General features: G+C 70.2%; 414 protein-coding genes, 6 tRNA genes, 1 rRNA gene, 1 other RNA gene, 2 pseudogenes and 2 riboswitches (1 of these 426 only partly in view). Of the genes and pseudogenes, 213 read left to right on the top strand and 211 right to left on the bottom strand.

Annotated elements, in window-relative coordinates:
* The 3 genes in view from ABH920_RS02120 to ABH920_RS02110 are tightly spaced (at most 8 nt apart) and all read left to right on the top strand, a layout consistent with a single transcriptional unit that may run on beyond the window.
* A protein-coding gene (locus ABH920_RS02120; protein WP_370346126.1) for a Gfo/Idh/MocA family protein crosses the window boundary here: on the top strand, positions 1-422 show its final stretch. 739 nt of this gene lie to the left of the window's left edge; the window shows 422 of its 1,161 coding nt (coding positions 740-1,161); its start codon lies off the left edge, out of view; its stop codon occupies positions 420-422.
* An 8-nt stretch (positions 423-430) separates the two neighbouring features.
* Complete coding sequence (locus ABH920_RS02115; RefSeq protein WP_370346124.1) at positions 431-1,507, top strand: dihydrodipicolinate synthase family protein; 1,077 nt, start codon at positions 431-433, stop codon at positions 1,505-1,507.
* Positions 1,504-2,334, top strand: coding sequence for a sugar phosphate isomerase/epimerase family protein (locus ABH920_RS02110; protein WP_370346122.1), 831 nt, complete (start codon positions 1,504-1,506; stop codon positions 2,332-2,334). Before ABH920_RS02115 ends, ABH920_RS02110 begins: the two co-directional genes overlap by 4 nt.
* Positions 2,335-2,410: 76 nt before the next feature.
* Here ABH920_RS02110 and ABH920_RS02105 read toward each other — a convergent pair whose 3' ends face one another.
* A complete protein-coding gene (locus ABH920_RS02105) occupies positions 2,411-4,294 on the bottom strand; it encodes a putative Ig domain-containing protein (protein WP_370346120.1) in 1,884 nt (627 codons plus the stop codon).
* A gap of 256 nt (positions 4,295-4,550) precedes the next feature.
* On the opposite strand from ABH920_RS02105, the gene ABH920_RS02100 reads away from it, so the two are divergent.
* The gene (locus ABH920_RS02100) at positions 4,551-7,673 is read left to right on the top strand and encodes a LuxR C-terminal-related transcriptional regulator (protein ID WP_370346118.1); all 3,123 of its coding nucleotides are present in this window, start codon (positions 4,551-4,553) and stop codon (positions 7,671-7,673) included.
* A gap of 32 nt (positions 7,674-7,705) precedes the next feature.
* Positions 7,706-8,788 (top strand): LacI family DNA-binding transcriptional regulator, encoded by a 1,083-nt coding sequence (locus ABH920_RS02095; protein WP_370346116.1) that lies wholly within the window; start codon positions 7,706-7,708, stop codon positions 8,786-8,788.
* A gap of 13 nt (positions 8,789-8,801) precedes the next feature.
* On the opposite strand, the gene ABH920_RS02090 is transcribed toward ABH920_RS02095, so the two are convergent.
* The 6 genes from ABH920_RS02090 to ABH920_RS02065 all read right to left on the bottom strand — a co-directional run bounded on the left by ABH920_RS02090 (position 8,802) and on the right by ABH920_RS02065 (position 16,777).
* A complete protein-coding gene (locus ABH920_RS02090) occupies positions 8,802-9,575 on the bottom strand; it encodes a sugar phosphate isomerase/epimerase family protein (protein ID WP_370346114.1) in 774 nt (257 codons plus the stop codon).
* The gene (locus tag ABH920_RS02085; RefSeq protein ID WP_370346112.1) at positions 9,572-11,470 is read right to left on the bottom strand and encodes a DUF2264 domain-containing protein; all 1,899 of its coding nucleotides are present in this window, start codon (positions 11,468-11,470) and stop codon (positions 9,572-9,574) included. The genes ABH920_RS02090 and ABH920_RS02085 overlap by 4 nt, the downstream gene beginning before the upstream one ends.
* On the bottom strand, positions 11,470-13,170 hold the full coding sequence (locus tag ABH920_RS02080; protein WP_370346110.1) for a heparinase II/III family protein: 1,701 nt from the start codon (positions 13,168-13,170) through the stop codon (positions 11,470-11,472). The genes ABH920_RS02085 and ABH920_RS02080 overlap by 1 nt, the downstream gene beginning before the upstream one ends.
* Positions 13,171-13,236: 66 nt before the next feature.
* Positions 13,237-14,907, bottom strand: coding sequence for an extracellular solute-binding protein (locus tag ABH920_RS02075; RefSeq protein ID WP_370346108.1), 1,671 nt, complete (start codon positions 14,905-14,907; stop codon positions 13,237-13,239).
* 14 nt (positions 14,908-14,921) lie between these two features.
* A complete protein-coding gene (locus ABH920_RS02070) occupies positions 14,922-15,821 on the bottom strand; it encodes a carbohydrate ABC transporter permease (protein ID WP_370346106.1) in 900 nt (299 codons plus the stop codon).
* A complete protein-coding gene (locus ABH920_RS02065; RefSeq protein WP_370346104.1) occupies positions 15,818-16,777 on the bottom strand; it encodes an ABC transporter permease in 960 nt (319 codons plus the stop codon). The genes ABH920_RS02070 and ABH920_RS02065 overlap by 4 nt, the downstream gene beginning before the upstream one ends.
* Positions 16,778-16,996: 219 nt before the next feature.
* On the opposite strand from ABH920_RS02065, the gene ABH920_RS02060 reads away from it, so the two are divergent.
* Together ABH920_RS02060 and ABH920_RS02055 are read left to right on the top strand one after the other, a co-directional pair.
* Positions 16,997-18,019 carry a hydroxyacid dehydrogenase gene (locus ABH920_RS02060; protein ID WP_370346102.1) on the top strand — a complete coding sequence of 341 codons (1,023 nt, stop codon included), beginning with the start codon at positions 16,997-16,999 and terminating at the stop codon, positions 18,017-18,019.
* A gap of 23 nt (positions 18,020-18,042) precedes the next feature.
* On the top strand, positions 18,043-18,882 hold the full coding sequence (locus ABH920_RS02055) for an alkaline phosphatase family protein (protein ID WP_370346100.1): 840 nt from the start codon (positions 18,043-18,045) through the stop codon (positions 18,880-18,882).
* Between the two features lie 10 nt (positions 18,883-18,892).
* Here the strand turns inward: ABH920_RS02055 and ABH920_RS02050 are convergent, their stop codons facing one another.
* Positions 18,893-19,720, bottom strand: a complete 828-nt coding sequence (locus ABH920_RS02050; RefSeq protein ID WP_370346098.1) for a hypothetical protein — start codon at positions 19,718-19,720, stop codon at positions 18,893-18,895.
* A gap of 208 nt (positions 19,721-19,928) precedes the next feature.
* On the opposite strand from ABH920_RS02050, the gene ABH920_RS02045 reads away from it, so the two are divergent.
* Positions 19,929-21,290 carry a magnesium transporter MgtE N-terminal domain-containing protein gene (locus ABH920_RS02045; protein WP_370346096.1) on the top strand — a complete coding sequence of 454 codons (1,362 nt, stop codon included), beginning with the start codon at positions 19,929-19,931 and terminating at the stop codon, positions 21,288-21,290.
* The gene (locus ABH920_RS02040) at positions 21,291-21,794 is read left to right on the top strand and encodes a DUF1003 domain-containing protein (protein ID WP_370346094.1); all 504 of its coding nucleotides are present in this window, start codon (positions 21,291-21,293) and stop codon (positions 21,792-21,794) included. It abuts the gene before it with no gap.
* Positions 21,795-21,877: 83 nt separating this feature from the next.
* Here ABH920_RS02040 and ABH920_RS02035 read toward each other — a convergent pair whose 3' ends face one another.
* Positions 21,878-22,234 carry a glyoxalase gene (locus ABH920_RS02035; RefSeq protein ID WP_370346092.1) on the bottom strand — a complete coding sequence of 119 codons (357 nt, stop codon included), beginning with the start codon at positions 22,232-22,234 and terminating at the stop codon, positions 21,878-21,880.
* 36 nt (positions 22,235-22,270) lie between these two features.
* On the bottom strand, positions 22,271-23,077 hold the full coding sequence (locus ABH920_RS02030; protein ID WP_370346090.1) for a methyltransferase domain-containing protein: 807 nt from the start codon (positions 23,075-23,077) through the stop codon (positions 22,271-22,273).
* Positions 23,078-23,347: 270 nt separating this feature from the next.
* Here ABH920_RS02030 and ABH920_RS02025 point away from each other — a divergent pair, with 270 nt between their 5' ends.
* The 3 genes from ABH920_RS02025 to ABH920_RS02015 all read left to right on the top strand — a co-directional run bounded on the left by ABH920_RS02025 (position 23,348) and on the right by ABH920_RS02015 (position 26,508).
* Complete coding sequence (locus tag ABH920_RS02025; RefSeq protein ID WP_370346709.1) at positions 23,348-23,863, top strand: MarR family winged helix-turn-helix transcriptional regulator; 516 nt, start codon at positions 23,348-23,350, stop codon at positions 23,861-23,863.
* A 213-nt stretch (positions 23,864-24,076) separates the two neighbouring features.
* On the top strand, positions 24,077-24,961 hold the full coding sequence (locus tag ABH920_RS02020; protein ID WP_370346088.1) for an SGNH/GDSL hydrolase family protein: 885 nt from the start codon (positions 24,077-24,079) through the stop codon (positions 24,959-24,961).
* A gap of 98 nt (positions 24,962-25,059) precedes the next feature.
* Positions 25,060-26,508 (top strand): MBL fold metallo-hydrolase, encoded by a 1,449-nt coding sequence (locus ABH920_RS02015; protein WP_370346086.1) that lies wholly within the window; start codon positions 25,060-25,062, stop codon positions 26,506-26,508.
* A gap of 20 nt (positions 26,509-26,528) precedes the next feature.
* Here the strand turns inward: ABH920_RS02015 and ABH920_RS02010 are convergent, their stop codons facing one another.
* From ABH920_RS02010 to ABH920_RS01990, 5 genes are all read right to left on the bottom strand, one after another.
* A complete protein-coding gene (locus ABH920_RS02010) occupies positions 26,529-28,196 on the bottom strand; it encodes an MFS transporter (protein WP_370346084.1) in 1,668 nt (555 codons plus the stop codon).
* A gap of 134 nt (positions 28,197-28,330) precedes the next feature.
* Positions 28,331-28,897 carry a cyclic pyranopterin monophosphate synthase MoaC gene (moaC, locus tag ABH920_RS02005; RefSeq protein WP_370346082.1) on the bottom strand — a complete coding sequence of 189 codons (567 nt, stop codon included), beginning with the start codon at positions 28,895-28,897 and terminating at the stop codon, positions 28,331-28,333.
* Entirely contained in the window at positions 28,894-30,135 is a 1,242-nt protein-coding gene (gene glp, locus ABH920_RS02000) for a gephyrin-like molybdotransferase Glp (RefSeq protein ID WP_370346080.1), read from the bottom strand. The genes moaC and glp overlap by 4 nt, the downstream gene beginning before the upstream one ends.
* 78 nt (positions 30,136-30,213) lie before the next feature.
* Positions 30,214-31,134, bottom strand: coding sequence for a UTP--glucose-1-phosphate uridylyltransferase GalU (galU, locus tag ABH920_RS01995; RefSeq protein ID WP_370346078.1), 921 nt, complete (start codon positions 31,132-31,134; stop codon positions 30,214-30,216).
* A gap of 14 nt (positions 31,135-31,148) precedes the next feature.
* The gene (locus ABH920_RS01990; RefSeq protein ID WP_370346076.1) at positions 31,149-31,835 is read right to left on the bottom strand and encodes a GGDEF domain-containing protein; all 687 of its coding nucleotides are present in this window, start codon (positions 31,833-31,835) and stop codon (positions 31,149-31,151) included.
* Positions 31,836-31,876: 41 nt separating this feature from the next.
* Here ABH920_RS01990 and ABH920_RS01985 point away from each other — a divergent pair, with 41 nt between their 5' ends.
* The 5 genes from ABH920_RS01985 to ABH920_RS01965 all read left to right on the top strand — a co-directional run bounded on the left by ABH920_RS01985 (position 31,877) and on the right by ABH920_RS01965 (position 36,929).
* On the top strand, positions 31,877-32,548 hold the full coding sequence (locus ABH920_RS01985) for a 5-formyltetrahydrofolate cyclo-ligase (protein WP_370346074.1): 672 nt from the start codon (positions 31,877-31,879) through the stop codon (positions 32,546-32,548).
* A 69-nt stretch (positions 32,549-32,617) separates the two neighbouring features.
* Positions 32,618-34,948, top strand: a complete 2,331-nt coding sequence (locus ABH920_RS01980; RefSeq protein WP_370346072.1) for a SpoIIE family protein phosphatase — start codon at positions 32,618-32,620, stop codon at positions 34,946-34,948.
* Between the two features lie 153 nt (positions 34,949-35,101).
* The gene (locus tag ABH920_RS01975; RefSeq protein WP_370346070.1) at positions 35,102-35,506 is read left to right on the top strand and encodes an FmdB family zinc ribbon protein; all 405 of its coding nucleotides are present in this window, start codon (positions 35,102-35,104) and stop codon (positions 35,504-35,506) included.
* A 137-nt stretch (positions 35,507-35,643) separates the two neighbouring features.
* Positions 35,644-36,198: an RcpC/CpaB family pilus assembly protein gene (locus ABH920_RS01970; protein WP_370346068.1), complete on the top strand. Its 555-nt coding sequence runs from the start codon at positions 35,644-35,646 to the stop codon at positions 36,196-36,198.
* A 59-nt stretch (positions 36,199-36,257) separates the two neighbouring features.
* Positions 36,258-36,929: a nitroreductase family protein gene (locus ABH920_RS01965; RefSeq protein WP_370346066.1), complete on the top strand. Its 672-nt coding sequence runs from the start codon at positions 36,258-36,260 to the stop codon at positions 36,927-36,929.
* 4 nt (positions 36,930-36,933) lie between these two features.
* On the opposite strand, the gene ABH920_RS01960 is transcribed toward ABH920_RS01965, so the two are convergent.
* Positions 36,934-37,473, bottom strand: coding sequence for a hypothetical protein (locus ABH920_RS01960; protein WP_370346064.1), 540 nt, complete (start codon positions 37,471-37,473; stop codon positions 36,934-36,936).
* Positions 37,474-37,553: 80 nt separating this feature from the next.
* On the opposite strand from ABH920_RS01960, the gene ABH920_RS01955 reads away from it, so the two are divergent.
* From ABH920_RS01955 to ABH920_RS01940, 4 genes are all read left to right on the top strand, one after another.
* Complete coding sequence (locus ABH920_RS01955) at positions 37,554-38,834, top strand: serpin family protein (RefSeq protein ID WP_370346062.1); 1,281 nt, start codon at positions 37,554-37,556, stop codon at positions 38,832-38,834.
* Positions 38,835-38,901: 67 nt separating this feature from the next.
* On the top strand, positions 38,902-39,471 hold the full coding sequence (locus tag ABH920_RS01950) for an FHA domain-containing protein (protein WP_370346060.1): 570 nt from the start codon (positions 38,902-38,904) through the stop codon (positions 39,469-39,471).
* Between the two features lie 86 nt (positions 39,472-39,557).
* On the top strand, positions 39,558-39,836 hold the full coding sequence (locus ABH920_RS01945; RefSeq protein ID WP_370346058.1) for a hypothetical protein: 279 nt from the start codon (positions 39,558-39,560) through the stop codon (positions 39,834-39,836).
* A 102-nt stretch (positions 39,837-39,938) separates the two neighbouring features.
* The gene (locus ABH920_RS01940; RefSeq protein ID WP_370346056.1) at positions 39,939-41,570 is read left to right on the top strand and encodes a hypothetical protein; all 1,632 of its coding nucleotides are present in this window, start codon (positions 39,939-39,941) and stop codon (positions 41,568-41,570) included.
* A 192-nt stretch (positions 41,571-41,762) separates the two neighbouring features.
* On the opposite strand, the gene ABH920_RS01935 is transcribed toward ABH920_RS01940, so the two are convergent.
* The gene (locus tag ABH920_RS01935; protein ID WP_370346054.1) at positions 41,763-42,527 is read right to left on the bottom strand and encodes a LamB/YcsF family protein; all 765 of its coding nucleotides are present in this window, start codon (positions 42,525-42,527) and stop codon (positions 41,763-41,765) included.
* A gap of 117 nt (positions 42,528-42,644) precedes the next feature.
* Here ABH920_RS01935 and ABH920_RS01930 point away from each other — a divergent pair, with 117 nt between their 5' ends.
* A complete protein-coding gene (locus ABH920_RS01930) occupies positions 42,645-43,457 on the top strand; it encodes a hypothetical protein (RefSeq protein ID WP_370346052.1) in 813 nt (270 codons plus the stop codon).
* Here ABH920_RS01930 and pheA read toward each other — a convergent pair.
* Entirely contained in the window at positions 43,444-44,388 is a 945-nt protein-coding gene (gene pheA, locus ABH920_RS01925; protein WP_370346050.1) for a prephenate dehydratase, read from the bottom strand. The two genes, ABH920_RS01930 and pheA, sit on opposite strands and share 14 nt — an antisense overlap.
* 16 nt (positions 44,389-44,404) lie before the next feature.
* Entirely contained in the window at positions 44,405-45,565 is a 1,161-nt protein-coding gene (locus ABH920_RS01920) for an FAD-dependent monooxygenase (RefSeq protein ID WP_370346048.1), read from the bottom strand.
* A gap of 89 nt (positions 45,566-45,654) precedes the next feature.
* Here ABH920_RS01920 and ABH920_RS01915 point away from each other — a divergent pair, with 89 nt between their 5' ends.
* A complete protein-coding gene (locus ABH920_RS01915; protein ID WP_370346046.1) occupies positions 45,655-46,251 on the top strand; it encodes a TetR/AcrR family transcriptional regulator in 597 nt (198 codons plus the stop codon).
* Positions 46,252-46,291: 40 nt separating this feature from the next.
* Here the strand turns inward: ABH920_RS01915 and ABH920_RS01910 are convergent, their stop codons facing one another.
* Positions 46,292-46,993 (bottom strand): response regulator, encoded by a 702-nt coding sequence (locus ABH920_RS01910; RefSeq protein WP_370346044.1) that lies wholly within the window; start codon positions 46,991-46,993, stop codon positions 46,292-46,294.
* Positions 46,994-47,201: 208 nt separating this feature from the next.
* Here ABH920_RS01910 and pdhA point away from each other — a divergent pair, with 208 nt between their 5' ends.
* From pdhA to ABH920_RS01880, 6 genes are all read left to right on the top strand, one after another.
* Positions 47,202-48,329, top strand: coding sequence for a pyruvate dehydrogenase (acetyl-transferring) E1 component subunit alpha (gene pdhA, locus ABH920_RS01905; RefSeq protein ID WP_370346042.1), 1,128 nt, complete (start codon positions 47,202-47,204; stop codon positions 48,327-48,329).
* 1 nt (position 48,330) lies between these two features.
* Positions 48,331-49,326, top strand: coding sequence for an alpha-ketoacid dehydrogenase subunit beta (locus ABH920_RS01900; protein ID WP_370346040.1), 996 nt, complete (start codon positions 48,331-48,333; stop codon positions 49,324-49,326).
* A 17-nt stretch (positions 49,327-49,343) separates the two neighbouring features.
* Entirely contained in the window at positions 49,344-50,861 is a 1,518-nt protein-coding gene (locus ABH920_RS01895) for a dihydrolipoamide acetyltransferase family protein (RefSeq protein ID WP_370346038.1), read from the top strand.
* A 111-nt stretch (positions 50,862-50,972) separates the two neighbouring features.
* Positions 50,973-51,767 carry a carbon-nitrogen family hydrolase gene (locus tag ABH920_RS01890; protein WP_370346036.1) on the top strand — a complete coding sequence of 265 codons (795 nt, stop codon included), beginning with the start codon at positions 50,973-50,975 and terminating at the stop codon, positions 51,765-51,767.
* A gap of 75 nt (positions 51,768-51,842) precedes the next feature.
* Positions 51,843-53,543, top strand: a complete 1,701-nt coding sequence (locus ABH920_RS01885) for a serine/threonine protein kinase (protein WP_370346034.1) — start codon at positions 51,843-51,845, stop codon at positions 53,541-53,543.
* Positions 53,544-53,597: 54 nt separating this feature from the next.
* Positions 53,598-54,536, top strand: a complete 939-nt coding sequence (locus ABH920_RS01880) for an SDR family oxidoreductase (RefSeq protein ID WP_370346032.1) — start codon at positions 53,598-53,600, stop codon at positions 54,534-54,536.
* Here the strand turns inward: ABH920_RS01880 and ABH920_RS01875 are convergent.
* The 7 genes from ABH920_RS01875 to dnaK all read right to left on the bottom strand — a co-directional run bounded on the left by ABH920_RS01875 (position 54,519) and on the right by dnaK (position 63,032).
* Positions 54,519-54,902 carry a DUF3037 domain-containing protein gene (locus ABH920_RS01875; RefSeq protein WP_370346030.1) on the bottom strand — a complete coding sequence of 128 codons (384 nt, stop codon included), beginning with the start codon at positions 54,900-54,902 and terminating at the stop codon, positions 54,519-54,521. The two genes, ABH920_RS01880 and ABH920_RS01875, sit on opposite strands and share 18 nt — an antisense overlap.
* Positions 54,899-55,774 carry a HipA family kinase gene (locus tag ABH920_RS01870; RefSeq protein ID WP_370346028.1) on the bottom strand — a complete coding sequence of 292 codons (876 nt, stop codon included), beginning with the start codon at positions 55,772-55,774 and terminating at the stop codon, positions 54,899-54,901. Before ABH920_RS01870 ends, ABH920_RS01875 begins: the two co-directional genes overlap by 4 nt.
* A gap of 36 nt (positions 55,775-55,810) precedes the next feature.
* Positions 55,811-58,453: an ATP-dependent chaperone ClpB gene (clpB, locus tag ABH920_RS01865; protein WP_370346026.1), complete on the bottom strand. Its 2,643-nt coding sequence runs from the start codon at positions 58,451-58,453 to the stop codon at positions 55,811-55,813.
* A gap of 137 nt (positions 58,454-58,590) precedes the next feature.
* Positions 58,591-59,058, bottom strand: a complete 468-nt coding sequence (locus ABH920_RS01860; RefSeq protein WP_370346024.1) for a heat shock protein transcriptional repressor HspR — start codon at positions 59,056-59,058, stop codon at positions 58,591-58,593.
* A 6-nt stretch (positions 59,059-59,064) separates the two neighbouring features.
* The gene (dnaJ, locus tag ABH920_RS01855; RefSeq protein WP_370346022.1) at positions 59,065-60,189 is read right to left on the bottom strand and encodes a molecular chaperone DnaJ; all 1,125 of its coding nucleotides are present in this window, start codon (positions 60,187-60,189) and stop codon (positions 59,065-59,067) included.
* Between the two features lie 68 nt (positions 60,190-60,257).
* Positions 60,258-60,989, bottom strand: coding sequence for a nucleotide exchange factor GrpE (gene grpE, locus ABH920_RS01850; protein ID WP_370346020.1), 732 nt, complete (start codon positions 60,987-60,989; stop codon positions 60,258-60,260).
* 165 nt (positions 60,990-61,154) lie between these two features.
* Entirely contained in the window at positions 61,155-63,032 is a 1,878-nt protein-coding gene (gene dnaK / locus ABH920_RS01845) for a molecular chaperone DnaK (protein WP_370346017.1), read from the bottom strand.
* Between the two features lie 311 nt (positions 63,033-63,343).
* Between dnaK and ABH920_RS01840 the strand changes: the two genes are divergently transcribed.
* A complete protein-coding gene (locus tag ABH920_RS01840) occupies positions 63,344-64,066 on the top strand; it encodes a hypothetical protein (protein WP_370346015.1) in 723 nt (240 codons plus the stop codon).
* 45 nt (positions 64,067-64,111) lie between these two features.
* On the opposite strand, the gene ABH920_RS01835 is transcribed toward ABH920_RS01840, so the two are convergent.
* Complete coding sequence (locus ABH920_RS01835; protein WP_370346013.1) at positions 64,112-65,281, bottom strand: alpha/beta hydrolase; 1,170 nt, start codon at positions 65,279-65,281, stop codon at positions 64,112-64,114.
* Positions 65,282-65,431: 150 nt separating this feature from the next.
* Here ABH920_RS01835 and ABH920_RS01830 point away from each other — a divergent pair, with 150 nt between their 5' ends.
* Positions 65,432-66,544, top strand: coding sequence for a phosphotransferase enzyme family protein (locus ABH920_RS01830; protein WP_370346011.1), 1,113 nt, complete (start codon positions 65,432-65,434; stop codon positions 66,542-66,544).
* On the opposite strand, the gene ABH920_RS01825 is transcribed toward ABH920_RS01830, so the two are convergent.
* The 3 genes from ABH920_RS01825 to ABH920_RS01815 form a co-directional block, all read right to left on the bottom strand.
* Positions 66,519-67,082 carry a bacterial proteasome activator family protein gene (locus ABH920_RS01825; RefSeq protein ID WP_370346707.1) on the bottom strand — a complete coding sequence of 188 codons (564 nt, stop codon included), beginning with the start codon at positions 67,080-67,082 and terminating at the stop codon, positions 66,519-66,521. The two genes, ABH920_RS01830 and ABH920_RS01825, sit on opposite strands and share 26 nt — an antisense overlap.
* Before the next feature lie 80 nt (positions 67,083-67,162).
* The gene (locus ABH920_RS01820) at positions 67,163-68,161 is read right to left on the bottom strand and encodes an NAD(P)H-quinone oxidoreductase (protein ID WP_370346009.1); all 999 of its coding nucleotides are present in this window, start codon (positions 68,159-68,161) and stop codon (positions 67,163-67,165) included.
* Between the two features lie 507 nt (positions 68,162-68,668).
* Positions 68,669-69,253, bottom strand: a complete 585-nt coding sequence (locus ABH920_RS01815; RefSeq protein WP_370346007.1) for a TetR/AcrR family transcriptional regulator — start codon at positions 69,251-69,253, stop codon at positions 68,669-68,671.
* Positions 69,254-69,351: 98 nt separating this feature from the next.
* Between ABH920_RS01815 and ABH920_RS01810 the strand changes: the two genes are divergently transcribed.
* Positions 69,352-70,131 (top strand): SDR family NAD(P)-dependent oxidoreductase, encoded by a 780-nt coding sequence (locus tag ABH920_RS01810; protein WP_370346005.1) that lies wholly within the window; start codon positions 69,352-69,354, stop codon positions 70,129-70,131.
* 166 nt (positions 70,132-70,297) lie between these two features.
* Here ABH920_RS01810 and ABH920_RS01805 read toward each other — a convergent pair whose 3' ends face one another.
* Positions 70,298-70,756 carry a hypothetical protein gene (locus ABH920_RS01805; protein WP_370346003.1) on the bottom strand — a complete coding sequence of 153 codons (459 nt, stop codon included), beginning with the start codon at positions 70,754-70,756 and terminating at the stop codon, positions 70,298-70,300.
* A 139-nt stretch (positions 70,757-70,895) separates the two neighbouring features.
* A complete protein-coding gene (locus ABH920_RS01800) occupies positions 70,896-71,678 on the bottom strand; it encodes an oxidoreductase (protein WP_370346001.1) in 783 nt (260 codons plus the stop codon).
* A gap of 190 nt (positions 71,679-71,868) precedes the next feature.
* Here ABH920_RS01800 and ABH920_RS01795 point away from each other — a divergent pair, with 190 nt between their 5' ends.
* Positions 71,869-72,846 carry an ATP-binding protein gene (locus ABH920_RS01795; RefSeq protein WP_370345999.1) on the top strand — a complete coding sequence of 326 codons (978 nt, stop codon included), beginning with the start codon at positions 71,869-71,871 and terminating at the stop codon, positions 72,844-72,846.
* Here the strand turns inward: ABH920_RS01795 and ABH920_RS01790 are convergent.
* Positions 72,812-73,738, bottom strand: a complete 927-nt coding sequence (locus ABH920_RS01790) for an alpha/beta fold hydrolase (RefSeq protein ID WP_370345997.1) — start codon at positions 73,736-73,738, stop codon at positions 72,812-72,814. The genes ABH920_RS01795 and ABH920_RS01790 overlap by 35 nt on opposite strands.
* A gap of 14 nt (positions 73,739-73,752) precedes the next feature.
* Positions 73,753-74,334, bottom strand: coding sequence for a TetR/AcrR family transcriptional regulator (locus ABH920_RS01785; RefSeq protein WP_370345995.1), 582 nt, complete (start codon positions 74,332-74,334; stop codon positions 73,753-73,755).
* Between the two features lie 156 nt (positions 74,335-74,490).
* Between ABH920_RS01785 and ABH920_RS01780 the strand changes: the two genes are divergently transcribed.
* The 4 genes from ABH920_RS01780 to nhaA all read left to right on the top strand — a co-directional run bounded on the left by ABH920_RS01780 (position 74,491) and on the right by nhaA (position 80,179).
* Positions 74,491-75,690 (top strand): sensor histidine kinase, encoded by a 1,200-nt coding sequence (locus ABH920_RS01780; protein ID WP_370345993.1) that lies wholly within the window; start codon positions 74,491-74,493, stop codon positions 75,688-75,690.
* Positions 75,691-75,704: 14 nt separating this feature from the next.
* Positions 75,705-76,439 carry a LytR/AlgR family response regulator transcription factor gene (locus ABH920_RS01775; protein ID WP_370345991.1) on the top strand — a complete coding sequence of 245 codons (735 nt, stop codon included), beginning with the start codon at positions 75,705-75,707 and terminating at the stop codon, positions 76,437-76,439.
* 248 nt (positions 76,440-76,687) lie between these two features.
* Positions 76,688-78,643 carry an acetate--CoA ligase gene (acs, locus tag ABH920_RS01770; protein ID WP_370345989.1) on the top strand — a complete coding sequence of 652 codons (1,956 nt, stop codon included), beginning with the start codon at positions 76,688-76,690 and terminating at the stop codon, positions 78,641-78,643.
* 276 nt (positions 78,644-78,919) lie between these two features.
* Positions 78,920-80,179, top strand: coding sequence for a Na+/H+ antiporter NhaA (gene nhaA, locus ABH920_RS01765; RefSeq protein WP_370345987.1), 1,260 nt, complete (start codon positions 78,920-78,922; stop codon positions 80,177-80,179).
* An 81-nt stretch (positions 80,180-80,260) separates the two neighbouring features.
* Here the strand turns inward: nhaA and ABH920_RS01760 are convergent, their stop codons facing one another.
* The 8 genes from ABH920_RS01760 to ABH920_RS01725 all read right to left on the bottom strand — a co-directional run bounded on the left by ABH920_RS01760 (position 80,261) and on the right by ABH920_RS01725 (position 86,697).
* A complete protein-coding gene (locus ABH920_RS01760) occupies positions 80,261-81,016 on the bottom strand; it encodes a MerR family transcriptional regulator (protein ID WP_370345985.1) in 756 nt (251 codons plus the stop codon).
* 129 nt (positions 81,017-81,145) lie between these two features.
* On the bottom strand, positions 81,146-81,796 hold the full coding sequence (locus ABH920_RS01755; RefSeq protein ID WP_370345983.1) for an HAD family hydrolase: 651 nt from the start codon (positions 81,794-81,796) through the stop codon (positions 81,146-81,148).
* Between the two features lie 46 nt (positions 81,797-81,842).
* A complete protein-coding gene (locus ABH920_RS01750; protein WP_370345981.1) occupies positions 81,843-83,027 on the bottom strand; it encodes a lipid-transfer protein in 1,185 nt (394 codons plus the stop codon).
* A 2-nt stretch (positions 83,028-83,029) separates the two neighbouring features.
* On the bottom strand, positions 83,030-83,458 hold the full coding sequence (locus tag ABH920_RS01745; RefSeq protein ID WP_370345979.1) for a MaoC family dehydratase: 429 nt from the start codon (positions 83,456-83,458) through the stop codon (positions 83,030-83,032).
* Positions 83,455-84,543 carry an acyl-CoA dehydrogenase family protein gene (locus tag ABH920_RS01740; RefSeq protein WP_370345977.1) on the bottom strand — a complete coding sequence of 363 codons (1,089 nt, stop codon included), beginning with the start codon at positions 84,541-84,543 and terminating at the stop codon, positions 83,455-83,457. The genes ABH920_RS01745 and ABH920_RS01740 overlap by 4 nt, the downstream gene beginning before the upstream one ends.
* The gene (locus tag ABH920_RS01735) at positions 84,540-84,950 is read right to left on the bottom strand and encodes a Zn-ribbon domain-containing OB-fold protein (protein WP_370345975.1); all 411 of its coding nucleotides are present in this window, start codon (positions 84,948-84,950) and stop codon (positions 84,540-84,542) included. The genes ABH920_RS01740 and ABH920_RS01735 overlap by 4 nt, the downstream gene beginning before the upstream one ends.
* Entirely contained in the window at positions 84,947-85,480 is a 534-nt protein-coding gene (locus ABH920_RS01730; RefSeq protein WP_370345973.1) for a MaoC family dehydratase N-terminal domain-containing protein, read from the bottom strand. Before ABH920_RS01730 ends, ABH920_RS01735 begins: the two co-directional genes overlap by 4 nt.
* Positions 85,481-85,488: 8 nt before the next feature.
* Positions 85,489-86,697, bottom strand: a complete 1,209-nt coding sequence (locus ABH920_RS01725) for an acyl-CoA dehydrogenase family protein (RefSeq protein WP_370345971.1) — start codon at positions 86,695-86,697, stop codon at positions 85,489-85,491.
* Positions 86,698-86,856: 159 nt separating this feature from the next.
* On the opposite strand from ABH920_RS01725, the gene ABH920_RS01720 reads away from it, so the two are divergent.
* Genes ABH920_RS01720 through ABH920_RS01710 form a run of 3 tightly spaced genes read left to right on the top strand, consistent with a single transcriptional unit; the run spans position 86,857 to position 90,424 of the window.
* Positions 86,857-88,062 (top strand): NTP transferase domain-containing protein, encoded by a 1,206-nt coding sequence (locus ABH920_RS01720; protein WP_370345969.1) that lies wholly within the window; start codon positions 86,857-86,859, stop codon positions 88,060-88,062.
* Positions 88,059-89,336 (top strand): molybdopterin molybdotransferase MoeA, encoded by a 1,278-nt coding sequence (locus ABH920_RS01715; RefSeq protein ID WP_370345967.1) that lies wholly within the window; start codon positions 88,059-88,061, stop codon positions 89,334-89,336. The genes ABH920_RS01720 and ABH920_RS01715 overlap by 4 nt, the downstream gene beginning before the upstream one ends.
* Before the next feature lie 38 nt (positions 89,337-89,374).
* On the top strand, positions 89,375-90,424 hold the full coding sequence (locus ABH920_RS01710) for a TrkA family potassium uptake protein (RefSeq protein WP_370345965.1): 1,050 nt from the start codon (positions 89,375-89,377) through the stop codon (positions 90,422-90,424).
* Positions 90,425-90,469: 45 nt separating this feature from the next.
* Here ABH920_RS01710 and ABH920_RS01705 read toward each other — a convergent pair whose 3' ends face one another.
* Positions 90,470-91,315 carry an HAD family hydrolase gene (locus ABH920_RS01705; RefSeq protein ID WP_370345963.1) on the bottom strand — a complete coding sequence of 282 codons (846 nt, stop codon included), beginning with the start codon at positions 91,313-91,315 and terminating at the stop codon, positions 90,470-90,472.
* 889 nt (positions 91,316-92,204) lie between these two features.
* Between ABH920_RS01705 and ssd the strand changes: the two genes are divergently transcribed.
* The 7 genes and pseudogenes from ssd to ABH920_RS01670 all read left to right on the top strand — a co-directional run.
* Entirely contained in the window at positions 92,205-93,800 is a 1,596-nt protein-coding gene (gene ssd / locus ABH920_RS01700; protein ID WP_370345961.1) for a septum site-determining protein Ssd, read from the top strand.
* Between the two features lie 20 nt (positions 93,801-93,820).
* Entirely contained in the window at positions 93,821-95,257 is a 1,437-nt protein-coding gene (locus ABH920_RS01695; RefSeq protein WP_370345959.1) for a TadA family conjugal transfer-associated ATPase, read from the top strand.
* Positions 95,254-96,066, top strand: coding sequence for a type II secretion system F family protein (locus tag ABH920_RS01690; protein WP_370345957.1), 813 nt, complete (start codon positions 95,254-95,256; stop codon positions 96,064-96,066). Before ABH920_RS01695 ends, ABH920_RS01690 begins: the two co-directional genes overlap by 4 nt.
* On the top strand, positions 96,063-96,770 hold the full coding sequence (locus ABH920_RS01685) for a type II secretion system F family protein (RefSeq protein WP_370345955.1): 708 nt from the start codon (positions 96,063-96,065) through the stop codon (positions 96,768-96,770). Before ABH920_RS01690 ends, ABH920_RS01685 begins: the two co-directional genes overlap by 4 nt.
* A gap of 29 nt (positions 96,771-96,799) precedes the next feature.
* Positions 96,800-96,976, top strand: coding sequence for a DUF4244 domain-containing protein (locus ABH920_RS01680; protein WP_370345953.1), 177 nt, complete (start codon positions 96,800-96,802; stop codon positions 96,974-96,976).
* Positions 96,976-97,371 (top strand): TadE family type IV pilus minor pilin, encoded by a 396-nt coding sequence (locus tag ABH920_RS01675; RefSeq protein ID WP_370345951.1) that lies wholly within the window; start codon positions 96,976-96,978, stop codon positions 97,369-97,371. The genes ABH920_RS01680 and ABH920_RS01675 overlap by 1 nt, the downstream gene beginning before the upstream one ends.
* Positions 97,259-97,618: pseudogene (locus tag ABH920_RS01670) on the top strand (Rv3654c family TadE-like protein); the annotation flags it as partial. The gene ABH920_RS01675 and the pseudogene ABH920_RS01670, both read left to right, overlap by 113 nt.
* Before the next feature lie 903 nt (positions 97,619-98,521).
* Here ABH920_RS01670 and ABH920_RS01665 read toward each other — a convergent pair.
* A complete protein-coding gene (locus tag ABH920_RS01665) occupies positions 98,522-99,145 on the bottom strand; it encodes a hypothetical protein (RefSeq protein WP_370345949.1) in 624 nt (207 codons plus the stop codon).
* Positions 99,146-99,382: 237 nt separating this feature from the next.
* Here ABH920_RS01665 and ABH920_RS01660 point away from each other — a divergent pair, with 237 nt between their 5' ends.
* Positions 99,383-99,937, top strand: a complete 555-nt coding sequence (locus ABH920_RS01660; RefSeq protein WP_370345947.1) for a peptidylprolyl isomerase — start codon at positions 99,383-99,385, stop codon at positions 99,935-99,937.
* 160 nt (positions 99,938-100,097) lie between these two features.
* A complete protein-coding gene (locus ABH920_RS01655) occupies positions 100,098-101,192 on the top strand; it encodes a rhomboid family intramembrane serine protease (RefSeq protein ID WP_370346704.1) in 1,095 nt (364 codons plus the stop codon).
* A 69-nt stretch (positions 101,193-101,261) separates the two neighbouring features.
* On the opposite strand, the gene crgA is transcribed toward ABH920_RS01655, so the two are convergent.
* Positions 101,262-101,516 carry a cell division protein CrgA gene (gene crgA / locus ABH920_RS01650; protein ID WP_194913332.1) on the bottom strand — a complete coding sequence of 85 codons (255 nt, stop codon included), beginning with the start codon at positions 101,514-101,516 and terminating at the stop codon, positions 101,262-101,264.
* Positions 101,517-101,594: 78 nt separating this feature from the next.
* Between crgA and ABH920_RS01645 the strand changes: the two genes are divergently transcribed.
* The 4 genes from ABH920_RS01645 to ABH920_RS01630 are packed head-to-tail and all read left to right on the top strand — an operon-like array spanning position 101,595 to position 104,065.
* On the top strand, positions 101,595-102,431 hold the full coding sequence (locus ABH920_RS01645) for a DUF881 domain-containing protein (RefSeq protein WP_370345945.1): 837 nt from the start codon (positions 101,595-101,597) through the stop codon (positions 102,429-102,431).
* Positions 102,432-102,449: 18 nt separating this feature from the next.
* Positions 102,450-103,181, top strand: a complete 732-nt coding sequence (locus ABH920_RS01640) for a class E sortase (RefSeq protein ID WP_370345943.1) — start codon at positions 102,450-102,452, stop codon at positions 103,179-103,181.
* A 60-nt stretch (positions 103,182-103,241) separates the two neighbouring features.
* Positions 103,242-103,400 carry a hypothetical protein gene (locus ABH920_RS01635; protein ID WP_370345941.1) on the top strand — a complete coding sequence of 53 codons (159 nt, stop codon included), beginning with the start codon at positions 103,242-103,244 and terminating at the stop codon, positions 103,398-103,400.
* 29 nt (positions 103,401-103,429) lie between these two features.
* A complete protein-coding gene (locus ABH920_RS01630) occupies positions 103,430-104,065 on the top strand; it encodes an aminodeoxychorismate/anthranilate synthase component II (protein ID WP_370345939.1) in 636 nt (211 codons plus the stop codon).
* 121 nt (positions 104,066-104,186) lie between these two features.
* Here ABH920_RS01630 and pknB read toward each other — a convergent pair whose 3' ends face one another.
* From pknB to ABH920_RS01600, 6 genes and pseudogenes are all read right to left on the bottom strand, one after another.
* Positions 104,187-106,286, bottom strand: a complete 2,100-nt coding sequence (pknB, locus tag ABH920_RS01625) for a Stk1 family PASTA domain-containing Ser/Thr kinase (RefSeq protein ID WP_370345937.1) — start codon at positions 106,284-106,286, stop codon at positions 104,187-104,189.
* Positions 106,287-106,484: 198 nt separating this feature from the next.
* Positions 106,485-107,963 (bottom strand): peptidoglycan D,D-transpeptidase FtsI family protein, encoded by a 1,479-nt coding sequence (locus ABH920_RS01620; protein WP_370345935.1) that lies wholly within the window; start codon positions 107,961-107,963, stop codon positions 106,485-106,487.
* A 557-nt stretch (positions 107,964-108,520) separates the two neighbouring features.
* A pseudogene (locus ABH920_RS01615) lies at positions 108,521-109,963 on the bottom strand (FtsW/RodA/SpoVE family cell cycle protein); the annotation flags it as partial.
* 8 nt (positions 109,964-109,971) lie between these two features.
* Positions 109,972-112,002 (bottom strand): hypothetical protein, encoded by a 2,031-nt coding sequence (locus tag ABH920_RS01610; RefSeq protein ID WP_370345933.1) that lies wholly within the window; start codon positions 112,000-112,002, stop codon positions 109,972-109,974.
* A gap of 19 nt (positions 112,003-112,021) precedes the next feature.
* Positions 112,022-112,552: an FHA domain-containing protein gene (locus ABH920_RS01605; RefSeq protein WP_194913308.1), complete on the bottom strand. Its 531-nt coding sequence runs from the start codon at positions 112,550-112,552 to the stop codon at positions 112,022-112,024.
* Positions 112,553-112,574: 22 nt separating this feature from the next.
* Positions 112,575-113,600: an FhaA domain-containing protein gene (locus ABH920_RS01600; RefSeq protein WP_194913307.1), complete on the bottom strand. Its 1,026-nt coding sequence runs from the start codon at positions 113,598-113,600 to the stop codon at positions 112,575-112,577.
* 472 nt (positions 113,601-114,072) lie between these two features.
* On the opposite strand from ABH920_RS01600, the gene ABH920_RS01595 reads away from it, so the two are divergent.
* Positions 114,073-114,156: transfer RNA gene (locus ABH920_RS01595), tRNA-Leu, on the top strand.
* 186 nt (positions 114,157-114,342) lie between these two features.
* Here the strand turns inward: ABH920_RS01595 and ABH920_RS01590 are convergent.
* From ABH920_RS01590 to ABH920_RS01575, 4 genes are all read right to left on the bottom strand, one after another.
* Positions 114,343-116,130: a hypothetical protein gene (locus ABH920_RS01590; protein ID WP_370345930.1), complete on the bottom strand. Its 1,788-nt coding sequence runs from the start codon at positions 116,128-116,130 to the stop codon at positions 114,343-114,345.
* Positions 116,127-117,164 (bottom strand): hypothetical protein, encoded by a 1,038-nt coding sequence (locus ABH920_RS01585; RefSeq protein ID WP_370345928.1) that lies wholly within the window; start codon positions 117,162-117,164, stop codon positions 116,127-116,129. The genes ABH920_RS01590 and ABH920_RS01585 overlap by 4 nt, the downstream gene beginning before the upstream one ends.
* Positions 117,165-117,343: 179 nt before the next feature.
* Complete coding sequence (locus ABH920_RS01580) at positions 117,344-117,931, bottom strand: hypothetical protein (protein ID WP_370345926.1); 588 nt, start codon at positions 117,929-117,931, stop codon at positions 117,344-117,346.
* Positions 117,932-118,030: 99 nt separating this feature from the next.
* Positions 118,031-118,699, bottom strand: a complete 669-nt coding sequence (locus ABH920_RS01575; RefSeq protein WP_370345924.1) for a recombinase family protein — start codon at positions 118,697-118,699, stop codon at positions 118,031-118,033.
* A gap of 226 nt (positions 118,700-118,925) precedes the next feature.
* Here ABH920_RS01575 and ABH920_RS01570 point away from each other — a divergent pair, with 226 nt between their 5' ends.
* Positions 118,926-120,956: a cell wall-binding repeat-containing protein gene (locus ABH920_RS01570; RefSeq protein ID WP_370345922.1), complete on the top strand. Its 2,031-nt coding sequence runs from the start codon at positions 118,926-118,928 to the stop codon at positions 120,954-120,956.
* An 843-nt stretch (positions 120,957-121,799) separates the two neighbouring features.
* On the opposite strand, the gene ABH920_RS01565 is transcribed toward ABH920_RS01570, so the two are convergent.
* Entirely contained in the window at positions 121,800-124,061 is a 2,262-nt protein-coding gene (locus ABH920_RS01565) for an Ig-like domain-containing protein (protein ID WP_370345920.1), read from the bottom strand.
* Positions 124,062-124,080: 19 nt separating this feature from the next.
* Positions 124,081-124,449, bottom strand: a complete 369-nt coding sequence (locus tag ABH920_RS01560) for a hypothetical protein (protein ID WP_370345918.1) — start codon at positions 124,447-124,449, stop codon at positions 124,081-124,083.
* A 555-nt stretch (positions 124,450-125,004) separates the two neighbouring features.
* Here ABH920_RS01560 and ABH920_RS01555 point away from each other — a divergent pair.
* The gene (locus ABH920_RS01555; RefSeq protein ID WP_370345916.1) at positions 125,005-125,997 is read left to right on the top strand and encodes a LuxR C-terminal-related transcriptional regulator; all 993 of its coding nucleotides are present in this window, start codon (positions 125,005-125,007) and stop codon (positions 125,995-125,997) included.
* 60 nt (positions 125,998-126,057) lie between these two features.
* On the opposite strand, the gene ABH920_RS01550 is transcribed toward ABH920_RS01555, so the two are convergent.
* The 3 genes from ABH920_RS01550 to ABH920_RS01540 are packed head-to-tail and all read right to left on the bottom strand — an operon-like array spanning position 126,058 to position 128,065.
* Positions 126,058-126,714, bottom strand: coding sequence for a class I SAM-dependent methyltransferase (locus tag ABH920_RS01550; RefSeq protein WP_370345914.1), 657 nt, complete (start codon positions 126,712-126,714; stop codon positions 126,058-126,060).
* A gap of 11 nt (positions 126,715-126,725) precedes the next feature.
* Positions 126,726-127,526 (bottom strand): DsbA family protein, encoded by an 801-nt coding sequence (locus ABH920_RS01545; protein ID WP_370345912.1) that lies wholly within the window; start codon positions 127,524-127,526, stop codon positions 126,726-126,728.
* Positions 127,523-128,065: a SigE family RNA polymerase sigma factor gene (locus ABH920_RS01540; protein WP_370345910.1), complete on the bottom strand. Its 543-nt coding sequence runs from the start codon at positions 128,063-128,065 to the stop codon at positions 127,523-127,525. Before ABH920_RS01540 ends, ABH920_RS01545 begins: the two co-directional genes overlap by 4 nt.
* Before the next feature lie 199 nt (positions 128,066-128,264).
* Between ABH920_RS01540 and ABH920_RS01535 the strand changes: the two genes are divergently transcribed.
* Genes ABH920_RS01535 through ABH920_RS01515 form a run of 5 tightly spaced genes read left to right on the top strand, consistent with a single transcriptional unit; the run spans position 128,265 to position 131,391 of the window.
* Positions 128,265-128,684: a DUF4260 family protein gene (locus ABH920_RS01535; protein WP_370345908.1), complete on the top strand. Its 420-nt coding sequence runs from the start codon at positions 128,265-128,267 to the stop codon at positions 128,682-128,684.
* Positions 128,677-129,207, top strand: a complete 531-nt coding sequence (locus tag ABH920_RS01530; RefSeq protein WP_370345906.1) for a TetR/AcrR family transcriptional regulator — start codon at positions 128,677-128,679, stop codon at positions 129,205-129,207. The genes ABH920_RS01535 and ABH920_RS01530 overlap by 8 nt, the downstream gene beginning before the upstream one ends.
* A 51-nt stretch (positions 129,208-129,258) precedes the next feature.
* Positions 129,259-130,209 carry a Gfo/Idh/MocA family protein gene (locus ABH920_RS01525; RefSeq protein WP_370345904.1) on the top strand — a complete coding sequence of 317 codons (951 nt, stop codon included), beginning with the start codon at positions 129,259-129,261 and terminating at the stop codon, positions 130,207-130,209.
* Positions 130,210-130,256: 47 nt separating this feature from the next.
* Complete coding sequence (locus tag ABH920_RS01520; protein ID WP_370345903.1) at positions 130,257-130,901, top strand: LysE family translocator; 645 nt, start codon at positions 130,257-130,259, stop codon at positions 130,899-130,901.
* A 16-nt stretch (positions 130,902-130,917) separates the two neighbouring features.
* Positions 130,918-131,391 (top strand): N-acetyltransferase family protein, encoded by a 474-nt coding sequence (locus ABH920_RS01515; protein WP_370345901.1) that lies wholly within the window; start codon positions 130,918-130,920, stop codon positions 131,389-131,391.
* On the opposite strand, the gene ABH920_RS01510 is transcribed toward ABH920_RS01515, so the two are convergent.
* Together ABH920_RS01510 and ABH920_RS01505 are read right to left on the bottom strand one after the other, a co-directional pair.
* Positions 131,371-132,111 carry a tyrosine-protein phosphatase gene (locus ABH920_RS01510; RefSeq protein ID WP_370345899.1) on the bottom strand — a complete coding sequence of 247 codons (741 nt, stop codon included), beginning with the start codon at positions 132,109-132,111 and terminating at the stop codon, positions 131,371-131,373. The genes ABH920_RS01515 and ABH920_RS01510 overlap by 21 nt on opposite strands.
* A 28-nt stretch (positions 132,112-132,139) precedes the next feature.
* A complete protein-coding gene (locus ABH920_RS01505; RefSeq protein ID WP_370345897.1) occupies positions 132,140-132,550 on the bottom strand; it encodes a winged helix-turn-helix transcriptional regulator in 411 nt (136 codons plus the stop codon).
* A gap of 146 nt (positions 132,551-132,696) precedes the next feature.
* Here ABH920_RS01505 and ABH920_RS01500 point away from each other — a divergent pair, with 146 nt between their 5' ends.
* Positions 132,697-133,560: an SDR family oxidoreductase gene (locus tag ABH920_RS01500; RefSeq protein WP_370345895.1), complete on the top strand. Its 864-nt coding sequence runs from the start codon at positions 132,697-132,699 to the stop codon at positions 133,558-133,560.
* Between the two features lie 66 nt (positions 133,561-133,626).
* Here ABH920_RS01500 and ABH920_RS01495 read toward each other — a convergent pair whose 3' ends face one another.
* Complete coding sequence (locus ABH920_RS01495; RefSeq protein ID WP_370345893.1) at positions 133,627-135,261, bottom strand: MFS transporter; 1,635 nt, start codon at positions 135,259-135,261, stop codon at positions 133,627-133,629.
* A gap of 95 nt (positions 135,262-135,356) precedes the next feature.
* On the opposite strand from ABH920_RS01495, the gene ABH920_RS01490 reads away from it, so the two are divergent.
* Positions 135,357-135,959 carry a TetR/AcrR family transcriptional regulator gene (locus ABH920_RS01490; protein ID WP_370345891.1) on the top strand — a complete coding sequence of 201 codons (603 nt, stop codon included), beginning with the start codon at positions 135,357-135,359 and terminating at the stop codon, positions 135,957-135,959.
* Between the two features lie 27 nt (positions 135,960-135,986).
* On the opposite strand, the gene ABH920_RS01485 is transcribed toward ABH920_RS01490, so the two are convergent.
* Positions 135,987-136,583 (bottom strand): TMEM165/GDT1 family protein, encoded by a 597-nt coding sequence (locus ABH920_RS01485; protein WP_370345889.1) that lies wholly within the window; start codon positions 136,581-136,583, stop codon positions 135,987-135,989.
* Between the two features lie 201 nt (positions 136,584-136,784).
* Here ABH920_RS01485 and ABH920_RS01480 point away from each other — a divergent pair, with 201 nt between their 5' ends.
* The 4 genes from ABH920_RS01480 (at position 136,785) to ABH920_RS01465 (ending at position 140,251) form a co-directional block, all read left to right on the top strand.
* Positions 136,785-137,651: a helix-turn-helix domain-containing protein gene (locus tag ABH920_RS01480; RefSeq protein WP_370345887.1), complete on the top strand. Its 867-nt coding sequence runs from the start codon at positions 136,785-136,787 to the stop codon at positions 137,649-137,651.
* A 171-nt stretch (positions 137,652-137,822) separates the two neighbouring features.
* Entirely contained in the window at positions 137,823-138,692 is an 870-nt protein-coding gene (locus ABH920_RS01475; RefSeq protein WP_194913278.1) for a Scr1 family TA system antitoxin-like transcriptional regulator, read from the top strand.
* Positions 138,693-138,792: 100 nt separating this feature from the next.
* On the top strand, positions 138,793-139,545 hold the full coding sequence (locus tag ABH920_RS01470) for an ATP-binding protein (RefSeq protein ID WP_370345885.1): 753 nt from the start codon (positions 138,793-138,795) through the stop codon (positions 139,543-139,545).
* A gap of 91 nt (positions 139,546-139,636) precedes the next feature.
* Positions 139,637-140,251, top strand: coding sequence for a hypothetical protein (locus ABH920_RS01465; RefSeq protein WP_370345883.1), 615 nt, complete (start codon positions 139,637-139,639; stop codon positions 140,249-140,251).
* Here the strand turns inward: ABH920_RS01465 and ABH920_RS01460 are convergent.
* The gene (locus ABH920_RS01460) at positions 140,229-140,948 is read right to left on the bottom strand and encodes a nucleotidyltransferase domain-containing protein (RefSeq protein ID WP_370345881.1); all 720 of its coding nucleotides are present in this window, start codon (positions 140,946-140,948) and stop codon (positions 140,229-140,231) included. The two genes, ABH920_RS01465 and ABH920_RS01460, sit on opposite strands and share 23 nt — an antisense overlap.
* 160 nt (positions 140,949-141,108) lie before the next feature.
* On the opposite strand from ABH920_RS01460, the gene ABH920_RS01455 reads away from it, so the two are divergent.
* On the top strand, positions 141,109-142,296 hold the full coding sequence (locus ABH920_RS01455) for a S1C family serine protease (protein WP_370345879.1): 1,188 nt from the start codon (positions 141,109-141,111) through the stop codon (positions 142,294-142,296).
* Positions 142,297-142,385: 89 nt separating this feature from the next.
* Here the strand turns inward: ABH920_RS01455 and ABH920_RS01450 are convergent, their stop codons facing one another.
* The 4 genes from ABH920_RS01450 to ABH920_RS01435 are packed head-to-tail and all read right to left on the bottom strand — an operon-like array spanning position 142,386 to position 144,072.
* Entirely contained in the window at positions 142,386-142,979 is a 594-nt protein-coding gene (locus ABH920_RS01450) for a helix-turn-helix domain-containing protein (protein WP_370345877.1), read from the bottom strand.
* On the bottom strand, positions 142,979-143,461 hold the full coding sequence (locus tag ABH920_RS01445) for an ATP-binding protein (RefSeq protein ID WP_370345875.1): 483 nt from the start codon (positions 143,459-143,461) through the stop codon (positions 142,979-142,981). Before ABH920_RS01445 ends, ABH920_RS01450 begins: the two co-directional genes overlap by 1 nt.
* A gap of 3 nt (positions 143,462-143,464) precedes the next feature.
* Positions 143,465-143,866 (bottom strand): hypothetical protein, encoded by a 402-nt coding sequence (locus ABH920_RS01440; protein ID WP_370345873.1) that lies wholly within the window; start codon positions 143,864-143,866, stop codon positions 143,465-143,467.
* On the bottom strand, positions 143,863-144,072 hold the full coding sequence (locus ABH920_RS01435; RefSeq protein WP_370345871.1) for a hypothetical protein: 210 nt from the start codon (positions 144,070-144,072) through the stop codon (positions 143,863-143,865). The genes ABH920_RS01440 and ABH920_RS01435 overlap by 4 nt, the downstream gene beginning before the upstream one ends.
* A 223-nt stretch (positions 144,073-144,295) precedes the next feature.
* Here ABH920_RS01435 and ABH920_RS01430 point away from each other — a divergent pair, with 223 nt between their 5' ends.
* A complete protein-coding gene (locus ABH920_RS01430) occupies positions 144,296-145,018 on the top strand; it encodes a GntR family transcriptional regulator (RefSeq protein ID WP_370345869.1) in 723 nt (240 codons plus the stop codon).
* A gap of 518 nt (positions 145,019-145,536) precedes the next feature.
* Here the strand turns inward: ABH920_RS01430 and ABH920_RS01425 are convergent.
* The 10 genes from ABH920_RS01425 to dnaA all read right to left on the bottom strand — a co-directional run bounded on the left by ABH920_RS01425 (position 145,537) and on the right by dnaA (position 158,580).
* Positions 145,537-145,610: transfer RNA gene (locus ABH920_RS01425), tRNA-Ile, on the bottom strand.
* Positions 145,611-145,682: 72 nt separating this feature from the next.
* Positions 145,683-146,222 carry a DUF3566 domain-containing protein gene (locus ABH920_RS01420; protein WP_370345867.1) on the bottom strand — a complete coding sequence of 180 codons (540 nt, stop codon included), beginning with the start codon at positions 146,220-146,222 and terminating at the stop codon, positions 145,683-145,685.
* Between the two features lie 296 nt (positions 146,223-146,518).
* Complete coding sequence (locus tag ABH920_RS01415) at positions 146,519-146,704, bottom strand: hypothetical protein (RefSeq protein ID WP_370345865.1); 186 nt, start codon at positions 146,702-146,704, stop codon at positions 146,519-146,521.
* A 499-nt stretch (positions 146,705-147,203) separates the two neighbouring features.
* Positions 147,204-149,744, bottom strand: a complete 2,541-nt coding sequence (gene gyrA / locus ABH920_RS01410; RefSeq protein WP_370346702.1) for a DNA gyrase subunit A — start codon at positions 149,742-149,744, stop codon at positions 147,204-147,206.
* Positions 149,745-149,880: 136 nt separating this feature from the next.
* The gene (gene gyrB, locus ABH920_RS01405) at positions 149,881-151,866 is read right to left on the bottom strand and encodes a DNA topoisomerase (ATP-hydrolyzing) subunit B (RefSeq protein WP_370345863.1); all 1,986 of its coding nucleotides are present in this window, start codon (positions 151,864-151,866) and stop codon (positions 149,881-149,883) included.
* 459 nt (positions 151,867-152,325) lie between these two features.
* Positions 152,326-152,853, bottom strand: a complete 528-nt coding sequence (locus ABH920_RS01400; protein ID WP_370345861.1) for a DUF721 domain-containing protein — start codon at positions 152,851-152,853, stop codon at positions 152,326-152,328.
* Positions 152,850-153,995, bottom strand: a complete 1,146-nt coding sequence (gene recF / locus ABH920_RS01395) for a DNA replication/repair protein RecF (RefSeq protein WP_370345859.1) — start codon at positions 153,993-153,995, stop codon at positions 152,850-152,852. The genes ABH920_RS01400 and recF overlap by 4 nt, the downstream gene beginning before the upstream one ends.
* Positions 153,996-154,004: 9 nt before the next feature.
* On the bottom strand, positions 154,005-154,883 hold the full coding sequence (gnd, locus tag ABH920_RS01390; protein ID WP_370345857.1) for a phosphogluconate dehydrogenase (NAD(+)-dependent, decarboxylating): 879 nt from the start codon (positions 154,881-154,883) through the stop codon (positions 154,005-154,007).
* A gap of 85 nt (positions 154,884-154,968) precedes the next feature.
* Entirely contained in the window at positions 154,969-156,156 is a 1,188-nt protein-coding gene (dnaN, locus tag ABH920_RS01385) for a DNA polymerase III subunit beta (RefSeq protein ID WP_370345855.1), read from the bottom strand.
* A 750-nt stretch (positions 156,157-156,906) separates the two neighbouring features.
* Positions 156,907-158,580, bottom strand: a complete 1,674-nt coding sequence (gene dnaA, locus ABH920_RS01380; protein WP_370345853.1) for a chromosomal replication initiator protein DnaA — start codon at positions 158,578-158,580, stop codon at positions 156,907-156,909.
* Positions 158,581-159,039: 459 nt separating this feature from the next.
* On the opposite strand from dnaA, the gene rpmH reads away from it, so the two are divergent.
* The 8 genes from rpmH (at position 159,040) to ABH920_RS01340 (ending at position 165,002) form a co-directional block, all read left to right on the top strand.
* Entirely contained in the window at positions 159,040-159,177 is a 138-nt protein-coding gene (gene rpmH / locus ABH920_RS01375; RefSeq protein ID WP_015797593.1) for a 50S ribosomal protein L34, read from the top strand.
* 28 nt (positions 159,178-159,205) lie between these two features.
* On the top strand, positions 159,206-159,556 hold the full coding sequence (rnpA, locus tag ABH920_RS01370) for a ribonuclease P protein component (RefSeq protein WP_370345850.1): 351 nt from the start codon (positions 159,206-159,208) through the stop codon (positions 159,554-159,556).
* Positions 159,553-159,957 carry a membrane protein insertion efficiency factor YidD gene (gene yidD / locus ABH920_RS01365; RefSeq protein ID WP_370345848.1) on the top strand — a complete coding sequence of 135 codons (405 nt, stop codon included), beginning with the start codon at positions 159,553-159,555 and terminating at the stop codon, positions 159,955-159,957. Before rnpA ends, yidD begins: the two co-directional genes overlap by 4 nt.
* The gene (gene yidC / locus ABH920_RS01360) at positions 159,954-160,940 is read left to right on the top strand and encodes a membrane protein insertase YidC (protein WP_370345846.1); all 987 of its coding nucleotides are present in this window, start codon (positions 159,954-159,956) and stop codon (positions 160,938-160,940) included. The genes yidD and yidC overlap by 4 nt, the downstream gene beginning before the upstream one ends.
* A 12-nt stretch (positions 160,941-160,952) precedes the next feature.
* The gene (locus ABH920_RS01355; protein ID WP_370345844.1) at positions 160,953-161,546 is read left to right on the top strand and encodes a protein jag; all 594 of its coding nucleotides are present in this window, start codon (positions 160,953-160,955) and stop codon (positions 161,544-161,546) included.
* Between the two features lie 26 nt (positions 161,547-161,572).
* Positions 161,573-162,313 (top strand): 16S rRNA (guanine(527)-N(7))-methyltransferase RsmG, encoded by a 741-nt coding sequence (gene rsmG, locus ABH920_RS01350; RefSeq protein ID WP_370345842.1) that lies wholly within the window; start codon positions 161,573-161,575, stop codon positions 162,311-162,313.
* A 519-nt stretch (positions 162,314-162,832) separates the two neighbouring features.
* Positions 162,833-163,807, top strand: a complete 975-nt coding sequence (locus ABH920_RS01345) for a ParA family protein (protein WP_370346700.1) — start codon at positions 162,833-162,835, stop codon at positions 163,805-163,807.
* Positions 163,808-163,829: 22 nt separating this feature from the next.
* Complete coding sequence (locus tag ABH920_RS01340) at positions 163,830-165,002, top strand: ParB/RepB/Spo0J family partition protein (RefSeq protein ID WP_370345840.1); 1,173 nt, start codon at positions 163,830-163,832, stop codon at positions 165,000-165,002.
* Positions 165,003-165,283: 281 nt separating this feature from the next.
* On the opposite strand, the gene ABH920_RS01335 is transcribed toward ABH920_RS01340, so the two are convergent.
* The 12 genes from ABH920_RS01335 to ABH920_RS01280 form a co-directional block, all read right to left on the bottom strand.
* Positions 165,284-166,231 carry a D-alanine--D-alanine ligase gene (locus ABH920_RS01335; RefSeq protein ID WP_370345838.1) on the bottom strand — a complete coding sequence of 316 codons (948 nt, stop codon included), beginning with the start codon at positions 166,229-166,231 and terminating at the stop codon, positions 165,284-165,286.
* 257 nt (positions 166,232-166,488) lie between these two features.
* A complete protein-coding gene (locus tag ABH920_RS01330; protein ID WP_370345836.1) occupies positions 166,489-167,802 on the bottom strand; it encodes a PLP-dependent aminotransferase family protein in 1,314 nt (437 codons plus the stop codon).
* A gap of 255 nt (positions 167,803-168,057) precedes the next feature.
* Positions 168,058-168,810, bottom strand: coding sequence for an rRNA methyltransferase (locus tag ABH920_RS01325; RefSeq protein WP_370345834.1), 753 nt, complete (start codon positions 168,808-168,810; stop codon positions 168,058-168,060).
* Positions 168,807-169,808, bottom strand: coding sequence for a DUF371 domain-containing protein (locus tag ABH920_RS01320; RefSeq protein ID WP_370345832.1), 1,002 nt, complete (start codon positions 169,806-169,808; stop codon positions 168,807-168,809). Before ABH920_RS01320 ends, ABH920_RS01325 begins: the two co-directional genes overlap by 4 nt.
* Positions 169,809-170,033: 225 nt before the next feature.
* A complete protein-coding gene (locus ABH920_RS01315) occupies positions 170,034-171,176 on the bottom strand; it encodes an N-acetylmuramoyl-L-alanine amidase (protein WP_370345830.1) in 1,143 nt (380 codons plus the stop codon).
* Between the two features lie 92 nt (positions 171,177-171,268).
* Positions 171,269-171,595, bottom strand: a complete 327-nt coding sequence (gene trxA, locus ABH920_RS01310) for a thioredoxin (RefSeq protein WP_370345828.1) — start codon at positions 171,593-171,595, stop codon at positions 171,269-171,271.
* A 75-nt stretch (positions 171,596-171,670) separates the two neighbouring features.
* Entirely contained in the window at positions 171,671-172,624 is a 954-nt protein-coding gene (gene trxB / locus ABH920_RS01305) for a thioredoxin-disulfide reductase (RefSeq protein WP_370345826.1), read from the bottom strand.
* Positions 172,625-172,736: 112 nt separating this feature from the next.
* On the bottom strand, positions 172,737-173,615 hold the full coding sequence (locus ABH920_RS01300; RefSeq protein WP_370345824.1) for a hypothetical protein: 879 nt from the start codon (positions 173,613-173,615) through the stop codon (positions 172,737-172,739).
* The gene (sigM, locus tag ABH920_RS01295) at positions 173,612-174,289 is read right to left on the bottom strand and encodes an RNA polymerase sigma factor SigM (RefSeq protein WP_370345822.1); all 678 of its coding nucleotides are present in this window, start codon (positions 174,287-174,289) and stop codon (positions 173,612-173,614) included. The genes ABH920_RS01300 and sigM overlap by 4 nt, the downstream gene beginning before the upstream one ends.
* A 10-nt stretch (positions 174,290-174,299) precedes the next feature.
* The gene (locus tag ABH920_RS01290; protein ID WP_370345820.1) at positions 174,300-176,048 is read right to left on the bottom strand and encodes a serine/threonine protein kinase; all 1,749 of its coding nucleotides are present in this window, start codon (positions 176,046-176,048) and stop codon (positions 174,300-174,302) included.
* A gap of 184 nt (positions 176,049-176,232) precedes the next feature.
* Complete coding sequence (gene murJ, locus ABH920_RS01285) at positions 176,233-178,926, bottom strand: murein biosynthesis integral membrane protein MurJ (protein WP_370345818.1); 2,694 nt, start codon at positions 178,924-178,926, stop codon at positions 176,233-176,235.
* Between the two features lie 54 nt (positions 178,927-178,980).
* Positions 178,981-181,170 (bottom strand): hypothetical protein, encoded by a 2,190-nt coding sequence (locus ABH920_RS01280; RefSeq protein ID WP_370345816.1) that lies wholly within the window; start codon positions 181,168-181,170, stop codon positions 178,981-178,983.
* Positions 181,171-181,226: 56 nt separating this feature from the next.
* On the opposite strand from ABH920_RS01280, the gene ABH920_RS01275 reads away from it, so the two are divergent.
* The gene (locus ABH920_RS01275) at positions 181,227-182,702 is read left to right on the top strand and encodes a CCA tRNA nucleotidyltransferase (protein ID WP_370345814.1); all 1,476 of its coding nucleotides are present in this window, start codon (positions 181,227-181,229) and stop codon (positions 182,700-182,702) included.
* On the opposite strand, the gene ABH920_RS01270 is transcribed toward ABH920_RS01275, so the two are convergent.
* The 3 genes from ABH920_RS01270 to ABH920_RS01260 are packed head-to-tail and all read right to left on the bottom strand — an operon-like array spanning position 182,633 to position 184,584.
* A complete protein-coding gene (locus tag ABH920_RS01270; protein ID WP_370345812.1) occupies positions 182,633-183,937 on the bottom strand; it encodes an MFS transporter in 1,305 nt (434 codons plus the stop codon). The genes ABH920_RS01275 and ABH920_RS01270 overlap by 70 nt on opposite strands.
* A gap of 57 nt (positions 183,938-183,994) precedes the next feature.
* Positions 183,995-184,291: a hypothetical protein gene (locus tag ABH920_RS01265; RefSeq protein WP_370345810.1), complete on the bottom strand. Its 297-nt coding sequence runs from the start codon at positions 184,289-184,291 to the stop codon at positions 183,995-183,997.
* Entirely contained in the window at positions 184,288-184,584 is a 297-nt protein-coding gene (locus tag ABH920_RS01260; protein ID WP_370345808.1) for a type II toxin-antitoxin system VapB family antitoxin, read from the bottom strand. Before ABH920_RS01260 ends, ABH920_RS01265 begins: the two co-directional genes overlap by 4 nt.
* A gap of 212 nt (positions 184,585-184,796) precedes the next feature.
* Here ABH920_RS01260 and ABH920_RS01255 point away from each other — a divergent pair, with 212 nt between their 5' ends.
* The 3 genes from ABH920_RS01255 (at position 184,797) to ABH920_RS01245 (ending at position 187,513) form a co-directional block, all read left to right on the top strand.
* Positions 184,797-185,339, top strand: coding sequence for a SigE family RNA polymerase sigma factor (locus ABH920_RS01255; protein WP_370345806.1), 543 nt, complete (start codon positions 184,797-184,799; stop codon positions 185,337-185,339).
* 1 nt (position 185,340) lies between these two features.
* Positions 185,341-186,882, top strand: coding sequence for a hypothetical protein (locus tag ABH920_RS01250; protein ID WP_370345804.1), 1,542 nt, complete (start codon positions 185,341-185,343; stop codon positions 186,880-186,882).
* A 136-nt stretch (positions 186,883-187,018) separates the two neighbouring features.
* The gene (locus ABH920_RS01245; RefSeq protein WP_370345802.1) at positions 187,019-187,513 is read left to right on the top strand and encodes an FBP domain-containing protein; all 495 of its coding nucleotides are present in this window, start codon (positions 187,019-187,021) and stop codon (positions 187,511-187,513) included.
* A gap of 246 nt (positions 187,514-187,759) precedes the next feature.
* Here ABH920_RS01245 and ABH920_RS01240 read toward each other — a convergent pair.
* Positions 187,760-187,844, bottom strand: a tRNA-Ser gene (locus ABH920_RS01240).
* Between the two features lie 53 nt (positions 187,845-187,897).
* On the opposite strand from ABH920_RS01240, the gene ffs reads away from it, so the two are divergent.
* The 9 genes from ffs to ABH920_RS01195 all read left to right on the top strand — a co-directional run bounded on the left by ffs (position 187,898) and on the right by ABH920_RS01195 (position 196,800).
* Positions 187,898-187,994: signal recognition particle sRNA small type (gene ffs / locus ABH920_RS01235), an RNA gene on the top strand.
* 35 nt (positions 187,995-188,029) lie between these two features.
* Complete coding sequence (locus ABH920_RS01230; protein ID WP_370345800.1) at positions 188,030-190,486, top strand: DNA polymerase III subunit gamma and tau; 2,457 nt, start codon at positions 188,030-188,032, stop codon at positions 190,484-190,486.
* Positions 190,487-190,957: 471 nt separating this feature from the next.
* On the top strand, positions 190,958-191,284 hold the full coding sequence (locus tag ABH920_RS01225) for a YbaB/EbfC family nucleoid-associated protein (protein WP_370346698.1): 327 nt from the start codon (positions 190,958-190,960) through the stop codon (positions 191,282-191,284).
* A 20-nt stretch (positions 191,285-191,304) separates the two neighbouring features.
* Entirely contained in the window at positions 191,305-191,904 is a 600-nt protein-coding gene (gene recR, locus ABH920_RS01220) for a recombination mediator RecR (protein WP_370345798.1), read from the top strand.
* Positions 191,897-192,433, top strand: a complete 537-nt coding sequence (locus ABH920_RS01215; protein ID WP_194898099.1) for a DUF5063 domain-containing protein — start codon at positions 191,897-191,899, stop codon at positions 192,431-192,433. The genes recR and ABH920_RS01215 overlap by 8 nt, the downstream gene beginning before the upstream one ends.
* Positions 192,434-192,638: 205 nt before the next feature.
* Positions 192,639-193,925: an aspartate kinase gene (locus ABH920_RS01210; protein WP_370345795.1), complete on the top strand. Its 1,287-nt coding sequence runs from the start codon at positions 192,639-192,641 to the stop codon at positions 193,923-193,925.
* Positions 193,922-194,983: an aspartate-semialdehyde dehydrogenase gene (locus tag ABH920_RS01205; protein WP_370345793.1), complete on the top strand. Its 1,062-nt coding sequence runs from the start codon at positions 193,922-193,924 to the stop codon at positions 194,981-194,983. Before ABH920_RS01210 ends, ABH920_RS01205 begins: the two co-directional genes overlap by 4 nt.
* A 150-nt stretch (positions 194,984-195,133) precedes the next feature.
* A complete protein-coding gene (locus tag ABH920_RS01200) occupies positions 195,134-195,652 on the top strand; it encodes a SigE family RNA polymerase sigma factor (RefSeq protein WP_370345791.1) in 519 nt (172 codons plus the stop codon).
* Complete coding sequence (locus tag ABH920_RS01195; RefSeq protein WP_370345789.1) at positions 195,649-196,800, top strand: hypothetical protein; 1,152 nt, start codon at positions 195,649-195,651, stop codon at positions 196,798-196,800. Before ABH920_RS01200 ends, ABH920_RS01195 begins: the two co-directional genes overlap by 4 nt.
* Here ABH920_RS01195 and ABH920_RS01190 read toward each other — a convergent pair.
* Genes ABH920_RS01190 through ABH920_RS01175 form a run of 4 tightly spaced genes read right to left on the bottom strand, consistent with a single transcriptional unit; the run spans position 196,787 to position 198,799 of the window.
* The gene (locus ABH920_RS01190) at positions 196,787-197,200 is read right to left on the bottom strand and encodes a YchJ family protein (RefSeq protein WP_370345787.1); all 414 of its coding nucleotides are present in this window, start codon (positions 197,198-197,200) and stop codon (positions 196,787-196,789) included. The two genes, ABH920_RS01195 and ABH920_RS01190, sit on opposite strands and share 14 nt — an antisense overlap.
* Positions 197,190-197,414: a DUF2277 domain-containing protein gene (locus ABH920_RS01185; RefSeq protein ID WP_370345785.1), complete on the bottom strand. Its 225-nt coding sequence runs from the start codon at positions 197,412-197,414 to the stop codon at positions 197,190-197,192. Before ABH920_RS01185 ends, ABH920_RS01190 begins: the two co-directional genes overlap by 11 nt.
* A 9-nt stretch (positions 197,415-197,423) precedes the next feature.
* Positions 197,424-198,443 (bottom strand): M56 family metallopeptidase, encoded by a 1,020-nt coding sequence (locus tag ABH920_RS01180; protein WP_370345783.1) that lies wholly within the window; start codon positions 198,441-198,443, stop codon positions 197,424-197,426.
* Complete coding sequence (locus tag ABH920_RS01175) at positions 198,440-198,799, bottom strand: BlaI/MecI/CopY family transcriptional regulator (RefSeq protein ID WP_194919862.1); 360 nt, start codon at positions 198,797-198,799, stop codon at positions 198,440-198,442. Before ABH920_RS01175 ends, ABH920_RS01180 begins: the two co-directional genes overlap by 4 nt.
* A 164-nt stretch (positions 198,800-198,963) precedes the next feature.
* Between ABH920_RS01175 and ABH920_RS01170 the strand changes: the two genes are divergently transcribed.
* Positions 198,964-199,674 carry a phosphatase PAP2 family protein gene (locus ABH920_RS01170; protein ID WP_370345780.1) on the top strand — a complete coding sequence of 237 codons (711 nt, stop codon included), beginning with the start codon at positions 198,964-198,966 and terminating at the stop codon, positions 199,672-199,674.
* A gap of 71 nt (positions 199,675-199,745) precedes the next feature.
* On the opposite strand, the gene ABH920_RS01165 is transcribed toward ABH920_RS01170, so the two are convergent.
* Positions 199,746-200,525 carry an MBL fold metallo-hydrolase gene (locus ABH920_RS01165; RefSeq protein WP_370345778.1) on the bottom strand — a complete coding sequence of 260 codons (780 nt, stop codon included), beginning with the start codon at positions 200,523-200,525 and terminating at the stop codon, positions 199,746-199,748.
* 133 nt (positions 200,526-200,658) lie between these two features.
* Positions 200,659-201,111 carry a GatB/YqeY domain-containing protein gene (locus ABH920_RS01160; protein ID WP_370345776.1) on the bottom strand — a complete coding sequence of 151 codons (453 nt, stop codon included), beginning with the start codon at positions 201,109-201,111 and terminating at the stop codon, positions 200,659-200,661.
* Positions 201,112-201,198: 87 nt separating this feature from the next.
* Here ABH920_RS01160 and ABH920_RS01155 point away from each other — a divergent pair, with 87 nt between their 5' ends.
* On the top strand, positions 201,199-202,194 hold the full coding sequence (locus ABH920_RS01155; protein ID WP_370345774.1) for a metallophosphoesterase: 996 nt from the start codon (positions 201,199-201,201) through the stop codon (positions 202,192-202,194).
* An 81-nt stretch (positions 202,195-202,275) separates the two neighbouring features.
* Positions 202,276-202,349, top strand: a tRNA-Pro gene (locus ABH920_RS01150).
* Positions 202,350-202,958: 609 nt separating this feature from the next.
* On the opposite strand, the gene ABH920_RS01145 is transcribed toward ABH920_RS01150, so the two are convergent.
* Together ABH920_RS01145 and ABH920_RS01140 are read right to left on the bottom strand one after the other, a co-directional pair.
* Complete coding sequence (locus tag ABH920_RS01145) at positions 202,959-204,902, bottom strand: LpqB family beta-propeller domain-containing protein (protein WP_370345772.1); 1,944 nt, start codon at positions 204,900-204,902, stop codon at positions 202,959-202,961.
* Positions 204,903-205,021: 119 nt separating this feature from the next.
* On the bottom strand, positions 205,022-207,052 hold the full coding sequence (locus tag ABH920_RS01140) for a CocE/NonD family hydrolase (protein WP_370345770.1): 2,031 nt from the start codon (positions 207,050-207,052) through the stop codon (positions 205,022-205,024).
* Between the two features lie 81 nt (positions 207,053-207,133).
* Here ABH920_RS01140 and ABH920_RS01135 point away from each other — a divergent pair, with 81 nt between their 5' ends.
* Genes ABH920_RS01135 through ABH920_RS01125 form a run of 3 tightly spaced genes read left to right on the top strand, consistent with a single transcriptional unit; the run spans position 207,134 to position 210,906 of the window.
* Positions 207,134-208,666, top strand: a complete 1,533-nt coding sequence (locus ABH920_RS01135; RefSeq protein ID WP_370345768.1) for a YfcC family protein — start codon at positions 207,134-207,136, stop codon at positions 208,664-208,666.
* A gap of 45 nt (positions 208,667-208,711) precedes the next feature.
* Positions 208,712-210,136 (top strand): hypothetical protein, encoded by a 1,425-nt coding sequence (locus tag ABH920_RS01130; RefSeq protein ID WP_370345766.1) that lies wholly within the window; start codon positions 208,712-208,714, stop codon positions 210,134-210,136.
* 2 nt (positions 210,137-210,138) lie between these two features.
* On the top strand, positions 210,139-210,906 hold the full coding sequence (locus tag ABH920_RS01125; protein ID WP_370345764.1) for an SDR family NAD(P)-dependent oxidoreductase: 768 nt from the start codon (positions 210,139-210,141) through the stop codon (positions 210,904-210,906).
* Here ABH920_RS01125 and ABH920_RS01120 read toward each other — a convergent pair.
* A complete protein-coding gene (locus tag ABH920_RS01120; protein WP_370345762.1) occupies positions 210,839-211,753 on the bottom strand; it encodes a hypothetical protein in 915 nt (304 codons plus the stop codon). The two genes, ABH920_RS01125 and ABH920_RS01120, sit on opposite strands and share 68 nt — an antisense overlap.
* A gap of 137 nt (positions 211,754-211,890) precedes the next feature.
* The gene (locus tag ABH920_RS01115) at positions 211,891-214,125 is read right to left on the bottom strand and encodes a transglycosylase domain-containing protein (protein ID WP_370345760.1); all 2,235 of its coding nucleotides are present in this window, start codon (positions 214,123-214,125) and stop codon (positions 211,891-211,893) included.
* Positions 214,126-214,518: 393 nt separating this feature from the next.
* Here ABH920_RS01115 and ABH920_RS01110 point away from each other — a divergent pair, with 393 nt between their 5' ends.
* On the top strand, positions 214,519-214,920 hold the full coding sequence (locus tag ABH920_RS01110; protein ID WP_370345758.1) for a WhiB family transcriptional regulator: 402 nt from the start codon (positions 214,519-214,521) through the stop codon (positions 214,918-214,920).
* A gap of 192 nt (positions 214,921-215,112) precedes the next feature.
* On the opposite strand, the gene ABH920_RS01105 is transcribed toward ABH920_RS01110, so the two are convergent.
* From ABH920_RS01105 to ABH920_RS01085, 5 genes are all read right to left on the bottom strand, one after another.
* Positions 215,113-215,928 carry an MBL fold metallo-hydrolase gene (locus ABH920_RS01105; protein ID WP_370345756.1) on the bottom strand — a complete coding sequence of 272 codons (816 nt, stop codon included), beginning with the start codon at positions 215,926-215,928 and terminating at the stop codon, positions 215,113-215,115.
* Between the two features lie 16 nt (positions 215,929-215,944).
* Complete coding sequence (locus ABH920_RS01100) at positions 215,945-216,814, bottom strand: NUDIX hydrolase (RefSeq protein WP_370345754.1); 870 nt, start codon at positions 216,812-216,814, stop codon at positions 215,945-215,947.
* 67 nt (positions 216,815-216,881) lie between these two features.
* Positions 216,882-217,340, bottom strand: coding sequence for a RidA family protein (locus ABH920_RS01095; RefSeq protein WP_370345752.1), 459 nt, complete (start codon positions 217,338-217,340; stop codon positions 216,882-216,884).
* A 3-nt stretch (positions 217,341-217,343) separates the two neighbouring features.
* Positions 217,344-217,526 carry a hypothetical protein gene (locus ABH920_RS01090; RefSeq protein ID WP_194908534.1) on the bottom strand — a complete coding sequence of 61 codons (183 nt, stop codon included), beginning with the start codon at positions 217,524-217,526 and terminating at the stop codon, positions 217,344-217,346.
* A gap of 26 nt (positions 217,527-217,552) precedes the next feature.
* A complete protein-coding gene (locus ABH920_RS01085) occupies positions 217,553-219,085 on the bottom strand; it encodes a serine/threonine-protein kinase (RefSeq protein ID WP_370345750.1) in 1,533 nt (510 codons plus the stop codon).
* Between the two features lie 168 nt (positions 219,086-219,253).
* On the opposite strand from ABH920_RS01085, the gene ABH920_RS01080 reads away from it, so the two are divergent.
* A complete protein-coding gene (locus ABH920_RS01080; RefSeq protein WP_370345748.1) occupies positions 219,254-220,249 on the top strand; it encodes an ArsA-related P-loop ATPase in 996 nt (331 codons plus the stop codon).
* Positions 220,246-221,394 carry an ArsA family ATPase gene (locus ABH920_RS01075; RefSeq protein WP_370345746.1) on the top strand — a complete coding sequence of 383 codons (1,149 nt, stop codon included), beginning with the start codon at positions 220,246-220,248 and terminating at the stop codon, positions 221,392-221,394. The genes ABH920_RS01080 and ABH920_RS01075 overlap by 4 nt, the downstream gene beginning before the upstream one ends.
* Positions 221,395-221,511: 117 nt before the next feature.
* Here the strand turns inward: ABH920_RS01075 and ABH920_RS01070 are convergent, their stop codons facing one another.
* Positions 221,512-222,186: a Crp/Fnr family transcriptional regulator gene (locus ABH920_RS01070; RefSeq protein ID WP_194908530.1), complete on the bottom strand. Its 675-nt coding sequence runs from the start codon at positions 222,184-222,186 to the stop codon at positions 221,512-221,514.
* 113 nt (positions 222,187-222,299) lie between these two features.
* A complete protein-coding gene (locus ABH920_RS01065; RefSeq protein ID WP_370345744.1) occupies positions 222,300-223,892 on the bottom strand; it encodes an aminotransferase class I/II-fold pyridoxal phosphate-dependent enzyme in 1,593 nt (530 codons plus the stop codon).
* A 47-nt stretch (positions 223,893-223,939) separates the two neighbouring features.
* Here ABH920_RS01065 and ABH920_RS01060 point away from each other — a divergent pair, with 47 nt between their 5' ends.
* A complete protein-coding gene (locus ABH920_RS01060) occupies positions 223,940-224,431 on the top strand; it encodes a carboxymuconolactone decarboxylase family protein (RefSeq protein ID WP_370345742.1) in 492 nt (163 codons plus the stop codon).
* A gap of 121 nt (positions 224,432-224,552) precedes the next feature.
* On the opposite strand, the gene ABH920_RS01055 is transcribed toward ABH920_RS01060, so the two are convergent.
* The 6 genes from ABH920_RS01055 to ABH920_RS01030 form a co-directional block, all read right to left on the bottom strand.
* A complete protein-coding gene (locus tag ABH920_RS01055) occupies positions 224,553-225,218 on the bottom strand; it encodes a response regulator (protein ID WP_370345740.1) in 666 nt (221 codons plus the stop codon).
* Positions 225,215-226,465 (bottom strand): sensor histidine kinase, encoded by a 1,251-nt coding sequence (locus tag ABH920_RS01050; protein WP_370345738.1) that lies wholly within the window; start codon positions 226,463-226,465, stop codon positions 225,215-225,217. Before ABH920_RS01050 ends, ABH920_RS01055 begins: the two co-directional genes overlap by 4 nt.
* 78 nt (positions 226,466-226,543) lie before the next feature.
* On the bottom strand, positions 226,544-227,374 hold the full coding sequence (locus tag ABH920_RS01045) for a hypothetical protein (protein ID WP_370345736.1): 831 nt from the start codon (positions 227,372-227,374) through the stop codon (positions 226,544-226,546).
* A 101-nt stretch (positions 227,375-227,475) separates the two neighbouring features.
* Positions 227,476-228,201 carry a TetR/AcrR family transcriptional regulator gene (locus ABH920_RS01040; RefSeq protein ID WP_370345734.1) on the bottom strand — a complete coding sequence of 242 codons (726 nt, stop codon included), beginning with the start codon at positions 228,199-228,201 and terminating at the stop codon, positions 227,476-227,478.
* A 4-nt stretch (positions 228,202-228,205) separates the two neighbouring features.
* Positions 228,206-229,597, bottom strand: coding sequence for an MFS transporter (locus ABH920_RS01035; RefSeq protein ID WP_370345732.1), 1,392 nt, complete (start codon positions 229,595-229,597; stop codon positions 228,206-228,208).
* 40 nt (positions 229,598-229,637) lie between these two features.
* Positions 229,638-231,233 carry an MFS transporter gene (locus ABH920_RS01030; protein ID WP_370345730.1) on the bottom strand — a complete coding sequence of 532 codons (1,596 nt, stop codon included), beginning with the start codon at positions 231,231-231,233 and terminating at the stop codon, positions 229,638-229,640.
* Between the two features lie 155 nt (positions 231,234-231,388).
* On the opposite strand from ABH920_RS01030, the gene ABH920_RS01025 reads away from it, so the two are divergent.
* Positions 231,389-232,186, top strand: a complete 798-nt coding sequence (locus ABH920_RS01025) for a TetR/AcrR family transcriptional regulator (protein ID WP_370345728.1) — start codon at positions 231,389-231,391, stop codon at positions 232,184-232,186.
* A 9-nt stretch (positions 232,187-232,195) separates the two neighbouring features.
* Positions 232,196-233,224 (top strand): phosphotransferase family protein, encoded by a 1,029-nt coding sequence (locus ABH920_RS01020; protein WP_370345726.1) that lies wholly within the window; start codon positions 232,196-232,198, stop codon positions 233,222-233,224.
* Positions 233,225-233,230: 6 nt separating this feature from the next.
* Here the strand turns inward: ABH920_RS01020 and ABH920_RS01015 are convergent, their stop codons facing one another.
* Together ABH920_RS01015 and ABH920_RS01010 are read right to left on the bottom strand one after the other, a co-directional pair.
* Complete coding sequence (locus ABH920_RS01015; protein WP_370345723.1) at positions 233,231-233,548, bottom strand: ArsR/SmtB family transcription factor; 318 nt, start codon at positions 233,546-233,548, stop codon at positions 233,231-233,233.
* A 213-nt stretch (positions 233,549-233,761) separates the two neighbouring features.
* On the bottom strand, positions 233,762-234,565 hold the full coding sequence (locus tag ABH920_RS01010) for an arylamine N-acetyltransferase (RefSeq protein ID WP_370345721.1): 804 nt from the start codon (positions 234,563-234,565) through the stop codon (positions 233,762-233,764).
* Positions 234,566-234,689: 124 nt separating this feature from the next.
* Here ABH920_RS01010 and ABH920_RS01005 point away from each other — a divergent pair, with 124 nt between their 5' ends.
* Positions 234,690-235,283 carry a TIGR03086 family metal-binding protein gene (locus ABH920_RS01005; RefSeq protein WP_370345719.1) on the top strand — a complete coding sequence of 198 codons (594 nt, stop codon included), beginning with the start codon at positions 234,690-234,692 and terminating at the stop codon, positions 235,281-235,283.
* Here ABH920_RS01005 and ABH920_RS01000 read toward each other — a convergent pair whose 3' ends face one another.
* Together ABH920_RS01000 and ABH920_RS00995 are read right to left on the bottom strand one after the other, a co-directional pair.
* The gene (locus tag ABH920_RS01000; protein WP_370345717.1) at positions 235,284-237,188 is read right to left on the bottom strand and encodes a GTP-binding protein; all 1,905 of its coding nucleotides are present in this window, start codon (positions 237,186-237,188) and stop codon (positions 235,284-235,286) included.
* A gap of 138 nt (positions 237,189-237,326) precedes the next feature.
* The gene (locus tag ABH920_RS00995) at positions 237,327-238,070 is read right to left on the bottom strand and encodes a metallophosphoesterase (protein WP_370345715.1); all 744 of its coding nucleotides are present in this window, start codon (positions 238,068-238,070) and stop codon (positions 237,327-237,329) included.
* Between the two features lie 47 nt (positions 238,071-238,117).
* On the opposite strand from ABH920_RS00995, the gene ABH920_RS00990 reads away from it, so the two are divergent.
* Positions 238,118-239,524, top strand: coding sequence for a PLP-dependent aminotransferase family protein (locus ABH920_RS00990; RefSeq protein WP_370345713.1), 1,407 nt, complete (start codon positions 238,118-238,120; stop codon positions 239,522-239,524).
* Between the two features lie 7 nt (positions 239,525-239,531).
* Here the strand turns inward: ABH920_RS00990 and ABH920_RS00985 are convergent, their stop codons facing one another.
* The 4 genes from ABH920_RS00985 to ABH920_RS00970 all read right to left on the bottom strand — a co-directional run bounded on the left by ABH920_RS00985 (position 239,532) and on the right by ABH920_RS00970 (position 242,996).
* A complete protein-coding gene (locus ABH920_RS00985; protein ID WP_370345711.1) occupies positions 239,532-240,494 on the bottom strand; it encodes an ABC transporter permease in 963 nt (320 codons plus the stop codon).
* A complete protein-coding gene (locus ABH920_RS00980; protein WP_370345709.1) occupies positions 240,491-241,336 on the bottom strand; it encodes an ABC transporter ATP-binding protein in 846 nt (281 codons plus the stop codon). Before ABH920_RS00980 ends, ABH920_RS00985 begins: the two co-directional genes overlap by 4 nt.
* The gene (locus tag ABH920_RS00975; RefSeq protein WP_370345707.1) at positions 241,333-241,824 is read right to left on the bottom strand and encodes a GntR family transcriptional regulator; all 492 of its coding nucleotides are present in this window, start codon (positions 241,822-241,824) and stop codon (positions 241,333-241,335) included. Before ABH920_RS00975 ends, ABH920_RS00980 begins: the two co-directional genes overlap by 4 nt.
* 131 nt (positions 241,825-241,955) lie before the next feature.
* Positions 241,956-242,996, bottom strand: coding sequence for an NAD(P)-dependent alcohol dehydrogenase (locus ABH920_RS00970; protein WP_370345705.1), 1,041 nt, complete (start codon positions 242,994-242,996; stop codon positions 241,956-241,958).
* A 123-nt stretch (positions 242,997-243,119) separates the two neighbouring features.
* On the opposite strand from ABH920_RS00970, the gene ABH920_RS00965 reads away from it, so the two are divergent.
* A complete protein-coding gene (locus ABH920_RS00965; protein WP_370345703.1) occupies positions 243,120-244,145 on the top strand; it encodes an endo alpha-1,4 polygalactosaminidase in 1,026 nt (341 codons plus the stop codon).
* 17 nt (positions 244,146-244,162) lie between these two features.
* Here the strand turns inward: ABH920_RS00965 and ABH920_RS00960 are convergent, their stop codons facing one another.
* The 3 genes from ABH920_RS00960 to ABH920_RS00950 all read right to left on the bottom strand — a co-directional run bounded on the left by ABH920_RS00960 (position 244,163) and on the right by ABH920_RS00950 (position 246,078).
* Complete coding sequence (locus ABH920_RS00960; RefSeq protein WP_370345701.1) at positions 244,163-244,633, bottom strand: carboxymuconolactone decarboxylase family protein; 471 nt, start codon at positions 244,631-244,633, stop codon at positions 244,163-244,165.
* 116 nt (positions 244,634-244,749) lie between these two features.
* The gene (locus ABH920_RS00955) at positions 244,750-245,448 is read right to left on the bottom strand and encodes an alpha/beta fold hydrolase (RefSeq protein WP_370345699.1); all 699 of its coding nucleotides are present in this window, start codon (positions 245,446-245,448) and stop codon (positions 244,750-244,752) included.
* Between the two features lie 57 nt (positions 245,449-245,505).
* On the bottom strand, positions 245,506-246,078 hold the full coding sequence (locus ABH920_RS00950) for a DUF4188 domain-containing protein (protein ID WP_370345697.1): 573 nt from the start codon (positions 246,076-246,078) through the stop codon (positions 245,506-245,508).
* Between the two features lie 119 nt (positions 246,079-246,197).
* Between ABH920_RS00950 and ABH920_RS00945 the strand changes: the two genes are divergently transcribed.
* Positions 246,198-246,884 carry a MerR family transcriptional regulator gene (locus ABH920_RS00945; RefSeq protein WP_370345695.1) on the top strand — a complete coding sequence of 229 codons (687 nt, stop codon included), beginning with the start codon at positions 246,198-246,200 and terminating at the stop codon, positions 246,882-246,884.
* Here ABH920_RS00945 and ABH920_RS00940 read toward each other — a convergent pair.
* Positions 246,881-247,804 carry an LLM class flavin-dependent oxidoreductase gene (locus ABH920_RS00940; RefSeq protein WP_370345693.1) on the bottom strand — a complete coding sequence of 308 codons (924 nt, stop codon included), beginning with the start codon at positions 247,802-247,804 and terminating at the stop codon, positions 246,881-246,883. The genes ABH920_RS00945 and ABH920_RS00940 overlap by 4 nt on opposite strands.
* A 223-nt stretch (positions 247,805-248,027) precedes the next feature.
* Between ABH920_RS00940 and ABH920_RS00935 the strand changes: the two genes are divergently transcribed.
* From ABH920_RS00935 to ABH920_RS00925, 3 genes are read left to right on the top strand one after another with little or no spacing between them, the layout of a single operon-like run.
* Positions 248,028-248,933 (top strand): S41 family peptidase, encoded by a 906-nt coding sequence (locus ABH920_RS00935; RefSeq protein WP_370345691.1) that lies wholly within the window; start codon positions 248,028-248,030, stop codon positions 248,931-248,933.
* A 43-nt stretch (positions 248,934-248,976) separates the two neighbouring features.
* On the top strand, positions 248,977-249,330 hold the full coding sequence (locus tag ABH920_RS00930) for a YciI family protein (RefSeq protein WP_370345689.1): 354 nt from the start codon (positions 248,977-248,979) through the stop codon (positions 249,328-249,330).
* A 40-nt stretch (positions 249,331-249,370) separates the two neighbouring features.
* A complete protein-coding gene (locus tag ABH920_RS00925; RefSeq protein ID WP_370345687.1) occupies positions 249,371-250,624 on the top strand; it encodes an RNA polymerase sigma factor in 1,254 nt (417 codons plus the stop codon).
* Here the strand turns inward: ABH920_RS00925 and ABH920_RS00920 are convergent.
* From ABH920_RS00920 to ABH920_RS00910, 3 genes are read right to left on the bottom strand one after another with little or no spacing between them, the layout of a single operon-like run.
* On the bottom strand, positions 250,612-251,364 hold the full coding sequence (locus ABH920_RS00920) for a MerR family transcriptional regulator (RefSeq protein ID WP_370345685.1): 753 nt from the start codon (positions 251,362-251,364) through the stop codon (positions 250,612-250,614). The two genes, ABH920_RS00925 and ABH920_RS00920, sit on opposite strands and share 13 nt — an antisense overlap.
* 50 nt (positions 251,365-251,414) lie before the next feature.
* A complete protein-coding gene (locus ABH920_RS00915) occupies positions 251,415-252,203 on the bottom strand; it encodes an ABC transporter permease (protein WP_370345683.1) in 789 nt (262 codons plus the stop codon).
* Between the two features lie 44 nt (positions 252,204-252,247).
* On the bottom strand, positions 252,248-253,186 hold the full coding sequence (locus ABH920_RS00910; protein ID WP_370345681.1) for an ATP-binding cassette domain-containing protein: 939 nt from the start codon (positions 253,184-253,186) through the stop codon (positions 252,248-252,250).
* Positions 253,187-253,333: 147 nt separating this feature from the next.
* Between ABH920_RS00910 and ABH920_RS00905 the strand changes: the two genes are divergently transcribed.
* From ABH920_RS00905 to ABH920_RS00895, 3 genes are read left to right on the top strand one after another with little or no spacing between them, the layout of a single operon-like run.
* On the top strand, positions 253,334-254,230 hold the full coding sequence (locus ABH920_RS00905; protein WP_370345679.1) for an RNA polymerase sigma-70 factor: 897 nt from the start codon (positions 253,334-253,336) through the stop codon (positions 254,228-254,230).
* 58 nt (positions 254,231-254,288) lie between these two features.
* Positions 254,289-255,296, top strand: coding sequence for an LLM class flavin-dependent oxidoreductase (locus tag ABH920_RS00900; RefSeq protein ID WP_370345677.1), 1,008 nt, complete (start codon positions 254,289-254,291; stop codon positions 255,294-255,296).
* Entirely contained in the window at positions 255,236-255,775 is a 540-nt protein-coding gene (locus ABH920_RS00895) for a DUF6882 domain-containing protein (protein WP_370345675.1), read from the top strand. Before ABH920_RS00900 ends, ABH920_RS00895 begins: the two co-directional genes overlap by 61 nt.
* On the opposite strand, the gene ABH920_RS00890 is transcribed toward ABH920_RS00895, so the two are convergent.
* On the bottom strand, positions 255,756-256,274 hold the full coding sequence (locus ABH920_RS00890; protein WP_370345673.1) for a hypothetical protein: 519 nt from the start codon (positions 256,272-256,274) through the stop codon (positions 255,756-255,758). The two genes, ABH920_RS00895 and ABH920_RS00890, sit on opposite strands and share 20 nt — an antisense overlap.
* Positions 256,275-256,742: 468 nt before the next feature.
* Between ABH920_RS00890 and ABH920_RS00885 the strand changes: the two genes are divergently transcribed.
* Positions 256,743-257,318: a DUF1062 domain-containing protein gene (locus tag ABH920_RS00885; protein WP_370345671.1), complete on the top strand. Its 576-nt coding sequence runs from the start codon at positions 256,743-256,745 to the stop codon at positions 257,316-257,318.
* 81 nt (positions 257,319-257,399) lie between these two features.
* Here ABH920_RS00885 and tuf read toward each other — a convergent pair whose 3' ends face one another.
* The 3 genes from tuf to ABH920_RS00870 all read right to left on the bottom strand — a co-directional run bounded on the left by tuf (position 257,400) and on the right by ABH920_RS00870 (position 259,933).
* The gene (gene tuf, locus ABH920_RS00880) at positions 257,400-258,596 is read right to left on the bottom strand and encodes an elongation factor Tu (protein WP_370345669.1); all 1,197 of its coding nucleotides are present in this window, start codon (positions 258,594-258,596) and stop codon (positions 257,400-257,402) included.
* A gap of 160 nt (positions 258,597-258,756) precedes the next feature.
* Positions 258,757-258,903, bottom strand: a complete 147-nt coding sequence (locus tag ABH920_RS00875; protein WP_370345667.1) for a hypothetical protein — start codon at positions 258,901-258,903, stop codon at positions 258,757-258,759.
* Positions 258,904-258,946: 43 nt separating this feature from the next.
* Positions 258,947-259,933, bottom strand: coding sequence for a helix-turn-helix transcriptional regulator (locus tag ABH920_RS00870; RefSeq protein WP_370345665.1), 987 nt, complete (start codon positions 259,931-259,933; stop codon positions 258,947-258,949).
* A gap of 85 nt (positions 259,934-260,018) precedes the next feature.
* Between ABH920_RS00870 and ABH920_RS00865 the strand changes: the two genes are divergently transcribed.
* Positions 260,019-260,552, top strand: a complete 534-nt coding sequence (locus tag ABH920_RS00865) for a VOC family protein (RefSeq protein ID WP_370345663.1) — start codon at positions 260,019-260,021, stop codon at positions 260,550-260,552.
* 6 nt (positions 260,553-260,558) lie between these two features.
* Here ABH920_RS00865 and ABH920_RS00860 read toward each other — a convergent pair whose 3' ends face one another.
* Positions 260,559-260,984 carry a winged helix-turn-helix transcriptional regulator gene (locus tag ABH920_RS00860; RefSeq protein ID WP_370345661.1) on the bottom strand — a complete coding sequence of 142 codons (426 nt, stop codon included), beginning with the start codon at positions 260,982-260,984 and terminating at the stop codon, positions 260,559-260,561.
* Between the two features lie 133 nt (positions 260,985-261,117).
* On the opposite strand from ABH920_RS00860, the gene ABH920_RS00855 reads away from it, so the two are divergent.
* Complete coding sequence (locus ABH920_RS00855) at positions 261,118-261,987, top strand: aldo/keto reductase family oxidoreductase (protein ID WP_370345659.1); 870 nt, start codon at positions 261,118-261,120, stop codon at positions 261,985-261,987.
* An 18-nt stretch (positions 261,988-262,005) separates the two neighbouring features.
* Here the strand turns inward: ABH920_RS00855 and ABH920_RS00850 are convergent, their stop codons facing one another.
* The gene (locus ABH920_RS00850) at positions 262,006-262,635 is read right to left on the bottom strand and encodes a TetR family transcriptional regulator (protein ID WP_370345657.1); all 630 of its coding nucleotides are present in this window, start codon (positions 262,633-262,635) and stop codon (positions 262,006-262,008) included.
* Positions 262,636-262,748: 113 nt separating this feature from the next.
* On the opposite strand from ABH920_RS00850, the gene ABH920_RS00845 reads away from it, so the two are divergent.
* From ABH920_RS00845 to ABH920_RS00820, 6 genes are all read left to right on the top strand, one after another.
* The gene (locus ABH920_RS00845; protein ID WP_370345655.1) at positions 262,749-263,618 is read left to right on the top strand and encodes an oxidoreductase; all 870 of its coding nucleotides are present in this window, start codon (positions 262,749-262,751) and stop codon (positions 263,616-263,618) included.
* A gap of 99 nt (positions 263,619-263,717) precedes the next feature.
* Complete coding sequence (locus ABH920_RS00840; protein WP_370345653.1) at positions 263,718-264,200, top strand: hypothetical protein; 483 nt, start codon at positions 263,718-263,720, stop codon at positions 264,198-264,200.
* An 88-nt stretch (positions 264,201-264,288) separates the two neighbouring features.
* Positions 264,289-265,044, top strand: coding sequence for an endonuclease III (gene nth, locus ABH920_RS00835; protein ID WP_370345651.1), 756 nt, complete (start codon positions 264,289-264,291; stop codon positions 265,042-265,044).
* A 14-nt stretch (positions 265,045-265,058) separates the two neighbouring features.
* Positions 265,059-265,760, top strand: coding sequence for a CoA pyrophosphatase (locus ABH920_RS00830; RefSeq protein ID WP_370345649.1), 702 nt, complete (start codon positions 265,059-265,061; stop codon positions 265,758-265,760).
* On the top strand, positions 265,761-266,942 hold the full coding sequence (locus tag ABH920_RS00825; protein ID WP_370345647.1) for a MarP family serine protease: 1,182 nt from the start codon (positions 265,761-265,763) through the stop codon (positions 266,940-266,942).
* Between the two features lie 134 nt (positions 266,943-267,076).
* Positions 267,077-267,793: a metal-dependent hydrolase gene (locus tag ABH920_RS00820; protein WP_370345645.1), complete on the top strand. Its 717-nt coding sequence runs from the start codon at positions 267,077-267,079 to the stop codon at positions 267,791-267,793.
* Between the two features lie 45 nt (positions 267,794-267,838).
* On the opposite strand, the gene ABH920_RS00815 is transcribed toward ABH920_RS00820, so the two are convergent.
* Positions 267,839-268,243, bottom strand: a complete 405-nt coding sequence (locus tag ABH920_RS00815) for a hypothetical protein (RefSeq protein WP_370345643.1) — start codon at positions 268,241-268,243, stop codon at positions 267,839-267,841.
* A 26-nt stretch (positions 268,244-268,269) separates the two neighbouring features.
* Positions 268,270-269,169: an alpha/beta fold hydrolase gene (locus ABH920_RS00810; RefSeq protein WP_370345641.1), complete on the bottom strand. Its 900-nt coding sequence runs from the start codon at positions 269,167-269,169 to the stop codon at positions 268,270-268,272.
* Positions 269,170-269,293: 124 nt separating this feature from the next.
* Here ABH920_RS00810 and ABH920_RS00805 point away from each other — a divergent pair, with 124 nt between their 5' ends.
* From ABH920_RS00805 to ABH920_RS00785, 5 genes are all read left to right on the top strand, one after another.
* Positions 269,294-270,544, top strand: a complete 1,251-nt coding sequence (locus ABH920_RS00805; protein WP_370345639.1) for a GNAT family N-acetyltransferase — start codon at positions 269,294-269,296, stop codon at positions 270,542-270,544.
* Positions 270,545-270,568: 24 nt separating this feature from the next.
* Positions 270,569-271,399 carry an enoyl-CoA hydratase/isomerase family protein gene (locus tag ABH920_RS00800; RefSeq protein ID WP_370345637.1) on the top strand — a complete coding sequence of 277 codons (831 nt, stop codon included), beginning with the start codon at positions 270,569-270,571 and terminating at the stop codon, positions 271,397-271,399.
* Positions 271,400-271,560: 161 nt separating this feature from the next.
* Positions 271,561-271,689, top strand: a riboswitch (cobalamin riboswitch).
* 104 nt (positions 271,690-271,793) lie between these two features.
* Positions 271,794-272,780, top strand: coding sequence for an ABC transporter substrate-binding protein (locus tag ABH920_RS00795; protein WP_370345635.1), 987 nt, complete (start codon positions 271,794-271,796; stop codon positions 272,778-272,780).
* 275 nt (positions 272,781-273,055) lie between these two features.
* Positions 273,056-274,093, top strand: a complete 1,038-nt coding sequence (locus tag ABH920_RS00790) for a FecCD family ABC transporter permease (RefSeq protein WP_370346695.1) — start codon at positions 273,056-273,058, stop codon at positions 274,091-274,093.
* Positions 274,090-274,884, top strand: a complete 795-nt coding sequence (locus ABH920_RS00785) for an ABC transporter ATP-binding protein (RefSeq protein WP_370345633.1) — start codon at positions 274,090-274,092, stop codon at positions 274,882-274,884. Before ABH920_RS00790 ends, ABH920_RS00785 begins: the two co-directional genes overlap by 4 nt.
* Here ABH920_RS00785 and ABH920_RS00780 read toward each other — a convergent pair.
* From ABH920_RS00780 to ABH920_RS00755, 6 genes are all read right to left on the bottom strand, one after another.
* Positions 274,872-276,242: an ABC transporter substrate-binding protein gene (locus ABH920_RS00780; protein ID WP_370345631.1), complete on the bottom strand. Its 1,371-nt coding sequence runs from the start codon at positions 276,240-276,242 to the stop codon at positions 274,872-274,874. The genes ABH920_RS00785 and ABH920_RS00780 overlap by 13 nt on opposite strands.
* Before the next feature lie 41 nt (positions 276,243-276,283).
* A complete protein-coding gene (locus ABH920_RS00775; RefSeq protein WP_370345629.1) occupies positions 276,284-276,652 on the bottom strand; it encodes a hypothetical protein in 369 nt (122 codons plus the stop codon).
* Between the two features lie 35 nt (positions 276,653-276,687).
* The gene (locus ABH920_RS00770; protein ID WP_370345627.1) at positions 276,688-277,182 is read right to left on the bottom strand and encodes a SigE family RNA polymerase sigma factor; all 495 of its coding nucleotides are present in this window, start codon (positions 277,180-277,182) and stop codon (positions 276,688-276,690) included.
* A 120-nt stretch (positions 277,183-277,302) separates the two neighbouring features.
* The gene (locus ABH920_RS00765; RefSeq protein WP_370345625.1) at positions 277,303-278,220 is read right to left on the bottom strand and encodes a hypothetical protein; all 918 of its coding nucleotides are present in this window, start codon (positions 278,218-278,220) and stop codon (positions 277,303-277,305) included.
* A gap of 116 nt (positions 278,221-278,336) precedes the next feature.
* The gene (locus ABH920_RS00760; RefSeq protein ID WP_370345623.1) at positions 278,337-279,962 is read right to left on the bottom strand and encodes a long-chain fatty acid--CoA ligase; all 1,626 of its coding nucleotides are present in this window, start codon (positions 279,960-279,962) and stop codon (positions 278,337-278,339) included.
* A gap of 43 nt (positions 279,963-280,005) precedes the next feature.
* Positions 280,006-280,578, bottom strand: coding sequence for a SigE family RNA polymerase sigma factor (locus ABH920_RS00755; protein WP_370345622.1), 573 nt, complete (start codon positions 280,576-280,578; stop codon positions 280,006-280,008).
* Positions 280,579-280,892: 314 nt separating this feature from the next.
* Here ABH920_RS00755 and ABH920_RS00750 point away from each other — a divergent pair, with 314 nt between their 5' ends.
* Positions 280,893-282,605: a hypothetical protein gene (locus ABH920_RS00750; RefSeq protein WP_370345620.1), complete on the top strand. Its 1,713-nt coding sequence runs from the start codon at positions 280,893-280,895 to the stop codon at positions 282,603-282,605.
* 65 nt (positions 282,606-282,670) lie between these two features.
* On the opposite strand, the gene ABH920_RS00745 is transcribed toward ABH920_RS00750, so the two are convergent.
* Positions 282,671-283,813: a DUF1906 domain-containing protein gene (locus tag ABH920_RS00745; protein WP_370345618.1), complete on the bottom strand. Its 1,143-nt coding sequence runs from the start codon at positions 283,811-283,813 to the stop codon at positions 282,671-282,673.
* 158 nt (positions 283,814-283,971) lie between these two features.
* Between ABH920_RS00745 and ABH920_RS00740 the strand changes: the two genes are divergently transcribed.
* Positions 283,972-286,269, top strand: coding sequence for a heavy metal translocating P-type ATPase (locus ABH920_RS00740; protein WP_370345616.1), 2,298 nt, complete (start codon positions 283,972-283,974; stop codon positions 286,267-286,269).
* 99 nt (positions 286,270-286,368) lie between these two features.
* On the opposite strand, the gene ABH920_RS00735 is transcribed toward ABH920_RS00740, so the two are convergent.
* Entirely contained in the window at positions 286,369-288,378 is a 2,010-nt protein-coding gene (locus ABH920_RS00735; protein WP_370345614.1) for a cell wall-binding repeat-containing protein, read from the bottom strand.
* A gap of 110 nt (positions 288,379-288,488) precedes the next feature.
* On the opposite strand from ABH920_RS00735, the gene ABH920_RS00730 reads away from it, so the two are divergent.
* Positions 288,489-289,160: a hypothetical protein gene (locus ABH920_RS00730; RefSeq protein WP_370345612.1), complete on the top strand. Its 672-nt coding sequence runs from the start codon at positions 288,489-288,491 to the stop codon at positions 289,158-289,160.
* 59 nt (positions 289,161-289,219) lie between these two features.
* On the opposite strand, the gene ABH920_RS00725 is transcribed toward ABH920_RS00730, so the two are convergent.
* Positions 289,220-291,208, bottom strand: a complete 1,989-nt coding sequence (locus tag ABH920_RS00725) for a cell wall-binding repeat-containing protein (protein WP_370345610.1) — start codon at positions 291,206-291,208, stop codon at positions 289,220-289,222.
* Between the two features lie 258 nt (positions 291,209-291,466).
* Here ABH920_RS00725 and ABH920_RS00720 point away from each other — a divergent pair, with 258 nt between their 5' ends.
* The 3 genes from ABH920_RS00720 to ABH920_RS00710 are packed head-to-tail and all read left to right on the top strand — an operon-like array spanning position 291,467 to position 295,994.
* Complete coding sequence (locus ABH920_RS00720) at positions 291,467-292,561, top strand: glycosyltransferase family 2 protein (protein WP_370345608.1); 1,095 nt, start codon at positions 291,467-291,469, stop codon at positions 292,559-292,561.
* Complete coding sequence (locus ABH920_RS00715; protein WP_370345606.1) at positions 292,558-295,470, top strand: YfhO family protein; 2,913 nt, start codon at positions 292,558-292,560, stop codon at positions 295,468-295,470. Before ABH920_RS00720 ends, ABH920_RS00715 begins: the two co-directional genes overlap by 4 nt.
* Positions 295,467-295,994 (top strand): GtrA family protein, encoded by a 528-nt coding sequence (locus tag ABH920_RS00710; RefSeq protein ID WP_370345604.1) that lies wholly within the window; start codon positions 295,467-295,469, stop codon positions 295,992-295,994. The genes ABH920_RS00715 and ABH920_RS00710 overlap by 4 nt, the downstream gene beginning before the upstream one ends.
* On the opposite strand, the gene ABH920_RS00705 is transcribed toward ABH920_RS00710, so the two are convergent.
* The 3 genes from ABH920_RS00705 to ABH920_RS00695 form a co-directional block, all read right to left on the bottom strand.
* The gene (locus ABH920_RS00705) at positions 295,984-296,580 is read right to left on the bottom strand and encodes a dihydrofolate reductase family protein (RefSeq protein WP_370345602.1); all 597 of its coding nucleotides are present in this window, start codon (positions 296,578-296,580) and stop codon (positions 295,984-295,986) included. The two genes, ABH920_RS00710 and ABH920_RS00705, sit on opposite strands and share 11 nt — an antisense overlap.
* Positions 296,581-296,693: 113 nt before the next feature.
* On the bottom strand, positions 296,694-298,523 hold the full coding sequence (locus tag ABH920_RS00700; protein WP_370345600.1) for a glycoside hydrolase domain-containing protein: 1,830 nt from the start codon (positions 298,521-298,523) through the stop codon (positions 296,694-296,696).
* Between the two features lie 161 nt (positions 298,524-298,684).
* On the bottom strand, positions 298,685-300,733 hold the full coding sequence (locus ABH920_RS00695; protein ID WP_370345598.1) for a cell wall-binding repeat-containing protein: 2,049 nt from the start codon (positions 300,731-300,733) through the stop codon (positions 298,685-298,687).
* Between the two features lie 211 nt (positions 300,734-300,944).
* Between ABH920_RS00695 and ABH920_RS00690 the strand changes: the two genes are divergently transcribed.
* The gene (locus ABH920_RS00690) at positions 300,945-303,395 is read left to right on the top strand and encodes an HAD-IC family P-type ATPase (protein WP_370345596.1); all 2,451 of its coding nucleotides are present in this window, start codon (positions 300,945-300,947) and stop codon (positions 303,393-303,395) included.
* 37 nt (positions 303,396-303,432) lie between these two features.
* Here the strand turns inward: ABH920_RS00690 and ABH920_RS00685 are convergent, their stop codons facing one another.
* Positions 303,433-304,041 carry a hypothetical protein gene (locus ABH920_RS00685; RefSeq protein ID WP_370345594.1) on the bottom strand — a complete coding sequence of 203 codons (609 nt, stop codon included), beginning with the start codon at positions 304,039-304,041 and terminating at the stop codon, positions 303,433-303,435.
* A 119-nt stretch (positions 304,042-304,160) separates the two neighbouring features.
* On the opposite strand from ABH920_RS00685, the gene ABH920_RS00680 reads away from it, so the two are divergent.
* The 7 genes from ABH920_RS00680 to ABH920_RS00650 all read left to right on the top strand — a co-directional run bounded on the left by ABH920_RS00680 (position 304,161) and on the right by ABH920_RS00650 (position 311,557).
* Positions 304,161-304,466: a hypothetical protein gene (locus ABH920_RS00680; RefSeq protein ID WP_370345592.1), complete on the top strand. Its 306-nt coding sequence runs from the start codon at positions 304,161-304,163 to the stop codon at positions 304,464-304,466.
* Positions 304,467-304,473: 7 nt separating this feature from the next.
* A complete protein-coding gene (locus ABH920_RS00675; protein WP_370345590.1) occupies positions 304,474-306,387 on the top strand; it encodes an ABC transporter permease in 1,914 nt (637 codons plus the stop codon).
* Positions 306,384-307,175: an ABC transporter ATP-binding protein gene (locus ABH920_RS00670; protein ID WP_370345588.1), complete on the top strand. Its 792-nt coding sequence runs from the start codon at positions 306,384-306,386 to the stop codon at positions 307,173-307,175. The genes ABH920_RS00675 and ABH920_RS00670 overlap by 4 nt, the downstream gene beginning before the upstream one ends.
* A complete protein-coding gene (locus tag ABH920_RS00665) occupies positions 307,165-307,839 on the top strand; it encodes an ABC transporter ATP-binding protein (protein ID WP_370345586.1) in 675 nt (224 codons plus the stop codon). Before ABH920_RS00670 ends, ABH920_RS00665 begins: the two co-directional genes overlap by 11 nt.
* Before the next feature lie 2 nt (positions 307,840-307,841).
* Positions 307,842-308,252, top strand: a complete 411-nt coding sequence (locus ABH920_RS00660) for a thioredoxin family protein (RefSeq protein WP_370345584.1) — start codon at positions 307,842-307,844, stop codon at positions 308,250-308,252.
* Between the two features lie 780 nt (positions 308,253-309,032).
* Positions 309,033-310,787, top strand: coding sequence for a group II intron reverse transcriptase/maturase (gene ltrA, locus ABH920_RS00655; RefSeq protein WP_370345582.1), 1,755 nt, complete (start codon positions 309,033-309,035; stop codon positions 310,785-310,787).
* Entirely contained in the window at positions 310,784-311,557 is a 774-nt protein-coding gene (locus ABH920_RS00650; protein ID WP_370345580.1) for a Uma2 family endonuclease, read from the top strand. The genes ltrA and ABH920_RS00650 overlap by 4 nt, the downstream gene beginning before the upstream one ends.
* A gap of 6 nt (positions 311,558-311,563) precedes the next feature.
* Here ABH920_RS00650 and ABH920_RS00645 read toward each other — a convergent pair whose 3' ends face one another.
* The gene (locus ABH920_RS00645; protein WP_194915594.1) at positions 311,564-311,965 is read right to left on the bottom strand and encodes an SseB family protein; all 402 of its coding nucleotides are present in this window, start codon (positions 311,963-311,965) and stop codon (positions 311,564-311,566) included.
* A 200-nt stretch (positions 311,966-312,165) separates the two neighbouring features.
* Between ABH920_RS00645 and ABH920_RS00640 the strand changes: the two genes are divergently transcribed.
* From ABH920_RS00640 to ABH920_RS00615, 6 genes are all read left to right on the top strand, one after another.
* The gene (locus ABH920_RS00640) at positions 312,166-313,995 is read left to right on the top strand and encodes an acyl-CoA dehydrogenase (RefSeq protein ID WP_370345578.1); all 1,830 of its coding nucleotides are present in this window, start codon (positions 312,166-312,168) and stop codon (positions 313,993-313,995) included.
* 42 nt (positions 313,996-314,037) lie between these two features.
* Positions 314,038-314,775 carry a class E sortase gene (locus ABH920_RS00635; protein WP_370345576.1) on the top strand — a complete coding sequence of 246 codons (738 nt, stop codon included), beginning with the start codon at positions 314,038-314,040 and terminating at the stop codon, positions 314,773-314,775.
* Between the two features lie 148 nt (positions 314,776-314,923).
* A complete protein-coding gene (locus ABH920_RS00630) occupies positions 314,924-315,658 on the top strand; it encodes a hypothetical protein (RefSeq protein WP_370345574.1) in 735 nt (244 codons plus the stop codon).
* 279 nt (positions 315,659-315,937) lie between these two features.
* Entirely contained in the window at positions 315,938-317,551 is a 1,614-nt protein-coding gene (locus ABH920_RS00625) for a hypothetical protein (protein WP_370345572.1), read from the top strand.
* A gap of 164 nt (positions 317,552-317,715) precedes the next feature.
* Positions 317,716-318,708: a WxL protein peptidoglycan domain-containing protein gene (locus tag ABH920_RS00620; RefSeq protein ID WP_370345570.1), complete on the top strand. Its 993-nt coding sequence runs from the start codon at positions 317,716-317,718 to the stop codon at positions 318,706-318,708.
* Positions 318,708-319,721 (top strand): hypothetical protein, encoded by a 1,014-nt coding sequence (locus tag ABH920_RS00615; RefSeq protein WP_370345568.1) that lies wholly within the window; start codon positions 318,708-318,710, stop codon positions 319,719-319,721. Before ABH920_RS00620 ends, ABH920_RS00615 begins: the two co-directional genes overlap by 1 nt.
* Before the next feature lie 22 nt (positions 319,722-319,743).
* Here ABH920_RS00615 and ABH920_RS00610 read toward each other — a convergent pair whose 3' ends face one another.
* Complete coding sequence (locus tag ABH920_RS00610) at positions 319,744-320,643, bottom strand: fructosamine kinase family protein (protein ID WP_370345566.1); 900 nt, start codon at positions 320,641-320,643, stop codon at positions 319,744-319,746.
* Positions 320,644-320,718: 75 nt separating this feature from the next.
* Positions 320,719-321,117: a phage holin family protein gene (locus ABH920_RS00605; RefSeq protein ID WP_370345564.1), complete on the bottom strand. Its 399-nt coding sequence runs from the start codon at positions 321,115-321,117 to the stop codon at positions 320,719-320,721.
* Positions 321,118-321,510: 393 nt separating this feature from the next.
* Here ABH920_RS00605 and ABH920_RS00600 point away from each other — a divergent pair, with 393 nt between their 5' ends.
* Together ABH920_RS00600 and ABH920_RS00595 are read left to right on the top strand one after the other, a co-directional pair.
* Positions 321,511-322,125 carry a MarR family winged helix-turn-helix transcriptional regulator gene (locus ABH920_RS00600; protein WP_370345562.1) on the top strand — a complete coding sequence of 205 codons (615 nt, stop codon included), beginning with the start codon at positions 321,511-321,513 and terminating at the stop codon, positions 322,123-322,125.
* A 410-nt stretch (positions 322,126-322,535) separates the two neighbouring features.
* On the top strand, positions 322,536-322,760 hold the full coding sequence (locus ABH920_RS00595) for a DUF5326 family protein (protein WP_194915604.1): 225 nt from the start codon (positions 322,536-322,538) through the stop codon (positions 322,758-322,760).
* A 405-nt stretch (positions 322,761-323,165) separates the two neighbouring features.
* Here ABH920_RS00595 and ABH920_RS00590 read toward each other — a convergent pair whose 3' ends face one another.
* The 5 genes from ABH920_RS00590 to ABH920_RS00570 all read right to left on the bottom strand — a co-directional run bounded on the left by ABH920_RS00590 (position 323,166) and on the right by ABH920_RS00570 (position 326,166).
* Positions 323,166-324,848 (bottom strand): SPFH domain-containing protein, encoded by a 1,683-nt coding sequence (locus tag ABH920_RS00590; protein ID WP_370345560.1) that lies wholly within the window; start codon positions 324,846-324,848, stop codon positions 323,166-323,168.
* A gap of 153 nt (positions 324,849-325,001) precedes the next feature.
* Entirely contained in the window at positions 325,002-325,241 is a 240-nt protein-coding gene (locus ABH920_RS00585) for a helix-turn-helix domain-containing protein (protein WP_370345558.1), read from the bottom strand.
* Positions 325,241-325,552: a hypothetical protein gene (locus ABH920_RS00580; RefSeq protein WP_370345556.1), complete on the bottom strand. Its 312-nt coding sequence runs from the start codon at positions 325,550-325,552 to the stop codon at positions 325,241-325,243. The genes ABH920_RS00585 and ABH920_RS00580 overlap by 1 nt, the downstream gene beginning before the upstream one ends.
* Before the next feature lie 82 nt (positions 325,553-325,634).
* Positions 325,635-325,934: a hypothetical protein gene (locus ABH920_RS00575; protein WP_370345554.1), complete on the bottom strand. Its 300-nt coding sequence runs from the start codon at positions 325,932-325,934 to the stop codon at positions 325,635-325,637.
* 34 nt (positions 325,935-325,968) lie between these two features.
* On the bottom strand, positions 325,969-326,166 hold the full coding sequence (locus ABH920_RS00570) for a hypothetical protein (RefSeq protein WP_370345552.1): 198 nt from the start codon (positions 326,164-326,166) through the stop codon (positions 325,969-325,971).
* Between the two features lie 63 nt (positions 326,167-326,229).
* Positions 326,230-326,338: riboswitch (TPP riboswitch) on the top strand.
* Between ABH920_RS00570 and thiC the strand changes: the two genes are divergently transcribed.
* The 4 genes from thiC (at position 326,330) to ABH920_RS00550 (ending at position 329,554) form a co-directional block, all read left to right on the top strand.
* On the top strand, positions 326,330-328,099 hold the full coding sequence (thiC, locus tag ABH920_RS00565; RefSeq protein ID WP_370345550.1) for a phosphomethylpyrimidine synthase ThiC: 1,770 nt from the start codon (positions 326,330-326,332) through the stop codon (positions 328,097-328,099). Its footprint overlaps the riboswitch before it by 9 nt.
* A gap of 166 nt (positions 328,100-328,265) precedes the next feature.
* A complete protein-coding gene (locus tag ABH920_RS00560; protein ID WP_370345548.1) occupies positions 328,266-328,808 on the top strand; it encodes a DinB family protein in 543 nt (180 codons plus the stop codon).
* Entirely contained in the window at positions 328,805-328,945 is a 141-nt protein-coding gene (locus tag ABH920_RS00555) for a hypothetical protein (protein ID WP_370345546.1), read from the top strand. The genes ABH920_RS00560 and ABH920_RS00555 overlap by 4 nt, the downstream gene beginning before the upstream one ends.
* Positions 328,946-328,969: 24 nt before the next feature.
* Positions 328,970-329,554 (top strand): hypothetical protein, encoded by a 585-nt coding sequence (locus ABH920_RS00550; RefSeq protein ID WP_370345544.1) that lies wholly within the window; start codon positions 328,970-328,972, stop codon positions 329,552-329,554.
* A 115-nt stretch (positions 329,555-329,669) separates the two neighbouring features.
* Here ABH920_RS00550 and ABH920_RS00545 read toward each other — a convergent pair whose 3' ends face one another.
* Positions 329,670-330,518 carry a hypothetical protein gene (locus ABH920_RS00545; protein WP_370345542.1) on the bottom strand — a complete coding sequence of 283 codons (849 nt, stop codon included), beginning with the start codon at positions 330,516-330,518 and terminating at the stop codon, positions 329,670-329,672.
* A 192-nt stretch (positions 330,519-330,710) separates the two neighbouring features.
* A complete protein-coding gene (locus ABH920_RS00540; RefSeq protein WP_370345540.1) occupies positions 330,711-331,604 on the bottom strand; it encodes a metallophosphoesterase family protein in 894 nt (297 codons plus the stop codon).
* A gap of 284 nt (positions 331,605-331,888) precedes the next feature.
* On the opposite strand from ABH920_RS00540, the gene ABH920_RS00535 reads away from it, so the two are divergent.
* The gene (locus tag ABH920_RS00535) at positions 331,889-332,542 is read left to right on the top strand and encodes a nuclease-related domain-containing protein (RefSeq protein ID WP_370345538.1); all 654 of its coding nucleotides are present in this window, start codon (positions 331,889-331,891) and stop codon (positions 332,540-332,542) included.
* 47 nt (positions 332,543-332,589) lie between these two features.
* Here the strand turns inward: ABH920_RS00535 and ABH920_RS00530 are convergent, their stop codons facing one another.
* On the bottom strand, positions 332,590-333,276 hold the full coding sequence (locus ABH920_RS00530; protein WP_370345536.1) for a PadR family transcriptional regulator: 687 nt from the start codon (positions 333,274-333,276) through the stop codon (positions 332,590-332,592).
* Between the two features lie 135 nt (positions 333,277-333,411).
* On the opposite strand from ABH920_RS00530, the gene ABH920_RS00525 reads away from it, so the two are divergent.
* Positions 333,412-333,942 carry a hypothetical protein gene (locus tag ABH920_RS00525; protein WP_370345534.1) on the top strand — a complete coding sequence of 177 codons (531 nt, stop codon included), beginning with the start codon at positions 333,412-333,414 and terminating at the stop codon, positions 333,940-333,942.
* A 107-nt stretch (positions 333,943-334,049) separates the two neighbouring features.
* On the opposite strand, the gene ABH920_RS00520 is transcribed toward ABH920_RS00525, so the two are convergent.
* Both ABH920_RS00520 and ABH920_RS00515 read right to left on the bottom strand, forming a co-directional pair.
* A complete protein-coding gene (locus tag ABH920_RS00520) occupies positions 334,050-336,359 on the bottom strand; it encodes a phospholipase (RefSeq protein WP_370345532.1) in 2,310 nt (769 codons plus the stop codon).
* An 18-nt stretch (positions 336,360-336,377) separates the two neighbouring features.
* The gene (locus ABH920_RS00515; RefSeq protein WP_370345530.1) at positions 336,378-337,574 is read right to left on the bottom strand and encodes a Tat pathway signal protein; all 1,197 of its coding nucleotides are present in this window, start codon (positions 337,572-337,574) and stop codon (positions 336,378-336,380) included.
* Between the two features lie 386 nt (positions 337,575-337,960).
* Between ABH920_RS00515 and ABH920_RS00510 the strand changes: the two genes are divergently transcribed.
* Positions 337,961-339,697: a hypothetical protein gene (locus ABH920_RS00510; protein ID WP_370345528.1), complete on the top strand. Its 1,737-nt coding sequence runs from the start codon at positions 337,961-337,963 to the stop codon at positions 339,695-339,697.
* A gap of 7 nt (positions 339,698-339,704) precedes the next feature.
* Here the strand turns inward: ABH920_RS00510 and ABH920_RS00505 are convergent, their stop codons facing one another.
* Positions 339,705-340,934, bottom strand: a complete 1,230-nt coding sequence (locus tag ABH920_RS00505) for an ROK family protein (RefSeq protein ID WP_370345526.1) — start codon at positions 340,932-340,934, stop codon at positions 339,705-339,707.
* Between the two features lie 135 nt (positions 340,935-341,069).
* Here ABH920_RS00505 and ABH920_RS00500 point away from each other — a divergent pair, with 135 nt between their 5' ends.
* From ABH920_RS00500 to ABH920_RS00480, 5 genes are read left to right on the top strand one after another with little or no spacing between them, the layout of a single operon-like run.
* Positions 341,070-342,365, top strand: a complete 1,296-nt coding sequence (locus tag ABH920_RS00500) for an extracellular solute-binding protein (RefSeq protein ID WP_370345524.1) — start codon at positions 341,070-341,072, stop codon at positions 342,363-342,365.
* Between the two features lie 9 nt (positions 342,366-342,374).
* The gene (locus ABH920_RS00495) at positions 342,375-343,283 is read left to right on the top strand and encodes a carbohydrate ABC transporter permease (RefSeq protein WP_370345522.1); all 909 of its coding nucleotides are present in this window, start codon (positions 342,375-342,377) and stop codon (positions 343,281-343,283) included.
* Positions 343,280-344,272, top strand: coding sequence for a carbohydrate ABC transporter permease (locus ABH920_RS00490; protein WP_370345520.1), 993 nt, complete (start codon positions 343,280-343,282; stop codon positions 344,270-344,272). The genes ABH920_RS00495 and ABH920_RS00490 overlap by 4 nt, the downstream gene beginning before the upstream one ends.
* Before the next feature lie 36 nt (positions 344,273-344,308).
* Entirely contained in the window at positions 344,309-344,794 is a 486-nt protein-coding gene (locus ABH920_RS00485; protein ID WP_370345518.1) for a hypothetical protein, read from the top strand.
* A 37-nt stretch (positions 344,795-344,831) separates the two neighbouring features.
* Complete coding sequence (locus ABH920_RS00480) at positions 344,832-345,398, top strand: Gfo/Idh/MocA family protein (protein ID WP_370345516.1); 567 nt, start codon at positions 344,832-344,834, stop codon at positions 345,396-345,398.
* A gap of 1 nt (position 345,399) precedes the next feature.
* Here ABH920_RS00480 and ABH920_RS00475 read toward each other — a convergent pair whose 3' ends face one another.
* Positions 345,400-346,638, bottom strand: coding sequence for an aminotransferase class V-fold PLP-dependent enzyme (locus ABH920_RS00475; protein WP_370345514.1), 1,239 nt, complete (start codon positions 346,636-346,638; stop codon positions 345,400-345,402).
* Here ABH920_RS00475 and ABH920_RS00470 point away from each other — a divergent pair.
* Positions 346,637-348,037: a PLP-dependent aminotransferase family protein gene (locus ABH920_RS00470; RefSeq protein WP_370345512.1), complete on the top strand. Its 1,401-nt coding sequence runs from the start codon at positions 346,637-346,639 to the stop codon at positions 348,035-348,037. The two genes, ABH920_RS00475 and ABH920_RS00470, sit on opposite strands and share 2 nt — an antisense overlap.
* A 7-nt stretch (positions 348,038-348,044) precedes the next feature.
* Here ABH920_RS00470 and ABH920_RS00465 read toward each other — a convergent pair whose 3' ends face one another.
* The 4 genes from ABH920_RS00465 to ABH920_RS00450 form a co-directional block, all read right to left on the bottom strand.
* Positions 348,045-348,989: a serine hydrolase domain-containing protein gene (locus ABH920_RS00465; RefSeq protein ID WP_370345510.1), complete on the bottom strand. Its 945-nt coding sequence runs from the start codon at positions 348,987-348,989 to the stop codon at positions 348,045-348,047.
* A 122-nt stretch (positions 348,990-349,111) separates the two neighbouring features.
* On the bottom strand, positions 349,112-351,211 hold the full coding sequence (locus ABH920_RS00460; protein WP_370345508.1) for a protease pro-enzyme activation domain-containing protein: 2,100 nt from the start codon (positions 351,209-351,211) through the stop codon (positions 349,112-349,114).
* A gap of 199 nt (positions 351,212-351,410) precedes the next feature.
* Complete coding sequence (locus tag ABH920_RS00455; protein ID WP_370345506.1) at positions 351,411-351,689, bottom strand: hypothetical protein; 279 nt, start codon at positions 351,687-351,689, stop codon at positions 351,411-351,413.
* Positions 351,690-351,911: 222 nt separating this feature from the next.
* Positions 351,912-351,982, bottom strand: a tRNA-Gly gene (locus ABH920_RS00450).
* 189 nt (positions 351,983-352,171) lie between these two features.
* Here ABH920_RS00450 and dcd point away from each other — a divergent pair.
* From dcd to thpR, 4 genes are all read left to right on the top strand, one after another.
* Positions 352,172-352,795, top strand: coding sequence for a dCTP deaminase (gene dcd, locus ABH920_RS00445; RefSeq protein WP_370345504.1), 624 nt, complete (start codon positions 352,172-352,174; stop codon positions 352,793-352,795).
* A 95-nt stretch (positions 352,796-352,890) separates the two neighbouring features.
* Positions 352,891-353,985 (top strand): hypothetical protein, encoded by a 1,095-nt coding sequence (locus ABH920_RS00440; RefSeq protein WP_370345502.1) that lies wholly within the window; start codon positions 352,891-352,893, stop codon positions 353,983-353,985.
* 147 nt (positions 353,986-354,132) lie between these two features.
* On the top strand, positions 354,133-355,395 hold the full coding sequence (locus ABH920_RS00435) for an MFS transporter (RefSeq protein WP_370345500.1): 1,263 nt from the start codon (positions 354,133-354,135) through the stop codon (positions 355,393-355,395).
* 162 nt (positions 355,396-355,557) lie between these two features.
* Complete coding sequence (gene thpR / locus ABH920_RS00430; protein ID WP_370345498.1) at positions 355,558-356,217, top strand: RNA 2',3'-cyclic phosphodiesterase; 660 nt, start codon at positions 355,558-355,560, stop codon at positions 356,215-356,217.
* A 110-nt stretch (positions 356,218-356,327) separates the two neighbouring features.
* Here thpR and serC read toward each other — a convergent pair whose 3' ends face one another.
* From serC to ABH920_RS00415, 3 genes are all read right to left on the bottom strand, one after another.
* Entirely contained in the window at positions 356,328-357,449 is a 1,122-nt protein-coding gene (serC, locus tag ABH920_RS00425) for a phosphoserine transaminase (protein WP_370345496.1), read from the bottom strand.
* A gap of 187 nt (positions 357,450-357,636) precedes the next feature.
* Positions 357,637-358,512 carry a hypothetical protein gene (locus tag ABH920_RS00420; protein WP_370345494.1) on the bottom strand — a complete coding sequence of 292 codons (876 nt, stop codon included), beginning with the start codon at positions 358,510-358,512 and terminating at the stop codon, positions 357,637-357,639.
* The gene (locus tag ABH920_RS00415) at positions 358,509-359,063 is read right to left on the bottom strand and encodes a SigE family RNA polymerase sigma factor (RefSeq protein ID WP_370345492.1); all 555 of its coding nucleotides are present in this window, start codon (positions 359,061-359,063) and stop codon (positions 358,509-358,511) included. The genes ABH920_RS00420 and ABH920_RS00415 overlap by 4 nt, the downstream gene beginning before the upstream one ends.
* Positions 359,064-359,218: 155 nt before the next feature.
* On the opposite strand from ABH920_RS00415, the gene ABH920_RS00410 reads away from it, so the two are divergent.
* Positions 359,219-360,064 carry an NAD(P)-dependent oxidoreductase gene (locus ABH920_RS00410; RefSeq protein WP_370345490.1) on the top strand — a complete coding sequence of 282 codons (846 nt, stop codon included), beginning with the start codon at positions 359,219-359,221 and terminating at the stop codon, positions 360,062-360,064.
* A gap of 192 nt (positions 360,065-360,256) precedes the next feature.
* Here the strand turns inward: ABH920_RS00410 and ABH920_RS00405 are convergent, their stop codons facing one another.
* Positions 360,257-361,393: a citrate synthase 2 gene (locus ABH920_RS00405; RefSeq protein WP_370345488.1), complete on the bottom strand. Its 1,137-nt coding sequence runs from the start codon at positions 361,391-361,393 to the stop codon at positions 360,257-360,259.
* Positions 361,394-361,604: 211 nt separating this feature from the next.
* On the opposite strand from ABH920_RS00405, the gene pdxH reads away from it, so the two are divergent.
* The gene (gene pdxH / locus ABH920_RS00400; protein ID WP_370345486.1) at positions 361,605-362,261 is read left to right on the top strand and encodes a pyridoxamine 5'-phosphate oxidase; all 657 of its coding nucleotides are present in this window, start codon (positions 361,605-361,607) and stop codon (positions 362,259-362,261) included.
* 286 nt (positions 362,262-362,547) lie between these two features.
* Here the strand turns inward: pdxH and ABH920_RS00395 are convergent, their stop codons facing one another.
* A complete protein-coding gene (locus ABH920_RS00395) occupies positions 362,548-363,282 on the bottom strand; it encodes a hypothetical protein (protein ID WP_370345484.1) in 735 nt (244 codons plus the stop codon).
* Between the two features lie 23 nt (positions 363,283-363,305).
* The gene (locus tag ABH920_RS00390) at positions 363,306-363,974 is read right to left on the bottom strand and encodes a UdgX family uracil-DNA binding protein (protein WP_370345482.1); all 669 of its coding nucleotides are present in this window, start codon (positions 363,972-363,974) and stop codon (positions 363,306-363,308) included.
* A 155-nt stretch (positions 363,975-364,129) separates the two neighbouring features.
* On the opposite strand from ABH920_RS00390, the gene ABH920_RS00385 reads away from it, so the two are divergent.
* The gene (locus tag ABH920_RS00385; protein ID WP_370345480.1) at positions 364,130-365,338 is read left to right on the top strand and encodes a M48 family metallopeptidase; all 1,209 of its coding nucleotides are present in this window, start codon (positions 364,130-364,132) and stop codon (positions 365,336-365,338) included.
* Between the two features lie 133 nt (positions 365,339-365,471).
* Here the strand turns inward: ABH920_RS00385 and ABH920_RS00380 are convergent, their stop codons facing one another.
* Positions 365,472-366,764: an MFS transporter gene (locus tag ABH920_RS00380; protein WP_370345478.1), complete on the bottom strand. Its 1,293-nt coding sequence runs from the start codon at positions 366,762-366,764 to the stop codon at positions 365,472-365,474.
* A gap of 76 nt (positions 366,765-366,840) precedes the next feature.
* Between ABH920_RS00380 and ABH920_RS00375 the strand changes: the two genes are divergently transcribed.
* The 3 genes from ABH920_RS00375 (at position 366,841) to ABH920_RS00365 (ending at position 370,046) form a co-directional block, all read left to right on the top strand.
* Positions 366,841-367,830 carry a DUF5937 family protein gene (locus tag ABH920_RS00375; protein WP_370345476.1) on the top strand — a complete coding sequence of 330 codons (990 nt, stop codon included), beginning with the start codon at positions 366,841-366,843 and terminating at the stop codon, positions 367,828-367,830.
* 211 nt (positions 367,831-368,041) lie between these two features.
* Positions 368,042-368,728 (top strand): metal-dependent transcriptional regulator, encoded by a 687-nt coding sequence (locus ABH920_RS00370; protein ID WP_370346693.1) that lies wholly within the window; start codon positions 368,042-368,044, stop codon positions 368,726-368,728.
* 220 nt (positions 368,729-368,948) lie between these two features.
* On the top strand, positions 368,949-370,046 hold the full coding sequence (locus tag ABH920_RS00365) for a hypothetical protein (protein WP_370345474.1): 1,098 nt from the start codon (positions 368,949-368,951) through the stop codon (positions 370,044-370,046).
* A gap of 131 nt (positions 370,047-370,177) precedes the next feature.
* Here the strand turns inward: ABH920_RS00365 and ABH920_RS00360 are convergent, their stop codons facing one another.
* Positions 370,178-370,879: a bifunctional DNA primase/polymerase gene (locus ABH920_RS00360; protein ID WP_370345472.1), complete on the bottom strand. Its 702-nt coding sequence runs from the start codon at positions 370,877-370,879 to the stop codon at positions 370,178-370,180.
* A gap of 229 nt (positions 370,880-371,108) precedes the next feature.
* On the opposite strand from ABH920_RS00360, the gene ABH920_RS00355 reads away from it, so the two are divergent.
* Positions 371,109-372,518 (top strand): transcriptional regulator, encoded by a 1,410-nt coding sequence (locus tag ABH920_RS00355; RefSeq protein WP_370345470.1) that lies wholly within the window; start codon positions 371,109-371,111, stop codon positions 372,516-372,518.
* A gap of 71 nt (positions 372,519-372,589) precedes the next feature.
* A complete protein-coding gene (locus ABH920_RS00350; protein ID WP_370345468.1) occupies positions 372,590-373,987 on the top strand; it encodes a hypothetical protein in 1,398 nt (465 codons plus the stop codon).
* 78 nt (positions 373,988-374,065) lie between these two features.
* Here the strand turns inward: ABH920_RS00350 and ABH920_RS00345 are convergent, their stop codons facing one another.
* Positions 374,066-374,917: a hypothetical protein gene (locus tag ABH920_RS00345; protein ID WP_370345466.1), complete on the bottom strand. Its 852-nt coding sequence runs from the start codon at positions 374,915-374,917 to the stop codon at positions 374,066-374,068.
* Between the two features lie 1,606 nt (positions 374,918-376,523).
* On the opposite strand from ABH920_RS00345, the gene ABH920_RS00340 reads away from it, so the two are divergent.
* The gene (locus tag ABH920_RS00340; protein ID WP_370345464.1) at positions 376,524-377,357 is read left to right on the top strand and encodes a sensor domain-containing protein; all 834 of its coding nucleotides are present in this window, start codon (positions 376,524-376,526) and stop codon (positions 377,355-377,357) included.
* A 26-nt stretch (positions 377,358-377,383) separates the two neighbouring features.
* Here the strand turns inward: ABH920_RS00340 and ABH920_RS00335 are convergent, their stop codons facing one another.
* Positions 377,384-378,496, bottom strand: coding sequence for a DUF1648 domain-containing protein (locus ABH920_RS00335; RefSeq protein WP_370345462.1), 1,113 nt, complete (start codon positions 378,494-378,496; stop codon positions 377,384-377,386).
* Between the two features lie 51 nt (positions 378,497-378,547).
* Complete coding sequence (locus ABH920_RS00330; RefSeq protein ID WP_370345460.1) at positions 378,548-378,934, bottom strand: GntR family transcriptional regulator; 387 nt, start codon at positions 378,932-378,934, stop codon at positions 378,548-378,550.
* Positions 378,935-379,102: 168 nt separating this feature from the next.
* Between ABH920_RS00330 and ABH920_RS00325 the strand changes: the two genes are divergently transcribed.
* The 3 genes from ABH920_RS00325 (at position 379,103) to ABH920_RS00315 (ending at position 382,729) form a co-directional block, all read left to right on the top strand.
* Complete coding sequence (locus ABH920_RS00325) at positions 379,103-379,885, top strand: SDR family oxidoreductase (RefSeq protein WP_370345458.1); 783 nt, start codon at positions 379,103-379,105, stop codon at positions 379,883-379,885.
* Positions 379,886-379,962: 77 nt separating this feature from the next.
* On the top strand, positions 379,963-380,574 hold the full coding sequence (locus ABH920_RS00320; protein ID WP_370345456.1) for a hypothetical protein: 612 nt from the start codon (positions 379,963-379,965) through the stop codon (positions 380,572-380,574).
* A complete protein-coding gene (locus ABH920_RS00315) occupies positions 380,567-382,729 on the top strand; it encodes an LCP family protein (protein WP_370345454.1) in 2,163 nt (720 codons plus the stop codon). The genes ABH920_RS00320 and ABH920_RS00315 overlap by 8 nt, the downstream gene beginning before the upstream one ends.
* 115 nt (positions 382,730-382,844) lie before the next feature.
* Here the strand turns inward: ABH920_RS00315 and ABH920_RS00310 are convergent, their stop codons facing one another.
* Entirely contained in the window at positions 382,845-383,732 is an 888-nt protein-coding gene (locus ABH920_RS00310; RefSeq protein ID WP_370345452.1) for a TIGR03619 family F420-dependent LLM class oxidoreductase, read from the bottom strand.
* Between the two features lie 93 nt (positions 383,733-383,825).
* Between ABH920_RS00310 and ABH920_RS00305 the strand changes: the two genes are divergently transcribed.
* The 4 genes from ABH920_RS00305 (at position 383,826) to ABH920_RS00290 (ending at position 389,249) form a co-directional block, all read left to right on the top strand.
* A complete protein-coding gene (locus ABH920_RS00305) occupies positions 383,826-384,578 on the top strand; it encodes a glucose 1-dehydrogenase (RefSeq protein ID WP_370345450.1) in 753 nt (250 codons plus the stop codon).
* 36 nt (positions 384,579-384,614) lie between these two features.
* A complete protein-coding gene (locus tag ABH920_RS00300) occupies positions 384,615-385,742 on the top strand; it encodes an LLM class flavin-dependent oxidoreductase (protein ID WP_370345448.1) in 1,128 nt (375 codons plus the stop codon).
* A 67-nt stretch (positions 385,743-385,809) separates the two neighbouring features.
* Positions 385,810-386,646: an LLM class F420-dependent oxidoreductase gene (locus ABH920_RS00295; RefSeq protein WP_370345446.1), complete on the top strand. Its 837-nt coding sequence runs from the start codon at positions 385,810-385,812 to the stop codon at positions 386,644-386,646.
* Between the two features lie 29 nt (positions 386,647-386,675).
* The gene (locus tag ABH920_RS00290; protein ID WP_370345444.1) at positions 386,676-389,249 is read left to right on the top strand and encodes a bifunctional FO biosynthesis protein CofGH; all 2,574 of its coding nucleotides are present in this window, start codon (positions 386,676-386,678) and stop codon (positions 389,247-389,249) included.
* An 86-nt stretch (positions 389,250-389,335) separates the two neighbouring features.
* Here ABH920_RS00290 and ABH920_RS00285 read toward each other — a convergent pair whose 3' ends face one another.
* A complete protein-coding gene (locus ABH920_RS00285) occupies positions 389,336-389,956 on the bottom strand; it encodes a hypothetical protein (protein WP_370345442.1) in 621 nt (206 codons plus the stop codon).
* Positions 389,957-390,064: 108 nt separating this feature from the next.
* On the opposite strand from ABH920_RS00285, the gene ABH920_RS00280 reads away from it, so the two are divergent.
* Both ABH920_RS00280 and ABH920_RS00275 read left to right on the top strand, forming a co-directional pair.
* Entirely contained in the window at positions 390,065-390,607 is a 543-nt protein-coding gene (locus tag ABH920_RS00280) for a SigE family RNA polymerase sigma factor (RefSeq protein WP_370345440.1), read from the top strand.
* Positions 390,604-391,371 (top strand): hypothetical protein, encoded by a 768-nt coding sequence (locus tag ABH920_RS00275; RefSeq protein ID WP_370345438.1) that lies wholly within the window; start codon positions 390,604-390,606, stop codon positions 391,369-391,371. The genes ABH920_RS00280 and ABH920_RS00275 overlap by 4 nt, the downstream gene beginning before the upstream one ends.
* Before the next feature lie 12 nt (positions 391,372-391,383).
* Here the strand turns inward: ABH920_RS00275 and ABH920_RS00270 are convergent, their stop codons facing one another.
* The gene (locus tag ABH920_RS00270) at positions 391,384-392,922 is read right to left on the bottom strand and encodes a FadD3 family acyl-CoA ligase (RefSeq protein ID WP_370345436.1); all 1,539 of its coding nucleotides are present in this window, start codon (positions 392,920-392,922) and stop codon (positions 391,384-391,386) included.
* A gap of 116 nt (positions 392,923-393,038) precedes the next feature.
* Between ABH920_RS00270 and ABH920_RS00265 the strand changes: the two genes are divergently transcribed.
* From ABH920_RS00265 to ABH920_RS00255, 3 genes are read left to right on the top strand one after another with little or no spacing between them, the layout of a single operon-like run.
* On the top strand, positions 393,039-394,196 hold the full coding sequence (locus tag ABH920_RS00265; RefSeq protein ID WP_370345434.1) for a lipid-transfer protein: 1,158 nt from the start codon (positions 393,039-393,041) through the stop codon (positions 394,194-394,196).
* A gap of 31 nt (positions 394,197-394,227) precedes the next feature.
* On the top strand, positions 394,228-394,650 hold the full coding sequence (locus ABH920_RS00260; RefSeq protein WP_370345432.1) for a Zn-ribbon domain-containing OB-fold protein: 423 nt from the start codon (positions 394,228-394,230) through the stop codon (positions 394,648-394,650).
* Positions 394,643-395,434, top strand: coding sequence for an enoyl-CoA hydratase/isomerase family protein (locus ABH920_RS00255; protein WP_370345430.1), 792 nt, complete (start codon positions 394,643-394,645; stop codon positions 395,432-395,434). The genes ABH920_RS00260 and ABH920_RS00255 overlap by 8 nt, the downstream gene beginning before the upstream one ends.
* Before the next feature lie 382 nt (positions 395,435-395,816).
* On the opposite strand, the gene ABH920_RS00250 is transcribed toward ABH920_RS00255, so the two are convergent.
* The gene (locus ABH920_RS00250) at positions 395,817-396,335 is read right to left on the bottom strand and encodes a hypothetical protein (protein WP_370345428.1); all 519 of its coding nucleotides are present in this window, start codon (positions 396,333-396,335) and stop codon (positions 395,817-395,819) included.
* Positions 396,336-396,512: 177 nt separating this feature from the next.
* On the opposite strand from ABH920_RS00250, the gene ABH920_RS00245 reads away from it, so the two are divergent.
* The 6 genes from ABH920_RS00245 (at position 396,513) to ABH920_RS00220 (ending at position 403,147) form a co-directional block, all read left to right on the top strand.
* Positions 396,513-397,283: an SDR family oxidoreductase gene (locus ABH920_RS00245; protein ID WP_370345426.1), complete on the top strand. Its 771-nt coding sequence runs from the start codon at positions 396,513-396,515 to the stop codon at positions 397,281-397,283.
* An 82-nt stretch (positions 397,284-397,365) separates the two neighbouring features.
* Positions 397,366-398,019 (top strand): TetR family transcriptional regulator, encoded by a 654-nt coding sequence (locus tag ABH920_RS00240; RefSeq protein ID WP_370345424.1) that lies wholly within the window; start codon positions 397,366-397,368, stop codon positions 398,017-398,019.
* A gap of 88 nt (positions 398,020-398,107) precedes the next feature.
* Positions 398,108-399,616 carry a class I adenylate-forming enzyme family protein gene (locus ABH920_RS00235; RefSeq protein WP_370345422.1) on the top strand — a complete coding sequence of 503 codons (1,509 nt, stop codon included), beginning with the start codon at positions 398,108-398,110 and terminating at the stop codon, positions 399,614-399,616.
* 120 nt (positions 399,617-399,736) lie between these two features.
* Positions 399,737-401,392, top strand: a complete 1,656-nt coding sequence (locus ABH920_RS00230) for an acetate--CoA ligase family protein (protein WP_370345420.1) — start codon at positions 399,737-399,739, stop codon at positions 401,390-401,392.
* Positions 401,393-401,492: 100 nt separating this feature from the next.
* On the top strand, positions 401,493-402,311 hold the full coding sequence (locus ABH920_RS00225) for an enoyl-CoA hydratase/isomerase family protein (protein ID WP_370345418.1): 819 nt from the start codon (positions 401,493-401,495) through the stop codon (positions 402,309-402,311).
* A 206-nt stretch (positions 402,312-402,517) separates the two neighbouring features.
* Positions 402,518-403,147 (top strand): flavin reductase family protein, encoded by a 630-nt coding sequence (locus tag ABH920_RS00220; protein WP_370345416.1) that lies wholly within the window; start codon positions 402,518-402,520, stop codon positions 403,145-403,147.
* A gap of 4 nt (positions 403,148-403,151) precedes the next feature.
* On the opposite strand, the gene ABH920_RS00215 is transcribed toward ABH920_RS00220, so the two are convergent.
* From ABH920_RS00215 to ABH920_RS00205, 3 genes are read right to left on the bottom strand one after another with little or no spacing between them, the layout of a single operon-like run.
* Positions 403,152-405,206, bottom strand: a complete 2,055-nt coding sequence (locus tag ABH920_RS00215; protein WP_370345414.1) for a hypothetical protein — start codon at positions 405,204-405,206, stop codon at positions 403,152-403,154.
* Between the two features lie 24 nt (positions 405,207-405,230).
* Positions 405,231-406,310 carry a Zn-dependent alcohol dehydrogenase gene (locus tag ABH920_RS00210; protein ID WP_370345412.1) on the bottom strand — a complete coding sequence of 360 codons (1,080 nt, stop codon included), beginning with the start codon at positions 406,308-406,310 and terminating at the stop codon, positions 405,231-405,233.
* On the bottom strand, positions 406,307-407,251 hold the full coding sequence (locus ABH920_RS00205; protein ID WP_370345410.1) for an SDR family oxidoreductase: 945 nt from the start codon (positions 407,249-407,251) through the stop codon (positions 406,307-406,309). Before ABH920_RS00205 ends, ABH920_RS00210 begins: the two co-directional genes overlap by 4 nt.
* Positions 407,252-407,376: 125 nt before the next feature.
* Here ABH920_RS00205 and ABH920_RS00200 point away from each other — a divergent pair, with 125 nt between their 5' ends.
* Positions 407,377-408,312 (top strand): cyclase family protein, encoded by a 936-nt coding sequence (locus ABH920_RS00200; RefSeq protein WP_370345408.1) that lies wholly within the window; start codon positions 407,377-407,379, stop codon positions 408,310-408,312.
* Positions 408,313-408,332: 20 nt separating this feature from the next.
* A complete protein-coding gene (locus ABH920_RS00195) occupies positions 408,333-408,665 on the top strand; it encodes a nuclear transport factor 2 family protein (RefSeq protein ID WP_370345406.1) in 333 nt (110 codons plus the stop codon).
* 62 nt (positions 408,666-408,727) lie between these two features.
* On the opposite strand, the gene ABH920_RS00190 is transcribed toward ABH920_RS00195, so the two are convergent.
* The 5 genes from ABH920_RS00190 to ABH920_RS00170 all read right to left on the bottom strand — a co-directional run bounded on the left by ABH920_RS00190 (position 408,728) and on the right by ABH920_RS00170 (position 417,366).
* On the bottom strand, positions 408,728-411,667 hold the full coding sequence (locus tag ABH920_RS00190; RefSeq protein ID WP_370345404.1) for a LysM peptidoglycan-binding domain-containing protein: 2,940 nt from the start codon (positions 411,665-411,667) through the stop codon (positions 408,728-408,730).
* A 1-nt stretch (position 411,668) separates the two neighbouring features.
* Complete coding sequence (locus tag ABH920_RS00185) at positions 411,669-413,684, bottom strand: CpaF family protein (protein WP_370345402.1); 2,016 nt, start codon at positions 413,682-413,684, stop codon at positions 411,669-411,671.
* Positions 413,674-414,669, bottom strand: a complete 996-nt coding sequence (locus ABH920_RS00180) for a hypothetical protein (protein ID WP_370345400.1) — start codon at positions 414,667-414,669, stop codon at positions 413,674-413,676. Before ABH920_RS00180 ends, ABH920_RS00185 begins: the two co-directional genes overlap by 11 nt.
* Positions 414,670-415,093: 424 nt before the next feature.
* Positions 415,094-416,140 (bottom strand): acyl-CoA dehydrogenase family protein, encoded by a 1,047-nt coding sequence (locus tag ABH920_RS00175; protein ID WP_370345398.1) that lies wholly within the window; start codon positions 416,138-416,140, stop codon positions 415,094-415,096.
* Positions 416,140-417,366 (bottom strand): acyl-CoA dehydrogenase family protein, encoded by a 1,227-nt coding sequence (locus ABH920_RS00170; RefSeq protein ID WP_370345396.1) that lies wholly within the window; start codon positions 417,364-417,366, stop codon positions 416,140-416,142. The genes ABH920_RS00175 and ABH920_RS00170 overlap by 1 nt, the downstream gene beginning before the upstream one ends.
* Positions 417,367-417,516: 150 nt before the next feature.
* Between ABH920_RS00170 and ABH920_RS00165 the strand changes: the two genes are divergently transcribed.
* Positions 417,517-418,149, top strand: a complete 633-nt coding sequence (locus ABH920_RS00165; RefSeq protein ID WP_370345394.1) for a cysteine hydrolase family protein — start codon at positions 417,517-417,519, stop codon at positions 418,147-418,149.
* A 176-nt stretch (positions 418,150-418,325) separates the two neighbouring features.
* On the opposite strand, the gene ABH920_RS00160 is transcribed toward ABH920_RS00165, so the two are convergent.
* Positions 418,326-419,444, bottom strand: coding sequence for an LLM class flavin-dependent oxidoreductase (locus ABH920_RS00160; RefSeq protein ID WP_370345392.1), 1,119 nt, complete (start codon positions 419,442-419,444; stop codon positions 418,326-418,328).
* 156 nt (positions 419,445-419,600) lie between these two features.
* Here ABH920_RS00160 and ABH920_RS00155 point away from each other — a divergent pair, with 156 nt between their 5' ends.
* Positions 419,601-421,199, top strand: coding sequence for a class I adenylate-forming enzyme family protein (locus ABH920_RS00155; protein ID WP_370345390.1), 1,599 nt, complete (start codon positions 419,601-419,603; stop codon positions 421,197-421,199).
* 73 nt (positions 421,200-421,272) lie between these two features.
* Here ABH920_RS00155 and ABH920_RS00150 read toward each other — a convergent pair whose 3' ends face one another.
* Positions 421,273-422,304, bottom strand: coding sequence for an NAD(P)/FAD-dependent oxidoreductase (locus tag ABH920_RS00150; protein ID WP_370345388.1), 1,032 nt, complete (start codon positions 422,302-422,304; stop codon positions 421,273-421,275).
* Between the two features lie 155 nt (positions 422,305-422,459).
* Between ABH920_RS00150 and ABH920_RS00145 the strand changes: the two genes are divergently transcribed.
* From ABH920_RS00145 to purU, 3 genes are all read left to right on the top strand, one after another.
* The gene (locus ABH920_RS00145; RefSeq protein WP_370345386.1) at positions 422,460-422,801 is read left to right on the top strand and encodes a hypothetical protein; all 342 of its coding nucleotides are present in this window, start codon (positions 422,460-422,462) and stop codon (positions 422,799-422,801) included.
* Entirely contained in the window at positions 422,801-423,982 is a 1,182-nt protein-coding gene (locus ABH920_RS00140; protein ID WP_370345384.1) for a glutathionylspermidine synthase family protein, read from the top strand. The genes ABH920_RS00145 and ABH920_RS00140 overlap by 1 nt, the downstream gene beginning before the upstream one ends.
* A gap of 69 nt (positions 423,983-424,051) precedes the next feature.
* Complete coding sequence (gene purU, locus ABH920_RS00135; protein ID WP_370345382.1) at positions 424,052-424,936, top strand: formyltetrahydrofolate deformylase; 885 nt, start codon at positions 424,052-424,054, stop codon at positions 424,934-424,936.
* 64 nt (positions 424,937-425,000) lie between these two features.
* On the opposite strand, the gene ABH920_RS00130 is transcribed toward purU, so the two are convergent.
* The 3 genes from ABH920_RS00130 to ABH920_RS00120 form a co-directional block, all read right to left on the bottom strand.
* Complete coding sequence (locus tag ABH920_RS00130) at positions 425,001-426,095, bottom strand: hypothetical protein (protein WP_370345380.1); 1,095 nt, start codon at positions 426,093-426,095, stop codon at positions 425,001-425,003.
* Positions 426,096-426,120: 25 nt separating this feature from the next.
* Positions 426,121-426,654, bottom strand: a complete 534-nt coding sequence (locus tag ABH920_RS00125; RefSeq protein ID WP_370345378.1) for a SigE family RNA polymerase sigma factor — start codon at positions 426,652-426,654, stop codon at positions 426,121-426,123.
* An 83-nt stretch (positions 426,655-426,737) separates the two neighbouring features.
* Positions 426,738-427,388 (bottom strand): TetR/AcrR family transcriptional regulator, encoded by a 651-nt coding sequence (locus ABH920_RS00120; RefSeq protein ID WP_370345376.1) that lies wholly within the window; start codon positions 427,386-427,388, stop codon positions 426,738-426,740.
* A 279-nt stretch (positions 427,389-427,667) separates the two neighbouring features.
* Between ABH920_RS00120 and ABH920_RS00115 the strand changes: the two genes are divergently transcribed.
* The 6 genes from ABH920_RS00115 to ABH920_RS00090 all read left to right on the top strand — a co-directional run bounded on the left by ABH920_RS00115 (position 427,668) and on the right by ABH920_RS00090 (position 436,387).
* Positions 427,668-428,537: a M24 family metallopeptidase gene (locus tag ABH920_RS00115; protein ID WP_370345374.1), complete on the top strand. Its 870-nt coding sequence runs from the start codon at positions 427,668-427,670 to the stop codon at positions 428,535-428,537.
* On the top strand, positions 428,534-430,306 hold the full coding sequence (locus ABH920_RS00110) for an SDR family oxidoreductase (protein ID WP_370345372.1): 1,773 nt from the start codon (positions 428,534-428,536) through the stop codon (positions 430,304-430,306). The genes ABH920_RS00115 and ABH920_RS00110 overlap by 4 nt, the downstream gene beginning before the upstream one ends.
* Positions 430,307-430,319: 13 nt before the next feature.
* Complete coding sequence (locus ABH920_RS00105; RefSeq protein WP_370345370.1) at positions 430,320-431,285, top strand: metal-dependent hydrolase; 966 nt, start codon at positions 430,320-430,322, stop codon at positions 431,283-431,285.
* A gap of 149 nt (positions 431,286-431,434) precedes the next feature.
* Positions 431,435-432,562 carry a PLP-dependent cysteine synthase family protein gene (locus tag ABH920_RS00100; protein WP_370345368.1) on the top strand — a complete coding sequence of 376 codons (1,128 nt, stop codon included), beginning with the start codon at positions 431,435-431,437 and terminating at the stop codon, positions 432,560-432,562.
* Between the two features lie 213 nt (positions 432,563-432,775).
* Entirely contained in the window at positions 432,776-434,428 is a 1,653-nt protein-coding gene (locus ABH920_RS00095; protein WP_370345366.1) for a cell wall-binding repeat-containing protein, read from the top strand.
* Between the two features lie 183 nt (positions 434,429-434,611).
* Entirely contained in the window at positions 434,612-436,387 is a 1,776-nt protein-coding gene (locus ABH920_RS00090; RefSeq protein WP_370345364.1) for a cell wall-binding repeat-containing protein, read from the top strand.
* A gap of 115 nt (positions 436,388-436,502) precedes the next feature.
* Here the strand turns inward: ABH920_RS00090 and ABH920_RS00085 are convergent, their stop codons facing one another.
* Positions 436,503-437,570 carry a polysaccharide deacetylase family protein gene (locus tag ABH920_RS00085; protein ID WP_370345362.1) on the bottom strand — a complete coding sequence of 356 codons (1,068 nt, stop codon included), beginning with the start codon at positions 437,568-437,570 and terminating at the stop codon, positions 436,503-436,505.
* Between the two features lie 121 nt (positions 437,571-437,691).
* On the opposite strand from ABH920_RS00085, the gene ABH920_RS00080 reads away from it, so the two are divergent.
* Positions 437,692-439,077 carry a threonine/serine exporter ThrE family protein gene (locus ABH920_RS00080; RefSeq protein WP_370345360.1) on the top strand — a complete coding sequence of 462 codons (1,386 nt, stop codon included), beginning with the start codon at positions 437,692-437,694 and terminating at the stop codon, positions 439,075-439,077.
* Positions 439,078-439,188: 111 nt separating this feature from the next.
* Here the strand turns inward: ABH920_RS00080 and ABH920_RS00075 are convergent, their stop codons facing one another.
* Complete coding sequence (locus ABH920_RS00075; RefSeq protein ID WP_194907268.1) at positions 439,189-439,416, bottom strand: DUF5302 domain-containing protein; 228 nt, start codon at positions 439,414-439,416, stop codon at positions 439,189-439,191.
* Positions 439,417-439,707: 291 nt separating this feature from the next.
* Between ABH920_RS00075 and ABH920_RS00070 the strand changes: the two genes are divergently transcribed.
* Both ABH920_RS00070 and ABH920_RS00065 read left to right on the top strand, forming a co-directional pair.
* Positions 439,708-439,780: transfer RNA gene (locus ABH920_RS00070), tRNA-Arg, on the top strand.
* A 133-nt stretch (positions 439,781-439,913) separates the two neighbouring features.
* Positions 439,914-442,187 carry a PQQ-binding-like beta-propeller repeat protein gene (locus ABH920_RS00065; RefSeq protein ID WP_370345358.1) on the top strand — a complete coding sequence of 758 codons (2,274 nt, stop codon included), beginning with the start codon at positions 439,914-439,916 and terminating at the stop codon, positions 442,185-442,187.
* Between the two features lie 67 nt (positions 442,188-442,254).
* Here the strand turns inward: ABH920_RS00065 and ABH920_RS00060 are convergent, their stop codons facing one another.
* On the bottom strand, positions 442,255-442,812 hold the full coding sequence (locus ABH920_RS00060) for a hypothetical protein (protein ID WP_370345356.1): 558 nt from the start codon (positions 442,810-442,812) through the stop codon (positions 442,255-442,257).
* 209 nt (positions 442,813-443,021) lie between these two features.
* Between ABH920_RS00060 and ABH920_RS00055 the strand changes: the two genes are divergently transcribed.
* Positions 443,022-443,522 carry a universal stress protein gene (locus ABH920_RS00055; RefSeq protein ID WP_370345354.1) on the top strand — a complete coding sequence of 167 codons (501 nt, stop codon included), beginning with the start codon at positions 443,022-443,024 and terminating at the stop codon, positions 443,520-443,522.
* A gap of 128 nt (positions 443,523-443,650) precedes the next feature.
* Here the strand turns inward: ABH920_RS00055 and ABH920_RS00050 are convergent, their stop codons facing one another.
* Positions 443,651-444,184, bottom strand: a complete 534-nt coding sequence (locus tag ABH920_RS00050) for an RNA polymerase sigma factor (RefSeq protein WP_370345352.1) — start codon at positions 444,182-444,184, stop codon at positions 443,651-443,653.
* A gap of 87 nt (positions 444,185-444,271) precedes the next feature.
* Positions 444,272-444,943 (bottom strand): rhomboid-like protein, encoded by a 672-nt coding sequence (locus ABH920_RS00045; protein ID WP_370345350.1) that lies wholly within the window; start codon positions 444,941-444,943, stop codon positions 444,272-444,274.
* 133 nt (positions 444,944-445,076) lie between these two features.
* Between ABH920_RS00045 and ABH920_RS00040 the strand changes: the two genes are divergently transcribed.
* A complete protein-coding gene (locus ABH920_RS00040; RefSeq protein ID WP_370345348.1) occupies positions 445,077-445,958 on the top strand; it encodes a sigma-70 family RNA polymerase sigma factor in 882 nt (293 codons plus the stop codon).
* 125 nt (positions 445,959-446,083) lie between these two features.
* On the opposite strand, the gene ABH920_RS00035 is transcribed toward ABH920_RS00040, so the two are convergent.
* The 4 genes from ABH920_RS00035 to ABH920_RS00020 form a co-directional block, all read right to left on the bottom strand.
* Positions 446,084-448,321 (bottom strand): MMPL family transporter, encoded by a 2,238-nt coding sequence (locus ABH920_RS00035; RefSeq protein ID WP_370345346.1) that lies wholly within the window; start codon positions 448,319-448,321, stop codon positions 446,084-446,086.
* A gap of 180 nt (positions 448,322-448,501) precedes the next feature.
* On the bottom strand, positions 448,502-449,287 hold the full coding sequence (locus tag ABH920_RS00030) for a sensor domain-containing protein (protein ID WP_370345344.1): 786 nt from the start codon (positions 449,285-449,287) through the stop codon (positions 448,502-448,504).
* A complete protein-coding gene (locus tag ABH920_RS00025) occupies positions 449,284-449,556 on the bottom strand; it encodes a hypothetical protein (protein ID WP_370345342.1) in 273 nt (90 codons plus the stop codon). The genes ABH920_RS00030 and ABH920_RS00025 overlap by 4 nt, the downstream gene beginning before the upstream one ends.
* The gene (locus ABH920_RS00020) at positions 449,553-449,900 is read right to left on the bottom strand and encodes an ArsR/SmtB family transcription factor (RefSeq protein WP_370346689.1); all 348 of its coding nucleotides are present in this window, start codon (positions 449,898-449,900) and stop codon (positions 449,553-449,555) included. Before ABH920_RS00020 ends, ABH920_RS00025 begins: the two co-directional genes overlap by 4 nt.
* Before the next feature lie 113 nt (positions 449,901-450,013).
* Here ABH920_RS00020 and ABH920_RS00015 point away from each other — a divergent pair, with 113 nt between their 5' ends.
* From ABH920_RS00015 to ABH920_RS00005, 3 genes are all read left to right on the top strand, one after another.
* Complete coding sequence (locus ABH920_RS00015) at positions 450,014-450,202, top strand: hypothetical protein (RefSeq protein ID WP_370345340.1); 189 nt, start codon at positions 450,014-450,016, stop codon at positions 450,200-450,202.
* Between the two features lie 198 nt (positions 450,203-450,400).
* Positions 450,401-450,721, top strand: coding sequence for a hypothetical protein (locus ABH920_RS00010; protein ID WP_370345338.1), 321 nt, complete (start codon positions 450,401-450,403; stop codon positions 450,719-450,721).
* Positions 450,722-450,982: 261 nt separating this feature from the next.
* Positions 450,983-451,062: ribosomal RNA gene (locus tag ABH920_RS00005) — 16S ribosomal RNA — on the top strand; the annotation flags it as partial.

Raw genomic sequence — 451,062 nt, 5'->3', positions numbered from 1 at the left:
ACGCCATCTTCGAGCTCGAAGGCGGGATCGTCGCCTCGCTGAACTCCTCGTGGACCACGCGCGTGCACCGCGAGGAGCTGGTCGAGTTCCAGATCGACGGCACGCACGGCAGCGCCGTCGCCGGGCTGCGCACCTGCAAGGCGCAGCACCGCGCCGCGACGCCGAAGCCGGTGTGGAACCCGGACATCCCGGCGACCGAGGACTTCCTCGCGCAGTGGCAGGAGGTGCCGGACAACGCCGTCATGGACAACGGCTTCAAGGTGCAGTGGGAGATGTTCCTCGCGCACCTGGTCGCCGACGCGCCGTACCGCCACGACCTGTGGGCCGGGGCGCGCGGCGTACAGCTGGCCGAGCTCGGCGCGCAGTCCTGGCGCGAGGGGCGCAAGGTCGCCGTGCCGGAGCTCGACCGGGCCGGGAAGTGAGCGGCGCGATGAGCGGCTTCACTTCGCGCGTCGTGTATGCCGCCGCGCACGTTGTGGCGGATCCGGACGCGGACAACGGCGCGGGCAAGCCCGCGGTCCTGGACTGGGACGCGACGCTGCGCTTCCGCGAGCACCTGTGGTCGCTGGGCTTCGGCATCGCGGACGCCATGGACACCGCGCAGCGCGGGATGGGGCTGGACTGGTCGGCGACGCAGGAGCTGATCCGGCGCAGCGGTGCGGCGGCGAAGGCGGTTGACTCAGCCAACGTGCCTGCGCTGCTCGCGTGCGGCGCGGGCACCGACCAGCTGGCGCCGGGCGCGCATTCGCTCCCTGATATCAAAGCCGCGTACGAGGAGCAGCTCGGCGTCGTCGAGGCGGCCGGCGCCCGCGTGATCCTGATGGCCAGCCGCGCCATGGCCGCGTCCGCACAGTCGGCCGAGGACTACCTGACCGTCTACGGATCCCTGCTGAATCAGGCCTCGAACCCGGTGATCCTGCACTGGCTGGGCGACATGTTCGACCCCGCCCTGGCCGGCTACTGGGGCTCGCCGGACATCCCGACCGCGATGGCGACGGTCCTGGAGCTGATCAACGCCAACCCGGCGAAGGTCGACGGCATCAAGATCTCCCTGCTGAACGCCGACTACGAACTCGAACTCCGCAGCGAACTCCCGGAAAGAGTCCGCCTCTACACCGGCGACGACTTCAACTACCCGGAACTCATCAAGGGCGACGACGCCGGCCACTCCGACGCGCTGCTCGGCATCTTCGACGGCATCGCGCGCCCCGCCTCACAGGCCCTCCAGGCACTGGACCGCGGCGACCTGGAGGCGTACGACCGGCTGATGGGGCCGACGGTCGAGCTGTCGCGGCACATCTTCGAGAAGCCGACGTTCAACTACAAGGCCGGCCTGGTCTTCCTGGCCTACCTGAACGGCCACCAGGACCACTTCACGATGGTCGGCGGCCTGGAGACGGCACGCGACGCGGAGCACCTGACGGAGCTGTTGCGGCTGGCGGAGATCGCCGGGGTCATCGACGATCCGGAACTGGCCGCGGCCCGGTTCGCGGCGGTCGTCGCATGAAGCTCTCCCTGAACCAGGCCACCGTCAAGCGCCTCACCCTCGCCGAGGCCGTCGACGGCTGCGTCCGCGCCGGCGTCCCGGCCATCGGCCTGTGGCGCGACCGCGTGCAGGAGATCGGCATCGAGGGCGCCGCCAAGATCGTGCGCGAGTCAGGCCTCGAAGTCACCAGCCTGTGCCGGGGCGGCTTCATGACCGCCGCCAACACCGAGGAACGCGCCGCCGCGCTCGCCGACAACAAGCAGGCGGTCCTGGAAGCCGCCGGCGTCGGCACCGACGTGCTCGTCCTCGTCGTCGGTGGGCTGCCCGCCGGCTCCAAGGACCTGCCCGCCGCCCGCACCACGGTCGCCGAGAGCATCGCCGATCTCGCGCCGTTCGCCGCCGAGCACGGGGTGAAGCTCGCGATCGAGCCGCTGCACCCGATGTTCTGCGCCGACCGCGCCGTGGTCTCCACGCTCGGGCAGGCCCTCGACATCGCCGAGGCGTTCCCGGCCGAGCAGGTCGGCGTCGTCGTCGACACCTACCACGTGTGGTGGGACCCGCGGCTGGAGGCGTCGATCGCCCGTGCCGGCGCGGGGAACCGGATCCTGTCCTACCAGGAGTGCGACTGGGTCGTGCCGCTGCCGGCCGACATGCTGCTGGGCCGAGGGCACGTCGGCGACGGCCACATCGACTTCGCGCGGATGCGGGCTCTGGTCACCGCCGCGGGGTGGAAGGGCCACGCCGAGGTGGAGATCTTCAACCAGGAGATCTGGGACACGGACGGCGACCGGACCATCGCCACCGTCCGGGCCCGCCACGAGGCGGTCAGCGCCGCCTCGGGGCTCTGAGACAGCCCCGCACACGAGAACGGATCCGGCCCGCGAAGGGCCGGATCCGCCTGTGTTTCACAGGGAACTGATCAACCTACGACACCGTCACGTCGTCGTACAGCGTGTACGTCGGGTCGCCCGGGTAGTTGTCGTCGTGGTTCGTCAGCGTCAGCGTGTAGCTGTGGCCGGCGGTGACCGCGGCGGTCACCTGCTTCCAGCCCGAAGTCGGGTTGGTGCAGGTCTTGGCCAGAACGGTCTTGGTGGTGCCGGTGGTGTTGTCCTTCAGCGTCGCCGTGGCCCAGTCGTACTGGACGGTGTCGTCACAGGTCACGTTGTACCAGAAGGCCAGATTGCTGTTGCCCGTGCCGGCCTTGAAGGTCTGGGCGATGGACGAGGTGCTGCTCGGGTTGGTGTTGCCGAGCTCGGCCGCGTAGCCGCCGGAGTGCGGTCCGGAGGTGGTCGCGGCGGTGACGCCGGAGGCGGTCCAGCCGGACAGCGAGCCGTTCTCGAAGCCGCCGTTGACGATGACGTTGCCGCCGCCGGTGGTGGAGTTCACGGTCCAGCCGAAGGACGCCGAGCCGGAGGCCCCGGTGCCGTCGGTGGCCGTGACCGTCACCGACGAGCTGCCGGCCGTGGTCGGGGTGCCGGAGATCAGGCCGCTACCACTGTTGATGGTGACGCCCGCGGGCAGCCCGGTGGCCGAGTAGGTCAGGGTCTGCGTCGAGTCCGAGTCGGAGGCCTGGACCTGCAGCGACACCGCGGTGCCGACGGTCGAGGTCTGCGCGGCCGGCTGCGTGACGGACACCGTGCCGGTGCCGCCGCCGTTGCCGTGCGTCAGGATCTGGTGCGAGATCGCGCAGCCGTTGGTGTCGTTGGACCAGCTGGCCTGCTCGGCGAACGAGTCCGAGCCCATGGTGACGTTGGCCGCGCCGCCGGTGGTGCCGGGCTGCAGCCACGCGCACTCGTCGGAGTTCTCCTGCTGGTAGTAGGAGCTCGACGAGTCGTGGTTGGTCCAGCCGCCGGCCGGGTTCTGGTCCGACATCATCTCGTGCCACTCGTGGCCGAGGGTCATCGTGTAACCGTCGAGGACGCCGTTGCCGCCGGAGTTGATGAAGTTGGTGCCGCAGGTCTGGCCCACGTCCATGTTGTACGGCTGGTTGGAGAACGCGATGTCGCCGTAGTTGCTGGTGACCGCGCCGCCGTTCAGCGTGGTGTCGCCGTTCCAGTCGTGCCAGGCGCAGTAGCCGGTGTTGGGGTCCTGGTAGCCGTCCGGGTCGGTGCCGTGCGGGGACAGGATCACGTAGTACGCGTCGCGGTTCGCCGCCGCGGTGGTGTTGCCGAAGTGCCCGGCCGCGTTCACCGCCTCCACGCCCAGCTGGTGGCCGGTCGCCGCCGAGGGGGAGGCCCCGGAGTTGTCGTACCAGACACCGGACAGCACGCCGCCGGTCTGGTAGGGCACGAAGCTGGCGTTGCTCGGGCAGCTGGTCGCGCCGCTGGCCACGTTGGGGCCGTCGCACCACTGGGTGAGGTCGGCCGACCAGGTCTCGCCGCCGGTGCCGATGTCCTTGAACATCTTCTGCACGACCGGGGCCGCGCTGTCCGGGTCGCCCGAGAAGTTCGCGAGCCCGTTGGAGTCGGTGCTCTGGGTACCCCACTGGGTCCCGTAGAACACGAGGTACACCTTGGCGTGGCCGTCCAGCACGCCGATGCCGTCCGTGCCGCCGCCGTACGACAGCGTCTCGGAGCCGGTCGCGGCCGCCGTTCCGGCGGCGTTTATACGGTCGCACAGAGTCTGTGTCGCCGTAAGCTGCACGCCGTGGTTGTGCTGGTGGTGCGGGGCGTGCCTGCAGGACGCCGGGTTGATGTCCCAGGCCTGCGCGGTCTGCGCAGAGGCCGCCATGAGACCGAAGCCGGCCGCCATGGTGGCGACAGCCGCTCCGGCCGCCGCGGCTCGTCGCCGCGTGTACGTGTTTTTCATCTCCGCCTTCTGTGGGGTAGAGGGGAAAGGTGGCGAGCTAAGAATTTGCTGAAGGCCCGGTCCGACCGCATCGGGGGAAACCCTTGAACAGCTCCGGCATGACCAGCTCTTTACTTCTGGCGTCGTGGCCCGGAACACAGCGAGAACTCTTGTGACCGCGGGCATGCACGGCGTAACCTTCCCCGAACGGCCCCCACGCCCCACCGGGTTCGGGACCCGCAGCCGTCACCGGCACCGCGACCGCCAAGGACTTGACATGATCGGGCATGGGGAGCTCGTCGCCGCGCTGGTCGCGCGCGCCGCCGACGGCCTCCCGACGTCATTGGCCGCCCCGCCCGGCCGCGGCAAGTCGGCCCTGCTGGACGCGGTCGCAGAGCCCTGGATCACCCGCGACGATCATGTGGTGTGGCTGACGGCGGCGCCGGCTGACCGCAATGTCCCCTTCGCCGCATTAGCCGATCTCCTGTCCGAGGCACCCGATCTGCCCGACCCCTGGCTCGCGGCAGTCCGCCAGGCGTTACGGCGCATACCCGGAACGCCCGACCGCGTGGCGATTCGCTTAGCCGCGCGGGCCTGCATAGACAACGCGGTGCCGCCGGACAAACGCATCCTCCTGCTGGTCGACGACATGCAGTGGTGGGACGCGGAGAGCCTGGACGTGGTGGCGTACCTCGCCCGACACGGCATCCCGGTGGTCGCGGCCACCCGCCCCGGCGGCCCGGTGGACCTGCTGGGCCGCGACGCCCTGGAACTGACGGTCCCCCCGCTGACGGCGGAGCAGACCACGACACTGTTGCAGCAGCGCGGAATCGGCTTCCGCGTCGCGGCCCGCGTCCACTCCGCGGCCGGCGGGAACGCACGGCTGACGGTGGAGATCGCGCGCGGGCTGGACGCGTCATCAGGCGCCCTGGACGTGGTGACGACACCGGCGGCGGCACGGCGCTGCATCCGCGGCTGGATCGACGAACTGCCGACGCCGGACGGAGTCTGGCGCACTCTGCTGATCGCCGCACTGGCAGCAGATCCGTCGATAACGACACTGCGCCGCACCGCCGGCCCGGACACGCTGGAGGCGCTGTCCTGTGCGGAGCAGGCCGGACTGATCGCGGTGGACGTGCACGGAACAGTCAGCTTCCCGGCCACAGCGGTCCGCGACACAGTGCTCGCCGACGCATCGCAGGAGACGCTGCGCACCGCGCACCTACTGCTCGCCGAAACCACGACGGACCCAACGGCCCGCCTGTGGCACCGGGCCTCCGCCGCCCGCGACCGGCCCGACCTGGAGATGGCCTCGGACCTGGCCATCGCCGCCCGCGCAGTACGCCGACGCGGGGATCCAGGCCGCGCGGCGGAGTTGTGGCTGCTGGCGGCGGAGATGATGCCGGCGCGGGAGGCGGAGACGCACGAGGCGGCCGCGCGGGAGGCGGCGAACGGCTCGCTCGCGGCGCTGCCGGCTCCGGTCAGCGGGACGGCTCGGGCTGGGCATCCGGCCGCCGCACCAGATCTCGCCACTGATTCCACCGCCGAGCACGCGCCGCACCTCGCCGGATCTGCCGCTTCCGCTACCGACGGCCCGCCACACTCCACCGGCACACCGCCGCCTGCGCCAGCCGCTGGCTCGACCCTCCTCGGCGCCGGGCCGCAGGCCTTGCAAGCAGCCGAGCACGCGCCGCACCTCGCCGCTTCGCCGCCGCCGACCGCCGATCCCACAGCCGGTTCAACCAGCCCTGCCGCCGACCAGCCGCAGCACCTCATCGGGCCTGCCTCGCTGGCCGCCGACCGCCCGCCGCATCTCGCAGCCTCGCCGCCGAGCCCAGGCTCCGCCCCGCCGCCCCCCGCCGCGCGCCCCACCGCCATCGCCGCTCTCCTCCTCGCCGCCGCGACGGATGCCGCGGCCGCCGGTCGCTCGCACCTCGCGCGTACCGCGGTCGCGCGGTTGGATCGCACCGAGTCCGATCATGCGGCGCGCGCCCGGGCTCGGCTCGCTGTGGTCGATGCGGCCGGGCAGGCGGTCGGTGGGCTTGATGACATTCTTGGCCGCGCGTTGGCCGATGCCGAGGCCGCCGCTGATCCGGCGCTGCTTTCCGCCGTGCATCTGCGCGTCGCGTGGCATGCGCATCTCGCGCTCGGGGACAACCGGCGGGCTCATGATGCCGCGCGGGCCGCGGTGCGGGCTGCGGAGCTTTCGCAGAATCCTGAGTCGCAGGCCGACGCTCTGGTCATGCTCGCGCGGATCGAGCAGTTGCTCGGCGAGGCCTCCTATCCGCGCGTGCTGCGGCGTGCGCTCGCGCACAGTCCCGATCCGGCGCCCGGTTCGCTCATCAACTCCGCGCGCTGGCTGTCCGTGCGCTTCGCGCTCTTCGCCGACCAGCTCGACGAGGCGCGCTATCACCTCCGGCAGCTCATCTCCTATGCCGAGCGCAGCGGGAGCCATGGGGATCGGGCGCTGCTGTTGCGCGGTTCTGTGGAGATCGAGGCGCGGGCCGGGCACGGTGCCGCCGCCATCCGTGCTGCGCGGCGGCTCGAGGAGCTGCCGGGTGCCGAGCGCGCCTCCCCCGGGCCGGTGTTGTTCACCTCGGCGCTGGCGCAGGTGGCCGGGGGGACGTTGGAGGAGGCGCTGCGGCTGGCCGATCGGGGGACCGCCGCGTCGGCGCAGGAGCAGGACCAGATCTTCATGACGCGCTGCCTCGCGCTGTCCGGCGAGGTGCGCCTGCTGCTGCGCGACACCGCCGGCGCCGCCGACGATCTGCAGCGGGTCAGGACCCTGGTCGACGAGCAGGGCATCGCCGATCCCGCCGCCGTGCGCTTCCACGCCGACCTGGCCGAGGTGCTGGTCGCGACCGGGCAGGCCGAGGAGGCGGCGGCGGTCGTCGCCGAGACACGGCGCGCGGCCGAGCGGCTACAGCGGCGCGGGGTGCTGGCGACGCTGGACCGGGCCGACGCGGTTCTCAAGGCGGCGCAAGGGGATCACGCCCGCGCCGAAGCGCTCCTGCACCGCGCCGACCACACGTTCCGCGCGCTCGGACTGCCGCTGGAGCGCGGCCGCGTGCTGCTGACCCGTGCGTCCCTCGACAAGCGGCGGCGGCGCGCGGCCTCCGCGCGGCACTTCCACGACCAGGCCGAGGCGGTGTTCCGACGCGCGCAGGCGCCGTTGTGGGAGCCTGCGGAGGTGGTCGTCGAGGCGCCGGCGCCGGATCTGTATCTGACGGCCGCCGAGCAGCGCATCGTCGCGCTGGTCACCGAGGGCCTGCCGAACCGCGAGATCGCCGCGAACCTGTTCCTGTCGGTGAAGACTGTGGAATCAGTGCTGACCGGTGTTTACCGAAAGCTCGGCGTCCGATCGCGCACTCAGCTGGCCGTGCTTCTGCGCGATGATTAGGGGAAACGCTTTAGAAAACGTATTCTTTCCCCGTGGCGAGACGACCTGACAGCGACGCCGGTTCCCCCCAAGGCCGCGCGGCGACCATCCGCGACGTGGCCACCCGCGCGGGGGTCTCGGTCGCGACCGTCTCCCGGGTCCTCACCGGCAACTACCCGGTCGCCGCCACCACCCGCACCAGGGTCCTGCGCGCGGTCCGCGACCTGGACTACGTCGTCAACGCGCACGCCCGCGCGCTGGCCGGCAACCGCTCCAAGATCATCGCGGTCCTGCTCTCCAACCTCACCTCGCCCTTCTACAACCGCGTCGCCTCCGGCGTGGAGCAGCAGGCGGTCGCCGAGGACCGGCTGTGCATGGTGAGCACCACCGGCGGCGACCCGGAGCGCGAGGTGAAACTGGTCGAGACGCTGCGCGAGCAGAGCGTCGACGCCGTGGTCCTGGTCGGCGGCGTCATCGACGGCCCCGAGTACCGCGAGCACATGGCGCGCCTGGCCCGACTCCTGGACAGCGCGGGCTCACGCCTCGTGGTCTGCGGACGCCCCTCGCCCGGCGAGAACCTGCCGGTGACGGTGGTCGAGTACGACAACGCCGGCGGCGCCTTCGCCGCGACCAGCCACCTGCTGTCCCAGGGGCATCGCAGGGTCCTGTTCATCGGCGGCGACCCGCAGAACACCACGACCCGCGACCGCCTCGACGGCTACCGCCGCGCCATCCAGGCTTACGGCGTCGCCGAGGACCCGAGCCTGGTGATCGTCGGCAACCAACTCCCGCCGTTCGCCTACGCCGAGCTCAAGAAGCGGCTGGCCGCGGGCCCGCCGGACTTCACCGCGGTCTTCGCCTGGGACGACCACATCGCGGCCCGCGCACTCGTCGCGTTCCGGGAGGCCGGGGTATCGGTGCCGGACGACGTGTCGGTGATCGGATACAACGACGAGCAAGAAGCGCAGGACCTCTACCCGGCGCTGACCACCGTCTCGATCCCGCACATGGAACTCGGCCGCGAAGCCGTCCGCCTGGCCCTGCACCGCGACGAAGCGGCCGCCCCGAACCAGCACGTGATGCTGGGCACCCACATCGTGCTGCGGGATTCGGTGCGGCCGCGGATCAACGTCTGAGTCGGCGACGGCCTCAGCCGAAGACCGGCTTCACCTTCAACGCCTCGGCCAGCGGCACCGCCTCGGGGTGCCACTTGGACTCCCACTCCAACGACACCCAGCCCTCATACCCCAGCTCCCGCAACGCGGCGTAGAACTCGGGCAGCGGGATCGTGCCCTCGCCGAGCGGCAACGGCGTCCGCTCCTCCGGCGACAGCACGTCCTTCACCTGCACGTGCCGCAGATACGGCGCCAGCACTTCCTTCGTGACGGCGATCGGCTCGCCGGTCCGCCACGGATGCATGACGTCCCAGATCGTCCCGACATCACCGGAAACCTGCGACAGCACCCGCGCGATATCCACACCCTGTGGATGACTGTCGTGAGTCTCCAACAGAATCGTGACGCCTTCGGGCAATTGCGCCGCAATCGCATTCAATCGGCGCACAGCGCGCGCGTCCGCCTCCGTCCCGGGCTCCTCCGCGCCAGGGAAGACGCGCACGAAAGGCGCCCCCAGATCCCGAGCGAGTTCCGCGTGCGCCAACGCATCCGCGACGCACTCGTCGTCGCCGACAGCACCGCTGGCCACTTTGACATATGAAGCAACCGCCAACACCGTGACGCCGCCGGACTCCAGCAACTCCCGCGCGGCGGCCCGCTCATCCACAGGCAACCCGATATGCACAGGCTCGTCATCGGCAGCGCGCAGCTCCAGCCCGAGCCACCCTGTGGACCGCGCCAGCTCCACGACATCCGCCAACGGCATCCCGGAGCAGCCCAAGGTGGAGAACGCCAACGGCCAACTCATTCCGCGACCCCGTCTCCGCCATCAGCTCCGCCATCGACATCGTCGTCGGCACCGTCATCAGGAAGCCGATACACCATGACCTTCGACAGATAACTCACCGTGCCGCCAGGATGCTCGGCCGTCAGATACGGCGTCGCCGAGAAGGCCCCCAGCGCGTTCGCGCCGAGTTCGGTGTCCACACCGGCCGCGGTCCACGTGCTCAGGCCCTCGATCCGCGACATCACCCCGAGATCGTTGACCGCGAACGCCCCGGGCAGCTTCTCGTTCTCGCCACGCAGGGGCTCTTCAGGTCCCGCGACCGGATACCCGCCCTCGCGCACCGTCCAGCCGGCCGGCGCCGTCACCGAGTGCTCCCGGGTCTCGACACCGTCCTTCACCGACACCCTGGTCGAGATCCGCGCGCCCTCGATCGGCAGCACCGCGCCGTCCGGCTCGGCCTCGAAGCCCGGGACGTGCTCCGACGAGACGGACCCGTCGGCCGTCGCACCCGGCTCGATCACGGCCCGCGAGGATACCCGGCCGTCCGGCGCGATCAGCGCGACGTGGTTCCCGACCCGCTTGGCCCACGCCTCCGGCGCGGTGTCCGGTGCGGTCACCGTCGAGAACGCCAGCGGCGAGTAGAACACGTCGGTGTGCGGGGCGAACGGCGGCGTGTGGTGCCAGGCCTTGTCGCTGCCGTGGTTCAGCAGCCGGACCACGCCGTCGTCCTTGGTCCCGCTCAGCGCCCAGCCGACCGGCGCGATAGAGGTGTCGAAGTTCCCGACCTCCACCGGCAGCGGCGACTCCGGCGCCGTCCACACCCTGTGGTCGGCCGGGAGCATCAAGCCGATGAAACCCTTCGAGGCCCAGTAGGGCGAAGCAGGGCCCGAATAGTTCTGCACCATCGGCAGGAACGGCTCGTGCCACCCCAGGGTCAGCAGACCGCGCGCATCCGGCGCCCCGTGCTCGGCGAAGTGCTTCAGCACGCCACTGGCCGCGCGCCGCGAAAGCCCGGCGTCGTAAGGGGAACAGTCGAACATCTCCCCGACCCAGATCGGCGCGGCGGCCGCGAACCGGTACGTCAGCGACCGGCCCTGGTGGATCGGCGCGCCGTCGGAGCCGAAGAAGTCGAAGTAGCGCTCCAGGAACTGGCGCAGCCGGTCCCGGTAGACCTCGCGCGCCGCGAGCGCCCGCTCACCCCGCGCCCCGCCCTCGGCCATCTGCGTCCACACCAGCGGATACAGGTGCATGGCCCAGCCGATGTAGTAGTCGAAGTTGCGGCCGGCGCCGTCGGTGTACCAGCCGTCGCCGACGTACCACTCCTCGGTCGCGTCGAGACCGCGAAGGATCTCGGACTCCTCATATCGCGCGCCGATCGAGGACAGGAACTCCTCGGTCACCGTCTGGAACAGCATCCAGTTGTTCGGCCAGGTCGGATTGCCGATGAACTCGCCGAGCCAGTCGGCGACGAGCCCCTGGGCCCGCGGGTCCAGCCGGTCCCAGAGCCATTCGCGCGTGTAGTGGAGTCCCAGCGCGATCGAGGCCGCCTCGACCATCGGCTGCCCCGGCCGGCCCTGCGGGATCCGAGGCCAGGCCTCGGGATGCGAGGCGTCCGCACCGGCGGCGAGGCCCGAGGAATACCGGGCGATCAGGTCCTCGGCGACCGGCCCCTGGCCCCGGTCGGCGACGATCCGCCACGCCGCGAGCAGGAAGGTGCGGGCGAAGCCCTCCAAGGCGTCCGAGTCGAAGCCCGAGACGCTGGGCCGGCCCGGCAGCTCGAAGCGCGCCGAACTCGGCGAGGCGAACGGTTTCAAGGAGTCGAGCAGGTAGTCGGCCTGCGCGAGCCAGTGGGCCCGCGTCCAGCCGGTGTGCTCGGACAGGTTCCGGTCCTCGGGGACATCCAACGCGCCGGCCATCAACGCTCCTTGCTCGCGACGGTGAACACGGACTCCAGCCGGCTGCCACCAGCCTCAAGGGAGCATCGTAGCCGAATCCGGAAAACGCTTTCCAGCTCTCCGCGATGACCGGTGGTCTCGACGGTCTCCAGCGCGGGAGCCATCGCGACCGGCCCGCTCCACGTGAGGACGCAGCACGCCTTCTCGCCTTCCCACACCACGCGATCGGCCTCGACCGCCGGCCGGATCCGGCTGATGAAGACCTCCTCGAAAGGCATCGGGCGGTCGGTCTCGATCCGGTCGACCACGACCAGGCTGCCGTGCCGCTGCCAGGTGAACCGGCGGCCGACGGCGAGCAGCCCGGGGACTTCGTACGCCGAGGTCAGGTCCAGGGTGAGGATCGCACCCTGGCCGGTCTCGGCGAAGCGCTCGACCTTCGCGGCGTACTCGGCGCCCGGCAGCTGCCCCCGGCCGTCGATCAGCGGGATCGAATGGCCCTCGGCCGCGGTATGAACGTCCTTATACCGGTCGGGCCCGAAGTAGGCGGCGTTGTACTCGCCGGCGCCCAGATCCATCAGCAGCGTCTCGCCGTGACCGCGGAGGATGAACTGCCCGACGTCCAGATGGTTGTGGAACTCGTCGTTGTGCCCGCCCTTGGCCGCGAACTCCGCCTCGCCGCCGCGGTCCACGACCCAGGCCAGATCCGGCAGATACGCGACGCCCGGTGCGGTCGGCTGGTCCAGGACGCGCTCGGTCGTCCACTCGATGTTCTTGGCGAGGTGCGGCCAGCGATGGCAGAAGTCCGACGCGAAGCTCGGCACGGCCGTCAGATACGGCACCGGCACCCCGAGCCGTTCGACCAGCCGCGACATCAACCCGGTCGGGATCTCCGCGGTCTCCGAGCCGTCGGAGAAGCTCGGGAACCGGCCGTCGCCGAATCCGACCCGGGACGGGAACGCCGCGATCTCGCGGATCTTCTTGTCCAGCAACAGATCCGGACCGCCGTGCTCGCGCCACGCCTCGGCGAAGTAGGCGAAGTACCCGAAGCCGTAGACCCAGTAGTCCATGCCCTCCGAGCAGCCGCCGTCGTCCGGGTAGTGCTCGATGAAGCGGCGCAGCGACTTCTGCGCGCGCTTCAGGATCATGGCCAGCCGCTTGGCGTCGTCCGGGAAGAAGGCCAGCGCGGCCATCCCGACGCCGCCGGCGACCACCGCGAGCCAGTTGTTGGTCATGCTCTCGAAGGCCATCGGCCGCTGGTCGTCGGCGAACGGGATGAAGACCCGGTCCAGCAGTTCCTCGCGGCAGCGCATCGTCACGTCCTCGGGCAGCTGCTTCCCGAAGCGGCCGATCAGCTCGGCGACGCTGTGCGCGGTCTCGGCCGCGAACAGGTCGACGCAGCGCCGCATGTCCCCGTCGCGGGCGTGGTAGACGTGCGCGGGCAGGGCCCAGGTGTACTCGTCGCAGACCCGCCACAGCTCGTCGGCCAGGACGCTCAGCACGTCCGCGCTCACGACACCGTCCGCGCGCACGTCGAACATCGCCGCCGCGCCGGCCGCGACCAGCCGTCCGCGCCGTTCGAAGTAGGGATGCTCGTAGCCGTAGCGGTGTCCGGTGTCACCGAACTCGCGGTAGAGCGTGAACGTCAGCTCGGGCGCGGCGGACCCGGCCGCCCTCGCCACGACGTCGCGGACTTCGTCTTCCAGGGCGGCCAGGTAGTTCATGCGCAGATCATCTCAGCTGTGGGTCTGTGTCTAATTGTGGATCTGTGTCTAATTGTGGGTCTGTAGCTAATTGTGGGTCTTCGCGAATTCGGCCCCGAGCTCGGCCGCGATCTGGTCGCCGCCGCTGCTCTTCCACTTCTTGATGACGTCGTCCCACGACGACAGCGCCGCCTTCCCGGTGATGATCTGGTTCATCCCGTCCTGGATCTGCTGCAACAGCGTCGGCCACTGCTTGTTCCGGGTCGCGGACTGGATGCCCAGGCTCGGGTCCGGCACGCCGAGCGGCACGATGTCCACCTGCGCCTGGTAGCAGCGCTTGGCCGCCTCCGGCTCTCCGGCGAGGTAGTTCACCAGCGGGGCGGCCATGACGTACTTGAACGGCACGTTCACCGAGTTCTCGATCTTGCCCAGGTCGGTCGGCTTGGACGGACCGCCGTCGGCGCCGCGGGTGAAGTGCACGCCCTCGATGCCGTAGTTGATCAGCTCCCACTCCTTGGAGCCGAAGGGCGCCGCCAGGAAGTTCAGGACGCCGAGCAGCATTTTGATCCGCTCCGGCGACGCCTTCTTCAAGGCCGTGTAACCGAAGTAGCCCGGCGTCAGCCACGGGGTCGCCTTGGCACCGGTGCCGGCGTCGAAGGGCCGGACGAAGTCGACCTTCCACTTCTCGTTCACGGCGGTCGCGTAGCCGCCGAAGCCGCCGAACCCGTCGGTGGTGCTGACGTAGGTACCGTTCTGGAAGTCGGTCTTGCACTGCGTGCTCGACACCGTCAGGGCAGCCGGGTCGTAGAACCCCTTGCCGTACCAGTCGGCCATGGTCGCCAGCGACGCCTTCATCGCGTCGGTGCCGTACGCGGTGGTGAACTGGCCGTTGGCCAGCGACCACAGGTTCGGCGTGCCGTGCACCCCGGAGTGCGTGAGGTACCCGAACGAGGCGACCTTGTTGGTCCCGAGTGCGAAGTGGCCCTGGGTGTTCAGCTTCTGCAGCCCCGCGGTCAGCTCCGCCTTCGTCAGGCCGCCCGGCGTCGGATTCCAGATCCCGGCCTGCTGGAACAGGTCGGAGTTCGCGAAGAACGAGTTCCCCAGCCGTGGCCGGTGGATCGGGATCGCGTAGAAGTCGCCGCCGACACGGCCCACCGAGTCCCAGCTGTACGGCGGGATCGCGGCCAGGTTCGGGTAGGCCTTCGCCCCCGCGTCCCCGGACAGGTACTGGCCCAGCGGCTCGCACTTGGCCTGCAGGAACTGCGCCTCGTTCGGCAGCTGGTACAGGCCCAGCATGATGATGTCCGGCAGGTCCGAGGCGGCCATCATGGCGCCGAGCTTGGTCTGCCAGTCGGCGTCGGTGACCATCGTGAGCTCCAGGTCCACCCCGGCGGCGTCGTTGACGGCCTTCCACAGCTTGTTCTGGTCCGGACCCTTGGGCTGCGTGCCGTAGGTGACGATCAGGGCCCGCACCTTCGACCCGTCGCCGGGCTTGGTCGGCACCGACTGGACCAGGTTCGCCGGGTAGCGCAGGAAGGTGTCCTGCACGCCGGCCGCGGTGCCCGGCAGGTCCGGGTGCAGGCCGGCGACCGGCGTGTACGTCGGCCAGGCCATCAGCTTCTTGTCGACGTTGGACTGCGCGGCGCCCGAGGAGGTCTTGGACCCGCCGCAGGCCGCCAGGGCGGGAGCGGCGGCGGCCGCGACGGCGGCGGCACCGGTGGTGCGCAGGACGGTCCTGCGAGAGATCTGCTGCGGCATGACAGTGCGGCTCCTTAGCTCTTGACGGCGCCGGTCATGACGCCCTTGGTGAAGTAGCGCTGCAGGAAGGGGAAGGCGGCGGCGATCGGCACGATCGCGATGACCACCAGGGCGGAGATCGCCTTCATCGGGGCGATGCCGGTGATGTCCACGCCGGCCTCGGCGTTGGGGTTGTTGCCGGCGATGACGAAGCCGCGCAGCACCGTGGACAGCGGGTTCAGCGAGCCGCCGTTGGTGTAGAGCATCGCCCGGAAGTAGTCGTTCCAGTAGCCGACCGCGTAGTACAGGCCGACCACCGCGATGATCGCCTTGGACAGCGGCAGCACGATCCGGAACAGGGTCCTGAGATCCCCGGCGCCGTCCAGCCGCGCCGCCTCGTACAGCTCCTCCGGGATGCCCTGGAAGAAGCCGCGCATGATGACCAGGTTGAAGACGTTGATCATCACCGGGACGAACAGCGCGGCCAGATGGTCGAACAGGTGCAGGTCGGTGACCACCAGGAAGCTCGGGATCATGCCGGCCGGGAACAGGAACGTGAACAGGACGGCCAGCAGGATCGGCTTGCCGGCCAGCACGTTCGGCCGGGACAGCGCGTAGGCCAGGAACGTCGTCGAGGCCAGGCTCAGCGCGGTGCCGAGCACGGTCACCAGGACCGAGACCCACAGCGCGTGGCCGATGGTCCCGCCCTTGAAGACGTTGGTGTAGGCGGAGAAGTCCAGCTCGTCCGGCCACAGCGACCAGCCGCCGTTGGCGTTCACCTTGGCGTCGGAGGACACCGAGGTGGCGAACACCAGCCAGAACGGCACCGCGATCAGTGCCAGGATCACCACGACCGTGGCCGCCTTCAGCGCGCTGACCGCCGGCCGGGGCCGGCCCATCCACGCCGGGCGCAGATTCGAGCTCTCGACGCTCACTGGTAGACCCCCTGCTCACCGAGCTTGTGCGCGACCTTGTTGGCGCCGATCACCAGGACCATCGCCACCAGCCCCTTGAGCAGGCCGGCGACCGCCGCGACGGAGAACTGGCCGCTGCCGACGCCGTGGTTGTAGACGTAGGTGTCGATCACTTCCGCCGCGGCCGGCGTGAACGTGTCGCGCTGCTGCATCACCTGGTCGAAGCCGACCGACAGGATGTCGCCGACCCGCAGGATCAGCAGCAGCACGATGACCGGCCGGATCGAGGGCAGGGTGACGTGCCAGGTGCGGCGGGCCCAGCCGGCGCCGTCGAGCGAGGCGGCCTCGTAGAGCGAGTCGTCCACCTGGTACAGCGCGGCCAGGAAGATGATCGTGCCCCAGCCGCAGTCCTTCCAGATCAGCTCGATCAGCATCATCGGCTTGAACCAGGAGGGGTCGCGGAAGACGTTGACCACGACGTGGTGGCTGTCGTGGGTCAGGAAGCTGTTGACCATCCCGGACGGTCCGAGCACCTGCACGAACAGCCCGACCACCACCACCCACGAGATGAAGTGCGGCAGGTAGACGAAGCTGACCACCAGCTTGCGCACCCAGTTCCGGCTCAGGCTGAACAGGAACATCGCCAGCGCCAGCGGTACCGGGAAGAAGAAGACCAGCTGGATCAGGGCCAGTTCGAAGGTGTTGCGGACCGCGTGCCAGAAGTCCGGGTCGGCGAACAGCGTCGAGAACTGCTGGAAGCCGACCCAGGCGCTGTCCTTGATGCCGACGAAGGGCACGTAGTCCTTGAAGGCGATGATGTTGCCGAGCTGCGCCGCGTACTGGAAGACGCCGAAGTACAGCACGCCCGGGAGCATCATCAGCAACAGGACCTTGTCCCGCCGGAAGCGGGCCCAGCGGGTCCGGTCACGGGGCTTGGCCGCGGATGACGTGGCGGCTGCGGCGGCCGTTGCGGCCATGCGGTACCTCCCAACCTCTGGAGCATTCGGTCTGTGGAGCGTTTTCTTGCGACGGGACGCGAACCTAAAACGGTTACTGTCCCGCGTCAAGCAATCGACGTCAGCGTGGCCGACTTGTGATCTCACGTGACGTGGACGTGGCCTTCTTGACCGCGCACCTTCGACGACCTACGCTCCGGGAGCTACGAAAACGGTTACCTGAACTGAGAGGGAGACTCGATGGCCGACCGCGCCGCCGCGTTCTTCGCCATGCGCCCGGACGTCGCCGACGCGGCGTTCCCCGCCGCGCTGCGCGCCCGGCTCGACGCCGTCGTCGAGATCGACCACGGCCTGGTCGTGACCGACTTCGCGGAGCCGCGCGCCCGGCGGGCCCTGGCCGGCGCGGAGGTCCTGCTGACCGGCTGGGGCTGCCCGATGCTGGACGCCGAGGCGCTGGACGCGGCGCCGAACCTGCGCGCGGTGATCCACGCGGCGGGCTCGCTGAAACACCATCTGGGCCCGGATTTCTGGGCGCGCGGCATCCTCGCGTCCTCGGCCGCGGACGCCAACGCCTATCCGGTCGCGCAGTTCACGCTGAGCGTGATCCTCTTGGCCGGCAAGCGGACCTTCGCGATGGCGCGGCAGTACGCCCGGGGCAGCTACAAGCCGTCCGCGACCTCGCCGCGGTTCGGCAACGTCGGCCGCACGGTCGGCGTGGTCGGCGCGTCGCGGATCGGCCGGCTGGTGCTGCCGATGCTGGCGCGCGAGGGCTTCGAGGTGCTGCTCGCCGATCCGACGCTGAGCGCCGCCGAGGCGGCGGCGCTGGTGCCGGCGCCGTGGTCGGTGCGGCTCGTCGAGCTCGACGAGCTGCTGCGGCGCAGCGATGTGGTGACCCTGCACGCACCGTCCCTGCCGGAGACGCACCACCTGCTCGACGACCGGCGGCTGGCGCTGATGCGCGACGGCTCGGTACTCGTCAACACCGCCCGCGGCGCCCTGATCGACACCGAGGCGCTGGTGCGGCACTGCGCCGGCGGCCGGATCGACGCGTTCCTGGACGTCACCGACCCGGACGAACCGCTGCCGCCGACGCATCCGTTGTTCCTGCTGCCGAACGTGGTCGTGACACCGCACCTGGCCGGGGCGATGGGGACCGAGGTGGCGCTGCTCGGCGCGTACGCGGTGGCCGAGGTCGAGCGGTACGTGGCGGGGCTTCCGCTGCTCGGCGCGGTCGGTGAGGATGATCTCGCGCGGATCGCTTAGCCGACTCACAACCCAGGGGAGACATGAGCACTTCACGCGTACTGGTCATCGGGATCGACGGCACCCGCCTGGACTTCCTGGAAGCCGAGCCGACACCGAACATCGACCGGATCGTCGGCGAGGGCTTCCTGGCCCCGGTGTGGATCGAGGACGGCACGCCGACGGTGTCAGGACCCTGCTGGGCCACCGCCGTCACCGGAACCACGATCGACCGGCACAACATCAGGAGCAATGACTTCGCGGGGCACCGTCTGGCCGACCACCCGGACTTCCTGACCGTGCTGACGCGCGATTTCGGCCTGCACACCTATCTCGCGATCGGCGCCTGGCCGCCGCTGGCCACCACCGCCGACCACGGCCCGATGTTCGCCGCGCCCTCCCGCCTGAGCTTCGCCACGTTCGGGCAGTCGGCCCCGGGCTGCGACCGCGGCGACGAGGCGGTCACCGGGGACGCCGAGCGCGTGCTGGCCGCCGAGGACGTCGCGGCGGCGTTCGTCTACCTCGGCGTGAATGACGCCACCGGCCACGACCAGGGCTGCGGGGATCTGTACCGGGCCGCCATCCGCCGCACCGACGCGCGGGTCGGGCGGCTGCTGGCGGCGGTCGCGTCGCGGCCGGAGCGGGCCGGGGAGAACTGGACCTTCATCCTGGTGACCGACCACGGCCAGGTGCTCGAAGGCGGCCACGGCGGCGGCAGCGAGGCCGAGCGGACCGCGTGGATCGCGGCGTGCGGTCCGGGCATCGAGGGCGGCGCGGACTACGGGACGCTGCGGCACGTTGACGTCGCGGCGCATGTGTACGCGGCGCTGGGGGTCGAGCCGGAGATCGTGCTGGACGGCAAGGCCTTCGCCTCGGTGGTGTGACGGATCGCTGCTACTTCGCGATCTTCGCTATGTCGACGACCTGTCCCGGCGGCGGCGGGTTGAGCGTCACCGGGGTGCCGTAGTCCATGAAGTCCAGCGTCCCGCCGCCGGGCGGCAGCACCCGCTCCAGGTAGGGCTCGCCGTCGATGGCCACGTACACCCGGGTGTCCTTCGCCCCGGACAGCACGATCGACTTGGTGCCCCGGATGTCCTTCTGGCCGTCCTTGCCCAGCGACCCGATGCCCTGCATGATCTGCGCCAGCAGCTGGCGCGGATCGGTGAGCGAGGCGAAGGTCTGGTACTGCGCGTCGGCCGGGCCGATGTGCAGGTAGTTGATCTGCATGGCGGTCACCGCGATGCTGTTGTCCGAAGAACTCTGCCCCGCGCTCGGGCTGCCGCCGGACGACGGCGAACCGGAGGTCGAGGGGGCCCCGGCCGCGCTGGGCGCCGGCGAGGTGTCGCCGAGCCGTGACAGCACCGAGCGGTAGAACGCCTGGTCGCCCTTCACGTAGACGTCCGGCCCGACCCGCAGCAGCTCGATCACCTCGCTGCCGATGGTGACGGTGCCGGAGGCGCCCTTGTCCTTCTCCAGCCGCAGGTCCAGCGCGACCTGCTGGGCCCCGGAGGTGAACTGGCCCTGGATGTGCACGCTGCTGGCGTTCAGCACCGCGTCCTCGGCGGTGGCGACGATGGATCCGGCGCCCTTCTTGGCCACGCCGTTGGTACCGGTGGATCCGCATCCGGCCAGCGCCGCCACGGCCGCGACCAGCGCGGCTCCTGTTCGGACGGCGGTTCCTCGGGACGTGCGCACGATGCTCCAGTCGATCGGTGTCGCCACGAGACTAGACGGTCGGCGAACGCGGCGGGGAAGGAGTAGCGGAGTCGGCCACGCCGGTCCCGGAACCGGTAGCCTGATCACATCATCGGACCTGGGAGGTCGCACAGTCGGCGGCGTTTCAGTGAGCCCGTGTGGCAGCACATTCACCATGACCACCGGTAGTCGGCGCCCCCACCGCCGGCGACGTCGACCGGATGCGGAGGTTGACTTGAGGGCCCTGTCCCGCGTTTACGTCTCCCACCTTGCGGGACGCTCCGTGTTCGACGCCGACGGCGAGCCGGTCGGCCGGATCCGCGACATCGTGGTCAGCATGGGCGCCGGCGACAGCGCGCCGCGCGTGCTCGGCCTGGTGTTGGAGATGCACGGCCGGCGGCGGGTGTTCCTGCCGATCGGCCGGGTCACCTCGATCGAGAACCAGCAGGTGGTCTCCAGCGGCCTGGTGAACATGCGGCATTTCCAGCAGCGCCCCGGGGAGACCCTGGTGCTCGCCGAGCTGCTGGACCGCCGGGTGACGCTGAAGGCCACCGGCGAGACCGCGACCGTGCGCGACGTGGCCCTGGAGCCCGAACGCGCCGGCAAGGAGATGGCGGTCACCAAGCTGTTCGTGCAGAAGGCGGCCAAGGGCGGACTGCGGCGCCGGGGCGAGACGCTGACCGTGGACTGGGACGCGGTCCAGGGCCTGGAGGTCTCCGGCGTGCAGGGCGCCGCGGAGCTGGTCGCGGCCCTGGACAAGCTGCACGCCGCGGACCTGGCGCAGGTCATGCACGAGCTGTCGCCCAAGCGGCGCGGCGAGGTGGCCGCGGCGCTGGACGACGACCGGCTGGCCGACGTCATGGAGGAGCTGCCCGAGGACGACCAGGTGGAGATCCTGGGCGAACTGGAGTCGGAGCGCGCCGCCGACGTGCTGGAGGCGATGGACCCCGACGACGCCGCGGACCTGCTCGGCGAGCTGAGCACGGACGAGGCCGAGCGGCTGCTGGCCCTGATGGAGCCGCAGGACGCGAACCCGGTGCGGCGGCTGCTGTCCTACCGCGAGGACACCGCCGGCGGCCTGATGAACTCCGACCCGATCATCCTGCTGCCGAACGCGACCGTGGCCGAGGCGCTGGCGCTGGTCCGGGACGAGGAGCGGACGCCGGCGAACGCCTCGCTGGTGTTCGTCACCCGCGCGCCGACCGAGACGCCGACCGGCCGCTACCTGGGCGCCGTGCACATCCAGCGGCTGCTGCGCGAGCCCCCGATGGCGCTGGTGTCGGCGGCGGTGGACGTCGAGCTGGAGCCGCTGGCCCCGGACGCCCCGCTGAACGAGGTCACGGCGTACATGGCGACGTACAACCTGGTCGCGGCCCCGGTGGTGGACGCCGACGACCGGCTGCTGGGCGCGGTGACGGTGGACGACGTGCTGGACCACCTGCTGCCCGACGACTGGCGGATGCGGCCGGGCGGCCACCCGCACGACGAGCTGCCGCCGGAGGCCCGCGAGGTCGTGGAGCTGCTGGAGGAACAGGACGGCGCGGACGGCACGACAGCCGGCCGGAACCGGGCCGGAACCGAAGCAGGGGAGCGATAAGTGGCGCGCGAGTACATCCCGCCGCGGCTGGACCAGCCCCGGGGACGGCGTCAGGTCTCGTTGAAGCCGTCGTTCGACCCGGACGCCTTCGGCCGGGTGTCGGAGACCATCGCACGGTTCTTCGGTACGGCGCGGTACCTGGTGATCCAGACCGTGCTCGTCATCGTCTGGATCGGGCTGAACATCCTGGTGATCACCAAGGCGATCCGCTGGGACCCGTATCCGTTCATCCTGCTGAACCTGGCGTTCTCGACGCAGGCCGCTTACGCCGCGCCGCTGATCCTGCTGGCGCAGAACCGGCAGGCCGAGCGGGACAAGGTGCAGATCGCCGAGGACCGGAACCGCGAGGAGATGTCGATCGCGACGATGGAGTACCTGACCCGGGAGATCGCCTCGCTGCGGATGGCCGTCGGCGAGGTCGCCACCCGCGACTACGTGCGCGGCGAGCTCCAGGCTCTGCTCAAAGAGTTGGAAGAGCGGGCGCGGGACATCCCCCGGGACTAGTGCCGGGGGTTCGCACTTGGGGTTCGCGCTCGGCGGGCGCGGCTCAGGAGTGACGCTTCGGGAGCCGCGCCGGGGTCCGGCCCCTACTGCTGGATGAACTCCAGGCGGTTGCCGTGCGGGTCGAAGGTGTGCAGCCGCCGGCACTCGGGGATGGTCAGGTCCCAGGTGAACTCGTGGCCGGCCGCGGTGAGCGCGGCGACCAGCTCGTCGATGTCGGTGACCAGGATCGCCGGATGCGCCTTGCGGGCCGGGATGAACGGCTCCTCGACACCGGTGTGGATCTCCAGGCCGCCGGCCGCGAACCAGCAGCCGCCGCGGGCCGCCAGGACCGGCGGCTTGGGCAGCTCGGTCATGCCGAGGACCCCGACGTAGTAGGCCCGTGAGATGTCCTCGGCGCCCTTGGGAACAGCCACCTGAGCGTGATGGAGTGCAGCGAGCATCGTCATTCTCCCCTCGGAATCACTCTCTCCAGAATGTCAGGCGGCCCGGCCGATGGCGAAGATTCGGCGGTACGGAAGCAGCTGGACCGTGCGGCCGCCGATCTCGCGGATCGGGTAGGCGACGCGGACCAGGGCGTCGTACTCGGCGACGAAGTCCGCTGCGTCGCTCTCGTTCAGGGCCTTGATCGCCGGACGCAGCGCGGAGCCGCGCACGAACTCGGTCACCCCGCAGGGCACCTTCGGATCCGGGTCGGCGGCGACCAGGTAGGTGTACGTGGTCTCCCACACGTCCGGCTCCAGCCCGGCCTCGGCGAGCTTCCCGAGGTAGACGGCCGGGTCGTGGGAGGCAGGCTTCTGCAGGTCGGCCGGGACGCGGTCGCCCCACCGCTGCTTCATCTCGGCCAGGGCCAGGTGCGAGGGCGCCTGGAAGTTGCCGGGGACCTGGAAGCCGAACACGCCGCCGGGCGCGAGCTGCGCGGCCAGGCTCGGGAGCAGGTCCAGGTGGTCCGGGACCCACTGCAGCACCGCGTTGGCCAGCAGCACGTCCACCTTGCCGTCCGGGTGCCAGTCCCGCAGGTCGCCGAGTTCGAACTCGACCTGGCCGGGCACCGCCTGCTGCTGCGCGGCCTCGATCATCGCCGGGGAGGAGTCGACGCCGACGATCCGGGCGTCCGGCCACCAGTCGACCAGCAGCGCTGTCGCGTTGCCGGGGCCGCAGCCCAGGTCGACCACGGTGTGCACCTCGCCGTCCGGGTCGAGCTGGGTGACCAGGTCCAGGAAGGGGCGCAGGCGGTCGTTCTCGAAGCGCAGGTACTGCTGGGCGTTCCAGATGTCGCCGGCCATGACGCCTCCTGGCGGTGGGATGTTCGGAAAAGTATCTCGACGTCGAGATACCTAGAGTCTGCCCGGTCAAGAATCTCGATGTCAAGATGCTCGGCGCCGACCTTCCCGGTAGGCTGGGATCTCGGAACATCGGCGAGGAGAAGGTACGCGGTGGAGACGCCACACACGCACGACCTGGACGCCGTCACGCCCCCCGCCGAGAACGGCGCCGCCGCCCCGGCCGGCTCGCCTGGGCCACATCCCGGGCCGCACACCGGAGCGCATCCCCGGCTGCACCCCGGACCGGACCCGCAGGGCTGCCGGGACGAGGTCGACCGGCTGGTCGAGGCCTGGCGGCACGAGCGCCCGGACCTGGACGTGGCCCCGCTCGAAGTCCTCTCCCGGGTCTCGCGCCTGGCCCGGCACCTGGACCGCGCGCGCCGCACGGCTTTCGCCGAACACGACCTGGAGCCGTGGGAGTTCGACGTGCTCTCCGCGCTGCGCCGGGCCGGCGCGCCCTACCAGCTCACGCCCAGCAAACTGCTGACCCAGACGCTGGTCACCAGCGGCACGATGACCAACCGCATCGACCGGCTGGCCGCCAAGGACCTGGTCAAGCGGCTGCCCGACCCCGGCGACCGGCGCGGGGTGCTGGTGCAGCTGTCCGACACCGGCCGGGAGCGTGTGGACGGCGCCTTCGAGGGGCTGCTGGCCCAGGAGCGCGACCTGCTCGACGGGCTGTCCGCCGACGAACGCAAGGCCCTGGCCGGGCTGCTGCGGACGCTGGTCCTGCCCTTCGACAACTGAGGTCTTCCATACCGTTCGGCGCTCTTTGCCTGCCGCCGATCCAACGATGCCGCCGTTGCCCTCTCCGGGGAGAGTTTTCCGCGCCGTTAACATCGAATCACCTCCCCCTATCCCTGATGGCTACCTGCCGGTAGCATCCGGGTGTTCGCCGCCACATCTGTGCGAAGAAGCCCTTGCAGGCGGCGCGATCTCCACGGGAGGGGACCCAGAAGCATGCACGTTCCCAAACTCAGCCTGCGCAAGGCCGCCGCGGTCGCGGCCGCCGCGCTGTGCGGCCTGGCGGTGAGCGCCGGCCCGGCGAGCGCGTCGGACGGCTGGAAGCACCGGCCCTACGACTACTACCTGGCGCTCGGCGACTCGCTCGGCGCCGGCTGGCAGCCGAACGCGGTCACCGGCCAGGGCTACATCAGCGGCCGCGGCTACGCCGACGACATCGCCGCCTCGCTGAAGGCCCAGGGCACCAAGTACGTGAACCTGGCGTGCCCCGGCGAGACCACGGGCTCGATGATCCACGGCGGCTGCCCGTACCCGGAGCCGTACAAGAACCAGCTCGACGCCGCCGCCTCGTTCCTGAAGGCGCACAAGGGCGACCGGGTGCTGGTGACCATCGACATCGGCGCGAACGACGTCGACGGCTGCGCGAGCGCCACCGGCCTGGACATCCAGTGCGGCCTGAACGGGATCAAGCAGACCTCGCAGGACCTGCCGGTCATCCTGAAGACGCTGCACGCGGCGGCCGGGCACAAGACCGAGTTCGTCGGGTCGACGTACTACAACCCGTTCCTCGCGTCGTGGCTCACCGGGTCCTCCGGACAGAGCACCGCCGTGCTGTCGGCGGTCTTCCTGAACCTGTTCAACGCGGTCTTCGCGGTCGAGTACCCGCTGCACGGGGACCGGGTCGCCGACGTCAGCTCGGCCTTCCAGAGCAACGACTTCGTCGACCAGGTGCCGTTGAAGCCGGGGCTGTCGGTGCCGCTGAACGTGGCCCGCATCTGCCAGTGGACCTGGATGTGCGCGCCGGCGCCGGTCGGGCCCAACATCCACGCGAACGACGCGGGGTACCAGGTGATGGCGAAGGCCTTCGAGGCAGCCATCTGACATAGCCCTGTTTCACAGCTTCGCGCTTCTGCGCAGGTCAGCTGGGGCCGACCCGACTCGGGGTTGGCCCCGGCCGCGTTCTCGGGCAGGATGAGCCGGTGCCCGGGCCACTCGTCAGTTCGACAGGACACGCGGGTTTGCGCGTCGAGGCACCGGATCTGCGGCTGTTGTGCGATCCGTGGGTGTCGCGGGGCGGGGCGTTCCTCGGATCGTGGTTCCCGTTCCCGGACAATGGCCATCTGCAAGGAGTTCCGGGCTTTCTGGAAGCCGAGTGGATCGCGCTGTCGAGCGCGCACGCGGACCATATGGACCTGGCGTTCTTGGCCGGGCTCGATGACGGTGTGCGGGTCGTGATCCCGGCGTATCCGTCGTCTGTTCTGCGCGACCGGCTTACTGCGGCGGGTGTGAAGAACGTCGTGGAGGTCGAGGGGTGGCAGCGGCTGCCGCTCAACTCCCGGGGCGACTGGCTGACGGCCATTCCTGAACAGTCGCCGATGTCGCATCGCGCTGGGTTCCTTGTCGTCGCGGACGGGATCTCCGTCCTGCACTGCAACGATGCGCAGCTCTCCCTGTCGCAGACGCGGCGAGCGATGATCGAGGTCGGCGGGCCGTTGGATCTGCTGGCGTTGGACGCGTCGGGGCCGCGGTTCAGGGCGGTGAAGCGACTGGTGCGTACTGTGAAACCGCGTCTGGTGATGCCGTACGGCGGTCCGCCGTGCGTTCTGGATCCGGCACTCGCGGATGACAACGCGCAAATCGCCGAGCCAGACGAACTCCCGGCTGAGACGCTGCGGTTGTTTCCGGGGGACAGTGTTCGTATAACGCCGACAAGCCATGACGTCACCAGGGATCCGCGTTGGGAGAACTTCTCTTATAGCGACTCCCTCGCTGTGGCGAACCACCTTGAGTCCTACGTTGCTTCACGCGCGCAAGAGATCGCTGAGGTGTGGGCAGCGCATCCTGATCCTGTCGCCGGCTCGGGTCTCGGGGAGCACTTCGCGGAGCACTTTGTGCGGCTGGGCCGGATGAGTCCGTACTTCTTGGAGCGGATCGCCATGACGGTCCGGTTCGAGGTGGCCGGCGCGGATGGCGGGATATGGGAAGTCCACCTCGGGCCCTCTGACGAAACACCTCAGTACACGTTCTGTGTGGAGGCCCGTTGGCTGGAAGCGGTTCTCAGTGGAGAGATCCCTTGGGAGGATCTGCTTCTCTCGCGACGCCTCTCGGTTACGCACTCTCCCGACGTCGCCAATCCCTATCTGTTCGCGCTGCTGAGGCACGCCGACGTTGATGCGTTGCAGGCTATAGAGGACTACGACAAGCGCGACCCGGACGCCACCGTCACGGTGAACTCCGGAGAGCGGACCTTCGAGGTGACGCGGTATTGCCCGCACTCCGGTGAAGACCTTGCAGAGGGCGCGGTGATAGAGGAGGCGCCGGAGGGTCTGGTTCTGCGCTGCCTGGCGCACAACTTCGACTTCTCACTCACCACCGGCCTGTGTCTGAACGCCCGGTGCGAGCCCATCATGGTGGCGGCGCCTGCCTGAGTCCCCTTAGCGCTACGCGTCTAGGCCGTCGCGGCTTCCTTAGCAGGCGGCTTCGCATCGGACAGGTACCCGAGACCGCCAGTAGACGCTGTCCGTCCCGAACGCATGAAGTAGGTGCCGATCAAGGCGATCGCGCCCGCTATAGCAGCGGCTATGAAGATCTGCGTATAGGCGGAGTCGGTGAAGACTCCCGCGCGCTCCGTTATACCGGTCTTCGGATCCGGAGTACCCGCGAGCACTGTCTGGCCGGCCACTATCAGCTTCACAGGATGGGCCGCCTGGAACGCCGCCGCTATAGCGGTTCCCACCGCGGTGCCGATGGAGTTGGACACTCCGAGCATCCCTGCGGTAATCCCCTGCTGCTCCGGTGGAGAGGCCTCTACGAGGAGGTTCGGCGTAGTCGCGTAGTAGGCGCCGAACCCGACACCGAAGACGATGCCGACGATGGCCAACGTCAGTGCTCCGTGATGCGCTGCCGCGTAGATGCCACTGGTCGCGGCGAAGGCGAACATGCCCACGAGCAATGGCCTCCGTGCGCCGATCTTCCCCGACAACTGGCCCGACGCCGCGCCGGAGAACATCGCGACGGTGGAACCCCAGACCTGGACGCGGAACGCCAAGCCCAGCAATGTGAATCCGAGCCCATAGCTGAGGTTGCCGAGTACCTTCACCGGGATCTGGTCCGGCTGTACCAGTCCTTTGAACCGGGCCGCCGCGCCTTGTTGGGTCATGGCGATCAGGCCGTTGTGCGTCGGTGTGGAGACCATGTACGGGATCGCGAAGGCCTGGATGCCGACCACGATCGAGGCGAAGAAGGCGATGAAGAGCACCATCGAGACCTTCGGCGAGAACAGCAGGCGCAGATCGATGATCGGCTGGCTGATCCTCTTCTCCAGTCCGACGAACGCCCCGATGAGGAGCAGACCGAAGACCAGGTATCCCAGATAGAGCGGATCGGTCCAGCCGACGTTCGCGCCGTTGGACACGTAGAGCAGCGCGAAGCCCACGCCGCCGGCCAGCAGCAGCGCGCCGAACGGGTCCAGCTTCTGGCGGGCGCGGAACTTGGTCTCCGGACAGATCAGGAACACCAGGGGCAGCGTCACCAGGGTGTAGATCACCAGGAACCAGAACAGCGCCTTGTAGCTCCAGCCGGCGGTGTCGGTCAGCACGCCGGAGAGCATGATCCCGCCGACGCCCGACACGCCGAGCCCGGTGGACACCAGCCCGATCGCCAGCGGCACGTACTTGCGCGGGATCAGGTCGCGGATCAGGCCGTAGGCGACGGTGGCCGCGGCGATCGCCACCGCCTGGAAGGCACGCCCGATCAGGAAGAGCGTCCAGTTGCTGGTGGTGGCGCAGATCAGCGAGCCGATCAGGAACGACACCCCGACCGCCAGCAGCATGTTGCGCTTGCCGTACAGGTCGGACAGCTTGCCCAGGATCGGCGTGGCGGCCCCGCCGACCAGCCCGAAGATGATGGTCATCCACGCGATGTTGCTGCCCACGCCCGGGAAGCTGCGCCCGATCAGCTGCGCCGCCGGCGAGACCATCGTGTACTGCAGCGGCGCCACCTCGGCGAAGAGTACGACGACCGCGATGACGGAGAAGATGCGCGCACGGGACGCGTTGTCCAGGCGTCCCGTGTCGTTCTCAGGGGGAAGTGCCGCCGCTGTACTCGAATCGGTCATGGCGCGTCCTTGAAATCTCGGGGAGATGTCTGATCGGCCTTGTACGAACCCGACCTGTGAGGATGCTCACAGTCCGCGTTCGGGGCACCATGACACCGAGACGTCGAACTCGCAAGAGTTATCGAGCGGGCGTTCTAACCCTCCCGCGACCAGTCCCCTGACACACCGCCAGATTTCGTTTCCACCCGGACCCGGGTCAGGACCGCGGCCGGGTCAACCGCCTTGACCATGTCGATGACGGTCAGCCCGGCGACCGCCACCGCGGTCAGCGCCTCCATCTCGACGCCGGTGCGGTCCGCGGTCTTCACGGTCGCCGCGATGGCGACGCCAGTGTCCTCGACCTCCAGCGCCACCTTCACGCCGCTGATCGCGATCGGGTGGCAGAGCGGGACCAGCTCCGGCGTCTTCTTCGCGCCCATGATGCCGGCGATGCGCGCCACCGACAGGGCGTCGCCCTTGGGCATGCCCTCGCCGCGCAGCAGCTCCACCACCTTCGGCGAGACCTCCACGAAGCCGGTCGCCCGCGCCTGGCGCGCGGAGACCGGCTTCTCGGTGACGTCGACCATGCGCGCGTCGCCGGTGGCGTCGATGTGGGTCAGGTGGTCGGACTTGCCGGCTGCGGCCGCTGCGGCCGGAGCCGGTGCCGAGGCTGCTGCCGAATCCGACGCCGAGTCCGGCTCGCTGCGCGCCGCCGCGGTCATCGGACGCCGCCGTCCAGCACGATCACTTCGACGTCGTCCCCGTCGACCACCTCGGTCACGTACTCGGGCACCACTATCAACGCGTTCGCCAGGGCCAGGTCGCCGACCAGGTGCGAGCCGTGGCCGCCGACGGGGCGGACGCTCAGGGCCGCCGGGTCGTAGACGCCGCGGGCGAACTGGCGCTTGCCCTCGGGCGAGGTGAAGGCGCCGAAGCAGGTCGCGGTCACGGTCTTGCGGGGCCCGGTCGCGATGCCCATCATCTTCTCGATCGCGGGGCGGATGTAGATCTCGAAGGAGACGTAGGCGGACACCGGGTTGCCCGGCAGCGTGAAGATCGGGATCCGGTCCTCGCCGACCGTGCCGAAGCCCTGCGGCATCCCCGGCTGCATGGCGACCTTGGTGAACTCCACGGTGCCCAGCGTCGAGAGCACCTCCTTCACCACGTCGTAGGCGCCGACCGAGACGCCACCGGTGGTGATCACGATGTCGGCGCGGATCAGCTGGTCCTCGATGGCGTCCAGCACGCCCTGCGGATCGTCGCCGACGATGCCGACCCGGATGCCGGTCGCGCCCATGGCGTTCACCGCGGCGGTCAGCGCCGGGCCGTTGCCGTCGTTGATCTGGCCCGGGCCCAGCACCGTGCCCGGTTCGACCAGCTCCGAGCCGGTGGACAGCACCACGACCCGCGGGTGCGGGTGCACCGGCGCGTGGACCTGGCCGATCGCGGCGAGCAGGCCGATCTGGCGCGGGCCCAGGCGGGTGCCGGCCTTGAGCACGACGTCGCCGGTCCTCACATCGGAACCGAGTATCCGGATGTTCTGGTCGCGCTCCGGGACCCGGGTGATGCGGACGCTCTCGGTACCGGCGTCCGTCCACTCCACCGGCACGATCGCCTCGGCGCCGTGCGGCACCATCGCGCCGGTCATGATCCGGGCGCAGGTGCCCGGCTCCAGGATGCCCTCGTGGACCGAGCCGGCCGCGATGTCGCCGATCACGCTCAGTTCCGCGGGGCTGTCCTCGGCAGCGCCCTCCAGGTCGGCCAGCCGCACCGCGTAACCGTCGACCGAGGAGTTGTCGAACGGCGGCAGCGAGATGGACGCGACCACGTCGTCGGCGAGCACCAACCCGTTCACATCGGTGATCGGGAGCTCCATCGGGGCGAGCAGCTGCACGGTGTCGAGGACCGTCTTCAGGTGGTCATCGACACTGCGCAGCGTCGCGTTATCGGAATCGGACATGCGTCCATCATCCCTTATGCCACGGACGCGGACGTCAGCGGCGGTTCGATCTCCATCAATGTGATGGAGATCAACGCCTCAGGCCTGGAAGCCCTCACCAACGTAAGACGAGAGCCACTCCCGGAACTCTTGACCGAGGTCGGGACGGTCCACCGCGAGCTGGACCACGGTCTTCAGGTAGTCGATGGGGTTACCGGTGTCGTACCGACGCCCGGTGAACACCACACCGTGGACCGGGCCGCCGATGTCCGGATTCCCTGCCAGGGTCCGCAGAGCGTCGGTCAGCTGGATCTCTCCACCGCGTCCCGGAGGGGTCTCCCGCAGGACATCCATTACTGCGGGGTCCAGCACATAGCGGCCGATCACAGCGAGATTCGAGGGCGCCTGCTCCTTGGCGGGCTTCTCCACCAGATCGGTGATCTGGATGAGGCTGGTGTGCTCCTGGGTCAGCGCCGGACCGTCCGCCGCCGGCTTCACCGCGGCACACCCGTACATGTGGATGTGCTCTTCGGGAACTTCAATAAGGGCTACCACCGAACCGCCATAGCGCTTCCGGACCTCGATCATGGCCGGCAGCAGCGGGTCCCGCTCGTCGATGAAGTCGTCACCGAGCAGGACGGCGAACGGCTCGCCGTGCACATAGGACTCCGCCTTGAGGACTGCGTGGCCCAGCCCCTTGGGGTCGCCCTGCCGGACGTAGTGGACATTGGCCATCTCCGAGGACGCGCGGACCTGCTCCAGCCGGACCTTGTCGCCCTTGGCGGCCAGCGCCTCCTCCAGCTCCGCGGCACGGTCGAAGTGGTCTTCCAGGGGCCGCTTGTTGCGCCCGGTCACCATGAGGATGTCGGTCAGGCCCGCGGTCACGGCTTCTTCGACGACATACTGAATCGTCGGTTTGTCGATGACCGGGAGCATCTCCTTGGGCGTCGCCTTGGTCGCCGGCAGGAACCTAGTCCCCAGACCCGCCGATGGAATGACTGCTTTGCGAACCTCCACCATGGATCGGGACGCTATCAGGTGATGCGCCAACTTCCATGAGAATCTCGTTTAGCTGCCATGAGTTGTTCATCCGCGACGCGGAGGAGCGTCGCGGCGTGCGTCCCGTGGTCGGGGAAGATCACGCCGCCGACGGAGATCGTCAACTGGAACGGACCCTGCTCGGGATCTCCGTCCGGACCTGCGTCGAAGGTATGTTTGCGTACCGCGTAGCAAAGCCTCTCGGCAACCTTCGCGGCGGTGTCCGCGTTGGTGCCCGGGAGGATGAGGACGAACTCCTCGCCCCCGTATCTGGCGAAAGTATCGGCATGTCGAACCTCAAGTGCCAAGCGCTGGGCCAGCTCGCGCAGGACCGCAGACCCCCGCTGATGGCCGTAACCGGCGTTGACCTGGCGGAAGTCGTCGACATCGATCATCAGCAACGCACCGCCTATCCCGGTGGCCCGCGCGGACTCGAGTTCCCGGCCCAACGCACCCTGCAGATAGCGGTAGTTCCACACACCGGTCAGCGGATCGAGCGCGGAGAGCCGTTCCAGATCCTCGCGGCCTTGCTCCAGCCCGGTCACTTCGATGGCGGCCTCGGCCAGCGCGGTGCGGGTGTTCTCCTCCAGGCGCTCCATCCGGCTGCGCAGGGCCAGGTTCATGCCGGCTAAGGCGGCGCAGGCCACCGCCAGCAACACCAAGACCACCGCCGTGAGAGACATCGGTGGGGCTCCTCTCCCGGCCTGGCATTCTTGAGCACAGCATGACGAATCAATCCAACGACCCGGGCCTTGCCAAGGGCACGATCCGGTCACGGTTGCTGGCCGCCCGGCGCGCGTGCGCCCCGGAGCGGCGTGCGGCGTGGGCGGCTGCGGCGTGCGAACTGCTGGTGGGGCAGATGGTGGCGCAAATGGTGGGGCACAGCGGTGGGGAGAACGTGGTCGCCGCCTACGCCTCGTTCGGCACCGAGCCGGACACCGGCCCGCTGCTGGCGGAATTGCGCGGGCGCGGTATTCGCGTCCTGTTACCTATTCTAGAGAATGACATGGACCTGTCGTGGGGGTGGTTCTCCGGCCCTGATTCACTCGTTCGAAGGATTCCGCCCGGCGGCTCCCGGCCGAGCCCGATCCCCGAGCCGGCCGAGTCACTGGGCGTGGACGCTGTGCTGTCAGCCTCCTGGATCGTCGTACCGGCCCTCGCGGTCTCGCCCACTGGTATGCGCATGGGCCGCGGCGGCGGCAGTTACGACCGGGTGCTGGCCAGGATCGAGGCGTCCCCGCGCCCCGCACGCCCCCGGGTGGCGGCCCTGCTCTACCCCGGAGAGCTGGACGTGGATGTCCCCGTGGAGCCGCACGACCGCCCGGTCGACATGGCCGTCGCCGGGGAAACGGTTCGCCATTGGGGCGAATCTACCGGCGGGGTTCTCTCGCGCTGAGGGGACCGCTAGTGGCAGACTCGGCGCTTAAAGAACGTCAGGGTTCGGCAGAGCGGTTGGGTACCTCACATGCGACGTCAGCCGGGGACCGGGGAACAGCTCCCGCACGCCCGGCCGCAGCCCTCCGCCGAGCTGGTGCCGGCGAACAGCACCCAGACCTCGGCGATCTCGGTGCTGGAGGCCCTGCCCGACCCGGTCGTGGTGCTGAACCACCGGGGGCAGATCACCGGCTGGAACCCCGCCGCTGAAGAGCTGTTCGGCTGGTACGGCGAAGAGGTCCTGGGGCGCCCCTGGACCGAGTTCGTGGTCGTCGACGGCACCAACGGCAACGCTCTGTCACACCTGGACTCCATCGGGTCGACCGTCCAGCGCGGCGGGACCTGGGAGGGTTCCTTCCCCATCACCACGCGTAACGGCGATTCGCTGCTCGCCCGGGTGCGGGCCGCGCCGATGATGAACGGCGGCATGGTCACCGGCACCGTGGTGACCGCGATCGACCTGTTCGGCTCCGACGCCAGCCGGGACGACCAGCAGCGCGCCGCGGCGAGGGCCGCTGTGCGCGCCGCCGTGCTGTCCCGCGCGGGGATGCAGCTGGGGACGTCTCTGGACACCGGCCGGACGCTCGCCGCCCTGGCCGAGATCCTGGTCCCGGCGTTCGCCGACACCTGCGTCGTGGACCTGCTGGACGAGAACGGCACTGCGCAGCGTCTGGTGACGGTGCACAGTACGGACACCTCTCCGTGTCCCCCTATGCGCGCCGGTACAGAGATCCACTACCCGGCGCGCCATCCTTGCGACCGCGCGCTGCGGACCGGACGTCCGGTCCTCATCCAGGGCGCGCCGCGGGTGAAGGCGCTGGATCCGGATGAGGAGTGCGACCGCAAGTCGCTCCTGCTGGACGCGAAGTCGCTGATCGCTGTTCCACTGTTGGCGCCGAGCGGGGTGCGTGGCGTGTTGGCCATCGCGCTGACCGAGGACGCCGATCCGACGCCGCGGTACGACACCGCTGACTTGGAGCTTGTGGAGGAGCTGGCGGCGCGGGCCGGACTGGCTCTGGAGAACGCGGCCATGTTCGACCGGCAGCGGACTCTGGCTTTGGCTCTGCAGAAGTCCCTCCTGCCGACCGATCTGCCGCTTCCCGACGGCGTCTCCATCCGTGTCGGCTATGCGCCGGGTGCCGCTTCCGAAGTGAGTGGCGACCTCTATGACGTCGTCGAGCTGTCCGCCGGACGGATCGGCGTCGTCATCGGGGACGTGCAGGGGCGCGGTGCGCACGCCGCTGCCGTGATGGGGCAGTTGCGCGCCGCCCTGCGGGCCTACGCGGTGTTGGACGTACAGCCCGGCCAGCTGCTGTCGTATCTGGACGAGTTGGTCCGCGGCCTGAACGAGGAGATCCTCGTCACCTGTGTGTACGCCATCTACGACCCCTTTACGCGGCGCTGTGCTTTAGCGAATGCCGGGCATCCGCCGCCGCTGTTGGCCTCTGCGCACGGCACGTATCCGATGGAGGTCCCGCCGGACGTCCCGCTGGGCATCGGTCCGCTCGGACCGGGCGGCGGCAAGGGCGCGGTGCAGTTCGAGGACCACATCTTCAGCATCCCGCCGGGCGACGTCCTGGTGATGTACACGGACGGGGTCGTGGAGCGGCGCGACCAGTCGGTGGACACCGGCGTGCGCACCCTGTGCCTGGCCATCGAGCGCGTGGTGCGCGAGCCGCGCGCGATCTGCCGGGCCGCGCTGCGGGCCGCCGGCAGCGAGGCGCACGACGACCAGGCCGTGCTCGCCATGGCGACGTCCACTGTCGACCTGCCGCTGTCGCGTCTGGCTCTGCCGGCGCGCCCGGAAGCGGCGTTCGCGGCCCGGCACCACACCCGCGCCGTGCTTCGCGAGTGGGGCCTGAGCGAGCACGCCGAGCTGGCCGAGCTGCTGGTCTCCGAGCTGATCACCAACGCGGTGCGGCACGCCAGCGGCCCGCGGCCGACGCCGTGGTCCTTCTCCGACTCCGACCAGTACACCGATCCCGAGCCGCCGCCGATGGCCGAGGACATGATGGAGCTGGCGGCCGTCCGGGAGTACGCCGACCACCTCGGCGCCCTGGACGAGGACAACGAGATGGACCTGCTGGCCGAACCCGGTCTGCTGGACGAGCTGGGGATGCTGGACGGCACGCTGTCCGCGCCCGGCGGCTCGCGGCGGCTGGACCTGGTGCTGCGGCGGGGCCTGCGGGCGCTGTGGATCGAGGTGCACGACCCGGACGTGCGGCTGCCCCGTATCCGGCAGGCCGCGGAAACAGATGAGGGCGGCCGCGGGTTGTATCTGGTGGACGCGCTGTCGGCGCGCTGGGGCGCTCGGCCCACGGACGCCGGCAAGTTCGTCTGGTTCGAGATCCCGCTGTTCTGAAGCCTGGTGAGGGCAGGGATCGAGGCCCGTTTCACGGCGCCGTCGGTGAGGTGCGTCACAGTACTGCCCCACCGTATTGGACAGCCCGCGCGCCGATCCCGCAGAATTGGCAATCTGGCGGCCAGAGTGCCAGGTCGATGAAGGAGTCTCCCCGTGCCGACTTACCAGTACCAGTGCAAGGACTGCGGTGAAGCGCTGGAGGTCGTGCAGAAGTTCACGGACGACGCGCTGACCGTCTGCCCGAACTGCCAGGGCGAACTGCGCAAGGTCTTCTCCGCCGTGGGCATCGTGTTCAAGGGCAGCGGCTTCTACCGCACCGACAGCCGGTCCGCGTCGAGCTCGTCCACGCCGCCGGCGTCGAACGGGTCGTCGGGGTCCTCGGGCTCCGGTTCGAGCGGATCCAGCGACTCGGGCAGTTCCAGCGGCTCCGGCAGCTCGAGCGGCTCCAGCGGCTCGGGATCGGGCGGCTCGGCGAAGAGCCAGTCGTCGTCCTCGTCCTCGGGCACGTCGTCCTCCTCGTCGTCAAGCTCGGGCTCGTCGTCGTCCACAAAGAGCTGACGAGCTCCCGGTTTTCCACCGGGTTATCCACAGATCCAAGCCAGTTATCCACAGGTTGCCCGGCAACCGGTGGACAGCCTTGACGACCCGCTTGGATCATTACTCCCCGAAGCGTCCTGACTACGCCAGGGGGAACCATGCCGAGCACCGCCACCGCCCGTCCGAAGTTCGTCGCCCGGATGTCCGGCCGACGCCACACGTCCCGCACCCGACGGCTGCGCGTCCTCGGGGCCGCCGGTTTCGCCGGGGTCTCGATGGCGCTGCTGTCCGCCGAGCACTCCGCGCCGCCGCCCCGCCGACCGCCCCGGTTCGCTGCGGAATCCCTGATGAGCGGCCTGGTCGCGGTCCCGGTGCGGTTCGCCGACGCGGGCAGTACCGGGTATCTGCGCCCCGGCGACCGGATCGACGTGCTGGCGGCCCGGGACGCGGGTCCCGGCGGACCGCCGGGTCCGTCCGACGCGATCGCCGGCGCCGTCCAGGAGCCGAGTGCGGACCCGCCACGGGGTGAGACCGTGGTCGCGGCCGGCGTCTCAGTGCTCGAGATCGCGCACTCCGCGGACCCCGGTTCGCTCACCCGTTCCGCCCCGGACGACGGCGGTCTGGTGTTCCTGGCTGTGGACAACGCGACCGCCGCCCGGCTGGCCCGAGCCGCCGTCGCGGCCCGGCTGAGCTACGCGCTGCGCCAGGGGTGACGCTGTGAGTAACGCCACCCTTGCCCCGCTCCGGGAAGAAATCTACCCTGCGGATCACCATGGACATTTACGAAGCGCTGTACACCACCCGGGCGATGCGCCGGGTCAAGCCCGACCCGGTCCCGGAGTCCGTCCAGGCCCGCATCCTGGACGCCGCGATCCGCGCGCCCTCCGGGGGCAACGGGCAGAACTGGCGGTTCCTGCTCCTGGACGACCAGGAGAAGAAGAACCTCATCGGCCCGCTCTACCGCGACGCCCTCGACCAGCTCTACAAGACCGTCTACGCCCCGATGCTGGCCGCGATCGACGCCGACCCGGACAGCCCGGAATCCCGGCAGATGGCGAAGGTCACGAAGTCCTCGCAGTGGCTCGGCGACCACTTCGAAGAAGTCCCGCTGTTCCTGTTCGCCTTCGTCCAGCGCGACCGCACCGGCGGCTCGATCTTCCCGGCGGTCTGGAACGCCCAGCTGGCCGCCCGCGCCCAGGGCGTGGGCAGCGCCCTCACCTCGATCCTCGGCGGCTTCCATGACGCCGAGGTCAAGGAGATCCTCGGCGTGCCGGCGGACGAGAAGTGGACCCAGTCCTGCTGCGTGTCCTTCGGCTACCCGACCGGCCGCTGGGGCGTCGCCCCGCGCCGTCCGGCACACGAGGTCGCGTACCGGAACGGCTGGGGCGAGCCGGTGGGGTTCACCGTCGACGAGCCGCTGTGGCAGCCGTCCGACGAGGCGTGAGCGGCTAGCCGAGCGCCTTCTCCTGGATCAGGTCTGTCAGGGCCCTGACCGCGTCCGCCTTGGCCGGCGACTCGGCCGCCTCGCGCAGCTCGGTGAGGCGGTCCAGGACGTCGTGCACGTCGGTGTCGGGGGAGGCGGCCTCGTCGAGGTCCACCACGACGACCGCGTCCGCGTCGGCGTACTGGACGCGGCCCTCCTTGAGGACCACGAGGGACTTGGAGGCGCCGGCGGCCTTGCGCGGGGCGCTCTTGCGCTTCGGCTTGGCCGCCGCCTTCTTCTCGTCCTTGTCCTCTTTCTCTTCCTTCTCGCCCTTTTCCTCGACGACGTCGCCGACCTCGCCGGCCGGCTCCGTCTCGGGATCCGTCTCAGGATCGGTCCCGGGCTCCGTCTCGGCGGCGACTTCCGCAGGCACCTCCTCAGCGCTCCGCGCCGACTGTTCGGCGTCCTGCTGCTGCGGGATGTCAACGACTTCCTCGGGTACTTCCTGATCCTGGTTCTGGGGCATCGCCGGGGGAGCCATCGGGGGCACGGTCATCGCGTTCATGAACGTTTCAACGATCGACCCCGGACACGGTCACCCCCATCGGGACGAAACCGAACCGGCCCGGCCCGCGTCCAATCCGCATGCCACGCAAGCAGATAGCCGCGATCGCCGCCGCGTCCCTCGCCGCTCTGACGGCGTGCTCGTCCTCCGGCGGCACCGCGCAGGGAAAGGGAAGCGGTTCGCTGGTGCGCACGGACGCCGCGCGGGCGACCGTCGGGCAGGGCGACCTGACCGCCGCCTCGGCCAGCGTGAACGCGTTCGGCGTCGACATCTTCCACTCCGTCGCCGACGGCGGCGAGGGGAACGTCATGATCTCGCCGACCAGCCTGGCCACCGTGCTGACCATGCTGATGCCCGGCGCCAAGGGGCAGACCGAGGCCCAGATGGCCAGGACCTTGCACACCACGATGTCCCCCGACCAGTTCGCGAACGCGCTCGGCGCCCTGGACTCGGCGACCGTGCAGCGCGAGCTCGCCGACAAGGCGGACCTCCAGCAGTACGACACCGTGTGGACGCAGCAGGGATACGCCATCCAGCCGTCGTATCTGCAGGCGCTGGCCTCGGCCTTCGACGCCGGCATCCGCGAGACCGACTTCACCGATCCCGACGCCGCGCGCCAGACGATCAACAAAACGGTCGAGGATCAGACGAACGGACTCATCAAGGACCTCTTCGGCCCCGGCTCGATGTCCGGAGACACCCGGCTCGCGCTCACCGATGCTCTGTACCTCAAGGCGAAGTGGGCCGACACCTTCAAGAAGAGCGAGACCGCGGACAGACCGTTCACGCTGGTGAACGGCACCACCGCCAACGTCTCGATGATGGGCAACGAGACCAGCTACGCATACGCGCAGGGCAGCGGCTGGCAGTACGCGGAACTGCCCTATGAGCAGAACCACCTGGCGATGGGCATCCTGCTCCCGGCCGCCGGCTCCTTCGACACCTTCCGCAAGTCGCTCACGGCCGACGAGCTCACCGCGATGACCGGCTCGGCCGCACCGGCGCCGGTGGACCTCGAACTGCCGAAGTTCAGCTTCGACACCAGCCGCGATCTGGGATCGGCGTTGAAGAGCCTGGGCATGACCTCCGTGTTCGACCCGAACTCTGCGGACCTCAGCGGCATCCCCGCCAAGGCCGAGCCGCTGCACGTGGGCGTGGTCGTGCAGAAGACGCACGTCGCCGTCGACGAGGACGGCACCACCGCGGCCGCGGCCTCGGGCGTCACAGTGGTGGCCGGCGCCGCCGCGGCTCCGGTGCAGACCACGGAAATGCACGTCGACCGGCCTTTCCTCTTCCTCATCCGGGACACCGTGACGGGCCAGATCGTGTTCTTCGGGCAGGTGACGGACCCCCGGGGGTAACGCAGGGCTCGAGCACCAGCACCGTCTTGCTGGACACCCGATCGGCCGTCATTGGACAATCGCTTGCATGGGAGGTCCTTCGTTCGGGAACGGGGCGTGGCAGCCACCGGACCACCGGCCATCTGATGCCGAGCGCGACGACGCCATCGAGGCTCTGGCCGCCGGCGCCGAGGCCGGCCGGCTCTCCGGCGACACGTTCGCCCGGCGCATCGACCAGGCCCTGGCGGTGCGGTCGCACACCGAGCTGACCCAGCTCGTCTCCGACCTGCCGATCCCGGCCCAGGACCCGGGCTTCGGCCAGCGCGTACTGAACGCGGTGTCGGCCGTCGCGCACTTCCGCTTCAAGGTCAAGGCGGCCTGGCGCGGCCCCTCCCTGCCGCGCCTGTCCCTGCCCGGCGGCCCCCAGGGCATCCTGCGCATCGGCCGCATGCCCGAATGCGACCTCCAGCTGTTCGACACCACGGTGTCCCGCTACCACGCCGAGTTCCGCCGCTCCCCGACCGGCTGGTTCCTGGTCGACCTGGGCTCCACCAACGGCACTCGGGTCAACGGCTGGCGCATCACCGCACCCACCGCCGTCCACCCCGGCGACGAGGTGGCATTCGGCTCGGTGGTCTTCTCCCTCAACGGCCGCTGACAACGCCCGCGCTGCCCCCTGCCCCGTGTCCCCTGTTCGGGGCAACGCACGGTTCCCGACGCCCGCCCCCGGTAAGGGGGTCGGACATGACGACCGAAGCGCCGCAGCCCCCACCGGCCCCGCAAGCACCGCGCACCGCGGCCGACAAGGCCCAGCGCTCCCGCATGATCGGCGGCATCGTCATCGCCGTGGTGGCGATCTGGTTCATCCTGGCCAACACCCACAAAGCCAGCATCACCTTCTGGGTGGTGACGGTGACCAGCCCCATGTGGCTGACCCTGGCGGGCACCTTCCTAGGCGGCATGCTGACCAGCCTCCTGCTGACCCGCACCCGAGCCAAGAAGCGCGAGAAGCACGAGCGGTAATATAAGACGTCTTATCCCGCATCACCCAAAACGCCCTATAACCTGTCACACCCCTCTGCCACCCTGGTGAAACAAGTACCAAACCACCACAGAGGGGGAACAATGACCACCTACACCCAACCCTGGCTCCGCGCGGAACTCATAGCCGGCCCCGAAACCACCCCGGGCGCCCAACTGATGATCCCCGCCGACGGCGTGGAGTTCCACGACGACCAACTCGTCTTCCACCACCAGGGCGACGTCGTCTACGTGGCAGCCCAGGGCCAACTCCGCTCCATCACCTGGTTCGCCAAACAACCCAACCCCGAAACCGCCCGCCGCAAAGCCCAGTGGCCCAAACACGGCACCCGCTGGACCGACGAGGAACGCACCGACCTCCTCCGCCGCGTCCGAGCCGGCGAGAGCTGGAAGACCATCTCCCTGGCCCACGGCCGCTCCCGCACCGGCTGCCAACAAGAAGCCGTCAAGCAGGGCTGGATCCACCCCGACACCCTGCGACCGACCCCGGAGCTGCTGCTCAGCATCGTCGAGGAGGACGCGCTGAGCTCGGGTACGGACGCCGACACCGGCGCAGCCTCGACGGAAATGCTGGCACCTGGCATTGAGCCCGGGCCGAGCTCGGACACAGACGCCGATACCGGTACCGCCACTGCTGCGACCAAAGCACCCACGCCCGGCACCCGCTCCGGAAACGGCACAGCATCAAGCGCCCCGAGCAACACCGCCGCCGACACAGCCTCGGCGCACACGGAAACGCCCGGCACCGGCTCCGCAGACGCCTCAGCATCAAGCGCCCCGGACGGCACCGCCGGCGACACTGCCTCCGCCCCGACGAGAGTGCCCGCGCCTGATACCCGTTCCGGGGACGGCACAGCGCCGACCGCCCCGCACCACACTGCCGCCGAGACCACGGCCGATCCTGCCGCGCTGTCTGCCGGTGCCCCGCCGGCCGGAGTAGCCAACACAGCGCTGGCAGATCCCAGTCCTGCGGTGCCGGCTTTCATCACGGCCGCCGGCACGAACCCGGCCGCGGCAGCCACAGCTGGCAACCCGACACCGGCTGATCCCAGTCCAACCAACAAGCTGGCTTTCGAAGCGCGCGCCGGTGCGAACCCGGCCCCGCCGGCCCCAGTCGCCGCCCCGACACCAGCTGATCCCGGTCCGTCGAAGGTGCCAGCTTTCGTCGCGCGCGCCGGCGCGAACCCGGCGCCGCCAGCCACAGTTGGCAACCCGACACCGGTTGACACCGGCCCGGCGAAGGTGCCAGCTTTCGAAGCGCCCGCCGGTGCGAACCCGGCCACAGCCGCCATCCTGACACCGACTGATCCCGGCCCGGCGAAGGTGCCAGCCTTCGTAGCACGCGCCGGCGCGAACCCGGCCCCGCCAGCCACAGTTGGCAACCCGACACCAGCTGACGCCGGCCCGGCAAAGGTGCCGGCTTTCGTTGCGCCCGCCAGCGAAGCGCAGCAGGTCCCGGCTGCCGCGTCCGTCGAGGTATCCGCACTCGCAGGCGATATCGCCGTGCCGAATCCGGACCGCCCGCAGATCCCGCCCCGTGTCCCGCGCCAGCGAACCGACTCGAGCCCTCAGCCCCAGCCCAAACCCGATGCCGACTCCGAGAAGGATTCGGGCCCCGGCTCGCGCTTTCTCTCCCGTGCGCAATCCTCAATCGCCAGAGCCACACTCGGTGCGTACATGAACCCGCCGCGCGGTCAGTCCGGCACGGCGACCTGACGCCTCGCGTCAGCCCCCAGTCGCCGACCATCCGGATGCGGATCCCGGCCGGATCACGGGATATCCCCCCGTCGCCGGATGGTCGGCCGAAGCTGGACCCATCAAGGCAGCGGCGAATTCAGTCCTCGTACGCAGTGAATCGATCTTGTGCGTGGCAAGTCGGCCGCCGAACCTCAAATAAACCCGCCGCACTCACGTGAACGCGGCGACCTCGACCCCCACCGACCGCAATCCGTCTCGCACCGCGGACGCCAGCGCGACCGCGGATGGCGAGTCCCCGTGCACGCACAAAGATCGCGCCGCCACGTTCACTATCGTTCCGTCGATCGCCGCCACGGTTCCGGACACGGCCATCTCCACCGCGCGGCCCGCTACTTCGTCCGGGTCCGTCAGGACCGAATTCGGGGTCGAGCGGGGGACCAGGGTCGCCTGGGGCGTGTAGGCGCGGTCGGCGAAGGCTTCCGCTACGGTCGGAAGGCCTGCGGTGGATGCCAGTTCCAGGAATACTGAGCCGGGAAGGCCCAGGACCGGGATCTGGACGTCGTAGGCGGAGGAGAATGCCACCACTGCGCGGACGACTGCCTCGGCTTGGACCGCGTCGTGCACGATACGGTTGTAGAGAGCCCCGTGCGGCTTCACGTAGCGCACCCGGTCGCCGGCTGCTTTGGCGAAGGCGTCCAGGGCACCGATCTGAAAGAGCACATCGTCAGCCAGCTCGTGGGGGTCGTACTCGATGTCGCGGCGGCCGAAGCCGGCCAGGTCACGGTAGCCGACCTGGGCACCGACCCGTACGCCGCGGCCGATGGCCGCCGCACAGACCCGGCGCATGGTGGAGGGATCGCCGGCGTGGAAGCCGCAGGCGACGTTGGCGCTGGTGACCAGCTCCAGCAGGGCGTCATCGTCTCCGAGCCGCCAACGGCCGAAGCCTTCGCCCAGATCTGCGTTAAGGTCGATCATCCTGCGCACCACAGTACGCCCGAAGACGGAGTCGTCACCCCTTGTCGCTCCTGTACCCTCTCTGCCGCAGTGCCCTGAGTAAATCTGTGAGGACCAACCGTGGAGACTGCCCAGGCAATGAGTGAGCCGTTGTTCCAGAATCTGGAAGACGCCGTCGTGGTGGCCGAGACGGCCCTGCTCGACACGCAGGTGGCCGTCGAGTCGCTGCGTGCCGAGTTGGACCAGTTCACCCGGCTGCACCAGATCCAACTGGGCCCGTTGTACGGCCGGCTGGACGAACTGGACGCGCTCACCGCCGAGACCGAAGCCGCCATGACCGGCGACCCCGAAGCCATCCGCCGTGCGGTGGAGGCCCGGGCCCGCGTGGACGGCGAAGACCCGATGCTGTTCGCCGCGGCGAACGCCGGCCTGCTCGACGACGAGGAGGAAGGCTCAGAGCAGTCCGAGACGCCCCGCAGGCCCCGCGAGGAGCCCGCGGCCCCGAAGCCGGACCCGGACACGCCGGTGCGGCCCAGCAAGACCGCACAGCGCCTCTACCGGGAACTGGCCCGCCGGTCCCACCCGGACCTCGTCCAGGACCCGACGGAGATCGCGCGCCGGCACGCCTTCATCACCCGCGTGAACGCCGCCTACGAGAAGGACGACCTGCCCGGGCTGCAGAAGCTCAGTGAGGAGTGGTCGCTGACGTCCTCGGGCCCGGCGAAGGACAATCCGCAGCGCGAGATGTGGCTGCGCGGCCGGCTGATCTGGCTGCGCGCGAAGCAGGCGGAGCTGGCGCTGGAGCGGCAGACGCTGATGGAGAACCCCATGGCGGATGTGCTCGCGGCGTACCAGTACGACTCGCTGACCGCGCTGCGCTCGATCTCCGAGCAGCTCTACACGGCGATCGCCGAGCGGGAGGCCCTGCTGAACGCGCTCATCGGCTCCTGAGGCCGGCCAACCACTCGGCGGCCTCGCGGAAGTCCTCGTCGGAGGTCCCCCTGCGGACCTCGGCGGCGAGCCCGTCCGCGCGCGGGTAGCTGCCGAGGTACCGGACCTCGGCGGCGACCCGCCGCAGGCCGGTCAGCACCTCCCCGACCCGCGCGTCGTCGAGGTGCCCCTCGCAGTCGATGGAGAACCAGTAGGTCCCCAGCTTCGACCGCGTGGGCCGGGACTCGATGCGCATCAGGTCCACGCCCCGGACCGCGAACTCCTCAAGGATCTCAAGAAGCGCGCCGGGGTGGTTGTCCCGCAGCACCACCGCGAGGGACGTCTTGTCCGCGCCGGTCCGGGCCGGCGGCGCGCCGGGCGGCACCACCATCACGAAGCGGGTGACCGCCCCGTTGACGTCGTGGATGTTCTCCGCGAGCAGTGTGAGCCGGTAGAACGGCGCCGCGAAGGACCCCGCCAGGGCGGCGTCGTGCACGCCTTCGGAGACCAGCCGCGCCGCGTCCGCGTTGGACGACGCCGCGACCCAGCGCGCGTCCGGCAGGTTCTCGGCCAGCCAGCGGCGGCACTGCGGATAGGCGTGCGGATGGCTCGACACCGTCTTGATGTCGGCGAGCGCCGTGTCCGGCCGCCCCATGAGCGCGAACTCCACCGGCAGCAGGATCTCCCGCACGATGTGCAGCGGCGGTTCCTCGGTGGACAGGTCGTCGAGGGTCGCCGGGACCGCGCCCTCCACCGAGTTCTCGAACGCGACGACCGCGCCCGCCACCTCGCCGCGCCGCACCGCGTCCAGCGCGGCCGGGACGGACTCGTACGGAACCCGCTCCGCCTCCCTGGCCCCGGGAACGCGAAGAAGCGCCGCCTCGGTAAACGTCCCCGCCGGGCCCAGGAAGCCGTAGCGAGTCAGGACGGGAGGCGACGCGTTCTCGGTCATGCGGCCTAGCCTACGGTCACCGGGGCGGCTGCCACGCGACCACCGGATCCATCGCGCGAAGCGCCAGATCCGGCACGAGTCGCCCGGCGAGTCGCATCCCCAGGTTCCGCAACGCTTCCTTGGGCCGCGACGTGCTCTGGGTCAGAGCCCCCATCCGATGCGACCGGCGCACCATGTCCGCTCCTCTCGGGGCGCGCAGGGCGGTGTAGTGCGCTAGTGCAGTGACAACCTCTGCAGAGCTCTTAGACGGCCCCACAAGCGCCGCCAACGTCACGCCGTCCTCCATGGCCTGATTCGCTCCCTGACCCAGGTGCGGCGTCATGGCGTGCGCGGCGTCGCCGAGGATCGCGACGGCACCGCGGTGGTACGCGGACAACGGCTTGGCGATCTCGTAGATGTCGTTGTGCAGAACGGTCTCGGAATCTGCGGCGGAGATGAGCTGGGGGACCGGGAAGTGCCAGGTGCCGAAACGCCTGAGCAGCTCGGCCTTCTCGTCCGGATAGGTGATTCCGGGTTCGGCGTAGTCGGCGGCATAGGCATACGTCCGGCCGTCCACCAGTGGTGTGATCCCGAAGACCTTGCTGCCGCCCCATACCTCGCCAGGCAAGAAGTCACCTTTAGGCGTCGGAACGAGAAGGCGCCACGCGGTGATACCGCTGTAGACAGCGCCGGGATGCTCTGGAAACAGAGCTTTGCGAAGAACCGAGTTCACTCCGTCCGCGGCGACGATCAGGTCCGCTTCCAGAGGCCCGGAGTCGGTCAGCAGACGCGGTCGCTGAGAAGCGCTACCCGGCTCGACCCCCTTGGCCTCGACCCCCAACCGGAACGCATCCGTCGGCAACAGCCCGGAGATCACGTCCATCACCGAGGACCGAGTCGCGGGGATCACCGCGTCCCCGAACCGCCGGATGATGGCCTGGCTCGCCGTGCGGGCGATCAACCGGCCGTCCGAGCGGGTCACCGCGGCGTCCCCCTGGAACGCCGCCAGCTTCCGCACCGTGTCGCCGGCTCCCAGTGTGTCCAGCGCCCGCAACCCGTTCGGCGCAACAGCCAGGCCCGAGCCCACCGGCCGCAGCTCCGGCGCGCGCTCGACGACCGTCACGTCCCACCCGCGCTGGAACAGCCCCGCCGCTGCTGTGAGTCCCCCGAATCCCGCGCCCACCACGATCGCCTTCATGACCGCTCCTCACTACATCCGTAGTTCCAACTACGGATGTAGTTCTACGCCACTACAGCCGTAGTCGTCAACTGCTAAGGTCTCGGACCATGACCTCCCGTCCGGACCTCATCGGAGACACCGCGATCGCCCTGCTCGCCGAACGCGGGCTGCGCGGGCTCACTCACCGCGCGGTCGACGAGGCCGCCGGCCTGCCGCCCGGGTCCACCTCCAACCACGCCCGGACCCGCAGCGCCCTGCTGGAGACGACGTTCGCCCGGCTGTGCCGCCTGGAGGCGGAGGTCTTCGAGGACGCGGCGAACCCCGGCGGCGTGCTGGCACTGGGGAATCCGACCCCGGAGATCGCCGCCGACCTGGTGGCCACCCAGCTGCACGACACCCTCACGCTCCGCCGCGCCCCGTCACTGGCCCGCTTCGAGCTCGCGCTGGAGGCGACGAGACGGCCGGAACTGCGCGCGATCTACGACGAAGCCGGCGCCGCCTTCCGTGAACCGGCGCGCGGTCTCATGGCGGCTCTCGGCTCCACCGATCCGGACCGCGACGGCCGCACGTTCATCGCCTTCAGCGAAGGGATCCTGTTCGACTCGGTCGCCGGGGCCGGCAACCGCACCGCTCCGACGCGCGAGGAGATCCGCACCGGCCTTCTCCAGCTCTTTCGAGGAATGCTGGAGGACACCGCACAGTAGGGAACCCGCTATGCGTCGGCGCGCTCTAAGAGCGCAGTCGCTACTGCGAACGCCCAGGGAGATGCCGCACAGCGAACGCAGCAGCCTGCGTACGCCGCTGCATGGCCAGCTTCGCCAGGATCCCGGTGACGTAGTTCTTCACCGTCTTCTCGGCCAGGTTCAGGCGCTCGCCGATCTGCCGGTTGGTGAGACCCTCGGCGATCAGCTCGAGAATCCGCTTCTCGGACACCGTGAGGGACGCCAGTTTGCTCGCCGCGTCCTCCCGGTCGGCCTCCCCCGACACAATCCCCACGCGCAGCCGGCTCAGAAGGTGCTCGGTGGCGGTCGGGTCGAGCAACGAACCCCCGCGCGCCACCGTCCGGACCGCGTCGACGAGCGCGGAGCCCCGGATGTCCTTCAGGACGTAGCCCGCCGCACCGGCCATGATCGCGCCGAACAACGCGTCGTCGTCCGAGAACGACGTCAGCATCAGGCAGCCCAGACCCGGCACCCGCGACTTCAGCTCGCGGCACACCTCGATGCCCGATCCGTCGGGAAGCCGCACGTCCAGCAGGGCGACGTCCGGCCGGGCCGCCTCGGCGGCGGCCAGCGCCTGCGCCACACTGCCAGCCTGACCGACCACCTCGATGTCGGGTTCGGCGCTCAGAAGTTCGCCCACTCCGCGCCGCACCAACTCGTGGTCGTCCAGCAGGAAGACCCGGATCGAGTCCGTTATACCCGACTTGACCGCATCAGAGTGCACACCGACAACATAGCCATACTCAGGAGCTTTCGCGTCTTTGGTGCGGGGCGTCGCGCACGCATTCCGCCCTGTAACGTGGCCTCTGCACGGCCGAGGGGGATCCACGTCACACCCCGACCACGAACTCCGCGGCCGGCGTCGCACCTCGCTGGCCGCGGCGGCGACCCCGCCGTACGTCCGTTTGAGATACGTGTAGAGGAGACATGTAGTGGTGACCTCACGCAAGGGCGCGGGTGGCAAGACCGCTGCTAAGAAGAAGGCCGGGGCCACGAACCCCGACCTCGTGCAGCTACTGACGCCCGAAGGGGATCTGGTCGAGCACCCCGAGTACTCGATCGACCTGACGCCCGAGGAGTACCGCGGCCTGTACCGGGACATGGTCCTGGTCCGCCGCATCGATGCCGAAGGCACGGCGCTGCAGCGCCAGGGCGAGCTGGGGCTGTGGGCCCCGCTGCTGGGCCAGGAGGCCGCGCAGGTCGGCTCCGGCCGCGCGCAGACCGCCGAGGACTATGCCTTCCCCACCTACCGCGAGCACGGCGTGGCGTGGTGCCGCGACGTGGACCCGGTGAACCTGCTCGGGATGTTCCGCGGCGTGAACAACGGCGGCTGGGACCCGAACGAGAAGAACTTCCACCTCTACACGATCGTGATCGGCTCGCAGACGCTGCACGCCACCGGCTACGCCATGGGCATGCAGCGCGACGGCCGTGAGGGGGCGGTGATCGCCTACTTCGGCGACGGTGCGTCCTCCCAGGGCGACGTCAACGAGGCGTTCGTCTTCGCCAGCGTGAACAACGCGCCGGTGGTGTTCTTCTGCCAGAACAACCAGTGGGCCATCTCCGAGCCCAACGAGCGCCAGTTCCGCGTCCCGCTGTACCAGCGCGCCGCCGGCTTCGGTTTCCCGGGCGTGCGGGTGGACGGCAACGACGTCCTGGCCTGCCTGGCCGTCACGCGCGCCGCCCTGGAGCACGCGCGCAGCGGCAACGGCCCGATGCTGGTCGAAGCCTTCACCTACCGCATGGGTGCGCACACCACCACCGACGACCCGACGCGCTACCGCAGTGCGGACGAGTTGGAGGAGTGGAAGGCCAAGGACCCGATCATGCGCATGCGCGCCTTCCTGGAGAACAGCAAGAACGCCGACGAGGCGTTCTTCAAGGAGGTCGACGACGAGGCGGACGCGGTCGCCGCGGACATCCGGGCCCGCTGCGTGGCCATGACGGACCCGCAGCCGATCTCGATCTTCGACCACGTCTACGCCGAGCCGCACCCCCTGATGGACGAGGAGCGCGCAGAGTACGGGGCTTACTGGGAATCTTTCGAGGGTGCTCACTGACATGTCAGAGTCGACTACCAAGACACAGCAGATCTCCCTCAGCAAGGGCATCAACCTGGGCCTGCGGCGGGCCCTGGAGGACGACCCGAAGGTCCTGCTCATGGGCGAGGACATCGGCAAGCTCGGCGGCGTCTTCCGCGTCACCGACGGCCTGCAGAAGGACTTCGGGGAAGCGCGGGTCGTGGACACCCCGCTGGCCGAGTCCGGCATCGTGGGCACCGCGGTCGGCCTGGCGCTGGCCGGCTACCGGCCGGTGGTGGAGATCCAGTTCGACGGGTTCGTCTACCCGGCCTTCGACCAGATCGTCACCCAGGTCGCCAAGATGCGGGCCCGGGCGCTGGGCAAGGTCAGCATGCCGATCGTGATCCGGATCCCGTTCGGCGGCGGCATCGGCGCGGTCGAGCACCACTCGGAGTCCCCCGAGGCGTACTTCGCCATGACCGCCGGCCTGCGTGTGGTCGCCGCGTCCAACCCGGTGGAGGCCTACTGGATGATCCAGCAGGCCATCGCCTCCGACGACCCGGTGATCTTCTTCGAGCCCAAGCGCCGGTACTGGGACAAGGCCGAGCTGGACCCGACCGCCACGCCGTACCCGCTCTACGCCTCCCGCGTGGTGCGCCCGGGCACGGACGCGACGCTGGTCGCCTACGGCCCGATGGTGAAGACCTGTCTGGAGGCCGCCGCGGCGGCTGCCGACGAGGGCCGCTCGCTGGAGGTCATCGACCTGCGCACGCTGTCCCCGCTCGACCTGGAGCCGGTGTACGCCTCGGTCCGCAAGACCGGCCGCCTGATCACCGTGCACGAAGCCTCGGTCTTCCTGGGCATGGGTGCGGAGATCGCCGCGAAGGTCACCGAGAAGTGCTTCTACTCCCTGGAGGCACCGGTCCTGCGCGTCGGCGCCCCGCACACCCCCTACCCGCCGTCGCGGGTCGAGGAGGAGTTCCTGCCGGACCTGGACCGAGTGCTGGACGCCGTCGACCGCGCGTTCGCGTTCTAAGGGATCTGGGAGCACACATGGGTGAGATCAAGAGATTCAACCTCCCGGACGTCGGCGAGGGTCTGACCGAGGCCGAGATCCTGGCCTGGTCGGTCAAGGTCGGCGACCTGGTCACGGTCAACCAGATCCTGGTCGAGATCGAGACCGCGAAGGCCGCCGTCGAGCTGCCCTCGCCGTGGGCCGGCAAGGTCGTCGAGCTGCTGGTGGACGAGGGGCAGACGGTCGACGTCGGCACCCCGATCATCGGGATCGACCTCGACCCGAGCACGCCGAGCGCTCCGAGCGCTCCGGCGGCCGGCGGCCGGGACGACATGACCGCCGGCGTCGCGGCCACCGCCGAGGCCAAGGCCGCGCCGGCCGGCTCGGGCACGAACGGCGACAAGCGCGAGGCCGTCCTGGTCGGCTACGGCGTAAAGCAGGCCGCTTCCAGCCGCCGTCCGCGCAAGGCCTCCGGCGCGGCGCCGTCCGCGGCCGACGTCATGGGCGCCGCGGTCCGCGAGGAGCCGGTCGTCGACGACGTCCCGGCCCCCGCGTACTACGGCCAGTCCGCGGCGCCGGAGCAGGCCGCTCCGGCGGTCCGGGTCGCGACCACGAGCGTGCCCGCTGCTCCGGTGGCTCCGGCCGGTCCGGCCGCGCCGATCGGCGCCAAGCCGCTGGCCAAGCCGCCGGTCCGCAAGCTCGCCAAGGACCTCGGCATCGACCTGGCGCTGGTGGTCCCGACGGGCGCCAACGGCACGGTGACCCGGGACGACGTGCACGCGGCCGCCTCCGGGACGCAGACCGCGCCGGCCGCCGCCGGCGAGGCCGCCCCGGCTGCCGCCGCGCCCTTCGTCAACGGCGAGCGCCGCGTCCCGATCAAGGGCGTGCGCAAGGCGACCGCCGCGGCGATGGTGCAGTCGGCGTTCACCGCGCCGCACGTCACCGAGTTCCTGACGGTCGACGTCACCCCGACCATGAAGTTCGTGCAGCGTCTGAAGGAGATGCCGGACTTCAAGGGCGTGCGGGTGTCGCCGCTGCTGCTGGTCGCCAAGGCGTTCCTGGTGGCGATGGCGCGGAACCCGGAGATCAACGCGCGCTGGGACGAGGCCAACGGCGAGATCGTGTACTTCGACCACGTCACCCTGGGCATCGCGGCGGCCACGCCGCGCGGCCTGCTGGTGCCGAACGTCAAGGGCGCGGACCTGCTGCCGCTGGTGGAGCTGGGCCGCGCGCTCAACAAGCTCACCGACGTGGCGCGCGAGGGCAAGACCTCGCTGGCCGACATGAGCGGCGCCACGGCGACGATCACCAACGTCGGCGTGTTCGGCGTGGACACCGGCACCCCGATCCTGAACCCCGGCGAGGCGTCGATCCTGGCGTTCGGCGCGGTGCGGGAGCAGCCGTGGATGCACAAGGGCAAGGTGAAGCCGCGTCAGGTGACCACGCTGGCGCTGTCCTTCGACCACCGCCTGGTCGACGGCGAGCTGGGCTCGAAGGTGCTGCGGGACGTCGGTGCGGTGCTGGCCGATCCGCTGACCGCGCTGGCCTGGAGCTGATCGCCTGAGGAATCCCGACAGGGATCCCTACAGCGGTCTCATGCGGGTTGTGGTCTGACACAGAGGGGCACCGGTTCTCAGAACCGGTGCCCCTCTGGCACGATCGGCAGTATGCGCGTATCCCTCATGCAGCTTGTCGTCGACGACACGGAAGCACCCGAGGACCGCTGGAACCGTGCGGTGAAGCTGGTCGAGGCCGAGCGGGAGACCGGGGCGGAGCTGGTGATCCTGCCCGAGCTCTGGGTCGCGGGCGGCTTCGACTACAAGAACTGGACCGGTCACGCCGAGCCGATCGCCGACAGCCGGCCGATCGCCGCTCTGGAGAAGGTCCGGACACAAGACGGTGCGGGCCCGGAGATGTGGCTGCACTTCGGTTCCTATGTAGAGCGCGCGTCTGACGGGACTCTCTACAACACCGCGGTCTTCCGCGGCCCGGACGGTGTGCAGGCTCAATACCGCAAGATCCACCGGTTCGGCTTCAGCGAGGGCGAGGCGACCCTGATGGGCGCCGGAGAGGAACTCGTCACCGTTCCCTCTCCATGGGGAACACTGGGACTGGCTACGTGTTATGACATCCGTTTCCCCGAGCTGTTCCGGGGACTCCTGGACGAGGGCATGGAGCACCTGGTGGTCTGCTCGGCGTGGCCCGAGAAGCGGATCGAGCATTGGCGGGTGTTGCTCAAGGCCCGCGCGATCGAGGACCAGGTGTTCGTCTTCGCCACGAACTGTGTGGGGACGAACGGAGGGGTCGCTCTGGGGGGACGTTCCGTCGTCATCGATCCCTGGGGGAATGTCGTGGCCGAAGCGGGTACCGGTGAAGAGGTTCTGCGGGTGGATGTGGATCCGGCACTGGTCGCGCGGACACGGAGCGCGTTGCCTGTTCTGAACGACCGCCGCCTGCGCTGAGGACCGGGGTACGGCACATCAACCTGCTGCCCCATAATGGCCGGGACGCCGTACAGGGGAGGCTGCACGTTGAATGTGAACGGCAATGTACATAGGGGGGATGCCGCAGCGACCGACCGGGTCGGGCCGTATCTGCTCGTCACCCAGCTCGGATCGGGTGCCATGGGCCGGGTGTTCCTCGGCACCGACGCCGACGGCCGCCAGGCGGCCGTCAAGATGGTCCGCTCCGATCTGGCCGAGATCCCGGCGTTCCGCAAGCGGTTCGCGCGAGAGCTGCAAGTCGCCGAACGCATCCACTCCCCACGTATCGCGGAGATCTACAACGCGGAGACCGAGGGCGCACGGCCGTGGCTGGCCACCGAATACGTGCCCGGCCCGACACTGCAGGACGCGATCGATCAGGGCGGCGGTTTCGACGATGCACGGCTTCGCGCCTTGGCGGTGGCGATCGCACAGGCGCTGCAAGTCATTCACGCCGCAGAGGTCGTGCACCGCGACCTCAAGCCGGCGAACGTACTGCTCGGTCCGGACGGTCCCAAAGTCATCGACTTCGGGGTGGCCCGCGCACTGGATGCCTCCCTGCTGACCAACACCGGCCAGACTCTCGGCACACCCGCGTATATGTCCCCTGAGCAAGCCGACGGACGCTCTGTAGAGGCCGCCTCCGACGTGTTCGCCCTGGGTTCACTGCTGGTGTTCGCCGCTACCGGCCGACTCGCGTTCGGCGACGGCGCACCGCTGGCGATCCTGCACCGCGTGGTCAACAACGAGCCGGACCTCAGCGGCGTCGCCGAGAACGACGACGTCCTGCGTCGACTCATCGAAGGCTGTCTGGCCAAGGAAGCCGAGAACCGCCCCACGCCCCAGCAGATCATCGATCTGTTCGGCGAGATCGCCTGGCAGCCGCTCCCCGGAGTGGTGTGGCAGCAGCCGCCCCTCGGCGTCGGACTGCCGGTGACCGCGAACGAGTCAGCCGACTCGCCGACCGTGGCCCTCGCGCCGAAGCGCGGCGGCAGGCGGATCGCCGTGATCTCCGGCGCCGCGGCCGCCGCGGTCATCCTGACCGGCATCGCCATCGTCGAGGGCAGCAGTGGCGGCCCGGGGAACTCGGCGGCCGGCAGTCCGCAGACAGGCGGCTCGCTGTCCGGAAGCCAGTCGGCCGGCGGCTCGTTCCCGGCCACCCCCGGGTCCTCCAGCGACAGCGGACAGGCTTCCGCAAGCGGCAAGCCGTCTCCGACTTCGAACGGGCCGGTCGGCCAGGTGAAGCCCGGCAACGGCAGCACGGCTCCGACTCAGGGCAGCTCGGTAGCGGTCACGGTGACGGTCAACGACAGCGGCCCGAACAACCCGGGCACCTCTCAGGGCACCTCCACGGCGTCGCAGCCGGCCAGCCACCCCTCGACGCACAAGACCACCGCCGCGCCTCCGCCGCAGCCGGCCCACAACCCGCCCGGGCCGATGGGTGCCGGCGACATCACGGTCCTGATCCCGAACTGGTTCGGCGAGCCGACGATCAACATCTCGTGGAAAGCGCACTCCGACGCGACGAGCTACAAACTCCACTACACCTACAGCTCCACCACCACCAGCGGACTCAACCCGCCCCCGCCGACCGACCAGACCGTCGCGGTCGACGGCACCAGCTACTCGTATCAGTTCCCGGCGGGCGACAACACCTGTATCCAGGTCGCCACGGTCAACCAGTACGGCACGTCGGCCTACTATCCGATCCCGATGTACTGCGTGAACGACATGGGCCAGCAAACCAGCGGCTAACCGCCCCCACCGCACCCCTACCGCCCAGTAAGTTACCGGCGGTAGGGTTCGGGCATGGGAACCTGGGGACCGCAAGGCGTCAGCGGGAAAGTCGTGGTCATCACCGGCGCGGCGCGCGGGATCGGCGCGGACGCCGCGCGCCGGTTGGCGCGACGCGGGGCTAAGGTCGCACTGATCGGGCTGGAGCCCGAGGAACTGCGCAAGACCGCGGAGTCCTGCGGCCCCGACGCGACCGCGTGGGACGCGGACGTGACGTCCTGGGAGCAGCTCGGCACCGCGATCGACGGCATCGTCGGGCACTACGGCGGCATCGACGTGGTGGTGGCCAACGCCGGTGTCGCACCGACCGGATTCATCCGCTCCATCGACCCGGCGGCATTCGAGCGCACCATCGAGATCAACCTGCTCGGCGTCTGGCGGACGGTCCGCACCGCGCTGCCTCATGTCATCGAGCGCAAAGGTTACGTACTCGTGGTGTCCTCTGCGGCAGCGCTCATCCATCCCCCTGCGTTGGCCGCCTATACGGCGTCCAAGGCCGGTGCCGAGGCGTTCGGCGACAGCCTGCGCGCCGAAGTGAAGCACCTCGGTGTGGACGTCGGTGTCGCGTACTTCTCGTGGATCAAGACCGATCTGGTGACGAGCGCGGACGCGCATCCGGTCCTGGGCAAGTTCCGTAAGAGCGCGCCCGGACCCGCATCCCGTGTGTATCCCCTGGAGAAGGTCGGGGAGGCGGTTACGGAGGGAATCGCTAAGCGCAGCCGCGTTATATGCGTTCCCTCATGGGTGAACCACCTGCGCCGTATCCACGGGATGCTGCCCGTGGTGGTGGAGAAGGCGAACGCCAGAGCCGCCGCGCGTGCGGACCGCGAGATGATCGCGGACATCGAGAAGCGCGGGGCCGAGGCGTCGTCGCGACTGACCGGTCCGGGAGGCGCGGCCGCACAGGCGGCCACGGCGGCTAAGGCGGCGAAGGCGTCAGCAGCCGAGGACTGAGCCTGCCAACCGATCCAGAGCGGCCGCGGGATCAGCAGTAAGGCCGGTGTGCACCGGACCGGGCTGCACCACCGTGGAACGCGGCGCGATCAACCACCGGAACCGCCGGCCCAGCGCGTCCTGGCCGGCGGGGCCGGAGTCCGGTCCGCCGCAGCAGACCTTCGAGACGGCGCCGAGCAGTGCCTCGATCCCCTCGACGTCCGCTGTGGGATCCAGCGCACGCACCCGCACGGTGTCCACCTGCGTGGCGCATCCCAGGAAGTCGAGCTGCTGGCAGTAGAGAACCACGCCGACGTTGACGTACTCCCCGCGCTCGACGCGGGGAACGGCGCGCAGTACCGAGTACTCGTAGGGCTGAACGCTCACTTCACCCGTCCCTGCATCCAGTTCGGGTGCTTCGCCTTCAGGCGCGCCTTGAGATCGGAGCTCTGCACAGACCGCGCGGCTTCCTGCGCGGAACTATCCACAAGCTGTGGAAACCAATCGCGCGGTCCGATGACACGGGTCAGCAGATAGCTGACGTACGCGTCGCGCACCGCGTCCGCGGACTCGAATCCGGGCTCGTCGGCCAGCCACTCGTCCGGTACGACCGCCACGACGGAGCGCAGCAGTTCCTCCGTGACGAGCGGTGCGAGGGCCGCGTCGGCACCCGGCATGTCCTTCGCATAAGAGGCGAGCACATGGTCGCCCGCGTCAAAGGGAGCCAGTGCACCCTTCTGCGCGCCGGGCCAGTTGTGGTGGAAGATCAGCGAGGCGCCGTGGTCGATCAGATAGAGCTTGCGGTGCCACAGCAGCAGGTTCGGGTTCCGCCACGACCGGTCCACGTTGCGCACCAGCGCGTCGAACCACACGATGCGGCTGGCGAGTTCGGACTCCACGGGAAACGCCAAGGGGTCGTATCCCAGCGACCCCGGCAGATAGTCCATACCGAGGTTCAGGCCCTTGCTCCCCTTGAGGAGCTCCTGGATCTCCTGGTCGGGCTCGGCCGCGCCGATGACCGGATCCAGCTCGATCCCGACCAGCGCCGGCACCGGCAGGCCCAGGGACCGCGCCAGTTCCCCGGCGATCACCTCGGCGACCAGGGCCTTGCGGCCCTGGCCCGCCGAGCGGAACTTCACCACGTACGTCCCGAGGTCCGAGGCCTCGACCAGTCCGGGCAGCGAACCGCCCTCGCGGAGCGGGGTCACGTACCGGGTGGCGGTGACGATCGGCAGAGCGGCGGCAACAGGCACAGACACCACGCTAGACGCACCTCCGACGTTCGATCATCTCCATCACGACTGCGACGGCTGAGGTGACTGCGGCGACTGCGAGGTGATGACCAGCGCGTCGTTCTCGACGTCCACGTCCACCCGCACCGTGTCGCCGTCCCGGATCTCGCCGGCCAGCAGCTTGCGGGCCAGCGGATCGCCGATCGCGGACTGCACCAGACGGCGCAGCGGACGGGCCCCGAAGGCCGGCTCGTAGCCGGCGATCGCCAGCCAGTCGCTCGCGCCCGGGGTGACCTCCAGCAGCAGCCGGCGGTCGGCCAGGCGCTTGGCCAGCTTGCCGACCTGGATGCCGACGATGCGGGCGAGCTCGGTCGTGCCCAGCGGGTCGAAGACCACCTGCGCGTCCAGCCGGTTCAGGAACTCCGGCTTGAACGCCGCGCGCACCGCGCTGTCCACCCGCTGACGACGGTCCAGCCGGGCCTGCGCCGGGTCCAGGGCCTCGTCGACGGTCAGGTCGAAGCCGGCGGTGCCCAGGTTGGAGGTGAGGATCAGGATCGTGTTGCGGAAGTCCACGGTCCGGCCCTGGCCGTCGGTGAGCCGGCCATCGTCCAGGACCTGCAGCAGCACGTCGAAGATCTCCGGGTGCGCCTTCTCGACCTCGTCGAGCAGCACCACCGAGTACGGCCGGCGGCGCACGGCCTCGGTCAGCTGGCCGCCCTCCTCGTAGCCGACGTAGCCGGGAGGGGCGCCGACCAGCCGGGCCACCGAGTGCTTCTCGGAGTACTCCGACATGTCGATGCGCACCATCGCGTGCTCGTCGTCGAACAGGAAGTCCGCCAGCGCCTTGGCCAGCTCGGTCTTGCCGACGCCGGTGGGGCCGAGGAACAGGAACGAGCCGGTCGGGCGGTCCGGGTCGGAGACGCCGGCGCGGGCCCGCCGGACCGCGTCGGAAACCGCGGCCACCGCCTCGACCTGGCCGATCAGCCGTTCGCCGAGCCGCTCCTCCATGTGCAGCAGCTTCTCGGACTCGCCCTCCAGCAGCCGGCCGGCCGGGATCCCGGTCCAGGCGCCGACCACCTCGGCGATGTCGTCCGGGCCGACCTCCTCCTTCACCATCGGCGCGACCGTCTCGGCCTCGTCCACCGAGGTGGAGGCGGTGGCCAGTTCGGCCTCGACCGCCGGGATCTCGGCGTAGAGCAGCCGGGAGGCGGTCTCGAAGTCGCCGGACCGCTGCGCCAGCTCGACCTGCGACTTCATCGCGTCCAGCCGCTGCTTGAGCTCGCCGACCCGGTTCAGGCCGCCCTTCTCCTGCTCCCAGCGCACGTTCAGGGCGTTGAGCTGCTCCTGCCGGTCGGCCAGGTCCAGGCGCAACCGGGCCAGCCGGTCGCGGGAGGCCGGGTCGTGCTCCTTGGCCAGCGCCAGCTCCTCCATCTTCATCCGGTCCACGGCGCGCTGAAGCTCGTCGATCTCCACCGGACGGGAGTCGATCTCCATGCGCAGCCGGGAGGCGGCCTCGTCGATCAGGTCGATGGCCTTGTCCGGCAGGAAGCGGGAGGTGATGTAGCGGTGCGAGAGCGTGGCCGCGGCGACCAGCGCGGTGTCGGAGATGGCGACCTTGTGGTGCGCCTCGTAGCGGCCCTTGAGGCCGCGCAGGATCGCGATGGTGTCCTCGACCGTCGGCTCGTCGACCAGGACCTGCTGGAAGCGGCGCTCCAGCGCGGGGTCCTTCTCGATGCGCTCGCGGTACTCGTCCAGCGTGGTCGCGCCGACCATCCGCAGCTCGCCGCGGGCCAGCATGGGCTTGAGCATGTTGCCGGCGTCCATCGCCGAGTCGCCGGTCGCGCCGGCGCCGACCACGGTGTGCAGCTCGTCGATGAAGGTGATGACCTGGCCGTCGGAGTCCTTGATGTCGGCCAGGACGGCCTTCAGGCGCTCCTCGAACTCGCCGCGGTACTTCGCGCCGGCCACCATCGCGCCCAGGTCCAGGGACACCAGGCGCTTGTCGCGCAGGCTCTCCGGCACGTCGCCGGCGATGATGCGTTGGGCCAGGCCCTCGACGACGGCGGTCTTGCCGACGCCGGGCTCGCCGATCAGCACCGGGTTGTTCTTGGTCCGGCGCGAGAGCACCTGCACCACCCGGCGGATCTCGGCGTCGCGGCCGATCACCGGGTCGAGCTTGCCGTCGCGGGCCGAGGCGGTCAGGTCGACGCCGTACTTCTCCAGGGCCTGGTAGGTGGCCTCCGGGTCCTGCGACGTCACCCGCGACGAGCCGCGTACCTTGGTGAACGCCTCGCGCAGCGCCTGCGGAGTGGCCCCGGCCTTCTTGAGCAGCTCGGCCGTGCCGTCGTCGCCGAGCGCGAGGCCGACCAGCAGGTGCTCGGTCGAGACGTACTCGTCGTCGAGCTTGCGGGCCTCGTCGCCGGCGGCGTTCAGGGCGTTGAGGGTGTTGCGCGCCAGGGTGGGTGCCGAGACCGTCGAGCCGCTGGCCGACGGCAGGCGCTCGGCGGCGGCCTCGACCGCCTTGCCGAGCGCGGCGCGGTCCACGCCGACGGCCTCCAGCAGCGGCCGGGTGGTGCCCTCGACCTGGCCGAGCAGGGCCAGCAGCACCTGGACCGTCTCCACCTGCGGGTTGCCCGCGCGCGTGGCCTCGCGGATCGCGACGCTCAGGGCCTCCTGGCTCTTGGTCGTCAGCTTCTGCGAATCCACTGTGAAACCTCCAAGAGAAAAGCCCCCCGAACATTCAGTTGTCAGCGCTCTGCCGAGCGCCGCGCGCTCACCTGACCCGGCTCGGTCGACCCGGCTCGGTCGACCCGGGTCACCCAACCCGGGTCATCCGCCGAGGCTCACTTGCCCTGGGGCTTCCAGACCGCCAGGGCGGTGGTGAACGTGGCCGGCAGAGCCGGCAGCAGGTCGCCGCGGTAGCCCGGCGGGGCCGGCGGCAGCGGCGAGACCGGCGGGGCCACCGGCGACGCGACCGGGACGGCGCTCTTCCCGGTCGGGTAGAGGGTCACGGCCTCGAGCTCGGCGACCCGCCGGGACAGCGCCGCGACCTGCTCCTCGAGCTCGCGGATGCGCTTGATCCCGGCCAGGTTCACGCCCTCGTCCTGGGACAGGCGCTGCACCTCGCGCAGGGTTTCGATGTCGCGTGCGGAGTACCGGCGGCCACCGCCGCCGGTGCGCTCCGGGCACACGATGCCCAGCCGGTCGTACTGGCGCAGGGTCTGCGGGTGCATCCCGGCCAGCTGAGCGGCCACGGAGATCACGTAGACCGGGGTTTCCTCGGTCAGCGGCAGGAACGGATTCCTGGCCATCGTCCGTCACTCTCCCTTCGCGGCGTCCAGCAACTCCGCCCGCGGGTGGTGGTTGCCGGTCGCCTCCTGGAACTTCTCCAGCGCCGCGCGGGCGTCGGCGCCGATCTCGGCCGGGACCGCGATCTCGAAGCGCACCAGCAGATCGCCCTTGGTCCCGTCCTTGCGCGCCACGCCGCGGCCGCGCACGCGCAGCACCCGGCCGTTCTGCGAGTTGGCGGGCAGCTTCACCGTCACCGGCATGCCGCCCAGGGTCGGGACCTGGATCTCCGCTCCGAGGACCGCCTCCGGGAAGGTGACGGGCACGGTCACGGTCAGGTTGTCGTCCTCACGTCCGAAGACGGCGTGCGGGCTCACATGGACCACCACATACAGGTCGCCGGCCGGGCCGCCGCGCTCGCCGGAGGCACCCTTGCCCTTGAGCCGGATGCGCTGGCCGTCGCGGACCCCCGCCGGGATGCGGGCCTGGATCGTCCGGGAACTGGCGGCCCGGCCGGAGCCGTGGCACACCGGGCAGGGGTCGTCGACCAGCAGGCCGCGGCCCTTGCAGTCCCGGCAGGGTTCGGAGAAGGCGAAGCCGCCCTGGTTCCGGCTCACCTGGCCGGTGCCCGAACAGGTCGGGCACACGCGCGGGGTGGTGCCGGCCTTGGCGCCGGTGCCCGAACAGGCCGAGCACGGCGTGTCCGAGGTCAGCCGGAGCGAGACGGTGGCGCCGTCGATGGAATCGCTGAACTTCAGCGTCACCTCCGACTCCACGTCCGCCCCGCGCCGCGCCTGGGTGGTGCGGCCGGTGGTGCCGGTGCCGGTGGTCGGGCCGCCGGTGCGGTTGAACAGACCGCCGAGCAGGTCGCCGAGGTCGAAGTTGAACCCGCCGGGGGCACCGCCGCCGGGGGGCCGGAATCCGCCGTTGCCGAAGACCGAGCGCGAGTCGTCGTACTCCTTGCGCCGCTTGTCGTCGGACAGGACGTCATAGGCCTCGGAGATCTCCTTGAACTTCTCCTCCGACGCCGAGTCGCCCTTGTTGGCGTCCGGGTGGTACTGACGCGCCAGCTTCCGGTAGGCCTTCTTGATGTCGGCAGCCGGCGCGTCCTTGGGGACTCCGAGGATCTTGTAGTAGTCCTTGTTGACGGCCACCTAAACCCACGCCTCCCGTCCGGGTTGTGCCATGTCGTTCACGCGTCGCCCTCGTCGCCGGCCCGGGCTCACAGCCCCGAATCGTCGTCGTCGTCGACTTCCACAGCCGCGTCAGCCGCTGCCTTGTTCCCGGCGCCGCCGCTGGTGCCGCTGGTGCCGCTGCCACCGCTGGTGCCGGCGCCGTTCCCGCTGCTGTTCGGCGCGCTCTTCGCGGCCGACGCGGCGGGGCCGGGCTTCGGCTTGGCCGGCTCCGGGGCCGGCTCGGCCTCCGGGGCCGGTCCGGGCTCGGCGACCTGCACCTGCGCCGGACGGACCACCCGCTCGCCGATCCGGTAGCCGGGGCGGAACAGCACCGCCACGGTCACCTCGTCGACGTCCGGGGACGTGGTGCTCATCAGCGCCTCGTGCAGGTTCGGGTCGAAGATCTCGCCGGCCGCGCCGAAGCGGGCCAGGCCCTGCTTGGCCACCACGGCCTCGAACGCCTCGCCGACCTGCCGGAAGCCGCCTTCCAACTCGCCGTGCTCGCGGGCCCGGCCGATGTCGTCCAGCACCGGCAGCAGCTCCGACAGCGCCCCGGCGACCGCGGTCTCCTTGACCACCTGCCGGTCGCGCTCGACGCGCTTCTTGTAGTTGCTGAACTCGGCCTGCAGCCGCTGCAGGTCGTTGGTGCGCTCGGCCAACTCCGCCTGCACACCTTGCAGCTCATTGGTCCGCTCGGCGAGTTTGGCCAGCAGCTCGGTCACCGCGAGGTTGGCGCGTTCGCCCTCGCCTCCCGGCTCGGCCGCGTACTCGTCGCTCACGAAAGGTCCTCCTGAACCCGCCGCTTCCCCACAGTCGGGAAGGCTTCAGTGTCGCTGGGGGTGGCGCCGCGCGGGTGCCGGATCATCACAGATGATCGGCGCCCCGCGCGGCCCCGTCTAGCCGTAGTGCTTCGCTCGTCAGGTGGAACCTGGGGCGGGCCTGCGTCAGGCCTGGCCGCCCTTGCCCTCGTCGACGATCTCGGCGTCCACCACGTCGTCCTGCTCCGGGCCGGCACCGGTGCCGCCGGCGGACTCCCCGCCGGGCGCGCCGGCCGCCTCGCCAGAGGCCTGGGCCTGCTGGTAGAGCGCGGCGCCGAGCTTCTGGCTGGTGGTCGCCAGCTTCTCCGAAGCCGAGCGGATGGTGGCGGAGTCCTCGCTCTTGAGAGCCTCCTTGGTCTCGCTGATCGCGGCCTCGACCTCGGACTTCACGTCGCCCGGGACCTTGTCCTCGTTGTCCTTGAGGAACTTCTCGGTCGAGTAGACCAGAGACTCGGCCTGGTTGCGGACCTCGGCGGCCTCGCGGCGGTTGTGGTCCTCGTCGGCGTACTGCTCGGCCTCGCGCATCATGCGGTCGATCTCGTCCTTCGGCAGCGCCGAGCCGCCGGTGATGACCATCGACTGCACCTTGCCGGTGCCCAGGTCCTTGGCCGAGACGTTGACGATGCCGTTGGCGTCGATGTCGAAGGTGACCTCGATCTGCGGCAGGCCGCGCGGCGCCGGCGGCAGGCCGGTCAGCTCGAACATGCCCAGCCGCTTGTTGTACGCCGCGATCTCGCGCTCGCCCTGGTAGACCTGGATCTGCACCGACGGCTGGTTGTCCTCGGCCGTGGTGAAGGTCTCCGAACGCTTGGTCGGGATCGTGGTGTTCTTCTCGATCAGCTTGGTCATGATGCCGCCCTTGGTCTCGATACCGAGGGACAGCGGGGTGACGTCGAGCAGCAGGACGTCCTTGACCTCGCCCTTGAGCACACCGGCCTGAAGCGCGGCACCGACGGCCACGACCTCGTCCGGGTTGACGCCCTTGTTCGGCTCCTTGCCGCCGGTCAGCTCGCGGACCAGGTCGGCCACGGCCGGCATGCGGGTGGAACCGCCGACCAGCACCACGTGCTCGATCGCGCTCAGCGAGACGCCGGCGTCCTTGATCACCTGGTGGAACGGGGTCTTGCAGCGGTCCAGGAGGTCCGAGGTCAGCTGCTGGAACTGCGAGCGCGTGAGCTTCTCGTCCAGGTGCAGCGGGCCCTCGGCGCTGGCGGTGATGTAGGGCAGGTTGATCGAGGTCTCGGTGGAGCTGGACAGCTCGATCTTCGCCTTCTCACCGGCCTCGCGCAGCCGCTGCATGGCCATCTTGTCCTTGGACAGGTCCACGCCGTGCGCGTTCTTGAACTGGGTCACCAGCCACTCGACGACCTTGTTGTCCCAGTCGTCGCCACCGAGGTGGTTGTCGCCGTTGGTGGCCTTCACCTCGATGGTGGAGAAGCCGTCGTCGTCCTTGCCGACTTCCAGCAGCGAGACGTCGAAGGTGCCGCCGCCGAGGTCGAAGACCAGGATGGTCTGATCGCCCTCGCCCTTGTCCAGGCCGTAGGCCAGGGCCGCGGCGGTGGGCTCGTTGACGATGCGCAGGACGTTCAGGCCCGCGATCTCGCCGGCCTCCTTGGTGGCCTGGCGCTCGGAGTCGGAGAAGTACGCCGGGACGGTGATGACCGCGTCGGTGACCTTCTCGGAGAGGTAGGACTCGGCGTCCCGCTTGAGCTTCTGCAGGATGAACGCCGAGATCTGCTGGGGCGTGAACGCCTTGTCGTCGACGTTGATCTTCCAGTCGGTGCCCATGTGGCGCTTGACCGACCGGATGGTGCGCTCCACGTTGGTGACGGCCTGGCGCTTGGCGACCTCGCCGACCAGCACCTCGCCGTTCTTGGCGAAGGCCACCACGGACGGGGTCGTCCGCGAGCCCTCGGCGTTGGTGATGACGGTGGGCTCGCCACCTTCCAGGACGCAGACGACGGAGTTCGTCGTCCCGAGGTCGATGCCGACCGGACGTGCCATGGGGGTTCCTCCGCGAAAGACGTTTCGTTGCTGCCACGTGTCTGCTGTGCGTCGCGTGTTGCGTGGGGAAGGCCCGCGGCAGGTTGAGTCGAGTTCGCTCAATGATGCACGGTGCGGTGGGTCGAAGTCAAAAGGTTGCGCGGACAGCGCTCAACTTTGATGCGCTGAATGGTTCTGACCTGCGCGAAACCTCACAAAAAAGTTTCGGCGATCATGGCGCCCGGACGGCCCCGCGAGCGCTGCGTCAAGGTGCACGGTACCGACCGGCGTCTTACCGTCGATCTGTGGGGGCGGTGGAAGGAGCCTGCAACATGCGGAACGTCCTAGGCGGCCTCCTCGCGCTGATCGGCGCGGCGGCCACGCTCTTCAGTCCTTGGCGGGCCTGGTACAACAACCGGCACGGGAGCACCTACAAGTTCTGGGAGGTCTTCGGGTCCGGGATCACGCCGTCGGGGTCCGGGGTCATGGACTCGGTCTTCCTGGTCTTCCTGGTCATGGCGGTGCTGGCGGTGGCCGGCGTGCTGCTGCGCTCCCGGGCCATGGTGGGCTTCGCCGGCGTGGTCGCGCTCGGCTTCACGATCCTGTGGATGGTGCGCCAGGGCCAGGCGGCCGGCGAGCTGACCATCACCGGGGCGGACAACCGCGGGCTCGGCACCGGGGTGGCCTACGCGTTCGGCGGCGGACTGCTGATGATCATCGGTTCCCTGATGATGGCCGGCCGGCCGACACGCACCGTGGTGGTCGAGCGGCCCGCGGCGAACACGGCGGATCAGAGCACGTACGGCACGGCCGCGACGACCTCCCGGGCACCGGCGATCACCACGACCGCACCGGTGGACAAGAACCCGGCCGCTCCGGCCGCTCCAGCCGCTCCGACACCGGCACAGGCCCAGGCACCGGCACCGACCGCCTCGGCCTCGGCAGGCGCCGCAGGGCCCGCCGAACGCACCGGCACCGAACGGCTCAGCAAGGAAGAGCGCCAGATGCTCGGCCTGGACGAGGACGCCTCGACGCAGCCCAAGCAGCAGAACTGAGCGCACAGGGACGATGTTTCACGTGAAACATCGCCGGCCTCGGCGTCACCCGCTGGACGGGGTGGCGCCGGCCGCCGCTGCCGACGACGCCCCGGCCGAGGGCGTGGCGCTCGGGCCGGCGGGGGACGGCGCCTGCGACTGCGCGGCGGTGGTCCCCGCGGTGAAGCCCTGATCCAGGAACGTGATCACCTTCGGGAAGGACCCGGTGACGAAGTCGTAGGAGTGCCCGCCGGGCTCGAGGTGCCAGGACAGATCGACGCCGCAGGCGCAGTCGTGCAGCCGCTGTGCGAACTCGGCGGCCTCACCCTCGATCAACGGGTCCGTCTCGTCCTGGTCCTCCAGCAGCATCACCCGCTTGCCGGCCGCCTTCTGCACCATGTCGTCCGGCGTGTTGGCGGCCTCCACCTTGGGATCCGAGCCGAACATCCCGTCCGGGTCGTCGACGTGGAAGTACCCGGCCATCGAGACGAACTGGTCGAACAGGTCCGGGTGCCGCAGCGCGAGGTTGGCCGCGCCGTAGCCGCCCATCGAGAAGCCGACTATCGCGCGCATGCTGGCCGGCCGGGGCGAGTTGCCCTCCACCGCCGGTATCACGTTCTTGATCAGGTAGGACTCGACCATGTCCTTGCCGTCCTGCGCGTCCGCCCACTCGGTGTCGTTGTGCGCGTTGCCGCCGCCGGTGGGCGCCGCCACGATGAACGGCGCCTCGGCACCGGAGGTGAACGCCTGGTCCAGCACGTCCTTGACGGCCTCCATCATGCGGTCCGGCTCGCCGGGCACGCCGTGCAGCAGGTAGACCACCGGCAGCACCACGTTCGCCGGTACCGCGGGGCGGTAGACGTCGACCGGCCGGGTCTTCATGTCGTCGTCCGCCGACGGCACGTTCAGCGTCGTCACCGTGCCCGGGCCGGTGGCCTTGGGCGCCGGGCGCGGGGTGGTGGGCGCGGCCGCGCCCGGCCGCGCGCCGGGGGCCGAGTTGTCGGTGGCCGACGCGGAGTCGGCGGTGGATCCGGCGAGCGGACCGGTCGGGGGAGGGACGATGCTGGCGTCGTCCGCACTCTGATGGTTGCCGAAGTGGTGCGTGGCGTAACCGAAGGCCACGCCGGAGCCCACGACCAACGCGGTGCTTATGACGAACAGGGAGACGGCCCGCAGCGGGGACCGACCTCTGCGCTTGGGCGCACGACGATGTCCTCTCGCCGCGCTCGCCGCCATAGTCCGTCCGCCTCCCCACGCTCCGGACCGGAGCGCTGCCACGTCCTGCCGCCCTCACCGAGGGCACGCGGGATGTCCACTGGTTCATTCGAGGCTAGTCACGCCACATAAAGCGCAGGTTAAGGATGATCCGCAATGTAGAGTGCGCGCATGCCGGAGACATCAGGGCCACTCCAGGCGCTGTTTCTGCGGTTCGGGCTGCCCGCGCCGACCGCTTTCCACCCGGTGGACAGCGGACTTCTCAATCGGTCATATCAGATTACTTCGCCCGGCAGGCGCTACTTCCTGAAGCACTATCTGCCCTGGCGGGGAATCGGATCAGGGCTCCCCGACGAGCACGGCCGCAAGCGCTCCGCGGACCGCACACTGCGCTGGCAGCACGAAGCCGTGATCCGATTACAGGCGGCGGGTCTCCCCGCAGTCGCCCCACTAAGGGATTTACATGGCCGTACAGTCGCATATGTACGGGGACGCCCTTTTGCAGTGTTCCCCTGGAACGACGGAGTCCACCGTCACGGCAGACATATGCAGGATGTTGACGCGTTCTGCCTCGGCGGCGTCCTGGCCGACATCCACACGGGCCTGGCGCGAGTTCTTCCACAGGTTCCACAGCCGCTGTTCGTCGCGACCACCTCCGAGCAGCACGCCGTCACAGAGGCCGAACAACTCCTGGCTCTGGTCGACACCGGTGCCGGCACAGGCACCGTCCAGAGCGAGATGGACGCGCTCTCCGCGCACCGATTACGGGAGCGCTTAGCGCTCATTCCCGAGGTCGCGCACCTACGCCCGGCCCCCGATGCCGTCGGAACCGTCGGCTACATCCACGGCGACTTCCACGCCGGGAACGTCATGTGGTCGGGGATGGAACCCGGAAGCCGGGTCACGGCGGTCGTCGACTGGGAGAAGACCGCGGTCGCACCTTGTGGGGACGAGGTGGTGAGCACCGCTTTAGTGTTCTTCACAGGGGAGTACTCAGGTCAGCTCGACCTGGATCTGGTCAGGGCGTTCGTCGGGGGGTATGTCGCGGCTCGGCCGCACTTCTCGGAGCGGGAGCTCACCGACTCCGTGCGCCGCGTCTGGTGGGAGCGTCTGACCGACTTCTGGATCCTGACCTGGCACTACCAACACGCCGACCACCGCGCGGACTCGCTGTTCCCCGCCACCGCGGCACTGGTGCCGTGGTGGACGGAGAACTACGCGAAGGTCCTGGACGCCTTCCTGGACGGCGCCTCTACGGCTACAGGTACGGCCCCGCGCCGCTGATCCGCCCCGGCTGCTCGCCGTCCGCGGCCAGGCCCGCACCGGGCGGCACGGACCCGGGCGGCAGCGCCCGGCGGATCTGCTCCAGCTGCGCCCGCGCGGCCATCTGCTGCGCGAACAGCGCGGTCTGGATGCCGTGGAAGAGCCCCTCCAGCCACCCGACCAGCTGCGCCTGGGCGATGCGCAGCTCGGACTCGCTGGGGACCTCGTCCTCGGCGAACGGCAGCGACAGCCGCTCCAGCTCGGCGACCAGTTCCGGGGCCAGGCCCTTCTCCAGCTCGGCGATCGAGGAGCGGTGGATCTCGCGCAGGCGGGCCCGGGAGGCCTCGTCCAGAGGCGCGGCGCGCACTTCCTCCAGCAGCTGCTTGATCATCGAGCCGATCCGCATCACCTTCGCGGGCTGCTCGACCATCTCGGCGACGTTCATCGGGTTCTCGCCGGACTCGTCGTCCCCGTGGGACTCGGAGGGCACCACGATCACCCGGCCGGCCAGATCGCCGTGGTCCTCGGCGTCGGGGTCGTTGTTCAGGCTCATGTTCATCGCTCCGAAGATGTCGCCGTTCAATCCCGTCATGTATCCGTCCCTAGATTCAAATGCTGTTTCCACACGGGCGTTCCCGGCTAACCGGCGCTTCCCGCCGCCGCGACGTCCAGCAGGACCTTGCCCACGTGCCCGCTGTCCTCGACGATCCGCTGTGCCTCGGCCGCCTGGTCGATCGGCAGCACCCGGTCGACGACGACCCGGAAACGGCCTTGTTCGATGAGCGGCCACACGGCGTCCCGCGCCGCCGCGACGATCTGCGCTTTCTCTTCAGACGGCCGCGCACGCAGAGTGGTTGCACTGATGTCGGCCCGCTTTCGCAGCAGCGTGTTCAGATTCACCTCGCCCTTGACGCCGCCCTGCAGCCCGATGATCACCAGCCGGCCGTTCACCGCCAGCGCGTCGACGTTGCGGCTGAGGTAGGCGGCGCCCATGTTGTCGAGGATCACGTCCACACCGCGGCCCTCGGTGACTTCCCGTACCCGCTCCACGAAGTCCTCGTCGCGGTAGTTCACCGCGACGTCGGCGCCGAGATCGCGGCAGGCCTGGAGCTTCGCGGCGCTGCCGGCCGTGACGATCACCCGCGCGCCGAGCTCGTGCGCGAGCTGGATCGCGGTGGTCCCGATGCCGCTGGATCCGCCGTGGACCAACAGGGTCTGGCCGGCTTGAAGCCCGGCCAACATGAAGACGTTCGACCACACGGTGCACACGGTCTCCATCAGACCGCCGGCGTCGATCGCGCTCATGCCCTTCGGCAGCGGCGCGACCTGCCCCGCGGGCACCGCGACCAGCTCGGCGTACCCGCCGCCGGACAGCAGCGCGACGACCTCGTCCCCGGGCACGAATCCGCTGACCCCGGCGCCCACCTCGACGACCCGGCCGGAGCACTCCAGCCCCGGATAGGGCGAGGCTCCCGGCGGGGGCGAGTAGTGGCCCATCCGCTGCATGATGTCGGCCCGGTTCACCGCCGAAGCCGTGACCTGGATCAGCACCTCGCCGGCCGCGACGACCGGATCGGGCACCTCGGTCCACACCAGCTGCTCCGGTCCGCCCGGCTCTGCGATCGTGATGGCGCGCATGACTTCACCCTAGCGAGAGCCGTGCACAAGGGGCGGATCCAGGCGAACAGGCGGACTCGAGCGGTACTGCTGAGCATGTCCGAGACCACTGTGCAGCTTGAGGCGCCGATGTTCCCCCATTCAGTCGACAACGGGTAAAAACCGGCCGGTAGCCCTTGGCACCGACCTTGATCGGTCGTAGAAAGAAAGCAAGGCCCGGCGACCTCCCAACTCAAAGAGAAGGAATGGTTTGGCACAAGGCCGCTCGACCTCGACATCGAATCGGGAACCCACGCAAAGACCGACCCCTTAAGGGGCCAGCCAGCCAGGCAGACGGAGAGATCAGCGAGGACCTGGAAGGCGACTACGGACAAGAGACGCTTGCTAACTCGTTCTCGGTGTCATTCGTAACAGCGGTGCCGCTTGCGCAGCGGCACCGCTGACCTTTTGCGGTCCCCTGGTTTTCACGGTTCCGCCGACCTTTCCCAGTTCCGCTGACCTTTCCTGTTCCGCGCTCTTTCGCGAGGATTACTGCGAATTCGCAGCGGCTGCGACAAGTGCCCCGGCGAGCTTGCCCGCCGCCTCGTCGTCGAGCGGCCGGTGGCCGACCAGACCGCGGTACCAGAGCAGGCCGTAGGCCAGGTCGGTGAGGAAGTCCAGATCGGCGTCGGCGGCCACCTCGTCGCGCGCCGCGCCGCGCTCCAGCAGGACCCGCAGGGTCGCGCGGCGGCTGGCCAGGAAGTCGTGAAAGGGCCGCGCCGCCTCGGGGTTCTCGATGGAGGCGACCATCATGCTCTTCAGCTCGCTCATGACCTTGGGGTCCTCGGACTGCCGGAAGGTGGTCTGGAAGAACTCCCTGAGGTCGGCGGCCAGCGTGCCGGTGTCGGGCAGCGGGATCGTGTGCTGCGCCCGCGTGCCCACCGCCTCGGCGATCACCGCGGCCTTGGAGGGCCACCAGCGGTAGATCGTCTGCTTGCCGACGCCGGCGTCGCGCGCCAGGCGCTCGATCGTGAAGCCCTCGTAGCCGACCTCCTGAAGCAGGGCGATGGCGGCGTCGATGATCGCCTCACGGGCTGCTTCGTTGCGGCGTCTACCGGTGTGCGGGCGCTCCATGACGGGCAGCCTAACGGATTTGTCTAGACGCGTCGTCTCGGCAATAATTGTCGAGACGGATCGTTTCGACAAAGAGTCATCCGACGGAGGGGACCCGCATGTCCACCAGCACTTCCACCGTGTCCACCACGTCCACCGTGTCCGCCCAGGGGAAGTTCACCGGCCGCACCGTGTACGTCATCGGCGCCAGCCACGGCATCGGCGAGGCGATCGCCGGCGCGTTCGCCGCCGAGGGAGCCGACGTCCTGATCACCGGCCGCACCAAGGACCGCCTGGAGGCGGCCGCGGAGCGCATCGGCCACCCGGTCCGCGTCTTCCAGTCCGACGCCCGCCGCCAGGAGGACGTGGACGCCCTGTTCGCGGCCGCGGACAAGAACATCGACCACCTCGTCCTCGCGGTCAGCGGCGGCATGGTCGGCCTGGGCACCCTGGCCGACCTCACCGACGAGGCCCTGCGCGAAGGCTTCGAGGGCAAGGTCTTCGCCCAACTCAGGATCCTGAAGGCGGCCCTGCCGCACCTGGCCCCGAACGCCTCGGTGACATTCATCGGCGCCGGCAGCTCCCGCGCAGCATTCCCCGGCACCACCGCCCTGGCGGCGGCCAACGGCGCCCTGGACGCCGCAGTCCGCCCGCTCGCCACCGAACTGGCCCCGGTCCGCGTCAACGCGGTCTCCCCCGGCGTGATCGACACCGCCTGGTGGCACCCGCTGGGAGAGCAGCGCGACGGCTTCATGGCCCAGCAGGCGGCGGCCACCCCGGTGGGGCGCATCGGGCAGCCGCAGGACATCGCCGACGCGGTGTTGTTCCTGGCCGGGAACGGGTTCACGACCGGCGTGGTGCTGGACGTGAACGGCGGGACGACGCTGGCGCGGAGCTGAGGGCGAGCGCGGCGAGGCGCACGTACGTCTCGCCGCGCCCACGATCGGCGCAATTTCGGCGGCGATCCGCTCGGCGGGCCCTGACCTGCCGGCACCCGCCGCCGATCCTGGGCGTGCGCTCCTTCTTTGGGGATGGGCTGATCGTGGATGGCCGTGAGGCGATCCGTCAGCGCTGGCCGCGTGCGAAGGCGAGGCTCTCTGCGATGACCGAGACGATCGCATCCAGTTCGTCGTCGGAGCGAGGGCCGTAGACCATGAACTCGGTCCCGAAGTCGGCATACTGATGGGCCTCGGCCCAGCCGAGGTACTCCAGCTCCTGGCCGCGCTCTGCTGGAAGCACGAGGTGGACGCTCGTGTCCTCCACGCCGTGCAGGTGCACCGGTTCCAGACGCTTTCCGGGAGCCAGCGACGTCTCCGGGCTGCGTTCCTCGCGGCGGTCGGTCAGGAAGACCGCCCTGGAGGAGGCTGGCGAGACCTGGCTGTGGCCCTCGACGACATCGGGCAGGGAAAAGGTCCGCGCGACCAGACGGCCCCACAGGTCAGGGCTTGATCGCTGGTCCAGTTGGCGGTGCGGCCCGTCGTCGGAGGTTGTCGGGCGCTCGCCTGGGCGCGGGGTGGAAAGCATGGCAGCGAACGTATGGGCCCATCCGCGATGAGCACCACTGAATTCCCACGTCTTGCGCTCCACCACACACCCTCGGCCGGGTTCAGGTCCGGAGCATTGGCAGAGAGCAGGACCACCGTAAGCCAGGCCCGGGCGTCGATCAGCCGCGCATGATCGCTTCGCACACCGCCAGCGACTCGCGGGCGCCGAGCGCCACCGCCTCCGCGTACTGTGCTAGCCAGGTGGCCAGGGCCTCGTCGGTGCCGGTCGCGTAGGCGCGGGCGGCGGCCAGGTACTCGTCCACGCCGAGGTCCACGTGGCCGGCTTCGACCACGGCCAGGGACTGGGGGTCCAGGCCCCGGTCGGCCAGGATCAGCCTTGATGCCGCGCGGGCCAGGAGGCCGTCGCCCCAGCCGAAGGGTTCGGTCACCAGGAGTTCGGCGTGGACCGCCGCGGCGACCACCACGGCCGGGACTTCGGCGGTGGCCGGGTCGCGGAGTTCGTTGGCCAGGGTGTTCAGTACGGCCGCTGCCTCGGGGTCGCGGGGGCGGCCGACCTTGTCCTGGTCGAGGTGGCCGGCGGCGGCGAGCAGGTGCATGCGCGACAGGGCCTGGATCGGGGAGCGCTTCCAGACCGGGGCCAGGGTGCCCAGTTCGCCGGAGATGCGCAGGGCGCCGCGCAGGAGGCCGCTGCCGTCCTCGTCGCCGAGGTCGGTGCGGCGGCGGACCTCCTCCAGCGGCCAGTCGGTGCCGGCCTCGGTCAGGGAGCCGAGGGCGGCCGAGGCGCGGGCGCCGCGCAACTGCGATTCGGCGGTGACGCGGGCCGACTGGCTGCGCAGCACCTTGTGCCGGCGCACGCGGTCCACGGCCTCCCGGGCGGTCTCCGCCGCCTCGGCGGCGTTCGGGGCGGCGGCCAGGCGGCGGATCGGGGAGCGGGTGTCCATGCCCGGGACTTTACCTACCGGCGGGTAGTGGGGCCGCCACCCGATCGGAGGACGCATGGTTGACGCGCCGCGCCGGCGCCGTCGAGACTCGGCGCGTACCCGTTTTATTGAAAACGGTTGTCATCAGTCGCGGACCTCCTCCCGGAGGCCCGCGACGTGCTCCGCCCCCCAGGCGCAAGGAGGTCCCGGCATGCGCATCGCCCTGGTCGGCAAAGGCGGCAGCGGCAAGACCACGGTCTCGGCCCTCCTGATCCGGCACCTGGCGGCCGGCGGCCGCCCGGTGGTCGCCGTCGACGCCGACATCAACCAGCACCTCGGGGTGGCGCTCGGCCTTCCGGAGGACCAGGCCGCCGCGCTGACCCCGATGTCCGCACACCTGGCGGAGATCAAGGACTACCTGCGCGGCGACAACCCGCGGATCGCCGGCGCCGAGGCCATGGTGAAGACCACGCCGCCGGGACGCGGGTCGCGCCTGGTGCGGCTGGAGGAGGAGAACGCCGTCCACAGCCTGTGCGCGACACGGCTCACCGGCGAGATGGAGAACGTCCGGCTGATGGTGACCGGCGGCTTCGAGGACAAGGACCTCGGCGTCTCCTGCTACCACTCCAAGATCGGCGCCGCCGAGCTCTACCTGAACCACCTGGTCGACGGGCCCGACGAGTACCTGGTGATGGACATGACCGCGGGGGCGGACGCCTTCGCCTCCGGCCTGTTCACCCGCTTCGACCTGACCTGCCTGGTGGTGGAGCCGACGCGCAAGTCGGTCTCCGTCTACCAGCAGTACCGGGAGTACGCGAAGGAGTACGACGTCACCATCCGCGTGGTCGGCAACAAGGTCACCGGCCCCGACGACATCGCCTACCTGCGCGAGAACACCGGAGCCGACCTCGTGGCCTGCCTCGGTGCCTCGCACTACGTCCGCGCGCAGGAGCAGGGCCGGGACAAGGGCTTCGACACGCTGGAGCCGGCCAACCGCACCGCTCTGGCCCGCCTCCAGCTGGAAGTGGACTCCGTCCCGCAGGACTGGGCCAAGTTCACCCGGCAGGCGGTCCACTTCCATCTGAAGAACGCTCAGGCCTGGGGCGACCGCGCGACCGGCGTGGACCTCGGCGCGCAGGTCGACCCGGACTTCGTCATGGGACCGGAAGCGTTCGCGGCACAGAGCTGAACGCAGTCACCTTCCGCACGACGTCCGGGTCCGTCAGGATCCGGAAATGGCCGAGGCTGGTCCAGGTGTCGAGCTCCGCTCCGGGCCACAGCCGCGCCAGGCGGTCGCCGTTGGCCACCGGGACCTCGCGGTCGCCGAGATCGTGGACGATCAACAACGGCGGCAGGTCCGTCAGGTCCTCGGAACGCATCCGCTGCGGGATGTCGAACCTGTCCATGGGCGTCCCCACGCGCTTCTCCAGAACCCTGAGGAAGCCCCCGCGTATCCGTTCTCTGAAGCCGAGCATCTTGGCGAACTCATAGGAGAACCCGATCGGGTCGCTCATCGGCGCGACTACAGCGAGCCTCCCCATAGGGAGGCCGTCGAGCGCCGACAGCACGACGGCGGCAGCGCCGAAGGAGTGCGCGATCACCGCATGCGCTTCTCCAAAGCGGTCCACAGCTGTGGACAAGCTCTCTGAGAACTCCGGAAGCGTAGAGCGCCCCGGTCCTGCGAGGCTCTGCGTAGACCTGCCGTGGCCAGGCGCGTCAAAGGACACGACCCGGCATCCTGCGGCCAGAAGCGGCTCCACGAAGGCGTCGAGCTGTTCGGCCACTCCGCCCCAGCCATGGACGAGATAGACGACCGGCCCTTCCGTGCCCCACACCGTTCCGCGCACAGTGCTGCGCCGCACGGTCATCGTGAACGGCTCGCCGGCGGACACCGCGATCGGCGTCTTCGGCCGCCAGGGCCGTTTGGGCACGCTCAGCCAGATCCGTTCGGCCCAGCGCGCGCCGGGCCCCGGCGCGACGACCTCCAGCACCCCGAACGCGGTCCGCAAAGCGCCGACCCCCAGCGCCTTTTTAGCACGAACGGTCGTGCTTTTTTTACGCGACGACGATGACGCGGTCATGTGGATGACCCCCTCTAGCGGTTGGATTCGATCAGTCGGGAGAACGCGCGGCGCGCCCGCTCCTCGGCCCTGGCGTCACCGAGCAGCCGGTGCGCCTGAAAGTAGATGAGCATGATCCCGTGCAGGTCGTGGGCGAACTGCTCCGGATCGGCGTCGGCGGCGAAGAAGCCCTCGGCGATCCCGGTCCGGAACATCTGCGCCACCGAGTCGCTGAAGTCCAGGTGCATGCGGACCAGGCGGTCCCGCACCGGACCCGGCTGGTCGTCGTACTCCCAGGCCGCGGAGACGAACAGGCACTCCGCGGTGCCGTCGCGCGACACCGCCAGCCAGCTCTCGAAAAGCGTCGTGATCCGCTTCTCGCCGCGCGGGGCGGACAGCGCCGGCCGGACGACGTCCTGGACGAACGCCTCGCTGGCGAACTCCAGGACCTGGACCTGGAGCGCCTCCTTGGACTTGAAGTGCGCGAACAGGCCGCTCTTGGACATCCCGGTCCGCTCGGCCAACGAGCCGATGGTGAGCGAGGCCAGCCCGCTGGAGGCCGCGACCTCGACGGCCGCTTCCAGCACCTGCCTGCGGGTCTCCTCGCCCTTGCTCACAAGACAAAAATAGCACGACCGTTCGGAGTAGGCGACCCAGACACGACCGAGACGAGAATCGGGCGCGACCGGCACGGTCGCCACGTCCCGCACTTCGCCGACATCAGGCCACCGACACACTCGACTTCGCACCCCGACCGCACCAGACTGGGACATGTGGCATCCAACCCCGCCACCGTCGGCATCGTGGCCGCGCTCGTCGCCCCGGCGGTCGCGGTGTCCCGTGCCGTCCAGCGGCACCGCCTGGCCGGGACGTCCGCCGAGCGCGCCGCCTACGCCGCCATGCACGCCGTCGCCCTGGCCGGCCCCCCGCTCCGGGTCGGCCTGACCCCGGACTCCACCCGCCGCGCCGCACGGCATCTGCGGCCGCTCCTCGGCACCGCGGCGCTGGCGTTCAACGACACCGAGCGCACCCTCACGTGGGACGGCGCCGGACAGCACCGGCACTCTCAGGACTCCTATGAGCTCTCTACAGAGGCTCTCAAGTCCGGGACCGTCCGTGTCCTCGGCCCCGAGGAAGTGCACTGCGGCAGCGACTCCTGCGTGATCCGCCACGCGGTCGTCGCCCCGATCATCCCGCCGAGCAGCATCGGGGGGCTGCGCGACGGCAGCAGTACCGCGATCGGGACCCTGTCCGTCTACAGCTCCAACACCTCAGTGGCCCTGGTGCGGGCCGTCGGCGAGGTCGCGTACTGGGTCGCCACGCAGATCGAGCTGGCCGAACTCGACCGGTCGCGGACCCGCCTGATGGAGACCGAACTCAGGGCGTTGCGTGCGCAGATCTCTCCGCACTTCATCTACAACTCCCTGACGGCCATCGCCTCTTTTACGCGCACCGACCCAGAGCGCGCCAGAGAGCTCCTCCTGGAGTTCGCGGACTTCACCCGCTACTCGTTCCGCGCCCACGGCGAGTTCACGACGCTCGCCGAGGAACTGCGCTGCGTGGACCGCTACCTGTTGCTGGAACGTGCCCGCTTCGGAGAACGCCTCCAGGTGAGTCTGCGGATCGCCCCCGAGGTGCTTCCTGTGGAAGTTCCCTTCCTATGCGTTCAGCCCATAGTGGAGAACGCGGTAAGGCACGGCCTGGAAGGCAAGCCAGGCCCCGGCCACGTCACGATCACCGCCGAACCGACCCGGCACCACTACCGCATCACGGTCGCGGACGACGGCGTCGGCATCACCCCGGACGTGCTGCGCGAAGCCCTCGCGCCGGCCGAGCCCGGCACGCGCACCTCGGTCGGCCTGTCCAACGTCCACGAGCGGCTGCGCGCGGTCTACGGAACCGCCTACGGCCTGGCGATCGAGTCCGAGCCCGGAGCGGGTACCACCGTGGTGATCCGGATCCCCAAGAAGTAGGGACGACAGACCGCATGACCATCGCGACGCCGACCGGCCTGCGCGTGCTCGTGGTCGACGACGAGCCCCCGGCCGTCGCCGAACTCGCCTACCTCCTGTCCCGCGACCCCCGCGTCTCCTCCGTACGGACCGCCAACGACGGAGAAGAGGCGTTGAGAGTTCTGAAGAACTCTCCAGTGGACGCACTGTTCCTCGACATCCGTATGCCAGGCCTGGACGGTCTGGAGATAGCGGCACTCCTCAACCAGTTCGCCACGCCTCCGCAGATCGTCTTCGTGACCGCACATGAAGAGTTCGCTCTAGAGGCGTTCGACCTGCACGCCTCCGACTACCTCCTCAAGCCGGTCCGGGCAGAACGCCTCGCCGAAGCCCTCCGCCGGATGGCACCGGCGTCCGCACCGCGTAGGGCCCCGGAACCGGGTCCCTACGACGTCATCCCTGTGGAGTTGGCCGGCGTCACGCGCTTCGTCCCGCGCCAGGACGTCTCCTACGCGGAAGCCCAGGGCGACTACGTGCGCCTGTACACGACCAAGAGCAGCCACCTGGTCCGCATCCCCCTGGCGGTCCTGGAGGAGCACTGGTCCGGCGCCGGCTTCGCCCGCACCCACCGCCGCTTCCTGGTCCGCGTGGACGCCGTCTCCGAGACCCGGTGGGAGAGCGGCCACCTGACCGTCATCGTCAGCGGGACGTCCATCCCCGTGGCCCGCCGGCACACCCGTGAAGTGCGCGAACGGCTCAGCCACCGCTGACCGCGCGGCCCCGGCGCTAAGCTTCCGCCGCTGACGCGGTGATCAGCCGTCCATCACTCGTTGATCATCACGCGGCACCGTGAGCACGCCGCCCGCCGAATCGGGTCCTGGTGGGCGGCGTGCCGTGTCTCCAGGTAAAAGGTCTATACCAATCGGGCCGAAACCCTTGTGTTCCGGGCCGTCCCTTGGTGTGCTACTGCCTGGATAAAGTGTGACCACTGTCATAATGCATCGAACGAGGAGAGACGGTGTCGAACGAGGCCCTTTCCAATTTGCTCCGTGAGGACCGCCGGTTCGCGCCGCCCGCGGACTTCGCCGCCGCCGCGAACGTCAAGGCCGACGCGTACGCGGCGGCCGAGACGGACCGGCTGGCGTTCTGGGAGACGCAGGCCCAGCGCCTGTCCTGGGGCGCCCCCTGGAGCGAGGTGCTGGACTGGTCGGGCAAGCCGGTGGCGAAGTGGTTCGTCGGCGGGAAGCTCAACGTCGCCTACAACTGCGTGGACCGGCACGTCGAAGCCGGCAACGGCGACCGTGTCGCGATCCACTTCGAGGGGGAGCCCGGCGACTCCCGCGCCATCACCTATGCCGAGCTCAAGGACGAGGTCTCCAAGGCCGCCAACGCCCTGACCGAGCTCGGGGTGCGCCAGGGCGACCGGGTCGCGATCTACATGCCGATGATCCCGGAGACCGCTGTAGCGATGCTCGCCTGTGCGCGCATCGGTGCGGTGCACTCCGTGGTGTTCGCGGCGTTCTCCCCCGACGCGCTCCGCGCGCGCATCGAGGACGCCGGCGCCAAGCTGCTCATCACCGCGGACGGCTACCACCGCCGCGGCGGCACCGTGAACCTCAAGGCGAACGCCGACGAGGCCGCCGCGGGCGCGGAGACCATCGAGCACGTGCTCGTCGTCAAGCGCACCGGCGCGGACGTCGCGTGGGGCGACAAGGACGTCTGGTGGCACGACACCGTCGGTGCCGCGAGCACCGAGCACACCCCGGAGGCGTTCGACAGCGAGAATCCGCTGTTCATCCTCTACACGTCCGGCACCACGGGTAAGCCCAAGGGGATCCTGCACACCACCGGCGGCTACCTGACGCAGGCTTCGTACACCCATCACGCGGTGTTCGACCTGAAGCCGGAGACGGACGTCTACTGGTGCACGGCTGACGTCGGCTGGGTTACCGGACACTCCTACATCGTCTATGGGCCGCTCTCCAACGGCGCTACAGAGGTGATGTACGAGGGCACCCCCGACACCCCGCACCAGGGCCGCTTCTGGGAGATCGTGCAGAAGTACAAGGTCACGCTTCTCTACACCGCGCCCACCGCGATCCGCATGTTCGCCAAGTGGGGCGACGACATCCCGGCGAAGTTCGACCTCAGTTCCCTGCGGCTGTTGGGTTCGGTGGGTGAGCCGATCAACCCGGAGGCGTGGATCTGGTACCGCGAGAACATCGGCGGGGGCCGGACGCCGGTGGTGGACACCTGGTGGCAGACCGAGACCGGGGCGATCATGATCTCCCCGCTGCCGGGCGTCACCGAGGCCAAGCCGGGCTCGGCCATGCGGCCGCTGCCGGGCATCTCGGCGAACGTCGTCGACAAGGACGGCACCATCGTCGAGAACGGCCACGGCGGCCTGCTGGTCCTGGACCAGCCCTGGCCCTCCATGGCCCGCGGCATCTGGGGCGACCAGCAGCGCTTCGTCGACACCTACTGGGCGCGGTTCGCCGAGCAGGGGTACTACTTCGCCGGCGACGGCGCCAAGAAGGACGAGGACGGCGACCTGTGGCTGCTGGGCCGCGTCGACGACATCATGCTCGTCTCCGGCCACAACATCTCCACCACCGAGGTGGAGTCGGCCCTGGTCTCCTACCCTGCGGTCGCCGAGGCCGCGGTGGTCGGCGCCAAGGACGAGACCACCGGACAGCGCATCGTCGCCTTCGTCATCCTGCGCGCCGGCGAGGAGGAGACCGCTGACCTGGACGCGGCGCTGAAGGCCCACGTCTCCAAGGAGATCGGCCCGATCGCCAAGCCCAAGCAGATCCAGATCGTGGCCGAGCTGCCCAAGACCCGCTCCGGCAAGATCATGCGCCGCCTGCTGAAGGACGTCGCCGAGGACCGCGCGGTCGGCGACACCACGACGCTGGCCGACTCCACCGTCATGGACCTGATCAAGGCGAAGCTGCCGCACGCGACCGAGGACTGATCCAGTCCGTTCCCGTCCGCGGGCGCGCTACTGACCGCCGGGTGTGTTGGCCTCAGGGCCCGTGCACCCGGCGGTTCCGCGTTCTCAGGAGCCGGACGGTCGCACACGGCTTCCTCACACTCCGGTAGCCTGAACAGCCTAGGAGCGCCGGGAAGTCTGGTCGGCATGGGTAGTGGTCCGTTGATCACCACCCGTCCGACGCCGACCCCCGAGCCATGAGGACGCCTGATGACGCCCCCGGAACGACCCGCCGCACCTATACGGGCCTTTGCGCGCTTGAAGCGCATAGAGCGCAGGCACGTGGCGGCGGTCCTGCGAACCGAGACCGTCGGCGGCGCACTGCTCATCGTCTTCGCCATCGTCGGGCTGCTGTGGGCGAACTCCCCCTGGCGCGCCTCCTACGACACCGTCAAGAACACGGTCATCGGACCGCACCTGTGGCATCTCGACCTGTCGCTGGCGGACTGGGCCGCCGATTTCCTGCTCGCGTTCTTCTTCCTCGTGGCCGGGATCGAGCTCAAGCACGAGTTGCAGGCCGGCGAGCTGTCGAACCCGCGCGCCGCGGTGCTGCCGGTCGTCTCCGCGCTGTGCGGCATGGTGGTCCCGATCAGCGTCTACCTCCTGGTCAGCGCCGGTCACGCGAACGCGGGCGAAGGCTGGGCCGTGCCCACCGCCACCGACATCGCCTTCGCGCTGGCGGTCCTGGCGGTCGTCGGCCAGAACCTGCCGTCGGCGCTGCGCGCGTTCCTGCTGACCCTGGCCGTCGTCGACGACCTCGGCGCGATCATCATCATCGCGATCGCGTACACCGCCAAGATCGACACCGTCGCGCTGGCCATCGCGGCGGTGCTGATCGTCGCCTTCTACCTGCTGCAACGGATGCGGATAGGCAGCTTGTGGCTGAACGTGCCGCTGGGCCTGGGCATCTGGATCGCGGTGCACTCCAGCGGGATCCACGCGACGGTGGCCGGTGTCGCGATCGGCCTGATGCTGCGCGGGCACACCGGCGACGACCACGCGGACTCTGGAGAGCAGGACGAGGGACCGCAGTCACCGGCGGAGAAGGTGCAGTGGCGGCTCCAGCCGTTCTCCGCAGGCTTCTGCGTCCCGGTCTTCGCGATCATGTCCGCGGGCGTCTACGTCGGCGGCAAGACGCTGGGCAACCTGGTCAGCGACCGGATCCCGCTGGCGATCGCCGCGGGCCTGTTCATCGGCAAGGCTGTCGGGGTGTTCGGCGGTGCCTATCTCACCGCGCGCTTCACGCGCGCCGAATTGTCCGACGAACTGCGGTGGCGCGACATCGCGGCGGTGTCCGCGCTGACCGGTGTCGGGTTCACGGTCTCGTTGCTGATCGCCGAGCTCGCCTTCTCCGACAGCCCGGCCGTGCTGAACCTCGCCAAGGGTGGAGTGCTGCTCGGGTCCTTGGTGTCCGCTCTCGTCGCCGTAGTACTGCTCCGTAGGAGGGACCGTTTCTACGACCAGCTGTGCACTGACGAGGAGACGGAAGACGTAGAGCTGGTGCTCGGGCGAGAATAGAGTGGTGTCCCCTCCGCACTGGCCGCGGAGGGGACGCTTCTGCGTTGTTCCGCTAAGCGGATCCCTACTGGTTGCTCTGTACTAGTCGCTCAGGCGCGCTTCCGCATAAGCGGCCATCGCTGCGGCCTGGTACTCGGCGAGGCCTTCGGCGATCTTGAGGTAGTTCGCCTTGAAGCGCTCGTCGTCGACGTACATCTGGCCGAGGCACTTGTACGCGTTGCGGTTCGGCGTCCACCAGATGCAGATGCCCTGGTAGTGCTGGTGGATCTCGTCCTGGACCGCCGGGTCGTCGACCGGGGTGCCGGCCGCCATGAACTCCGCCATCCGGATCATCGCCGCGGTCGCCTCGCGCTGCCAGCGCCGCATGTCCTCGTCGGTCATGGTGACGCGCCTGGCCTGGGCCCGCTCGAACTCCTCGGGCCAGCGCTCGCGCGCCTCGTCGTCGTACTGCGACTGGTCGAAGCCCTCGAAGAGGTTCTCCGGCCGGTTGATGTGGACCATTTCTCTCGTCCCCTCCAGGTCGACGATGGTCCGCCGCACGGTCTCGGCCACCCGCGACAGCCGGTCGCGTTCGACGATCAGCCGGCCGTACTGCCGGCGCAGGGCGACCAGCGTGTCCGGCTCGGAGTCGATCGCCTCGGCGATGTCGGCCAGGGCCAGCCCGAGCTCGCGCAGGACGAGGATCTGCTGCAGACGCAGCAGCTGTGCTTCCTCGTAATAGCGGTAGCCGTTGGCGCCGACGTGGTCGGGCTTGAGGAGTCCGATGTCGTCGTAGTGGCGCAGGGTACGGGCAGTCACCCCGGACATGCGCGCCACCTGCGCAATCGACCAGCTCATGGCGGTTCCCATCGATACATGGCCGGGCGTTCCGGCCACTTCCTCGAAGGTAGAAGCTTCCGTTACGGCAAGGTCAAGCCGGATTGGTCCGCCCCGCGAGCCGGTCGCCGCCGCATGGTGCGGAAGACGTCAGGGCCGGCTCAGGATCAGCTGGAACGCCTCGGCCGTACCCTCGATGATCTGCTCCGGCTGCGGGTCCGTGGTGCCCAGCCGGCGGCCGTGCCGGACCCAGGCGGTGTGCAGGCCCACCCCGTTGCCGCCGGCGATGTCCGAGGTCAGGGAGTCGCCGACCATCCAGCCGCCCTCCAGGGGCGCCCCGGCCCGCTCCGAGGCCAGCTGGAAGATCTTCGACTCGGGCTTCCAGCTGCCCTCGACGTCCGAGATGCAGACCACGTCCACGAAGGCCCGCAGCCCCACCGCGTCGATCTTGGCGTTCTGGAACTCGCCGAACCCGTTGGTGACGATGCCGATCCGCCAGCCGGCGTCGCGCAGCGCCTCCAGGCCGTCCAGCACCCCGTCGAAAGGCTTGAGCAGGTCGACCATCCGGAGCCGGTAGTCGGCCAGCAGTTCGGCCGGATCCGCGTCCAGCTTGAAGTGCTCGACCAGGCCCCGGAAGGCGTCGTCGGGTGCGCCGGTCCAGAAGATGTGCTCGTTGTCGGCGAACCAGCGCACGTCGCCCGCGGCGCCGTGGGCCGCGACCAGCTGCTCGGTCCAGGCGATGAAGGCGCCCTTCGAGGAGATGAGGGTGTCGTCCAGGTCGAACAGCGCGAGACGGGGCATGGCTCCGAGATTAACTGATCGTTCCGACGCCCAACGGAACGCCGGGTTACGGCTGGCGTCCGACCGCGCTGAGCACCAGTCCCGAAGTGGGGACGCCGGTACCGGCCGTGACCAGTACGTGGTGGACGTCCGACACCTGGTTGACGGCCGTTCCCCGGGCTTGGCGCACGGCCTCGGCGATGCCGTTCATGCCGTGGATGTAGGCCTCGCCGAGTTGGCCGCCGTGGGTGTTCAGCGGAAGCCGGCCGCCGAGGTGGATCGCGCCGTCCCGGATGAAGTCGCGCGCCTCGCCGCGTCCGCAGAAACCGAACTCCTCCAACTGCGTCAGGACGAACGGAGTGAAGTGGTCGTAGATGACGGCGGTCTGGATGTCGTCCGCCCCCAGCCCGGACTGGTTCCACAGCTGCCGGGCGACGGTGCCCATCTCCGGCAGTCCGGTGATGTCCTCGCGGTAGTAGCTGGTCATCATCTGTTGGTCGTGCGCAGAGCCCTGCGCGGCCCCCGCTATAAGGACTTCCTTTCCAGGGAGGTCACGCGCACGCTCTGCAGAGACGACCACAAGCGCCACTCCGCCGTCGGACTCCTGGCAGCAGTCCAGCAGCCGCAGCGGATCCGCGATCAGCTTCGAGCTCTGGTGCTCGGCCAGGGTGATCGGGCGCTCGTAGAACCACGCCGCGGGGTTCGTGGCCGCGTGCGCTCGGGCCGCGACCGCGACGCGTCCGAAGTCCTCGGACGTGGCGCCGTATTCGTGCATGTAACGGCGTGCGGCCATGGCGACCCAGGCCGCCGGGGTGATGAGTCCGTAGGGCGAGTAGTAGCCGAAGTGCTGCGCCATCGGGGAGTCGCCGCGCGCCTGGGCTGCGGCGTCGCCGCTCCCGAAACGCCGGCCGGAGCGCTCGTTGAAGGCGCGGTAGCAGACCACGACGTCGGCCAGACCCGCGGTGATCGCGGCCGCCGCGTGCGCGACGGTCGCACAGGCGGCGCCGCCTCCGTAGTCGACCAGCGAGAAGTACCGCAGCTCGGCGACGCCGAGGCCGCGGCCGACCATGATCGACGGGCTGGAGTCCATCGAGAAGGTCACCAGGCCGTCCACGTCGCGCGGCGTGATCCCGGCGTCGTCCAACGCGGCCTTGCACGCCTCCAGGCACAGCTGGAGTTCACTGCGGCCGGACTCCTTGGAGAACTCCGTGGCGCCGATACCGACGATCGCCGTTCTGCCGGACAGGTTCACCCTCACTCCCCGAGGCCGGTCAGGGTGACGGTGCCGGTGACGTGGTAGCCGAGCTGGTTCGCGCCGCGGACCGCGACCTCGACGCTGCCGTCCTCCCCGACGCGCGCCACGGACCCGGTGAGGGTCATGGTGTCGCCGGGGTAGTTCGGCACGCCGAGCCGGATCGCGATCTTCAGGATCCGGGCGTCGGCGCCGGCCCAGTCGGTCACGAACCGCCCGACGAGGCCGTTGGTGGTGAGGATGTTCATGAAGATGTCGGGGGAGCCCTTCTCCCGAGCCGCCGGGACGTCGTGGTGCACGTCCTGGTAGTCGCGGGAGGCGATGGCCCCGGAGACGATCTGGGTCGGCGTGATCGGGATGACCAGCTCCGGCAGCGTCTCCCCGACCTTCGGCAGCCCGCCCCGCGTTTGACCGCGTCCTGCCCCGCTCATTCGTCCTCCTCGATCGGGTGGGTGGCGATCAGCTCGCCGAGGTCGCCGGACCAGGCTTCTGCAGAGCCGCCATAGAGTTCCCAGTAGCGGGCCCACGCGTGGTACCGGTGCAGGGGATAGGTGACGTCCACACCGAAGCCGCCGTGCAGATGGTGCGCGGAGCCGACGACCCGGCGTGCGCCGTCGGAGGCCCAGACCTTGGCCGTGGCCACCGCATAGCGGGCGCGCGGTGAACCGATGCCGTTCTCGGCGATCGCGTATACGGCGTCCCATAGCGCGGCTTGCATAGCGCGAGAGTCGATATAGAGGTCCGCAGCGCGCAGAGCCACACCTTGGAACGTCGCGAGCGGATGCCCGAACTGGATGCGGCCGCCGGTGTACTCGGCGGTCATCGCCAGGGCGCGCGCCGCGATCCCACACAGCATCGCGGAGGAGAACAGCGCGGCCAGGGCCCGAGCCTCGTCGACCGCTTCGGTCACCTCCATGACCTCGGCGTCGATGAACTCCAGAACGCCCAAGGGTTCGCCGGTCGTGGTCACCTGGTCGCCGACGCGCGCCGTCGACAGGGAGACCAGCGCCAGCACTTCCTTCCCGTCCTCGCGCAGGGCCGGGACGAGCGCCAGATCGGAGCTGAGCGGATACGGCACCAGCTGCGTGATCCCGTTGAGCCGCTGGCCGGTCAGCCGCAGCGGCGCGGTCACCGCGGATGGATGCTCGGCGAGCGCCGCGGTGATGACCAGTTCTCCGGAGATCACCGCCGCCAGGTTCTTCTCGTCGATGACCGAGACTGCAACGAAGGTCTCGACCAGGGGGAGTCGGGCCAGCGCGGCGCCGGCGTCCGTCAGCAGGCGCACCATGCCCGGTAGACCGGTACCGCCGCCTCCGACGCTCTCTGGAAGGACAGCGGCGAGCAGTCCGGTGTCCGCGAGGGTCCGCCACAGGCGGCGATCGTGTTCGTCGGACACTGGTTCGTTGCTATAGGCCGGACTCCGCGTGGCTTCTATATCGAGGTCTTTGAAGACCGCGATGGAGAGCTCTCCGACGGCTTCCAGCGCGTCGTCCACAGACTGATCCAGGACGGTCACGACGCCCCACCTTCTTGAGCCGGTCCGGCGAAGACGAGGCCGTCCTCGAAGACGAGGTTCAGCGGCATCTCTATACGCAGGTCCTCGTTGGCGATGCCACGTGTGCCGCAGACGATGCGCGGTCGCGCGTCGCTGTCCTCTACTTCCAGATCTATGAGAGCCACCGCGTAGGGGCCCGCTTCCCAAGGCGGGAGCGGGTGGTGGCAGATCGTGTAGCTGTGCAGGACGGCCTGACCTGTCGCCTTCACTGTCGTCCAGTCCAGGGACTGACAGTCCGGGCACATGGGAGAGGGGGGATGCCGGAGCGATCCACAGGCTGTGCATTTCTGGATGAGCACGTCGCCCTTCGCGACGCCTTCCCAGAAGTAGGCGTTGTCGCGACCGGTCACCGGCTGAGGGCGCGTCATGCCTTGGCTCCCCGGTCCTGCGCCTTCGGCTGGAACCACAGGGTGCGGAACAGCATCTCGCCGACCAGCTCACCGTGCTGGTCGCGGTACTCCGTGATCGAGGTCAGGAAGTAGCCCTCTCCGAGCGCCGTCTTCTTGCGCGGCGATACGGAGTCGAGCCGCGAGGTGGCGTAGAGGTGGTCCCCGACAGTGAGGTACCGGTGATAGGTCTGCTCGCAGTCGGTCGCCACCACGGCGCGGTAGCCGGCCTCGACCAGCCTGGCCTGGGCCCGGGTGGTCCCGTCCTCGAAGCCGCGCATCCGCAGCCCGGGCATCGTCCAGGCCTGGAGCGACGCCGGCGGCGCGACCACGTCGGGATGGCCGACCGCGCGCGCCGCCGCCGCGTCGGTGTAGACCGGCAGTTCGTCGCCCATCGCGTCGCACCAGTGCCGGATCATCGGCTGGTTCACCGGGTCCCAGGCCGGGACCGGCTCGGACGGCGGATCGGATGTGTGCGCGGACACTGTCTCGTACAGCGGATCGGTCTCCACAGTTCTCCCTATCTCCGCACCCTGGGCATCGCCAGCCCGGTCATCGCGATGATCTCCCGCTGGATCTCGTTGGCCCCGCCGCCGAAGGTGTTGGTCACGGCATAGCGGTAGAGGTATTCGAGGTCGCCCATAAGAAGCGCGCCGGGAGAGCCTGTCTTAAGGATTCCCGCCGCGCCGAGTACCTGGAGCAACTCCGCCAACGCCTCTATATGCGTTTCCGTACCATGCACCTTCGCCGCGGACGCATCGGCGGGGGACAGGTGGCCGCCGGTCTGGTCCTTCTGGAGAGCCGCGACCATCTGGCCGTTCAGAAGCCTCAGACCGCTGATGCGGATATAGGCGCGGGCCATAGCGGTTTTCACCCAGGACAGGTCTATGACCCGCTTCCCTTCAGCTGCCGGAGTCTCCATGGCCCAGCTCTGCACTTTCGCGAACGACCGGATCACGCCCTGCGCCACCGCCGCCAACGCCACGCGCTCGTGGTTCAGCTGCGTCGTGATCAGCTTCCAGCCCTCGTTCTCGGCGCCCACCCGCATCGTCACCGGCACATGGACGTCGCGGTAGTACGTCGCCGTCGTGTAGTGCGAAGCGATCGTGTGGATCTTCGTCGCCTCGAACCCGGGGTCGCGGGTGTCGACCAGCAGGATCGAGATGCCTTTGTGTTTCGGCGCTTCGGGATCGGTCCGGCAGGCGAGCCAGACGTAGTCTGCGGAGTCCCCATGCGTTGTGAAGATCTTCTGGCCGTTGACCACATAGGCGCTGCCGTCCTCTGTGCGCACAGCACGCGTCGCCAGACTCGCCAGATCCGTACCGGCGCCCGGTTCGGAGTAGCCGGCCGCGACGTCGATCTCCCCGGTGAGGATGCGAGGAAGGATCAGGTCCCTTTGTTCCTGCGTGCCGAAACGCATAAGCGTCGGCCCCACAGTGTTGAGCGCCACCAGAGGCATCGGGCACCCCGCGCGCGACGCCTCATCGAAGAAGATGAACTGCTCCACCGGGGTGAGGCCGCGGCCGCCGTACTCCCGAGGCCAGCCGACGCCGAGCCAGCCGTCCGCGCCGAGCTTGCGGTGCAGAACGCGGACCGTGTCCGTGGAGGTGTCGGGCAGCCGCAGGTCGTGACGGACCTCCTCGGTGACGAGCACGGCGAAGTATGCCCGCAGTTCGGCTCGCAGGGCTCGTTGGGCCGGGGTGTAGGCCAGGTGTTCCGGAGGGTGCATGCGGCGGCGTCTCCCGGGGTCGGCGTGATCGGGACGAGCGAGTGCTGAAGGTGCTGATCGGCGCCCCGACCGGGGTCCGCGGCGGCCCGAACCCGATCTGAGCACTCGTCAGATTAGAACACGTTCTACTGGAAGGCCACACCCGGTTAGGGTGGCGGTATGGACGCTCTGGGCGGGCCCGGCGAACCCTTCGACGTGATCGTCCTGGCCGGCGGCGGCGCGCGCCGGCTGGGCGGGACCGACAAACCCGCGCTCGATGTCGGCGGGATCAGCATGCTCGACCGGGTGCTGGCCGCCTGCCGGGGCGCGGCCTCGGTCGCGGTCGTCGGTCCGCCCCGGCCGGTGGGTCGGCAGGTCGTGTTCACCCGCGAATACCCTCCCGGCGGCGGTCCGGTGCCGGCGCTGGCCGCCGGGATGACGGTCGGCTCCGCAGAGTTCATCGCTGTCTTCGCCGCCGACCTGCCGTTCCTGGACGTCGAGGCGGTCACGACGCTGCGGCGCTCGCTGACCGCCGACGCGGTGCTCTTCACCGACGAGCGCGGCAAGGACCAACCGCTCGCCGCGATATACCGACGCAGCGCGCTCGCGGCAGCATTGGACGCGGTGCCCGAGCTCCGAGGCGCACGCCTGTTCTCGATCGTCGAGGCGCTGTCCGTGACCAGGGTCCCGGACACCCGGGGCGTGACCGTGGACTGCGACACCTGGGACGCCGTCAACACCGCACGCGCGCTGATTGCGACACGGCCCGCGACAAAGGCGAAGATGGAGGACATGGACGACAAGAAGCAGCTCGCCGACTGGTGCGCCGCCGCCGCGGCCGAACTCGGGCTCACCGGGCACGAACTCGGCGAGGCCGACGTGAACGCGATCCTCGGGCTGGCCGGGGTCGCCGCGCACAATGTCCTGCGACCGGCGGCGCCGCTGACCACGTTCCTGGCCGGATACGCGGTCGGGCTGCGCAGCTCGGCCGACGGCGGGCGCGGCGCCCTGGACGGCCCGATCGCGAAGCTCAGCGCCCTGGCTCAGGCCTGGGACCCGGAGACCGGCGGCCCGAGCGGGGCCGGCCACGGCCCGGCGAGCGGGACGGTCGGCGGGTCGGTGGCCGGCAGCCCGGCTGCGACCCGCGACGCCTCGGCCGGCTCGGCCGCGATCGGTTCGGTCGGCGGCGCGGCGGGCAGCGGCCAGGCGGACAGCTCGGCAGACAGCTCGACCGGCGGCACGGACAGCGGCCCGGCAAGCAGCTCGCCGGCCGCTGCGGCCGGCGACAGCGCCGGCAGCGCTTCCGCAGGCGACGCAGGCGACTCGGGGAACTCGGCCGGCTCGCGCGACTCGGCCGGCGACGCACGGGGATCCGGCGACCGGTGAGCACGTCCTGGGCCGAGGCCCGCAAGATCGCCGGCGCCGCCGCGATCCCCCTGCCGACCACCCGCGTCCCCATGGCCCAGGCCCGCGGCGCGGTTCTCGCCGAATCCCTGTCCGCCCTGGTGGACCTGCCGCCGTTCGCGACCTCCGCCATGGACGGCTGGGCTGTCGCCGGCCCCGGTCCCTGGCGGGTCACGGGCCAGGTGCTCGCCGGTCAGGAGGCCACACGGCTCGGCGACGGCGAGGCCGTGGAGATCGCGACCGGGGCCCGGGTCCCCTCCGGCGCGTCGGCGGTGCTGCGGCGCGAACGCGGCTTCGTCGACGAGCGCACCAGGCTCCACGTCAGCGAGAGCGCCGAGGAGCACAGCCACGCCGCCACACCCGACCCCGCACCACAGCGTTCTTATGCGGCCGTCTCGAACGCCGCCACCGCGACGCGTACCCTGCGCGGCACCGAGCCGGGGCTGCCCATAGGGTCCGATATCCGTCCGCAGGGCCAGGAGTCGCGCCGCGGCGAGACCCTGCTGTCGGCCGGCACCCGCGTCACCCCCGCGGTACTCGGCCTGGCCGCCGCCGCGGGATACGACGACCTGCCGGTCCACGAGCGCCCGCGCGTCGCGCTCGTGGTCATCGGCGACGAGTTGGCCGAGTCCGGCCTCCCGGACGGCGCCCGGATCCGGGACGCGCTCGGCCCGATGTTCACCGCCTGGCTCGAAGCGCTCGACGTCGAGGTGACGGTGAGCCGGGTCGCCGACGACCCGCGCGACCTGCTCGCGGCCATCGCGTCCTCCCCCGCCGATCTGGTGGTCACCACCGGCGGCACGGCGCGCGGCCCGCGGGACCACGTGCACCGCGTGCTGGCCGAGCTCGGCGCGCGCCTGCTCGTCGACGGCGTCTCGGTGCGGCCGGGACACCCGATGCTGCTCGGCCAGTACGGCGGCACCCGGCAGCACCGCCGGTTCGTCGCCGGGCTGCCCGGCAACCCGCTGGCCGCCGTCGCCGGCTTCGTCACCGTGGTGCGGCCGCTGCTGCGCAGGCTGTCAGGGCTGGCGGACGCGTCACACTTCCTGTCGCTCGGAGATGCCGTCGGCACCCACCCGACCGACACTCGACTCGTGCCCGTCTCCGTCACCGACGCCGTCGCGATCCCCCTGCGGTTCACCGGCCCGGCGATGCTGCGGGGACTGGCGCTGGCCGACGGGCTGGCCGTCGTACCGCCGGGGGGAGGGGTGGTCGCCCTCGGCGCCGGGCAGCGGGTGGAGGTGCTGACGGTCTGAGCGAGCACACCACGTACGCAGCGCCGTTCCGCCCCTCGGTGGTGCTGCCGCGCGCGGTCTCGGGCCCGCTGTGGGCGGTGCTCAAGCGGGTGCTGCTGGCGCTCGGGATCCTGGTGCTCTCGGCGGTGATCGTCTACCTGGGCCGGAACGGCTACCGCGACTCCTCCGGCAAGGCGATCGGCTGGCTCACAGCCTTCTACTACGCCACCGTGACCCTGTCGACCACCGGCTACGGCGACGTGGTGCCGGTCAGCGACTCGGCCCGGCTGGTCAACACGCTCGTCGTCACGCCGCTGCGCGTGATGTTCCTGCTGGTGCTGGTCGGCACCACCCTGGAGGTGCTGACCGAGCGGACCCGCAACGAATGGCGGCAGGAGAGGTGGAGGTCGAAGGTGCGGGATCACACAGTGGTGGTCGGCTACGGCACCAAGGGCAGCTCCGCAGTGCAGACGCTGCTGAAGAACGGCCACACGCCGGAGTCGATCGTGGTGGTCGACACCAACCCGGCGCGGATCGCCGAGGCCAACCGGCGCGGGCTGGCCGGCATCGTCGGCGACGGCAGCCGCAGCGAGGTGCTGGAGCGCGCGGAGATCACCAAGGCCAAACACGTGGTGATCAGCGCCGACCGGGACGACACGGCGGTGCTGACCACGCTGACCGTGCGCCGTCTCACCCGCCGCGCCATGGTGGTGGCCTCGGTCCGAGAGGCCGAGAACGCCGCGCTGCTGCGCGAGAGCGGCGCGTCCTCGGTGGTCACCAGCTCCGACACCGCCGGGCAGCTGCTGGGCGTGGCCACGATCAGCCCCAGGGTCGGCCAGGTGGTGCAGGACCTGCTGTCCTACGGCGACGGCCTGGAGCTCATGGAGCGCCCGGCCGACACCCGCGACGTGGACAAGGAGCCCCGGGCGGTCAAGGAGCCGGTGCTGGCGGTGATCCGCGGGTCGCGGACCATGCGCTACGACGACGTGGCGATCGGCACCATCCAGCTGACCGACCGCCTGGTCGTGGTGCGCTCGGTGCACGACCGGAACGCCGACCCGGGCGTGCGTCGTGGCAGCGGCCCCGGCCGGCCCGAACCGTCACGCTGAGGAAGCTGAGCTACCTCAAGCCGGACGGTATCGGCCAAAACCGCCTCAGTCGAAGTCAGAGCGCCGCCGGCGCCGGCCCCGCGTCCCCAGCCACCAGATGGTCCCCGCGGTCGCCAGAGCCAGCCCCAGGGCCGTTCCCGACACCGCCGGCTTGGCCGCCAGCTCACCGACCCTGGAGCGCAGCGCCACCGGCTTGTCGAAGACCAGGATCGGCCACTCGCGGGCCGTCGCCTCCTTGCGCAGGGCGCGGTCGGGGTTGACCGCGTAGGGGTGCCCCACGGACTCCAGCATCGGGACGTCCGTCGCGGAGTCGCTGTAGGCGAAGGACCGGCTCAGGTCGTAGCCGCGCTCGGCGGCCAGCTCCAGAATCGCCTTGGCCTTGTTCTCGGCGTAGGCGTAGAACTCGATCTCGCCGCTGTACTTGCCGTCCTCGCCGACCGCCATCCGGGTACCGATCGCCAGGTCCGCGCCCAGCATCTCGGCGATCGGCTCCACCACCTCCGAACCGGAGGTGGAGACGATCACCACGTCCCGCCCGGCGGCCTTGTGCTCGGCGATGAGCGCCGCGGCCTCGGAGTAGATCAACGGGTCGATCAGGTCGTGCAGGGTCTCGCCGACGATGTCCTTGACCTGTTCGACGTCCCAGCCGGTGGCCATGGCGGACAGGAACTGCCGCATGCGCTCCATCTGGTCGTGGTCCGCGCCGCCGGCGAGGTACACGAACTGGGCGTACGCCGTCCGCAGCACGGTGCGCCGGTTGATCAGGCCGCCGTTGTAGAACGAACGGCCGAAGGCCAGGGTTGAGGACTTGGCGATGATCGTCTTGTCCAGGTCGAAGAAGGCCGCCGGACGGCCCGCGCCATCCGCACGTGCGTCCGCATGCTCATCCACACAATCGAGGATAGCGTCGTTGGTAGGTCCTACGTCGGGACCGCTACAGATGCGCCCTCAGTGACGGCTTTGAAGCGCAGTTACCCCCCGCCGACGGTGGCTCTTCAGTCATTCGGCGTAATGGATCGGGGCGGGGTTTGCATTCTGCGAGCCTCGGGTACACCATGGAAGTCACGGATCGTTCGCGACCGTGCTACCACGGCCCGGCTCCTCCCCCCCGAGCCTGGTCGTGGAGAAGACCCCCGCTCTCCCCCCCGGCGGGGGTCTTCACTTTTCTTCGTTTCTTGCGATGTCACAGCCGCGCCCCGCCCGTCCCGGGCGGCGGCGGTCGGGGCGCCGGGCCCGCTGGTTGTGCTGACATCAGGTTCGCGCCGACCGCCCCGCGGACCCCGTCGCGGGTCCCGCCGGGCCGCGCCGCGCGCCCCGCAGGGCCCGGATCCGGTGCAGTTCCGGCGCAGTTCCGAGACAGAACTCTCAGAGTTCCCTCTCCTGTTCCGGCACAGATCCGGCGCCGATCCGGCACAGTTCCGACAACCGACGTTCGGATATCCCGCGACCCGGTTTAAATCTTCCTGAGAAATCCACAAGTTCGCACACGAACTAAGACTCCGCATCCAATAACCGCGTGGCCGCTACGCCGAACGAGGGATAGCGGTTATCCCCAAGCCGGGTTTATCCACAAGTCCATCCGGTACTCCTGGCGCACTCTGCGATTCCTCCGCGACCGTGGGCCCGTGCCCCGCCGACCGAAGGCGGGCCCGATCCCAGGGAGCCCGCCATGCGAGACCTCACGCAGCCTCCTGCGTCCGGCCGACCAGATCGGAACCGCAGGTCAGGGCCAGAATCACGGTACGAACCCGGGGCCGCCGCGGCCCCCGCCCCGCTGGCCGTGACCTCCGACCCGGCGTTGGCCGAGGCGCTGTTGCGGGTGGCGGCCGAGGCCGGGGTGCGGATCGAGATCGTGCCGGGACCGAGCGCCGCTCGCCACCGCTGGAACGCCGCGCCGCTGGTGCTCGTCGGCGTCGACCAGACCGGCGAGGTGGCGCGCGCCGGGCTGCCGCGCCGCCCGGAGGTGGCACTGATCGGCCGCGACCTGGACGACGCCTCGGTCTGGCAGCGCGGGAGCGCGGTGGGTGCCGCGCACGTGCTGATCCTGCCCGACTGCGAACGCTGGCTGGCCGGCCTGCTCGCCGAGGCCGACAGCCCCCGCGAGGAGCCCGGAGCGGTGGTCGCGGTGCTGTCCGGGCGCGGCGGGGCCGGCGGCTCGACGCTGGCCGCCGCGCTGGCTCTGGCCGGCGTGCGCCGGGGCCTGCGCGCCACGCTGGTGGACCTGGATCCCGCCGGCGGCGGCATCGACCTGCTCTTCGGCCTGGAGACCGAACCGGGGCCGCGCTGGTCGGAGCTGGCGCAGTGGCGCGACGGCCGGCTGTCCGGGCGCTCGCTGCGGGACGCGCTGCCGACCTACGCGGCGCATTCCCGCCACGGCCTGGCCGGCGGCCTGGGCTTCGGCGAGGAGGGCGCGGACCGGTTGCCGGTGCTGGCCTGGCCGCGGGCCCGGCCCGGCGAGGACGACGGCCCCGGATGGCTCGGCGCCCGCCCCGGCACCACCGAGGATCCCTGGTACGACAGCGGGACCCCGGCCGATCCGGGAAAGGCGGACCCGTGGCTCCGGCCGGAGTCCCGGGGCGCCGGCGGCGACATTGGCGGCGCTTCCGCGAATCCCTTGTATGACGACGGATCACCCGACATCGACGAGGAACTGTGGTCCGGCGGCGGTTCGCCGATGCCGCAGGAAACCACAGGAGCGCGACGTATCGGACGCCGACTCAATGGTGACGGTTCATCAGCGGAATCTCTTTCCGGAGCGCGGGTGATCACCCCGGAAAACTCTGATTCAGAGGCATCCTGGGAAGTCGGCGGCCCTTCCGCTCAGGACCGCGCCGACAGCATGGCGCGGGCGACGGCCCGGCCGCAGCGCGGCCTGCCGATCCTCACCTGGCCGCACACCCGGACCGACATCCCGCTGCCGGCGGTCGCCGCCGAGCCGGTGCGCGCCGTGCTCACAGCTCTGGCGCAGGCCGGTGACCTGGTCGTGGTCGACCTGCCCCGCGCGCTCGACGAGGCCGCGACCGAGGCGCTGGCGCTGGCCAACGTGACGCTGATGGTGGTCCCCGCCGAGGTGCGAGCCTCCGCCGCGGCCTCGCAGTTGGCCGCGGCGGTCCGGCTGGTGTCGCCGGACCTGCGCGTGGTGGTGCGGCTGCCGGCTCCCGGCGGTCTGGAACCGCTGGACATAACGGATGTCATGGGCGGCCTGCCGCTGGCCGGGGTGATCGGGGCCGAGCGGCGGCTCTCGGTGGCCGCCGAACACGGCGAGCCGCCCGGCTCCAGTGCACGAGGAAGCGTCTCCGCGTTCTGCCGCGGCTTCCTGGACGACCTGTTCGGTCTGGCGTCCGCGCGGCGCTCCGAGTCCCGGGCGGCGGCATGAACGCGCCGCCGCCTTCCCCGATGACACCGCCACCGCCGATGTCGTCCTCGATGTCCTCGGCTCCACTCCCCGGATCGGAACGGCTGCGGCTGAACGCCGGGCTCGTGGACCGGGTCCGGTCTCGGCTGGCCACCCCGCCGGTCCGGGTCGACATGCAGGCGATCCTCGCGGCGCTGCGGGCCGAGGGCTGCATGCTCGACGGCCGCGATCTGCGCGCGGCGGCATATCAGGTCCGTTCCGAGCTCACCGGCGCCGGCGTGCTGGACCGGTACCTGTCCGATCCGGAGGTCACCGACGTCCTGGTGAACGCCCCGGACTCGGTGTGGATCGAACGCGCCGGGACGTTGAGCCGCGCCGACGTGCGCTTCCCCGACGAGGCCGCGGTCCGCCGGCTCGCGCAGCGGCTGGCCGCGCACGCCGGACGCCGCCTCGACGACGCCGCGCCGTACGTCGACGGCGTGCTGCCCGACGGCGCCCGGCTGCACGCGGTGCTGCCGCCGGTGGCCGTCCGGGGAACGCTGATCTCCCTGCGGGTCCCGCCACGCCGGGCGTTCACCATGGACCGGCTCACAGCCGGCGGAATGACCACCGAGCACGGCGCGCGCCTGTTGCGGGCGATCGCCACCGCGAGGGTGTCGTATCTGGTCACCGGCGGCACCGGCAGCGGGAAGACCACGCTGCTCGGCGCACTGCTCGGCCTGGTGCCGGCCGACGAGCGGATCGTGGTGACCGAGGAGTGCGCCGAGGTGGTCGTCGATCATCCGCATGTGGCGCGCCTCCAGTGCCGGACCGCGAACCAGGAGAACCGCGGCGCGGTGAACCTGCGGACGCTGGTGCGGCAGGCCCTGCGGATGCGGCCGGATCGGGTCGTGGTCGGCGAGGTGCGCGGGCCCGAGGTGTTGGAGCTGCTGGCGGCCATGAACACCGGGCACGACGGTTGCGCGGCGACGCTGCACGCGAACGGAGTCGAGGACGTCGTGGCGCGGGTCGAAGCCCTCGCCGCCCCGGCCGGGCTGGAGCGCGGTGCGCTGCACGCGCAGTTGGCGTCCGCGGTGCAGGCGGTCGTGCATCTGGTGCGGGAGAAGGGGAAACGGCGGCTGGCGTCGATCGGCGTCATCGACCGCGGGTTCGGGGAGACCGAGGTGCTGCCCGCCGTGGACTTCGATGCTGCGGGCACAGCGACCTATGGCCCGGGTTCGGAACGCCTCAGCCAGTTGCTGGGCCTGGACGTCCGGGAGACGTCTGCCGAGCCCTCACGGGAACAGCAGAACCGGGACGCCGACGCCGATCTGGAGAAGCTCGCCGGTTGGCAGGAAGCGCTGGCTGAGGCCGATCGCCTCTTGCCGGTCCTCAAAAGCGCGGCCAGTGCGGGCAGCGCGCCTGGCGGAAGCGATCCGGACGAACCGTTCGTCGCCGACTACGGCCCCTCTCCATCGCGCAGAGGAGGCCACCGATGAACTCCGCGCTGGCAGGCATCCTGGCGGCTTCGGCGGTGCTGACCTTCCCAGGGCCGGGCGCGCGCCGACGGCTGGAGACTGCGGTGTTGGGCAGTCCGCGCGGACCGAAATGGCGATTGCGGCTGGCCGGTGCGTGGCCGACGGTGCTGTCGGCGATCGCGTTGGGAGTGCTCAGTTCTGTCGCCGCGCGCTCCGCGGTGCTGGCGTTCCTGGTGCCGTTCGGAGCGTGGCGCGCGTATCGGGCGTGGACGGCTCACACCGCGCGGCTGGCCGTCGAGCGCCGGCAGACCGAGGTCATCGAACTCTGCGTCACCATCTGCTCCGAGCTGCACGCCGGTCGGGAGGCGCGCGAGGCGTTGCACGACGCCGCGTCCGGCGCGTGCCCGGATCTGGCGGTGTATCTGGCCGGACCGCTCGGCACCGGCCACGACGTCGTGACCGTGCTGCGCTCGGCGGCTGGGACTCCGGGCCGTGAAGCTCTCGCCGCGCTCGCCGCTTGCTGGCAGGTCTCCGAGGGCGGCGCGGGGATGACCCCGGCGATCGGGGAGCTGGCCGACGGGCTCCGGGCCGAGCGCGCGCAACGGCGCGAGCTGGACGCCGAGCTCGCGGGGATCCGTACGTCGGCGCGTCTGCTGGCGCTGTTGCCGGTGGTGGGACTGGTGATCGGCTCCGGGATGGGGCTCTCGCCGGTTCCCATGCTGCTGCACACCGGGATCGGCGAGGCGTGTCTGGTGCTGGGGATCGCGTTCGTGCTCGGCGGCGTGATGTGGATGGACCGCATCGCGCGCTCGGCGGAGGCGCTGTCATGAGCGTCCTCGGCATCGCGTTCACCGGGGTCGCGGCCGGGGTGTCGGCGGGGTTGTCGGTGTTGTGCTGGCCGCAACGGCACCAGGACCGTCCCGCCCGGCGGTTGGCATTTCTGGCCTCGCGGGACGGCACCACGGATCCGTCGCACGCGCGACCGTGGTCCGGCTTTCTCAAACGTCTGAGACACAACCCCTGGACCACGGCCCGCCGCCAGCGCAGACAAGGCGAAGCGGCCGCGCGCATATCGCCGGTGGCCGCCGATCTGCTGGCCGCGTGCCTGGCCTCCGGCGCCGATCCGCTGCGCGCCGCCGAGGTGGTGGCGTACTGCCTGCGGCCGCCGGGCCGACTCACCACGCTCGGCGAGCAGGCGGCGGCCGAGCTGTCCGACCGGTTCCAGGAGGTCGCGCAGCTGCTGCGGCTCGGCGGCAACCCGGTCACCACCTGGCGCGTGGTCGCCGCCGAACCCGGGCTGCGGCCGGTCGCCGAAGCCATCGGCCGGGCCGGACTGTCCGGCGCACCGCCGGTCGCCACGATCCGGGCCTGCGCCACCGACCTGCGCAAGGAGCGGCACGCCGCGAGCACGGCCGCCGCGCGCCGGGCCGGGGTGCGGGGCGTGGCCCCGCTGGCCGGGTGCTTCCTGCCCGCGTTCGTGCTGATCGGGGTCATCCCGATCGTCCTGGGCCTGGCCCATCACCTGCTCCGCTGACCGCTGACCTCCAACCAGAAGGAAGAACCATGAGACTCATCCGCCGCCGACGGCACCGCGACCGGGGCATGTCGACCGTCGAGTACACGCTCGGCACGCTCGCGGCGTGCGCCTTCGCAGTGATCTTGTACAAGGTGATCACGAGCCCGGCAGTGGAGAACGGCCTCACGGCGGTTCTGCGCAAGGCACTCAACACAGCGTTCTGATGCACCGGCGAAGACGCCAGGACGCCGGCTACGCCACGGTCGAAGCAGCGCTGGCCATCCCAAGCTTGGTGCTGTTCACGATGGCGTTGGCCGGGGTCCTGACCGGGCTGGCGACGCAGATCCGCTGCCTCGACGCCGCCCGCCTCGGAGCCCGAGCGGCAGCGCGCGGCGAGTCGGCGGCGGAGGTCGAGGCGGCTGTCGGCCGCGCCGTGCCGGGTGCTTCGGTGCGCATCGGCACCGAGGACGGCCTGATCCGGGTCACGGTCACGGCGCCGGTGGCCGATGTGCCGCTGCTGCGAGCGTTCACGGCGCACGCCGATGCCTACGAGGCCGACGAGGCCACTGACGAAGCCCCTGTGGAAAGTGAGGACACCGGTGCCGACCCGAACCCGTGATCGCGGCGCGGCCACGATCTTCGCCGCGCTCCTGGCCGGACTACTGACCACCCTCGCCGGAGCGCTACTCGCCCTCGGCGCCGCGATCCTCGCCCGCCACCGGGCCGGAGCCGCCGCCGACCTGGCGGCGCTCAGCGCCGCCGTCCACGCCGAGACCGGGCAACCGCCCTGCGACTGGGCCCGCCGCGTGACCGCCGCCGAGCACGCCCGGCTGGTCCGATGCGCCTGCGACGGCCCGGTTTGCCTGGTCGGCGCCGCCGTCGGCACGCCATGGGGCACCGCGACCGTGACCAGCCGCGCCGGACCGGCGGACGACCCCGTCGGTGCGAGTGCCTTCGGCATCAAACCCGACACCACGGGAGTTCGGCCCGTGCGCCTCGCCGCGGCCAACGATCTCGTTACTCAGCGCGCCCTCGGCATCGAGCGGAGCGGCCGATCGAAAGCAGACGCCACGGGAATCCGGCCCCCGCACCTCACCCCGGCCGACAATCTCGCCGCTCAGCGCGCCCTTGCCGTCGAGCGGAGCGTTCGCCCGGAAGCGAACGCCGCGAGAATCCGGCCCGCGCACCTCACCCCGGCCGACAATCTCGCTACTCAGCGCGCCCTTGCCGCCGAGCGGAGCGTTCACCCGGAAGCGAACGCCGTCCGTTTGCGAGCCGCGCACATCATTCCCCGACCGCCGCCCCACCGCGCGCCAGTCGTCCCACTCACCCCAGCCGCCCCAACCGTCGCCGTCGGCGTCGCCCTCGCTGAAGCCGAGCCACTCGCTCGCGCGCCGGCTGCGGCGTGCGGCCAGCTGGGCGCAGCGCTGGCCGGAGCGGTGCATGCCCAGGCGGAGGAGCCAGAGGGCGATCACGAAGGCCCAGCCGAATATCGCGCCGGTGAGGAAGACCTGCGCGGTGGTCGTCTGGACTCCGACGCCCAGGAAGGTCAGGTGGTCGTCGGCGGTGCTCGAGGCCGCGACTCCGGTGGCGATCATGACCACGAGGCTGAGCAGCCCCAGCGCGACGGCGATCATCGGCGGACCGCCTTTCGGTGGGTGGGTCGGATCCGGTGGGACGGCTGCTCAGGGCCGGTGGTCGGTCGGCTGGCCGGTCGACGTGCCGGCTGGTGGTCGGCCAGCCAGCCAGCCGGCCGGTCAGTCAGTCGCTCAGGGCCAGCGGTTGGCCGGGGACTCCCGGCGCCCGGCGCCCATGGAGTCGTCGGCCGCGGCCCGGCGGTCGTCCTCCTGCCAGCGCCCCACCGGCTCGACGTCGGTGTCCGAGTCGAGGATCCAGACGCTGTCCACGTCGGCCCGCGAGCGGCGCCACCACAGCAGGCCGACCGCGCCGGCCGCGCCGAGCGCCATCAGGCCGATCGGGGCGCGGCTGCGGCGGGCCGCGGTCACGGCCGCCAGCGGCATCACGCCGGCGATGCGTGCCATCGGCGAGGGCTGGGGGGCGCCGTGCCGGATGACCTGCCAGGCCGCGCCGCCGCGGGACGCCGCCTCGGCGGCCAGCGGGCGGGCGCGCTCGGCCACGGGACGGGCCCGCTCGGCCATCACCGCGGCGGCGACCGAAGCGCGGTCCGCGACCTGGTGCGCGACCACCGCGGCGCGGTCGGCGACCTGCTGTGCGGTCTCCTGCGCGGTACCGGCCGCACTCATGGCCGCGCTCTGGGCGGTCCCGGCTGCGCCGGAGACCGAGTGGGCGGCGCCGGAGGTCCGGTCGCGGACGGCACAGCGCACGCGCTCCAGACGGCTCTGCGGCTCGTCGTGACTGAACGGCATCCTCATCGCGCCTCTCCCTCACATCGCCTGTTCGCCGCCGCACCTGGCCAACGCTGTCCGGCGGCCCCGCCGGGCAGCGCCGCCGGAAGCAGGGTCGACCTGGCAAGCGGCTCGAGTTCGTGCCTGCCCGGCCACCCCGCCGGACAACCTCACGCAGGGCCATTGGGGCTACTCAGAGGGTGAGTGAGCTTCCGTGCGAGGATGGAGAGCGTCCATACGACAGAAACCGAAAGGCAACAGACTGTGGCCGAGAACCTGTACGCCACCATCAAGACCAACCACGGCGAGATCGTCGTGCGGTTGCTTCCGGACTTTGCGCCGAAGACCGTCGCCAACTTCGTGGGTCTGGCGGAGGGGACCCGGGAGTGGACGCACCCCGAGACCAATGTGAAGTCGACGACGCCGCTGTACGACGGCACGGTCTTCCACCGGATCATCCCGCAGTTCATGATCCAGGGCGGCGACCCGCTGGGCCAGGGCTTCGGCGGCCCCGGCTACGTCTTCGACGACGAGCCGCACCCGGACCAGACCTTCAACGACCGCGACTACCTGCTGGCGATGGCCAACGCGGGGATCCGCAACGGCAAGGGCACCAACGGCTCGCAGTTCTTCATCACCGTGCCGACCCCGCGCCGTCCGACCCACCTGAACGGCAAGCACACCATCTTCGGCGAGGTCGTGGACGCCGACAGCCGCAAGGTCGTGGACGAGATCGCGGCGGTGCCGACCGGCGCGCAGGACCGGCCGCTGAAGCCGGTGGTGATCGAGAGCATCACGATCGAGCGCCGCGAAGGCTGAGCCGAGCGCGTACCGCGGGGTGCGGAGGAAACTCTGTGCCCCGCGTGTTCGTTTCCTCTACATTCGGAACCGGCCGATCGAAACCGGACCCGTCAGCCCGTCTCCCCAGCCGTCAACGGGACGCTTCGCGTCGCTGTACCTAAAGAGGACCACCGTGACGATGCCGCCAGGCAGCCCAGGCAGCCCTCCCGTGCCGGCCACCGACCTCCCGGCCTGCTACCGGCATCCGGAGCGGGAGGCGCAGATCCGCTGCACCCGCTGCGAGCGCCGCATCTGCCCGGAGTGCATGGTCCCCGCCTCGGTCGGCTTCCAGTGCCCGGACTGCGTGCGCGGCGGCAACCAGCAGGTGCCCAAGGCCCGGACCCCGTTCGGCGCGGTGCTGCGGCCCCGGGTGGTCCCGGTGGTCACCTACAGCCTGATCGCGCTGAACTTCGTGATGTTCGGCCTGCAGCACATCGTCGGTACCTCGCAGGTCGGCGCGGCCGGCGGCGGGGTGTTCCAGGTGAACACCCTGGACATGCGGCTGGAGCTGATCGCCAAGGGCACGTGGGTGGACGGCCAGCCGATAGGCGTGGCGAACGGCGAGTGGTACCGCCTGGTCACCTCGATGTTCCTGCACGCGAACCTGGTGCACATCGCCTCGAACATGATCTCGCTGTTCTTCATCGGCCCGATGCTCGAGGCGATGCTGGGCAAGCTGCGGTTCGTGCTGGTCTACCTGATCGGCGGGCTGGCCGGGGCGGTGACGTCCTACTGGTTCATGACCCCGCTGAGCCCGGCGAGCCTGGGCGCCTCCGGCGCGATCTCCGCGGTGTTCGGCTGTCTGGTGGTGATCGGGCTGCGGCGCAAGATCCTGGACCCCGGGATGATCGTCGTGGTCCTGGTGATCAACATCGTGATCCCGCTGCAGAACACCAACATCGACTGGCGCGACCACGTCGGCGGCGTGGTGGCCGGGGCGCTGATCGGCGCGGTCTACGCCTTCGCCCCGGAGCTCATCCGCGCCCTCGGCAAGGCCAGGGCGCCCCGTGAGCAGCAGGTGCGGCTGCTCAACGGGCTCGGCTTCGGCACCATGGCGCTGGTGCTGGCCCTGGCGATCGCCGGGACGGCCGTGCACACCGCACACCTGAACGACCCGGCGAACCGTACGCGCACTGTTGACGGCGCGCCGTACACACCCGGCCCGACCAGCGTCGTCACCGACGTTCCAGATAGTTATCCACAGGCATCCGGTACTTATCCACACTGGGGATAAGCCTGTGGATGTTGTGTTAGGCAGCGATCGGGCACAGTCGGTGACGACGGCGACGCAAAGCGCGCGGCGCTACTTCCACTTCATGGACGCGATGAAGCCGGTGATGATCAACCCGAAGCCGACGGCCATGTTCCAGCCGTGCAGCGCGGAGACCGGGTACGTCATGTTCGACAGGTAGTACACCACTATCCACAGCAGGCCGAGCACGAAGCACCCGACCATCAGCGGCAGCACCACCCGGTTCCCGGTGTCCAGCTTGATCGGCTGCCTCTTGTCCGGCGGCGGGGTGTACGCGGCCTTCTTGCGGACCTTCGACTCGGGCACGGTTCACTCCTGGATTGCTCGGCTGCTGTGCGGCCTCGATCGGGCATGCGACAGTGTGCGTCCGATAGCGTATCCGCCATGGCGTCAGGGCGCGATCAGCTGGACGAACCCGCATCGGCGGACGGCCCGGAGCCGACCCGGCGGACGGCACCGGAGCCCGCCCCGGAACCGGCCCGGCGGCGGCCCTCCCGGGTGGTCTGGCACACCGGTGTGGTGCTGGTGTTCGCCCTCGCCGGGGCGCTGTTCCTGACCGCCCGGGACACCGCCGACGGCCAGGGAGACATCCGGCCGGACCGGGGTGCGCAGCTCTCCGACGTGATCCGTGCCCAGAACACGCACAACCAACAGCTTACCGAGCAGGTGGCGGCGCAGCGCGCGGCGCAGGACGCCCTGACCCGCGGCCAGAGCGCCGACGCCCGGGTGAAGGCGGCGCAGGCCCAGGTCGACTCGCTGTCCGGCCCGGTGGCCCTGACCCCGGTCACCGGCTCGGCCCTGACCGTGACCCTCAACGACGCCCCGCCGAACGCGCAGCCGGCCGCCGGCGCCCCCGCGGCGCAGCCGGACTGGCTGATCATCCACCAGCAGGACGTGCAGGCCGTGGTGAACGCGCTGTGGGCCGGCGGCGCGACCGGGATCCAGCTGATGGACCAGCGCCTGGCGCCGACCTCGGCGGTGCGCTGCGTGGGCAACACGCTGCTGCTCCAGGGCCGCGTCTACTCCCCGCCCTACGCGATCACCGCGGTCGGCGACCCGACGAAGATGCGCGCCGCGCTGATGGCCGCCCCGGCCGTGCAGACCTATCTGGAGTACGTCAACGCCTACGGGCTCGGCTGGGACGTGAAGGCACGCGATCGAGTGACGCTGCCGGGCTATACCGGACCGCTCGACGTGTCGTTCGCCTCCGTGGCGCCCTGAAGCCGACAAACTGGCGGAATGTGGGCAGAGCGTGCACGAACGGCGATCCGATCCGTCGGTGAGATCCTGATCACGCTGGGCGTCGTACTCTTCCTGTTCTGCGCCTACCAGCTCTTCTACACCAACGTGATCGCCGACGAGGCGATGAGGTCCGAGGTCTCGGACCTGCACAAGCTCTGGGCCGCGCAGCCGCCGACGCCGCGCTCGGCCGGCTCCGCAACCCCGGCCGGCCTCGGGCCCTTCGACACCGCCGACAGCCGCGGCACCTCCGGCGCGGCCTTCGCGATCCTGCACATCCCCCGGCTCGGCGACAAGTCGATCCCGGTCCTGCAGGGCACCTCCCTGGACCTGCTGGGCCGCGGCGTCGGCCACTACAAGGACTCCGCGCTGCCCGGACGCGTCGGCAACTTCGCGGTCGCCGGCCACCGCAAGACGCACGGCGAGCCGTTCCGCTACCTCGACGAGATGCGCGCCGGCGACCTGATCGTGGTGGAGACCGCGGACACCTGGTACACCTACCGCGAGGACCGCGACCCGTTCATCGTCGACCCGACCGACCTGGCCGTGGTCGCGCCGGTCCCCGACCACCCGGGCGAGACGCCGTCGCAGAAGCTGATCACCCTGACCACCTGCAACCCGTGGTGGGCCTCCACGCAGCGCATGATCGTCACCGGCACGCTGATCGCCCAGCAGCCGCGGTCCGCGGGGGAGCCCCCGGCATTGACCGTGAACACCCCCAAGTTCCAATAGGACTCTGGTAAAACCTCATAGAGACCTCTATAGAGAAGTCTGTAGAGAGAGGAGCAGGCGATGTACGCGTTTCTGTGGCGGCACCTTCCGGGGCCCGTCTACGCGAAGGTGCTCATCGCCCTGGTCGCCGCGGCCCTGATCGTGGTGCTCCTGTTCGGCTGGATCTTCCCGTGGATCGAGCCGCTGATGCCGTTCAGCGGCAACACGGTCTCGCAGTAGCGCCTCCGCCGGGCCGGTAGGCTCACGGCATGGCAGCGCGGATCCTGGTCGTCGACAACTACGACAGCTTCGTCTACAACCTCGTTCAGTACCTGTACCAGCTCGGCGCGGAGTGCGAGGTGGTGCGCAACGACGCGATCGGCGTCGAGGCGGCGCACGACTACGACGGCGTCCTGCTCTCTCCCGGCCCCGGCGTCCCCGAGGAAGCCGGCGTCTGCATCAAGATGGTCGGCTATGCCGAGGAGCACCGGATCCCGGTCTTCGGCGTCTGCCTGGGCCTGCAGTCGATCGCGGTCGCGCACGGCGCCGTGGTCGGCCGCGCCCCGGAGCTGCTGCACGGCAAGACCAGCACGGTCACCCACGACGGCCTGGGCGTCTTCCAGGGCCTGGCGGACCCGTTCACGGCCACGCGCTACCACTCGCTGGCCGTGGAGCCCGGGACGCTGCCCGAGGACCTGCTCGTCACCGCGCGCACGGACTCCGGCGTCATCATGGGCATCCGCCACCGCGAACTCCCGGTGGAGGCCGTGCAGTTCCACCCCGAGTCGGTCCTGACCGAGGGCGGCCACCGGATGCTGGCGAACTGGCTGACCGTGTGCGGCGACGCCGGGGCAGTGGAACGCTCCGCAGGCCTGGCGCCGGTGGTGATCGGCGCGGCCAACTGAGGACCATCCTCAGGACGGAACTCTTAGCGGCGAGAACGCTCTTAGAGCGAGAACTTCTAAGCAGAGAAACACAAAGCCCCGCACGGAACCTTCCGTGCGGGGCTTCGCTATAGCGAACCGGCTAGTTACCGCCGCCGCCCTTCTTGGTCGACGTCGGGCTGCTCGGGCACAGCTGCGGGTCCAGGATGCAGGCCGGGTTGTTCGAGTTGGTCTGGCTCGGGTTTCCCGGCCCGGACGTCGTCGTCGTGGGACCGCCCTGCTGACAACTCGGGTCCGTCGGGTCGCAGGTCTGCTGCTGGGTGCTCGGCGGCGTGGTCGGGGGCGGCGCCGGCGCGTAGTAGACCACGATCGGCGTGTCCTTGGGGTACTGGCCGTCCGGCACGTTGATCCGGGTCACGTTGCCGGTCCCCACGGTGCCGGCCGAGCTGTCCTGCGTCGGTTTGACGTTGGTGAAGCCCTGGGCCGTGATCTGCGACACGACGCTGCCGTACGGCTGGCCGACGAGGTTCCCGGCGGTGAGCGGGATCGTGGCCTTGCCGGAGGAGATGACCCAGCCGATCTGGACCTTGCTCGTGTCCTGCTGGGTACCGTCGATGACCGCGCTGTTGTTGTTGGCGTCGATCACGTGGAGGATGTTGCCCTTCGGCACCGTCGGGTCCGGCGCCGTCGACGTCACCGCGTTGGTCAGATCGAAGTGGGCACCGGTCAGGTACGCCTTCAGGGTGGCCTCGGTCCACCCGTTGAGGGTGGCCGTGGCCGGCACCTTGCCCAGCTGCGGGCCGAGCGACAGGCAGTAGGTGATCGGCTGGGGCTTCATGAAGTTGCCGTTGGCCGTCGGGTTCTGGGCGATGATCGTCCCCTTCGGGGACGAGTGCATGTCGATGTTGCCGGGGCAGGCCGTGCCGTCGCCGGTCAGGGTCCAGCCGGCGTTCTCCGGCTTGGCCAGGATCGACTGAGCCTGCTGGACGCTGTTCGCCCCGACACCGAAGTCCGGTACCGCCTTGGAGTCGCTGTTGCCGCCGGACTTCAGGAGTGACTTCGCCAGCAGGATCGCCGCGATGACCGCGGCGATGCCGGCGATGGCCAGGATGATGTACCCGGTCTTGCCGCTCTTCTCCGGCTCCGGAGGACGGCGCGGCTCGGGGCGGCGCGGCGGGCCGGCTGGCGGCCGTCCTCCGGGACCGTTCCCGTACTCGTCGTCGTACCCGGGCGTCGCCGCGGGCTGGTAGCCGGTCGGCACCTCGACCGCGGGCATCGCCCGGGTCTGGCCGACCGCGGCCGCCGCGCCCACCTGGCGGGGGTCGAGCCGCTGGGTCGGCATGTTCGCCGGCCCCAGCACCGCGGTCTGCGCCTCGGTGGGCCGGCCGTCCAGCACCCGCTCGATGTCCGCGCGCATCTCGGTGGCCGACTGGTAGCGCGCGTCGGCGGTCTTGGCCAGCGACTTCAGCACCACCGCGTCGATCGCCGGGCTGATCTCCGGGTCGTAGGAGGACGGCGGCTGCGGCTCCTCGCGCACGTGCTGGTAGGCCACGGCCACCGGGGAGTCGCCGACGAACGGCGGCCGGCCGGTGAGCAGCTCGAACATCAGGCAGCCGGTGGAGTACAGGTCGCTGCGGGCGTCCACGGTCTCGCCCTTGGCCTGCTCCGGCGACAGGTACTGCGCGGTGCCGATGACCGCCGCGGTCTGCGTCATCGTCATGCCGTTGTCGGCCATGGCGCGGGCGATGCCGAAGTCCATCACCTTCACGGTGCCGGACCGGGTCAGCATGATGTTCGCCGGCTTGATGTCCCGGTGGATGATGCCGTTGCGGTGCGAGTAGTCCAGGGCCTGCAGCACGCCGGCGGTGATCTCCAGGGCCCGCTCGGGCAGCAGCCGGCGGCCGGAGTGCAGCAGGTCGCGCAGCGTGGAGCCGTCGGCGTACTCCATCACGATGTAGGGAACCGAGACTCCGTTCTCGAAGTCCTCGCCGGTGTCGTAGATCGCCACGATCGCCGGGTGGTTCAGGGACGCCGCGGACTGCGCCTCGCGGCGGAACCGCGCCTGGAACGTGGGGTCCCGCGACAGGTCGGCACGCAGCGTCTTCACGGCCACCGTGCGGCCCAGCCGGGTGTCGCGGGCCATGAAGACCTCGGCCATCCCGCCTCGACCCAGCACGGAGCCCAGCTCGTACCTGCCGCCGAGCCGCCGCGGCTGTTCCGCCCCGGGGTAGGTTCCGGACATCTCATCGCTCCAGCTCATCGATCGCCACCCGGTGGCGGCGGTCTGACATCGTCTCAGTCGAAAACTTGCTTCCGGCAGTATCCCCCGAACCGGGTCCGGCGCCAGTGGCGCGCTCCGGAATCCCCGCCGGACCGGCTCTGGCGTTACCCGCGCCCGCCGGTCCGACACCCCGCCCCGTTCAGGCGGCCCACTTCCGCGTCAGCTCACTCCCAGTGCCGCCTTCAGTACCGCGTCGGCCGTCGGGCCGGCGAACCCGACACCGCTGATGTCGCCGCGGATGCTGGGGTTGTTGGTCTCGACCATCACCGCGACCGCGACCTTCTTGCCGTTGGCCGTGCCGTAGCAGACGAACCAGGCCAGCGGGTTCTGGCCCGCGGCCCGCTGCGCGGTACCGGTCTTGGCGCCCATCTGGACGCCGGACACGGCGGCGGTCTTGGCGGTGCCGTTCGCGACCACGTTCTGCATCATGTCGTCGAGGGTGCCCGCGGTCGCCGGGCTCATCGCCTGGCTGAGCACGTGCTGGTGGTCCGACCCCTTGTAGGTGACGTGCCCGTTGGGCGCGGTCTCCTTGTCCACCAGGTAGGGCTGCATGATGGCGCCGCCGTTGGCCACCGAGGCCGCGATCATCGCCGCCTGCAGCGGGGTCACCTGGGTGTCGCCCTGGCCGATGGAGTCCTGGGCCAGCGCCAGCTGGTTGTTGCCGATGGCGGTCGGCGACGGGAAGCTCGACTGGGCCACCGACAGCGGGATCTTCAGGCTCGGGTCGTTGAACCCGAACTTCGAGGCGTAGGTGGACATGATCTGGGGGCCGAGCTGGGCACCGACGTAGCCGTAGACGGAGTTGCAGGACTGGGCCAGCGCCGTCTTCAGGTCGGTCCCCGGGCAGGACTCCTGGTTCTCGTTCGTCAGGGTGTAGCCGGAACCCGGGACGGAGAAACCGTTGGCGTCCGCGCCGGTCGGGGTGGTCTCCTGGTACTTGCCGGAGTCCAGCGCGGCGGCCGCGGTGACCAGCTTGAAGACCGAGCCGGGCGGGTAGTTCTCCTGGATCGCGTGGTTCAGGTTCGGCTTGGTCTTGTCGTTCTCCAGCACCTTGCCCGCCGCGCTGGAGGTGTCGCCGTCGTTGGACGCTATCCCGTTCGGGTCGAAGCTCGGCGAGGAGTACATCGCCAGGATGGCACCGGTGGTCGGGTCCAGGGCCACCACCGAACCCTGCTTGCCCTTCAGTCCGGCGATCGCCGCCTGCTGCACCGAGTTCTGCAGCGTCAGCTGGACGTCGCCGCCCTTCTTGGACTTGCCGGTCAGCGTGTCCATGAAGTTCGCCACGGACTCGGAACTGTCCGTGCCCTGCAGGAACTTGTCGAGGGACGACTCTATGTCGGTGGCGCCGTAGCCGATCGACTTCCAGCCGGTGATGTTGGCGTAGTCCGACTTCAGCGGGTACGTGCGCTGGTACTTGTACGAGATCCCGCCGGAGGGCACTGATTCGGCGATGACGGTTCCGTCGGCGGTGAGGATCTGGCCGCGCGGATACGCGAAGGCGTCCAGGATGTTGCGCTGGTTGCCGTTGCGCGCCTTGTAGCTGTCGGCGTTGACCACCTGCAGATAGTTGGAGCTGACGAGCAGGCTGGCGATGAGCAGGAAGCAGAACAGGGCCACCCGCCTGATCGGCTGGTTCACGGTCCGTACCTCCGCTCCGGCGGACCCTGCCGGCCGGCCGCGTCACCCGGGGTGACCCCGGGCGCCGGCGTCGGTCGGGTCCGCACGTCGTCGTCTTCGTCGTCTTCGAACGCCGGGATATAGGACTCCGTCTGGCCCTGTTCCGGTTCCGCGCTCGGGCCGGATGTGGCCTGCATCGCCTGGGTCGCCTCCGCTGCGCGCAGCGCCGTCTGCTCTCCGTAACCGCGGGGCTGGGAGGGGACGGCCTGCGTGGCATCGGCCGCACCGGCCGATCCGGCGGCGCCGGGGGCGCCGACGGGACGGACGGGCATCGGCTGGGTGGGATCGGCCGCGCCCGGAGGCGTCGGGCCGCCGGGAGCACCCGGGCCGAATCCCGTCTGCCCAAGTCCGGTTTGGCCCAGTCCGGTCTGGCCGAGAGCGGTCTGGCCCAGGCCCGGCTGCGCCAGCGGGTGCGGACGCTGCGGACCCTCGGGGCCCTGCGGCGCCGCCGGCTGAGCGTGCCGCCCCTGGACCGCGTTCGACGGCATCTTCTGGGCGGCCGCCAGACGCATGTTCCGCAGCTCGTCGTCGGTCAGCGGGATCGCCGGCGGCAGCGGCCGCCGCGCGGAGTCGGACAATCTGATCAGCAGCGCGACCACGACCCAGTTCGCCACCAGCGCCGAACCGCCGGCGGCCAGGAACGGCATCGGCAGACCGGTCAGCGGGATGACCCGCATGACGCCGCCGGCGGTGATGAACACCTGCAGCGCGAACGTCACGGCCAGACCGGCGGACAGGAGCTTGCCGTAGTTGTCGCGGATCAGCAGCGCGGTCTTGAAGCCGCGCATCACGAACAGCGTGTAGACCATCATCAACGCGAACAGCCCGACCATGCCGAGCTCCTCGCCGACCGTGACCAGGATGAAGTCCGCGTTCTTGGCGAACCCGACCAGCCAGGGCCGGCCCTGGTCCAGGCCCTTGCCGAAGATGCCGCCGGTGGCGAAGCCGTAGATGGACTGCGAGATCTGGTCCGAGGGGCAGTTCTTCGGGGTCGGGACCTGGGCGGCGCACAGCTCGCCGTTGAACGGGTGCAGCCAGTTGTTCACGCGCTGCTGGACGTGCGGCACCGTCGTGGCGATGAACACGGCGCCGCCGATGAACGCGGTGAGGCCGAACACCAGCCACGAGGTCCGTTCGGTCGCGATGTACAGCAGCACCACGAAGGCGCCGAAGAACATCAGCGAGACACCGAGGTCGGTCTCGAAGACCAGGATGAGCATCGCCAGGACCCAGCAGACCGCGATCGGCCCCATGTCGCGGCCGCGCGGGATGTTCAGGCCGAGCACCCGGCGCGAGGCCACGCGCAGCGCGTCGCGCTTGGCCATCAGGAACGCCGCGAAGAACGAGACCAGCAGTAGCTTGCCGAACTCGGCGGGCTGGATCGAGACCCCGCCGGGGAAGCGGATCCAGCTCTTCGCGCCGTTGGCGCTGGAGATCGAGGCCGGCAGCACGGCCGGGATGGCGACCAGGAACAGGCCGGAGACCATCGAGATGTAGGCGTAGCGCTGCAGGATCTTGTGGTCCTTGACGAACAGCAGGAAGGCCGCCATCGCGATGATGCCCAGCGCGGTGTACATCAACTGGTTCGTCGTCGACCCGGCCGGCGCGATGTGGTACTTGACCGGGTTGGCCTTGTGCAGCGCCTGGTAGTGCTCGGAGTCGTAGATGTCCAGGCGGTGGATCAGCACCAGGCCGATGCCGTTGAGGAAGATCGCCAGCGGCAGGAACAGCGGGTCCGCGTACGGTGCGGCGTAGCGGATCAGGCCGTTGGCGACGAGCACCACCGCCGCCAGGCCCGCGCCGACACCCCACATGCCGGCCGGCAGCTTGCCGTTGTCGGCCAGGCCCACGTTGGCGTAGGCGAACATGGCGACCGCCACCGCGAACAGACTGAGCAGCAGCTCGGTGTTGCGGCGCTTGGGGATCAGGGGTTCTTCGGGCCGGGGCGGGGCGGCTGACATCGACACTACTAAGGACCGTCCGTTGTTCCGGCGCAGTACGCCTTCATCTGCGGGTCGTCACCTTGCTGCGACGGGGATGTCGTGGCCGGCGACGAGGGATTCTGGGGCTCCGGCGATCCCTGCTGGCCGCCGCCGGAGGCGGTGGAGCCGGTCGGGTCGCCGGGCGCGGTGGTGCTCGGGGAAACCGGCCCGTTCGCCAGCGGCGCGCCCTGCTTGGACGCGGTCGGCGGCGAGGACGGGGCGAGGTTCTGTTGCGGCACTGCTTGCGGCACTGCTTGCGGCGCCGGTTGTGGCGCCCCGGAGCCGGCCGCCGGTTTGACCGACGTGGTGACGTGCTGCGGCTGGCTCTGGATGGCCGGCTGGCTGTGCCGGTAGTCGGCGCAGGACTTGGCAGCCGCACGGTACTGCTCCAAGTACGCCAGCGCGGCGTCCTTGGAGCTGAAGGATTGGGTCTTGTACAGATCTGTGCGCTTGCTCTGCGGTACCGCGTTGATCCACAGCGGGCCCTCGGACAGCGACTGCTGCGACGACGCGAACGACAGCTGCGACATGCCCTGGTAGAGCAGCACCTGCTTGTTGTCCGAGGACGGCGTCACGTAGTACTGCCCCTGGCTGTACACATACGCACCGCCCGCGGCGGCGGCCAGCACCACGACGACCGCGCCGCTGATGAGCAGGCCCTTCTTGCTCCGCTTGGCGGGCGCCGGGGCGCGCGGACCGCCGGGCACGCCGTCCGGGCCGCCGTAGGCCTCCCCGGGATGACGCGGCGCCCCGGGGTGCTGGTTCTCCACCCCCGGCATGCCGCCGCGCTGCCCGGGCAGCGGTTCCATCTCGGCGGTCTGCGCGGACGGGTCGTACTGCGGCGGCGCGGTGGCCACCGGCCCGCCCGGGTGCTCGGCCGTCATCTGCTGGCCCTGCTGGTTCTGCTGACCGCGCCGGGAGCGCAGGCGCGCGGCGCGGCCGGCCGGGTGGTTCTGCGGGAAGTCGTCCTGCTGGCCGCCGGGCCCGCCGGTCGCCGGGGTGCTGAACCGGGGCAGCTGCTCCACGCCCTCGCTGGCCGCGCCGACCACCACCGGGGTCAGCGACCCCAGCATCTGGGTGGACTCGTTCGGGCTGGCGCCGGGGATGGTCCCGTCGTCGAGGGTGTCGGCGACGATGCAGGTGATGTTGTCCGGCCCGCCGGCCCTCAGCGCCAGCTCGATGAGCGCGTCCACGGCCTGCTGCGGGTCCGCGTAGGCGGCCAGCGTCTCGGCCAGTGTTTCCTGTGAAACAAATCCTGACAAGCCGTCAGAACACAGCAGATAGCGGTCGCCGGCGTAGGCGTCGAAGGTGCCGATGTCCGCTTCGACCTGCGTGCGGCCGTCCAGGACCCGCATCAGCAGGGAGCGCTGCGGGTGGTGGCCCGCCTCCTCCTCGGTGATCCGGCCCTCGTCGATCAGGCGCTGCACCCAGGTGTGGTCGGCGGTCATCTGCTCCAGCAGGCCGTCGCGCAGCCGGTAGGCGCGGGAGTCGCCGACGTGCACCATGCCGAAGCGGCCGCCGGACCACAGCATCGCGGTCAGCGTGGTGCCCATGCCCTCCAGCTCGGGGCGCTCGGCCACGATCGCGCGCAGCCGCTCGTTGGCCGCCACCACCGCGCCGCCCAGCAGCGCCAGGTCCGGCTCGCCGAGCGTCGGGTCGGGGGCCGAGTGCGGGTGGCCGGACTCGCGGGCGGCCAGGTCGTGCTGGGAGATGTGCAGGGTCTGCTCGTTCTCCGGCACGCCGCCGGGGCCGGGGGCCGCCGGACCGCCGGGCAGCGGCTGGCCGCCCTGCGTCATCGCGGGCAGCTCGCCGGTCCCGGACAGCAGATCCTCACCGCCCGGCATGTCCAGCCGCGACACCGTCGTCATCACGACGGCGCTGGCCAGCTCGCCGGCCGCGGCGCCACCCATGCCGTCGGCGATCGCGAGCAGGCGCGGGCCGGCGTAACCGGAGTCCTCGTTGCCCTCCCGGATCAGCCCGACATGGGAGCGGATCGCGTACCTGAGCACAAGAGCCATCTGGCACCTCTCCTTATGCCTATGCGCGCAACTCGAGCACGGTCTTGCCGATGCGGATCGGGACACCGATCTGTGCCACGGTCGGCGCGTTCAGCTTCGTCTGCCCGAGGAAGGTGCCGTTGGTGGAGCCGAGGTCTTCGACTATCCACTGCCCGGAGGCGTCCGGATAGAGCCGGGCGTGCCGGCTGGAGGCGTAGTCGTCGTCCAGCACGATGGTCGAGTCGTGCGCCCGGCCCATCGTCACCTGCTGGCCGCTGGTGATGTTGACGGTGGTGCCGGCCAGCGAGCCGCCGACCACCACCAGCCGGGTGGGCATGGGCGGTCCGCCGCGGCGGGCGCCGGGCTGGTAGGGCGCGCGGGCGCCGCCGCCGCGGGTGGCGACCGCCTGGGTCGTGGCCGCGGCCGCGGCCTTGGCCGCCTTGGCCTGCTGGCGCTTGCTCGTCCGGGACCCGTAGAGGTCGGAGCGCATGACCCCGACCGCCGAGAACACGAACAGCCACAGCAGCACCAGGAAGGCGAGCCGAATTACGGTGAGGGTCAGCTGGGACATCTGTAGTGGGTCCGCCTCGCCCCTAGCCCTGTTGCCTGAAGATGATGGTGGTCGTGCCCAGGTGGATGACCGAGCCGTCGCGCAGGGGGGCCTGGGTGACGTGCTGGTTGTCCACCACGATGCCGTTGGTCGAGCCCAGGTCCGAGACGTACGAGGGCGTCCCGATCCGGATCTCGGCGTGCCGGCGCGACACCGACGGGTCGTCCACCCGCAGGTCGACGTCGGTCCCGCGGCCCATGGTGGTGACCGGCTTGGTCAGCATGTGCCGCGCGCCGTTGATCTCCACCCAGCACTGGGTCTGGGACTGCGGCGGCGGCGCGTACTGCTGCTGCTGCCCGCCGGGCGGGCCCCAGCCGGCCTGCTGCGGCGGCGGCTGGCCGTACGGGTCGTACCCGCCCTGGTCGTAGCCGCCCTGGCCGCCGGGAGGCGGAGCGCCCCAGCCGGGCTGGGGACCGCCCTGCCCCTGCGGGGGCGGCTGCGGGGCACCCCACGGCGCGGGCTGCGGCACCGGGTTCGGCGGCGGCACGGGCTGCAGTCCGCCGGGACCCTGCGGGCCGCCCGGGCCCTGGGGTCCACCGGGGCCCTGCGGGCCCTGGGGGCCGCCTTGGTATGGGGGAGGCTGGCCGTAGGGGTCATAGCCCTGGGGCTCGCCTTGCATCTGAGACACGGGCACCACTCCTGCCAACGCCTGACTTTGGATCCGGAACATCCCCGTGTCGAGATCGGCCGCGCGCGCGAACTTCACCTCGACTGGTCCGACGAACATATAGCGCTGTTCCGCGCCGTACTCACGGACGAGTTCGGCGAGTTCGGCGCCCAGGGGACCGGCGTAGGTCGCCAGCCGTTCGTAGTCCACGCCGCCCAGCTCGACCGTGAAGTCGTTGGGCACCATGGTGCGTCCCTGGCTGACTATGGCCGCCCGGTCATCGCACTCGCGCTGCAGCGCGGACGCGATCTCGACCGGCTGGACCTCGGACTTGAATGCCTTGGCGAAGGCGCCGTTGACCAACCCTTCGATGCGTCGCTCGAACCGCTGTAGGACTCCCACGGACACCCCCTTCCGGCGCGCCAGCCTAGCGTTGACCGGCCTCGCAGACCATTCTGTCGTCCAGCGCACCCTTCCCGGGGCGCTGCCGTCGTCGGACCCACGGTCACGCGCACCGTCCGCCGCCTGCGACGTCCGCTCCACGTGCCTGTTACGAATGAGATCGTAACCACCCCGTCCCCCGCTGCGTACCCACATCGCCGCGAGATCAGCCGCACGGCCGTGCCCACGCAGCTCAGCGAGCCGCCCGGAAGCGGCGACGGCGAGCAGCGCGCAGCCGGCCGGAGACAGGGAGGTGAACACCCTCTCGTCACAAGGACGTGCGACACACCCCACCGGTTCCCACCGGATTCCAGCGCGCCGAACCGGGAGATCACCGGACGTACCGGGATGTGACGAGCACTACCTCGGGGGCCCTCGCCATATTGGCGGGAGCGACCTCCGCCGCATGCTAATGTTTGTGCAGCAAGAGCGAGCGCGAGTGGCGGAATAGGCAGACGCGCACGGTTCAGGTCCGTGTGCCCGAAAGGGCGTGGGGGTTCAACTCCCCCCTCGCGCACTTGCAGGTACCGGCGAAAGGGCTCGGTTCCGGTGACGAAAGTCGCTAGGAACCGGGCTTGATCGCGTTTCTGGGCCCGATTAGGGCCCTCTGGGCACGTTCGTCGGCGTGGCGGCAGCTGACAAGGCCGCGGTGAGGGCAGAAGCCAGCTCACGCGGCCTTGATTCAGATGATTTTCAGCCTTGTTCAGGCGGCCTGGGGTAGATCTTCGTCGTTCATGTAGCCCGTTGGCGTCCAGTTGCTCAGCGGCCTGTTCTCCCGGCGCCGCGGCGGGCGGCGCCGGGGACGGCTCGCGGAGCCGGCGGGCAGGGTGTCGAGCCAGGCATCGATCTTGCGGGTGTTGGCGTGGTGGAGTTGGAAGGCCAGGAGCAGCATTTGTGCGGCCATGCCGCGGATCCGCCGGCGACCTCCGCGTTCGATCGCTTCGTAGTTGTCGTCCTTGGCGTAGCCGTTGAAGGATTCGATGCTGTTGCGCAGGGTGAAGTAGATGCGGACCCACTCATCGGAGCCGTAGGGCAGGCTCTGGGCGTGCTTCGCGCCGAGCTCGGGCGCGATGGTGATCGAGGCCTGGGCGCAGATCTTCGGCAGGCCGACGGGTGAGGGCTCGGGGTCGGCCAGTGGGATGCTGTGACCGCGTCTGAGGCTGGCGGGTTTGATCGGGCATTGCAGCTTGCCGGCGGCGGCCGGACACAGAAACCGTTGAAACCCCTCTTGATCAGGGTGTTCTTTGGGGACGAGTGCGTAGGGTGCGCGGGCTTTGATACGGCGCTTCCAGGTGGCCTTGTCGATGCGTCCGGCGAGCAGGTCGGCAGTGGCGTCGATCAGCGGTTGGGGCATGGCCGGGGAGTACCAGGTGCCCTCGATCTGGATGGCACCGTGGACGCCAGCGGCGATACCGAGCTGGTCGAGGCGGTAGTCGAATACCGGCCTCAGCCCCATGGCGCGGACAGGGAGTTGGAAGTCGCCTGGGTCGCTGTTGTTGTATGCACGGTCGGGCCCGATGTAGCCGCCGCGGGTGTAGCCGCGCCGGAGGAAGGCATCGGCGAGGGCTTCGGTGGCTCGCTTGCCTGGCTCACGGCCCGGCCGGTCCATAGTCAGGGCCAGAACCAGGGCTGGCGGCCGGAACACGGAGCTCTGCCGGCTCGGGTCGGTGTCGCGGGCGACAACGAGCGTTGCCTCGTAGCCGAACACGTATTTCTTCCTGCGGCGTTTCCGGCGTCCCGGGGCGTCCTTCGACTCAGGTTTGCGGTCCGGGCGCATCAGGTTGTCCAGAGCGCCTTCGTCGTCGCGGTGGTCGCCGTCGCGGACGTACCAGCCGGCGTCGGGATCGGTGGCCAGTTCGAGCCCGGTGGAGCGCAGCCCTTTGGCGAAAGTGGCCACTGCGGTGCCGTCGACCGAGACCGAGCCGTCCCAGTGCTGGGCGAGAAGATCCCTGACGCGGATGACGGATCCTTCGAGCACGCTGTTGGACAGGGTGCGCAGCAGCGATCGTCGTCGCTCGGCCTCGTGTTCGTCGACGTCGGCGAGCAGCTGGGCGGCCTGTTCCTTCGGCAGACGAAGGTTCTTCGGCAGCGGGGACGGATCGAGTGCTTTGAGGATCTTGTGCAGGAGTCGTCGGACGACGGCGTATCCGGCTTCGAAGCCTCGGTCGTCATCTGGCCGATCGGGGATGCCGAACCGGGCCCGCCAAGCGGCCCCGATCCGTTGGTGCAGGATGTCGGTGACCTTGTCGAACCGCACCTGACCGCGATTCTCGGCAGAACACAGCAGCATCCCCGTCCACAGCCCCTCGACGGTGAGCAGTCGCCTGCGGCCGAGATGGGCGATGGTGATCTGCTCAAGGATCGGCAGGACACCGGTGGCGGCGATCTCGTTCAGCGCGGCTTTGACCGCGAGGTCGCTAATCGCCAGGACGGGGCGTTCGGAGCGCATCTTCTCCAGTAGCAGGTGACGTCCGCTTTCCGGAGTCGTCACCGCTCACCCCGAAGTGCCGCCGCCGCGGTGTCGGCGTCGACCGGAGCGACGTACGGCATCAGCCGCGACAGCGCGTGCAGTGAGTCGACACCGGCCGCGGCAACGATGGTGGGTAGCGCGACGCCGCTGTCGATGAGGTCAACAAGCCAGGTCGCGCGCAGCCGTCCCATCGACAGCCGCGGCACGGCGGCAGAGGTCTTGGTGCGGGCCAGGAAGTTCGTCACCGTATTCTTCGCCCTGGCGGTCGACTCGGGCCGGAACAGGTAGGACACCGGGGAGCGGTCATCATCGGCTGTGGCGAGATCGCGTAGTACCTGCTCCCATGCCCTGCGGCAAACGACGACACGTTCGCGGTCACCGCGCACGCGCACCAGGACGGGGTCTCGCGTGCCCTCGACGACGACATCGTGGCGGCGCAGCGGAATCGCCTCGGGCGAGTCCAGCCCCACCCCACGGCCCAACGCCATCAAGACGCGGCAGCCGGCCCGCAACTCCACAGTTGGTTGGGACCCGGACCACGACCACAGCGCCGTCATCTCGGCGGTGGTGTAGGGGACGGAGGCGACCGATCCCGGCAGCCGCGTTGAAGCGCCGGTGGTGATGTCCGGACCGAAGACAGCAGTGCGCAGCCGCCGCAGCCGGGAGCGATAGTTGCTCTTGGACGCCGGGCTGACGCCAGGGCACCCGACGTCGATGTAACGCTCGATCATCTCTTCGGCCAGCCACACCTTGGCGGTGCCTTCGCGGCCCTCCGAGTCGGCGAACCTGGCCAGACGCGCCAGGGCGCCCAGCAGGTCTGCCGCCGACTTCGAGCTTGACGGATTGGCCAGCTTCACGATCCGCCGGACCTCGGCGGCCACCCGCCACCAGGTCGGGTCCGAGCCACGGGGGATATAGGTGTCAACGTACTGTGACATTACCACCCCCCACCGCAGGACTCCCGGTTTGATTTCAGCGTCGCACGCCTCGACGGGATCGGTGAAGTTGGCGCGGTCCGGCGAATGGGGACGCCGTGGCATGGCGATGACAACCATGGGTTCTCGCTGTTTCCGCCGCCCGTGCGGGCGGACATGCCGGGGAGACGGCATGGCGCACCGCCCGAGGTGCCGGTGCGGGCTATCCTCGGGACGAACGCCACCGTCGGCCTGTGAAATGTTGGACGGTCTCGTTTTTCGGCCGCCGCCGAGGTGCTACTCGGTGGCGGCCTTCGTGCTCATCCGGCCACCCAGACCTCCTCGGCCGACGCGGCCGCCGGCTGTCCCTGAACAGAGTCGCGATCCTGAGCCCCCGGCGGGATGAACGAGCCATCGGCGAGGCGAACCGCCTTGCCTTGGGCAACCAAGCGGTTCAGCACGGCTCGAGCGCTCTCGCGCTGCGAACGGTCCACTCCGAGTCCGTAGCGCTCGGCGACGTCCCGAGCCACGATCGGGCGCTCCTTGGCGACAGTGGTCAGCAACTCCTCAGCGATCTGTTGCCGCGAAGGCCCGCGAAGCAGTCCAACAGATTGGGGCGGTACCGGCAGCCGCCCGGCGTGCCCGCCCATCACCCTGTCAATGGGTTGTTCAGCATGGACGTTCACCGAATAGGATGTCGAGACAACGCTGGAATCGCCCTGCTCCTGCTGTCGCCGAACAAGCTCTGTTTCCAGCCACGCGGCCAGCTGCGTGCGCGGCTCAAGTTCAGCGCGCACTCCAGCCAGCTCCGTCTCCAACTGTCCAGCCCGGTTCGCCAGCGGCTGGATCTCGTCTCTGATCCCGCGCAGCGTCAACCGCAAGCCGTTGAGCATCTCCGTCGAACTCATGCTAATAATTGCCCCTCTATGCCAAATATGGGCAAAGGCTATGAGGCAGTCAGGCATATCTCAAGTATCTGATGGTTTAAGCAACGGCGTGTCGTGTGATCAGACGCCCTTTGGCTGCCGTGGGACAGTCGTGGCGCGGTCGAGGTGGCCGTATACGGTCGAGCGGGGAACGCCGAAGAGGTCTGCAATCTGCTGAACGGTCTTCTCCCGGGCGTCGTAGAGCTGCTGGACAACCGAGGCCTGGTCGGGGGTGAGCCGGGGTCGCCGGCCCCCGACGCGGCCGCGAGCCCGCGCGGCGGCCAGCCCATCGTTGGTGTTGGCGACGATCAGCTCGCGCTGCAGCTCGGCCAGGACGGACAGCATCCCGAACATCGCGCGGCCCTCGGCCGTCCCAGTATCGATGCCCTGCTCGATCACGTGCAGCCCGACACCGCGCCCACGCAGCTCCGCACCGAGAGTGATCAGGTGCAGAACCGATCGGGACAACCGATCCAGCCGGGTGACCTTCAAGGTGTCGCCTTCGCGCAGCAGCTGAAGAACCAAATCCAGCTTCGGCCGCGACGACTTCGCACCGCTCGCGACATCCAAATGGATGTTCTCCGGCGCCACACCGGCTCGCAGCAGGGCGTCCGCCTGGTGGACCGGATTCTGATCTGGAGTCGAGACCCGCGCGTAACCGATGAGCACGTGCCGAAAACTACCCGCCCGACCGTTCATCGACGTTGATTCGCGGCACGTGTTGCCGACACTCGCGACCTGCGGCGACATCGTAGACGCCGCGGTGTCGACAAACGTTCGTTTACCGACACACCGTTTCAAGGCAGCATTCGAAACGCGGGGCCGCCAGGCTCTGTGGAGTCTGGCTGCGACAGATGCGGACTCCCACTCTGGAGGTCTCGTGAGAACACTGCGACCTAATGACTCATCAGCCTTCGAACAGGTGTAGGGTCGCCACGCTCTAGCGACAACGCGCATTTCATAAGGGGAGAAACGAATGCGTCCACGACGGCTGACTACAGCGAGCCGCACCGCGATCCTGGGAACTCTGGCCTGCGGCGTGTCCGTCGCCGGCATGTCCCCGGCTTCGGCAGCACCAACCGCCGCTCCACTGCTGACTGGCCAAGTCGTCTTCGCGTACAACCCAAGCCCGAATACGAACGTTACGGATGGCATCGCTGTCGCCAATCCAGATGGATCCGGATTGAAGGCCATCCCTCTGAGCGGACCCGGGCTCCTCACCTACGGCCGGATCGCTCAGGTCAAGGTGTCCCCTGATGGCAGGCACCTGTCATTCCTCGAGAGCAACACCTCCAACCCGGAGGGCCAGGTGCTGGTCGTTGCGGACAGCGACGGATCCAATGCGACAGCCGTTCCCGTACCAGCCCTGGGCAGCGGCGACACCGTCACCTTCGACGGGTATCAGTGGAGCCCCGACAGTTCTTGGCTCTACGTCCACGACATGGACCAGCACACAGGCACCATGTACCTGAGCCGGATCCACCCGGACGGCACCGGCCTGCAGCGGCTCACGCAAGCCCCCGGACTTCCGTTCTCTGTCGCCGAACAGACGGGAGAGATCGGCTGGGGTACCAACGGTCCAGGTTCCTACACCATCTTCAACCCCGCGACCAACGCCACCCGAACTGTTCCAGTCCAGTGGTTCGACAGTTGCGAGTCACTGTCTCCTGATGGCAAGTTCCTCGCCATCCTTCAGGGCGGCTCGGGGCACGTCAGCCAGATCGTTGTCAGGCCCACAGACGGTTCGCCGGAATGGATCGCGCAATCCACTGCCGTCTACGACAACTCCGTCAACGGTCTCGCCGACAACCAGCCGCAGTGGTCCCCAAACGAGTCCCAACTGCTCTTCCATAGCGCCACGCTGGGACAAACCGTCGGTTCTAGTTCCGGTGGCAACTCCGCCGACGCACAAATCCCTGCCAGCGGAGCCTCCAGGGGGATCGGCGGGTGGGTTCCCCTCCCAGCCGGAACCCCTTTGAATCCGCCCACCGCAACTTCACAGACACCGACGCCCACCCCCGTACCGAACCCCGTCCCAACCCCGGCTTCCGCCGGACCGAAGGTCTATCGTGACGCCGGCTCCGATCGGATCGGCACCGGGATCGCCATTTCTCAGCAGCGCTGGACGGCCAGCGGATCGGCGAAGGCCGTGGTGCTCGCCACCAGCCTGAATTACCCCGACGCGCTGTCCGGCGGGCCGCTGGCCGCGAAGAAGGGCGGCCCGCTGCTGCTGACTGACGGCTCAGCCACCCATCTCGATCCGCGGGTCTTGGCTGAGATCCAGCGGGTCCTGCCCCACGGCGGTGCCATCCACGTGCTCGGTGGCGACAGCGCGATGAACCCCGCCATCGTCAGCCAGCTCAAGTCCTTGGGCTATGCGGTGACGCAGTACAAGGGAGTCAACCGCGCGGACACCGCGCTGCGGGTGGCGCGTGACGGCATGGGCTCGCCCCAGCACGTAGTGCTGGCCACCGGTGCCGGATTCGCCGACGCCCTGGCGGCTGGCCCCTACGCCGCTGGCCCGTTCGCAGTCGCCCCCGGCGCCCCGGCAGCGATCGTCCTGTCCGACGGTGCCAACCTCGACCCCGCCACCGCGGCGTTCCTGAAGGGCAAGACCGTGGCGACCGTCGGCGCCCAGGCCGGTCACGCCTGGCCAGCCGCGGCGAAGTCGTTCTCGGGTCTGGACCGGTTCGACACCGCGGCACTGGTCGCGCGGCAGTTCACCGGCGTGTTCGCGACCACCCAGGTCGGCATCGCCAACGGCGTTGCATCGGCCACCAACCCCGGCTACCCCGACGCTCTGACCGGTGGAACGTTCATGGCTGAGTCCGATGGGCCGATCGTTCTGGTCGACGGCATCAACAGCAAAGTCCCCACCGAGTCGGCCTCCGTCCTCGGTGCTCGCACGGGCAACATCCGCGCCGACATCTTCGGCGGCACCAGCATCATCACGCCGAGCCTGGCAGCATCCATCGTGAAACTGCTCCACGGCACCGCACAATTCTAACGTCCAGCCCCAAGCAAGTCTCGGGCCAGCCACCAGCCGGCCCGAGACACCGGGAAACGATCACCCTTAGCCCGGGAACCAAGCCCCAGTCACGAGCTGCGAGACCAGCTCAAGACAGTTTCGTCGGTACCCCACTTGTGGTTAACCCCTAAAGTGGCCCGGTTGTGGTGACGCAAGTCGCTGCAAGCCGGGTCTCTTGCTTTGTCTGGACGTGGCAACGACGGCCTGCCGAAGCACCAGAAGGCCACGCGGCAGGCCGCTTCTTGTTCGCCAGGGCAGGCTGCCTCAAACCACCCGGATCTTCATATGAGTTAGTAGCGGCTTGTCAGGCTGCTCGAAGCGCATCGGGCGGATGGATCCGGCCTGTCGGCGTCCACGCTTTCAAGGTTGTGACCCGTCGCGGTGCCGGACGTCTTCGTGGTCTGCCGGACTGCGGGTCGGGCAGTGCGTCGGCCCAGGCCACAATCTTCCGTTTGTCGGCATGGGCGAGTTGGAAGGCGAGCAGGATCGCCTGGGCAGCGATGCCGACCTGGTCAACGCGGTAATCGAACACTGCTTTGTAGCCGAGTGCCTTGATGGGGAGCTGGAAACCTGCTGGGTCGCTGTACAACGTCTGCCAGTGCCCTGGTCGCGTGCTCCCCTGGGTCGGCTCCTGGCCGACCCAGGGGCGGGTAGCGGCGGCTGACCTGAACCCCGGCCAGAGATGTCGCGGGCGACGGTCTTCGTGTATCGCAGACCTTCGCAGCCGGACGCTGTGAAGGAGCCGCGACCGAAACGCCGCGTCCTGCGGCTCCAGAGAGCCGCAGGACGCGAAGTTATGTGGTCACGGCCACTGGAATCTGGCTACATGACGGGAACGCTCGCTCCGGAGGTCAGGTCGTAGTCGTTCCAGGTCCCGCCGGCCTTGGCGTACGAGTCGTACAGGTGACCGTCCGCACCACGGGTGAACACATTCATCGTCCCCGAGGTGTCAACGGTGACGGACGGCTCGTTGACGATCGTCGGGGCGCCGGCCTGTGCTGTGAGGTCGTAGTCATTCCAGGTCCCACCGGCCTTGGCGTACGAGTCATACAGGTGACCGTCCGCGCCACGGGCGAACACGTTCATCGTCCCCGAAGTGTCCACCGTCACCGCAGGATTGTTCGTGATGGTCGGAGCGCCAGCCTGAGCAGTCAGGTCGTAGTCGTTCCAGGTCCCACCGGACTTGGCGTACGAGTCATACAGGTGACCGTCCGCACCACGAGTGAACACGTTCATCGTCCCCGAAGTGTCCACCGTCACCGCAGGGTTGTTCGTGATGGTCGGAGCACCGGCCTGTGCTGTGAGGTCGTAGTCGTTCCAGGTCCCGCCGGCCTTGGCGTACGAGTCGTACAGGTGACCGTCCGCACCACGGGTGAACACATTCATCGTCGCGGAGCTGTCCACCGTCACCGCAGGGTTGTTCGTGATGGTCGGGGCGCCGCCCTGAGCAGTCAGGTCGAAATCGTTCCACACTGCGCCAGCCTGAGCGTAGGTGTCGTACAGGTGACCGTCCGCACCACGAGTGAACACGTTCATCGTCCCGGAGCTGTCCACCGTCACCGCGGGATCCGTCCCGATCGTTGGAGCTCCGCCCTGAGCAGTCAGGTCGAAGTCGTTCCACGCTGCTCCCGCAGCGGCGTAGGTGTCGTAAAGATGGCCGTTCGCGCCACGACTGAACACGTTCAGAACACCAGACGAGTCGACCACCGCAGCCGGAGCGCCCGAAATCGCCGGCGCACCTCCATATTTAGTCAGATCGTAGAGGTTCCACGCGCCGCCCGGCATTGCATAGCTGTCGTACAGGTGGCCGTCGGCACCGCGGCTGAACACGTGCATCTGACCGTTGGCATCTCCGACCTTGGTCGAGGTGGCGTCAGATGCACTGGGGGTAATCACGCCCACATCACGCCGAGAGTCTTCTACATCCGTCTTGACTGTTGAAGAGACCGGAGAAGTGGCACTGCCATTGCTAGCCGTTGCGGTGATGGAATGCAATCCGTTAGGCACAGCCGCCGAGTCCCACTCCAGCGAGAAGTCCGGTCCCGAGGTAGACGTTCCGACGACGGCTCCGTCAACACTGTACGTAACAGAGTTTGCACCCGGGGCAGAAGCGGTCATCGCCACAACGCCTGTGGCGATGCCGGATGGGCTCGATACCGAAGGCGCGGGAGGCGCAGCGGGAGCGTTGTTAATCGTGATGTTGTAGCCGGCTGACGTACCGATTTGCCCGTTGAGGCTCGCCGAAGCGATCACCTGGTAGGTGCCATTCGGCAGGGACTTCGGGTCAAAACTCCAGGTGTGGTGCGGGGTTCCCGGAGTCCCAGCCACTGCAGGAGAGTAGAGCTTGTCGACACCGTTCTGCTGCACGTGGAAGTAGAAGTAGTCTGCGCCAGGGGACGCGGTGCCGGTTAGCGTCACCGCCGAATTGGTGACAGATGCACTGTCGACAGTGGTGGTCGGAGGGCTGGCGGGATTGCTGAGCTGGTCGTTGTTGTACCGATAGACCTTGTAGCCCTCGCCGATCAGGTATTTGGTGCTCCAGGCATAGAGTCCTGCACTCTGTGAGGTAGGAACACCCGTATGGGATTCAGAGTCAATCACCGCTGACGTATGCGAGGAGTCGGTCCAGCCGGCGAACAGCACCACATGCTCGCCGGTGAGGACGAGCGCGTCGCCGGGCTGGATCGTGTCCAGGCTCCCGGCGTTCTTCAGGCTGCTGACGGTACCGAGGTACTTCGAGATGGACGGGTCGTCCAGACCGGGCGGAGCGTAGGTGACTGGCGGGCTCCACTTCATGTGCCAGGCCATCGCCACGAATCCGGCACAGTCCTCACGGTAGGTGCCGTCTCCGGACGGGCTGGCATACCAACCGCCCTGGTCGTATGGAACGCCTGCGGCAATCCAGTTGTATGCCCGGGCGATCATCATGCAAGGGGATATGACACCGCCCTTGCTGGATGTATCGGCGCATGCTGCCGCACCATCGGCATGCGCAGGCGATGTGGCCAGAAGCGTAACGCTCAGCGCTGCGGTCATCGAACCGGCGGCTATCGAGGCGGACAGCCGACGCCGGATGTTCTTCATGATCTATTTCACTCTCTCGTTATCGACTGCGGTGGTGGTCGTTACCGAATTGCGGAAGGAAATCGCGCAAGTGCGGGACCTGCTCGGTCTGCACAGCGTCGTAGTGGGTCCCAAGCGGGATCCGGGTGGCGGTCCAGCCGGCCAGCGCTGGTGCGGCATCGATGGCGCGGCGGCACAGTCGCAGCGCGATGTCGGCGACCGTCTCGGCCTCGGATCCGATGTGGAACAGTGCGAGGTCGATGGCGGTCGGGGTCGGGCCGTGCCGGGCGCGGATGTGTTCGAGACCGTCGGCGGGGACCGCTGCGGCCCACAGGATGTCGGCGACGATCTCAGGGCTCGGGGTGCTGATTCGGGCATCAGGCCCTGGGCACAGGCGGAGGAGGGCCATGTCCACGTCAGCCGCCGCAGGACATGCAAGGCATTCCGTCTGCGTGTACTGCGGCTGCCGCCTGTACCACGGCACCGGTCCCGGCTGCGGTGGCCGTGGCATGTGCGGTGTGCACGGCTGGTGCGATCGAGGCGGTGGCCAGAATGGCAGGGATCAGCAGGCGGCGGGTGATGCGGGCGGTTTTGGACATGGCGGTATCCCCAATCGGCACAGGAGTCGGTGATCGTGTTCGGGCCGGAGATTCCGGTCCGATGCGTCCTCCGGTGGCGATCCGGGCTGGCAAGAAGAACTCTTCCAAGTCCTGACCTGCACTGGAAGGGAATGCCGGTGGCACCAAGGTGCGTGGCACCTTGGTGCCAATCCCTGTGCAGGCAGACGCGGCGCACCTGGACGGAGCGCCGCCCGATCGGCCGAGGAGAATTCGGCTATGTGCCCTTCCTGGCCGGGGTGACGGCCTGGGCTGATCTCTGCTCAGGGCCCCGCGGCCGGTGACTGCGGTGCGGGGCGAACAACACACCAGGGGGGTGGGCAATGGCCGCAGGCGCAGCTATCGAGGTGTCCACTTTGCTGACCTTGGGCCTGGAGGAGCAGCTGGCACAGCTGTGGACGGCCATGGCCGCCGCCCCCGGCGCCGGCGTGGCCGACCTGGCCCAGATCCTGGGGCTCGACGAGTCGCAAGCCCGTGAGCGCTTGGACGCCCTGGCCGACCGAGCCCTGGTCCGCACCTCCCAGCAGCACCCCGAACTGCTGCTACCGATCACCGCCGAGGCGGCTCTGGCCCAGCTGCTACGCCTCCAGGAAGCCGAACTTGCCGAGCAGCAACGCCGCATCCAGGCCCAGCGCGATCAGATCGCCAGGACTGTCACCGCGCGCCTGGACGACGACGGCCGCGATCCGGCCAGCCAGATCGAGGAGGTCATCGGCGCCGACGCGATCCATGCCCGGTTCGAGCAGATCGCCCTGCGCACCACTACGACCGTCGACTCCCTGGTACCGGCCACCACCCTGCCGGCGCGGATGCTCGCCGACGCCTGGCCGCTGGATGCCGATCTGCTGCGCAGGGGCGTGGCGGCACGATCGCTGTATCTGGAGGCTGTCCGCAACGATGCACACCTGGCCGACTACGCCCGCGACCTGGCATCCGCCGGCGCCCAGGTCCGAACCAGTCCGACCCTCCCGCAGCGGCTGTTCATCTCCGACCGGCGGATCGCGGTCGTTCCCCTGGACCCGACCGTCCGTGGCCGAGGCACCGCCGTCGTCACCGCGCCCGGTGTCATCGCCAGCCTGCTGGAGCTGTTCGAGACGGTATGGCGCAACGCAGCCCCGCTGGACGTCGGCAAGCCCGTCGATGCCCATACCGGCTTGTCCGACACCGAACGCACCCTGCTCAACCTGCTCGCCGACGGCGCCACCGACGAGACCGCAGCCAAGAAGCTCGGGATCTCCCTGCGCACCGTCCGCCGCATCATGGCCGACCTCATGCAGCGCCTCGACGCCGGATTACGCTTCGAAGCCGGGATGAAGGCCGCCAAACGCGGCTGGCTATGACCGGGAAACCATCACCGTGAACGCGGGAAGCGCTGCGCTAACAACGTCGCGCCTCGCAGGTCAGAGCAGTTTCGCCAGCACCCACTGCCATGTCTCGCGCCCCAGCGGCGTCTCCGTACTCACGAGCTCGTCGACCAGCGGGACGAAGCCGGCCTCGGCGAGGTGGCGGGTGTTCGTCGCGGGGTCGTGGCTGGCGAAGAACATGGGGACGCCGAGCCAGGGCTCGACGTCGTCGGCCGAGCCGCCGCGGCCGAAGGAGGCCAGCAGGAGTCCGCCGGGCCGCAGCCACCGGCCGATCCGGGCCAGCAGCGGCTGCTGCTCGGCGCGGGGGACGTGGTTGAAGCTGTAGAAGGCAGCGACGGCGTCGAACGAGGCCTCGGGCAGCTCCAGTTGTGTCATGTCGGCTTTCCGGAAGCCGGCGCGCGGCACCCGCTGCGCGGCGAGCGCCAGCTGGCCGGCGGAGATGTCCACGCCGAGTACGTCAAAACGTTGAGCCAGCAGGACTGTGGCGGGCACGCCGGCGCCGCATCCGAGTTCGAGCACGCCGGCGCCGCATCCGAGTTCGAGCACGCGGGCGCCGTCGGCGAGGTGGTTCGCCAGTTCGCCGACGAAGCGGACCCTCGGGTCGTCGGGCACGGCTTCGCCGAACGTGGACAAGTACTCCTCGGCCATGGCGTCGTATCCGGACTCGATGATCGCCTTCGGATCAGAGCTCACGGGCCGTCAAACTAGTCCGACGCGATGATCTGCGACAACCAGGTATTGACCGTCGCCGCCAGATCCTCGCCCTGCGCGAGCGGCCCGCTCCACTGCTTTCCGCCGGCGTTCACGCAGGGCACGCCGGGGCAATGCACGGTGTTGATGGCGGTGTCGAAGTTGTGCTTGATCCCCGCCGCATAGGGCTGATCGTCCACACACTTCTCAAAGGCCGGTGTGTCCAGACCCGGAATCGCGCGGGCGATGTCGATGAGTTGTGCCGGCGACTGGAAGGAGTCGGCGGCCTCGACCGGTTGATGGGCGTACACCGCGTCGCGGTAGGCGTAGAAGGCGCCGTGCTCGGCGGCGCACAGCACGGCGTTGCCAGCCGTCACGGATCCGGTGCCCCGCACTGTGTCGTTCCGGTCGATGAGGTCTGTCGGCCGGTACTCGATCTGGATCTTTCCGGCGGCGGCGTCCTGCTGGAGCACAGAGTCGAGGCTCGCGTTGAACTCCTTGCACACCGGGCAGCGGTAGTCCTCGTACAGCACCACCTTGGTCTTCGCCGACGCCGGACCCATCGTGACCACGGCGTCCGCCGCGGCCGCGGTCTGCGCGGAGCCGCCTGCGGTTCCGGGTCCCAGCGACGTGCCCACCAGCACCGCCGCGGCGACGACCCCGAGGACCCCGGAGCCGGTCAGCCCGTTCCGCCACCGGAGCGAGGACCGCCCCTTGCGGAGGATCGTGTCGGTCGGCGGCGCGGCGACGCGTGCCGCCACCGCGGTGCCGGTCATGACGTCCCGCAGGCCGTTCTCCCACGACTCCTGTGTCATGTCCGTGCTCCCCTCATCGCCGCCGCCGGGTCCTGAAACGGGCTCAGCCCCGCCAGCCCCGCGTCGGTCCGCAGCTTCGCCAGCGCCCGCGAGGCCTGGCTCTTGACGGTGCCGACGGAGCAGCCGAGCAGAGCGGCCACCTCGCCCTCCGCCAAGTCCTCCCAGTACCGCAGGACCACGATCGCGCGCTGGCGGGGCGGCAGCCCGGCGAGCGCCGCGAACAGCACGTCCCGCTCCTCGACCCCGCTGCCGGCGTCCGGCGGCGCCTGGGGCTCCGGGAGTGTGGCGACGCTGAGCTCGACCGGCCGCTTGGCCCGGAACCGGCTCCGGTTGGCGTTGATCAGGATCTTGCGCACGTAGGCGTCGACGTCGTCGACCCGGCGGACCCGGTGCCAGGACCGGTACGCCTTGATCAGGGTGGTCTGCGCGAGGTCCTCGGCGTGCCCGAGGTCCCCGGTGAGCAGGTACGCCGTCCGCACCAGGCCCGGCCAGCGCGCAGCCGTGAAGCGACGGAACTCGTCTTCGTCCTCGGACCGCATCCGGTACCCCCTTCCGCAGCACAAACCACGGAGTCTCCAGAACAGGTTGCATCGCGGGGGCATGTCTATGTGGCGGCCGTGCCGACGACTCCCGTTGACAGGCTAATGCCGTTAGCCTACGGTGAAGCTAACAACGTTAGCCGCAGCGCCGGGCGCACCGTCAGGCGCGGCGCACGATGGCGACAGACTGGGGACCGCTATGACCACCCTCGAATCCGCTGCGACGACCGACCACCGTTTCCCGTCCGCCGCGCGCCGGACCGGCTGGGCCGCCTGGGCCGTGTTCCTCACCGCCTTCGCGATCCTGGAGGGCGTGAACCACGGCGCGGGCAGCTGGCTGGCGCTCGTCGGCGGCCTGATCGCCCCCGACCTGTCGTTCTTCGCGGCGGCCGGGTCGCACGAGCCGGTGCGCCAGGGGCAACTGCCGCGCAAGGCCGTCCCCTTCTACAACACCGCGCACCGCACCTGGATCCCGTTCGTCCTGGCCGTGGCGTACTCCGTGTCCCCGGTTCAGGTCCCCGCGCTGTTCACGTTCCTGCTGGCCTGGATGCTGCACATCGCGATCGACCGCGTCGCCGGCTACAACCTGCGCACCAAGGAAGGCTTCATCCGTGGCTGAGACATCCCCCGGAGCGCTCACCGAGCGGCAGCGGCAGATCGCCGAGGCCGCTCGCGCGTTGCTGGACGCCGAAGGCCCTGACGGTCTGACCATGCGCCGGGTGGCCGACGCTCTGGGGATCAAAGCGCCGTCGCTCTATAAGCACGTCCCGGACAAGACCGCGCTGGAAGCCCTCGTGGTCGCCGACGGATTCCTTGAGTACGCAGGAGCGCTGGAAGCCGCGATCGCCGACTCCAACGATCCGCTGGCGGCACTCGCCAGGACGTATCGCGAGTACGCAGTCGCGCACCCGCATCTCTACCGACTCATGAACTACCGGCCCCTCCGAAGGGATCTCCTTCCGGAAGGACTGGAGGAGCGCGCCGCACTGCCGCTGCTCAAGGTGATCGGACACGACGCACCCAAGGCCCGAGCCCTGTGGGCCTTCGCGCACGGCATGGTGAGCCTGGAGATCGACGGCCGGTTTCCTTCCGACGCCGACATCCCGGCCGCATGGAGCGCCGGACTGGCCACGTTCGCATAAAGATCCAGACACCGCGGAACAACGGGCCCGCCGCCGCGGTTCCCTGCGATCATGACCGATCTCCCGCTCCACCTCGGTGTCATCGGCCTCGGGGCCATGGGTGCCGAGATGCTCGCCGTCGCCACGGCCCATCCGGACGTCACCGTCGGACTCGCTGCGGATCCTCATGGCGCCGCTATAGAGCGCGCACGTATAGCGAATCCCGCAGTGGCCTTCACGGACGACCCGATGGCCGTCATCGCCAGCACCGCCATCGACGCCGTCTACATAGCAGCGCCTCCCACTACGCACGCGCGCTATGCGATCGCCGCCATGAACGCGGGCAAGGCGGTCTTCTGCGAGAAGCCCTTGGCCGTGGATCTGGCAGAGGGCGAGGAGATGGTGAACGTCGCCGCCGCCACAGGTCTGGTCAACGCACTCAACTACACGCTCTCCGATCGAAGCGCCGCAGTGGAAGTCCTCCGTGCGGTCCGCGCAGGGGAAGCCGGGGACGTCCTCGGAGTAGACATCCAGTTGCTCTTCCCGGAGTGGCCCAGGAAGTTCCAGAAGGACGCCCGCTGGGTCGCCGGCCGCGAGCAAGGCGGCTTCCTGCGCGAAGTCGGTTCCCACTATGTGTTCCTCACGGACCGCGTCGTGGGTCCGCTCACCACAGTCCACACAGAGGTCTCCTACGGAGAAGACGGAGAGACCACCGCGACCGGACTGTTCTCTGCGAATGGGATCCCCGTCCGCCTGGCGGGAAACGTCGCAGCCGGACCGGAGACCTACGCCTGGACCCTCTACGGCTCCCGCCGCTCCTACCGGATCACTTCATGGGGCGACCTCTCCGTGGGTGACGCGAGCGGCTGGAATCCGGTCGAGCTCACCGGACCGCAGGGCGGCGAGGACACCCGCCTCGGAGAGTTCGTCGGCGCGGTCCGCGGCCGGCCGTCGACGTTGGCCGACTTCGCCGCGGGACTGCGCGTGCAGCGGGCCATCGAGGCGTTCCACGCAGCGGTCTAGGACGAAATCCGTTTGCCGCCGCCCCCGCGCGTGCGGACGATGAGCAGATGCTGGCAACCCTGCTGCCCTTCCTCCTCGCCTGCACGGCGGTCGCCGCGGTTCCCGGACAGAGCACGGCGCTGATCATCCGCCAGTCGATCCGGGGCGGGAAGCGCGCCGGGATCGCGACCGTCCTCGGCAACGAGAGCGGAGTCTTCGTCTGGGGATGTGCCGCCGCCTTCGGCTTCACCGCCCTGCTGGCGGCCTCCCAGATCGCCTATGACGGGATGCGCGTCGTCGGCGCCTGCGTCCTGGTGTGGTTCGCCGTCCAGTCCTTCCGCTCCGCCCGCCGGATGAAGGGGGAGGACGGCGCCGAGGAACCCGACGCGGCCGACGGCGACGCACGGACCCGGGGACCGCTGTGGTCCTACCGCGCCGGACTCCTGACGAACCTGGCCAACCCGAAGGCCGCGATCTTCGCGATGTCGTTCCTGCCGCAGTTCGTCCCGGCGCACGCCCCGAAGCTCGTGACGATGGTCCTGCTGGCCGCCGCCTGGGCCGTGTACGAGGTCTTCTACTACTCGCTCTATGTGTGGTGCGTCCAGCGGCTGCGCACGTTCTTCAGCCGCCGCACGGTGCGCCGCCGCATGGAGCAGATCTCCGGAACCGTCATGCTCGGCCTGGCGGTCCGGATGGTCGTAGAGAACAGCTGACGGGTATCACCCGGACATGACCGACATCGAGATCCGCCCGGCGACCCTGGACGATCTGGACGGCCTCACCCACGACAGCGCCGACCTGTTCGCGGAGGACGGCCTGACGCGGGATCGGCTGCGCGACCCGGATTGGCCGCGGGACAACAATCGCACCTGGTGCGCCGGCCTCATCGCCGCTCCAGACGCCCTGGTACTTGTCGCTACAGAAGAGAGCAGAGTAGTCGGGCACCTGATCGGCACGTTCAGTCCGGCATCCTCTATGTGGACCGCGGCGCGCGCCGAACTGGTCAGCACACATGTGGCGCCGCCCTATAGAGGACAAGGGATCGGCGGCCGTCTGGTCGAGGACTTCATCTCCTGGGGACGAGAACGCGGCGCCGTACGCCTCCACGTCTCCGCCTACACGGCGAACAGCGCCGCGATCCGCTTCTATCAGCGCTACGGCTTCGTCCCGATGTCGATCGACCTAGCCCTCGACATCGACTAGCTTCGCCTTCAACGCGGCGACCAGACCGTCGTCGACACCAAGTTCCTGCTCTGCGTAACCCTCTACAGAGCCGTAGCGGGACTTCAGGTCAGCGATGAACAGCTCCATCGGCTCCTTAGGAGCGCGCGCGTAGGCGGACCAGGTGAGTTCCCGGCCGGGGTAGAACGCCCTCCAGTCCGCGATCAACCGCTCGGTCGCCAACTCCGTCAGGGCGAAGTCCTCCAGGACGTCCTCCTCGGACACTCCGATCAGACTGAGGACGAGCATGGCGATGATGCCGGTCCGGTCCTTGCCGGAAGCGCAGTGGAAGACCGTGGTCCCGGACTCGGGATCGGCGATGGCCTCCAGGACTCCGCGGATCTCCTTGACGCCGTCCTGCGCGACTTCCATATAGCGATCCGCGAGGAAGCGCCACGGATCGAAGTCGTCCCCCAACGCACCCTGGTCGTAGGGCTGGTGCTCGATGCTCAGGTTGACGTAGCGCAGCCCCGGGAACTCCGGCACCCGGCCGGACTGCTCGATCTCCCACGGGTACCGCAGGTCCACGACCGTGGTGACGTCCAGCGCGAGGAAGCGCTCCACATCGGCGGACTCGCTCAGCTTCCGGAGGTTGTCCGACCGGTACAGCACGCCCCACCTGGTCGCGCGGCCGTCGGCGGTCGGATAGCCGCCGAGGTCACGGAAGTTGTGCAGGAGCTGGAATTCCACGTGTCGGGTCATGGGCCCCAGTGTGGATCACCGCGCCCGATTATGCGGAGGCGGCCTCGTCGTAGCGCACCTGCGCGGCCTCGACGTCCGGCATCCGGGTCTCCAGGAACGTCACCAGATCCTTCAGCAGGTTCGCGGTGTCCGTACCGAGCGCCGTCAGCCGGTACTCGACCTTCGGCGGCATCGTCGACTGCACCTCGCGGGCCACGAAACCGTCCCGTTCCAGGGCCTGCAGCCCCTGCGACAACATCTTCTCGCTGACGCCGTCGACCCGGCGGCGCAGCTCGTTGAACCGGACCGGGCCGTCCCGCAGCGCCATCATGATCAGCGTGCCCCAGCGGCCGGTCACGTGCTCCAGCGCGGGGCGCGACGGACAGCGCGCCTGCAGGACGTCGTAGGCCAGGTCGAGGGCGCGCTCTTCCGGATCGGCTGTCTCGGCGCGCGTACTCATGCCCTCCACGGTACCTCAGGCGCTTTCCGAGCGGAAGCACTGCACATCGGGTTGCACTTTCCAAAAGTTAGTGCCACTGTGGGGATCGCACTAACCACGGGAAAGCGCCCCGCCCCGGGGTCGCCGCCAGACCCTGAGGAGTCCTCATGACCATCGCCATCACCGCCGCCGGCGGCCACCTCGGCCGGCTCGTCGTCGAGGACCTGCTGGAGCGCGGCGTGCCCGCCGAGCAGATCCGCGCCGTCGTGCGCACCCCGGACAAGGCGCAGGACCTCGCCGACCGCGGCGTGCAGGTCGTGCGCGGCGACTACGCCGACGTCCCGGGCCTGACCGAGGCCCTGCGCGGCGCCGACAAGTGGGTCTTCATCTCCTCCAGCGGCTCCGACGAGGACCGCCTCAGCCAGCACCTGACCGCGATCCAGGCCGGCCGGGCGGCCGGCGTCGGGCACGTGATCTACACCTCGATCCCCAACGCCGAGACCAACCCGATCCCCTTCGCCTCGGTCCACAAGGACACCGAGGCCGCGATCAAGGAGTCCGGCCTGCCCTACACGTTCCTGCGGAACAACTGGTACTGGGAGAACCTGACCGCGAGCCTGCCGAACGCCATCGAGCACGGCGCGATCATCGGCTCGGTCGGCTCCGGCCTGACCGCGTTCGCCTCGCGCGCCGACTACGCCGCCGCGGCCGCGGTGGTCGCCACCACCGAGGGCCACGAGGGCGAGGTCTACGAGCTGACCGGCGACAAGGCCTACGGCTACGCCGAGATCGCCGCCGAGGTCTCGCGCCAGGCCGGCAAGGAGGTCACGGCCGTGAACCTGGACCCCGAGGAGTACCGGAAGACGCTGGCCGGCTTCGGGCTGCCGGACTTCCTGTCCAAGGGCCTCGCCGACGCCGACTCGAAGATCGCCGAGGGCGCGCTGGCCGACGTGACCGACACCCTTCGCACCCTGATCGGCCGTCCGACCACCACGGTCGCCGAGGCCGTCACGGACGCGCTCAAGGCCTGATCCTGCCGAAGGAAACGCAAGATCCGCCGGTCTCCCCCTCGGAGACCGGCGGACGTCTTTGTGCGCTCACACGGTTGCGGCGTAGTCGGGGGAGAGCTCAACGGATCCCTCCGCCTTGGCCTTCTTCTGGGACTTCTCCTTCTTCTCCTTCTTGGGAGCCGCCGGCAGAACCGGCTCGTTGCGCAGCGCTCGCAGGGCGAACACTCCGGTGAGCACCAGGACCACCGAGCCGGCCACGGCCGCGGTGTGCAGGCCCGAGGAGTAGGCGTCCCGCGCCGTGGTCAGCAGCGCGTGCGTGGCCGGGCCGGGGAACTGCCCGGCGACGGCGTCCGCGCCGCCGATGGTCTCGTGGCCAACCCGCACCGCCGCGTCCGGGACGCCGGCGGCCCCGACCGACGCCATCTTGTGGTGGTAGATCGCCGCGCCGACGCTGCCCAGCAGCGCCATCCCCAGCGAGCTGCCGAGCTCGGCACCGGTCTCGTTCAGCGCCGAGGCCGAACCGGCCCGCTCGGCCGGGGCCGCGGCCATCACCATGTTCCCGACGATGCTCTGCGCCGCCACCACGCCGCCGGCCGTGACACCCGCGCCGATCAGCAGCACGATGACCGGATTGCCCGGGTGGGCCAGGGTCAGCACCAGCGCGCCGGCGGCCGAGACCAGGAACGCGACCCCGATGATCCGGCCGGGGCGGATCCTGGTGGTGAGGCCGCCGGTGACGCCCATGCCCACGCTGATGAACGGCATCGCGGCCATCGACCACAGCGCCGCGGTGAACGGCCGCATCCCGGCCACCGACTGCAGGTACTGCGTGTTGAAGAGCCCGAAGCCCATGATGACGAAGTTGCCGCACAGGTTCGCCAGCATCGGCGCCCGGAAGCTCGGCTTGCGGAAGAGCTCCATGTCGATCAGCGGGTTCTTCGCGGTGTGCTGCCGGATCACGAAGGCGATGGCCAGCGCGACACCGAAGGCCAGCGCCCCGGCGGCAGTGGCACTGAAGCCGTCCACGGCCAGCTGCTTGATGCCGTAGACCGCCGGGAAGACCGCCGCCATCGACAGCACTGAGCCCAGGACGTCGAAGCGGTGGCCGGACTTCGAGGCCTTGTACTCCGGCAGCAGCAGCGGGCCCAGGATCAGCAACAGCGCCATCGCCGGCAGGTTGATCAGGAACACCGAACCCCACCAGAAGTGGTTCAGCAGCACGCCGCCGACGATCGGGCCCAGCGTCACGCCGCCGATCAGCCCGCCGGTCCACACCGAGATCGCGGTCTGCCGCTGCTTGGGGTCGTGGAACATGTTGCGGATCAAGGCCATCGTCGAGGGCATCAGCGTCGCACCGGCCACCCCAAGCAGGGCCCGGGCGCCGATCAGCGTCTCCGCGCTGCCGGAGTAGGCGGCGACCACCGAGGCCGCGCCGAACGCCGCCGCGCCGGTGAGGAGCAGCCGGCGCCGGCCGATCCGGTCACCGACGGCGCCCATCGTGATCAGCAGACCGGCCAGCGCGAAGCCGTAGGCGTCCATGATCCACAGCTGCTGGGTCGCGCTCGGCTTGAGGTCCGCGCTGATGAACGGCAGGCCGAACAGCAGCACCGACATGTCCATCGAGATGAGCAGGCACGGCAGGACCAGGACCGCGAGTCCTGTCCATTCCTTGCGGCCGGCCCGCGGGACCGGAGCGGTTTCAGCGTTCTGCGTCGTCGTCATGGGAGGACCGTACAACCGTCTTGGACGTTTGTGCAAGACTTTCGTTCAAGACTGCCGTACAAGACATTCGTCTAAGACTCGGGTAGACTCCGGCCATGAGCAACCGTGACGATCTCCTCGCCGGGGCCAAGAAGTGCCTGCTGGAGAAGGGCTACTCGCGCACCACCGCCCGGGACATCGCCCAGGCCTCCGGTGTGAGCCTGGCCGCCATCGGCTACCACTTCGGGTCCAAGGACGCGCTGATGAACCAGGCGATGTTCCAGGCCATCGGGGAGTGGGGCGACCACCTGGAGCAGGCCTTCGCCAAGGCCGGACCGGAACTGTCGGTCCAGGAGCGCTTCACCCGGGTCTTCGACGACGTCTCCGCGACGTTCGACCAGAACCAGTCGCTGTGGATGGCCAGCTTCGAGCTGATCATCGAGATCGACCACATCCCCGGAGCGCGCGAGATGTTCCGGAACGCACTTCCGGAAGCCCGCAAGGGCCTGGCGAACCTCATCCTCGGGATCCCGGAGGACGAGATTCCGCAGGACCTGGAGATGGGGGTCGGCGCGGTCCTGTACTCGCTGATGGCCGGACTGCTGATCCAGCGCTTCGCCGACACCGAGCGCACGCCGACCGGCGCGGATCTGGCGCGCGGGCTGCGTCAGCTCGCCGACGTCCTGGAGGCGCGCGACAAGGCGGCCGCAGCCTCCTGAGAAGGCCGCCGCCCGCCCCTCACCGGCTCAGCCGGCGACCGCCTGCCACAGGCTGACGCCGGCCAGCACGATCATCGCCAGCGCGGCCAGCCGGACGATCAGGTGCAGCGGCAGCACCTTGAGCAGCCCGCGGCCGCCGACGATGGCCAGCGCCCCGACGGACCACAGGCCGAGCGTGGCCCCCAGGCCGACGGCGAGCGGGTCGGAGTACTTCGCGGCCAGGTTCGCCGTCACGATCTGGGTCAGGTCCCCGAACTCGGCGACCATGATCACGCCGAACGCGGTCCCGGCGACCTTGGCGAACCCGGCGCCGGCCGCCAGCTCCGGGACTTCTTCGGCCTCTTCCTCGCCGGCCTCGCGCCCGTGGCTGCGCAGCATCAGCACCGCGCCGGCCAGGAACAGCGCGGCCACGATGCCCGCCAGCGGACGCCGCGGAATCAGCGTGAGCAGCGATCCGGCTGCCACCGCCAAGCTGACGTGCACCACGAAGGCTGCCGCCACCCCGGCGAAGACCCAGGACGGGCGGTATCTGGTCCCCAGGATCAGGGAGGCGATTGCGGTCTTGTCCGGCAGTTCGGCCAGGAACACCACCCCGAAGGCGGTGACGAGGGCGGCCGGACTCATGCGGCGCTCACGAGCGTCAAACTACAGCGAACCGGACCGGCGTGAAGGCCCTTCAGCGCGATGGATGAGCACTCCGTCCGGCGGTCTCCACGCCGGATATCCAAGATCGCATTGAATGATGGTAGCTCGACCGGGTGATAGACACGGCATTAGTCCCGGAAACCCTCCCAGATCCTCCGCGGTGGCGGCCACACTGTGGGAATGAGCCCAGCACGCAGCGTATTAGCTGAAGAACTCGGTCGGCGCCTGCGTCGGCACCGACTGGACCTCGGCTTGTCCGGCCTCGAAGTCGCCGCCCGCGCCGGTGTCACGCAACCCTCGGTGTCGAAGATCGAGCGCGGCATGATGCTTCCCTCCACCGAGGTTCTGGAGCGGGTGCTCGGCGTTCTGGGCCTCGGGGACGAGCACCGCACCGATCTGCGCGACCTGCTCACCCGCGCGGTCGACGACGCCGCCGACCGGCGCCGGCACGGCCGCGGCCTGGCGCTGCTGGACGCCATCGCCGAACGCGAGCGCAACACCACGGTCCTGCGGTCCTTCTCCACTTCGATGATCCCGCCCTTGCTGCAGACCGCCGACTACGCCCGCTACGCCGCCCGTCTGACGCCCTGGATGTCCGAACGCGAACTCGGTCGGGCCTCGGCGCTGCACCTGGAGCGCCAGGGCGTGCTGTTCGAACAAGGGCGCAGCTTCGAGTTCCTGCTGACCGAGAGCGCCCTGCGGCTGTGCCCGGGCCCGCCGACGCTGGCCGCGACCCAGGCCGACCGGCTGCGCGTGCTCTCGGCGCTGCCCGGCGTGCGGATCGGGATCGTGCCGGATTCGGCCGCGGTGTCCGAGGTGTTCCCGCTGTACGGATTCACGCTGCACGACGACGCCGCGGTGGCCGTCGAGACCTTCACCGGCGAACTGCTGCTGTCCCGCGCCGACGAGATCACCGCGCACGCCGCGGTGCTGGACGGCTACGCGGCCGGCGCCGATTTCGACCTGGAGACCGTCACCGGGCTTCTTACGAGTGACAGGCGTCAGCTGGCGTCTATCCCGGCGCCGGCCGGGGCAGGAACCGGCTGAGCCGGCGGGGCGCGAACCGCGCCGCGGGATCCGGGGCCGCCGGTCACCGCCGGGACGAAACGCACGTCGGGTCGTCGGCCCAGTCCAACACAATCCATACAGGTGACCGCCGGCTACTGATCCTGCCGGATCGGTCACCGATTCCTCACAAGTGGTGTAGAACCAATGGGTATGAGTGCGGTGCGAAGTCCATACGCGGCCAAGCTGGGCGGCCGGATCCGGCAGTTCCGGATGGAGCGCGCGCTGTCCAGCGGCGAGCTGGCGGCCGCCGCGGCTGTGACCTCCTCGGCGGTGTCCAAGGTCGAGCACGGCAAGATGGTCCCCAGCCGGGACGTGCTGGCCCGGATCGTCACCGCCCTGAACCTGCCGGCCGAGGAGCAGGAGAGCCTGTTCGACCTGCTCGGCCAGGCCGCCGCCGACGCCGCGAGCAACCGCGGCTACGGCAAGGGCCTGACACTGCTGAACCAGATCGCGGACCGCGAGCGGGTCTGCTCGGCGGTGTCCACGTTCTCGAACTCGATCATCCCGCGCCTGCTGCAGACCGCCGAGTACGCCCGCGACGCCAACCGGCTCACGCCCTGGCTGTCCGAGCGCGAGGTGGGCAAGGCCGCGATGACCCACACCGAGCGGCAGTCGGTGCTGTTCGAGGACGGCCGCGAGTTCACCTTCCTGATCACCGAGGGCGTGCTGCGCACCTGGCCCGGCGAGCTCACAGTGATGGCCGCGCAGTTCGACCGGCTGCGGCAGATGGCCGTCCATCCCGGGGTGCGGGTCGGGATCCTGCCGTGGACCTCGGCGATGCGCGGGCTGCCGATGGTCACCTTCACGCTGTACGACGACCGCGAGGTCGCCGTGGAGATGTTCACCGGCGAGCTGCTGATGGCGCAGCCTGACAAGGTGTCGACACACGTGGCGCAGTTCCGACGTTTCGAGGAGTCGGCTGTGTACGGTGAAGAGGCGATCGGACTCATCAATCGGGTGGAGATGGACCTCGCGCGGCTGCCCCCGCTAAACCTGGATGAGGAAGCGTCATCCAAATAAGGGAACTTCCTTGAAATGCCCTGAAAAGGGGCACCTCGGGGGCTAGCCTGGCTGACGGGAGGGTGGAACCGCCCCCTCCCCACCGTCCGGGAGGCCCCCATTGTCGTACTGGTCTCGTTCCTTCCCCGGGCTGGCCGAGAACCTCGCCGAGGTCCGCCAGTTCACGCAGATGGTGCTCGGCGACGCGCCGGGCGCGGACCTGGTGGTCCTGGCCGTCTCCGAACTGGCCGGCAACGCCATCGTGCACACCGCGAGCGGCGCGCCCGGCGGGCAGTTCGTGGTGCACCTCGCGGCCTTCGCGGACCGCTGGAAGGTGCGGGTCGACGACGAGGGCTCGCCGACCGTGCCGCACGTGGTGGTCGACGGCATAGACGAGGACGCCGAGTGGGACTGCGAGTCCGGGCGCGGGCTGGCGATGGTCGCGGCGATCTCGGAGAAGTGGGGCGTGCTGGGCGACGACTGCGCGCGGGCGGTGTGGGCCGAGATCCCGTATCCGGTCCAGACGACCGGAATCGACGCGGTGATGTCCGGCGGGATGCTGGACGCCCTGGAGTCGGTGGCGCGAGCTCTGGACGCCGAGGACGACGACGGCGGCGGCGCGAAGGACGACCCGGCATATCAGGGTATTCCCTCGCCTCCTCAGGTCCCCGCGGCCCGCTGGCCCGGCCGGGTGCCCTTCGATCCCGCGCGGGCCGAACGGCTCCGGCAGCAGGCCAGCCACGCCGCCTTCATGCGCGCGCTGGCCGAGAACGCGTACGCCGAAACGCTCGGGCCGCGGCCGCTTCCGTTCTGGCCGCCGTTCCCGAATCCGCTTGCGCTCCAAGGATCTTCGTCGGCAGGCGAGGGGCAATAGGACGAGGTCACGCGGCGTGGGGCCGGGATTGTCAGTGGCGTGAGAGACGATAATAGCCACCAAAGAGACAAATCTCCCGAAAGGACCGGCCATGAGAATTCGTCCCGCGCTGGCCGTCACCGGCTCAGTCTTCTTGTTCTCCGCCAACGGTTTCGCCGCGCACGCCGCCGCACGATCCGCGGGCGCCGGCGCGTTACCCGCCTCCGGCACCTCCGTCGCCCTCACCGAGGACGGCGACATGGTGTTGGAGTGCAACGGGATCCTGCACCGCTTCGAGGTGCTCGGCACCGGGCAGGTCCGCGTCGGCGAGCGGGTGGCCGGCGATCAGCCGACCGTCGCCGTGCGCACGGAAGCCGAGCAGCTGACGGGGTACGACGCCGAGCTCGGCACCGTGACAGTCTCCGAGAAGGCTCCCGCGAGCGGCAGCTTCGTCGCGCCCGCCATTGGCCGTGAATACCCGGCTGCCGAGTCACTGGCCCAGGATCTGACCGTCTCCATGCAGCACAGCCCGTGCGGCGGCGGGCAACCGGCGACGTTCGCCACCAAGGCCGCTTTCCCTTTGCTGAACACGGATCTGACGGCCTTCCCGCCCCGCAACGCGGTCTACCTGATGGTCGATCCCGTGGAGCTGCCCGACGTCGCGAACCCGTCCGGGCCCTCGGTCACGCTGACCGAGTTCCCGCTCACGATCTCGCAGGCGCCGTGACCTCCGGACGCGGTGCCACGGCCCGGTAGCCGTCGAAGAGCGGGCCGCCGAGCCGGTCCAGGACGTCGCGGGCGAAGGCCTCGATCGCGGCCGGGTCGTGCTGCGCCGCGAGCCAGCGGTCGGCGAGGTCCGGGTCGTGCGCGCGCAGTTCGCGCAGCAGCCACTTTCCCGTGCCGTTCCAACGGTTTCCGGCGACCAGGGCGAGGCGCGCCGCGTCGGCCCACAACGCGGCGGCGATGACCTGCCGCTCGCCGGTATCAGCGGCGTGCGTGAGATCGTCGAGCAGATCGGTGAGGCCGTAGCGGGCCGCTTCGAGCTGCGCCGGCGCCAGCGGATCGGGGCCGGCGTCCAGGACGGCGCGGCAGGCCGCCTGGCGTTCGGCCGGATCGCCCACCACCGGCGTGCCGCAGCCGACCATCCGGTGCAGGGTCGGCTTGCGCTCGGGGCGCTCCTTGGCGAGCCACCAGTCGAGGGTCTGCTCGTCGTGCACGAACAGCTCGACCGGCCAGCTGGCGAAGACCAGCGACTCGCGGCGCGGCGCCAGCAGATCACCGAGGGGGAGCACGACGACGATGTCCAGATCCGAGCCCGCGGTGCGGTGCTCGGTCAGGACGCTGCCGGCCAGCACGGCGTACACAGCCTGTGGATAACGGTCGCGCACCAGAGTCCGGGCATCGCCGAGCGGATCACGGTCCATCGCACGATGATCGCGCGCCGCCGTGACCTCGGACAACTCGTTTCCTGAAGACAGGGGCAGGCTGTTCCTTAGGAATCGGGCCGTCTGCTTCACGGCTTTCTTCACCGATTCTCATGCTCTCGGCAAGGCACTCTCATCGTCCCGGCGCATCCTCTACACCATGACCGGATTCGAGCACGACCCGTACCAGCCGGAGCAGCCCGCCACCGGCAACCCGCAGCCGTGGGGCCACCCGTCTTCCGGGCCGGTGCTCGGTCCGGCCCACGCTTCCTCGTCGGCCCCCTCCGACCCCTCCGACGCGTCCGGCTCCTCCGCCTACCCCGCCTCCTCGGACCTGTCCGCCACGTCGACATCTTCGGGCGCGATGCCCCCGTACACCCCGATCACCTCGGTGACCCCGGGCTACGCCAACCCCGGCGGCCCTGGCCACCCGGGCGCCCCCGGCGGTCCCGGCTACTCGGCGATACCGGCCTTCTCGCCGGAACCGCCGCAGCGGCCGCGGCGCAAGCGCCGGACGGGCCTGGCGCTGATCGTCGCCGGGACCATCGCGGCCTCGGCCGTCGCCGGCGGCATCGCCGGGAGCATCACCTCGCACAACAACTCCTCGAACACCGCCTCGTCGAGCACCCCGCTGAACAACACGGCCGTGAACACCCCGGTCAGCAACCAGACCGGCACCCCGACCACCACGGTCGGCCAGGTCGCCAAGGCCGCGCTGCCGACCGTCGTGCAGGTCGCGGTCGACTCCTACCAGGGCAAGTCCGTCGGCTCCGGCGTGATCCTGAGCTCCGACGGCCTGATCCTCACCAACAACCACGTGATCTCCGACGCGGCCAACGGCAACGGCCAGATCACCATCACCTTCAACAACGGCAAGACCACCCAGGCCACCATCGTCGGCTACGACACCGGCAGCGACCTGGCGGTGATCAAGGCCCAGAACGTCAGCGGCCTGCCCGCGGCCAGCCTGGGCAACAGCGACACCATCCAGGTCGGCGACACGGTGGTCGCCATCGGCTCCCCTGACGGCCTGCAGAGCACGGTGACCAGCGGCATCGTCAGCGCCCTGAACCGCCAGGTGACGGTGAGCAGCGAATCGTCGAGCCGGTTCTCCGGCGGCAGCCAGGTCACCTACAACGCGATCCAGACCGACGCCAGCCTGAACCCCGGCAACAGCGGCGGCCCGCTGCTCAACTCCCAGGGCCAGGTCGTCGGCATCAACTCGGCGATCTACTCGCCGACCAGCTCCTACAACTCCCAGGGCGGCAGCGTCGGCCTCGGGTTCTCGATCCCGATCAACCAGGTGAAGACCATGCTCAGCAAGCTCGAAGGCGGACAGATGAGCTAGCTGACACCGAAGCGCGAACGCCCCGGAAGGTGGCTCCGGGGCGTTCGCCATGTCCGCTTGCGGAAGGCCGCACCGGGCATCAGATGGCCTCACCTGGTCTGTCGCCCACGCTGCCGAGCGTAGAAGTCATGATCGTCGGCGGGCGAACCGGTTCCGGGCCAGCCGGGGCCGGGGCGTCGCAGCCGCAGGACGCCCTCGGCCATGGGCCGGACGTCGAGGGAGTAGCCGAGTTGCCGGGCCCAGACGACGTGCGCGATCGGCCGCGGGGGCACGCGGACCAGCTCCCAGCGCTGGATGGAGTCCCGGCTGACGCCGACCAGCTCGCCGAGCTCCCCCTGCGCCATCCCCAACGCCAGGCGGCGGTTCCGTAAAGGGACGGCCAGCCGTCGCCGTTCGAAGGACTCCCACGCCTCGCCGGGCCGCTGGCGCAACGGACCGTTGCGCACCTCGCCGTCCCGGCCGATGACCACCAGTCGGCGGCCGAGTTCGCGGGACCATTGGATCAGGTGCCCCAGGGTCGGCTCTATCGCCCCGGTCTCCCATTCGGAGATCGCCCTCCCCCGGACCGGAAGGCCCGCTGACAAAGCGTTCTGGGAGATCCCGACCTCTAAGCGTGCGGCTCGCAGACCATTGATGATCCGCGCGAGGGCCCGTTCCGCACCGGCGTCAACGTGCAGCCCCATCAACGCTTCCAGTCGTCCGTCGTCATGCCGACCTTTCGTTTGGCTCTCAACTGTTGGGGGAGGCCGGCGGCGGGGCCCGCGGGCCCCGATATCGCCGGAGCCTGTTCGAATGTGATCTCCGCCCACACCGAGCGGGCGTTCTCGTCGCCGTCGACGCCCCAGCGGGCGGACAGCATGGCGACGATGCTCAGGCCGCGCCCGAACTCGTCCTCGTCGCCCGCGGCGCGCAACGCCGGCGTCGAGGGCCCGCCCTGATCGTCGACCCGCACCACGCAGCGGTTGGCGTACCGGACCAGCCGCAGGACGAACTCCCCTCCCGGCAGGCCGCTGGCCGTGTGTTTGATGGCGTTGCCGGCCAACTCATCGGCGACCAGCGCCACGGTGTGCGCCGCCTCGCAGTCCCCGAGCACCGCGCAGGTGAAGCGGCGCGCCTCGGCCAGGCACTCGGGCCGGCCGGGGAACTCCTTCGACCAGATCTCCACAGCTCACCCACCCGCCTTGGTCGGCCGGGTGTTCCACCGGCACCGGATGAGCGTCTCGGTGTGCTCGGCGACCTGGAGCGCCGCCTGGCGCGGGTTGCTGCCGGTCTCGTGCATGATCAGGCAGGCCAGCGCGGTCTGCAGGCCCCGGTGGTAGCCGTGCCATTCGCTCTGGTCGCGGCGCGCCTCCTCGCCGGCAGGGAAGTACTCCCCGGCGTCGAAGGTCAACGTCGCCGCCAGCCCCAGCACCGCGAGGTAGCTGCTGGAGTGCCCAGCGGACAACAGCCGGCGCTGGAACTCCGCCTCGGCCGGCGTCACGGCGATGCCGAACATCGCCGGCACCCGGCCGACCACCCGACCGTCGCTGTGCTCGGCCAGAAAGGCCCTGATGTCCTCCGGCCGCCTCATGCCGAACCCGCCGGTTGGGTCCGCGACCACGGCATCTCGACGGTCCGGTGCACCACCGTCTCCGGCAGCGGGAAGCGGTCGAGACTGATCCGCGTCCACCCGCTCGCGTCGGTCACGCACCCCAGGACCCGCGCCCAGGCCCCGTCGATGTGGGCCCAGTCGCCCACCGCGAGGTCTGCCGCGGATTTCAACTCGAATCGAGGCACCTTCGGTCTCCTTTCGGCGGAACGTGCCATGCGATCTCGTGACGCGCCGTTAGCCCTCGATCGCGGAGGCGCACCTCAGGTTACTGACTTAACAGTACTCCGACAAGGACAACCGGGCTTTTGCCACCTCCCCCCCTCGAACGCCACATACCGGCGTAGTGCTGCTACTGTGTCGCTGAGGTGCGCATGGAAGGGAACTGATGAAAGTAGGGGCCTGCGACACATGAAGCGCGTGGACAACCGTCCCCAGTCCGCGCAGATCGCCGCCGACCTGCGCGCGAAGATCCTCTCCGGCGACATCACCGGCACTCTCCCGACCTTCGAGCGCCTGAAGGAGCTCTACGGCACCACCACGAACACCGCGCAGCGGGCCGTGGCGATGCTCAAGGCGGAGGGCTTCGTCGAAGGCCGGCGAGGCAAGGCCCTGTTCATCCGCGGCGACCGCATCAGGATCAGCGAGGCCACGACCCAGCTCGAACCGCCGGCCAGCACGATCACCTACCAGATCCTGCACATCGGCCCCGAGCGCCCGCCATCCGACGCGGCACAGAAGCTCGGCCTGGCCGAAGGCGAGACGGCGATGCTCCGCAAACGCCTGATGCTCCGCGATGACGAACCGGTCGAGATCGAGTGGTCGTACTACCCGGAGTCAGTCGTCACCGGCACCGCGCTCGACCAACCCCAACACCAGCGCGACCTGGCGACCGAGCCCACAGTCCTGGCAGCCCTCGGCTGGCAACAGCACGGCCTCATGGACGAGATCCAAGTCCGCGAGCCGACCACCGAGGAACTCCAGACCCTCGAACTCCCCGACGAGATCCCGGTCATGCGCACGCTGCGCACCATCACCGACGCCAGCGGCAAAGTCCTCGAGGTGACGGTCATGATCACCAGCGGGCATCTCTACGGAGTGCGGTACTACCAGACGCTCACGCCGCCGGCCTAAGACCCGGGCTCGATTCGCATAATACTGTCGTATCAGTATTCTTTCAGCCCGGGCTGAAGCCGCCTCGCTGCGGAGGACCACCGGTCGCCTGCCGAAGAGACGAACAGCTAGGCGGTTGCTTGGTCTCAACTCCCTGAGACCATCGGCAACACGCCTGCTCTTATGATTCGCCCATGACTGGCACACCCATTGGTGACCCGCTCAGCAACGACGAGCTCCAAACGCTGGCCGACCTCATCGCTCGCTACACGTACCACCACGTAGACCAGTGGGAGCTTTGGAAGGTTGACGAGCCCGGCGGCACGAGCAACTTTGTGTGCCTTTCGACAGCCTGGCCGCTATGGGAAGACCCCAGCAGCGAAATCGACTGGCGGCCTTATACAACTATCTGGCCGCCTCGGGACGCTCCTCGCGCAAAGCATTAGGAAAGCGCGTCACTACGGGCTCTCTAGGGACGTGTCCCTAGAAAACACGAAACAGCCTCGGACCTTTACAGATCCGAGGCTGTTCACCGGGGGTGGGCCTAGGTGGACTTGAACCACCGACCTCCGCCTTATCAGGGCGGCGCGCTAACCAACTGTGCCATAGGCCCCGGTTGGTAACGTCGAGAAGCTTACCCCACCGGGGGCGGTGCCCCAAAACCGCTTTGCAGGGGCCCCGCGCCTCAGGAGGCGGTGTCGTCGGCGAGGGTGACCTCTATGCCGCCGACGAGGGAGGAGCACATGTTGTACAGGTAGGCGGCGAGGGTGGCGAGGGCTGTGAACAGGACGATGTTCACCACGCTCACCAGGGCCGTGAAGCTCATCACCTTGCCGAAGGACAGGACTGAGGTCAGGGTGACGCTGTTGGGCTGGTTCGCGGGGGCGACTGAGGCCAGGGTGCGGTTGATGGAGTCGAAGACGCCGAGGGCGTTCAGGGCCGACCAGAGGAGCGCGGCCGCCACCACTGAGACGACGGCGAAGGCGATCGACAGGACGAACGTCGTCTTCATCACCGACCAGGGGTCGACCTTCGCCACGCGCAGGCGGGCCTTGCGGCCGCGGGGGGCGGCGCCGGGGGCCTGTTGCTGCTGCTGGTAGCGGGGTGCGCCCGCGGGGGAGCCGGACGGGCCGGGCGGGCGGGCGGCCCAGCCGCCGCCGGCCTGGGGGCGGGTGCCCGCCTGGCCTTGGGCTGACTCCGATTGCTGATACGCCACGGTTCCCATGGTAGGGGCTTCCTTGCGTCTTCCCCCGGTACGACGGCCTCCGCCGCCGGAAAAGCGTCCGGCCAGACCTGACAGGCCCGCTGTGATCGAGGCGGCTGCGCCGGCCACCGCGGCGCCCGCGGCAGCGCCCGCACCGGCTGCGGCTCCGGTCGATCCGCCGGGAGCACCGGGCATGCCCGGGCCGGCGGGAGCGCCGTGGGCTCCGCCCATCTGACCGCCGGGGCCAGGGCCGGGGCCGACCGGCACGCCGGGACCACCGTGGCCGGAACCAACGCCGTGAGCAGGGCCGGGGCCGCTCATCCCCGGAGCGACGGGAATGCCGGGACCGCCGGAGCCGGCAGGCCCGCCCTGAGCCATCGGAGCAGCGTGCGCGCCATGAGCCCCCGGGCCACCGGGAACGCCAGAACCACCGCCGACGCCGCCAGGGCCAGGGCCGTACCCGGAACCGGGAGCAGGACCGGCACCAGGACCCGCAGGTCCACGCCCACCCTGCGGCGGCCCGTAGCCGGGCGGCGGCTGGTTCGGCGGCGGAGCCTGCCGGTGCGCTCCGGGCGGCGCGGCGTCCGGAACGGAAGCGGCGCCGGGGCCGGCCCCGTAAGCGCGGGGCCCGCCACCGACGCCGTCGGGGTCGGTTCCGAGGCCGGGATCGGTCGTCGTCTCGCTACTCACCCGGCCAAGCTACCGTCCTAATGCTCGTAGGTCTCCCCGGCCCCGCAATTTTTCGTAGCACGGACCATATGTTCGACGGACCTCAAGACTGCGCCACGCACATAATCGGACACGTACCGAAGTGAGCCGGACGTGGCGGGCCTGTCACAGACAGCCGAACGGGCGTCACCCGTCTGCCCGGCCGAGCAGGGCTGGGCTCGGCTCGGCTCGGCTCGGCTGTGCACAGCAAGCCAGGCCCCCAAAGACCGAGCGGCGGCACCGGTGCCCCGCACCGATACCGCCGCCACGCGTTTCCGTCAGGCCGTCAGACGACTACTCGTCGTCAGAACCCGCGTCCTCCGAAGCCTCAGCCGCCGGAGCCTCGTCCTCGGCGACCTCAGAGACCTCCGACACCTCGGCGACCACCACACCTTCGACGCCTTCGACGCCCTCGGCCTCGCCCAGCTCGTCCTCCACCTCAGCCGGGTCACCGTTGCGCGCGATCGCGAGCACCGTGTCGCCCTTGCCGAGGTTGATCACCCGCACGCCCATGGTGTCGCGCGACGTCGGCCGCACCTCCGACACCCGCGTCCGGATCACGCCGCCGGACAGCGTGATGGCCATGACCTCGTCGCCCTCGTCCACGACCGCGGCGCCGACCAGGCCGCCCCGCTCGTCGACGGTCTTGGCGGCGATGACGCCCAGACCGCCACGGCCGCGCAGCGGGAACATCTCCACCGGGGTCCGCTTGCCGTAGCCGCCGGACGTCGCCGTGAACAGGAACGTGTCCGGCCGGACGACGTCCATGGACAGCAGCTCGTCGTCCTCGCGGAAACGCATCCCAATCACGCCCGAGGTCGCCCGCCCCATCGGCCGCAGCGCCTCGTCCGTGGCGGTGAACCGCAGCCCCTGCGCCTGCTTGGAGACCAGCAGCAGGTCGTCCTCGGGGGAGACCAGCTCGGCGGCGATCAGCTCGTCGTCCTCGCGCAGGTTGATCGCGATGACGCCGGCCGAGCGCGGCGAGTCGTAGTCCTTCAGCGGCGTCTTCTTGATCAGCCCGTTCTTGGTGGCCAGCACCATGTACGGCGCCTGCTCGTAGTCCCGCAGGTCCAGCACCTGGGCGATCTTCTCGTCCGGCAGGAACGCCAGCAGGTTCGCCACGTGCTGGCCGCGCGCGTCGCGGGCCGTGTCCGGCAGCTCGTGCGCCTTCGCGCGGTACACCCGGCCCTTGTTCGTGAAGAACAGCAGCCAGTGGTGCGTCGTGGTGACGAAGAAGTGGTCGACGATGTCGTCCTGCTTCAGCTGCGCGCCCTTGACGCCCTTGCCGCCGCGCTTCTGCGAGCGGTACAGGTCCGTCTTGGTCCGCCGGGTGTAGCCGCCCCGGGTGATCGTGACGACCACGTCCTCCTCGGGGATCAGGTCCTCGATGGACATGTCGCCCTCGTACGGCACCAGCTGCGAACGCCGGTCGTCGCCGTACTTGTCGGTGATCGCCTGCAGCTCCTCGGAGACGATCCGCCGCTGCCGCTCCGGCGACTCCAGGATCGAGGTGTAGTCCGCGATCTTGGCCATCAGCTCGTTGTGCTCGGCCTCGATCTTCTGCCGCTCCAGGGCGGCCAGCCGGCGCAGCTGCATCTCCAGGATCGCGTTGGCCTGGATCTCGTCGATGGTGAGCAGCTCGATCAGGCCGGTGCGGGCCTCGTCGACCGTGGGGGAGCGGCGGATCAGCGCCACCACCTCGTCGATCGCGTCCAGCGCCTTGAGCAGGCCGACCAGGATGTGCGCGCGCTCCTGGGCCTTGCGCAGCCGGAAGCGGGTGCGGCGGACGATCACGTCGATCTGGTGCGTGACCCAGTGCCGGATGAAGGCGTCCAGCGACAGCGTGCGCGGCACCTCGTCGACCAGCGCCAGCATGTTCGCGCCGAAGGAGTCCTGCAGCTGCGTGTGCTTGTACAGGTTGTTCAGCACGACCTTGGCGACCGCGTCGCGCTTGAGCACGATCACCAGGCGCTGGCCGGTGCGGGAGGAGGACTCGTCGCGGACGTCGGCGATGCCGGCGACCTTGCCGTCCTTGACCAGCTCGGCGATCTTCAGCGCCAGGTTGTCCGGGTTCACCTGGTAGGGCAGCTCGGTGACCACCAGGCACATCCGCCCGTTGATCTCCTCGGTGTTGACCACCGCGCGCATGGTGATCGAGCCGCGGCCGGTCCGGTAGGCGTCCTCGATCCCGCGCCGGCCGACGATCAGCGCGCCGGTCGGGAAGTCCGGGCCCTTGATCCGCTCGATGAGCGCTTCCAGCAGCTCCTCGTTGGTCGCCTCGGGGTTCTGCAGGAACCACTGGACGCCGTCGTTGACCTCGCGCAGGTTGTGGCTCGGGATGTTGGTCGCCATCCCGACCGCGATGCCGGTCGAGCCGTTCACCAACAGGTTGGGGAACCGCGCGGGCAGCACGACCGGCTCGGTGGAGCGACCGTCGTAGTTGGGGCGCAGGTCGACGGTGTCCTCGTCGATGTCCCGCACCATCTCCATGGCCAGCGGCGCCATCTTGCACTCGGTGTACCGCATGGCCGCGGCCGGGTCGTTGCCCGGGGAGCCGAAGTTGCCGTTCCCGTCGACCAGCACCATCCGCAGCGACCAGGGCTGCGCCAGGCGGACCAGGGTGTCGTAGATCGGCGAGTCGCCGTGCGGGTGGTAGATACCCATGACCTCGCCGACGACGCGGGCGCACTTGTAGTAGCCGCGGTCGGGGCGGTAGCCGCCGTCGTACATCGCGTACAGGACGCGGCGGTGCACCGGCTTGAGGCCGTCCCGGACGTCCGGCAGCGCGCGGCCGACGATCACGCTCATCGCGTAGTCGAGGTACGAGCGCTGCATCTCCGTCTGGAGGTCGACCGGATCGATCCGGTCGCCCTGCGGCGTCTCGTCCACAGTCTCCGTGCTCAAATCTCAATCCTTCGCTGTCAAGGAGAGGTGGTGCTCTCGTCAGGTTCGTTCGCGGACGGGTGTGGACTCAGATGTCCAGGAACCTGACGTCCTTCGCGTTGCGCTGGATGAAGTTCCGGCGGGCCTCGACGTCCTCGCCCATCAGGACCGAGAACAGGTCGTCGGCCTGGGCCGCGTCGTCGAGCGTGATCTGGCGCAGGATGCGGTGATCGCGGTCCATGGTGGTGATCCGCAGCTCTTCGGCGTTCATCTCGCCCAGACCCTTGAAGCGCTGGACGGTCTCGTCCTTCATCCGCTTGCCGGCCCCGACGCCCGACTCGATGAGCTGGTCGCGCTCGCGGTCGGAGTAGGCGTAGTGGAAGTCGTTGTTCGTCCACTTCACCTTGTACAGCGGCGGCGCGGCCAGGTACACGTGCCCGGCCTCGACCAGCGGCTTCATGAACCGGAACAGCAGGGTGAGAAGCAGGGTGTTGATGTGTGCGCCGTCGACGTCGGCGTCCGCCATCAGGATGATCTTGTGGTAACGCAGCCGGCTGATGTCGAAGTCGTCGTGCACCCCGGTGCCCAGCGCCGAGATCAGCGCCTGGACCTCGGTGTTCTGCAGCACCTTGTCGATGCGCGCCTTCTCGACGTTCAGGATCTTGCCGCGGATCGGCAGGATGGCCTGGGTCATCGGGTCGCGGCCGGACCGCGCCGAGCCGCCGGCGGAGTCACCCTCGACGATGAAGATCTCGGTCTTCGTCGGGTCGTTGGACTGGCAGTCGGACAGCTTGCCGGGCAGCGAGGAGGACTCCAGCAGACCCTTGCGACGGGTCAGCTCGCGCGCCTTGCGCGCGGCCATGCGCGCGGTGGAGGCCTGGATGGTCTTGCGGATGACCTCGCGGGCCTCGTTCGGGTTCTCCTCGAGCCACTCGCCGAGCTTCTCGTAGACCAGACGCTGCACGAAGGTCTTGGCCTCGGGGTTGCCCAGCTTGTCCTTGGTCTGGCCCTCGAACTGCGGCTCGGACAGCTTCACCGAGACGATCGTGGTCAGACCCTCGCGGATGTCCTCGCCGGCGAGGTTCTCGTCCTTCTCCTTGAGCAGCTTCTGGTCGCGCGCGTACTTGTTGATCAGCGTCGTCAGCGCCGCGCGGAAGCCCTCCTCGTGCGTACCGCCGCCGTGGGTGTTGATGTTGTTGGCGAAGGTGTAGATCGACTCGGAGTACTGGCTGTTCCACTGCAGGGCGATCTCGGCCGCCAGGGTGCGGTCCTTGTCCTCGCCCTCGAAGTCGATGACGTTCGGGTGGACCGGCTCGCCCTTGCGGGAGTTGATGTGCCGCACGAAGTCGGCGATGCCGCCCTCGGCGTGGTACTTCACCGAGCGCTGCTCGCCGTTCTCGTCGAGGAACTCCGGACGCTCGTCGGTCAGCGAGATCGTCAGGCCCTTGTTGAGGAAGGCCATCTCCTGGAACCGGCGCGAGAGGGTCTCGAAGGTGTAGACCGTGGTCTCGAAGATGTCGGGATCGGCCCAGAAGATCGTCGAGGTGCCGGTGTCCTCGGCCGGGCCGCCCTTGCACACCTCGGACTCGGGCACGCCGTGCTTGTACACCTGGTTCCAGACGAAACCGTCGGTGTGCACCTCGACCTCGACCCGGGTGGACAGCGCGTTCACGACCGAGACGCCGACGCCGTGCAGACCGCCGGAGACCTTGTAGCCGCCGTCGCCGAACTTGCCGCCGGCGTGCAGGATCGTCATCACGACTTCCAGCGCGGACTTGCCGGTCTTGGTGTTGATGCCGACCGGGATGCCGCGGCCGTTGTCCACGACCTTCACCCCGCCGTCGGCCAGCAGCCGGACCTCGATGGTGTCGGCGTACCCGGCCATCGCCTCGTCCACCGAGTTGTCGACGATCTCGTAGACCAGGTGGTGCAGGCCGCGCTCCCCGGTGGAGCCGATGTACATGCCCGGCCGCTTCCGGACGGCTTCCAACCCCTCCAGGACACTGATGGAGTCAGCGTTATAGGTGCCATCGGGGCTCGGGGTGATGTCCCCGGTCGGTTCTACGTCCGCCACGGCGCGCTGGCCCTTTCTCAAAACACGGCCTGAGCGTTCGGAGCGCGCCGTCGGAGGAACCCACCGGACAGTCGCGGCCCGACGCGAGCCGCGAAGGGGAAGACTTACGAGCTTTATTCTACCCTGCCCGGCTGACCAAAGTGGCCCTCATACGGCCCTGTGAGGCCTTGAGAGACATTTTTTGCCCGTCTTTGAAGTCCCCCCATACGAGCCGCCCTGCGAACGGCTCACGACAGCGTCCGGCACGGTCTGAGGATGCGAGAGGGTGATTGTCACAGATATGGACCTTTATGGTCCGCCGTGCCGTGGCCGATTCGTGCCGGACGACCAGGGGATCGTGGCTGTTGAGACGCCTGGTGCCGATGGGGCCGATGGGACGGGCGTCGACCACCCCGCGCGAACCTAACGATCCCCGAGAGCGGCAACAAGGTCAAAAGACAGGCAACCGGCGCCGATCGGTCACCGGCCGCCGGGCCCGACCACTTTCAGGTTCGAGATGGCGCCGGCGGTGTCGCGGCCGCCGTGAGCCGCGCGGGAGGTCCCCAGCTCGGCGTTCAGCTTGGCCAGCAACTGCGGGGCCAGCATCCGCAGCTCGGTGGCCCAGGCCGCGGAATCGGTGCGGACCGTGAGGATGCCGTCGTTGAACTCGGTCGGGGTGCAGTGCGCCGCGATGTGGCTGCCCACGATCTCGCCCCAGCGGCCCATGACGCCGCCGACCGCCGCCGGCACGCTCCAGCCGCGGTCCTCGATCAGCCTGGGGATCGCCGAGGACAGCAGCTGCGGATCGCGTTCGTCGGGACCGGATCCCGAGCGCTGGCCGGGGTTGTTGTTACGACGGCGGCTGCCGTTCCATCCGGCGCCGCCGTCCTTGCTGCGGGACCGCGCGGCGGCGAACGCGGCGCGGGCCAGGTCGATGCCGGAGCCCTTGGCGTCGGCCCCCTCGGAGCCCCCGGCGTCGGATCCGCTGTCCACAGGCTGTGGATTCACCCCGGGTTCACCTGCCCTCCGGCCACCGTGAACTTCTGGCCGATCAGCTGCTCGGGGACGTCGGCGTCCACGGCCGCGGTGATGAGCACCTGGTCGGCGCCGGAGACGCGCTCGGCGAGCCGGCGGCGGCGCTTGGCGTCGAGTTCGGCGAAGACGTCGTCGAGGATCAGGACCGGCTCGCCGCCTTCGGAGCCGTCGGAGCGCAGCAGGTCGTAGGCGGCCAAACGTAAGGCCAGCGCGTACGACCAGGACTCGCCGTGGCTGGCGTAGCCGCGGGCCGGCATGTTCTCACCCGAGGAGGAGGTCAGCTCCAGCACCATTTCGTCGCGGTGCGGGCCGACCAGGGTGATCCCGCGGTCCAATTCGTTAGCGCGGGCCTCGCCGAGGGCCGTCATGAACTGTTCCGTCAGGACGGCGACGGTCGGGTCGGGTTCGGCGGCCACCGTCGAGCGGTAGCCGATGCGGGTCGCGCCGCCCTCGGCGATCTCGACGTAACACTTGTCCACAAGTGGGGACAACGCCGAGATCAGCGCCAGGCGCGCGGCGACCAGTTCGGCGCCGGCCAGCGCGAGGTGGTGGTCCCAGGCGTCGAGCGTGGTGAGGTTCGGGCCGGAGGTCTTGTTACGTCGGGCCATCGCAGCCGTACGCAGCAAGGTGTTCCGCTGCTTCAGAACTCTGTCGTAGTCGGCGCGGACCCCGGCGAACCGCGGCCAGCGCAACACCAGCAGCTCGTCGAGGAACCGGCGGCGCTCCCCCGGATCGCCCTTCACCAGCGCGAGGTCCTCCGGCGCGAACAGCACGGTACGCAGCACGCCGAGGATCTCGCGGGGACGCGGAACCGGGTTGCGGTTCAGCCGGGCGCGGTTCGCACCGCCCGGGTTCAGCTCGATTTCCACAAGCTGTGTACGGCCTTCGCGCTCCACGTTCGCGCGCACTATGGCGCGCGGCGCGCCGAAGCGCACGAGCGGCTGGTCGGTGGCCACGCGGTGGCTGTCGAGCGTGGCGATGTAGCCGATCGCCTCGACGAGGTTGGTCTTCCCCTGCCCGTTCGGCCCGACGAAGGCGGTGACGCCTCCCCCGAGCGCGATCTCGAGGGAGGCGTACGAACGGAAGTCCGCCAGCGACAGATGCGTGACCCGCAATGGGTGGTCCTAACTCTCCTTCTTCACGGCGTGCCCGCCGAACTGGTTGCGCAGCGCCGCGACCGCCTTCATCTGCGGCGAGTCCTCCTGACGCGAGCTGAAGCGCGCGTAGAGCGAGGCGGTGATCGCCGGGGTCGGCACGGCCAGGTCGATACCGGCCTCGACGGTCCAGCGGCCCTCGCCGGAGTCGTCGGCGTAGCCGCGGATGCCGGACAGGTGCTCGTCGTCGTCCAGGGCGCGGACCAGCAGGTCCAGCAGCCACGAACGGATGACGGTGCCCTCCTGCCAGGAGCGGAAGACCTCGCGCACGTTGGTCACGTTCGGGGCGGACTCCAGCAGCTCCCAGCCCTCGGCGTAGGACTGCATGATCCCGTACTCGATGCCGTTGTGGACCATCTTCGAGAAGTGGCCCGCGCCGACCTCGCCGGCGTGCACGAACCCGCTGTCGCCCTCGGGCTTGAGCGCGTCGAAGATCGGCTGCACGCGCGCGATGTCGGCCTCGGCGCCGCCGACCATCAGGGCGTAGCCGTTCTGCAGGCCCCAGACCCCGCCGGAGACGCCGGCGTCGACGAAGGAGATGTCCTTGGTCTTGAGCAGCTCGGCGTGCTTGACGTCCTCGGTCCAGCGCGAGTTGCCGCCGTCGATCACCAGGTCGCCGGCGTCCAGCAGATCGGACAGCTCGCGCACGGTGGCGTCGGTGGGGTCGCCGGCCGGCACCATGATCCACACCGCGCGCGGCGCCGGCAGCGCCTCGACGAGCTCCTTCAGCGAGCCGACGTCGGCCAGCTTGGGGTCGCGGTCGTAGCCGACGACGGTGTGCCCGGCCTGGCGGATGCGCTCGCGCATGTTGCCGCCCATCTTGCCCAGGCCGACAAGACCGATCTCCATGGTCTTCCCTCTGTTTCTTCCGTCACCTTCACCTGATCGTGTCAGAACCGACCTTACGGGGCCTGCGTGACGAGTGCTTTCCGGGTCAGCCCGCGGACTGACCGGGGACACGCAGCGGCATCATCAGGTAACGGAACTCCTCCTGCGGCGGGGCGTCCAGGGCCGGGCGGCCCATGAGCACCGCGGGCTTGGAGGCCACGGTGAACGACAGCTGAGCGTACTGCGTGTCGATCACCTGCAGGCCGTCCAGCAGGAAGCTCGGGTTGAACGAGACGCTGATGTCCTCGCCGTCCAGGACCGCGTCCATGGCCTCGGAGGCCTGCGCCTCGTCGCCCGCGCCGGCCTCCAGGGTCACCTCGCCCTGGGTGAAGGCCAGCTTGATCGGCGAGGTGCGGTCGGCCACCAGGGACACGCGCTTGGCGGCCTCCAGGAACGGCGCGGTCTCGACGGTCGCGGTGATGTTGTACTCGTTCGGGAACAGCGAGCGGTACTTCACGAACTCGCCGGACAGCAGCCGCGAGGTCATCCGGCGCGAGCCCTTGGCCCCGCTGGACGCGCCCTCACCCGACTCGAAGCCGATCAGACCCTCGCCGGCGTCGCTGCCGGCCAGCGCCAGGGTGACCCAGTCCCCGCCGGTGAGCGCCTTGGCGGTGTCGGACAGGACCTTGGAGGGGATCAGCGCGGTCGCCGACATGTCCTGCTGCTCCGGCTTCCACTGGAGCTCGCGGACGGCCAGCCGGAACCGGTCGGTGGCCACCAGGGTGACCCGCTCGCCCTCGATCTCCACCCGGATGCCGGTGAGCATCGGGATGGTGTCGTCGCGCCCGGCGGCGATGGCCACCTGGGAGACCGCGCCGGCCAGGCCGGAGGCGGTGACGGCGCCGGTGGCCGTGGGCATGGTCGGCAGCGCCGGGTAGTCCTCGACCGGCAGGGTCTGCAGCGTGAAGCGGCTGGATCCACAGCTGACGAGAACCTTCGATCCCTCGGTGGAGAACTCCACGGGGCGGTTCGGCAGCGACTTGGCGATGTCCGCCAGGAGCTTGCCGTGGATCAGGATCCGGCCCGGCTCGGTGACGTCGGCACTGATCTGGGCGCGGGAGGAGACCTCGTAGTCGAAGCCGGACAGCGTGACCGAGCCGCTGTCCCCACCATCACCTTCGACGGCCTCGAAGACCAGGCCGGCCAGCACCGGGGCGGCCGGGCGGCTGGGCAGGGACCGCGCAGTCCATGCCACGGCCTCGGAAAGGACGTCGCGTTCGACCCGGAACTTCACCGGACACCGCCTCCTGCTTGCTTACTCGCTGCTCATCGGAACCAGCGTCCCATCATGCCGTCTGCGACCCACAGGCTGTGAATCGGCGCTGCGTGTTGAGAGGTTCCAGTGTGCCTGAAACGAGCTTGGGGAGGAGTGGAAACGGCGACAACGGGGGAAGGAGTGTCAGAGGGCCCTGAAAGAGTGAATCCGGCTTCGGCGCCTTCGGACGTCCAATGAGTGGCCCGCGAGTTTTCCACAGATGTGGGCCGAGACGATTCAAATCGGCCGACGTAGCTATCTGTTCTCGTAGTAGTAGTAGGGGCTGTGGATACTGTGGATAACCGTTGTTTCCGCAGCTCATACCTATTATGTTAGTCCACATTGCCTGTGTGTTCAGCTGTGGAAAACAATTCAACTCTGGGGATAACTCGCCGGTATCCACACGTCCACTCAGTTACGCACAGCGTTGTCCACAGGTTATCCCCAGTTTTTCCCCGGGTTGTCCCCAACCGGCGGCGATCATGCGATCTGCCAAGTGGGTGACATGTTGAACCTGCGGAACGTCATGCGTCCGAACCTTTGCCGCCCGTCTCCTTAGCGACATAGAGCTTCGAAGCGGACATGCAGGACATTAGTCGACAAGGAGCTATGAAAGGTGGGAGGTACGGGTTTTCTCGACTTCCGGCGTGTCGCCTCGCCGGTCCGCCGCCCACGACAAAAAGGCCCGGCACGCGCGAGGGCGTGCCGGGCCTAGCAGGAAAGAGCAGGTCAGCCGGACTGCTTGATGCGGTTCGTGAGTTCGGTCACCTGGTTGAAGATGGCCCGGCGCTCCGGGAGCAGCGAGCGGATCTTGCGGTCGGCGTGCATCACCGTGGTGTGGTCGCGGCCGCCGAAAGCCTGTCCGATCTTGGGCAGGGAAAGGTCGGTGAGCTCGCGGCACAGATACATGGCGATCTGCCGGGCGGTCACGAGGATGCGGCTGCGAGAAGTCCCACAGAGGTCCTCCATGGTGATCCCGAAGTACATCGCGGTCTGGGCCATGATCGTCGAGACGGTGATCTCGGGACCGGCCGCGTCCGGCATCAGGTTCTTCAGGACGTCCTCGGCCAGCGACAAGTCGACAGGCGCCCGGTTCAGCGAGGCGAACGCGGTGACCCGGATCAGCGCGCCCTCGAGCTCGCGGATGTTGGTGGAGATCTTGGAGGCGATGAACTCCAGGACCTCGGGCGGTGCGTTCAGGCCTTCCTGCTGGGCCTTCTTGCGGAGGATCGCGATCCGGGTCTCGAGCTCGGGCGGCTGGATGTCGGTGATCAGGCCCCACTCGAAGCGCGAGCGGAGCCGGTCCTCCAGGGTGTTCAGCTGCTTGGGCGGCCGGTCGCTGGAGATGACGATCTGCTTCGAGGCGTTGTGGAGGGTGTTGAAGGTGTGGAAGAACTCCTCCTGCGTCCCCTCCTTGTTCTCCAGGAACTGGATGTCGTCGACCATCAGGATGTCGACATCGCGGTAGCGCTTGCGCAGGTGGTTGCCGGCGCCGTCGCGGATCGCGTTGATGAAGTCGTTCGTGAACTCCTCGGTGGACACGTACCGCACGCGGGTCCCCGGGTAGAGGTTGCGCGCGTAGTGGCCGATCGCGTGGAGCAGGTGGGTCTTGCCCAGGCCGGAGTCGCCGTAGATGAACAGCGGGTTGTAGGCCTTGGCCGGGGCCTCGGCGACGGCGACCGCGGCGGCGTGTGCGAACCGGTTGCTGGAGCCGATGACGAAGGTCTCGAAGACGTACTTCTCATTGAGCTTGGCCTGCTGGGCCTTGGCGCCGTCGTCGGGAGTCGAGGAGCGGGCCCCCGGGCTGCCGGTGGACAGCGACAGCGTGGCCGCTATCGGGTCGCTCTCCTCGGGCTGCGGCTCGGAGATGCGGGGCGGCGGCAGGGCCACGCCGCCGATCGGGGGCCGGGGCAGCTCCGGGGCGAAGGCCGGGGGCTCGCTGTGGAAGGCCGCCGGAGCGGACTGGTCCAGCCCGGCCGGCGGCACCGGGGGCGGGGTCCAGTGCGCCGGGGGCGGCGCGAGCTGCGGGATGACCGGGGCCGGCGGCGGTACCGGGCTCGGGGACGCCGGGGCCGGTGTGTTCTCCATCGCTCTGTCGACGAACAGGCTGAACTTGATGTCCGGGCCGAACATGGCGGCCAGATGGGTGGTGAGCATCGGCTCCAGCCGCTGCTCCAGGTAGTTCTTGGAGAAGTCGTCGGGCACCGCGAGCACGATCGTGTCGCCGATCACCGTCCGGGCCTCCGGGATCATCAGGAAGGCCTGCTCGCTCTTGGTCAGCGAGCCGTCCGACTCGACGCGGGCGCGGAAATGGGGCCACAGCGCGGTCGCGTCACCGGGGGCGGCCGCAGGCGGCGGGACCGGGGTGTAACCTTGCGGGTCGGACACGGCCTGCGGCTCCATTCTGTGCTGTCGGCCCTACCGCGCCGACAGGTCTGCATCACGTTTCCCACAGGCTTTCCACAGGTCGTACGCAGAAGGTGTGTACAGCTGTGGATAAGGCCCGGCGCGGTCGCGTCGGTTGTCGTATCTGTCGTTTACACAGGTCCGGCGCCCTTCGGGGCGGTGCGGACCTCACAAAATGCCGCACTCGGGCATCGGCGGCGGTCCGGCCGACGGTAGCGGGTGGGCCCGGTTATCCACAAGTACGGTGGTCCTGTGGATAATAGTGTCCGAGCGGCCGCTGACGGCCCGGTCCACCTCGGGTTTGACCCTTCCGGGTGGCGGCACGTACCGTAAGCAGGTCGAGAAGTCGATTGCCGATGCCGCGCGTCTGCGCGCGTAAGCCTGTTGGCGCACTTCGGAACAGACCTAAGCAGTGACGCCGCCCTGAAGGGCGCCAACTACAAGCGGAGCCCCCAAGTGAGCAAGCGCACCTTCCAGCCCAACAACCGCCGTCGCGCCAAGACCCACGGCTTCCGTCTGCGCATGCGGACCCGTGCCGGCCGCGCGATCCTGGCCAACCGCCGTGCCAAGGGCCGTAGCGAGCTGTCGGCCTGAGCCGCGGTTCGCTTCCTCTCCGACCGCCGTGCTCTCCTCCGCGCACCGCATGCGGAGGTCGGCGGATTTCGGCGCGGCCGTACGCGGCGGCCGACGGGCCGGACGAACCACGCTCGTCGCGCACCTGACGGTCCCCACCGACCCGCCGCCCTCGGCCGACTCCGCCGTGCTGGCGGGCTTCGTCGTGAGCAAGGCCGTGGGACCCGCCGTGGTGCGCACCGCCGTCAAGCGGCGGCTGCGGCACCTGGTCCGGGCCCGGCTTGATCTGCTGCCCCCGGGATCGCGGCTGGTGGTCCGGGCGTTGCCGCCGGCGGCCGGTGCGGACTGGGCCACTCTTGGCGCCGACCTCGACTCGGCCCTGCGGAAGCTGTTGCGATGAAGTACGTGTTGATGGGGCTGATCCGGCTCTACCAGATAGTCTTGAGCCCGGTCGTGAACTGGCGCGGCCCGGTGTGCAAGTTCGAGCCTTCGTGCTCCCACTACGGCTATGAGGCCGTCAGCACCCACGGGGCGATCAAGGGCGGCGGCATGACCGTGTGGCGGGTGCTCCGCTGCAATCCGTGGAGCTCGGGCGGATACGATCCAGTCAAGCCCCGCGAGCCCAAGCACTCCGAGGGCGACAAAGACGGCCAGGCGCGGAACCTCTCGGTGGACGAGACGAGTTCCCCTGGTGAGACAACACAGACTTCCGACCGGACCGAGATGGTCGGTTTGCCCACCAGGCCGACCCACGACGCGGTCCGGCCCGACCTGATGTCCAGCCGAGGAGCGCGATCGTGATCGACACAATCCTCTCCCCGATCATCTGGGCCACCAGCTTCGTGATGATGCTGTGGCACCGGGCGTTCGGGGCGATTTTCGGCAGTGGTTCCTCGGCGTCCTGGGTGCTGTCGATCATCTTCTTGACGATCACCATCCGCGCGGCGATGATCCCGCTGTTCCGCAAGCAGATCAAGTCGATGCAGAACATGCAGCGACTCCAGCCGCAGATCCAAGCCCTGCAGAAGAAGTACAAGCTCGACAAGCAGAAGCTTCAGCAGGAAATGATGAAGCTGTACAAGGACAACGGGACCTCCCCGTTCGCCTCGTGCATGCCGATCCTGCTGCAGACGCCGTTCTTCATGGGCCTGTACCGGGTGCTCAGCCACGTCTCGGCGGGCAACGCGGTCGGCGCGCTGTCCAAGACCGACTCGGTGAGCGCCCAGCACGCCAACTTCTTCGGCGCGCCGCTGTCGCTGAGCTTCCTGCACCACACGTCGGCGCAGATGAAGGCGGTCGGCGTCACCTCGGTGACCAACCTGCAGATCGTCGCGGTCATCATGGCCATCATCTACGCCACGTCGCAGTTCCTGACGCAGCGCATGATGATGGCCAAGAACACCAACATGGACAACTCCGTCCCGAACCCGATGATGCAGAGCCAGAAGATCATGCTCTACGTCATGCCGTTCGGCATGCTGTTCTTCAGCCTGAACGTCCAGATCGGCGTCGTGCTCTATCTGATGACCACGAACGTGTGGACGATCGGCCAGCAGTTCTACACTCTGCGCAACTCCCCGATGCCCGGCAGTCAGGCGGAGAAGGAGATGATCGCCCGCCGCAAGGCCAAGGAGGAGCGCAAGCACCAGGAACTGGTCGCGAAGGATCCGGAGGCCGCGAAGGCGCTGGCCGGCGCCAACGGCACGGACACCCAGGACAAGGTGGCGGTCTCCAGGCAGCGCCAGCAGCCGGTCCGTACCACTCGTAGCAAGCGCAAGAAGTAGAGGAGCGACGGCATGAGCGACACCACCGCGGTGACCGAGGCCGGCCCCGCCGACCTCGTCGACGCCGAGCCGGACGCCGGCGGCGAGCGGGCCGACAAGGCTGCCGAGCGGGCCCCGGAATCGCCGGCCGAGCGCATCGCCCGCCTGGAGCGCGAGGGCGACATCGCCGCCGACTACCTGGAGGGCCTGCTCGACATCGCCGACCTGGACGGCGACATCGATATGGACGTCGAGGGCGACCGCGCCTCGGTCTCCATCGTCGGCGGCAAGCTCTCGCACCTGGTCGGGTCCGAGGGCGAGGTGCTCGACGCGCTGCAGGAGCTGACGCGTCTGGCGGTGCTGCGCGAGACCGGCGAGCGGTCCCGGCTGATGCTGGACATCGACGGCCACCGCGCCACCCGCCGCTCCGAGCTCACCCGGATCGGTACCGAGGCGGCGCGCAAGGTCGCCGAGACCGGCGAGCCGGTGAAGCTGTCCGCGATGTCGCCGTTCGAGCGCAAGGTCGTGCACGACGCGGTCGCCGCGGCCGGCCTGCGCAGCGAGTCGGAGGGCGAGGAGCCCAACCGCTGTGTGGTCGTCCTGCCCTCGATGTCGCAGTCGGTCTGACGACCGAGCTGGGACATAGTGGAGACATGCGACCTTCTTCGCCCGACCCCGCCGCCCCCGGCGGCGGCGAGCCGACCGATCTGGTCTTGGGCCCCGCCCCGGAGGCGGTGCTCTCGGTCTTCGGTGCCCGGGCGGCCGACGCCACCCGCTACGCGGAGATCCTCGCCGGTCCCGGCGTGACCCGAGGTCTTCTCGGACCTCGGGAAGTGCCGCGCCTGTGGGAGCGGCACATCCTCAACTGTGCGGTGGTCGGCGAACTGCTGCCCTCCGACATCCGGATCTGTGACGTCGGCTCCGGCGCCGGGCTCCCCGGCATCGTCCTCGCCCTGGCCCGCCCGGACCTCTCGGTCACCCTCCTGGAGCCGCTGCTGCGCCGCACTCTGTTCCTGGACGAGGTGATCGACCTCCTGGGCCTGGAGAACGTGCGGGTGCTCCGCGGCCGGGCCGAGGAGTTCGCCGGCAAGGAGCGGTTCGACGTGGTGACCTCCCGCGCGGTGGCGCCGCTGGACCGGCTGGCCGGCTGGTCCCTGCCGCTGCTGCGGGCCGACGGGGAGATGGTCGCGCTCAAGGGCGGCTCGGCCGAGAGCGAACTGGCCGAGAGCGCGGAGTTGCTCGCGAAGCTGGGCGCCACGCGCTGGAGCGTGGAAACGGTCGGGTCCGGCATTGTGGAGCCGCCGACGACGGTGATCCGAGTCGGGATCGATCAGGAGATCCAGGTTCGCGGGCCGAAGAAGCAGCGGCCGCGTAACCGGCGGCAGGGACGCTGAGCCTGCGGTGCCCCGAGGCCTGTGGGCCTCGGGGCACCGATGTTTCACGGGAAACATGAGCGGCGGCGGCTCGTCGGCTGCCGGAGCCGGTTCATGTTTCACGGGAAACCATGGCTCCCGAAGGTCCCCCGATGACTCCCCGAGGCTCGGCGCGGCCGATGTTTCACGGGAAACCGACGAAAGAGGGCGGTGTTTCACTCCGAAACTCCGCCCTTCGTTCGTTCTGGGGGGATCGAGTACGGCAGACTGTTGGTTTGTAGCGTCTCGCTTCATGTTGAGCACAGCCTTCGCGCGTCCCATGACAGGAGTTCTTCCGTGGCCGCACCCGGCAATGAACACCGAGAGCACCAGGGGGTCGACCCGCTGCTCGCGCAGTCAGTGGTGGACAGCCTGAACGACGAGCCCTACTACCCCGCCGGGACCACCGACGTGATGGCCACGCCGCCGGTGGACCTCGAGTACGAGTCCGGACACGTTCCCGCGGGAGCCACTCCCTCTGCACCCCTTCAGGTACCGCACATGCCGTCTTCTTCTGTTCCCGCCCAGGGGCCGTCCGTCGCCGACGACTCGGACACCCCCATCGCCCGCCAAGCCGCCGCCGCAATAGAAGCGCTGTCCGGTGTCACCCGCCTTCCCCGGCCGGACAAGACCCGAGTGCTGGTCGTCGCCAACCAGAAGGGCGGCGTCGGCAAGACCACGACCACGGTCAACCTGGCCGCCTCGCTCGCCCAGGCCGGGGCCGACGTCCTGGTGATCGACCTGGATCCGCAGGGCAACGCGTCGACCGCGCTGTCGGTCGACCACCACGCCGACGTGCCGTCGGTCTACGACGTCCTCATCGAGCGCTACACGATGGACGAGGTCGTGCAGCAGGTGCCGGAGATCCCGAATCTCTACTGCTGCCCGGCGACCATCGACCTGGCCGGCGCCGAGATCGAACTGGTCTCGATGGTGGCCCGCGAGAGCCGGCTGTCGAAGGCGCTGTCCGGCTACACGAAGAAGATGGACTACATCCTCATCGACTGCCCGCCCTCGCTCGGACTGCTGACGGTCAACGCGATGGTGGCCGGCGCCGAGGTGTTGATCCCGATCCAGTGCGAGTACTACGCGCTGGAGGGTCTGAGCCAGCTGCTGCACAACATCGAGCTCATCCGCGGGCACCTGAACCCGGATCTGCACGTGTCCACGATCCTGCTCACGATGTACGACTCGCGGACCCGGCTGTCCACCGAAGTCGCGGAGCAGGTGCGTACGCACTTCCCGAACGAGGTGCTGTCCTCGGCGATCCCGCGCTCGGTGCGGGTCTCCGAGGCGCCGTCGTACGGGCAGACCGTGATGACGTGGGACCCGGTGTCGACCGGCGCGATCGCCTACCGCGACGCCGCACGGGAGATGGCCGAGCGCGGCGCGTCCCGCGGCCCGATGGACGGCATGAACGATTTCCGGGCCGACATCGAGTACGGTGGGGCGTCCCTGCACAGCGGTGGGCAGTGAACGGCACGATGGGAGAGCAGTGGTGAGCAGTAGCCGACGAGGACTGGGCAAGGGCCTGGGCGCTCTGATCCCCACCGGTGCCCCGCCCTCCATACTGTCCGAGAAGACGAGATCCGAGTCGGCGCCCGCCTCGGCGCCCGGCGATGTTTCCCGTGAAACAACGGTCGCGACGGCCCCGCCCCGCACCGCGCTGGGCACCCTGCCCATCGACACCGACTACCGGACGCACGAGGACACCGGGAGCGTCACGTTCTCGGCGTCGGTCCCGGCCCCCGCATCGAGCCGCGAGGATCTGGTCGACACCAGCCTCCCGGACGGACTGATGCCGGTCCCGGGCGCCTCGTTCGCCGAGATCCCCCAGGGCCAGATCCGCCCGAACCCGGTGCAGCCTCGCACCGAGTTCGACGAAGTCGCCCTGGCCGAGTTGGTCGCCTCCATCAAGGAAGTCGGCCTCCTCCAGCCGATCGTGGTCCGGCAACTGCCCGAGCCCGAGGGTGAGCACCGCTACGAACTCATCATGGGCGAGCGGCGCTGGCGGGCCTCCCAGGAAGCCGGCCTCTCGGCGATCCCCGCCATCATCCGCGACACCCGCGACGACCGGATGCTGCTGGACGCGCTCCTGGAGAACCTCCAGCGCGCCCAGCTGAACCCGCTCGAAGAGGCCGCGGCCTACGACCAACTCCTCAAGGACTTCGACTGCACCCACGAAGTCCTGGCCGAGAAGATCGGCAAGTCCCGCCCGCACGTGACCAACACCCTGCGCCTCCTCACTCTGACCCCGGGCATCCAGCGCCGGGTCGCGGCCGGCGTCATCACCGCCGGGCACGCCCGCGCACTGCTCGGCCTGAAGTCGGTGGAGCAGCAGGAGGAGATCGCCAAGCGCATCGTCCGCGAGAACCTCTCAGTGCGCGCGGTCGAGGAGCTGGCCGGCATGGGCCGCTGGGACGCGGCGGCGCTGGACACCGCGCTGACCGAGACCCCCGAGGACTACCTCGACTTCACCGAGAAGCCCAAGGGCAAGCGGGTCCGCTCCGGGAGCCGGATGCCGATCCTGGAGGACTACGGCCAGCGGCTGTCGGACCGGCTCGAGACTCGCGTGAAGGTCGACATCATGCAGAAGCGCGGTCGCATCACCATCGAGTACGCCGGGATAGAGGATCTGAAGCGGATCGCGAAGGCGATCCTCGGGGAGTAGATGTTTCACGGGATTGTGTTTGATTGAGGAGCGAGGTGACGAGGCCCGGCGGGTGTCCGCCGGGCCTCTGTCATGTTTCACGGGAAACGGGGCCGCGATGTTTCACGGGAAACAGCGTCGCGGGGATGGCTCGGGCGCAGTGCTCGAGATTGCTGGCCGCGCGCTCTGCGGCTGACTCGCTCGCCGCAGCCGCTGTTTCCCGTGAAACATCGGCGGCGCGGCCGTGAAACGAGCGATGTTTTACGGGAAACCAGCGCCGAGGTTTCCCGTGAAACATCGCGCTACTTGGCGATGACCGCCTGGACCAGATCGCGGTAGAGCACACCGAGGTCGAGGTCCGCCGCACCGGCGGCGAGTGGCAGCAGGCTGGTCTCGGTGAGGCCCGGGGCCACATTCACTTCGAGGAACCAGGGCGTGCCGTCCGCGTCGAGGATGAGGTCCGTGCGCGACACGCACGACAGGCCGAGGGTGGTGTGCGCCTGGACGGCCAGCCGCTCGACGATGTTCGCCTCGTCGGCCGTGAGCCGGGCGGGTGCGAAGAACTCGGTGATGCCGGCGGTGTAGCGGGCGGCGTAGTCGTAGACGCCGGAGTCGGCCACGATCTCGACGGCGGGCAGTGCCTTCGGGCCGGTGCCGGTGTCGACGACGGACACCGCGATCTCGCGGCCGGTGACGTGTCGCTCGATGAGTGCGGTCTCGTCGTAGGCGAAGCACGCCACCATCGCGGACGGTAGATCCTCGCGGGTGTGGACGGCGGCGGCGCCGAGCGAGGAACCGCCGCGGGCCGGCTTCACGAACAGTGGCAGCGGGAGGGCGGCGGTCACCGCGTCGAGCACGGCCTGGGTGCCGAGGTCGCGGAACGTCGTCTTGGGGATGGCGACCCAGTCGGGGGTGGCCAGTCCGGCGGTGCGGATGGCGTCCTTGGCCGAGGGCTTGTCGAAGGCGCGGCGGCAGGCGGCTGGGGGCGAGCCGACGTACGGCAGGCCGAGCAGCGACAGGATTCCCTGGACCGCGCCGTCCTCGCCGGTGGCTCCGTGCAGCGTCGGGAAGATGGCGTCGGGGCGGTCGGCGAGCAGCGCCGGTACGAGCGCGGCGTCGATGTCGCGCACCTGAACCTCGACGCCCGCACTGCGCAGCGCGTCGGCCACGCGGCGGCCGGAGCGGATCGAGACGTCGCGTTCGTGGCTGAGGCCGCCGGCCAAGACGACGACACGACCGAGGTCGCTCATTGCAATCACTGCCCTTCTCACCGGGTTTCTTCGCCCCCGATCATGCCAGTCGGCCGGAGGGATCGAACTCGATGTTTCCCGTGAAACCCCGGAGTCGGAGTCGGTTTCCCGTGAAACATCGTTCGTCGAGAGTCTGGCCGGGCCATGTTTCACGGGAAACACGGCCTGTTTCACGCCGACGCCGGGTGCTCCGGTTCGGATCCCGAGCGATGTTTCACGGGAAACCAGACGTCGGTTTCCCGTGAAACATACCGCCGCTAAGCCAGATCGGGCCCGGGCGTGTCGACGCCGTCGCGGCTGTCCAGGGCCCGCGACGCCTCATGGCCGAACGCGGCGCGCAGCTCCATCTCCTCGCGCAGCACATCCGCGAACCGTCGCACGCCCTCGCGGATCCGGTCCGGCGTCGGGTAGCAGTAAGAGAGTCGCAGCGAGGACGCGCCGAATCCGTCGGAGTAGAAGCCCGTGCCGGGAACGTAGGCCACGCGTGCGGTGACGGCGCGAGGCAGCATCGCCTTGGAGTCCAGTCCGGCCGGGAGCGTGACCCAGACGTAGAAGCCGCCCTCGGGCTTGGTCCACGTGACACCGGCGGGCATCAGCTCGGACAGCGCCGTCAGGGTCGCGTCGCGCCGCTCCAGATACATGGCCCGGAACGCCTTGATCTGCTCGCGCCACGGCTGGGTGCTCAGGTAGCGGGAGACCATCATCTGGGAGAAGGCCGGCGGGCACAGGTCGGCGGCCTCGGCGGCGAGCGTCAGCTTCTCGCGGACGGCGTGCGGGGCCAGGGCCCAGCCGACGCGGAAGCCGGGGGCGAAGGTCTTCGAGAACGAGCCGAGATAGATGACGTTCTCGGTGTCGAGCGAGCGGAGCGCGGGGTAGGTCTCCCCCTCGAAGCCGAGCAGCCCGTACGGGTTGTCCTCCAGGATCAGGATCCCGGCCTCACGGCAGATCTCGACGATCTCCGGACGCCGCTCGACGGCCATCGTGACGCCGGCCGGATTGTGGAAGTTCGGGATCGTGTAGAGGAACTTGATGCGCCGGCCGGACGCCTGCACCGAGGCGATCGCCGCGCGCAGCGTGTCCGGCACCAGCCCCTGGTCGTCCATCGCCACGTGGACCACCTGGGCCTGGTACGAGGCGAAGACGCCGAGCGCGCCGACGTAGGACGGCCCCTCGGCGAGGATGACGTCGCCGGGGTCGATGAAGATCCGGGTGACCAGGTCCAGCGCCTGCTGCGAGCCGACGGTCGCGATGACGTCGTCGGGATGGCCCTCGATGCCCTCCAGGCGCATGATCTCGCAGATCTGCTCGCGCAGCGTCTCGTCGCCCTGCGCGCCGCCGTACTGCATCGCGACCGTGCCGTTGTCACGGATCAGCTCCTCGGCCACCGAGGCGATGGAGTCCATCGGCAGCGCCGCGAGGTTCGGCATGCCGCCGGCCAGCGAGACCACTTCGGGTCGGGAGGCCACGGCGAACAGAGCTCGGATCTCGGATGCGGTCATCCCGCGGGTCCTGGCTGCGTAACGGTCGACATACGAGTCGAGCCGGGAACCCGGACGCTGCGGGAGTTCCATATCACTCTCCTTGGAGTCGGAAGGGTGGATGCCTGTTCCTCAAGTCAAGCAGGCAAAGCCATCTTCTCGGCGGCTTGTCCGCCTTTTCGGTGTCGTGTGACAGGACTAACATCCCCTTCGCGGACCGCCGCGGGGGCGGTCCGGGCCTGCCTTCCACCAGCCTGGTCGGACGGTGGGAGGCAGCAGGATGGGAGTCGGTCGATGAGCGGTCGGATCGTCCCGGGGCTCGGCGGTCGGCCGGCGGCCCGGGGCGCGCTACACGTCGCGCTGTGGTTCCTCGGGGGCGTCGCCGCCGGGTTCGGCGGCGGTGTACTGCGGCCCCACCGGGTCACGTGGGTCGACCGCGATCGCTCGGAGGTGCAGGACGGTCTCCGTCGCCCCCGACCCCAGCCGCCGCGCCCACGACGAGCTGATGGTGTCCAGATCAGTGTGGGGCACCAGCCGGACGTCGGCCACCTTCCAGCCGGAACCGGCCAGCCGATCGGCTAGACCCGTCGAGTCGACGGTCTCCGGGGTCAGCTCGGGGAGGTCGCGGATCTCCAGCGGGATCGGGTCGCGCCAGATGCTGGTCCCGATGGAGATCTCCAGCGGTGCGCCGGCCTTGGCGACGGAGCGCAGGCCGGACAGGACGTCGTCCTCGCCGAGCACGACGCCGCGCAGCAGCTTGCCCCAGGGCATGAGCACCGTGACCTTGTCGGCCACTCCGTGCAGCGGAGCCGGGACCGTCTCGATCGCCGAGTTGACCAGCACCAGGTTCGGGGCGCCGCCCTTGGCCGGCTTGCGGGCCGCGCGCACGGCGGTCTCGGTCATGCGCTGCCAGGCCGGGTCGACCCCGACCACGAGCCACTCCGGATGCGCGATCGCCTGGCGGTAGGCGGTGCGGGCGTCGCCGGTGCCGACATCGACGAGCACCCGCTCGGCGGCGGCCCGGATCCCGGCCCACTCGGCGGGATCGAGATCGGTGAGCTTCTTGCCGGCGAGAACCTTGAGGGCGGCGGTGCGGGTCATGTCTGGTCCTGCTCGGTGAGAAGTGCGTAGAGCCGTTTGCGGGTGAGGCCGAAGGGGGCCAGGGCCTCGGTCAGGGTTCGAGGGGCGATGCCGGCGTCGGTGAGGGCACGGGCCACAGCTGTGAGGTCGACGAGTTCGGCGTCGGCGGCGGCCGGGCCGACGACGGTCAGAACGCCCGGCGTCTCGACGGCGGCGGCCGGCGTCGAGAGCGTCATCGCGGTGCCGATGTCGAGTTCTGAGACGTCCTCGATCCAGATCTCTCGCCCCGCGAACACCGAGGCATCGGTGGCCGGTGGCATGTGGAACACCGTGGGCGTCAGAGGGAGCGTGGAGACGCGCTGAGGGCTTCCCAAGTACGCGTAGGGGTCGGGAGCCTGGCCGGCGGCCAGCAGTGCCTCCAGGGGCTTGTACGGCGTCGACACGGCGACCCGGGCCCCCGCGGCTGTCACTCGTTCGAGTACTGCGTTGGCCGCAGCGGCTTCTTTGGGCGGCGCGTCGGGCGCGAGGGTGAGCGAGAAGGAGTCCCGGGCGTCGAAGTCCTTCAAGGACGGCAGATGAGTCCGCTCGCCGAAGTCCACGCGAAGCAGAGGACGGCTCGGTCCGAGTTCTTCGACGGTGAGGGTGACCTCGCGCTCCGGATCGGTGAGCGCGGTGGCGAACTCCTCCGGAAGGTCGTCCGCGGTCAGCGTGGAGTCGACGGCCAAAGTGTCGGCGTCGAGCGCGCCGCTGCGGCGGATGACCGCGCGGTCGGTGAGCGCGCGGCGCGGGTTCAACGTGGCCTCGCCGGTGAGGGCGGCCAGTCCCGGGGTCGCCAGCGTCAGCCGGACGCGGCCGCGCAGCGCGGCCAGATTCGGGTCCAGCACGGTGCCGACCGCGAGCACGCACGTCGCACGCGGCGTGATGGCCGGCTCCGCGGTCAGCTCGAAGGTCTTCGCGTGGGTCGCCCGGATCGCCGGGTGGCCGCGGCCGACGAGGACGGCTTGGTGGGGATGGGGCACGGTTCCAGGGTAGGGGCGCGATCGCGAGGCGGCCCGCGGCGAGCGGACGGCGGGGCGCGGTTTCCCGTGAAACATCGCCACCGGGCCGTCATGATCCGGGCGTGATCCGGGTGTGGTTTCCCGTGAAACATCGCCGTCCGGACCGCCGCGCTCGCCGGGACCGCCGATTCCGACGGTCCCGGCGACCGGTTCGCTCGATACTCGATCGGACCCGTCACCAGCCGCTCAGTGCGAGCGCAGCTCCGCCAGCCGCAGCACCCCGGTCGGAGCGTCCGACTCCGGCGGCAGGTACAGCCGCTGGACCGCGACCACTATGGCGTCGGCACACGACTCGCGGAACCGCTGCGAGGCGAGCAGCGCGGCGTCGTGCGGGCTGGTGAGGTAGCCGAGCTCGATCCGCACCGCCGGCATCTGCGTGTAGCGCAGCACGTCCCACGTCATGCCGTGGGTGCCCAGGTTCGCCAGCCCCGTGCGGGCGGTGACCTCGCGCTGAACCAGGCCCGCGAACCGCTCGCCGGTGGGGGAGCTGTGGCCGAAGCGGTCGTTGCCGTAGTAGAACGCCGCGACGCCGGAGGCCGCCGGGTTCGTGTGGGCGTCGCAGTGCAGCGAGATGAGCAGATCCGCGCCGAGCTCGTTGGCCTTCTCGGCGCGCCGCCGGTCGTCCGGGCTGCCGCCGGGGCCGTGCGACAGGTAGGTCGTGACGCTCAGCTTCTCCAGCCGGGTCTTGACCCGGTCGGCGATGTCGAAGACCACCTCGGCCTCGATCAGCCCGCCGGCGCTGACCCCGGTGTCCGGGCCGCCGTGGCCGGGGTCCAGGACCAGGGTCTTGCCGGGCAGTGCCGGCCCGGCGCTCTGGATGGCTTCTGATTCGCGCATCGCGTGCAGCAGGCCGCCGTGCGCCATGCGGCGGTTCAAGCGGTTCAGCGCCTGGACCGTCGGCAGGTCGGTGACCCCGGTCGCGGCGAGCCCGACGTTGCGCTGGAACTCGCGGACGGCGGTCACCGTGATGGGGTCGTAGGCCCCGTTGACCCGTCCGCAGTCGAACCCGAGGGTGAGCAGCGACCGCTGCAGCTCGGCCACATCGTCGCCGAACGGGGGCTCGTCGGCCGGGATCAGGTCGCGGTCGCCGAGGCGCCAGGACGCCTCCTCCAGCAGACGCATCGTCCCGGGGGTGACCACGCCGTCGACCGTGGTGCGGCGGGTCTGCTGGAAATGGCGGACCGCGGTCTCCACCGCCTCGTCGAAGACCGGCTCGCCCTGGGCGGGGATGGCCCCCGCGTCGATCAGGCCGAGCCGGGCCAGGCGTTCACGGATCGCGGCCACCGCGGGCCCGGAGTCGCCGCGGCGGTAGGTCGGTTCAGTGGTCACGGTCCTCTACCCTACGCACTCTGTCACTCGTGTCCTGCGCAAAGCCGAAGGGGCGGTCCAAAGACCGCCCCTTTGACCAGGTCCCTACTGGATCAGGCGACGTAGTCCGCCAGGTCCTTGAGCAGCAGAGCCTTCGGCTTGGCGCCGACGATGGTCTTCACGACCTCGCCGCCGCGGTAGACGTTGAGCGTCGGGATCGACCGGACGCCGTACTTCGCCTGGGTCAGCGGGTTCTCGTCGGTGTTCAGCTTGACGATGTCGATCTTGTCGCCGTGCTCGGCGTAGATCGCCTCCAGGACCGGGGCCACCTGGCGGCACGGGCCGCACCACGGGGCCCAGAAGTCGACCAGCACCGGCTTGTCGTTCTTCAGGACCTCCGCCTCGAAGGTCGCGTCGGTCACTTGGCGGATGTCGCCCATGGTGTGCTCCTCATGTGTAATCCGGGGTGGCGTGTTTCCCGTGAAACATCGCCCGATGTTTCACGGGAAACCGAGTCAGACGGTGACGGGCTGGTGGTGCGCCAGCTCCGACAGGTGCTTCTCGGCGTCCAGCGCGGCGGCACAGCCGGTGCCGGCCGCGGTGATGGCCTGCCGATAGGTGTGGTCGACCACGTCGCCGGCCGCGTACACGGCCGGGAGGCTGGTGCGGGTGGTCGGCGACTCCACCTTGATGTAGCCCTCGTCGTCGAGGTCCAGCACCCCGCGGAACAGCTCGGTGCGGGGCAGGTGGCCGATCGCCACGAACAGCGCGCCGGCCGGCCGCAGCGTCTCCTCGCCGGTCTTGAGGTTGCGCAGCTTGACCCCGGTCACGTGGGTGTCGCCCTCGATGGCGACGACCTCGGAGTCCCAGACGAAGGAGATCTTCGGGTTGGCGAAGGCCCGGTCCTGCATCACCTTGGACGCCCGCAGCTCGTCGCGGCGGTGCACGACGGTGACGGTCTGCCCGAAGCGGGTGAGGAACAGCGCCTCCTCCATGGCGGTGTCGCCGCCGCCGACCACGATGATGTCTTGGCCCTTGAAGAAGAAGCCGTCACAGGTGGCGCACCAGGAGACGCCCTTGCCGCTGAGCCGCTTCTCGTCCGGCAGGCCCAGCTCCTTGTACGCCGAGCCGGTCGAGACGATGACGGTGTGCGCCTCGTGCACGGTCCCCGCCGAGTCGGTGACCTTCTTTATCGGTCCGGCCAGGTCGACCGCGGTGACGTCGTCGAAGACGAGCTCGGCGCCGAAGCGCTCGGCCTGCTTCTGCATGTTGTCCATGAGGTCCGGGCCCATGATCCCCTCGGGGAAGCCCGGGAAGTTCTCCACCTCGGTGGTGTTCATCAGCGCGCCGCCGGCGGTCACGGAACCGGCGAACACCAGCGGATTCAGGCCCGCGCGCGCGGTATAGACCGCCGCGGTGTACCCGGCGGGTCCGGAACCGATGATGATGACGTTACGGATCTCGCTCACGTGAGCCTGGCCTCTCGAATTCCTGGGGGGCAGCTTCAGTGCCGGTTGGCTCAACCGATCCTAGGCAAGATGCATTCCCGGCTGTGCCACGTGAGCGGTTTCTCGCGCAGTGTTAAGGGCGCGTGATCTCGACATGGTCGACGGATTGCCCGGGATTGCCCGAAGTGCACGCATCCACGTAGACGACGTAGACCTCGACGAGCGTCGCGCTGCCGGGCCGCGGATAGAGCAGCAGCCACGCCGGCTTGCCCTGGTACTCGGTCTGGGCACTGGTGATCAACTTCGTGCCGGCCGGCACCTCCGGCGGCGGGCAGTCGGGTCTGGCGGACTGCCCAGTCCCGTTGGCCGGGGTCATCAGGTGCTGGCTGAGCAGGGCCTCGGCTTGCTGAGCGATGCTCATATTGCCCGAGAAGCCCGGGCTGTTGTCCTGGCTCGTGCCGGGTTCCGCGCCGCCGACCTGCGACTGCGCGCCGGGAACCTGGCCGGCGGCGTGCGAGCCGTCGGCGTCGGGCCCCGCGGCGTTTCCGGCGGCGCTACTGCTGCTGTCCTTCGAGGAACCGGTCCCGTTGTTCAGTGCTGTGACCACTCCGACACCGCCTGCGATCACGAGCGCGGCACCGGCCAGACTTCCGAGGGCCATGCGGAACTGCCGACGGCGCGGCGGAGCGGCGGCCGCGGCAGGGGCCGCCGCGGGGGTGCCCAGCGGCGGCTCGCGATACAGCGCGGCCTCGACGCGGGCCATGACGTCCTGGGGGATCGGCATCGGAGGCAGCAGTCCGCCTAGACCGGCCGGTTCACCCAGGCCGGTAAGTTCGCCCAGGTCTGCTTCCCCGCTGATCAGCGCGAAGTCGGCGGAGCAAAGCGGGCACGAGGCCAGGTGCGTCCGCGCCTCGTCGGCCGCGGTGGCGTCGAGAAGTCCTTCGACCAGGTCCGCCATCTGGTCGGGGTCCAAATGTGTCCCGGGACGGGAAGCGGCGGGATCGGTCATCATCCGGCCGTGCCTCCTTCCCGGCGATCTTGCGGCGTCGCAACTTTGACGCGGGCCGCGGCTCCTTGGTTCCCGGTCGCCGCGGTGTTCCCCGGAGATTCCGTCGGGTTTCCCTCGCGGAGATGTCTCAGGAGCGGCAGCAGCTTCGCCCGGGCCCGCGCGCAGCGGCTCTTGACGGTCCCCGGGGCCACTCCGAGGGCGCGGGCCGTCTCGTCCACGCTGTAGCCCTCGACGTCGACCAGGACCAGCGCCACCCGCTGCTCGTCCGGCAGGGTCGCCAGCGCCGATTCCAGGGCCAGGCGCAGGTCGGTGTTGGTGATGTCGTCGGTGACCGTCGGCCGCGCGTACTCGGTCTCCACCTCCGGCAGCGGGACCGTCGGTCGGCTGCCGCGCCGCCGCATCCGGTCCAGGCAGGCGTTCACCACGACCCGGTGCAGCCAGGTGGTGACCGCGGAGTCGCCGCGGAACGAGCCGGCGGCGCGGTACGCCGAGATCATCGCGTCCTGCAGCGCGTCGGCGGCGTCCTCCGGTTCTCCCATTGTGCGCAGCGCGACCGCCCAGAGCCGGTCGCGGTGCCGGCGGAAGATCTCGCCGAAGGCGTCACCGTCCCCCTCGACGTGCCGGGCCAGCAGGGCCCGGTCGTCGAGCTGGGTGAGGTCGGCACCCTGGGGAGGCATGGCGGCCAGGTCAGGAGGCGTTGAACTTCACGGACATGATGGAGTCGCCGTAGCGGTTCCCGCTGTCCTTGGCACAAGTTATGGTCTTGTCCGGATTCGGAACCGCCGGCAGCGACTTGTTGAACCAGATCAGTACGAAGCGGGTGCTCACCGGGGAGGCGGCCTTCAGCGTGACCGTGGTGCCGCCGGCGTCGGCGGTCGCGATCGACTTGAAGCCGGCCGGCGCGCTGCCCGGGACCAGGGCGGGCACCTGGGTGACGGAGGCGTCGGCCGCCTGCATCTCCATGGCCGCGCCAGCGGTGCCGATGGTCACCGTCGCCGACGTGATGGTCTTGACCGAGCCCAGGTCGAAGATCAGTCCGGTGCTCTTCGGGTCGCCGCTGTGCGTCGGGTTGGGCCCGCAGTACTGGTTGGTGATCCAGCCCTTGTCGCTGATCTGGCCGCCGACCAGGTAGCCGGCGCCCTCCTTGCCGTTGTCCTCGTCGTAGACCGACACCGAAGCGGCCGTGACGCCCGCCGAAGGGGCGGCCTGGCTGGAACCCGTGGTGGCGGCCTGGGAGTTCGACGTGCTCGTGTTGCCGGCGTTCTGGTTGCCCTTGCTGCCGCTGCCGCTGCCGCTGAACATCGTGTAGGCCAGCAGTGCGACCGCGACCACCGCGGCCAGAGCGCCGACGCCGATCAGCGCCGAGCTGTTGCGGCCGCCGCCTCCGCCGCCGTGGTCGCTGCCCCGCGACCCGCCGTGGCCGGCGCCGGAGCCCCCGCCGCGCGGACGGTACTCGTCCTCGTCGTAGGAGCCGGGCCGCGCCGGCGCGCCGTGCGCGGTCGGGCGCGGCGGCGCCGGCTGGTAGCTCGGGGCGACCTGCGGCATCGCCGTGGTCCGGGCCGCGCCGGCGGGCATGGCCGGCATGACCGTGGTCTGCTGGTGGCGCAGCGGCGCGGTCTGCGGGGTCGAGGGCAGCGGAGCCTCGTAGCGCGGGCGCGGCAGCTGGGCCAGGGCGTCGGCGACCTCGGTCGGGGTCTGGTACTGCGGGCCGGCCGGGCCGTCGCCGAGGATGCGCAGGATCACGTCGTCGAGCTGCGGGGTCACCTCGGAGCGCAGCTCGCTCGGCGGGACCGGCTCGGGCTGCTGCGGCCGCCGGCCGGTGAGCAGCGCGTAGGCCAGCTCGCCGATGGCGCTCAGGTCGGTGCCCAGCGGGTCGCGCGAGACGGTGCCGGTCAGCGCCGCGGCCAGGCACAGGTCGAGGATCTTCACCTCGCCGGTGTCGGTGCGCAGCACGGTCTTGGGGGACAGCCGCAGGTGGGCCAGGCCCTGGTCGTGGGCCTCGGTGATGGCCCGGGCCAGCTCGGTGGTGATCCGCACGGCCTCGGTGACCGGGACCGGGCCGCCGCTGAGCACCTCGCCCAGGGTGTGTCCGTCGTGCAGCCACTCGGTGATGACGTAGTAGAGGCCGTCGTCGGGGACCGCGTCCAGGACCTGCACGAAGTGGTTGTCGGCCATCGCGGCGGCGGCGCGGGCGGCGGCCATGAAGGCCTCGGCCCGCGGCTGGTCCGAGCGCAGCAGGTGGATGCGGTTGGGCCGGTTCAGCTTCTCGTCGGTGGCGAGCCAGGTGATGGCCGGGCCCGTGGTGTGCAGGACTCGGTCCAGGCGGTACCGGCCGTCGAGCCGGTCGCCCACGGTAACGCCGAGTGACAGGATCAGCGCCTCGGCGTCCGCGCCGAGTCCGCCGTCCGGATCGGTGGTCTGGTCCGCGGCTGCCACATGACTCCCTGGTCCGTGCATGCTCTGTGGCATGGTCTCGTCATCCCCGCCTCATGGTATTAGGTTTCGTGCCGTCCTCGTGGCGCGTTGTCCGACCCTCATCAGTGCAGACCGTTAAGAACCATGGGCGGTTGCTTCTGGAAAACGTCTCTAGACCGGTCGACACCGCGAAATCGCCAGGCGGCTACCTCCCCAGTTTCGCGCGCACCGAGCCGAGCAGCTGCTCGACTTCTTCCACGTGCATCAAGCGGGCGCACAGCACGAACAGGGTCGCGAGCAGGCCGCCGCCGACCGTCAGCGAGACGGCGGAGCCCAGCCAACTCTGACCGACCATACGGTTCACGTATAAAGCGACGATAAAAGTGGCGCCGGCGGCGACCGCGGAGGCCCCGATCAGCCGGGTGTAGGTCTGCATGATGCGCTGGCCGTCCAGACCGCGCAGCCGCCTCTTGAGCTTCCGGGCGGTGATGGCCAGGCCGATGCAGTAGGCGACGCCGTAGACCGAGCACATCGCCACGACCGCCCAGCGTTCCTTGCCGCCGCCCTTCAGGGCGTAGAACACCGCCGTGCTCAGCGCGACGTTGGCCGCCGAGATCCAGATGTTGATGGTGAACGGGCTCTTGGTGTCCTCGAAGGCGTAGAAGCCGCGCAGCATCAGGAACTGGGCCGAGAACGGGATCAGGCCCAGTCCGAACGCCGACAGCATGTAACCGATGATGTGCGCGTTGTCCATCGACATGCCGCCGTGCTTGAACAGCACCACGGCGATCTGCGGGCCCAGCGCCAGGAAGGCGAACGCCGCCGGGACTATCGCGACGCCGGTCACCCGCAGGCCGTAGGAGATGTCCTCGCGGACCGAGTCCAGGTCGTTCTTCACCGCCGCGCGGCTCATCCGGGGCAGCAGCGCGGTGATCACCGAGACGGTGATCAGGGCCTGCGGCAGGCCCCAGATCATGTAGGCGTTGTTGTACGCCGCCACGCCCCAGTGCTCGAAGCCGTCGTTGCCGACGTCGGAGGCGTAGCGCATCACCACGGCCAGGCCGATCTGGTTCACCAGCACGAACAGCAGGGTCCACTTGGCCAGCGTGACCGCCTTGCCCAGCCCGTGGCCGCGCCAGTCGAAGCGCAGCGTGAGGTTCATGCCGGCGGACTTGATGTACGGCAGCAGGGCCAGCGCCTGCACCGCGATGCCCAGCGTGACGCCCAGGCCCAGCAGCCGGACGTCGGCCGCCGGGATGGTCGAGGGGGTCAGGTCGTTGCTCTGGTTGATGTACCAGTAGGCGCCGGTGGAGCCGATGACCACGACGTTGGTCAGCACCGGCGTCCACATCATCGGCCCGAAGCGGCCCTTGGCGTTGAGGATCTGGCCGAGCACCACGAACAGGCCCAGGAAGAAGATCTGGGGCATGAACATCCGGCCGAGGTCGATCGCCAGCTGCCGGTTCGACCCGGAGAAGCTGGAGAACAGATCCACCAGCTGTGGGGTGAAGATCTCGGTCAGGATCGTCAGCGTGAGCACACCGGTCAGGACCAGCGTCAGCAGCCGGCTGGCGTAGGCCGAGCCGCCGTCCCGGTCCCGGTGCATCGAGCGCACCAGCTGCGGCACGAAGACGGCGTTCAGCGCACCGCCGATGATCAGGATGTACAGCATGTTCGGCAGGTTCAGGCCGATGGTGTACGAGTTGGCGATGTCGGCGGTGCCGATTGCGGCCACCAGTAGGAACTGCCGGACCAGGCCGGTCAGCCGGGACGCCAGCGTGCCCAGGGCCATCAGCCGCGAGGCGCGGCCGACGCTGGGCTCGGCCGGGGCCTGCGGGCGGACCTCGGTCGGGGTGCGGTCCCGGACACCCTGCTCCCAGGGGGCGCCCTCGCGCGTCCCGGGTCCGGTGCCGGCCGGGCCGCCGGGCCCGCGCGTCGCCGGGCCCTGCACGCGGCCGCGACGTGGTGGTATCAGGGCTTCGAGGTTGCTGGGGTTCGCGCGGCGGGGCGCGACCGTCATCGTGGGGATCGGCGAGAGGTCCCAGCGGGTGGCGCTGACCGCGTCCTCGTAGTCGTCGCGCCAGTCGCGCTCTTCGGAGTCCTCCTCCGGCGCCGCCGCGCCGCGCTGTTCCTGCTGCGGGGGCTGCCAGGACGGCGGCTGCTGCTCGCCGCCGCGGCCCGGGACCTCGTCGCGGAACAGGGCGCGGCTGTCGTCGATCGGCCGGCGGCCGTGGCTGCCCGGGTCGTGGTTCTGGTTCGGCGGGGCCGGCTGCCAGGACTCGGAGCGCTCGCGGCGCGGGTCGGCGCCGTGCGAGGGGGCGCCGCCGAACTGGTCCGGGCGCGGGGCGCCCTGGCGGGGGTCGGGCTGACGAGGGTCGCCCTGGCGCGGATCCGGCTGGCGCGGATCGGGCTGACGGCCCGGCGGGGGGCCGGCGAACTGCTGCGGGCTCCTCGGGTCGGGGCGGTGCCCCGGTCCGGGCGCGCCGGCGCCCGGGTACTGCTCGCCGCCGCCCTGCGGGGGCTGACCGCCGCGATAGGAGGCCTGCGGGCCGGCGTACTGCTCTCGGCGCGGCGGCAGATTAGGCGGCTGGTTCAGCGGCTGGTTCGGCTGCGGCGCGCCGGGCGGGACCGGATGCTGCGGGCCCGGCTGCGGCGGCCCGGCCGGATGGCCCTGCGCGGCCCGCGGGTCGGGATGCAGCGGACGGCCGGTCTGCGGGTCGAAACGGGGCTCCGACTGCGGGGTCCACGGCTGTTGCGGCGCGGGCCCGGGAGCCGGGGTGTGACGAGGATCACTGCTCTGCGGTCCGCCTGAGCCGGGCTGCGGGGCCCGGCGCGGCCGCTGGTCGTCGTCCTCGCGCGGCGGATCCGGATGCCACAGACCGCTGCCGTCGCTCGTCATCTCTCCAGCGCTCCCCGCGTCCGTGGTGTCCGTCGTCCGATCATTGTCGGTGTTTCAACTTGCCATTGTGTCCTGTGCGGGGGCGTGATGGGTGCGCTTGGCGCGGTAGACGCGCAATCCGATCAACAGGACGAGCAGCATCCCCGACCCGATGATCAGACTCAGGGCGATGATGCCGATGCGGCTGACCTTCACCGTGACCTGGGTGTGACCGCCGTCCTCGTTCGTTGGTCTGATCAGGCCCGATGGATAATACGTGCAGTTCTGGCTCATGTCTTTACAGGTGTACAGCGTGGCATACAGGTCGACCTGCACGCCGTTGCCCTCGCCCTTGACCGGGATCCGGATGGTGGCCGACTGGCCGGGGTCCACGGAGTGCGGTCCCTGGTTCTCATCGACCTTGAGCTGCACGCTGTGCGAGGTGTGCGCGCGGAGGTAGACGGTGATTGTCGCGTTTGTCTGGTTTCTGATGGTCACCGGAACCGTCCCGGACTTGCCGGACATGGTCAGCGGCGGAGTCTGTCCGCCGAAGGACACCAGAGCGTGATCATGGACCGCCGTGGAGTACACGGTTTGGGTATACGCCGCGTCGCCGGCGTGGTTCCGCCACCAGGTCGCCGCCGGCCGCAACGGGACGGCGGAGTCGAACTGGTGGCCCGGCATGATCGCGTGCAGCGCCTGGTAGAGCAGTTGGCTGTCCGAGACCGAGGCGACGATGTCGGTTGACAAGTTCGGGGTGGAGACCGGACTCAGTGCCGAGGCGTGTTCGAGCGTGGCCGGCGTGTCGAGGACTTTGCCCAGGTCGTCCAGCCCGAACCACTGGTCGGCGGTGGGCACCCCGCTCATGGAGTCGATGGCCTGCAGCAGTTCCTGGGGCGGGTCGAAGTCCCGCGGCGGCGTCACCACCAGGACGCGGCCGGTGTTGTCGCGGTCGGCCAGTGCGGTCTGCGCCAGCCACACTTGTCCGGCCAGGACGCCGGCGCTGTTCAGCGTCGCCGGGGCGGTCTTGGCGGGGTCGGCGAAGACGCTCGAGCCCGACAGGTAGCTGTCGTAGACGACCGTGTTCGGGCTGTCCGGCAGCGAGGCGTGCGCCGATGGCCAGCCGGACACCTGGGTCGAGCCGACCAGGGTGACCAGGTTCGGCATGCCGGTGCTGGCGATGCCTGCGAGCGTGGCGGCGTCGGCCTGGCCGTCGGAGGGCCAGGCGATGGTCTGGCCGGTCTGGCCGTTCGCCCGGCAGGGACTGAGCGGCGGCTGCCCGGTCATGCCCGTTTTCAGCAGGTTCTTGCCGGGGTCGCTGTGGGAGAGAGTGTTCAGATCGGGGTCGCCGTACAGAAGGTTCCAGCAGTTCTTGCCCTGCGACGAGGTGAGCACCTTGGTGGCCAGGCTGTACCAGTTCTTCGGGTCCGTACCGGGGGCTCCGACCGGATTGGAGGATCCGCTGGTCGTGCTGCTGCCGTTGCCGCTGGTGGTACTCGCAGCGTTGGGGTCGGGATAGAAGTAGCCGCCGGACAGTGCGTTCGCCGTGTTCAACAGATCAGGATCGACCAGCCAGTTGACCAGTGGCAGGGTCGAACCCTCGGTGAGAATCCTGGTCAGGCGGCTGCCCTGCGTGAACTGCTGCTCCACAGACTGGTCCGAGACTATCGGCAGTGCCGAGGAGTCGGCCTTCTTCTGCCCGGTGAGTCCCGGTTGACCGACGACCGGCCACATCAGGGCGATCCGAGTCTGCTTGGCGCCCGACATGTCCATCGGCTTCCAGACCATGTAGGTCCGCTGCCCGCCCAGGAAGACGTCGTTCTCGTCGAACGCGTCGATGTCGATCGCGTAGACGCCGGCCTGCGGGCTGTGGGAGCCGAAGAGCTCGAGCTCTGTGGGAGTGAGTTTCCACGACTGCGGGGCGCCCGCGGCGAGCTCGGTGAACTTCACCGCTTTGGTCGGCACGCTGTAGCCCCCGTCGTTGGCCGAGCCCATGTTCGACCGGGCGGTGACCAGGCTGCGCTGCACTTCGAGGTGGACTCCTCGCAGCGTGCTCGCGCCGGTGTTGCGGATCTGACCCGCGAAAGTGATCGGCTTGGAGGTGTTGGTGAAGTCCGGGATCTGCGGCGAGACCTGGCCGATCCCCACCTCCACCGGCATCGGGTCCGAGCGCGCCGCCTCGGCGTGCGCGCTGCCGGGCAACAGATTTGCGGCGCCGACGAACAGCACCAAGGCGGAGAGCGCGCGGCAGACTCGGCTGGTCACCTGACGAATCGTAGTCGGGCCCGGCCACCGCGCCCCGACACGTAAACTCGGACACCATGCACACCGACCAGCAGCGACCCCCGGAACCGCACCTTGACCAGGCACAGCGGGCAGCGGTAACAGAACTGCTACGAGTCGTGCCGGTGCTCTCCGAGCTCGCCGGCCGGTTCGCCGCCGCAGGTCACAGCCTGGCGCTGGTCGGCGGTCCGGTCCGCGACGTGTTGCTGGGCCGGCGCAGCGACGATCTGGACTTCACCACCGACGCCCGCCCCGAGCAGGTGCTGAAGCTGCTGCAGGGCTGGGCCGAGGCGGTGTGGGACGTCGGCATCGCCTTCGGGACGGTCGGTGCGCAGAAGGACGGCGCGAAGCTGGAGATCACCACGTTCCGCTCCGAGGCTTACGACCGCGAGTCGCGCAAGCCCGAAGTGGCCTACGGCGACTCGATCGACGACGACCTGTTCCGCCGCGACTTCACGGTGAACGCCATGGCCGTGGTGCTGACCGCCGATCCCGAGCGGTTCGAGTTCGTCGACCCCTACAGCGGTCTCGCCGATCTGGAAGCGGGCCTGCTGCGGACCCCCGGCACGCCGGAGATGTCCTTCTCCGACGATCCGCTGCGAATGATGCGCGCGGCCCGGTTCGCCGCGCAGCTCGGCTTCGACGTCGCCCCCGAGGTGCGCAAGGCGATGACGGAGATGGCCGAGCGGCTGACCATCGTCAGCGCCGAGCGGGTGCAGGTCGAGCTCTCCAAGCTGCTGCTGGCCCCGAACCCGCGGGCCGGCCTGGCGCTGATGGTGGACACCGGCCTGGCCGAGATCGTGGTGCCGGAACTGCCCAAACTGCGCCTGGAGATCGACGAGCACCACCGGCACAAGGACGTCTACGAGCACACCCTGACGGTGCTGGAGCAGGCCATCGACCTGGAGACGGACGGCCCGGACCTGATCCTGCGGCTGTCCGCGCTGCTGCACGACATCGGCAAGCCGAAGACCCGCCGCTTCGAGCCCGGCGGCGGTGTGTCGTTCCACCACCACGAGGTCGTGGGCGCGCACATGACGGCTTCGCGGCTGCGCAAGCTGAAGTACAGCAAGGAGATCATCGACGACACCTCCCGTCTGGTGGAGCTGCATCTGCGGTTCCACGGCTATGGAGAGGCGGAGTGGACCGACAGTGCGGTGCGCCGCTATGTGCGCGACGCCGGACCGCTTCTGGAGCGGCTGCACAAGCTGACGCGCTCGGACTGCACGACCCGCAACCGCCGGCGCGCCCTGATGCTGGAGCACGCGTACGACGATCTGGAGCGCCGCATCGCCGAGCTGCGCGAGCAGGAGGAACTGGACTCGATCCGCCCGGACCTGGACGGCAACGAGATCATGGCGATCCTCGGGATCAAGCCGGGACCGGAAGTCGGGGCCGCGTACAAGCACCTGCTGGAGCTGCGCATGGACCGCGGCCCGCTGGATCACGACACGGTGGAGACGGAGCTGCGGTCCTGGTGGGCCGAGCGGGAAGCCGCGCGGAACCAGCCATAAGCGATTCCCGCCAGGAGATACACAGCGACGGTCGCGTAGAGGAGCGCCGTCGACTTCCCGGACGCCGGCAGCGTTGCGGCGGCCACTGCGGCCGCCGCGACGAAGGCACCGTTGAAGAGCATGTCGTAGAGCGAGAAGACGCGTCCTCTATAGGAGTCCTCTACATTGCGCTGCACTGTGGTGTCGGTGCAGATCTTCTGCCCCTGCGCGAGGAATCCCAGAACCAGTGCGCCGATCAACAGAGGGACGACACGCCACCAGCCCGCTGATGCCGCCAGGGCGACCGCGGAGCCGATCATGCAGACCGTGATCCAGGTCGAGAAATCGACGTGGCGCAAGATGATCGGCGAGGCGAAGGCGGCGATGAAGTAGCCGACTCCGGAGACCGCGACGGCGGTGCCGAAGCCGCGCAGGCCGGCGTTGGTGTCGTCCGGGTTGTTGAAGGTGTTGCGGAACAGCAGCAGGACCATGATGGTCGTCAGGCCGTAACAGAAGCGGTTGGCGGTGATGGCGGCGAGCGCCGCGGCCGCGGGCTTGCGCTCCCTGAGATGTTCCAAGCCCTCCCAGAGTCCCTGGGCGACGACCTTCAGCTCGCTCCATGCGGAGCTTTCGGGACGGTCGTCGGGACCGAGAGAGTCGCGCGGCATGGTGCGCGCCACCAAACCGCCCGCCATATAGAGGACAGCGCCTACGACGAGGATGAGCGCGTTCGCCCCGTCACCGGCCCCCACGAGCGCTCTGACCACGACTCCCACCGAGCCGCCGAGGGTCGCGGCGAGGGTGCCGGCCGTCGGCGAGACCGCGTTGGCGACGACCAGCCGTTGGTTATCCACAGCCTGTGGAAGAGCGGCGGACAACCCCGCGAGGATGAAGCGGTTGCAGCTCAGGACGGCCAACGCGGAGGCGTAGAAGAGGAGCCCGCTGTGTCCGGCGAGGACCTGGGCCGCCACGACCAGCACGATCCCGGCACGCAGCACGTTGGCGTAGAACAGCACCTGCCGGCGGCGCCAGCGGTCCAGGAACACCCCGGCGAACGGCCCGATGACCGTGAAGGGCACCAGCAGCAGGGCGAAGGCCTTCGCGACTTCGGCGGCGGTCGCCTCCTTCTCCGGGGAGAACACGACGAAGGCGGCCAGGGCCACCTGGAACACGCCGTCGCCGAACTGCCCGATCAGGCGGGTCGCGAACAGCCGCCGGAAGAGCCCGGACCTCAGCAACTCCCGGAGATCACTCACGTTCGCAGCGTAGTGCTCCGGGAGCGCTGGGCGCCTGTAGCGCCGGGTCTGCCGGGACTACTTGGCGCTGTCGAGGCACAAGGTCTTGGTGCGGTTCTTGTCCACCACGGACATGATCACCGCGGGGTAGGCGTCGCAGCCGTTGCTGTCGCCGTTGTCGAGCACCGCGGCCACCTTGAAGGCGGCGCCGCTGTCGGCGCATCCGACGGTCTTGAAGCTCCCGGCCGACGGAGCCGTGATGCAGTCACCCGCTTTGGCCGGCGAGGGCGCGGGGCGGTTGGCGTACCAGAGCACGCCGGCCAGGACCGCGACGACCACGACGGCGCCGCCGAGCGCGGCCGACCGCTGTCTCATTCCGAGAGGTCCAGCACCCGCGCGTGCAGCACCGTGCGCTGCTGGAGCGCGGCGCGCACGGCCCGGTGCAGGCCGTCCTCCAGGTAGTAGCCGCCCTGCCAGTGCACGACGTGCGCGAACAGGTCGCCGTAGAACGTGGAGTCCTGGGACAGCAGGGCGTCCAGGTCCAGGTGGCGCTTGGTGGTGATGAGCTGGTCCAGGCGGATCTGGCGCGGGGCCACCTCGGCCCACTCCTTGAAGGAGCGTCCGTGGTCGGGGTAGGGCCGCCCTTCGCCGATGCGCTTGAAGATCACGGCACCAGGGTAGCCGGAGCGGCTCGGGGAGGCGGCTCCCGATCGGCAAAGAGGACACAAAATCGTGACGGAACGGGACCGGACTGTGATGTTCGCAGGGCTGTGGATGACTTTCGCGGCGGTATACGCGCAGGATGGCGGCGCGAAAAATCTCTCCGCTCTTACGAACCCGCGCCCGAAAGACGTAAGTCGATACTCACGTGAGATTCCAAATGGGAAGCCGTCCCGCGGAGCACTCCGATTCCCGGGAGGAGTTCCGTGAGTTCGCGGTGGCGAGCCAGGGCCATCTGCGACGGTCGGCCTACCTGCTCTGCGGTGACTGGCACTTCGCAGAGGACCTCGTCCAGATGGCGTTCGACCGCATCTACCGGCACTGGAACCGGGTCCGGGCCGCGGACAACCCTGGTGCCTACGCACGGCAGGTGGTCTACCGATGCTTTCTGGACTCCAGGAAGAAGCACCTCGACACGGTGCCCCTGGAACACCTCCCCGAGAGGGCGTCGCCGGCGGACCCGACCGAAACCCGCCTCGCGGTGATGGAAGCGCTTAAGCAACTCCCTCCCCGTACCCGCGCCGTGGTGGTGCTGCGGTACTGGGAGGACATGAGCGTGGAGCAGACCGCGGGGATCCTCAACATCTCCCAGGGCTCGGTGAAGAGCATGGCCAGCCGTGGGCTGGGGTTGTTGCGGGAGCCTCTGGCCGGGTTCGCCGAGGCGTCAGGCCGAGCAGGAGCAGGAGTGAGGAAGCAGACCTGACATGACTAATGAAGAGAACGAAGACAGCGCTGTGCGCGGTCTGCTCGGGACGGCGTTCGCCGACCCCGAGCCGCCGTTGCGCGACCTCGCGAGCGGGTCCATCGCCCGCGGGGACGCGGTGCGGCGCCGGAACCGGATGGTCGCCGCCGGCGGGGCCACGCTGAGCGCGGTGGCGGTGATCGGGACGTTCGCCATGGTGACCGGGGCGGCGCCGGCGGGGCGTACGCATCAGAACCCGGCGGACCAGGTGACGTCTGCGGCGAGTTCGCCGACCGCGGTGAGCCCGAAGGGCTATCTGGGCTTCGGACCGGAGCTCGGCAGTCTCGACAAGGTCCAGGACGTCCAGCAGCGGCTGCCCGGCTTGTTGCAGCCGCTGCTGCCGGCCGGGGTGACCGCGGGGCAACCCGTGGGGCACATCATGGGGGCGGCCAGAGTGCCGACCGCCATCCTGATCGGGCCGCACGGAACGACGAGCGCGACCATGTGGGTCGGTCTGGCGCCTGCCCAGGATACGGACGACGTGATCCGCCAGACCGCTTGTCCGCAGGCGCCGAAGGGGAGCAAGCAGGGCACCTGCACGACCACGGCCGTAGACGGCGGAACCGTGTACCTCTTCGAGAACGCGACCACCGCGACGGATGCGGTGCGCGGGCAGTCGCTGCCGACGGATGTCGTGAAGCCGGGCACGGGCAACACCATCGTGAGCAAGACCCTGTCGATGATGTTCGTCCCGAACAACCGGACCAAGTACGCGTTCAGCTTCACGGAGTCGACGGCGACCGCGAAGATCCAGTACGCGGACCACGAGCCCTCGGACTACATGACCGGCGGCATCTGGCCGCCTCCGCCGAGCATCGACGGCACGTCGGCCTCCGACTCGTCGGGGCCGGCGATTTCCGCCGACGGCCTGATGGGGATGCTGGCCAAGCCGGGGCTGGCGAATCTGGAGTATCTGCTCGATCCCCGGACCGCGGTTTCTCAGGACACGCAGACCAAGGTCACGGACACCGAGGCACAGATCGTCGCGGCCGCGGCGGCCGCGCTTCCGTCCGAGGTGAAGGTCAGCGTCGACGTGTCCACGGTGCAGCCGCAGATCATGCTCACCGGGCCCAGCGGCAAGAACCAGCTGCAGTGGGAAGCCGACAAGCAGACCGCGCAGTACAGGCAGCAGACGTTCGGGTGGTGCCCGCCGAACGTCACGTGCACGAAGCAGGTGGTGCCCGGCGGGACGCTGGAGGTCTGGACGCAGAAGCCGACCGACAGCAAGCTGACGGTCCTGTCGAGTACCCCGTCCGTCTACAACTACTGGTTCGTTCCCGACGACATGAGCCAGCCGGCGCTGGCCATGACGCTGGATACTTCCGCCGACCAGACCGGTCTGCCGGGCAAGTTCGAGCCTGATCCCGGGCAGACGTACTCGGTGGACGACGGACCGTACGCACCGGCACAGGTGAGTGCGGACCAGTTCCTGGCGGCGGCGCAGAGCGGTCAGTTGGCGACGGCCGTCAACAAGACGACCTCGTTGTTGGCCACGCTGAAGTAGCTCCTCGACACAGCGACAGTGCCCGGGCCCCTTAGCGCCCGGGCACTGTTGTGTGGCCTGCCGTACCAAGGCGTCTGTGGCGACACCGGCAAATTCCGCTTTGCCGACGCGGGCCTGTCATGGTCAGCTCGATTCCATGCACCCTGTCACCGAAGACGACATCCGTGCCAGCTTCGCCAACTGCTCGCAGGGCGAGGCCAAACGCATCCCGATGCCCCGCGACCTCGCCGACGTGCCGTGGCCCGACCTCGACTTCCTCGGCTGGCGCGACCTCGGCGCCCAGGACCGCGCCTACCTCGTGACGCCGCGCGGCGACGGACTGACCGGCGTCATGCTGCGCAGCGCCGCCAGCCGCAAAGGATTCCTGCGCCGCAACCTGTGCTCCCTGTGCCTCACGACACACCCGGGCGGCGGCGTGTCCCTGATGACCGGCCGCAAGGCCGGCGACGCCGGCCGCCAGGGCAACTCCGCGGGCCTGTACCTGTGCGCGGACCTCGCCTGCTCGCTCTACATCCGCGGCACGAAGTCGCCCGGAGCCGGCGGCCGGATGGAGGAGACCCTGAGTGTGGACCAACAGGTCGGACGCATGTCCGGGAAGCTTGAGGAATTCCTGGCGCGGCTCGGAGTGTGACGCGGCCACGGATCCGGTTCGCCGGTCGAGTCCTCGGCCGGACCGCCGACCCCGCCGGGTCACTCGAAAGTGTCTTTTCGGGGTCCGGCGGGTGTCGCCCCCGTGACGCTCGTCACACCGCGACGGCCGTCCCAGCCGCGCCAGAACCCCGGCCGAGCCCCGAATCCGACCGCTCAAGACCGTTCCGATGCCCGGAAAAGCAACGACCCCGAGCCGCGTTCTCGCAGCTCGGGGTCGTCCTACAAGCGGAGGATACGAGATTTGAACTCGTGAGGGGTTGCCCCCAACACGCTTTCCAAGCGTGCGCCCTAGGCCACTAGGCGAATCCTCCGCCGAGAAGCATACCCGACTCTCGGGATGGGTCTGCACTCCTATATGCTTGACCCCGGACTCCCATGCGGCGTCATCACACTCAACTCCCCCAGGGCTTGACGGCAGCAAGGGTCGGTGTGCTCTGGCGGGTGCATGGGAGTTCTTTTTTGTCCTGTTGTCGGTCTCAGCCGATACCTTTGCTACGTGTCCCTCGCGCTCTATCGCCGCTATCGGCCCGACGCCTTTGAGGAGGTCGTCGGCCAGGAGCACGTGACGCTGCCCTTGCAGCAGGCCCTCCGCAACGGCCGGGTGAACCATGCCTACCTGTTCAGCGGGCCGCGCGGGTGCGGCAAGACCACCAGTGCGCGGATCCTCGCGCGGTGTCTGAACTGCGAGCAGGGCCCCACGCCGACGCCCTGCGGGGTCTGCCGGTCCTGTGTCGAGCTGGCCAACGGGGGGTCCGGGTCGATCGACGTGATCGAGATCGACGCGGCGTCGCACGGCGGTGTGGACGACGCGCGCGATCTGCGGGAGCGGGCGTTCTTCGCGCCGGCGGCGTCCCGGTTCAAGATCTACATCATCGACGAGGCGCACATGGTGACCTCGGCGGGCTTCAACGCGCTGCTGAAGGTCGTCGAAGAGCCGCCGCCGCATCTGAAGTTCATCTTCGCCACGACCGAGCCGGAGAAGGTGATCGGGACCATCCGGTCGCGGACGCACCACTATCCCTTCCGGCTCATCCCGCCCGGCGTGCTGCGCGAGCACCTGACCGACATCACGGCGCGCGAGGGCATCAAGGTGGAGCCCGAGGTGCTGCCGCTGGTGGTGCGGGCCGGTGCGGGTTCGGCGCGGGACGCGATGTCCGTGCTGGACCAGCTGCTGGCCGGCGCCGACGAGAACGGCGTCAGCTACGCGATGGCCACCGGCCTGCTCGGCTACACCGACGCCGCGCTGCTGGACCGGCTGGTCGAGGCCTTCGCCGGACACGACGGCGCCGCCGTCTTCGGCCTGGTCGACCAGGTGGTCGAGAGCGGCCACGACCCCCGGCGCTTCCTGACCGACCTGCTGGAGCGGCTCCGCGACCTGGTGGTCCTGAACGCGGTCACCGACGCCGGCGCCGCCCGGGCCCTCATCGACGTACCCGACGACCAGTTCGAGCGGATGACCGCGCAGGCCCGGGCCTTCGGCGCCGCGGAGCTGTCGCGGGCCGCCGACCTGGTGAACACCGGCCTGACCGAGATGCGGGGCGCGACCGCCCCACGCCTGCAGCTGGAGCTGGTGTGCGCCCGGGTCCTGCTGCCCGGTGCCGACGACGCCGAGCAGGGCCTGGCCGCCCGCGTGGACCGGCTGGAGCGCCGCGGCGTGGTGCTGGGCGCCGCCGCCCCCGCCCCGATGGCGCCGATGGCGCCGATGACCGCCGGGCCGCGGGTGGTGGCGGACGAGTTCGACGAGCCGCCGGTGCGGCGGCCGAGCGGTGCGGACAGCCCGCAGCAGTCGGCAGGCGGCGGTGTGCCGCAGCAGGGCCAGCAGTCTCAGACTCAGCAGACTCAGACTCAGCAGGGTGCCGGGTCGGCCCCGGCGGCAGTCGGCGGAGCGCTCGGAACGCCGCCGTGGGAACAGGGTTCCGGCTCGGGAGCTCCGAGCCAGGGGCCGTCGGGCACCGGTGCCGACGCGCCGAACAGCGCGGGACAGCCGGGCGGGCAGCCGGGCTCCGCGGGCCAGGGCCAAGGCGCCCTCGGCACGCCGCCGTGGGAACAAGGCGGACCGGCCGCCAACGCAGGACCCGGATCGCCGGCCGCCGAGGCCGCCCCCTCGTGGGCCGCCGACGCCACCCCGGCTCCCGCCGCCTCCGAAGCCCCGGCGTGGGCCGCCGAAAGCACACCCTCGCTGCCTTCGAATGACGCGGCCGCGCCTCAGGCCGCGCCGGCGCCCCAACCTCCGGCGCCACAGCCACAGGCTCAGGCCCAACCGCAGCAGCAATCCCAGCCCCCATCCGCGCCGTCCGCCGCACCCACCGGCGTCGACATCCGCCGCATGTGGCCCGACCTCCTCGAAGAGGTCAAGCGCCGTGACGGCCGCGTGAGCTGGATGCTCCTCAGCCAGAACGCGCAGGTCCTCGGTCTGGACGGCGACCGCCTGCAGGTCGCCTTCGTGAGCGCCGGCGCGCGCGACCGGTTCGTGAGCCGCGGCACCTCTGACACGCTGCGCCAAGCCGTGCGCGACCTGTTCACCTTCCAGTGGCAGGTCGACGCGATCGTCGACCCGTCGCAGACCCCTGGCACCCAGGTCTCGCCCGGCGTCTCCATGACGCCGCCGCCCCCGGCGCAGATGCCCCCGCCGCCGACCTCGTATCAGCCCCCGCAGGCTCAGGCCCCGGCGCAGCCGACGCCGCCCCCGCAGCACGAGCCCGAGCCGTCGCGTGCCGCCCCGGTCCCGAGCCCGGCCGCGCCGCCTCAGCAGCAGGCACAGCAGCAGCCACAGCGTCAGCAGCCGCCGACTCCGGCACCGGCGGCCCCGCCCCCGATGCCCGCGACGCCGGCGGTGCGCCCCGAGGATGACGTCGTCTCGGACGACGACGAGGTCCTGGCCGAGGACAACGCCTCAGCCCACGAACTCGTGGTCCGCGAGCTCGGCGCGCAGCGGCTGGACGGCGAGGACTGATCGGCTGGATCGGCTGGACGGATCGACCGAGCAATCGGCCAGGCAATCGGCCAGGCAATTGGCCAGACGACCTTCGGCGGCACCCTGACGAACCTCAACGGTCCCGGCGAACCTCAGCGCGGCGCAGCGGGATCGGACCCGGTACCGGACCCGGTTCCACCGCGAACGACCGCGGTGGATCATCGCCCGACGATGCTCACCGAGAGTCACCGAACCGCGAACCGGAGGTCCGGAACCCCCGCCGGCCGCCGACCGTTCTCCAGCGGTGGCCGGCCGGGGCGTCCCACGTCACCCGGGCCGACCCGGGCCGTTCTCGACCGGGACACGCGGTATTGGCCGCCTTGGTCCCGGAGCGCGTATGGTCGAGTACGACTTCACATAGCGGCGGAAACAGCGGCAGGAACAGGAGCACGCACAGTGGCATTCCCGGATGCGACCGGGCCCGGTGGCGGGCTGCCGGACTTCGGCGGCATGGACCTGCAGGGCATGCTCGGCCAGGCCATGCAGATGCAGCAGCGCATGGTCGAGGCGCAGCAGGAGCTCGAGAACACGATCGTCTCCGGCAGCGCCGGCGGCGGCCTGGTGACCGCGAAGGTGACCGGGACCGGGGAGCTGGTCGGCCTGGACATCAAGCCCGAGGCCGCCGACCCCGAGGACACCGAGACGCTGGCCGACCTGGTGATCGCCGCGGTGCGCGACGCGCGCGCGACCGCCGACAAGCTGGCCGCCGACACGATGGGCCCGCTGGCCGGTGGCGGGATGCCCGACCTGGGCAACCTCGGCAACCTGTTCGGCTGAGGCGAGTCGGGGATTCTGCCATGTACGAGGGTGTGGTCCAGGACCTGATCGACGAGCTCGGCCATCTTCCCAACATCGGGCCCAAGTCGGCGCAGCGCATCGCGTTCCATCTGCTGCAGGCCGATCCGGCCGACGTGCGGCGGCTGGCCGACGTGCTGGTCCGGGCCAAGGAGCAGGTGCGCTTCTGCGTGATCTGCTTCAACGTCGCCGAGCAGCAGGAGTGCAAGATCTGCCGCGACCAGCGGCGCGACCCCGCCAGCCTGTGCGTGGTGGAGGAATCCAAGGACGTCGTCGCGGTCGAGAAGACCCGCGAGTTCCGGGGCCGCTACCACGTGCTGGGCGGGGCCATCTCGCCGATCGACGGCGTGGGTCCGGACGACCTGCGGGTCAAGGAGCTGCTCAAGCGGCTGGCCGACGGCGTGATCACCGAGGTGATCCTGGCCACCGACCCGAACCTGGAGGGGGAGGCCACCGCCACGTACCTGGCGCGGCTGATCAAGCCCCTGGGTCTGCGGGTGACCCGGCTGGCATCAGGCCTGCCGGTGGGCGGGGATCTGGAATACGCCGACGAGGTCACCCTCGGGCGGGCGTTCGAGGGGAGAAGGCAGCTCGATGTCTGAACCGATGACCTCCGACGACTTGTCGGACTTCGCGATCGAGATCCACGACCAGGTCACCTCCTTCCTGCTCTCGGTACGCGCGGTGGCCAGGGGCGACGCCCCGGAGAGCAGCGTGCCGATCCTGCTCCTGGAGACCTCGCAGCTGCTGCTGGCCGGCGGGCGCCTGGGCGCCATCCGGGACGTGGTGCCCGACGAGCGCTTCGAGACCGACGCCGGTCCCGACCCGGACCTGGACGAGCTGCGCGAGAAGCTGAACGCGCTGCTGAAGCCGGTGAACACCTACAAGGAGGTGTTCGACCCGCTGGCCCCGAAGTCCGAGATCGAGACCCGCCGCATCTCCGACGACCTGGCCCTGGTCTGCGCCGACCTGGCGCACGGCCTGGCGCACTACAAGGCCGAGCGGGTCACCGAGGCGCTGTGGTGGTGGCAGTTCTCCTACCTGTCCAGCTGGGGCCCGGCGGCCTCGGCGGTGCAGCGGGCGCTGCTGTCGGTGGTGGCCCGCTCCCGCCTCGGCGCGACCACTGGCTGAGCACCGGGCGTCCACCGGCTGAGGCGCCGGTGGTCGCCCGGATCCGCCTGATCGCCGGGATTGGCTGCCTGACCTGCGCCAGGCGGCGGTCCCACATGGTGAGAGCTCAGGGTCGTCTCAGCGACCCCGACTAGACTCGAAGGCGGCGGGCCGTCTACGGGCGGCCCTTTGCACCGCACACCGCCTCACCCGAGGGAGACACCGCGTGGGCCTCATCGTCCAGAAGTACGGAGGCAGCTCCGTTGCCGACGCCGAGAGCATCAAGCGTGTCGCCAAACGCATCATGGAGACGCGCCGGGCCGGCCACGAGGTGTGCGTCGTGGTGTCCGCCATGGGCGACACCACCGATGAGCTGATCGACCTGGCCAAGCAGGTCGCGCCGATCCTGGAGGGCCGCGAGTACGACATGCTGCTCACCGCCGGCGAGCGCATCTCGATGTCGCTGGTGGCGATGGCCATCAACTCCATGGGCGGGGACGCGCGCAGCTTCACCGGCTCGCAGGCCGGCGTGATCACCGACCAGTCGTTCAACAAGGCCCGCATCACCTCGGTGACCCCGGGCCGGCTGCGCGCGGCGCTGGACGAGGGCGCGATCACCATCGTGGCCGGCTTCCAGGGCGTCTCGGAGACCACCAAGGACATCACCACGCTGGGCCGCGGCGGCTCGGACACCACGGCGGTGGCGCTGGCCGCCGCCCTGGGCGCCGACGTCTGCGAGATCTACACCGATGTGGACGGGGTGTTCTCGGCCGACCCGCGGCTGGTGCCCAAGGCCCGCAAGCTGAACGGGGTCGCCTATGAGGAGATGCTGGAGCTCGCCGCGTCCGGCGCGAAGATCCTGCACCTGCGCAGCGTGGAGTACGCGCGCCGGTTCAACGTCCCGATCCATGTCCGTTCCTCGTTCTCGCAGCACGAGGGCACCTGGGTCCGCGCACGAGCTGTGTCCGATTTGAATGCAGGAGGAGCAACCGTGGAGCAAGCCATCATCGCCGGAGTCGCCCACGACACCAGCGAGGCGAAAGTCACGGTCGTCGGCGTGCCCGACAAGCCGGGCGTGGCCGCCCAGATCTTCCGCACCATCGCCGATGCCGAGCTGAACATCGACATGGTGGTGCAGAACATCTCGGCCGCAGCGACCGGCCGGACCGACATCTCCTTCACGCTGCCCGTGGCCGACGGCCGCAGGGCGATCACCGCGCTGCAGAAGGTGCAGCCCGCGATCGCCTTCGAGGCGCTGCTGTTCGACGACCAGATCGCCAAGGTGTCGCTGGTCGGCGCGGGCATGAAGTCGCACCCCGGGGTGACCGCGGTGTTCTTCGAGGCCCTGTCCAACGTCGGCGTGAACGCCGAGATGATCTCGACCTCGGAGATCCGCATCTCCGTGGTCTGCCGCGCCGACGTCGTCAAGGACGCCGTCGCCGCGCTGCACACCGCTTTCGGCCTGGATGCCGACAGCGAGGAAGCCGTGGTTTACGGAGGCACCGGCCGATGACTGTAAAGAAGCCCACCCTGGCGGTCGTGGGGGCGACCGGAGCGGTCGGCACCGTGATGCTCGACCTGCTGTCCACCCGCGAGGACGTCTGGGGCGAGATCCGTTTGATCGCCTCGCCGCGCAGCGCCGGCCGCAAGCTCGCCTGCCGCGGCGAGCAGCTGGAGGTCGTGGCGCTGTCGGAGGAGGCCTTCGAGGGCATCGACGTGGCGATGTTCGACGTGCCCGACGAGGTGTCGGCGCAGTGGGCCCCGATCGCCGCCGCCAAGGGCGCGGTGGCCGTGGACAACTCCGGCGCGTTCCGGATGGACCCGCAGGTGCCGCTGGTGGTGCCGGAGGTGAACGCCTCCGCGGCGCGCAACCGGCCCAAGGGCATCATCGCCAACCCGAACTGCACGACGCTGTCGATGATCGTGGTGCTCGGCGCGCTGCACCAGCGCTACGGGCTGGCCTCGGTGGTGGCCGCGTCCTACCAGGCCGCCTCGGGCGCCGGGCAGCCCGGCATCGACACGCTGCGCGCGCAGATGGAGAAGGTGTCCGGCACCAACCTCGGCACCCACCCGGGTGACCTGCGCGGCGTGGTCGGCGACCTCGGCCCGTTCCCGGCGCCGCTGGCGCTGAACGTGGTGCCGTGGGCCGGCTCGCTGAAGGAGGACGGCTGGTCCTCCGAGGAGCTCAAGATCCGCAACGAGTCGCGCAAGATCCTTGGCCTGCCGGGCCTGCGGGTCTCGGCGACCTGTGTGCGCGTCCCGGTGGTCACCACGCACTCGGTCTCCGTGCACGCCAGCTTCGAGGACGAGGTCACCGTGGCCGGCGCGCACGAGATACTGCGGGCCGCGCCCGGCGTCGTGGTGCTCGACGACCCGGCGGCCGGGGAGTTCCCGACCCCGGCGGACGTGGTCGGCACCGACCCGACGTGGGTGGGCCGGATCCGGCGCACGCTGGACGACCCGAAGTCGCTGGAGCTGTTCGTCTGCGGCGACAACCTGCGCAAGGGCGCGGCGTTGAACACCGCGCAGATCGCCGAGGTGGTCGCCGCGGAGTTGACCGGAAGGGTCTAAGGGTTCTGATCACCCGGTCACTTCGGGTAGGAATAGAGGTATGTGCCTGTCGGAACACCCTCGTAGACGGTACAACTCTACGGGGGTGTTCTGTGTCTAACGTTTGTGACCGCTGGAGTGTTGACGTCGCCGTTGCGTACGGGTGGGGCAGTGGTGTCGTCTGACCGAGAAGCCGGCGACGTCACTGTCGACCTGCTCACGGAGACGTATCGCGACCATTACGGCTCGCTGCTGAAACTGGCCGCGCTCCTGCTGGACGATCTCGCCTCGTGCGAGGACGTCGTGCAGGAGGCCTTCATCCGGGTGCACAGTGCGCGCTCGCGGGTGCGGGACGCGGACAAGGTCCTGGCCTATTTGCGCCAGACTGTGGTGAACCTTTCGCGCTCGACCCTGCGCCGCCGGCTGATAGGCATGCGGCTGGCGCCCAAGCCGATGCCGGACATGGCCAGCGCCGAGGAGGGCGCGTACGAACTGCTCGAGAAGGACGCGCTGATCCAGGCCCTGCGGGGCATCCAGCGGCGCCAGCGCGAGGTGCTGGTGCTCCGCTATTTCTCGGACCTGACCGAGGCGCAGGTCGCGGACCTGCTCGGGATCTCGATCGGGTCGGTCAAGGCTTACGGGTCTCGGGGTATCGAGGCCCTTCGGGTACGGATGGAGGCGTTCCGGTGAGCGCGCCACATGAGGACGACATGGCGCCGCAGCCGCCGGACGGGGACCCGGGGCGGGGCGCGCGTTTCGCGGACAGGCGTGGGGATCCGGGGCCTTCGGACGAGGGCCTCGACGAGCTCGGCGCGGTGCTGCGGGAGCGGTTCCAGCAGGCGGTCTCGACGCTGGAACCGGCGCCCGGGACGCTGGACTATCTGCGGCGCGCGGTTCCGGCGCGGCGGCGCCGGCGCAACGCCGCCCTGGCGGCCACGGCCGTCTCGGTCTTCGCGGTGAGCGCCGGGGCGACACTGGCCGCGCGCGGTTCCTTCGACTCCGGATCCTCGCAGGCCAACGGGACCGCCATCGGCAACCTGATGACCACGGCGACGAACGACGCGCCCGGCGGCGGTTCCGGCCACGGCCCGTCCACGCCCGGCGGCCAGGACATGAGTTCCGGCGACGCGGTCGGCACCGAGGCGCCGTCCTCGCTCGCTTCGGTGTCGGGGAGCTCCAAGCCGTCGTCGGCCACGCTGTCGCAGGCGGTCACGGCGACCGGGAGCCCGCTGGCCCCCTTGTGTCAGAACTCTTCGCTGGCGTCGGTGGTCGCGACCCAGGGCGGCGCGGCCGGGGGTACGGTCTACGAGACCTTCGTGGGGACGGCGAAATCGGCCTGCACCCTGCAGGGGATGCCGGGTCTCACGGTGCTCCAGGCCGGCGGCCAGCCCGCGAAGATCCCGGTGTACAAGGCGGATCAGACTGTCGCGCCGCTCCTGCCGGCGGTCCCGGCCGGGCAGGCGCTGGTGCTCCAAGCCGGCGACCGGTTCGAGTTCCAGCTCGCGTGGGTTCCCACGAGCTGTCCGACGAGTCCTCCGCCGACGACTCCGCCGTCCACGGTGCCACCCAGCAGTGGCAGCCCGACGACGACCGCGAGTTCGTCCGGTCCGACGCCGACGGGGCCGACCACGTCGGCGTCGAGCCAGCCGACGCCGTCCGGGCCGGCGTCGTCCTCCGCGCCGGTGTCCGCGGGCTACTCGGTCGCGTACTCCGTGTACGGATCGCAGGCTGCGCAGAGCGTGAGTTTCCGGGCCGACTGTGGAGCGTCCGTCTATGTGACGCCCTACTTCCAGGCGCCGGGGCAGAAGCGTACGAGCCAGCCCACTACAGCGCGTTGAGGTAGACCCAGTTCCCGTCCTCGCGGACGAAGGAGCTGTTCTCGCGCATGGCACCGGGACGGCCCGCGTCCGTATAGCGCGCGATGAATTCGACGGAGCCGTCGGTATGGAACGTAGTCCCGCCGGTGGTGCCGACGATCTCCAGACTGGTCCAGCGGAGCTTCGGCTCGAAGTAGATGAACGCAGGACGCGTTGAGGAGTGGTGGGACTTCAACAGGTACGCCGCGTCCTCTACGACGAAGGCGCTATAGCGGGAGCGCATAAGCTGCTCCGCCGTAGAGGCTGTCGCTTCTCCAGAGTGCAGCGGGCTACAACAGTCGGTGTACAGCTTCCCGGTTCCGCAGGGGCACGCAGTGGGAATCGCCTTAGCGTTTCCGCCGCGGCGGTCTTTACGCGGCACTCGGCGCCTGCTTACGTACTTCGAGATGGTCCAGAAGGTCCTGTGTCGCGGCGGCCACAGCGGCGACGGCCTGCTCGAAGGCCTCGGTATTGGCCTTGCTCGGCGCGCGGAAGCCGCTGATTTTGCGGACGTACTGGAGCGCTGCCGCGCGGACGTCTTCTGCGGTGGCGTCGTCTACATACGGCTCGCGGAGAGTCTTAATCGATCGGCACATGACTTCAGGCTAATCCCGGCCGCCGACGATCGGGGCGGTTCTGGCCGGCATGCCGAGGTCGGCGACCGTGACATGCGAGTGTTCCACGCTGTGCTGGTGCGCCAGGTGCCAGGCGTCGCGCGCGGTGTCGAAGAAGGCCTCGGTCTCGCGCGCGGAGTCGATGGAGGCCCAGACGGTCGCCGCTATAGCGATTCCCAGCAGTGCGGCCAGTGTGCGGCGGCGCGGAGGGGGAGGCGCCATGAGCGCGCGGACACGCTTGCCCACATGCGCCTGCGCCATCGCCGGGACGGTGCGCGGGAGGTTCGACAGCGCGGCCCGCCCGAGCGCGCGGGCCAGGACCTCCCGGTCGCCGACCGCGACCGCGGCGTCCTCGTCGGCCCAGCGCTCCGTGGCCTCGGTGACCGCGTCGGGCAGTCGCCACAACAGCGGGTTCGCGACCGCGGCCAGGTTGGTCAGCAGCAGGTAGAGGTGGTGCCGTCGGTGCAGGTGGGCCTGCTCGTGGGCGAACATCGCCCGCCGCTGGTCCTCGGTGAGGGTGCGCAGCAGCGAGTCGGTCGCGACGATGCGGGTCGGGATCGCGGCGTGGCCCGGCAGCGACGGGATCCCCGGCACGGCGAAGGCCTGGGCGCGGGGATCCTGGATCACGGCGATGCTGGCCGGATGGGCCGAGAAGGCTTTGGCGAGGCGGTAGGTGCGGGCGGACTCGCGCCACAGCCGGATGCCGGCCCGGATCGCGAAGGGGGCCAGGGCCAGGAGCGCGACGCCCGCGACGGCGCCGGCCAGCGGGCTCACCGGGCCGTCCTTGAGGACCGTGTCGGACAGCCGGCCCTCGGCGGCGATCTCCGGGACGCGCAGGACTGCGATGCCGGTCAGCAGGGCCAGCGAGGCCAGCGAGGTGAGGGCGGTGACCAGGGCCGCGGCGGTGAGCAGGACGGTGGCGACGGCCGGTGGCAGGCGGCGGCCGAGGGTGGGGCCCGCGGCGCCGAGCGCCAGGGCGGCCAGCAGGGGGAGGTAGACGTTGACGTTCACGGAGAGTCCCCCAGCAACTCGCGGATCATCGCCGCGTCGTCGGGGGAGATCTCGCCGAGGAACTTCGAGAGCACGGCGGGGCGGTCGTTGCTGCCTTCCAGCGCCGCGCGCATGGCTTCCGCCGCGAGGTCGGCCTGCTCGACGACCGGCGTGTAGGCGTAGGCCTTACCTTCACGGACTCGGGTGAGCATCTTCTTGTCGTGGAGCCGGTCCAGGATCGTCTTCACGGTGGTGTAGGCCAGGCCGCCGCCGACCTGCTCCTGGACCGCGGCCGGGGTCAGGGGGCCGCCCGCCGCCCACAGCGCGGCCAGCACTTCTTGCTCGAGTGCTCCGGAGGGTCTGCGTCCGGTGGCCATCAGGCGGTCTCCTCACACGTCCGGCTCCGCGGTCGCGGTGTCGTCCGCATAGATGCTACAGCTTGTAGTAGATTACTGCGCGGGAACGTCTCGTTCACCGGGCGTTCACCAGTCTGACCTGCACGGCCCATGAACCGCATCCCCCGATCGTAGGAGTATCCGCGATGCCGAAGGTACGCCACTGGTTGGCGATCCCGCTGGCCCTGTTCGCCGCCGCCCTGGCGCTGGGGCTGGTCGCCGCGCACACTTCGCTGACGCGGAGTACCGAGCTGTCGTGGAACTCACATCTCCAGCAGCTGCGGACCGGCTGGCTGAACCGGGCGATGCTGGACCTGGCGGACGTCGCCTCGCCGGTCGGGGGACTGGTGATCCTGGCGCTGATCACGCTGTTCTTCCTGTGGCGGCGCAATCCGGTGCAGGCCGCCGCCACGTTCCTGGTGATCGCGGTCGGCTGGAACAGCTCGGAGATCGCGAAGCTGATCGTGGCCCGGCACCGGCCGCCGACGGTGTACTCGCTGGCACCGGAGACCGGGTCGAACTCGTTCCCGTCCGGGCACACCGCGTTCGCCTTCTCGCTCGCCGTCGCGCTGTGCCTGCTGGCCGCGCGGACCCGGTGGTTCGGGCTGACGGTCGCGCTGGCGACGGTGTGGACGCTGCTGATCGGCTTCGACCGGCTGTACATCGGTGCGCACTACCCCTTCGACGTGCTGGGGTCGGTCCTGGTCAGTTCCGCGGCGATCATCTTCCTCACCGGTCTGTGGCACGGCTGGATCGCGCCCAACCTGTACCGGGTGCCGCTGCTGGACCGGTTCGGGCCGGTCCCGGGGCCGGTGGCAGTCCCCGAGACCGCTTCGGTCGCCGGCTGGAACGGCTAGAACGGCTAGAACGTTGTCGGCCGGGTTCCTCCGCCGCGCAGAAGCTGCTTAGAAGCTTGCTCAGTAGCTGCTCAGAACCCGGCGGACTCGCCGGGCTTGAGCAGCCGCAGCCGGTCGCTCAGGCCGGCCGCGGCGAACGCCTCCTGGAGCTGTTCGCCGCCCTCGCTGAAGTGCGCCCACTGCTCGAAGTGCAGCGGGACCACCGCGCCGGCCTGCAGGATCCCGGCCGCCTCGGCGGCCTCGGCGCTGGTCAGCGTCAGGTAGGCGAAGTCCAGCAGCGGGGTGCGGGCCCCGCCGGCGAACAGCAGGGCCACGTCGACCGGGGCGTAGCGGGCGGCGATCTCGCGGACCCGGTCCAGGGAGGCGTTGTCGCCGCTGATGTAGACGGTCGGCAGGTCCTCGCCGGTCAGCACGAAGCCGGTGACCTCGCCGACCAGCGGCTCGCTGCCTTCCGGGCCGTGCAGCGCCGGGACCCCGGTGACCAGGGCGGTGCCGCCGCCGGGGCGGTCGAACTCCTGGCTGACCCAGTTCGGCAGGCCCAGCACCGCGCCGCCGAGCCGCTCCTCGGCCGAGCGGGTGCTCAGGACCAGGCGGGCGGTGTCGACGTAGTCGCGCCCGGCGTCGTCGAGGTTGTCAGGGTGCTGGTCGTGGGACAGCAGGACGACGTCCACGGCGCCGACCTCGTCGGCGGTCAGGGCGGGTCCGGCGGTCTTGGTCAGGATCCGCGTGCCGATCGGGTGATCGCCGGGCGGGTCGAAGGTCGGGTCCACGAGGATCGTGACGCCGCCGTAGTCGAGCAGGGCCGAGGGGCCGCCGAGGTAGCGGACCGTGAAGGTCTCGGGATTCGCCATGGATCAACATTACGGCCGAACGCCCGGGGGCGGACATGGCAGCGGCGTCGATCGACGTGCTTTGCGATCGACGCCGCGTCCAACGTGACGGCTTTGCCGTAGGGAGCCTCAGCTCCGAGGTGCCTTACGGGCCTCAGGCCAGCGCGGACTTCACCGCGGCGGCGACCCGGCCGCCCTCGGCGCGTCCGGCGATCTTCGGGTTCAGCGCCTTCATCACCAGGCCCATGCCCTTGGGGCCCTCGGCCCCGGTCTCGGCGATGGCCTCGGCGACCAGCGCGGTCAGCTCCTCGTCGCTGAGCTGCTTCGGCAGGTAGCGGGCCAGGACCTCGCCCTCGGCCTGCTCCCGGGCGGCCTGCTCGGGGCGGCCGCCGTTCTCGAAGGCCTCGGCGGCCTCGCGGCGCTTCTTCGCCTCCCGGGTGAGTACCTGGACGACCTCGGCGTCGGACAGCTCGCGCGCCGCCTTGCCGGCCACCTCCTCGTTGCCGACGGCGGTCAGAGCCATCCGCAGGGTGGCGGTCACCAACTCGTCGCGGCTCTTCATAGCGGCGGTGAGATCGGTGCGGAGCGTTTGCTTCAGCGCGGTCATGATCATCCCTTCTGGCTGCCACACCAGTGTGTCACCAACTCCCCCGGTCCGGCCGCGAGATTTCCTCCGAGGCCGATAATGGAATCCATGCGGAAGCTCGTGACAGTCCCGGTGTCCCTCCTCGGCGCGGCAGCAGCCGGCCTGGCGTACGCCCACAAGGTCGAGCCCAACCTCTTCCGGCTCCGCCGCTACGAGGTCCCGGTGCTCCCGCGCGGGGTCCGGCCGTTCCGGATCCTGCAGGTCTCGGACATCCACATGATCCCCGAGCAGTACCGCAAGGTCCGCTGGCTGCGCTCGCTGGCCGCGCTGGAGCCGGACTTCGTGGTGAACACCGGCGACAACCTGTCCCACCCGGACGGCGTCGGCTCGGTCCTGGACGCCCTGGAGCCGCTGATGGAGCTGCCGGGCGCCTTCGTCATGGGCTCCAACGACTACCTGGCGGCCAAGCCCCTGAACCCGACGAAGTACCTGCGCGGCGGCGACCCGAGCAAGCGCACCCGCGGCCAGGGCCCGGCGAACGACTGGCAGAAGATCCGCGACGGCTTCACCAAAGCGGGCTGGCTGGACCTGACCAACCGCACCGACCGCCTCACCCTCCCGGGCGCGGCGGGCCCCGTGGTGGGCCTGGTGGGCGTCGACGACCCGCACATCCGCCGCGACGACTACGCGACGGCGTCCAGCGCCCTCACCACCGCCACCGAAGAGGCACAGAGCCCCGGGGCCACCACCGCCTCCGGCACACCCGGCACGTCCGGCACCCACAGCGCCGCCCGCACCCTCCCCGACACGGACCTGACCATCGGCGTCGTCCACGCCCCCTACCGCCGCGTCCTGGACGCCATGTCGGCAGACGGCCTCCCCCTGATCCTGGCCGGCCACACCCACGGCGGCCAACTCCGCCTCCCCCTCTACGGCGCCCTGGTGACCAACTGCGACCTCGACCGCCGCCGAGCCGCCGGCCTGTCCACCTACGCGGAGTCCCACCTCCACGTCTCAGCCGGCTGCGGCACCAGCCGCTTCGCCCAGGTCCGCTTCTGCTGCCCCCCGGAGGCCACCCTGCTCACCCTGACGCCCCGCTCCTGACCCCGCACACGAAGCCCTGACCTGCACGGTTAAGTCGTTTTCGCTATCCGGCCACGTTTGGGTAGACTGTCCACGCACGATCGGGGTGTGGCGCAGCTTGGTAGCGCGCTACGTTCGGGACGTAGAGGCCGCAGGTTCAAATCCTGTCACCCCGACCCAGGTAAGAGGCTCGTCTCCCTTCAAGGGGGGCGGGCCTCTTCCAGTTAGACCGTGCGGTGATGATGCCGTTCTGCGCGCACCCTGACCTGATCGGACCAGCTACCCCGCCAGGCGTCTATCCAAAGGACCGGCGCTCCGGAGTGCGTTCCAGGCGGCACCCAAAGATGGCAGTCGACCAACACCCATGTTCCGGGTTTCGGGCACTGCCCTTCCCACCACGTATCGCAGCGCCCAGCTTGATCGAACCAAACGAGGACCTTCGTTCCGCGCTGAGCCCGCTGGTAGACCATCTCGACATGTCCAAGCATCGTCTGAGTCCGACGACCAGCCGGCGCCGGCATTCTCGCGTAGCCGGCAATGCGTGACCACTCCTCGTGCGCCTTCGCATCTCGACGCCGACCGAACACCCGAATCCCCCTCAAGACGGTGAGATGTATGGACGACACCTCATAGCGGGCGAGTGTACGTTCGCCGCGCCCTCCAGGAGAAGGGGCCCGGAGGATCATCCTCCGGGCCCCTTTGCTTGGCATCGCTACCCGCTTGCCACCCGATGTCCCTCCAGCAGCCGAAGGGGCATCGAGCGACTACTACATCCCAGGCCTGCCCTAAGGCAGCTCGGGCAGAACCCGGTTGGTGTGGCTCACCCAGCCGGTCCGCGCGGTCGCGTTCTCCAAGGTGGCGACGGCGGCGTCGGGGACGGCCTTGGTTCCGCCGAACACCAGGATCTCGTCGGGTGCTTCGTAGGGTCGGGTACTGATGTGCAGCAGTTCGGTGGTCGGCACCGTCGGGCCGTTGCTCAGCAGCAGCGGGGCTCCGTGTGCGGCTGCGATCGCGCCGCCGGCCAGGGCGTCGGGCCAGGTGTTGCCGGTGGCCAGGCCCACGACCTGTTGTGTGCTTCCGTACTCTGCGGCGAGGCGGGCCGCGGTGTCGTAGCGGTCTATGCCTCCGACCTGGGCGAGGTCGGTGAAGGGTAGGCCGTTGAGGCTGTTCTCGGCGTTGTCCGCCGGGCCGCCGACGGCCAGGACCGACGGTATGACGGGCTTCGTCAGGCTGGCCGTGAGGTAGGTGCGGACCTGGGGCGGGAGGACGCTGTCGTTCGTCAGCAGGACCACCGCGCCGGTGCGGGCGCCGGCGGTGGCGCCGGCCGCTAGGGCGTCCGGGTAGTTGTTGCCGGTGGCGAGCAGGATGGTGCTCGGGTCCGGGGTGATCTCCTCGGCGATCGCCACGCTCGTCTGGTAGCGGTCGGGGCCTTGCAGCCGCTTGGTGGTGAAGCCCTGGTTGTGGAGCGCCTGCTCGACTGCGGGGGACAGTGCCTTCGGGCCGCCGAGCAGGTAGACCGTGGCGCCGGGGGCCAGGGCGCGGTGTAGTTCGGCCGCCGTTGACGCGTCGAGGCTGTCGGTCGGGGTGAGGAGCAGCGGGCCGTGCTTCTCCGCGGCGAGTGCGCTGCCGGCCAGCGCGTCGGCGTAGGTGTCGGAGCGCGAGAGTACGGCTACTGGTGCGGAGTGGTCCGCGAACTGCAGGCGGCTGGCGTTGATCGCGGTGCCGAAACGGTCCGCTCCGGCCACGCGGTCCGCGGTGGGCGCCGGGGCCGGGGCGCCGTGGTACGCGTGTGGCTGCCAGGTGAGCTTGCTGCCGACGCCGAACGCGGGGGCGACCTTGGCGACCGTCTTACCCGTCAGGTCCGCGATGGTGAGGGTGCCCGACGGCCCCTCGCCCGAACCGTAGGCGAACTCGGTCCCGTCCGGCGACCAGGCCACCTCGGACGCGGTGGCGGCGGTGGAGATCGTCGTGCACGAGCCGCCGGACACTGGCAGCACGCAGACCTTGTCCGCTGCCTGCGGGTACATCAGCGAAGTTCCGTCGGGAGAGAAGTCGTAGCCCGATATCGCTGCCGGCAACTGCGTGGTCTGGCCGCTCGCGGCGTGGAACAGGTAGCTGGTGTTGCTGAGCGATCCGTTGGAGACACGGACGTCATAGGCGATGTCGCCCTTGCTCGACACCTTGAAGGAGTCGATGTTCGGATTGCCGGGGCCGGTCACGGTGACGACCGGGACCGCTCCGCCGCCGTCGGGGGACATGCGGACGATCGTCGCGACCAGGTTCCCGGACTTCTTCTCGCTGCCGTACTGGACGATGTAGATCGACTTGCCGTCGGCGCTCCAGGCGATGTCGGCCGAGTTCGTCCAGGCGACCGCGTGGGCGTCGGATCCGTCGGCCGCCATGACGTACAGCCGCGACGGGCTCTTGGTGGTGGCGACGAGCGCCAGCTTCGAGCCGTCCGGTGAATACGCCATCGAACTCACCCGGGCCATGCCGCCGGTCATGGGCGGCTGCGGCATTCCGGCGGGCCACCACTGCCTCGGGTTCGAGCCGTCGGCGTTCACGGACGCGAGGAGCGGCCCGTTCGAGGGCTGGGAGCCGGGCAGGAAGGTGATGACGCCGCTCAGGTCGCCGGGCAGGCTCGCGCCTGCCGACGGACTGACTGTCGCCATGGCGATGACGCTGCTGAGCACTGCTGCAGCGGACAGGAGACGGGACTTCTTCGGCATATTCGTGAGAGTAGGCGCCTTCGCCTGCTGATTTATCAGCTGGTATGCGGAGACGGACTACGTAAGAGCCTTGGGACACTGCTCCGAGGAGGGCCCAGGTTTTTCGGCTGGACCAGGTGCTAGACCAGGTCGCGGGGCACCGAAGTCGTCCAGCTCTTCGTGAAGACCTCCACCCCGTTCTCGTAGGCGACCAGCCGGTCCACCACCAGGAACTCGGTTCCCGTACACGTCATCCGCGAGAACGTCCGCACCTCCGTCTGCCACGCCCCGCGGCCGATGGCGTCGGTGCGCTCGCACTCCACGACGGCGGATTCCGGGTCGGCTTCGGTGAGGTGGAAGCGGTTCAGTTCGGTCTCGGTGCGGGTCAGGCCGTCGGTGTGGTCGGTGGTGGTGCCGTCGGAGAACGTCATCTCGACCACCTGCGTGCGGGTGACCGGGTCCCACGTGATCGTGCGGGTGGCGGGCACGTCCACCACGTCGAACGGGCTCGGCGGGTCGGGCCGCGGCGGCGCCGTCGGTGTGCCGTCCAGGGCCGGGTCCGGGGTGCGGAACGGGAGGTGCAGGGTGCCGCCTTCGGGATGGATGGTCACCGCCGTGGAGGTGGGGGAGGGCCACAGCCAGGGCCAGAAGGACGCTGACACCGTCAGCCGGATCCGGTTGCCCGCGCCGAAGGCGTGCCCGGTGGCGAACAGGGGGATCGTGACGCGGTACGCCTGGCCCGGCTCCATTGGCTCCGGCTCCTCGTGGCTCTCCCGGTGCGTCAGGTTCAGTGCGCCGGTGGTGACCAGGCGGGAGGTGCCGTCGGGGGTGACCTCGCAGAGGCGGACCGCGAGTTGGGCGGTGGGCTGGTCGGCGTCGACCAGCAGCTCGACGCTCGCGGGCCCGAGGATCTCCAGCTGCTCGGGCAGCGGGCAGGACGTGAACGTGTGCGACCGTCCGTCGTCCGCGGCCTGGTCGCCGGGCCGTCCCGCGACGTCGCCGAACTGCAGGACGTTGCCGGCCGCCGAGCCGATCGCCAGCGGCGAGCGCAGCACCGCCTCGTCGCCGGTGGCGGTCAGCGAGCCCGTGGTCGGTTCGTGCAGGTGGAGGTGGCGGCCGATCAGCCGACAGGTGTGAAAACCATGCCGCTCCGCGTTTTCCGGCGGCCAGGTCGGCTCCACGACCCAGCGCCCCGGGCGCTCGTCCACGTCCGAGCCGAACGGTGCCGGATCCGGCATCCAGGCCCGCAGCGCGGGCAGTTCTTCATCCTGGTCCGCGTTTTCGCGGAGGAACCGGTCAAACCATTTCAAACATTCGCCGATGAAATCCATCGCGGGTCCGGGGGCCGCCTGGTGCGGATATGTATGAGCCCAGGGGCCGATCAGACCTTTGACAGGAGTGCCCAGCGGAGTGAGTTCGTCGAGGAGGCGGAACACCGCGCCGCGGTAGGGATCGGCCCAGCCGCCGACCGCCAGGACCGCGGCCTTGATGCCCGACGGATCCTCGATCACCGAGCCGTGCCGCCAGTACGCGTCGCGCCTCTGATGGGCCAGCCACGTGCCGATATACGACGGCGTCTCCGCCATCCGCCGGAACCATTCCGTGCGCCAGCCGGCGCCGGCCACGTCCGGGTCCGGCGGCCGCGCGTTGTAGCAGAGCATGGTCGAGGCCCAGGGCAGCGCCTCGGAGGCGACCAGCGATCCGCCGAGGTAGTGGACGTCGTCCGCGTAGCGGTCGTCGGTGGAGCAGACGGTCACAATGCATTTCAGTTGGGGCGGGGTCAGGGCCGCGACTTGCAAGCCATTGAAGCCGCCCCAGGACTTTCCGATCATCGCCACACTGCCGTCGCACCAGGGCTGCGCGGCCAGCCACTGCAGGATCTGCAGCGCGTCGTCCTGCTCGGTGGGGTGGTACTCGTCGAGCATGATGCCCTCGGAGTCGCCGCTGCCGCGGTTGTCGACGCGCAGCGCGGCGTAGCCGGCGGCGGCGAAGGCGGCGTGCAGGGTCAGGTCGCGGGGCGCCGTGCCGTCGTTCTTCCGGTAGGGGATGTATTCCATGACCGCCGGCTGCGGCTCGTCGGTGTCCGCGGGCAGCCAGACCCGGGCCGACAGCCGCACGCCGTCGCGCATCGGGATCCAGACATGGCGCAGGACGCGGACCGGGTGGCTCATGTGTTCCAAAGTTCCACCCGGAAAGCGCACCGGCTTGCGAGCCTCACCCATTCGGGGCGGTCTTTCTGTGACATTCGGTGCATGGCGGACAACCAGCAGCAGGACAAACGGGATGAGCAGGACGCCGGCGGCGCGCGCACGCGCTCCTTCCCCAGCGCCATGACCGTCCTGGCGATCGTCACCATCCTGGTCTGGATCGCGGCCTTCTTCATCCCGAGCGGCGAGTACGAGCGCAACGACGCCGGCAACCCGGTCCAGGGCACCTACCACCGCATCTCCTCGCCCCTGTCCTTCGGCGGCCGGGTCAGCAACCTGGCGATGTCCCCGGTCAACGGCCTCTATGGCATCCAGGACGCGAAGTCCGGCCAGGTCTCCACCGAGAACGACGGCTCCCTGTACGGCAGCGTCGGCGTGTTCTTCTTCGTCCTGGCCATCGGCGCCTTCATCACGGTCCTGTTCGCCACCGGCGCCCTGGACACCGGCATCGGCCGGCTGGCGCACCGCCTGCGCGAGCGCGGAGCGCTGCTGATCATCGCGATCATGGCGGTGTTCGCACTGCTGGGCTCCGTCGAGGGCTGGTCGGAGGAGACGCTCGGCTTCTACGGCCTGATCGTGCCGCTGTCGCTGGCGCTGGGTTACGACCGGATGGTCGCGGTGGCCGCGATCCTGCTCAGTTCCGGCATCGGCGTGCTGTGCTCGACGGTGAACCCGTTCGCCATCGGCGTCGCCTCCTCGGCCGCCGGGATCTCGATCGGCGACGGCATCGTGCTGCGCGGTCTCATGCTCGTCGTGCTCACCGCCGTGACCATCGCGTTCGTCCTGCGCTACGCCTCGCGCGTGCGCACCGACCCGGCCCACTCGGTCGTCGGCTTCCTGCCCGGCGACCACGAAGTCGCGGCCGGCTCGGCCGAGGAGCCGCCGCCGCTGACCACTACGCAGAAGTCCGCGCTGATCGCCACCGGGCTGACCTTCGCGCTGATGATCTTCTCGGTCATCCCGTGGGCCTCGGTGATCACCGGAAAGTCCGACGCGGCCGCCTACTCCTGGCAGCTGGACTGGTCGTTCCCGCAGTTGGCTGCGATGTTCCTGCTGGCCGGGGTGGTGATCGGGGTGATCGCGCGGATGAACGAGGCCAAGCTGACCGGCACCATCATCTCCGGGGCCGCCGACTTCATCTCGCCGGCGCTGGTGGTGGCGCTGGCCCGGGGCATCACGGTGATCATGAACAACGCGAAGATCACCGACACGGTGCTGCACGCGCTGGAGGGCGCGGTGCACGGCACCACATCGGCGGTGTTCTCGATCCTGGTGTTCGTGGTGAACCTGCCGCTGGCGTTCCTGATCCCGTCCACGTCCGGGCACGCCACGCTGGTGATGCCGATCATGGCGCCGCTCGCCGCCTTCGCCAACGTGCCCAAGTCGCTCGTGGTCACCGCGTGGTGCAACTCGAACGGCTTCATGAACCTCTTCGTCCCGACCAGCGCCGTCATCATGGGCGGCCTGACGCTCGCCAAGGTCGGTTACGACAAGTACATCCGGTTCATCCTGCCGTATCTGGCGGTGATGTTGGTCATGATCTGTGGCTTCCTGGCAATCGGTGCGGCCATTGGCTAGGCCGAATGGGGTAGTAATCCCCGTCCCTCGGGTAGCGTACGGTCCATGCTCGATACCTGGCATGGCACTCACGGGGCGGACCGCTTCGACCTGACCGCGCTGCCCTGGTGGCGGGTCTGCCGCGTCGACGCGGTCGCCCCCGGGCAGGGTGCGGTGCAGTCGTTCCTCGACGACCTGTGCAAAGCGTTCGCCGACCAGGGCCACGAAGTCGGCCGGCCCACCTCGGTCGCCGGCGCCGGCAAGCGCGTCGAGCTGGACGTGCTGCTGGTCCACATACCCGTCCCGGCCGGTCCCGGCACGCTGCTGGACCGCGTCGCCGAGCAGTACCCGCCGCTGATGGTGAGTCTGCGGCGCACCGGCGACGTGCGCGGCGGGGTCCGGAACCTGGTCGGGGTGTTCGAGGTCGACGAGCCGCTGGCCGGGGCCAAGCACCTGGAAGTGGTCCAGCTGGCCCGGGTCCTGATGGCCCGGGTCGGATCGCCGAAGACGCTCTTCGTCTATCCGGACCCGGAGACCGGCGAGATCCGCGAGGCCACCCTGTGCACCATGGAGGGCGGCCACCCCTCCGTCACCGTGGACATAGTCCGGGACATTCGCGACCGGCTGGTCGCCACGGCCTGCGCCACCGAGGTCAACGACCGCCTGGACCGGATACCGGACTCGGTGCAGACCTCGGCCTTCGACGCCGCGCACGCCCCGCAGGTGCTGGTCACCGCCGGGCGTCGGATGGGCAGCCTGGGCCTGCTGCCTCCGCCGCACCGCGTCTCCGACTACGTCTCGGTCACCATGGCCTCGGCCTACCAGCGCTACCTCGGCATCAAGGGGTTCAGCGAGGGCATGATGTTCGTCTTCGACCCGGACCTGCAGGCGCTGGTGGTCACCGCGTCCGGCAGCTTCGAGGTCGACAAGCGGGACCTGCGGCCCGAGGACGTCGTGGTGGTCGACCACCAGCTGGACGGCGGCCGGCTGCGGCTGCTCGAGGTCGGCGGCGCCGGGCAGAAGGGCCCGTCGGTCGAGGCCTGGGAAGTCTGCGCGCTGATGGCCGCGGCCCCCAAGATCCGGGTCAGCAAGGACGCCAGCGGGATATGGCGCCCCGATCCCGACGGCACTGTCGAGGTGCCTTCGGTCCGCGGCGGCCTGCACGCGCACGTCGGTGTCGACGAGGCCGACGAGACGCTGATCGAGAGCATCCCGCCGGACCGCGCCGCCTACCCCTACGGCTTCGGCTGCGGAACCGACCTGATGGTGGACGTCGCCGCCGCGACCGTACGGCGCTCGCAGGCCATCAACGACGCCGGCGACTCCCGCTCCTACGTGCGCTGGCCGATGCTCTACCACGGCGAGATGGCCGTGGAGCTGTGGACGCCCGACGTCCCCGACGAGCCGCTGACCGGCCTGCTGGACCTGTTCGACCCGGCCGGCCGGGCCGCGATCGCCTTCCGTACCGACAACGTCGACCAGCCGGTGTGATGATGAAGCAGACCTATGCCAGAGCCCTGGTGACCGGGGCGTCGTCCGGGTTCGGCGAGCAGTTCGCCCGGCAGCTGTCCGCCCGCGGCACCGCGCTGGTGCTGGTCGCCCGGCGCGGCGAGGTGCTGGAGAAGCTCGCCGCCGAGCTGGGCACCGAGACCGAGATCCTGCCCGCCGACCTGACCGATCCGGCCGGGCTGGCGGCGGTCGAGGAGCGTCTGCGGGACACCGCGAAGCCGGTCGACCTCCTGGTGAACAACGCCGGGGTGGGCACGACCGGCGAGTTCGTGAAGCTGCCGGCCGAGGGCGAGATCAACAAGGTCGCGCTGAACGTCATGGCGCTGATGCGGCTGAGCCACGCCGCGCTGCCGCGGATGACCGCGGCCGGCCACGGCGGCATCCTCAACCTCTCCTCGCTCGCGGCCACCTCGCCGACGCCGCGCGCGACGACCTACGCCGCGAGCAAGGCGTTCGTCCTGACCTTCAGCGAGAACCTGCACCGCGAGACCCGCCGGAACGGCGTGCACGTCACGGCCCTGGTGGCCGGCCCGTCACCGACGCCGCTCACGGACCACGGGTTCGACAACCGGCTGCCGAAGTTGTTCTGGCAGTCGCCGGAGGCGATCGTGGCGCGCGGGCTGGCGGCGGTGGCGGCGGGCAAGCCGGTGTGCATCCCGAGCCGGGTGCTGGCGTTCGCCACGGTCACCGGGTCCCGAATGCCCCGGGCCTTTCAATACCTGGTGGGAGACTTGTTGATCGGCTCCAAGTGACGCCGAACAACGAGTAGATCCTGGGGATGAGATCGGCGGCGCCGTCGTAGTACTGCCGGATGCCGCCCTGCGGGGCGATCACGACCTCGCCGCAACCGCTGGCCTGTGCGGCGACCGCCGCCAGGCCCGGCAGCGTGATCTGGACGGTGACACCCACGTCGGCCGGGCAGTTCTTGGTCCCCGGGACCGGCGGCTGCAGGGCGTTGAGCAGGTCGACGACCTTGTGGACGACAGCCGGGTCGGTGCTGACGCGGGTGGCGGTCTCGTCGGCGGACAGCGTGAACTGCGGGTCCGTCGCGTTCACGGTGACCACGGACACGGACGGCGCGGTGTAGCCGAGCGTCGAGCCCGCAGGGCGCGACGGCGTCCAGACGTCGGAGGCGTCGAGCCGGATGATCGTGCGGCCGTCGGACGCGCTCTGCGGCGTCACGATCAGCCAGTTGGTGCCTCCGGGGAAGGCGAAGATCAGGAAGCCGGGCCCGGACCCGCTGACCGATCCCGACAAGGCCGACCCGGTCGGCGGATGCGCCTTGACCCAGGCCAGTACTTCGTCCGGACTCTGCGAGGTCTCGTACCAGCCGACCGAGGCGACCTGGGTCAGCGCGTCCGATTTCGTCGGCGGGCGGTCCAGGCCGGACGGCAGCGGATCCGGCTGGTTCGCGACCCTGGCCGCTCCCGGCGGGGGCTGGAAGGCCGCGAGCATCTGGACGACCTCGCGCTGGGCCGCCGCCTCATGGGGATCGTTCGCTGAGGACGATCCTGCGGGCACGATCGATCTGGTCGCCGGCGATGCCGGACCGGAGGACGACGCCTGTGCTCCCACCGCGGCGCCGGACACGACGGCCACCGCTGCCAGAGTCGCGCCGATCCAGCCCGGAGTGTTCCGTAGGTTCGATCGAGGAGACTTCATGAACGTTCGACGGGGCACGGAACCGCTCGGTTCCGTGCCCCGCCGTGATCCTTTCGCGGCTGTCGCCCGTCGGGCTACTGCCCGCCGATGAATCCTCCGATGAACCCGCCGGTGCCGCCGTTGGCGCCGCCGGTCTGGCCGCCGTTGGCCTGGCCGGGCGGCGGGGTGGGCTGGCCCGGCGGCGGCGTCGGCTGCGTGGGCGGCGGGATGTCGCCGGGCAGCTCGGGCATCGAGAAGCCGGGCGGCGTGGTGCCGGCCAGGGCGCCGTTGACGGCCTGGCCCCAGATCGGCGCGGCCAGACAGCCACCACAGACCTTGTCGTAGTACTGACCGTGGATCTTCACGTTGACCAGGCCCTTGTCGCCGGGCTTCGGCGAGACCACGCCGACCCAGACCGCGGCGGCCAGGTTCGGGGTGTAGCCGTCGAACCAGGTCATCAGGCGGCTGTCGTTGGTGCCGGTCTTGCCGGCCGCCGGGCCCGAGAAGTAGGTGCGGATGCTGGACGCCGTGCCCTTGTCCACCACGCCCTGCAGCATCCCGGTCAGCTGGTCGGTCAGCGAGGGGTCGATGGTCTGGTGGCAGTCGGGGGTGGCGACCGGGTACTGCTTGCCGGAGGTGTCGGTGATCGAGGAGATCGCCGTCGGCTTGCAGTACATGCCGTGCGCGGCGAAGGTCGCGTAGGCGTTCGCCATCGCGATCGGCGTCACCTGGTTGGTGCCCAGGGTGAACGATCCGACCTGCTGCAGCCGCTTGCCGGCGCCGCTGTCGCTGTCGATCGTCAGACCGGCGGCGGCGGCCAGCCGGGCCGGCTCGCAGATGCCGGTCTGCTCCTCCATCTTGATGAAGTAGTTGTTGACCGAGTTCCACAACGCGCTGGTCATGGTCTGCGGACCCTGTTCGGCCTGGGTCTCGTCGGTCGGCTTCCACTTCGGGTCCTGGGTGAAGCCGGCCGGGGTGTCGCAGGTCGTGAACTTACTCTGGGTCTCGTCGATCTGGTACGGCAGGTCCTGGACGTACTGCGGGGTCAGACCCTTCTCCAGCGCGGCCATCGCCACGAAGGACTTGAAGGTCGAGCCCGCCTGGTAGCCGTTGCCGCCGCCGTGCGAGGGGTCGGCGGCCAGGTTCAGATAGGTCTGGCCCTCTCCGGTGCCCATGTTCCGGCTCTGCGCCATGGCCTTGATCTGGCCGGTGCCGGGTTGGATCATCGCGATCGCCGCGCCCGGGACGTCGGTGGGCAGCACGTTGTCGTTGATCGCCTTCTCGGCGGAGGCCTCCATCTTCGGGTCCATCGTGGTCTTGATGGTCAGGCCGCCGCGGTTGAAGAAGGCCGCGCGGTCGGCCGTGGTCTTTCCGTATATCGGGTCGTTGAGGATCTCCTGCTCGATGTACTCGCAGAAGAACGCCGTGCTGCCCGGCGCGTAGATGCAGCCGGAGTGCTGCGCCTGCAGGTTCAGGCCCAGCGGCTGCGCCTTGAAGGCCGCGGCCTGCTCCGGCGTGATGTAGTGCACGGTCGGGTCGGCCATCCGGTCCAGCACGGTGTTGCGCCGGTCGGTGGCCGCCTGCGGGTGCTTGGCCGGGTCGTAGGCGACCGGGTTCTTCAGCATCCCGATCAGGGTCGCGGCCTGCGGCACGGTGAGCTGGCTGGCGTGCACGCCGAACCAGCGGTCGGCGGCGGTCTCGATGCCCGAGACGTTCTCGGCGAACGGCACCAGGTTCAGGTAGCGCTCGAGGATCTCGGTCTTGGAGAACTTCTGCTCGACCGCGATCGCGTACTTCAGCTCGCGGACCTTGCGGGCCATCGAGTCGCCGGTGGCGTCGGCGTAGGCGGCCTTGTTGTTGCCGGCCTCCAGCACCAGGACGTTCTTCACGTACTGCTGCGAGATCGAGGAGCCGCCCTGGTTGGATCCGCCGAGGTCGGAGACGAACGCGCGGAGCGTGCCCTTGATGTCGATGCCGCCGTGCGAGAAGAAGCGGGAGTCCTCGGTGGCCACCAGGGCCTGCCACACGTTCGGGCTGATGGCGTTGAAGGGCACGATGACCCGGTTGCCGAAGTCGCCCCAGACGGTCGCCATCACCGAGCCGTCGGCGGCCAGGATCTGCGAACGCTGCGGCAGGTCGGGGGTCTTCAGGTCGTCCGGGATGTCCTCGAAGTGGTCCGAGGCGCTCTTGGCGGCCAGCCCCGCGGTGCCGACGAAGGGCAGTGCCATACCGGCCACCAGCACGCCGGCCAGCGCACTGATCATCAACAGGCCGAACAGGGCGCGCAGCGGACCGCTGCCGCGGAAGGGCCGGGGCGGGTGCGAAGCCATGGGGGACAGACTACGACGTCAACCTCGACCCGGGTGGGCGGGTGGCGCGGTCGGGGCGCACGCGCCCTGCTCCTTCGTACCGCCGCTGTTCAGCGCCGCGCGGGGGGCCGCGGCGGCGCCGCGAGCGGAGGGTGCGGCATCTGCGGCGATCTAGTCACAAAGGACCATAGGAATTGAGTACATCGGGGACTGTTGCGCCCTCCCGATCTTCCGTATTGTGCTGTTTGGCTGCCGAGATCGACCCTTCCACCAGGTCGGATGCGTTTCGGTCCGACCGACGGGCCGGCCATCACCAGCGCGTCCGGGTCCGAGGACGGCTGTCGGTGAGGGGAAGGGCCGCTGTCGGCTCCGCCGTTGGGGGAGCTCGATCTTTGCGAGAGGACGGCACCGGCGATGAGCTGGGTAGAGGACTGGACCGTTGTGGCGGCGTGCCGCGGCATGGATCCGGATGAGCTGTTCGTGCAGGGGGCAGCTCAGAACCGGGCGAAGACCGTGTGCTCGGGGTGCCCGGTGCGCACCGAGTGCCTGGCCGACGCGCTCGACAACCGCGTCGAGTACGGAGTGTGGGGCGGGATGACCGAGCGCGAGCGGCGTGCGCTGCTGCGCCGGCGCCCCGAGGTGCGCTCCTGGCGGCAGTTCCTGGAGGCCGCCAAGGAGCACTACGAGCGCAACGGGGCCGAGCGCACCGGGGGCGACCTCGGTACCGCGGCGGAGGTCGACGCGCGGTTCGCCGCCGCGACCCAGGCCGCCATCCCTCGGCAGCGCAGCGAGGCCGGTTCCTTCGGCCGGGCCTGATCCGTCCCCGCGCGACCCGGCCGCGGCCGGCGAGCGCGAACCACCGGTGGCCATCCACCCGTGGTCAAGCGGGTCCTCAGGGCTCGCTGACGCCTGCTGCCGTGCGGTGCGAGCCGCACGGGCAGCTGTCCTGTCCCGCGGTGCGCAGCTCGGTGTTCAGCTCAGTATCCGGCTCAGTGTCCAGTTCGGTGCCTAGTCCGTGTCCAACTCGGCGCCCAGGTACTCCAGCTGGGCCCGCACCGACATCTCGGCCGCGAACCTGACCGCCGGATCCACGTCCGCGTACACCCGGTCCACCACGTCGGCGGCGGTCTCGTCGCCCGCGGCCAGCGCCGCCCGCACCTGCTCCAGCCGCTGCCGACGGTGTTCGAGGTAGAACTCGACGACGCCCAGCGCGTCGGCCGGCACCGGTCCGTGCCCGGGCAGCACGGTCTCCACCTCGTGCGCGGACGCCAGGTCCCGCAGGTGGCGCAGCGAGTCGAGGTAGTCCCCCAGCCGTCCGTCCGGATGCGCGACCACGGTCGTGCCCCGGCCCAGGATGGTGTCGCCGGTCAGGACCGCGCGATCGTCGGGCAGCACGAAGCACAGGCTGTCCGCGCTGTGCCCGGGCGTGGCGACCACGTTCAGGCGCAGCCCGTCCAGGTCCACGACGTCGCCGCCGACCAGCCCCTCGTCCCCGAGCCGGAACCGCGGGTCCAGCGCGCGCACCGGCGCGCCGGTCAGCTCGGCCAGCCGCGGCGCGCCCTCGGAGTGGTCGAAGTGCCCGTGGGTGAGCAGGATCAGCCCGATCCGCTGCTCGCGCTCCTCGGCCGTGGCCAGGACCAGCTGGAGGTGGTCCTCGTGCAGCGGCCCCGGGTCGACGACCACCGCGCGGCGCGCCCCGGGCTCGGCGAGCAGCCAGGTGTTGGTGCCGTCCAGGGTCATCGGGTCGGCGTTGGGGGCCAGGATCAGGGTCGCGCGCTCCGTCCCGGCCTCGGGCCGGACACCGGGCTTCATCAGGTCGTTCATCGCCGCCCCGCCTCTGTCAGAGTTCCCATTCGAGGTGCCAGGACCCGTCGCCGTGGCGTCGCACCGTGGCCATGATCGGCTTCAGCGGGCGGCTCGCCGCGGCTGCCACCGCCTCCTCGGCGGTGCCGAAGCCGTGCACCTCGCGCAGCGTGGTGACGGTCGGCGGGAGCATCAGGGCCCGGCCCGCGACGTGGTCGTCAATAGCCTGTCGGGGCTGCATCCAGATGGTCGACTCGGTCTCCCCCGAGACGTCCCGGGTCCGCTGGCCGGCCGGCAGCGCCGAGACGAAGAACGCGGTGTCGTAGCGCCGCGGCTCGAACTCCGGGGTGATCCAGCGGGACCAGCCGCCGAGCAGGTCGGTGCGCAGCACGAGCGACCTTTTTGTGAGGAACCCGGCCAGTGATGTTTCCCGTGAAACCAACGCCCGCCGGTCGGCTTCCCAGTCCTCGTCGGTGGTGTCGGCGACCACGGAGTGCTCGTCGGGGCCGGCGAACAGGACGCCGGACTCCTCGAAGGTCTCCCGGACCGCCGCGCACAGCAGCGCGCGGGCCTCGGCCTCGTCGCTGCCGAAGCGCCGGGCCCAGTCCGCGGCCGACGGCCCGACCCAGGCGATCTCGGCGTCGGCGTCGCGCGGGTCGACCCGGCCGCCGGGGAAGGCGTAGAAGCCGCCGGCGAAGGACATCGAGGCGGCGCGCTTGAGCAGGTAGACGTCCGGGGGCGCGTCCGCGCGGTCGCGCAGCAGCACCACGGTCGCGGCGTGCTTCGGGGCCACCGGGGTGAACTCGCCGCGCTCGTGGGCGGCGATCTGCTCCTCCCAGCCCTCCGGCACCCGCGCGCTGAGCCGGCTGCCGGCCGGGGCTATGTAATCCCCGCCTTGCTGCGACATGCGTTCCCCTTCCTTGTCTGGTTCCCGCCGCGGCGGGAACCAGAAGCCGCCGTGTACCGCCGCCGGCTCAGACCTCGACGGTCAGCTCGACCTCGACCGGCGCGTCCAGCGGCAGCACCGCCACCCCGACCGCCGAGCGCGCGTGCCGGCCGGCCTCGCCGAAGACCGCGCCGAGCAGCTCCGAGGCGCCGTTGATGACGCCGGGCTGACCGGTGAAGTCCGGGGCGCTGGCCACGAACCCGACCACCTTCACGACCCGCTTGACCTTGGCCAGGTCGCCGATCTCGGACTTCACCGCGGCCAGCGCGTTCAGCGCGCAGCGCTGCGCCAGGGCCTTGGCGTCCTCCGGGCTGACCTCGGCGCCGACCTTGCCGACCATCGGCAGCGCGCCCTCGACCATCGGCAGCTGGCCGGAGGTGTAGACGAGGTTGCCGCTGCGCAGCACCGGGATGTAGGCCGCGACCGGGGCCGCGACCTCCGGCAGCTTCAGGCCGAGCTCGGTCAGCTTCTCTTCGGGGTGGGTCATGTCTTAGGACTCCGTCGTCTTCGGACGCTTCAGGTAGGCGACCAGCTGGTCCGGGTTCGGGCCCGGGACGACCTGGACGAGTTCCCAGCCGTCCTCGCCCCAGGTGTCGAGGATCTGCTTGGTGGCGTGCACCAGCAGCGGCACAGTTGCGTATTCCCATTGATTGTAAATTGGACGCAGCGTCATGAGGTAAGACTACGGGGCCGGTCCGGTCAGCCGTCGCCGGGCAGCTGGCCTTCGGTGTTCGTCATGACGCAGTAGATGTTCTGGTTGACGCTCCAGTTGGCGGGCAGATTCTTGCCGTTCCACAGGTTGGTGCTGGGGATGAGCGCGTAGTAGTGATAGTGGCTGCCCGCCGGATCCGCCCACGGCGCGATCAGCCGGTCGGCCCAGCACAGCTGTTTGCCCAGCGCCGTCAGCTCGGAGACGCCCGGATAGGGGATCGGGCCGTTGCCGTCGGTGCCGTACTGGCTGAACGACGAATTGGTGACAGAGGTCTGGTAGTAGAGCTCCACATCGTGCGGGCTCTTGCACTCGGCGTCCTGGTACGTCGGGGTGCCGGGGACGAAGGGCGGGCCGCTCAGGCAGGCCGGGCTGCTGCCGATGGGCAAGCTGGGGAAATCGGTCCCGGGGCCGCCGAGCGTGTAGACCAATACGGCGTCCGAGGGCGCGACGTCTGCCTTCTTCTCCTGCTTCTTGCCCGAGCTCGATCCCGCGCCGTATGCGGCGAACCCGGCCACTGCCGCGGTGACCAGCACCGCCGCCGCGAACGTTCCGGCGATCTTGGCCCAGGACCGCTTCGGCGGGGCGGCTGCCGGATTCCGCGTCGCGTCCGGCGGCGTGGCCGGGGCCCCGGTGGGCGTGATCATGACCGTGCTCAGCGGCATGATCGGCGTGGACGTCTCGGGAGCCACCGCGTCCAGCAACGTCCGGATCTGCGGAGCGGTCAGCCGGCCCTCCGGCGCGGAGGCCAGCATCCCGGACACCGCGGCGGCCAGCGGACCCTGCACGTTCGTCAGGTACGGGACCTCGTTCAGCACCGCGCCGAACGTGGCCGCCGTGGTGTCGCGCTCGAACGCGGCCCGGCCCTCGATCGCGAAGTACAGCACCGCGCCGAGCGACCACAGGTCGGAGGCCGGGCTCGCCTCGTGGCCGGACAGCCGCTCCGGCGCCAGGTAGGCGGGGGAGCCGATGACCGCGCCGGTCTTGGTCAGGGTGGGGTCGTCGGCGGCCTGCGCGATGCCGAAGTCGGTGAGCTTGGCCCGGCCGTTGCCGCCGACCATGATGTTCGACGGCTTCACGTCACGGTGCACGATCCCGGCCTGGTGCGCGGCCTCCAGCGCGGAGAGCACCTGGCGGCCGATGTCGGCGACAGCGCGCGGGGCGAGCGGACCGGAGGCGCGGACCAGCTGCGCCAGGTTCGGTGCCTCGACCAGCTCCATGACGATGAACACGGAGCCGTTGTCGTGGACCACGTCGAAGACGGTCACCACGGCCGGGTCGTTCAGCCGGCCGGCGGTGCGGGCCTCGCGCAGGATGCGCTGCTCGAACACCGCGCGCTCGGGGATGGTCACACCCTCGCCGAGCCGCATCTCTTTCACGGCGACCGGCCGCCCGATCACCCGGTCCTCGGCGCGCCACACGACGCCCATGCCACCCCGGCCGAGCTCCGTGCGCAGAACATAACGCTCCGCGATCACGCGCTCCGGCGGTGCCAGGCGTGCGGTGTCGACGTCGTCGCTCATCTGTGGGCCCCCCTCGGCCAAGTTCCCTGATAAGCACCACCCCTACGCCCACCCGTCTCCCACCGCCACCCGTTGAGGAGACGCTGCGCGTCGTAAGTTTATGGGCCCCAGAGTAGCGCCAGGGGTAGGCCGTCCCAGGAGTGTCCGGCGCATGGTTAGGCTGGGGCCATGAGCCGACCCTGGCCGCCGGAGTGCCGCCTGCACATCGTCACGGGAAAAGGCGGCACCGGGAAGACCACGGCCGCCGCGGCGCTGGCGCTGGCGCTGGCCGAGGGCGGCGGCCGGGTGCTGCTGGTGGAGGTCGAGGGACGGCAGGGCATCGCGCAGCTCTTCGACACGGCTCCGCTGCCGTACGAGGAGCGCAGCATCGCGATCGCGCCCGGCGGCGGCGAGGTGTTCGCCCTGGCCATCGACCCGGAGCAGGCGCTGCTCGAGTACCTGGACATGTTCTACAAGCTGGGCCGGGCCGGCAAGGCGCTGAAGAAGTTCGGCGCCATCGACTTCGCGACCACCGTGGCCCCGGGCATGCGCGACGTGCTGCTCACCGGCAAGGCCTGCGAGGCGGTCCGCCGCACCGCCCCGGACCGCCCCGGCGCGGCCTTCGCCTACGACGCCGTGGTGATGGACGCCCCGCCGACCGGCCGCATCACCCGCTTCCTGAACGTGAACACCGAGGTCGCCGGGCTGGCCCGGGTGGGCCCGGTGAAGAACCAGGCCGAGGCGGTCATGCGGGTCCTGACCTCGCCGCAGACCGCGGTGCACCTGACCACCGTGCTGGAGGACATGCCGGTCCAGGAGACCCTCGACGGCGTCGAGGAACTGCACGCCGCGGGCCTGCCGGTCGGCGCGATCCTGGTGAACATGGTCCGCACCGCGCACCTGGCCATCGGCAAGCGCGCGGCGGTCAGCGCGGCGGCCGAGAAGCGGGTCGCGGCCCTGCTCCGGCCCTACGGCATCGACACCGCCGAGACCCACGCCCTGGCGGTCCTCGGCCGCGAGCACGCCGAACGCCTCAGCCTGGAGGAGGTCGAACGGCGCGCGCTGGACTCCGCCGGCCGGCCGGTGGTGGAGCTGCCGCTGATCGCCGGGGGCATCGACCTCGGCGGACTCTACGAGCTGGCCGCGGCGCTGTCCGCGGCGGCGGCGACCGGGGAGGCCGCATGAGTGTGACCCCGAAGCGCCTCGACATCGACGGCCTGCTGACCGACCCGGCGACCTCGATCGTGGTGTGCTGCGGCTCCGGCGGCGTCGGCAAGACCACCGCCGCCGCGGCCCTGGCCCTCCGCGCCGCCGAACAGGGCCGCAAGGTCGTGGTCCTGACGATCGACCCGGCGCGCCGCCTGGCGCAGTCCCTGGGCCTGACCGAGCTGGACAACAACCCGCGCGAGGTCGAGGGCGTCCAGGGCTCCGGCCGCCTGTTCGCGATGATGCTCGACATGCAGCGGACCTTCGACGAGATCGTGGAGAACCACGCCGACCCGGACCGGATCGAGCAGATCCTCGAAAACCCGTTCTACCAGTCGCTGTCCGCGGGCTTCTCCGGCACGCAGGAGTACATGGCGATGGAGAAGCTGGGGCAGCTCCGCCGCACCGGTGACGAGACCGGCAGCTGGGACCTGATCATCGTCGACACTCCGCCCAGCCGCTCGGCCCTGGACTTCCTGGACGCCCCGAACCGCCTCGGCAGCTTCCTCGACGGCCGCCTGATCAAGGTGCTGATGGCCCCGGCCAAGGCCGGCGGCGGCTTCGCACTGAAGGTCCTGGCCTCCGGCTTCTCCATCGCCACCATGGCCCTGAACAAGCTCCTGGGCTCCGGCCTCCTGCACGACGTCCAGACCTTCGTGGGCTCCCTGGAATCGATGTTCGGCGGCTTCCGCCAACGCGCCGAGGAGACGTACCAGCTGCTCCAGGCCGAGGGCACGGCCTTCCTGGTCGTCGCGGCCCCCGAGCCGGACGCCCTCCGCGAGGCCGCCTACTTCACCGAGCGCCTGGCCGCCGAGAACATGCCCCTGGCCGGCCTGATCCTGAACCGCGTGCACCCCGTCACGGTCCCCGAGCTGTCCGCCGAGAAAGCCCTGGCCGCCGCCGAGGAACTCGACGCCGACTCCCCCGACCTCCGCCTCGCCGCCGGCCTGCTGCGCCTGCACGCGGAGCGCATGCGACTCAGCGCGCGCGAACGGCGCCTGGCCGACCGGTTCACGGCTTCGCAGCCGAACGTCGCGGTGGCCGAGATCCCGGCGCAGTCCGGCGACATCCACGACCTGGACGGGCTGCGGCTCGCCGGCGAGCTGCTGGCGGGGAGCAACTGACGCTCGCCTGCGCGGCACGCCGCCAGCGTGGCCACGCCATCAGACCGCGCGGCACCCGCCCCAAAAACATCAGGCCCGGCACGCCATCCGGCGCCCGGGCCACAAACCAAACCAGAACTACCGCGACCGCTGACTCAGCCTCTCCACATTCGTCAGCACCACAGCGCGCGCCTCCAGCCGCAGCCAGCCGCGGCCCGCGAAGTCCGCCAGCGCCTTGTTCACCGTCTCGCGCGAGGCGCCGACCAGCTGCGCCAGCTCCTCCTGCGTCATGTCGTGGGCGACGTGGATGCCGTCCTCGGCGGGGGTGCCGAAGCGGGCCGAGAGGTCCAGCAGGGCCTTGGCCACGCGGCCGGGGACGTCTGAGAACACCAGATCGGACATCGAGTCGTTCGTGCGGCGCAGGCGGCGGGCGATCGCGCGGAGCAGCGCTCGGGCCACGTCGGGGCGGGTGGCCAGCCACGGGGTCAGCTCGTCGGAGCTCAGGCCCAGCAGGGTGGAGTCCACCAGGGCGGTGGCGCCGGCGGAGCGGGGGCCCGGGTCGAACAGGGACAGCTCGCCGAACATCTCGCCGGGGCCGAGGACCGCGACCAGGTTCTCCCGGCCGTCGCCGCTGGTGCGGCCGAGCTTGATCTTGCCGCGCAGGACCACGTACAGCGAGTCGCCGGGGTCGCCCTCGTGGAACAGGAGGTCACCTCGGGCCAGCTCGATCTCGTTCATGGAGGCGCGCAGCGACGCGGCCGCGTCCTGGTCGAGCGTGGCGAAGAGGGGCGTACGGCGCAGTACGTCGTCCACGGGTTTCTCCTCTTAAAAGGCAGTGCTGTTCCGAGACCAGTGTGACGCAGGGAGCGCCTGCGCAGCACGCCGGGTCGGGCTATCGTGCGATGTCCATTAGACCGTATGAGTAGTCATCTCCACGAAAGTGTCCGCACCAACGCGTCCAGCGCGCGCGGGTACGCCGCCTCGGTGGGGCTGCCGAAACCGACCACGATGCCCTGCGGACGTGGGGCGGAGCTCGCTAGCGTGTTCGCCGTGGCGGTGTGCCAGAGACCGCCGAGGCCTTCCAACTCCAGATCGAACTCAGATGCGCGCTTGAGCACTTCCGCCTCGGTCATCCCCGCGGGCTCCAGGCGGACCAGCGCGTGCAGCCCGGCCGCGATGCCGCCGAGGGCGAAGCCCGCCGCCGGCCGTCCGGCCCGGGTGTGCAGGCGCTCGGCCAGCAGGTCGCGGCGTCGGCGGTAGCGCAGGCGCGCGGCGCGGACGTGCCGGTCGTAGTCGTGCGAGGCGATGAACTCCGCGAGCGTCAGCTGGCCCAGCGCCTCGGACTGGTGGTCGGCGTGCCGCTTGGCCTCGGTGACCGGCCCGACCAGGGGCCCGGGCAGCACCATCCACGCCAGCCGGATGCCCGGGCCCAGGGTCTTGGACGCCGTGCCCAGATAGACCACGCGCTCGGGCGCCATGCCCTGCACCGCGCCGACCGGCTGCCGGTCGTAGCGGAACTCGCCGTCGTAGTCGTCCTCGACGACCAGCCGCCGGCCCTCGCACGCCCACTCGACCAGCGCCTGGCGGCGCGCCGGGTGCAGCGTCGAGCCGATCGGATACTGGTGACTGGGGGTGACCACGACGGTCCCCACCTGGTCGAAGCCGGGGCCGGCGAGCAGATCCACGCGCGCGCCGTCGTCATCCACCGGGAGCGGCACCACGTCCGCGCCGTGCGAGCGCACCACCTCGTGGAACAGCGGAATGTACGGATCCTCCATCGCCACCACCCCGCCGAGCACCTGCCCGAGCAGCGCCAGCCCCTGCACCGCGCCGGAGACGATGACGATCCGCTCCGGATCGGCGAGCACGCCCCGCGCCCGCCCCAAGTACTCGGCCAACGCCCGGCGCAGCTCGACCCGGCCGCGCGGATCCCCATAGCCGAACGCGTCGTTGGGGGCCGCGTTCAACGCCCGGCGGGATGCGCGCAGCCACGCGGCGCGAGGGAAGTGCGACAGGTCCGGCGAGCCCGGCAGGAGATTGTTGCCGAGCGGCTTGGGCCGGCTGCGTGCCTGCTCGCCGGCCCACGCGCCCGGCAGACCCAGCGCGCCCGGCTGACCTGGCATGCCGGGCTCACCAGGCATGCCGGGCTGACCAGGCATGCCGGCCTGACGCAGCCCGCTCGACACCCCAAGCGCGTCCAGCGAGCGCGGCGAGCCCGGCGCAGCAACCAGCCCGCTCGCACCACCCTGCCCCGCCAGCTCGGCGACATGCGTCCCCGACCCCCGCACCGCGACCAGATGCCCCTCGGCGACCAGCTGGTCATAAGCCGCCGACACCGTCCCCCGGGCCAGCCCGAGCTCCACCGCCAGCGTCCGCGTCGACGGCAGCCGCGTCCCCGCGCCGAGCCGGCCGTCCCGGATCGCCTCGCGCAGCGCGTGCTCCAACCCGACCCGGCGCCCGGACGCGGGGTCGACGGACAGATGCAGATCGACGTCCAAAGTGGACCAATATTCAGCCATCAGATTGGATCCTAACAACAGTCCACACCCCGCGTACCGTCATAGTCATGACAACGAACACGACAGAGACCGCATACGTGAAGCCCACCGTCCGCCTGGCCGTCGACGAACTCGCCCCGGGGCTCGCCAAGGCGATGAACGGCCTGGAGCGCGCCGCCGGCGAGTCGAGCCTGGAGAAGCCGCTGCGCGAGATGATCAAGCTGCGCGCTTCCCAGATCAACGGCTGCGTCTACTGCGTCGACATGCACTCCCGCGACGCGGTGGCCGGCGGCGACACCTGGCGCCGCCTGAACCTGGTCGCGGTCTGGCGCGAGGCCCCGTACTTCACGGCCCGAGAGCGCGCCGCCCTTGCGCTGACCGAGGCCGTGACCCGGCTGGCCGACCGCGAGGTGTCCGACGCGGTCTGGGACGAGGCCGCGGCGCACTTCTCCGAGCAGGAACTGGCCGAGCTGGTCTGGCACATCGGGATCATCAACCTGTGGAACCGGCTCGGCGCGACGGCCCGGCCGTGGGAGCTGTCCGGCGGCGTGCAGGACTGAGGATCAGCCCGCGAACCAGCCGAGCCGATGAGCACGCACCCGATGCGGAGGGGTCATCCCGGGTGCGGACTCATCGGTCTCTCGGACTCATCGGTCTCTCGGACTCATCGGTCTCTCAGCCTCACCGGCTGTTCGCCGTCACCAGCCCCGACTCGTACGCCAGCACCACCGCCTGGGCCCGGTCCCGCAGCCCGGTCTTGGCCAGGATCCGCGAGACATGCGTCTTCACCGTCTGCTCGGCCAGCACCAGCTCCCCGGCGATCTCCTGGTTCGACAGCCCTCGTGCGATCAGCCGCAGCACGTCCAGCTCCCGCGGCGTCAGCGCCGTGATGGTCGTCGGCCCCGCCTGGTCCACCGGCCGGCGGGCCGCGAAGTCCGCGATCAGCCGGCGCGTCACCGACGGCGCGAGCAGGGCGTCCCCCGCGGCGACCACCCGCACCGCGTGCACCAGCTCCGCGGCCGGGGCGTCCTTGAGTAGGAAGCCGCTGGCCCCGGCGCGCAGGGCCGCGTAGACGTAGTCGTCGAGGTCGAACGTGGTCAGCATCAGGACCCGGGGACGCTCCGGGGCGTCGGCGAGGAGGTACCGCACCGCCTCCAGCCCGTCCATCACCGGCATCCGCACGTCCATCAGCACCACGTCCGGCTCGTGCTCGGCCACCTGCGCGAGCGCCTGGGCCCCGTCGGCGGCGTCGCCGACCACCTCGATGTCGGGCTGGGCGGCCAGTAGCGCGCCGAACCCCGCCCGGACCATCGCCTGGTCGTCGGCGATCAGGACTCGTATGCTCACGCTCTGCTCCCCAACGGGAGGGTCGCGGTGACGGCGAAGCCGCCGTTGGCCGTCGGGCCGGTCTCGAGCTCGCCCTGGACCAGGACCACGCGCTCACGCATCCCGGCGATGCCCTGACCCTCGGTCGGATCGTCGTCCCGGTCGGCCGCCCGTTGCAGATCCTCCCCGACCGTCGGCCCGTTCCGAACTTCGATCCGCACCTCGTCCTCGGTCCGCGCGATCCGCACCGAGACCTCGGCACCCCGGGCATGCCGCCGCGCGTTCGACAACGACTCCTGCACCACCCGGTACCCGGTCAGCCCGATCAACGGCGGCGCCTCGTCCAGGTCGCCGACCACCTCCAACCCGGCCCCCGCCTCCTTGACCAGCCCCGGCACGTCCGTCAACCGCGGCTGCGGCGCGGTCTCGGCCTGCCCGGAGTCGGCGCGCAGCAGCCCCAAAAGCTTGCGCATGTCGTTCAGCGCCTCCCGCGAGACCGCGCTGATCGACTGGAACTCCGCCTCCGCCTCAGGGCTCTGCCCGGTGATCCGGAACGGCGCGGTCTCCGCCTGCACGGCGATCAGCGACATGTGGTGCGCGACCACATCATGCAGCTCACGCCCTATGCGGGCCCGCTCCTCCAGCAGCGTCCGGCGCGTCCGCTCGGCCTCGGTCCGCTCCTCCTGCACCGCCAGCGCCTGCCGCGTGACGCGCCGATCGCGCAGCAGCTCCACGCATCCGACCGCCAGGGCCGATCCGGCGAGGACCGAGCCGATGCTGAGGCTGAAGCCGTAGCCGGGGCGCACCGTCTCCAGGAAGAGCGTCAGCAGGAAGTACGCCGTGGCCATCTCGATACTGCGCCGCCGGCCGACCTCCCATCCGGCGATCACCAGCGCCGCCAGCACGCACAGCTGGCTCGACGGCGACCACGGCCAGACCGACCACGGCAGCGGCGCCCCGACCACCGCGGCCAGGGCCGCGCCGGCGAACGCGGACCCGGCGAGCGTCGCGGCGAAGCCGAAGACCGGATACCGGCGGCACCACAGGATGGGCACCGCGCGCAGGATGGCGAAGAGCCAGACGTAGGCGTCCTCGGCCCCGGCCCGCCACACCGCGTGCGCCTCGTCGAAGCGCTCGTGCAGGTCGGCGTACCCGAACAGGACCAGTCCGGCGACCGTCGCCGCCACGGTCAGCAGCTCGGTGCGGGTGAATCCGAGCCCGTAGACGGCCCCGCGGGTGTTCTGTGGTGCCCCCGGCACAGAAGTCATGCCGACGACGGTAGCTCCACCGCCGCCGCCGCACGTCACACCAGGGAGCCAGGCTCCGCGTAGTACCGGGGTAGGGGGTCAGTCGCTCTGCGCGACGTCCCCATCCACAACATCCCCTTGCGCGATGTCCATCTTGGTCACGGCCAGGACGGCCACCAGCACCACGATGATCCCGAGCAGCACCAGGCTCACCGGCCCGGTCCCCCACGCCAGGCCGCCGCGCTTGACCGAGACGCCCATCCAGTCCGCGAAGGACGCACCGAACGGCCGGGTCACGACGTACGCGAACCAGAACGCGAAGATCCCGTTCAGCCCGAACTTGTACGCCACCGCGGGCACCGCGAACAGCACGGCGAACATCACGCCGGAGGAGAAGTACCCGAGCTTCAGCGTCGTGGCGGTCAGGTCGCCGACGGCGGTGCCGAGCGCGAACGTGGTCACCACGGTCAGCCAGTAGAAGAGCTCGCGGCGCGGGGTGGTGATGCTGTGGATCGACAGCGTGCCCTCGACCCGGTACCAAAGTACGAAGATCGCAGCGAGCGCGACGGCGAAGAAGGCCGTGGACACCGTGTAGGGGATGCCGAAGCCGACGTGCAGCACGTCGGCGCACATCGTGCCGAAGACGCTCACCATGACGACGGCGGCCCAGTAGAGCCACGCCGAGTACCGCGAGGCCTTGAACTGCACCCAGATCACGCCGGCCAGCACCAGGCCGGACAGCGAGACCATGATCTTCGGGTCCCACCTCTGGTTCAGGAAGTCCGAGGTGGTCTCGCCCATCCCGGTGGTGAGGATCTTCGTGATCCAGAAGATCAGCGTGACTTCGGGGACCTTGCTCAGCGTGGTGGTCGATGCCAGGCGCCGGCGGGCCGAGCCGGCCGCGCTCCGCCGGGTCAGTTCGGTCGTCATAGCGGCCGATCATCCCAGAAGCGCGGCCCGCCGACCCGGGTTGTCCGGAATCTGTTACAAGATGTAGCAGAAATTTGCCGGGAGCCGCCGGATCACTCTTTTCAAGCCACCGTCGGGACCCTGTCCTGGGCCCCCTTCGGGACCCATCGGGCGCCCAGTTCCTCGTCGCTCGGCGGCGGCCCGGGCAGCCCGGTCCCGGCCTTCGCGGTCTGCGGCCGCAGCGCGTCGAAGTGCAGCGCCAGATAGCGGTGTCGCAGCTCCCGGGTCCGCTCCGGCCCCGGCCCGGTGACCGCGGTCAGCTGCTCCAGCAGCATCGCGATGTCGTTGAGGGCGAAGTCGGCGCGGACCACCCCGGCCTCGTGCGCCTGCTCCAGGATCGCGGCGGCCAGGCCCACGGCGCGCGTGGCCTGGCCGGACATCTCCGCGGTCGGCGTGAAGGTCCCCGCCAGGTTCACCGTCAGCGCGTGCACGTCGGCGTCGATCACCGCGCGCACGAAGTCCGTGAACGTCTCCCACGGCCCGGCCTCCGAGGCCAGCGCCGCCTCCGCGCACTCGATGTACGTCGCCAGGCCGTCCGCGCACAGCGTCTGCAGCAGCACTTCCTTGCTCTCGTAGCGCCGGTACAGGGCGCTGATCCCGACCCCGGCCGCCTTGGCGACCGCGGAGATCGGCGCGGACGGATCGGCGACGAACACCTCGCGCGCGGCTCGCAGGATGGCCTCGTCGTTGCGGTTCGCCTGGGCCTTGCGGCCGGACAGCGGTCCGGTGCGGGGGGCGGTCGGCGTGGTCGGCGCAGGCGGTGTGCTCGGGGTGCTCGGGGCGGGCATGGGGTCAGGATAGCACCTGAACGGAATGCTTTGTTCCGTTCGCGCCCGCCGCACCGTCGGTAGCACCGTCCGCCTCGCCGTTCATCGACACCGACCGCGTCTCCCGTGCGAAGTAGAGCGCGACGATGGTCACCACGGAGGCCAGCCCCATGTAGAGCGTCAGCCACGCCGAGGTCTTCCCGCCGTTGTGCTGCAGGATCGCCACGGCGATCAGCGGCGCCGGCGCGCCGGCCGCGATCGAGGCCACCTGGTAGCCGATCGAGGCGCCGGAGTAGCGGACCCCGGTCGGGAACATCTCCGCGAAGAAGGCCGCCTGCGGGCCGTACATCAGGCCGTGGAAGGCCAGGGCGACGGTGACCGCGAGCACCGCCAGCGGATACGACTTCTGATCGACGAGCGCGAAGAAGATCGGCGTCCACACCCCGATCCCGATCGCGCCGGCCAGGTAGACCGGCCGCCGCCCGATCCGGTCGGAGAGCATGCCGAACACCGGGATCAGGACGGTCTCGATCGCCGCGCCGATCATCACCGCGTCCAGCCCGAAGGACTTCGAGAGCTTCAGGTGCTCGGTGATCCAGGTGACCGAGAAGGTGGCGACCAGGTAGAAGGAGATGTTTTCGGCCATGCGGGTCCCGAAGGCGATCAGGACCTCGCGCCAGGAGGTGCGGAAGACCTCCAGGACCGGCAGCTTCGGCGGCGCGCTCGTCTTCTTCGCCTGCGCGGCCCGGAACGCCTCGGTCTCGTTGAGCGACTTGCGGACCCAGACGCCGACCAACAGCAGGATCGCCGACAGCCCGAACGACAGCCGCCAGCCCCAGTCCAGGAACGACTTCTCGCTCATGTTCTGGGACAGCAGGATGAGCACGCCGGTCCCGAGCACCAGTCCCAGCGGCGCGCCGGCCTGCGGCCAGGAAGCCCAGAACCCGCGCCGGGATTTGTCGCGCTCGGCCACGATCAGCACCGAGCCGCCCCACTCGCCGCCGAGCGCGAAGCCCTGGATCATGCGCAGCGAGGTGAGCAGGACCGGCGCCCAGACGCCTATGGAGTTGTAGCCCGGGACGAAAGCCATCCCTGTGGTGGCGATCCCCATGATGACCAGGCTGACCATCAGTGTCTTCTTGCGCCCGACGCGGTCGCCGACGTGTCCGAAGACCACGCCGCCGATCGGTCGCGCCGCGAAGCCCAGGGCGTAGGTGAGGAACGACAGCAGCGTCGCGGTGAGCGGGTCGCTCTTGACGAAGAAGACCTTCGGGAAGACCACGGCCGCCGCGGTGCCGTAGAGGAAGAAGTCGTACCACTCGAGGGTGGTGCCGACCATGGAAGCGCCGACGACTCTCCAGACGGAGTCGCCGGCGCTTTCGGTGGTGGGGTTTGTGCTGGTGGGGGATTCCGTCATGCAGGGAACAATGGGCTCTTACTCTGCGTTGTGATATGGCTCACAGAGCCACAGTCGCACCTGTTGCGATGTCGTCGCCCACCACCGGGACCGCGCCTTCGTCTTCGCCCGCGGCCGGCGCCGTCGGCGGCTTGACGTCCCGCAGGACCACGAAGGACACGATCGCCGCGGCGACCACGCCGACCGCGCCGGCGATGTACGCGACCGACGCCGCGTGGGTGAAGGCGTGGCGGGCCGAGTCCAGCAGGGCGTTGTCGCCCGTCGTCTTGGCGATGCCGTAGGCCTCACCCAGCGAGTGCCTCGCGGTGCCCACGTACTTGGCCGGCATCCCGGCGGTGAATCGGCTGGCCACCACGGTGCCCATGATCGCCACACCCAGGGCCGCGCCGGTCTGCTGCACGGTGTCGTTCAGCGCGGAGCTGACGCCGGCGTGCTCCGGCGGGACCGCCCCCATGATCGCGGTGATCGCCGCCGGCATCGCCAGGCCGGAGCCGGCGCCCAGCAGGAACAAGCCCACGAACAGCTTGCTCAGGCCGTCGTCGACGCCCAGGTCGGCCAGGACGCCGAAGGCGACCGCGCAGATCAGCAGCCCGACGACCATCAGCGGCCGGTTGCCGAACTTCATGCCCAGACCGGCGCCCAGGGTGTTGAAGATCAAGGCGGCGATGGCCAGCGGGATGAAGCACAGCGAGGCCTTCAGTGCCGAGAAGCCGAGCACGAACTGCAGGTACTGCGTCATCACCAGCAGCAGGCCGCCGTTGCCGATCTGCACCAGGGTCAGCGAGAACGAGCCGCCGGAGAAGTTGCGCTGCTTGAACAGCTGCAGCGGCACCATCGGCTCGGCGATGCGGGTCTCCCAGATCCCGAAGGAGACCAGCGCGACCACCGCGACCACCAGCGCGATCAGGGTGCTGGGCCGCGTGAAGCCCTTCGGGAGCTCGATGATCACCCAGACCGCCGAGGTCAGGCCGACGATCGAGAGCACGGTGCCCAGCGGGTCGGGTTTGCGCCACGGGCCCTTGCTCTCCGGCATCAGCACCACGGCGGAGATGATGGCCAGCGCCGCGATCGGGATGTTCAGCAGGAAGACCGACCCCCACCAGAAGTGGCTGATCATCACGCCGCCCAGCACCGGGCCGCCGACCAGGCCGACCATCGCCACCACCGTCCACGCGGCCATCGCCTTGCGCCGCTCGGCCTCGTCGGTGAACACGGTGATCAGGATCGACAGTGTGCTCGGCATCAGCAGCGCGCCGCCGATGCCCATCGCGACGCGGGCGGCGATCAGCTCGCCCGGGTTGTTCGCCAGCGTCGCCACCGCCGAGGCGATGCCGAACACCGCGAGTCCGATGATCAGGACCCGGCGCCGGCCGAACCGGTCGGACAGGCTTCCGGTGGTCAGCAGCAGGCCGGCGAACACCAGGATGTAGGAGTCGAGCACCCACTGGATGTTCTGCGCGCTGGCGTGCAGCGACTCGGTCAGCGCCGGCACCGCGACCGTCAGGACCATGTTGTCCACGACGAGCACCAGCGTGGCCAGGCACAGCACGATCAGGATGAGCCACCGCCGCCGGCCGCCGACCGGTCCGCCCTCGGCGCCTGTCCCTGCCTGTTTCGACTCCGTGACCTCTGACATTTCCGTCCCCTCCTCCTGTGCCGAGACCGGTTCTCCCGGTGCGCACACCGTACGCCTCTGCGCACGCTGTGCGCAACAGCGAACGGCGTGCGCAGTTCTGGGCTATCGTTGGCGGCGTGAAGTGAAGACCTGCCGTCTTGAGACGAGGACCATCTGTGAACACCGACCCCGACCCCGACCCCGACGACTCCGCCGCCCCGGCCCCGGCGCTGAACTCGGTCTGGACCCGGCCGCAGCGCCGGCAGAAAGAGCAGCTCACCCGCGAGCGCATCGTCGCCGAGGCGATCTCGCTGCTCGACGAGGAGGGCATCGAGGCGCTGAGCATGCGCACCCTGGGCCAGCGCCTCGGCGCCGGTGCGACCTCGCTCTACCGGCACGTCGCGAGCAAGGACGAGCTGATCGAGCTGGTGACCGACGAGGTCTACGGCGAGCTGGACGTCCCGGAGATCACCGATCCCGCGAGCTGGCGCCTGGCTCTGCACGTCAATGCGCACAGCCTGCGCCAGGTCGGCCTGCGGCACATGTGGCTGATGAACGTGCTGGGCCAGGTCGGGCTGAACTACCTGGGCCCGAACGTTGTCTCGGTGACCCAGCGGAGCCTGGCCATCCTGACCACGGCGGGCTTCGACATGCACGAGTCGGCCCGGGCTATGAGCACCGTGTCCTCCTACGTCATCGGCATCACGTCCGCCGAGGCCGGGTGGCTGTCGGCGCTGCGCCGGCGGGGCATGAGCGAGCACGAGTGGTACCGGGTCGTGGGCCCGCAGATGGCGTCGGCCGCCAACGATGCCGGGTTGGCGGAGATCTACCTGGAGGAGCTCAAGAACGACCCAACGGAAACACGCCTGGGGAACTTCGTCTACGGGCTCGATCTCATTCTGGACAGCCTGGAGATCAGGCTGGCCGCCAAGCTCGCCGCCGACGAGAAGGCTCAGGCCGCCGCGTCTCAGTAGGCTGCTGCCATGTCGGACGACGAACCGTTGCAGTTGCCCCACAACCGCAATAACGGAGTCACGCGCGGCGTGTGGCGCGGCGAGGACGGTCTGGTCCACAAGGTCCTGACCCATCGCCGCACCGACGCGCCGCGCCAGTGGGCCTCATCGGCCGACCCCCGGTTCTGGAACTACTGGCGCCGCGAAGCGGACGTCTACACCAGCGGCCTGCCGGAGCGCCTCGGCCTCGGCGCGCCGAAGCTCGTCGAGGCCCGCGAGCTGCCGGACGGCGATGTCGAGCTGCTGCTTGAGGACGTCGCCGGGACCCATGGCGGCGATCTGACAGCGGAGGACATCGCCGCCGTCGCGTACGCGTTGGGCGAGGCCCAGGGCGCCGAGCCGCAGCCGTCGGAGCCGTGGTTCAGCCGCGGATTCCTGGCCGACTACAGCACCACTCGGCCCGCCGACTTCGCAGTGCTGGACGACGACAGCGCCTGGTCGCTCCCGTTGATCACCAAGCACTTCCCGCCGGATCTGCGCGATGCCCTGGTCCGCCTGCACCGCAACCAGGGACGGCTGCTGGACCTGATGACGCGCCTGCCGCGTACGGTCTGCCACCTGGATGTGTGGCCGAACAACGTGATCCGGCGCCCGGACGGCGCCGTGGTCCTGCTCGACTGGGCCTTCACCGGCGACGGCGCGGTCGGCGAGGACGCCGGGAACCTGGTGCCGGACAGCTTCTTCGACTGGCCGCTGCGGCCGGGGTTCGCCGAGGACCTGCCCGGGCTGGTGACCGAGGCTTACCTCGAAGGGCTGCGAGCCGCGGGGTGGTCGGGCGATCCGCGGTTGGCGGTGCTCGGTATCCGGGCGTCGGCGGTCAAGTACGACTGGATGATGCCCTGGTGCCTGCAAGCCGCGCTGGACGACCGGCACCGGGCCTACGGCAGCGGCGAGGCGGTCGATCCCGACGTCCGCTACGAGGCGCGCGCTGCGGGGCTGGCGATCTGCGCGCGCTGGGCCGACGAGGCGATCGACCTGGCGGATTCCCTGGGGCTGTAAGGCTTTCTACGCTTCCAGCGCGGCGATGGTGTCGAGCAGTCCGGGGAAGCGCCGCTTGAGATCGTCCTCGCGCAGGCGGATGTAGAGGCCGTTGCCGACCGCGCGCTGGTACACGAGCCCGGATTCGCGCAGCACGCGCCAGTGGTGGGTCTTCGTGGACTTGGCGATCGGCAGCACGAACGTCGCGCACTGGCGCTCGGTCTTCGGGTCGCGCGCCAGCTCCAGCACCACCTGCCGGCGGTGCGGGTCGGCGAGCGCGAGCAGCACGGTGCTCAGGTCGACGTCGTCGATGTCCGGATGCGCCAGTCCTGTCACCGCGGTCATCCGCGCCCCCTTAGTTCTTCGGCTGGTTCTTCGGTCAGCTCTTCGACTCTCGACAGGGTTCGAATTGCATCGTACCTTGGGGAGGTACGAGAACGATCGAACCTAGACCCCTCGGAGGGGTTATGCGTGGCGTACGCAGGCGATTGACGGTGTTCGTGCTGCTTTTGCTGGCCGCCGAATGGTGGCCGTTCGGCGGGTTCTAGCGGCGGTTTCTCAGGCCTCGGATTCCGGGGCGATGATGCCGAACTCCTCGGCCAGGACCTGCCGGAGCTCGGCGTCGTCGGTGAGTTCGCGCTTCACCGATGTGCCGTCGTCGTGGGTCACGGTGAAGGTGTGGGCATCGATCTTCAGCTGGCGGTCCGGGAACGTCCGGCAGACGTAGACGCGGGTGCTGAACGGCGAGCGCGGGCTGCTGGCGATGTAGTAGTTGATGACTCCGAAGTCGGGCGCGTAGAACGGCTCGACCGTGAACGAGTACTGATCCCGCCACTCGCCGTCCTGGAAGGCGCGCAGGACCCACTGTTCGAGCGGTCCGTCTGCGGGAGTGGTGTCGAGCCGGTGGCGGCGCGGGTCGTCGCGGACCTCTGTCGTGGCCAGCGGCATGGGGTCCAGCAGTGCGCCCTCGCTGCCGAAACCGACGTCGGTCAGGTAGCGGTTCGAGTCGTCCGGGGCCTCGGCGAGCAGCAGCATGTGGGTACGCGGCCGCAGGTCTCCGGGCTTCGCGCCGACCAGGACCCGGCCGGCCAGGAGCGTCACCTTGAAGCTGAGTGCACGCAGTGCGGCGGCGTAAAGGATGTTGTGCTCGTAGCAGTAGCCGCCGCGCGTGGTGCCGTGGACGAGCTTCGCCATCAGGTCGGCCGCCTCCAAGGAGGGGACGACGCCGCGGGCCGGGTCCAGGTTCTCGAAGGGGATCGTGTAGATGTGCGCGCGCTGCAAGGCCTTGAGCGTCGCCGCGGTCGGGGTGCGTTCGCCGGTGTACCCGATGCGGGCGAGGTAGGCGTCGAGGTCGAAGTCCACGGGCTGAACGCTACCCGGAGGCTCCGGTCTGGGTGCCGCAAGTAGTGGAACGAATCATTCCGTTCTGATACTCTGGAGGTACGACAACGGCACAGAGCCGAGGTCCGCACCGAAGGGATCCGCCATGACCGGCACCGGATACGCCGCCCTCGACGCCTCGCACGACGCCCTGCGCACCGTGGTCGGGGCGCTCGCCGCCGGCGACCTCGACCGCCCGACCCCCTGCTCGCAGTGGTCCGTGACCCAGGTCCTGCGGCACGCGGCCGGCGACCAGATCGGCTACGCGGCCTTCCTCGGCGCCGGCCCCGGCCCGGACGAGGACCCCTTCGCCCCCTCCCCGACCCCGCCTCAGGACCCGAAGGCACACCTGGAGCAGGCGCTGACCCGCTCCGCCGCCGCCTGGGCCGCCGTCGACCCGGACACCGAGGAAGTCGCGGTCCCGGTCCCGCCGAACAAGCTGAGCGCCCGCGTCGGCGCCGGGGCCTGCGCCCTGGACGCAGCAGTGCACGCGTGGGACATAGCGATGGCGGCCGGCAACCCCTCGCCCCTGACGCCGGAGCTGTCGGCGGAACTGCTGGAGGTCGCGCGCCAGATCGTCGAACCGCTGCGGCAGTACGGGGTCTACGCGGCGGAAATCGCGCCGCAGCCGGGCGACGACGCCGAGGCGGAGCTGCTGCGCTACCTCGGCCGGGACCCGCGGTGGACGGCCGGCCGGTAGTCACACCCCGCGCTGCACCCGCATCAGATACTCCTTGCGGTCCAACGGATTCGCGTCCCACCGCGCCCGCTCGGGCACCTCGCTCCCGCTCACCGGCGCGAAGTGGTCGAACGCCGATTCCAGCACCCCCTCGCCTCCCGTCAGCCCGGGGATCCGCTGGCCCAGCGCGTGCACGCGCGCGGCGGGGACCGTCCCCTCCAACACCGCCGTCTCCCCGGCCACCGTCGTGGATCCCGGCACCGCGCGGAAGGCCGCGAGCGTCGGCAGGAGTGTTCCCAGCAGAGCGCTCGGCGCCTCGAGCCGGAACCGGTGCATCGGTTCGCAGACCTCGGTCCCGGCCTTCGCCAGCGCCTCCATGAGCACCAGCGGTGTCAGCGCCCGGAAGTCGCCCGCGGTGCTCGACATGCTCTTGTCGAAGGTGCCGTGCGAATGGCTCTGCCGAGCCCAGTAGCCGCTGCGCGTCAGCGTCACCACCGCGTCCGGGACCGGCCAGCCGTGCAGCCCCGAGCCGAGGGCGGCGTGCACCGTCTCCTCGATCGCGGTGAGGAACGCCGGGATCAGCGACCCGAGCTCGATCTCCAGCCCGAACGACAGCCCCGCACCCACCGGCGCCGGGGCGATCCGCAGGCCGACCGTGGCCAGGAACGGGTTGTCGCCGAGCTTGATGACGTCCAGCCCCTCGCCGACGCCGAGCACCCGCTCGACACAGATCGGCGTCGTCTCGCGGAAGTCGACCGCGACGCCGTACTCCTCGGCGAGCGTGGTCTGGATGACCTCTTTCTGCACTTCGCCGTAAAGCGACACCGACGTCTCCGCGCGGACCTTGTCGTAGCGCAGCCCGATCAGCGGATCCTGCTCGGACAGCTGTGTCAGCGCGGCGAACATCGGGCCGCGGTCCGCCTGATCCCGAGGCTCAACCACGGTTTCCAGCGTCGGCGGCGCGAAGTACATCGCAGCCTCCTCCGCCACAACGCCGCGCACGCCGAGCCGATCGCCGATCCGCACCCGCGTCAGCCCCCGGACGACGCCGATCTGCCCGGCGCTGACAGCATCGGCCGGCACCGGCGCGCCGTCCGCCGCCGACAGCACGGAAATCCCCGTGACGCGACCGCTCGGCAGCCGATCGCGCGTCTTCAGCGCCCCGGCGAACATGCGCACATAAGCGATCCGCTCACCGGCGAGCCCGCGCTCGACCTTGAAGACCCGGCCGGCGGCAGCCTTGGCCGAGCCGTCGTCCCCGGCGGAGCGAGGCAACAGCTGCTCGATACCGGCCATCAGCTCCGGAATCCCGGCGCCGGTGATCGCCGAGCCGAAGTACACCGGGTGCACCGCACCGCGACGGCTGTCCGCGACCAGCTGCGACCAGAGTCCGAGCCGCCGCAGCTCCGGAACGTCGGAGACGAACCGCGCATCGCGCGTCCCGGCGTCCACGATCTTCCCCAGTGGAAACGCGGCCGGCGTCAGCTTCGTCGAGACATCAGCCAACACACGCGCCGGATCCGCACCGCCGCGATCGGCCTTGTTCACGAACAACACCGTCGGCAGCCCGAGCCGCCGGACCGCCCGCATCAGCACCCTGGTCTGCGCCTGCACACCCTCGACCGCGGACACCACCAGCACCACGCCGTCGAGCACCCCCAGCGTGCGCTCCACCTCGGCGATGAAGTCCGGGTGCCCGGGCGTGTCGACCAGGTTCACCGACGTCGCGCCCAACGGGAACGCCGTGACCGCGGTCTTGATCGTGATGCCGCGCCGCCGCTCCAGCTCCAGGCTGTCGGTCCGCGTCGTGCCGCGGTCCACGCTGCCGATCTCGTCGATGACCCCGGCGGCGTGCAGCAGCCGCTCGGTCAGGGAGGTCTTACCGGCGTCGACGTGCGCCAGAATGCCCAAGTTCAGATACCGCACCGGAAACCGCGTCCTTCGCGTTGACAGACATGACCATCGGAGTGGGCATGGCAGCCGAACGACGCATGGGCGGTTCCTTCCGGGCCGGAGACTTGGACCGGACCAGTGCAGCACCGCCGGACGGCGGCGGCAACCGAATTACACGACGCAGCGATAGTGCGTGGTGATCCGGTGCTGGTCGTCGATGACGTGGAACGCCAACGACGGCGGATGGTCCAGGTGTACCGACCGCTCGCCCTCCCACGGCAGCGGCACCGTGGACACCACCCCCGGCGCGACCAGCAGCGGCAGCCCGGCGAAGCGCGTGGCGGCGGCGGTGTGTGCGTGTCCGGCCAGGAAGGCGACGACGTTCGGCCGGCCGGCGACCACCTCGGCCAGCCGCTCCTCGCCGAACTGCCGGATCCGGTCCACGTACGGTGCGTGCAGCTCCACCGGCGGATGGTGGAAGCCGATCAGGACCGGGACGTCGTCCGGGGTCGCGTCCAACTCGCCGGCCAGCCACTCCAACGTCGAGTCGGCGAGGAAACCGTCGTCCTGCCTCGGGATCGAGGAGTCGCAGAGCGCGACGACGAACCGCTCGGTCCGGTGTACCTGGTCGATCGGCCCGGTCGAGGCCGGGACGCCGAGCAGCGTGCGCCGGAACGCCTCGCGGTCGTCGTGGTTCCCGGGGCAGACCAGCAGCGGATGCCGCGTGGCCGTGGCTTCGCGGACCGCCGCGTACTCGGCCGTCCTGCCGTGGTCGGCGATGTCCCCGGTGAGCACGACCAGGTCGAGGTCGGCGGGCAGGGCGTCGAGGTGGTCGAAGACCCGGCGGGTGCGCTCGGCGGCGCGCGGCTCGGAATCGATGTGGATGTCGCTGACATGCGCGATGACGACTGGCATGGGTCGAGCGTAAGCAGCCGACCGGTCCACGGTTAAGCTCCACTTCCATGGCGAAAGCTTGGACCGGTTCGCGAATAGACCTCCACCTCGACGTCACCGCCGCGGGGCCCGCGAAGCGCCGCGCCGCGCTGGAGGCCGCGCTGCGGGAGGCGATCCGCGACGGCAGTCTGCGTCCCGGCGTCCCGCTGCCCTCCAGCCGTGGCCTGGCCGACCAGCTCGGCATCTCGCGCGGCACCGTCACCTCGGCCTACGGCCAGCTCGTCGACGAGGGCTTCCTCACCTCGCGGCCCGGATCCGGCACCGCGGTCGCCGACGTCCGCGACCCGAAGCCGCCGGCCGCCTCGCCGCACCGGTTCGCGGCCGTGCGGCCGGAGCACGATCTGCGTCCGGGCAGCCCGGACCTCGCGGCATTCCCGCTGCGCGGTTGGACCGCCGCGACCCGGCGGGTGCTCTCGGCGGCGCGTCCGGAGCTGTTCGGCGCCGGTGACCCGCAAGGCCGGTACGAGCTGCGGGCCGCGCTGGCCGACTACCTCGGCCGGACGCGCGGCGTCCAGACCTCGGCCGACCGCGTCGTCATCACCCGCGGCTACCACCAGAGCGTGCACCTGATCGCACGCGTGCTGCGATCGCAGGGGGCGACGACGGTGGCGTGGGAGGAACCGGGGCACGCGGACTTCCGGAAGTACGTCGCCGGCGCGGGCCTCGAGGTGCGACCGCTGCCTGTGGACGAGGGCGGAGCGATGGTCGACGGCCTCACCGACGAGGCCGCGGTCTTCCTCACCCCGGCGCACCAGTACCCGACCGGCGTGCCGCTCGATCCACCGCGCCGGCGAGCGGTCGTCGAGTGGGCCCGGACCAACGGAGCACTCGTTGTCGAGGACGACTACGACGGCGAGTTCCGCTACGACCGGAGACCGGTCGGCGCGATGCAGCCCGTCGCGACCTGTGAGGTCGTCTACTGCGGCTCGGCCTCGAAGACGCTGGGGCCGGGGCTGTGCCTGGGCTGGCTGGCGCTGCCGTCGCGGTTGGTCGAGGCGTTCGTGCGGGCGAAGCTGGAGACCGAGTCCTTCAGCGAGGGTGTCGGCCAGGCCGTGCTCGCCGACTTCCTCGCTTCGCATGCTTACGACCGGCACGTGCGCGCCGCGCGGCTCCGTTACAGCCGACGCCGTGAGCGTCTTGTGGAACTGCTCGACGAGTTCCCACGCCTGACGGTGAAAGGGGTTCCCGCCGGTCTCCACGTCGTGGTGGCGCTGCCGGCCGACGGGCCGGGGGAGAGCGAGATCCGTGCCGAAGGCGAGACGCGCGGGTTGGCCGTTCGTGGCCTCGCCGAGCTGTATCAGAACGCCGACAACGCAGAACAAGGCTTGCTGATCGGCTATGCGGCGGCATCGGAGCGCGCGTACCCGGCGGCGCTTGCGGCGCTCGCCGGGACTCTTCGCGCGGTGGGTTTCTAGCCGGCTGCTAGACGACGGTCGTGCGGGTCTTCTTCACGCACCACCAGGCGACGGCCAGCGCGATCACGAACAGCCCGAGGTTCATACCGTTCTCGATGAGGTGGAACGTGCCCATTCGGCTGGCGGGCTGGTACTTGTTCAGGGTGCCGACGATGCCGTGCTGCTGGAGGCAGGTGCCGATGTTGTCGGCGCGCCCGCACCAGCCGTCCATCACGACCTGCGGAGAGTACGTGGCGCCGTGGACGTCGATGAACGACTGGCTCCCACCGTTCAGGCTCATGTCGTTCGTGACGACGGCGTGGACGGTGTCGGCCCCCCGGTCGGAAACCTTGAACGGCTTGATCACGTGCAGCGGGGTCATGAACTGTCCCCGCAGTTTGACCATCACCACCATCCGCACGATCCACAGTCCGCCGACCACCGCGATCGCCGCCAGCACCCGCCGGGTCGCGGCGCCCGCCGCGATGCCGACCGCCAGCCACGCCAGCGCCAGGGTCAGCGGCATCCAGCCGCCGGCTTGGAACTGCGTGCCGTCGAAGAGGCTGTCGCCGGTGTAGGCGTGGTACTGGTGCGCCAGATGCTCCGACTCGGCGGCCAGGATCGTGCCCATCGCCCCGACCAGCACGATCATCACGGCGGTCTTGCCCCACAGCCACTTCTGCCGACTCACGTCCTGCGACCAGGCCAGCGGCAGCGTGCGCTGCTCGAACTCGCGGGCCAGCAGCGGCACGCCCCAGAACACGGCGATCAGCACCGGCAGGAAGACCAGGGAGTTCATCAGGTAGCTGGCGTGCGAAGGTTCCGGGTCGGTATTGGTGCAGGGCGGTTGTGCCGTCGCGCACTTGGCGACCATCGACCCGAGACGGGAAGCGGTCAGTGCCATGGCCGCGGTCATCGCCGCGGTGATCACCGCGCTGACGACGATCGGCCACCGGTGCTGGCGCCAGGTCAGCCAGATCAGGCCCTTCACAGCTCCTCCCCGAGGCTGCGATTCGGCTTCAGGTAGGCCAGAACCAGGTCCTCCAACGTCAGCGGCTGGGCCTTCCAGGGCTCCGCCACCGGGGTGTCCGCCCCGAGCACCGTGCGGACCACGAACGTCGACTGCCGCTCGGTGTGCTGCTCCTGCACCACCTCGCCCTCGAGCGGCGGGGCGGCGGCGCGCGGGCCGACCAGCCGGGCGTGCTGGGCCAGCAGGTCCTCGATGTCGCCGTCGAGTTTGCTGCGGCCCTGGCTGAGCAGCAGCAGGTGGTCGCCGACGCCGGCCAGCTCGGCCACCACGTGGGTGGACAGCACGACGGTCATGTCGCTGTCGGCCACCTCGGCGAGCAGTTCGCCGGTGACGTCGCGGCGCGCGACCGGGTCCAGGTTCGCCAGCGGCTCGTCGAGCAGCAGGACCGCGGGCCGCGCGCCGAGCGCCACAGACATCGCGACCTGCGTCTGCTGGCCGCCGGAGAGCTTGCCGCACGGCCGGTCCAGCGGGATGTCGAAGCGGCCCAGCCAGTTCAGCGCCCGCTGCTGGTCCCACACCCGGTTCAGGTGCCGGCCGAAGGCGAGCATGTCGGAGACGCTGAACGAGCGGTAGAGCGGCTTCTCCTGGGACAGCAGCACCACGCGGCCGTCGACGTGGATCTCGCCCTCGCTGGCCGGCAGGATCCCGGCGGCGATCGACATCAGCGTCGACTTGCCGGCGCCGTTCGCGCCGACCAGGGCGATGACCTTGTTGGCGGGCAGGGAGACGCTGAAGTCCTTCAGGGCCCACAGGTCGCGGTAGCGCTTCCCGAGGCCGGTGGTCTCCAGGGCGACCCCGCTCACGGCCGCGCTCCGCTCTCGGATCGGGCGTCGGGGGCGGGAACGGACGGGCCATCGGAGCGGGCTGTGGACCGGGCTGCGGCGTCCGCGCGCTGCTCAGCCGTCAGCTCCCCCGGCGGCTCCGCGAGCACCGAGGTCATCAGGGCCCGCAGGTCGTCGTCCTCCAGGCCGGCGGTCCGGGCGTCGCCGACCCAGCCGGCGAGCCGGCCGCGCAGCGCGTCCATCACCGCGGGATCGGCGGCGCCGCCGAGCGTGCCCGAGACGTAGGTGCCGGCGCCCTGCCGGGCCTCGACCAGGCCGGAGAGCTCCAGTTCGCGGTAGGCCTTCAGGACGGTCGCGGCGTTGACCGCGCAGGAGGTGACGACCTCCCGGACCGTGGGCAGTTTGTCGCCGGGGTGCAGGACCCCCAGGCGCAGGGCCTCGCGGACCTGCTGCACGAGTTGGGCGTAGGCCGGGACGCTGCCGGCTCGATCGATGTGGAAATCAATCACGAGAGGATTGTTACGGTTAACTAGAACACTAGTCAACCGTTACGCGGGCCGTGATCGGCTCGCCCGACTCCGGGAACGCCGACGGCCCGGCCTCCCACAGGAGGTCGGGCCGTGTTTTACAGCTAGTTCAGTCAGGCCAGCGTCGAGATGTCGATGACGAACCGGTACCGCACGTCCGAGGCGAGCACCCGCTCGTACGCCTCGTTGATCTGCTCGGCCGGGATGGCCTCGATCTCGGCGCCGATCCCGTGCTCGCCGCAGAAGTCGAGCATCTCCTGGGTCTCCGCGATCCCGCCGATCAGCGACCCGGCCAGGACCCGCTGACGGTTCAGCAGGCGGATGTGCAGGCTGCTCTCGTCCGGCGGCGAGCCGACGTTGATCATGGCGCCGCCGACGGCGAGCATGCGGAGGTAGTCGTCCATCGGCAGCGGCGCGCTGACCGTGCTGAGGATCAGGTCGAAGGCGCCGGCCAGTTCCTCGAAGGTCGCCGGGTCGCTGGTCGCGCGGTAGTCACTGGCGCCGAGCGCCAGGCCCGCTTCCTTCTTGGACAGGCTCTGCGAGAGCACGGTCACCTCGGCACCGAGCGCGCGGGCGATCTTCACCGCGACGTGGCCGAGCCCGCCGAGGCCGACCACGGCGACCTTCTTGCCGGGGCCCGCGCCCCAGCGGCGCAAAGGCGCGTAGGTCGTGACGCCCGCGCACATCAGCGGTGCGGCGGTGTCCAGCGGCAGCGCGTCCGGGACGTGCAGCACGAAGCGCTCGGTCACCACGATCTGCGTGGAGTAGCCGCCCTGGGTGATGGCGCCGTCGAAGTCGGTGTCGCCGTAGGTCCAGACCGCCTTGACCGAGCAGAACTGCTCCTGGCCGCGCACGCACGCGTCGCATTCGCCGCACGAGTCGACCAGACAGCCCACGCCGACCCGGTCGCCCACCGCGAACCGCGTCACCTCGGCCCCGACCTCGGCGACCACGCCGGTGATCTCGTGGCCCGGCGCGAGCGGGTAGTGGGCCTCGCCCCATTCGCCGCGGACCTCGTGGATGTCCGAGTGGCAGATGCCGGTGTACTTGATGTCGATCCGGACGTCGCGGGGCCCGACCTCGCGCCGCTCGATGGTGAGCGGCTGGAGCGGGGCGGTCGGGGAGACGGCGGCGTAGGCGTTCACGGTAGGCACAGGATCATCAAACAATCAGATCGGCTGCTCGCACCAATCGTGCGGGCCGTCGCGGTCCGGTCACCCGGCTAGCATCGCCGTGTCGCGTGGGACGCGCGGTGGTGTGAGGGAGAGGTGGGGCGGATGCGCGGGGTCACGATCGCGGTCGCGGCAGCGGCTGCGGTGCTGGTGATGGCGGGCTGTTCCAGCGGCGGCGGGTCGACGCCGCAGGCCGCGGCGGGGAATTCGTCGTCCGTGCCGAGTTCGTCCGCGGGTTCGCCCACGATGTCGGCGGATCCGAGCGCTTCGTCGTCGACGTCCACATCTGCGAGCGGGCGTTCGTCGTCTGCTGCTTCGTCTGCGTCGTCCGCATCACATGCGCCGTCGTCGTCGGCGGGCAAGCCGTCCACCGCGCCGAGCAGTGCCGCCGCTCCCGCTGCTCCCGCCGGATCGGCCGCGCCGCCGCCGACCGGTGTGAAGTGGGACTACCAGATCGGCGGCGCCTATCCCCCGCCGTCCGGCGTGCGCGTCGTCTCCCGCGACAGCTCCGCGTCGCCTGCTCCGGGGCTCTACAACATCTGCTACATCAACGCGTTCCAGGCGCAGCCGGACGCCACCGGCTGGTGGCAGAGCAACCATCCGGATCTGTTGCTGAAGACCTCGTCCGGCGCGCCGGTGATCGACCAGAACTGGAACGAGCAGCTGCTCGACGTGTCCACCGACGCCAAGCGCGCCGCGCTCGCGCAGGTCGAGGGCGGATGGATCGCTAGCTGCGCGGCCAAGGGTTTCCAAGCCATCGAGCCCGACAACCTTGACTCGTACTCACGCTCCCAGGGCTTGCTGACCGCCGACAACGACGTCGCGATGGCCACGCAGTTGGCGCGGCTGGCGCACGCCAAGGGACTGGCGATCGCGCAGAAGAACACCACGGAGTTCCTGTCGCGCGCGCACCAGATCGGTTTCGACTTCGCAGTCTCCGAGCAGTGCGGGGACTACGGCGAGTGCGGCGGGTATGCGAGTACGTACGCGAACCACGTCGTGGACGTCGAGTACGACGACTCGGGATTCACCAACGCCTGCCGCGATGACGGCGGGAAGATCGCGATCGTTCTGCGCGACCAGAACGTGAGCGCGGCCGGCAGCTCGTCTTACGTCTACAAGACCTGCTGACCTGCCGGTCGCCGCGGTCACCACTGGCCGGGCTGGTAGCTCCCGGCCGGGGTGCGGGCGATGACGTTCATCCGGTTGTAGGCGTTGATCAGCGCGATCGTCGACACCAGGCCGGCCAGCTGCTCTTCGTCGAAGTGCTTGGCGGCGTTCGCCCACACCTCGTCCGGGACCCCGCCGGCCGCGTCGGCGACGCGCGTGCCCTCCTCGGCCAGCTCCAGCGCGGCGCGCTCGGCGTCGGTGAACACCGTGGCCTCGCGCCAGGCCGCCACCAGGTTCAGGCGCTCGGGCTGGTCGCCGGCGTGGACGGCGTCCTTGTAGTGCATGTCGGTGCACATGCCGCAGCCGTTGATCTGGCTGGCCCGCAGCAGGACCAGCTGGGTCGTGGCGTAGGGCACGCCGGAGTCGCCGGCCGCCTTGCCCGCCGAGTTGATGTACTTGCTGAACTTCTGGCCGGTGGCGGTGCCGTAGTAGTTGAAGCGGGCTTCCATGGTGTGTGCTCCTCGGGTCTCGCGGTTGCTTTCGTTACGTAGACCCGTGGCGCGCAGGTGTTGTGACAGCGGTGCGGGAGGATCTGATGTGACCTGCGTCACTGCCTCTCAGGCGGTCATAGTCCGGCTTCCACGCGATAGCCCTCCAGCCGTCGGACGAGCTCTTCGGGGTGCGCCAGCGGTTCCAGGTGACCGCCTTCCATCTCATCCGGGGCGAAGCCCAGCCGCTCCCGCACGACGCGGCGCTGGAAGTCGATCGGGAAGAAGCGGTCGTCGCGGCCCGCGAGGAAACGGATCGGGAGATCGGCCGGCAGCGCCGGCATCGGCGGCGGCGCGAAAGGCCGGTCGCTCTGCGGGATCTCGCCGCGCTCCCAGGCCTCTGCCACGACGTCGTCGGGGACGTCGTGGAAGAAGACCACCTTCAGATCGGCGTCCGGCGGCAGGCCGAGGCCCGCGTCGCTGGCCTGCCGGTCCCGGGTGTAGTCGGTCGCCTCCCACCACTCGCCGGGCGTCTCGCCCTCCTTCGGCGCCATCGCCGAGAGGAAGACCAGGAGTTTCACCGGAACCCGGTGGGTCAGCACGGTCCCGGTGAAGCTGCCGAAGGACTGCGCGACGACGATGAGGTCGTCGGCGGCGGCGCGGTCGCCGAGGGCTGCGACGACGGCGTCGGCATACTCCGGGATCCCCGCCTCGTTGTCGGAGATCGGCAGGTCGGGGGCGACGACGTCGTGCCCTGCCGCGCGCAGGAGCGGGGCGACGCGGTGCCACAGCCAGGAGTCCGAGGACGCTCCGTGAATCAAGACGTAGGTAGCCACGTCTCCAACGCTAGCCGCGAACTCTGACAAAACCGGCGGGTCGCGACGGGGCGCGCCTCAGTGCTTGGTGATTGCGGCGAACTGCGGGTCCTCGCCCTTTACGTAGCCGAGGCCGTCCGGTCGGTTCATCACGGCGTCCAGGCCACGGAAGGCGCCGATGCCGGTCGGAGGCATGTCGCCGTACAGGCACTGATACGAGCCCGCGCGGACGGACAGCATCTCGTGCCAGATGCCTACCGCTCCGTTGGCTCGCATATAGCGGGCCATGAAGCGGTCCTGCGCAGGGCGATGCGTGCGGCTCTCGTCATGGGAGAACGCGCGGATGTCGCCGGCGCGGCGCCAGTACTGCACGACGGTCACCTGGCCGAACCAGGGACCCCACAGTATGCGGTAGCCCAACAGAGGGCTGTCGGGATCCTTGCGCAGTTCCCTGAGCATGCGCGGCATGGCGCGGAAGACCGGGATCCAGTGGTGGACGGCCCACCACTTGTTGATGCGCGCGCCGATCAGCAGTACGGCGATCGGCTCGGTGTTGTCGGCCATGAAGCGGCCGCGCATGCGCTTGCGGGGGTCCGGCGCGCCGGGCGCGGACCGGCTCCAGTGCATGGGCATCGGGTTCTGGACTGGCATACGGTACCCCCATCGAGACGTGCTCCGGGCGGTGCGTGGCAGGAGGATAGTTGAACTATCCTTCTGGCTCAGGGTAGAACCCGGCGCGACGGCTGTCGAGACCCGGAGCGGGAGATGACGTGCACCTGGCGGAGTTGAGTCGACGCAGCGGTGTGTCGGTGCCGAGCATCAAGTTCTACCTGCGCGAGGGGCTGGTGCCCGCGGGCGTGCCGGTGTCGGCGCGCAAGGCGGAGTACAGCGACCAGCATGTGCGGCGGCTGCGTCTCGTGCGGGCGATGCTCACCATCGGGAAGATGTCGGTCGCCCAGGTGCGGGACGTCCTGGCGGTGGCCGACGACCCGGCCTTTACGCGCCACGAACGCCTGGGCATCGCGCAGTACATGCTGCCGCCGCATGTAGAGGCTCCCGCAGAGGACGCGGAGGAGCGCGCGGCGTGGGACGAGATGCGGGCGCTGATCCGCGACGAGCTGCGGGCGCTCGGATGGCGCTTCCAGGACATGGCGCCGGCGCTCGACTTGCTGACGCAGTCTGTGGTGACGCTGCGGGACCTCGGCTATAAGGCCTCTGTAGAGCATTTGCGCGGGTACGCCAAGGCGATTCACCCCATGGCCGAGACGGAGTACGCCACGATCGGCGAGTACGAGCAGATCGAGGAGGCGATCGAGGCGACGGTCGCCTACACGGTGTTGGTCGAGCCAGTGCTGTTGGCGCTACGGCGGTTGGCGCATGAGGACGTGTCGTCGCGGCTGCACTATGGGGACGGTGACGGCGCCGCCGACGATGATGGCGGGGAGCACACGGCCTAAGCGGGCGTCGCCTTAGCCAGCGCCTCGCGCACCCCGGGTGCGATCTCCTCCGCCCACAGCGCCGACGCGTGCTCCACCGGCACATCACCGACCGGGAAGTAGGTGAAGCCGCCCGCTCCGTGCTCCAACACCGCGCCGGTCAACTCCGCGACCCACTGCGCCACCGACCCCCCGAGCCAACGGCCGTCCTGGTCGCGCGTGCTCGCCAGCGGCGTAGCACTGATGCGGCCGGGCAGGTTGTAGATCGTCGCGACGGCATGTGGATCGCGGCCCACGGCCCGCGCGGCCTCGTCGATGATCGGCCGCGACTCGCGGTAGCGCACGCTCAGCCAGTCGGCGGCGTGGCCGGGAATCCAGCCGTCGGCCTGCCGCCCGGTGACCGCCAACGACTTCGCCCCGACCGAGCCCGTCCAGATCGGCGGCGCGGCCACCGCCGCCGGCTCGACACGGTCCAGGTGGTAGAACTCCCCGTCGAAGGTGACCGGATCACCACCGCCGGTCAGAGACCTGATGACGGCGAAGGCCTCCTCGAAGGCGCGCACCGCCTCGCCACCACTCAGCCGCGCGAAACCCAGGCGCGCGATGTCGTCCCACGAACCGCCGGCTCCCAACCCCAGAACCACACGGCCACCGGTGAGCGCGGACAGCGAGGTGACAGCGCGCGCCAGCATCGGAGCGGGCCGCGTCGGCAGATTGCTGACGTTGACCATCCCGCTGATCCGCTGCGTACGCCCGAGAAGCACGCCGACGAGCGAGTACGCGTCGAGCATCCGGCCGAGGTAGGGATGGTCCGAGACGGAGAAGTGGTCCAGCCCCGCTCGGTCCGCGCCGGCGACGATCTCCCCAGTCTGCGCGATGTCCTGTACCGCGTTCGACACTCCGATGCCGAACCGGACGGTGTTCTCGGTGTTCTCAGCCATGGGTCCTCGCTTCCCCGTGCCAGCTAGTTCGCTATACGAACCTAGTCGTTCGTGATGCGAACTTCAACGGGGACACAAAAAAAGCGGAACGCGCCGCGCCGATCGGGGGGTGCGGCGCGACGCGTTCCTTCGGACACGGTGCCGGGCCTGAGCCCTCTCCCCTGTGCCTTGTAGAAGAGGCGTCTAGTGATCGAAATGCGTTACACCCCTATGATCACCTGCCATGATCCTGGAGCCGAAGGTCCTCGAAGCCGCGCTGGTCCGGTTCGAGGCGGAGTACATCGACCCCGACAAGGCGGCCGGGGCCGCCGCCGAGATCCGGCGTGCTGCGGCGGCCGGCGAATACGCCGAGTTGGACGGCGCCGCAGCGTGTGCGGCCGTGACCAAAGTGTTCGCGGACGTCTGTCGGGACAAGCACCTGCGGCTCATATGGAGCGAGGAGCCCGAGCCGCTCGACGAGGACGACGAGGAGGCCGGCGCGGCCATGTTCGCCGCGCTGTGCCGTGAGCACAACAACGGCGTCCGCAAGATCGAGGTCCTCGACGGCGGCATCGGTTACGTCGACCTGACGCTGATCCCGACCGCCGAGGCTGGCGGCGCCACCATCGCCGCCGCGATGCAGCTGGTCGCCGGCACCGGCGCCCTCATCCTGGACCTGCGCAGCACCATCGGCGGCTCCACCGACGGCGTGCAGCTGTGGTGCAGCTACCTGACCCGCGGCGCCGACACCCTCCTCACCACCTCGCACTCCACGGTGAAGGGGACGCGCCAGTACTGGACGCTCGGACACCTCGACGCCCCGCGCTACCTCGACCGTCCCGTTTACGTCCTCACCGGTGCCCGCACCTTCTCCGGCGGCGAAGACCTCGCCTACACGCTCCAGAGCCTGCGGCGCGCGACGCTGGTCGGGGCCACCACCCGCGGCGGTGCGCATCCCACCGACTGGTACCAGCTCACCGAGCACGTGACGGTCACCGTCCCGAACTGCCGCTCCGAGAGCCCCTTCACCGGCACCGACTGGGAGGGCGTCGGCGTCGCCCCGGACGTCGCGGTCGCGGAGGACGAAGCACTCGCCGCGGCGATCGAGCACGCGCGGCTGTCGATCGCCACCGATGCGGATCGTCCCTAGTAGTGAGAGGGTCGAAGACCGGCCCGCCATGAAGGGAACGCCGATGTCCAAGTACATGCTCCTCATCTACGGCGACGAGCAGCAGTGGGAGACCATCTCCGCGGAGGACATGGCCGAGATCGACGCCGGCCATGTCGCCTTCCAGAAGCGGGCCGGCGACCGGATCCTCGCCTCGGGCCAGCTGGAGCCGTCCTCGACGGCCACCACCTTGCGCGGCGACGGCGAGGCGCCCGCGGTGACCGACGGCCCGTTCCTGGAGACGAAGGAAGTCCTCGGCGGCTTCTACCTGATCGAGGCCGCCGATCTCGACGAGGCCGTGGCCCTGAGCCGGGAGCTGGCGGAAGTCCGGCACGCGCACTCCGGCGTCGAGATCAAGCCGCTCGTCCACCACGGCTGAGACGGCTGAGACGGCTACCACGCCCGAGAGGAGACACACGGTGAGCACCCCCGGCGACGCCGTCGCGGCCGCTCACCGTGCCCACTGGGCCGGCGTCCTGGCCGCGACCGTCCGCATCACCCGCGACCTCGACACCGCCGAGGAATGCGTCCAGGACGCCTACGCCCAAGCCCTGCGCACCTGGCCGTCGGGCGGCGTCCCGGACCATCCGGCCGCGTGGCTGCGCACGGTGGCCGGCAACCGGGCCCGCGACCTGCTGCGGCGCGAATCGGTGTGGCGGCGCGCGATGCCGCTGCTCGTCGAGGAAGCCACCGCTACCGCCCCGGACCCGCAGGACGCGGACGAACCGCCGGCCGTCGCCGACGACACCCTGCGGCTGATCTTCACCTGCTGCCATCCCGCGCTTTCCAGGGAAGCCCGTGTCGCCCTCACGCTGCGCCTGGTCTGCGGCCTGTCGACGGCCGAGGTCGCCCGGGCCTTCCTGGTCCAGGAGAGCACCATGGCCGCGCGCATCACCCGCGCGAAGAAGAAGATCGCCGCGGCCCGCATCCCCTATCGCGTGCCGACTGCCGAAGAGCTGCCCGAGCGGGTCTCAGCGGTCTGCGACGTCGTTCACCTCGTCTTCACCACCGGGAGCAACGCGCCGGTCGGGGAGACGCTGGTCCGCGACGATCTCGTCGGCTCCGCGGTCGGCTTGGCGCGGACGCTCCACCGGCTGCTGCCGGTCGCCGAGCCCGCCGGCCTGCTGGCCCTGCTGCTGCTGATCGACGCGCGGCGCGCGACGCGGACCGACGACGACGGCCGTCCCGTCCTGCTCGAAGACCAGGACCGGTCGTGGTGGGACCGCGAGATGATCACCGAGGGGATCGACCTCCTGACGGAGTCCCTTCGCGCCGGTCCCCCGACCCGCTACGCGGTCCAGGCCGCGATCGCCGCCGTCCACGCGGAAGCCGCCACCTTCGAAGCGACCGACTGGTCGGAGATCGTCTCCCTCTACGACGTCCTGCTCCGCCTGTGGCCCTCGCCGGTCGTCAAGCTCAACCAGGCTGTGGCCCTCGGAATGCGCGACGGTCCCGAGGCCGGCCTCGTCGCCCTCGACCGCTTGGCCGCCGAGCCCGCGCTGGCGACCTACCGCTATCTCAGCGCGGCCCGCGCTGACTTTCTCAGAAGGCTGGGGCAGTGGCCGGAAGCCGTCACCGCCTATGAGGAAGCTCTGGTGCTCACCGACAACGAAGCCGAGCGCGCGTTCCTCACCAGACGCCTTGCCGAGGTCCGGCGGAGTCAGGAGGCCTGAAGCCGCCGACCGACCATGTCGTGCAGGCGTATCCAGGCCGGCGAGTAGTCGTTGACGTACGCCGCGAACAGCTTCTGTTCCTCCACGGACAGCACCTTCTCCATCCGCAGTTCGTCGGCTTGGTCGCCAGCTTCGGCCAGCTGCGCCCGGAACCGCTCGACCATGGTGTCCGCCAGCGCCTCCAGCCGGGGATCGTCGACTTTCCAGTCGTGCGCCTGGTCGTAGACCACATAGAAGGCCCGGTACTCGGGGTCGTCCAAGTCGGCACGCTTCTGCGCTATCCAGCGCGGTGCCAGCTGCGGATACGCCGCGGCCAGCATCACCCAGCCGTCGCGCTCCATCAGCACCCCGCGCTCGCTCACCCCGGCCGCCCGCAGTTCCTCGATGTACTCGGCGATCTCCGGCGGGAGGAACAGGCGCTCGCCGGAGGCCAGCTGGGCGACCCGGCGGCGCCGCTCCTTCAGCTCGCGGATCTGCTCCTGCATCGAGCGGTCGATCTCGTCGACCGCCTCGGCGAAGCTCTCGGTGTCGGCGGCCAGCAGCTCCTCGATCCGGGCCAGCGGGACCCCGGCCTCGGCCAGGGTCTTGACCCGGATCAGGTCGATCACCGCCCGCGCGTCGTAGCGGCGGTAGCCCGAGTGGTCCCGCTCCGGCTCGGGGAGCAGGCCGCGCTGGTGGTAGTGCCGCACGGCCCGCACCGTCACCCCGACGTAGTCGGCGAGCTGGCTGATGGTGAGCATCAGGGTCCTCCCGGGCCGGCCCGGCCGCCGGGACGCGATCATGAGCGCCATCAGTGTGCCTGAGGCTTCCGGAACGACGCCACCGCCCAGGCGTACCCGCCGGCCGCGATCACCGCGCACCACACCAGGCAGATCACCGCGTTGTGCCCGATCGGCGCGCCGGTGAGCAGGCCCCGCACGGTCTCGATGGCCGGTGTGAACGGCTGGTACTCGGCGAACTGGCGCACCCCGACGGGCATCGACGAGGCCGGCGCGAACGCGGATCCGACGAACGGCAGGAACACGATCAGCATCGGCGCGTTGCTGGCGGCTTCCGGCGTCGGGGACACCAGGCCCATGGCCACGGCCATCCACGTCAGCGCGATGCTCAGGATCAGCAGCAGGCCGCCGGCCGCCACCCACTCCAGCGCCGAGGCGTGCGGCCGGAAGCCGAGCAGTACGGCCGCGACGATCACCGCCCCCGTCGACACCACTGTCGTCACCACGCTGTTGAGGACGTGCGCGGCGAGGATCGCGACCCGCGATATCGGCATGGTCCGGAAGCGGTCGACGATCCCCTCGGTCATGTCCACGCAGACCGCGACCGCGGTGGCCATGCTGCCGGAGGCGACGGCCGTGATGATGATGCCCGGCGCGATGTAGCCGATGTATCCGCCGGAGTGTGCCCCGGATGCCAGGCCCTTGCCCAGGGTCTTGCCGAGGACGCCGACGAACAACAGCAGCATGATGACCGGGCCGAAGACCGATCCGAGGGTCATCGAGGGGTAGCGGATCGTGTGGCGCAGGTTGCGGCGCAGCAGGGTGCGGGTGTCGGCGAGGGTGTGGCTCTTGGTGGTCATGGCAGGCTCCTGAGACGAGTGGAAGGGGTGGAGAAGAACAGGGCTCACGCGTTGCCGGTCAGCGCGAGGAAGACGTCGTCGAGGTCCGGCGTGTGCACCGAAAGCTCTTCGGCGGCCAGGTCTGCGGACGTCAACAGGTCCAGGACGGTCCGTAGCGAGTCGAAGCCGCCGTCGCTCGCGACCTGCACGGTGAGGGCGTCTTCGTCGACGGAGTCCGCGCCGAGCGCGACGGCTGCCGCGGTGAGCCGGGCGGGGTCGGCGAACCGCAGCGTGATGTGCCCGCCGGGGATCAGCCGCTTCAGCTCCGCGGCCGTGCCCTCGGCGACGATCCGCCCGCCGTCCAGCACCGCGATCCGGTCCGCGAGCTGGTCGGCCTCCTCCAGGTACTGCGTCGTCAGCAGGATCGTGACGCCGTCGGCGACCAGCTCCCGCACGATGGCCCACAGCTCACGGCGGCTGCGCGGGTCCAGGCCGGTGGTCGGCTCGTCGAGGAAGATCACCCGCGGGTCGCCGACCAGCGTCATCGCCAGGTCCAGCCGCCGGCGCAGGCCGCCGGAGTAGGTGGACAGCGGCTTGTCGGCGACGTCGGTGAGGTCGAAGCGCTCCAGCAGCTCCGCGGCGCGGGCCCGGCCGGGGCGTCGGCCCAGCCGGTACAGGTCGGCCATCAGGATCAGGTTCTCCCGCGCGGTCAGCAGGTTGTCGACCGCGGAGAACTGGCCGGTCACCCCGATCGCCGCGCGCACCGCCTCCGGCGCCTCGGCCAGGTCGTGGCCGGCGACCGAGACCCGGCCGCCATCGGCGGCGATCAGGCTGGACAGGATGCGGACCGTCGTGGTCTTGCCGGCGCCGTTCGGGCCGAGCAGGGCGAAGACCGTCCCGGCCGGGACGCTGAGGTCCACGCCGTTCAGAACGGCCTTCTCACCGAAGGACTTGCGCAGGTCGGAGACGCTGATCGCGGGGGAGGCGGTTGCTGTCGTCGTCATGACGGCAATGCTGGAAGGTTGACCCTGCGTCAGGGTCAACGCGCTTCCGATCCGATGTGACGCACGTCACTCTGAGGGCACGTCACAACCGCGCGGTTCGTGGAGTCCCGTGTAAAAGTACTCGCGAGCGAACAGGTAGGTGCCGTCATGAGTGAGGAACCGTCGGGGCAGTCCGCGACCGAGACCTTCGTCGCCCATCGCAACCTGCTGTTCACGGTCGCCTACGAGATGCTGGGCTCGGCCGTCGACGCCGAGGACGTGCTGCAGGAGACCTGGCTGCGCTGGACCACCGTCGACCTGGACACGGTGCGGGACCGGCGGGCGTACCTGGTGCGGATCACCACCCGGCAGGCGCTGACCCAGCTGCGGAAACTCGGGCGGCGCAAGGAGTCCTATGTCGGGCCGTGGCTGCCCGAGCCGCTGTTGACCGCGCCGGACGTGGCCGAGGACGTGGAGCTGGCCGACAGCGTCTCGATGGCGATGCTGCTGGTGATGGAGACGCTGACGCCCGCCGAGCGCGCGGTGTTCGTGCTGCGCGACGTGTTCGGTCTGGAGTACGACGAGATCGCCGAGGCCGTCGACAAGACCCCGGCCGCGGTCCGGCAGATCGCGCACCGGGCCCGCAACCACGTCGCGGCGCGGCGGCCGCGCGGCGTCACGTCCAAGGCCGAGCTCCTGGGCGCCACCGAGGCGTTCCAGAAGGCGGTCTCCACCGGCGACCTGCAGAGCCTGTTCGACCTGCTCGCCCCGGACGTCGTCTTCATCGGCGACGGCGGCGGCGTCGTGCAGGCCACGCCGGTGCCGCTCCAGGGCGCGGACGTCGTTTCCCGGTTCCTGGCCGACGGCCTGTCCCATCTGGCTGGTCTCGTCACCATGGAGACGGCGTACGTCAACGGCGGCCTGGGAGTGGTCCTGCGGGTCGGCGGCGTCATCGACACGATCGTGGCGATGCACACCGAGAACGGCCTGATCACCGGGATCTACGTGGTCCGCAATCCGGAGAAGCTGTCGCGGGTCGAGGAGGAGACCGCGATGGCGCGGTGAGCTGCGTCATTCCCTGCCGGGAATTGAGACGCCGCAGCCGCCCGGAGACCATCGGGGCATGGACATCGGTGTGTTGCTTCCGACCGGCGAGGCGCAGTGGGAATCCGGGGACGATCCGCGGGACGTCGTCGCGCTGGCGGTGCGGGCCGAACAGCTCGGGTTCTCCTCGCTCTTCGTCAACGATTCGCTGATCAGCCCGCGCGTCGAGGCGCTGACCATGCTCGCGGCCCTCGCCCCGGCGACCGAGCGCGTCACGCTCGGGACCGGTGCGCTGCTGCCGTTCCTGCGGCGGCCGGTGCAGGCCGCGCAGTCGCTGGCCTCGATCGACCTGCTGTCCGGCGGCCGGCTGGCGGTCGCGGTCGGCGCCGGATTCCCGGGGCGGTTCGGACAGCCCATGTACACGCTGTCCGAGCTGCCGTGGGAGCGCCGGTTCCGGCGCCTGGACGAGACGGTGGCGCTGTGGCGCGCGCTCTGGGCCGGGGACACGGCGTTCCACGGCGAGCTCATCCACTTCGACGACCTGCCGCCGGCGACGAAGCCGTTCCGTGCCGGAGGACCACCGATCTGGTTGGGCGGCGCGACGCCTGCGGCCCTGGCGCGCACGGCCAAGCTCTACGACGGCTGGCTGCCCTACCCGCCGGATCCCGCCGACTATCGCAGTGGTCTGGCGACGATCCGCGAGACCGCGCTCCGGGAAGGCCGCTCGGCCGAGGCCGTCACCCCGGCGCTGTTCGTGACGGTGCGCGTCGACACCGACGAGGCGGCGGGGCGCGCGCAGCTCGACCGCTACTCCCGGGCCAACTACGGCATGCCGCTCGCCGACCTGGAGACCATCCAGGCCGTCGTCACCGGCACCGCCGAGCAGGTGACGGCCGGGCTCGGCGGCTACGTCGCCGCCGGGGCACGCCACCTGGTGCTCCGCCTCGGCGCGATCGGCCTGTCCGCCCAGCGGGAACAGCTCGACGCCGTCGCGGCCCTGGTCGGTCGCCTGGCAGACTGCGCCGCATGGGACCTTTCCATGGCGGCACCGATCCCGGGCCGGGACAGCCCGAGACCTCGGATCTGAACACCCTGCTGCTCCAGGGCGAGGACATGATCGAGCAGCTCGGCGCCGCGCACGCCAAGGCCTGGGGCCTGGGCACGGCCGACCGCTGGGACCTGGACCAGCGGACCGGGCTGATCACCTGGACGTTCCCGGACAAGATCGCGACCGCTCCCGCGCAGATCCTCGGCAGCTTCAACGCCGAGGCCGAGTCCTGGCTGTGGGCCTGGGCGAACGACAGCGTCCTGCCGGAGATGAGCCGCGACGCCTGGGCCGTCCACGAGTGGGGCCAGGCGCACGGCCACCGCGCGCTGATTGAGCCCAAGGTGCACGGCGACGCCAGCACGGCCGGCGCGCTGGTCGCGGTCGCGGTGCGGATCACGCGCGCGACCGGGTACCACAAGGGCGGGACCGGCGGCGCGATCCCGATCATCACCTTCGGGCCGGTGACGCTGACCTCGAAGGACGGCGGGACCCGGACGGTCACGGTCGAGATCGGCTGACGGCCTGCTCGATCCACTCGGCGACGGCTTGCTCGGTCACCCGGACCCGGTCTTCCGGAGCCGCCTTCTTGATCAGGGTACTGGCACGCTGCGCCTGTTCGGTGGTCAGCAGCCATCCGATCAGGAGCATCGGCAACACCAACCGGCGCGCGACGAGTTCGCCCTCTGATGTGACCTGAGGCCGCCGTACGACCGAGACGTTGACCCGGACCCCGTGTTCGTTGCCCGGTTGCGCGCCCGGACGGTCCGTCTCGATCGCGGCGTAGCGGAAGCCGTGCGCGAGATCGCAGGCTGCGCATCCGACCGGTCCCCGGCTCAGCCGCTCGCCGCATTCGGGGCAGGCCAGACGGTCGTAGGCGGCGTCCACGACGCGCCAGTCGTGCCTGTCGGGCTCGGCCGTGACCATCTCGGCGAGCGCCTTCTCCTCGGCGGCATCGACGGCATCGATGTTCCAGCGCGCCAGGAACAGCGACCATTCTGCTTCGACGATGGCGTCCACCAGCTCACGACATGTGCCACACGCAGGCGCACCGCCGTACTCATAGCCGCCGCACTCCGCGCAGCGTCGCAACGGCGCGCCGACGGCGGGTCTGGTCATGGACCGCAGCCTCGTCGCCGAGGGACTGCGGCGCAACGCAATAAATCGCTGGCCACGCCAAATCCTCCGGCGTTAGGCTTACGCCGATATCCGGGATGGGCCGAAGTTCGGCGAACCGGGCCGCTGCGTCAAAGGTAGGCCGTTGTACACCAGCTGAGACGTTCATCGCGTCGAGACGACACACCGGACCCGTCAGGGGTCCCCGGCCGCGCAGCGCTGTAGCGCCACGGCCGCGGTTGTGCGTGTCCTCGGCAGGTCATCGGCGTCCGGCTGCCCGGCTTCCAGGCACCCGTAGGTCGATCCGGTGCTGCGCGCTCGCGCGCGGCACCGACGTCTCACGATGATCTCGCAGCAGATCGGTCTTTCCTGGTGCTCGAAAACACCTTCGTCGTGCGCGCCACGACGCACTGGCGCGTACGCCCGACCGCCCTCCCGACCATCCGGCGCCGTTGCCGGGCCTGCCCTTCCACGGAGTTCCAGACCCAAGGGCGCTTCCGGGTCAACGCGAACCACAAGCTGCTCGACGTCTGGCTGCTGGCGCTGTGCGCGCAGTGCGGCGAGACGATCAAGCTGACGGTCATGGAGCGGACCCACGTCCGCTCGATAGACCCGGACATGCTGAGCCGGTTCCACGAGAACGACGCCTCGCTCGCGGCGCGGCTGCTCACCGATCCCCAGCTCCCGCACCGCAACGACGTCGCGCTCGACTGGAGCGACGCGTGGCGGCTGGACATGGATCCCTTCGAGTTGCCGAAGGCGGACGTCCTGGACGTCCGTGTCGAGTTCACGCATCGCATCCCGCTGCGGGTGACGACGGTGATCGCGACCGGGCTGGACCTGTCGGGATCCGAAGTCGCGAAGCTGATCGCGACCGGCGGGATCACTTCCGACGACAAGCTGACCGGACGCAGGGCGAGCGATTTCGGCTTCGTCATGCGCTGGTAGCGAGTGCGGAAACGCCGCTCGCGGCCCGATCGACGTCATCGATCGGGCCGCGAATCGGCGGCCCGCTACCGGTCTGCTCGCCTACTCCACCAGCTCCAGCACGGTCCCGGCGCCGACGGTCCGGCCGCCCTCGCGGATGGCGAACCCGAGGCCGGGCTCCATCGCGACGCCGTGCCCGAGCTCGACGGTCATCGTGACCCGGTCGCCGGGCAGCGCGAGGCCGTCCGGGCCCAGGTCCACCGCCCCGACCACGTCGGTGGTGCGGAAGTGGAACTGCGGCCGGTAGCCCGCGCCGAACCCGGTGTGCCGGCCGCCCTCGGCGGCGGAGAGCACGTACACCTCGGCGCGGAACCGGCGGTGCGGCCGGATGCTGTGCGGGGCGGCCAGGACCTGGCCGCGCCGGATCTGCTCCCGGCGCACGCCGCGCAGCAGCAGCGCCGCGTTGTCCCCGGCCTGCGCGGCCTCCATGGTGCGGCCGAAGGTCTCGATGCCGGTGACCACCGCGGTGAACGCCTCGCCGTGCCCGGTCACCTCGATCTGCGCGCCCAGCGCCAGCGTGCCGCGCTCGACCGCGCCGGTCACGACCGTCCCGCGGCCGGTGATGGTCAGCACGTTCTCCACCGGCATCAGGAACGGGGACTCCAGGTCCCGGACCGGGTCCGGGACGGTGGTGTCCACCGCGTCCAGCAGGTCCAGGACCCGCTGCGTCCACACCGGGTCGCCCTCCAGCGCGCGCAGCCCGGACACCCGGACCACGGCCACCTCGTCGCCCGGGAAGCCCTGCGCGGTCAGCAGGTCCCTGATCTCCAGCTCCACCAGGTCCAGCAGCTCCTCGTCCTGGACCAGGTCGGCCTTGTTGAGCGCGACGACCACGTGCGGGACGCCGACCTGCCGCGCCAGCAGGATGTGCTCCCGGGTCTGCGGCATCGCGCCGTCCTGCGCCGAGACGACCAGGATCGCCCCGTCCACCTGCGCGGCGCCGGTGATCATGTTCTTCACGTAGTCGGCGTGCCCGGGCATGTCGACGTGCGCGTAGTGGCGCTGCTCGGTCTCGTACTCGACGTGCGCGATGTTGATGGTGATCCCGCGACTGATCTCCTCCGGGGCCCGGTCGATCCGGTCGAAGGCGACGTAGTGGTTGGCGCTGCCGGAGCCGGCCGACCGCTCGGCCAGGACCTTGGTGATGGCCGCGGTCAAGGTGGTCTTGCCGTGGTCGACGTGGCCCATCGTGCCGATGTTCAGATGCGGCTTGGTGCGCGCGAACTGCTGCTTGGACATGGTGAATCCCTGAAGCTGGTGCGGGCAGGCGGCATCGCCTCGGTCCCGCTGGAGAGTCGGCTGATCGACGGCCCGCACGCGCGCCAGCCGAGGCGCGCGGGGCCGGAGAACCGGAAGGGGAGCCACCCTCCCCGCTCGGTTCCCGCCGGGGCGGGGAGGGTCAGCTTCGGACGCCGATGAGTGCGGCGGCGGTTGCGGATGCCGCAACGCCTGCCGATGCCGCGATGACCGCGAACGCCGCGACGACGGCAGCCGGAACCGGCAGGGCGATGCCTGCTGCGGTCGGCGCGAACGTCGTCGGGAACACGCGTTCATGATGACCGCGGCCCGGTGGTTTGTATAAGGGTTTTCTATCGGTGCGAGCGGGTGATCCGGCCGGCCAGCGCGTCGAGGTGGGCGACGAGCTCCGGCGGGCCGTGGACGTGGAAGTCGGTGTCCAGGGACAGCAGGCGGGTCGCCAGCCATTCGACCGTGTCGGGGTGCGAATGCCAGCGGCATGTGTCGCCGGTGTCGGTGTCGGTGTCGCTGTTGTCGTTTTCGCTGAGCGTGCCGTCCCCGAGGTGGTCTCCGAGCCGGGCGGCGATCACGGTGCGCGAGGCGTAAAGGGTGACGTCGGCGCTGAAGGTCGGCGCCATGTCCAGGATGCGCGCTCGCAAGAACTCCTCGACTCCCTCGGCAGGAGGCCTGCGCTGTTTGAAGCGAGCACCAGTGGCCTGTATCTCGGTCATCCGGTCCACCCGGAAGGTGCGCCAGTCGTCGCGGAGCAGATCGAATGCCAGCAGGTACCACTTCCGGCCGGCGGCGACGAGGCGGACCGGTTCCACGTGCCGCGCCGCCGTGCTCCCGTCCTGATTCCGGTAGTGGAAGCGCAGGCGTTCTTGGTTCGCGCACGCCGAGGTGATCGCGACCAGCGCGCCCGGAGGGACCGGTGCGGCCGGCGCCAGGACGAACGGCAGCGTCGTGGCCACCAACGTCGACACCCGCCGGCGCAGTCTCGCGGGCAGCACCTGCGCGAGCTTGGCTGTGGCGCGCACCGCCGGCTCGTCCAGTCCGCTGACGGCCTGCCCGGCGATCGTGGCCAGGCCCACGGCGATCGCCACCGCTTCCTCGTCGTCGAGCAGCAACGGCGGCATCGCGGAGCCGGCGACCAGCCGGTATCCGCCTTGGCCGCCCTCCACCGCCTCCACGGGATAGCCGATGTCCCGCAGCCGTTCGATGTCGCGGCGCACGGTCCGGCCGCTCACCTCCAGGCGGCGCGCCAGTTCGCTGCCGGGCCAGAGCCGGGGCGTCTGGAGCAATGACAGCAGGGACAGCAGGCGTGCGGTGGTGTCGGGCACGTCTCGAACTCTATGTCGCGACTAGGACGGAACCTGACCTATACGGCTCCTACCGTGAAGGGACAACCTCGTGAAGGGAAACGCCATGACCACCACTCCCAGCGGATACACCACCGTCGCGCCGTGGATCGTCACCACGGACACCGGAGCGCTGCTCGACTTCGTGACCGCCGCCTTCGACGGCGTCGAACTCGGCCGCGTTCCGCTGGAGGACGGCAGCATCGGACACGCCGAGATCCGGGTCGGAGATACCGTGTTGCTCGCCTTCGACCAGCGCGCGGACTGGCCGGCCATGCCGTCGCTGCTGAGGGTCTTCGTGCCGGACGCCGACGCCGCGTTCGCCGCCGCGCTGAAGGCCGGTGCGCAGGAAGTGACCGCGTTGAGCAGCAACGCTTTCGGCCAGCGTGGCGGCCGGATCCGCGATCCGTTCGGCAACATCTGGTGGGTCACCGCGATCGTCGAAACCGTTGCCGCGGAAGAGGGAATGCGGCGCCTGGAGGAGCCGGAGTACCAGGAGCAGATGCGCCATGCCCAGGAATCGCTCGACGCGGAACTCAGCGGCCGTTCCGTAGGACAGGCGAGCCCCGTCGCCGGACTCCGCCTCAATCAGGCGCGGTGATCGGTCTCAGGATCCTTGTTCCGCGGCGCCGTCGTCGTAGGCCGCGCGGTTGGTGAGGACATCGTCCATGTGCGTCTCGGCCCAGCTCTTGATGCCCCGCACCATCTGTTGCAGCGACCGGCCGAGATCGGTCAGTTCGTAGGTGACCGTGACCGGCACGGTCGGCGTCGCCTGCCGCGTGATGAGGCCGTCGCGCTCCAAGGAGCGCAGCGTCTGAGTCAGCATCTTCTGGCTGACGCCGGCCAGCAGGCGCGACAGTTCCGAGTAGCGCATCGGCCGGGGTTCGTCGTCGTTGCCGAGGGCACACAGGATCAGCGCGACCCACTTGTCGGAGATCCGGTCGAGCAGCTTGCGGCTGGGGCAGGCCGCCAGGAAGGCGTCGTACTCCGCCTTGGCCTGGGCCCGCTGTTGGGCCGCCGTCATCGTGGCCATCGCGCCGCTCCTTGCACTCGTGGGTCCCTTACGCACTTCGAAGTGCGTACTTCCTGTCGGGAAGTTGCCTATCCATACTGAAGCAACAGCCCATCGGGCACCACTTTCCCGGCACTCTACGAAAGACACAGGCATGAGCACGCTCTCCTCGCTTCCCGGCGGCACCTGGACCCTGGGGGACCTGACCGTCACCCGCTTCGGCTACGGCGCCATGCAGCTGGCCGGGCCCGGCGTCATGGGACCGCCCGCCGATCCCGACGGCGCGCTCGCGGTCCTGCGTGAGGCCGTCGATCTCGGTATCACCCACATCGACACGGCCGACGCGTACGGCCCGCAGGTCACGAACCGGCTGATCCGCGAAGCGCTGCACCCCTATCCGGAGGCGCTGCACATCGTGACGAAGGTCGGCGCGACCCGCGACGCGCAGGGAGGCTGGCCGCCGGCGCGGGAGCCCGAGGCGCTGCGCCGTGCCGTGCACGAGAACCTGGAAACCCTCGGCCTGGACGCGCTCGACGTGGTGAACCTCAGGCTGGGCAACGCCCAAGGGCCGCAGCCCGGCTCGCTCGCCGAAGCCTTCGCGGCGCTCGTCGACCTCCAGCAGCAGGGTCTGATCCGGCACCTCGGCGTGAGCAACGCGACGGCCGAACAGGTCGCCGAAGCGCGCGCGATCGCGCCGATCGTGTGCGTGCAGAACATGTACAACCTTGCCTACCGGCACGACGACGAGCTGATCGAAACGCTCGCCGTGGCGGGCATCGCCTACGTGCCCTTCTTCCCGCTCGGTGGTTTCAGCCCACTGCAATCCTCGGCGCTCTCGGCCGTCGCCGACCGGCTCGGCTCGACGCCGATGTCGGTGGCGCTGGCATGGCTGTTGCGGCGTTCGCCGAACATCCTGCTGATCCCCGGCACCTCTTCTGCGGCGCACCTGCGCGAGAACATCACCGGCGCGGGACTCAGCCTCAGCGACGACGATCTCGCCGAGTTGGACAAGATCGGTCGCTAGCTTCAGTCCCGTTCGGTGTTAGTCCTGTGCGCGCGGTTCGGTGAGGCGCCGCAGCGTTTCGACCAGCGAGGCGCGATGCTCGCTCAGCCGGGACTGCGCCGTCGGATCGCCGCCGTCGGCCAGGGCTTTCAGGGCCGGCGGCGCGTCCAGCCAGCTCTCGGTGACGCGCAGGACGATGGCGAACAGGTCGATCGCCGGAAGGCTGTCGTCGAGGCGGCCCTCGCGCTGCGCGGCGGCGACGGCGTCCACCTTCGCCCGGTAGCTCTCGGCCTCGGTCTGGCTCCAGTGCTCGGTGCGCTCGAAGCGGCGCCAGGCGGCCAGCCGGGCGGCGTCGGGGTGGGCCGCCATGTAGTCGAATCTGGCCGCGCCGAAGGCCGCGAGGTCTCCGTCGACGAGCGGCGTCTGCTCGGCGAGCTCGCCGATCTGGCGTCGCAGCACGGCTTCGAAGACCGCGTCCTTGTCGCCGAAGTAGACGTAGAGCAGGCGCTTGTTGGCCCCGGCACGCTCGGCGATGCGGTCGATGCGGGCGCCGGCGAACCCGTACTCGGCGAACTCCGCCGTCGCCGCGGCCAGCAGCAGCTCCGTCGTCGCCGCGGAGTCGCGAGGGCGGGGGGCGGGTGCGGGCGTGCCGCTCGATGGCCTGGTCACGGCGGTCAGTCTAGGCGAAGTAACTAACTTTTGACTTACCCGGGGCGGCGGCCTAGTGTGTAACTATCCAGTTAGATACCTCTGGCCCGCACCGCTTGAGAGGACGCCCCACCATGGCGAACAGCGCCGCCCTCACCGCCATCACCCTCGCCGACGACCTGACCCTCACGCGCATGGGCTACGGAGCGATGCAGCTGGCCGGCCCCGGCGTCTTCGGCCCGCCGAAGGACCGCGGCCAGGCCGTCGCCGTGCTGCGCGCGGTCGTCGAGGCGGGCATCACCCACATCGACACCAGCGACTTCTACGGCCCGGCCGTCGTCAACGAGCTGATCCGGGAAGCGCTGCACCCCTACCCCGCCGACCTGCGGATCGTCACCAAGGTCGGCGCGCGCCGGGACGCCGCCGGCGGCTGGATCCCGGCCCAGGAGCCGGCCGCCCTCAAGGCTCAGGTCCACGACAACCTCCGGCATCTGGGCCTGGACACCTTGGATGTGGTGAACCTGCGCACTCCGTCCATGGAAGGCGGCAGCACCGCGTCCATCGCCGAGCAGTTCGGCGCCCTGGCGGAGCTGCGCGAGCAGGGCCTGATCCGCCACCTCGGCCTGAGCGGCGTCAGCGGCGTCCAGCTCACCGAGGCCCAGGGCATCGCGCCGGTGGTGACCGTGCAGAACCTGTACAACCTGGCCAACCGCGCCGACGACGCGCTGCTCGACCGCTGCGCCGCCGAGAACATCGCCTACGCGGCGTTCTTCCCCCTCGGCGGTTTCAACTCCCTGCAGTCCCACACACTCACCGACGTGGCGAAGCGCCTGGACGCCGCACCGCAGCAGGTGGCGCTGGCCTGGCTGCTCCAGCGTTCCTCGTCCACGGTCCTGATCCCCGGCACCTCCTCGCCGGCCCACCTGCGCGAGAACATCGCCGCCGCGGCACTGGTGCTCCCGGCCGACGCGGTCGCCGAGCTCGACGCCATCGGGGGCCGCTGACCCGGCACCTACTGACCCGACGCGCGCCTGCGGGTATTTATCCGGCCCCCGAAGTCGATCACCGTTTGTAGGCTGCCGCGAACAAAAAGGGGGTACGGCGTGGAGACCGTCGAGAAGATCCGGCAGCTCATGGCGGACGACCTGCAGCCGCAGGAGAAGGTGCTGTACGGCACGCGCGGCATGCGGTTCGGCGAAGTCCGCAAGGCGATGATCGGCGGCGCCCTGGGCATCGCCGGAGCGGCCGCGGCCGCCGCGGTGGCCGCCACCTCGAAGCGCGCCGCCGTCCCCGGCACGAGCATCCACGTGCCGAAGCGGTTCTACTTCGGGCTGACCAACCAGCGCCTGCTGGTGTTCGCCTCCGGCGGCGCCCTCGTCGCCAAGCCGAGGGAACTGCTCCTCACGTACTCATACGACCAGGTCGCCTGGATAACCGATGAGCTGATCCCGGGCGTGGCGCAGGCCTACCGGGTCTCCATCGGCATCGTGGACACCGGCGTGCTGAACCTCGAGTTCGCCCGACTCCAGGTCGCCGACGCGCGCCCGATGGTCAGCCGGGTTCGCAGCGACATGCCGAAGGACTGACTCGCGAGCCCTTCCGACCGAGGAACCGCCGAGTGACGACTGCGGGTTCACACCCGTCTCTTAGGTCCACCGGCTTACAGTGGAGTCCATGACCCGAGCCGCGGCTGACGTCTCCGACGTGACGAAGGTGAAGCCGGAGACCCACACTGCGCTGGTCAGGCGCGCCCGGAAGATCTACCGCGAGCTCAGCGACGTGTACCCGTACGCCAAGTGCGAGCTCGACTTCGAGGACCCCTACCAGCTCCTGACCGCCGTCATCTTGTCGGCGCAGTCGACCGACGTCGGCGTGAACAAGGTCACCCCCGCGCTCTTCAAGCGCTACCCGACCCCCGCCGATCTGGCCGCCGCCGATCCCGAGGAGCTCGAGGCGCTGATCAAGCCCACCGGCTTCTTCCACAACAAGGCCAAGTCGCTGCTGGGCATGTCCCGGTCCGTGGTGTCCGACTACGGCGGCGCGGTTCCGGGGAAGCTCAACGAGCTGGTGAAGCTTCCGGGGGTGGGCCGCAAGACGGCGAACGTCGTCCTCGGCGACGCGTTCGGCGTCCCCGGCATCACCGTCGACACCCACTTCGGGCGCCTGGTGCGCCGTTTCGGGTGGACCAGCCTCGAGGATCCGGTGAAGGTCGAGCACGCCATCGGCGAGCTGTTCCCGCGCAAGGACTGGACGCTGCTCTCGCACCGGGTCATCTACCACGGCCGGCGGGTCTGCCACGCGAAGAAGCCCGCGTGCGGCGCGTGCCCGATCGCGAAGCTGTGCCCCAGCCGGGGGATCGGGGAGCAGGACCCGGTGAAGGCGGCGGCGTTGCTCAAGTACAAGCCGGGGGAAGGCGGTCTGCCGCTGTGAGCGTTGCTCCCGACATGGGAACTCAGATAGCCGATTCGTTGCCCGACTGGTTGCTTCCGCTCGCTCAGGCCGCCGAGAGCGGGAAGGGGCTGGGCCCCCGGTTCAAGCGGCCCGCGGATCTGGACGGGGAGCCGCGCCGCTCCGCTGTGCTGATCCTGTTCGGGGAGGATCCGGAGAACGGGCCCGACGTGCTTTTCGTCGAGCGCTCCAAGACGCTGCGGAACCATCCCGGGCAGCCGGCCTTCCCCGGCGGGCAGGTCGACCCCGGCGAGGGGCCGGTGGCCACCGCGCTGCGGGAGGCCAACGAGGAAACCGATCTGGACCCGGACGGCGTCCAAGTCTTCGGAATCCTTCCCGAGCAGTACGTCTTCCCCTCGGACTTCCTGGTGACGCCGGTGCTGGGCTGGTGGCGTGTCCCGAGTCCGGTGCGGGTACGGGATCCGCGTGAGGTCGCCTCGGTCTGCCGGATCGCGGTGCGCGATCTGGTCGATCCGGCCAACCGGCTGCGCGTCGGCAATCCTTCGGGGACCTCGAGCCCGGCGTTCGAGGCGGGATCGCTGTTGATCTGGGGTTTCACCGCCGCGCTCCTGGACGGGGTGCTGAAGGCGGGCGGATGGGAAAAGCCGTGGGACACCGAGCGGGTCGAGCCGCTGCCGCAGGAGGTGCTGGCGCTGGCGGTCCGCAGCCGCGGGGCGCCGGGGGGAGAAGATAAGTAGATGGACATCCTCGACATCCTGCTGCTGCTCGTCGTGGCGGCGTTCGCAGTCTCCGGGTACCGGCAGGGTTTCGTCGTGGGAGTGGTCTCCTTCGCCGGGTTCCTCGGCGGGCTGGCGCTCGGATTCGTGATCGTCCCGACGTTCCTGGACCGTTCCTCCAGCAGCCTGCTGGCCTCGGTGATCGCGCTGTGCGCGGTGCTGGCGCTGGCGGTCGTCGGGCAGGTGCTCGGCTCGATGCTGGGCGCCCGGCTGCGCGAGGCCATCACCTGGCAGCCGGCGCAGATGGTGGACGCGGTCAGCGGCGCGGTGGTGTCGGTGGTCGCGGTGCTGATGGTGGCCTGGTTCCTGGGGCTGGCGCTGTTCACGTCCTCGGTGCCGACCATCAGCGACCAGGTGCGCTCCTCCAGCATCCTGAAGGGCATGACCCAGGTGCTGCCGCAGGGTGCGAACCAGTGGTTCAACGGCTTCTCCAACATCCTGAACCGCAACGGCTTCCCGCAGGTGTTCGCGCCCTTCCAGGCCGAGGACCCGGCGAACGTGCCAGCCCCGGACCCGGCGCTGCTGAACAGCCCGGTGATCGGCACGGACCGGGCCTCGATCGTGAAGATCCGCGGCCAGGCGCCGTCCTGCGGCAAGGACATCGAGGGCTCCGGCTTCGTCTACGCGCCGGGCAAGGTGATGACGAACGCGCACGTGGTCGGCGGCACGCGCTCGCTGGTGGTGCGGCAGTCCAACGGCCGGCAGTACGCGGCGACCGTGGTGCTCTTCGACCCCAAGCGCGACATCGCCGTGCTGGACGTGCCCAGCCTGAAGGCGTCGCCGCTGAACTTCGACCTGACCGGCAAGGCCAACGACTCCTCGCTGGTCGTCGGCTACCCCGAGGACGGCCCGTTCACCGTCGACGCCGCGCGCATCCGCGAGCAGATCACGGCCACCGGCGCCGACATCTACTCCAACGGCAACGTCCGGCGCCAGGTGTTCGCGCTCTACGCGCAGGTCCAGCAGGGCAACTCCGGCGGCCCGCTGCTGTCCACCGACGGCAAGGTGCTCGGCGTGGTCTTCGCCAAGTCCCTGGAGGACAAGAACACCGGCTACGCGCTGACCGCGCAGGAGGTCTCCTCCGACGCGGCCGCCGGCGCCGCCACCGACGTCCCGGTCAACACCCAGGCCTGCGCGATCTGAGGCCCTGGCGGCGATTCGGCGGCCGTCCGGCCGCGCGTCGGTGATCTCAGGCTTCTGCCGGGCCCGGCTCCGTCGCGCCTTCCTGATACGTTCATGCCAGAAACGGCACAGAACCATCAGGGGGCGGATCGGGCATGCTCGGGCACTCACACGCGACCAGCGGCGGACTGGCCTGGGCGGCGGCCGCCTCCGCGCTGCCGATGAGCGTCCTGGCCTACCCGGCCATGCACGGCTCCACGGCCCACATCCAGGCCAAGGACCTGCTGTTCGGGACCTTCATCACGGCCGGCGCGGCACTGCTGCCGGACATCGACCACCCGAACGGCACCATCGCGCACTCGGTCGGGCCGATCACCCACAACCTGTGCAAGGGCGTGTCGAAGATCAGCGGCGGGCACCGGCACGCCACGCACTCGCTGGCCTTCGTCGCGGCCGTCACCTACGGCACCTGGGCCGGCGAGAAGTACCTCGGCCGGTACTTCACCCTCGGGCTCGTGTTCTTCATGCTGGTGCTGGCGGTCCGCGCGCTGAACCTGTGCCCGCCGGGGGAGAAGCTGGAGGCCTACGGGCCCTGCATCCTGCTGGCCGGCGGCGGGACGGTGCTGATGGACCGCTGGATAGCGAGCGCGCCGAGCTGGCTGCCGTTCGCGATCGGGCTCGGGGCGCTGACGCACCTGGCCGGCGACTGCCTGACCGACCACGGCTGCCGGCTGTTCTGGCCGTTCACGCTGCGGACCGGGATACCGCTGATCCAGCGGACCGGCAACAAGATGGAGACGTGGTTCCTGGCGCCGGTGATGGCTGTCGGGTGTGCAGTGCTGTTGTACGTGAAGACTTCTGCGAAGCCTTAGCCGCACTGGGACTTGGGGCCGCTCGCGGGCTGGTGTCCTCTGTCCTCAGTGGCGTTCTATGCCGTCTTCGAGCTCTTGAAACCAATCACGGCCGGCTCCGGGGAGATCCCCGTCGGCCATCGATTCGGCGGCGGCTTGGGCGACGAGTCTGGCGAGATTGTGGAAGCCCACAGCCTGCAGAAAGTCGAACAGGCTGAGGTCGGGGAACAGGGCGACCACCCAGTCGGTCCAGCGATCGGTGCGATCATGAGTGGCGTCGAGGAAACCGGTCGCCTTCAGCAACGCAGCCCGCCGTCCGCCTGCGCTCGGGCTCAGGACTTCGTGGAGGCACGCAGTGATGACGCTGTCGTCGTATTTGAGCAGTTGATTGAGGATGTCCAGGGCAGACCCAGGCCCTTCTGCGGGCCCGGTCACGCAGTACGCCGCCCAGATGTCGCGAACGCTGTGCATCGCGTCGCGGCTTCGGTCGGCCGCGGTCAGCTCTTCAGCCAGTCGATCAGTTCGTTGGTGAAGCGCATCGGCGCCTCCTCGTGCGGGAAGTGGCCGATGCCCTCCAGCAGCCGCCAGCGGTAGGCCGCCGTGACGTACCGGCCCGAGCCGCGTGCGACGTGCGGGAGCAGGGCACTGTCGAGCTCGCCCTGCAGATGGAGCACGGGTACCCGCACCTCGGTGCGCATCCGCTGCGCGTACCGCATCCCGTCGGGGCGGACCAGGGACCTGATGAGCCAGCGGTAGTACTCCAGCGAGGAGTGCGCGGCGCCGGGCACGAGCATCGCGTCGCGGTAGCGCTGCGCCACGTCCAGCTCCGGCCAGCCGGTCGCGCCCCACTCCGTGAGCAGCTGCTCGACCAGCATCGCGGCGTCGCGGGTCAGGGCCTTCTCCGGGGCCCACGGCCGCTGCGCGGCCCACATGAAGCGCGCCGCCGAGATCTGCTTGGGGTCGGTCAGCAGGGCCTGGCGCAGCCGGCGCGGATGGGCCGAACCGGTGACCGCCAGCCGGTTCACCGCGGCCGGCCGGAAGACCGCCGCGGTCCAGCCGAGGAAGGCGCCCCAGCCGTGCCCGACCAGCGTCGCGTTGGACTGGCCGAGGGCGCGGATGACGCCGGTGACGTCCATGGTCAGGGTCAGCGGGTCGTAGCCGCGCGGGGTCTTGTCGCTGCTGCCGTAGCCGCGCAGGTCCATCGCCACCGCGCGGAAGCCCGCGTCGGCCACCGCCGGGAGCTGGTGGCGCCAGGACCACCAGAATTCCGGGAAGCCGTGCAGGAACAGCACCAGCGGGCCCTCGCCCATCTCGGCGACGTGGAAGCGGGCCCCGTTCGCGTTGATGTCGCGGTGCGTCCACGGGCCGGCCAGGCGGATCGGATCGGAATCCTGCATGGGTTCAGCCTCCCACGCGGGGCAGGCCGAAGGGGGCCGCGTTCACCGCCGGCGGCCCGGTGGACAGCGTCCGGCGGGTGAATATTGGTTCGCCGTCGGGGCGAAGCGGTGTTAGCCATGGATTATGAGCTTCGAAGCCGCCTCCCATCCCGTCCGTCCGATCACGGACGGCGAGGTCGAGGCTTTCACCGCGCAACTCGACCTCGGCTTCCACGAGAACCCGCCGCAGGAGGCGCACGACCTGTGGATGCGGCTGCTGCCGCGCGAGCGTTCGGTCGCCGCCTTCGACGGCGACGAACTGGTCAGCACCGGCGGGTCCTTCCCCTTCGAGATGACGGTCCCCGGCGGCGCCACGGTGCCGACCGCGGGCGTCACGATGATCACCGTGAAGCCCACCCACCGCCGCCGCGGCATCCTGACCGCGATGATGCGGCACCAGCTGCACGGCTGGCACGAGCGCGGCGAGGAGCCGGTGGCGACCCTGCAGGCGTCCGAGCCGGCGATCTACGGCCGCTTCGGCTACGGGCTCGCCACCCAGCAGCTCAACCTCAAGGTCCCCCGCGGCGACAACGGCCTGTCGGCGGTGCCCGGCAGCGACAAGTTCCGGCTGCGGATGCTGGCTCCGGCCGACGGATACGACCGCTGCCAGGAGGTGTTCGAGGCGAACCGGCCGGGCCGGCCGGGGATGCTGCCGCGGGTCGGCGAGGGCTGGCGGGACTCGGCGCTGGCCGACGACGAGTTCGCCCGGGACGAGGCGGGCCCGCTGCGCTGTGTCCTGGCCGAGGACGCCGACGGCCGGGCCGTGGGCTTCGCGCGCTACCGGGTCAAGGAGGACTTCGACAACCCGGCGCACCCGGACTGCAAGGTGCGGGTGCAGGAGGTCTACGGCCGCGACCTCGCCTCCTACGCCGCGATGTGGCGCTTCCTGCTCGACCTGGACCTGACCAGCGAGGTCCATGCCCAGGTGCCGGTCGACGACCCGCTGATGCACCTGCTGGCCGACACCCGGCGCTCGCTGCCCCGGCTGCAGGACGACATGTACCTGCGGCTCGTGGACGTGGACCGGGCGCTCACGGCGCGCCGCTACGCGGGGCCGGTGGACGTGGTGTTCGACGTCGCCGACTCGTTCTGCCCCTGGAACGCCGGCCGCTGGCGGCTCCGCGGCGACGCCGACGGCGCGGTCTGCGAGCGCACGACGGACCCGGCCGACCTGGTGCTCGGCGTGCGCGAACTCGGCAGCGCCTACCTAGGCGGCCTGTCGCTGAGCGCCCTCGCCCGCGCCGGACGGGTCGAGGAGCTGCGGGCCGGGACGCTGGCGGCGGCGTCGCGGGCGTTTGTGAGCGACGTCGCGCCGTGGCTGCCCTTCGGCTTCTAATCGCGATCTCATACTGTGGGCGGCATGACTGAGGTACAGGTGAAGGACTACAACGGCGTACTCCTGAAGCGGCACCCCGCGTCGGGCAACGGCGTGGTCGCGGAGATCGTGCTGAACCGCGCGTCGGCGATGAACGCCATCTCGACGGCGATGGCCGCGGCGATCCGCGACGTCGCGCCGGAGCTGGCCGAGGACCCGGCGGTACGCGCGGTGGTGGTGTCGTCGGCACCGCCGGAGGCCGAGGGCAAGAACCACGCGTTCTGCGTCGGCGTGGACCTCAAGGAACGCAACCAGATGAGCGACGCGGAACTGGTCGCCACCCGCCCGGCCTTCCGCCGGACCTGGGGCGCGTTCGGCTCCCTGCCGATGCCGGTCATCGCCGCGGTCTCCGGCTACGCCCTCGGCGGCGGCTGCGAACTGGCCCTGGCCTGCGACCTGATCGTGGCCGACGACGGCGCGGTCTTCGGCCTGCCGGAGGTCTCAGTCGGCGTCATCCCCGGCGGCGGCGGCACGCAGACCCTGGTACGCCGCATCGGCACGAACCGCGCCGCCGACCTGATCTTCACGGCCCGCCGCATCGACGCCGACGAAGCCGACCGCTTCGGCATGGTGGACCGCCGGATCACAGGAGCCTCGACAGCGCGCGACGCGGCACTGGAGCTGGCGCAGCAGATCGCGAAGAACTCGCCGATCGGGGTCCGCAACGCGAAGCACGCGCTGAAGGTCGGCGCCGACCTGCCGCTGGCCGCGGGGCTGGATGTGGAGGACGGGGCTTGGCGGGCGACGGCTTTCTCGGCGGACCGGGCCGAGGGTGTGCGGGCGTTTGTGGAGAAGCGGGCGCCGGTTTGGCCGTGATTCGGCGCTATATTCCCGGGGGATCACACCACCCTGCGTCCAGTATCCGGCCCGGTCAACCGCCGGCGGAAGGACACCGGGCCGGAAAGCACCCGCTCGGAGTAGTGCAGATCACCAGCCGTCGCCCCGTTCGGCGTTAGGCGCGCGCCCTGGCGCTTGCTAGCGTCAGGGGCGACGGCGGTGTGCGCCGTCCACAACGTGTGCAGCGAAGCCGGTGGGAGTCCGGCGCTGTCCCGCAACTGTGAGCTCCGCCCTTCGGAGTGAGCCAGGTCGCCTCACGCGGTGTGCCAACGTTCGGCCCTCGCGGTTCGGGGCGGTCCGGCTGTGCGCTTCACGCCTCATCTGGGTCGGTGCGTGCTGTGCGGACCGCGGATCAGCCGGAGGAGCTGACTTCGTGCATTCTCGTCTGCACATTCTGACGCGGCGGGTGGCCGTCGGCGTCGTCGCGGCCTCGGCGCTGCTGGCCGCCGGGTGTTCGTCGTCGAAGTCGGCGTCGGCTGGCTCAGGGGCGTCGACCACCGCGACGACCGCCGCTTCCAGCACGGCCGCGTTCCCGGCGACCATCACCGCGAAGAACGGTGCGGTGAAGCTGGCCGCCGAACCCAAGAAGATCGTGTCGCTGTCACCGTCGGCCACCGAGGATCTGTTCCAGATCGGTGCGGGCTCGCAGGTCGTCGCGGTCGACGACCAGTCGAACTTCCCTGCCACGGCGCCGAAGACGACGTTGTCCGGCTACAAGCCGAACGCCGAGGCGATCGCGAAGTACAACCCGGACCTGGTGGTCGTCGCCGACGACAGCTCGCAGATCGTGGAGCAGCTCGGGAAGCTGAACGTGCCGGTGCTGTGGTTCGACGCCCCGAACACGCTGGACGACGCCTACAGCCAGATCACCGAACTCGGCGCCGCCACCGGTCACGCCGGGCCGGCCGCCACCACGGTCGCGGGTATGAAGCAGCAGATCACCGCAGCCATCGCGGCCACGAAGAAGCCGACCAGTCCCCTGAAGTACTACTACGAGGTCGGCACGCCGGGGAACTACAGCGCGACCTCGAAGACCTTCATCGGCTCGATCTTCGCGCAGTTCGGCCTCACCAACATCGCCGATCCGGCGGACAAGACCGGCGGCGGCTACCCCCAGCTGTCCGACGAGTACCTGGTCACCTCGGCGCCCGACCTGATCTTCCTGGCCGACACCAAGTGCTGCCAGCAGACCGCCGCCACCGTCGCCGCCCGCCCCGGCTGGTCGGCGATCCCCGCGGTGAAGAACGCCGCGAAGGGCACCGTCGTCGGCCTCGACGACGACATCGCCTCGCGCTGGGGCCCGCGCCTGGTGCAGCTGGTGCAGCAGATCGCGAAGGCCGTGAACCAGGCCCAGGGCTGAGCGGGGAGGAGATGGGGCGAGGGACGGATCCGGTGCCGGCCGACGTGAGCAGCCTGGGCGGCGGCGACTCCGCGCACGCGCACACGCACGCCGAGCACGGTGCTGCGGCGGCGGGGCAGGCAGAGAGTGGCGGCGGTGCGGCGAAGAAAGCTGCGGTCGGCGTACCCGAGCTTGCGGGCACCAGCGGTGCGGCGAAGGAAGCTGCGGCTGGCGCACCGGAGCTTGCGGGCATCAGCCTTGCGGCGGAAAGCAGCGCCCGCCGCCGAACCCGCCGAATCCACCCAACCCGCCCCACCATCGCCCTCCTCACCGGCCTCCTCGTCCTCCTCCTCGCCGTCCTCGTCTCCAGCCTCGGCGGCGCGGCGGGCCTCCCGGTCGCCGGCACCGCCAAGGCCCTCCTCGACAAGCTCCCCTTCGTCGACCTCCGCACGGGGCTCGGGCCGGTGCAGCTGAGTGTGCTCGACCAGATTCGGCTGCCGCGCGTCGTGCTCGCGACGCTCGTCGGGGCGCTGCTCGCGCAGGCCGGTGCCGCGTATCAGGGTGTCTTCCGGAATCCGTTGTCCGATTCCGGGACCATCGGGGCTTCGGCCGGTGCCGGGATGGCCGCGACGCTCGTCATCGTCTACGGCGGCGGGCCTGAGCACACCGTGGCCGGGATCGGCGCTGTGCCGCTCGCGGCGTTCGTCGGGGCGCTCGGCGGGGTGCTCGCCAGTTATGTGCTCGGCACGTTCGTGGGTCGCGGGGGCACCGCTTCGCTCATCCTCGCCGGGGTCGCCGTCAGTTCGTTCGTCGGGGCGGTGCAGGCATTCGTCATGCAGCGGAGCACCGCGGACGTGCGGCAGGTGTACTCGTGGCTGTTCGGGAGTTTCGCTGCCGCCGACTGGTCGTTGGTGCGGTTGGCGCTGCCCTATGCCGTCATCAGTGTCCTGATCGTCACTGTGCACGCCCGGCATCTCGACGTCCTCGCGCTCGGCGACGACGAGGCCGCCACGCTCGGCCTGCATCCGGTGCGCACGCGCGTGATCGTGCTGGCCGCCGCGTCGCTGGCGACCGCGACGGCGGTGGCGGTCAGCGGCATCATCGGCTTCGTCGGGCTGGTGGTGCCGCATGTCGTGCGGCGTGTCGCCGGGCCCGGGCATCGGCTGCTGCTGCCGATGAGCCTGCTGGTCGGTGGGGCGTTCCTGGTGTTGGCCGATCTGCTGGCGCGGACCGTGCTGGCGCCGGCCGAGCTGCCGATCGGGGTCGTCACCTCGTTCGTCGGGGCGCCGTTCTTCCTGGTCATCCTGCGGGCCACGCGGGAGCGTGACCGGTGAGCGCGGTCAAGGCCGCCGGGGTGCGGGTGCGGCTGGACCGCAAGCCGATCCTGCACGGCGTCGACCTCGACGTGGCCGCCGGGGCCTGGCACGCCGTGCTCGGACCGAACGGCGCGGGCAAGTCCACGCTGCTCAAGGCGATCGTCGGCATCCTGCCGTACGAGGGCGACATCAGCGTCGGCGGCGAGGCCGTCGCGAAGCTCTCCGCCAAACACCGGGCCCGCCTCATCGCCTACGTCCCGCAGCAGCCGCAGCTTCCCGGCGACATGACCGTCTCCGAGTACGTCCTGCTCGGCCGCACGCCGCACCTGGGCTACCTCGGTGTTGAGTCCCGGACCGATCGCGCGGTCGCCGAGAGCGCGCTGGAGCGCCTGGACCTGGCCGGATTCTCCGGCCGGCGGCTCGGCGCGATGTCCGGCGGCGAACGCCAGCGCGTCGTCCTGGCCCGCGCGCTGGCCCAGCAGGCCGGCGTCCTGCTGCTCGACGAGCCGACCACCGCCCTGGACCTCGGCCACCAGCAGCAGGTCCTGGACCTGGTTGACGAGCTGCGCGCGACCGAGGGCCTGACCGTCATCAGCACCCTGCACGACCTCAGCCTCGCCGCGCAGTACGCCGACGAGCTGACTCTTCTCGTCGAAGGGGAGGTCGTCGCTTGCGGCACGGCCCGCGAAGTCCTTACAGAGCAACGGATCGCCGAGCACTACGGAGCTCGCGTGCGAGTCCTCGATGATGGCGAAGGACGACCTGTCGTCCACCTGATCCGCGAAAAACACCGCGGCTACGGCGAATAAGCAACCTGAGGTACGTCGTAGCAGTTCGTGTCCATATCGGGCACCCGCGTCACCCAGCCGCCCTGCCCGCCATTCGCAGAGTCCTGCCACTGCGCGACGTTGAAGCACGCGTGCGTCGTCCCCGTCGGCGCCTTCACATCGAAGGCCGCCGGCGTGATGATCCCGTGCGCGTCATAGGGTTTCCCGGAGTTCATGAACTTCTCGACGCACACCCGCGTCACATCGGCCCCGCACGACGCCACCGCGTCAGTGAGCCACTGCGCCGACGCCCACCCGTCGATCTCCCACTCCGACAGCTTCCCCTCCCGGTCCGGGAAGTACTTCGCCATCGCGTCCCGGAACGCCTTCACCGCCGGGTTCGACGTGTCCTCGTAGTTGGCGTCGGAAGAGTTGGCGTACAACAGGTTTCGGCACTTCGGCGCGTCCTTGTACGTCGCGGCGACCGTGGCGTCCCAACTCTGCACCGTCGTCATCTTCGCCACGATCGGCACCCCGGCGTCCTCGATCGCCTTGCACAGCCTGGCGTTCCCGTCGGTGTCGATGGTGTCGAAGACGACGTCCACGCCCTTGTTCTTCATGTCCAGCGCCGCGGAATCGAAGTCGGCCAACGCGATGTCCAACTGCTCCGGGACGACCGTGAACCCCTCCTTGCGCAGCGCCTCGGCCTCATAGGACGCGTACCGCGCCGAGTCCGCCTGGTTGTACGAGACGAGCCCGGCGACGTGTGCGTGCAACACCGTCTTCGCGTAGTGCTCGGCCTCGGTCGAGGAATACAGCTTCCCCTGCCACCCGATGCTCTTGCCGTCGCGCGGATAGTCGCTGCCGTAGATCGAGTACAGGTGCGGGTACTGGTCGTAGGCGTTGCTGATCGGCTCGCCGCCGATGTCCGGCACGTCCTTGGCCGAGACGTAGGACGCGCCGTCGTACTGGAAGGCCGAGTTGCCCGCGAACGCGAACACCTTGTCCTGGTCGATCAGCGTGTGCGCGCACGACACGTTCGTGCCGCCGACCCCCTGGTCGTCGCACGTCACGAAAGTGATCTGCCGGCCGTTGACCCCGCCGGCGGCGTTCAGCGCCTTGAAGAAGGCCTGCGCGCCGTACATCGGACCGGAGAACGTGTCCGGTCCGAGCAGCGAGTCCACCGAGTCGATCATCCCGATCTTGATCGAGGCCGGGGTGACGCCGACATCGCTGGCCGGGTTCGCGGAGGCGCCGGATGTCCCCGGTGCACCAGGGCTCTCACCGGGGCTCTGCGCGGCGAAAGCCGAATCCGGCAGCCTGGTCCCGCACGCCGCCGTCCCCAGCAGTGCGGTCCCGAGCAGGGTCAGACCCGCTCCGAGCACGAAGGTCCGTCGCATCCGCCCTCCCGGGGCTCGAAATGCCCGGCGCTCAGCCCGCCTCAGGGAACGGCGACCGTCCCGCCGCTGGTCCCGCTGCTCTGCGCGCCGCCGCTCTGCGAATCGGTATCCGTGACCGGCGCGGGCACCGGACCCCCGCTGCCGCCGGGGGTCACCACGCTGGTCCCTCCCGAGTGGTTCGAGTGTGCCACCGCGGCGATGCCGGCCACCATGCTGAATCCCGCGACGCAGAGCACGCCGGCCGCCAGGCCGTTGCGCACCCGCTGCCGGTGCCGGATGTGCCCGCCGAGGACCTCCACGGTCGCCATCACGTCGTCGACGTGCGGCAGCGCCGGTTCCCCGGCGGTGAAGGCGGTCTCCATCAGACCGCGCATCGCGTCCTCGCCCGCGGACGCGTTCACCGCGTTCATCCGTGTCCTCCCTTCGCCGGCTCCGCCCTCATCGTTCAGACCGCCTGGTGTACAGACGAGTCGAGCAGCCCTTTGAGTTTCGCCAACGCGCGTGCGGTGTCCGACTTCACGGTGTTGGCCTTCATCCCGAGCGCCTCGGCGGTGGCTTCTACGCTCATATCGTCCCAGAACCGCAGTGCCACGACGGCACGCTGGCGCGGCGAGAGCTGCTTGAGCGCGGCCATCAGCGCCAGCCGGGTCTCGATCTCCGGGCCCTCGGTGCCGGAGTCCGGCAGCTCCGCGGTGACCAGTTCGTGGTTGCGGCGCTTGCGGGACTCGTCGATGTACGTGCGCACCAGGACCTGGCGCGCGTAGGAGTCGACGGCCTCCACGGCGCGCACCCGCGGCCACGCCACGAACAGCTTGGCCAGCGTCTGCTGCGTCAGGTCCTGGGCCTGGTGCCAGTCGCCGCACAGCAGGTACGCGGTCCGCCGCAGCGCACCCTGGCGGGCCGCGACGAACTCGCGGAAGTCCTCGGTTCCCGACCGCATCCGTTATCAGTGGCCTTCACAAGTGTCGGCAGCTTGCTGGATCTGCACAGTGCTTGGACAGCTCAGGTGGCGCTGGACCTCGTCGGTGGCTCCCGGCGGCTCGGAAGTGGTGCGGGCGGTTCAGTTGTTGGCGCCCACGACCGAGGCCGTCAGCTGGCCGAGCACGGCCGTGGCGGCGGCGGCCGCGGGCTTGGTGTCCGAGCCCTCTTCGAGGTCGTAATACCCGGCGTCGCTCGTGGCACTCCCGCGGGTGTACGTCAGGACGACATACCGTCCCCGGCGTTGTGCGACCGCGGAAATCGTGACGTTGGTGTGGGTGTCGGTGAACACGAACACCCCCTGGGAGTTGACCCAGGACGGCTCGACCGCGCCGCCACCGCCGACGATCTCGTCCGTGGCGCCGTCCTTGGGCCCGCCGCAGCCGGGCGCGTTCGGGTCGATGGCGCCCATGCCCTGCACGGCGGCCTGCGCCGCGTCGGCCGTCTGGTAGGCGATCGCCGTGCTGACCACCCAGTGCACGGGGTTTCCGTCGGCGCCGAGCGCCGAGGAGGAGCTGCTGGACCCGGTCGAGGTCGGGGTCGACGACGAGCCGCTCTTGTGGTTGTAGTTGTGGCTCGACGACGAGGAGGAGGTCGTGGACGCCGGCGTGGTCGGCGGGTCGTTGGGCAGCGGGCCGGCCATGAAGAACGAGGTGACCGGCTGCAGCGACTTCTTCGAGGTGTCGATCATGTTCTGGGTGCAGGCCCACGTCTGCTTGAGCAGGATCTTCGCGGTGTCCGCGGTGGGCCACGTCTTCCACTGGCTGTCCGTGGCGAATGCGCTGTCCAACTCCTGGGTATTGAGCTGCAAGGAGTTGAGGACCTGCACGTCGTTCTCGTTGGCGTTCGCGTTGGCGTCCGCCGCGGACTGCGACTGCGCGGCGCTCGTAGCCGCGGAGCCGCTGGAGGAGCTACTGGAACACGCTGTCATTGCGAGCGCGGCGAGCACCGACGCCGCGCCGGCAGCGGTGCTGCGCGAAAACCGCCGAGATATCCGCATGTCCGCGGTGCCTCCCCTGCCGATTACTACTGATGTTCCAGGTGCTCAAGTTCTCGGCACTCTACACTGCGGACTTTTCTGTTGAAGAGGCCTTCAGGCGCGGGTCTACAACGCTTCTACAACACTGTGACCTCAAGCTCACCGGCTGCATACGCGCGGCGTACTTCCTTCTTGTCGAACTTGCCGACGGAGGTCTTCGGGACGGCGTTGAGGAAGGTCCATCGCTCAGGAAGCTGCCACTTGGGGATCAGTCCGGACAGGTACTCACGAAGTTCCGCCGGCGCGGCCTCGGCGCCCTCGCGGAGCACCACGGCGGCCAGCGGCCGCTCCTGCCAGCGCTCGTCCGGGACGCCGACCACGGTCGCCTCGGCCACCGCCGCGTGCGCCATCAGGTGGTTCTCCAGCTCGACCGAGGAGATCCACTCGCCGCCGGACTTGATGACGTCCTTCTCCCGGTCGGTCAGCGTCAGGTAGCCGTCGGGGGTGATTGTGCCGACATCGCCAGTGCGCAGCCAGCCGTCGTGGAAGCGCTCCGGGTCCTCGTCGCCGTAGTAGGAGGCGGTGATCCAGGGGCCGCGGACCTCCAACTCGCCGACCGCCTCGCCGTCGTTGGGCACGATCGTGCCGTCCGGGCCGGCCAGCCGGGCCTGCACCCCGGCCGGGAAACGGCCCTGGGTGACCCGGTAGGACCAGGCCACCTCGCCCTCGGTGCCGGCCGGCGGCTGGGAGACGCAGCCCAGCGGGGAGGTCTCGGTCATGCCCCAGGCGTGGATGATGCGCATGTCGTAGCGCTCCTCGAAGGCGCTCATCAGCGCCGGCGGCACCGCCGAGCCGCCGACCACCGCGCGCTTGAGCGTCGGGATCTTCTCGCCGGTGGCGTCCAGGTGGTTCAGCAGGTCGTTCCAGATCGTCGGCACCGCGCCGGCGAAGTCCGCGCCGGAGGCGTGGATCGCCCGCACCAGCGCCGGGGCCTGCATGAACCGGTCCGGCATGACCACGCTGGCGCCGGACATCAACGCCGCGTAGGGGATCCCCCAGGCCATCGCGTGGAACATCGGGACGATGGTCAGGACCCGGTTCGCCTCGGTGAGCTGGAACGACTGCGGCATCGTGACCTGCATCGAGTGCAGGTAGATCGAGCGGTGGCTGTAGACGACGCCCTTGGGATTGCCGGTGGTGCCGGAGGTGTAGCACATCGCGGCGGCGTCGGTCTCGACGAAGTCGGGCCAGTCGTAGGTCGTGGGTTTCCCCGCCAGGAGTTCTTCGTACCGGTGGATCCGCTTGCCGGCCGGCTCCAGCGGCGCCGGGTCGCCCTCGCCGACGATCACCACGTGCTCGACGGTCCCGAAGCCGGGCAGGACCCGGGCCAGCAGCGGGATCAGGCTGCCGTCGACCAGCACCACCTTGTCCTCGGCGTGGTTGGCGATGTACGTGATCTGATCCGGGAAGAGCCGGATGTTCAGGGTGTGGAGCACGGCGCCCATGGAGGGGACGGCGAAGTACGCCTCCAGGTGCTCCTGGTTGTTCCACATGAACGTGGCGACCCGCTCGTCGCCGCGGATCCCGAGGTCGTCGTGCAGGGCGTGGGCCAGCTGCGCGGAGCGCGCGCCGACCTCGGCGAACGTCGCGGTCCGCAGGCCGTCGGCGGTGACGGTGTGTACTTCCGACCCGGAATAGACGGTCGAGGCGAACCTCAGGAGCGTCGGGATTCCTAGCGGTGTCTCCTGCATGGTCGAGCGCATCGCTGACCTCCTGAGGGGTTGAGGTTACCGGGCGGTACACCGGTCAGTCTGCATCGACCCTGGCGGATTTCGGAAGGGGTTCGGGGGCAGGCGGGCGAAGTGGCGCGGGGATGGCGACGCGGGCGTCGCGCAATGCGCCGTCCGTCCGGAGTTTGGCAAGGGCTCGTGAAGCCGTTGATTTCACCGTGCCGACTGAGATCCCCATTACCTCGGCGGTCTCCGCTTCGGAGAGGTCCTCGTAATACCGCAGGACGACCACCGCGCGTTGGCGGCGCGGCAACTGCGCCAGCGACTTCCAGACCGTGGAGCGCAGTTCGATCTCCGCCGGGCGCGTGTCCTCCCAGACCTGCTCGGGCAGCTGGTCGGTGGCGTATTCCTCGACGCGGCGCTTGCGCCACCAGGAGGTCTGGGTGTTCACCAGGACGCGCCGCACGTAGCCGTCGAGCGCGCCCTTGTCCTGGATGCGGGCCCAGGACAGATAGGTCTTGGCCAGCGCGGTCTGCAGCAGGTCCTCGGCGTCGGCGCGGTTCCCGGTCAGCAGATAGGCGACGCGCAGGAGGGCACCGGACCGCTCAGTGACATAGCGAGAGAACTCCTCGTCTCTGTCCGCCGTCACGCGACAACGTTATGCCGAGGGGGCGCCGAGATGACAATCGAGGGTCGCACCCGCACGGGCCGGATCTGGAAGTTGTGGGCAGGCCACAGAAATCACGGCTTGTTCTTAGTGGATGCCCTACCGCTGGGCCCCAGTATTGAGTACCGTTTGCGCAACGATCCCACCACATCAGTGGACATTGATCACACACAGCACTGCGGACACAGCGGCAACGGGGGCCGCCTCAATTCCGCTCTTTAGAGCCGAGGCGGGCGATACATGGTGACTTCGAGCACGGTTCCGGACTCGCAGTCCGGAGAACGGTCAGGCAGCCGATGAGCGTCGCCTACGGCGAGCAGCAGAGGAACAGCTCGGCCTTGAGCGCCCCCGGGGCCGGTGGCCAGCGTGAGCTCGAGCGCCAGTACCACGTCGTGTTGCAGGACTCCCTGGGCCACCCGGCGCTGGGCTTCCGCGAGGGCACCTGGTTCCGGATCACCGTGTCCGGTCCCCAGCCGCTGCAGCTGCGCGGGGCGATCCGCACCTGTCCGCACGCCGCCGGCTCGATCGTGCAGATCGCCTGCTGGTGGATGCGGGAGAACCCGATGCAGCCGCGGTCCCTGGACCTGGCCACCGAGCTGGCGCTGACGGTCGGCGAGCTGGTCCGGGTGTGTCCGGCCGACGGGCTCGGGACCACCTCGATGGACCTGCTGCCGATGGCGATGGCCGCGGTGGCGCAGAGCGGGCCGCCGGTGCCCCCGGCTCCGGCGCTGCCCAGCGTGGCGAGCGGGTCCGGCGGGTACTCGACGTCCGGGTCGGGCTTCGGGTCCACCCCGGCGCTCGGTTCCTCCGCGTCGAGCTCGGCGGGCTCCTCCGACGCCTTCGGCTCCGGTTCCGGGTTCGGCTCGCAGAGCGCCCTGGGCAGCTCGGGGTCGTACAGCAGCTCCGGGACGTACAGCAGCTCCGGGACGTACGGCGCGAGCAGCGACGCCCTGTACGGAAGCACGGCGAGTTCGAGCCCTGCGACCGGCTACAGCTCCTCCGGCGCGAGCGGCGGTTACAGCCAGACGAGCGGGTACGGCTCGTCGAGCGGCTACGAGACCGCGGGATCGAGCGCCGCTTCGAGCGGCACCTACAGCTCGACCAGCGCTTACAGCCCGACCAGCGCTTACGGCTCGACCAGCGCTTACGGCTCGTCTGCCACGGACGGCTACAGCTCCGGATCGAGCGCGTACGGGTCTTCTACGAGCTCTGCGTCCGGGTACGGTTCCACGGCGAGCTCCGCCGGCGGCTACGGCTCGTCCAGTTCCACGAGCGCCTACGCGGCCAGCCCGTACGCGAATCTCGCGGATCCGCTGACCGACTCCCTGGATCAGTCCTCGTACTCGTCCGCGTCGGATCCGCTGGGTCAGAGCACTTACTCGACCGGCTCGTACACTGCGAGCAGTTCATACGACGCGGCCCAGACGTCCTACCTCCCGGTCACCACCGGCGCGAGCGCGGCGGAGAGCGGCTGGTTCGAGCCCGCGGACGGGACCGGCACCGGCGGGTTCCCGGCCGTGCCGCCGGCTCCGGTCATGGGCCGTCCGGCGCCGCCCAAGCCGCCGGCGCCGCCCGCGCCGAAGCCGTATTCGAGCTCGAACCCGGGTGCCGGGCGCGGCGGCTACGGAGGCGGCGCGACGCCGCAGGCCGCGCTGCCGCCGGCGAGCCGTCCCCGCGAGAGCGGCGCCGACTGGGAGCCGCGTGCGGCCGCGCCGCGCCGTCCGGGTCCCAACGGCGCCAGCGGATCCTCGCACCAGCCACGTCCGCCGCAGTCGGCCGCCCCGCGTCCGGTGCCCGGCGTCCCCGGTGCCTCCGGCCAGCAGCCGCGTCCCCGTCCGGCGCAGCCCCGCGACGGCTACGGCCGTCCCGCCGAGCCGCAGGACCCGGGCCGCTCCAGCGACCGCAACCCCGTCCAGCCGCGCCGCCCCGCCGCTGCCGCCAACCCGCCGCAGCGCGGGACGATGGGGCGCCGTCCGGCGACCCGTCCCGGCCGGCCGTCGGAGCGCTGAGTCTCAGAGATCTGACGTCGAACGGGCCGGACCGCACTGCGGTCCGGCCCGTTCGACGTCTGGCGCTACTTCAGCGCCGCCACCGGCGCGTTCAGCATGTTCAGGTCGATGTTCAGCCGCTTTCCGCCGTACGTCTCGTTGTGGCCGCCCTGGTACTGCTTGATCCGCCGCGGCCCGGGCCAGTACCGGTCGCTCAGCGTCGGGTCGCCGAACAGCTGCGGGACCTTGTCCCAGTGCGCGAACCACGCCACGTCCGCGCGGTAGGCCGCCTCGCTCTCGTACACCAGCGCCATGTCCGCGATCGCGCCCTTGGAGCTGCTGTAGATCCCTGAGATGAATCCGCGCGCGTGCAGCTGGTCGGTCCAGGCGCTCAGGAACGCCTGGACGTCCTGGGTGCAGCCGGCGTCGTTGCGCGGGTAGTACTCCATGTCGAAGTAGATCGGGCTGCCCGGGGCGATGCCGAAGTACGCCGCGCGGTTCGCCGCGTCGTTCGCGGCCTCCTGGCCCTGGGTCCAGCGGCGGCTGCGGGCGATCAGCGCCGGGTGGCCGCCGCCGGGGTCCTTCCAGCAGGGCGCCTGCAGGCCGACGTAGATCGGGAAGAACTTCCAGCCCTGCCGGGCCACCGTCTGGATCCAGCCCGGGGTCAGGTTGCCGTCCGGGCAGGCGCGGTCGATGCCGCCGATGTAGATGCCGACCGCGTGGTACGGCGAGGCGCCGGCCCAGGCCTGCATGGCGTCGGCGGACGGCGCCGCGCAGGTGTCGAAGCCCAGGCCGGAGTAGGTGGCGGCGGCCTTGATGGTGCGCTCGGGGAGGCGTGAGCGGCTGCGCGGCGCGGTCTGCGGCTCGGCGTCCGGCGCGTTCGGCCCGTCCGGCACGTCCGCCTCGTCCGCGGACCGGCGGTAGCCGTAGGTCCGGGTCACCTTGCCGTCCGAGGCGATGCGCACGGTCTCCGTGCGGCCCACGGCGCCCGCCGGGCAGTTCTGGTCCGGCCCCGGGTCGCCGAGGTACACCGCGTGCCGGTCATACCGGATACAGGTATGCGGCGCGGCCGTCAGGTCGTGCACCGGCCAGCCCACCGGGACCTCGACCGTGGTGCCCGCGTAGCTCACCGCTTTGAGCCCGGACAGCGGCCCGACCGCGGCCGAGGCGGCTTCGCCGCAGCTCAGGGTCAGGACTGCGGTCAGGGCGGTGAGACGGAGCAGACGCATGACGGACCGCCTACCCGGTGTCGCGGCAGCACTCACGCGAAGGAACCCCGGCGGCCCAATCGTCGGATCAGCTGACCGGCCGCTGGCGGAATACCCCCATGGGGTATAGCGTTGGCGCTGATGAGACACTGATCCTCGTTCCACATGCGGAGGCAGCGATGGCGGAGACCACCCTGGAGGTGCCGGCGGAGTCCGGCCCTCTGAACGATGTCGAGTTGGCCATCGGTGGCATGACCTGCGCCTCCTGCGCGTCGCGGATCGAGCGCAAGCTGAACAAGCTCGAGGGCGTCACGGCCACCGTGAACTACGCCACCGAGAAGGCGAAGGTCACCTTCCCGGCCGGCTACGCGCCGACCGATCTGGTCGCCGTGGTCGAGGCGGCCGGCTACACCGCCGCCCTGCCCGAGCCGCCGGCGCCGCCGACCGCCGGGCCGGCGTCGGCCGACGGCGAGCCGCCGAAGACGGCCGCCGAGCTGGAGGACGAACGCCGCGCCGGCGCGCTGCGGCAGCGCCTGACCACCGCGGTCGTGCTGTCCGTGCCGGTGATCCTGATGGCGATGATCCCGGCCCTGCAGTTCCGCAACTGGCAGTGGGCCTCGCTGACGCTGTCCGCGCCGGTGGTCACCTACGCGGCCTGGCCTTTCCACAAGGCGGCCTGGACCAACCTGCGGCACCGTGCCGCCACCATGGACACGCTGGTGTCCGTCGGTGTTTCAGCGGCCTTCCTCTGGTCGCTGTGGGCCCTGTTCTTCGGCGACGCCGGGATGCCGGGGATGAAGCACGGCTTCGACTTCGCGATCTCCCGCACCGACGGCTCCGGGTCCCTCTACCTCGAGGCGGCCTCGGGCGTGACCGCGTTCATCCTGGCCGGGCGGTATTTCGAGCACAAGGCGAAGCGGCGCTCCGGCGCGGCTCTGCGGGCCCTGATGACGCTCGGCGCGAAGGACGTCGCGGTGCTGCGCGCCGGCGCCGAGGTGCGGATCCCGATCGGCGAGCTGGCCGTCGGCGACCTGTTCGTGGTCCGGCCCGGGGAGAAGGTGGCCACCGACGGCCTGGTGGAGCAGGGCCGCTCGGCGGTCGACGCCTCGATGCTCACCGGCGAGTCGGTCCCGGTGGACGTCGCCCCGGGCGACGCCGTCACCGGCGCCACCGTGAACACCTCCGGCCGGCTGGTGGCGCGGGCGACCCGGGTCGGCGCCGACACCCAGCTGTCCCGGATGGCGAAGCTGGTCGAGGAGGCACAGAACGGCAAGGCCGCCGCGCAGCGGCTGGCGGACCGGATCTCCGCGGTCTTCGTCCCGACGGTGATCCTGCTGTCCCTGGCCACGCTGGCCTTCTGGCTGCTGGTCGGTTCCGGCGGCGTCGCGACGGCCTTCGCGGCCGCGGTCAGCGTCCTGATCATCGCCTGCCCCTGCGCCCTGGGCCTGGCCACGCCGACCGCGCTGATGGTCGGCACCGGCCGCGGCGCGCAGCTCGGCGTCCTGATCAAGGGCCCGGAGGTGCTGGAGAACACCCGCAAGGTGGACACGATCGTGCTGGACAAGACCGGCACCGTCACCACCGGCGCCATGGCGCTGGTCGGCGTGGCCGTGGCCGACGGCGAGTCCGAGGACGAGGCGCTGCGGCTGGCCGGCGCGCTGGAGGCGGCCAGCGAGCACCCGATCGCCAAGGCGGTCGCGGCCGCCGCGGCCGAGCGGACCGGGGCCCTGCCCGAGGTCGAGGGCTTCGAGAACGTCGAAGGCCTGGGAGTCCAGGGCGTGGTGGACGGCCACGCGGTCGTGGTCGGCCGGGAGAAGCTGCTGGCCGAGTGGGCCCAGCACCTGACGCCGGAGCTGGCCTCGGCCAAGGCCGCGGCCGAGGCGGCGGGCCGCACCGCGATCGCGGTCGGCTGGGACGGCCGGGCCCGGGCGGTCCTGGAGGTCGCCGACGCGGTGAAGCCGACCAGCGCCGAGGCGATCCGCGAGCTGCGGGCCCTGGGCCTGACCCCGGTGCTGCTCACCGGCGACAACGAGACCGTGGCCCGCGCGGTGGCCGCCGAGGTCGGCATCGACGAGGTGCTGGCCGAGGTGCTGCCGGTGGGCAAGGTCGAGGCGGTGAAGCGGCTGCAGGCCGAGGGCCGCGTGGTCGCGATGGTCGGCGACGGCGTGAACGACGCGGCCGCCCTGGCCCAGGCCGACCTCGGGCTGGCCATGGGCACCGGCACCGACGCCGCGATCGAGGCCGGCGACCTGACCCTGGTCGGCGGCGACCTGCGGACCGCGGCCACCGCGATCCGGCTCTCCCGCCGCACCCTGGGCACCATCAAGGGGAACTTGTTCTGGGCGTTCGGCTACAACGTGGCGGCGCTGCCGCTGGCCGCCGCCGGGCTGCTGAACCCGATGATCGCCGGGGCCGCGATGGCGTTCTCGTCGGTGTTCGTGGTGAGCAACAGCCTGCGGCTGCGCCGGTTCCGGTAGTCCGGCGCCGCCTGCCGCGGACAAGCCGAAGCCCCGCAGACCCCCCTGGTGTCTGCGGGGCTTCGCTGTGCCCTGAGTGCTCTGAGTCCTGGTGCGCGATCAGTTCTTCGGGTTGACCACGTAGTTCACCTGGCCGCCCATGGCGCCGATCAGGTTGCCCACGCCGGAGTCGGTGACCGAGGGCACGGCCGCCGTGCCGCCGAAGACGTAGCCGGTGGTGATGCTCGAGGAGAAGCCGGTCAGCCACGCCTCGGCCTCGCTGGCCGGCTCGCCGGTCGCCGGGTTGACCAGCAGCAGCGGGCCGCCCTTCATGCCCATGAACGCGCCGCCGGACAGGGCGTCGGCCCAGTTGGCGCCGGTGGCGAAGCCGACGTTGGTGGGCGCCGAGCCCTGGCCCTCGTCCCAGCTGCCGAAGAAGGTGCGGGCGACCAGGTACGAGGTCTCGTAGCGGGTCGCGCCGACCAGCGGGGTGTGCTGGAAGCCGATGCTGGTGAGCGCGGTGTCCGCCGCTCCGCCGACGCCGTAGACCGGGGTCGGGTAGCTCGCGTTGTTGTGCGCCTTGACCTGCGCCAGGTAGGCAGCCGTGGACGCCGGCATCTTCTTGTCGTCGGTCAGGATCACCACGCCGCTGAAGGGACCGTTGTGGCCGCCGGACTCCGCCGCGGCGCCCGCCGACAGCGCGTCCGGGGACAGGTTGCCGGTGGCGACCAGGACCCGCTCCGGCTGCTGCCAGCCGCTGCCGGGCTGGGTGGTGCGGGTGACCTCGTTGGCGATCGCCACCGAGGTCGCGTACCGGTCGGCGCCGGCGAGCCGCTTCACGGTGTAGCCCATGGCGTGCACCGCGTTGGCCACGGCCGGGGACAGTGCCTGCTCGCCGCCGAGCACGTAGACGGTCTTGCCGGCCTTGGCCGGTCCGAGCACTCGCGCGATCTCGGCCTTGACGCCGGCGTCGAGGTGGTCGCTCGGGGTGAGCAGCAGCGGGGCGCCCACCGAGGTGGCCAGGGTGCTGCCGCCGAGCGCGTCGGCGAACTGGTCGGAGCGGCTCAGCACGACGTTGTTCGCCGGGTACTTGTTCGCACCCGGGTTGCCGGGGGCGGTGGTCCACTCGGCCTGCGAGGCGGCGATCGCCGTGCCGATCCGGTCGCTGCCCTGCAGCCGGACCATGGTGTTCGGGTTGGACGGCCGGTAGGACGGGAAGCCCCAGGTGTTCGACTCCACGCGCTGCCCGGTGCCGTTGGCGGCGATGGACTCGACGTCTTCCGGCTTGCCGCTGGTCTGCGTGCTCGCCTCATAGGCGATCCGGGTGCCGTCCGGCGAGTAGGTCGGGGCGATGTGGTTCTTGGTGCCGCTGGTGAGCTGCTTCGGGGTGCCGGGCGGGAAGTTCGGGTCCTGCCCGTGCCAGGCGGCGGTCCAGATCTGCTCGTAGCCGCTGGAGTCCCTGCGCAGGAACGCGATGGTCTTGCCGTCGGGCGAGACGGTCGGCGAGTCCCCGTTGGCCGCGAGCAGGACGGGTCCGGCGCTCCCACGGCCGAAGCTGTCCTGGACGTAGATGTCGGTCTGCTGGGTCGCCGAGTTGAAGTGCTGGAATGCCAGCAGATCGCCGTTGGAGTCGGGCGCGCTCTCGGCACCCTCGGTGAACTTCTGGCCCCCCAGGAAGCTCAGCGGGTCCGTCTCGTCGACCTGGGTGCCCGGCGCGAGGTAGGCCGGGACCGCCTCCAGCTTCGAGGCGCCGTTCACTTTCTCGGCGAAGACGATCGCCTTGCCGTTGTCGACCCAGGTCGGGTTCGACCGCGTGGCGCCGGCCTTGGCCGGCGCGACCACCGCGATGCCGCCCCCGCCGGCGCGCTCGGTGACCACGTTGCCGTTGCCGTCGACATAGGCGATGCGGCTGCCGTCCGGCGCCCAGGACGCCTGGGCGATGTTCCCCTGGTAGGTCCAGGCCTGGCCGCTGTAGAGCACCGTGTGGGTGCCGTTGGTGATCGTCAGCGGTGAGTTCGACGCCCCCGCCGTCGTCGCCTGCGCGCTGCCGGCCAGTCCGACGCCTGTGACGACGGAGCTGGCGAGGACGGCGGTGGCCGCCAAAGACTTCTTGATGGACTTGCTACGCATTGTGCGTCTCCCCTGAGCACTCATGTTCAAAGCCCTGTCGCACGATATGACGCACCGTTGATCGAAGGGTTGGGCCCCGTTGCGAATTCGTTATGTTCATACTGGGAACCATGCGTTTCGAGGAGGTCCCGACACCGGCCCGCATCGCCGCCCGGCCGCGTGATCTGCGGGGATATCCGGTGTTGGCGATCACGCCCTGGGAGGACGGCGAACCCCGGTTCGCCGCGACCGGAACCGCCAGGATCCTGATCTGCGCCGCCGAACGCCGGTGCTCCATCTGCGGGACGCCGATGGCGCCCGGCGAGCCGGTCTGGCGGGTGGTCGCGGGGCCGGAGGCGGATGCCATCGAGGCGGCGCTGACCGCAGGGGACGAATACGCCAACGACGCCGCGACCGTCGAGCCGCCGGGGCACCGCGTCTGCATGCTCTACGCCGCCGTGGTCTGCCCCTGGCTGGCCCGGCCCAACGCCCGGCGTGCCAACGACGTCGCCGCGCTCGGGTTCGAGATCGCCCGCGGCGAGCAGCGCGGCTTCGGCGGCGCGGTGGTGGGATTCGAAGAGTTCGAAGCCTCGGTCGGGGAGTACGTGATGTTCCGCTTCCGCGGCCTGCGGGAGTTCCGGCCGCACGAGCTCGGCGACGAGCAGCTGCCGGAGCTGCTGAAGGCCGTGGACGACGAAGCGGGCACTCCGGGGATCCCGGAGTGCCCGCCTTACCTGCTCGCCGACGAGCCGGCCGCGGAAGCGCGCTACGCGGCCCTTCTGAGGGCGATGCGCGGGTCCTGATACGCCCGCCGGACAGCTGCCGGACAGCTGCCGGAACTACTGGGCCGGCTCGGAGCCGGTCAGTAGAGGTTGGTCGCGTTCGTTTCCACGCTGACCCCGGACGGCCCGGTGATGGCGTCGGCGACCGCCGAGTTCACCGACGGCGCCACCGCGACGTCGCCGCCGAAGATCAGCCCCATGGTGAGCTGCGGCGCGGTGCGGTGCAGCCACGTGGTCACGTCCGCGCTCGGGCCGGCCTTCGGGTCGGTCAGCAGCAGCGGCCCGTTCAGGCGGCCCATCAGGGCGCCGCCGGACAGCGCGTCGGTCCAGTTCACGCCGGTCGCGAAACCGACCTTGGCGGGGCCGTCGAAGAAGTCCTTCGCGACCAGCAGCGAGGTGGCGTAGCGGTCGGCGCCCCAGACCGGCGTGAACTGCTTCGAGCCGCTGGTGCCGAAGCCGATCGTGCGCAGCGCGGTGTCGGCCTGGCCGCCGATCGCGTAGACCGGGACGCTCGTGGCCGAGCCGTTGTGCGCGGTGCGGTTCAGGTAGGCCGCGGTCGAGGCGGGCATCTTCTTGTCGTCGGTGAGGACGATGACCGTGCCGTAGCCGGGGCTCCCGGTCGACGTGGAGGCTGCGGCGCCCGCCGACAGCGCGTCGGCGAAGTTCTCCCCGGTGGCCACGAAGATCCGGGACGCGGCGTTGCCGTAGGTGATCTTGTCGGCCACCGCGACCGACGTGGCGAACCGGTCGGCGCCGCCGATCCGCTGGACCTTGTAGCCCATGGCCTTCACGGCGTTGAACACCGCCGGGGACAGGGCCTGCTCGCCGCCGAGCAGATACACGGTCTTGGTCAGCTGCGGGTTCGAACTCGGCGCACCGAGGACCCGGCTGATCTCCGCGCGCACCGCCGGGTTCAGGCCGGTGCTCTGGGTCAGCAGCAGCGGGCCGCTGACCCGCTGGGCCAGCGCCGAGCCGCCGAGCGCGTCGGCGAACTGGTCCGAGCGCGACAGCACCACGCTGTCGGCGTGCGGGCCGTTGTTCGAGCCGCTCGGCCAGACCGACCGCGAGGCCTCGATCGCGGTCCCGATCCGGTCCGCGCCCGCGACCCGGTCCAGCTGCTTGACGTTCAGCGGCTGGTAGGACGGGATCCCCGGGGTGCCGCGCACCTCGGTCGGGGTGCCGCCGGCGGCCGGGACCGTCACCACGTCCTTGGGCTCCGGCGGCGTCGGGCCCATGTGCAGGATCATGCCCTCGGCGGCGATCGTCTTGCTGTCCGGCGACCAGGTCAGGTGCGAGAAGCCGGGCACGGCCAGGTTCGTCACGTGGGTGATCACCGGTGCCGGGTTGCCGTGCGAGTCGAACGGGACCGGCAGCGCGACGGTGTCGATCTGGCCGCCGGCGTCGACGAAGGCCACCGCGTGCCCGTCCGGCGCGATCGAGGGGTCGGTGCCGTCCACCAGCTTCACGGCCCGCGGCCCGCGGGAGTTCCGGTCCAGGATCATCACCTGGCCGTCCTCCTGGAAGACGAGGCGGCTCAGCGGCATGGTGTTCGGGTCGTAGGGGTTCCAGGGCCGGTAGGTCGCGTCCGGCGCGGTGTCCGAGCCCTTGTCGCCGACGGTCTCGGCGACCGGCGTCTCGACCGTCGGCGCGCCCATGGTCAGACCGTTGGCGTCCACCGACATCAGCTTCGACGCTCCGGCCGGCCCCTCGGCGAAGACGATCTCCGAGCCGCCGTCCTCCCACGTCGGGTGCGAGCGGGTGGCGCTGCTGTGCGTGAGCTCCCGGACGTCGCCCCCGGAAGCGTTGGCGACGGCGAGCTGCCCGTTGCCGTCGATGTAGGCGACGTGGCTGCCGTCCGGCGACCACGCGGCATCCGTGACGGAGCCGCCGATGTGTACCGTGTGCGTGCTGAACGTGATGTTTCCCGAACCGTCGCTGATGCTCAACGGCGAGTCGGCCGATCCGGGGCTGGCGGCCTGGGCCGAGCCCGCGGAGCCGACCGCGATCGCCGCGACGGAACTGGCGAGGACGGCAGAAGCCGCCAGAGACTTGCGGAGAGTGGGACGCATGACACGACTCCTGCGGGTTGCATGGGACTCGACGGGATGGTTTCGCGATGCCTTGCGCTTCGTTGGACGCCGCAACGCCGAACTGGTTGTCGAAAGTTATGAATCCGTGATCCGGTACCCTGTGCGATCGCGGGAGGCAGACATCCCGCCGACGCAACCGGCTGTCCGAAAACATGCGTCCTCACTGCAGTAATGCCGTCCGTCGCGGCGTGCTCGGGTAGCCTGGCCCCGCAGTCCACGTCCATAACCGGAGATCCCATGCGTCTGTCCCTGGTCGTCCCGTGCTTCAACGAAGAAGCGGTTTTGGCGAGGTTCCACGAGGTGGTGCGGGCCGAGACCGCGGGGATAGCGGACGAGGTCGAGTTGGTCTTCGTCGACGACGGCTCCCGGGACGGCACCCTGGAGCTGATGAAGAAGCTCGCGGCCGAGGATCCCGGGGTCAAATACGTCGCCCTGAGCCGCAACTTCGGCAAGGAGCCGGCGATGCTGGCCGGGCTGAAGCGGGCCAGCGGGGACGCGGTGATCATCATCGACGCCGACCTGCAGCACCCTCCGGAACTGCTGGGACGCATGGTCGACCTGCACCGGACCGGCTTCGACCAGGTCATCGCGCAGCGGGACCGCGAGGGCGACAAGAAGGTGCGGTCGTTCATCTCCCGCGCCTACTACAAGCTGATCAACAGGATGGTGGACGTCGAGCTGGTGGACGGGGTCGGCGACTTCCGGCTGCTGTCCCGGCGCGCGGTCGACGCGCTGCTGGCGATGCCGGAGTACAACCGGTTCTCCAAGGGCCTGTACGCCTGGATCGGTTTCGACGCCGTCACCTTCAACTACCGCAACGCGGTGCGCGAGGCCGGGGAGACCAAGTGGTCCTTCCGGCGGCTGCTGGACTACGGCGTGGACTCGCTGCTGTCGTTCAACAACAAGCCGCTTCGCCTGGTCATCTACCTGGGCTTCCTGTTCTTCAGCGTCTCCTTCGCCTACATGCTGTGGATCATCGTGGCGGCGATGCTGCACGGCAACCACACCCCCGGCTACGTCACGACCATCGCCGCCATCGTCGGCATCGGCGGCCTGCAGATGTTCACGGTCGGGGTGATCGGCGAGTACGTCGGCCGCATCTACTACGAGGCCAAGCAGCGGCCGCACTACCTGGTCAAGGAGACCGAGTCCGGCCCGCTGCGGCACCAGAGCGACTTCCTGGCCATCTCTGGCGACCACCGCCTGGTGACCGGGACCGTGGCGCCCGCCACGCACACCACCTCCGCGCCGACTGCCGCGTCCGCGGCCGGCGACCAGTCCGACCCGGTCAACGGCGTCCCCGGGGCGCGAGAGCTGAACGGAATCCAGTGAGCAGAACCGTCTGGCGGGGCCTGCGCCGCAATCTGTACCTGGTCCTCGCCTTCGTCGTCCCGGCGGTGGTCTACGGGGCGATACTGGCCGACCGCGGGATCTACCCCTTCGACCCGCACGGCACGTACACGGTGTTCATGATCGACCTGAACAACCAGTACGCGCAGTTCTACTCGTACTTCGACCAGGCGCTCACCGGCCACGGCTCGCTGCTGTTCACCTGGCGCGCCGACGGCGGCATGAACTTCTGGCCGATCGTGGCGTACTACCTGACCAGTCCCTTCGGGCTGCTGACGCTGTTCGCCTCGGACCACCGGCTGCCGATAATGATCGGCTTCATCACGCTGCTGAAGCTGGCGTCGGCGAGCCTGGGGATGGCGCTGTTCCTGCGCAAGTTCCGTGGCGACGTCAGCCAGGGACTGCACTCGGTGGTGAACAAGACCGTCATCGTGGTCCTGTCCACCGCCTACGCGCTGGGTGCCTTCTCCCTGATCTACGCGTTCAACATCATGTGGCTGGACTCGCTGTACCTGCTGCCGTGGGCGCTGCTCGGCGTGGAGCGGCTGCTGGCCAGGGGCCGGGTCACCGCGCTGGCGATCGCGATCGGTCTGAACCTGGTCATCGACTTCTACACCGGCGCGATGGTCTGCGTCTTCGTGTGCATGTACGCGCTGGCGCGCTACGTCGGTGTCCGCGAGCGTTTCGAGCGCGCCGACTTCCTACGCACCGCCGGCAGGTTCGCCGTGGCCGGCGTCATCGGCGGGCTGCTCGCCGCGGCCTTCATCGTGCCGACCTACTTCGGCGGCCTGAAGCAGAAGACGAGCCTGCACGTCGACGCCTCGGTGAACCCGCCGATCCCGGTGCTGTCGATGCTGGTGCGGTTCTTCGGCGGCACCACCGACGCCGGGACGTCGCTGACGCCGAACGTCGGGTCCGCGACGCTGATCCTGGTGCTGGTGCCGCTGTTCTTCATGGTGAAGAGCATCAAGCGGGCCGAGCGGATCGCCTTCGGCGCGATTCTGGCGTTCCTGATCCTGGCGATGGAGATCAAGCCGCTCTACATCCTGATGCACGGCGGCCAGATGCCGAACGCCTTCCCGTTCCGCTTCGCGTTCCTGATCACCGCGCTGCTGGCGTTCCTGGCGTTCCGGGCCTGGGTCGGCATCGACTCGGTGAAGCAGATCAAGTGGCTCGGGGTGAGCGCGGCGGCGTGGTTCGTGGTGCTGTACTGGGGGCGCCAGAGCTACCCGTGGATCATCCGGCCGGCGGTCGTGCAGTTCGACGCGCTGATCCTGGTCGTCGGTACCGCGCTCCTGTCGTTCGCGCTGTATCTGCGGGTGCGGCCCGCGGACGAGCCGATGGTCAAGTGGCTGGGCTGGATGCCCAAGCAGCTGGCCACTCCGAAGATCGCCGCGGTGGCCGCCGTCGCGGTGCTGGCCGTGGACGCCTCGGGCTCGGCCTCGCTGATCGGCCAGAAGGCGCTCGGCAAACAGCCGAGCACCAGCAACGGCTCTATCACGTGGGCCAACTGGTACAACTCGCCGAGCAAGTCCTACGGAACCGCGCTCACCTCGCTGCAGCCGAGCAACGACGAGTTCTTCCGCGCCGAGGGCTTCGACCAGAACCTGCGCAGCACCAACGACGGCCTGCGCTTCGGCAACTTCGCGTTCACGCACTTCTCCTCGCTGTCCGCGGCGAGCCTGCACGAGAACATGGCGAACCTGGGCTTCTCGCACTACCCCTCGTACGTCTGGTCCGCGCACACCGGCGCCACGCTGTTCACCGACGCGCTCCTGGGCTACCAGTACCTGGTCGGCACCACGCGCGAGACGCCGGACGGCACGATCGACCGCCTCGGCGCGACGCTGCAGAAGACGTACAACGACACCGCGGCGGCCAAGCCCGGGGCGCCTGCTCCGGCACCGGACATCACCACGGTCTACAAGATCGATGACACGTTGCCGGTCGGGTTCCGGCTCACCGGTACCGACCTGGCGGACTTCACGGCGCCGGGGCCGTCGAATTCCCCCTTCGCCGCACAGGAGCAGGCGTTCGGGATGCCCGGCGCGTTCCAGTCGATGTGCGGCAGCCCGACCGTCACCGCCAGCGACGGCGTGAGCGTCACGCCGGCCGCCGACGGCAGCGTGTCGATCAAGGTCCCGACCAAGGCGCGCGCGGACAAGCAGCTCTACAGCGACAAGATCGTGTGGCAGTGCCAGTCCTCGGGACCGCGGCAGCTGTACATGTACGCGCCGACCGCGCAGCCCACCGGGCTGTCCTACGTCCGGGTGGACGGCCAGAACCGGCCGGCGCCGCGGACGGTCGACGTCCCCGCGCACGACCTGGCGAACATCGCCTACCCCGGCGGCTTCGACAACGGCATCCAGGACCTGGGCAGCGTCCAGGCCGGCTCGTTCACGGTCACGATGTTCAGCGAGAACCTGCCGTTGCACAACTCGTACACGGTGCCCGCCAGCCCGATCCGCGGCCTGGACCCGACCGCCGTCGACGCGAAGCTGACGCAGCTGCGCGTCGGCGGGGTGACCGGCGTGCACTGGAACGACACCGGCCTGGCGGCGACCACCACCGGGGACACCGCGGCCACCGTCTTCCTCTCGGTCCCGACGATCCCGGGCTGGTCGGTCACGGTCGACGGCAAGTCGGTGAAGACGACTGACCTGCTCGGTACCTTCACCGGCGTCCCGGTTCCGGCCGGGACTCACCGGATCTCGATGTCCTTCACCCCTCCGGGGCTCTACGCGGGTATCGGAGGCAGCACGGTGGGCCTGTTGGCGCTGGGCGGTGTCTGGTGGTTCCAGCGGCGGCGTGCGGCGGTTGCCGGGGCTGCCGAGCCGGCTGCCGGTGAGGGCGCGGGCGAGGCCCAGGTCCCGCAGGACGCGCTGTCATGACGGGGCTGATCAGGACGCTGGCGAAGAACACGTTCGTCCGTTATGCGTTCAGCGGCGGTTCGGCGCTGGTGACCGAAGAGGTCGTGCTGTATCTGACGCACGGCCTGATGAAGTTCCCGCTGTGGCTGGCGACGGGGTTGGCGTACCTGATCGCGTTCGGCGTGAACTTCTCGATCAACCGGATGCTGACGTTCGCCGACCACGGCGCACGCGAGGGCGCGATGCACAAGCAGACGGTGCGCTTCGCGCTGCTGGTGTGCGTGAACCTGGGTGTCACGCAGGTGCTGATGTACTCGCTGACCGGCGCCGGGGTGAACTACCTGATCGCGAAGCCGCTGTCGACGGTGGTCATCACGCTGTACAACTTCTGGCTGTACAAGCACTGGGTGTTCAAGCCAGAGACGGCGCTGGAGACGGAGACGGGCCCGGAGCTGGAGAAGGCCGGGCCCGGTGGCGGAACCGGGGCCCGGTCCGTTCCGGGGGCGCCCGCTTCGGAGGCGCCCGCTTCCGAGGTCAGTGCTTGACCACGCGGTAGCCGAGGTGCGTCACGCCGTTGCCGGGGCGCACCGAGGTCTGCTCCAGCTCGTAGGGCGCGCCCTTCAGATTGTCGAAGAACCGCGTGCCCTCGCCGAGCATCGCCGCGACCAGGTCCACGGTGAGCTCGTCGAGCAGCCCCTCGTTCAGGGCCTGCTGGGTCAGGTCGGCGCTGCCGATGACCACCGTCTGGCCGCCGCCGAGCTCCTGCCCCTTGGCGATCGCCGCTGAGACGCCGCCCTCGGTGACGAAGTGGACCGAGGACCCCTCGCGCGGCCAGCTCTCCGGGACGCGATGGGTCAGCACCACGACCGGCACACCGAGCGGGTGCAGGCCGTTCCAGCCGCCGGCCGCGTCGAAGGAGCGGCGGCCGTAGAGGATGGCGCCGAGCGAGGACTTGGCGTCCTCCAGGCCCTCGGCCTCGTGGGCGTCGGTCTTGAACTCCCAGTCCTGGTCGCCGACGGTCTCCGTGACCACGTCGCCGCGGCTGTACCAGCCGAACAGGGTGTCCACGCCGTCGGTGGGGTGGTTGACGAAGCCGTCGAGGGACATGGACATGTTCGCGGTGACGGTCATTTTTTCGTGCTCCTTGCCGGGTGTGCGTGATGGTTTCCAGCAAAGCGTCGAACGGGCCGTGTCGCATTCGACACGGCCCGCTCGTTGGTTTCGGCGCCACTGCGGCGCCAGTCCTACTTGATGGTCACCGAATCCCACTGGCCCGGGTAGCTGAACGTGTTGCCCAGCGCCGTCGCCGCGGCCGGCGAGATCGCCGCCGGGCCGCCGACCAGCGTCGCGGTGGTGATCGGGTTGTTCTTCGCGCCGAGATAGTAGGCGGTCGGTGCGGGCAGTGTCTTCGGGTCCGTCAGCAGCAGCGGCACGCCGCGGTGCGCGGCCATCGCGCCGCCGGACAGGGCGTCCGGCCAGTTGGCGCCGGAGGCGACGACCACCGAGGTGGGCAGGTAGGCGAAGCGGGCGGCGACGGCTGCCGCGGTGCCGTAGCGGTCCGCGCCGAACAGCGGGGTGAAGTTCACCCAGTTGGTCCAGGACGGGAACGCGGTGTGCACCGCGGCTACGGCCTTGCCGCCGATGCCGTACATCTTGGTGGCGTTCGGGTCCATGCCGGCCAGGTAGTCGCGGGTCGCCGGCGGCAGGGTCGCGCCGTTGCTGAGGACGACCACCGCACCGTTGTGGGAGACGTCGCCGGGCTGCGGGGCCGGTGCGCCGGGCGTCGGCGTCTGCGCGGCGATACCGAGGGCTCCGGCGGTGGCTCCGGCGGCCAGTGCGTCGGGGAAGTCGACGCCGGTGGCGATCAGGACGCTGGACGGCGGTCCGTTCGGGGAGATGGTGCGGGCGATGTTCACGGCGGTCCCGAAGCGGTCGCCGCCGGCGACGCGCCGGGGCACGAAGCCGTTGGCACTGATCGCGCGTTCCACCGCCGGGGACAGCGCCTGCGTGCCACCGAGCAGGTACACCGTCGAGCCCGGGACCAGGATCCGGTGCAGCTCGTTCATCGTGGCCGGGTTCATCGCCTTGGTGCCGGTGAGCAGCAGCGGACCGTCGGCCTGCGCGGCCAGGGCCGAGCCGCCGAGGGCGTCGGCGAAGGTGTCGTCGCGGCTGAGCACCGCGGACTTGGCCTGGTCGCGGCCCGCGTTGCCGCAGCCGTGGCAGTCGAAGGTGCGCACGCTGGCCAGCACCGCGGTCAGGTCGCGGTCGAACCCGGCCAGCCGCTCGACCGTGGCCCGGCTGGCCTGGCCGACGTCGAACCAGTCGGTGTCGATGTTGATCGTGACGCCGCCGTAGGTCTCGTCGTGCCCGCCCTGGGTCTGGTGCACGCGCTGGTGGTTCGCCCACTGCGAGGGCTGCACGTTCGGGTCGGCGGTGGTGTTCGTGTTGTTCCACGCGGCGATGTCGAGGACGTCGGGCGAGCTCGCGCCGTACGCCGCCGACTGGTCCTTGATCCCGGTGCTGGAGCTGGAGTACCAGCCGGAGCGGAAGCCGTTGCGGTGCAGTTCCTGGGTCCAGCCCTGCGAGTAGGAGATGACCAGCTGGGTGTAGCTGGCGTCGTAGTTCTCCATGTCGTCGTAGATGACCGAGGCGGGCGGGAAGTTCAGGCCGCGCGCCAGGTTCGCCGCGTCGTCGGCCTCGGAGGAGCCGAGCTGGAACGCGGTGGCCGGGGTGAGGTTCGTGAAGTCGCTCTGGGTGTTGCCGCTCGCGTCCTTGTACTCGGCCTGGCTCCCGACGTAGAGCGGCAGGAACCGCCAGCCGTTCGCGGCCTGGCGGCCGACCCAGTCCTTGGTGAGGTTCGCGGTGTTCTGCGGCTTGCAGCCCGGCGCGTAACGCAGTCCCCCGAGATAGATCCCGACGGCGCGGTACGGCGACTGCAGCCAGGCGTCCATCGAGGCGTTGTCCGGGGCCCAGCAGGGGTCGAAGCCGGCGCCGGAGTAGACCGTGCTCGGCACGGCCTCCGGTGTCGGCGGGCTCGCGGTCGCGCTGAGCAGCCAGGTGGCGAGCCCCGCCATGGCCAGAGCGGTCGCACAGACCGCTGCCGTGACCCGCTTGGGCCACCGATGGAACAACGCCGACACCTAACCCACACCCCGCCCTTTGTTTCCCCGAAGCAGACGGCGCGGGCTCGGACGAGCCCGCGCCGTCTGCTTCACTTGCTACGGCCCGTGGGGCCTCAGACCATCGGGTTCGACGGGTAGTCCACCCCGCCGCTCCCGCCGATGAGTCCGCCCACTACCTTGTCGACGCTCCCGGGGACCGCGACGTTTCCACCGAAGATCTCGGCCCGGTTGAACTGGCCGTTGTCCTGCCCCAGCCACTGCGCGGCCCCGCTCGGTACCCCGGTCTTCGGGTTGACCAGCAGCAGCGGACCGTTCTCGGTGCCCATCTCGGCGCCGCCGGACAGGGCGTCGGCCCAGTTCATCCCGGTGGCCAGGCCGACCGCGTTGGCGGAGCCGAAGAAGTACCGCGCGACCAGGGCCGAGGTCAGATACCGGTCGTCGCCCCACAGGCCCAGGAACGAGCCGGACTGGTAGCCGGCCGGGATCCAGTGCGACCCCAGTGCCTTGGCCGCCTGGCCGCCGATGCCGTCCAGCTCGATGAAGTTCGCAGGCTTCGTGTGCTGCGGGTCCGAGTTCAGATTGGTACGGCCGGTAAGCGGGGCCAGGTACTGGACTGTCGGCTGCGGCATCACCGCGTCGTCGGTGAGCAGCACGACCGCGTTCTTGCCCTGATGCGCGTTGATCGCGCCGGCCGCGGCACCGGCGGACAGCGGGTCGGCGAAGCCTTCGCCGGTGGCCACCAGGATGTAGTCCGGGGCGACGCCGGGACCGGTGATGGTGTTCGCGATCGCCACCGCGGTCGAGAAGCGGTCCTGGCCGGCGACCCGCTGCACGTGGTAGTTCAGCGCGGTCAGAGCGTTCGCCACGGCCGGGGACAGCGCTTGCGTGCCGCCGAGTACGAACACCGTCTTGGCGCCGTCGCCGGGGCCCAGCACGCGCTGGATCTCCGCCTTCACCGCCGAGTCCAGGCCGGACGTCCCGGTCAGCAGCAGCGGGCCGCCGACCTTCGCGGCCAGCGCCGAGCCGCCGAGCGCGTCGGCGAACTGGTCGGAGCGGCTGAGCACGACCGCCTTGGCCGCCACGCCCTGGGAGTTCTTGGCGCCCGCGGTGGCCCAGTGCGACTGGGAGACCTTGATGGCGGTGCCCAGGCGGTCGGCGCCGGCGATGCGCTCCACGTGGTCGCGGACCGTCGGCTGGAAGGCCGGCAGGCCGATGACCTTGGTGCCGGGGACGACCTCGGTGTAGGCGGCGCTCTTGGCGGCGGCGGCCGGGACCGACATGGTGTCGACGTCCTTGCCGGTGCTGTCCAGCGCCTGGAACACCAGGCCGGAGCCGTCCGGGGTCCACACCGGGTTCTCGAAGCCGCCGCCGTTGGTCACCTGGTTCAAGGTGGCGGCGGGGTTGCTCAGAGCGATCGTGTAGATGTTGTTGCCGGCGTTGGCCGGGGTCGGCGTCGCGGCGACGAAGGCGACGTGCGTGCCGTCCGCCGAGATCGACGGGTCCCAGCCGGTGGCGATCAGGACCGGCGTCGAGGCCGCCTGCGAGCGGTCCCACAGGTAGATCTGCGAGGCCTTGCCCGGCGTGTTGACCTGGTAGACCAGCAGCGAGCCCACCGCGTCGGGGTGGACGACATCACTCCCGGCCGCGGCCTGCAGCGTCTGGACGGCCGGGGCACCGCCGGTGCCCTGGATACCGTTGCCGTAGGCCCAGTTCAACACGAAGTTGTAGGGCTGCTTCGTGTCGGGGTTCGTGCCGGGGTCCTTCTCCGACCACACGACCTTCGACCCGCCGTCGATCCACGTCGGGTGGCTGCGGACGGTCCCGTTGGGCGGGACGGGGGCGATCATCTGGGCCGCGCCACCGGGGACGCCGGCCATGATCGCCCCGGTGGTGGTGTCCACCCACGCGGCCCGGGCGCCGGTCGGGGCCCACGCGAGGTCCCGCATCTGCGGGGCGAAGGCGAGCCCGTACTTGGTCCCGGTGACGGCGGCGACATGGGTCGGCGCCGAGGAGTTGCCCCCGGAGAAGGTGAGGGTCGCGGTGCCGCTCGGGCTCGGCGTGGTGGCGTTCGCCGCCGGGGCGATGAGTCCGGCCGCCGCGGCCACCGAGGTGGCTATCGTCGCGGTCAGCGCCAGCGGCCGGCGCAAAGCAGAGTCAGACATGAATTGGCTCCTTGGCCTGTCGTCAGCGCGGCGCTGCGCCCGGCGTGGGGGCGCGTCCCGAAATGCGCGGGCATGCCGCGGTGACGAGGTTAGGCCACACGAGCGAATGCGGTCCCTGATCCGGGACCGGTACGTAGGCGAATTCATATTTACGCCCCGGACAGATTCTCCGATTTGCGGCCAACCGTGGGTTCAGGTTCTGATGGGACGCATGACGCATCCTGGGACAGCTGTGGCCGAGCCGCTCTCGGGGCTCACTTCGGCCCAGGTCGAGCAGCGTGTCGCGGCTGGCGAGGTGAACGACGTCCCGGCGAGGACCTCGCGCTCGATGTCCGAGATCGTGCGTTCGAACGTCTTCACGCCGTTCAACGCGATCATCGGCACGCTGTTCGTGATCGAGCTGGCCGTCGGGCCGATCCAGGACGCGTTGTTCGGGTTCGTCATCGTCGCCAACTCCGCGATCGGCATCCTGCAGGAATGGCGTGCGAAGCAGACCCTGGACTCGCTGGCGGTGGTCGGCGAGGCCCGGCCCCGGGTCCTGCGCGACGGCGCCGAGCAGGAGATCGAGGCCTCGCGGATTGTGCTCGGCGACGTGATCGTGCTCGGTCCGGGCGACCGCGTGGTGGTGGACGGCACGGTGGCGCGCGCCGACGCCCTGGAGGTCGACGAGTCGCTGCTCACCGGCGAGTCCGACCCGGTGCTCAAGCGGGCCGGCGACCCGGTGATGTCCGGATCCTTCGTGGCGGCCGGCTCCGGCGCCTTCGAGGCCACCAAGGTCGGGCACCAGGCCTACGCCGCCAAGCTGGCCGAGGAGGCGCAGAAGTTCACGCTGGTCGACTCCGAGCTGCGCTCCGGCATCAACAACATCCTGAAGTACATGACCCTGCTGATGGTCCCGGCCGGGATCCTGCAGGTGGTGACCCAGCTGAACCGGGCCGGCGGGGTCCGCTCCGGGATCAGCCGCACCATCGCCGGGCTGGTGCCGATGGTCCCGGAGGGCCTGGTGCTGCTGACCTCGGTGGCGTTCGCGGTCGGGGTGATCCGGCTGGGCCAGAAGAACTGCCTGGTGCAGGAGCTGCCGGCGATCGAGGGGCTGGCGCGGGTGGACACCGTGTGCCTGGACAAGACCGGGACGCTGACCGAGGGCGGGATGGCCTTCGACGCGATCGAGGAGCTGCCGGGCGCTGGTGGCGCGGCCGGCGCTGGTGATGCGGTCGGTGCGGGTGGCGCGGCTGGCACGACTAGCGCGTCGTCCGGCGTGTCCGGCGCCGACGTGCCGACCGTCCTGGCCGCTCTCGGTGCGGCCGAGGAACGCCCGAACGCCACGATGCAGGCGGTCATGGAGCAGTTCCCGGGACCGGCGGCCGGCTGGACCGCCGCGCAGGTCGCGCCGTTCTCCTCGGCCCGAAAGTGGTCCGGGGTCACCTTCGCCGACGACAAGGGCACCTGGCTGCTCGGTGCCCCTGACGTCCTGGGCCGCGACACCCCGGCCGCCGACCGGGCGGAGAAGCTCGGCGCCACCGGCCTGCGGGTCCTGATGCTGGCCCGCGCCGAGGGCCCGGTGGACGCCGTGGTCGAGGGCTCGATCACCCCGGTCGCGCTGATCACGCTGCGCCAGCGGGTCCGCTCCGACGCCCGCTCCACGCTGGAGTACTTCGAGAAGCAGAGCGTCGCGCTGAAGGTGATCTCCGGCGACAACGCCGTGTCGGTCGGCGCGGTCGCGGCCTCCCTGAAGCTGCCCGGCGCGGCCGATCCGAAGGACGCCCGGACGCTGCCCGAGGGCGACGCCGCCGCGTTCGCCGAGGACGTCGCCGAGCACTCCGTCTTCGGCCGGGTGACCCCGCAGCAGAAGCGCGAGATGGTCAAGGCGCTCCAGTCGCGCGGGCACACCGTGGCCATGACCGGCGACGGCGTCAACGACGTGCTGGCCCTGAAGGACGCCGACATCGGCGTGGCGATGGGCTCCGGCGCCGGGGCGACCAGGGCGGTCGCGCAGATCGTGCTGCTGGACGACCGCTTCGCCACGCTGCCGGAGGTGGTCGCCGAGGGCCGCCGGGTGATCGGCAACATCGAGCGGGTCGCCAACCTGTTCCTGGTGAAGTCGGTCTACTCGTTCGTGCTGGTGATCCTGGTCGGCATCTTCCAGCTCGAATACCCCTTCCTGCCCCGGCACACCACGCTGATCGCCGCGCTGACCATCGGGATCCCGGCGTTCTTCCTGGCGCTGGCGCCGAACTACGAGCGCGCCAAGCCCGGCTTCGTGCGCCGGGTGCTGCGCTTCGCGATCCCGGCCGGCCTGGTCGCCGGGATCGAGGTGTTCGTCGCGTACTGGGTGGCGCGCGGCGAGACGGACGCGCTGGGGGAGGCTCAGACCACTGCGATGATCTCGCTGTTCGCGTGCAGCCTGTACATCGTGCAGCTGGTGGCGCGGCCGATCGTCTGGTGGAAGGTCGTGCTCATCGCGTCGATGGCCGGCTTGTTCGTGCTCTGCGTCGCGCTGCCGTACGGCCGGCACTTCTTCGATCTGCACTTCGGACCGTGGTACCAGTGGACCACGGGCCTGGCGATCGCCGCGGTGGCGTGCGTCGCCTTGGAGGTGCTGTGGCACTATCTGAGCGCACACAGCAAGAGTGCGGCGACGGAGCCTGCCGAAGCCGGCTAGCCGCCGCTACCCGTTACCCGTTCGTGCCCGCCGTGCCTCAGCTGCAGCCGGCGGCCTTCAACGCCGTCGGGTTGACGCCCGGCGTGATGCCCGCCAGTTGGCACAGCGTGGAGTCCGCGACCTGCCAGTGCCCGGACGCCGAGTCGTAGATCGCGTCGCCGGTGGCGTGCGGCAGCGCCGGCTGGCCGTTGAGCAGGATCGCGAAGTCGACCTTGGCGTGCGTGGCGCTGTCGAACGTCACGGTGTTCACCTGGATCGAGGACTTCTCGCCGCTGGCCGCCGCGGCCAGCGCCGTGAGCAGCGCCTGGACCTGGGCGGCGTTCTGCACCATCGACCCCTTGGTCGCGGCGTCGATGCTGTTGTCGAAGAACTTGTTGTACGCGTCCTTCACCTGCTGGGTGGCGCCCGCGACGTCGGTGGGCTGACCCCCGGTCGCGGAGCTGGACGAGCTGGACGAGCTGCTGGAACTGGAACTGCTGGAACCGCCCGCGGCGGAACTGGAGCTGGAACTGCTCGAACCTCCGGTGGAGGTGCTGCTACCGCTCGCCGACGGCGAGGACTTGCTGGAGGAACAGCCGGCGGCGAGGAGTGCCGCGACGGCCAGGGTTGCGCCGGTACGAACGAGCGATGTGCGTCTTGATGTCACGGAGGATCACGCTCCTGAAGAGTATTCCCGGCCTCTTCCACCTGACATACCATCATCTCCAGTAAGGGTCCACAGACACACCCGCCTCATTGATGTCGACGGAGGAAGGTGTCCCACCTATGTCCCGCCTCGATGACCTTGATCGGCGGACGCGCGTGGCGCTCGGCGGGGCCGTCGGCTTCGTCGGGATCCTGCTGTTGGTCCTCGGCTGGTATCTGATATCCGGCGAGGCGATCGCGGCGAAGCAACTACCGTATCTGGCCTCTGCTTCGATACCCGGCGCGGTGCTGGTGGTCTGCGGATTCGTGCTCGCGGTGTCTGGGACAACGGACCCTGACACCGCCCGCCGGATCGCCGAGTTGCACGCGCTGTTCACCGAGGCCGTGGACGACAGCACGGCCGGGACCGTCGGGACCGAGGAGTAGGCGCGCGATGTTCTACGCCGGTCTCGCGCTGAACGGACTGGCGATCGGGTGCGTGGCGGCACTCGCCGCGGTGGGGCTGCTGGCCACGTATCGGGTGACCGGCGTGTTCAACATCGCCTTCGGATCCAACGCGGTGTTCTGTGCCTACGTGATGTGGCAGTGCGTGCGGGTGTGGCGGATGCCGGTGGCCGTGGCCGCCCTGCTGGTGCTGGGGGTCGTCGCCCCGGGCGTCGGGCTGGTGCTGGAGCGGCTGGTGTACCGGCCGCTGCGGCGCAGCGGCGCGTCCGGGCTGCTGGTGGCGACGCTCGGGGTGCTGGTGCTCCAGCTCGGACTGGTCTTCCTTTTGTGGGGAGGGCGCTCCTACGTCGACGCGCCGTCGTTGCTGCCCGCCGGATCGGTGCGGCTGCCGGGCTCGCTGACCCTCCCCTACGCGACCATCGTCGAGCTCTGCGTCGTGGCGCTGATCGCCGTGCTGTTGACCTTCCTGCTGCGCGCCACCCGGGTCGGGCTGATGGTGCGGGCCGTGGTGGACGACCGCGACCTGGCCGCCGCGCTGCTCCCCGCCGACCGGCTCGCCGCCGGGGGCTGGGCCTTCGGGTCGTTCCTGGCCGGCGTCGCGGGCGTGCTCTGGGCGCCGATCTACCACCTGGACCCGTACAGCCTGACCCTGACCGTGCTGGAGACGATGGGCGTCGCGGTGCTGGCCCGGCTGACGTCGCTGCCGGTGGCCGTGCTGGCGGCGCTGGCGATCGGGATCGGGCAGACCGAGCTGACCGCGGTGCATCCGCCGGTGCGCTGGCAGGGGCTGGTGGACGCGTTCCACACGAACCTGTTCGTGCTGGTGCTGTTCGCGGCGCTGATGGTGGTGCCCCGGCTGGGGATCCGGGACTCCGGGCCGGTCGGCGGGGGACTGCACCGGGTCGGCGCGCGCCGGACTTCGAACCCTGACGCGATCAGCCGGCTGCCGCTGGGCGCGCTGTCCTTGGTCCTGGCGCTGCCGCTGTTCTTCGACCCGGCGGATCTGCGGGCCTCGCTGGCGGTGCCGGCGCTCGCGGTGGTGTTCGTCTCGCTGGTGGTCGCCACCGGGTACGCCGGCCAGATCTCGCTGGGGCAGGCCGGGTACGCCGGGCTCGGGGCGCTGTTCATGGCCAAGCTGGCCGGAGCCGGGGTGCCGTGGCTGCTGGCGCTGTTCCTCGGACCGTTGCTGGTGGTGCCGTTGGGCTGGCTGACCGGATACCCCGCCATCCACCGCCGCGGCCTCTATCTCGCGCTGACCACCTTCGCCACGGCGGCGGTGGTAGCGCGGTTCGTGTTCGCCCAGCCGGTGTTCGTCGGCGGACTGGTGGTCTCCCGTCCTCCGGGCTTCACCGACGACCACTGGTTCTACGGCCTCGAACTCGCCTGCCTACTGCTCGCGCTGCTGCTGGTCCGCTCGCTGCACACCGGCCCGCTGGGGCGCGCGCTGGTGGCGTTGCGCGATTCGGAGGCGGCAGCCGTCTCGGCGGGCATCGATGTGCGGCGCATGAAGGTGTTCGTGTTCGCCTGCGCGGCCGGACTGGCCGGGCTCGGCGGCGCGCTGACGACCTCCGCCGCGCAGGCGTTCAACCCCACGGACTTCGATCCGGTGCAGGGCCTGGTGTGGTTCGCCGCGGTCGCGGTGTGGGGCGTGGACTCGGCGCTGGGCGCCGTGGTCGGGGCCGCGGCGCTGGTCGCGGTGGACGTCGGGACGGTGGTGGGGGTGTCGGGGCTGTTGATCGGCATCGGCGCCGTGCTGCTGGGGCGCTTCCCGGGCGGGATCGGGGCGGCGGTGCGGCGTGCGGGGGACTGGCTGGCCCGGCCGCCGGAGCGTGCGGTGAGCCGTCGGCTGAGCCCGGCGGGGCGCGCGGCGGCGGCGCGGGTGCGGGAGCGGCGGGTGTCATGAACGGCGGACTGGAAGTCAGGGGATTGAGTCGGCGGTTCGGCGGAGTGAGCGCGGTCGACGACGCGGACTTGGACGTGCCTGCCGGCGCGGTGACGGCACTGATCGGGCCGAACGGGGCCGGGAAGACGACGCTGTTCCACTGCGTCACCGGCTTGGACACGGCGGATGCCGGGATGGTGACGCTGGTCGGCGCTGCTTCCGATGGCGCCGACTCAGCTTCTTCGCGCTTAGTTCTCAGCGGCCTGCCACCGCATGCCCGAGCCCGCGCCGGGGTCGCCTGGACCTTCCAGCGCATCGAACTGTTCGCCGGCCTCACCGTCGCCGAGAACATCCGGGTCGGCGCCGAGAACCGCCGCGGCCGTCCGCTGCTGGCGGGACTGCTCGGTCTGCCCGACCCCCGCCGCGCCGCCCTGCAGGCCACCACCGCCGCCGTCCTGGACCGTCTCGGCCTCACGCCGCTGGCCGACGTCCCCGCCGGGTCCCTGCCCACCGGCACCATGCGGCTGGTCGAGGTCGGCCGGGCGCTCGCCGCCGAACCCGCCGCGCTGCTGCTCGACGAGCCGGCGTCCGGACTTGACGACCAGCAGATCGCCCGCCTCGCCGAGGTGCTGCGCGCGCTCGCCGCCGACGACCTCGCGATCCTGCTCGTGGAGCACGACATGCGCTTCGTCACGGCCGTCGCCGACCGCGCGTACCTCATGGTCGCCGGGCGTGTGCTGCTCTCCGGCAGTCCCGCCGAGGTGTTCGCCTCCGATGTGGCGCGCGAGATTTACGTCGGTGAGTCCTGAGATGCTCACCCTCGACGCGCTGCGCGTCCGCTACGGCCCTCTGGAGGCGTTGCACGGCGTCAGCCTCACCGTCGTGCAGGGCGAGGTGACCGCGGTCCTGGGTCGCAACGGCGCCGGTAAGTCCACGCTGCTGCGCGCGGTCGCCGGCTACCTGCGTGCTTCCTCCGGCCGGATCCGATGGCAGGGCTCTGACATCACCCGCGCGACCATCGGCCGCCGCGCCGCCGCCGGCGTGATGCTGATCCCCGACGAGGGCGGGGTGTTCCGCACCTTGGCCGTGCGCGAGAACCTGGACCTGTTCGCCGCGGGCCGCGACCTCACGCCGGCCTTCGACGCGTTCCCCGACCTCAGTACCCTGTCGCGCCGCCGCGTAGCCCTGCTGTCCGGCGGCGAACAGCAGATGCTCGCCCTGTCCCGCGCGCTCCTGGCACCCTGGCAGCTGCTCCTGGTCGACGAGCTCTCGCACGGGCTGGCCCCGGTCCTGGCGACCCGCCTCTACGACGTCCTCGCAGCCCTGGCCGCGGCCCACCCCGACCGCGCCGTCGTCCTCGCCGAACCCCACCCCCGCGAAGCCTTGGCCCTCGCCGACCGCGTCCACGTCCTGCGCCGCGGCGAACTGGCCGCGACGGGTTCCCCCACCGACTTCGACCCGGCTACCTTGTGACCATGGACGCGCCCACGGAGCTCTTCGACCCCGCCCGCGACCCCCGAGCCGACCTCGCCGATGCCCGCAGAGCCGCAGCCGCCGACGGCAAGGACATCCTGCTGGCCCTCGGCGCCCGCTGGTGTCCCGACTGCACCGCCTTCGAGGACTGGACCCGCGACCCCGAGGTGGCGGAGCTCCTGGCACAGAAGTACCACCTGGTGACCGTGAGCGTCGGCACCGACCGAGGCCAACGCGACCAGAACAGCGACATCGACGCCGACTTCAACCACCCGATCGCCGGCGGCATACCGTCCCTGTCGGTCCTCAACCCCGAGGGCAAGATCCGCTTCGACTCCGCCGACGGCGAGTTCGCCCGCGCGCGGAAGATGAAGCCCGCGGACCTGCTGGACTTCCTGAAGTACGGGCGCTGACAATCACATTAGGCCGAACAGGTGATTGAAAGACATTCGCCTGCGGTGACCGACTGGCTACGCTGAACTTATGGAGTCAGATCGAGTTCCACCTGAAAGTTGGTCTCCCAGTGCGACACGCAGTCGCTCCGTGCAAGCGGACGATCTATTTTGAGGTCAGAGTGTCCATATAGATCGTCGCGGATCAGTGTCCAAGATCTGTCCCCAGGTTCGCATGCGTCGCTGGTAACGGCGGGGTGTGAAGCCGAATCGGTCAAACCCAAGAGCGGCCCGCGCCATCGGGCGGCAACAGGTGAAGGGGAAGGTCGGACGGGCTAATGCGAATGAACCCTTGATGACACCTCGTTACAGCTAGGCCGCGTCGATGGCGATGCAGGCGGCGGTTCTAGGACCTGGCGCGGAAGAGCGCCATGCGACTCCCGGAGTTGGGCGTCCGGGGGCAGGACACCGCAGGTCCCGGGGTTAAGAGGGAGCCCAACCCGACCGCATCTTGGCGGAGCGGAACGTGGAAACCCCGTTGGAGTCCGGCCGATGGCCGGTAAGCCGGAGGTAACGAAGGCCCAATCCTCCAGCGGGAACAGGATGATCCGAGAAGCGAATGCCGATGGGGCGAAAGCCCAGGGGAAAACTATGCGACTGGCCTCAGCCGCGTAGCAATAACCCGTCGGATACGGGACTGATGCCCGGCCCGAAAGGGAGCCCACGCGGATCAGGTGGACCTGTGACGTGAAGCAGCAAGGAAGCCAGAACCGAAGGACAAGTTAGACGTTGGAGGCGGGTGTGGCAACGAAGCAAGTCGCGTCGCGGTCCTCCGCGCCGACGAACGGACCTGAGGACCACGCGGCGGAGTGGACCAGCATCGACTGGGCCACCACCGAGGCGGCGGTACGGCAACTGAGGCAGCGGATCTTCACGGCAGCCAGGGAAGGGGACCTGAAAAGGGTCCGCAACTTGCAGAAGCTCATGCTGCGCTCGCACGCGAACACGCTGGTAAGCGTCAAGCGGGTGACACTGCAGAGCCAAGGCCGCCGGACGGCCGGCATTGACCGGGAGGTCATCCTCACCCCGCAGCAGCGGGGGATGGTGGCCGCGCAGATCTCAGCGGAGAGCAGCCCCGGCAAGGCTCAGCCGGTTCGGCGCGTGTACATCCCGAAGGCCAACGGGAAACAGCGCCCGCTAGGGATTCCGGTCATCAGGGACCGGATCGAGCAGGCCCGCGTGAAGAACGCGCTGGAGCCTGAGTGGGAAGCCCGGTTCGAGTCCAGGAGCTACGGCTTCCGGCCCGGCCGGGGCTGTCACGACGCGATCGCACAGATCTTCTGCATCGCCGGTCACAAGACCGCGCGAAGGCCGTGGATCCTGGACGCGGATCTGACAGCGGCATTCGACCGCATCAGCCACGACTACCTGATGAACAGCCTCGGGACGTTCCCAGCCAGGGATGCGATCCGAAGCTGGCTCAAGGCCGGGGTGATGGATCGCGGCCAGTTCGCGCCGACCCTGGAGGGAACTCCGCAAGGTGGCGTGATCAGCCCGTTGCTGTTGAACATCGCGCTACATGGCATGGAAGCAGCTGCTGGGCATCGGGTATGGAAGGACGGGAAAGCCCCGGCCGACGCCCCGATGCTGGTCAGGTACGCCGACGACTTCGCAGTCTTGTGTCACAGCGAGGAACAGGCGCACCAGATCCGCGAGGTACTCGCCCGGTGGATGCAGCCCCGAGGAGTCGCTTTCAACGAGGAGAAGACAAGCATCGTCCACCTCGATGACGGCTTCGATTTCTTGGGGTTCAACATCCGCCGCTACAGCGGGAAGCTGCTGATCAAGCCGAGCAAGAAGGCCATCGGGAGAGTCCGGGAACGGTTGCGTGCCGAGATGCTCTCCTTGCGGGGAGCCAACGCGGCAGCCGTGATCAAGCGGCTCAACCCGATCATCAAAGGCTGGGCCACCTACTACCGGACGGTGGTGTCCAAGAAGGCGTTCACCGACTTGGACAGCCACATGTGGACGCTCACCTGGAAGTGGGCCAAGCATTCCCACCCGATGAAGCCGAGGAACTGGACGATGACCAGGTACTTCGGCCGGTTCAACTCGACCAGGATGGACAAGTGGGTGTTCGGTGACCGCGACAGCGGCACCTACCTCTACAAGTTCGCTTGGACCAGTATCGACAGGCACATCATGGTCAAGGGGAGCAACTCCCCAGACGACCCGCTGCTGGTCGACTATTGGGCGATCCGCCGACGTGGCAGGCTCCCGAGGACGATCACCAGAGCGTCACTCAACCTCGCCGCGCGCCAACAGGGGCTCTGCCCGCTGTGCAAACAGCCGCTGATCCCCGACGCCGATCTCGAACCGGAAAGCCCGGATGAGTGGGCAGCCTGGTTCGCGGCACCGACGAAGGCACTGAACACGCACCACTTCGTCTACCGGCAATTCGGCGGGACCGACACACGAGCCAACCTTCGTCTCGTACACGCTGACTGCCACCGACACCACCATGCCGGTGACCACAGAAGGGCCAAGGAAGCATGAAAACCCCGGACCGCCATCAGGGTCCGCTTGAGCCGGATGCGGGGAAAGCCCGCACGTCCGGTTCTGAGGGGGCCGGAGTGGAGCAATCCACTTCGGCTACCCGACTGAGCGTTGGCTATGTGGAGTTGCCGCTCCCGGACTCGCCGTACGAGATGTGGGTCCGCGGCGAGCTTGAGCGTTTTCTCGGGCTGCCGGAGGGGTTCCGCGCCGAGATCATCGAGGGGGACATCGTCGTGTCACCTGCCGCTCGCTTCAAGCACAACAGGATGGCTTTGCGCATTGCGCACGTGATCGAGCAGGCCGGTGACACCGATCCAGCCTTCCCCTGGGTGGCAGTCATCGGAACCGAAGTCGGCGAGCCATCCAGCAGGGGCTGGATCCCCGACGTGGCCGTGATGGATCGGGCGCGCTCTGACGAGGCCAGCGCGGCGGACGCGGTGGTCATCGGCCCGTTGGACATGGCCATGGCGATCGAGATTACGTCGCCGTCGAACGCCGATCACGACCGCGAGCCCGGCCCTCAGCACCGGCGGAAGAACGGGAACCGGATCATGACCAAGTGGACCGACTACGCCTCCGCCGGCGTCGAGTACTACCTGCTGGTCGACCGGGATCCACGCGTTGCGCGCGCGACGCTCTACTTCGATCCGAATCCGGAAACCAGCCGCTACGAGTCCGCTGTCGCCTGGGAATTCGGCGAGCCGATCGTCCTGCCGGAGCCGTTCGGCGTGACCATCGACACCGCCGAGTGGACGGCCTGGCCCGCCTAGAAGCGACTAAGCCCCATACAACCGCTGCATCGCATAAGCCGTCATCTGCTCGATCGCCTTCGCGTCGAACACGATCCGGTGCTCCCCCTCGATGTCCAGCACGATCCCGTACCCCGTGGGCAGCAGGTCCAGCACCTCGCCGCCGGTCACCGTGAAGTAGCGCGACTCCTCGCCCGAGTACGCCCGCAGCTCCGTCAGCGAGCTGAACATCGGGATCACCGGCTCCGGGGTGTCGTGCAGCGCCAGGAAGCCTGGCTGCTCGCCGCGCGGGCAGTAGATCTTCGCGCTGTTGAACACGGTGTAGAAGTCCTCCGGGCCCATCACGCCGCCGGCGAACGCGCGGATGGCGTCGCTCAGGGCGGCGTTGGCCACCTGGGACGGCGGGGGCTCCTGGGGATAGCCGTACACGTCATGAGAGCCTACCCGGCGCTTCGGGGGCAGTGCACCGCGCTCGCGTGATCCACCTCACCGGTCCGGGTGGCGAATAGGGCGGGGTGCGGGCTTGCCACTAGTTACCAGTGGGTAGCATCCTGGGGAGAGCATATTACTCACCAGTACGACCGGAACGTAAACCCTGAGCCGGTCCGGGACAGCGGGAGCCTACGGCGATGAGCCACTACAAGTCGAACCTGCGCGACATCGAGTTCAACCTCTTCGAGGTGTTCGGGCGCGGCGAGGTCTACGGGACCGGCGAGTACGCCGACATGGACGTCGACACCGCCAAGGAGATCCTGGCCGAGGTCGAGCGGCTGGCCGTGGACGAGCTGGCGCCGAGCCTGCTCGACTCCGACCGCAACCCGCCGATCTTCTACCCGGACACCAACTCGGCCACCCTGCCGGAGAGCTTCAAGCGCTCCTACAAGCAGTTCATGGACGCCGAGTGGTGGCGCCTGGGCCTGCCGGTCGAGCTCGGCGGCACCCCGACCCCGCGCACCCTGCGCTGGTCGGTGGCCGAGCTGGTGCTGGGCGCGAACCCGGCGATCTGGATGTACTCCTCCGGCGCCGACTTCGCGACCGTGGTCTGGAACCTGGGCACCGAGGAGCAGCGCAAGGTCGCGCGCTGCATGGTCGAGGGCCAGTGGGGCTCCACCATGGTGCTCACCGAGCCGGACGCCGGCTCCGACGTGGGCGCCGGCCGCACCAAGGCGGTCCAGCAGGCCGACGGCACCTGGCACATCGACGGCGTGAAGCGGTTCATCACCTCCGGCGAGCACGACCTCAGCGACAACATCATCCACCTGGTGCTGGCCCGCCCCGAGGGCGCCGGCCCCGGCACCAAGGGCCTGTCGCTGTTCATCGTCCCGAAGTTCGAGTTCGACTGGGAGACCGGCGAACTCGGCGAGCGCAACGGCGCCTTCGTCACCAACGTCGAGCACAAGATGGGCCTGAAGGCCTCCACCACCTGCGAGGTCACCTTCGGCCAGGCCGGCGTCCCGGCCAAGGGCTGGCTGCTCGGCGAGGTGCACGACGGCATCGCGCAGATGTTCAACATCATCGAGTTCGCGCGCATGATGGTCGGCACCAAGGCCATCTCCACGCTGTCCACCGGCTACCTGAACGCGCTGGAGTACGCCAAGGAGCGCGTGCAGGGCGCGGACCTGACCACCCCGGGCAAGGACGCCCCGCGCGTGACCATCACGCACCACGCCGACGTGCGCCGCTCGCTGATGACGCAGAAGGCCTACGTCGAGGGCATGCGCTCCCTGGTGCTCTACACCGCGACCTTCCAGGACACGATCGAGCAGGCCCGCGCCGCCGGCACCGAGGACCAGGACGCGGTGCGCATGAACGACCTGCTGCTGCCGATCGTCAAGGGCTACGGCTCGGAGAAGTCCTACGAGCAGCTGGCGCAGGCGCTGCAGATCTTCGGCGGCTCCGGCTTCCTGCAGGAGTACCCGCTGGAGCAGTACATCCGCGACGCCAAGATCGACTCGCTGTACGAGGGCACCACCGCGATCCAGTCGCTGGACCTGTTCTTCCGCAAGATCGTGAAGGACGGCGGCGTCGCGCTCACCGCCCTGACCGAGCAGATCTCCGGCTTCCTGGCCGCCGACCCGGGCGGCGAGGACCTGGCCCGCGAGCGCCGGCTGCTGGCCGTCGCGCAGGGCGAGGTCGGCGCGATGCTCAAGGCGATGCTCGACAAGGCCGGCGAGTCGCTGTCGGACCCGCGGCAGCTGCACATCGTCGCGCAGAACACCGTGCGCTTCCTGTTCGCCCTCGGCGACGTCGTCGTCTCCTGGCTGCTGCTGCGCGGCGCCACCGTCGCGCAGGCGGCGCTGGCCGACGGCGCGGCCGACCGGGACGTGGCGTTCTACACCGGCAAGATCGCGGCGGCGAAGTTCTTCGCCCGCAACACGCTGCCGCTGCTGGCCGGGCAGCGCGCGATCGTCGAGGCGACCGACAACTCGCTGATGGACGTGCCGGAGGAGGCCTTCTAAGCCTCTTCGCATTTCACGGAGTCGCCCCTACTCTGCGCCACTATGGCGAGGGCAGGGGCGATTCTGCGTATCGCGGTGCGGACGGTCGGCGAGCTGCTGGTCACCTTCTCCGCACTGCTGGCACTGTTCATCGTGTATCAGCTCTATTACACGAACGTGGTCGGTCGGCGGGACATGACCCACGAAGTGAACGTCATGCACAAGCAGTGGACGGCCACGGCGCCCGCGCACCCGGCCGCCCCGGCGCCGCACGGCGAGTCCGCCCCGGTCCCGGCCCCGCCTCCGCCGCCGGTGCTGCACAACGGCGACGACGTCGCGATCCTGTACATCCCGCGCCTGGGCTCCGGCACCGGCGCGTCGGGGCCTGACGAATCAAAGCCCGACGACACCGGCATCCCGGTCCTCGAAGGCGTCGGGCTGGACATCCTGAACAAGGCCACCGGCCACTACCCGGGCACCGCGCTGCCCGGCGAGGTCGGCAACTTCGCGGTGGCCGGCCACCGCAAGACGCACGGCGAGCCGTTTCGCCACCTCGACGAGATGCGCGCCGGCGACCTGGTCTACGTGGAGACCGCGCAGAACTGGTACACCTACCGGATCGACGCCGACCCGGTGATCGTCCAGCCCACGGATCTCGCGGTGGTGGACCCGGTGCCCGGCGAGCCCGGGGTCCAGCCGACGCAGGATCTCATGACCCTGACGACCTGCAATCCTTGGTGGTCCTCCACGCAGCGGATGATCGTGACCGGGCATCTGATCGCCACCCGCCCCCGCTCCTGAGGGTCTGACGATCCGTCAGATGACTATTGACACTCCATCAGATTCCTCCATCAATGGCTAGGCAGTTCGATCTGTCGTTCGATGTCAGGAGGCATCCATGGGTCGTCAACACGTGCCCAGAAAGCGGGTTACCGAACGGGTCGCAGCAGTGGGAGGCGCCGTCACGGTCGCCGCGGCGGCGCTGGCGGTGTTCGCGCCGAGTGCCAGCGCGGACCCGGTGGACGTCGGTTACGGGAGCTGTACCAGCAGCAACACGGCGCTGTCCGCGCCGCCGCCGAACTACGTCTCGCACGTGACGCTGAAGACTCAGAGTTCTTCGTTCCAGGTGGGCAAGCCGATCGCCATCACGTGGCACTACTCAATCTCCACCGCCCCCGGACCGGCCGGTATCCCGATAGCGAACGTGGCCACCGCGAAGGCGACGATCGTCGTCGGCGGCGCGGCGAGCTCGTCGATCACCGCCGGGCCGTCGGGCACCTTCCCGCCGGCCATCGTCCCGGCCGGGGGTACGTTCCAGATCCCTGACATGACCGCGACGTTCACGGCCAAGGCGCCCGGGACCTACACGTTCACGCCCGGCGACAACGAACAGGACATCGCCCAGCCACCCCTCACCATCGGGTGTAAGGCCTCTGCGTCCGGTTCCGCCTTGACGATCACCGTCACACCGGCGACCGGCGGCGGGAGCTCGTCGAGCCCTTCGACGACCTCGGCTGGCAGTAGCAGCAGCGCCGCGACCAGCAGCTCGTCGACGTCGTCCACCGGCGTCCTGCCGCACACCGGCTTCGACGGCCGGTGGCTGGCCGGCGGCGTGGTGCTCGCGGCCGCGCTCGGCGGTACGAGCCTGTACGCCACCCGCCGGCGGCGCGGAAGCCACGGCTGAACCGGGGCGCAGTGCTACCGAAAAGCTCTGATTCACCCGCAATCCGCGCTCCGGCGGCGGCCCGGTGTTCGAACGTGCGTATTGACTTCGCATCCGAGCTGACCGTGAATATCTGACGCTCCATCAGAACCGGTGTACGACAACCCACCCCTGCGGGCCGCCGGCCCGTGGGTTTGTCACCCCCTCACAGAAGAGAGGGCACCACCAGTGAGACAAGGGTTCGGATCAAGACACAGGACAAGACCCGGCCGGGCCATAGCCCTGGCCGGCACGCTCGCCGTGGCACTCGCCACCGCGACGGCCCTGGCGCCGATCGCCGAGGCCGGAACCACGACCGTGACCTTCGGCAGCTGCACCAGCAGCAACCCGGCGCTCGCGGCACCGCCGCCGAACTACAGCAGCCAGGTGACCCTGACCCCCTCGGCGAGTTCCGTCGCCGTCGGGTCGCCGGTCACCATCACCTGGCACTACTCGCTGTCGACGGCTCCCTCCCCGGGCATCCCGATCGCCAACGCGGCCACCGCGAAGGCCCAGATCCTGGTCGGCGGAGCGGCCAGCAGCACGATCACGGCCGGACCCTCGGCGGCGTTCCCGCCGGCACCGGTCGCCACCGGCGGGACGTTCCAGATCCCGGACTTCACCGCCACCTTCACCCCGACGACGGCCGGCACGTACACGTTCACGCCCGGGAACAACGAGCAGGACGTGGCCCAGTTCGGCATCGTCATCCAGTGCACGGCCAGCGGCGCCAGCGCGGCGGCCACGGTCACCGCGACCAACGCCTCGGCCTCCGTGGGCAGCGCCTACGTGCGGCCCGGCGGCACGGTGAGCTTCACCGGGGCCGGCTGGATCGCCGGGGAGACGGTCACCCCGTCGTTCATCGACAGCGCGGGCACCGCGACCCCGGGCACGGCGATAACCGTCCCGGCAGGCGGCGCGATCTCCGGTTCCCTCGGGGTTCCCGCGGCGGCTGCCACCGGGGCCGGCTCGCTGGTCCTGACCGGTAGCACCAGCGGCGCGGTCCCGACCGCGGTGACCGTGCTGGGCGCGCCGACGCTGAGCGCGTCGCCGTCGTCCGGCGGCCCGGGCACCGTCGTCGGCCTGTCCGGCGGCAACTGGGATCCCGGCGCGACCGTGGCGGTCAGCGGGGTGGACGCGTCCAACAACCCCGTCGGCAGCCCCGCGACGCTGACCGCGGACGCCTCCGGGCACCTGTCCGGCAGCTACACGGTCCCCAGCACCGCGATCGCCGCCATCGGCGCCGCGGAACTGGTCGGCGGCGCGCCGAGCACGACCCTGCGCGCGGCGGCGGCGTTCACCTTCGCCGGCAACTCCTGCTCCGCTGACGCGGCCGGCGCGGCCGTCTCCGCAACGGGCACCTGCTCGGTACCGCAGAGCGCGAACGTGGCAGTCACCGGCGGGCCGTTGCAGATGACGGAGAACACCGGCGCGGTGGCCTTCCCGGGCGTGACCCTGAACGGCACCGCGCACACCCAGGCCGGAACGCTCCAGCAGGTCGACGTCCAGGACTTCCGCGGCACCACCAACGGATGGGTCCTGAACGCCACGATGTCGGACCTGGCGCTCACCGGCGGGCCGTACGCCGACAGCGGCGCCGCGCCGATCCCGGCGGGCAACGTGTCGGTCGGCGGCCTGAAGTGCGCCGGCAACCCGGCCGGTTCCCCGCCGTACCCGTCGACCCCGACGGCCGGCTCCGGCGGCGCGCTGAGCACCACCACGGCGGTCACGCTGTGCTCGCAGGCGGCAGGCGGGACCAACCCGCCGACCGTCACCGGCGGCGACTTCCTGATCAACGGCGGGCTGAGTCTGACGGTCCCCGCGTACGTCCTGCAGGGCACCTACACAGGCACGGTCACCATCACCTTGCAGTGACGCGAGCGGCTTCCGGTGGGGCGAGGTCCATTCGCCCCACCGGAAGCCACAGCCATGAGTACCACACCGGCCGACTTGCCGAGGAGATCGCTGTGGAGATCACTGTGCAGAGCTCTGGAGAGAACGCGGTGGTCGGTCGGGGTATGCGCAACCGCATAGCGTCGGTGCTCCTGGCCGTCGCGTTACTCGTCGGTGTCTCCATCGCCTTCGGGAGCGCAGACGCCAGGGCGGACAGCGGGTCATGGTCCGTGCAGCCCGCGCCGAAGCCGGGTTCGCCGGCCGGCGCGCGCCAGTACTTCATCCTGGAGGGCCGGCCGGGCAGCACTCTGCAGGACGGTCTCGCGGTGTCCAACTACACCGACCACCCGATCACCTACTACGTGTACGGCGCAGACGGCTACAACACCCCGAAGGACGGCCAGTTCGCGCTGCGGGACCACGGGTACCCGATGACCGGCGTCGGTTCCTGGGTGCGCACCGCGTTCCCGACTATCACTGTTCCAGCGCGTACCTCCACTGTCGTGCCGATCTCTATAGCGATTCCTCAGAACGCCTCTCCAGGCGATCACGTAGGCGGCGTCTCCGGTATGGACACCGCCGTGGAGAGCGTGCAGCAGCAGGGGAACGTCCGGGTCGGCATCAAGCGCGTCGTCGCCGCGCGGCTCTATGTGCATGTCGACGGTCCCGCTGTCGGCGGTCTGACGGTCACCAACCTGAAAGTCTCCGGATCCGCACCTTTCCCGGCCTATGTGAGTGACAGTGACGGGACGGTTACTGCAACGGTCACTAATAGCGGCAACTTGCTGGAGTCCCCGAAAGCGCATCTCCATGCGACGGGAATCTTCGGGACGCTGATAGACCGGACGGTTCAGCTTCCGCAGATCCTGCCGGGACAGAGCGTCGATTTCTCACAGGTGTGGAAGAACATGCCGCCCTTTGAGATCGGAACTCTGCATCTCGATGTCACCGACGAGTCCGCTTCTCCGCCGGTGACATCGACGGCTGAGGCCTCGGTGACCCTGATTCCCTGGTTCACCCTGCTGGTGGTCGTACTCGTGGTGCTCGCGCTGCTGGTGGCGCTGGTGTTCTGGCGGCGGCGTCGGAGCCCTCTGCCGCTCCCAGCCGGGCGCGAGCCGTCGAAGGCCGCGGCGCCCTGATGCGCGGGCTGGCCGCTTCTGCCGCGGCGATCCTGCTGGCGGTCGGCCCGGTGACGCCTGCCGTGTCCGCTGCGTATGCCGGGTATGCCTCGTCCGCCGCTCCGGTCGTTTCGGATGTGCACACCGGCGCCGCCGACGGTCCCGCCCTGGCGCTGTCCAAGAGCACGGCGAAGCTGGGGGAGTACATCAGCGTGACCGGCAGCGGGTTCCCCGCCGGGGCCCGGTTGCAGGTGGAGATATGCGGCATCGGCGGAACGTCGAACTCCTGCGCCATCGCGGCCGCGGTCATCGCGACGACGGACGCCGCCGGCGGGTTCCACCGGAGCCTGCCGGTCGTGGAGCCGCCGACCCCGTGCCCCTGCACGGTGCACGCGGCGCCGTTCGACGGTGCTGCCGCCGACCCCGTGGACGCCCCGATCAGCATCCCCGGCCTGCGCTATCTGCCGCAGGCGGCGCCGACCCCGGCCGGCACGGCGAAGCTGATGGACGCCACGGCCGTCGGCGACTCTCCGTTCTTGTCCCAGCTCGGGGCGGACGGGTCGGCGCAGGTCACGGTGACCTTCGCGAACCTCGGCGGCGGGCCGGCCCCGGACCCCGGCGTCGTGCTGACCGTGTCGCGCGGCGCCAAGCAGGTCGGCCGCTACCCCGTGGCCTGGACCGGCGGCGACCTGCCGGTCGGCGGTCGCCGGACGCTGACCTGCGAGCTGGCCCTGCCCGGCGGCTGGTTCCGCGACTACGAGATCGGAGTCGCGATCGGCGCGCCCGGGAACCCGGTCACCGTCCGCACCCTGTCAGCGGCCGTACGCCCCTGGGGCGAGCTTGTGGCGCCTTTCGCGCTCGTTCTGGGGGTGCTGTGCCTCTTGGCGGTCCGCAGGCGCGGTACGGCCGTCCCAGAGCCTTTCCCGGGGCCGTCCCCGGTGGAACCGGCGGCGCCGGCGCTGGTGCTTCCGACCCCAGAGCTCGAAAACGCGACGGCTGAGACGCCTGAGATTCCTGAGAACGAATCCTCATAGCCGCCCTGCCGCGGGCCGCACGTCACCGCAGCCGCTCGGCCAACTCCCGGGCCACCGACGCCGCGCGCACCCCGTAGTCGGACCCGTACAGCGCCGCGTGGACCAGCAGTGGGTGCAGCTGGTGCAGCGGCACCCGCTCCTGCCAGCCGTCGGCCAGGGGGTGCACCTCGTCGTAGGACGCGATGATCCGGTCCAGATACGGGGGCGGGAACAGCGCCAGCATCGCCAGGTCGGTCTCGCGGTGGCCGCCGTGCGCCGCGGGATCGATGAACCAGCCCTCGCCCCGGCCGTCCCACAGGATGTTGCCGCTCCAGGCGTCGCCGTGGATCCGCGAGGGCCGTTCCTCCTCGCCGGCCAGGAAGTCGATGCGGGTGCAGACCTCCTCGATCACCTGTGCGCCCTCGGCGTCCAGGTGGCCGCGGTCGCGGGCCAGGCGGACGTAGGGGAGCACCCGGCGCTCGACGTAGAAGGTGGCCCAGTCCTCGTCGCCGCCGTTGTCCAACGGCAGGACCGCGATGTAGCCGGGCCACTCGGCGCCGAAGCTGTGCGCGCCGCGGGCGTGCAGGGAGGCCAGCCGGCGGCCGAACTCCTCGGCGCCGTCGGGGGTCGGCCGGCCCGGGGCGATCCAGGAGGTGACCAGGATGTCCTCGGCCACGCCCAGCACCTCGGGGACCCGCACGCCGCCGGAGGCGCCGTCCTCGCCGACCGCCTCGCGCAGCCAGCGCAGACCGGCGGCCTCGGCGTCGAAGTATCCGGGCCCGGCCACCTTCGCGGCGTGGTCCAACGTCTTCACGAACGCCGCGCCGCCGGTGAAGAACTGTATGCGGTACGTCTTCCCGAAAGAGCCGCCTCCGACGGCGGCCACGCCGAGCACGGCCCTGTTCAGCAGGGCGGCCACGCGGTCCGCGACAGTACTCGCCATATGGCGATCGTAGCCGCAGGTGAGCCCGTTGGACGTAGCCCGCCACCACCGATTCCGCCCCGCTCGGGCGGTTTCTCAGCGCTTGACGTCGTCCGGGAGCATCGCGTGCAGCGCGATGGAGACCACGCTGATGACGAGCGCGCCGATCAGCGCCGATCCCAGGCCGTCCACGTGGAACCGCACGTCGTAGTGCTCGCAGATCTTCGAGGTGAGCAACAGCATGAGCGCGTTGATCACGAAGGTGATCAGTCCCAGGGTCAGGATGAACAACCCGAATGTCGCGATCTGCACCAGGGGTTTCACCAGGGTGTTCACGGCGGCGAAGATGACCGCCACTATGAGTACCGTGAGCACCTTCTCCCTGGTGGCGTTCTGGGCGTTGGGATCGACCACGATCTTCACGCCGGACACCACCAGCGTGGTGACCCACAGGGCGACGCCGTTGATACCGATCTTCAGCAGCAGCTTCTTCACCGCGGCATGCTCGCACGGTCCCATATCGCGAGTCGAGGGCTTGACACGGAGGCGTTCTTCATCAAGAACAGAACATGAAAGCCACATCGTTCGCACCCCGTTCGGACACCCTCCGCGTTCCTTGATGCGCTCACTGTGGCGTAAGAGGACTTCGAGGGGACTCGCGGGGCTTGCCGAGGTCACAGCTTTCTAAGAAATCGACCACCGGTGCTCCACACATTCCCGTGTACCCGTACTCTGGCAAGCAGACGGTGACTGGATTCCGTCATCGTCCACTGATGTCGCCTGATCGGCGGATGCAGAAGGCTGGTTTCACGCCTGGCTATCAGGGTCGGTATCCCACGAACGGCCCTGAATTGGTTCATGAAGGGTTTTGCCGGATATGCTCACACCATGACTGCGGTGGAACAGCGGCTCGGCCACAAGGTCAAGAGCCTCGAACAGGAACTCAGCGGGGCCAAGGACGCCGTGCTTCGGCCGATGGGCGTGACGGTCCCCCAGTACACAGCCCTGCTCGTCATCAATGACGAGCCCGGCATCAGTGGAGCGGAGTTGGCCCGGCGATGCCTGGTCACCCCCCAGACCATGACCACGGTCCTGGGCAACCTGACCCTCAAGGGGTACATCGAGCGCCGCTCGGTGCCCGGCCAGGGTCGTGCCATGGAGACCACGATCACCACTGCCGGCAAGCGGATCCTGGCCAGGGCCGACAAGGAGGTGCTGGCCGTCGAGAAGACGCTGGCCGGCACCATGGCCGTCAAGGACCAGGCGACGTTCGCCAAGCTGCTGGACCAGGCGCGTGCCCCCTTCACCAAGGAGGAGGCCGCCCCGAAGCCGGTGAAGCGGGCGGTGCGGACCACGGCCAAGAAGACGGCGAAGAAGGCTCCCGCCAAGAAGACCGCTGCGGCCAAGGCCGCTCCGGCCAAGAAGGCGGCGGCCAAGAAGACCGTGAAGAAGGCGGCCGCGAAGAAGACCGCCAAGAAGACGGCCAAGAAGACCGCGCGCTGAGCCACCCGGCTCACCCGCGGCGACAATCGGCAAGATCCCTGCTAGTAGGGCCCGGCGCGCAGGCGCCGGGCCCGAAGGATTGCAGGGGTCTTTTTTCGTGCCCGGACGCTGGGGCACCCGCCGCGCGGGCACGCACATCAGTGCACTGTTCGCACATCAGCACATTGAGCCACTCCGGCCCCGGGTATCTCAACATCCTCAAAAGCACTTCGCGCAACTTCAGCCCCACCCGCCTCATGCGCCCCACGGTTGCCCCACCGCCGTCCCGGCGGCGGCGGATCCCCTACGAAGGTCGCTTGCCAACGCGACATATCGCGTGGTTACCTGGGAACTGGAAGCGTAGGCCACGACGTTGAGTGGTACAGGACCTTCGGTTCTGGAGAGAAACGACAAGACAAGGTGGGGTGGCAATGCCCTTCTGGCTCAAGTGGATCGCACTACCGATCGCGGGCATCGTGGTCAGTTTCTGGATCATCAGCGCGATCGTGGGCTTCATCCTGCACGGCATCGTGACCCTGGTCATCGCCGCCGCCGTCGTCGGCGCGCTGTACTGGGGATACCACAAGGTCATGATGGAGATTCCGGCCTACCGCCGGAAGAAGCTGCGCGACAAGCAGCGCAAGGGTCTCTACTAGGAGACCCGCCGGAGGCCGGCCGGCGCGTGACGGGGGATCGGGATCCGGTGTCGCGGTCGGCGGTGTCCGCCGCGACCCGTGTGACGAACGTGACGAACGTTGTCCCTGGGCTCACCGGGACTAGGGGGAAACCCTGAAACCGGTGGGAGCCCATGGAACTGGTGAGACCCGCGTACGCGGGTCTCATCGTCGTTCCTTCCCCCTGGCAGGGCTTTTATTCCCCCAGACCGCCTGACTCTCGGGCGGTGCTTCCGTGTCGCCCGAACCAGAACGCTGCACCCGAACGCTGCACCCGAACACTGCACCCGAACACTGCACCCGAACACTGCACCCGAACACTGCACCCGAACACTGCGACGGGCCCGGCGGATGAATCCGCCGGGCCCACCCCCGTTGCGCGCCGCGCTACTCTGCGCGGGTCTGTGTGGCCTCGACGGTCTCGATGGCCTCGACGGTCTCGGTGATCTCGGTGATCTCGACCGCCTCCTTCCGGGCCGGCTTGCTCGCCACGGCGGCCTTGCCGTTCTGCTCGCCCATCGTGGCCAGCATCTGGCGCGCCAGGCCGAGGCCGGTGCCGCCCATCGTCAGGGCCTTGCCGAAGACGTCGGTGACGCCGTCGGCGCCGTTGAGCAGCACCATGTGCTCGACGTTCTCGAAGGACTTGGCGCCCGCCTCGACCACCAGCGGCAGCTGCGCGACCAGCTGCTGGTTGATGACGGCGTCCTGGTGCTCGGCCAGCGCCTCGCCGCGGGCCTTGATCGCCTCGGCCTCGGCCAGGCCCAGCGCCTTGGCGGCGTCGGCCTCGGCCAGACCGCGGGCCCGGACCGCCTCGGCGTTCGCCGCGCCCTCGGCCTTGCGGGCGTCCGCGTTCGCCAGACCCTCGGCGCGGCGGGACTCGGCGTCGGCCAGACCGCGGGCCTGACGGGCTTCGGCCTCGGCCAGACCCTCGGCCCGGCGGGCTTCGGCGTCGGCCAGGCCGCGGGCCCGGCGCGCTTCGGCGTCGGCGAGCGCCTGGGCCTGCGCGGCGTCCGCGGACGCCTGGCCCATCGCGCGCTTGGCCTGCGACTCCGCCTCGGCCGCGGCCTTCACCCGGTGCGCCTCGGCCAGCGCCCGCAGCTCGGTCTCCTTGGCCTCCGCCTCGGCCTCGTGGATCTTCGCCTCGCGCTCGGCCTGGGCCAGCGTGACGGTCTCGTAGGCCTTGGCGTCCGCGGGCTTGCGGACCTCGACCTGCAGCTGCTGCTCCTTGCGCTGGGCCTCCAGCTCGGCGACGCGGGTCTCCTGCACCACGACGTCCTGCCGGGCCCGCGCGTCGGCCAGCGGCCCGGCCTGCTTCGCGCGGGCCTGCGCCTCCTCCACCTCGGCCTGGTAGCCGGCCTGCTGGATGCTGGTCTTGCGCATCGCCTCGGCCTTGCGGGCGTTGGCCTCCGCCTCGGCCTCGGTGGCGCTCTGGTCGGCGGCGGCCTGCGCGATGCGGGCGTCCCGGTTGACTGCGGCGGCGTGCGGCGCCGCCAGGGCCCTGATGTACCCGGTCGGGTCGTCGATCTCCTGGATCTGCAGCGAGTCGATGATCAGGCCGAGCTTCTCCATCTCGGTGCCGCTGGTGGCGCGGGTCTGCTCGGTGAGCCGCTCGCGCTCCCGGATCATCTCCTCGACGGTCAGGTTGCCGACGATGGAGCGCAGATGCCCGGCGAAGATGTTGTGGACGCGGACCCCCATCTGCGCCTGCTGGTCCAGGAACCGCCGCGCGGCGTTCGCGATCGAGGCGTGATCGTCCCCGACCTTGAAGATCACCACCCCCTTGACGTGCAACGGGATCCCCTGCCGGGTGACGCACTCGACTTCCAGCCCGGACTCGTTCAGGTCCAGCGACAACCGCCGCACCACCTGCACACCCGGCAGCACGAAGCTGCCGCCCCCGGTGACGATGCGAAAGCCCAGCCCGTCCCCGCCGGTCCCCCGGTGCCGCCGCCCGGAGACGATCAGCGCCTGGTTCGGCTCGGCCACCCGCCACATGGCCTTGAACAGGAATATGAGCACTGCGACGAGGAGTACGACTCCCCCGATGACGTACGGAACGGCAGTAGGCACCGTTCACATCCTTCCCGTGTGGCCTCCGTACCCTGCGGAGTGCCAAGGGAAGTTCTACTCCCGGCGGAACCGCCGAAGAATGGCCCGGGCGTTTGCATCGCGCTTGCGTTTCTCACAGCACGCTCACACCCGGAACATGCATGCCTCACGCATTCATTCCAGCCCGTCGGGCTGGTAGCTGAGCAGGTCCCCGGGCTGGCAGCCGAGCTCCCGGCACAGGGCAGTCAGGGTGCTGAAACGGATGGCCTTCGCCCGGCCGTTCTTCAGCACGGACAGGTTCACGACGGTGACCCCGACCCGGTCGGCGAGCTCGGTCAGGGTCAGACCACGCGCTTCCAGCAGACGGTCCAGGTGCACGCCGATCGAGTGGGCGTCGGCGTTGTCCGGCGGCATCAGACGACGCCCTCCAGGTCTTCGCGCATCTCGGTGCCGACGCGCATGATGCGGGCCAAGGACAGCAGAGCCAGCCCGGCGAACAGATAGATCCAGAGCACAGCCCACCGGTGATCGATGGGGCCGGCGGCCAAGGTGGCCCACAGCTTGCGCGCCGCATAGTGCTCGACGGCCGGGCGGAGTACCGAGTCGGCCACCAGAAACCACCCGAGGAAGCGGAGCCTGGTGGCGAATCCCGAGGTGTACAGGCCCTTGCGGTGGGCTGCTGCAAGCGCGAGAAACGCGATCAGCACCACGCCGATCAAGGTCACCGTCCCCGGCAGGTTGTCCAGCGTGTACCACCACCGCTGGCCGGCGGAGGGCTGGTCGGTGCACAGCCGGACGTGCGTCGCGTCAGCGGTGACACCAGCGCGCGGTTGGAAACAGCCAGTTTGTGCTGTCAGCGCGTGCTCCCATGCCGCCGGTGTCCGCGCAGACCGAGACATAGTGTCCGTATCCCAGGATGCTGCCGCTGCCGAACAGCGTGTCGATGATGTCCCAAGCGAAACTGCCGAGCACCAGGCTCAACACCATCCAGTTGAGCGTCATCAGCGGTTCCAGCGGATTCCGAACCTTGGCAGCCCTCTTCTTCGCGAAAGCTTCCACGACCGTTCCCCCATATCGAAAGTCGATGGTATCGAGAAACGATGCCATCGACTTTCGATAACCACAAGACCCTGAGAAACCCCTACAACAGCTGCTCCACATAGACCGTCCGAGGCGCCTGGTACTCCACCACGACCACCAGCGCGTCCTTCGGGATCTCCGTCCCCGGCGTCATCGCGTACGCGTGGAACGCCTCGCTGCCGCCGCGGATCTCCACTATCACCTCGCCGACCAGCCCCGGCGCGATGCGCCCCGTCACCCGGCCCTGTTTGCCGATCATCGGTGCTCCCGTTCCCCTGGCATTGACGCGGATCACGGTACGCGCGCTACGGTGTCCCTGAAACCACATACACGCGGGAGCTCGGGCGAACCGGGCTGAGAGGACGGCTGGCGCCGTCGACCGCCGAACCTGTCCGGGTAATGCCGACGTAGGGAGCGCCGCCATGACGGCTGTCAATGATGTGTCCACATCGTCCGAATCCTCTGGTTCGTCCGCTTCGAGCAAGACGTATCTGTCCTCCGACGCGCGGGCCGACCTGCGCGTGCCGATGCGCGAGATCGCGCTGACCAACGGCGACTCCGTCGTCCTGTACGACACCTCCGGTCCCTACACCGACCCGGAGGTGCGTACCGACGTCCGCTTCGGTCTGCCGGCGCTGCGCAGCGCGTGGATCGCCGAGCGCGGCGACACCGAGCAGTACCAGGGCCGCACCTGGCAGCCGACCGACGACGGGCTCAAGTCCGCCGACCTGCGCAACCTCGACGCGGTGTTCTCCGGCGGGCGCAAGCCGGTGCGCGGGGCCGAGGGCGCCGGCGCGGTCACCCAGCTCGCCTACGCGCGGCGCGGCGAGGTCACCGCCGAGATGGAGTACATCGCGGTGCGGGAGGGCGTCAGCGCCGAGTTCGTGCGGGACGAGGTCGCCCGCGGCCGCGCGGTGATCCCGGCCAACGTGAACCACCCCGAGGCCGAGCCGATGATCATCGGCCGGTACTTCCTGACCAAGGTGAACGCCAACATCGGCAACTCCTCGGTGGCCTCCTCGATCGAGGAGGAGGTGGACAAGATGGTGTGGGCCACGCGCTGGGGCGCCGACACCGTGATGGACCTCTCCACCGGCCGCAACATCCACACCACGCGCGAGTGGATCCTGCGCAACAGCCCGGTCCCGATCGGGACCGTGCCGATCTACCAGGCGCTGGAGAAGGTCAACGGCAAGGCCGAGGACCTGTCGTGGGAGGTGTTCCGGGACACCGTGATCGAGCAGTGCGAGCAGGGTGTGGACTACATGACGATCCACGCCGGCGTGCTGCTGCGCTACGTCCCGCTCACCGCCACCCGCAAGACCGGCATCGTCTCCCGCGGCGGTTCGATCATGGCCGCCTGGTGCCTGGCGCACCACGAGGAAAACTTCCTGTACACCAATTTCAGGGAGCTGACGGAGATCCTGGCGCGCTACGACGTCACGTACTCCCTCGGCGACGGCCTGCGCCCCGGCTCCATCTACGACGCCAACGACGCGGCCCAGTTCGCGGAGCTGACCACGCTCGGCGAACTGTCGAAGATCGCCCGCGAGCTCGGCGTGCAGGTGATGATCGAGGGCCCGGGCCACGTCCCGATGCACAAGATCAAGGAGAACGTGGAGCTCCAGATGGAGCTGTGCGACGAGGCGCCGTTCTACACCCTCGGCCCGCTCACCACCGACATCGCCCCCGGCTACGACCACATCACCTCCGCGATCGGCGCGGCGATGATCGGCTGGTACGGCACCGCGATGCTCTGCTACGTCACCCCCAAGGAGCACCTGGGCCTGCCCAACCGCGACGACGTCAAGCAGGGCCTGATCGCCTACAAGATCGCCGCGCACGCCTCCGACCTGGCCAAGGGCCACGAAGGTGCGCAGCGCTGGGACGACGCGCTGTCCGACGCCCGCTTCGAGTTCCGCTGGGAGGACCAGTTCAACCTGGCCCTGGACCCGGACACGGCCCGCGCGTACCACGACGAGACCCTGCCGGCGGCCCCGGCGAAGACTGCCCACTTCTGCTCGATGTGCGGTCCGCACTTCTGCTCGATGAAGATCACGCAGGACGTCCGCAAGTACGCCGAGGAGCACGGCCTCGGCACCGACGAGGCGCTGTCGGCCGGCATGGCGGAGATGTCGGCGCAGTTCGCGGCCTCCGAGCACGAGGGCGTCTACCTGCCGCTCGTGGACTGATCGCGAGGCGGCGCGAGCCTCGCACCAGCCGACAGGCAAACAGGGCCCGCATATACCGGAGATGATGCGATATATGCGGGCCCTGTGATGTGCCGACGGTGACCAACCATACACGGGTTTCCTCTGAGTGTTGCCAGAGCGGCTCGAAGGCCGAGACGCTGTGCGCATGTCTTCAACATCGACTTCGCCCGCCGTGTGGACCGCACCGTCTTTCGACCGGCAGGAGAACGTCCCCTCCGGCACCGAACGCGACAGCCTTGAACGCTTCCTGGACTGGCACCGGGAGAGCCTGCTCTGGAAGTGCGGCGGGCTCACCGGGGAGCAGCTGGCGTCGCAGCCGCTGGCCGGCACCGACCTGACGCTTCTGGGCTTGGTCCGGCACATGGCGCTGGTGGAGCGTTGGTGGTTCCGGATCCAGTTCCTGGGCCGCAAGGAACTGGAGGAGATCTTCACGACCAAGGAGGACCCCGACGGCGACTTCCACGACGGCACCGCGGACAGCGCCGAGGCCGACTTCGCAGTGTTCCGCGAGGAGGTCGAGCTCGCGCGGCAGGCGTGTGTCGGGCACGGCCTCGACGAGACGTTCGAGAAGCGTCAGGAGACCCTGTCGCTGCGCTGGGTCTACCTGCACATGATCGAGGAGTACGCGCGCCACCTCGGCCACGCCGACCTGCTGCGCGAGGCGATCGACGGTGCCACCGGGGAGTGAGCGCCGCCCCCCGGTGTGCCGTGGCGCGGGCGACGGTACAGGCGACGGCACAGGCGACGCCGCGGATGACGGTGCGGACGGTCGCGCCGGCCCCGGCGCCGGCCCCGGCGCAGGTCCCGGCCCCGGCGTGGGCCTGAGGCGCCGCGGCTACCCTAGTCCCCATGCCAAGCCCCAGGCCCGCGATCCGCACCAGGTCCACCGTCCTCGCCACCGCGGCGCTCGCGCTGACCGTGTCCGTGACGCTGTCCGCGTGCGGCGGGAACTCCACCCCGCCGCCGCTGGAGCCGGTCGCGACGAGCGCCACGACCGGGCCCACCGGCGGCGCGTCGGGCAGCGCCCAGGGCTTCGTGGTGCCCGGCGTGCCGGACCCGTGCTCGCTGATCTCGGCGGACCAGGTGATCTCGATCGCGCACCTGCCGGACGGCTCGAAGTCCGGGGCCATAGCGTCCAACAGCGGCGGCCGCAGCTGCGCGTACAACTCTGGCCACCCCGACATGGCGACCATCTCGCTCACCGGGGTCACCAAGTCCGGCTTCGACGCGTTCCGAGCCACCATCCCGGCCGGCACGGTGAGCTCGGTCTCGGGCCTCGGCGAGGAGGCCTACCGCAGCAGCCAGACGCCGGGCGTGATCGACGTGTACAAGAACGGCTTCGACCTGAACATCGCGGTCATCCACGCCGACACGTACGCCAGCGCCTCGGACGATGCCAAGGCGCTGGCGCAGGCGGCGGTCGGGAAGCTCTGAGGCCGGACGCGGGCCGAGTCCGCCGGCGACCAGCCGACCCGGGCCGGCCGAACTGACCAGAGCCGGCCAGAGCCGGCCAGAACCGGCCAGAACCAGCACGAACCGACTGACCCGCCTAGGCCTTCTTCGAAGGCTTCGGCGAAGCCGGAGCCGCAGGCGGCGCGGGCACGGCCGGCGCCCCCTTGTCCGGCACCGGCGGCAGCCCCACCAACGTGTTCTGGTACGCCACGACCTGCTGCCAGGCCCGGGCCTGCGCGTTGGCGGAGGCCAGGTTCGGCGGCAGCCACAGGTCCTTGACCGTCGCGGCGGAGTAGCCCAGGGACTTGAGATCGGCCTCGGTCGGCATCCACATCGCCGCGCCCGGCGCCGCGCTGCCGCCGGGGACCTCGCGGAGCTGGCCGTCCAGGGCCGCGTGGAACTTCGCGGCGTCCACGCCGGAGTCGGTGTAGAACTTGGCCTCGGCCGCCTGCTGCTGCGCGGTGGCGCCGCCGGTCTCGCTCAGGTCCGGGACGTAGCCCAGCCAGGAGCCCGAGCCGGTGCTGCGGCGGCTGGCGGCGGCCGGGAACCAGTAGTCCGCGCACGGGCCCGCGCACGCGCCGTCGATCAGCAGGTTGAGCTTGCGGTCGTGGATGGTGCGGCCGATCGCCAGGCCCGAGGCCAGGTCGCCGCCGGTCACCGTGACGCGCACGGTGTCCGCGCCGGCCGCACCCAGCGCGGTGGCGAACTGCGTGGCGCTGTCCGGGGTCACCGTGCCGACCAGCTGGAGCGTGCCGCCGCTGCGGGTCCAGTGTCCGGCGGCGTGGCCCTGGGTCACGACGTCGGCGGCCGGCAGCGCGCCGATCTTGTAGGGGTCCGGCTTCGAGGTCGCGGAGGAGCAGCCGGCCAGCAACGCGGCGGCGGCGACAGCCGTCAGGCTGAGGCCCGCGCACGCCGGGACCCCGCGGGATGTCAGGAATCTGCGCATACCGCCCATATTGGCGCCGCCCGCGGTCCGGGCCGGGGAGACTCGCCGCCGCCGGGCGCACAGGTCACCGTGCCGATACCGGCCGCGCGGTCGTCGCCCGCACCACCGTCACCCGTACCCGTCGCCCACGGGCTCGCGCGCTCGCGTCCGGTTCCGGCCGGAGCCGGTCCCGCGCGCGCCGGGCGGCGAACCTCAGCCCTGCGGCCGCGGCGGTATCGACGGCAGCGGGCTGATCAGGCACGGCCCCCCAAGGAACGTCCCGGTGTCCATGTTCACCGCGCGTCCCTCGGCGTAGATCATCGGGCCGGTGATGTCCTCGGCCGGGATGTCGAACACCAGCGGGATCGGCGAGTGCCCGTGCACGATCTGCGAGCCGCCGAACTCCGCCAGGAACTCCAGCGCGTTGGTCCCGTCGTCGGCGAACGCGAACCGCGCGGTCACCAGGTGCGTGAGCCGGTCCCAGGCCTCCAGGTCGGTGTACTCCCGCAGCACCGCCTGCACCGTGGCGTTCACCGTGGCGATGTCGCCGCCGAGCTCGCGGTAGGTCACCGTGTCGGAGTGGATCAGCAGGTGGTCGTCGACCAGCGCCATCGCCGGCAGCGACTCCAGCCAGCGCGCGTGCTCCTCGGTCAGGGCCCGCAGGTCCTTGGGCTGGCCGCCGTTGCCGAGCCACCGCTCCTGGAACTTGTCCGCGCCGGGGCCGGTCAGCCGGTAGGACGCCAGCAGCATGACCTCGTGGTTGCCCAGCAGGCAGTCGACGCGGCCGCCGTGCTCCGGGGCCTGCTGCTGCAGCCGCATCACGGTGTCGATGACGCCGATGCCGTCCGGGCCGCGGTCGAACAGGTCGCCGAGGAACCACAGCCACGCCGATCCCGCGGCCCACTCGCCGTCGATGTCGGTGATGCCGCTGCGGAACAAAGAGGCCTGCAACTGCTCCGCGCAGCCGTGCACGTCGCCCGTGACATAGACCGGCCCGGCCGGCACGGGTCCGTTGATCCCGACCGTTGCGTCGAGCGTCAAGTCCATGGTGTCGTCGATCTCCAGGGTCATGGCCATGGGGTCGACTTCGGGCGGCGGCGGCGTCATGCAGGCCAGGCTAACGACAATGTGGCTTGTAGGTACACATCGGTGGCGGCGTGGGTTCGCCAAGCTGGCGTCGTAAGTGAATACCTCTGCGCCGGGCATGCACATCGGAGTACGGTCGGTGACGAGGAGAGTGGTCTTCAGTGGCGTTCAGAGAATTGAAGCCGGAGAGGGCCGCGGCGGGTAGCAGTCTGCGGGCGGTAAACACCAGCGTCCAGTCGGCTTGGGCCGCTCAACGCCGGAAACGCATCAAGGACTCCCTGTGGTGGGCCCTTCCTGTCACTGCCGTGAGCGGAGTCGTCGCGTCCGCGATGACCCGCCACGGGTATTTCGGTGTGGGTTTCGCCGCGTTGGTGGCGCTGGTGCTGGCGGACCTGGCCTACACCAAGCCCGCCGACGTGAGCCTGGCCGGCCGCCGGGCCTCCGGCGAGGCCGCCACCGCGCGGGCGATCAAACCTTTGAGGTTCCAGGGCTTCACCGCCCTGCACGACCGCCGCCTGGCCTCCGGCGCGGTCCCCGGCATCCCGCCGCTGGACATCGAGCACCTGCTGATCGGCCCGGCCGGGGTCTTCCTGCTGGACTCGAAGAACTGGGCCTCCGGTCCCAAGCCCCAGATGATCGGCGACAAGCTCTTCGTCGGCATGGACAACCGCGAGACCACGCTCAAGCGGCTCGACCTGGAGGCCCAGAACCTCACCTCGGCGCTGGGCCGGAATCTGCCGAGCGGGGTGAAGGTCGAGCCGGTCCTGGTGGTGCACGCCAAGGACTTGCGGCCGACCCCGCGCTTCCTCGACGGCGTCACGATCCTGCTGCCCGAGCAGTTCCCGTCGGTCTTCGGCCAGATGCGCCAGGTGATGACCGCGACGCAGGCCTCGAAGCTGGCCGAGACGCTGGACCGGGTGTTGCCGGCGCGGTCGGGGGACCGGCCGATCCGGAAGTGATTCCGGAGGCGGCCTGATCCCGCGCCACGACCCGGCGGGGCCGCGCGTCAGCCGGCCGGGGTCGCGGTGCCTGACGCGGCGCCTGTCGCAGTGCCGGTCTCGGTGCCGACCTCGGTGTCCGTCTCGTCGAACGGCCGCAGCTCCTCCAGGCTCCACGTCAGCTCGCCGTTCTCCAGCTCCGCCACGACGCCCTCGATCCACCGCAGCTCGGCCTCGGTGACCGCGACCAGGTACTCGTCGTCCAGCAGCGTCACCTTCGGCAGGCCGTACTGCCGGGAGTCGGCCACGCCCCGCTTCGCCGCGGCCAGCGACCTTGCCACGGTGTCGCGCCGTTCGCGCAGCGCGGCCAGCACCGCGTCCGGCTCCAGCATCATCAGGAACGACAGCGCCGCCGGGAACTCCGGGTACTCCGGACGCGGCACGCGCACGATGTCGTCGATCCACGCCTGTGCCGCCTCGCGGCCGGCGTCGGTGAGCTCGTAGACCGTCCGCTCCGGGTACTGCTGGTCGCGCTCGGTCTCGCGCACCGCGATCAGGCCGGCCGCCGTGAGCCGCTCCATCGTCTTGTACAGGCTCGCGCGCTGCCCGACGTTGACGACGTTCTCCTTGCCCCATTCCTTGAGCAGCCGCTGCACGCCGTACGGGTGCAGGGGCTTGTAGCCGAGCAGGGCGAGGACCGCGAGCGCCAGCGGGGAGCGGCGCGTCGCGGCGGGCGAGGGGTTCTGGGCTGCCATGCCGTCATCATAGCCACCGAGAGACTAGTTTCAAGGACTCTAGTTGACAGGCAACTAGTGTCAGTGCAACTATCGAGTCATCGGAACGAACCACCCCGGTCCCTCACTGAGGGCAGATCCCGAGGAGCACCCACCATGACCAGCACGATCGCCACCGCCACCACCCGCACCGTCGCCGACGCGGCCGCCGAGCCGGTCCGCCTGCACGTCGACCACACCTCGGCCAAGCGCCTGGGCAACTGGACCAGCGCCGAGCGCTTCGAGGTCCGCGCCCGCCGCGGCTCGGTCGTGCTCGACCTGCGCTCCCCGCAGCTGCCGGCCGGCGAGCTGGTCGTCGACCTCGACCTGGACCGCGCCATGGTGAAGCTGCTGCTGCCCGACGACGCGGTCGTCGACCAGCGGGACATCGTCTGGAGCGGCAGCGGAAAGGTGAAGGACGGCGTCGGACAGCAGAACGAGCGCAACGGCATCGTCTCCGCCGCCGACGTCCGCCGGGTCCGGCTGACCGGCCGGATCCACAGCGGCGAGGTGCGCGTGGCTCGCGGCGGCGTGGCGATGCTGGCGGCGATGTTCAGCCGCGAGTACGTCGAGGACGTCAAGCAGGCGCGGCGCGACGGCGCCTGGCCGACGGTCGACGACCCGACCCGCGCCCCGAAGGACGCCTGATCGCAGCTGCCTGCCGAACCCGGGCAGAGAAGAGAAGCGGCGCGCCTCCCGAGTCCTCGGGAGGCGCGCCGCTTCGACGTTCGCTGGGCTACTCGACGTTCACCGGACTATCGGACGACGATCCCGATGGACCCCAGGCAGTGCGCGGTGTTGTTGTTCGCCGCCGCGGACGACCCGAAGAAGCCCGTCACCTCCTGGCTCTGCGGGCTGGGAGCACGCAGGTCGAAGGTCTGGGCACCCGAGACCGACGCCCCGCTGCCGAAGACCGCGCTGACGGCGCCGCTGCGCTGGTGGAACTGGATCTTGCTGATGTACCGCCCGCCGTACCACGTCCCCCACTCGCCGGAGATCCCGACCAGCGGGTCCGTCTCGCTGAAGGTGAGCGTGGTCTTCGGCGCGCTGCCCACCGGCACCCCGTTGCCGCCGCGGAGCGGGTCGACGGTCCCGTCGCCGTGCGTGGCCTGGATGCCGTCGACGATCTCGCCGTGGTACACGTCGAGGCCCGCGATGCGCTGGGTCGAGGCCGTGTCGTCGAACGGGCTCCCCTGGGCGCCGGCCGGTCCGAGCCGCACCGCCGGGGCCGCCGGGTCGTTGCTCTCCGTCCGGGCGTGCGGGCCGGCGTACTTCCACAGCGGCTCCCAGTAGGACTTGAGCAGTTCGCCCACCGCCTCCGGGCCCTCGATGAGGTAGTTGAACTCCGACAGCGAGCCCGGGTACAGGTTGTCCGACCCGACGACGTACGCCTCGTCGTCGATGATCGTCAGCTTGGCGTGGTTGCCGGGGGCGGACGGGACCTTGGTGTAGATGTAGCCGCTCGCATTCAGGACGGACGTCGCGGCGCTGCCGATCACCCCTTGCTTCGGGGGCTGCTCGCTCAGCGGCGGCTGCTTGAGGGTGGCCGTGTATCCGTCCTTGGGAAGGTCGGGCCACTTGTAGGTGTCGCCCTCGACGTTGCTCGTCGAAGGAACGGCGTCGGTGTAATAGAGAGGTGCCACGGACAGCCGGCTCAAGGCCTCGGCGCGGGCGCCGCCCGGGTCGGGGAGCACGGCGTCGGACTGGACGTCGTGCGTCATGTAGTACTTGATCAGGTCGAAGGTACGGACGGCTCCGGACCCGAACGAGTACTGGTCGCCCTCCGCGCCGGCGCCGGCGTCCAGGGGAGAGACGACGACCTGCACCGTCAGTCCCTTGGTGGCCATCAGAGCCTGGATCAGCCACTGGCAGACCACGTGGTCCGACCAGTTCTTCTTCCAGGCGCTGATGAGGTCCATCTGCGACATCCTGATCGAGCGCTTCGCGCCCGATATCAGCTGCTGCTTCATCAGCTCGGACCCGTTCTGGAAGTCCGTGCCGCTGCGCCAGTACTTGCCCACGGCCAGCATGCCGGTCGCCAGCTTGTACTCGGTGAGCGCGTCGTACTCGGGGTACATGACGCGGATCGGGAAGGGGCTCACGGTGAGCTCCGGGACCGTCGCCAGGTCCTGGCCGCGGATGTCGCCGGGCGCCGGGCCGGGCGGCGGCACGATCGGCGGGGCGGGCTTGGGATCGCCGTCGTGCAGCTTGACGATCGCGGTCTGGTGGTCGCTGACGTACTGGACGGCCGCCGGTGCGGTGAGCGGGTTCGCCGGCCGCGACGTGGCGGGGTCGCGGTTGTTCCAGGTCAGCTTCCCCGGGTCCAGCTGCTCGGAGCTCAGCAGGTCGTTGCCGACCGCCCACAGCTGGTCCAGGTAGCTCTGGGCGCCGGCCGCGCCCGGGCCGTGGACGACGACCGACACGTCGTGGACCGGCGGGTAGCTCCGGAACAGGTCCATGTTCAGGTTGTGGCCGCCGGCCAGCGCGGTGGTCCCGTCGACGACCACGATCTTGGAGTGGTTCCAGGTCATCTTGGTGTCGTCGCTGGAGAACATGCTGTCGTTGCCGAAGACCTTCAGCTGGAGCGCGTCCAGGAAGCCCTCGCGCAGCCGGTAGAACCGGCCCAGCCAGATGTCGGGCAGCTTCTCCCAGGCCGAGCCCCGGTCCCGCACCAGGCGGATGAGGGCCTGCTTGAAGAGCGTGTAGTTGGTCGGCTCGCCGACCGGCACCATCGGCGTCTGGCCGAACAGGAACCGGAACTGCGTCGGGCCGGGCCGTCCCGACTTCGCGCTCAGCGCGGTGTCCATCGCGCCGATGATGATGCCGGCCCAGTCCGGGTCCGGGCAGTTCAGCGACGAGATGTCGCAGCGGTAGAACGACTTCTGGACGCACTCCTCCAGCGCCCGCTCGAAGTCGGCCTGCCGCGCCCAGGCCTGGTCCATGATGGCCGGGCCGAACGGCATCCCCCAGATCCGCGGGGTGTCCAGGAGCCGGATGTAGTTGCGTCCGGAACGAGCGCTGAAGTAGCCCTGGACTTTCTGTTGCACGCTGTCGATCTCAGTCATGACTTCCCTCGCTCTCGTCTACAGAAAGTTCCACCGGACCCAGCCGCCGTCTTTGCTGGCGGCCGCTGTCACCGGATACGGCTGGCGGTACGGCGGATCGCCGACGACGTCTTCGAGGTAGTACGTGTTCCACGGGATGCTTCCGGAGATGGAGGACACCCGGCGCACGTACGGCCGCAGCGGTTTCACGCTGTCCCGTAACGGCCCGCCGGCCATGTTGTCGAGCTGCGCGTGGTCGAGGTGGATCTCCTGCCGCAGCTGGAGCGCGCTCTGGCCGACCGCGGACTTGGCGGCGAAGACCGTCCCCCACTGCGTGAGGTAGCCGCGGGCCAGCTTGTAGACCAGCTGCCCGACCCGCGCGACACTCGCGCTGACGGTGGCCGGGTCGTACTGCCCGTCGGCGGTCGCGTTGCCCGCGACCGTCCCGTGCCGGCCGCGGCACGCGAACAGCGTGTAGTCGCTGGGCTGGGTCGCGCCGCTCTTGGGCGCGGCCAGCGGATCAGTGAGCTGGTAGTTGTCCGCCAGACTCATCCAGCCGCCGCCCAGCGACAGGGCCTGGGTGCTCCCGGCCATCTTCGCGTTGGGCCGGGGCACCAGGCCGTTGAAGCCGGTGTCCAGGTGGTCCCACGCGGTGACGCCGACGTAGGAGATCACGTTCGGCGGGAGCTGGGTGAGGATCCCGTACCACTGGCCCGGCCCCGGAACCGGGTCGATGGCGAGGATGCGGATCGGGATGTTCTTCACCGCCGGCGGGCCGTACGCCTGGATGAACCAGGCGGCCATGATGGCCTCCACGGCCCCGCGGCTGTGCCCGATGAAGTTGTACGCCTCCGCGCCGCTGCCGGCCGCGAGGTTCGCGCCGTGCAGCGCGAGGGCGGCCGCCTCCCAGCCGGTGAGCTGCGAGGTGGTGGAGCGCCGGTCACCGCCGGAGTACTTCTGCGCTTCGGTGAGCAGATCGCCGGGAACCTTGAGCGGACCGCTCAACACCAGCGGCTCGCTGGTGTTCCCGGGCTGGCTCCAGTCGTTCTGCCCCACCCCGCGCACGGTCACGCTGGGCCGGGTGGCGTGCAGATCGCCGGAGATCTCCTTGTGGATGCGGACTGGGATGTAGCCCGTCGTCGGGCTGTAGATCCGCATGTCGCTGTCGCTGCGGGAGGCCTCACCCTCGTCACGGGTGCAGGCCGTCCCGCAGAAGGACACGGTGAACACGGTCATTCGCTCGCTCTCTCCTTCCCTGAGCTGGCGTTTCTCACTCACTGCGAAGGGAGCGTATCTCCGCGTACGGAGCCGTCACAGACATCCGGACATGATCCATTCCAAGGTATCCGAATGCTGACATAAGGGTGTTCAGTCGTCGACTACGAGCCCTGATAAACGCGGATGCTTCTGTGCTGCACGGACTTCTCGTTCGCGGCCGGAAACGGGAGACGGAAACCTGCAATTTACGCAGGTGCCGCAGATGCGGGGTTTCTTCGTATATTGGGAACCGTGCTGGCTGAGTTGGATAGGTGGGCCGCACGGCGAGGTGAATACGGGCTCTGTTCGTCTCTTGATTCCGGTCCCGGCTACCGCGGATGGGGGACGCCCCCTACGCTTGCCGCGTGAAAAACGGAATCCGGGACCAGGGGGGCGGCATGAGTTGGAAGCACGTGCAGTCCTGGGCGGACAAACATCCGGTGCCGTCGATGGTCCTGGGCGGTGTGGCGGCCGCCCTCGTGCTCGGCCTGGTGGGGCTGCTGGTCTGGAAGCTCCACGGCAAGGACCGGTCGGTCAAGGTCCGCGGGCTGGTCGCCCTCGGCACCCTGATGGCGACCATGGTCCAGGCCTCCGGCATGTGGCACTTCTTCGGCGACGTCATGCACATGTCGCTGGCCTACAAGATCGTCATGTTCCCGTTCCTGGAGATCCTGATCCTGGCGTTCGGCCTCAAGGCGCTGGAGAAGGCCGAGGAAGCCGGCAACTGGCTCATCTACGCCGTGATGCTGTGGATCCTCGCGATCTCCTCCGGCGGCATGTCCGCCAGCGACTCCTCGGGATTCCGCGAAGGCCTGTTCCGGCTCCTGGTCGCGGCGGTCATCGCCGTGCTGTGGACGCTGGACCTGCTGGACCTGTGGCTCAAGGCCCGCAAGCGGAAGGCCGAGGAAGAAGGCAGGCCGCTGGAGAAGGTCCGGTGGCGCTTCACCCCGCGCGAGCTCGGCATCCGGCTGGGACTGGCCTCGGCGGACGGCTCGACGCTGTCCGACCTGGACGCCAACCGGCACTTCGAGCGCTACCTCCGGGTCTCGGACAAGCTGAGGATCCTCAAGGAACACAACGCCCGGGACGGCGCGATCCAGCGGATCGCGGCCCGCGAGGCGAAGGCGAAGGCCAAACTCCAGCGCCACGCCCGTCTGCACGCCGATCCCAGCGCCCTGATGAGCGCCCTCGGCGCCCAGGCGGTCGCCGACGCCCAGGCCCGGCTCGGCATCGACGAGGCGCAGACCGAGCTCCGGCAGGCCCAGGACCAGGCGGACGAGCACGCGGCCGAGGTCGGCCGGCTCGCCGAACTGCTGGACCGGGAACGGGAGGCGTCGAAGGCGGCGGCGGAGGAGGCGGCCGCGAAGTTCGAAGAGCTCTCCCGGACGCTGAAGGCGGACCAGGCGGCTGCGACCTCAGCGGCCGAGAAGGAGCGGGCCGACCTCACCAAGCAGGTGACGAAGCTGCGCGACGAGCTGGAGACGGTCCGGGCGCGGACGGTCGAGACCGACATCGAACTCGAGAAGTCCGAACGGTCCCGCCGCGAGCTGGCAGCCGACATGGAGATCGAGCGGCGCGAGCGGACAAGCGCCGAGCAGCTGTGGAACAACGAGAAGATCGTGGCCAAGCGCCGAATAGCCGACCTGGAACGGGATCTCAATGAACTGCGGTCCCGGACCGCGGCCGCGATCCCGGCCCAGCGACCGGCCCCGGTCGCGGTCGTGACGCAGGAACTGCCCGTGCCGGTCGAGCCGGTCGTGATGCCTGTGCAGGTCGAGCCGGTCGTCTCGGCTGTGCCGGTCGAGCAGGCCGAATCGGATGAGCTGGCTGAGCGGGTTGAACCCTCCGCACCCTCCGCACCTCCCATCAGCACCGCGAACGGCGCCGCCCGCACGAGCGCCAAGCAGGCCTTCTACGACGCCGCCGACCACCTGACCGACCAGGGCGCGAACCACGACCACCCGCTGCTCAGCGAGCACGGCCCGACCCGCAACCACGCCGTCCGCGCACTCGCCGACTCCCTCGGAGTCAAGGAGCTGACCATCCGCAAGTACGCCAAGTCCTACCGCGACGAGCGGATCTCGGCGCGGGCGCGAAGGTAGGCGAACCTCAACGGCCGTCTCGAACCCGGCCGCCCCGAACACTGCTGTCCCGCGCACGGCCGTCCCGCACGTCGATGGCGGCGAACGCCGCCACCGTCGGCGGCGGGAACCCGGCCGCGGCGGTCACCGCCGCCTCCAGGACCTCGTCGACGGCGTCCAGCGCCAGCCGCACGCCCCCGAGGCTGACCGACTGGTTGCCGAGGGAGGAGACGCCGAGCGTCGGGCCGCGCGAGTACGTGAACTCGTCGACATACCGCTGCAACGGGATCAGCAGTGTGTCTCCGGCGAGGACGTTGCCGCCCCCGATCACCACCAGCTGCGGATCGACCGCCAGCGCCAGCGCCGCGATCCCGAAGGCCAGGCCCTGGCTGAACGCGTCGACCGCGGCCAGTGCCTCCTCGTCGCCCCGGCTCGCGAGCGCGAACACCTCCTTGCGGGACCCGGCCCGGCCCTCGGCCAGCAGTGCTTCCAGCCGGGCCGGCGCGTCCTTCCACCCGACCTGCGCCAGGGCCCCGATCCCGCCGGCGCCGCCGGAGTGCCCGCGGTACAGCCGGCCGGCCAGTACGAGCCCGGCGCTCGTCCGGTTCCCGGAGTGCACGAACACCAAGTTGTCCACATCCTGTGCGACACCGCGCCAGTGCTCTGCGACGGCGGCCAGATTGCAGTCGTTCTCGATCAGGATGGGGCAGCCCAGCAGGGCCCTGAGACTCGTCGCCAGGTCTTCTTCCGAACCGCCCGCCGAGCCCGCCGTCTCCTCGACGCGTCCTTGACGCACGACGCCGGGCACGCCGACCGTCGCGACCCACACGTCCGCCAACGACTGGTCCGCTCTCTCAAGGGCCTGAGATATCACGGCCTGCACCGCGTCGAGGCGTGAGCCGGGCACAGCCGCCTCGGACACGGCCTCATGCGCCGAACCCAGCGGCTCGCCCCGCAGATCCGCGACGGTCACCACGATGTTGTGCGGCCCGAGGTCGACGCCGAGCAGGACGCCGGCCTCGGCCCGCAACCGGTAGTGCCGCGCCGGCCGCCCCGCGCCCGGGTGCCCGCTCTGCCCGTCCTCGGCCAGCCAGCCGAGGTCCACCAGGTCCAGCACCACCGCCTCGGCGGCGGTCCGGGAGAGCCCGGTGGCGGCGGCGAACCCGGCGATGGTCTTCGGCGCGTCGCGCGCGCTGCGCAGTGTCGCCAGCAGGTTGATCCGCCGCAGCAGTGATCGGTCGCCGCCGTTCGTGGACACGGGCGGACTCCTTCGGAATCGGGGGAAGAGTTGCCTCGTCGTGCTCTTGACGGTTTATCAGCAGAATATTAACTTAAAGTTAGTTATTTAAAGTCCGTACAGCGAGCCCCAGCAACCTCGACGAGGTGAGCAATAGTGCACGGACGGATCCGCCCACGTATACCCCTGATCGGCGTCGCCATCGCGACGGTCGCGGCGCTCGGCGTCAGCGCGTGCGGGACGAAGGAGACCGGCACCAAGAAGGCCGCCCATCCCACCATTGCCTACTGGTCCTCGTGGCTGTCCACCGAACCCCAGGCGCAGATCTTCTCCCAGGCCGTCGCCGACTACGAGAAGGCCACGGGTGTCACCGTCGACGTGAAGTGGCTGGGGCGGGACTACCCGAACCAGGTGAAGAACGCCGGCGCGGTCGGCAAGGCACCGGACGTCTACGACGACGCCTCCGACCACATCGGCGACTTCCGTTCCCACCACCTGGTCGCCGATCTGTCCGGGGTGCTGGCCCTGCCGGTCCCGAACGAGGGCGACAAGGTCGGGGACGTCTTGCCGTCCCAGGCCCTGAAGGCCTCCTCGGACGCCACCGGCCTGGCGCTGATCCCTTACACGGTCATCTCCAGCGGGATCTGGTTCGACGCCGCCACCCACCCGGAATGGGCCGCCAAACCGCCCGCGACCTTCGATGATCTGCTGACCACGGCTGAGAAGCTGAAGACCGCCGGACACGCGCCGATCGCGCAGGACGGCACGGTCAACGGCTACAACGCGTACTGGATCTACTGGCTCCTGATGCGGCACGGCGGCCCGGGCACCATGGCCGCGCTGGGCAGGAGCCCGGCCGGCTGGGACGACCCGGCGGTGCTCGCCGCCGCCCGGGACGTCGAGCGGCTGGTGAAGGCCGGCCTGTTCGAGTCCGACTACATGGCGACGAAGTACCCGGCCGCGCAGAACCAGTGGGCCTCGCGTACCGAGGACATGAACATCAACGGCACCTGGCTGAACAGCGAGACGTCGAAGTATCAGACCTCTGGGTTCCAGGCCCGGATGTTCCTGTTCCCGTCGGTGCCCGGCGGGAAGGACTCCGTGGAGGTCGGCACGCTCGGCTGGAGCCTCAACCCGAAGTCGCCGAATCTGAGCACCGCCGAGTCCTTCCTGGCCTTCATGGCGCAGAAGAAGTACATGAGCCAGATCTCCACCAAAGCGCTGAACATCCCCTCGCGGTCCGACGTGCCGGCGCCGGCAATGCTGCTCGCCGCGCAGAAGGCCATCGTCGGCGCCACTGCCTCCCAGCCGACCGACGACGGGGCGTCGAGCCTGTACTCCGGGTGGTGGAACGACGTCTTCCTGCCGCTGGACGACCAGCTTTTCTCGGGCAAGATCAGCGCCCAGCAGTTCGTCAGCATGGGCAAGTCGCAGACCGCCTCCTATCACTGAAGCCGGCCCATGACGCGCACCGTCGGCGGAGTCCGCGGGGAACGAGACCGGATCTATGTTCCCTACCTGCTTCCCGCTCTGTTGATCTACACCGTCCTGTTCATCGCGCCGTCGGCCGTGACCCTCTGGTACAGCTTCACCAGGTGGGAGGGTCTGGGGACGCCGGCCCGCTTCGCCGGCCTGGCCAACTACCGCGCGATGCTGACCAACCCGGTGTTCCGCACCGCGTTCCGCAACACCCTGATCCTGGTCGTGCTCGGCGGCGTGTTCGTCTTCGCGCTGACCTTCCTCACCATGATCGTGGCGCGCGAGATGCGGGGGCGGGCCTTCGTCCGGTCGGTGCTGTTCGTGCCGAGCATCCTGTCGCCGATCGCGATCGGCACGGCGGTCGGCTTCCTGCTCAATCCCGACGGCGCGCTCAACCGGCTGCTGTCGGACGCCGGACTCCACACGCTGACCCGGGGGTGGCTGGGACCGGATCTCATCTTCAAGTGCGTCATCGCCGCGGTGGTGTGGACCGCGACCGGGTTCTACGTGGCGATCATGATGTCCCGGGTCGACGCGATCCCGGAGGAGCTCTACGAGTCGGCGCGGCTGGCCGGGGCGAACCGCGTCGAGCAGTTCCGGTACATCACGTTCCCGCTCAGCCGTGACGCCTTCGCCACCGGCGCCGTGCTGTGGGTGATCGGCTCGGTGAAGACGTTCGAGATCGTGATCGCCTTCACCGGCACCGCCGGGACGCCGTCGGTCCAGGCCCGCAGCGCGGCCGTCGAGCAGTATCTGGCGGTCACCGGCGGGATCTCCGGGACGCCGCAGCTCGGGTCGGCGGCCGCGATCGGCGTGGTGATGTTCCTGCTGACCGCCGTGTTCGTGGTGGCGCTGCGGCGGTTGCTGCGGTCGGAGGTGGTGGAGCTGTGAGTCCGGCTGCTGACAAGCTCGACTCCTCTGGCGCCTCCACAGGCGCCGACCCGGGTGCCTCCTCGGGTGCTTCCTCTGGCGTCGCCACGGTGTCGGCCGGGACGCGTCCGGCCCGGGGCCGTCGGCCTGTCGACCGGCTGGACACGCTGCTGGGCGGGGCGGTCCGTGCCGGGCTGTGGCTGTGGGTCGGGATGCTGGTGGTCCTGACCCTGTGGGTCGTGGCCGCCTCGCTCAAGACCACCCGGGAGATCTTCGCGGACCCGTTCGGCCTTCCGAAGTCACCGCAGTGGCGGAACTACAGCGTCGCCTGGTCCGTATCCGGGTTCGGGCGGGCGGCCTTCAGCTCGGTCGTCGTGGTGGCCGCCGCCGCGCTGCTCACGATGGTCCTCGCCACCCCGGCTTCCTACGTGCTGGCCCGGTCGGATCGGCGCAGCGCCTCGCGGATCGTCACGTACTTCGCCGTCGGCATGGGGATTCCCGCGCAGGCGCTGGTGGTGCCGTTCTTCTTGATGTCCGACGACCTGTCGACCTTCATGACCGAGTGGGTGACGGGATGGTGGGACGACCGGATCTCGCTGGTGCTGATCTACGTCGTCCTGTCCCTGCCGTTCACGGTCTACCTGCTCACCATGTACTTCCGGTCCCTCCCCACCGAGATCGAGGAGGCGGCCGCCGTCGACGGCGCCGGGCCCACCCGGACCTTCGTGCAGATCATGGTTCCGCTGGCCCGGCACGGGCTGGTGACGGCGCTCGTGCTGAACACCGTGGCGTTGTGGAACGAGACGTTGTTCGTGCTCGTCGTGGTCGGCGATCCGGAGCAGCGGACGCTGCCGGCGACCCTGCTGGGGCTGTACGAGTCGATGCAGTACACGTCGAACTGGGGCGGGCTGTTCGCCGGGATCGTGATCCTGGTGATGCCCATGATCCTGCTCTACCTGTGGGCCGGGCGACGGATCGTCCAGGCCATGACGCAGGGCGCACTCAAGTAGCCGCCTTCCTTCCCGAGTCCGATCCAGTCCTGAGAGGTGGAATCCGCGATGCTCAAGGTGGCGATCCTGGGTTTCTGGCACGTGCACGCCACGGGGTACGCCGAGATGATCCGCGATCATCCCAGCACCGAGCTGGTCGCCGTGTGGGACCCCGATGCGCCGCGCGCTGCGGGGGTCGCGCTGATGGTCGCCCTGCCGCGGCTGCACGAGCACTACACGCTGACCGTCGACCGTTTGCTGCGCTCGGGCCAGTACGGCGACCTGCCAGACGACGGCGCGATCGGCGTCGCGGGGACCGGGTTCGTGACTCCCGGCCGCAGCCCCTTCACCATCGAACTCCACTGGAACGGCGCGGCCGCCGAGCAGGACGGCCCGACGCCGTTCGAGGTGTGGATCGGGCACACCGCCGCCGGAACCGTCGACGAAGCCAACCTGAGCGCGGCGCGCAACCTCACCGAGCTGGTGACCATGGCCAACCAGAGCGCTGCGACGGGCACCGCCGTCCCGCGCTCGCATGAGTAGCTCACACAAGTCGCTCACACGAGCGAAGGGACACATCATGGCGAAGCAGCTGAAGATCGGGATCATCGGGGCCGGGGGCATAGCCGGCCTGCACGGCGAGTCCTACGCGCGGATGCCCGAAGCCGTGTGGATCACCGGGGTGAGCGACATCGACACCGGCTACCACCCCTCCTACCTGCTCGTGCACCTCGCCGACGGCCGGCCGACGCAGGTCACGGCGATGCTCGCGAACCACCGCCTGGGCTTCCTGGACGCGGAGGACTCCGCGCAGGTCCTGGTCCGCTTCGACAACGGCGTGGTCGGCAACATCGCGACCAGCTGGGCCTACCAGCCGCCGTCGGACACGGAGCGCTTCTCCGTCTTCGGCTCCCACGGCTCGCTCCGCGGCGGCGCGGAGTGGCTGAGTCTGGAGACGGTCGACGGCGGCTCGCGGGACCGCCGGTTCCCGGCTGTCGACACGTTCACCGCGGAGATCGAGCACTTCGTGCACTGCGTCACCAGTGGCGAGCGGCCGATCCACACCGAGGTCGAGGGGTCGGTGGTGCTGGAGCTGATCATGGCGGCCTATCGGTCGGCGGACGGGGGCGGGGTGGTGGCTTTGTAGGTCACCGGATGCCCCTTGGACCGGCGAGTTCCGCGACAGCCGACGCCACGACGGCGACTTCCTCCTCGGTGTTGTAGTAGTGCGGCGACAGGCGCAGGCACCAGTCGACGTCCTTGTCGCCGAAGTCGAACACCGCGAACTCGCGGAAGCTGAGCGCGGAGTTGATGCCGCGGGCGTCCAGCGCCGCTTTGAACGGCTGCGGCTCCCAGCCCTCGATCGTGAACGTGACGAGCGCGCCGAGCGCCGCGCCCCGCTCCAGCACGCGGATGCCGGGGATCGCGCTCAGCCGGGTACGGAAGTCGGCTGCCAGCGTCAAAGCCCGCGCGCCGCCAGCCTCCACGCCGACGCGCTCCGCGTAGCGCGCTGCCGCCGCGCAGCCCAGGACGGTCGCGTACGGGAACTCCCAGTCCTCGAACCGCGCCGCGGTCGCAGAAGGCTGATAGCGGTCCGGCGCCACCCAGCGCGAGCCGTGCATGTCGATGAACAGCGGCTCGTATCCCGCGTCCAGAACGCGGTCGGACACATACAGGAAGCCGGAGCCCCGCGGCCCCCGGAGGTATTTGCGGCAGGTCGCGGTGAGCATGTCGCAGCCGATCGCCTCGACGTCGAGCGGGATCTGGCCCACCGACTGGCACGCGTCGACCAGGTACAGCAGGTCCAGGTCACGGCAGTGCCGGCCGATCTCGGCGACCGGCTGGACCAGGCCGGAGTTGGTCGGGATGTGCGTGGCCGCGACGAGCCGGGGCCGGTGCTTCCGCATGAGGTCGGCCATCGCCGCCACGTCGACGCCGCCTTCGGGCGCGTCGGGGGCGTGCACGATCTGGACGCCGAACCGCTTGCGCAGCGACAGGAACGCGATCTGGTTGGAGATGAAGTCGTTGCGCGTGGTCAGGATGACGTCGCCGGGCTCGAAGGGGATCGCCGACAGGCCGGTGGCGAAAGCGTGCGTGGCACTGCTGGCGAACGCGATGTTCTGCGGCGCGGAGCCGATGAGCGAGCCGATCGCCGCGTAGAAGTCCGCCACGGCCTCGGATCGCCGCGCCGCCGCCTCGTAGCCGCCGATGCGGGCTTCGAGCTCCAGGTGCTCCACCACGGGACGCAGCACCGGCGCCGGGATCAGGCCGCAGCCGGCGTTGTTGACGTGGACTACTTCGGCGCAGCCGGGGGTCTCGGCCCGGAGGGCGGCTACGTCGAGTAGCGCTTCGGCGAGAAGAGGTGTAGCGCTATCATCATTATTCATGAACGACGATAGCACCACGCTCGCGCTGGCCGACCGCCTCCGCCGGCTCGCGGACCGGCTGGCTCCCGGCGATCGTCTGCCGAGCAGCCGGGAGCTCGTCGCCGAACACCAGGTGAGCCCGGTGACGGTGACGCGTGCCATCGCGCGGCTGGTCGCGGAAGGCGTGGTCGTCACCCGGTCCGGAAGCGGCACGTTCGTCGCCTCCCGCGCGCGCCGCGAAAGTGCTATCGCCGACACCGCCTGGCAGACGGTGGCGCTCGCCGACCGCTCCGTCGGCACCGACCAGATCACCGCCGCCCTGGGCCCGGCGCCCGAGGGCACGATCCTGCTCGACGGCGGCTACCTCCACCGCTCGCTCCAGCCGACCGGCCTGCTGGGTTCGGCGCTGGCCCGCGCGGCGCGGCGGATCGACGCGTGGGACCGCGCGCCGGTCGCCGGACTGGAGGCGCTGCGGGCGGTGTTCGCACGCTCGGTCGGCGGCGGGGTGACGGCGCAGGACGTGCTGATCACCTCGGGCGGGCAGGGCGCGCTGTCGACGGCGTTCCGCGCGCTCGCGGCTCCGGGCAGCCCGATCCTGATGGAGTCGCCGACCTATCCCGTCGCCATCGAGGCGGCCCGGGCCGCCGGTCTGCGGCCGGTCCCGGTCCCGCTCGACGACGGCGGGATCCGGCCGGACCTGCTGGCCGACGCGTTCGCGATGACCGGCGCGCGGCTGCTGTACTGCCAGCCGACGTTCCACAATCCCACCGGCACGGTGCTGGCGGCGGAGCGCCGGCGGCAGGTCGTCGACATCGCCCGGGCGGCCGGGGCGTTCCTCGTCGAGGACGACTTCGCCCGCCACCTCGGCCATCTCGGCCACGGCGGGCCGGTGCCGCCGCCGCTGGTCTGGGACGACCGCGACGGGACGGTCGTGTACGTCACGTCGCTGACGAAGCCGGCCGCGCCGAGCCTGCGGATCGGGGCGCTGGTGGCCCGCGGGCCGGTGCTGGAGCGGTTGCGTGCACTGCGGCGAGTTGACGACTTCTTCGTGGCGCGGCCGATGCAGGAGGCCGCGCTGGAGATCCTGGGCTCGCCGTCCTGGGACCGGCATCTCAGGACACTGAGCACGGTGTTGCGGGAACGCTGTGCCTCCGCCGCCGCGGCTGTGGAGATCGCGCGCCCCGACTGGACGCTGACGCGGATTCCCGCAGGCGGACTGCACTTGTGGATCCGGCTCGCGCTCGGCGAGGACGACCTCGCGGTGGTGCGTGGCGCGCGCAGCCGCGGGGTCGCGGTGAGTCCTGGTCGCGGTAACTTCGCGGCCGAGGCGCCTGCGGCGTACATCCGTGTCGGGTTCGCCGCCGCAGCGGATCATGCCGAGCTGAGTGAGGGAATCAGGAGGCTTACTGCCTCAGCCTGATGAGGACTCACTCGGCGAAGGCGTCGATCTCCACAGACAAGTCGTCGCCGGTGAGCTCGTGTTGCAGATCGCTGAGGCGCTTCGCGATCTGCGGCAGGAGTTGCGACTGGTTGCCGAGCGCGACACTCGCGTAGTGGTGGTCCGGTGCCAGCAGGACGGCCGTCCGGTAGCCGGCCAGTCGGCCGTTGAGGTACATCTGGCCGGACGGTCCCAGAGCCCAGGCCAGGCCGTAGGTCATCGGGTCGCCGGGACGGGTGCGCGGGCGGCGGATCTCGTCCAGGAGCGGCTGATCGGCCAGCAGGTGCTCGGCGAACGTGAGGTAGTCGGCGACACAGGACCAGAGCCCGCCGCTGGGGCGCCGTCCGCGCGGGTAGTCCTCGACGGGGAGCGCGGTCTGATCGTCCCATCCGGTGATCGGCTCAGTTGGTGCGGTCGGCGTGTCGAAACCGGTGCTGTTCAGGCCCCAGGGAGCGAGCAGACAGCTGTCCAGCGCTTGCTCGAAGCCTTTGCCCGTGACGGCCGCGAGGAGGCTGCCGACCAGGAAGTAGTTGCCGTTGTAGTACGACCAGCTGTCGCCCGGGGCCGGGTCGTTGCCCGCACGGACCACGAGCTGTGCCGCCTCTTGGAGAACATCAGGCCCCTGGCCCAGCGCGGCCACGGTCGCGCCATCCACCGATTCGCGCAGCCCGGAGACCTGGGCCAGCAGCTGCTCGACGGTGGTGTCGGCCTGCCAGTCCGCGGCCAGCGTCGGCAGCAGCTCGATCGCCGGCGTCGTGAGCGCGATGCCCCGCTCCGCGAACGCCCGGACCGTCGCCACGGCCGTCAAAGGCTTCGTCAGCGACGCGATCCGGAACGCGGACGTCTCGTCGGCGACGATCGGGCCCTCGACCTCGATCGTGCGCCGTCCACCGCGCGAAATGCCGATGACCACACCTGCAGCCGCCGTACCCATCTGCCGCCTCCGTCGATCTCTGGTGCCGAACCAGTCGATCACTGTACGGCGGGAACGGAACTGCCGGAGTCCCCGAAGGGACCCCGGCAGCGATCAGCGTCGACGGATACGGCTGTCGGCGCCTACCGGAACGACTCCAGGTACCAGGCGTTCGGGGTCCCGACGCCGGTCGCGTTGTCGTAGCCCTTTGTCGCGTGCAGGTCGACGCCCTGGCCGAACTCCCGCAGCGCCGGGGCCGTCGCGCTGCCGCGCACCACGGCCAGCGGCGAGTTCGTGCGCGGGTGGTCGGTCACGTCGGTGAACAGGCCGAAGGTCGCGCGCAGGTAGATCTCCGGGTTCGCGAAGCCGATCGGCCCGCCCTGCGCCTGCTGCGCGTCGGCCTGGACGCCGACGAACGTCGGGGCGGCCAGGCTGGTGCCGCCGATGCGGCCCTCGGCGTAGGCGGTCGAGCCGTCCGGCAGCTGCTGGGTGTAGCCCTGCAGGAAGCCGGTGCTCGGGTCGCCGTAGGCCGCGACGTCCGGGACCACGCGCTTGGGCGAGGTCGCGGTGCCGTTCAGCAGCGTGCCGGACAGCGAGGACGGGACCAGCCAGCTCTGGTACCACGGCTGCGCGAACACGTCGCTGGTGCCGCCGCCACCGCCGTACAGGTACGACGCGGGCGTCCAGGCCGAGCCGCCGGTCGCCAGCGACGAGGTCGAGGTCTGCCACGAGGTCTGGAACTGGATCCGCTTGTCCGCGCCGATCCCGATGCTGGTCCCGCCGACCGAGGTCACCCACGGCGAGGAGGTCGGGTACTCGGCCTGCGAGCGCGAGGATCCGGCACCGGCGCCGCAGCCGCTGGCCGGGTTGTCGTCGCTGCAGTCGCCGGCCGAGAAGTAGAAGCCGATGCCCTCGGCGGCGCCCTTCTGGAAGGTCTGCTCGTAGACGTTGATCAGCGACGGGTCCAGGTCCACCGGGTTGCCCGACGGGTCCAGGAAGTGCATCAGCTCGCCCCACGAGTTGGACACCATGTCCGCCAGGTGGTGGTCGACGACCAGCTGCAGCGAGTCCAGCAGGCCGCCGTTGGCCGCGACGCCCCCGCCGGCGGTGTCGAAGCAGGAGTTCGCGCCGATGTAGAGGACCTTCGCGTCGGGCGCCATGCCGTGCACCGACTCGACGTCCAGCGCCTCCTCGCCGGCCCAGCCGGCGGGCTCGCCGCACGCGGCCTGGTCGGTCCACTGGCCCGGCGTGACGATCTCCGAGTACTGACCCGGCCGGAACGCCTTGTCGCCGTGTCGCGTCGCGTACTCGTCGGCGTCGGCCTTCATGCTCGGCAGGCCGTAGGCGTCCAGGATCGCGACGGTGACGCCCTTGCCGGTGAGACCGGTGCTGGTGACGCCGTACGCGCCGCGCACCTGGGTCGGCGTGTAGCCGCAGACCGCCCACGGGACGGACTGGCCGTTCAGCGCCGGCAGGCCCGTCGCGAGCTTCTGGCCCTGGTAGTCCGAGCAGGGCGTGGTGCCCAGGTAGGGGACGCCGCCGGGGGAGACCGTGGCGGTCTTCTTGTCGCTGGCGTCGGTGGCGTCGGAGTTGTTCGGCTTGTTGGCCGTCCGGTCCTGCGACAGCCCGACGATGCCGATGATCGCGGAGCGCACGTCGGCCGGGACGCTGACGTCGCGCGACGGGGCGCGCAGCGTGCCGTCGGACGTGGCGTACTCGTGGAACGAGGTGTTCAGGGCGGCCGCGACAGCCGCGGTGCTGCCCTGCACGGCTATGTAGTCCACGGTCTGCCCGGTGACGGTCAGCCCGGCCCCGCCGAGCCACGCCTTGACCGCCGCGATCTGGCCCGCACTGGCGCCGAACCGCGCCTGCACCTGCTCCGGCGTCAGGAAGTGCCGATACGCCGCGCTCTTGGGATCGGCGACCGACTGCGCGTAGGCAGCAAGCCCCTGCGGATCCCGGCCGGCCAGGTACACCCGCACCGCCAGCGGCGCCGCGGCCGGCGCCGCACCACGGTCGGCACTCGCCGAAGCCCACGTCGGCTTCGAACCGGGCAGGACATTGGAGGTCGCGGCATGCGCGGCCCCGGCACCCATGAGGAACATCGACCCGGCCGCCAACGTGCCGGCCATCGAGACGGCGGCGGCGAGCCGCGCGCCCTTGCGCGATTCCTTGGAAGATTCGTCGGCGGATCGCTTGCGCGGTTCCTTGAGGCGAGAGGTCGCGTTTGTGGGGTTTGCCACGGTGAGCTTCCTTCGTTGAAGCGGCACCCCGCGTGTGCCAACGGTGGCGGCGCCCACGGTGTGCGCAGCGGCGGATCATCCGGCTGCGTCGCTGATTCTGACGATGAACAGGAGGTTGCGACAGGGGGCGTGGATCACGGAATGGCAAACAAGGCGAGCGCGAAATTCGCGAAGCGGGCTTATCCCCCAAGCGGGACGATCAGCCGTCGCATTCGCGCTCGGGACCTTCGCCGCCCTCGGCGCCCTCGGCGTCCCCGGCGTACCCCCGCCGCCCGAGACTCCCCCGATCCAACGGACCTGTGTTCGCCAACTCGAGCTTGATCGACAGCTCGTCGACGACCTCCTCCAACGTCCGCCCGGTCGCCGAGGCATTGTCCTGCGCGAGCGCGGCGAGCAACTGCACGGCGGACAGCAGCGTGTGCCGGACATCCGACCCGGGAGCGTCCTGATGCACGTCGAGCCCAAGCTCCCGGTGCATGGCCGCCATCGAGACCGGACCCTCGTGAACAAGGATCCTGAGAAGGGTGAGAACGATCCGTGGGTAGTCAAGCCCGAAGTAGCGCCGCGGTTCCGTCACGCATCCATAATCGCACAAAAGTTCGAACGGCAGGGCGCAGTTCCGGCCCGTGTTGAGGAGGGGAGCGTAAAAACACTGAGAGCCCAGGCGCCGGGAATCCGGTACCTGGGCTCTCTTCGAGTGAGCGGGCGACGAGAATCGAACTCGCGCTCTGAGCTTGGGAAGCTCATGTTCTACCATTAAACTACGCCCGCACAGGCTCCCACCGGCGGGAATCCGCCCGGCGAGCCGCCGTATGAGCGCCAACTGTACCTGATGGCTCGGGAGTGCGTCACGGAGGTTGCCGTAGTGGGGTCGCGGTGGTCGGTGCCTGTCGATGTCGCGGCTGCTGCGGGACCGGGGTGCGGCGAGGGGTGCGGGCGCGACACGGTAGCGTGGGGTGCGTGTTGCTCTCAGATAAGGACATTCGGGCGGAAATCGGGGCGGGACGGGTAGTCCTGGACCCCTTTGAACCTGCGATGGTGCAGCCCTCCAGTGTGGATGTGCGGCTGGACCGGTTCTTCCGGGTGTTCGAGAACCACCGGTATCCGTTCATCGATCCGGCGGAGGAGCAGCCTGAGCTGACGCGGATGGTGGAGCCGGACGGGGTCGAGCCGTTCATTCTGCATCCGGGGGAGTTCGTGTTGGCGTCGACCTATGAGGTCGTGACGCTGCCGGAGGATCTGGCCGCGCGGTTGGAGGGGAAGTCGAGCCTTGGGCGGTTGGGGTTGCTGACGCACTCCACGGCCGGGTTCATCGACCCCGGGTTCTCCGGGCATGTGACGTTGGAGCTGTCCAATGTCGCGACGCTGCCGATCAAGCTGTGGCCCGGTATGAAGATCGGGCAGCTCTGCTTCTTCAAGCTGTCCTCGGCTGCCGAGAACCCCTATGGGTCCGCGGTCAACCAGTCGCGGTACCAGAACCAGCGGGGGCCGACGCCGTCGCGGAGTTACCTGAAGTTCCACCGGACCGACATCGCCAAGGTCGACAAGCTCGACCAGGAGCGGGCCGAGGACTTCGCCGACTGACGCCGGCCGCCGACCGCCCGACGCCAACCGGGTGAATCTGGGCCCGGATACGTATACCCCGCCCCGCCTGCTGACACAGTGACGATGTGGTCGCATTGTCAGTTCGTTGGCCCTTTGCCCGTTCCGCGGACCAGCCCGCCGCGCGGGCCGACCGCCTGCTCCGGGACAACCCGGTGCTGCTGCTGTCCGCGCTCCAGGGCCCGGCCACGGTCGCGGGGCTGGTCGCGACGTGGAATCCGGGCTGGCGGCCGGCGGCCGGTCCATCGGACGAGACTCACGCGCAGCCCACCCCGACCTCGACGGCCATCGACGCCGTCCCCCGGCCGACCCCCGCCGGCGACGCTGACCGCCACGCTGACCGCCACGCCGACCGCGACGCTGACCGCCACGCCGACCGCGACGCTGACCGCCACGCCGACCGCGACGCTGACCGCGCCCCGGCCCTCGCCGCCCCCACCCACCTCACCGAAGCGATCCGCTGGCACGGCCCCCTCCGCCTCACCCCCATGCTCCGCGCCGACGCGGGCCTGCCGACCACCGGCCCCGCCGCCTCCCTCGGCCTGGCCTACGTGGCCGAGACCCGCCGCGCCCGCACCAAGATCCTTGACAGCCGGTACGCCGACCTGCTCCGCATCCGCTACCCGCAGGGCCTGCCGACCGGCCCGGAGGCCGACGCCTGGCACCTGGTCCGCGGCCTGGCCAAGCGCCTGCGCGGGGTCGCACGCCTGCCCGGCGGCCCGGTCCACGCCCCGCACGAGGACCCTCCGCTGCCCGGCGACGCCGACCACGCCGTCTTCGGCCACGAGATGCTTCCGTGGATCGTGCTGCGCGAGATCCTGCGCCCCATCGCGCCCGACCTGACGCGCGAGGTGGTCCCGGGCCGCGGCGGCTACATCCTGCGGCACCGCGGCCTGCTCGAAGTGCGGGTGCGGCCGGCCGGCGCGGACGCCCCCGGCACCCGGCTCCCGCCGGCGCTCGCGGGCCGGGCCGACGACGCCTGGCCGCGCAGTATCTATGAGTTCTGCGATGTTTCGGCGCACACCGTGCAGCCCGTCGTCCCGCGCCCGCACGGCGCCCTCGCCGCGCCTCCCGTGCGGGCCGCCGCCGCGCTCATCGCCGAGGTCACGGGTGGTGTGCACCTCGACGCGGACGGCTTCCCGGAGGAAACCCGGACGTTCACCACCAGATGACACCGAGCTGACACCGGGCTGCCGGTAATGCCTGCCTACCAGGTATATGGGTTACCAAAAACCAAGTACTAAGGTAAGCTAACTTTCGCATCCCGAGGCGGTCGGGCCCCGGGGGCGCCGAAAGTCCTTTGGGGGGCCTGCCCAGCCGTGAAGTCAGCCACCTTCTCCTCGCTGTCGATCCGTAACTACCGTCTCTTCGCCAGTGGCATGGTGGTCTCCAACACCGGCATCTGGATGCAGCGCATCGCCCAGGACTGGCTGGTCGTCTCGCTCACCGGCTCCGGCACCGCACTCGGCATCGTCACCGCGCTGCAGTTCGGCCCCTCCCTGATATTCAGCCTCTGGGGCGGCGCGCTGGCCGACCGCTACCGCAAGAACCGGCTGCTGATGCTCACCGCCGCGCTCACCGGGCTGTGCGCCCTGGTCCTGGGGCTGCTGATCGTCACCAACGCCGTCCAGCTCTGGCAGGTGTACCTCATCGCCCTGATCGGCGGCACGGTCAACGCCTTCGACAACCCCGCGCGCCAGTCCTTCGTGATCGAGCTGGTCGGGCCCGAGGCGCTGCCGAACGCGGTGTCGCTGAACGCCGCCACCTTCAACCTGGCCCGGATGCTCGGCCCGGCGCTGGCCAGCCTGGCGCTGGCGGTCATGGACGTCGGCTGGGTGTTCATCACCAACGCGATCACCGGGATCGCGATCATCACCGCGCTGGCCCTGATCCGCCGCGACGAGCTGCACGCGCCGGTCCCGATCGTGCGTGCCAAGGGCCAGTACCGCGAGGCCTTCGCCTACCTGCGCACCCGGCCGGACCTGGTGGCCGTGCTGGCGTGCATGTTCTTCCTGGCCACCTTCGGGCTGAACTTCCAGATCACCAGCACCCTGATGGCGGTGCAGACCTTCCACCTCGGCAAGGGTGTGTTCGGGCTGCTGAACATCCTGCTCGCGCTCGGTGCGCTGCTCGGTGCGCTGGTCACGGCCCGCAAGCGCCGGGTCGGGGTGGCGCTGGTGCTGCTCAGCGCCCTGGGCTTCGGGGTGGCCGCGACCGTGGTGTCGCTGATGCCGGACCCGGTGCTGTACGGGGCGCTGCTGCTGCCGGTGGGCGTCATGATCATCATGGTCACCACGGCGGCCAACGCCACCATGCAGACCGGCGTCGAGCCGGAGATGCGCGGGCGCGTGATGAGCGTGTACATGGTGGTCTTCCTCGGCGGCACGCCGGTCGGTTCGCCGCTGGTGGGCTGGGTCGGGCAGCACTTCGGGGCGCGCTACGCGGTCGGCGGCGGCGGGGTGATATCGGTGGTCGCGGCGATCATCGCGGCCTACGCGCTGGCCCGGGTGAAGGGCATGTCGGTGCGCGAGCGGGTGGTCGCGCACACCCCGACGCGGCTGGCCGAGCGCCTGGCCGCCTGAGGTCTTCGGCCCGACGCGGCGAAGAAAATCCTCCGGTCCGCTTATCGACAACTCGCCGGTCACACGCCGTATTGTGGGTGCTCTCACAAGGTGTGAAGCGCGCTGAGCGGTGCGGGCGTCCGTGTGCGGTGCAGGCGTGCTGGGGGAACCTCAAGGAGACGCATGCGCTTGTTCGTGGCGATCACGCCACCCCGTGCGGTCCTGCTGGAGGTGCGGGCTGCGGTCGACGCGCTGAAGCGGGGCAACACCCCCGGAGTCAACGCCCTGCTGCGCTGGACCAGGCCGGAGACGTGGCACATCACGGTCGCCTTCTACGGCGAGGTGTCCGAGGAGAAGGCCGCCGACCTGGTCGACCGGCTCGGCCGGGTGGCCGCGCGGACCACGCCGATGGAGCTGTCGCTGGCCGGCGCCGGACGGTTCGGGCCGCGCGCGCTGTGGTTCGGCGTGCAGGGCCAGTGCGACCGGCTGGGCCGGCTGGCCGAGGCCTCCGGGGCCGCCGCGCGCCGCTGCCACATCCGGGTGGAGGACCGCCCCTACCGGCCGCACCTGACGCTGGCCCGGGTGAACGGCGTGCCGCGCGGCGTGACCCACGACGACCAGACCGGGCCGCTGGACCTGGCGCCGATCGTGGAGCGGCTGCGGCCGTTCCGGTCGCCGGGCTGGCTGGCCGGCGAGGTGGAGCTGTTCACCGTCGCCGAGGGCGGGGACGCCGGGGCGGCGGCCAACGGCGCGCACGGGGCGCACGCGGCGAACGGCGCCACCGGCGCGCACCCCTACAAGCGCTACGAGCGCGTCGCGCACTGGCCGCTGACGGGACGCTGAGCGTTCCGCATTACCCTGGAGCGGTGAACACACGTACCCGCTCCAGGGTCGTCACTTTCGTACTGGTGGCGATCCTCGCCGTCGTGGTGATCGCGGCCGCGCTGCGCTGACTAGCCGAGCCGCTCCACGACGTACTCGATGCTCGCCGTCAGCTTGTCGACGTCCTCCGGCTCGACCGCCGGGAACATCGCGATCCGCAGCTGGTTCCGGCCGAGCTTGCGGTAGGCGTCGGTGTCGACGATCCCGTTCTCCCGCAGCGCCGCCGAGATCTTGTCCGCGCTGATTCCCTCGGCCAGGTCGATGGTGCCGACGACCTGCGAGCGCTGCGCCGGGTCGGCCACGAACGGCGTCGTGTACTCCGTGCGCTCGGCCCACGCGTACAGCCGCGAGGAGCTGTCGGCGGTCCGCGCGGTCGCCCACGCCAGGCCGCCGTTGCCGTTCAGCCAGTCCAACTGCTCGGCCATCAGGAACAGCGTCGCCACCGACGGCGTGTTGTAGGTCTGGTTCTTCGAGGAGTTGTCGATCGCGGTCGGCAGGCTGAAGAACGGCGGGATGTAGCGGTCGGTGCCGGCGATCTCGGCCGCGCGGGCCAGGGCCGCGGGGGAGAAGATCCCGATCCACAGGCCGCCGTCGGAGGCGAAGCACTTCTGCGGGGCGAAGTAGTAGACGTCGGTCTCGGTGATGTCCACCGGCAGGCCGCCGGCCCCGGACGTGGCGTCGACCAGCACCAGCGCGCCCTCGTCGGCCCCGGCCGGCCGGCTGATCGGCATCGCGACGCCGGTCGAGGTCTCGTTGTGGGTCAGCGCGTAGACGTCGACCCCGGCCTCGGCGACGGCCACCGGGTGCGTGCCGGGCTCGGACTTCACGATCGAGGGCTCGGCCAGCCACGGCGCGGCCTTCACCGACCCGGCGAACTTCGAGGAGAACTCGCCGAAGCTCAGGTGCTGCGACTTCTCCCGCACCAGGCCGAACGCGGCGATGTCCCAGAACGCGGTCGAGCCGCCGTTGCCGAGCACCACCTCGTAGCCCTCGGGCAGCCCGAACAGCTCGCGCACGCCCTCGCGGACCCGGCCCACCAGGTTCTTCACCGGGGCCTGGCGGTGGGAGGTGCCGAGGATCTTCGCGCCCTCGGTGGCGAGCTTCGCCACGGCCTCCGGCCGCACCTTGGACGGCCCGCAGCCGAACCGGCCGTCGGCGGGGAGCAGGTTCTGGGGGATGGTGATGTCAGCCACGCGGTTCTCCGAGCGTTGTCGTTACAGGGGAGAAGTCGGGTGGCCCAGGGCGTCGTTGGCCAAGGCCTGCTCACATCGTAACCGGGATGTGTCCGCGATCCGGGCTGCATTCCGTGAAACGAGACACGCCGTCGCTTGCCACGGTGTCAGGCCCGGCGGGACCGGCCGGTTCCGCCGAAGCCCGGTCTCAGCCCGGGTGCGGGAGCTTGTCGAGGGTGTGAACGTCGTAGCTGATCAGCCGGGCGAAGGCGGGGCTGGAGAGGAGTTTTTCGACGTCGAACGGGAGCGGCGCCTCGCTGTTCCGGTCCTTCAGGCCGGCACGGACCAGGACGCTGTGCGTGGCGTCGTAGTGGACGACGACGGAGGTGTCACGGGGTCCGGTCACAGTGGTCGTGAGGTGGCCGTCGGCCAGCCTGTCGGTCGGCGGGCACGCCTTGGCGGTGCAGTTGGTGCCGAACGAGGTGATCTTGTCGTAGACGCTGATCTCCAGGTTGTAGGCAGTGCCTTTGAGGCTGCCCAGGTAGTCTCCCGGCTGGATCCGGGCATCCGGGCCGCCGATCTGCGGGGTCATCTCGCTGGTCGGCTCTGAGCTCGTCGATGAGGGATAGGACTCCGTCAGTGGGACGAGTCCGGTGTCCCCGGTCAGCTGTTGGAGCGTGGCGAGATCCTGCTCGCACACCGCGGTGAGCCCTTGTTGATCCGAGCTGTACACGCCCGGCGCGGCGCTCCCGCCGAGGAGGTTGTAGGTGCCCGCGCACTTCGCGGCGATCTTCGGCGGTACGACAGTGCCGGGGCCCGGCTCGGCGCCGACGTTCTGCCCCGGCCGCCTGCCCCCGGCTCCCAGCGTGACCCCCGCCGCGATGACGCCGACCAGCGCCAGCGCCCCGCCGGCGGACCCCAGCACCCGGGCGCGCCGCCGGTGCCGGCGGTAGCCGTCGACCGCGGCCGGCACCAGGTTCAGCACCGGCATGTCGTCGGTGAAGGCGGTGGCGAGCAGGCCGTGCACCGCGTCGTGTCGGCCGTGCTGGCCGCCGAGGCCGTCGCCGTGATCGTCAGCACTCATCGCAGGGTCTTCCCTTCCACGCCGGAGCGCGGTCCGTAGGCGGAGAATTCGTCGCCGAGCAGGGTCCGGAGCCTGGCCAGGGCCCGCGAGGACTGGCTCTTCACATTGCCGGTCGAGCAGCCGAGCGTGGCGGCCGTCGCCTCCACGCTCAGGTCCTCCCAGTACCGCAGCACCACCACCGCCCGGGCGCGGGCCGGGAGCCGGTCGAGCGCGGACAGCAGGGCCAGCCGCGTCTCCGGCCGGTTGCGGTCGTCGGCGGCGCGGGTCAGGCGGTCGGTGCCGGACAGCGCCGCCGCGCGCACCTCGCGTTCGCGCCGCAGCTTGCGCTGGCCGCGGAGGAAGGCGTTGACGAGGGTCCTGTGCGCGTAGGCGTCGACGGAGTCCGCACGTCTGGCGCGGTTCCACGCTTTGCACAGGTTGAGCAACGCGGTCTGCGTCAGGTCCTGCGCGCCGTGCCAATTGCCGCACAGGAGATACGCGGTGCGCAGTAAGTGGTTCTGGCGCGCTGCCGCGTACTCGCTGAACTCGTCGACGCGAGCTTGGTCCCCCATGCGTTTCCCTCCCATGACCGTCGGTCGGGACACATGAGTCGCGCCGGTACGGATCGGTTGCAGGCTTCGGAGGAGAGATGCGACGGCGGCATGTATCCACCGCGGATCGCGTTGGGTCAGGCAGCACAGTAAACGTACGAGAGGGGAACACCGCCATGGCGAGCGTCGCGATCGTGGGCGTGGGCATCATGGGCCGCGGAATGGCCGAGAACCTGCTGAAGCACGGACACCGGGTCATCCTCTGGAACCGCACCCCGGCGAAGATCGCCGACCTGCGGGACGCCGGCGCCGAGGTCGCGGACACGCCCGCGGCGGCCGCTGCCGCCGCCGAGATCGTCTTCGAGGTGACCGCCGACGACGACACCTCGCGCGGCGTCTGGCTCGGCCCCGACGGCATCCTGGCCGGCGCGAAGGACGGCGCGGTCCTGATCACCTCGGCCACGCTGTCGGTGGAGTGGGTGGCGGAGCTGTCCGAGGCCGTCGCCGAGCGCGGTCTGCCGTTCTTTGACATGCCGCTGACCGGCGGCGCCGTCGCGGCCCGCAGCGGCGCCCTGGTCCTGCTCGTCGGCGGCGACAAGGCCGGGCTGGCCGAGCTCGGACCGGTCCTGCAGGCGGTGTCCCGCGAGGTGCGGCACTTCGGCCCGGTCGGCGCCGGCACCCGCTTCAAGCTCGTCCTCAACGCTCTGCAGGCGGCGCACATGGCGGCCTTCGGCGAGGCACTGCGGGTGGCCGCCGCGGCCGGTCTGGACGTCGAGGCCGTCGGGGCGGCGTTCCAGGACCGGCCCGGCGGCGCCGTTACCCAGCAGGCCTGGGCCAGCCACCTCCAGCCGCCGGACCCGATCAACTTCGCCACGCGCTGGGCCCACAAGGACCTGTCCTACGCGGCGCGGCTGGCCGGGGACGTGCCGCACCCGATCCTGGACAGCGTGCGGGACGTGTTCGGCGCGGCGCTCGAGGCCGGACGCGGCGACGACGACTGGAGCTCGGTGAACGAGCTCTGACCGGCGGCCCGGCGGCCTCGCGGCCCCGGCGGGGTCGCCCGGACAGCCGAAAAAGGCTCCCCCGAACGGGGGAGCCCTCATATCGTTCGACCGATCGTTCGACCGAATATCACCCAGCCGCCGGCCACATCAGAGCCGACCGGGGCTGGACCACAGATGACCGGGGGCCGGACCAGCGCCGACCAGAGCCGGTCAGTCCTTGTACGTGTGGAAGCCGCTCGGCGGCACCATCGTCTCGAAGCCCTCGACGGTCTCCGGCTTGCGCGGGCCGGGGCCGATGTAGCGGGAGGACGGCCGGATCAGGCGGCCGGTCTTCTTCTGCTCCAGGATGTGCGCGCTCCACCCGGCGGTGCGGGCGCAGGTGAACAGCGAGGTGAACATGTTCGCCGGGACCTGCGCGAAGTCCAGGACCACGGCGGCCCAGAACTCGACGTTGGTCTCCAGCACGCGGTCCGGGCGGCGCTCGTGCAGCTCGGCCAGCGCGGCCTCCTCCAGGGCCTTGGCGACCTCGTAGCGGGGCGCGTTCAGCTCCTTGGCGGTGCGGCGCAGGACGCGGGCGCGCGGGTCCTGGGCGCGGTACACGCGGTGGCCGAAGCCCATCAGGCGCTCGCCCTTGTCCAGAACGCTCTTCACGTACTTGCGGGCGTCGCCGATCTCCTCGACCGCCTCGACCATGTGCAGCACGCGCGCCGGGGCGCCGCCGTGCAGCGGGCCGGACATCGCGCCGACCGCGCCGGACAGCGCGGCCGCGGCGTCGGCGCCGGTGGAGGCGATGACGCGGGCGGTGAAGGTCGAGGCGTTCATGCCGTGCTCGGCCGCCGAGGTCCAGTACGCGTCGATGGCCTGGACGTGCTTGGGGTCCGGCTCACCGCGCCAGCGGATCATGAAGCGCTCGACGATCGTCTCGGCCTTGTCGACCTCGCTCTGCGGCACCATGGCCTGGCCCGGGTGCTCGATCGAGCGGGCGGACTGGGCCACGAAGGACAGCGCCATGACGGCGGCGCGCGCGAGGTCCTCGCGGGCTTTCTCGTCCGACGTGTCCAGCAGCGGCTGCAGGCCCCACACGGGAGCCAGCATGGCGAGCGCGGACTGCACGTCGACGCGCACGTCGCCGGAGTGCACCGGCACCGGGTACGGCTCCGCCGGCGGCAGACCCGGGTTGAACTTGCCGTCCACCAGAAGGCCCCACACGTTGCCGAACGTCACGCGTCCGACGAGGTCTTCGATGTCGACTCCGCGGTACCGGAGAGCGCCGCCTTCCTTATCCGGTTCGGCGATTTCGGACTCGAAGGCGATGACGCCCTCAAGGCCCGGTACGAAGTCGGACATGTGTACTCCCTCTGTTTCCTTGTGTGCCGCTCAACGTGCTGTGGCTCGATGCGGCCAGCTGGCTTGCCACGGTGTCGCCTTACCCGGCGTCAACGTGACGACACGGTGGTGTCGTGATTAGTGCGTCTCTCCTATAGTGACTCGCCACACAGGATGCTCTGCACCGGGGGCAGTGCTGTGTCTGGAATGTCACACGCGTTACCGTGGCCCTGTGGACTCTGAAGCGCTCGCAGCGCTGCGCCGGGAGTACGGCATCGGAACGCTGCGTGAACAGGACGCGGCACCCGCACCCCACCTCCTCTTCTCCGGGTGGCTGGAGGACGCCGTCCGGGCTTCCCTGCCCGAACCGAACGCCATGGTGGTCTCTACCACTGACCTCGACGGCCAGCCCTCCAGCAGGTCAGTGCTGTTGAAGGGGTTCGACGAAACCGGATTCATCTTCTACACCAACCTCGGCTCCCGCAAGGGCAGGGAGCTGACGGCGAACCCCCGTTGCTCCCTGTTGTTCCCCTGGTACACGCTGCACCGGCAGGTGATCGTCATCGGCGCGGCGACCAAGCTGGACCGCGAATCCGATGAGGAATACTTCGCCACCCGGCCGCACGGCTCGCAGATCGGCGCCTGGGCCAGCGAGCAGTCCACGGTGATCCCGGGCCGCGATTGGCTCGACAAGCGGGCCGCCGAGCTGGCCGAACAGTGGCCGGAGGGCACCGAGGTGCCGCTGCCGGACTTCTGGGGCGGCTTCCTGGTCCGGCCGCAGACCGTCGAGTTCTGGCAGGGCCGCCCCGACCGGCTGCACGACCGGCTCCGCTACAAGCGCGACGAGCACAGCCCGGACGGCTGGACCATCGAGCGCCTCAGTCCCTGACGCCGCTGCCGGCCCCGCGCCCGCCGCGACCCCTCCGACCCACTCCGACGCTGACGGCGGCTCGGTCCGGGCTGACACCAGCTCGGACCAGGCCGCGACACCAGACGGGACCGGGCCGACACCGGACCGAACCGGGCCGACGTCGGACCGGACCAGGCTGACACCAGACCGGATCAGGCTGACACCAGACCGAACCAGGCCGACATCGGACCGGACCAGGCCGAGGCCGGACCGGACCGGACCGGACCAGGCTGAACCAGGCCGACACCGGACCGAACTGAACCGCTCAGTCCGTGCCGACCGGCTTCACCTTCGCCGGATCGACCGCGATCCACACCGCCTCGGCGCTCGCCACCGGCTCTCCCGAAGGGCCGTAGAGCGCGGAGACGGTGAACGTCTTGCGTCCCTCGGTGCGCAGGTGCCTCCCCAGCACCACATAGCGTTCCCCGGCGGTGATCGGCGCCTCGTCCAGCATCTCCACGCTCATCCGGCCCAGCACCATCGGCCGCCCGGCCAGATCGCCGGCCGACCAGCCCCCCGGACAGTCCAGCGCGGCCCACACGAACTCCGGCCCCACCGCGTCCTCTGCGGGCGTCCACGGAGCCGCCACGGCGCCCTTGCGGCCCGGGACCGGGCCGGGGAAGACGTGCAGCCCGGTCGGATGGTCCGGGCCGCAGACGAAGCAGGTCAGGAACGGATGCCCGCTCAGCCCGGCGTAGCCCTTGGCGGCCGTGACCGCCTCGTCGTAGGACACCGGCTCGACCAGCTCCCCGGCGGCCTCCACCAGCTCCGCCTCCGCGATCACGGTGCTGCCGTCCAGCAGCCGCAGGCTCTCGCTCTCCGCCGGCTGCCGGGTTGTGAGCGGCTTCTCCAGCGGCGGCGGCTTGCGGAGCGTGACCTCCACCTTCGCGCCGGGCGTGTCCCCGAACTCCTCCAGGAACAGCTGCGCGAGCATCCCGGAGACGTAGCCGCCGTTGCCGGAGTGCGGAGGGCCGTTGAAGCGGCGCGAGATCGTCAGCATGGGATCCACACTCTCAGATCGGCCTAAGCCAGCAACCGCGCGACCAGCAGCAAGTCCGAGACCAGCTCCTTGTACGCGGTCTCCTGATTGTCCGCGCGCAGCACCGCCGACGGATGCGACGTCGCCACCAGCGACACCGCCCGGCGCCGCGAGGGGTCGGTGCCGAAGCCCGCGTCCCCCGACGGCGGCCACATCAGCACCTTGCCGCGGTCCCGCGTCACCCGGAACTGCGGGCCGATCAGGGCCCGGCCGGCGGTGGCGCCGAGCACCACGATCACCTCGGGGTCCACTATCGTCAGCTCCGCGCGCAGCCAGGGCTTGCACGCTTCGATGTGCGTGGTGTCCGGGGTCTTGTGGATCCGCCGGCCGTTGGGGCGGTCCTGCATGAACCGGAAGTGCTTCACGCTGTTGGTCACGTACGCCTGCCGCGGGTCGATGCCCGCCTCGGCCATGGCGCGGTCGAACAGTTGCCCGGCCGGCCCGACGAACGGCAGCCCCGCGCGGTCCTCCATATCCCCCGGTTGTTCGCCCACGAACACCACGCGCGCGGCGGGGTTCCCTTTGGAGAAGACCGTCTGCGTCGGTCCGCTCAGCGAACCGGGCTGGGCCTGGTGGAGCTCGCACCCTTGGCAGGCCAGGGCGGCAGTGCGCAGCGCGTCGATCGAGACCCCGCGCGGGATCGGCAGCGACATCGTTATCGTTCCTTGATTTCCGATGGGTGTTGCCCGGTTGAACAGACGTCCATTATTGCGCCGTGGCACTGACAGATACGCCGCGAACAGTCGAATACACATGTCCGCGGTGTGGATGGTCGGGCGAGTTCGACGCCAGGTTCGCACGGTGGTGCATGGCGGACGATCACGACCTGATCGCCAAGGATGAACAGCAGAAGTCGGCGACCCTGACAAAGCACGTACAGCGCAGACGCGAGACAGCCCGGCGCAGAGGTGAAGCGCTCCAGGAACGTCTGCTCCAGTCCGGCGAACTGCGGCCCGGCGGCGCCGCACGGCTGGCCGCGGTGTCCTTCGGACTGGCCATCCACACCCTCACCCTCGTCATCCTCGGCGGCGCCGTGGCGGCGCTGCTCAGCGGGCTGTGGCCGCTGGACGTCCTGGCGCTGCTCGGGTTCGGCGTCGTGTGGGTGGTCCGGCCGCGGTTCGCCGAGCGCCCCGGCACCGGCTGGATCAAGCGCGGGAAGGCGCCGAAGCTGTTCGCGATCCTGGACCGCGTCGGCGAGGCGACCGGGGCCCCGGTCCCGAAGTACGTCACCTTCGACGGCACCTTCAACGCGAGCACCGCACGGCGCGGCCTCCGCCACGAGCCGGTCCTGACCCTCGGCGTCCCGCTGTGGCAGATCCTGGACGGCGACGAGCGGCTGGCGCTGCTCGGCCACGAACTCGGCCACCAGGTCAACGGCGATACCACACAGAGCGTGCTGGTCGCCGGTGCGCACCGCAGCCTTCCGGAATGGCGCGTGCTGTTCTACCCGAGCACCCACGGACGCCCCGTGCCTCCCGGCGAGGCCGGACTCGCGCAGCTTCTCCTGCCCGTGATCCTGTTCCCCTTCTATCTGCTCATGACCGGGCTCCAGCGGTTCTACGGCTGGCTCCGGATCCACGTGTCGCTGCGGGCCGAGTTCCTCGCTGACGACATCGCCGCGCAGACCGCGTCGACCGAGGCGGCGCTCGCGCTGCTGCGCAAGTTCGGCGCGCGCATGTCGGTCGAGGCATATGTGGCCCGCGCGCGGTCCGCGCACACGTCCGTCCGCAAGGCGGCCAGCCTCGAAGACGCCATGGAGATGTGGATCGGGCTCCAGGACTACATCCCGACCATCCCGGAGCACGAGTACATCCGGTCCGCGCGCGTCTCGGAGTTCCGGGGCACGCAGATCGACTCCTCACACCCCGCGGACTACCTCCGGGCCCGGCTCCTCAAGGGGAGACCGCCGCGCGCCGCGGCGGTGACGGTCTCCGAGGACGAGTGGCTGAGCGTCGACCTGGAACTCGCTCCGCACGTCGCGGAGGTCGGCCGCGCGATGCTCATGCGCCGCTACTGAAGATGCTCATGTGCCGCAGCTGAAGGGGATCCCCCTCCGATCCCCTTCAGCGCGCACCGGCCGTGTCAGCCCCTTCAGCCGATAGCCCGCAGCCGGTTCCGGTGAGCGGACCGCCAGCCCCCCGAACCGCCGATCAGTCCTGCCACTCCCGCAGCGGCCGGATCGCCAGCACCGAGGCGACGATCCGCAGCCCGCCCCCGACCACCCACGGCGCCGCCAGCCCGAACCACCCCGCGATCAGGCCGCCGACCAGCGCGCCGAGCGGCTGCATCCCCCACACCACCATGATCCCGGCGCTCGACACCCGGCCCAGCAGATGCGGCGGCACCAGCCGCTGCCGCTGCGAGACCACCGCCACGTTCCACAGCGAAGCGCTCATGCTGCCGACCCCGAGCAGGGCGGCGACCACGAACATGTTCGGCCCCAACAGCCCGATCCCGATGCCCGCGACCGGCGTCACCGAGGAACACAGCCGCGCCACCACCCGGCCGCCGAGCCGGGCCACCGCGGCCCGGCTGATCAGCCCGCCGACGATGCCGCCCACGGCCGCGATGCTCAGCAGCACGCCGTAGTGGTGCGTCCCGACGTAGAGCACCAGCGTCGCGGCGCCCATCGTGGAACCGAAGTTGGCCGCCGCCGACAGCATGGTCGTGGTGCGCAGCAGGCGGTGGTGGGCCAGCCAGGTCAGGCCCTCCTTCATGTCGGCGCGCAGCGACCGGCGTCCGGTCGCGGCCGCTTCCGCTGCTCCCGCTTCGACGGCGGGTGCACCGGGCTGCCGGGGCCGCCGGGGCCGTCCGGTCCGGGGCAGGCGCGCGATCAACAGCATCGACACCGCGAAGGTGACGGCGTCGGCCCAGAACGGCAGCGTCGGGGTCAGCGCGAACAACGCCGCGCCGAGCGCCGGTCCGGCGAAATCCTTGGCCACCGACTGCGCCGTGTACAACTGCCCGTTCGCCGACATCAGGCGCTCGCGCGGGACCACGGAGGTCATCAACGGCTGCGAAGCGCTCTTCGCCAGAGCCGCGGCCATGCCCAGGCCGAAGGCGAGGACGTACAACGCCGCCAATCCCCATCCCGCGCTGCGGTCCATGGCCAGCACCCCGACCGCCAGTACGCACAGCAACTGCCAGGCCTGCGCCTGGATCGACAGCCGCCGGCTCTCCGAACGGTCCGCGATCGCCCCGGCCTGCAATGAGAACACCAGCCAGGGCAACGTCCCGGCCACCGTGAGACCCGATATCAACCGTGGATCTCGGGTGTACCCGGCGGCGAGCAACGGCAGCGCGGCGACGAACGCGCCGTCGCCGAGGACCGAGATCGCGCCGGCGGTGAACAGCAGATGCCAGTCGCGGCCGAGCTTGTCGGGGCGCGCCTTCGGGCGGCGGACCGGGGCGGGGGACTCGGAACGGAAAGAAAGAACGGTCATGGGAGCAAGATTCGAAGATCGGCCGCCGCGGAGCTACGATTTAGTGCTTGCTAAATCACGGGGGGAGGGGGTGCCGATGGCCAGACCGGTCCGCATACCGATCGCCGGAACCGAGATGGCGCGCGTCCGTTTCGCCATCTCGCCGGTCTATGAGGCGCTTCAGGCCGTGGACGTCCTCCAGGAGCCCGGCAGGCACGCCGTGCACCTGCCGTGGGTCCGCTGGGCCCGGCCGCTGCTGGCCGACGTCCCCGGGTGGGAGATCCTCGCGGGGTTCACCTCGCGCGCCGTCCGCCCCGGCGTCCTGGTCCCGCCGCCGGACGTCCACATGCCCACGCTGGACGAAGAACTCGAGACCATCCGCGCCGCCGATCCCGGGCGCGTCCGGCGCTACTTCGACAACAACGGCGCGCCGAGCGACCGCTTCCAGCGGGAGTTCTACGACGATCCGCCGGCCGGCCTGGCCCGGCTCGCCGACGTCCTGCGGCGCGTGTTCGACGTCCTCGTGGCCCCGCACTGGCCGCGGATGCTCGGGGTGCTGGAGGCCGACATCGCCTATCGGGCCCGGGTGCTGGCCGACGGCGGCGCGGCCGCGGTCTTCGACGACCTGCACCACGACGTGCGCTGGTCGGACGGCGAACTGCGGCTGCACGGCCCGGGAATCAGCGAGGCCGTGTGGCCGTTCACCGGTAAGGAAGTAGTCCTCGACGGCAGGGCGCTGGTGCTGTCTCCGAGCGTGCTCGGCTGGCCGGACATCTGCGTGAACACCAAGCCGGTCACCTCCGGTCTGCTGCACTATCCGGCGCGGGCCGTGGCGACGGTGTGGGAGACGCGGCGGCCGGCCCCGGACGCGTTGTCGGCCCTGCTCGGCCGCACCCGGGCCGAGCTGCTGGTCCAGCTGGCCGAACCGGGCACCACCGGGGAGCTGGCCGGACGGCTCGGGGTGACGGCCGGGGCGGTCTCGCAGCACCTCGGGGTGCTGCGCGGGGCCGGACTGGTCGCCACGCGGCGGGACGGCCGGGTGCTGCTGCACCTGCGGACGGAGCGCGCGGAGGCGTTGCTCGGCTGACGGGCCATCGGCCGCGCCGGTGGCGCGGGGGTGGCCGAGTGTCTTGAAACCGCGCCAGGTGCCCCTGCGTGTCGGTGGAATGCGCAACAATGGAGCACCGCTGTGCGGACCGGCCTTGAAGGACCGGCGGCTTGGCACCATGTGACGGCGGCCGTGGGCCCGCGGGAAGGGACTGGAGAACGTGAGCAGCGACCTCATCGACACCACCGAGATGTACCTGCGGACCATCTACGAGCTCGTGGAGGAGGGCATCGTCCCGCTCCGCGCGCGGATCGCCGAGCGGCTGGGGCAGAGCGGCCCGACCGTCAGCCAGACCGTGGCCCGCATGGAGCGCGACGGACTGCTGACCGTCGAGGGCGACCGGCACCTGGAGCTCACCGACGCCGGCCGCGAGCAGGCGACCCGCGTGATGCGCAAGCACCGGCTGGCCGAGCGGCTGCTGACCGACGTGATCGGGCTGGCGTGGGAGGACGTCCACGTCGAGGCCTGCCGCTGGGAGCACGTGATGAGCGAGGCCGTGGAGAAGCGGCTGCTGGAGATCCTGGACCACCCGACCGAGTCGCCGTACGGCAACCCGATCCCGGGCCTGGCCGAGCTCGACGACTCCGTCGGCGAGCAGGAGGCGTTCCTGGACGGAGACGTGGCCAACCTGCGCGACGTGGTGGAGCGCAGCGCGCGCTCGGCGACGGCGCAGAACCTGGTCGTCCGCCGGCTCGGCGAGCCGCTGCAGAACGACCCGGAGCTGATGCTGCGCCTGCGCCGGGCCGGCGTGCAGCCGGGCCAGACGGTCCGTGCGACGGTTTCGCCGGGCGGCGTGCTGCTCGGTTCCGTCGGCGAGACCGCCGAACTGGACCTGGATCTGGCCGGGCATGTGTTCGTCACTGTGCGTGCCGCCTGACCGTCGTTCGGGTCTACCGGGGAAATTCGGGCTCGGATAATCTGTGTGGGTGAATCCACGCTTTGTGATAGTCAGACCGCTCAGGGTGAGCAAGAATGGCGAGGCTGTCCAAGAGTCTTGGGGGTTCGCCACAATGTCTTCGATATCCGCTCCGGATGCCGACTTAGGCGGCATGATGCCTTCCCCACGTGGGCGTCGCCGCCGCGCCTCCCTCCTGTTCGTGTCCGCGGCCGCTCTGGCCGTGACCGCGTTCGGAGCCCTGCCCGCCGCTGCTTCCGACGCATCGTCCCCCACGACCTCTTCGGGGTCTTCGCAGACGGGTACCGCCAAGGCGGTCGCCGGTCAGGTCCACCTCGACGTGCAGCTGCTCAACGGCCTGCTCGGCGCGCTGCACCTGACCGGGCCGAACGGCCTGGACCTGCCGCTGGCCGACCTGTCGCTCGGTGAGGCCGACGCGCCGAACGCGAGCGGCGACTCGGCGAACTTCACCAACTCCGTGGTCCGGCTGCGCGACAACTTGATCAACACCCTGCATCTCCCCGGCCCGGACGCGGACCTCATCAAGGCCGACGCGGTCTCGGGGACGGCCCGGGTCATCAACGGTCCCGGCGGCTACACCCAGGCCTACGCGACGGTCGCGAACCTCCGGCTGTTCCTGCCGCTGCTGAACCTGCCCGGGGCCAGCGCCGACAACGGGATCCTGAAGGTGGACCTGATCTCCGCGCAGGCGACCTGTGTGCCGGGGCAGAAGCCGACCGCCTCGGCGAAGATGCCGGCCACGATCCAGTTGCTGGGCCAGGACTTCCCGGTCCCGCTGACCGGCGAGGTCAAGCTGGACGTCCCCGGGGTGGCGGACATCGACGTGCAGCTGGCGCCGACCACCACCATCGACAGCGCCGGGGCCTCGGCCGCGGTCGAGGCGCAGGTCACGCTGAACGCGCTGAACCTGGCGAAGGTCAACGGCGGGATCACCCTCGCCTCGGCCTCGTGCACGACGCCCGGCGCGGCCGCGGCCGGCAGCGGCACGGGTACGCCCTCGGGCCAGTCCTCGTCGTCGAACTCGGCGGCCGGCGGCACGACTACTACGACCACCTCGACCGCCGCCGCGAAGCCCAAGGCCGCAGCAGCAGCCGTGACGACTGCGGCCCCCGCGGCCCCCGCGGCGCTGGACGAGAGCCAGACCGGAGCGTTGGCGCACACCGGCGCGAGCGGGTCGCTCATGCCGATCGCCATCGTCGCGGTGGTGCTGGTGCTCGGCGGCGCCGGACTGCTGGTGTTCCTGCGGAAGAAGGCGGCCGGGCTCCGACCCAAGGAGTAAGCAACCGGCGCGTAGCAGCCCGCGCGCCGGCGAGCTCACACTTCCGCACACCCGCGAGCTCACACGCGAACGGCGGTCACCGATCGGTGACCGCCGTTTTTGGTGCCTGGACTGGCTTTCCGCTTCTGTTCCTACCTCTGGCTGGCGCTCCCGTGGCCCCTGTCCAACCGCTCGCGCCCGCAGGCGTAGGCCAGCGTCGGGATCAGTTCCGCCGCCTCCGGCAGCCATCGATTCGACTCCCCGGGCGGCCGGGCCCACTGCACCTGTCCGCCGGTCCCCATGCGCGAGGGCGGCGCCACCACGAAGTCCTTCTCGCCGTGGCAGACCAGGTCCAGCTGCGCACGGCCCCAGCCGGCGCGCATGAGCATCTCAGGGATCTTCTTCTTCGTGCCCGGGAGCACGAAGAAGTACAGCCGCCGGGTCGGCGTGGCCGCGACCGGACCCAGCGCCGCCCCGCTGCGCTCCAGTCGCGCCAGGGCCAGGCAGCCGGCCTGCTCCGGGACGTCGATGACGTCGAAGGTGCGGCCGGTGGGCAGCAGGATCGCCGAGTCGGGGTTCTCCTCCCACCAGCCGTGGACGCGCGAGGGCTGCGCGGTGATCTGCTTGTTCCACTCGCGGTGTGCGGGGTGCGAGCCCAGGGCGGTGCACGCGTTGTTCCCGCACGAGCAGCGCCAGGCGCCGTCCACGCGGAGTACCGACGCGCCCGGGAGGATGTCCCAGTGCCGTTCCTCGATGTAGGTCAGTGCGGCGGCCTTCAGGCCCAGCGGATCGGCGCCCACCGGGGCGGGACCGGCCTCGGCGAGGTCGCTCTCGGGGAGTGACAGCACAGTCATGTGCCCATAACGCGAGTGACAGGAGTCTGGTTACGGGTCGCATGTCACCTGATTGCCCGAATGTGCAAGAGGTCTGATATTTGGCCGAGTTGAGCTGCATTCGTTGCGCCAGACGGGGATTCGTCTTCTAGATCAGTGTTCGTCTTCTAGATCTGTGTTCATCATGAAGATCTGCATTCATCATGAAGATCTATGTTCGTCCGATTGTCCGGCGGGTATCACCGGGGGTATGGAGGGGCACCGGGGGCCGCGCGAGCCGAATCGGAGACTCGCGGAGCTGATCGCCGAGGCCGGCTGCTCGAACGCGGGACTGGCCCGGCGGGTCAATCTCGCGGGCGCGGAGCTCGGTCTGGACCTGCGCTACGACAAGACTTCGGTGGCACGCTGGCTGCGCGGACAGCAGCCGCGGGCCACCACGCCGGCGTTGATCGCCGAGGCGCTGGGCCGCAAGCTCGGCCGGCCGGTCACCGTCGAGGAGATCGGCATGGTCGACGAGCGGGACGGCAGTTCCTCGCTCGCGCTCGGCCTGGCCGCCGACACTCCGGAGGCGATCGCGGTCGCGGCCGGGCTGTGGCGGGCCGACGCCGCCGGCCGCGAACAGCTGCGCGCGGCCTCGTTCGCGGTCACCGCGATGGTCGGGCCGAGCCGGGACTGGCTCATCATGGCCGAGGACCCGGTGGTCGCCCGGGGCATGGCCGCGGCCAAGAACGGACACGCGCCGCTGCGCGTCGGCCTGTCGGACGTCGCCGCCGTGCGCGCCACGACCGACGCGTTCCGCACGCTGGACCACCGCTTCGGCGGCGGCCACGTCCGGGTGCTGGCGGTGCGCTACCTCGACGGCGTCGTCGCCGAGCTGCTGCGCGGCACCTACCCCGAGCGGGTCGGGCGCCAGCTGTTCGGCGCCGCCGCGGCGCTCACCGAACTGGCCGGCTACCTCGCCTGCGACACCGGCCGCCTCGGCCTGGCGCAGCGGTACTACATCCAGGCCCTGCGACTCTCGCAGGCCGCCGGCGACCGGGCGCACGGCGGGCACATCCTGTCGGCGATGAGCCATCTGGCGAACTCGCTCGGCGCGCCGCGCGAGACCGTGCAGCTGGCGCGTTCGGCCGACGAGGGGGCGCGGGGGACCGCGTCACCGCACGTGCGCGCCGAGTACTTCTGCGCCGAGGCCCGCGGCCACGCCGCGATGCGCGACCGGCGCGCGGCCGAGCAGGCGCTGGGCCGGGCCAGCGACGAGCTGGACCGCGGCGACGGTGACGCCCCGGTCTGGTCCGCCTACTTCGACCACCACTACATAGCCGACACGGCCGCGGCCTGCCACCGCGACCTGGAGCAGCCGCGGCAGGCGGCCGAACAGGCCGCGGCGGCGCTGGCCGGCTTCGGCGTGGACAAGACCCGGCGCCGGGTGCTGAACCTGTTCACCCTGGCCTCGGCCCGGGTCCAGGGCGGCGAGGTGGAGGCCGGGTGCGCCGCCGCCACCGAGGCCGTGAAGCTGTCCGGCCGGGCCCGCTCGGCCCGCGCGGTCGAGGCTTTGCACGATTTCGACCGACGGCTCGATCCGTACGCCACCGTCGCGGCGACCCGGGAATTCCGCAGCTTGACAGCCCTGCGGCGGCCCGGCGAGCCCATCAACGCCTGAACGTCTGTGCCATCGGGTCCGGCGTTGTGGTCAAGCATCGAAAGTCCGATCGGGTAGGCTCGGTCCCGCCTATGGACGAGACGCTGCAAGAAAGCGAGCCGACAGCCGAGGGTGGGCGTGCGCCGTCGGAGGATGCCGCGACCGCCCAGGCGGGAATGTCGCATACCGCGCAATTCGCCCCTGTCGAGACGCCTCACCAGGCCGTCTCCCCCGCCCCGCCGGAAGACGACGGCTATCCGGGCGGACCGATCCCCGAATCCTCCGGCTTCTCCTGGCGCCTGCCGGGCCAGCCGGCGCCGGTGCAGCACGCACAGGGCGGGATCCCGAACGAGTTCGACCACCTGTTCCGAGACGCGCCGGTCGACAACCGGCACTCGCTGATGCCCAACCAGGGCACGATAGGTGTGTCGGTGCCGGGAGCCGCGGGCTATTCGGGACCGTCGTATTCGCAGAACTCTGCGACGAACGGCCCCGGCGGGCCGGGTGCCTCGGGTCCGCCTTCGGCCGGCCCCGGGATGGGCCCGCAGCCGACGCAGGCCCTGCCGCCGGCCGACGCCACCGGGCGCCAGGCGCCGGTGTACCAGCCGCCGACGCAGGACCAGATCGGCTACGGCCAGGATCAGTCGGGCTACGGCCAGGACCAGACCGGCTACGGCCAGCAGCAGATGCCCAACCGGGGCTACGACCCCGGCGGCTACTCCGCGCAGGCGCAGGGCCCGGTCAACCCCGAGTCGCACACCCAGGCCATACCGCGGGTGCAGCCGCAGATGTACGGCGGCGGCATGAACCACGGCGGCCGCGGCCCCGGCGAGCCGGACCTGCTGCTGGCCACCGGCCCGGACCGCCGCCAGTCCAACCGCACGCTCATGGTCGCGGTCGGCGTGTTCGTGGTGCTGATCGTGGTCGCCGCGGTGGCCTTCTCCGGCGGAGGCGGCAAGGCCAAGCCGAGCGCCACGGGCAAGTCCACGACCCCCGACACCCCGCCGCCGAGCACCACCGTCTCCGCGCCGCCCGGCGTCGACCCGGCGGCCAAGGCCCAGGCCGACGCGATATTCACGATCATCGCGCAGAGCCACGAGCTGCGCTCGAAGGCCAACGCGGCGATCTCCGGCGTGCAGCAGTGCAAGAACGTGGCCTCGTACAAAGCGGACTTCTCCGACGTGGCCGCCAAGCGGCAGGCCCAGGCCGACGGCACGAAGCCGCTGTCGGTCGACAAGCTGCCCGGCGGCACGCAGCTGCAGGCGAACCTGGTCAACGCCTGGCAGCTGTCCGCGGAGTCCGAGAACGACTACGCGGCATGGGCCAACGACAACCTGAGCTGCACCGGCAAGCCCGGCTCGAACGACAACTTCAACAAGGGCAACAGCGCCGGCGACAAGGCGGGCTCGGTCAAGGGCGAAGTGGTCTCCGAGTGGAATGCCTTCGCCTCGAAGCTCGGCGAGCAGACGATCAAGATCAGCGACCTGTGACAGCACGCTGACGCTGACATCGACGGCCACCGGTTCTCCGGTGGCCGTCGTCGTTCACCGGCCGGGGCGCCGCCTCGGTCAGCGAAGCTGGTCGACGTACGCGTCGGTGCCGGGCACCGTCGGGATGAACGGCCCGGCGAACTCGAGCCGGCCCAGCCCCGAGGCCTCGACGGCGGCCCCGTCGCCGACGAACCGGTCCCAGTCCTCAGCGGGATCGGCCTCGGTGAAGAAGAGCACTGTGATGCGCTTGCCGACACCCTCGACCGCCTTCACGTAGGTCGGCGTCGTCCCGGGCAACGGCATCGGCTCGAAGACCGTCGCCATCGCCACCGGCGAACCCTCCAACTTCGCCGGCAGGTGCTTCTCCCGGAGCCAGGCCGCCAGCGCCGCCGGATCCTGGTCCGGCGCCGCGTCGAAGACCTCGACGATGAGCCCCGCGTAGGGGTGGTTCAGGGCATGGATGTCACGCGGACCGGAGTCCCCGTCCCGGTAGACGACGCCAAGGTAGTTCTGGAACGACGTGAAGACATGCGTCCGCTCCTGGAACACCCGGCCGTCCGGCAGCAGCCGCCGGTTGATCGCGACGGTCCAGTCCAGATGATCCCGATACCGGCCCTCGTTGATCCAGTACACGGTGATATAGGCCCCGGCGGTCACGGGACTCGCGACAGCGGAGTCGGCGGGATACCGCAGCAACTGCAACGGACGCGTGGCGACCCACCGCCGCCCGGCGAACATCCACGGCATGGACATCGCGCCGGAGATGTAGTGATCATCTTCGTACCAGCGATTGTAGGCGTGCTCCTGTCCCGGATGCGGCTCCACCATCGTGATCAGAGCCGATCCGATGCCGGGCCCGTAAGGCCCCTCGCTCGCGAGCTTCTTGTAGGGACTCGGCTCCCGTTTCGGGTGCTCCTGCTGCTCCGCCATGGCGCCTCCAGGTGTGGGCTTCCGCGAGATCTGACGATACGTCAGATTCCGTGAACGACGCCATAGTCATCACAAAAGCCCAGTTCGGAGTGCCTTTCTATGCCGATGACATCGATCTCGCCGAATGGGATGGCGTGCTGATACCCGAGCGGGCCCGGAATCGTGGATCGCTCAGCACAAGAAGCGTCCCGTAGTCGGCGTGTCCAGCAACATCAACCTCAGGACGGACTCCGTACAGATTGCACGAAGACGGATCAGTTGCACACTACTGGGCGGTCCGCACAGAGCCGCCGCATGCCGGGGTTGATTCTCCGGAACTCCCTGAGGGCACTTTCCACGAAGCGTTGACAGCTGGTGCCTGCCAGCTGACCGCCGCGCACAGCGAATGCCAGGATGGCTCCGTGCCGAGTGATTCGAACTACTGGGACCCCATACCGGCTGCGCGAGCCGCACATGAGCTGCTGAAGCCTTGGGGCCCCGATGGCCGGTCGGTTGTTCGTCCCGCCCCGGAGAAGTTCCTACTGGGACAGTGGGAGGAGCGGAACTGGCGGAACGTCCCCGGCCCGTTCTACGGCGCCGGCACCGATACTTGTGAGGCCGGACCTCCTGTCGCCCGGCGCCATGTCCTGACTGACGAGACGGGCCAGGAGTTCGTCTTCCGGCAACCGCGCACGGCCACGGAGGTGGAGTCAGTCCTCCGCGCGGCATGGTCTGATCCGTTCAGGGGCTATGGATGGGACGGACATGATCGCTGGAGTGTCCAGGACATCCGCTCCTGGTGGGGCGAACGAGCGCGACTCCGGGAATGGGCTACGTCCTATGCCGACAACGAAGATGCGGGCTCCGCGTTGCGAGACCTGATCGCCTACCTCGACGGGGACTTGGAGTCTCACCTGCGTGACTACATGTTTTGGTTGGAGGAACGCCGCCACGCTACAGCCGGTTGCCCGCGGCCAGACCTTTGAGTCACGGCTCTCGTTCATGAAGTCGGTGCCAGGAAGGGCAATCAAACGGTGCTACCTGCCACGAACGCCAGTGCAGTGCTGGTCAGCGATAGGCGGCGGTATCACCCACCGAGTCATGTCGCAATGTTCAGCAGCGGGTGATCTGCCTCAGACCATCGGCCCGGTATCGAACCCCGCGCCGATTGCCGACCGGAGGTCGTCCTGGTGGTTGCTCCAGGTATCCAAACCGGGGCCACCTGATCACCGGGCCAGGTGGCGCGTCACAGCTATAAGTGTCCGGCGAGCTATCTGCTTGGGCGCGCGACGTTTGCCCGGACTTCGGAGGTACCGCCGCGTGCTGCGCCGCGGAACCGTTCGATGATCGCACGTTGCCGGACAGCGTCGGCGATGTGAACTTAGCCTTGCCGACCCCGGCCATGCCGTCGATTGCGGAGACCACGGGTGCTCCTGCTGCTCCGCCATGGCGCCTCCAGGTGTGGGCTTCCGCGAGATCTGACGATACGTCAGATAGTTGCACGGCGGCCATGAGGTGGCGAGACCTGTCCCTGCTGTGCGCATGACTTGCTATCTTCGAGCCACGCGCGGCGCTCCGGGGACGCCTGAGCACCGCGTTTCGTGTCACCACGGGGAACGGGGAAACCATGCGCAACAAGATCAAGGGCGGCTCCATCGCCGCCCTCACCGCGGCCGCCCTGATGACGGCCGCCTGTAGCAGTTCGGGGCAGATCGGCGGTGCGGCGGCGGGGACGAGTGCGCCGGGTGCGGCGGGGACGTCGGGCGGGTCGAAGGCGCCGGCGTCCGGCGGGGGTGTGCCGAACACGTCGATCGCGCCGCCCACGTCGGCGGCGACGTCCGGCGGGGCTTCGGGGACGACGCTGAGCGCCGACCAGATCGGCAAGCTCCTGCTCACCGACAAGGACGATCCCGGCTACACCTACGACGCCTCGCAGGACGACCCCACGACCACCAGCGCGCAGGACGTCGTGAAGACCGGGGGCGCCGCCTGCCAGACGTTCGTGGACGCCGAGGACGGTCTGACCACGAAGTACGGCACCACCGCCGAGGTGAACCGGCAGCTGCACAAGGCCTCGGCCGGCCACGTCATCCAGGACTCGGTGCTGGCGCTGCCGTCCGCCGACAAGGCGCAGGCGCTGGTCGCCGACCTGACCACCGGGCTGCAGGGGTGCAAGAGCCTCACCATGACCATCTCCGGCAACTCCGGGACCATGGCGCCGGCCCCGGTTCCGCAGCTGATGAAGGCGGGCCAGGCTGGCTACATCAACTACCTGACCGTCGGCGGCAAGACCGTGCTCATGGCCGCGCTGCTGGTCCAGGCCGGGACGGCGGTCTCGGTGGTGGTCCTGGTCGGACCCGTCACGAACGACAAGACGGCGCTGGAGCAGATGGGCGCGACGCTCGCGCACCTGTCCGAGATCCAGGTCGGGCGGGTGAAGGCGGCGCAGGGACTGCACTGATCGAGGAGTTCGGGGCGGGAAGGCCCTCAGTGCGACCCGAGGATCAGCGGCAGCACGATCGGGATCAGCAAGAGACCGACGATCATCCCGGTGCCCGCGGGCCGGGCGAAGTTGATCGTCCAGCCGACGCCGAACCGCTTCGGGACGAACACCGACGGGTCGTCGTGGTTGTAGTAGAGCAGGCCGAGCTTCCAGTAACGGTCGTCGTCGCGGTTGACGGCGTCGCCGCGGCTCCCGTCGCGTCCGCCGTCACCCCCGCCCTCCCCCTCGACCCGCAACCGCGAACCGCCCTGCCCGACCCGCACCGTCACCACGACCAGCGCCACCGTCGCCACCGCGATCGGCGCGATGAGCAGCACCGGAAAGAAGCCGGTGCTTCCCATCACGGTCCACATCGCCAGCGCCGCGAAGAACATCGACAGATCCGACGCGGCCGCCAGCGCCAGCAGGCAGCGCGTCATCGCCGCGACGAACCGCCGGTGCCGCTCGGCCGCGTGCGGGTCCTGCGCGTCCAGTGCGGCCTTGCCCCGCGCGGTGACCCAGGCCAGCGCCACGATCAGCACGGTGATCCCCACCTGCACCCCGACCAGCCCGAAGGCCGAGACGAAGGTCTTGGCGGTGTACGACGTCGGATGCCCGCCGGCGTCGTAGTGCGAGACGAGCCGGTCCGGCAGGTGCGGATAACGGATCGCGCCGACGATCGCCGTGCCCACGGTGACCGCCACCGCCGGCAGCGTCCACAGCCACGGGAACGGCTCGGGCCGGGTGCGCAGCGTCGTGTCGGTGACCGTGATCTGCGTGCGTCCCTCGAACCAGCGCCCGTCCTGCTTGGCCGTGGCGATCTGCGACCGCGCCACGAGATACACCGCCACCGACCCGACGAGCTCGACCAGCACCGCCCCGGCCACCGCCGCGCCCACCGCTCCCACGAACAACCCGACCAGCACCGCGACGACGGTCACCGCACCGATCCCGCCCCGGTACGTCCGCCGCGCGGCCGCCACCACCGGATCGCCTGCCCGCTCGGCCGGCACCCGCACCCCGAACTGGACGGTCCGCGGCGTCAGCGCCGGGGTGAGCAGGGACAGCAACCCGATCAATAGGACCGGTACCACTGCGGGCAAGGCAGAGGCGTGCATCGGAGTCTCCCGTGTCGTCTGTGTGATGCGCCTGTGACGCGTGTCTTCAACTCATCGCCCGGCGAACTCGGCGAGCAATGCCCGGCACCGCTCCAGCACGTCCGGCGGCGCCATCCCCTTCGCGAACCCCTCGGCCAGCAGCGTCCGGGCCCTCCGCTCCCAATCGCCGACCTCCGCAGCCGAAGCGGGCCCGTCCCCCGGCCCCCGCGCCACCACCGCCCCGGTCCGCCGGCCCAGCCGGATCAAGCCCTCCTGCCGCAACAGGTCATAGGCCTTGTTCACGGTGTGCATGTTGATCCCGAGATCGGCGGCCAGCTGCCGTGTCGTCGGCAGCGAATCCCCCGCCACCAGCGTCCCGGCCGCCACCGCCACCACGATCTGGTCGCGCAGCTGCTGGTAGATCGGCACGTCGCCGTCGGGCTCCACGGTCAGGAGCAAGCTTCCGCCTCCTTCGAGCTATTGCTATAGAACATCTAGAACAATCGAGGTGTCAAGCAGTGTCGCAGGGCATTGCCGCCGGGCCCGGCGACTCTGGCGATCTCACCCGGCCCCGCCTAATCTGACGCACCATCAGAACCTCTCGCCACCACCCACGAAAGGCTCCCCATGTTGCTCCAAGGCAAGACGGTGATCGTGTCAGGGGTCGGCGACGGACTCGGCCGGGAGGTCGCGCAGGCGGCCTACGACCAGGGCGCGAACGTGGTGCTGGGGGCGCGCACGGAAGGCCGGCTGGCCAAGGCGGCCGCCGAGTTCGACGCCGCGCGCGTCGCCCACGCTCCGACCGACATCACCTCCGAGAGCGACTGCCTGCGGCTCGTTGACCTCGCCGTCGAGCGCTTCGGCGGCCTCGACGGCCTGATCAACGTCGCGGCCATGGACCAGGTCTTCGGCGGCGTCAGCGACGCCGACTTCGCCGACTGGCGCGCCGTCTACGAGGTCAACGTCGTCGGCACCCTGCAGCTCAGCAAGGCGGCGATCCCGCATCTGGCGCGCGAGGCCGGGACCACCGGCATCGTCCACATCCTTTCGCAGTCGATGTGGGTGCCGGCGACCGAGGTGATGCAGGCCGCTTACGCCGCCTCCAAGGGAGCCCTGCTGTCCGCGACCTACGGCATGGCCAAGGAACTCGGGCCGCGGCGCATCCGGGTCAACGCCGTGGTGCCGTCGTGGATGTGGGGGCCGATGGTCCAGGGGTACGTCGCGTGGACCGCCGCGTCACAAAAAATCGCCGAGGAGCAGATCGTCGCGTCACTGACCGATCGCATGGCGTTGCCGGAAATGGCCAGCGACGGCGACGTGGCGAACGCAGCTGTGTACATGGTGTCGCCGTATGCCGGCGGGGTGACCGGTCAGTCGCTCGCCGTCAACGCCGGCGATTACATGCGGTGACCGACCTTCCCGCGTTGTAGCAGGGTTGTGACGAAAGCGGGATGGGTCGGTTGAACGGCTGAGTGAGGATCGCCGTCATGTCCTCAACAGCTCGCACGTCGCCGGCGCGGCGTCCGGGCCCCGGCGGCGGTGGCCGTCCGGAGCGCGGGTCGTCGATGCCGCCTCGGTCGGGGCGGCCCGTGCCGCCGCCGGCTCCGGTACGCGGTCGCGCCTCGGGTCCGTCCGGCCGCGGCGGTCCCGCCGCCGGCCGCCGTCCGGCTCCGCGGCCGGGGGCCGATCCGGGCGACAGGCTGCTGGCGGGGGCTCCGAACTGGCTGCCCGCCGCGGCGGTGCTCGGCGGGCCGATGCTGGCCGCGATCCTGGGCAAGTTCATAGGCGGCTACCACGGCCCGGTGTTCATGCTGCTCACCGTGGTCTCGGCCGGTGTGGCCGCGGCCGCGGCCACCTCGAACGGCCGCTGGTGGGTGGTCAGCGCGCTGCCGCCGGTGGCCTGGCTGGTCGCCGCGGTCGCCGAGCTGGCCTGGCACAACCCGCCCTACCCGGACACCAAGGCGAAGGCGGTCGGTCTGGTCCACGCGACGACGAACGTCTTCCCGGTGATCCTCGCCGCGCTCGTCGTCATGGGTTTGGTCATAGCCGCCGCGGTCGTGCGCGGACGGCAGAGCGGGGGAGGCACGCGCCGTGTCTGAGTGGTATCCGGACGAAGGCGGGGACAACCGCGGCAGCGGTGACCGCCGCGGGGGCGGCGGCCGGCGTGGGGCCGGCGGCGGTGACGGCTATGGAGGACGCGGCAACGACGGCGGTTACGGCCGCGGCGGCAATCCCGGCTACGGAAACGGCCCGGACTACGGCAACGGCCCCGACTACGGAAACGGCCCAGACTACGGCCGCGGCGGCGGTCGCCGGGAAGAGCCCGAGCAGCCCTGGCGCGCGGCCCAGCGCCGCCCCGAACCCCCGCCGCAGCGTCGCCCCGAACCCCCGGCGCAGCGCGACAGCCGGGGCTGGTCGCCGCAGCAGCAACCGCCGGCGCGCCCCGACGACCCGACGCACCACGGCGCCCCCGGCGAGTGGTACGCCGCAGAGCAGACCAACGTCATGGCCCAGCAGGGCCGTGACGATTTCCACGGTCCGGACGACTACGACGAGGACTACCTCGAGTCCGGCCCCCGGGGCGGAGGCGGCGGCCGGCGCGCAGGCGGCCGCGGCGCGGCGGGTCCGGCCAAGCCGCCCCGCAAGCGCGGCGTGCTCGCCGGCCGCATCACCGCCGCCACGATGAGCGCGGTGGTCGTGCTGGCGACCGGCTTCGTCTGGTTCGAGAACAAGCAGCTCACCGACGGCCTGCACACCACGGACTCGATCAACCAGATCAAGCCCGGCCAGGACGGCTACATCGCCCCGCACCTCGGCGCGGACGTCAACCTGCTGCTGATCGGCCTGGACTCGCGCAAGGACATGAACGGCAACGACCTGCCGACCTCCCTGGTCGAGGACGAGCTGCACGCCGGCTCCTCCTCCATCGGCGGCTACAACACCAACGTGCTGATCCTCATGCACATCCCGGCCAACGGCGGCAAGGTCACCGCGTACTCGATCCCGCGCGACAGCGACGTCGAGCGCCCCGGCGGCAGCGCGGACATCCCCGGCGTGGGCACGGTCCAGGTGCCGGACATGGGCATGGGCAAGATCAAGGAGGCCTACGGCGACGCCAAGGCCTACGCCGACCAGAAGATCGCCGCCTCGGGCAAGAAGGTGGACAAGGCCACCGAGGAGGCGGAGAGCCGCGAGGTGGGCCGCGAGGCCACGATCCGGGCCGTGCAGAAGCTCACCGGCCAGCACATCGACCACCTCGCTGAGGTCAACCTGGTCGGCTTCTACGACATCGTCAACGCGATCGGCAGCATCCAGGTCTGCCTGAAGGCCCCGGCCTACGACCCGATCGAGGACGGCGCGGGCACCGGCATCAACCTGCCGGCCGGCGTGTCCACCATCAACGCGGCCACCGCGCTGCAGTTCGTGCGCCAGCGCTTCCACCTGCCCAACGGCGACCTGGACCGCACGCACCGCCAGCAGGCGTTCCTGTCCTCGGTGACGCAGGCGTTGAAGAAGAAGGGCGTCCTCGGCGACGTCGGGGCCATGCAGGGCCTGTTCAACGCGGTGAAGAAGGACATCGTCATCGACAACGGCTGGAGCGTGCTGGACTTCGCGTCCCAGGCGTCGAACCTCACCGGCGGCAACACCGAGTTCATCACGCTGCCGACCACCGGCACCGTGATGATCGCCGGCGAGAGCGCGCTGACGGTCGACCCGGCCGCGATCAAGACCACCATCGGGGCGACGTTCAACAACGACGCCGCGGTGGCCCCGCCGCCGACCACGGCCTCCAGCTCGACCCCGCCCCCGGCGGCGCCGTCCACGACGCCGACGCCCCCGGCCACCATCACCGTGCTGAACGGCACCGACACCACCGGCCTGGCGGTGAAGGTCTCCGGCCAGCTCTTCGACGCCGGCATCCCGACCAGCAAGACCGGCAACGGCGGCAACGGCGTGCAGCACACGATCATCCGCTACGGCGCCGGCGAGGAGGCTCTGGCCAAGCAGATCCAGGCCAAGCTCGGCACCAAGACCGCGCCGATCGCCAGCGACTCGCTGGACAAGGGCACGATCACGGTCACCATCGGCTACGACTACAAGGCGCCGCCGGCGACCCCGACCACGCCCTCGCAGCCGTCGACCCAGCCCTCGGGCGCCCCGACCAGCGTGGCCAGCGACAACTCCGCCGACTCCTCCGGGCTGAGCTCCGGTGGCGCGGTCACGTCGCAGAACGGCATCCCCTGCGTGTACTGATCGACGAGTACGAGACGAGTACGAGACGAGTACGTGACGAGCACGTGAGGACGCCGCGGGCGCCAGAGGCTGAGGCTTCTGGCGCCCGCGGCGTTTGCTGTTGCTACTTCACTCCCTACTTCACATAGCGTCCGGCGAACTCAGCCACCGCCTCGACCATCTCGTCGAGCGAGGGCCCCGGCGCCGTCATGGCCTTGATGTTCTTCATCCACGGAGCGCCCAACAGGTCCGTGACACCCCACTCCTCCACCTGCTCGCACAGCTCGGGCGTGGGCTCGGCCAGGACCGCGAGCATCGCGCGGAAGGGGCGGTCCAGAGTCCCGGCCGCCTCGCGGGCCGCACGGATCCGCTCCATGATCGACCGCGTCTCGTCGACCGTGTGGTAGATCCCGATCCAGCCGTCGTTCCGTGCCGCGCGCCGGATCGCGATGTCGGAGACGCCGCCGATGTAGACCGGGATCGGGTCGTTCGGCGTCGGCGTGATCGAGCACGGCGGGAGCGTGTAGTTCGGCCCCGTCAGCTCGACCACGTCGCCGGTCCACAGCCGGCGCAGCGCCTCGAGCATCTCGTCCAGCCGCGCCCCGCGCTTGGCGAAGGCCTGGCCGGTGGCCGTGAACTCGTCCTTGCTCCAGCCCGGCCCGACGCCGAGCGCGACGCGGTGGTGGCCGCCGGCCGAGCCCTGCGAGAGGTACGCGGCCGTCGCCAACTGGTTCGCGACGGTCAGCAGGTCGCGGGCCGGCGCCACGTAGATGTTCGTGGTGAACCGCAGCCGGGTCGTCACCGCCGCCATGGCCGCGATCGCCACCCACGGCTCGGGCCAATGAGTGTCCTTCGACCAATACCGGGATCCGTCCGGCGTATACGGGTAGGGGGAGGACAACTCGACCGGATGGAACAGGTGGTCCGGGATGGCGATCCCTTCGAACCCGTACTCCTCGGCGGCCCGTGCCAGGCCGGTGAGGTGCGCGGTGTCGCAGAACGCCGGTGAGAGCCAGAACTTCATGGGCCGCCTCCCCTTCACTTTTCGCCTGGAAGGAATCAATCTGACACCTAGTCAGATGTCAAGCGCGATCCGAGGACAGGGGACGGTCGGCAGATGGGCAAATTGGACGGGCGGGTGGTGTTGATCACCGGCGCGGCGCGGGGCCAGGGCGCCGAGGAGGCGCGGCTGTTCGCGTCCGAGGGCGCGCGGGTGGTGGTCGCCGACGTGCTGGAGGACCTCGGTCACCAGGTGGCCAAGGAGATCGGCGACGCGGCGCGGTTCGTGCGGCTCGACGTCACCGACGAGGCGCAGTGGACCGCCGCCGCGGACTTCGCCGAGGCCGAGTTCGGCAAGCTCGACGGTCTGATCAACAACGCCGGCATCCTGCGCTTCAACAAGATCGAGAAGACCAGCGTCGAGGAGTACATGCAGGTCGTGACGGTGAACCAGGTCGGCGTCTTCCTGGGGCTGCACGTGTGCCTGCCCCGGATCCGGGCGGCCGGCGGCGGCACCGTGGTGAACACCGCGAGCATCGACGGGCTGGCGGGCATGGCGTACCTGGGCTCCTACGTCTCCACCAAGTTCGCCGTCAGGGGCCTGACGCGTGTCGCGGCCCTGGAGGCCGCGCCGACGGTCCGGGTGAACTGCATCTGCCCCGGCGGCGTGCACACCCCGATGGTCACCGAGCTGATGCCGGAGGACGCCGACCCGGACGCCGGCTACTCCGGCATCCCGCTCAAGCGCGTCGGCACGGCGAACGAGATCGCCAAGGCCGCGCTGTTCCTCACCTCCGACGACTCGTCCTACTGCACCGGCGCCGACTTCGTCCTCGACGGCGGAGCGCTGGCCGGCATCCACTTCGGCTAGACGACCGCCCAGCCAGACGACAGACCAGGAGGCGCCATGGAGTTCGGCATATTCGTCCAGGGCCACGTGCCGCTCGCGCGGCTGGCCGCCGACCCCGACTTCGAGCACACCTCGCTGATGAACGACATCGCGATCGCCAAAGCCGCGGACAAGGCTGGCTTCAAGTACGTGTGGGCCTCCGAGCACCACTTCCTCGACGAGTACTCCCACCTGGCGAGCAACGACGTCTTCCTGGGCTACCTGGCCGCCGCGACCGAGCGGATCCACCTGGGCTCCGGCATCTTCAACCCGCTGCCGCAGGCCAACCACCCGGTGAAGGTCGCGGAGAAGGTGGCGACGCTGGACCACCTGTCCGGCGGCCGGTTCGAGTTCGGCACCGGACGCGGCGCCGGCTCGCGCGAGATCCTGGGCCTGGGCCTGCCGGACACCACGGTCACCAAGGAGATCTGGGCCGAGGTGGTGCGCGAGATCCCCAAGATGTGGATGCAGGACTCGTACTCGCACGACGGCGAGTGGTTCTCGATGCCGGAGCGGAACGTGCTGCCCAAGCCGTGGAAGAAGCCGCATCCGGCGATGTGGTACGCGGCCGGGAACCCGCCGTCGTACGAGATGGCCGCGCGGATGGGGCTCGGCGTGCTGGGCTTCTCGGTCGGTTCCGCGGCCGACGCCGAGACCGCGGTCGCGGCGTACAAGAAGGCGGTCCTGTCCGCCGAGCCGATCGGCGCGTATGTCAACGACAACGTCATGGTGACGTCCTCGGCGGTGTGTCTGGCCGACGGCGACCTGGCCCGGCACGCGGCCACGACGATGGGGCTGGGACGCCTGCAGTCGCTGGTGTTCCGCTACCACGACACCTTCCCGCGGCCCGACTGGATCCCGGCCTGGCCGGCGGTGCTGCCCGAGCCGACGCTGGAGGAGGTCGTGTGGCGCTCGCACAACGGCTACCTGATCTGCGGCGACCCCGACGAGGTGCTGGCGCAGATCAAGCGGTACGAGGCCACGGGGATCGACCAGCTGGTGTTCGGCCTGCCGATCCAGCTGTCGCTCGCCGACACGCTGGAGACGATCGAGCTGATCGGCCGGCACGTGATCCCCAAGATCGACAAGGACCCGGTGCACCGGACCACGCGGTTCCGGAGTGCCGCCGCGGCGCTGGGCAAGTAAGCCCTGTAAACAACCATCGGATCGCTACCGAGAACCACCCCTGAGAACCTTTGCAGAAGGAGCTGTCTTGCGCATCGGCGTCACGGTCTTCCTGACCGACCAGACCATCGGTCCGGCCGAGCTCGGGCGCGCGCTCGCCGAGCGCGGCTTCCAGTCGTACTACGCCCCCGAGCACACCCACATCCCGATCAGCCGGGCCACCCCGGCCCCGCTCGGGGAGCCGCTGCCGGACTACTACTCGCGGACGCTGGATCCCTTCGTCGCGCTCGCCACGGTCGCGGCCGCCGCCCCCGGCATCCGCGTGGGCACCGGGATCTGCCTGGCCGCCCAGCACGACCCGCTGCTGCTGGCCAAGACCGTCGCGACCCTGGACCTGGTCACCGGCGGCAACCTGGACCTCGGCGTGGGCTTCGGCTGGAACAAGGAGGAGATGGCCGACCACGGCGTCGACTTCGGGACCCGGCGGGAGCGGGTGCGGGAGACGGTGCTGGCGATGAAGGAGCTGTGGGGCAAGGAGGTCGCGTCGTACCACGGCGAGCACGTCGGCTTCGATCCCTCGTGGTCCTGGCCGAAGCCGGCGGCCGGGTCCGTCCCGGTCCTGATCGGCGGCGCCGCCGGGCCGAAACTGTTCGGCGCGGTGATCGACTACGCCGACGGCTGGATGCCGATCGGCGGACGCGGGCTGACGCAGGCGATGCCGGTGCTGCGGGCGGCGGCCGAGGAAGCCGGACGGGACCCGGACACCCTGCGGGTCGTGCCCTTCGGGACCGAGCCGACCCCGGGCAAGATGGAGCACTACCAGGCCCTGGGCATCGAGGAGATTGTGTTCAACGTCCCATCGGCGCCCGCGGACCGGATCCTGCCGGTGCTCGACGACTACGCTCGCTACGTCGAACGGGAATAGATCCGGTTCATTGCCGCGTAGGAACTGGAATGACGATGCAGCCGACCGCTAATGCGATGCGCCGTGCCCTGCACCGGGCGGGTGAGGGAGTCGCGCTCAGCGTCGAGGAGGCGGCGGTCCTGCTCGCCGCGCGCGGCACCGACCTGGACGCGCTGTGCGCCGTCGCCTCCCGCCTGCGAGACCAGGGCCTGGAGGCGGCCGGCCGCCCCGGCGTGGTCACCTACTCGCGCAAGGTGTTCATCCCCCTGACCCGGCTGTGCCGGGACCGGTGCCACTACTGCACGTTCGTCACGGTGCCCGGCCGCCTGGACTCGCTGTACCTGTCGCCCGACGAGGTGCTCGACATCGCCGCGAAGGGTGCGGCGCTGGGCTGCAAGGAAGCGCTGTTCACGCTGGGGGACCGGCCGGAGGACCGGTGGCCGCAGGCGAAGGAATGGCTGGACGCGCACGGCTACGACTCGACGCTGGACTATGTGCGGGCCATGTCGATCCGGGTGCTGGAGGAGACTGGCCTGCTCCCCCACCTGAACCCGGGCGTGCTGTCCTGGTCCGACTTCCAGCGGCTCAAGCCGGTGGCGCCGTCGATGGGCATGATGCTGGAGACCACGGCCACCCGGCTGTGGTCGGAGCCTGGCGGGCCGCACTACGGGTCCCCGGACAAGGAACCCGCGGTGCGGCTCCGGGTATTGGAGGACGCGGGCCGCTCTTCGGTTCCCTTCACCACCGGGATTCTCATCGGGATCGGCGAGACGCTGGAGGAGCGCGCTGATTCGATCTTCGCGATGCGGAAGGTGGCGCGGACGTATCGCGGGATCCAGGAGATCATCATCCAGAACTTCCGGGCCAAGCCGGCCACGGCGATGATGAACACCCCCGACGCGGACCTGGAAGAACTCGCGGCGACGATCGCCACGGCGCGCGTCGTGCTCGGGCCCTCGGTCCGGATCCAGGCGCCGCCGAACCTGGTCGACGCGCAGTACGCGCTGATGCTGCGGGCCGGCATCGACGACTGGGGCGGGGTCTCGCCGCTGACCGCGGACCACGTCAATCCGGAGCGGCCCTGGCCGGCCATCGACGAGCTGGCCGAGCAGTCCTCCGCCGCGGGCTTCACGCTGAAGGAACGCCTGACGGTCTACCCCGAGTACGTGCTGCACGGCGAGCCGTGGCTGGACCCGCGGATCATGCCGCACGTGAAGGCGCTGGCCGATCCGGAGACCGGGATGGCCGTGGAGGGCCGGATCCCCACCGGGATCCGGTGGCAGGAGCCTGACGGCGGCTGGGACACCTCCAGCGGCCGTACCGACCTGCACACCACCATCGACACCGACGGCCGCAGCGAGGACCGGCGCTCCGACTTCTCCGACGTCTACGGGGACTGGGACGAGCTCCGCGAGCACGCCTCCCGGACCTCGGTCGACCACAGCGCTCCGGAGCGCATCGACGCGGCGCTGAAGACCGCGCTGGCGGCTGCCGAGCGTGACCCGGGGAACCTGTCGGACGCCGACGCGCTCGCGCTGATCCACGCCGACGGTCCCGCGCTGGAGGCGTTGGCCGCGTTGGCCGACGGGCTGCGGCGGGACGCGGTCGGGGACGAGGTGACGTACGTCGTCAACCGGAACATCAACTTCACCAACGTCTGTTACACCGGCTGCCGCTTCTGTGCCTTCGCGCAGCGGCGCACCGACGCGGACGCGTACACCCTCTCCGTGTCGGAGGTCGGCGACCGCGCCGAGGCCGCGTGGAAGGTCGGGGCGACCGAGATCTGCATGCAGGGCGGCATCCACCCGGACCTGCCCGGCACCGCGTACTTCGACCTGGCCGCCGAGATCAAGAAGCGGACCCCGGGGCTGCACCTGCACTCGTACTCGCCGATGGAGATCATCAACGGCGTCTCCCGGACCGGCATGTCCATCCGCGACTTCCTGACCGCGGCCAAGGAGGCCGGCGTCGACTCGCTGCCGGGGACCGCCGCCGAGATCCTCGACGACGACGTGCGCTGGGTGCTGACCAAGGGCAAGCTGCCGGCCGCGCAGTGGATCGAGGTCATCACCACCGCGCACCAGGTCGGGATCCCCACCACCTCGACGATGATGTACGGGCACGTCGACAACCCGGCGCACTGGGTCGCGCACCTGCGGGTGCTGGCCCGGATCCAGGACGAGACCGGCGGGTTCACGGAGTTCGTGCCGCTGCCGTTCATCCACTCCAACGCGCCGGTGTACCTGGCCGGCATCGCCCGCCCGGGACCGACGATGCGCGACAACCGCGCCGTGCACGCGATGGCGCGCGTCATGCTGCACGGCCGCATCAAGAACATCCAGACCTCGTGGGTCAAGCTCGGCACCGACAACGCCCGGCTCATGCTCGCCGGCGGCGTGAACGACATGGGCGGCACGCTCATGGAGGAGACGATCTCCCGCATGGCCGGCTCCGAGTACGGCTCGGCGAAGGGCATCGCGGAGCTGGAGGAGATCTGCGCCCCGCTCGGCCGCCCGACACGCCAGCGCTCGACGCTGTACGGCGAGGTGCCGGCCGAGCGCATCCAGGCGGCGCGCGAGGCGGACTCGCGGGGGTTGCTGCGGACGATGCTGCCGCTGGCTTAAGAATCAGCCCTCGCCGGGCTGGCTGTCGCTTTCGGGCCCGCGCTGTTCTTCGGAGCTGCGCGGGCCCGCTTGTGTTCCGCCTGGCCTCAGTTGTACCTGGTCGGGAAGTCGTAGGGCACGAACGGCACGTCCCGTCCCACGTTCAGCTGCACCGTCGTGTGGTCCTTCAGGGCCACGGCGCGCGGGTCGCCGTCGTAGCTCTTGCCGTCCACCCACACCGTCACGTCGCCCTGCGCCGGGCCGACCTCGTGCCGGTCCAGGGGCTGGCCCCACAGGTCGAAGAACTGGCCGAGGGTGAAGTCGTGCGGCGTCGGCGCCTCTTCGTGGATGACGCCGGACTCGTCGTGCGTGTGCAGCCAGTAGAAGCTGTGCGCCTCGGTGATCGACGGGTCCGGGCGCGTGGGGTCCAGAACCACCGGGCGGGTCACGCCCACGCCGGCCGGGACCCACTGCTCCATGCCGTCGATGTACAGCGTCAGGTGCGCGTGCACGTGGTAGCCGCCGGGGACCATCGGGCCGGCCGGGATGCCGTCGACGGGCTTGCCGTCCAGGACGGCGGCCGTGGCCAGGACCGGCGGATCGTCCACGATCTCGTCCGCGGCGGCCATCGGCGCGCCGCAGAAGCCGATGGACAGCGCCAGGGCGGCCAGTGCCGCGAGGGTGGCGAGGGCGCCGAGCCGGCGGCGCGGAGACTGTGTGAGGCTCATCAGATCAGGATCATTCCAGGTTTTGCCCGTTGTGCCATGGATTAAGAGTATTCGTACTCGGTCACGGATCGCGGTAAACGCATCATCACTCGAAAGCGTGAAGGGACCGTGGACAGAGGATCCGAGGATTTCGCAGCCTTCTACGAAGGCCACCGGGACCCCTGCTTCCGGGCGGTTCTGGTCAGCGTCGGCGATCGGCACCTCGCCGAGGAGCTGACGGCTGAAGCCTTCGCCCGGGCATGGGCCCACTGGCGCAAGGTGCGCAAGCACCCGGCGCCGGCGGCGTGGGTGGTGCGCACCGCGCTGAACACGCACATCTCCTGGTGGCGAAGACGCCGCCGCGAGGTGTCGTGGGACGCGGTGGCGCACCCCGACGCGCCGGGCGCCGGAGCGCGCGTGGGCGCGACCGCGGGCCCGGGCCCCGACGGCGATACGACCGCCGTTGAGCCCGTCCTGCGCGCCGCCCTGCGCAACCTGCCGCTCCGGCAGCGCGAAGTGGTGGTGCTGCGGGTCTTCCTCGATCTGGACACCCGGGGCACGGCCGCCGCGCTCGGCATCGCCCCCGGCACCGTCCAGACCCACCTCCACCGCGCGATGAAGACGCTGCGGACGGAGCTCGAAGATCAGACCGAGCGGGAGGAAGTGAAGTGATCAACACAGAAGACTTCGACGACACGACTGGCGACGAGGAGGTGTTCGCCGGCCTGCGGCGCTCCGTGGCCGGGGCGACCCTGACCACCAGCGCCGCCGACGTGGCGGCCCTCGGCCGCCGCACCCGCAACCGGCACCGCGCCCTGGCCGCCGGCCTCGGGACCAGCGCGGCGGCGCTCGTCGCGGCGGTCGGGGTGCTGGCGCCGTCGGCGGGGACGGGAGGCGGGAGCGCACCGACGGCCAAGAGCCCCGTGACCCTCGACATCCAGGACGCCGGCTTCACGCTCCAGAAGCACGCGGACGGAGTCGTCGACCTGACGATGCAGGAGGTGTTCGACCCCGCCAAGCTCCAGGCCGCGCTGACCAAGGCGGGCATCAAGAGCGATGTGCAAGAGGTGAGCATGCCGGCCGACTGGGACAACAGGACGCCGGTGGACTGTGCGGCGAGCGTGGGTGTCGAGCGGGACGAGAAGGCGATCACCGAGGCGCTTGAGAACGTGCCGCACAATAATCAGCCGGTGCCGCCCGGTCCCGGCTCCGCGGGCCAGGCTCTCAAGAGCCTGCCGAAGGGCGGCGGCTCGCCCGTCCTGTACGAGTTCCGCCCCGGACAGTTGCCGGCCCGGGATGTGGTCGCGCTTATCCGGTTCGACTACGGCCACGGCGCCGGGCACCAGATGTCGATGCTCGACATCCTGACCGGCATGCCGGGCAGGTGCGTCCCGGTCCCGGCGGGCAGTCCCGAGGCGATGAAGTCGCGCTTCTGACCGCCGCCGGCCTCACCGCAGCTCGCGCTTGAGTACCTTCCCCAGCGAGCTGCGCGGGAACGCCTCGACCACCTCGACGTGCCGCGGCACCTTGTAGTTGGCGAGGCGTTCTCCGGCGTGCGCGAGCAGCGCGTCCGGCTCGATGCGCCGGCCCGGCACCGCGATCACGAAGGCCTTCCCCACCTCCCCGAGCCGCGCGTCCGGCACGCCGACCACCGCCGCCTCCTGGACGCCCGGGAACGTCAGCAGCACCTGCTCGATCTCCGCCGGGTAGGCGTTGAAGCCGCCGCAGATGAACATGTCCTTGATCCGGTCGGTGATCCGCAGGTTTCCCGCCGCGTCCAGCTCCCCGACGTCCCCGGTGCGCAGCCAGCCGTCGGCGTCGATCGCCTCGGCGGTGGCCGCCTCGTCCTCGAAGTAGCCGCGCATCACGTTGTAGCCGCGGACCAGGATCTCGCCGGTGTCCTCGGCGGTGCGCACCTCGACCCCGTCGATGGCGCGGCCCGAGGTGCGCGCGACGACCTCCGGGTCGTCTCCGTCGCGGGACATGGTCACCACGCCGGTCGCCTCGGTCAGGCCGTAGGCGGTGATCACCGTCGACAGGCCCAGGGTGTCCCGCATCCGCTCGATCAGCTCCACCGGGATCACCGCCGCGCCGGTCGCCGCCGCGCGCAGGGAGCTGAGATCGTGCTTCGCCAGGTCCGGGTGCGCCAGCAGCATCTGGTACACCGCCGGGGCCGCCGGGAACACCGTGATCTGCTCGCGCTCGATCGTCGCGAACAGCGCCTCGGCGTCGAACGAGGCCAGCGGGACCATCGTCGCGCCACGGGTCAGGCAGGCCAGGATCCCGGCCTTGTAGCCGAACGTGTGCGAGAACGGGTTCGCGATCAGGTAGCGGTCCCCGGCGCGCAGTCCCACGATCTCCGACCACTGATGGAACGCGCGCGTCGTCTGCCCGTGCGTGGTCTGCACGCCCTTCGGGGCGCCGGTGGTCCCGGAGGTGAAGAACAGGTCGCCGGGCGAATCAGGGGTCAGCGACGCCGCCGCCGCGTCGAACACCGACGCCGGGACCTTCATCCCCGGCGCCCGGAACTGCCGGCGCGACACCACCGGCGGCAGCCCGCCGTCGGTGAACGCGGTCATGACCTCCAGGTCCGGCAGCCCGTCCCGGATCGAGGCCAGCTGCCCCACGTAGTCCACGCCCAGGAACTCCCCGGACACCGCGACCAGCTTCGTCCGCGACTTCTCCAGGATGTGGCCGACCTCGGCGGCCTTCAGCCGGGTGTTCAGCGGCACCAGGACGGCGCCGACCGACACCGCGCCGAGCGCCGTGACGATCCACTCCGCCGAGTTCGGGGCCCAGATCGCCACGCGGTCGCCGGGCGCCACGCCCCAGGCGATCATCGCCCGGCCCGCCTGCTTCACCCGGGATGCGAGGTCGGCGAACGTGAGGCGTTGCTCGCCGTCGACCACCGCCTCCCGCTCGCCGTGGTCGGCGGCGGCTCGCGCCACCAGGTCCGGGATCGTCGTCGTGCCGAGCTGCACCGTCATCGTCAGCGGCCTTTCGCACAGAGGAACGCAGAGGAACGCACAAGGAACTTGGCTCTGGCACCGTGCCGGGGCCCATGATAGGCAGATATCTGACGCAGCGTCAGATGGGAAGGTGCATGAATCCGACGCCCTTGAAGGACCGGGCCGCCATCGTCGGCATCGGCCAGACCGAGTTCGCCAAACACCTTGAGCCGTCAGAGAAAGCGCTCGCCTGCCGAGCCATAGCCATGGCGCTGGACGACGCCGGCATCGCCGCCCACGAGGTGGACGCCTTCGCCGCGTACACGATGGAGGCCACCGACGAGGTCGAGATCGCCAAGGCGGTCGGCGCCGGAGACGTCACCTTCTTCTCCCGCGTGGGCTTCGGCGGCGGCGGATCGTGCGCCACGATCGGCCATCTGGCGATGGCGATCGCCACCGGCCAGGCGAGCGTGGGCGTCGCGTGGCGCTCCCGCAAGCGCGGCAGCGGCCCGCGGCCGTGGACCGACACCGTGAACCAGCTCGCCACGCCGGCGCAGTGGACCCGGCCCTTCGGGCTGCTGCGGCCGGTCGACGAGATCGCGGTCCTGACTCGCCGGTACATGCACGAGTACGGCATGACCCGCGAACAGCTGGGCGCGGTGGCCATCGCCTGCCGCAACCGGGCCAACGCCAATCCGGCGGCGATCATGTACGAGCGCCCGCTGACCATGGACGACTATCTCAGTGCCCGCATGATCTCGGATCCGTTGTGCCTGTTCGACAACTGCCTGGAGACCGACGGCGCGCTGGCCGTCGTCATGGTCTCCGCCGAACGGGCCCGGGACTGCCGCGGCGAGCCGGTCTACGTCCACGCCTTCGGTCAGGGTCTGCCGGCCCAGCATCACGGCATGGTCAACTACTGGAACGACGACCCGCTGGCCGGACCGTCGTGGACCGCGGCGAAGCAGCTGTGGAAACACGCCGACTTCGGCCCCGCCGACGTGGACGTGGCGCAGATCTACGACGCCTTCACACCGCTGATCCCGCTGTCCTTGGAGGGCTACGGCTTCTGCGGCAAGGGCGAGGGCGCGGCCTTCGCCGACGACGGCGGCCTCGAACTGTCCGGGCGGCTGCCGGTCAACACCTCCGGCGGCGGCCTGTCCGAGGCCTACGTGCACGGCTTCAACCTGATCAACGAGGGCGTCCGGCAACTGCGGGGCACCTCCACGAACCAGGTCGCCGGGGCCTCGACATGCCTGGTCACCGCGGGCGAGGCTGTACCGACGTCGGCCGTCCTGCTGCGCCGGGGCTGACCGCACACCACCGAACGGAGGGTCACCCACGATGCTCAAACCGCTCGTCGACGCCGACGGCGCGCCGTACTTCGAGTACGCCGCCAAGGGCGAACTGCGCATGCAGACCTGCGCGAACTGCGGCGAGGTGCTGTTCCCGCCGCGGCCGATGTGCCCGCGATGCCAGGGCATCGAGTTCGAGTGGAAGCTGATGTCCGGCCGCGGGCACGTCTGGTCCTTCGCGGTGCCGCGTCCGCCGCTGCTGCCGGACTACGCGGCGCTGGCGCCGTACCCGGTGGTGGTCGTGGAGCTGGCGGAGGACCGGCGGCTGCGGCTGGTCGGGAACCTGGTCGCGGCCGAGGGAGCCGCGATCGACTCGGTGGATCCGGCGACGATCGAGATCGGGCAGCCGGTGCGCGCGGTGTTCCAGGAGATCGAAGGACTTTTCGTGGCGGCCTGGACACCGGATGAGTGATCTCATCTTCAGTACGCTCCTCTACGAGGAGCGGGACGGCGTCGCGTGGGTGACGCTGAACCGCCCGGAGCGCCACAACGCCTTCGATCTGGCGATGGCCGACGATTTCCACAGGCTGTGGAAAACCCTGCGGCACCGCGACTCCGTGCGCTGCGTGGTGCTGACCGGCAGCGGTGACAAGGCCTTCTGCACCGGGATCGACCGGGACGCGGCGGTGCCGCAGCCGTCGTCGCCGTTCATGGTCGACGACCCCGGTGTGGCGCTGGGGCCGAAGACCGCCGACCTGTGGAAGCCGGTCATCGCGGCGGTCAACGGGATGGCCTGCGGCGGGGCGTTCTACCTGCTCGGCGAGTGCGAGTTCCTGATCGCCGCCGAGCACGCCACGTTCTTCGACCCGCACGTCACCTACGGCATGGTGATGGCGTACGAGGCCGTGCACCTCGCGCAGCGCATGCCGCACGGCGAGCTGGCGCGCCTGGCGCTGATGGGCACGGCCGAGCGCATGACCGCGCGGCGCGCGTACGAGATCGGTTTCGTCAGCGAGGTGGTGCCGGACAACGCGGCGCTCCTGGCGGCGGCGGAGCGGGCCGCACGGACCATCGCGGAATCCGAACCGTCCGCGGTCGAGGGCACGGTGCGCGCGGTCTGGGCGGCGCGCGAGATGGCGAAGGGGCAGGCGCTGGGGCTGGCGCCGCATCTGGTGCAGCTGGGCAATCTCAGCGCCGAGCGGCAGACGGAGCTGTTCGCGGCAAGGGCCAAAGGCGGCGGCTGGCGGCCCCGCTGAGGCGCCGGCGGCGGGTCGCCAGCCTTTCGCCGCTGGGGCGAAACGCTGGCCGGGTTCGAGCCCTGACTCGTAATCTGCGTGTCGCAGTCAAGGGCGTGGGTGGCCGCGGGATCGGCACCCACCACCCGGCTGACGATCCCCCCGGGTCAGCCGGGATCGCGGCTGGAGCCGTGTCGGGCTCCAGCCGCTTCCGCGTGCTTCCACGCGTCGGTTGTCGGCATTCGGCTACTGACAAACCGCAACCGGTGACCATGGCTGACATTTGTCTTCGGTGTTGAGCGCAAACCATGGTCAAGATCCCGAGGACGCGCTACTTTCGACGCACGATGGCGGCCGAGTCATCCCGCCGACCCGGCCGTCATCGTTCTCGAGCGGCGTGGGATCAGGCGGGCAGCCGCATGGAGTCGGCGGGCGAGGCCCCCGGCACCGCGGCTACCGGTGCCCCCGTCGGAGCCGGGACCGTGGCCGGCAGCACCGTCGCCATCGGAACCGCCACCGGCAGGTTCAGCGGCGTCGCGGTCCGCGGCGGCCGCAGGCTCCGGTGCGGCTCGCCGGCGGTCCCGGAGCCGTTCGGCCCGGGCAGCCCGCAGCTCGCCGTCTCACCGTCCGCCGGCTGCGCCTGGCCGTAGATCCGGGGCTGGTGCTGCGCGGCCCGGCTCAGGGCCGCGGCCAGCCGCCGGGCGGCCGTCGGGCTGATGCGGCCCACGGTCACCATCGGCCGTCCGTACACGTTCACGTCACCCCGCAAGCGCGGGATCTCCCCGGCCAGCCCGAGGGCCGCCAGGGCGGAGCGCAAGAGCTCCGTGGCCTCGATGGCCTCGGCCCACGCCAGGCCTAAAAAGGGTTCGTCGTCCCCGCCGCCGGCGGGGTCGATCTGCGGTACTGCGGCGGATTCGCCCATCGTCGTCATCTCCTCCGGACTGTGCAAGAGTCGACAACGCACATCGGTCACGGTCAATCGGCCATAAGGGTGAACTGTGACGCGGAGCGTCTCCGTAACGGGCGGTGGTGGGAGACGGGTGGGCAGGTGAACTCGAATTGCTTCCGAGTAAAGGCCGCCTCTGATACACACGGGGGTGTGACGTCGTTCACCGGAAGGGTCGCCGTCGTCACCGGCGGGACCAAGGGCATCGGACGGGCGGTCGCGGCGCGCTTCGAAGCCGCCGGAGCCACCGTGGTGACGCTCGCGCGCACAGAGCCGGCGCAGGCCGTCGGCCGCTTCATCGCCGCCGATCTGGGCTCGCCGGCGGACATCCGGGCCGCGTTCGCGGCCATCGAGGACGAGTTCGGGCGCGTCGACGTGCTCGTCAACAACGCCGGCGGCGCGCGGCCGGGCCGGGCGCTGGACTACCCCGAGGACGCGGCCCGCGCCGCGTTCGACCTCAACGTGCTGGGAGTCCTGCACGCCGCGCAGTGCATGTACCCGCTGACGCCCGAGCACGGCGGCGCCTCCATCGTGAACATCGGCTCGGTGGCCGGGACCCGGCCCAGCCCCGGCACGGCCGTCTACGGCGCCGCCAAGGCCGCGCTGGCCTCGCTCACCAAGAGTCTGGCGCTGGAGTGGGCGCCCCGGGTGCGGGTGAACTGCGTGCTGCCCGGGCCGGTGCTCACCGAGTCGCTGACCGCCTACTACGGCGGTCCGGAGGCCGCGGCGCTGGTCGGCCAGGGACTGCCGATGGGGCGGATGGCCGAGCCCGCGGACATCGCCGGGGCCTGCCTCTACCTGGCCTCCGACGAGGCCGGCCAGGTTTCCGGCGCGGAACTGCTGGTGCACGGCGGCGGCGAGGCACCGCGCTTCAACCGCGGGTCCGGGGCGGCGGGCCACGGGATCGCGACAGCAGGGAAGTGACGAGCATGATAACGAATCCCGATCATGGACGATCACCCAGGTCTGCACGAGGTAAGGGGTTCCGACCGCATAAACTGACGACATGACAGCTCAGCAAGTGCGCACCGTCGACGGGCGGATCGCGGGCAAGCGCGGCCAGGCCACCCGGGCCCGGCTGCTGGAGTGCCTCGGCGAGATGCTCGTCGGGCAGCCGTACCGCTCGATCACGGTGATCGACGTGGCCCGGCTGGCCGGTACCTCCCCGGCCACGTTCTACCAGTACTTCCCGGACATCGAGTCGGCGATCATCGAGATCGCCAACGACATGGCCAAGGACGGCGCGCACCTGAAGGAGCTCGCGGACGGCCGGATCTGGTCCGGCCGGGCCGGCATGCAGGCCGCCGAGGCGCTGGTCGACGGGTTCCTGGAGTTCTGGAACGAGCACGAGGCGATCTTGCGCGTGGTGGACCTGGCCACCGCCGAGGGCGACAAGCGCTTCCACAAGATCCGCATGAAGATCCTGAACAACGTCACCATCTCGCTGGCCGACGCGATCACCGAGCTGCAGACCGCCGGCAAGGCCGACGCCGTGATGCCGCCGACCGCGACCGCCGGCGCGCTGGTGGCGATGCTGGCCTCGATCTCGGCGCACCAGCGCGTCTTCGAGGCCTGGAGCATCAAGCTGGCCGAGCTGCGCGCGGCGATGATCGGGCTGGTCTTCATGGGGATCACGCAGAAGAAGCCGGTCGCGGTCTAGCGCCGCGGCTCGCCTTCGGATTAGCTCCCGGAGGAAGGGGAAACCCTGACCCCGAGTCAGATCGGTACCCATCCCTCAGGGAGCTCCGATGACGTTCCTCGCCCTCGCCGTCCGCAAAGCCGCCCGGGACCACGGAGCCGCCACCGCGCTGGTGGCCGGCCGCGGCCCGCTCTCCTTGACCTTCCAGCAGCTCAACGCGGCCTCCGAGGCCATGGCGGCGCGGCTCGCGGTGCGGGGCGTCGGCCAGGGCCAGGTGGCCGCGCTGCTGCTGCCCGCCTCCCTGGACTACGTCGTCGCCTACTGCGCGCTGGCGAAGGTCGGCGCTGTCACCGCCGGCGTCGGCGCGCACTATTCGCCGTCCGAACGGCAGGCGATGCTCGACCGGGTCCGGCCCGATGTGGTGATCGGGACCGAGGAGCTGCTGACCGGCCGGCTGCCCGACGCGCAGATCATCCCGGTCCGGCAGGCCGAGGACCGGCGGGAGTTCGCGGCCGGACTGCCGATGTTGGGCCGCGAACGGCGGCGGACCTTCCCCGGCCCGCGCTCCCACAACGACTCCGAGACCATCGTCTTCACCTCGGGGACGTCGGGCCTGCCGAAGGGCGCGCTGTTCGGCGGCAAGCAGATCGCTGCGATATCGGAGATGGACAACCGTGCGCAGTCCGCGCCGATGCCCCTGCTGGTCGCCACCGGCCTGAACCACGTCGGCTTCATGACCAAGCTCGCCGGGCACCTGCTGGCCGGCAACCGGCTGCACATCCTGCCGCGCTGGCGGGCCCAGGAGGCGCTGGGCCTGATCTGCGACGAGGGCGTGCCGGTGATAGGCGGCGTGGCCGCCCAGGTGGCCCTGCTGCTCCGGGTCCCCGGGCTTCGCGACTACCGCACCGACGCCGTCAAAGCCCTGATCATCGGCGGCGGCCCGTCCCCGGCGGAGCTGGTCCGGCGGGCCCGCGAGTCGTTCGGCGCGGCCTACTCGATCCGTTACTCCTCCACGGAATCCGGCGGGCTCGGGACGTTGACCGCCTTCGACGCGCCCGACGAAGAGCTCTTCAACACCGTCGGCCGTCCCCGCGCGGGCACCGAGGTCTCGACGCGCGACGAGGAGGGCAAGGAGCTCCCGGCCGGGGAGACCGGCGAGGTCTGGATCCGCTCGGCCTCGGTGATGTCCGAGTACTGGCACGACCCCGCCGCCACGCGTGCCGCGCTCACGCCGGACGGCTGGCTGCGCACCGGCGACGTGGGCCTGCTCGACGACACCGGCTGCCTGCGCCTGGCCGGACGCCGCGACGACATGTTCATCCGCGGCGGCTACAACGTGCACCCGCAGGAAGTGGAGGCCGTCCTCCAGGAGCACGCCGGGGTCCGCGAGGTCGCCGTGGTCCCGCGCCCGGACGCGGTGATGGGACAGGTCGGCGTGGCGTTCGTGGTGCCGCGCGATCCGGACGCGCCGCCGACCGTCGAGGAGCTGCGGCTGTTCGCCGGGTCCCGGCTGGCCAGGCACAAGCTGCCGGAGGAGGTGCGGGCCGTCCCGAGCCTGCCGTTGACCGCCGGACAGAAGGTGGATCGTTCGGCATTGCGAAAGCGGGTCGGCTCATGACGAACAAATCCGTGTGAACACAAGATCTCTTGCTTGTTTCCTCTGTGCTAATTCGCATCGCCGTCCTAAACTGACGCAGCGTCAGGTTACTTGTCAGTTTGCTCCTGAGAGGGCGGTGCGATGCCTGCCACCAGCGTCATGACTACCGGGCAGATCAAGGTGACCCGGCATCGGCCGGTTTCCGAGGACCGACGCCAGCACGTTCCGGCCCGGCCGCTCGATACTGATCCGGCCCCGCACGCCCCCGCCATAGCGCTCATCACCACCGGCGCGCACACCGGCTGCCCGCTGGTGACCGCCGACGAGCTGGGCGTTCCGGTGGCCGGCTGGACCTACTGCGGCCCCGGTGAAGACGGTCCGACGTTTGCGGAAGCGGTCGAGGCGTTCGCTCAGGCGGACGGCGTCGGGGCGATCGCCGCGTGCGTGGACGCGATCGGCACCGATCTGGACGGCAGGGCGCTGATGCGGGCCGCCGAGGCGGCGTCCGGGGCGGGGCGTCCGCTGGTCGTGCTGGCCACCGGCGCCGACCGGGTGATCGACGCGGTGCTGCGGCAGGCCGGGGTGGTCCGGGTCGAGGGATTCGACCAGCTGCTGGACTGCGCCGCCACGCTGGCGCGGTTCCCGCGTCCGGCGCAGCGTCCCGGTCCGGTCCGGATCGCCGCCGACTCCGGCGGCGCCGCCACGCTCCTGGCCGATCTGGCCCGTCGCTCCGGTCTCGACGTCGAGGACGCCGGCCACGCGCCGGACATCACCGAACTCGCCGCGCGCCCCGGCGCCGGGATGCTGCTGTACGCGGTCACCGAGACCGGGTCCTCCGGCGAGTGGACGGCCGCCGCGCTGGTCGAGGCCGCGCGCGAGAGCGACACCCCGATCGGCGTGGTCTGGTGCTCCTCCGGCGGCACCGAGACCGGCTACCGCCTGATCCTGCAGCGCTCGCCGGAGATCGCGACGTTCCGCACGCTCACCAACGCGGTCGCCGCGGCCAAGGCCTACTACGACCACTGCGACCACCGGTTCCGGATCCCCTCGCTGGTCGAGGACAACGCGATGGCCGGCGTGAAGGCGCGCCAGATCCTGACCTCCGGCGGCGCCCCGGGCACGGTCCGCAAGCGGGACACCGACCCCGCGAAGGGCCTGTCGGAGTCGCAGACCCACCAACTCCTGCGCGCCTACGGCATCCGCACTCCCCGGGAACAGCTGGTCACCAGCGCGGCCTGGGCCGTGCGCGCCGCCGCCACCATCGGCTACCCGGTGGTGATGAAGGCGTCGGTGGCCGGGCTGCCCTCGGCCTCGGCGGCCGGCCTCACCCGCACGAACATCACCTCGGCCTCGCAGGTCCGGGAGAACTTCAAGGACCTGATGGACTCGGCCGGCCGCCAGGGCTACGGGACGCTGGACGGCGTCCTGATCGGCCAGCAGATCACCGGCGGCGTGGACACGATGGTCGGCATCCGGCGCGACGACCGCTTCGGCCCGGCCGTGCTGGTCGGCGTCGGCGGCGCCTACGCCGAGACCCTCGGCGACGTGGCGATCCGCGTCGCCCCCTTCGACGCGCACCAGGCGCACCGCATGCTCGACGAGCTGCACTGCCTGCCGCTGCTCACCACCGCCGGCGCCGACCTGGAGGCGCTGGCCGACACCATCCTGCGGGTGCAGCGCATGGCACTGGACCTCGGCGATGTACTGGAGAGCTTCGACATCGCGCCGCTGCGGGTGCTGGGGCGTGGGGGCGGGACGGTGGCGCTGGACGCCTCGGCGCGCTTGATCGTGCACTGAGCCGCACCGATAAAGGAGACATAGACCGGTCCGGCGCCGGAACGCTGTCGCGCTACTGCGCGACCGCGGTCCGGCGCTGACTCATTCGATGGGAGACCCCATGTCCGAGGTACAAGATCCCTCGCTGGAAGAAACCGTCCGGCAGTCCCTGTCCGGCGGCGTCAGCTGGATCACCCTCGACCGCCCCGAAGCCCTGAACGCGATCACCGCCGGCCAGCGCGACCGCCTGATCGCGTTGCTGCGCCAGGCTTCCGCCGATCCGCAGACCCGCGTCGTGGTCCTCACCGCCACCGGACGCGGCTTCTGCACCGGCGCCGATCTGCGGCCGCAGCCGGGCGTCTCGCCGGCGAGACCGCAGCCCGGCGACGTCGCCCGCACCATCCGGGACGGCGCGCAGGCCCTCATCGCCGCGGTGCTGGACTGCGAGAAGCCGGTGATCGGCGCGGTGAACGGCATCGCCGCCGGCATCGGTGCGCATCTGGCGCTGGCCTGCGATCTGGTGGTCGCGGCGGAGTCGGCGAAGTTCATCGAGATCTTCGCGCGGCGCGGGTTGGTGCCCGACGGCGGCGGTGCGCATCTGCTGACCCGGCTGGTCGGGGTGCACAAAGCCAAGGAGCTGATGTTCTTCGCCGACGACGTGCCGGCCGCCGAGGCGCTGGCGCTGGGGCTGGTGAACCGGGTGGTGCCGGACGCCGAGCTGGAGAAGGCCGCGCGGGAGTGGGCCGAGCGGCTGGCGGTGGGGCCGACGCGGGCCTTCGCGCTCACGAAGAACCTCGTGAACCGCGCGCTGGAAGTGGACCGTGCCACGGCCTTCCGTGAGGAGGCCGACGCCGTGGAGCTGAACATGGCCACGCACGACGGCCAGGAGGGCGTGCAGGCCTTCGTGGAGCGCCGGGCGCCGGAATTCACCGGGCGCTGATCGTTGTTACCCCTGCTACCACAGGGTTCTGTGATGTCCGAGGAGCGTTCGGTATGTCAAACGCCATCTCTCTTGACGGGTCGTCAGTTCCCCTCCATATTGGCGATGTCCGTCCACGTATGCTGGGTCGAGCTGCACTTTTGATATAGCGAACGAGCTGGAGCACCACGCAGCCGCACACAGCGTGACACCTAGGGGCTGGGACCATGCCTGCACAGGCCACCGCACGCGAGCACGCCGGGCGTGCCGCCGACGTCGCCGACGTCGCTCACGCCGACGCCGACAAGGCCGCGAACGACGCCGCGGACACCCGCGCCGACGGGACCGTAGACGGGACCGCGGACGGGACCGGAAGCACGACCGCGGACGGCACCGCCGTCGCCGTCGCCGACTACCGCCGCGTCCTCGGCCACTTCCCCTCCGGGGTGACCGTCGTCGCGTCGGAGGACGCCGACGGGCCCGTGGGCTTCGCGTGCCAAGCGTTCTCCGCCTTGTCCCTGGACCCGCCGCTCGTGTTGTTCTCCGTCGGCCACACGTCCACCACGTGGCCGCGCATAGAGGCCACCGGCCGCTTCTGCGTGAACTTCCTCGCCGCCGACCACGAGCAGCTGTGCCGCGCCTTCGCGGTCAGCGGCGGCGACAAGTTCGCCGGCGTCGAGTGGAGCCACTCCGAGCTCGGCTCCCCGATCCTGGCCGGCGCGCACGGCTGGGTGGACTGCACGATCGAGGCCACGTATCCCGGCGGCGACCACGCGATCGTGGTCGGGCGCGTGCACGGCCTGGACGCGGACAACGAGTCGCTGCCGCTGATCTTCCACAAGGGGGCGTTCGGCTGACGCCTCAGCCGGCGGGCTCCTTCCACACGACCACGCCGCCCTCCATCGTGCCGGGGGCGATCGCCTGGTCCAGGAAGTTCTTGACGGCGGCCAGGTTCTGCGTGCCATCGGCCATGACGACGCAGTTCGCCTGCCACGTGGCCAGGTCCAGCTTCACCCGGTTCTTGATCGACGGGGTGATGGTCGGGGTGGCGCCGCCGCCGTTCTTGAAGATGTACGACAGCCACTGCGCGGTCCACAGCACATTGTTCTTGCCCCAGGCGACCTGCTTGTCGGTGGGGGACGTCGGCGCCATCACCGGGCCCTGCGGGATGGCGAAGCCGGTGTCCGCGGCCGTCGACCAGGTCTGGTTGGTGCGGTCGCCGCCGTCGGACAGCGGGACGCCGACGATCGTGTCGTGCCCCGGCGAGACGCATTCCTTCCAGGCGTCCGAGGTGAAGTACTCCGGGATCGGCGTGCGCGGCGACGTGTCGAACACCCGCGGGATCAGCGGGATCAGCGCGGCCGCGACGCTGCCGAACACCACGCCGCGCAGCACCTGCCGCGGGTGCAGCACCGCCTTGTCCAGGCCGAGGGCCAGCAGGATGCCGATGATCCAGCTCACCGCCAGCGCGCTGCGGATCGGCAGGCTGGAGGAGAACAGCGGCAGGTTCTGGATGTGCGCCCACACCCCGTCCGACGGCAGCGGCCACCACCACCAGGAGATGGAGCTGTGGTCGAACACCGGCGTCGGGCCGATGGACAGCACCACCAGGACCAGCGCGGCGATCAGGAGCGCCCGCACGGCCGCGTTCCGGATCAGCCACACCGTCAGCAGCGCCACCACCAGCAGCAGCGCCCAGCCGACCAGCGCGGCCTGCTCGGTGTTGCCCGGCGCCAGCGGGTCCAGCTTGGCCGGGTCGCCCCACAGCTCCAGGTTCGGATACACCGCGTAGGACTTCAGATCCGCCGAGTAGTAGGCGATGTCGAACGGGATGCCCTTGAACGACATCGGCCCGAAGAACTGGAACGACAGCGGGTAGGCCAGCAGCGCTCCGGCCGTGAGGATCGCCACTCCGGCGCCGCGCAGGAAGGTCGCGGCCTCGGCCCAGGACTGCCGCGGCCGCTGCGCGATGTAGGCCACGAAGAACAGCACGACGCCCATCGCGGTCAGGAACAGCAGCTCCTCGCCGACGAACACCTGCGCCGCGATCAGCACGCCGAGAACGATTCCGTTGCGCACCCGGTGCTCCGGCTCGCGCAGCCGCAGCACCCCGGCCAGGATCAACGGCACCAGCCACTGCCCGGCCAGGTTCGGGTGCGCCAGCGAGTGCGACATCATCGACGGCGAGAAGCCCATGAACAGGCCGCCGACGAAGGCCGCGGGCTCGGTGCGGACCACGTGCCGGCGCAGGAACCAGCGCCAGGTGATCGCGGTCGCCGCGAGGTTGAAGGTGGTCAGCAGGGCGAACGAGACCGGCGCGCCGAACAGGTAGGTGACCGGGGTCAGGACCGCCGCCGGACCGATGATCTGGGGGTTGCCCGCGAGGTTCATGCCGTCGGGGGCGTTCATCGTGTGCGTGAACAGCGGGTTCTGGAAGTGGGTCAGCGCGTGCTCGACCGCGGTCAGCTGCCACTCGAAGTAGAACTGGTCGTAGGGGTTGCCGGCCAGGACGCTGGCCACCGGGTGGAACAGCAGCTTCCAGGTGAGGAAGCCGGCGACGACGATGTAACAGAGCGAGAGCAGCAGGCCGGTGCTGGGATTGAGGAGTTCCTCGACGACCCGGTTCGCGGCCCGGGCCAGGGGATGGGTCGAGTCGATCGGGAAGCCGTGCGGCGTGGAAGTTTCGTCGGCTTCTTCGGTGTCGTCGGCGTGGCCGGCGGCGGTATCCGGATCGTCGTCGGTGTCCGTGTCGACCGCGACGTCCCCAGTAACCGCCGCTTCGACGCTGTCGGTCTCGACGTCGTCGCGCGTCGGTTGTCCCGGGACGGAAGGATGCGAGGGCGTGGAGGGTTCCGTGAGCAGTGCGGCTTCGCTGTCGTGCTCCGGTGCGCCCTGCCCGCTCGGGCTCTCCGTCACGGCCTTAGCTTCCCCTCGTAGGTCTCAGAGCAAGAGGACACCTCTTGCCAATGAGCCGTTCTCCAGGTCGTGGATCGCCTCGTGGATGTGCTCCAGAGGGTAGGTCTTTGTGACCAGTTCGTCCAGGAGTAGCTCACCCTTCCGATAGAGGTCGACATACCTTTCGACGTCGAACTGGGGGTGGGAGGTTCCGTATCGGCAGCCCATAATCGTTTTGTCCATGTACATCCCGGACACGAGGAACGTCCCCTCGGCGTCGCTGCGCGGCACGCCGAGCAGCACCGCGGCTCCGGACCAGGCCAGCATGTCGGTCGCGGCGCGGATCAGCGCCGGATGCCCGACGCACTCGAAGACGTAGTCCGCGCCGCGCGGGAGCAGGTCCTTGACCAGTTGGACCACGTCCTGGCCGCTCGGGTCCACGAAGTCGGTCGCGCCGAACCGCCGCGCCGCCTCCTCCTTGCGCGGGTTGGTGTCGATCGCGACGATCCGGCCGGCGCGGGCGATGCGCGCGCCCTGGATCGCGTTGAGGCCGATGCCGCCGACCCCGATCACCACGACCGTCTCGCCGATGCCCACTTTCGCCCGGTTCAGGACCGCGCCGACGCCGGTCAGGACGCCGCAGCCGACCAGCGCCGCCGAGGCCATCGGCACGTCCTCGGGGATCGGGACGGCCTGGACCTCCTTCACCACGACCCGTTCGGTGAACACCGAGGTGTTGGCGAAGGAGAACAGCTTCTCGGCCGAGCCGTCGGCCGCTTCGCGCGTGAACGGCTTGCTGATCTTGCCGAACGTCGCGCGGCACATCGTCGGGTGGCCGTTGCTGCAGGCCGGGCAGACGCCGCAGTGGTTGATCGTGGTGAGGCAGACGTGGTCGCCGGTTTTCACCCGCGTCACCGCCGCGCCGACCTCCTCGACCACGCCGGCCCCCTCGTGGCCGAGGACGGCCGGGCCGGGGAACGGGATGGTGCCGTTGACGACGCTGAGGTCGGAGTGGCACAGGCCGGCGGCGCCGACGCGGACGACGATCTCGTCGGTGCGCGGGCCGCGTACCTCTATACCGTCGACGACTTCCAGCTTGCCGCCTTCGAAGACCGCGGCTCTCATGAGGTTGCGCCTTCCTGTCCCGGCTCGGATGCCTTGCTTTCCTCGGTGGCTTTGCGTTCCTCGGTCGCCTTCGCGTAGGCGGCCATCTTGGCGATCATCGGCATCGTCTCGACGCCGACCGCCTCCGGCAGCCGTTTCGCGATCGACTCGGCGGTCCAGGGCTCCTCGCCGTACATCGAGCGGATCTCCTGCGGTTGGTTCCAGACCGCGATCCGGCGGCCCGCGACCGTGTAGATCTGGCCGGTGACGTCGCGCGCGGCCTCCGACAGCAGGTAGGCGACCAGCGGGGCGACGTCCTCCGGCTCGCCCATCTCGGCCATGTCGAACGGGACGTTGGCGCTCATCCGGGTGCGCGCGACCGGAGCCACGGCGTTCGCGGTGATGCCGTACCTGCCCAGGCCCAGAGCCGCGCTGCGGACCAGGCTGACGATGCCGCCCTTGGCCGCGCTGTAGTTGGCCTGCGAGACGCTGCCGGCGTGGTTGCCCGAGGTGAAGCCGACCAGCGCGCCGCCGCCGGCCTTGCGCATCACGGCGCTGGCGGCGCGGAAGACGGTGAACGTCCCCTTCAGGTGGGTCTCGATGACCGGGTCCCACTCCTCCTCGGCCATGTTGAACAGCATCCGCTCGCGCAGGATCCCGGCCACGCACACCACGCCGTCGAGCCGGCCGTAGGTGTCCAGCGCGGTCTGCACGATGCGGTGCCCGCCGGCCATCGTGGTGACGGAGTCGGCGCAGGGGACCGCCTGCCCGCCGGCGTCCCGGATCTCGCGCGCCACCGCCTCGGCGACCTCGCTGGACGGCTCGCTGCCGTCGACGGAGACGCCGTAGTCGTTGACCACCACCGAGGCGCCCTCGGCGGCGCAGCCGAGGGCCACGGCGCGCCCGATGCCGCGGCCCGCGCCGGTCACCACGATGACCTTGCCTGCCAGGAAGTCGGCCACCTTGCTCGCTCCTCGAAGAGATCTGACGGTACGAATCTGACGGCATGTTAGCTAAGGTTCGCGACAGTGGACAGCATCAACTGACGCTGTGTCAGATATCACTGGGAGCACCTGGGAGCACCGCGATGCCGCTGCCCGAGCAGTTCACCGACCTCGCACGCCGCGTCACGAACTGGGGCCGCTGGGGCCCGGACGACGAACGCGGGACCCTGAACCTGATCACGCCCGAGCGAGTGGTGGCGGCGGCGTCGCTGATCCGCGCCGGCCGCCGCTTCAGCCTCGCGGTGCCCCTGGACGAGGACGGCCCGCAGATCGGCATGATCGAGGGGCGCGACAACCCGAAGCGCACCATGATCATGGTGAACGCGCCGGTGATGGGGGAGCAGCACGCGTTCCGCACGTCGGACGACCGCGTGGAGATGGGACTCCAGGCGTGCACGCACTGGGACGCCCTGGCGCACGTGTCGTACGAGGGACGGCTCTACAACGGCTTCGACGCCTCGGAGATCACCGCGGCGGGCGCGGCGCACTGCGGCATCGACAAGGTCGGGCCGATCGTCGGACGCGGCGTGCTGCTGGACGTGGCGCGCGCCCTGGGCGTCCCCCGCCTGGGCGACGCAGCCCACGGACACGCCCTGACACCGGAGGACCTGGACGCGGCGGCGGAGTTCGGGAAGGTGCGGATCCGCCCGGGCGACATCGTGCTGCTGCGCACCGGCGCGATGACGGCGCTGAAGGCGGGGGACAAGCTGGCGTACAGCTACCCGACGTCGGGGCCGTCGATGCAGACGGTGCCATGGTTCCACGCGCACGACGTGGCGGCGGTGGCGACGGACAACGTGGCCTTCGAGGTGTACCCGCCGGAGCGCGAGGACGCGCAGCTCCCGGTGCACCTGCTGCACCTGGTCGAGATGGGGATGTTGCAGGGGCAGAACTGGGATCTGGAGCCGCTGGCGGAGGACTGCGCGCAGGACGGCGTGTACGAGTTCTTCCTGACCGCTTCCCCGGAGCCCTTCACGCGCGCGGTCGGGGCACCGGTGATCCCGGTGGCGGTGAAGTAGCGGCGCGGCGTGGAATGATCATGTACATGATCGATCCCCGCGAAGTCGTCGAGCAGCAGCTTGCCGCATACAACAGCCACGACATCGACGCCTTCGTCGCCACCTATGCCGAGGACGTCGTCGTCAACCGGAGCGACGGCAGCCGGCTGGAGGGACGCCAGGCGCTGCGCGACAAGTACGCCGGACAGTTCGTCGAAGGCCGCTGCCGGGCGGAGATCCTGGCGCGGCTCAGCGAAGGCGACTGGGTGGTCGACCACGAAGTCGCCCATGGTCTGGCCGACGATCCGGTCCGCGTGCTGGTCGCGTACCGGGTGCGCGACGGGCTGATCGACCGCGTCGACTTCCACGGCTGAGACAGCGCTGGACCTGGTCGCTGTCGGTGTCGGTGTCGCTGTCGGCGGCCGTCGGGTGTTGGTCAGCTTCGCGCGGCTGCCTGCGCTACGTCCCGCAGCATCGCGGCCGTCTCCGGTTGCAGCGGCAGCCCTTCGCGCTCGGCGTAGCCCAGGAGTGCGTCGGCGTGGCGGCGGGCCGCGGGGAGGTCGCCGAGGGCGGCCAGGGCGGACAGGAGGTCGCGGTACAAGAGTTCTGATTCCGGGGCGGCCGCCAGACCACGCAGGGCCGCCTTGCGGGCGCTGCGGGGGCTCTGTTCGTGCAGGCATGCCTCGGCGACGTAGTGCGCCGTGTCTATCGCCAGCGCCGCCATTTCGTGGCGCAGCGTTTCGGCCCAGCCGTAGCGGCGGAGCGGGCCGTCTTCGAAGGGCCGGCCTCGGAGCAGGCTGAGCGCGCCGACCAGTTCGCCGTTCTGGGTGCGGTGCACGAACTCCAGCCAGTCGCAGGACAGTGAGGGGGCCAGCGTCACGCTCTCCGGCGCGATCCGGAGCAGCTGCTCGCCGTTGGCGTCCGTGCCGAGGACTTCGCGCAGCTGGATCACCTGCGCGTCGACGATGCTCAGCGCGCCGGCGCGGGCCGGCCACAGGTCCGCGGCCAGCTGGTCCATCGAGCATCCCGGGTGCAGGATCACGTACGCCGCGATCTCGGCGAGCTCCGGCGCGTCGTCGGTCGCACCGGCCAGCACGATCGGGCCCAGGATGTCGATCGCGTAGGACGGACCGAGCACGACGGACTCGTCCGGCGTCTCGGCGCGGTTCGGCATCCCCGCCGCAGCCGCCCTGCGCTGACTCCAATACGCACCCTGCCACTGCCCCGGCTTCCGAGGCGCCGCCATGCGAGCGGGCTCGGGCAGCGCCAGCGATGAGGACGGCAGCGCCGGCCGATTCGGTCGCGTACCTGTCGGGGGGTGAGGGCTCTGAGCACCCGGCGCAGCCAACGCGGCGCGTCCGTGCTGGCCCGGCAGGTCCGCCTCGATCCCCACCAACCGATCCTCCGCGCGGGGCGGCGGGGGCTCCTCCTCCCCGTCGGCGGCCGGATCGAACTGCGGCAGGTTCGCCGGCTTCAGTGCCAGCCGGACCTGCTTCGCCGTCCCCGGCCCCGGCAACGGCGCGGTGGTCGTCGGCAGCGCGGTCGGCAGCAGCGCGTCCACTCGGAACAGGTCGTCGACAGGCACGCGGAAACGGTTGGGCTGTACCGGATCCGGTGTCGCGATCAGCTCGACGCGCTCCGCCGGATGCGTCTCGGAGTGCGACGACCCGGCTCTCCCCCGACCGCCGGCGTCGCCGCCTGAGCCGCCCGAACCACCGGCACCGGCACTCGCACCGGCCCCCCGCCCCGCGACATGCCGCCGCGGATGTGCGGGCTTCCGCTTCGGCAACGGCGTCTTCGTCCCCGGACTCCCCGGGCTCTCCGCCTCGACCGCCGGGACCGACGGCAGGTTGAAAGCCCCGTCGCCGCGCGGCGCCGGCTTCTCCTGATCCGAATCCGCCGCCGACAGCTCGCGCACGACCGCGGCGTACCGCTCCTCCCGCAGCGCCTGCACCCGCAGCGCGAGCCCGGGCACCCCGGCCTGCGAGCGCGGCGTGTGGAACGCCGGCGCGCCGATCGTCCACGGCGACAGCAGCTGCTCCCGGTCGTCGGCCACCGCCACCACCGCGATCGAGGTCCGCTGCCGCCCCGACAGCAGGTGCCGCAGCCGGTGCGTCAGCCGCAGGTCCGGCGCCACCGCCGAGAGCAGCACGTGCGTCTTCGTGATCGGGGCCAGCTCGTCGTCCGGGTGCGTGCGCGCCTTGCGCACGGTCACGCCGCGCCGGTCCAGCACCGCCTCGACGCCGGCCGACCAGCGCGCCAGCGCCTCCACGGCGCGCACCAGATCCTCGGTGTGGTTCAGCGTCCCCGGCGCGAACAGCGACGGCAGCTCCGCCCCGAACCCGACGAGCGTCACCTCGACCTGCTCGGCCGCCATCCCGGTCGCCAGCTCCACGGCCATCGCCCGCAGCACCGACACCGCCTCCGCCTCAGGGGCCAGCAGCGAGACCCCGCCGGTCGCCTCCAGGTCGACCAGGACCGTGTCGTCGTCCCCGTCGAAGCCCAGCGAGACGAGGGCCGGGTACGGCGCCGGCGCGTGCCCCGGATGCGTACCGACCTGCGCCCCCAGCGGGCAGATCCACACCCCGGGACGCTGCGGGTCCGCGTAGAACGGCGCGACCGGCGGCTGCGGGCGCGCCAGGTGCAGCTCCAGGCCGTGCGACTTGAGCACCGTCGTGGTGATGTCCGGCAGCCCCCGGTCGGCCTTGGTGAGCCGGGCGCTCAGGGTCCTGAGAGCGGCGTCGATGAGCACCTGGCCGGTCGGGTTGTCGACGCGACTCAGCTCCAGCTCCCACTCCCCCGGCTGCCGCATCGAGATCCGCTCGCCGGGGCGGCGCCGCATGACCTTGCGCAGCCGCCGGTCCCCCAGCGTGCTCAACACGCCGGCGGCCAGGAGGCCGCCGGTCGCCGCGACCGTCTTGCCGGAGTCGTTGCGCGTCGTGGCGAACGTGGACTGCCGCCGGGGGTCGTCGGCCGCCGCCGCGCCACCGGCGGCACCGCCCTCGGTCCCGGTAGCGCCGGTAGCACCGGAACCGCCGGAACCGGGCCCCGCCTCCAGCGCCAACCGCCCGCGCTCGCCGGCCGCCGCCGGCGGCCGGTGCCGCCCCATGTCCGGCGGCATGATCAGGACCCATCCCGACTGCAGGAACTCGACGTAGCTGAACACCGTCCCGTCCGGCATCCGCCGGCCGTCGTTCAGCTCGGCGATGTCCGCGAAGCGGTTCGGATCGCCCAACTGCTCCTCGGCGATCCGCCACAGCGAGTCGCCCTTGCGCACGACATACGTCTGATACTCCGGGGCCTCCTGCCCCGAAGCCGATACCGAAACCGCACCCGATCGCGGCCTCGCCTGCGCGACGCCCCCGTCGTCCGCCATGTCACTCCTGGTCCAGCCGCCGCCGCTCGTGCAGGTACTGCCGGTCGAAGACGTCCTGTTCGGTGAGGGACGGCTTCGGCACCGGCGTCATGTTCTGGAAGCCACGACCGCCCTCGCGCTGCTGGTGCGGCGCGGGCCGCGACACGTTCTGCGCGGCCGGCGTCGGGGCGACGTACCACTGGTCGTTCCCGTAGAGGAACCACTTGGGGTCGAACCCCGCGCGCTGCAACGTCGCCAGCCGCTCCGGCCGCTGCGCGAACACCGCCCGGCCGTCCGGCCCCGGGGCGAAGATCTCGGTGACGACCGGCGCCAGCCGCTCGCCGAGCCCGTTGACCTCGACCACCCGGTCCACGTAGCGCGCGGTGGCGCGCGGCTCCCGCATGTCGGTCGCGGGCTCGGTGTCCATCCGGATGTCGACGATGTAGTGCAGGGTCTCGGCGGCCAGCTGGACCGCCGAGTCCCGGTTCATCGTGGTCCGCATGCACAGCATGACGAACTTGTTGAACGCCTCCCGCGTGGACCCGGAGTGGATCGCGCACAGCGCCGCCCGGCCGCCGGTCGACACCGCCTCCAGCAGCGTGGCCGCCTCCGGCCCGCGCACCTCGCCGACGACCAGTCGCGCCACGTTCATCCGCAGCGCCACCTCGATGACGTCGGACAGCGTGACCTCGCCGATCCGGCGGCCGTCCGGGCCGCGCTCGGCGGTCCCCGGCCACGACTGGTACGCCACCATCCGCGGATGCCGGCCGATCTCGTCCAGGTTGAGTTCGAACTCCGCCTCGACCGTCGCGTACCGCTCCATCACCGGGATCTCCGCGGCCAGCGCGCGCAGCAGCGTCGTCTTGCCGGCGTCGAGCGGCCCGGTGACCACGATCGTCTGCCCGGCCAGCACCGCGCTGCGCAGGAACGCCGCGATCGCCGGCGACACCATGCCGCGCACCACCAGGTCGTCCAGCGTCACCTTCACGACCCGGTGCCGGCGCACGACCAGCGTCGGCCGCCGGGACACGCCGATGGTCGCGGTCAGCCGCGCGCCGCCGTCCACGGTCAGGTCGAGCAGCGGCTCGGCCGGGGTCAGGATCCGGTGCCGCCGGGCGGCCCAGGTCCGCATGTCGGCCAGCAGCGACTCGTCCGACGAGGCGATCCGCGGCGCCTTCTCCACCCGGCCGTCCGTGTAGACGACGTGGCCGTCGTCGCAGCCCCGGTATTCGATGGTCTCCACGTCGGGGTGGTCCAGCATCGGGGCCAGGCCGCCCATGCCGAAGACGCAGGCGCCCGCGGCCCGGCGCATCGCGTCCTGGCGCGCGTCGTCGACCGCCTGCCCGCGCGCCGCGGCCCGGGCCGACCAGGAGTTCACCGCCTCCTCGATGACCGCCATGCCGAAGGCTCGGCGCTGCTCGTCGGTGCCGGAGTCGGGGCGCGGGAACTGCTCGGTGATCCGTTCGCGCACCTGCTTGCGGATGACGTCGACGCCGGGCCAGTCGACCGCCGAGAAGGCGTGGATCCCCTGCGCGGGCTTGGGATCCGGCGGGTACTCCGAGCCGCCGCCGAAGCGGAGCGCGAGCTCGTGGCGCGAGCGGTTCGTGCCTTCGTCCAGGGGCGGGGCCGGGGCCGGCGCCGGGGGCTGGGACAAGGACTGGGGCAGCGGCTGGGACGACGGCGGCGGCGGGAGCTGGCGGCGGTTGGCGCTCTGCGCTCCTTGGAAGTGCAAGGCGTTCTCCACAAGCGGGGGCGGCGCGGGAGGCAGGGCGTGGGCGGCAGGTCGGCCCTGCGCCGGCCCGAGTTCGCGGACCGGTGCCAGCGGCGGCTTCTGTCCACCGGTGGTGGGGCGCGACGGATCGGCCTGCGGGTGGTCCTCCCACGGCGGGGTCCCGGGATCCGGGAGCGCGACGCTCTCCCGGTTCAGGAAGGCGATCGCGTCGCGCAGCTCCGAGACCTGGTCGCTGCGGCCGCTGCCGCGCGACCGGCCCGGCCCGCCGCCCTGCGCGTGTCTCGGGTCGAACTTGTCACCCGGCATGGGCGGCCTCCCCGGGTACCACCGTCAGCCGGCGGTTCGAGGCGACGGTGCGCGCCGGCGGAGCCGGGCGGTTCAACTGGCGGTCGATAGCAGCTTGCAACTCCCGGATGTCCCTCATGTATCCCGAGCGTGAATAACCGTTCGGGAGGTTCCGGCGGCCCAGCAGCTCCGCGCCGACTTTCAGGTCGTGCCGGACCTCGGCGATCACGTCGATCTCCAGCGCCTGCTCGATCGCCGCGCGCTCGTTGTGGCGCCGCGCGCCGGGCGGGATCACCACGCCGGCCAGGCACCAGCGCGGGTCGGCGTGCGGCCGGGCGGCGGCCAGCCGCTCGGCGATCGTCCCGACCGCGTCGTGCGCCGCGCGGATCTGCTCCAGGTGGTCGCCGGTCACCATCAGCACCAGGTCGGCGTGCTGGATCAGGGGCAGCGGCGCGTGCGCGGCGTGCAGCGGCCCGCAGTCCACGAGCACGTCCACCGTGCGCCGCTTCACGACCAGCGCGGGCAGCACCCGGGACAGCGGCTCCCAGAGCACTGACACGGCCGCGGCCTGCGCCGGCACCTGGACTCCGGCCAGGAACCGGGCCGGGGAGCTCGGGCTCAGCGGCTGGACGTAGCGGAAGATCTCCTGCCGGATGTCGGTGTGCTGGTGGATCGCGGCCAGTCCGAGCAGCCCCTTGGCCACGTCCCCGCCGCCCTGCTGGTAGCCGGCCACGATGTCGCCGTACCGCGGGTCGCATTCGGCCAGCAGCACCGGACGCGGCCACGCCTCGGCCAGCGCCACCGCGGTGGTGGTCACTCCGGGCGAGTTCTTGGCCGACACCAGGCAGATCATCGCCATGGCACACCCGGGGTCGCGGGTCCCCGCGGTCGTCGGACCGGACGTCGGACCGGGCGGCGGTCCGCCGCTGCGGCCGCCGTCGGCGGGACGGACGGCGCGCTCGGGCTGACGCCGCCGCCGGCGGGCGGTGGGGCGGGTGCGGTACACATCGGCTGAGCTCTTTCCCGGTTGTTCGGTAGCGCGGTGGTGCTGTGTGGCATTGCGCGGACTTGTTCTGATCGTTTCGGCGCTGTCGGGTTCTCGCTGAAACCAATGAGAACTCTGATTCAGTTGTAACCAGTCGCGACCGATGTAGTCCTGTGGATTGGTCGGGGTTCGCCACCGGTGTCGCAGGGCCCTGTCGCGCCGGGCGAGCAGGGTCTCACCTGCTCCGATCCGCGGTCCGTCGGACCGCCGGTGAGGTGCTGAGCTGGGGGTTCTCTGTGATTGCGCCAGAGAACCCTGTATAGGCGCCGCGTCCCAGAGTGTCAATATTCGCCATCAATCAACGCCTGAGTGTGGGGGTGATGACCGGTGCTTGTCGCAGGCGTGCGGCGGCGCGCCGCGACGCGTGTCCGGCGCGGGATTTCCCTTACAGGGATTCGGAAATCAGGTCCGCGTGGTCCGCGGCGCGGCCGTACGCCAGGGACAGCGCCCAGGCCCGCTTGAGGAAGAAGTGCAGACCCATCTCCCACGTGCAGCCCATGCCGCCGTGCACCTGGATCGCAGACCTCGCATTCGCCACCGCCGCCTCGTCGGCGAGCAGCTTGGCCGTGGACACCGCGGCCGCGGCGGTCGGCAGGTCGGCGCCGTCGTGGCCGGCCGCCTCGTCGCAGAGCAGTACCGCGGCCGAGTGTACGGCGGCGCGGGCCAGCTCGGCGCGCGCGAACATGTCCGCGCACAGGTGCTTGACCGCCTGGAACGAGCCGATGGCACGGCCGAACTGCGTGCGTTGCTTGGCGTAGGCGACGGCGCGTTCGGTCAGCACCGCGGCGATGCCCACCTGGTAGGCGGCGGTGAGCAGCGCGCCCTCGCGCAGCAGCGCGTCGGCGGTGCCGGCGTCGCCGACGATCTCGCCGCGCAGCGGCTTCTGGCGCAGCCGGTGCAGCGGGACGCGGGGATCCACGGGGTGCGGGACCGGATCGGCGCGCAGCTCGATCGGCTCCACGCGCAGGACCTGGCTGTGCCCGGCGACCCCGGGGGTCTCGCCGTCGACGATCTCGATGACCAGCAGCGCGTCCAGGGCGTCCAGGTGCTCCAGGATCTGTGTCTGCTGATTGCCGCAGGTCAGGTCGCCGAGCCCGACGCGGTGCCGGCCGCCGGCGTACTCCGGCAGCAGCGCCGCGGCCAGCGCGGTCGCGGTGAACGGGCCGGTCGCCAGCGCGCGGCCCAGCTCTTCGAAGACGTGCACTGATTCGGGGTGGCCCAGGCCCAGGCCGCCGTCCGCCTCCGCCACCCGGACGCCGAAGATGCCGAGCTCGGCGAGGTCGCGCCACAGGGCGACGTCCACGCCGCCGATGCCGGGATCGGGCCCCTTTTCCGCCTCCCGGCCCGGCGTGCCCGGCGCGGGATGCTTGGCCAGCACGTCGCGTACCGCGCCGGCGAGTGCCCGCTGGTCCTGGGTCGGCCGGAAGTCCATTAGCGCGCGCCGCCTTTCGCGGCCCCGGCCGCCGGTGCCGTTGCCGAGGGCTCCTTGGGCAGGCCCAGGATCCGCTCGCCGATGATGTTGCGCTGGACCTGCGAAGTCCCGGCGGCGATCGTGTATGCCAGGGATCTGAGACGTTCGTAGCCCGGCTCGCCGTCGTAGGTGCACAGGTCGTCGTCGAACGCCAGTGCGTCCCGGCCGCGGACATCGGCGTGGAGATCGTCAAGGTGTTGTCGGGCCTCGGAAAACCTCAACTTGAAAACTGAGGAACCGGGGCCCGGGATGCCGGCCGCGGAATGTTCCGCCTCTGAGACGTTCCGCTTCACCAGCGCCCACAAGGCGTCGAACTCGGCCGCCAGCCGGGCGATGCGGCGGCGGGTCTCGGAGTCCTCCCAGGCGGTGTTCTCCCGGGCCAGCGCGGCGATCTCGGCCAGCCGCCGGCGCGCCCACACCACCTCGGCGACGAACCCGGTGCCGCGCTCGAAGGCGAACGTCACCATCGCGATCCGCCAGCCGTCGCCCTCGGCGCCGACCCGGTTCGCCACCGGGATCCGCACGTCCTCCAGGATCATCTCGGAGAACTCGGTCGAGCCGCCGGCGGTCATCAGCGGGCGCAGCGTGACGCCGGGGGCGTCCATCGGCATGATCAGCCAGGTGATGCCCTGGTGCTTCGGGCCGTCCGCCGGACCGGTGCGCACCAGCAGTTCGCAGAAGTCTGCGACCTCGGCGTGCGAGGTCCAGATCTTGCGGCCGTCGACGACGTAGTGGTCGCCGTCGCGCACCGCGCGCGTCCGCAGCGCGGCCAGGTCCGACCCGGCGTCCGGCTCGGAGAAGCCCTGGCACCAGATCTCGTCGCCGCGCAGGATCGCCGGGATGTGGCGCTCGCGCTGCTCCGGAGCGGCCTCGGCGATGAGCGTGGGGCCGGCGTGCAGCAGGCCGACGAAGTTGACGCCGACGTACGGGGCGCCGGCCAGCTCGGACTCCTCCAGGAAGATCAGGTGCTCGGTCGGGGTCGCGCCGCGGCCGCCGTACTCGGCGGGCCAGTTCAGGCCGGCGTAGCCGGCTTGGTGGAGCAGGGCCTGCCAGTGCGAGTCGTAGGTGCGGCGGGCCTGCCAGTCGTCCTGGGAGGGCTGCGGGTCCAGGGTCGGCAGGACGGTACGGAGCCAGGCGCGCAGGTCTTCGCGGAACCGCAGTTGGTCCGGGGTGTCACGCAGTTGCACGGCGGGCTCCTGGCGATATCCGAGATCTGGATCTGGAGGCGAACAGCGGGGCGAGCAAATCTGACGGCCCGTCAGGTGAGCGTATTGCCAGAGATCGCAGGCGACAAGACCCGCTCCCCTTCTGATGCCGCGTCAGCTACCGTGCCCGGCATGCCGGTCGATCTGAAAGCGATGCTGGAGCCGTCCCGCTGCGCCGTGGTCACCTCCGAGGTGCAGAACGGCGTCCTGGGCCCGGCGGCCCTGTTCCCGGACCTCGCCGCCGCCGCGCGCCCCCACGTCCCGGCCATGGTCCGGGTGGTGGACGCGGCCCGCGCGGCCGGCGTCCCGGTCATCCACGCCACGGTCTACCGCCGCCCCGACACCCGAGGCGCGAACACCAACGCCCGCCTGTTCGCCGCAGCACTGAAGTCCGCCCGCCGCGACGACGTCGAGGACCTCCTGCCGGGCTCGAAGGCGGCAGCGGTGATCGACGAGATCGGCCTGCTGGACACCGACATCGAACTGCCCCGCTACCACGGCCTGGGCCCGATGTACGACTCCGGCCTCGCCGCGGTCCTGCGCAACCTCGGAGCCAGAACCCTGATCCCGGTCGGCCTGTCGGTGAACGTCGCCATCACGAACCTGGTGATGGACGCGGTGAACGCCGGCTTCGACGTCGTACTGCCGCGCGACGCGGTGGCCGGCGTGCCGGCGGCGTACGCCGAGGCGATGATCGAGAACACGCTCGCGGTGCTGGCCGTGGTGACGAGCAGCGGGGCGCTCGCCGCGGCTTGGGGGCGGTGAGGCGGGCGGCGCCGCACCGGCTCGGCCGCCGCGCCTGCCCGCCAAGACCCCCGGCTCCAGCCCAGCCCCGCCCTCAGCTCCCCAGCTGAGCCTCCTGCCGCTGCGCCGTCGAGTGCACCCCCTCGGCCGCCGCGCCTGCCCGCCGGAACTCCCCGGCTCCAGCGTTGCCCCCGCTCTCAGCTCCCCAGCTGAGCCTCCCGCTGCCGCGTCGTCGAGTGCACCGGATCGGTGTCGAAGCGCGGCAGCACCTCCCGGCCGAAGGTCTCCACCGACTCGATCGCCACGTCGATCGGCATCGCCGTGGACAGCATCCCGAACACCAGCTGGTCCGCGCCGATCGCCGCCACCGCCGCGACCGCGCCGGCGACTTCCTCCGGGGTGCCGATGCACATCTGCTTGGCCTCGATCACCGCGTCGATGGTCGCGCGGTCCATTTCCGGGATCCGGCCGCCGAGGTCGTTCACCCACTGCGGGCGCGGGAAGGTGTCCAGGTACTTCCACAGCAGCGACTGGTGGTAGCCCGAGCCCATCGCGGCGGCGACCTCGCGGGCCCGCTGGCCGTCCTCCAGGCACACCAGCTGGGAGGTGACCATGACGTTGTTGTTGATGTAGCCGCCGACCGGGTTCTCGCAGCGCTCGATCTCCTCCTTGTAGATGGCGATCAGCTTGGCGAGGTCGTCCATCGAGGCCTGGGCGAAGCAGAGGACGCCGATGCCCATCTCGGCCGCCTTCTTGAACGTGCCCGGGGATCCCGCCGCGACCCACAGCGGGGGGTGCGGGTCGGTCAGGGGCTTGGGCAGGACGTTGCGCTGCGGCATCGAGAAGAAGCGGCCCTGGAACGAGTAGTCCGTCTCCTTCCACATCCGCACGATCTGCGGCAGTGTCTCGTCGACCATCTCACGCGTCAGGTCCGAGTCCTCGATGCCGAAGCCCTTGGTCTCGGTGGTCGAGGAGCCGCGGCCGACGCCGAACTCGAAGCGGCCGCCGGACAGGTGGTCCAGGACCGCCACCTTCTCGGCGACGCGGGCCGGGTGGCTGACCGGCGGGGTGATGTTGAAGATGCCGGAGCCGACGTGGATGCGCTCGGTGGCGGCGGCGAGGTAGCCGAGGAAGGCCTCGTTGGCGGACAGGTGCGAGTACTCGTCGAGGAAGTGGTGCTCGGTGGCCCAGGTGTACTTGAAGCCGGACCGGTCGGCCGCCTTGACCAGCTCGATCTCGTCACGGAGCCGGCTGGCCTCCGTGATGTCGGGGTGGTTCCGCGGTACGTAGAGGCTGTTGAAGAGGCCGAACTCCACGGTGTGCTCCTACTCGTCGGTCGGTCGGCGCCATCTGACGCACCGTCAGATATCGTACTGATCGGCTTTGCGGTCGCAAGAGGCACGGCTCTTCCCCCTGATCGCGGGCCGGAGTAAGACTGACTCACCGTCAGATCTGAGCTGGAGGACGCGGAGATGCTGGACGCCGAGAGTCTGGACGCCGAGAGTCTGTGGCAGCTGATCGAGCGCCGCGCCGAGGCCGACCCGGAGCGCGAGCTGCTGGTGGACTCCGGCGGCTCGCGGATGACGAACCGCGAGTACCGGGACGCCGCGCTGCGCACCGCTGCCGGGCTCCACGACCTCGGGGTACGCGCCGGGACCGTCGTGTCCTGGCAGCTGCCGACCTGGAACGCGGGCTACGTGCTGATGGCCGCGTTGAGCCGGCTCGGCGCGGTCCAGAACCCGATCATCCCCATCTACCGCGACCGCGAGGTCGGCTTCATCATCCGGCAGATCGCGCCGGAAGTGGTGATCACGCCCTCGGAGTTCGGCGGCTTCGACTTCGCGGCGATGATCGCGCGGCTGACCGAGGGCACCGCGACGCGGCACCTGGCGGCGGACCGCACGCTGCCCGAAGGCGATCCGGCGGTGCTTCCCGACTATCAGGCCCCTGCGGAGCGCGAGCTGCGCTGGTACTTCTACAGCTCGGGGACGACCGCCGACCCCAAGGGCGCCCGGCACACCGACACCGCGATCCTCGCGGCGGCCCGCGGCATGCACGCCTGCCTGGAGCTGACCGCCGAGGACATCAACGGCATGGCGTTCCCGCTGACGCACGTCGCCGGCCCCATCTGGCTCGCCTCGTCGCTGATGGCCGGACTCTCGAACGTCCTGCTGGACCGGTTCGACCCAGCCGCCGCCGTCGACCTGTTCGGCCGGGAGAAGGTGACGCTCGGCGGCTCGGGCACACCGTTCCACCTGGCCTACCTCAAAGCCCAGCGGGAGTTCGCGAAGACCCGGCCGGGAGAGCGCGCGTTCCCGTCCTTCCGGCTGTGCAACGGCGGCGGGGCGCCACGGCCGCCGACACTGCACGCGCAGATCCGCGACGAGGTCGGCGGCCTGGGCGTGATCGCGGGCTGGGGCCTGACCGAGGCGCCGATCCTCACCATGTCCACCGTCCACGACCCGCAGTCGGCGCTCGACGACTCCGAGGGGCGCGCGATGCCCGGCGTGGAGCTGCGGGTGGTGACGCTGGAGGGCAAGCTCGCCGAGCCCGGCGAGGAGGGGGAGCTGCGGGCCAAGGCGCCGCAGCTGATGCTCGGATACGTGGACGCGGCGCTGGACGCCGACGCGTTCGACGCGGACGGCTACTTCCGCACCGGCGACCTGGGGACGGTCGACGCCGAGGGCTTCGTGCGGATCACCGGACGGCTCAAGGACATCATCATCCGCAAGGGCGAGAACATCTCCGCCAAGGAGATCGAGGATCTGCTCTTCACCCATCCCCGGGTGGCCGAGGCGGCCGTGATCGGACTGCCGGACGCCGAGCGCGGGGAGCGGGTGTGCGCGGTGGTGGTCGTCGCGGAAGGCGCTGAGAGAGCTCAGGGCCCTGAGGGAGCTGAGGGCGCCGACGACACGGCGCCGCTGGGGTTCGCCGAGATGGTCGCGTTCCTCAAGGCCGCCGGGCTGACCACGCACAAGCTGCCGGAGCAGCTGGAAGTGGTGGACGGCCTGCCGCGCAACCCGACCGGGAAGGTCGTCAAGCGCGATCTGGTGGCCCGGTTCCGGGACTAGTTCGAGGTGGCGGTACCAGCGGGGTGTACTGGTACCGCCACCATGGGTCGGGCGTCGTTGATCGACCCCGTTCTCAGGCTGCTGCGGCCCTGAGAAGTGCTTCGGCCTCCGCCACGACGGTGGCGGTGCTCGGCGCGGCGTTCGCCGCGGGCGGCGCGACGGGCCCGCGGTAGGTGCGCTGCGGATCGGCCCCGGACAGCCGCGCGGCGAGCACGTCGGCCTGCGCCAGCACCGTCTCGCGCCGCCCCGACAGGCTGCGCCGGTGCTCGGCGCACGCCCCGAGCGCGTGGATGTGCGGGTCGGAGACGCTGCGCAGCGTGTCGTCGACGACGATGCCGCGGGCCACCGCCAGGCCGGAGGTCCAGGCCAGCGCGGTGTTCGGCGCGGTGCCGCAGGCGATGACCGCCAGGTCGCAGGAGAGCCGGTGGCCGTCGGCCAGCAGGACGGCCTCGAGCGCGCCGTCGGGGCCGGGTGTCAGGGCCCGGACCCGGCAGTCCTGGTAGGCGATGACCCCGCTGCGGCGCAGCGTCAGGTAGGCGTCGGTCGGCGTTATCTCGGGCCGGGCCGGCGTCTGGTCGATGAGCTCGACGTGCAGCGGGTCCTCGGCGCGCATCGTGCGCAGCGCCGCGGCCGTGTCCAGGCCGGTGGTGCTGCCGCCGATGACGACAGCGTGCGTGGCCGGGCCCGCCGCCTCGGCCAGGCGCCGGAAGTCGGCGGCGTTGTGGGCCGAGTGGACGCCCGGGAGCAGGTCCTCGCCGTCGGCGGTGCGCAGGCCCTTGATCGGCGGCAGCACCGGGTTGGCGCCGGTGGCCAGGACCAGGGTGTCGTACGGCTGCACCCACTGGTCGGAGCCGTGCACGAGGCGGTGCATCCGGTCCACGGCCACCGCCCGGACCCCGACCCGCAGGTTCAGCCGGGCGTCGGCCGGAGCGGCCAGCGCGGCGTCGGCCCCGGCCAGCGTGCCGGGCAGCGCGGAGCGGTCGTACGCGGTGGCGCCCTCGCCGGCGTAGACGGTGACGTCCACGTCGGCGTCGGCGGCCAGCAGGCCGGTGACGAGGCGGTGGGCCGCCAGGCCCCAGCCGACGACGACGATCTTCCTGGTCATCGTGGGATCCCTTCGGTCGGCGACGCGATGCCCCCACGATGGCCGACCGACGTTTCCCGGTCGCTTCGACGGTGTTTCGGCAGCCGTTCCTGTTTGTAACAAGGGAGTAAGCTGCGGTTCGCTTGGCATCGGGGGCTCGGAATCGGGGGAGAACCATGCGTGAAGAGGTCAAACGACAGCGCGCGAAACTGATCGTCGGCGGGATGATGTCCGCGGCGGTGATCGGCTGGGGCGTCGCGGGGTGCAGCCACGACGATCACCAGCGGTGCGTCGACACCCGCAACAACACTGTGATCCCGGACCAGTACTGCGGGGACACGACCGCGAACTACACCTACGCGCACTGGTACCGCGGCGGCAGCGGCCTGAAGATGGGCCAGCGCGTCTCCGGCGGCGAGGTCGGCGAGCACGGTGTGGCCCGCGGCGGCTTCGGCGGCCACGGCGGTTCCGGGGACGAGGGCGGCCACGGCGGCGGCGAAGGCGGGCACGGCGGCTGATGCGCAGAGTCCAGAGCCGCCCGCGCGACGGCTGGCAGCAGGCGGTCGAGTCGCAGGGCCTGGTCTTCCCGGTCACGACCATGGACGACGGCCGCGTCGTCCCGTACTGGTACGAGTCCGCGCACTACACCCTGACCATGGCCGAGGTCGACGCGCTGGAGGACACCACCGCGGAGCTGCACGCCATGTGCCTGGCCGCGGCCGAGCACATCGTGTCCCGCGACCGCTTCGCCGACCTGGGCATCACCGAGCCGGCGGTGGTCCGGGCGGTCCGCGAGTCGTGGTCGGCGCAGCCGCCGTCCCTGTACTCCCGGTTCGACCTGCGCTACGACGGCGACGACGGCACCACCGCGAAGCTGCTGGAGTACAACGCGGACACCCCGACGATGCTGCTGGAGTCCGCGATCTGCCAGTGGTACTGGCTCCAGGACACGCGTCCGGACCTGGACCAGTGGAACTCGCTGCACGAGCGCCTGGTCGAGGCCTGGAAGAAGACGCGCGTCCGGCTGTCGCACGGGCCGGTGCACTTCGTCTACGCCGAGTGCGACGAGAGCGGCGAGGACTACATGACCTCCACCTACGTCGCCGAGACCGCCGAGCAGGCCGGGCTGACGCCGGTGGTGCTGCCGGTGGAGAAGATCGGCTGGCACTCGGCGTCGGGGTGGTTCGTCGACCTCGAGCAGACCCGCATGCGCACGGTGTTCAAGCTCTACCCGTGGGAGTGGCTGGTCGCCGAGGACTTCGGGCCGCCGGCGCTGGCCGCCCTGGACCGGACGCAGTGGATCGAGCCGATCTGGAAGATGCTGCTGTCCAACAAGGCGCTGCTGGCCATCCTCTGGGAGCTCTACCCGGGCCACCCGAACCTGCTGCCCGCCTATCTCGACGGTCCCCGCGGCATGAAGGACTACGTCGCGAAGCCGCTGCTGGGCCGCGAGGGTGCCTCGATCCGCATCGTCACCGGCGGCGAACACTTCGAGCAGCCGGGGCACTACGGCCAGGAGGGGTACGTCTACCAGGAGTTCTCCGCGCTTCCGGCGTTCCCCGGCAGCGACGGCGGCGGGCGCGCGGTGCTCGGTTCCTGGCTGGTCGACGGCGAGCCGGCCGGGCTGGGGATCCGGGAGTCGGACGGTCTGGTCACGGACACGTACGCGCGGTTCGTGCCGCACGTCATCGACGGGTAGGCGCTGTTCGGCGGCTTCCGGTGTCGCCAGCCGGACGGTTACTGGGACGAACGCCCGCGATCAGCGACAATGACGGGCATGGCCGATCCGAAGAAGCAGCAGTGGGTCCTCACCCTGTCGTGTCCGGACACCCCCGGTGTCGTGCACGGCGTCGCCAACTACCTCCTCATGACGGGCTGCACGATTCTGGACAGCCAGCAGTACGGCGACCCGGACTCGGGCCTGTTCTTCATGCGGGTCAGCTTCGAGCGGGTGCACGACGAGGTGACGCTGGAGCAGCTCAACAGCAGCTTCGCGGCGGTCGGCGCGACGTTCCGGATGGCCTGGCGGATCCACGACGCCAACGAGCTGATGCCGGTGGTGCTGATGGTGAGCAAGTTCGGGCACTGCCTGAACGACCTGCTGTTCCGGGCCAGCACCGGGGCGCTGCCGGTGCGGATCGCGGCGGTGGTGTCCAACCACGGCGACTTCGAGGACCTGACCCGCTCCTACGGCGTGGACTTCGTCCACCTGCCGGTCGCCGCCGGCGACGCCGAGGCCAAGGCGAAGGCCGAGGCGGCGCTGCTGGACGTGGTCGAGAGCCAGGGCGTGGAGCTGGTCGTGCTGGCGCGCTACATGCAGGTGCTGAGCGACGACGTGTGCAAGGCGCTGGAGGGCCGGATGATCAACATCCACCACTCCTTCCTGCCGAGCTTCAAGGGCGCCAAGCCCTACCACCAGGCGCACGCCCGCGGCGTGAAGCTGATCGGCGCCACCGCGCACTACGTCACCGCCGACCTCGACGAGGGCCCGATCATCGAGCAGGAGGTGGCGCGCGTCGGCCACGGCGTCACCCCGGAGCAGCTGGTCGCGGTCGGCCGGGACGTCGAGTGCCAGGTGCTGGCGCGGGCCGTGAAGTGGCACGCCGAGCACCGGGTGCTGCTGAACGGGAACCGGACGGTCATCTTCGCCTGAGTCGGCGGAAGGCAGAAGGCCCTGAGAAGGCTCATGGCGCTTCTCAGGGTCTCGTCTCACCGCGTCACGAGCCAGCCGATGTCTGGCTTCCGGAAGGCTGGCTGTGCGAGGAGCTCTGCCCCGAATGCGGACTCCCCGCGGGGTCCGTGGAATTCGACTCTCCCGGCGGCAATCCGCTCGACGACTGCGATCCCGAGGGCGGACTCGACGAACCGGTCGTCCCGCTCGACGACGTCCAGCCCGACGGCAGCCCGGGATCCGACGAGCTCACCGGCGGCGCCGGGGGGAACGAGGATCCGCTCGCGCTCGGCGGCGCCATGGCCGCCAGCTGCCGGGTGAGGGCGTTGAGGTAGTTGAGCTGTGCCTTCGCGTACTCGAGCAGCTTCGAATCGCTCATGATCTTCGCCAGCTGGGCGTCGCTCAGCAGCGATACCGTGGCGGTGGGCGGCGCGATGCCGTTCATCCCGCCACCCGCAGAGGTGCCGACCAGGATGTCGACGCGCGGGTCCTTCAGGCCGTCCCCGACATAGCCGGCACTCTGCTGGCCCGAAGGCGCGCTGTTCACGACCACGCTCCCGCCCGCGGTGCTGGTCTGGACGCATCCCGGCGGGGCCGGCGTGCCGCAACTCAGCGGATGCCCGTCCAGCGTCGAGGCCGGCTCCGTCGAGGGGAACAGATAGTTCGTAGTGCCGTCGGGGCCGGTGAGGACGAGCACCCAGGAACTCGTCACCTTCACGCTGAATCCCGGGGGCAGCGCCGCCTGGATGAACGGCACCGAACCCTTGGCGAAGGTGACGTTGAAGTCCTGCTGTTCGATGTAGATCTTGCAGTAGTCCGCGAGATTTCCCTTGAGGGTTCCCGAGTACGAGCAGTACGGCGTCCACCACGTACCCTCCGGCTGCGACGGGACGCCCCCGATCGAGCGGTGCGTCGAGACGCCTGTCGGTGCCTGCCCGGCGGCGGACCCGCCGCCCCCGCCCCCGCCGCTCACCGCGGCGACCCCGGTCGCCACCGCGACCACCGCCAGCGCCGCCGCTCCGGTCAGCGTCCAGTCCCGGCGCCGCCGGCGCGCGCCCCACTCCATCGCGGCGTCGACGACGTCCCGCTGCGGCGGCTCGTCCTGCGGCTCGGGGAGGGCGCCGGACAACAGCTCACGCATGTCCTTCACAGTTCTCTTCTCCCAGCTAGTCATGGATGAGCTCGCTGACGGCCGCACCGAGCCGCTGGCGCAGGATGGCGATCGCCCGGGACGTCTGGCTCTTGACCGTCCCGGGGGAGACCCCCAGCGCCTCGGCCGTCTGGTCGACGGAGAGGTCCTCCCAGAACCGCAGGACGACGACCGCCCGGGCCCGGGGCGGCAGCGTGTCGAGTGCGCTGCGCACCGCGAGCCGCAGAGCGGCGTCGTCGGCCGGGGAGGCCGGTTCGGGGATGCCGTCGAGCGCGACGGTCGCGCGGTCCTTCTGCTTGAGGTCCAGGAAGGCGCGGTACAGCACCGTTCGGGCGTACGCGTCGACCGAGTCGGCGCGCATCACCCTCGGCCAGGACCGGAACAGCCGACCGAAGGTCGTCTGGACGAGGTCCTCGGCGGTGTGCCAGTCCCCGCACAACAGGTACGCGCTACGGCGCAGATGGGGCTGAGCCCCCACGGCGTACTCACGGAACTGTTCGCGGGCGTCAGCCGAACCGCCATGCGCCAGCGGGCTCTTGAGTTTCCTCACATCAGGTATGACCGGAGGACGGTCCGTGTGGTTGGAACAGGGACCGGGTTTCTCCGTTTCCTGTGAACGCCCTGGACCGGGACTTAGACCGGGACCTCATGGCCGATCGCCATCAGCAGCGCGCCGAGCTGCACGATCAGCTGCTGCTCGATGTCGGAGCGGGCCAGGTCCTGGTGCTTGAGCCAGTCCAGGACCGCGGTCTCGGCGGCCGCCACCCAGCACTTGAGCGTCATCCGGACGAGCGGATCCACCGGAGTCGGCTCGCTGAGTCCTTCCACCAGGAGCTCATAGACGGTGTCCTCCACGGAGTGCACCAACGCCGCCGACTCCGCGCCGGAGCCGTACGCCGCCGAACCGCCGAGCAGCGCGACGAATCCGGCGGAGTGCGCCTCGGCGAACTCCACGAACGCCCGCACCGCGCGGTCCAGCCGCTGCAACGGGGTGTCGCCGGGTTCGACCTGCGCGAGCCGCCGGGTGAGCTCGGCCGCGGCCTTGGACAGGGCGGCGGCGTAGAGCTCCTGCTTGGTGCCGAAGTAGTGGTAGACCAGCGCGCGCGAGGCGCCGGCGGCCTGCGCCACGTCGTCGACGGAGACGTCGTCGGGACCGCGCTTGGAGAGCAGGTCCAGCGCCGCCTCGATGAGCTCGTCGCGGCGGCGGTCCACCGACAGCCGGCGGCGGGGTGCCGTGCGCGGGGTCGAGCGGACGGGCTGGGAGCTGCGGGACTCGGACTGCACATCGCCATGCTGCCACGTCCGGCGCCGGGAACGAATCGGCAAGCGTGTCGCGACCATTCTCGAATCTGCTTCGGTGTGCCCGGATCTGCCTGAAGAGCACCAGCTATCCACTCGCTGTCCGCCCGGCATCCGTCGGCGCTCGGCGGCATCCGGTGGTGTCAGTCGGGTGTCTGTCGGTGTCTCTTGGCGGCGTCTCCTGGCGCCTCTTTGGCGCCTCTTGGTGTCCGTTTCGGAAACGGGGTCTTGTCGGTTGGACACTCGGCGCTTACATTAGACGCTGTGTCCAATAACACCGGCCCCACCCCCGATGCCCTGCAGCGTCACCGCGACGCCCAGGCGCTGGCCTACCGCTGCGCCGAGACGGTCGGCGCGGGACTGGAAGCCGGCGTCACCGAACGTGAAGCCGCCCGGCGGATGCGCGCCTACCTGCGCGAGAACGGCGTCGAGGACTTCTTCCACATCCCCTTCGCCTGGTTCGGCGAGCGCACAGCGTTCCGCTCGCTGAAGGGCCCGTGGACTCCGCTGCACTTCTTCCCGACCACCAAGCGGCTGGAAGAGGGGATGTCCTACATCCTCGACTGCTCGCCGGTGGTCGACGGTTACGTCTCCGACATCGGGTACGCCGGTGTCCTCGGCGAACCCGGCAGCAACCGCATCTTCGACGCGCTCATGCGGGACCTCGCGGAGTACAGGACGCTGATCCTGCAACGGATCAAGGCCGGGGACACACTCTCGGAGGTCTACGCGGCGGTCGACGCGCTGATCGCGCGGCAGGGCTACGAGTCCCGGCACAAGGTCTACCCGGGCCGCGTCATCGGCCACCAGGTCGGCCACATGAGCCAACGCCGAAACATGGGCCGCTACGCCTTCGGGTTCGGCCTGCGCACGCTGGAGACCCTGGGCCGCGAGATCGTCACCGAGGGCATCAAGGGCCGCTCCCCGCTGTGGGCCGGAGGCCGCGCCTCCCACCACGCTCCCGCGCCGGGGCTGTGGGCGGTCGAGCCGCACATCGGTTTTCGCAGCGTCGGAGTGAAGTTCGAGGAGCTGCTGGTCGTCACCGAGGACGACGCCTTCTGGCTCGACGACGACCTGCCGCACGTGCGGCGCTGGCAGGAGCAGGCTCGGGTCAAGGAAGGCGCACTCGTATGACTCAAGACGTCCGCACGCTCGCGGTCACCGTGGAGGGCGGCAAGCTCTCCGTCCGCACCTACGGCGACCCTTCCAAGCCGACCGTCCTGTTGGTCCACGGCTATCCCGATACTCAGGCGGTGTGGGACGGCGTCGTCTCCGAACTCGTCGAGGACTTCTACGTCGTCACCTACGACACTCGCGGCATCGGCGCCTCCAAAGGGCCGCTGTTCAAGCACGGCTATACGTTGGAGCACCTTGCGAACGACCTTTACGCGGTCGCGGACGTAGTGGCTCCCGATCGGCCGGTCCACCTGGTCGGCCACGACTGGGGTTCCATCCAGGCTTGGGAAGCGGTCACTCGCGCGGACTCCGCACAGCGTTTCCTCTCCTATACGTCGATCTCGGGCCCCTGCCTGGACCACGCGGCGATGTGGACGCGTTCCGGCATCCGCAAGCCGACGCCCCAGGCTGCCGCGCGTTCGCTGAAGCAGGCGCTCGCGTCCTGGTACATCGTCGTGTTCCACCTGCCGGTGGGGCCGCGGGTGGCCTGGCGGCTCGGCCTGGCGAAGCAGTGGCCGCGGATCATCAAGGCCATAGAGGGGACCAGACTCGACCCCTCTCCGACTCTCCATAGAGACGGCTCGCGCGGTGTCCTCTATTACCGCGCCAACATGCTGCCCAAGATGCGGCATCCCGAGGAGCGGCCGACTTCTGTTCCGGTCCAGGTGCTCACACCGACCGGCGACAGGTTCGTCACCCCGGCTCTCGCCGCGCAGGCACCGGCTCCGTGGACGGAACGGCTCTATGTGCGCAAGGTCCATGGCGGCCACTGGATCGTCGTCAAGAAGCCCGCACTGATCGCCGAGCGGATTCGCGAGTTCGTCCAGTCCAGCATCGCGACTCCGGGAGGACCCGAGCCTGTGCGTTCCCTATTGCGTGCCGAAGCTAGCCAGGGCACCAAAGACCGGCGTGAGTTCGAGGACAAGCTGGTCGTCATCACCGGCGCCGGCTCCGGGATCGGACGGGCCACCGCGTTGGCGTTCGCCGAGAAGGGCGCCGACATCGTCGTCGCGGACATCGACAGCGTCGCCGCGGCGCGCACGGTCGAGCTCGTGGAACTGCTCGGTGCGCGGGCCTACCCCTTCACTGTGGACGTCTCCTCCGGCGAGGCCATGGAGAAGTTCGCGGACGAGGTGAAGGAGACGGCCGGGGTTCCCGACGTCGTCGTCAACAACGCGGGCATCGGGATGTCCGGTCCGTTCCTCGCCACAGAGGTGAAGGACTGGGAGAAGATCCTCGGCGTCAACGTCTGGGGCGTCATCCACGGCGCGCGCTGCTTCGGCGAGATGATGCGGGAGCGCGGCGAGGGCGGGCACATCGTGAACCTCGCGTCGGCCGCGGCCTATACGCCGTCCCGCACACTCTCCGCCTACTCGACGTCCAAGGCCGCGGTCCTCATGCTCTCCGAGTGCCTGCGCGCGGAGTTCGCGCGCCACGGCATCGGCGTCTCGGCGATCTGCCCCGGCTTCATCGCCACCAACATCACCCGGACCACGAAGTTCGTCGGGCAGAGCGCGGAGCAACAGGAGCGCACCCGGCAGCGCGTCACCGGGCTCTACCGGAGGCGGAACTTCGGGCCCGACAAGGTGGCCGAGCGCATCGTCGATGCCGTGCGGCGCGACAAGCCGGTGGTACCGGTCGCGCTGGAGGCCCGGGCGAGCAGGGCCATTTCCCGGCTGTCCCCGGCGCTGGCGCGCCGGATGGCGAAGATCGACCCGACTGGCTGAGGAGCTGATCCCCATGGCTGACACCCCAGTGGTCGCGGACTCGGCGACCTCTCCGGACATCGACCGGCACCCGGATCTCAAGCCGCGGCGCGTGAAGTTCGACTGGGAGAACACGCCGCTGCACTGGATCCCGGAGGATCCGTACGCGACCCACATCATCAACGTGCTGCACCTGCTGCTGCCGGCCGGCGAGCGCTGGTTCGTGCACGTCTACAAGCAGATCCTGCCCTACATCCGCGACGAGCAGCTCAAGGCCGAGGTCAAGGGCTTCATGGGGCAGGAGGGCACGCACGCGGTCGCGCACCAGAACGTGCTGCACCACATGAAGGTGCAGGGCCTGGACCCGGATCCGTTCGTGGAGCAGATCGAGTGGCTCTTCGAGCAGCTGCTCGGGGACAGCACGATGCCGCCGTTCGCGCGCAGGAAGTGGCTGCGCGAGCGGCTGGCGATCATCGCGGCGATCGAACACTTCACCGCGGTACTGGGCAAGTGGATCGTGGACTCCCGCGGCCTGGACGCGGCCGGCGCCGACCCGGTGATGCTGGACCTGCTGCGCTGGCACGGCGCCGAGGAGGTGGAGCACCGCTCGGTGGCGTACGACGTGTTCATGCACCTGGACGGCTCCTACGCCCGGCGCACCCGCGCGATGCTGGTGACCTCCGTGGCGTTCGCCTGGATCTGGGGCCGCGGCGCGAAGTACATGGTCGCCCACGATCCGCACGGGCTGCGCCCGGGCCGGCCGAGCCGGATGACCGAGCGCGAGTTCCTGGGGCGGTTCCGCGACGCCGCGCGGCGCGGGCGGCTGCCCTCGCTGGGCAGCCTGGTCGCGGAGGTGCCGAAGTACCTCAAGCCGTCGTACCACCCGTCCTTCCACGGGTCGACGCAGTCGGCGCTCGACTACCTGGCGGTGTCGCCGGCCGCCGTCTACGCGGCGGAGTTGGCCGCGGCCCGCAAGGGCGGCGTGGACAGCACCGGCTGAGCGTCGTACCCGGCGTACCCGGCGCTCCCCTCAGACGGCGGAGCTGTGGCAGATCAGGGCTGCCGCAGCTCCGCCTTTCCCGATCTTCGGCCGAGCGTTATACCCCGTTCTGGGCGTTTCCTGTCAGCACGACGATCTAGCATGAGGCCATGCAGCAAAGCACGGATGTCTCCGACCCCCTCTGTCAGTCCGGCCGCGCCTGGGTGGACGAGGCGATCCGGCGCGTCTCGGCGGACGCCAACCGCTCCGCGGACACGCACCTGATCCCGCTCCGGCTCCCGGATCCGTGGCCCGAGTGGGGGATCGACGTGTATCTCAAGGACGAGTCCACGCATCCGACCGGCTCGCTCAAGCACCGGCTGGCCCGCTCGCTGTTCCTCTACGGGCTCTGCAACGGCTGGATCCGCGAGGGCACGACGATCGTCGAGGCGTCCAGCGGGTCCACGGCCGTCTCCGAGGCCTACTTCGCGCGGATGCTGGGCCTGCCGTTCGTGGCGGTGATGCCGCGCTCGACGTCCAAGGAGAAGTGCGAGCTCATCGAGTTCCAGGGCGGGCGCTGCCACTTCGTCGACGATCCCGGCGCGCTGTACGAGGAGGCGCGGCGGGTCGCCGCGTCGGCCCCGGAGGAGTCCGGCGGCGGGCACTACATGGACCAGTTCACCTACGCCGAGCGGGCCACCGACTGGCGCGGCAACAACAACATCGCGGAGTCGATCTTCGAGCAGATGAGCCAGGAGCGGCAGCCCTGCCCGTGCTGGATCGTGGTCGGCGCCGGGACCGGCGGCACGTCGGCGACCATCGGCCGGTATCTGCGCTATCAGCGGCACGCCACGCAGCTGTGCGTGGTGGACCCGGAGAACTCGGCGTTCTTCGAGGGCTGGCGCAGCCACGACCCCTCTTATGTCACCGGCAAGGGCTCGCGGATCGAGGGGATCGGGCGGCCCCGGGTGGAGCCCTCGTTCCAGCCCGACGTCGTCGACCGGATGATCCGGGTCCCCGACGCCGCGTCGATCGCCGGGATGCGGTTGGTGTCGGAGCTCTCCGGCCGGGACGCCGGCGGGTCGACCGGCACCAACTTCTGGGGCGTCGTGAAGCTGATGTGCGAGCTGCGCGCGGTCGGCGGCCGGGGATCCATCGTGACGTTGTTGTGCGATGGCGGCGATCGGTATCGGAACACGTATAAATCGGATGCGTGGCTAGCTGAGCAAGGGCTCGATCTGGCACCGTACAGCGAGCAATTGCGCGTGGCGCTCGCGACCGGCCGCTGGACGGAATGACCCCGCTGACCGCGCCGGATCGGACCTTCGTCCGGTGATTGTCACAAAGCTGTTTCGAAGACTTTACCTGCGCGGGGGCAACCATGGACTGCTACGTATGTAGTCCCATGGCTTTCTACGCAGATCGCAGGATGCGCAGATTCCTGGCTCTGGGGAGGGTTGCGTGGGCGGATCGGATATTGCCGCCCCGCGCCCCGCCCACGGAGGAACCGCATGCATGTCACGACCAAGGCCCGGCTGGCTGTCACCGCCATAGCCGCGTCCGCGGTCAGCATGGGAGTGGCGGCGCCTTCGTTCGCGGCGGCAGCACCGGCTCCGGCATCCGCTCAGGCTCCGGCGTCCCTCGGTCTGATATCGGCCGCTCTGCAGATCAGCCACGATTCGAGCAGCACGAATCCGCTGGCGACCGCGTTCACGATCCACGCCGGCGACACCGACCCTGGTGCGAATCTGACCTACACCCTGGATTTCGGAGACAATTCGAAACCGGTCGGCGGTCCGGTGACGGGCCACTCCGGTGAAGTGACGGTCCTCTATACGTATAAGGCCGCCGGCACCTATCCCGTGAAGCTGACCGTCTCCGACGGTACGGACTCGGCGGACTCGACGCAGTCGTACACCGTGGTGCCCCCGTCGACGCAGACCACGGTCACGGCCACGTCCGGTTCCCTGGCGGTCTCCGCGGACTTGTCCAAGTGCGCTCCGGTCCCCGGGCAGACCATCGCCAGGCTCACTCTCACCTGGGGTGACGGATCAACCCTGGTGATCGAGAACCCGACCGCGCAGGACCTGACGACTCCGGTCCCCCACACTTATCCCGCCGCCGGTGTCTACTCGGTCTCGACCACGGTCGCCGACCAGGACAAGGCGACGGCCAGCTCGACCCAGAAGATCACCGTCGGCACTCCGACGACCGGCGGCCCTCCGGCGTCCGGCGGGACCACGGTCTCGCGGATCGCCGGCGCCGACCGCTACCAGACCGCGATCGCCATCTCCTCGAAGCTCGCCGCGGGTTCCGCGCCGGCCGTCGTGCTGGCCACCGGCGACACCTTCCCGGACGCGCTGGCCGGCGTGCCGCTGGCGAAGCAGGTCGGCGGCCCGCTGCTGCTGACCCCGACCGCCGGCCCGAACGCCGCGGTCACCGCCGAGATCAAGCGGGTCCTGAAGCCCGGCGGCACGGTGTACGTACTCGGCGGCACCAGCGCCGTCTCGCAGTCGGTGGTCGCCGCGCTGGGTTCGGTACACGTGACCCGCATCGGCGGCGCCGACCGCTACCAGACCGCGCTGAAGATCGCCGACCAGCTCGGCGACCCGGCCAAGGTGGTGCTGGCGACCGGCGCGGACTACGCTGACGCGCTGGCGGCCGGCCCGTACGCCTCGGACGTCTTCGACGCCGACGCCGCGCACCCGGCGGCGATCCTGCTGACCGACGGCACGCAGCTGCCGCCCGAGGTGCAGGCCTACCTGGCCAAGGCGCACGCCGTGGCGGCGGTTGGCGGCCAGGCGGTCACCGCGGCCCGCAGCGCGCACGTCACGCTGGCCCCCGGCGCGAGCCTGGCCGGCATCGACCGCTACTTCACCGCGGCGATGGTCGCCGCGACCTTCAAGGGCGAGAAGACCGCGGGCGTCGCCACCGGCGAGAACTTCGCCGACGCCCTCACCGGCGCGGCGTACCTGGCCCAGGCCGGCGGCCCCCTGGTCCTCACCCCGACCCACCTGCTCGCCCCCGCGACCTGGGCCGCCCTCCAGGGCATCGAAGCCTCGGTCGGCGCCTCCGGCACCGTCGAGATCTTCGGCGGCCCGGTGGCGGTCAGCACCACCACGGTCCAAGCCGTGACCGACGCAGTACACGGCCACATGGCCTGACCGGCCAGCACCCCCAAAGCTTGGCCGCGGCCGGGCGACGGACCCACGAGGCCCGCCACCGACCCGCGACCAGGCCCCGGCACCGCAAGGCGACCGGGGCACCACACAACTGAAGATTGCAGACGAGAAACGCCGGAGAAGCCCGTCCCAGGCACCCGGCCCATTCCGGAGGTCCCCCCAATAATGGGAAACCAGAACAACCACTCTGTGGCCCGCAAGCGCCTTTCGACGCTGGCCATCACCACCACGCTGGCCGCCGTCGGCGTTGGCGTCGTCGGCACCGGTGCGGCTAACGCCGCGACCGCGCCGCAGGCGCACGGCCAGAGCAACCCGCAGACCGCTGCTCCGCTGGCGGCCGTCGCGGTCACCGCGGGCACCGGTTCGAGCAGCCTGACCGCGACCGCCAGCCTGGCCGGCACCTCGGTGGACCCGAGCTTCGCCAGCGCTGCCACGGGCACCATCTCGTGGGACAGCGCGAAGAGCTCGGTGACCACGCCGATCACGTTCGACTCGGCCACCGGTCTGCCGAGCAAGTCCACGGTGCTCACCAACACCTACACGGCTCCCGGCACGTACACCGTCACGGTGACCGTGAACGACGGCACCAACGCGCCGGTCACGAAGACCACCACCGTCACGGTGACCGACGAGACGCTCGTCGCGTCGCTGTCGGCGACCTCGGCCACCAAGAGCAAGGCCGTGAGCCTGGACCTGACCGGCTCGTCGGTCGACAAGTCGGTCGCCAAGACCGCCGTGACCACGATCAGCTGGGGCGACAAGACCCCCGTCGCGACCATCCCCGGTGACCCGGCGCTGATCAAGACCACCGACACGAACCTGTGGCACACCTTCGCCGCCAACGGCACCTACACCGTCACGGTGACACTGGACGACGGCCTGAAGACCAAGACCTCGGTGCAGACCAAGACCTTCACCGTGAAGGTCAGCGACACCGCCGGCCCCCAGGTCCTGCAGGCCGCCGGCGACACCCGCTACGACACCGGCGTCCAGATCTCGCAGCACCAGTGGGCGAGCACCGGCGTCACCACCGACTCCCGCACCCAGGCCAAGGCCGTCGTGCTGGCCACCGGCCGGGACTTCGCCGACGCGCTGGTCGCGGTGCCGCTGGCCAAGAAGGTCCAGGGTCCGCTGCTGCTGACCGACGGCATGGCGACCACGACCAACGACAAGGTGCTGGCCGAGATCCAGCGGGTGCTGCCGACCAAGGGCACCACCATCTACCTGCTGGGCGGCACCGTCGCGCTCAACGGCGGCATCGAGACCCAGCTGCAGAAGCTCGGCTACACCACCGAGCGTCTGGCCGGCGCGGACCGCTTCGGCACCGCGCTGGACGTGGCCCAGCGGGGTATGGGCAACCCGTCGCACGTCATCGTGGCGCGCGGTGACGAGGGCACCAACGGCGACGGTTTCGCCGACGCCCTGGCGGCTGGCTCTTACGCGGCCAACGTGTTCGGTGGCGGCAACTCGGCCGTGGTCCTGAGCAACTTCAAGACCTTCGACCCGGCGACCGAGGCCTACGTGCAGAGCAAGCTGCACGCCGGCCAGGTGAACGTGGCGGCCATCGGCGGCCAGGCCGCCACGGCGATGACGACCATCAAGGGCTCGGCCGGCACCTACTCCGCGGCGTTCGGCGCGACCCGCTACGAGACCGCCGCTGCGGTGGCATCGCACTTCCTGCCGAACGGCAAGAACGCCGAGGTCGGTTTCGCGACCGGCACGGTCTTCGCGGACGCCCTGACCGGTGGCGCGTACCAGGCCACCGTCGGCGGCCCGCTGCTGCTGACCGACCCGAAGGTGCTGCCGGCTTCCTCCGCGGCCGCCGTGGCCGGGTTCTCCACCCAGGAGATCAACATCTTCGGCGGCAACGTGGCGATCTCGCCGGCCGTGGCCAAGGAGATCGCCGGCCTGCTGAAGGTCACCACCATCGGCAAGTTCTAAGAACCTGCTCGTGGTACCGGGCGCTTTCGCGAGCGTCCGACAACTGAACAGCTAGAGCTCAGCTGGCCCGCCGGAATCTTCCGGCGGGCCAGCGGTTTTTGATCTGAGGGACCGCTCAGTGCTGCGCGGTGGTCGCTGCCGGCCGGTTGAAGTACGACGTCCCGTTCTGCAACGCCGTGCCCTTCATCAGGGTGCTGACCGTCACGAACGTGTACCCCTGCTGCTTGAGCCGCTGGATCACCGCGGGCATCGCATCGACCGTGGTCTTGTGGGTGTCGTGGGACAGCACGATGCGGCCCGGCTTGGCGTGGCCGACGATCTGGTCCGCGACGCGGGTCGGGTCCGGGTACTTCCAGTCCTCCGGGTCGACGCGCCACATGATGAACGGGAAGCCGGCGACCGTGCGTACCGTGTCGTTGACGGCGCCGTAGGGCGGCCGGACCAGGGTCGGGCGTGGTATGCCGGTCGCGGCTATCGCGTCGGCGGCGCGGTTGATCTCGTTCTGGACCGCGGCGGCGGACAGGGTCGAGAGGTCCTTGTGGTCCCAGGTGTGGTTGCCGACCTCGTTGCCCTCCGCGTACTCGCGGTTGACCACGGCCGGGTACTTGACGGCCTGGTTGCCGAGGACGAAGAAGGTGGCCGGGACGTTCTGCGCCTTCAGCAGGTCCAGCAGTCGGCCGGTGTCCGGGCCGGGGCCGTCGTCGAAGGTGAGGGCGATGCACTTGGCGACCGCGCAGTCGACGTTCGCGTTGGTGCGCGGCGTGGTCGGCGGGCGGTAGCCGGGGGTGGTGTTCGGGGGGATCGGCGTCGTGCCAGAGGTGTTCGGGGTGTTCGGGTTGCTGGAGCCGCCGGGGCTGGACCCGCCGTTGTGCGACTGAGACTGCGACTGCTGCTGCGACGGGGACGTCGAGCCGCCGTCCGAGCCCGGTCCGGTCGTGGCGGTGCTCGCGGTTCCCGAGGATCCGGGCGATCCGGACGGGCCCGGTGACCCGTTCTGGCCGTCGGGACCGGGGTCCGGACTGGTCCGCGTCGGCGCGGGTCTCGCGCCGGATGCCGTCGTGCTCCGTCCGCCGGAGCCGCTACTCGCACACGCCGTCGCGGCGATGCCGACCGCGCCGATGACGGCGAGGGCGGCGAGGGCCTGCTTGCGGGCGGGGAAGCGGGACAAGAGCGGGCGAATCATCGGACAATCATTCACTGTTGGTCCGGATGTTCCATAACCGCACTGGTCAGGGCAGCCGGGTGAATCAGGGCATCACCACGCGTGATCGAGTGGATACGCATCGATTCGATATCTTTCGTGCGTGCAATCCCACGAGCACCGCACCCGGATCCGCGCCGGCGCGCCCGGCGCCCCCGGCCTGGAGGAACGCGCCGTCGAGCCGTCCTCGGCGGCGCGCGTCATCGACCTGGGCCTGCGGATCGGCGAGCTGCTGCTGGCCAGCGGGGAGGGCAGCGAGGACGTCGAGGTCGCGATGGTCGGCATCACCGAGGCGTACGGGCTCTCGGGGTGCGAGACCAACGTCACCTTCACCGTCGTCACGCTGTCCTACCAGCTGAGCCTCACCGACACGCCGCTCTCGCTGGAGCGGGTGGTGCGGCGGCGGACCGTGGACTACACGAGCCTGGCCGAGCTGCACCGGCTCGCCGTGGACATCAGCACGGACGGGATGACGCTGGAGGAGGCGTACCGGCGGCTGGCGGCGATCCGCCGGAACAAGTACCCGTATCCGCCGTGGGTGATCGTCGGCAGCCTCGGGGCGATCGCTGCGACCGCGGCCCTGCTGGTCGGCGGCGGGTACCTGGCCAGCCTGGTGGCCTTCGGCTGCGCCATCCTCGGGGACTGGCTCTACAGACAGCTGGCGAAGACCGGCCTGCCGTCCTTCTACCTGTTGGCGGTGGCGGCGGTCCCGGGGGCGATCGCGGCGATCATCCTGGACCGGCTCGGGGTCCGCATCAACAGCTCCGCGGTGGTGGTCGGCGGGGTGTTCACGGTGTTGCCGGGGCGGGCGCTGGTCGCGGCGATCCAGGACGGGCTGACAGGCTTCTACATCACCGCCTCCGCACGGCTGCTGGAGGTGGTGTTCCTGGTCGGTGCCCTGGTCACCGGCATCACGCTGGTGCTCAAGGTGGGCCGCCAGGTCGGCGCGAGCTTCATCGTGGACGAGCACCTGGCGCCGGTCCGCGCCGAGCCCCTGATCGCCCTCGTCGCGGCGGCCCTGGGAGTGTCGTTCGCGGTAGCGGTGCACACTCCGCGGCGCATACTGCCGTTCGCCGCCGTCGGCGCGGCGTTCAGCTGGGCCGCCGCCACGTATCCGGTCCAGTGGGGCCTGTCCCCGGTGATCGCGACCGGACTGGCCGCGATGATCGTCGGCCTGATCGGCTACCTCGTCGCGCTCCGCTTCCGCACTTCGGCGCTGCCCTATGTGATTCCCGCCGTAGGGCCCCTGCTTCCCGGCTCCGCGGTGTACTTCGCCATGCTGGAGATCACCAGCGGCGACAGCCACCGCGGCATCAACTCCCTGGAGGACGCCATCTCCCTGGGCCTGGCCATCGGCGCCGGCGTGAGCCTCGGCGGCGAGCTGGCGCGCATCTTCACTCGGATGAGGGGCACCAAGGAGCTGGTCTGGCGCTTCCGCCGCGACGCGGCGGGGCAGCAGGAACCGGGACTGCCGCCCCAGCAAGGCTGAAGGACGTGACCGCAGTCCCACAGTCACGTCCCTCAGCGGCTCTGCGCGGCACCCCTATGCGCACCTCTCCATGAGAGTCACATAGGCACCGCCGTATATAGCGCCGACCGGTCACCCGCCGCTCTTGCGACGGAACTGCCGCTTGGCCCCGGCCCGCCCATGCGCGGAGTGGATCTTCGAGTCCCCCGGCCCACTCCCGGCCCCGCGGGCCCCATTGCCCCGCTTGGCCTCCAACGCCTCCAGAAAACGCCGCTTCTGCTCGTCGGCGTCCGGAGCGACCTCCGGCCCGCCCCCCGGCTCGCCGGGCTCCGACTGCGATCCTGCCGCGGTGGCGTCCATACCGGCCTCCTGATGCTGTGCGATGTGACGGAAGAGCTGTCCCAGCCAGCCTCCCACGACCACCGCGCCCCGCACCACACGGATAACACGCGCCCCGGATGGTGCGACGTCCGACGTGATGGGAGGGCACGGAACCAGCTGACGGCCCGGTCGAGCCGGCCGTCCCGGCGGGCATGCCGTCCACCCCGCAATACGGTTCGCGGCGCAAACGCCAGCCTGTAAGCTACCCACAGCCTGTCCTCGGGCCCGGGAGCCGCACCGATCTCCTGAACCCGTGGCCATGCCCGTCCCGCCCTCGTAGCTCAGGGGATAGAGCACCCGCCTCCTAAGCGGGGGGCCGTTGGTTCGAATCCAACCGGGGGCACTCGCGGTGGTGTCAGGCGATGGTCCTGAACACTGGTTCCTGAACGTTGCTTGATGGCTGCGGTCGAGGCGGTGGCTTCGGCGGGTGAGCGGCTCCTGGCGTTGTCCGGTGGGTGAGTAAGTATGCTCATCTCATGACGCGTCCTTTGCGTTCCACCGATCCCGCGCGTATTGGCCCCTATGAGCTGACCGGACGGATCGGGGGCGGGGGCATGGGCGACGTGTTCCTCGGACGGTCGCCGGGCGGGCGGTTGGCGGCCGTGAAGGTGGTGCGGGATCTGCTGGCCGATGATCCGCGGTTCCGGGAGCGGTTCCGGCGGGAGGTGGCTGCCGCGCGGTCGGTGAGCGGTGCCTATACGGCGGCCGTACTGGATGCCGATCCCGATGCCGAGCGTCCCTGGCTGGCGACCGCGTACATCGACGGGCCGTCGTTGCTCTCCCGGGTCGCCGATGGCGGGCCGTTGGGTGCGCAGGAGACGCGGGCTCTGGGTGCGGGGCTGGCGGAGGCGCTGCGCGACATCCACCGCGTCGGGCTGGTGCACCGCGACCTGAAGCCCGGCAACGTCCTGTTGGCGGCGGACGGGCCGCGCCTGATCGACTTCGGCATCATCCGCGCGGAGGACGGCGAGGGCCTCACCGAGACCGGCTACGTGCTCGGCAGCGCCGGCTTCATGGCGCCCGAGCAGGCGGCCGGCGGTGCCGCGGACGCGGCGGCCGACATCTACGCGCTCGGCGCCGTCCTGACCTACGCGGCGACCGGGCACGGACCGTTCGGCGACGGCCCGACGCCGGGAGTGCTGCTCCGCCAGGCGTCCGGGGAGCGCGACATCTCAGGGGTTCCCGAAGGGCTGCGCGACGTCGTGTCCCGTTGTCTGGACACGCTCCCTACGGCCCGCCCTACTACGGACTCTCTCCTAGAGCTCCTGGGCGGGAACGGGAACGGGAAGGACGAGAAGCGCACGGCGCAGACCAAGCGCCCCGCGAAGACAGAGAGCAAGACAAAGACAAAGACGAAGACCAATACCCGGGAGCTGGACGACCTCCTCCTGGCCGCGTCGTCGGGCACCCAGAACGCTGAGATCGCGACCACGCCGACGACCCTCATGCGCGCCCAGCCGGGCAAAGGTGCGAAGAACGCTAAGGACCGCAAGGACCGCGACGCTGCCAAGAACACCCCGACCCGCCGAAAGTTTCTCTACTTCGGCCTGGCGGGCGCAGCGGTAGCCGCGTTCAGCGCCGGTGTCGCCAAAATGCCCCACGGCGACGCCAAGACGACCGGCGCCGAGACCAGCGACCCCGGCTCGAACCCCCCGTCCGGCCTGCCCACCACCGTCAGCAACGGCAGCCTCGGCGGCCCCCTGAAGAACCCCCTGTGGTCCCACACCGGCGTCTACGCCGACTTCCTCGCCCTGTCCGGAAACACCCTTCTGGTCCAGGGCACGACCCTCACCGCCTTCGACACCGCCGCCGGCACCCAGCGCTGGACCGTCCCCACCGGGACCTACGCGCAGCTCAACGACGGCGTCTTCCCCGCCACCGCGGACACCGCGTACGAGACCGCGGCCGCCGGCAGCGACCTGGTCGCGGTCACCGTCGCGGACGGCCGCCCGGCCTGGAGCGTGCCCGGACCGGCCAACTGGTTGACGCGCGGCCTCATCGGGGCCTCATCGGACATGGTCGTGGGCTGGTCCTACATCGACGCCAACCAGCCCGCCAACGACGGCCTGTGGGGAGTCGACCCGCGGACGCACCAGCTGCGGTGGCAGACGCAGATCGGCGCCGTGGACCGCGTGCCCTACTACAGCGCCGGAACCGGCCTCGTCCTGTTGTCGCAGCCGCACGACAGCAAGCTGACGGCCTACGACGCCAAGACCGGCGCCCAAGCGTGGACCGCCCAGGACACCTCCCCGGCGACCGATCCCGCGTTCGCCACCGACATCACCAGCCATGGCACGTCCATCTACTGGGCCACCAACCGCCTCTACGCCTTCGACGCGAACGGCCGTGCCCTGTGGCCGGTGGGCGTCACCGAGAGCGACGGCGGCTCGTTCCACGCGGTCATCGCGGACGACAACACCGTCTTCGCGGCATCGAGCGTTACGTTGGGCAACAGTGTGATCGCCGCCTATAGGGCCTCCGACGGAGGACCTCTATGGCGATCCACGTGGCCGAAGTCCTATCTGGATCCGAGCTTGGAATGCCAGCTGGCGCTCGGCGGGGGAGTTCTCTACGCCGCCGACCGTGTGAACGGCACCTTGGTCGCACTGGACGCCAAGACAGGCAAGACCCTCTGGCAGTTCCACGATCCGGCAGCTGCCGGATCGAACACCAGCTGGCAGATCGTCGCGAACGACACCTACGTCTTCGCCGGCTACGGCACCACCGTGCACGGGTTCAAGGCGGACTGAGCACGCAGCGGCGTATGCGGCGGCTATGCGGAGCCCCCGGGACATAGGAGCCCGGGGGCGGGGAACGCTATAGCGATTTCGACGCATCCCAGCCGGACAGGTCGTAATTGAAGTAGGCGTTGGGGAAGACGAACTTCCCATCGGGCAGGCTGTTGAGCCCTCCAGAGCCGTCGTACGCCTTGAAGATCTCGATCGAACGCGTCAGGCAGTTGTCGTTGATCAGGTTGTAGGACCGCGCGAAGCCGGCCGTGACCGTCGACTCCGCGATGCTCTGGTCGTCCGTGGCCGTGTCCTTGCAGCGGTAGCTCTGGTAACCGCCGGAGTCGTTCGCCGTCGCGAAGTCGTGGAGCATCTGCTGCTCCGTCCCGTGCTTCTCCCAGTTGCTGTTCGCCAGAGTGGCGCCGTAGTCCCAGGTGTCGCTGCCGTCGGACCAGCGGAAGGCCCAGCCGACGTGCCCGAGGGACAGTGCACCTTTGGGTGCGTCGAACATGCAGACTCGGCCGGTCGTGGCGTGTGTGCTCCTGGCGTCCGCCGTGGCGGACGGTGCGAAGGCGACGCCTGTGGCGACCGTGGCTGTGAGCGCGGCCAGGGCCACAGTGGCGGTTCCTCTATAGCGAATCCTCATCCTGTCCTCCCGTATCGAAGGGATCCGGCGATCCCATCGGTATCAACGGGTTGAGTAGCGAGGAGGATGCGTTCCGTCACCGCGTGGGAGATGGGTCACTCGGGACCCCCGGCTCCGCCGTTCCGGGGCCGTGCGGTGGAATGATCTAAAGCGAGTCAGTGTTATGAACGTGAAACACGACGACGAGGTCTCACCGAAGGAGAACCACCATGGCCGGCACCCTTCTCATCGCGTACGACGGCTCCGCCGACGCCAAGACCGCCCTGGAGTACACGGCCCGGACGTTCCCCGGCCGCGAGGCCGTCGTGGTGACCGTCTGGGAGCCGCTGATGGCCCAGCTGGGCGTCGCCGAGGCCTTCGTCGGGGCGGTCGCCACTGAGGATGACGAGAAGGTCGTGGAGCAGAGCGCCGAGCAGGTCGCCGAGGGCGGCGCCAAGCTCGCCGCCGAGGCCGGCCTGAAGGCCACCGCCCGCTGGGAGTCCGAGGGCGCGCAGTCGGTGTGGCAGACCATCGAGCGCGTGGCCGACGAGCTCGACGCCGACCTGATCGTGACCGGCTCCCGCGGCCTGACCGGTCTGCACTCGCTGCTGGTCGGCAGCGTGTCCACGAAGGTCCTGCGGCACGCGCAGCGCCCGGTGCTCGTCGTCCCCTCGGCGCACCTGGCCAAGGCTCGCAGCGAGGCTCCCGAGGGCGAGTCCGCCAACGCCTGATGGGTCGGGACGAGCGGTCGGCCGCTTCCAGAGCTCTGCGACCGGCCGCTCTCTATGAGTGAAGCAATCTCCGTGTAGCAATCTCTCTGCGTACGAACGCTATAGAGCGAGTGACAGGGCCGGTGACGCTATGCGTTGCCGGCCCTTAGCCGTGCCGTGACCGCGCGCATCCCGCGGCTCGCGGTGGACTTCACCGTTCCGCGGGTGACACCCAGCGTGCGCGCGATCTCCGTCTCCGAGAGGTCGCCCCAGTAGCGGAGCACCAGTACCTCCCGCTGACGCGTGGGGAGCGCCTTGACGGCCTCCATCACCTCACGGTGCTCCAGCGGCACCAGCGCCGTGATCTCGGCGGGTTCCACGTCGACGGTGTCCAGCACGGCGTATTCGCGTTCGAGCTTGCGCCGGCGCTGGACCGACCGCGCGCGGTTCACCACGGCGGTACGAAGATACGAGGACGGCGCCGCGACGCTCTTGAGCAGGTCGGGGCGGGACCAGAGCTTGACGAACACCTCTTGCACGGCGTCTTCGGCGCTCGCCGTGTCGCCGAGCAGGAGCACCGCCAGCCGGGTCAGCGGCAGCCGGTGTCGGGCGTAGAGTTCGGCGACATCAATGGTGCCGCTTTGGTTGTGGCATTCCGGGGCGGACAGAACCATCGTGGTCATATATTCAGAGTCGCCGCTGCACCCCCCTGCCGGTAACCACCGAAGGTCTATTCCACCCCCTCCCATAGGAGGGTGTGTACGTAAGCCCTATTGGGGAGTGGCTGGCACGGTGACCGGCTCCGGTACCACCTCAAGGTCTACAGCGTCGTGTGCACGGCGCATACGCAGCACTGCGACGACCCCTATAGAGAACGACAGCACGTGCCCAATGGCGGTGTAGTCAGCGTGGTCGATGCCCTGCAGCAGGCTCGGCGTCGCCCCGGCCAGGCAGACGGCCCACACCACCCGCAGCCACAGCGGCCGGGCCGTGGTGATGGCGACTGTCAGAGCGGTGACCACCAGATACGACGGACCGGTGTCCCACATGTGAGCCTCGGACCCGGGAAGCGTCCCCTGATGGATCCGCAGCCACACCAGACCCTCGGTCGCCATGCTCACGCCTATGTGCACGCCGGCCAGCAGGAAGACGGTCCTCCGCGCGCCCAACGCGGCGACCACGCTGAACAGCGACAGCGCGAAGAACGGCCACACCCCCGCCGACTCCTGCGGTATGAAGGCGGACGCCACGAACGCCTCCACCGGATGCCCGGCGGGCCGGATGTTCGCCAGGTTCGTCGAGCACCAGTCCATCAGCCGCCGCAGCTGGTCGGTCGAGATCCTGTCCTCGACCACGGCGGCGACCGTCAGCGACACCACGTACCAAAGCGCGGGATTGCGCAGTAGCCGCGGCATGAGGACGCGGACCCGGGCGGCGGACAAGGTGACTCCCTTCAAAGTGCAGGACCCATCTTGCCAACGACGCCGTCAGCGCGGCGTAATCCCCGCCTCTAATCCGGTTGGCCCGAGAGCCTCCGCCGTATAGACAATGTGACGGACGAGGGGTGTGTGACAGATGGTCGACGAGGATCTTCTCGCCGAGCGGTTCCAGGAGAACCGGCCCAGGTTGCGGGCCGTGGCCTACCGGATGCTGGGTTCCCTCAGCGAGTCCGATGACGCTCTTCAGGAAGCCTGGTTGCGGGCCAGTGGCGCCGACACCGACGTGGTGCGCAACTTCCAGGCGTGGCTGACCACGATCGTGGGGCGGGTCTGCCTGAACATGCTCCGCTCGCGGCAGCAGCGCGCAGAGGATTCTCTAGAACTCCATATCCCCGACCCCGTGGTCTGTGCGGAGGACGACAGCAATCCCGAGACCGTCGCCCTGACCGCGGACTCGGTCGGGCTGGCGATGATGATCGTGCTGGACACTCTCGCGCCTGCTGAGCGCTTTGCGTTCGTGCTGCATGACATGTTCGCGGTGCCGTTCGAGGACATCGCAGAGGATCTGGAGAAGACGCCCGCGGCGGTCCGCCAACTCGCCAGCCGCGCCCGCCGGCGCGTCGAGGGCCGGGCGCCGGTCCCCGACCCGGATCTGGCCGTACAGCGCACGGCCGTCGACGCGTTCTTCGCTGCCGCGCGGAACGGCGACTTCGAGGCGCTCGTGGCCGTCCTGCATCCCGATGTCGTGCTCCGTGCCGACGGCGGCGTGCTGCGGGCCGGCCAGTCCGTCACGCTGTCCGGGGCGCACACCGTCGCCTCGCAGGCGCAGCTGGCGCGGACCATGGCGCCGTACGTCCAGCGGGTGCTCATCAACGGCACGCCGGGCGCGTTCGTCGTCAAGGACGGCAAGCCGATCTCGCTCATGTCCTTCACCGTGGTCGACGGCAAGGTGGCGTCGATCCAGGTGATCCTCGACCCCGAGCGGCTCGACGAGGTCGCCCTGCGGCTCGCGGCCTGAGCGGGTCACGGAGCGACCGCACAAATGAGCAGCGGCGCCGGAGCCCCCCGTGGGTTCCGGCGCCGCGGTCTCTCTGTGGCGTGTTCTCTATAGCGTTGTCTCTAGAGCGTTCGCGCCGTGGAGTCCTAACCGATCGGCACTTCGTGCCGGCCATACGTCCGGGCCGGCGCCGGTGCCTCCGACTTCTCCAGAGCCAGGCCCGGGATCCACTGCAGCCCGCGCGGCAGCTTCCAGTTCCGCTCGCCGAGCAGACTCATGACCGCCGGGACCAGCAGCCCACGCACCAGGGTGGCGTCGATCGCGACCGCGACGCTCATGCCGATGCCGACCATCTTCATCGGCGCGAACGGCATGAAGGCGAACAGTGAGAACACCGCGACCATGATCATCGCCGCACTGCTCACCACGCCCGAGGACGAGCTGACGCCCTTGACCACGGCCTGCTTGGTCGGCACGCCGCGCATCCGCAGTTCGCGGATCCGGCTGAGGACGAACTCGTGGTAGTCCATCGAGAGCCCGAACAGGATCACGAACATGAAGAGCGGGAGCCAGGAGATCACGGCGCCGTAGGACTGGAAGCCGAGCTGCTTCTCCAGGTGCCCGTCCTGGAAGATCCACTTCACCACGCCGTAGGACGCGCCGACCGACAGCAGGTTCACCGTGATCGCGGTCAACGGGATCGCCAGCGAGCGGAAGGCCGCGACCATCAGTACGAAGGCGAGCAGCACCACGAAGCCGATGACGAGCGGGGTCGTGCTGTGCAGCTGGTCGCCGAAGTCGGTCTGGCTCGCCGACTGGCCGCCGACGTTGTAGTCGATGCCGGAGACGTGGCCGAGGGTGGCCGGCAGCACATCGGAGCGCAGGTGCTTCAACGCCGCCGTCGAGGCGCTGTCCGCTCCGTCGCCCGCGAGCGGGATGGAGAGCGCCTGGTAGTGGCCGTCAACGCTGGTCTGCGTGGACACCTGCGCACCGTTCGGGAGCATGCGCTCCATGGCGGCGACCGCGCCGGTGAACTCAGAGCCCTTCAGCACCTGCGGGTCGCCGTGCACCACGAGGATCGCCGGAGCCGGGCCGCCGGGGAACGCGGTCTGCATGCGCTCCAGCGTCTGGCTGATCGGCTTGCCGTGGGTGATGTCGACGGCTCCCGCGTCCTTGGCCTTCAGCCCGGCGCCGGGCACCGCCAGCGCGAGCAGGGCCAGGAGCGCGGGGACGCCCCACAGCAGCGGGCGCTTCACGACGTGCCGCACCAGGAAGTTCCAGAACCGCGACTCGCGGGCCACGGTCCGGCGCTTGCCAAGGATCGGGACCCGACCCTTGTCGATCTTGTCGCCGAGCCAGGACAGCATCGCCGGGACCACGGTGACCGAGCCCAGCATCGCCATGCCGACCACCAGGATGGTGCCGACCGACCAGCCGGAGAAGGCGTCCATCCGGGTGAAGAACAGGCCGCCGAGGCAGGCCATCACGGTCAGACCGGAGACCACGATGGACCGGCCCGAGGTGCGGGCCGCGATCCGCAGCGCCTCGCGCGGCGACCGGCCCAGGGCGCGTTCCTCGCGTTCGCGGCGGATGTAGAACAGGGAGTAGTCGACGCCGACCGCCATGCCGATCAGCAGCACCACCGAGGAGGTGCTGTCCCCGATCGGCAGCCAGCGGCCCGGGACGGCCATCAGGCTGATCGCCGCGGCCACCGCCGTCAGCGCCAGCAGCAGCGGGATCGAGGCGGCGACCAGCGCGCCGAACACGATCAGCAGCAGGATCAGGGTGACCGGCACCGAGCTGAACTCCGCGCGCTGGAAGCCGGTGGCGACGATGTCGTTGACCGTCTTGTCGACCGATGCCGCGCCGGCCTCCTCGACCCGGAGCCCGGGGTGCGCGGCCTGGACCTGTGCGACCGTCGCCAGCGGCTTGGCGACCGTGGTGTCGGCGTCGTCCTTCTTGCCGGCGATTACGAACGTCACCATCGCGGAGCGTCCGTCCTTGGAGACCAGAGCCTTGGTCTCCGCGGCGCTGTCCAGAGGGGAACGGACATCGGCTGCGGAGCCCGGAATCCCGCGGAGTGCGGCGGCGACGTCCGCGATTCCGCTGCGGAAGTCCGCGTCCGAGGCGAAGGACGCCCCGGACCGGCTCTGCACGAGAACGCTCTCCGACTCCTGGGAGATCCCGGAGACGTCGAGGGCACGCTCTGCGCGTCCCGCCTCACCGGGGTCGTAGGCGGTCTTCTTAGCGCCGGAGGCCATTCCGCCGATCACCACCGCGGCGATGATCAGGATCAACCAGCCGAAGACCGTCGTCTTGCGGTGGCGGGCACTCCAGCCCGCCACCCGTTCCACCACAGGCGGGCGTGCTGTTAGCGTGGACATGAGAGATCCCCTCCATGGGTGAGCCATCGATGTGTGAGAGCTGACGTGACTTGGTGGCGCGGGTCTTGCCTGGCCGGGTGGACGCTGCAACGTCTGCCCGGCCCGCTTTGTCTTGCGGGCGGTTCTCTATAACGGTGATGTGTGGCTGACTACTGGATGGCGCCGCTTATAGCGTGTCGCTCAGATAGTGGTCGGCGAGCTCAGAGGTCCCGGGTTGTCCAGCACCCGGCGCGCCGCGGCCATCGGGTCGCGTCCGGCGACCACGCTTCGCACGGTGCTCGCGTGCACCCGAGCGGTGGCTACCAGGACGTAGTTCCAGGCGAGCAGAAGGACGAGGCCGATGACTGCTGCAACAGCCGCGGACAGGTCACTGTCGACGAAGTAGCCGATCGCCCCTTTGTGGTGCGGGCCGTGCGGGAAGTAGCCGAAGGCCAGCCCGTGCATCTGCTGACCGTCGAAGGTCTGGGGGATGTAGCGGTACCAGATCGGGACGCTGATGGCCCCCAGGAAGGCCACCCAGATCGTCCAGACGACCGCGTCCAGGACGAGCAACGGGATGGCCAGCAGCGTGAAGTGCGCCAGACCCCGCTGCGTGATCCGGTCCTTCCACACCGCCTTCAGCGTCGGGAAGAAGCCCTCCGCGGACGCCACCGGAGTCATCGCGGGCAGTCCTTCGGGGATCACGGCGCGGGCCCGGCCGCGCTCCATCACCACACACCCCCGGATGAAGTACGCGCTGCCGATCAGCAGCGGCAGGCCGGCCCAGATGATCACCAGTGCCGCGGACGTGATGGTGATGCTGGTGACGACGGAGAACAGGACGATGCAGAGGATCATCGAGCTGAGCAGGTACCAGGCCGACGCCCAGACTCCCGCTGAGAACAACATGCGGATCGGATTGCGGTACATCCGTAGGCGCGTCCATATAGGAGTGCCGTACAGAGAAGCCATGTCTTCGGTGTTCATTCGACGCTCCTGAGCATCCGCTCGATCTCGCCGACCTTCAGGTCCAGGCCCTGCAGCTCGGTGAGCAACTGGCCCTGCTTCTCCACAGCTTCTTCCGCGAGCTTGCGGTAGGCGGCGAACGCCACGGCGTCCGCACGGTGCTTCTGCAACTGGAAGAACGACACGATGCTCACCGCGATCGCCGTGAAGATGATCGCGATGATCACCACCGCGATGATTCCGCCGTTCGAACCGCCGCCGCCACTGGCGAGCACGACTCCCGTGTTCATCCCTTTCCACCCTTCGTGTTCGCGTCCGGCGCGGGTTCCGCGTCCCGGGCCACCGTCTCGGCGATCGTCTCCGCGTCGAGCGTCAGCGTGAACGGCTGGAGCTCGAAGTACTTCATGGCCTTGCCGTCGTCGGAGAGCTCGAGCTGGCCGGCCACCATGCCGGCCGTCTCGAGCCGTTCCAGATGCATGTAGAGCAGCGCCCGGGACAGCCCCAGCCGGCGAGCGAGCTCGCTGACGTGCAGGCGCTCCCCTTCCTGAGCCGAGCGGTACAGCTCAGCGACGATGCGCAGCCGCTGGGCGTGGCCCACGGCGCCCAGCTTCGCGAGCAGTTCCTCGGTGTTCAGGGCGTCCTCCTCGTTCGCTATCACCTGTAAGCCGAGACTGACAGGTGGTTGCTGAGACTGTCAAGTGTTCGGGTAGCCGCCCCAGACAGCGGCTCTGCTCTACACTGGACGGCATGAGTGAGAACTCGGGCTGGGACGCCGACGAGCGCGTCGTGGACTGGGACGAGCTGTTCGGGGAAGTGCTGCCCGAGCAGACCATGGACGACCTCGGCGACCGAGACCCGTCCTCGACCTCCGGAGCCGGCGACACCGCCCGGCTGATGGAGCTGATGGCGGACCGGCCGCCGCACTACGAGGACTGACGAAGCAACCGGCAGCTCCTGGATCGACACTTCATCGGCCCGGGATCAGGGAGCTTGACACCGGCCCGGACAACGACTAAGTTTTCACGACGTTGCCCCTTCGGGACGCGCCGCGCGAGCGGGCGATCACCCGGGGTGATCTTCAGCAGGAGCCCATTCGAACGTCCAGTCGTCGCCTTCAGCCTTTTATCGGGCTTCATGGCGCCGGCCGTGTCGTGGTCTCTTGGTGTCGGTGTGCGGATATTTCTTCTCCGATCGATCGGTGAACGGCCGATTTGGAGCGGGAAACAAGTACCGATACAGTTCTGGAGCACCGCAGCGGAACGCGAGTTCCGAAGCGGACCGAAGGCCAGGTGGAAGCGCAAGACGCAGAAACGATCTGCTAAGATCGGAAATGCGGAAGGCGAAAGAAACCAGCCGGAAGCGAAAATCGCAAGAAATTGCGAAAGCGCAGCGGATCTGCTAAGATCTAAAGCGAAGCAAGGCAAGAAAGAACAAAAGAAGAACAGCAAGACCTGACAACGCCGGGTCGCAGCCGATCGGAACGGAAGTTCCGGGACGAGTGGTTCGGGCGTCTGTTTCTTGAGAACTCAACAGTGTGCCGATTAATTTCGATGCCATGCGACCTCGGTCCTGCGCTCCTCGTGAGCGATGGTCCGAGCGTCATTGAACACATGGTTGGTAGACGCTTCCCGACCCCCGTCGGGTTGTCGGTCTACTTGCCAGGTGACTCTTCTGACACCTCATGCCGACCTTATTCCGGTCGGCTGGTGATAATCATCAATGGAGAGTTTGATCCTGGCTCAGGACGAACGCTGGCGGCGTGCTTAACACATGCAAGTCGAACGGTGAACCGCTTT

This window comes from Catenulispora sp. EB89 (genome assembly GCF_041261445.1).
Classification (GTDB): Bacteria; Actinomycetota; Actinomycetes; order Streptomycetales; family Catenulisporaceae; genus Catenulispora.
Note: the sequence above shows the minus strand (reverse complement) of the source record. Positions and strands in the feature narration are given on the sequence as shown.

Excerpts from the sequence above, each read along its gene's own strand:
- ABH920_RS02115 (WP_370346124.1), top strand. The coding sequence starts at position 431 with ATGAGCGGCTTCACTTCGCGCGTCGTGTATGCCGCCGCGCACGTTGTG.
- ABH920_RS02110 (WP_370346122.1), top strand. The coding sequence starts at position 1,504 with ATGAAGCTCTCCCTGAACCAGGCCACCGTCAAGCGCCTCACCCTCGCC.
- ABH920_RS02105 (WP_370346120.1), bottom strand. The coding sequence starts at position 4,294 with ATGAAAAACACGTACACGCGGCGACGAGCCGCGGCGGCCGGAGCGGCT.
- ABH920_RS02100 (WP_370346118.1), top strand. The coding sequence starts at position 4,551 with ATGATCGGGCATGGGGAGCTCGTCGCCGCGCTGGTCGCGCGCGCCGCC.
- ABH920_RS02090 (WP_370346114.1), bottom strand. The coding sequence starts at position 9,575 with ATGAGTTGGCCGTTGGCGTTCTCCACCTTGGGCTGCTCCGGGATGCCG.
- ABH920_RS02085 (WP_370346112.1), bottom strand. The coding sequence starts at position 11,470 with ATGGCCGGCGCGTTGGATGTCCCCGAGGACCGGAACCTGTCCGAGCAC.
- ABH920_RS02080 (WP_370346110.1), bottom strand. The coding sequence starts at position 13,170 with ATGAACTACCTGGCCGCCCTGGAAGACGAAGTCCGCGACGTCGTGGCG.
- ABH920_RS02075 (WP_370346108.1), bottom strand. The coding sequence starts at position 14,907 with ATGCCGCAGCAGATCTCTCGCAGGACCGTCCTGCGCACCACCGGTGCC.
- ABH920_RS02065 (WP_370346104.1), bottom strand. The coding sequence starts at position 16,777 with ATGGCCGCAACGGCCGCCGCAGCCGCCACGTCATCCGCGGCCAAGCCC.
- ABH920_RS02060 (WP_370346102.1), top strand. The coding sequence starts at position 16,997 with ATGGCCGACCGCGCCGCCGCGTTCTTCGCCATGCGCCCGGACGTCGCC.
- ABH920_RS02055 (WP_370346100.1), top strand. The coding sequence starts at position 18,043 with ATGAGCACTTCACGCGTACTGGTCATCGGGATCGACGGCACCCGCCTG.
- ABH920_RS02035 (WP_370346092.1), bottom strand. The coding sequence starts at position 22,234 with ATGCTCGCTGCACTCCATCACGCTCAGGTGGCTGTTCCCAAGGGCGCC.
- ABH920_RS02030 (WP_370346090.1), bottom strand. The coding sequence starts at position 23,077 with ATGGCCGGCGACATCTGGAACGCCCAGCAGTACCTGCGCTTCGAGAAC.
- ABH920_RS02020 (WP_370346088.1), top strand. The coding sequence starts at position 24,077 with ATGCACGTTCCCAAACTCAGCCTGCGCAAGGCCGCCGCGGTCGCGGCC.
- ABH920_RS02010 (WP_370346084.1), bottom strand. The coding sequence starts at position 28,196 with ATGACCGATTCGAGTACAGCGGCGGCACTTCCCCCTGAGAACGACACG.
- moaC (WP_370346082.1), bottom strand. The coding sequence starts at position 28,897 with ATGACCGCGGCGGCGCGCAGCGAGCCGGACTCGGCGTCGGATTCGGCA.
- glp (WP_370346080.1), bottom strand. The coding sequence starts at position 30,135 with ATGTCCGATTCCGATAACGCGACGCTGCGCAGTGTCGATGACCACCTG.
- galU (WP_370346078.1), bottom strand. The coding sequence starts at position 31,134 with ATGGTGGAGGTTCGCAAAGCAGTCATTCCATCGGCGGGTCTGGGGACT.
- ABH920_RS01990 (WP_370346076.1), bottom strand. The coding sequence starts at position 31,835 with ATGTCTCTCACGGCGGTGGTCTTGGTGTTGCTGGCGGTGGCCTGCGCC.
- ABH920_RS01985 (WP_370346074.1), top strand. The coding sequence starts at position 31,877 with ATGACGAATCAATCCAACGACCCGGGCCTTGCCAAGGGCACGATCCGG.
- ABH920_RS01980 (WP_370346072.1), top strand. The coding sequence starts at position 32,618 with ATGCGACGTCAGCCGGGGACCGGGGAACAGCTCCCGCACGCCCGGCCG.
- ABH920_RS01970 (WP_370346068.1), top strand. The coding sequence starts at position 35,644 with ATGCCGAGCACCGCCACCGCCCGTCCGAAGTTCGTCGCCCGGATGTCC.
- ABH920_RS01965 (WP_370346066.1), top strand. The coding sequence starts at position 36,258 with ATGGACATTTACGAAGCGCTGTACACCACCCGGGCGATGCGCCGGGTC.
- ABH920_RS01960 (WP_370346064.1), bottom strand. The coding sequence starts at position 37,473 with ATGAACGCGATGACCGTGCCCCCGATGGCTCCCCCGGCGATGCCCCAG.
- ABH920_RS01955 (WP_370346062.1), top strand. The coding sequence starts at position 37,554 with ATGCCACGCAAGCAGATAGCCGCGATCGCCGCCGCGTCCCTCGCCGCT.
- ABH920_RS01950 (WP_370346060.1), top strand. The coding sequence starts at position 38,902 with ATGGGAGGTCCTTCGTTCGGGAACGGGGCGTGGCAGCCACCGGACCAC.
- ABH920_RS01945 (WP_370346058.1), top strand. The coding sequence starts at position 39,558 with ATGACGACCGAAGCGCCGCAGCCCCCACCGGCCCCGCAAGCACCGCGC.
- ABH920_RS01940 (WP_370346056.1), top strand. The coding sequence starts at position 39,939 with ATGACCACCTACACCCAACCCTGGCTCCGCGCGGAACTCATAGCCGGC.
- ABH920_RS01935 (WP_370346054.1), bottom strand. The coding sequence starts at position 42,527 with ATGATCGACCTTAACGCAGATCTGGGCGAAGGCTTCGGCCGTTGGCGG.
- ABH920_RS01930 (WP_370346052.1), top strand. The coding sequence starts at position 42,645 with ATGAGTGAGCCGTTGTTCCAGAATCTGGAAGACGCCGTCGTGGTGGCC.
- pheA (WP_370346050.1), bottom strand. The coding sequence starts at position 44,388 with ATGACCGAGAACGCGTCGCCTCCCGTCCTGACTCGCTACGGCTTCCTG.
- ABH920_RS01920 (WP_370346048.1), bottom strand. The coding sequence starts at position 45,565 with ATGAAGGCGATCGTGGTGGGCGCGGGATTCGGGGGACTCACAGCAGCG.
- ABH920_RS01915 (WP_370346046.1), top strand. The coding sequence starts at position 45,655 with ATGACCTCCCGTCCGGACCTCATCGGAGACACCGCGATCGCCCTGCTC.
- ABH920_RS01900 (WP_370346040.1), top strand. The coding sequence starts at position 48,331 with ATGTCAGAGTCGACTACCAAGACACAGCAGATCTCCCTCAGCAAGGGC.
- ABH920_RS01895 (WP_370346038.1), top strand. The coding sequence starts at position 49,344 with ATGGGTGAGATCAAGAGATTCAACCTCCCGGACGTCGGCGAGGGTCTG.
- ABH920_RS01890 (WP_370346036.1), top strand. The coding sequence starts at position 50,973 with ATGCGCGTATCCCTCATGCAGCTTGTCGTCGACGACACGGAAGCACCC.
- ABH920_RS01880 (WP_370346032.1), top strand. The coding sequence starts at position 53,598 with ATGGGAACCTGGGGACCGCAAGGCGTCAGCGGGAAAGTCGTGGTCATC.
- ABH920_RS01860 (WP_370346024.1), bottom strand. The coding sequence starts at position 59,058 with ATGGCCAGGAATCCGTTCCTGCCGCTGACCGAGGAAACCCCGGTCTAC.
- dnaK (WP_370346017.1), bottom strand. The coding sequence starts at position 63,032 with ATGGCACGTCCGGTCGGCATCGACCTCGGGACGACGAACTCCGTCGTC.
- ABH920_RS01840 (WP_370346015.1), top strand. The coding sequence starts at position 63,344 with ATGCGGAACGTCCTAGGCGGCCTCCTCGCGCTGATCGGCGCGGCGGCC.
- ABH920_RS01835 (WP_370346013.1), bottom strand. The coding sequence starts at position 65,281 with ATGGCGGCGAGCGCGGCGAGAGGACATCGTCGTGCGCCCAAGCGCAGA.
- ABH920_RS01830 (WP_370346011.1), top strand. The coding sequence starts at position 65,432 with ATGCCGGAGACATCAGGGCCACTCCAGGCGCTGTTTCTGCGGTTCGGG.
- ABH920_RS01825 (WP_370346707.1), bottom strand. The coding sequence starts at position 67,082 with ATGAACATGAGCCTGAACAACGACCCCGACGCCGAGGACCACGGCGAT.
- ABH920_RS01820 (WP_370346009.1), bottom strand. The coding sequence starts at position 68,161 with ATGCGCGCCATCACGATCGCAGAGCCGGGCGGACCGGAGCAGCTGGTG.
- ABH920_RS01815 (WP_370346007.1), bottom strand. The coding sequence starts at position 69,253 with ATGGAGCGCCCGCACACCGGTAGACGCCGCAACGAAGCAGCCCGTGAG.
- ABH920_RS01810 (WP_370346005.1), top strand. The coding sequence starts at position 69,352 with ATGTCCACCAGCACTTCCACCGTGTCCACCACGTCCACCGTGTCCGCC.
- ABH920_RS01805 (WP_370346003.1), bottom strand. The coding sequence starts at position 70,756 with ATGCTTTCCACCCCGCGCCCAGGCGAGCGCCCGACAACCTCCGACGAC.
- ABH920_RS01800 (WP_370346001.1), bottom strand. The coding sequence starts at position 71,678 with ATGGACACCCGCTCCCCGATCCGCCGCCTGGCCGCCGCCCCGAACGCC.
- ABH920_RS01795 (WP_370345999.1), top strand. The coding sequence starts at position 71,869 with ATGCGCATCGCCCTGGTCGGCAAAGGCGGCAGCGGCAAGACCACGGTC.
- ABH920_RS01790 (WP_370345997.1), bottom strand. The coding sequence starts at position 73,738 with ATGACCGCGTCATCGTCGTCGCGTAAAAAAAGCACGACCGTTCGTGCT.
- ABH920_RS01775 (WP_370345991.1), top strand. The coding sequence starts at position 75,705 with ATGACCATCGCGACGCCGACCGGCCTGCGCGTGCTCGTGGTCGACGAC.
- ABH920_RS01760 (WP_370345985.1), bottom strand. The coding sequence starts at position 81,016 with ATGAGCTGGTCGATTGCGCAGGTGGCGCGCATGTCCGGGGTGACTGCC.
- ABH920_RS01755 (WP_370345983.1), bottom strand. The coding sequence starts at position 81,796 with ATGCCCCGTCTCGCGCTGTTCGACCTGGACGACACCCTCATCTCCTCG.
- ABH920_RS01745 (WP_370345979.1), bottom strand. The coding sequence starts at position 83,458 with ATGAGCGGGGCAGGACGCGGTCAAACGCGGGGCGGGCTGCCGAAGGTC.
- ABH920_RS01735 (WP_370345975.1), bottom strand. The coding sequence starts at position 84,950 with ATGACGCGCCCTCAGCCGGTGACCGGTCGCGACAACGCCTACTTCTGG.
- ABH920_RS01725 (WP_370345971.1), bottom strand. The coding sequence starts at position 86,697 with ATGCACCCTCCGGAACACCTGGCCTACACCCCGGCCCAACGAGCCCTG.
- ABH920_RS01720 (WP_370345969.1), top strand. The coding sequence starts at position 86,857 with ATGGACGCTCTGGGCGGGCCCGGCGAACCCTTCGACGTGATCGTCCTG.
- ABH920_RS01695 (WP_370345959.1), top strand. The coding sequence starts at position 93,821 with ATGACACCGCCACCGCCGATGTCGTCCTCGATGTCCTCGGCTCCACTC.
- ABH920_RS01690 (WP_370345957.1), top strand. The coding sequence starts at position 95,254 with ATGAACTCCGCGCTGGCAGGCATCCTGGCGGCTTCGGCGGTGCTGACC.
- ABH920_RS01685 (WP_370345955.1), top strand. The coding sequence starts at position 96,063 with ATGAGCGTCCTCGGCATCGCGTTCACCGGGGTCGCGGCCGGGGTGTCG.
- ABH920_RS01680 (WP_370345953.1), top strand. The coding sequence starts at position 96,800 with ATGAGACTCATCCGCCGCCGACGGCACCGCGACCGGGGCATGTCGACC.
- ABH920_RS01675 (WP_370345951.1), top strand. The coding sequence starts at position 96,976 with ATGCACCGGCGAAGACGCCAGGACGCCGGCTACGCCACGGTCGAAGCA.
- ABH920_RS01665 (WP_370345949.1), bottom strand. The coding sequence starts at position 99,145 with ATGAGGATGCCGTTCAGTCACGACGAGCCGCAGAGCCGTCTGGAGCGC.
- ABH920_RS01655 (WP_370346704.1), top strand. The coding sequence starts at position 100,098 with ATGCCGCCAGGCAGCCCAGGCAGCCCTCCCGTGCCGGCCACCGACCTC.
- ABH920_RS01645 (WP_370345945.1), top strand. The coding sequence starts at position 101,595 with ATGGCGTCAGGGCGCGATCAGCTGGACGAACCCGCATCGGCGGACGGC.
- ABH920_RS01640 (WP_370345943.1), top strand. The coding sequence starts at position 102,450 with ATGTGGGCAGAGCGTGCACGAACGGCGATCCGATCCGTCGGTGAGATC.
- ABH920_RS01635 (WP_370345941.1), top strand. The coding sequence starts at position 103,242 with ATGTACGCGTTTCTGTGGCGGCACCTTCCGGGGCCCGTCTACGCGAAG.
- ABH920_RS01630 (WP_370345939.1), top strand. The coding sequence starts at position 103,430 with ATGGCAGCGCGGATCCTGGTCGTCGACAACTACGACAGCTTCGTCTAC.
- pknB (WP_370345937.1), bottom strand. The coding sequence starts at position 106,286 with ATGTCCGGAACCTACCCCGGGGCGGAACAGCCGCGGCGGCTCGGCGGC.
- ABH920_RS01610 (WP_370345933.1), bottom strand. The coding sequence starts at position 112,002 with ATGGCTCTTGTGCTCAGGTACGCGATCCGCTCCCATGTCGGGCTGATC.
- ABH920_RS01605 (WP_194913308.1), bottom strand. The coding sequence starts at position 112,552 with ATGTCCCAGCTGACCCTCACCGTAATTCGGCTCGCCTTCCTGGTGCTG.
- ABH920_RS01585 (WP_370345928.1), bottom strand. The coding sequence starts at position 117,164 with ATGGTTGTCATCGCCATGCCACGGCGTCCCCATTCGCCGGACCGCGCC.
- ABH920_RS01580 (WP_370345926.1), bottom strand. The coding sequence starts at position 117,931 with ATGAGTTCGACGGAGATGCTCAACGGCTTGCGGTTGACGCTGCGCGGG.
- ABH920_RS01575 (WP_370345924.1), bottom strand. The coding sequence starts at position 118,699 with ATGTCGCCGCAGGTCGCGAGTGTCGGCAACACGTGCCGCGAATCAACG.
- ABH920_RS01570 (WP_370345922.1), top strand. The coding sequence starts at position 118,926 with ATGCGTCCACGACGGCTGACTACAGCGAGCCGCACCGCGATCCTGGGA.
- ABH920_RS01565 (WP_370345920.1), bottom strand. The coding sequence starts at position 124,061 with ATGAAGAACATCCGGCGTCGGCTGTCCGCCTCGATAGCCGCCGGTTCG.
- ABH920_RS01560 (WP_370345918.1), bottom strand. The coding sequence starts at position 124,449 with ATGGCCCTCCTCCGCCTGTGCCCAGGGCCTGATGCCCGAATCAGCACC.
- ABH920_RS01545 (WP_370345912.1), bottom strand. The coding sequence starts at position 127,526 with ATGACACAGGAGTCGTGGGAGAACGGCCTGCGGGACGTCATGACCGGC.
- ABH920_RS01540 (WP_370345910.1), bottom strand. The coding sequence starts at position 128,065 with ATGCGGTCCGAGGACGAAGACGAGTTCCGTCGCTTCACGGCTGCGCGC.
- ABH920_RS01535 (WP_370345908.1), top strand. The coding sequence starts at position 128,265 with ATGACCACCCTCGAATCCGCTGCGACGACCGACCACCGTTTCCCGTCC.
- ABH920_RS01525 (WP_370345904.1), top strand. The coding sequence starts at position 129,259 with ATGACCGATCTCCCGCTCCACCTCGGTGTCATCGGCCTCGGGGCCATG.
- ABH920_RS01520 (WP_370345903.1), top strand. The coding sequence starts at position 130,257 with ATGCTGGCAACCCTGCTGCCCTTCCTCCTCGCCTGCACGGCGGTCGCC.
- ABH920_RS01515 (WP_370345901.1), top strand. The coding sequence starts at position 130,918 with ATGACCGACATCGAGATCCGCCCGGCGACCCTGGACGATCTGGACGGC.
- ABH920_RS01510 (WP_370345899.1), bottom strand. The coding sequence starts at position 132,111 with ATGACCCGACACGTGGAATTCCAGCTCCTGCACAACTTCCGTGACCTC.
- ABH920_RS01505 (WP_370345897.1), bottom strand. The coding sequence starts at position 132,550 with ATGAGTACGCGCGCCGAGACAGCCGATCCGGAAGAGCGCGCCCTCGAC.
- ABH920_RS01500 (WP_370345895.1), top strand. The coding sequence starts at position 132,697 with ATGACCATCGCCATCACCGCCGCCGGCGGCCACCTCGGCCGGCTCGTC.
- ABH920_RS01495 (WP_370345893.1), bottom strand. The coding sequence starts at position 135,261 with ATGACGACGACGCAGAACGCTGAAACCGCTCCGGTCCCGCGGGCCGGC.
- ABH920_RS01490 (WP_370345891.1), top strand. The coding sequence starts at position 135,357 with ATGAGCAACCGTGACGATCTCCTCGCCGGGGCCAAGAAGTGCCTGCTG.
- ABH920_RS01485 (WP_370345889.1), bottom strand. The coding sequence starts at position 136,583 with ATGAGTCCGGCCGCCCTCGTCACCGCCTTCGGGGTGGTGTTCCTGGCC.
- ABH920_RS01480 (WP_370345887.1), top strand. The coding sequence starts at position 136,785 with ATGAGCCCAGCACGCAGCGTATTAGCTGAAGAACTCGGTCGGCGCCTG.
- ABH920_RS01475 (WP_194913278.1), top strand. The coding sequence starts at position 137,823 with ATGAGTGCGGTGCGAAGTCCATACGCGGCCAAGCTGGGCGGCCGGATC.
- ABH920_RS01465 (WP_370345883.1), top strand. The coding sequence starts at position 139,637 with ATGAGAATTCGTCCCGCGCTGGCCGTCACCGGCTCAGTCTTCTTGTTC.
- ABH920_RS01460 (WP_370345881.1), bottom strand. The coding sequence starts at position 140,948 with ATGGACCGTGATCCGCTCGGCGATGCCCGGACTCTGGTGCGCGACCGT.
- ABH920_RS01455 (WP_370345879.1), top strand. The coding sequence starts at position 141,109 with ATGACCGGATTCGAGCACGACCCGTACCAGCCGGAGCAGCCCGCCACC.
- ABH920_RS01450 (WP_370345877.1), bottom strand. The coding sequence starts at position 142,979 with ATGGGGCTGCACGTTGACGCCGGTGCGGAACGGGCCCTCGCGCGGATC.
- ABH920_RS01440 (WP_370345873.1), bottom strand. The coding sequence starts at position 143,866 with ATGAGGCGGCCGGAGGACATCAGGGCCTTTCTGGCCGAGCACAGCGAC.
- ABH920_RS01430 (WP_370345869.1), top strand. The coding sequence starts at position 144,296 with ATGAAGCGCGTGGACAACCGTCCCCAGTCCGCGCAGATCGCCGCCGAC.
- ABH920_RS01420 (WP_370345867.1), bottom strand. The coding sequence starts at position 146,222 with ATGGGAACCGTGGCGTATCAGCAATCGGAGTCAGCCCAAGGCCAGGCG.
- gyrA (WP_370346702.1), bottom strand. The coding sequence starts at position 149,744 with ATGCAGCGCTCGTACCTCGACTACGCGATGAGCGTGATCGTCGGCCGC.
- gnd (WP_370345857.1), bottom strand. The coding sequence starts at position 154,883 with ATGGAGATCGGTCTTGTCGGCCTGGGCAAGATGGGCGGCAACATGCGC.
- dnaA (WP_370345853.1), bottom strand. The coding sequence starts at position 158,580 with ATGGAGCCGCAGGCCGTGTCCGACCCGCAAGGTTACACCCCGGTCCCG.
- yidD (WP_370345848.1), top strand. The coding sequence starts at position 159,553 with ATGAAGTACGTGTTGATGGGGCTGATCCGGCTCTACCAGATAGTCTTG.
- ABH920_RS01355 (WP_370345844.1), top strand. The coding sequence starts at position 160,953 with ATGAGCGACACCACCGCGGTGACCGAGGCCGGCCCCGCCGACCTCGTC.
- rsmG (WP_370345842.1), top strand. The coding sequence starts at position 161,573 with ATGCGACCTTCTTCGCCCGACCCCGCCGCCCCCGGCGGCGGCGAGCCG.
- ABH920_RS01345 (WP_370346700.1), top strand. The coding sequence starts at position 162,833 with ATGCCGTCTTCTTCTGTTCCCGCCCAGGGGCCGTCCGTCGCCGACGAC.
- ABH920_RS01335 (WP_370345838.1), bottom strand. The coding sequence starts at position 166,231 with ATGAGCGACCTCGGTCGTGTCGTCGTCTTGGCCGGCGGCCTCAGCCAC.
- ABH920_RS01330 (WP_370345836.1), bottom strand. The coding sequence starts at position 167,802 with ATGGAACTCCCGCAGCGTCCGGGTTCCCGGCTCGACTCGTATGTCGAC.
- ABH920_RS01325 (WP_370345834.1), bottom strand. The coding sequence starts at position 168,810 with ATGACCCGCACCGCCGCCCTCAAGGTTCTCGCCGGCAAGAAGCTCACC.
- trxA (WP_370345828.1), bottom strand. The coding sequence starts at position 171,595 with ATGGGCGACATCCGCCAAGTGACCGACGCGACCTTCGAGGCGGAGGTC.
- ABH920_RS01300 (WP_370345824.1), bottom strand. The coding sequence starts at position 173,615 with ATGATGACCGATCCCGCCGCTTCCCGTCCCGGGACACATTTGGACCCC.
- sigM (WP_370345822.1), bottom strand. The coding sequence starts at position 174,289 with ATGCCTCCCCAGGGTGCCGACCTCACCCAGCTCGACGACCGGGCCCTG.
- murJ (WP_370345818.1), bottom strand. The coding sequence starts at position 178,926 with ATGACGAGCGACGGCAGCGGTCTGTGGCATCCGGATCCGCCGCGCGAG.
- ABH920_RS01275 (WP_370345814.1), top strand. The coding sequence starts at position 181,227 with ATGCACACCGACCAGCAGCGACCCCCGGAACCGCACCTTGACCAGGCA.
- ABH920_RS01265 (WP_370345810.1), bottom strand. The coding sequence starts at position 184,291 with ATGAGACAGCGGTCGGCCGCGCTCGGCGGCGCCGTCGTGGTCGTCGCG.
- ABH920_RS01255 (WP_370345806.1), top strand. The coding sequence starts at position 184,797 with ATGGGAAGCCGTCCCGCGGAGCACTCCGATTCCCGGGAGGAGTTCCGT.
- ABH920_RS01250 (WP_370345804.1), top strand. The coding sequence starts at position 185,341 with ATGACTAATGAAGAGAACGAAGACAGCGCTGTGCGCGGTCTGCTCGGG.
- ABH920_RS01245 (WP_370345802.1), top strand. The coding sequence starts at position 187,019 with ATGCACCCTGTCACCGAAGACGACATCCGTGCCAGCTTCGCCAACTGC.
- ABH920_RS01225 (WP_370346698.1), top strand. The coding sequence starts at position 190,958 with ATGGACCTGCAGGGCATGCTCGGCCAGGCCATGCAGATGCAGCAGCGC.
- recR (WP_370345798.1), top strand. The coding sequence starts at position 191,305 with ATGTACGAGGGTGTGGTCCAGGACCTGATCGACGAGCTCGGCCATCTT.
- ABH920_RS01215 (WP_194898099.1), top strand. The coding sequence starts at position 191,897 with ATGTCTGAACCGATGACCTCCGACGACTTGTCGGACTTCGCGATCGAG.
- ABH920_RS01205 (WP_370345793.1), top strand. The coding sequence starts at position 193,922 with ATGACTGTAAAGAAGCCCACCCTGGCGGTCGTGGGGGCGACCGGAGCG.
- ABH920_RS01185 (WP_370345785.1), bottom strand. The coding sequence starts at position 197,414 with ATGTGCCGATCGATTAAGACTCTCCGCGAGCCGTATGTAGACGACGCC.
- ABH920_RS01175 (WP_194919862.1), bottom strand. The coding sequence starts at position 198,799 with ATGGCCACCGGACGCAGACCCTCCGGAGCACTCGAGCAAGAAGTGCTG.
- ABH920_RS01170 (WP_370345780.1), top strand. The coding sequence starts at position 198,964 with ATGCCGAAGGTACGCCACTGGTTGGCGATCCCGCTGGCCCTGTTCGCC.
- ABH920_RS01165 (WP_370345778.1), bottom strand. The coding sequence starts at position 200,525 with ATGGCGAATCCCGAGACCTTCACGGTCCGCTACCTCGGCGGCCCCTCG.
- ABH920_RS01160 (WP_370345776.1), bottom strand. The coding sequence starts at position 201,111 with ATGACCGCGCTGAAGCAAACGCTCCGCACCGATCTCACCGCCGCTATG.
- ABH920_RS01155 (WP_370345774.1), top strand. The coding sequence starts at position 201,199 with ATGCGGAAGCTCGTGACAGTCCCGGTGTCCCTCCTCGGCGCGGCAGCA.
- ABH920_RS01145 (WP_370345772.1), bottom strand. The coding sequence starts at position 204,902 with ATGCCGAAGAAGTCCCGTCTCCTGTCCGCTGCAGCAGTGCTCAGCAGC.
- ABH920_RS01140 (WP_370345770.1), bottom strand. The coding sequence starts at position 207,052 with ATGAGCCACCCGGTCCGCGTCCTGCGCCATGTCTGGATCCCGATGCGC.
- ABH920_RS01135 (WP_370345768.1), top strand. The coding sequence starts at position 207,134 with ATGGCGGACAACCAGCAGCAGGACAAACGGGATGAGCAGGACGCCGGC.
- ABH920_RS01130 (WP_370345766.1), top strand. The coding sequence starts at position 208,712 with ATGCTCGATACCTGGCATGGCACTCACGGGGCGGACCGCTTCGACCTG.
- ABH920_RS01125 (WP_370345764.1), top strand. The coding sequence starts at position 210,139 with ATGAAGCAGACCTATGCCAGAGCCCTGGTGACCGGGGCGTCGTCCGGG.
- ABH920_RS01115 (WP_370345760.1), bottom strand. The coding sequence starts at position 214,125 with ATGGCTTCGCACCCGCCCCGGCCCTTCCGCGGCAGCGGTCCGCTGCGC.
- ABH920_RS01110 (WP_370345758.1), top strand. The coding sequence starts at position 214,519 with ATGAGCTGGGTAGAGGACTGGACCGTTGTGGCGGCGTGCCGCGGCATG.
- ABH920_RS01105 (WP_370345756.1), bottom strand. The coding sequence starts at position 215,928 with ATGAACGACCTGATGAAGCCCGGTGTCCGGCCCGAGGCCGGGACGGAG.
- ABH920_RS01100 (WP_370345754.1), bottom strand. The coding sequence starts at position 216,814 with ATGTCGCAGCAAGGCGGGGATTACATAGCCCCGGCCGGCAGCCGGCTC.
- ABH920_RS01095 (WP_370345752.1), bottom strand. The coding sequence starts at position 217,340 with ATGACCCACCCCGAAGAGAAGCTGACCGAGCTCGGCCTGAAGCTGCCG.
- ABH920_RS01090 (WP_194908534.1), bottom strand. The coding sequence starts at position 217,526 with ATGACGCTGCGTCCAATTTACAATCAATGGGAATACGCAACTGTGCCG.
- ABH920_RS01085 (WP_370345750.1), bottom strand. The coding sequence starts at position 219,085 with ATGAGCGACGACGTCGACACCGCACGCCTGGCACCGCCGGAGCGCGTG.
- ABH920_RS01080 (WP_370345748.1), top strand. The coding sequence starts at position 219,254 with ATGAGCCGACCCTGGCCGCCGGAGTGCCGCCTGCACATCGTCACGGGA.
- ABH920_RS01075 (WP_370345746.1), top strand. The coding sequence starts at position 220,246 with ATGAGTGTGACCCCGAAGCGCCTCGACATCGACGGCCTGCTGACCGAC.
- ABH920_RS01065 (WP_370345744.1), bottom strand. The coding sequence starts at position 223,892 with ATGGCTGAATATTGGTCCACTTTGGACGTCGATCTGCATCTGTCCGTC.
- ABH920_RS01060 (WP_370345742.1), top strand. The coding sequence starts at position 223,940 with ATGACAACGAACACGACAGAGACCGCATACGTGAAGCCCACCGTCCGC.
- ABH920_RS01050 (WP_370345738.1), bottom strand. The coding sequence starts at position 226,465 with ATGACTTCTGTGCCGGGGGCACCACAGAACACCCGCGGGGCCGTCTAC.
- ABH920_RS01045 (WP_370345736.1), bottom strand. The coding sequence starts at position 227,374 with ATGACGACCGAACTGACCCGGCGGAGCGCGGCCGGCTCGGCCCGCCGG.
- ABH920_RS01040 (WP_370345734.1), bottom strand. The coding sequence starts at position 228,201 with ATGCCCGCCCCGAGCACCCCGAGCACACCGCCTGCGCCGACCACGCCG.
- ABH920_RS01035 (WP_370345732.1), bottom strand. The coding sequence starts at position 229,597 with ATGACGGAATCCCCCACCAGCACAAACCCCACCACCGAAAGCGCCGGC.
- ABH920_RS01030 (WP_370345730.1), bottom strand. The coding sequence starts at position 231,233 with ATGTCAGAGGTCACGGAGTCGAAACAGGCAGGGACAGGCGCCGAGGGC.
- ABH920_RS01020 (WP_370345726.1), top strand. The coding sequence starts at position 232,196 with ATGTCGGACGACGAACCGTTGCAGTTGCCCCACAACCGCAATAACGGA.
- ABH920_RS01015 (WP_370345723.1), bottom strand. The coding sequence starts at position 233,548 with ATGACCGCGGTGACAGGACTGGCGCATCCGGACATCGACGACGTCGAC.
- ABH920_RS01005 (WP_370345719.1), top strand. The coding sequence starts at position 234,690 with ATGACCGGCACCGGATACGCCGCCCTCGACGCCTCGCACGACGCCCTG.
- ABH920_RS00995 (WP_370345715.1), bottom strand. The coding sequence starts at position 238,070 with ATGCCAGTCGTCATCGCGCATGTCAGCGACATCCACATCGATTCCGAG.
- ABH920_RS00990 (WP_370345713.1), top strand. The coding sequence starts at position 238,118 with ATGGCGAAAGCTTGGACCGGTTCGCGAATAGACCTCCACCTCGACGTC.
- ABH920_RS00965 (WP_370345703.1), top strand. The coding sequence starts at position 243,120 with ATGCGCGGGGTCACGATCGCGGTCGCGGCAGCGGCTGCGGTGCTGGTG.
- ABH920_RS00960 (WP_370345701.1), bottom strand. The coding sequence starts at position 244,633 with ATGGAAGCCCGCTTCAACTACTACGGCACCGCCACCGGCCAGAAGTTC.
- ABH920_RS00950 (WP_370345697.1), bottom strand. The coding sequence starts at position 246,078 with ATGCCAGTCCAGAACCCGATGCCCATGCACTGGAGCCGGTCCGCGCCC.
- ABH920_RS00940 (WP_370345693.1), bottom strand. The coding sequence starts at position 247,804 with ATGGCTGAGAACACCGAGAACACCGTCCGGTTCGGCATCGGAGTGTCG.
- ABH920_RS00935 (WP_370345691.1), top strand. The coding sequence starts at position 248,028 with ATGATCCTGGAGCCGAAGGTCCTCGAAGCCGCGCTGGTCCGGTTCGAG.
- ABH920_RS00930 (WP_370345689.1), top strand. The coding sequence starts at position 248,977 with ATGTCCAAGTACATGCTCCTCATCTACGGCGACGAGCAGCAGTGGGAG.
- ABH920_RS00920 (WP_370345685.1), bottom strand. The coding sequence starts at position 251,364 with ATGCTCACCATCAGCCAGCTCGCCGACTACGTCGGGGTGACGGTGCGG.
- ABH920_RS00915 (WP_370345683.1), bottom strand. The coding sequence starts at position 252,203 with ATGACCACCAAGAGCCACACCCTCGCCGACACCCGCACCCTGCTGCGC.
- ABH920_RS00910 (WP_370345681.1), bottom strand. The coding sequence starts at position 253,186 with ATGACGACGACAGCAACCGCCTCCCCCGCGATCAGCGTCTCCGACCTG.
- ABH920_RS00905 (WP_370345679.1), top strand. The coding sequence starts at position 253,334 with ATGAGTGAGGAACCGTCGGGGCAGTCCGCGACCGAGACCTTCGTCGCC.
- ABH920_RS00900 (WP_370345677.1), top strand. The coding sequence starts at position 254,289 with ATGGACATCGGTGTGTTGCTTCCGACCGGCGAGGCGCAGTGGGAATCC.
- ABH920_RS00895 (WP_370345675.1), top strand. The coding sequence starts at position 255,236 with ATGGGACCTTTCCATGGCGGCACCGATCCCGGGCCGGGACAGCCCGAG.
- tuf (WP_370345669.1), bottom strand. The coding sequence starts at position 258,596 with ATGTCCAAGCAGCAGTTCGCGCGCACCAAGCCGCATCTGAACATCGGC.
- ABH920_RS00865 (WP_370345663.1), top strand. The coding sequence starts at position 260,019 with ATGACCACCACTCCCAGCGGATACACCACCGTCGCGCCGTGGATCGTC.
- ABH920_RS00860 (WP_370345661.1), bottom strand. The coding sequence starts at position 260,984 with ATGGCCACGATGACGGCGGCCCAACAGCGGGCCCAGGCCAAGGCGGAG.
- ABH920_RS00855 (WP_370345659.1), top strand. The coding sequence starts at position 261,118 with ATGAGCACGCTCTCCTCGCTTCCCGGCGGCACCTGGACCCTGGGGGAC.
- ABH920_RS00845 (WP_370345655.1), top strand. The coding sequence starts at position 262,749 with ATGGCGAACAGCGCCGCCCTCACCGCCATCACCCTCGCCGACGACCTG.
- nth (WP_370345651.1), top strand. The coding sequence starts at position 264,289 with ATGACCCGAGCCGCGGCTGACGTCTCCGACGTGACGAAGGTGAAGCCG.
- ABH920_RS00830 (WP_370345649.1), top strand. The coding sequence starts at position 265,059 with ATGGGAACTCAGATAGCCGATTCGTTGCCCGACTGGTTGCTTCCGCTC.
- ABH920_RS00825 (WP_370345647.1), top strand. The coding sequence starts at position 265,761 with ATGGACATCCTCGACATCCTGCTGCTGCTCGTCGTGGCGGCGTTCGCA.
- ABH920_RS00820 (WP_370345645.1), top strand. The coding sequence starts at position 267,077 with ATGCTCGGGCACTCACACGCGACCAGCGGCGGACTGGCCTGGGCGGCG.
- ABH920_RS00815 (WP_370345643.1), bottom strand. The coding sequence starts at position 268,243 with ATGCACAGCGTTCGCGACATCTGGGCGGCGTACTGCGTGACCGGGCCC.
- ABH920_RS00810 (WP_370345641.1), bottom strand. The coding sequence starts at position 269,169 with ATGCAGGATTCCGATCCGATCCGCCTGGCCGGCCCGTGGACGCACCGC.
- ABH920_RS00805 (WP_370345639.1), top strand. The coding sequence starts at position 269,294 with ATGAGCTTCGAAGCCGCCTCCCATCCCGTCCGTCCGATCACGGACGGC.
- ABH920_RS00800 (WP_370345637.1), top strand. The coding sequence starts at position 270,569 with ATGACTGAGGTACAGGTGAAGGACTACAACGGCGTACTCCTGAAGCGG.
- ABH920_RS00780 (WP_370345631.1), bottom strand. The coding sequence starts at position 276,242 with ATGCGACGGACCTTCGTGCTCGGAGCGGGTCTGACCCTGCTCGGGACC.
- ABH920_RS00775 (WP_370345629.1), bottom strand. The coding sequence starts at position 276,652 with ATGAACGCGGTGAACGCGTCCGCGGGCGAGGACGCGATGCGCGGTCTG.
- ABH920_RS00770 (WP_370345627.1), bottom strand. The coding sequence starts at position 277,182 with ATGCGGTCGGGAACCGAGGACTTCCGCGAGTTCGTCGCGGCCCGCCAG.
- ABH920_RS00765 (WP_370345625.1), bottom strand. The coding sequence starts at position 278,220 with ATGCGGATATCTCGGCGGTTTTCGCGCAGCACCGCTGCCGGCGCGGCG.
- ABH920_RS00760 (WP_370345623.1), bottom strand. The coding sequence starts at position 279,962 with ATGCGCTCGACCATGCAGGAGACACCGCTAGGAATCCCGACGCTCCTG.
- ABH920_RS00750 (WP_370345620.1), top strand. The coding sequence starts at position 280,893 with ATGAGCGTCGCCTACGGCGAGCAGCAGAGGAACAGCTCGGCCTTGAGC.
- ABH920_RS00745 (WP_370345618.1), bottom strand. The coding sequence starts at position 283,813 with ATGCGTCTGCTCCGTCTCACCGCCCTGACCGCAGTCCTGACCCTGAGC.
- ABH920_RS00740 (WP_370345616.1), top strand. The coding sequence starts at position 283,972 with ATGGCGGAGACCACCCTGGAGGTGCCGGCGGAGTCCGGCCCTCTGAAC.
- ABH920_RS00735 (WP_370345614.1), bottom strand. The coding sequence starts at position 288,378 with ATGCGTAGCAAGTCCATCAAGAAGTCTTTGGCGGCCACCGCCGTCCTC.
- ABH920_RS00730 (WP_370345612.1), top strand. The coding sequence starts at position 288,489 with ATGCGTTTCGAGGAGGTCCCGACACCGGCCCGCATCGCCGCCCGGCCG.
- ABH920_RS00725 (WP_370345610.1), bottom strand. The coding sequence starts at position 291,208 with ATGCGTCCCACTCTCCGCAAGTCTCTGGCGGCTTCTGCCGTCCTCGCC.
- ABH920_RS00720 (WP_370345608.1), top strand. The coding sequence starts at position 291,467 with ATGCGTCTGTCCCTGGTCGTCCCGTGCTTCAACGAAGAAGCGGTTTTG.
- ABH920_RS00710 (WP_370345604.1), top strand. The coding sequence starts at position 295,467 with ATGACGGGGCTGATCAGGACGCTGGCGAAGAACACGTTCGTCCGTTAT.
- ABH920_RS00705 (WP_370345602.1), bottom strand. The coding sequence starts at position 296,580 with ATGACCGTCACCGCGAACATGTCCATGTCCCTCGACGGCTTCGTCAAC.
- ABH920_RS00700 (WP_370345600.1), bottom strand. The coding sequence starts at position 298,523 with ATGGCGGGGCTCGCCACCTGGCTGCTCAGCGCGACCGCGAGCCCGCCG.
- ABH920_RS00695 (WP_370345598.1), bottom strand. The coding sequence starts at position 300,733 with ATGTCTGACTCTGCTTTGCGCCGGCCGCTGGCGCTGACCGCGACGATA.
- ABH920_RS00690 (WP_370345596.1), top strand. The coding sequence starts at position 300,945 with ATGACGCATCCTGGGACAGCTGTGGCCGAGCCGCTCTCGGGGCTCACT.
- ABH920_RS00680 (WP_370345592.1), top strand. The coding sequence starts at position 304,161 with ATGTCCCGCCTCGATGACCTTGATCGGCGGACGCGCGTGGCGCTCGGC.
- ABH920_RS00675 (WP_370345590.1), top strand. The coding sequence starts at position 304,474 with ATGTTCTACGCCGGTCTCGCGCTGAACGGACTGGCGATCGGGTGCGTG.
- ABH920_RS00670 (WP_370345588.1), top strand. The coding sequence starts at position 306,384 with ATGAACGGCGGACTGGAAGTCAGGGGATTGAGTCGGCGGTTCGGCGGA.
- ABH920_RS00660 (WP_370345584.1), top strand. The coding sequence starts at position 307,842 with ATGGACGCGCCCACGGAGCTCTTCGACCCCGCCCGCGACCCCCGAGCC.
- ABH920_RS00650 (WP_370345580.1), top strand. The coding sequence starts at position 310,784 with ATGAAAACCCCGGACCGCCATCAGGGTCCGCTTGAGCCGGATGCGGGG.
- ABH920_RS00640 (WP_370345578.1), top strand. The coding sequence starts at position 312,166 with ATGAGCCACTACAAGTCGAACCTGCGCGACATCGAGTTCAACCTCTTC.
- ABH920_RS00635 (WP_370345576.1), top strand. The coding sequence starts at position 314,038 with ATGGCGAGGGCAGGGGCGATTCTGCGTATCGCGGTGCGGACGGTCGGC.
- ABH920_RS00615 (WP_370345568.1), top strand. The coding sequence starts at position 318,708 with ATGCGCGGGCTGGCCGCTTCTGCCGCGGCGATCCTGCTGGCGGTCGGC.
- ABH920_RS00610 (WP_370345566.1), bottom strand. The coding sequence starts at position 320,643 with ATGGCGAGTACTGTCGCGGACCGCGTGGCCGCCCTGCTGAACAGGGCC.
- ABH920_RS00600 (WP_370345562.1), top strand. The coding sequence starts at position 321,511 with ATGACTGCGGTGGAACAGCGGCTCGGCCACAAGGTCAAGAGCCTCGAA.
- ABH920_RS00595 (WP_194915604.1), top strand. The coding sequence starts at position 322,536 with ATGCCCTTCTGGCTCAAGTGGATCGCACTACCGATCGCGGGCATCGTG.
- ABH920_RS00585 (WP_370345558.1), bottom strand. The coding sequence starts at position 325,241 with ATGCCGCCGGACAACGCCGACGCCCACTCGATCGGCGTGCACCTGGAC.
- ABH920_RS00575 (WP_370345554.1), bottom strand. The coding sequence starts at position 325,934 with ATGGCATCGTTTCTCGATACCATCGACTTTCGATATGGGGGAACGGTC.
- ABH920_RS00570 (WP_370345552.1), bottom strand. The coding sequence starts at position 326,166 with ATGATCGGCAAACAGGGCCGGGTGACGGGGCGCATCGCGCCGGGGCTG.
- thiC (WP_370345550.1), top strand. The coding sequence starts at position 326,330 with ATGACGGCTGTCAATGATGTGTCCACATCGTCCGAATCCTCTGGTTCG.
- ABH920_RS00560 (WP_370345548.1), top strand. The coding sequence starts at position 328,266 with ATGTCTTCAACATCGACTTCGCCCGCCGTGTGGACCGCACCGTCTTTC.
- ABH920_RS00550 (WP_370345544.1), top strand. The coding sequence starts at position 328,970 with ATGCCAAGCCCCAGGCCCGCGATCCGCACCAGGTCCACCGTCCTCGCC.
- ABH920_RS00545 (WP_370345542.1), bottom strand. The coding sequence starts at position 330,518 with ATGCGCAGATTCCTGACATCCCGCGGGGTCCCGGCGTGCGCGGGCCTC.
- ABH920_RS00540 (WP_370345540.1), bottom strand. The coding sequence starts at position 331,604 with ATGACGCCGCCGCCGCCCGAAGTCGACCCCATGGCCATGACCCTGGAG.
- ABH920_RS00530 (WP_370345536.1), bottom strand. The coding sequence starts at position 333,276 with ATGGCAGCCCAGAACCCCTCGCCCGCCGCGACGCGCCGCTCCCCGCTG.
- ABH920_RS00525 (WP_370345534.1), top strand. The coding sequence starts at position 333,412 with ATGACCAGCACGATCGCCACCGCCACCACCCGCACCGTCGCCGACGCG.
- ABH920_RS00520 (WP_370345532.1), bottom strand. The coding sequence starts at position 336,359 with ATGACTGAGATCGACAGCGTGCAACAGAAAGTCCAGGGCTACTTCAGC.
- ABH920_RS00515 (WP_370345530.1), bottom strand. The coding sequence starts at position 337,574 with ATGACCGTGTTCACCGTGTCCTTCTGCGGGACGGCCTGCACCCGTGAC.
- ABH920_RS00495 (WP_370345522.1), top strand. The coding sequence starts at position 342,375 with ATGACGCGCACCGTCGGCGGAGTCCGCGGGGAACGAGACCGGATCTAT.
- ABH920_RS00480 (WP_370345516.1), top strand. The coding sequence starts at position 344,832 with ATGGCGAAGCAGCTGAAGATCGGGATCATCGGGGCCGGGGGCATAGCC.
- ABH920_RS00470 (WP_370345512.1), top strand. The coding sequence starts at position 346,637 with ATGAACGACGATAGCACCACGCTCGCGCTGGCCGACCGCCTCCGCCGG.
- ABH920_RS00475 (WP_370345514.1), bottom strand. The coding sequence starts at position 346,638 with ATGAATAATGATGATAGCGCTACACCTCTTCTCGCCGAAGCGCTACTC.
- ABH920_RS00465 (WP_370345510.1), bottom strand. The coding sequence starts at position 348,989 with ATGGGTACGGCGGCTGCAGGTGTGGTCATCGGCATTTCGCGCGGTGGA.
- ABH920_RS00455 (WP_370345506.1), bottom strand. The coding sequence starts at position 351,689 with ATGCACCGGGAGCTTGGGCTCGACGTGCATCAGGACGCTCCCGGGTCG.
- thpR (WP_370345498.1), top strand. The coding sequence starts at position 355,558 with ATGCGCTTGTTCGTGGCGATCACGCCACCCCGTGCGGTCCTGCTGGAG.
- ABH920_RS00420 (WP_370345494.1), bottom strand. The coding sequence starts at position 358,512 with ATGAGTGCTGACGATCACGGCGACGGCCTCGGCGGCCAGCACGGCCGA.
- ABH920_RS00415 (WP_370345492.1), bottom strand. The coding sequence starts at position 359,063 with ATGGGGGACCAAGCTCGCGTCGACGAGTTCAGCGAGTACGCGGCAGCG.
- ABH920_RS00410 (WP_370345490.1), top strand. The coding sequence starts at position 359,219 with ATGGCGAGCGTCGCGATCGTGGGCGTGGGCATCATGGGCCGCGGAATG.
- ABH920_RS00405 (WP_370345488.1), bottom strand. The coding sequence starts at position 361,393 with ATGTCCGACTTCGTACCGGGCCTTGAGGGCGTCATCGCCTTCGAGTCC.
- ABH920_RS00395 (WP_370345484.1), bottom strand. The coding sequence starts at position 363,282 with ATGCTGACGATCTCGCGCCGCTTCAACGGCCCTCCGCACTCCGGCAAC.
- ABH920_RS00390 (WP_370345482.1), bottom strand. The coding sequence starts at position 363,974 with ATGTCGCTGCCGATCCCGCGCGGGGTCTCGATCGACGCGCTGCGCACT.
- ABH920_RS00385 (WP_370345480.1), top strand. The coding sequence starts at position 364,130 with ATGGCGGACGATCACGACCTGATCGCCAAGGATGAACAGCAGAAGTCG.
- ABH920_RS00380 (WP_370345478.1), bottom strand. The coding sequence starts at position 366,764 with ATGACCGTTCTTTCTTTCCGTTCCGAGTCCCCCGCCCCGGTCCGCCGC.
- ABH920_RS00375 (WP_370345476.1), top strand. The coding sequence starts at position 366,841 with ATGGCCAGACCGGTCCGCATACCGATCGCCGGAACCGAGATGGCGCGC.
- ABH920_RS00370 (WP_370346693.1), top strand. The coding sequence starts at position 368,042 with ATGTACCTGCGGACCATCTACGAGCTCGTGGAGGAGGGCATCGTCCCG.
- ABH920_RS00360 (WP_370345472.1), bottom strand. The coding sequence starts at position 370,879 with ATGACTGTGCTGTCACTCCCCGAGAGCGACCTCGCCGAGGCCGGTCCC.
- ABH920_RS00355 (WP_370345470.1), top strand. The coding sequence starts at position 371,109 with ATGGAGGGGCACCGGGGGCCGCGCGAGCCGAATCGGAGACTCGCGGAG.
- ABH920_RS00350 (WP_370345468.1), top strand. The coding sequence starts at position 372,590 with ATGGACGAGACGCTGCAAGAAAGCGAGCCGACAGCCGAGGGTGGGCGT.
- ABH920_RS00345 (WP_370345466.1), bottom strand. The coding sequence starts at position 374,917 with ATGGCGGAGCAGCAGGAGCACCCGAAACGGGAGCCGAGTCCCTACAAG.
- ABH920_RS00340 (WP_370345464.1), top strand. The coding sequence starts at position 376,524 with ATGCGCAACAAGATCAAGGGCGGCTCCATCGCCGCCCTCACCGCGGCC.
- ABH920_RS00335 (WP_370345462.1), bottom strand. The coding sequence starts at position 378,496 with ATGCACGCCTCTGCCTTGCCCGCAGTGGTACCGGTCCTATTGATCGGG.
- ABH920_RS00325 (WP_370345458.1), top strand. The coding sequence starts at position 379,103 with ATGTTGCTCCAAGGCAAGACGGTGATCGTGTCAGGGGTCGGCGACGGA.
- ABH920_RS00320 (WP_370345456.1), top strand. The coding sequence starts at position 379,963 with ATGTCCTCAACAGCTCGCACGTCGCCGGCGCGGCGTCCGGGCCCCGGC.
- ABH920_RS00310 (WP_370345452.1), bottom strand. The coding sequence starts at position 383,732 with ATGAAGTTCTGGCTCTCACCGGCGTTCTGCGACACCGCGCACCTCACC.
- ABH920_RS00305 (WP_370345450.1), top strand. The coding sequence starts at position 383,826 with ATGGGCAAATTGGACGGGCGGGTGGTGTTGATCACCGGCGCGGCGCGG.
- ABH920_RS00300 (WP_370345448.1), top strand. The coding sequence starts at position 384,615 with ATGGAGTTCGGCATATTCGTCCAGGGCCACGTGCCGCTCGCGCGGCTG.
- ABH920_RS00290 (WP_370345444.1), top strand. The coding sequence starts at position 386,676 with ATGACGATGCAGCCGACCGCTAATGCGATGCGCCGTGCCCTGCACCGG.
- ABH920_RS00285 (WP_370345442.1), bottom strand. The coding sequence starts at position 389,956 with ATGAGCCTCACACAGTCTCCGCGCCGCCGGCTCGGCGCCCTCGCCACC.
- ABH920_RS00270 (WP_370345436.1), bottom strand. The coding sequence starts at position 392,922 with ATGACGGTGCAGCTCGGCACGACGACGATCCCGGACCTGGTGGCGCGA.
- ABH920_RS00265 (WP_370345434.1), top strand. The coding sequence starts at position 393,039 with ATGAATCCGACGCCCTTGAAGGACCGGGCCGCCATCGTCGGCATCGGC.
- ABH920_RS00260 (WP_370345432.1), top strand. The coding sequence starts at position 394,228 with ATGCTCAAACCGCTCGTCGACGCCGACGGCGCGCCGTACTTCGAGTAC.
- ABH920_RS00255 (WP_370345430.1), top strand. The coding sequence starts at position 394,643 with ATGAGTGATCTCATCTTCAGTACGCTCCTCTACGAGGAGCGGGACGGC.
- ABH920_RS00250 (WP_370345428.1), bottom strand. The coding sequence starts at position 396,335 with ATGGGCGAATCCGCCGCAGTACCGCAGATCGACCCCGCCGGCGGCGGG.
- ABH920_RS00240 (WP_370345424.1), top strand. The coding sequence starts at position 397,366 with ATGACAGCTCAGCAAGTGCGCACCGTCGACGGGCGGATCGCGGGCAAG.
- ABH920_RS00235 (WP_370345422.1), top strand. The coding sequence starts at position 398,108 with ATGACGTTCCTCGCCCTCGCCGTCCGCAAAGCCGCCCGGGACCACGGA.
- ABH920_RS00230 (WP_370345420.1), top strand. The coding sequence starts at position 399,737 with ATGCCTGCCACCAGCGTCATGACTACCGGGCAGATCAAGGTGACCCGG.
- ABH920_RS00225 (WP_370345418.1), top strand. The coding sequence starts at position 401,493 with ATGTCCGAGGTACAAGATCCCTCGCTGGAAGAAACCGTCCGGCAGTCC.
- ABH920_RS00220 (WP_370345416.1), top strand. The coding sequence starts at position 402,518 with ATGCCTGCACAGGCCACCGCACGCGAGCACGCCGGGCGTGCCGCCGAC.
- ABH920_RS00210 (WP_370345412.1), bottom strand. The coding sequence starts at position 406,310 with ATGAGAGCCGCGGTCTTCGAAGGCGGCAAGCTGGAAGTCGTCGACGGT.
- ABH920_RS00200 (WP_370345408.1), top strand. The coding sequence starts at position 407,377 with ATGCCGCTGCCCGAGCAGTTCACCGACCTCGCACGCCGCGTCACGAAC.
- ABH920_RS00195 (WP_370345406.1), top strand. The coding sequence starts at position 408,333 with ATGTACATGATCGATCCCCGCGAAGTCGTCGAGCAGCAGCTTGCCGCA.
- ABH920_RS00190 (WP_370345404.1), bottom strand. The coding sequence starts at position 411,667 with ATGGCGGACGACGGGGGCGTCGCGCAGGCGAGGCCGCGATCGGGTGCG.
- ABH920_RS00185 (WP_370345402.1), bottom strand. The coding sequence starts at position 413,684 with ATGCCGGGTGACAAGTTCGACCCGAGACACGCGCAGGGCGGCGGGCCG.
- ABH920_RS00175 (WP_370345398.1), bottom strand. The coding sequence starts at position 416,140 with ATGGACTTCCGGCCGACCCAGGACCAGCGGGCACTCGCCGGCGCGGTA.
- ABH920_RS00165 (WP_370345394.1), top strand. The coding sequence starts at position 417,517 with ATGCCGGTCGATCTGAAAGCGATGCTGGAGCCGTCCCGCTGCGCCGTG.
- ABH920_RS00155 (WP_370345390.1), top strand. The coding sequence starts at position 419,601 with ATGCTGGACGCCGAGAGTCTGGACGCCGAGAGTCTGTGGCAGCTGATC.
- ABH920_RS00150 (WP_370345388.1), bottom strand. The coding sequence starts at position 422,304 with ATGACCAGGAAGATCGTCGTCGTCGGCTGGGGCCTGGCGGCCCACCGC.
- ABH920_RS00145 (WP_370345386.1), top strand. The coding sequence starts at position 422,460 with ATGCGTGAAGAGGTCAAACGACAGCGCGCGAAACTGATCGTCGGCGGG.
- ABH920_RS00140 (WP_370345384.1), top strand. The coding sequence starts at position 422,801 with ATGCGCAGAGTCCAGAGCCGCCCGCGCGACGGCTGGCAGCAGGCGGTC.
- purU (WP_370345382.1), top strand. The coding sequence starts at position 424,052 with ATGACGGGCATGGCCGATCCGAAGAAGCAGCAGTGGGTCCTCACCCTG.
- ABH920_RS00130 (WP_370345380.1), bottom strand. The coding sequence starts at position 426,095 with ATGCGTGAGCTGTTGTCCGGCGCCCTCCCCGAGCCGCAGGACGAGCCG.
- ABH920_RS00110 (WP_370345372.1), top strand. The coding sequence starts at position 428,534 with ATGACTCAAGACGTCCGCACGCTCGCGGTCACCGTGGAGGGCGGCAAG.
- ABH920_RS00105 (WP_370345370.1), top strand. The coding sequence starts at position 430,320 with ATGGCTGACACCCCAGTGGTCGCGGACTCGGCGACCTCTCCGGACATC.
- ABH920_RS00100 (WP_370345368.1), top strand. The coding sequence starts at position 431,435 with ATGCAGCAAAGCACGGATGTCTCCGACCCCCTCTGTCAGTCCGGCCGC.
- ABH920_RS00095 (WP_370345366.1), top strand. The coding sequence starts at position 432,776 with ATGCATGTCACGACCAAGGCCCGGCTGGCTGTCACCGCCATAGCCGCG.
- ABH920_RS00090 (WP_370345364.1), top strand. The coding sequence starts at position 434,612 with ATGGGAAACCAGAACAACCACTCTGTGGCCCGCAAGCGCCTTTCGACG.
- ABH920_RS00085 (WP_370345362.1), bottom strand. The coding sequence starts at position 437,570 with ATGATTCGCCCGCTCTTGTCCCGCTTCCCCGCCCGCAAGCAGGCCCTC.
- ABH920_RS00075 (WP_194907268.1), bottom strand. The coding sequence starts at position 439,416 with ATGGACGCCACCGCGGCAGGATCGCAGTCGGAGCCCGGCGAGCCGGGG.
- ABH920_RS00065 (WP_370345358.1), top strand. The coding sequence starts at position 439,914 with ATGACGCGTCCTTTGCGTTCCACCGATCCCGCGCGTATTGGCCCCTAT.
- ABH920_RS00060 (WP_370345356.1), bottom strand. The coding sequence starts at position 442,812 with ATGAGGATTCGCTATAGAGGAACCGCCACTGTGGCCCTGGCCGCGCTC.
- ABH920_RS00055 (WP_370345354.1), top strand. The coding sequence starts at position 443,022 with ATGGCCGGCACCCTTCTCATCGCGTACGACGGCTCCGCCGACGCCAAG.
- ABH920_RS00050 (WP_370345352.1), bottom strand. The coding sequence starts at position 444,184 with ATGACCACGATGGTTCTGTCCGCCCCGGAATGCCACAACCAAAGCGGC.
- ABH920_RS00040 (WP_370345348.1), top strand. The coding sequence starts at position 445,077 with ATGGTCGACGAGGATCTTCTCGCCGAGCGGTTCCAGGAGAACCGGCCC.
- ABH920_RS00035 (WP_370345346.1), bottom strand. The coding sequence starts at position 448,321 with ATGTCCACGCTAACAGCACGCCCGCCTGTGGTGGAACGGGTGGCGGGC.
- ABH920_RS00030 (WP_370345344.1), bottom strand. The coding sequence starts at position 449,287 with ATGAACACCGAAGACATGGCTTCTCTGTACGGCACTCCTATATGGACG.
- ABH920_RS00025 (WP_370345342.1), bottom strand. The coding sequence starts at position 449,556 with ATGAACACGGGAGTCGTGCTCGCCAGTGGCGGCGGCGGTTCGAACGGC.
- ABH920_RS00015 (WP_370345340.1), top strand. The coding sequence starts at position 450,014 with ATGAGTGAGAACTCGGGCTGGGACGCCGACGAGCGCGTCGTGGACTGG.
- ABH920_RS00010 (WP_370345338.1), top strand. The coding sequence starts at position 450,401 with ATGGCGCCGGCCGTGTCGTGGTCTCTTGGTGTCGGTGTGCGGATATTT.